Below are 461373 nucleotides of genomic sequence, written 5' to 3' on the forward strand. Positions count from 1 at the left end.
AAAAAAGCCGCTCCTATTAGCAGCCCGGAAAATCGCAATTGACAGCGATTTTCTCTTGTCTAGAATGAACCGCTCGCTGCACCGCACCATCACGCCCAGTTCAAAGGCAATTTCCCATGGAGTCGAGCATGAGCAGTCTTGCGCCAGAAAACTTTCTCGCAACCCAGCGGGCCGGCTTGGATGCCACCTTCGGATTCGCCACTCAGGCCGTTCAGGGTTTCGAGAAACTCGTCGATCTCAATGTGAACACGTTGAGGACCGCCCTTTCGGAACATCAGGATTTCATCGGCAAAACACTTGCCGTGCGAGATATTCAGGAGTTCTTCGCCATCCTGAACGGCCGGATGCAAGCCAACGCACAGCGCGCGCAAGCGTACTGGCAAGGCGTCAACGATATTGCCACCAGCGTGCGCGGCGCTTATATGCAGGCGGCTCAGGATCAACTCGAAAAATCGCAGCGCAACGCGCAGGCGTTCGTCGAAAGCCTCGTCACGAACGCTCCGCTCGGCAGCGAAGCCGTAGTGTCGGCGTGGAAGTCCGCTATCGACTCCGCGACGCAATCGGCCAATTGCGCTTACGAGGCGGCGCGCAACGCAACGCGCCAGGTGGTTCAGGCCGCGCAGACCGAAGCGTCCACCGCCGTCACCGTGCCGGCGCCGACTGCCGTTCGCGTCGTGTCGAGCAAGCCGGCGAACGCCAAGAAGTAAGCGCGGCCGAAGCGCTTCAGCCTGTAAAGGCCGTGAGCACGAGTTCGTGCGAGCGGCCGATCCACACCGCCGAATCGCGATGGTCGCGCAGATCGTCGCCCGTATTCGGATGCATGAAGATATCGAGCGCGCCGTGGTTGAGCGCGAGCCATTCGAGCATCGGCGTGAGTCGCTCGCTGCCGAAGCCGAGTTGGAACGACCATAGCGGATGCGGTCCGACCGGGCGTTCGTGAAAGCGCCCGATCGCAAGCGCGCCGCGTTCAAGCTCGCCTGCGAACTGCTCGGCGATCACCTGCCTGAACTGCCAAGCCGCGTCGCGGCTCGCGGCGTCGAAATAGACGTGGGCGTGCCAGCCTGATACCGCGGGGGTGTCGTGTGCTTCCATCGTTTCATCCATGCGCGGCAATATTGAGACACGTCCGATTTTAGCGAAACGGTCCGCGCGGCGCGCGTTTCAATACGCGCCGCCGCTGCCGCTGCTGCTTCCACTGGACGAGCGGTTGTACGACGCGCCGCCGCCGTCCGTCTGACACCCGGCGAGCGTCGCGGCGAGTAGCGCCAACGCGACCAAGGCGATTCTTGCGAGCTTCATAAAATGCCTCCGTTCGATTCGATGGCGGCACCCGAGCGACGCCGCTTCCACTAAACGCACCGCCGAAGCCCGTTATTCCGCGTGCTAGACTACTGTACATGCGTACAGTCTCCGAGCCTGCCTACACCGTCGCCGTGCGCGCGCTATGCGAGTTCACCGCGAAGCAAGGCGATCTCGATCTGCGTTTCACGCCGACGCCCACGGCGCAAGAAGGCGTAGCGGGCCACGTCACCGTGACGGGCCGCCGGCCGGCGGGCTATCTGAAGGAAATCGCGCTATCGGAAGATTTCGGTTCGCTGCGCGTGCGCGGCCGCGCCGATGGCTATGATCCCGCGCTCAATCGGCTGGAAGAAATCAAGACGCATCGCGGCAACCTGGAATCCTTGCCGCAGAATCATCGGCATCTGCATTGGGCGCAGGCGCGCGTGTACGGGCATCTCATGTGCCGCAAGATGGGCCTCGGCAGCATCGAGATTGCGCTCGTGTACTTCGATATCGTCGAACAGACGGAAAGCGTCCTCAGCGAAATGCAAACCGCGGACGCGCTCAAGGAACATTTCCAGGCGCAGTGCCGGCGGTTCATCGCGTGGGCGGAACAGGAAATGGCGCACCGCGCCGCCCGCGACGCGTCGCTGTCCGCGCTCGGTTTCCCGCACGGCGCGTTTCGGCCCGGCCAGCGCGCGCTCGCCGAAGCGGTCTATCGCGCGGCAGTTTCCCAGCGATGTGTCGTGGCCGAGGCGCCGACCGGCATCGGCAAGACCATCGGCACGCTGTTTCCGCTGCTGAAGGCGTGGCCCGCGCAGCAACTCGACAAGATCTATTTTCTGACCGCGAAAAGCGCGGGCCGCCAGCTTGCGCTGGACGCGCTGAGAACGCTCGGCGCGTCGGCAGAGAAGCCGCCGCGCGTCGTCGAACTCGTGGCGCGCGACAAGGCGTGCGAGCATCCGGACCGGTCGTGCCACGGCGAATCGTGCCCGCTTGCGCGCGGTTTCTACGACCGCCTGCCCGCCGCGCGCGCCGCCGCGCTGCAACGCGTGCATCTGGATCGCGCGTCGGTCGCGCTGACCGCCCGGGAGCACGCCGTCTGTCCGTACTATCTGAGCCAGGAGTTGACGCGCTGGGCGGACGTGATCGTCGGCGACTACAACTATTACTTCGACACGAGCGCCATGCTTTTCGCGCTTGCGGACGCGAATCGCTGGCGCGTGGCCGTGCTCGTCGACGAGGCGCATAACCTTGTCGAACGGGCGCGCGGCATGTATTCGGCGACGCTCTATCAGGCCGCTTTCAACGCGATGCGCCGTAGCGCGCCGCCTGTCTTCAAGCGAACGCTCGCACGCCTCGCGCGCAGTTTCGGCGATGCGAGCCGCGATCAACTGGCGGCAGGCATCGACTACGCGGCCCACGAGGAACCGCCCGCCGCGCTCTTGAGCGCGCTCGGACAAGCGGTTTCCACGCTCACCGAGACAATGGCCGAGCAGCCGGACATGTTCACCCCCGACGTGCTGCGCTTCTATTTCGACGCCGTGCATTTCACGCGCATCGCGGAACGTTTCGGCGCGCATTCCATCTTCGACATCACGCTGTCCGGCAAAGGCCGCGCCGTGTTTTGCCTGCGCAACGTGATTCCCGGCCCGCATCTCGCGCCACGCTTCGCCCGCGCTCACAGCGTCGCGCTCTTTTCGGCAACGCTCACGCCCGCGCATTTCTACGCCGACACGCTCGGCCTGCCCGCGACGAGCGTGCGCATCGACGTCGAATCGCCGTTCACGGCCGATCAGCTCGACGTGCGCGCCGTCGCCGATGTATCCACGCGCTTTCGCGACCGCGAACGCTCCGTCGACCGCATCGCCGATCTGATCGCCGCGCAATACGCCCGCGCGCCGGGCAACTATCTAAGCTTTTTCAGCAGCTTCGACTATCTCGCGCAAGTGGCAGCGGCGCTTACGCGTCGCCATCCGTCGATTGCGTGCTGGCAGCAATCCCGCGCGATGAGCGAAGCCGAGCAACAGGCGTTTCTCGCGCGCTTCGAACCGGATGGGCGCGGCATTGGCTTCGCGGTGCTGGGCGGCGCGTTCGGCGAGGCGATCGATTTGCCGGGAACGCGGCTCATCGGCGCATTCGTCGCGACGCTCGGCTTGCCGCAACTGAACGCGGTCAACGAGCAGTTCAAAGCGCGGATGCATGACGCGTTCGGCGACGGCTACGCCTATGCGTATCTCTTTCCCGGGCTGCAAAAGGTGGTGCAGGCGGCCGGGCGCGTGATTCGCGGCCCGCAAGACCGCGGCGTGCTGTATCTGATCGACGACCGTTTCGCCCGCGCGGACGTGCGGCGGCTGTTGCCCGCGTGGTGGGACGTCAAGCTCCTTCGCGAACGGGACGCGCCGGGCATCGCTCTTGCTGAATGACGGCACCCCATGAGCCTGCGGCTGTCCGAAGCCCGGCCCACACATAAGGAGAAGCCCGATGTCCACCGCACAAACCCCGCTCGACGCGCTCAAGATTCTCGAAGAAGACCATCGCGACGTCGAACAGTTGTTCGAAGCCTTCGACCGCGCGCCGAAGGACGATCTCGAACGCAAGTCGACACTCGTTCAGCGCGCCTGCGAGCTGCTGACCATCCATGCGATGGTCGAGGAAGAACTGCTCTATCCGGCGGCGCGCGAAGCCTTCGGCAGCGACGACGAGAAGATCGACGTCGAGGAAGCCTACGTCGAGCATTTTCTCGTGAAGACGCTGATCGAAAAGTTCACGCAATTGAAGGCCGGCGACGAGGGCTTCGACGCGACCTTCCGCGTGCTCAAGGAAAACGTGATGCATCACGTCGAAGAAGAGGAATCGGAGCTGTTCAAGGAAATCCGCAAGACGAAGCTCGACGTCGCGGCGCTCGGCCGGAAGATCGAAGCGCGCAAGACGGAACTGCAAAACCGCATTACCGAAGTGGCGACCCCGCGCTGAATGCAACAGCAAGACCCGGAGTGCGCGCGCGGCGCGTGCGGCGCAAAGTGGGACGTGGCACACGCACATCCGGAGTAATTGCATGAAGGCGATGGACGGCGCGCTCGCGACCGATGCGAGCGCGGATATTCACGAGCGCATCGACGCGCTCGACTGGTCCGGGATCGAGAGACAGCTCGACTGCCAAGGCTCGGCCATCGCGCCGGGCCTTTTTTCGCGCGACGAATGCACGGCGCTCGCCGCGCTGTACGACGACGACGCGCGCTTTCGCAGCCGAATCGTGATGGAGCGGCATAGCTTCGGGCGTGGGGAATACAAGTACTTCGCGTATCCACTGCCGGCCACGCTCGACGCCGTTCGCGGCACGGCGTACCGGCATCTCGCGCCGATTGCGAATCGCTGGAACGAGGTCATGCGCATCGAGACGCGCTATCCGGAAGCGCACGCGGCGTTTGTCGAGCGATGCCATCGTGCCGGACAAACGCGCCCGACGCCGCTGCTACTGCAATATGTCCCGGGCGACTATAACTGCCTGCATCAAGACCTATACGGCGAGCACGTGTTTCCGATTCAGATGGCGATTCTTTTATCCGCGCCAAAACGCGATTTCACGGGCGGCGAGTTCGTGATGACGGAACAGCGGCCGCGCATGCAGTCGCGCGTGGAAGTGGTGCCGCTCGCGCAAGGCGATGCAGTTTTCTTCGCGGTGCATCAGCGGCCGGTGAACGGAACGCGCGGGGTGTATCGCGTGAATATGCGGCATGGCGTGAGCCGCCTGCGCTCGGGCAAGCGGCACATGCTGGGCGTGATTTTTCACGACGCGCGCTGAGGAGCGAGCGCCCGCGCGTTATTCGTTCTCGTCGAAGTAGTGCCCGAAGCGGGCCTGCTTCGTTTTGATATAGCGTTCGTTTTCCTCGCGCATCGGAATGGCGAGCGCCACGCGTTCGCTCACGGGAATGTCGTGGCGCAGAAGCGTATCGAACTTCGACGGGTTGTTGCTCATCAGCCGGACCGACTTCACTTTCATCGCGCGCAGGATGGCGGCGGCGGAGTCGTATTCGCGAGCGTCGTCGGGAAGGCCCAGGTGCAGGTTGGCATCGACGGTATCGAGTCCCTGTTCCTGCAACGCATACGCGCGAATCTTGTTCGCCAGGCCGATGCCGCGGCCTTCGTGCCCGCGCAGATACAGCAGAATGCCGCGGTTCTCAGCGGCGATATAACGCAGCGCGAGGTCGAGTTGCTCGCCGCAATCACAGCGGTACGAACCGAACACGTCGCCGGTCACGCATTCCGAATGCAGGCGCGTGAGCACGGATTCGCCGTTGCTCACGTCGCCCATGACGAAGGCAATGTGCTCGACATCCGTCTCCTTCACGCGATAAACGTACGAACCGAAGGTGCCGTAGCGCGTCGGAATGGTGGCGGTCGCGGCCAGTTCGACGTCCGCGCATTCGGCGCATTCGCCGAAGCGGTGTTGAGAGTTCTGCACGTCCAGCGAGGGAGAAGCGGTTTTCATAGTCAATCAGCGAGTCCATGATGCCGGGAACGGCGGCGGTGTGCGCCGCGCCCGCCCGGCCTGTCATGGTAAAGCCCATCGGGAAAGTTTTCAGATTGTCGCACGGCGCGCGCCGGCTTTACTCCTTTCCCCTAGGTCGAGGCTTACGCCGGATTCTCGAACGTGCCGGGACTGCGGTCGGTCGCGCGCCATTCCGGCTTGCGCACCGGGTCGGCCTTTTTCAGCGCCTCGCGCACGCCGGCGGCGTCGAGGTCCGCCGTGTAGACCGGCGTCGCGGGCTGCTGACGCCAGGAATCGTCGATTTCGCCGTTGTCCACCGCATCGAAGCCGATCTCGTCGATCAGCTTCATCACGATGCTCTTCGCGCGATGGTCGTCGCCCGACACCGGCAGCGCGATGCGTCCCTTCGTGCCCGCGGGCTTGCCGCCCTTGCGCAGATGCGCCGCGTAGATGTTGTTGAACGCCTTCACCACCGGCCGGCCGATCTGCTGCTCGACCCAGCGGCTTTCCGGCACGCCCTTTTCGATGTCCTCGATGCGCCCGTCGCGCTGCTGCGGATAGTAATTGCCGGTATCGACGACGACCACGCTCGACGGCACGCCCGCGAACAGATCCTTCGGCAGATCCGGCACCTTCGATTCCGGAATCGTCACGACGATGAGTTCCGCGCCCTTCACCGCGTCGCGCGTCTCGACGGCAGTCGCGCCGGTCGTGCGCTCGATGTCGCGCAGCGACTCCGGCCCGCGCGAGTTGGCAATATTCACGTCATGGCCGCACTTCGTGAAGTGCTCGGCGAGAACTTGTCCGATGTTTCCCGCTCCAATGATCCCGATCTTCATCAACACCTCCTGTTTGCTGGTTAAGACAGACGTCATCGCAAACCGAGTGCCGCAGCGCGGCAGCTATGGATCGACACCATAGCCCAGATCAATTAGAATGATAAAATCAATCCACTTCCAAGGATTGATAGTTTTAGTTCATAATTCATTCACTCCTTCAACAACACAGCTAGAGGAATCTGCTAAATGCCGATCATCAACAGCCAAGTCAAGCCGTTCAAGGCTACCGCTTATCACAACGGCGATTTCGTGACCATTACCGACGAAAACCTGAAGGGCAAGTGGTCCGTGTTCGTGTTCTATCCGGCCGACTTCACGTTCGTCTGCCCGACGGAACTCGGCGATCTGGCTGATCGTTACGAAGAATTCAAGAAGCTGGGCGTCGAAATCTACGGCGTCTCGACCGACACGCACTTCACGCACAAGGCATGGCACGACACGTCGGAAACCATCGCCAAGATTCAGTATCCGATGATCGGCGACCCGACGCTCGCGATCTCGCGCAACTTTGACGTGCTGATCGAAGAAGAAGGCCTGGCGCTGCGCGGCACGTTCGTGATCAACCCGGAAGGCGAGATCAAGCTGTGCGAAATCCACGACAACGGCATCGGCCGTGACGCCGGCGAACTGCTGCGCAAGGTGCAGGCTGCTCAGTACGTCGCAGCGCACCCGGGCGAAGTCTGCCCCGCCAAGTGGACGCCGGGCGCTGAAACCCTGACGCCGTCGCTGGACCTCATCGGCAAGATCTAAGCCTCGTTTCGACGAGCGCATCACGGACCTTGCCGCTGAATCGGCGGCAGGTCAAAGCTCCAAAACACGCTTTCGATGCGGCGCTTCGTGCGCCGTGCCGGAGCGTGTCCGCAACATCCCAAGAACAACGCCACGGAACGGACAACGCCATGCTGGACGCCAACCTCAAGAATCAGTTGAAAGCCTATCTGGAAAAGGTCACCCGGCCCATCGAGCTCGTCGCCTTCCTCGACGACAGCGAGAAGTCGCGTGAGCTGAAAGGCCTGCTCGACGAAATCGCATCGCTGTCGACGCGCATCAGCGTCGTCGAGAAAGATGATGCCTCCGCGCGTCGTCCGTCGTTCACCATCGGCGAGCCGGGCAAGGCCTCGGGCATCCAGTTCGCGGGCATTCCGATGGGTCACGAATTCACGTCGCTCGTGCTGGCGCTGCTGCAAACCGGCGGCCATCCGATCAAGCTGGATGACGCGACCATCGAACAGATTCGCAACCTCGACGGCGACTACCGCTTCGAGACGTATTTCTCGCTGTCGTGCCAGAACTGCCCGGAAGTCGTCCAGGCGCTGAACGTGATGGCGATCATCAATCCGCGCATCAAGCACGTCGCCATCGACGGCGCGCTGTTCCAGAAGGAAGTGGAAGAGCGTCAGGTGATGGCCGTGCCGACCATGTTCCTCAACGGCGAGACGTTCGGCCAGGGCCGCAGCGGCGTGAAGGAAATCCTCGCGAAGCTGGATACCGGTTCGGCTGCGCGCGCCGCAAAGGAACTGGAAAAGAAACCGGTGTTCGACGTGCTGATCGTCGGCGGCGGCCCGGCTGGGGCGGCTGCCGCAATCTACGCAGCGCGTAAGGGCATCGCCACGGGCGTCGTCGCCGAGCGGTTCGGCGGTCAGGTGCTCGACACCATGGCGATCGAGAACTTCGTCTCCGTGCAGGAAACGGAAGGACCGAAGTTCGCCACGGCGCTCGAACAGCACGTGAAGAGCTATGAAGTCGACGTGATGGACGTGCAACGTGCCGAGAAGCTCGTGCCGGGCCGCATCCACGAAGTGCAACTGGCGAGCGGCGCGGTGCTGAAGGCGAAGACCATCGTGCTCGCGACCGGCGCGCGCTGGCGCGAAATCAACGTGCCCGGCGAGCGTGAATATCGCGGACGCGGCGTGGCGTACTGCCCGCACTGCGACGGCCCGCTCTTCAAGGGCAAGCGCGTTGCCGTGATCGGCGGCGGCAATTCGGGCGTCGAGGCGGCGATCGATCTGGCCGGCGTGGTGGCGGCGGTGACGTTGATCGAATTCGGCGCGGAACTGCGCGCTGACGCAGTGCTGCAGAAGAAACTGCGCAGCCTGCCGAACGTGACCATCGTGACGAGCGCGCAGACCACTGAAATCACCGGCGACGGCAAGAAGGTCAACGGCCTGAACTACACGGACCGCGCGACAGGCGTGAGCCATCGCGTGGAACTGGAAGGCGTGTTCGTGCAGATCGGTCTCGTGCCGAACACCGAGTGGCTGAAGGGCACGGTCGAGTTGTCGAAGCACGGCGAGATCGTCGTCGACGCGAAGGGCGCGACCTCTGTTCCGGGCGTGTTCGCCGCCGGCGACGTGACCACGGTGCCGTTCAAGCAGATCGTGATTGCGGTGGGCGAAGGCGCGAAGGCATCGCTCGGCGCGTTCGATCACCTGATCCGCGCATCGGTGGAAGACGAAGCGCAGGCCGAGGAAGCGGTCGCAGCGTAAGCACGAAGGCCGGACAAAAAGGCGAACGGAGCGATCCGTTCGCCTTTTTTCATTTGCAGAAGCTCACTCCGCGCTCGCGCTCTTCGGCGTAAGAACCAGCGGAAACGTGACTTCGAACACGCTGCCCTGTCCCTTCGACGAGTGAAAGCGCAACTCGCCGCCAAGCGTGCGCGACAGTTCCTTCACGATGGCGAGGCCGAGCCCCGCGCCGGGAATGTCGTCGGCGGCGGCGCGCTCGAACTCTTCGAAGACGCGCTCCTGATCCGCTTCGCTGATGCCCACGCCCGTGTCCGCCACGCGCAAGCGCCAGCGGTCATCCGGCGCCGCGGTGATCGACAGCACGATCTCGCCGGACGTCGTGTATTTGACCGCGTTCGACAGCAGGTTCAGCGCGACCTGCTTGACCTTCAGCCGGTTCGAAACCACTGCGTCCAGCGTCGTGTCCAGATGCCCGACGAGCTTGAGCCCTTTCGCCTCGGTCGCGACGCGGCTCGACTGCATCAGCTCGTCGAAAAGGCCGATAAGATCGAAACGCTCGACCGTCAGCATCGAATCGTCACTTAGCAGCTTCGAATACTCGACCATCTCGTCGACGAGCGTCGCCATGTCCACCACTTGCCGGTTCGCGAGGCCGAGCGCCGTATCGCGTTTGGTCGGCGAGCGCGCCGCCAGTTGCAGCGCGGTCGAGAACACGTTCAGGAAGTTGCGCAGGTCATGCGCGACGCGGCGCGTGACCTGCATACGCGATTCGTAGAGATCGCTGATGAGTTGCTGACGCAGCGTCAGTTCGTAGTTCGCGCGTTCCAGCATGCCGGTGTATTCGTCGATCTTGCGGTCGCGCTCGCTCACCGCCTCGCGAACCGACGCGAGCGTGACGAGGCTCACCACATCGTCCGTCATGAGGCGCGCGTACTCCTCGTCGGCGCGGCTCAGGTCTTCATGCGAAGCCGCATACTCGCCGATTGCCGACAGCAGAACTTGCCTGAAGAGATCCAGTTCGCGCACCAGTTCGTCGATGCGATAGCCCTGCTGCCAGCGCCATTGACCATGCTGGCGGGCGTCCTGCTCCAGTGCGCCTTCCTGTCCGCCCAGATTGCGCGTTTCGAGCACGGTGCAGATTTCATCCAGAATACTCGGCAGATGATCCGCGAGCTGGCGATACGTGAGCTGATCAGAATGCTCGACTTCGTGGTCGCCGAACACGAGCTTCATCCATCGTTCGGTCAGCGCCGTCTGCTCACTTCGCAGCGCGGCGACGAGACCGTTCATGCCGTCGGCAGGAATGTCGCACATAGGCGATTCTCCAATTTTGTGTGCGCCGGAGACGGCGCTAAGGGACCGGCCGTCGGACCGGAATAGCGACGCCTTGCGACGCTTTGCGACATTTCGCGGATACAGCGGCAGTATAGGCCGGCGCAAACACATTCAGCGCAAGTCCGACCGATCTCTTCAGGCACTAGGGGTAAATCTTTACCTGCCACGGGTCTTCCACGCTTGCCCGACGCTGGTCCACGCGGCAACATTGCGCCGTTTCCGGCCAACACGGGAACCGCAGGAGCGAACATGACTGCATCAGCCAACTGGCAGGCGCATCAATACAGCCTGTTCGAAGCAGAGCGCACGCGCCCTGTGCGCGACCTTCTTCACGCAGCGGTGGATCTGGGTTCCGGCCCCGGCAATTCGACCGAGACGCTTCTCGCGTATGCGCCTCATGCGCGCGTCGTCGGCATCGACAGTTCCGCCGACATGATCGACGCGGCGCGCAAACGTCTGCCGCAGGTGCGCTTCGAGCTGGCGGACAATTCGATCTGATTCTCGCGAACGCCTCTCTACAGTGGGTGCCCGATCCGAGACGCTGCTGCCGCGCCTCGCCGACATGCTCGTGCACAACGGAAGGCTCGCGATCCAGATGCCGGACAACCACGACGAGCCCTCTCACCGGCTCATGCGCGACGTGGCGGCCAATGGACCGTGGCGGAGCGGCTCGGCGGCACGGAACGCACGCTTTGGCACGATGCGCAGTGGCATTACGCGCGGCTCATGCCGTATTGCGAGCGCGTCGATGTAATGCGCACGACTTATCACCATCCGCTCCCGGGCGGCGTCGACGCGGTGACCGAATGTTTTGAGGGCAGCGCGCTGCGGCCCATGCTCGGGAAGCTCTCAGCGCACGAGCAGACCGCGTTTCTCGACCGATCCCGCGAATCGCTGAAATCGCCTAGACGGTGCTCGCCGACGGTGCCGTGCTGCTGCCGTTCCCGCGCCTCTCATCGTCGCGACTCGCTGAGGCCGCGCGCTACTGCGGCCGGCCGTTGTCTCGCAACATCTGCACGAACTGACGCGCCGCCGGCGAAAGCGCGCCGCCCTTGCGCGTGACGACGCCATATGTCTGCGATTTCAGCTTCATGCGGATCGGCAGCACGCGCAGCATACCGTGACGCTCGAACACGCGGGCGACGCTTGCCGGCAGAATCGACACGAGGTCCGGGCTTTCCTGAAGCAGCGTCACGGTGACAAAGGGCGATGCCGTCGAAATGGGGTTAGCGGGCATCGGCAGGCCGGCGAGATCGAGTTCGCGTTCGAGCAGCGCGCTCATCGGCAGATAGCTCGGGTACGTCACCCAACGGCGGTTTTCCAAATCCCCTAGCGCGACCTCGCGCGCCTGCCCGTCGCCGTGCGCGCGGCCGGCCACGATGCAAAGCGGCTCGTCGGTCAGCGGCTGATAGTGATATTTGGACGGCTGATCCGACACGCTCGCGCGGCCGATCACCAGATCGACGCGGCCGTCGTCGAGCATCGCAAGCATGTTCGCGCTCGTGTCCTCGACGATCTCGACGGCGAGATCCGGATACTTCGCGTGCATCTCGTTGACCATCGGCGCGACCACGCCCGGCACCGCGCCCATGATCGTTCCGACCGTCAGCCGCCCGCCCGTGCCCGCGCGAATCTGCGCGACTTCCTGACAGAGCGCGGAAAGATCGGCGGCGAGCACACGCGCATAGCGCACCACGCAGCGGCCGAACGGATTCGGAATGAGTCCGCTCTTCGCGCGCTCGAAAAGCGGTGCTTCAAGCATGGATTCGAGCTCGGCGAGCGCCTTGCTCGCGGCGGACTGGGTCATCGCCATGGCGCTCGACGCCTTGTGCAGCGACTTGTGATCGTCGAGTGCAATGAGCAGTTGAAGCTGCTTCATGCGCAGCCGCGACATCAGGACATCGAGGGTGGTCTTCATCGTGCAGAACGAGCGCGGGTGATTCCGAAAAGCGATCAAGCGATGGAAAGCTTTCACTATACAGGCGCGCTCGCCGGGTCGTATAGTCGGCGCAGCACGACGCTCGCTCGAGGAAGCGTCGCGACCCCATACCAAGGAAGGAAGAGACACCATGGAACTCACAGGTAATCTGCTCATCGGCCAACAATCGGTGCGCGGCACCAACGGCACGATCAAGGCCGTCAACGCATCGACGGGCGCGGCCATCGAACCCGGATTCGGCGGCGCGACGCTCGACGATCTCGACCGCGCGTGCGCGCTCGCATGGGCCGCATTCGACGTCTACCGCGAAACCGCGCCGGAAGCGCGCGCGAAGTTTCTGGAAGCCATTGCGCAGAACATTCTCGATATCGGCGACGACCTGATCGAACGCTGCATGATCGAAAGCGGTCTGCCGCGCGGGCGTCTGGAAGGCGAGCGTGGCCGCACGGTCGGCCAGCTGCGCATGTTCGCGGACGTCGTGCGCAACGGCGATTACCTCGGCGTGCGCATCGACCCGCCGCAGCCCGAGCGCAAGCCGATGCCGCGCGTGGACTTGCGTCTGCGTCATATCGGCGTGGGTCCCGTCGCCGTGTTCGGCGCGAGCAATTTCCCGCTGGCGTTCTCGGTCGCCGGCGGCGATACGGCGTCCGCGCTGGCCGCAGGTTGCCCGGTGATTGCGAAGGCGCACTCCGCGCATCCGGGCACGGCGGAACTCGTCGGCCGCGCGGTGCAAAAGGCCGTGAAGGATTGCGGCATGGCTGAAGGCACGTTCTCGCTGCTTTTCGACAGCGGTCGCGACATCGGTCAGGGTCTCGTGAAGGACAACCGCGTGAAGGCGGCCGGTTTCACGGGTTCGCGGGGCGGCGGCACGGCGCTGATGAAGCTCGCCGCCGAGCGCGCCGAGCCGATTCCGGTGTACGCGGAAATGAGCAGCATCAACCCGGTTCTGCTGTTCCCGGCGGCGCTCGCCAATCGCACGGAAGCCATCGCGCGCGGTTTCGTGCAGTCGCTCGTGCTGGGCGCGGGCCAGTTCTGCACGAATCCGGGCCTCGTGCTGGCCGTCGACGGTCCCGACCTCGACACGTTTATCGCAGCGGCATCGGCGGCACTGAAGGAAACCGCCGCGCAGACCATGCTCACGCCGGGCATCCACAAGGCATACGAAGGCGCGGTCGAGAAAATCGCGTCGCACGGCGGCGTCGAGACCGCGGCGCGCGGCCTGCCGGCGCAAGGCGGCAATCAGGGTCAGGCGGCGCTTTTCGTCACGACCGCCGATGCGTTCCAGAAGAACCACGCGTTGCAAGACGAGATTTTCGGCGCGTCGTCGCTCGTGGTGCGCTGCCCGGACCTCGCCACGATGCGCGAACTGATCGAATCGCTCGAAGGGCAGCTCACTGCCGCGCTGCAGATCGACGAAGCCGATTACGCCGACGCGCGCAGCTTCGTTGCTCCGCTCGAACGCCGCACGGGCCGGATTCTGGTCAACGGCTTTGGCACGGGCGTCGAAGTGGGCCATGCCATGGTCCACGGCGGCCCGTATCCGTCCACTGCGGATGGCCGCTCGACGTCCGTCGGCAGTCTCGCGATCAACCGCTTCCTGCGGCCCGTGAGCTATCAAGACCTGCCCGAGGCACTGCTGCCGGACGCGGTCAAGTCGGATAACCCGCTCGGCCTGAACCGCCGTATCGACGGCAAGCTGCAACTCGCAAGCTGATCGTTTCGCCGGAGCGCCCTTCGGGGCGCTCCACGCAGCTTGGCGCGATCGATTCGGAATCCCAAATATATCCAGGGGCGTAGCATACCCCACGCCCGAGCCGATGCAAAAACAACACGGCGCGCGCACCGGAACGTCTTTCGCATCAGCGGGTTAGCGAGCGGCCATCCGTCCTTGTCGGTTATCGGCTAAAGAATGGCGTCTCACCACCGCGGCCTGACGCCCAAAATGTCCCGAATAGTAGAGAAGCGTGGCGCTGTGCGCGCACCGGACGGTGTCGCGGCTGCATCCATCCGCTTTCGCATCCGACGAGGGCCGCGCGCCGCCATTTCACGGCAGCGCAAGACGACATGCACGTGAATTGCGCGTAGCCGACGCTGCCGAGCGGCCCGAGGTAGGTGCGAAACGCGATTGACGTCCGGCGATGGTTGACGCCATAGTCGGATTTCGTCTTCCGCCCGGTGTTATGGCCGGGCGAGGAAATAATACGAAGGATTGCTGCCGCCCAGACGCCGTGGCGTTCGCCGCGCTTAAGTCGGGCGCACGGCGGCCACGTAATCGCATATGTCCTTCGAGGGCTTCAGCATGACCACGCGTTTGTCGTTTCCCGCATCCATGTTCTCGGTCGTCTGCCAACGCTGCGGCAGCACGGTGCGCAAGAACGCCGACAGTTGTCCGAACTGCGGCGCCGATCGCAGCGCGACTTTCGGCCGCAAACGCGGCGGCGCGGCGGCACGGCCTCGCGCCAACATGTTTGAGCAGCAAATGTCGAATCCGCCGTTCGTACCGGCGTCGGCTTCCACTTCCACACCCGTTGACGATGGCGAACCCGGCCTGCGAGACGACTGGTCCGGCGGCTGGGACCCGAAGCGCGCGAGCGAACGCATTGCGCAGAAAGCGGCCGAGCACCGTGCGAAGCGCGTCGAGCAATCGGCGCGCAACGCTTATGCCGATCCGAGCAACGACCCCGACGCCCTGCCCGGCTCCGACAAATGGGGCGGCAAGAAGACGCTCATCGCCGGCGCATGCGCACTGGCGCTCGTGGCGGGCGGCGTCGCCTACATGCGATACGGCGCGGACGACCGCGCGCCTGCCACCGATCTGAGCGCATCCGGCTCCATCGATGCGAAGTTCGGCCCGTTCGGACGCGGCGCGACAGATGCCTCCGGTTCCACCGACGCGACCGACGCGACCTCTTCCGCCGACCAGTCCGCACAGCAAACGCCGAGCGCGCCGAAGGCCAGCGCACTGACGCTCGCCCCCGGCGACGCGCTGCACGGCATGCGCGCGGCGCTGGACCAGCACGATCTCACGCTGGCGCGCGCCCGGATGAAAGCGCTGCCGGCTAATCAGCAAGCGCGCCCCGAATTCGATGCACTGAAAGACGAGCTCGTCAAACGCGAACTGCAGCGCGACGCGGCACTGCAACTCGCGCGCGCCTGCGAACGCACGTCAGCGTGGGCCTGCGTGCAGCAGAACGCGGCCGAGGCGCTGGCACTGGATGGCGGCAACGGCGAGTCGCAGGCCATGCTCGAGCGCGTCATCACGCACGCCGGCTGGCTCGTCGCGACGCCGCAAGGCGCGAAGAAAGCCGCGCCCGCCGTCAACGCAACCGACGACACCAACAGCGGCACGGCGGCAGCCGGCAGCGTCACGCCAGCGCCCGCTCCCGTCGCAAACGCGCCTGCTGCCGCGCCCGCGCAGGCAAACGTTGCATCGGCGCCGCAGGCGGAAAAGACCGACGCGCTGGCCGCGAAGCCCGCGCCCGACAAGCGCAGCGCGCAACGCAACGCGAACGCGGCAGCCGCCGCGGCGGCGGCAGCGGCGGCTCGCCAGGCAGCGCTGGACGACGCCCGCGCAGCAGGCGAATACACGTCGCGTGCGGAGAAGCTCGCGCGTGCGCAAGCCGCGACCAACGCGATGGTCGCGGCCACGATTCTTCAGCCGCCGCCGGGCACCACGACGGCGGCGAAGCCCGCCACGCCGACCGCTCCAGAGTCCGTCGCCGCAGCGCCCTCTGCGCCGAAGCCGGCGACCGCTGCGCCGACGCACGCGGCGGAATCGAATAACGGCATGTACGTCGCGACGAGCCCGCCGAACAGCAACGGCATGTACGTCGCGCCGAGCAGCGCACAGAGCGACATGTACGTGGCCCCGGCCGCCCCGAACGGCATGTACGTCGCGCCGGCCGCGCGGACTGCGCCTGCGCCCACGCAAGCGCCGTCGCCCGCCCCGGCCGCCGCGCCCGCGCAGCGCGCAACGCCCGCCGGCGCCCAGTCGTTCGTGCCGCCCGTCCTGCCGCAGACAGCGTCGGTTCAGCCGCAAGGGGCGCACACGTTGCCGACGGGCTTGCAAAGCGTCCGGCCCGCGAGCATCGAGCGTCCCGCCGTTGCGACCACCACGGCAGTCACGACCGCTCCGAGTCCGCTGCCTACCGCGCCCATCAGCGGCGCTGCCCGCCCGGCGACCGCCTTCGCGGCATCGAACGTGACGGCGCGCATGGACGCCGACAAGACCGACGACGTCGAGCGCGCCATCAAGCAGTACGGCTGGAGCAGCGGCAACCAAACGCCCGCGCCCGCTCGCTGACCGGTTTCGCGGCCTCAGTTTCGCATTACCGCATCACCCGTTTCACGCGACGCCCGCGCGTCGCGTGACTTTCCAAGAACCCGTCCTACTCGACTCAAGGGTCAAACATGGTCTCCAGCCAATTCATGCGGAATGCCGCGCGGGGGGCGCTCGCCCTTTGCGCGCTCATCGGACTCGCCTGCGCGGCGCAATCGGGCTACGCCGCCGATCCCGTGCCTTACAAGATCACCACGGGCCAGGAGCGCGGCACGTATATCCAGATCGGGCAGGACCTGGCGAAGTACGTGGCCGAACCCGCCGGCATGGACCTCGAAGTGCTGCCGTCCAAGGGATCGGCGGAAAACGTGCAACGCATGCGCTACGAGCCGGGCGTGAAGTTCGCGCTGGTTCAGTCCGACGTGTATCAGGCGTATCTCGACATGGCCAACTCCGGCAACGCCGAAGCCGGCCGCATCATCCAGCCGCTGCGGCTCATCATGCCGTTGTATGACGAGGAGATCTATTTCGTCGTGCGCTCGGATTCGCCGCTCAAGAACATCAACGAAATCAAAGGCAAGAACATCAGCGTCGGGCCGATCGGCAGCGGCACGGCGCAATCGGCGGAGACGCTGTACCGGCTGATGTTCGGCGAGCCGATTCCCGACGCCAACGAGCAGCACTACAACAACGAAGACGCGCTCGCGAAGCTGATCGTGCGCAAGATCGACGTCGCGGTGATCGTCGCCGGGCAGCCCGCGAAGCTGTTTCAGGACATGAATCCCGAACTGCTCCAGCAGATCAAGCTGCTGCGTCTCGACCCGGCCGCGCCCGAAACGGCGCGCGCGAAACAGACGTATTTTCCCGCGACCATCCGCACGACGAGCTACCCGAACTGGATTCAGGAAGACACGCCGACGCTCACGGTCAAGGCGTTCCTCGTCACCTACGACTACGGTTTGCGCGGCACGGTCGGCGCGCTGTCGAAGTTCGCGGATTCGCTGTGCACCAACTTCGACACGCTGCAGGCGAGCGGGCATCCGAAATGGAAGCAGGTCCATCTTGAATTGCCGCCGCTCACGCGCGGCTGGAAATACTATCCGCCGATGGAAAAGCACTTGCGCGCGTGCATCGCCAAGCGCGCGGCGGTCGCGCAGTCTCAGGGTTCGGCTGAGACCGTGTCGGCACGCGGCAGCGACGCAGCCGCCCAAAAGAAGAAATCGAGCTGCACCGCGCAGGAGAAACTGCTGCTGCTCTGCGATCAGTAGCGCGCGACGCTACGTTCGAAGCGTCGGTTAAGGTCTGGATGTCGGACACCAGGCGTTCGACGCCGGCGCGTCAGGCGGGCTCGAAGGGCAAATACCGGCGATACGCCGAGATCGAGGTCCATTCCCGCGCCGTCGCGTGCGAGCCGCACCGGCGTTGCGCCTTGCGGCCGCATCCCGGCGCGGATCTCTGGAGCGCGCGGTGACGCGCCCGCGACCGCGCCTCGAGCCGGCGCTCGAGCGCGGCCGCGCCGGAGAACCAGTGGTCGATGGCGCCGCCGAGCGCGGCCAGTATGCCGACGCCCGCTATCCAGCCGGCCGCGATGCTGTCGAACGCGCAGGTGACGCATGCGCCGCCGCACATTGCCGCGACGAAGACGAGCATGACCCACGCGAACGGCGGGCTCTCCTCGTGCTCGGTGCGGCAAGGAGGCTGCGGGCCGTATCCCGCCGCGGCCTGTCTCATGTCGTACGCACTCGCTGATCGGTTCATGCTTCTGCTCTCCAAAGCGCCACACATTTTCGTCTGCACAAATTACGCAGATGGAGAGAACAGCGATATAAGACTTATCCGAACAAAGCGGGCACCTTGTTGCTGCGGTCGAATTGGCTGCTGCCCGGCTACTTTGCGCTAGCGAATTCCTGCATGTCGGCATCGGCCTCACCGGCAAGCGGCACGACGCCCGAAGGCCCCGACGCGCGCGGCTGCAACAGCAACGCGACGAGCCCCGTCCAGCCCGTCTGATGCGACGCGCCGACGCCACGCCCGTTGTCGCCATGGAAGTACTCGTGAAAGAGCACGAGATCGCGCGAGCGCGGGTCCGCCTGCAACAGCGGATACGCCCCCATCACCGGGCGTTCCCCGTTCTTGTCGAGCAGAAAGAGCCGGGTCACGCGGCGCGCGAGTTCGTCGGCGATTTCCGCGAGCGAGAATGTCTGGCCCGAACCTGTCGGATACTCCACGCGGAAATCGTCGCCGTAATAGCGGTGGAATTCGAGAATGGATTCGATCAGCAGATAATTCACCGGCATCCATACCGGCCCGCGCCAGTTCGAGTTGCCGCCGAACACGCGCGACGCCGATTCCGCCGGCTGATACTGCACGCAGAAGCTCTCGCCGTTGTGATAGAAGACGAACGGATTGTCGAGATGCACGCGCGACAGCGCCCGCACGCCGTGGTCGGACAGAAACTCGGACTCGTCCAGCATGCGCTTCAGAAGCGCTTTCATCCGATGCCCGCGCAACAGCGACAACAGCACGCTATTGCCCTGCCCCGCGATATTCCAGCGTGAGACGAGCCGCGACAAATCCAGCCGATGCTCCAGGAACCAGTGCAAGCGCTCGCGCAACTCGGGCAACGCGCGATACACGCTCGGCTCGAGCACATGCACCGCGAAAAGCGGAATCAGCCCGACGATCGACCGCACGCGCATCGGCACGCTTGAGCCGTCCGGCAGGCGCAGCTTGTCGTAGAAAAACTCGTCTTCGCTGTCCCAGAGGCCCGTATCGCAGCCGTCCTCGCAGCTCACGGCTTCCGCGATATACAGGAAGTGCTCGAAGAACTTCACGGCGATATCGACGAACACCGGATTCGCATACGCAAGTTCAAGGGCAATGCGCATGAGATCGAGCGCATAGGCGGCCATCCACGCGGTGCCGTCCGCCTGATCGATATGGCCGCCCGTCGGCAGCGGCGAAGAACGATCGAAGATGCCGACGTTATCGAGCCCGAGAAAGCCGCCCTGAAAGATGTTGTGGCCGTCGGCGTCCTTGCGGTTCACCCACCACGAGAAGTTGAGCAGCAGCTTGTGGAAGACGAGTTCCAGGAAATCGCGATCGCCCTTGCCGGTGATCGCGCGGTCGATCTCGTACACGCGCCACGTCGCCCATGCATGCACGGGCGGATTGGCGTCGCTGAACGCCCACTCGTAGGCCGGCAACTGACCGTTCGGATGCTGATAGCGGTCTTTCACGAGCAGCAGCAACTGCCGCTTCGCGAACGCCGGGTCGATGAGCGCGAACGCCGCCGCATGGAACGCCAGATCCCACGACGCGTACCACGGGTATTCCCACTTGTCCGGCATCGACACGATGTCCGCGTTGCACAGATGCCGCCAGTCCGCATTGCGCCCCGAGCGCCGCTGTTTCGGCGGCTTCGGCTGAAGCGGATCGCCGTCGAGCCAGCGCGTCACGTCGAACTGATAGTACTGTTTCGACCACAACATGCCCGCGAGCGCCTGCCGCTGTACGAGCCGCTGATCCGCACCCTCGATGTCGTGCTGGAGCGCGCCATAGAATTCGTCGGCTTCCGCGATACGGCGCGCGAAGAGCGCGTCGACATCGAGCGGCGTCGCGTCGGGCGCCGATTCGGGACGCCAGCGCAGGAACACGGTGGCCGTCGCGTGCGCGTCGAGCGTGAGATGCGCCCGGGCCGCGGCGCGCGTGCCCGTATCGCGGCGAATGGCGTCTTCGTCGCCCGCCACGATGTAGTCGTTGAAACCGTCCTTGAACGGACCCGCGCCTTCCATGCGAAAGAGGCGCCGCACGTTGGTCTCGTTCTCGCAAAACAGCCATTCGATGCCGTCCGTATCCGGCGACCACGCCGTCACGATCATCGGCTCGTGGCCGTGATGGCCGGCCGCGACCTGCGTGACGCCGCGCGCCGTTTGCAGCGTCAGCGACGGCTTCGTCGGCGTCGGTTTCCACGACCACGTGTTGCGCGCCCAGATTTGCGGCAGCACGTCGAGCGCGGCCGGATACGCGGCGCGATTCTCGATGGTCACGCGCATCACGATATCGTCGGGCGTGTGCTTCGCGTACTCGACCTGCACGTCGAAGTAACGCTCGTCGTCGAATGCGCCGGTATCGAGCACTTCGTACTCGGGCATGTCCGCGCCGCGCCGCGCGTTTTCATCGACGAGATCGGCGTACGGAAACGCCGCGTGCGGATACTTGTACAGCATGCGCATATAGGAATGCGTCGGCGTGCCGTCGAGGTAGAAGTACAGCTCCTTTACGTCCTCGCCGTGATTGCCTTCCTGATTCGTGAGGCCAAAGAGGCGTTCCTTCAGAATCGGATCGCGCCCGTTCCAGAGCGCGAGCGAGACGCACCAGTTGAGCTTGTCGTCGCCGAAGCCCGCGATGCCGTCCTCGCCCCAGCGATACGCCCGGCTGCGTGCGTGATCGTGCGGAAAGTACTCCCATGCGGTGCCGAACTCGCTGTAGTCCTCGCGCACCGTGCCCCACTGACGTTCGCTGAGGTACGGTCCCCAACGCTGCCAGCGCGGACAGTCGCCCGAATGCAGCCGCGATCCTTCCACGGTGTCGATCTGATTGACGGTGCGCGTTTTCGCCATGGGCGTCTCCTCGTGCGGCCTCGTGCGTCGTGCGGGAAACGGCTAATTTAGCGCGTTTTCGCGACCGGACGCACAATCGACGGCTCATGCGCCGTCCAGCAGCTTCTCGACGCGCAGCAGTTCCGCAAGAGACCACGCCTGAAACGGCGCGCCGCCGGGCGTATGCGGCGCGTCCCCGTCCGCGACTTCGCTCACGTGATGGAGCCCGTAGTGGTCCAGATGCGCGTAAAGCGGCGCGAGAAAGCGCTCGCGCACGCCCGCCGCGCCGTGCACACGCAGCCACGCTTCGACGAACGGCCCCATGAGCCACGGCCAGACCGTGCCCTGATGATAGGCGCCGTCGCGCTCCAGCACGCCGCCTGCATAGCGCCGCCGATACGCCGGGTCGGACGGCGCGAGCGTGCGCAGGCCGAGCGGCGTCAGCAGATGCGCTTCGACTTGATCTAGCACGGCGCGCGCGATATCGCCCTCGACAAGCGGATACGGCAGCCCGCCGACCGCGAAGATCTGATTCGGGCGAATGGAGCGGTCGATCTTTCCCGGCTCGTGGTCGGCATCGACGACATCGTAGAGCGCGCGGGTCTGCGGGTCCACGAAGCGCGCGGCGAAGCTCTGCCGCGCGCGGGCGCACAGCGTCTGCCAGCGCGGATTCCACGCGGAGGCGATCGCGAGCGCATTGATCCACAGCGCCTGCACTTCGACCGGCTTGCCGATGCGCGGCGTCACCACCCAGTCGCCCGCTTTCGCGTCCATCCACGTCAGTTGCACGCCGGGCTCGCCCGCGCGCAACAGGCCGTCGTCGTCGGCGGCGATCCGGAAGCGCGTGCCGCGCGCGTAGCCTTCGAGGATCGTATCGACCGCGCGTTGCAGGCGGCTCGCCGTCGCCGCGAGCGCGTGGCCGGTCGCCAGATAGTCGTGCACGGCGATCACGAACCACAAGGACGCATCCACCGAGTTGTACTCCGGCTGGCCGCCGCTGTCGGGAAAGCGGTTCGGCAGCATGCCTTCGGAGAGCGCGTCGGTCCATTCGAGCAGAATCGATTCGGCATCCTGATGACGTCGGCTTGCGATCAGCAAGCCGCGCATCGAGATGAACGTATCGCGGCCCCAGTCGGTGAACCACGGAAAGCCCGCGATGATCGTGCGCCCCTCTTTGCGGTTGACGACATACGCATCGGCGGAACGGGCGAGGCGCGAGGGGAATGCCGCGCGGCGCTCCGATTCGCGCGCCGCGAGCCGCGACGCATGCGCGAGCGCATCGGCTGCGCGTGGCACGGTGTCGCCGATGTCGGCATGCAGAATCATGACCGCCTCGCCGCGCGTCAGATCGAACGAGAACACGCCGGGCGTCGCCAGGTCCTCGATGAAGTCGAGCCCGCGCTCCCGTTCGCGCGCGTAGCTGAAATTGCGATACCAGTCGGGCGCGTGCCGATACGCGCCGTTCGCCGTCGCGCCGATGGCCGGCAGATCGGCATACGGCCGCCAATGAACGCGCTCGCCGTCCGTCGTGGCATCGAAACAGAATGCCGGATTCTCGCGATGCAGCGCGTGATAGTCGCGCCCCGACAGCAGCGGGCGCACGTGCAGCGTCGCGCCGCTCGGCGGCTGTCCGCCGTAGAGACGCCAGCGCAGCACCGTCTCGCCGCTCTCCTTCGCGACGAAGACTTCAGCCACGACCGTGTGCGCGTCGCCGACGCGATAGCGCCATGTCGGCCACGGCGAGGTATCGAAGGAAACGAGGCTCGCGCAGGCGTCCGGATACAGCACGTCGGGCGCGTAGCGTTGCATCGTCAATGGAAAGCGGTCGCCGCCGATCTCGACCCACGCCTCGATGCCGTTCACCAGCACCACGCGGCCCGCAGGCGGTTGCGTCGCGGCAAGCAACAGCGCCTGATAGCGGCGCGTGCGCATGGTTCCCACCGTGCCGGATGCGAAACCGCCGTGCGCGTCCGCTTCCAGCCATTCGTCTTCGAGCCGCGCCGCGTCGATCGCTGTCATGTTGCCGCCCGCTTGCGATAGTCGCTGAGCGCGCGCCGCGCCTTGGTACGGATCGCGGTCTGCATCCGCGGCGTCCAGCCGAACAGCCAGCCGGACACGCCCAGCGCCTGCCGGCTCCAGCGCCAGAGATCGAAGCTATCGGTCTGCTCGGCGATCAGCCCGTCCCGGATCGCAAAGCGCGTGGCGATCTCGTTGACGACCGCGCGGCCCGTCGCCGAGTACGTATAGCGCGCGACGGCCTTCGCGCTCGCGGTCTGCCCAAGCGTGCCGATGCCGTCCACCGTCAGCGCGAAGTCGGTCGCGCGACCGAGCAGCAGGCGCCACATGTCGCCGACTTCGCGACCGTGCAGCAAACCGAACGCGGGGTCCTCGAAGCGGACGTCCGGCGCATAGCACGCGGCCATCGCATCCGCGTCGGCGCGCTGGAAGGCAGCGTAGAAGCGTTCGATGAGTTCGACGTTCTGGTTTGTCATGGGTGTCTCGGCAGTGATCGGGCCGCGCGGAAGTTGGCATTTTGGCGCGACTGCGGGCGGTTTGCAGGGGGTCGTCCGTACTTCTTGCGTCGCCGGACGATTTTTACTGAAACTTGTTTGTTTAGATGATTAGCGACGAGCCGCCTGCGTTTATTAAACAAGCGAAATTCAAATCGTGAAGAAACCGGTTTCACAGCATTGTTTTTAAGACAGTCTTAATCATTTCAGGAAACGTCTTAATAAGCTCTGTTTCGAACGTGTGAGATATTAATTGACGTCGAATTATTCTTAACTTAAATTCCTAGAACGGTCGTTCTAATCACAAAGATTCGACGTTCGCACTTCAGCGGCGGCCCGCGCGCACGCATGGCCCGCCTTTGCCCCAACCTTGAAAAGCCAGCGCCCGCTTAAAGGCCGCACGCCGCGCACCATGAGAATCAGGCCTCGAATCAGCACGCTTTCTTTGGCGTCCGCCGATTATTTCTTGACGGACTTACGCACCGGCATTATTAGCCGCGCGATTCATCCTCAATCACCCGACATCATTATTTATGTTTTGAAAACCGGAGACGAGTCCGAGTATTGCGCGCAACTGGATTACCGGGAACATCCGGCGCGAAATGACCTTCTCATGGCGGCGCTCGAATTGGGGCTGACCGTCACCATTCGCGCGGATGCCACGCACCATATCACCGACGTCGCGGCCACGCTGCCTGATGTCGTCCCGCTTCCCGCGCTCGGCCACACGTGGCGCCTGCTGGAAGACGTGCGCACGGGCACAGTCGTGCAAGTGGAAGAGGCCAACATGCTCGGCAGCATGGCGTACATCATCCGCAGCCCGGACGGCTCGCACTTCTGCGCCCAAATCTGCCCGAAGGGACACGGCTACCGAAGCGCGCTCCTCATGGCAGCGTTCAGAGCGAAATTGCCCGCGACAGTCGCCGGCGACGCCGATTACTACCTGACCGCGCTCTCGGTCGGGTCACGGGCGTTCGGGCCGAACATCAACTGCGCGCCCGGACTGATTTCGACGACACCGCGTTCCGGCGTCATCGACGAGATCATCGACAAGGAAGCGGCCGAGACGCTGAGCGTCATCGTCAAGACGCCGGAGGCCGCGCGCTACCACGTGCGGATGGACCGCCAGGAGCACGCTAACCGGCACAAGCTCGCCCTGCTCGCGTTGCGGTTCGGCCTGCCGGTCACGGTGAGCGGCAATGACGAGCACTACGTGACCGGCATCGCGGTCGGCGCGTTGGCGACGGGCGCCGCGCCCTCCATGATCCTGTTCGGCCAGAAGCTGACGGACATGCAGACGGGATCGCTCGTGCACATCATCGACTCGGACGCGCTCGACGAAATCCGCTATGTGCTGCGCGCCCTGGACGGCACGCACTACTGCGCACAAATGAACACGACGAAGCACGCAAGCCGGCACCAGATGCTGATGACGGCGCTGGCGCTGCACTTGCCGGTGAGCATTACCGCCGACGCGAACTCGACCATCACGGGCGTTTCGGTCGGTCTGCCGCACCGGGGCAGCCCCACGTTTTATTGCCAGACCACGCGCTTTCCGAAGACCGAGACAGGGAGCATCGTGCGCATGATCGATTCGGACACGCTCGGTCCCGACACCCGTTATGTGCTCGCGACGGCGGACGGCGACGAATGGGCCGTGCCGGCGTTCGCGCGGGGCCAGCCGGGGCGCGGCCCGCTGCTCGCGCTCGCGTTGACGGGCGGGCTCGCGGTCACCGTCAACGGCTTCGAGAACAGCGAAGGCAGCGAGGGCGGCGAGGCGCTGCCCAAGGCGGGAAGCGTGGTCGTCGCGCGCCGATAGCGTCAGGCGGCGAGCACCGTGACCGCGTGAATCAGCAGCCCGACGGCGCCGCCCACAAGCGTGCCGTTCAGGCGGATAAATTGCAGGTCGCGGCCGATATTCAGCTCGACGTCGCGCACGAGCGTGGCGTCGTCCCATTGCTTGACGGTCGCGGCAATGTGCTTCGCAATGCCTTCGCGCAACTCCGGCGCCAGCGCCTTGAGCGCGTCGCGCATGTGCTCGTTGATCGAGTCGCGCAGCAGCGGGTCGCCGCCCAGCGCCTGCGCGAAACCCGCCGCGACTTCGACCACTTTCGCGTGCAGCGCGGAATCGGGGCGTTTCAGGTCAGCCGAAAGCCACGCGGTGAACTCGTCCCACAGGCCGTCCACGTAACCGCGCAGTTCCGGCCTGTCGAGCCATTCGCGCTTATGTTCGTCGATGCGCGCCTTGAACGCGGGATCCGTCTTCAGCCGCTCGACGAAGCGTTCCACTGCGGCATCGAAGGCCTTGCGGCGTTCGTGCTCCGGGTCGCTCGTCACGTCGTGCAGCCACTGGTTCGCGCCGCGCACGAGGCCCGCCGCGAACTTGTTGCCGAGATCGCCCGCATCCAGCCCGACGAAGCCAAGCATGCCGATGAGCTTCGGATACTCCTCGCCCGCCACGGCGACGATGCGCGCCGCGAGCATCTCCTGCACTTCGGGCTTGTCGAGCCACCCCGCCATTTGCTTGAGGCCCTCGTCGAGCAGCAACTGGTGCCGCCGGTCAGCGGTGAGCGTCGACAGCAGGTTGCCGGCGGCGGCGGAAAGATCGAAGGCGTCGGCGCGGCGGCGAATCGCGTCGTGGAGCATCGACTTGATGCGCGTGTCGTCAATGAAGGACAGCAACTGGCCGACCGCCCCGACCGCGCGGTTGCCGAGCAACTCCGCATTCTTCGGCTCCGCGAGCCAGACCGAGAGACGGCTCGCCGGATCGAACGCATTCACGCGCTCGACGAGCGCATCCGTGCCGAGAAAGCGGTCACGCACGAACACGGCGAGGTTGTCGGCCACGCGCGCCTTGTTCGCGGGCAGAATCGCCGTGTGCGGCACCGGCACGCCGAGCGGATGGCGAAACAGCGCGACGACCGCGAACCAGTCCGCGAGCGCGCCGACCATCGCGGCTTCCGCGAACGCGGACACCCACGCCCACGCGCCCGCGTCGTGCTGGCTCTTCGCGATGGCGAATAGCACGCCCGCGCCGACGAGCAACGCGGCGGCGAACCACTTCATCCTTCTCAGTGCTACGGCTTTATCCTGCGTTTCCATCTACTTGTCGCTATAGAAGTGATCGAAGCGCGCAAGCATATCAACGCCCTTGCTGCAACTTCAAGAGCGCGTCCATGGCGCGGCCGGCGGCCTCCACCGGCACGAAGATGTGATCGTGACAGGCGGCCGCCATCACATTGCAACTGATGCCCGCGTCGCCGAGCGCGCGCGCGAATGCGGCGGTCAGCCCGACCGCGTTCAGGTCGGAATGCACGGTCAATGTGATCCACGCTGCCCGAAAGAGCGGCGTGACGCCAGCCGCTTGCGCCGCGCCTTCTTCCATGACGACGGTTACGCCTTCGCGCTCGCGAAACGTCGCGACGATGCCCGCGCCGCCCGGCGCGGCATGATCCGGCAGTGACGCGAACACATAGACGCCGGGCTGAAGCTCGGGCTGCAAGGACGCCAGCAGCGTCTGCAGATCGGAGACAGGCGGCGACATCAGGCGGCATCCTCCGCAGGCGGCGTCCTGCCGAGCACCGGCCTCAGCGCCGTGCCCGTGTGGCTGCGCGGATGACTCGCGAGCGTGTCCGGGTCCGCCGCCGCGACGATGGTCCCGCCGTTCACGCCGCCTTCCGGTCCGAGATCGAGCACCCAGTCGGCTTCGGCGATCACGTCGAGATCGTGCTCGATCACGATCACGCTATGCCCGCCGTCCACCAGCCGGTGCAGCACGCGAATCAGCTTCGCGACGTCCGCCATGTGCAGGCCGACGGTCGGTTCATCCAGCACGTACAGTGTATGCGGCGGCTTCTGGCCGCGCCGCGTGATGTCGTCACGCACCTTCGACAACTCGGTGACGAGCTTGATGCGCTGCGCCTCGCCGCCCGAGAGCGTGGGCGACGGCTGACCGAGCGTCAGATAACCGAGGCCCACGTCCTTCATCAATTGCAGCGGATGCGCGATGCTCGGCATCGACGCGAAGAACTCGACGGCCTCGTCGATCTCCATGGTCAGCACTTCGCCGATGTTCTTGCCCCGCCACGTCACCGCGAGCGTTTCGGGATTGAAGCGCTGGCCGTGGCACACGTCGCACGGCACCTTGACGTCCGGCAGGAAATTCATCGCGATGGTGCGCACGCCTTGCCCTTCGCACGCCGGGCAGCGCCCGTTGCCGGTGTTGAACGAGAAGCGCGACGGCGTATAGCCGCGCGCGCGGGCTTCCAGCGTGTCGGCAAAGAGCTTGCGAATGGTGTCCCACATGCCGATGTAGGTCGCCGGACAGGAACGCGGCGTCTTGCCGATCGGCGTCTGATCGACTTCCAGCACGCGGTCGATGGACTCGAAACCGGTGACGCCCGAGCAGCCCTGCCATGCGTGGACCACGTCGAACTTCGGGCGCGGCGTTTCGCGGGCGAGCACGCTGGCGCGCGATTTCGCCGCTGGAGCGTCCGCCTGCGCCGCCTTGCGCGCGCGCCGCTCCGCAGGCGACGACAGCACCGAGCGGCCGACCGCGTCGAGCAGATTGGTCATGAGCACGTCGCGGGCGAGCGTCGATTTGCCCGAGCCCGACACGCCCGTGATCGCGACGAGCCGGTTCAGCGGCACGCTCGCCGTTACATTGCGCAGGTTATGCAGCGTCGCGTTTTCGACCGTGAGCCATTGCTCCGGCACCGCGGGGCGCTTGCCGACGGCCGCGCGCACTTCGCGGCGCGGCTGCAACGGATGCACGATCGGCCTCGCGAGCATCTGCCCGGTCAGCGACGCCTTGTGCGCCGCGAGATCCGTCACGCTGCCCTGCGCGACGACGGTTCCGCCGCGCTTGCCCGCGCCCGGCCCGATATCGATGATGTGATCCGCGCGACGGATCGTGTCTTCGTCGTGCTCGACGACGACGAGCGTGTTGCCCTTGTCGTTCAGCTTCTTGAGCGCGCTCAGAAGAATCAAATTGTCGCGCGGATGCAGGCCGATGGTCGGTTCATCCAGCACGTAGCAGACGCCTTGCAGATTGCTGCCGAGCTGCGCGGCGAGACGGATGCGCTGCGCTTCGCCGCCGGAAAGCGTCGGCGCGGCGCGGTCGAGACTCAGATAACCGAGCCCGACTTCCTCCAGAAACTGAAGGCGCCCTTCGATCTCGCTGACGACGTCGCGCGCGATGTCCGCATCGCGGCCCGTGAGCTTCAGCGTCGAAACCCACTCGCGCGTGTCAGTCACGGTCCAGCGCCCCACTTCCGTGATCGGGTAATTGCCGAACGTCACGGCACGCGCGACGTCGTTAAGGCGCGTGCCTTCGCATTCCGGGCACGGCTGATCCACGATATCGTCCGGCTCCTGATCCACCGAGCCGATGCTCTGCTCGCGGCCGCGATCATCCTGCGCGAAGACGGTGTCATCGAAAGCGGCGCGCTGTTCGCGCGTCAGCTTGACGCCCGTGCCGACGCACGTGTTGCACCAGCCATGCTTGCTGTTGTAGGAGAACATGCGCGGGTCGAGTTCCGGGTAGCTCGTGCCGCAGACCGGACACGCGCGCTTCGTCGAAAACACGATGCTTTCTTCCTTGCCGCGCCGCTTGCCGTTCGAGAGCGCGCCGTGCAGTTCGTCGAGCGGCGCGCACAGATGCATGACGCCCTTGCCAATTTCGAGCGTCTCGTCGAGCAGACGCCGCAGGTCCGCTTCGTTTTCCGCCGACACGACGAGATCCGCGACCGGCAGTTCGATGGTGTGTTCACGGAAGCGGTCGAGCTTCGGCCACGGATCGACCGGCAGGAAGTCGCCGTCCACGCGCAGATGCGTGTTGCCGCGCGCTTTCGCCCACTTCGCGAGATCGGTGTAGACGCCCTTGCGGTTCACGACGAGCGGCGCGAGCAGCCCGACGTGCTGGCCTTTGAAATCGCGCAGAATCTGCGCGGCGATCTGCTCGGAGCTTTGCGCCTGAACCGGCGTGCCGTCGTGAATGCAATGCTGGATGCCGAGCTTCACGTAAAGGAGGCGCAGGAAGTGCCAGACTTCCGAAGTCGTCGCGACCGTGCTCTTGCGCCCGCCGCGCGACAGCCGCTGCTCGATCGCAACCGTCGGCGGAATGCCGTAGACCGCATCGACTTCGGGCCGACCCGCCGGCTGCACGATGGAGCGCGCATACGCGTTCAGCGACTCCAGATAACGCCGCTGTCCTTCGTGGAACAGAATATCGAACGCGAGCGTGGACTTGCCCGAGCCGGACACGCCCGTCACCACGTTGAACTTGTTGTGCGGGATATCGACATCGAGCGATTTCAGATTGTGCTCGCGCGCATTCACGATGCGCACCACGTCCTCGCCCTGCAACGCGCGCCGCGCGCTCGCCACTTCCGCCGCGAGTTGCAGCGGCACGCCCGCGTGCTTCTCCGCCGCGCCGGGCGTCATGGCTTCTTCGTAGTCCAGCAACGCGCGGCCCGTATGCGACTGCTCGCAAGCCGCGACGTCATCCGGCGTGCCGACGCAGACCACTTGACCGCCGCCGTCGCCGCCTTCGGGACCGAGATCGATGATCCAGTCCGCCGCGCGAATCACGTCGAGATTGTGCTCGATGACGATCAGCGAATGCCCGCGCTCGAGCAGCCTGCGCAACGCCTGCATCAACTTGGCGATGTCGTCGAAATGCAGGCCCGTAGTCGGCTCGTCGAACATGAAAAGCCGCGCTTTCTGATTCGGCGACGCGGTTTCCGCGAGAAAACCCGCGAGCTTCAGGCGCTGCGCTTCGCCGCCCGAGAGCGTCGGCACGGGCTGGCCGAGCTTCACATATTCGAGGCCGACATCGACGATCGGCTGTAGCACGCGCAGCACGTCCGCGTCCGCGGCAAAGCACTCGACGGCTTCGCTCACGGTCAGTTCCAGCACGTCCGCGACGCTCAGCTCGCGCCCGCCGCGCTCGATCTTCACATCCAGAATCTCGGCGCGATAACGCCGGCCGTCGCAATCCGGGCAACGCAAGTAGACATCGGAGAGGAACTGCATTTCGACGTGCTCGAAGCCCGAGCCGCCGCAGGTCGGGCAGCGGCCATCGCCCGAATTGAAACTGAACATGCTCGCGCCGTAGCCGCGCTGCGCCGCCAGCGGCGCTTTCGCGAAGAGCTTGCGGATTTCGTCGAACGCGCCGACATAGCTCGCCGGATTCGAGCGCGCCGTGCGGCCGATCGGCGACTGATCGACGAACACGACGTCGCTCAGTTGGTCCGCGCCTTTCAGCGCACGGAACGCGCCGGGCGCTTCGGTCGCCTTGCCGAAGTGACGCATGAGCGCGGGCGCGAGCACGTCCTGAATCAGCGTCGATTTGCCCGAGCCGGAGACGCCCGTCACGCAGACGAGGCGCTCGAGCGGAATTTCGACCGTCACGTCCTGCAAGTTGTGATCGCTCGCGCCTTCGAGGACGAGGCGCGGCGTGTTCGCATCGACCACGCGGCGCGTCCAGTTCGACGCATGCGCGACGTGCTTGCGCCCGCCGAGGTACGCGCCGGTGAGCGTATCGCTCGATTGAATGTCGTCGGGCGTGCCGTCGTAGACGATTTCGCCGCCGCGTTCGCCCGGTCCCGGTCCCATGTCGATCAGGCGATCCGCCGCGAGCATCACGGAAGGATCGTGCTCCACGACGACGAGCGTGTTGCCCGCATCGCGCAGACGGTGCATGGCCTCCACGATGCGGTTCAGATCGCGCGGATGCAGCCCGATGCTCGGCTCGTCGAGCACGAACAGCGTGTTCACGAGCGACGTGCCGAGCGCGGTCGTGAGGTTGATGCGCTGCACTTCGCCGCCCGAGAGCGTGCGGCTTTGCCGGTCCAGCGTCAGATAGCCGAGCCCGACGTCGCACAGATACTTGAGGCGCGTGCGCACTTCGGCGTGCAGCAGCTTCAAGGCCTCGTCGAGCAGCGTGGACGGCAGCGTGAGCGAATCGAAGAAGCGGCGGATGCGCTCGATCGGCATCAGCATCAGGTCGTGCACGGTCAGGCCTGGCAACGCTTCCAGTTGATCGCGCGTCCAGTCGACGCCCGTCGGCATGAAGCGGTCGGCGGGCGCGAGCACCGCGTCGGCCTGTTCCTTCGTGCCGAGGCGCCACAAGAGCGACTCGGTTTTGAGCCGCGCGCCCGCGCAGGCCGGGCACGTCGTATAGCTGCGGTACTTGGAGAGCAGCACGCGAATGTGCATCTTGTACGCCTTCGACTCCAGATAGTCGAAGAAACGCTGCACGCCGTACCACTGGCTGCCCCACTTGCCGGTCCAGTCGGGCGATCCGTTGATGACCCAGTCGCGCTCTTTCTGCGTCAGTTCGCTCCACGGCACGCCGAGCCGGATGCCCGCCTTCGCGCCGTAGCGCACGAGGTCGTCCTGATTCTCTTTCCACGCCGGCGTTTGCAGCGTCTTGATCGCGCCTTCGCGCAGCGTCTTTTTCTCGTCCGGAACGACGAGGCCGTAATCCACGCCGATCACGCGGCCAAAGCCGCGACACGTCTCGCACGCGCCATAGGCCGAGTTGAAGGAAAAGAGCGCCGGCTGCGGATCGGCGTAACGCAAGTCGCTTTCCGGGCTGTGCAGGCCGGTCGAGAAGCGCCAGATATCGGGTTCGGCTTCGTCCTTCAGCACGTAGACGTTCACGCGCCCGCTGCCGCGCAGCAGCGCGCCTTCGATGGCCTCCAGCGCGCGCGAGCGCTCCGTGCCCTGCAAGCGGAACCGGTCGGCGACGACATCGAGCACTTGCCGCGCGCCCGCTTCCGTTTGTACGTGGCGCTTGGCCTGCACGCGCGTGTAGCCGCTCGCGGAAAGCCACTGCGCGACTTCGTCGTCGCTCGTGGTATCGGGCAATTCGACGGGAAACGTCACGGCGAGGCGCGGATCGCCGTCGCGCGTGCGCTCCAGCAGTCGCGCATAGATGGTCTCGGGCGTGTCGTGCTGCACGCGGTGCGCGGTCTTCCTGTCGAAGAGTTCGGCGGCGCGCGCGTAGAAGAGCTTGAGGTGATCGTTCAGCTCGGTCATCGTGCCGACGGTCGAGCGCGAGCTGCGCACCGGGTTCGTCTGGTCGATGGCGATGGCGGGCGGCACGCCGTCGACGCGATCCACCTGCGGGCGGTCCATCCGGTCCAGGAACTGGCGCGCGTAGGCGCTGAACGTTTCGACGTAGCGGCGCTGGCCTTCCGCATAGAGCGTGTCGAAGACGAGGCTCGACTTGCCGGAACCGGACGGTCCGGTCACGACCGTCATCTGGCCGGTGTGCAGGTCGAGATCGAGATTCTTGAGGTTATGTTGACGGGCGCCGCGAATGCGGATTGCGTTGTTCGATGCCAATTTTTCAACCGGTTCAATGAGATGGACGGCGTGTCAGGCCGTGGGCGGCGCCGCGCAAGGGTCTGGCGGCAGGCGCCTGCCGCTGCGAACGGTACTGTACACCCATACAGTATCGGTCGCAAAAAGCGGGCGGCTGCGTTCGCTTGCCGCCTGCAAGTAGCTCGCCCGGTCGCTGTCAGCCGAGATGGGCGACGAGCGCATCCGCGACGGCATCGGGCGCTTCTCGCGGCGGAAAGTGCCCGGCGCCGTCGATCACGACGCGCCGGTAGCCCGCTGTAAAGCAGCTTTCCTGCCCTTCCGACGTCGAAGGATCGTCGCAGAAATCCGAGCCGCCCTGAACCATCAGCGCCGGAACGCCGATGCGCTCGATGGTCGCAAGCCGCTCGTACAACGGTTCGAGCGCCGGGTCGGACGGCTGATCGCTGCGCCAGCGGCGGCGGTAGGCGTTCAGCGTGATCGTCACCCAGTCCGGGTTCTCGAACGCGCGCGCGGTGGCGGCGAACTCGGCTTCGTCGAACCAGCCGGGCGGCGACCACGTATCCCACTGAATGCGCGCGAAGCCTGTCGGATCGGCGGCGACGGCGTCGGGCGCGTCGTCGAGCGACATGAACCACTGGTACCAGAAGCGTCGCGCCTGCGCGAAGTCCGCCGGCAGCTTGAACTTGCCGCGCGGCTGAAATGCCAGCGCGATCGCGGCCATCCGCCGCACGCGATCGGGAAAGAGCGCAGCGAGCGTGTAGGCGGCGCGCGCGCCCCAGTCGTGCCCGACCACATCGAACTGGGCGATGCCGAGCGCATCCGCCAGATCGATAGCGTCTTGCGCCAGCGCGACGCCGGAACCATCGCGGATGGTGCCCGCGCGCAAGAAGCGCGTGCCGCCCGCGCCGCGCAATTCCGGAACGATGGTCCGGTAGCCCGCCGCGTTCAGGCGTGCGGCGACTTTCGTCCAGGCGCGAGCCGCGTCGGGCCACCCATGCAACAGCAGGACGGGCGGTCCGTCGGCGGGACCGGTGTGGGCGTAGGCGATATCGAGCGTCGGCGTCTCGACGTGATGGTCGAAGGTCAGCATGGCTCCTCCTTTGGGCGAAGCGGAAGCGTCAATTTTAGAGCCGCGCCGAATTCGACGTTGGAGGCTTGCGGCAATAGTGACACATGATGTCGTATGAGAAGCGCCGCTTCGAGTAATCGATTCCTTACGGGAAATTCCCCACGTGAACGCTGGCGGATAACGCTTGACGCCCTTGTTACAAGCTCGCTATCGTCGCTCAAGGAAAACGATTTCTTTACCGGCTGGTTAAACAAGCCAGCAGCAATGTCGTATGACGTCGTTCGAAGTTCGCACATTAAAACCGGACACACCGGAATGGAGACAAGGATGAAACAGCGCCTCACCGCCCCCGCCTCGGCCCGCCGTCGCACCCTCCTCAAGTTCGCAGGCGCTTCGGCGAGCGCGCCGCTCATTGGCGGACTCGGCAGCTTGAGCGTGCTCGCCGGCTGCGGCGGCCACGACAGTTCCGGCTCGCCCAGCACGCCAGCCACGGCGGAAGACCCGATCTGGGGCCCGTCCGGTTCCGCGACGCAAATCATCAACGCGCTGAAAAACGTGTCGACGTCGATGGTGCCGAGCCGCCGGTTCCTCGTCACCGACTACGGCGCGAAACCGTGCACCGTCATTGCGGCGACAAGTCCGTACACCGATCCGACCAAGTCGCCGCTCAGCACCGGCGCGGACCAGACACAGGCGCCCGGCTCGTTCGACTCGCGCCCCGCGTTTCTCGCCGCCATCGCGGCGTGCAGCGCGGCGGGCGGCGGCCGCGTGGTCGTACCGGCGGGCAACTGGTATTGCGCAGGGCCGATCATTCTGCTGTCCAACGTCGATTTCCATCTGAGCGCGAACTGCGAGATTTTTTTCAGCCCGAACCCGGCGGACTACGCGAAGGACGGCCCCATCGACTGCGGCGCGAACGGCAAGCTGTACTACAGCCGCTGGCAAGCGAACGACTGCCTCAATTATGGTCCGCCGGTCTACGCGCGCAATCAGACGAACATCGCGATCACCGGCGAAGGCGATACCTCGGTGCTCAACGGTCAGGCCATGACGCCGTTCGCCGGCAGCGGCAACACGGCAACGTGCTGGTGGACATACAAGGGCAACAGCGGCGCATACGGCTATGCGGGATCGTCGACGCCTTCACAGGCCTTCGCCAACCCGAACAACGTCGACCTGAAGACCGCTGTGCCCGGCATTTCGGATGCGCTCTACGCCAAGCTCACTGACCCGGCCACGCCGTGGCAGCAGGACCAGAACTACTTGCCGGCGCTGTCGGAAGCAGGCGTGGCAATCGAGAAGCGCATCTTCGGCATCGGGCATTATCTGCGGCCGAGCATGGTGGAATTCATCGGTTGTACGAACGTTCTGATGCAGGGCTATCGCACCATCAATACGCCGTTCTGGCAGCACCATCCGACCGATTGCAAGAACGTGGTGATCACCGGCGTGACGGTGGACAGCATCGGGCCGAACAACGACGGCTTCGATCCCGACGCCTGCGACATGGTGCTCTGCGACAGCGTCACGTTCAACACCGGCGACGACTGCATCGCGATCAAATCGGGCAAGGACCTCGACACGCAATACGGCCCCGCGCAGAATCACGTCATTCAGAACTGCACGATGAACAGCGGCCACGGCGGTATCACGCTCGGCAGCGAAATGGGCGGCGGCGTGCAGAACATCTACGCGCGCAATCTGCAGATGCTAAACAAGTTCTGGGCGACGAACTCGCTCAACATCGCCATTCGCGTGAAGACGAACATGAATCGCGGCGGCTTCGTGAAGAACTTTTATGTGGACAACGTCACGCTGCCCAATGGCGTGAGCCTGACGCCATCGGGCTACGGCAGCAGTCTGCTGGCGGGCAGCCCGATCAATGCGACGGTGCCGCTCGGCGTGGTGACGGCGAGCGCGGCGAATCCGTCGGCGGCGCAAGGCGGCATCATCACGTTCGACTGCGACTATCAGCCGTCGAAGGACGCCATTCGCACGCGCCCCGCACTGGTGCAGAACGTCAATATTTCGAATGTGAAGGCGAGCAACGTCACGCTCAACGGCGTCACGGGATCCTGTTTTCAGGCGATCGTCGCGCAAGGACCCGTTGCGTTCGACTACAACGGCCCCGCGCCGACGCCCGCCATTCCCGCGATTGCTGGCGTAACCATCACCAACTGCGATTTCGGCACGCCTGTCGCCGCGGGCCCCGCAACGGCGACGACGCCGGGACCGATCTACGCGTACAACGTGCACGACATCGTGCTGAATAACACGGTGATTGCAGGCACGACGTTGAATCAAACCATCACCGACGCTCGGTGAAGGCACGCGCGTGACGAAGCTTCGCGCTCCGTCACGCGCCGATCAATACGCCGGTCCTGAACGCCGTTGCGCCGGTGACTCTTCCCAACGGCGCACCCGCGTAGACGAAGCGAATGGCGCGCCGCATATAAAACACGCCATTGTTCTTCGTGGTCACGGTGGTCACGGCGTCCGTCAGCGGATCGATGATGTCGAAGACCGCATCGCCCGCCTTCAGCATCGCGCCGACTTGCGCGCGATACACGACGATGCCGCTCACCGGCGCTGTCAGTTGCTCGCTGCCCGCAAGCGGCGTCGCGGCCTGCGCGAGCGGCGGCAGTTCGCGCGCCTCGCCTTCGATCACGCCGCGCGCGATCAGGAAGTCGACGATAGCCTCGGCATCATTCGATGCGTACTCGTCACTCACATCCCGCTGGCCGCGATGTTCCAGCGTCGCCGCGATATTCGGCGCCGCGAGCGGCACCTCTTTGCCCAGTAACGCACGCAGTTCGTTCCACAGCAGCGCGTGAATCTCGTCGAAGGACTGGCCGCCCGAATCCGTCGCGAGCAAAACGCTTTTCGCGCCGAGATAGCGCGCCAGCGGCTCGATGGCGGGCCAACTCGCCGGACTGGTGTACAGATGCATCGTCGCTTCGAGCGAGCAATGCAGATCGAGCACGATATCCGCGTCCGATGCGTGCCTGAGCAGCGCAAGCCGCAACGATTCGAACTCGTTGCGCGCAGTCATCTCGCCGAGCATCTCGCACACGGCCGCGCGCAAGAGTCGCGTGTTGTGCGTGGCGTCCGTATTCGACATGCGCGGGCGAATGCGTTCTATCAATTCGCTTGCAGGCGGCATCGGAAAGTTGCGGTTGAAGTTGTGCCCGCTGTTGCTCTCGAAGCGTCCGACGAACTGGCCCAGCACGTGCTGCGATAACCCGATGGGATTGGCCACCGGCACGAGCACCACTGCGCCGCGCACGCGCCCGCTCGCTTCAAGTTCTCTGAGCCGCTGCTTGAGCCGCCATGCGGCGAGCATGGCGGGCGTTTCGTCTGCGTGAAGCGATGCCTGAATGTAGACCTTTTCGTGCGTATCCGCTGCATGCGGTGCGCCGAAATGGAAACTGACGAGTTCGCGTGCGGTGCCGATGGTTGCCGAGACGAGCGGCGTGCTTTTGATGCGCATTACTTAGTCATCCGTATCAATACAAGGTCAATCGCCGTACACATCGAAGTCGAAATACTTGCGCGCGATTCGCCGATAGGTGCCATCCGCGCGCATGTCCGTCACGGCTTTGTCGACCTTGGCCTTCAGAATGGTGTCGTCGAGACGCAAGCCCATGCCCACGCCGTGATCGCCCATGGAGAGCGGCGCACCGACAAATGCGAACCCCGCACCGCGCGGCGTCTTCAGGAAGCCGTTTTCCGCTTCGACTGACCCGAGCAATGCGGCGTCGATGCGGCCTGCGACGAGATCGTTGAACACGCCTTCCTGGCTTTGATACGCCACCACTTCGACACCGCCCGGCTGCCAGTTCTTGAGCGCATAGGTTTCGAACTGGCTGCCGCTCTGCACGCCGACGCGCTTGCCGCGCAAGCCGTCCGCGCTCGCGCTCAACGGTGCGCCGCTTCGCGCGATCAGGCGCGAGCGAAACTGAAAGAGCTTCGTGGAGAACGCGATCTGCTTCATGCGCTTGTCGGTGATCGCCATCGACGACATGATGCCGTCGATCTTGCGCGCCTGCAGTGCGGGAATCATCCCGGAGAATTCGAGTTCGACCCATTCGCAACGCATCGCGATGCGTCGGCAGATTTCGTCGCCCAGATCGACGTCGAAGCCCGCGACGTGACCGTCGGGCGTCTTGACGTCCATCGGCGGATAGCCCGGATCGATACCGAGGCGCAAGAGATTGGCGTCGCGCGCTGCGACGGGCGACGAAGCGAGCATGCTCGCGAGCAACACGGCGAGTAACGATGAAGTGGCTTTGAGCATGAACGCGAAGTCGGCGAGGAAAGGAAACGAACCCACCGATGGTACGTGCGCAAAACGCCCGCAAATAGAGGCCTTTTGCTTATCATGATCACTTTTTGCGATCAGCCGGAACACATCGTGGAATTGACTCTGACGCAGTTGCGCGTGTTCCTCGCGGTCTCCGAGGCCGGCAGTCTGCGCGCCGCCGCGCGCAAGCTCGCCATCGCGCAAAGCGGCATCACGCAGCAATTGCGCAAGCTCGAAGCCTATGCAGGCGGGCCACTTCTGGAGCGCGACGTGCGCGGCGTGCGCCTGACGCCCGTCGGCGAACGCCTGCGCGTGCGCGCCGAGCTCATCCTCGGCGAATGCGAGAAGACAGAAGAAGAAATGCGTCAGTTGCGCGGCGAATTGACGGGCAGCGTTGCCCTCGGGCTCGCGGCCGAAGCGACGCTGCGCCTTTTCCCCGCGCTGCTCGGCAGCTTTCGCGAGCGGTGTCCGCGCATCGACGTGCATCTGACGAGCGCGACGTCGCGCGTGCTGACATCATGGGTGCGCGGGGGCCGGCTCGACTTCGCGCTGGCGTTGGTCGCACCGGACGCCGACGTGCACGACATGGAGATCACGCGCTTGTTCGATTCGGAAGTCGCCGTGATGGCGCGGCGCGGACATGCGTTGTCGGGCGCGCGCTCGCTCGCCGATCTGCGCGATGCGCAGTGGGTCAGCACGCGACACAAGCAGCAGCGCGGCAACAAGTTGCTCGCACTCTTCGACGACGCGGGCCTGCCTGCGCCAAACATCGCCGCGACGACCGAGGCCGTCTTCGACACGATGCACTGCATCGCCGCGAGCGACTATCTTGCCCTCGAACCATCGAGCCTCGCACAGCATCCGTTCTTTCGCGAGCACGTCGTGACCGTACCGATCGCCGAACGCGCCGCACCGACGCCGCTGTGCATGGTGCGCCGCGTGGGCGTGCCGTTGACGCCCGCCGCGCAAGAACTGGCGACCATGGCCGTCTCTTTCGCGCGGATGCTGCCCGCGCGAACGCTGCCTCAACGCGATGCGTGACGCGAAGCGGAACCGGACTTCTTCCCCGCAGCCTGAGCGCGCCGCGTGGCCCAGCCTTTCTTCGCGGCAGCAGAACGGTCGGCGGCGGAACGGCGGCTTGCACTGGCGTGTGCCTGCTTCGACAACGACTTGTGCGACGCGGCCTTCGTGCCTTCGCGTTTCAGCACGCGCGTGGACGTGGCGGACCGCTTCGCCTTCGACTCGGTACTCGGGCTCTTCGTCTTGCGATGCGCAGCCTTGGTATCCTGCGCGGCTTTCTTGCGCGTGCCTTCGGACGCTTCGCCCTTCTTGGGCGCCTTGAGCTTGACGCCCGCGCGGCGCGCCTCCGACAAGCCGATTGCGATGGCCTGCTTGGCCGACTTCGCGCCGTGCTTGCCCTCTCGCACGTGATCGATTTGCTCCTTCACGAACGCGCCCGCCTGCGTGCTCGCGGACTTCCCTGCGCGCTTGGCCTTCTCGGCGCGCTCGAGGGTTTTCTTCTCGGGCATGTTGGTGCTCCTTTCGTAGTTGGACCTACCCGGAACGAGCGAGCAACGGCTGTACCCGCTGCGTCCGGATACGCCTTGGAAGGCGTTTATTGGGTAAGTCGAAGGATGCCGAGACCGGTGGCGATTTCCTGGAAGATCGAGTCGAGGTCCGCGTTCGATGGCGCGTGATAATAGTTGCCCGGCGACGCGCACGACTGCATCGTCTTCACCGCCGCGCTGCTGGTCGCGCCCGTGCCGAACGTGATCCCGTAGATGATGATGCCTTGCGCCTTCATCGCGCTGCATACGCCTAACTGGAACGCGTTGATGTCCGTGACCGAGCTCATCTTTCCGTCCGTGAGCGCCGTTCCGTTCGAACGCGTGACCGTCGGCGCCTGAAGCGTGCCGTTCGCCACGCCCGACAAGCCGTTGAACGCGGTTAGAGGCATGAGTCCGTCGGTGCTGCCAGGATCGTTCTCGCCGTCAGTCAGCAGGATCGCCACGCGCAGAAGGCCTTCGTTCGTCTCGGGACGCGGGAGCGAACTGTCCGTCGAGATCCAGCCGTTGCCTTTCGAGACATCGTTGGACCAATCCGACGACAGCATCCGCCAGCCCCACAGCAAGCCGGTCGGAATAATGGTGGAGCCGTTCGCCTTCATCGCGTTGATCGAATTCGTGAGCGAGGTCTGATCCTTCGTCAGGAATATGGCCGGCTGAATGCCGCACGGGCCATTGCTCGCACCCGAGGCGTTCGTGTTGCCGTTCTGATAGATCGTCGTGGTGCCGCCCGTCGTGTTCGGCTGGAACCACTGGCTCCAGATGCCGGTGGCCGATCCACTGCCGCACTGCGTCGAAGTGCCGTTGGTCTGGCGCGTCAGCGGCACGCCCATCACTGTCTTGGTCGATACGGCGCTGCTGCAATCGCTCTGGCTATACGTCGTGATCTTGAAACCGGTCGGCGGCACGTTGTAGTAGAACGGAGTAAATCCCGGCGTATCGCTTGGGGCATAGGCTTTCGGATAGAGATTGCCGCTCGCGTCCCGCGGTTCGACGGCGCAGCCCTGCCAACCCGACTGCGTGATGTTCGGATTCGGCGCCATCGACATGTTCGTCGGGTTGTAAGTGAACTTGGGCGTCATCCAGTTCGAACTGCCCGAAAGCGCGCCCGTCAGGTTGACGACCGTCGTGAACGGCACCAGGCCAATGTAGGAATCTCCGTTGGGCTGATTGAAGATGCTCGTCACGAGATGCTGCGACGCGGCTTTCAGGCCCTGGATCTTGCTGCCTTGCGATGCGTCGGTGCTCGCGGCGTCGGCCATCGAACCGGTGTTGTCCAGCACCATCACGAGTTCGAGCGTGGTTTTGGGCGAGTAGATCGCCGTGTTGTTCGCCGAGATGTTCATCGTGTCCTGCGGACCCGCGCCGGACGCGTTCGTGCCTGAAACCAGCGCGCCGAAGATATTCGACGCCAGCAAGGGCAGCGTGCCCGACGCGGACAGCTTAACCGTGAAACCGGCGCTCGCGTCGCCGGAAATGTTCGCCGTGAAGCCCGTGTCCGGCATCACGAGACCTTCATAGCCGGTCGGCATGTTGGCGTCGTAATAGGCGCGCGCGTCCTTCTGCCATTGCGCGACGTTCTGCATGTTCGGCTGAGCGTAATGGCGGATGTTCGCCGCGGCCGAGAGCGTGGCGACGTCGAGCGCCATCTGCATGTGCGCCTGCATCATTTCATACTGGATCATGCCGAGCGACAGGCACATCGCGCCGGCCATCACGCTGGAGCACATCGCAAAGAAGACGCCGATCGCGCCACGGTCGCCGTTAAAGAGCGCAGCGGCGCGCGCACGCAGCGCGTCGGCCCGAATGGCGCGGAACATCGTGCTGGTCATCATGATGCCGCCAGAGTCAAAGGCTGCGGCAAGCGCGGACGAACGTATACGCGCCGCGAGATGATCTGCGTGCCGGGCGCATCGGACCAGAAGTTGGCCGTCATCGTGAACGGGTTATACGACAGATAAACCTCGACCACGACCGCAGAATCCCCGTTACGAAACGGCCAGCCGGACGGCAGCGCGTTGGTCTGCGTGACCGCCGGATTCTGCGAGACCATCGTGCTGCCCGACCACGGCGCTTTTGCCTGCCACAATAGTTTCGGCGTGCCGGCCACCATCGTCGGCGCGGAGACTGGCGCGCAACCGCTGCTGTCGTCGCAGATGGAGCTGACCACCACCATGCCTTTGCCTTGCAGATCGTAGGGCTGCGCAAGCAGAGTGGCGGCGTTGAAGATCGAGCCCAGATTGTTGGAGTTCGAGGTGCTCGGATTGTTGATGACGGTCTGCATCTGACCGATGGAATCCGCCAGCGTGAAAGCCGTATGCTCGACCACGCTCACGGCGCGAATGTACATGTAGACCTCGGCGAAACCGAGCATCATCATGATCATCATGGGCGCGACGATGACGAATTCGATCGATGCCGCGCCGCGCTGGGACCGAAACACGCGGCTGAAGAACCGGCCCATCGCGCGGTGAGGCGCCCGCTGCGGCCGATTCCGCGAAGAAAATCTCGACGCGCTTTTCATTTTTCGTTCTGCACGAGGTAATTGCGTGAATACGTGAACGTGCCGGTCTGCCCGAGCAGTTTGGGAATGCCGGTGAAGCTGTTCATCGTCAAGCTGATGTTGTAGGACACGACATCGCCGTAACCGCCCATGCTCGCCTGCGAACTGCTCGTCCCCACATTGTTGTAAGTACCGTAGTTCAGCGTGGTGAACGTCACGGTGCCGCCCATGTTGGTCCAGGGCTTGAGCACGCCCAGGATCTGCGCCTGCGCCTGCTGCGCGCGCGTGTTGCCGTTGGTCGGCGCGCTCGTCGTCAGGCCGACGCGCGATGCCTGCTGCGCGGCGATCTGCACGGTAGCGTCCACGATCATGTCGAGCGCCAGTTCGATCGTGCCCAGCACGATGAAGATGGCGAACATCATCAGGAACGCCATTTCGATGGCGGCGACACCGCTCTCGTCACGCAGCAACCGCGCTCCGAAACGAGCGGCGGCCATGTCGCCGCGCTCGCGCGATGGCTCCACGCGCGGCGTGGTCATCGCAGGCTCGCGGACTGCACGGTCGCGTCCTGCACGACGCCGACGGTCGCGGCGGATGCGGCCTGCCCCGCCTGCGGCTGCGCCAGACGCCCGCGCTGGATCTCGTAGTAGCGAAGGTTGTCTTGCACCGACGCCTTCGGCAGATCGCGCGAGAGGATTTCAGACGCCGCTTCGGTATTGCCGAGCAGGCCATACGCGAGGGCGAGATCCTGGCGAGCCTGCGACGGCGCCTGCGGATAGCGCGTCACGTCGAGCAGCACGTTCGCGCCCGCGCGCGGATCGCCGCCGAGGATCAGCGACATGCCAAGATTCACGGAAAGCATCGGGTCGCCGGGATTGGCTTTCAACGCTTCCCGCAGAACGGCTTGTGCGCCCGCGTGGTCGCCCTTCAGGTCGAGCGCGGCGCCCAGTCCGGCGGACGCGAGCGCATCGCCCGCTTTCATGGCGAGCACGCGTCGGTAAGTGGCGATCGCGTCGTCGAAGCGGCGCTGATGGATCGCCACGCGCGCCGAGCCGATCAGCGGCATACCCGCGGTCGGATCGATGGCGCTCGCCTTGTCGTAGTACACGCCCGCGCGCGTGTAATCGCCCACGGCGTAGAGCGTGTTGCCCAGCCCGGTCAGGCCGGGCACCGAACGCGGATCGGCCTTCACGATGCGGTCGTAGAGCGTCGTTGCGAGTTCGACGTTGCCCGAATCGATGGCCGTGTCGGCGATGCGCAGTTCGCTCATCGCGCTGGGCGACGTGTTCTGCGTGACGGGCCGCGCCTCCGCCGTCTGATGTACCTTGGAAGTCGTCGTGCAGGCCGACAGTGCGCCAGCCAGCGCGATCGCGCATACCGTGATTACCGCGCGGCTGAGTTCGTGGGCGCGCGCCACGGAGAGAGTCTGAACTGCTTTCATTGCTTGGCTAACGCGTCCATGAGCTGAATGATTGACGGCCCGGCTGAAATCACCATGACCGCGGGAAGGATGAAGATCATCATCGGCACAACCATCTTCGGGGCGAGCTTGGCCGCTTTCTCTTCGAGCGAAACCATATGTGCGAGGCGCTCGGTGCGCGAGAGCGTGCGCAACGCCTGCGTGATCGGCGTGCCGTACTTCATCGACTGATTGAGCGTGGAGATGAGCGCGCGCACCGACGGCAGATCGATCCGTTCGCCCAGCGCTTGCAACGCGCGCATGTTGTCGCCGGAGAGCTTCAGCTCGTCCGCCGTCAGCGAGAGTTCGTCGGAGAGCGGCGGGCAGATCGCCTTCATTTCGTCGGCCACGCGGCGGATGCTCACGCCCAGGCTGTTGCCCGCGTTCGTGCAGATGACGAGCAGATCGAGTGCATCCGGCAGGCAACTTTCGATCGCCGTGCGGCGGCGCATCGACAGAAACGCCAGAATGTATTCCGGCACGATCATGCCTGCGACGAACACACCGAGCATCAGGATGCCGCGCACGGCGGGATAGCCGCCGATGACCGGGATGTTCGAGCCGAGCATGACCATGGCCGTCGCGCAGATCAAACCGGTGACGAACTTCGTGGCGAGCAGCACCGAAACCGCCACCTTGCTGCGATAGCCGCCGCGAATCATCTCCTTCTGAAGCTTCATGCGGTACTTCGCGTCGAACAGCGGAAGACGGTCGCCGATGCGCGCGAACAGCGCCATCGCGCGGCTGCGGATGCTGGTGTCGAGCACTTCCTCGACGTCGGTCCCACTGACCGGCTGCGTGATCGCCACGTTACGCACGCGCTCCGCGATACGGCCGCGCAGCCCGCCGTATCGCTTCGCATACCAGATCGCGATGCCCGCGACGAGCGCGAGCAACATCGACAGGTTGACGATGGCATCGAAGTTTTCCTGGCTCATCGCGACGTATCCAGCTTGGACATCTTGTTGACGATCGAAATGCCGATCACGAGCGAAACCGCCGCGAACGTCAGGCATTTCTGGCCTGCGTGCGTGTTGAACAGCACCATCAGGTATTCCTTGTTCAACAGATAAGTGCTAACGAGAATGATGACCGGAATGGCCGCGAGGATCTTCGTGGTGATGCGCGCCTCGCCGGTGAGCGCTTTCGTCTTCTGACGGATTTCGCGGCGCGTGCGCACGATGCCCGACAGGTTTTCGAGCGTCTCGCCGAGTTGACCGCCGGTTTCGCGCTGCAAGAGCAAACACACGCAGAAAAAGGAAAAGTCCGCAATGCCGATGCGTTCGACCGCGACCGAAAGCACTTCCTCGAGATCGAGGCCGACTTGCAGCGAATCGCCCATGATCTTGAACTCGCTGCGCAGCGGTTCATTCACTTCGCTCGACGCCGAATGGATCACATGCGTCACCGGCACGCCCGCACGCACCGCGCGCACGATCAGATCGATGAGGTCCGGGAAGCCATCGAGGAAACGCTGGCGGAACCGGTTGACCAGAAAATTGTAGGTGCGCACGATCAGAAACGCCGGCAGTCCGACGATCAACAGCGGCGGCACGAACGGCGGCAGCGGCGCATATTCGGAGAACAACAAGGCGACGATCTCTCCGAGCACGGCGACGGCCACCACGATGCGAATCCCGTTCGCGCCCGCGACCGTGCGCAGGCGTGCGATCTTCGGACTAAGCCAGCGCATCAGTGCGTTCTGCTCGCGCTCGACCTTGAAGAGGTCGGTGTCCAGCTGGAGCGTCTTGCGTCCTTCGATGAAGAACGCCTCGGCCATGCGCGCCTTGATGCGGGCATCGGGCCGCTGTTTGCGCATGTCCTGCACGACCAGTGCCATGACGCCGAGCAGCAGGGTGACGATAAACGCACAAGCGGTGAAGAGGTCGGCGGTGCTCATACGCGCATCGCCTCCAGGAGCGCGTCCTCCAGGCCGTAGTACGCCGCGCGCGCCGAAAACGCGGGCCGCACCGAAGACGACTCGTAGACGCCCTTCACTTCCTCGCTGTAAGCGCTCGCGTCATAGCGGAACGTGAACAAGTCCTGCGTGATGATGACGTCGCCTTCCATGCCCACCAGCTCGGTGATGCGCGTCACGCGCCGCATGCCGTCGCGCATCCGCTCGATTTGCACGATCATGTGCACTGCGCTCGCGATCTGTCGCCGGATGGACATGAGCGGCAGATTGCCGTTCGCCATCATGACCATGCTTTCCAGACGCGTGATGCCGTCGCGCGGCGTGTTCGCGTGGATGGTGGTCATCGAGCCGTCGTGGCCGGTGTTCATGGCCTGCAAGACGTCGAAGGCTTCGGGGCCGCGCGTTTCGCCGAGGATGATGCGGTCCGGCCGCATACGCAGCGCGTTTCGGACCAGATCGCGCTGTGTCACCGCACCGAGTCCTTCCGCGTTTTCGGGGCGCGTCTCGAGGCTGACGACGTGCGGCTGCACGAGCTGCAATTCCGCCGCGTCTTCGATGGTGACGGTGCGCTCGCCAAGCCCGATGAAGTGCGACAGTGCGTTGAGCAGCGTCGTCTTGCCCGAACCCGTGCCGCCCGACACGATGATATTCAGTCGGCATGTGCTCGCGAGCTTGAGCACAGTCGCCATTTCGGAGGACATGTTGCCCTGCTGCGCCATGCGATGCAGCGTGATGTTGCGCTTGGAGAACTTACGAATCGAGATCGACGTGCCGTGGATCGCGAGCGGCGGCAATACGACGTTGACTCGGCTGCCATCGGCGAGACGGGCATCGACCATCGGGCTGCTTTCGTCGACGCGCCGCCCAACGCCCGCCGCAATCCGCTGCGCGACGTTGACGACATGCGCGTTGTCGCGAAACTTGTAAGGCGTCAGTTCGAGACGGCCGTGCCGTTCCACGTACACCTGATCGGGACCGTTCACCAGCACGTCGGTGATGGTTTCGTCGGCCAGCAGCGGTTCGATCGGGCCGAGGCCGAACATGTCGTTGAGCAGTTCGCCGACGATCTGCGCCTGCTCCGCGATCGTGATGTTGAGCCGTTCGCGCTCAGCGATTTCGAGCACAAGCGCCTCGACGCCGGGCTTCATCTGCTCGCGCGTCTTACCGACCGCCGCCGACGCATTCATCGCGCCAAAGACGCCCGTGCGGATCACCTTGAAGAGGTCAGAGCGCACCAGCACTTCGTTGCCTTCGGGCATGCTGGCGCGCGCGCGCGGCGGCGTGGGCGCCGGCGCGGGGTCCGCAGCCGGCGCGGCCTCGGCTGTCGCAATGCCTGCGGCGTTGTCTACCGGATTGACGCTCGGCTTCGCAATCTGCTTCTGCCCGAACATCAGCCTCTCCTCAGCTTGAACTTCTGCAGGAACGGACGCTCCACGGTCGTGTGCTGACCGGTCAGATCGGCGGCGATGCGCACCACGCTCTGAGTGAAGCCGTTCTGCGATTTGTCTTTGGGCGGCTCGCCGAGGTTCTCGGCGACCGCCACGGCCTTGGACTCGAACGGAATTTCGTGCAGCACGGAGCGGCCGATGGCGCCGACGAAATCCGCCGGCTGCACCTTTCCGGCCGTCGCTGCATTCGGATTGTTGAGCAGAAGCGAAGTCGGCGGATTGTTGTCGCGACCCTCGATGTGGCGCAGTAGTTTTATCGTTTCGCGCGTCGAATGCACCGAGCGGTCCGCGACGATATAGCAACGGGACGCGTGATCGAACACTTCCTGCGCGAGCGGATCTGACGGGCCGGGGACGTCGATGATCACGTAGTGGAAGCTGTCGCACAGCACTTGTAGCACACGCGCGAGCGATCCCGGTTCGAAGGCTGGGGCCGCGCTAAACGGACGCTCCGCTGTCAGCATGAACAGACGCGTGCCCTTGGCGACGAGCGTGCGGTCCACGTATTGCGGGTCCAGCCGGTGCTGATTCTCCAGCACGTCGGAGAGACCGTTGTTGCTTTGCAGACCGAGCATCACGTTGGCGGCGCTGCCGTGCATATTCAGATCGACGTATGCCACCCGGCGATGCGTCTCGTCGGAAAGATAGCGCGCGACGTTCAGTGCCAGCGTGGTCACGCCCACGCCGCCGCGCGAGCCGACGAACGCGATGGTCTTGCCGGCGCGCGACATGACGACATCGCTCACCTTGCCGCCGGCCACGTTGACCGTGCGCTTGAGCAGTTCGACCGTCAGCGGTTTCACCAGATAATCGCGCACGCCGAGCTTCAGGAGGCTGCGAAACAGGCCGACGTCGTTACGCTCGCCGAGCGCCACGACCTGCACCGACGGCTCGCAGACTTCGGCCAGACGTCCGAGATCAGACAGCGGCATCACCGAATCCTGCAGGTCGATCATCAGAAACAGCGGCGAGCGCTCGATCCTTTCCAGATACGCAATGGCGTCGTCGACGGTGCCAACCGCGATATGGACGTGCGGCATCGCCTGTTCGAGCACGAAGCTCTTGAGAACCTGTTCGGTCTTGCGATCCGAGACGAACGCGATGAAGTCCGCGGCGCGCGCTGCCGCCTTATTCTTGGTCTTCAGGAAAGGAAGGTCTGTCGTGCTCATGGTCGTGCTCGTGAGATGGCTTGCATCACTTGGCGTCGCGCGACGTGCCCTTGTCGAGCGGAATCACGTGTTCGGTCTGGTAACGATGCGCGGCGCTCGCGGCAACGGCTGCATCGGCGGGGCCGAGCGTCTGCGGATGAACGATGTCCTCCGGATGCGCCAGCTGGGCTGCGAGATTCGTGTACGTCGCACAGCCCCATTGCATGCTCGGGCGGGGAATGCCGGCATCCATCAGCAGCGAGGCGCGGGACAGGCTTTCGCAATCGGGCGGCGTCGCCGAGCGGCCGTCGTAACCGATGACCGTTTCGTTGGGCATGTTGCGCGGCGGCTTGAAGCAGCCCGCTGCGCCGAGCGCGATCGCGCAAGAGAGAGAAAGCGTCAGAATGCGTGCGTGTTTCATGGCGATGCGCTCAATAGACATATCCGGCCGCGCCGACGAGACGCGGTTCGCCGGCCGAAGGCGTGTCGGTTCCCGTGCGGCGCTGGAAGCCGTATTCCACGTCCGAACTCGGCGAGATCAGCGAATCGAGCGGCGAGCGCAGCTTCGCGGGATCGGTCGGCTCGACGATATAAGGCGTCACCATGATCACGAGCTCAGTCTTGTTGTTCTGGTAGTTCGTCGACGAGAACAGCTTGCCCAGCACCGGCAGCGACCCGAGACCCGGAACCTGGGAAACGATGTCCTGAGTATTGCTTTGCAACAGGCCGCCGATCGCGAAGCTCTGGCCGCTGCCTAGTTCCACGGTCGTGTCGGCGCGGCGCACGGAGAGGCCCGGCACCGTGATGCCGTTGGTCGTCACGCTCACCGAGGTATCGATCTGGCTGACTTCCGGCCGCACTTTCAGGCTGATGCGATGCTCGTCGAGCACCGTCGGCGTGAAATCCAGTTTCACGCCGAACTGCTTGAATTCGACCGAGATCGCGCCGTTGACTTGCGAGACCGGAATCGGAAATTCGCCGCCCGCGAGGAAGCTCGCCGTCTGGCCGGACAGCGCAACCAGATTCGGCTCCGCGAGAACGGTCAGCAAGCCTTCCTGATTCAGTGCATCGATCATCGCGCGGATGTCGGTGTTGTTCGTGTGGAACGCGCCGAACAGCGAATACGCGTTGTTGGTCGGCAGGTTGACGGGATAGGTCGTCTGACCCGCCGCGTTGGTGAGCGGCTGCGTCAGGTTGTAGATCTGACGGCCGCTGTAGATGCCGCCGAAGAAATTACCCGCCGCGTTGCCGATCGACTGCCAGTTGATGCCGAGCTGCTGCGTGATGTTGCGGTCCACTTCCGTGATCCGCACGCGCAACTGAACCTGCTGCGGACGATCCACCGTCATGCGGTTGACCAAGACTTCCTTGTCCGCGAGGAACGGCGTGACGGCTTGCACGACGGCATCCGCTTCGAGCGAGGTATGAACCTGCCCCGTCAGCACGAGCGAACCGAGCGTCGTGCCGATCTGGATGTTGAGGTTCGGAAAGCGGCTGGCGATGGTGCTGCGCAGAAGCACCATGTCGCGCGCGACGACGACCGTGCGTTGCAAAATCGGTTTGTTGTTCGCGCCGAGCGCGTAGAGCGTCGTCGTGCCGGACTTCTTGCCGAGCACGAACACCGCCTTCGGCGACGGAACGTGGACATCGGCGACCGTCGGATCGGCGACGAACACGGACGACGCTTCTTCGTTCAGGCGCAGCAGCGTGCCCTTGCCCGCATCGACGTTGAGGGGGCCGTAATTATCGGCTGCCGCCGTCGTGTCGGCCGCTGCCGGCAAGGCCTGCCGGTTCGGGACGCGCGCCTGCGCCTGATAGGCTTGCTGCGCCGTCTGCGGCGGTTCGGCTGCGTTCGACGTCGCGGGCAGCGTCGCGGCAAGTGCCGCGGCGAGCGACCCCGCGCACGCCACGGCTTTCGCCGCAACGTTTGCATCGACAAGAACCGAACTCAACTGCTTCTTCATGACTGTTTACCCTGGCGATTCACTCTGTACCCGTGCTTACGGCATCAACGCGCGGGGACTGTAGGGAGCGGCGGCGCGCCAGTCGCGGAATTTGCCGCGACCGAGGCGACTGCGCTTCCCGCCGGGCCTGCCGAGTTGTCCGTTTTTTCCGACCCGCGGTAGATGGTCACGGTATGCGGAAGCGGCGGCGCGGACGGACCGCCCGTGCTGGCTTCGGCGACGCGGGCATGAGGCAGCGCGCGCACCGCGCGAGAAATGTCGCCGGCCCAGATCGGCGCGCGTTCCGCCGACGAAGCCTGAACAGCCGCGGATGCCGCCGGGTCGCGCGTGACCGTCGCGAAGCTGCGCAGCGCGAGCGACAAACTGCCCAGACGCGCGGCGACCGCGACGACTTCGCCCATGCGCGGCGTGACTTCCAGCGTGACCGTGCGCGCGGGCGTCACCGTTTCGGGCGCCACGCCGTTGTTCTTCGGACGCTTGATTTCCGAACCGACCGCCAGCACGCGAACGTGCTCCACCACCGTTTCGCTCGATACCGCGAGGTCCGGCGAATCCGTGCGCCGGTCCATTTGCTGTGTCAGCAAGAGATCGACGTAATCGCCCGGCTGGATCAGGCCGGCGTTGCCGGACACATCGTCCACGGCGACCGACACGGCGCGCATTTCCGGCTTGAGCGTGGCGGCGAGAAAGCCCGGCGCGCTCGGCAGAATGACGTCGTCGCCGCTTAGAATCGTGCCGCTCGTCACCGGATGGCGAAGCAGCGCGCCCTTCAGATCGGCCGAACCCGCCGCGCCCTGCACGATGGCGTTCGTCGGCACCTCGGTGGCGGGAATCGCTTTCCAGCCGATGTCTTCATCGCGCAGCAAAAGTCCCTGCGGCAGGTCTGCCGCGCTCACCTGCACCTTGACGGTAGTGATCTTGACTTGGCTCGGTTTGGATGAGCTAGCAACAACGACGCGCACGATCAGCGCGATGAGGAGTGCGCCGACGAGCAGTACGGCGAATTTGATGATGTTGGACATAGCGACGCCGTCCTATCGCGTCAGGATCAAGGGAAGCACAACGGGCAGCACGATGACAGCGATGCCGCCAGAGGCGAGCGCGACGCCGTAAGGCACGCCGCGCGCTCCGGAAAACAACGCCAGCGCGCGCATGGGCATCGCGTGGCGGTCGGGATTCATGTTTCGCGTGGCAAGACTGATCAGGGACACGAACATGCCTGCCACCGAAATCAGGCTGAGTGCCGGCAGCGAAAGACCGACGCCCGCCCACAGAAAGATCACCGCCGCGAGTTTGGCGTCGCCGCCGCCGAGCATGCGCGCCGCGAACAGCAGCGCGCAGATCAGGAACACACCGATGGCGACTACCAGGTGAGCGATCATCGTGTCGAGAGGCATGTGCCGCAGGACCGCGTCCACGAAGAACAATCCTCCAATGACGAGGACGATGTTCGTCGGCAGGCGCCGTGAACGAATGTCGATGACCGCGAGCAAAACGAGCGCGCAGAACACGACGAGACGAATGGCGATGGACAAGGTCAGCACGATGAGACCGCGAGGTGAGTTGAGATTCGAGCGGAGAACCGGACGTCAGGCATCCGGATCTCCGGGTTGCGGCTATTACTTGCCTGCCTTCGTCACGTCGCTCGTGATGGTCGTCCACAGACCCGTGAACGCGGTCTTGAACGTGGTCATCGAAGCGGTCAGGGCAACGACGATGATGCCGGCGAGGATTGCATATTCCATGGCGCTGACGCCACGCTCGTCACGCGTGAAAGCTTTTGCAAACTTGAGCATTTTTATTTCCTTGGTACGAGTTGAGGTTACGTGCGGATTTCCGGCGAGAGAGGCGCCGGACACGACACATCCTAGCTACACCCCGATGCTTCGACTGCGTCGTTCAGAGGCCCGAACGACCCTCAATTCGAGGTTTTAGCGGACGTGTGTTCCTTCGCTAACGGCCCAAGGGAGAGAAACTTTAGGTTCTTCGCAGATTTTCGCGTAAGCCGGGATGTCGGAGGCGGACTCGCGGGATCGCAAAGCACCCGAAGCGCTCTGGATTTATCGTTTGCGAGCGGAATGAAGCCCTTCCGGGTTTGTTTGGCGCCGGTGCGGCGCAAGCCGCGTTGCGCGGCGCGATTGCGGAGGTGAAACGTTTGCGGAAATTCAGTCCGCCGAAAGGAAAGAAGGCAACGTGGCGTGAGTACTCATCCATAGGGCTGCGACTGGCATGAATATTCGTCGCTTCGCTCTGCGGCATCCAGAGATTGCATTGCTTTCGCGTGCGAACCGATTCTGCGTGTTCCGAATCGGAAAGACCATGAAAAACGTAACGATGGTCGTCGATGTATTGATGACGAGCTGCCACGTATCGCTGAAGTGAAAGAGCGGTCCGGAGAACGCCCATGCGATCACCATCACAACCGCGATGATGAATGTGGAGGCGCGGCCCGTGATTTGCGAAAGCGCATTGGAGAATCTCAGAAACCGAGACTCTTTCATCGCGAGTCTCCTTTGAGCGTCCTTGATTAGAATGATCCCTGTGAGCCCCAAAATCGAACATTCATCCATCGACTTCTTCGCCCCATCCGACGAAGTCGCGCGCCGCCTCATCGGCGCGATCTTCACCGTGGACGGCGTCGGCGGTCGCATCGTCGAAACCGAGGCCTATGATCGCGAAGACCCCGCCTCGCACACTTTCGCCGGCCTCACGCCGCGCAACGCGGCCATGTTCGGGCCGCCGGCTCATGCCTATGTCTACCGGTCTTACGGCATTCACTGGTGCCTGAATTTCGTGTGCCGCGAAGCGGGCCACGGCGCGGGAGTGCTGATTCGCGCCATCGAGCCGTTGACCGGCATCGACGTCATGCGCGAACGGCGCGGCGTCGAACCGCTCAAGCTGTTGTGTTCGGGCCCGGGCCGCCTTGCGCAGGCGCTTGGCATCACGCACAAGGATAACGGCGCGTCGCTCCTGGAAGCGCCCTTCGATATCGCACCGCCCGAAGGGGCTTTCGATGTGGTCAGCGGTCCGCGCATCGGCATCAGCAAGGCGATGGATGTTCCGTGGCGCTTCGGGCTTGCCGGATCCAAGTTTCTGAGCAAGCCCTTTCCCAAGGCGTGATCAGTCCGCGGGACGCAGCTTCTTCACTTCTTCGTCCGAAGGCTGCACGCTCGCACCGTCGATATAGCGGAACGAGGTCATCACGCCCTTGCCGTCCTTTAGAGCCGTCACGCCGACATAAGCGCCCATCGTCGATTGATTGTCCTGTCTGCGATAGACGATCGGACCGAAGGGCGTATCGACCGGCAAGCCCTTGAATGCGGCCGCGAGCTTGTCCGCGTCCGTGGTGCCCGCTTTCTTGAGGCCGTTGGCAACCGACATCATCGCCGTATATCCGACGACCGAGCCAAGACGCGGATAGTCATGATATTTCGCCTGATAGGCGGCGACGAACTGCTTGTTCGCGGGCGTGTCGATGGCATACCACGGGTAGCCCGTGACGATCCAGCCGACTGGTGCTTCCGCGCCCAGCGGATCGAGATAATCCGGTTCGCCCGTCAAGAGCGACACCACCGCGCGATCCTTGAAGAGCCCGCGCGTATTGCCTTCGCGAACGAACTTGCCGAGGTCCGCGCTGAAGAGAACGTTGAAAATAGCATCGGGCTTTGCGTCGGCCAGGGCTTGCGTGACGGCGCCGGCGTCCACGTTGCCGAGCGGCGTGGCCTGCTCCGCGACGAATTCGACATCGGGCTGCGCGGCCTTCAGCAGCCGCTTGAATGTCGCCACCGCCGATTGACCGTACTCATAGTTCGGATACACGAGCGCCCAGCGCTTCTTCTTGAGCTTCGCCGCTTCGGGAACGAGCATGGCGACCTGCATATACGTCGATGGCCGCAGGCGATACGTATATTTGTTGCCGTCCTGCCAGACGATCTTGTCGGTAAGCGGCTCTGCTGCGAGGAAAAAGAGGTGCCGCTGCTTGGCGTAGTCGGCGAGTGCGAGTCCCGTGTTCGACAGATAACCGCCGAAGAGGAGCTTCACTTGCTCGCGCGAGACGAGTTCCTGCGCGACACGCACGGTGTCGCCGGGATTGCCGTTGTCGTCGCGCGAGACGACTTCGAGCTTGTTGCCGTTGATGCCGCCTGCCGCGTTGATCTGGTCGAGCGCAAGATTCCAGCCATTTTTGTACGGCATCAGAAACGCGGGCTGGGCTTTATAGCTATTGATTTCGCCGATCTTGATGGTGTCCGCGTGCGCGGAGAAAGCCGCAACGGCGGCGATGGCGGTCAAGCTCGAGCGCAGCACTTTTCCTGCATGATGAGTCATCGATGCTTCTCCTCTATGGATATTCTTCAGGCTCAGACGCCGAGATACGCGCGCCGCGCGGCTTCGTCCTCGACGAATGCCTTCATCGTTCCCGCATGGCGAACCTGGCCTTTTTCCAGCACATACACGCGGTCGCTGACGAGTTCGGCGAAGTGCAGGTTCTGCTCGGACAACACAATGGCAAGCCCTTCGCGCTTCAATTCGAGAATCATATCGGCCATTTGCTCGACGATGACAGGCGCCACGCCTTCCGATGGCTCGTCGAGCAGCACGACGCGCGGGTTGCCCATCAGCGTGCGCGAGACAGTCAGCATCTGTTGTTCGCCGCCGCTCATTCGGCTCGCGCGGCGGCTCTGCATCTCACCGAGGTTCGGAAAGACGCGAAACAGCTTGTCCGGCGTCCAGAGCGGCGCGCCTTCGCGCGGCGGCTGGCGGCCCGTATCGAGATTCTCCATCACGGTCAGGTCGCCGAAGATGCGGCGATCTTCCGGCACATAGCCTACGCCCTTGCGCGCGATGCGATACGGCGCCATGCCTACGATGCTTTCGCCCATGAACGTGATCGCGCCGGTCACACGAGGCAAAAGGCCCATGATGGCTTTCATCGTTGTAGATTTGCCGGCGCCGTTGCGTCCCATCAACGCGACGACTTCGCCGCGCTCTACTTCGAATGCCACGTCGTAAAGGATTTGGGCGCGGCCATAGAACGCATTCAGCGCATCGACTCTGAGCAGCGTCATCGCGCGGCTCCGTCGATTGAAAGCGCGCGCGGCGCATACGATGCGCCCGTGCCCAGATACACTTCGCGCACGCGAGCGTCGTTGCGAATCGCGTCGGCATTGCCTGCTGCGATCAATTGGCCTCGCGCCAGCACGATCAACGTATCGGCGTACTCGAACACGACATCCATGCTGTGCTCGGTGAACAGCACGCCCATGTTGCGCGCTTTGGCAAGGCGTGCCGTGAGCGCCATGAGCGCGTTGCGTTCCTCCGGCGCCATGCCTGCGGTCGGCTCGTCCATGAGCAGCAGCTTCGGGCGGTTCGACAAGGCCATCGCCAGTTCCACGCGCTTGACGTCGCCGTAAGCGAGCACCGCGCAACTGCGCCGCGCATGAGACGCCATGCCGACGAGATCGAGCAATGCCATCGCCTCGTCCTCAACCCACGATGCCGCGCGCGAGAAAGCATTGAATACCCGCCGCTCGCGCGAAAGCAACGCCATCTGCATGTTCTCCAGCACCGTCATGGAATTGAACGTGGCCGCAACCTGAAATGTGCGGCCGACGCCGCGCCGCCAGATATCGCGTGGACGCCTCGCGGTGATGTTCTCACCGTCGAGGAAAATGGCGCCCGAAGTTGGCCTCAGTTGCCCATTGATCATGTTGAAGCACGTCGATTTCCCCGCGCCGTTCGGGCCGATCAGCGCAAGCAGTTCGCCCGCTCTCAGCGAGAAGGAGACGTCATCGACGGCTTTCACCCCATCGAACGATTTAGACAGCTTGTCGATGCGCAAGAGCGTCATTGCGCCTCCGCGAACCGGTCGCGCGCGAAGCCCGCAATGCCTTGAGGAAACGCCATGACGAGCACCAGAATGGCGGCCCCGAGCAAGGCCTGCCAATAGTCGGTTTGCCGCGCCACCGTGTCTTGCAACCACGTGAAGACCGCTGCGCCGACCACCGGTCCGGCAAGAGTCTGAATGCCGCCGAGCAGCACCATCACGAGACCGTCCACGGAACGCCCCACGCTGATGACTTCGGGCGAGATATTCCCCTTAGAGAAGGCATACAGCGAACCGGCGAGGCCGCATACCAGTGCCGCAGCGACGAACGCGACCCATTGCACGCGCGCGACGTCGATGCCGATTGCTTCGGCGCGCAGCGGCGAGTCGCGGCCCGCGCGCATCGCGAGGCCGAGCGGTGCGAACAACATACGTCGCAAGAGCCATACGCCGATGATCGCGGCAATAAGCGTGACATAGTAGAAGGCCACAGGCGACGCGAGCCACGGCGAAGGCCACATGCCGAGCAATCCGTTGCTGCCGCCCGTCACCGCGTCCCATTGATAGACGATGGACCACACGATCTGCGCAAAGGCGAGCGTGAGCATGGCGAGATAGACGCCGGACAGCCGCACGCAAAACCATCCGAATACGATTGCACCGATGCCTGCAAGGAGCGGCCCGAGCACGAGCGCCGCTTCCATCGGCAACGCAAGCGCCTTCAGGAAAAGCGCCGCGCCGTAAGCGCCCAGCCCGAAATATGCCGCGTGGCCGAACGAATGCATGCCGCCCGGTCCCATGATGAAGTGCAGGCTCGCGGCAAACAACACGGCGATGAAGATTTCGACGAGCAAGACGGGCATATACGGCAAAGCGTCGGCTGCCAAGGGCGCAAGTGCGAGCAGCAACACGACGATGGCCCAGCCTGTTCTCATGCGGCGCGTGGCAGGCACGAGCGGCCTGTCGGCGGGCGCGGCGGAGCGGGCAATGGCCTGCGCGCGCCCGAACAAGCCCCAAGGGCGCAACACCAACACGACGGCCATCAAGACGAACTCCGCGACCAGCGTGAACTTCGACAGAGAAAATCCAATGCCGAAGAGCGACACATGCCCGATGCCGATGCACACAGCCTTGATTTCCGCGATCAACAGAGCCGCGACGAATGCGCCCGGAATCGAGCCCATGCCGCCGACCACGACGACCACGAATGCGTTGCCAATGGTGTCGATATCGAGCGAGAGATTCGCAGGCATGCGCGGTATTTGCAACGCGCCGCCGAGGCCCGCGAGAAACGCGCCCGCAAAGAAAACACTCGTGAATAGCCACGCCTGATTCACGCCTAGCGCGCCCAGCATTTCGCGATCGGAGCTGGCGGCGCGGACCAGCGTGCCCCAGCGCGTTCGCGTCAGCGCATACCAGAGCGCGACGAGGACGAGCGGACCGGCGACGATCAACGCCACGTCATACACCGGTAACGCATGGCCGAGCAATTGCATCGCGCCCGCGAGATGCGGCGCGCGCGGGCCGAAGAGATCGTCCGGTCCCCACAAATACAGCGCGGCGTCACGCAAGATCAGCACAAGCGCGAAAGTCGCAAGCAAATGAAAAAGCTCCGGCGCGCGGTAGATGCGCCTTAGCACGCAGACTTCGATCAGCGCCCCCAACGCGCCAACGATGAGTGCCGCGCCGAGAACCGATAACCAGAACCCCGGCACGCTGGCACCGAACCGGCTCGTCAGACTGTAGGCGACATAGACGCCCAGCATGTAGAGCGAGCCGTGCGCGAAATTGACGATCCGCGTGACGCCGAATATCAGCGACAGTCCCGACGCGACGAGGAAAAGCGCGCAGGCATCGGCTAGGCCGTTAACGAGTTGGACGAGCAGGTTGGCGAACATGAAGCGCTGAAGGAGCTAGGCGACGACGAGGCGACATTATCGGCGAATTGCGCGCGGGCTGGCCTTCCCGACAAAAAGCCCGCGCCGGAAGGCGCTGAAAAGATACGGCTCGATGCTTACAAGCCGCTCTCCACCATCGACAAAAGCCGCTTTGCAAGTGGCTCGATCTGACTGGCATCGAGCCCTTGCAGTGGCCCTTCGATCACGAGAAGCGCAAAGCCGTGCACCGCGCTCCACGCCAGATATTCGGCTTCGGGGCGCCGCCGCGCGTCGAGCGCGCCCGTTTCCACCATGTCGTCGAGCGCGCGGCTCAGAAGCTGGAACGGGTCGAGACCGCTCGGCCCGGCACCGTACGGTTCTTCATGCTCGGCCCACTCTGCCTGAGGCGCGGCAAACGCCGTGCGAAACAGTCCCGTCTCGGCTTGCGCGAAACGCAGATACCCCGCACCGACAGCGCGCAGTCCCGCTCGGGCGGCATCGGCGCGACGACGCTTCTTCGGCCGCGCAGCGAGTTCCTCTTCCATCGCCTCGGCGACCGCCGACAGCGCCGCCGAACGCACGGCCGAAAGCAGCGCGTCCCTGTTCTCGAAGTGCCGGTAAGCCGCGTTCGGCACGACGCCCGCGCGACGCGTTGCTTCGCGCAGAACGATCGCATCCGGACCGCCTTCGCGCGCGAGTTCGATGCCCGCGTCGATCAGCGCGCGCCGAAGGTCGCCGTGTCTGTAAGTGCTTCGCGGCTTTGTTCTTGTCATGGGATTCTTGTTATCTCGAACGATGACGGCCCTATGTGGACACTGTCCATTATCTCTGCTATTTTTTGTGGACGGTGTACACAAGTGGAAATAAATCCGTCATCGTATGCGTCCATGATGGGAGCCGAAGATGAACTTGGAGAACGACCGCGCGTATGACGAAGCGCGCATTCGGGAACTCGCGGAAGCCTGGCGGCAAGCGGTCCTCGCGAAAGACGCCGCCGCGCTCGTCGCGCATTACGCACCGGATGTCGTCGTGTTCGATGTCGTGCCGCCCGCTTCCATGACAGGCGTGCAGCGTTACTGCGAGAACTGGCAGCGCTGGTTCGACAGCATCCACGGCCCGCTCGCGTTCGACGTCATGGACATGCACATCGCGGTCAGCGGCGAACTCGCGTATGCGCACTCGCTCAATCGCGTGGCGGCGGGTGGACGCGACGACATCGTGCGCGCTACGGTGTGTTTCAAGAAGATCGACGGCGATTGGCGCGTGGTGCACGAGCACGCGTCGGTGCCGCTCATGATGGACATGGACCCCGACGAATCGGCCTGACTGTCCCGCCCCGTCTCGAACCCAAGGAGAAGACATGCAAGTTCAACCGTATCTGTTTTTCGAAGGCCGTTGCGAAGAAGCGGTCTCGTTCTATCGCGAGCAACTCGGCGCGCAGGTGGTCATGACCATGCGCTTTCGAGACAACCCCGATGCGGGCAAAGATGGCGGCAGCGAAGCGGCGAGTGGCTGCAGCATGCCTCCTGGCTCGGAGGACAAGATCATGCACACGGCGTTTACCATCGGCGAATCCATGCTGATGGCATCCGACGGCATGTGCAGCGGCAAGCCGAATTTCGGCGGCGTCTCCCTTTCGCTGAGCGCAAACGACGAGCAACAAGCCGAGAAGTTCTTTGATGCGCTCTCTAACGGCGGCCAGATTCAGATGCCGATGACGCGCACCTTCTTCGCCAAACGCTTCGGCATGGTTCAGGACAAGTTCGGCGTGTCGTGGATGGTGCTCGGCGGCGTGGAGAACAAGCCGGCGTGATCGCCGATGCGAATGCGGGGCGTCAAGGCTCAAAGAGAGGCTCAAAGACCTGACACGCGGATGGGCCTTCCAAAACGTGGAACAATGTCGGCTGATTTCCGAACATAGACCGACAGGAGCTTTCAAATGAGCGCCCCGCATCAACATCAACTCACCGGCTCGGACATGCCCGCTGAATCAGCCGATCGTCCGACTCGCGAGGAAGCCGAAGCCGCCGTGCGCGTGCTCCTGCGCTGGGCCGGCGACGATCCGCGCCGCGAAGGCCTTCTCGACACGCCGGCGCGCGTCGTGCGTTCCTACGAGGAGTTCTTCGCTGGCTACGCGCAAAATCCGCGGGACATTCTCGCGCGCACGTTCTCCGAAGTGCAGGGCTACGACGAGATGATCGTGCTCAAGGACATTCGCTTCGAGAGCTATTGCGAGCATCACATGGTGCCGATCATCGGGCGCGCGCACGTCGCGTATCTGCCGAACAAGCGCGTGGTCGGCATTTCCAAGCTCGCGCGTCTCGTCGATGCCTTCGCCAAGCGTCTGCAGATTCAGGAGAAGATGACCGCGCAGATCGCCGATACGCTCGAAGAAGTCCTGCAACCGCTCGGCGTCGGCGTGATCCTCGAAGCCGCGCATCAGTGCATGTCGACGCGCGGCGTGCATAAGGCGGGCGTCTCGATGGTGACCTCGCGCATGCTCGGCTCGTTCCGAGACGATCCTTCCACGCGGCGCGAGTTTCTCGCTATCGTCGGGCAGCAGTCCGGCTTCAGCGTGTCCAATACCTGAAAGCGCTGGTGAAAAAGCAAAAGGGCCGCGCTGCGGCCCTTTTGCGTTTCATGCGCCGAAGCCGTTGCGCGGCGCATCCGGTCCCGTGCCTTCGCGGACCTTGCCCTGCGATACGTTGCTGCCCGGCGGAACGCTATGCGTCAGCCAGACGTTGCCGCCGATCACCGAGCCCTTGCCGATAGTGACGCGCCCAAGAATTGTCGCGCCCGCGTAGATGACGACATCGTCCTCGACGATCGGATGGCGCGCATTGCCCTTCACCAGCATGCCGTCGCCGCCGGCGGGGAAACTCTTCGCGCCGAGCGTCACCGCCTGATAAACCCGCACGCGCTCGCCGATGATCGCTGTTTCGCCGATCACCACGCCCGTGCCGTGGTCGATGAAAAAGCTCGGACCGATGGTCGCGCCCGGATGGATGTCGATGCCCGTCAGCGAATGCGCGATCTCGTTGATGAAGCGCGCGAGCAGCGGCACGCCGAGGCGATGCAACGCATGCGCGAGCCGGTGATGCATCATGGCCCACACGCCCGGATAGCACAGCAGAATCTCGGTGATGTGTTGCGCTGCGGGATCGCCCGAAAACGCGGCGAGAATGTCCGACACGAGCAACGCGCGAATCGCAGGCAATTGCGCGCCGAACTCGCGGGCGGTCGCGAAAGCCTGCGCGCTCAGGTCGGCATCGCTCGTATCGCGGTGTTCCGGCAGGAAGCGCAACGCGCGGCGAATCTGCTCGTGCAACAGGCGCAAGGTCGTTTCGAGCGTCTGTCCGACGTAGTAGTCCACGCTTTCGTCGGTGAGATCGGGCGTGCCGTAATGTGTCGGGAAAAGCGCGGAGCGCAGCCCGTTGACGATCTTCACGATGGCATCGCGCGACGGCAACTCGCGTATGCCGAGCGGATGCCTCGTGCGATGCAGTTGTTCGCGCGACTCGCGCAGCTCGGAGACGATGCGCGACAAGCCCCATTCGCGGGGCGCTTCGCCGGTTGCGGCGTCGAGAGGAGCGGGCGAAGTGCCGGGCGGCACGGATCTGCTGGGCGAAGCCATGTTCTGCGTATCAACCTCAAAGCGATGATGACAGCCGTGGCGGGGCGCACGACGGATAGACGCCAAGAGTACCCGGTTTCGACCGACCGTGCCGCAACGCGTCCGCCCTGCTTGCCGCGTGCGTTTCCCGCAATCGTTTGCCGCGCACGGCGGGAATCGGCGCGCTACACGGTGACGTGGCTCGCGTCGATCCAGCGCACCGCCCAGTCGCGCGCGTGCGCGATGGCGTCGTCCTCATTGCGGAAACGCAGCTCGGCTGGAAAGAAGCGGTTTGCGACGAGTTCGCCGTCGCTCGATCGCGAAATCACCACATAGGGTTGGTACGTGCCTTCTGCGGTCCGGGCGGGCGCGCAGTTCAGCAGATAGCCTCTATGCGAAAAGGCGGCATCGTGTTGCATGACTCACCCGTCTTAAGTGCCCTGCTCTTTGGAATGGCAATGCTCTGTTGACGGCAGGCGAACTAAACGCGCCCTCCTGATTGCTCGCGTTCCGCCTATTGCGCTTTGCTGCCGACAAGCTACAAATAATACTGGTAGTAGAAGCCCTTAGTCTCGAAAAATGCCCGAGAAATTTTGGACGTTCGAGACGCTGTCCGAACGGTAAGAGCGGCCGTTCCGTCGCCAATTAGCCGGAACGACTCTTGCCGGGTTTTTCTTCGCTTTGCAGGAGGCACGCACCATGAACAACGCCGAATCCAACGAGCTGCAAGGCAAACAGAGCGAGCGCGCGGCAGAGAGTCCGGTGAAGACGCCGGCGGCGGAAACCGCGCACATCCGGATGAGCGACGCGATGGCGGCCGAATCCGGTCGCGATGCGCCTCGGGATGCGGCGCGTGGCGCATCATCGGCGACGACGGAGGGATTGCAGCGTCACCCGCGTGGCGTCGATGTGCTCAACGACGACACGCTCGACGACACCGTCGATACCGACGCCAAGAACATTCACGCGAAACGTGGAGGGGAAATGCTGGCTCGCGAGCCGGATGCCGTGATCGTCTCGAATGCCACGCTATCGAACCATGTGCCGGAGCCGAGCAGCGTCCTCGCGGGCTTCGATAGCCGTCCCGGGTATAAAGGTTTCGCGCTGGCGCTGGCAAGAGGCTGCCGCGTCGTCGACCGGGGGATGGCCGAGCCCGCGTTGCCGGAGATCGAAGAACATTTGCGCTTCGAGGCGCGCGATGCGCACGGCCACACGTTGCGCGGCCGCAACCACTATGCGCTGAATCACATGCGGCCGTCGCGGCTGATCGTGATCGAACGGTCGTAGACGGCGCGCCGAATGCGGCGAGCCGCGCTTTCGTCGCGCGGCTCGCTCGGATGACGCTTATTGCTTCTTCTCTTCTTTTTCGTCGTCGGTTTCGATGCGGGTCACGCCGCCGGTCGCGGGCGGATCGCTGGCCGGAAACGTGTCTTCGACGGCCTTGTCGACGGTCTCTTCATCGCGTTCCGAATTCGGGTTCTGCTCTTTCGTGTTGCTCATTGTCGGCTCCTTTTGTCGTGGCTCGGCTAGCGAGCGAAAACGTCCGAAGTGAGCGGAGCAAAGTCCGTTCCAAATGCGGAAACAACTGAGAACGGGCGGGCACAGCGATTGCGCGGTGTGCGCTAGCTCTTCGAAGAGCAGACGAAAGACAAGAATCCAGGACCGAACACATTCGAAGAAAAGGGGAAGACGATGAGCACGAGTCAAACCTACGACGGCCTCACCGCCACGGATGAAACCGCTCAGGAGACGCTGGTCGATGCCCGCGCCGCCGCGCCGGTACGGACTGCGGCGCAGCAACGGTTCAAGTCGGCGCTGGCGTGCCTCGGCGCTGCCTACGCGCTGTCGTGGGCCGAACTCGGGCTCGCGCTCGCCGTGGGCTTCCCGGGCGATGCCGCCAGCCATCCGGTTGCGGCGTCTATCGTCTCGCGGGTGCTCGTCGGTCTGCTGTACGTGTGCGTCGCCTCGCGGCTGCAATGGGCGCGCTGGCTGACCGTCGCACTCGGTTTCGTCGCCGTCGCGCTGGTTGCGCCGACGCTCGCGCTGCAGTGGCACGTGTTTCCCGCAGCGGCCGTCGTGTCGGGGCTGACGCTCGCGTGCCGGCTCGCGGCATCGCTCTTCCTGCTTTCGCCGATGCCCGCCCGCAAAGCTGCCTGACGCCTGTTTTCGACGGCTTTTAATCGCGCCGCCGCGCGCGCACAATGCGTTGCCGTCTTTCCACTGCAACGCTTGCGAGGCCGCTCATGAAAATCGCTGTCATCGGCGCGACCGGCACGGTCGGCCGGGCCGTCTGCGCCGCATTCAAACCTCGTCACGAAGTCATCGAAATCGGCGCGACGCGCGGCACGCATCGCGTCGATCTGCTCGATCTCGACAGCATCCAGCGCCTGTTCATTGCCATCGGCCGCGTCGATGCCATCGTCGCGACGGCGGGCCATGTCCACTTTGGCGAACTCACCAGCATGACGCCCGCGCAGTTTCGCCTCGGCCTCGACGACAAGCTCATGGGCCAGGTCAACCTCGTGCTCACGGCGCGCGACTATCTGAACGATGGCGGCTCCTTCACGCTCACGAGCGGCATCGTCGGCGCCGAGCCGATCCGGCAAGGCGCGAGCGCGGCGGCTGTGAACGGCGCGATCGAAGGCTTCGTGCGCGGCGCCGCGATCGAGTTGCCGCGCGGGCTGCGCATCAACGCTGTCAGCCCGACCATGCTGGAAGAAGCGCGGGAGAGCTTCGGACCGTATTTCCGCGGGTTCGAGGCGGCGAGCGGTGCACGCGTGGCGCTTGCGTATAGCCGGAGCGTGGAAGGCGCGGAAACGGGGCGCGTGTATGCCGTGCATTGAGCGCAGTGCACCGAGCGCCGTGCATCGAACGGTGCACTGAGCGCGCCCTTCGCTTATCCTCGTCGCTTCCTTCGGCATGGAGCAGCGCGATGAAATGGACCCGGGGCGACTACCGCGTGACGACGGACATCGATTCATTCGACTTCGATGTCATTCACCACTATCTGAGCGAAGTCGCGTACTGGTCGCCGGGCGTGCCGCGCGAGACGGTGGAGCGCGCGGCGCGTCATTCGCTTGCGTTCGGGCTGTTCGAAGGCACGCAGCAGATCGGCTATGCGCGCATGATCACCGATACCGCGACCTTCGCCTATCTCGCCGACGTGTTCGTCCTGCCCGCGCGTCAAGGCGCGGGGCTCGGCAAATGGATGATGGAATGCGTGATGTCGCATCCCGACTTGCAGCGTCTGCGCCGCATGATGCTCGTCACATCCGACGCGCACGGGCTGTATGCGCGCTTCGGCTTCCGGGCGAGCGCGCATCCGGAGCGCATCATGGAGAAGACCGCGAAGACCTAGCCGCCTTTCGCCCCTTGCGTGTTCACATAGAGCGAATACAGCCCGTGGCTCGCCGCCATGAAGAGCCGGTTGCGATGCCGTCCGCCGAAGCAGACGTTCGCGCAGCGCTCGGGAAGATCGATATGGCCGATCGCTTCGCCCTGCGGCGTGAACACGCGCACGCCGTCGAGTTCGGCATCGCCCATGCCCCAGCCGCACCACAGATTGCCGTGGATATCCACGCGAAAGCCATCCGGCGTGCCGGGGCCGGCGTCGATGAGTTCGCGGCGCTTGCCGAGCGCGCGCCCGCCGTCGAGCACGTCGAACGCCATGATCTTGCGCGGCGTCGAGCGTGACTCGACGACATACAGCACCGATTCATCCGGCGAAAACGCGAGTCCGTTGGGGCCGATGAAGTCATCGATCATCACGGTGATCTCGCCGCTCTGGCCATCCACGCGATACACGCACGGTTTCAGTTGCGACGCCTGCTTTTCGCCTTCGTAGAAGCCGTCGATGCCGAAGGTCGGATCGCTGAACCAGATGGAGCCGTCCGACTTCACGACGACATCGTTCGGCGAATTGAGCGGCTTGCCGTCGTAGCGGTCCGCGAGCACGGTGATGGAGCCGTCGTACTCGGTGCGCGTCACCCGCCGCGTCAGATGCTCGCAGGTCACGAGCCGCCCTTCGCGGTCGCGCGTGTTGCCGTTTGCGTTGTTCGACGGCTTGCGAAAAACGCCGACCTGTCCGCTCTCTTCGTCCCAGCGCAGGATGCGGTTGTTCGGAATATCGCTCCACAAGAGACACCGCCCGTCGCCGAACCAGACCGGCCCTTCCGACCAGCGCGCGCCCTGATAGAGACACTCGACCGATGCCGATGCAATGCGCAGCGCGTTGAAGCGCGGATCGAGCACGCGCACGGCGGGGTCGGGATAGCGGCGATCGGAGAGGGTCATGGGTTTGCGTTTGTCTTCAATGTTGAACGGTCTCGGCTTCAAGCGCGGCGCATTCAGTTCGGCCCCAACTCGCCATCGCGCAAGCGCCACAGGTTCAGCGGGTTTTCGTCCGCGAGCGCCTCGGGCAGGAGCGCCGCCGGCAAGTCCTGGTAGCACACCGGCCGCAGGAATCGCTCGATAGCCATCGCGCCGACCGACGTCGACCGGCCATCGGATGTCGCCGGGTACGGGCCGCCGTGAACCATCGCGTACGACACCTCGACGCCCGTCGGAAAGCCGTTCGCCAGAATCCGCCCAACCTTGCGTTCGAGCACCGGCAACAGGCGCCGCGCCAGGTCGATGTCGTCGTTGTCCATCAGCAGCGTCGCGGTCAGTTGGCCTTCGAGCTGACGCGCCACCGCGATCATCTGATCCTCGTCCTCACACGCAACGATCACGGACGTCGGCCCGAAAATCTCGTCGGCCAGCTGCGGCGTCGCGAGAAACTGCTCCGCGCTCACGCGATACAGCGCCGGCAGCGCGCCGCTCGCCGCCTCCGTCTGCTTTCCGGTCGCGATGCGCTGCGCGCCCGAATCGTCGCGATGGCGAATGCCGTCTTCGTACGCCGCCGCGATGCCTGCGGTGAGCATCGTCTGCGCGTCCTTCTTTTCAAGAGCGGCTGTGGCGTGATCGACGAAATCGTCGAGTTTCGCATCCGCTAGCGCGAACACGAGGCCCGGATTCGTGCAGAACTGTCCGACGCCGAGCGCCACGGAGTCGATGTATCCGGTCGCCAGCGCCTCGCCGCGCGTGGCGAGTGCACCCGGCAGCGCGAAAATCGGGTTGACGCTGCTCATTTCCGCGAAGACCGGAATCGGCTCGGGGCGCTTGGCCGCGATCTCCATGAGCGCCAGCCCGCCGCGCCGCGACCCGGTGAAGCCGACCGCCTTGATCGCCGGATGCGCGACGAGCGCCTCGCCGATGGCATTTCCCGCGCCGACGACGAGCGAGAACACGCCTTCATGCACGCCCGTTTCGGCGACGGCCTTTTGCACCGCGCGGCCGACCATCTCGGAGGTGCCGAGGTGCGCTGGATGCGACTTCACGACGACCGGGCAGCCCGCCGCGAGCGCCGCTGCGGTGTCGCCGCCCGCGACCGAGAACGCAAGCGGAAAATTGCTTGCGCCGAACACGGCGACCGGACCGACGGGAATCTTCTGCAAGCGCAAGTCCGGGCGCGGCGCGGGCTTGCGGTCCGGCTGCGCGGAATCGAGCGTCGCCGTGAGCCAGCGGCCTTCACGCACGAGCGACGCAAAAAGCCGCAACTGCGCGACGGTGCGGGCGCGCTCGCCTTCGAGTCGCGCCTTGGGCAGCGCGGATTCGGCCTGCGCGCGCTCGATGAGTGCATCGCCCATTCCGAGGATATTGTCCGCGATCGCCTCGAGCAACAGCGCGCGCGTTTCGAGTGGCGCATGGCGATACGGATCGAACGCGGCGTCGGCCAGTTCGCACGCGCGCGCGACTTCCGCCGCCCCGCCGCCGCCGAACACGGGTTCGAGATCGGCATTGCGCGCCGGGTCGAAGGCGCGCAGCGTGGCTTCCGTGCCGCGCACGGCCGTCGCGCCGATCAGCATTTCTCCGGTGATCATCATGGTGATTTCTCCGTGCTGGTGGTGCCGCCCGTCACGGGCGCCAACGAGTGTGAGGTGCCGGCGACGCATTACGCGTGCCGCTCAAGCCTTGCCCGCCCGCCGAAACGTAATATGCCCGATCCGCCGCACTAGCAGCGCGGCGACGAGCGCAGCCACGCCCGTCAGCATGACGCCGATATGCACCGACTGCACGAGCGCATCGCGAGCGGCGTCGAAGAGCGCGGGCGCGTCGAGCCCCGCTGCGGTGAGATCGTGCAGCACGGTGTCGCGCAACGCTTCGTCGACGAGAATACGCGGGTCCGCGAAGCGCGGCTGCCACTGCGCCGCCGCGCCCGCGCCGAGCACGCTGATCGTGCGCGTCACGACGTTCGCGTAATGATGCGCGACGATCGTCCCGACGATGCTCGTGCCGAGCATCCCGCCGACCATGCGCGTCGATTGCAGAAGAGCAGTCGTGATGCCGAACCGCTCGCGGCCCGCGATTTCCTGCCCGAACACGTTCATGTTGTTCAGCACGAAGCCGAGCCCGATGCCGACCGCGGCCATCGGCAACTCGATCCACACGTGCGGCGTCGTGACGCGCGCGAACGCCAGCGCAATCGACGCCACGAGCAGCAGCGAGAATCCAATGGTCAGGATCTTCGTCGGCTTGCGCAGATGGATCACGATGCGCGTATTGACGAAGCTGCCGATGGCGATGCACGCGGCAATCGGCGTCGCCAGCAGGCCGGCTTCCTGCGGCGAAAGCCCGAAGCCGCCCTGCAACAAGAGCGGCGCGAAAAAGATCAGCGAGAACATCACGAAGCCGGCGAGAAACGAGAGCGTGAAGAGCGTAACTAGATGCGGGTCGCGGAAGATGTCGAGCGGTAGAATCGGGTGCGTCGCGCGCCGTTCGCAGATCAGGAGCGCCGCCGCGCCCGCCACGACCACGCAGGCAAGCGCGATATTGCCGGCCGACAGACCCGTTTTCGGCACGGATTCGATGAGCGACTGAAACCCGCCGAGCACCAGCGCGACGAGCGCGGCGCCGAGCCAGTCTATTTTCACGCCGCCTTCGCGCGGCCGGTGCAGATTCGGCAGATGCGCCCAGATGAAGTACAACGCCGCCGCGCCGACCGGCAGATTGACGAGGAAGGTCGAACGCCAGCCCCAGTGCTGGCTCATCCATCCGCCGAGCGACGGTCCCGCCGCCGTGCCGATGCCGTAGGCCGCCGCGAGCACCACTTGCCAGCGCACGCGCGTGCGCGGATCGGGGAACAGATCGGGAATCGCGGCGAACGCCGTGCCGACCATCATGCCGCCGCCGACGCCTTGCAGCCCGCGCGCCAGCGCCAGAAACAGCATATTCGGCGCGAGGCCGCACAGCACGGACGCCACGGTGAACGTGATCACCGCCGCGATGACGAAGCGCTTGCGCCCGAAGTAATCGCCGAGCCGCCCGAACACCGGCACCGTGACGACGGACGCCAGCAGATAAGCGCTCGCGATCCACGCGTAGTACTCGAAGCCGTGCAGTTCGGCGACGATGGACGGCAGCGCCGTGCTGACCACTGTCTGATCGAGCGCGACCAGCATGTTGACGAGGCCGATGCCGAGCATCGCGTAAAGAGCCGTGCGGAACGCAAGTGCGTGCGGAGGGGCGTCGGTCGTGCGGGCGTCGGTCATGCGGTCGGTGTTAAGCGGGCGCTTAGTCGGGGGAAAGACGAATTGTACGGCGTTGCATGCGGCGAATCGACTCATCGCGAAAATGCGCGGGCGGCCGTGCGGATCTGCGCGCTATGCTGCCAGTGGTTTCTGCCCGCCCTCGACTGGCGGACAGCAAGTCACCGTCCCGATCCCGACATCGATCACGGAGTACACGCCATGTTCAAACGCATCATCGTCGCCATCGACGGCAGCCGCACGTCCCAACGCGCCTTTCAGACGGCGCTCGATCTCGCGGTCATGCACGAAGCCGTCCTGCAGCCGTTTTACGTCATCGAAAGCGGGCCGATGTACATGGACGTGCCGGGCTACGATCCGTCGCAATTGCAGGCGGGCCTTGCCGAACAAGGCGCGGCGCTCGCACGCGAAGCCGGCGACGCGATGAAAGCGCGCGGCATTGCCGGAAACGTCGTGAGCGTCGACGCCACCGCGAGCGACGATGTCGCGTCGCTGATTCTCGCGGCTGCGAGCACCTTCAACGCCGACCTGCTCGTGATGGGCACGCACGGCCGCAAGGGCATGCAAAGGCTGATTCTCGGCAGCGTGGCCGAACGATGTCTGCGTCAAGCCAAGCTGCCTGTGCTGTTGATCCCCTCGGCGGCAGGCACTTCGGAGGCCGGAAATACCGCATGACGTCAGGATTGGCAAGGCGCCGGGGCGCGGCATTTTCTCGCGGTGCGGACAACGCCTGCTATGGGACAATCGTTTTGTCATTTATCAAGAAACGAAGCCCGCCATGTCCCATCCGACTACCGTGCGGCGCGCGGCAGCGCACTGTTCGAGCTGCGCCATGCGCCATCTCTGCATGCCCGAAGGCCTTGGCGCGAACGACGTCTCGCGGCTCGAGAACATCATCTCCGTCACGCGCAAGATCCGGCGCGGCGAAGCGCTCTTTCGCACCGGCGACCCGTTCGATTCGCTCTACGCGGTGCGCTCCGGCTCGCTGAAGACGCTGGTCACGCACGACAGCGATCGCGACGGCGGGCGAGAACGGGTGATCGGCCTTCTGCTCGCGGGCGATGCGCTGGGTCTGGACGGCATCGGCGAAGGGCGGCATACCTGCGACGCGGTGGCGCTGGAAGACAGTTCGGTGTGCGTCGTGCCATACGCGCTTTTCGAGCGCATGTGCCGCGAAACGGACGCTTTGCAGCGGCGCATGCACCGCATGATGGGCCAGGCCATCAATCGCGAGTCGGACCATGTCGTGCGGCTCGGCATGCTGCGCGCCGACGAACGCGTCGCGTGCCTCTTGCTCGATCTGTCGGCGCGTTTCGCACGGCGCGGCTACGCGGCGACCGAGTTCACCATGCGCATGACGCGCGAGGATATCGGCAGCTATCTCGGCATGACGCTCGAAACCGTGAGCCGCACGCTGTCGCGCTTCGACAAGCTGGGGCTGATCGAGGCGCAGGGCAAGTCCATTCGCATCCGCGATTTCGACGGCCTGCGCAGTATCTGACATTTCGCCTGCGGCCAAGCGCGGCGCGGTTAAGCGCCGCTTTATTGCCCGTGCGTGAATAAACGCCGCCGATTATTGGCTTGGCACGCGCTTCGCTTCGCATTAGTCTTTTGTGTTCCAAGGCACGACCTTGGCCCGCCACGGAGATCGAGCGACATGAATCGCGAACCATCCTTGCGTCATCCGCTGCTCGACCGGCTCGCCGAAGCGCGCCGCGTCACGGACGAACTGTTCCAGATCGTCAAGCGCGAACATCTGTACGACCGGCCGATCGCCGAGCGGCACCGCATCGTGTTCTACATCGGCCATCTAGAGGCGTTCGACCGCAATCTGTTCGATCAGCGCCTCTTTCATCTGCCCAACGCGCACCCCGTCTACGATCAACTCTTCGCTTTCGGCATCGATCCGGTGGATGGCGGTCTGCCGACCGATCAGCCCGGCGACTGGCCCACGCTCGACGAAGTGGAGGCCTACAAGGCACGAGTGCGCGCCGATATCGACGCCCGCTTCGATCCGATCACGCTCGTCGCGCAGCCCGTTTCTTCCGACGACTCGCCCGCGAAGCTGCTGGAAGTAGCCATCGAACATCGGCTCATGCACGCCGAAACGCTCGCGTACATGCTGCACCAATTACCGGTCGACAGGAAAAAAGCACCGGCCAATGCCGCGTCGGAGCGCACGTCGGATCGCCCGCTCGTGCACGAGACCGTGCACGTTCCGGCGGGGAGCGTGACGCTCGGCCTCTCGCGGGAAAGCCAGCGGTTCGGCTGGGACAACGAGTTCGGGGAAGTCACGGTGGACGTGCCGGCGTTCGACATCGACCGTTACATGGTGACGAACGGCGACTATCTGCGCTTCATCGACGCGGGCGGTTACTGGAACCGCGCGCTCTGGACCGACGAAGACTGGGCGTGGAAGGAACAGCAGCGCGTTGCGCATCCGGCGTTCTGGGTTCGCGGCGACGAAGCCGGGGGCAGCCAGAACTGCCCGGATTCGGTCTGGAAGCTGCGCACGATGTTCAAGGAAATTGCGCTTCCGCTCGACTGGCCGGTCTATGTGAGCTACGCCGAGGCGAATGCCTACGCGCGCTGGGCCGGCAAGCGGCTGCCGACCGAAGCGGAGTGGCAGCGCGCGGCCATCGGCACGCCGCACGTCGCGGAAGGCAACTTCGACTTTCGCCGCTGGGATCCGACGCCCGTGCAGGCGCATCCTGACAATCGCAGCGCGTTCGGCGTCGAAGGGCAATACGGGAACGGCTGGGAGTGGACGTCGACGACCTTCGGGCCGCTCGCCGGATTCGAGCCGTTTCCGTTCTATCTCGGCTATTCGGCGAACTTTTTCGACGGCAAGCACTTCGTCATCAAGGGCGGCTCGCCGCGAACGGCTGCCTGCATGTTGCGCCCGAGTTTTCGCAACTGGTTCCAGGGACATTATCAGTACGTTTATGGGGGTTTCCGCTGTGTGAATTCTGTTCGGTGAACGTATCGTTTTACCGTCGCGGCCACGCGCGACGCGCACATTCGTGCGAAGAATAATGCCGTCGCCAACGGCACGCAATTGATGCATTCCGGTTTTCGATGGTCTACCATCCGCAAGACAAACGGAAGCAAGCGCACGGTTATCGGCGTGACTTCTCATCGTCACGCATTCGCGCGCGCTTCACGCCACCACTTGACTGAGGGTAGCCGATGCGGATCGCATTTATCGTCGACAAGTTGCCGGTACCTTCGGAAACGTTCGTTCTCCGTCAGATGCAAGGATTCGCGGAGCGCGGCCACGAAGTGTCCGTGCTTGCGGCGAAATTCGACGACTCCGCGGTCTATCCCATGCGGGGACGCCTGGACCTGCGCGTGTTCCGGCAAGACGTCGGCATGCTGCGTCATTCGATGCTCTGCGCGAAACTCGGCGCGCTCGCCTGCGTCGATGACAAGGAGCGCAGAAGGCTGTCCGTCGCCCTGCGCGCGGCGGCGACCGGCTGCCGTTCAGCGTTCATCGATATCGTCTCGGGCGGCGATACCGCCGGCGTCGATTTCGACGTGATCATCGCGCACTTCGGCCCGATTGGCGTGCGCGCCATGTATCTTCAGGAAGCGGGCCTTTTGACTGGCCCCATCGTTACCGTGTTTCATGGCGCGGATATGAGCGAGCAAAGAACTCTGGAGCGATGGCTGCCGCATTATCGGCGCCTCTTTCGCCAGAGTGCGCTTTTGCTGCCGATCAGTAATCTCTGGAGAGATCGGCTGATCGAATGGGGAGCGCCCGAATCGCGAACGAAGGTTCACCATGTCGGCGTCGAAATACACCGGTTGACGGCACAGGCGAGTAACCGGCCACTCAATCGACCGCTAAAGGTATTGAGCGTCGCGCGATTCACCGAGAAGAAAGGACTCGCCTACGCCATTGAAGGCGTGCGCAACTGCAAACATCCGATTCAGCTGAACCTGATCGGTTTCGGTCCGCTTGAAAGCACGCTGCGCCAAGCCGCTTCGGACAGTACCAACGAAATAAATTTCTTAGGCAAATGCACCCACGAACAGGTTTTTGAGGAACTGAAAAACGCGGACGTCTTTCTGCTGCCATCCGTAGTGGCAAGCAATGGCGACATGGAAGGCATCCCCGTGTCGATTATGGAAGCCATGGCCACGGGTGTGCTGGTGGTGGCGACGCGGCATAGCGGAATACCAGAACTCGTGACGGATGGCGTGACCGGTCTGCTTGTCGACGAGCGTTCTGCAAGCGCCATCGCGGAGGCGCTTTCGGCAATCGTCGAGGGAAAAGTCGATATCGAGGCGATCCGGACGAACGCGCGTCGCAAAGTAGAAAGCGATTTCAATGGCCGAGCCCTCGATGCCGAACTGGAAAGACTGCTTAATCGAACGCTCGGCTGGTCGACGCCCGGTGCCGGGCGAATACGCGATCTGCATCGCGACGAAGTGGCAGTCGGCTTCGAACGTCCGCCGACCTAGCTCGCCGCGTCCTCGTTCCACCGTTGCGCGTCGAGCTTCTCAGCCGAGTAACGTCGCGCCAGCAATCCAAAGCTTGTCATCGCGCGTGGCGATCCGAAAAGCCAAGCGTTTCGATCGACCGCCAGTGATGGAGGCAAACGCATGACCGCCAGACAAATGCTGATTCACGGTCTGAAATATTGTTTGCCCGACAAGGTGTTGTTGAGCCTTTATCATCGTCGCAGAGTCGGCAGGTTTCCGAATCTGCGCCATCCAGCCACGTTCAACGAAAAGGTACTGCAGCGCTGCCTCGCTCCGGACCCGCGTTATACCGAGCTATCGGACAAGCTCAAGGTTCGCGCCTACGTCGGCGGGAAAATCGGCGAAAAGTATCTGATTCCGCTGATCGCCGCGCCGTCGTCTTTTACCAAGGCAGAATTCGACGCGCTGCCCTCTTCCTTCGTGATGAAAGCGAATCACGGCTGCGGGTTCGTCAAAATCATCAAAGATAAGCGCGAGACTTCGTTCGAGGCCCTCGATGCGCTGGCGCAGCGCTGGTTATCGACGAACTTCTTCACGATTGCAAGGGAACGGCATTATCGCGATATCGAGCGGCGCATTTTCTTCGAACAACTTCTTCTCGGGCCGGACCGAAAAGTGCCGCCCGATATCAAGATTCATGTATTCAACAGAAATCCCGATAATCCGCAGATATTCATTCTCGTGATCTCGGACCGTTTCGAAGGGCATCCGCGCGGCGATATTTACGACGAACACTGGAATCGGCTCGATATCAAAATGGGGCACTACGGCCGCAGCGAAACACCCGCGCCGCCGCCAGCAAACCTCGACGAGCTGCTATGGGTCGCGCGCACGCTGTCGAGCGATTTCGACTTCGTGCGCGTCGACCTCTACAACGTCGACAACACGATTTATTTTGGCGAACTCACATTCACGCCGGGCGCAGGTTTGTTTCCGTTGACGCCGGACAGCGTGGATTATGAGTGGGGCCGGCTCATGTAATGCGACCCTTCGCGCTCAAAGCAGATCTTCGATGCGAATCGGCAATTCGCGCACGCGCCGCCCGGTCGCATGCCACACCGCATTCGCGATAGCCGCGTTCACGCCGACGATACCGATTTCGCCCAGCCCTTTCACGCCGAGCGGGTTCACTTGCGTATCGGCTTCCGGCAGCATGATCACGTCTATCTCGCCGACATCGCCATTCGCCGCAATCAGATATTCGCTGATGTTGTCGTTCATATAGCGCGCATGGCGCTTGTCGATTTCGGTGGCTTCCAGCAAGGCCGCGCCGATGCCCCAGATCATGCCGCCCATGTACTGACTGTGCGCCGTGAGCGGGTTGACGATTGTCCCCGACGCGAACGCGCCCACCATGCGCGACACGCGAATCTCGCGCGTCAGACGATGCACGCGCACCTCCACGAAGTGCGCGCCGAACGCGTAGGCGGTGGCGTCATCGCGCTGATGGCCGCGCATCATCGGGAGCTTGCCCGCGCGCAGCTTGTCCATCGCCTCGGGCTTGAGGCCGCGCGGAATGTGCTCGCTCTCGGCGATCACGATCTCGCCGCCCGTGCGCACCACGGCATCGTGCAAGGGCTCGGCGGCGTCGCCGGACACGAGGCGGCCCGACGCGAATTGCATGTCCTGCGGATCGCGACCCATCAGCGGCCCGGCCAGCGACGCCGCGCGCGCGAGCTTGTCCCGCAGCGCATCGCAGGCGGATGCCACCGCGTGCGTGATGGTCGCGGTATGGCTCGATCCCGCCGCGAGCGCGGCCGGCGGATAGTCCGTGTCGCCGATGTGCACCTCGACCTGCCCGGGATCGATGCCGAGACAGTGCGCCGCCGTCAGCGCGATGACGGTGTATGCCCCGTTGCCGATGTCATGCGCGGCGATATCGACGCGTGCCCGGCCATCCGCATGGAGGCTCACGCGCGCGGCCGTCGCGGCGATATTCGACGGATACGCCGCGCTCGCACAGCCCCAGCCGACGAGCCAGTCGCCGTCGGTCATCGAGCCGGGCTGCGCATTGCGCGCATGCCAGCCGAAGCGCTCAGCGGCGGCATCCAGACACGCCGCGAGCCGGCGGCTCGTGAACGGCTTGCCCGTGACCGGGTCGAGCGTCGTATCGTTGCGGCGTCGCAATTCGACCGGGTCCATCGACAACTGCACTGCCAGTTCGTCCATCGCCGTTTCCAGCGCGAACATATAGGGCGTTTCCGGCGGCGCGCGCATGAAGCCCGGCGTGTTGCGGTCGGCGTGCACCACGTTCACCACGGTTTCGATGTTCGGGCACGCGTACAAGCGCGCAGTTGTTTCGGTCCCCGAAACGTTGTACATGCTCGGCCGGCTCGTGAGTTCCCAGCCTTCGTGCCGCAACGCGACCAGCTTGCCGTCGCGCGTCGCGCCGAGCTGCACATGATGACGCGTCTCCGCGCGATACGTCGCAATGGTGAAGCTCTGATCCCGCGTCGCGACGAGCTTCACGGGCCGTCCCACACGTCGCGCGGCAATCGCTATCCATGCCGTGCGCGCCGTTGCATTGCCCTTGCCGCCGAACGCGCCGCCGACGAAGCGCGACACCACATGCACCTGTTCGCGCGAAATGCCGAGCTGCTGCGCGACGTTGCCGCGCAGACCGTAGACAAATTGGCTCGGTTCCCAGATCGTGAGCTTATCGTCTTGCCATGCGCACGTCGTGGTGTACAGCTCGATGGGATTGTGATGCTGCGTCGGCGTGGCATAGATGGCTTCGACGCGGCAATCGGCGCTTGCGAATGCCCGGTCGAAGTCGCCGATGCGGTAGTCCTCATGCTCGCCGGGCTCGCGCCGTTCGCCCGTTACCCCCGCGCTGCCGAACGTGGCCGATGCCGCCGCTTCGTCGTAATCGATACGCGTGCGTCGCGCCGCTTCCCGCGCGATCTCATAGCTCGTCGCCACGATGACGCCGATGATCTGTCCGTCGTGCCACACGCGATCGCTTTCGAGCGTGCTCGTCGTGGCGCCGCCCGCCTGCTGCTCGGGCGGCTTCGCCTCGCTGCCGACGTTTTCGTGCGTGAGCACATCGAGCACGCCGTCGATGGCAAGCGCATCGCCGGTATGAATCTGCCGCACGCGGCCATTCGCGATGGTGCTCGTCAGCAGGAACGCGTACGCCGCATTTTCCACCGGCTCGTCCGATGCATAGCACGCGCGGCCCGTGACTTTCGCCTCGCCGTCGATGCGCACGTGCGGCACGCCGAACGCCGGCTGCTGCGCGGCGAGTGAATCGCTTTGACTCATGACACCTCCGGCAGAGCGGCGGCTTCCAATAGCGCGCGCACCAGCGTGCGGCGTCCGAGTTCCGGCTTGAACGCGTTCTCGCCGCTGACGACGGCGCCCGCGAGTGCCGCGTCCGCAGCAAGGTTCGCGCTGCCTTCGTCGATACGCTTGCCCACGAGCGCCGCCTCCGCTTCGTGCGCGCGCCACGGCTTCGCGACGAATCCGCCCAGCCCGATGCGCGCCTGTTGCACCACGCCCTGTGCATCGAATTCGAGCGCCACGGCAGCGGACGCCAGCGCGAAGTCATACGACGCGCGATCGCGGATCTTGAGATACAGCGAGCGCCGCGTCCATGCACCGGCAGGCACATGGAAGGCGACGATGAGATCGCCCGGGCGAAGAGCCGTCTCCAGATGCGGCGTGTCGCCCGGCAAGCGGTGCAGTTGCTCGAACGGCATCCGACGCGTCTGTCCGCTGGTACCGACAATCTCGACTTCCGCGCCCAACGCGACGAGCGCAATAGCGAAATCGCCCGGATAGTTCGCGATGCAATGCTCGCTCACGCCAAGCACCGCGAGCCGCCTGTTCACGCCTTCCTTCGCCGCGCAGCCGCTTCCGGGCGCGCGCTTGTTGCACGCCTGCCAGCTCGTGTCACGGAAATACAGGCAGCGGGTACGTTGCAGCACGTTGCCGCCGAGCGTCGCCATGTTGCGCAATTGCGGACTCGCCGCTTTCCATAGCGACTGCGCGATGACCGGATAGTCGCGTCGAAGAACCGGATGGTCCGCCGCATCGGACATATGCGCGAAGGCGCCGAGCTTCAAGCCGTCACTATTCGCTTCGATGGCGGAATGCGCGGCGGTCAGCGGGCTGATATCGACGAGGCGCTCGGGCGTCATGACACCGAGCTTCATCAGGTCGAGAAGATTCGTGCCGCCGGCCAGAAACTGCGCGGGCGACGTCACCGTGAGTTCGGCGGCGTCATCGAAGGATGCGCATTGGGCCACCTCGTCCGCCTGTTGGACACTCAGAAGCTGGAAAGGCCGCATTATTCGCGCTCCGTGTGAGCCGCCTCGCGCACCTGCTCGATAGCGTCGACGATCTTCGGATACGCGGCGCAGCGGCACAGATTGCCGCTCATGTACTCGCGAATTTCATCGCGCGAATTGGCGTGGCCCTCGTCGATGCACGCTATCGCGCTCATGATCTGCCCCGGCGTGCAGTAGCCGCACTGCAAGGCGTCGCAGGTAACGAATGCCTTCTGCATCGGGTGCAGCGCGTGACCGTCGGCGAGACCTTCGATGGTCGTCACTTCGCCGCGCGCCGTTGCGGCGAGCGTGAGGCATGACAGCACGCGACGCCCGTCGATGAGCACCGTGCACGCACCGCACTGGCCCTGATCGCATCCCTTCTTCGCACCGGTCAGCCCGGCGTGTTCGCGCAGCGCGTCGAGGAGCGTGACGCGCGCGTCGAGATCGAGCACGAGCACGGTTCCGTTGACGTGCAAATCCACTTTCATCGCGGCTCCTTGACATGATGCCGATGAACGGCGACGGTGCTTGCGCAATCGTCGTGCCGTCGTGTGCAGGAGCGTGCTCGCGTCGATCAGCAGACCGGACCGTCGTGCGCATGTCTCTCGCGAGTGAACTGGCGTGACTAAGCTGCTAGTTCGTCGGTTGTCACCGCGCACATGAGCGAGCCACTTCCCGCTGACGTAAAACATGTACGTGAGGTCTCGCCCGGTTGGCGGATCGTTCACGGACACGCGATGGTGCGCCCAACTCGCATGCCATTTGACCACGTGGGCCGAGCGGTCTATGACCGTATGCGGCTGCAACCGTGGCAAGCAGTGGGGCGATGCCGCAACGGTGCGCCGGTATCGATGTCGCGCGCATGTGTGTAGTCGTCGAAAAGCGACACGCCGGACAGATAGGCTTCGGGGCAACTAAAGGCCATTTGCTATCGACATCGGCACAGAAAAGCTCGACGCGCACGACCAGAGATCGACGTCAAGGAAGAAGGGAAACGCTGATTTAGGGGATCGAGCGTCCGCGATGCAGAGAGTCGCAATGCCAACGGCGCGGCAAGCTCAGGCTCGAGCAAGGCAAGCAACGAGCGGTCGGCGGAACGCAATGACATTGCGCTCGCGCCTAATGAATCACCCGTTGAACGTGCGCCCGGCGCGCAGGCCGGTCGTGACGCTAGCTCCAACCAGAAAGCCGGCCTCACGGATCGCCCCGTGCGAGCAGAGCCGCGCCGACGGCAAACGCTTGCCTTTCGTACGACAAAAAGCAAACGCGGCAGCGCACTCACCCCTAAGTAATTAGTTCCGCCTAACATCGATGCAGGTGAAATAACACCCGGTAAGCGTGAGTTGCGCACATTAACGAGATGGTACACTGCCGCCGCCGCGCGGGGCGGTGCGTGGTTTTCGGATCAAACCAAGGGGCCTGTTCATCTTACGTCTAGCCTCGATAGCCCAATGCAGATACAAGTCATCTGCAACGTCGCCTTTGTCAAGCCGACAAAATGTCCGGCCAGTCTTTCTACTGGCGAAAAAAACGACATTGAAGTAACTTCAGGCGGGTCGTAGCGCCTGGACAATCGTCAGAATCAGTGCTCGCACGCTAAAGAAATCGCTCGCGAGGACGAAAACGAGATCGAGTCATTACGCGTCTCACGCCTGCCTAACAAGAACATGGCCGCTATTTTCGAATACCTGCTGGACCGTCAGATCTCCAGGCAATGGCGCGGCGTGCTTGCCGCGCTCGCGAGCGAGTTCGAAGCGCAGATCGGGCACGACCAACTGCGTGAGTTGATGGAGCGCGTAGGCAGCCGCTTTGCCGACGCAAATCCGCTGCCGCCGTGCGACACGACGCCGGCGCTCGCGGACGCGCTCAACGCGCTGTGGCGCGACACCGACTGGGGCTTCGTCGAACTCTCCGACGAGCGCGACCATTTGAGCATCGTGCATTACTGCGCGCCGCTGCAAGCCTTTGGGGAGAGCGCCCTCGCGTGGACGCCCGCGTTTCTCGAAGGCGCTTATCAGCGGTGGCTCGCCGGACTCGGCGCGCAAGGGCTCGCGGTCCGGCAGGCAAGCGAATTCGGCGACGACGCGGCCATCGAGTTCAGGCTCGCGCGCGCCGCGCTTTGATTCAGACATCTGAGTACCGATGACTGCCGCCACGACGCGGCGGATCAAAAACGAGCAGTACCGGCCAAGCATCAATAAGCACGACGAGGAAGCGGCACCATGAGTACTTCGCGCGACATCGAGAAGCTGTTCGATCATTTCGGCGGCAATGCAGGCGATTACCAGGAGATCGGCCGGGAAAACGAGGCCAAGTCGGCTCGCACCCGCTGGCCGCTGCTCGCGACGCTCGACTTCGCGCAGCCGGCAATTCCCGAAATCGCGCCGCGCCGGGCCGCCCCGACGAGTTCCAGCGAACCGGCCAGCACGCAGCCCGCAGCGACGGCCATTCAGCGCGGCAAGCGGCAGCTCTTCATGCGCGGACATCGCCGCAACATTCCGCCCGTCAATGCGCCCGCCGCGGAATCGCTCGGCGCATCGCGCTTCTCGGCAACGGATGAATCGGTGTCGCCCGCGACAGGAATGACTCCGGATTCGGCGGCATCGGTCACGAACGGACCTGCGGCGATCCGCGGATTCTCGTTCGAAGCGAATGCACTCGAAAGGCAAGTGCCGCCGGCCGTGCCCGCGCCGGAACACCAGCCGCAGCCGCAGTCCATCCTGGGCAAGCTCTTCAAACCGCAAATCGAGCCCGCGACGAACGCACCGGCGGATTCCCTCGATGCGATGTTCGAACGCCTGCGCCGAGCCGGCCGCCCGGCCACCGAACTCACGAACACGCAGGCAGGCGCGGGCCACGCCTCGCGCGCCGGCCGCCTCCCACGCTTATGAGAGTCATCACGGTAGTTTCCGCGAAAGGCGGCGTCGGCAAGACGACGCTCGCCGCCAATCTCGCCTCGGTGCTGGCCGCGCGCAACCGTCGCGTGATCGTGCTCGATCTCGATCCGCAGAACGCGCTGCGCCTGCACTTCGGCATCCCGCTCGACAGCATCGACGGAATCTCGCGCGCGACGCTCAGCCGCGACCCGTGGCAGACCGTGATGTTCGACGGCGTCGACGGCGTCACGGTGCTGCCCTACGGCGCCGTGACCGAGGACGACCGCCGCCGCTTCGAGGCGCTCGTCGACAGTGATCCGTCGTGGCTCGCGCGTTCGCTCGAAGCGCTCGCGCTGGATGCGAACGACATCGTGATCGTCGATACGCCGCCCGGCTCGTCGGTCTACACGCGCACCGCGCTCACGGCCGCGAACTTCGCGCTCAACGTGGTGCTGGCGGACGCCGCGTCCTACGCCGCGATCCCCGGCATGGAGCGCATGGTCGATGCCTACGCTGCGCCGCGTCCGGACTTCGCGGGTCAGGGCTACGTGGTGAATCAGGTCGACCTGTCGCGCCAGTTGAGCAAGGACGTGCTGAAGGTGTTGCGCAACATGCTCGGCACGAAGCTATTCCCCGGCGTCATCCATCAGGACGAAGGCGTCTCCGAATCGCTCGCGTGCGACACGACGCTCATTCACTACGATTCGCTCTCGCAAGCCGCCGCCGATCTGCGCGCCTGCGGCGACTGGCTCCTGTCCATCATCGACGCGATGGCCGCTTCGTCGAGGAAGCTCGCATGAGTTCCGCGAAGATTCCGTCGCAGGAAACCGAGGTCAGCATGGCGACCTCGCGCCTCGAACGTTTGGTCGACGCCGGCATCTGGGGCAACCGCGCCGTCGTCGCTCTGCTCACGATGTTCGCCGCGTTCGCGCTGTACTTCGTCGTCACGGTGCCGCTCGCATTCGGCCAGCAGCTTGCGTTCGCGACGATCTGCTTCGTCTGCGCGCTCGGCTTTCGGCGTCTGCAGGGCCAGTACGCGACGCTCGTCATGATCATGTTGTCGATCGTCGCGTCGGGCCGCTACATGTTCTGGCGTCTGACCGAGACGACGTACTGGGAACGGCCGCTCGACGCCGCGTGGGGTCTCTTGCTCGTCGCGGCCGAAGTCTATGCGGCGCTCGTGCTCTTGCTCGGCTACTTCCAGACGGCGTGGCCGCTCAAGCGCAAGCCGCTGCCGCTGCCCGCCGACCGCAGCGACTGGCCGACCGTCGATGTCCTGATCCCGACCTACAACGAGCCGCTTTCGGTCGTGAAGCCGACGATCTACGCGGCGCTCGCGCTCGACTATCCGACGGACAAGCTCACGATCCACGTGCTCGACGACGGCCGCCGCCCCGAGTTCAAGACGTTCTGCGAGGAAGTGGGCGTCAACTGGACGATCCGCACGCATAACCGGCACGCCAAGGCCGGCAACATCAACGAGGCGATGAAGATCACGAAGGGCGAGTTCATCGCGATCTTCGACTGCGATCACATTCCGACGCGCTCCTTTCTGCAGATCTGCCTCGGCTGGTTCCTGCGCGACAAGCTGCTGTCGATGCTGCAGACGCCGCACCATTTCTTCTCGCCCGATCCGTTCGAGCGCAATCTCGGCACGTTCCGCAAGGTGCCGAACGAAGGCGAGCTGTTCTACGGCCTCGTGCAGGACGGCAACGATCTCTGGAACGCGACCTTCTTCTGCGGCTCGTGCGCCGTGCTGCGCCGCTCGATGGTCGAAGAGATCGGCGGCATCGCGGTCGAAACCGTCACGGAAGACGCGCATACGGCGCTGAAGCTGCATCGGCTGGGCTATACGACCGCGTATCTCGCGATTCCGCAGGCGGCGGGCCTCGCCACCGAAAGCCTGTCGAGCCATATCGGGCAGCGCATCCGCTGGGCGCGCGGCATGACGCAGATTTTCCGTATCGACAATCCGCTCACCGGGCGCGGGCTCAAGATCGGCCAGCGGCTGTGTTATCTCAACGGCATGCTGCACTTCTTCTACGGCGTGCCGCGTCTCGTATTTCTCACCGCGCCGCTGTCGTATCTCTTCTTCGGCGCGCATGTGATCGAAGCGGCGGCGAGCAGCATCGCCATTTTCGCGCTGCCGCACATGATGCACGCGAGCATCACCAATTCGCGCATGCAGCGCACCTTCCGCCACTCGTTCTGGGCCGAAGTGTACGAGTCAGTGCTGGCGTCGTACATCACCGCGCCGACGCTGCTCGCCGTCATCAACCCGAAGCTCGGCAAGTTCAACGTGACGGCCAAGGGCGGCCAGATCACAAAGGACTACTTCGACTGGACCATCTCGCGGCCGTACCTGTTCCTGCTGCTGCTGAATTTGCTCGGGTTCGCCGCGGGAATCGTGCATATCGCGCTGTACTGGCACGTGCGCAGCGAAGTGAACACGACGCTGCTCAACCTCTGCTGGACCATCTACAACATGCTGATTCTCGGCGCGTCCGTGGCGGCGGCGAGCGAGCGCAGGCAGGTCCGCGCGACGCATCGCGTGTCGATGAAAATGCCCGTCATGCTCAAGTTCTCGACCGGGCGCACGCTCGCGTGCGAGACCATCGATTATTCGGAAGGCGGCGTGGGCGTCGCGCTGCCGGCGAAGATCGAAGTGCCGATAGACGAGCGCGTGACCGTCTCGCTCTTTCGCGGCGACGAGGAATACGCGTTTCCCGCGACCGTCGGCTATACCGAACCGGGCCGCGTCGGACTGCGTTTCTCGGAACTCACGCGCGAGCAGGAATACGACTTCGTGAAGACCACATTCGCGCGCGCAGACGCCTGGACCGGCTGGTCCGAGGGACGCCGCCCCGATACGCCGCTGCGCGGCCTCTCGCACGTGCTGCTGGTGGGCACGCGCGGCATCGCGGGATTGTTCGAGCATTTGTACAGCGACCTTCGTACCTGGATGAACAAGCGCCCGGTCGATGTGAAGAAGCTGAAAACCAAAGACCAATAATGGGCATGGGTATGTCGAAGTTGCGCGTTGAAGAACGAGCGGGCGAGCGCGCGCCGCGTTTTTGCGAAAGGCCGCTCGCGCGTGCACTGGCCGTCTTCGTGGCCTTGCAGACCGCGTTCGCAGCGCCGTTCGCGTCCCTCGCGGCGGCCGCGCAAAGCACGGCGCCGGCGGGTGCCACGCAGCAGGCCACCGGCGTGGGCACCGTGCCCGCGCCGAGTCCGGCCGTGGTGTACAACCCGGCCACGATTCAGCAGCCGGCGCTCGCCATGCCGGTTCCCGCGTTCTCCGGCAAGCCCGACAAGCCCCTCACCTCGCGCATTCCGACGACCGCCGATCCCGGCACGCTGGTCCCGGGCGGCCGCCGCCAGACGCTGACCTTCGCCGATTACGGCGCGCTCGATCCGCTGCAACTGCGCGGCACCGACGGTCAGAACGGCATCGCATTCTCGGTGCGCGGCGACGAAGTCGTGACCGGCGCGGTGCTGCATCTCATCTATAGCTATTCGCCGTCGCTGTTGCCCTCGATCTCGCAACTGAAGGTGCTCATCAACGGCGAAGTGGCCGCGACGCTGCCCGTGCCGCGCGATCAGGCGGGCACGCTCGTCGCGCGCGACGTGGCGATCGATCCGCGCTTCATCACCGAGTTCAATCACCTCAACGTGCAGTTGATCGGGCACTACACGCAGCAGTGCGAAGACCCGTCGAACTCGACGCTGTGGGCAACGGTCAGCAACGCGAGTTCGCTCGATCTCACGTATGCGGCGATTGCCAGCAAGCCCGATCTCGCCGCGCTGCCGCTGCCCTTTTTCGACCGCCGCGACGTGCGCCGCCTCGAATTGCCGTTCGTGTTCGCGGGCAAGCCGAGCCTCGCCGCGCTGGAATCGGCGGGCATGGTCGCGTCGTACTTCGGCTCGCTCGCGGGTTATCGCGGCGCCATCTTCCCGGCGCAGACCGACAACGTGCCGCTGTCGGGCAATGCCGTCGTGTTCGCTGTCGGCGATGGGAAAGTCGCGGGCGTCGATATTCCGCCGGTTTCCGGTCCGACGATCGCGCTCGTCGAACGCGACATGAACGCGCGCGGGCGCCTGTTGCTCGTGCTCGGCCGCGACGACAACGAACTGAAGACCGCCGCGAAGGCGCTGGGCGTCGGCCGCAACGCGCTGTCCGGCACGAGCGCGACCATCACGCAGTTCAACGACCTGCAACCGCGCCGCCCTTACGATGCCCCGAACTGGCTGCCGGCCGACCGCCCGGTGCGCTTCGGCGAGCTGGCGGAAGCGCAGGACCTGACCGCGCACGGCTACGACGCCGACGCCGTGCGCGTGAACTTGCGCGTGCCGCCCGATCTTTTCATGTGGCAGACGAAGGGCGTGCCCGTCGATCTTCGTTATCGCTACACGGTGCGGCCCGCGCCCGACCGTTCGTCGCTCAATATCAGCGTGAACAACGGCTTCGTGCAGTCGCTGCGCATTCCGGCCGTGTCCACTTCGACATTCGATCTCGGCACGTATTTCAGCCGCGTGTTGCCCGACAAGACCGTCGCCGCGCGCCGCGAGATCTACCTGCCGCCGCTGTTGATCACGCCGCGCGCGCAATTGCGCCTGCATTTCTACTACGACATTCCGAAGACCGGCGAATGCCAGGGGCGCGTGCTGGATAACGTCGTCGGCGCGGTCGATCCAAATTCGACCATCGACCTCTCCGGCTTTCCGCACTACATGGCGCTGCCCGATCTGGCCGCGTTCGCGAACGGCGGCTTTCCGTTCACGCGCATGGCGGACTTGTCGCAGACGGCGGTCGTGCTGCCGAGCGAGCCGAATTCGGCCGACTACAGCCTGTATCTGCTGGAAATGGGCCGCATGGGCGCATCGACGGGCTATCCGGTGACGGGCGTGACGGTGACGAGCGCGAACGATGTGGACCGTTTCGCCGACAAGGATCTGCTGATTCTCGGCTCGCCGGGCCGTCAGCCTCTGCTGCAACGCTGGGCGAAGCAGATGCCCTTCTCCGGCGACGGCGACGCGCGCACCTTCCAGCTATCGGATGTCGCGTTCAAGCTCGTCGACTGGTGGCATGGCGAGCAAGGCCCGGAACGCTCGCCCGCGCGCGCGGACCTTTCGCTCGTCAGCGCGAACGGCGATGCGCTCCTCACGGGCTTCGAATCGCCGCTCAAGAGCGGGCGCAGCGCGGTGGCGCTCATCAGCGCGGCGGGCCAGTCGGACGCCGATCTGTCCGCCGCTCTGCTCGACAACGATCTGCTGCCCTCCATCCAAGGCGCGATGGCCGTGATTCACGGCCGCACCGTGACGGTCACGTCGAACGGCGAAGCGTATTACGTCGGCCATCTCTCGCCGCTGCAGTACATGCGCTGGGCGCTGTCGTCGCACCCGCTTCTGCTGGTGTTCGGCGGCGTGCTCGCCTCGCTCATCATTGCTGCCCTGTTCTATCGCGCGCTGCGCTCCATCGCCGCGCGGCGTCTGAGGGATTGACATGCGGCTATCGACAGCCCAACTTTTCGGCGGCGTGGTCGTCGCGGCTGCGGCCACCGGCGCGCACGCCGCGCAGCAGTGCGACTGGCCCGCGTATCGCCTCTTCGTCGAGCGCGTAGTGCAGGCCGACGGCCGCGTGATCGACCGCTCGACCGACACGCAGCAAACCACGTCCGAAGGCCAGTCCTACGCGATGTTCTTCGCGCTTGTCGCGAACGACCGCGCAACGTTCGATCGCGTGCTCAACTGGACGCGCACGAATCTGTCGGCCAATCAGTTCGATGCGGCGAGCCTGCGCCTGCCCGCGTGGCTATGGGGCAAGCGGCAAGACGGCTCGTTCGGCGTGATGGATGCGAACTCCGCTTCGGACTCGGACGTGTGGATCGCCTACGACCTCTTCGAGGCCGGGCGTCTCTGGAAAGAGCCGGCGTACACGAAGCTCGCCTATGCGCTCGCGACACAGATCGTGAAGCAGGAAGTCGCCGATCTGCCGGGCATCGGTCCGATGCTGCTGCCCGGGCCGCAAGGCTTTCGCAGCGGCCAGGTCACGCGCCTGAATCCGAGCTATCTGCCGCTGCCGGTCTTGCGCGGCCTGGCGCGCGAGATGCCCGACGGCCCGTGGACGAAGCTCGCGCAGAACGCCGCGAAGATGATCCGGATCACGTCGCCGCGCGGCTATGCGCCGGATTGGGCGGCGTATCAGGCAAGCGGGAACGGCCAGTTCGTCGTCGATCCGAAGAACGGCGATACCGGCAGCTACGACGCGATTCGCGTCTACCTGTGGGCCGGCATGGCCTCTGCAAGCGATCCGCTCGCGCGTGCCTGGCTCGACGCGCTCGGCGGCATGCGCGCGAGCGTCGCGCAGACGGGGTTCCCGCCGGAGAAGGTCTCGACCATGAGCGGCGCGGCGAGCGGGGAAGGCCCGCTCTCGTACTGGGGCGCGCTCGCGCCGTACTTCAAGGCGCTGAACGACGAACGCGGCGTCGGCCTCGCGCGCGCGCATCTGGAAGCACTGGCCGCGCCGCCGGGCGCGGGACGCGAGCCGGTCTACTACGACCGCGTGCTCGGCCTCTTCGGCGGCGGTTTCATCGACGGGCGATATCGCTTCGATGAAAACGGCCGGCTCGTGCCGAACTGGAGAAGCGCATGCTGATCCGGACTCGCAAGCGCGTGATCGCGGCGCTCCTGTGCGCTGTTCCGGCGATGGCGTTCGCGCAGGCCGCCGCCGATCCGCTCACGGTGCTCATCGATCAGGGCAAGTACTGGCAGGCGCACCGGCGCGGCGACCTCGCGGAGCAGGCGTGGCAGAAGGTGCTGCGCGTCAATCCGAAGCAGCCGGATGCACTCTTCGGCATGGGCATGGTGCTCGCGGATCGCAAGGACGGCAGCGGCGCGCAGCAATATCTCGCGCAGTTGCGTCAGGTTGCGCCGAACTATCCGAATATCGACGAACTCGGCCGGCGTCTCGGCGAAACCAGCTCGCGCGATCAGACCGTGAACGACGCGCGGCGTCTCGCGCAAAGCGGACAAAGCGCGTCGGCGGTGAACGAATACAAGCGTGCAATTGACGGCAAGCCCGCGACGCCCGCACTGCAACTCGAGTACTACCAGGCGCTTGCCGCCACGCCGCAGGGCTGGGACGAAGCACGTCGCGGTCTCGAACAACTCGCGCGCCGGAATGCCGACGATCCGCGCTATGCGCTTGCCTACGCGCAGCATCTGACGTATCGCGACAGCACGCGGCGCGACGGCATCGCGCGGCTCGCGAAGCTCTCGGGCGACAGCACGGTCGGCGCGGACGCGAAGAAGAGCTGGCGGCAGGCGCTGTTGTGGCTCGGCGCGCGGGCGTCCGATGCGCCGCTTTATCAGGCATACCTGCAAGTGTCACCGGACGATGCCGCCGTGAAAGCGCGTTTCGATTCGATGGTGCAGCAGGACAGGGCCGCGCGCGAACGCTCGCAGGCCGACGCCGCCGTCGATGCGCGCGGGCGCACCGTCGCGGAAGGCTTCACCGCGCTGGATCGCGGCGATCTCGCGACGGCGCGCGCGCGGTTCTCGTCGGTGCTCGCAAGCAATCCGAACGATGCCGACGCGCTCGGCGGCATGGGCGTCGCGGCGCTCAAGCAAGAGCGCTTTGCGGAGGCGCGCACGTATCTCGAACGCGCGTCGCGGGCCGGCAATCCGGCGCGCTGGAAAGACGCGCTCACAAGCGCGACGTACTGGACCTATACGAGCGATGCCATCGGCGCGCGCAGCAACGGACAGATCGCGCAGGCCAAGGCGCTCTTCGAGCGCGCCATCGCGATCAATCCGTCCGATGTCACCGCGCAAGTGCTGCTCGGCGAAATGCTGCTCGCGAACGGCGATCCGCGCGGCGCGGAGGCCGCGTATCGCATGGCGCTGCGGCGTCAGGCGGATAACCCCGATGCGATTCGCGGGCTCGTCGGCGCGCTGGCCGCGCAAGGCCGCGGCGACGAGGCGCTCGAATTCGCCAATCGGCTGAACACGGAGCAGCAGGCCAAGGCGGGCGGCATCAACACGCTGCGCGGCCAGGCGCAGGCCGCACAGGCGCGCGCGGCCGAAGCGCGCGGCGATCTCGGCGCGGCGCGCAGTCTCTTCGAAGACGCGCTGCTCAACCTGCCCGACGATCCGTGGCTGCGGCTCGACCTCGCGCGCATCTACGTGCGTCAGGGCGCCGTCGGCAATGCGCGCAGCATGATGGATGGCCTGCTCGCCGCGCATCCCGACATGACCGACGCGCTTTACGCGAGCGCGCTGCTTTCCGCCGAGACGCAGGACTGGTCCGCCGGTCTCGCGCAACTCGATCGTGTTGCCCAGGCGCAGCGCACATCCGCGATGACGGCGTTGCAGCATCGCTTGTGGGTGCATCAGCAGGCGGACCTCGCGACGCGCGCCGCCGCTGCCGGCCAAAACCAGCACGCGTTCGCGATTCTGCGACGCGCCGAACCGGTCGCGGCGGGCAATGCGGAACTGATGGGCGCGGTGGCGTCCGCTTATGTGCAGGCGGGCGATCCGTCGCGGGCGCTCTCGCTGATTCGCGGCGCGGTGGCCAATGCGCCGGGCGATGTCGGCCTGCAACTGCAATACGCGGGCATTCTGTCGGCGACGCATCAGGATGCCGAACTCGGCTCCGTCATGCGGCGTCTTTCGGCCACGCAGCTCACCACGCAGCAGCGCCGCGACTTCGACAACCTGAACGTGGGAATCGTGGTTGCGCAGGCGGATGCGGTGCGCAAGCAAGGCGACCTCGCCGCCGCCTACGACGTGATTTCGCCGTGGCTCGCCGCGACGCCCGACAACCCTGACCTGCAAGCGGCGCTCGGTCGCATGTACACCTCGGCGGGCGACGACCGCAGTGCGTTGTCGTGCTATCGAGCGGCGCTCGCGCGTCGTCCGGACGATGTCGCGTTGCAGACTTCCGCGATGTCGGCGGCAAGCGGCGTGCGCGATTTCAAGCTGGCGGAATCGCTTGCGAATCAGGCGTATGCGGCCGCGCCGAACGACCCCGGCGTGCTCGCGGCCATCGGGCGGATGTATCGCGCAGAGGGCAAGCTCGATCTCGCCGCGCAGTTTCTGCAACGTTCGCTCGTCGCTGCCAATATGCCGGCGATGGCGAATGCGTCCGCTCAGGGCAACCGCGTGCCCCGCGACTGGCAGGCCGCGATGAGCCGCATCGGTTCCATGCCGCTGCCGGGCACGAATCCGTTCGAGGGCAAGACCGCCGTCGATACGGCCACGCCGTCGCCGCTCGCCCCGTCGAGTGCGAACAACGCGGGCGCGTACCGGCCCGTCAACACAGAGAGTTATCCGCAAGCCGTGCCGTCCTACCCGCCACCCAGTCAGCCTAGTTCGGTGCCGTATGTGGCGCCGTATGTGGCGCCTTCTGTCGCGCCTTATTCTTCTCCGTTGGTCGCACCGGGCGCACCGTCCGGCGCCGCGCGCTCGGCGTCGAGCGGCGGTTACGGCGGTGTATCGGATAGCACCGGGCAAGCGGGCGGACGGCGCGCCTCCGGCGCATATGGCGGCGAAGCTTATGCATCGGCGCAAGCGCGGGCTTACCACGCGCCGGCCGCACCGGCTAATGCCGACAAGCATGCTTCCGATACGTATGGGGCGACGCAGCCGGATGCTTATATCGCACGGCCGCCATCTGCTGATGCGGACGGCTATGGTCCCGACAGCTACGGCAGCGCGCAAACCGGTGCTTATCGAGCGGCGCCGGCACCGGCTTACGGGTACGGCCCGGACACCTATGGCAGCGCGCAATCGGGTGCTCATCGAATGCCCCCGGCACCTGCTAATGGCTACGGCCCGGAGACATACGGCAGCGCGCAATCGGGTGCTTATCGAGCGGCACCGGCACCTGCTTACGGGTACGCCCCGGACACCTACGGCGCGGCGCAATCGGGTGCTTATCGGACGCCACCGGCACCTGCTAATGGCTACGGCCCGGACACCTATGGCGCTGCGCAATCCGGCGCGCCGCTTCAGCCGTATCCTGGACAGGACGCCAGCGGATATCGCGCGCAGACTTATCAGCCCGCGCCGGCGTATCAACCGTATGCGCCGCAAGCTGCCAGCTACCCGCCAGCGCCGGACGGCTACGACAGTTCGCCGTGGCCGATGTCGCCCGCCGCGCGCGATGCGCAAGCCAATGCGTACGCGCCGCAACCAGCCGCCAACGTGCCGGCCGGCAAACGCACGGCGACGCGCAAGAGCACAGCGAACACGGCGCGTGCCGCCGATCCGTATGCGTATGCGCAGCAGTCTCACGCGCAGGCATACGGACAGCCATATCAGCAGCCGTATCCGCAACAGGCTTATCAGCCGTATGCGCAGCAGCCGTATGCGCAGCAGCCGTATGTGCCGCAATACGCCCAGCAGCCGTATATTCCGCAGCCGCCCGCCGGATACGCACAGCCCTACTATCCCGCCCAGCCGCAAAGCGCACAGCGCGCGACGGCGGCCGCATCGATGAGCAACTCCGGTTTGCCCGCGCCGGTCGCCAATCCGCAAACCATCGGCGTCGCGGAGGAACTGGCGGCGATCAACCGCGAGCAGGCCAGCACGATCACCGGTGGCGTCATATTTCGCAATCGCGATGGCGAGAACGGACTGTCGAACCTGACGGATATCGAAGCGCCGATCGAAGGCCGCATCAAGGCGGGCAACGGACATATCGTCGTGCGCGCGACGCCTGTCACGCTGGATGCCGGCACGGCGAACGGCACGAACAACACGCTCGCGCGTTTCGGCGCGGGCACGAGCAATAACCAGAGCACGACGACGAACATCGTCAATCTGACGAACGACTTCGGCTCGCAGACGGCGACGGGCGTGGGGCTCTCCGTCGGCTACGAAAACCGCAACATCCAGGCCGATGTCGGCACCACGCCGCTCGGCTTTCGCGAAACGAACATCGTCGGCGGGCTGCAGTATCAGAACGCCATCACGGACAAAGTGTCGTACTCGCTCGCCGTCGCGCGACGCGCCGTCACCGACAGTCTCTTGTCCTACGCCGGCGCGCGCGATGACGGCGCGGGCCTCGAATGGGGCGGCGTGACATCGAGCGGCGCGCGCGCCGCGCTCAGCTGGGACGACAGCACGAGCGGCGTCTACGTGAACGCGGCCTACCAGTACCTCGACGGCAAACATGTCGCGACGAACAGCGCGGTGAAAGGCGGCGGCGGCATCTATACGCGTCTTCTGAAGGAGGCGGACCAGACGCTCACCGTCGGCGCGAACACGACGCTCATGCACTACGACAAGAATCTTTCGTACTTCACCTACGGCCAGGGCGGTTACTTCAGCCCGCAGCAGTACGTGATCCTGAACTTTCCGGTCGAATACATGGGCCGCACGGGGATGTTCAGCTACGACGTGAAAGGTTCGATCGGCGTGCAGCATTATCGACAGGATGCGTCGAACTACTTCCCCACCGACAGCACGCGTCAGTCGGCCGCCGCGAGTTCGCCGCTCAATCCGGACGTGGGCGCGGTCTATCCCGGGTCGAGCAAGACGGGCGTTTCGTATTCGCTCAACGCGACGGGCGAATATCAGCTTGCACCGCAGCTTGCGTTCGGCGCGACGGCATCGTTCGGCAACGCGTATCAGTTCCGCGAATGGCTTGCCGCGGTGTACGTGCGTTATAGCTTCACGCGTCAGGGCGGCGTGCAGCCGGCGTTTCCGCCGCAGGCGTTCAGTTCGCCGTATCTGTCGTTGTCGAATTGAGGCGGGGGCGCGTGCGGCGCGCTCCGTGCTCCAGCGTCGTCTGCACGCCCCCGTATGCGCTATTCAACTTCCCCGTCGTCGCTGTCCGCGGTCTTCGCGTCGTGCTCATGGTTCATCGCGGCGTCGGCGAGCGTCGCGGCTACTGCCGGCGCTTTCTCTTTGCGCTCGCTATAGCGATCGGTCAGGTAATCGGAGCGGTCTCGCACGAGCAGCGTGAACTTGTAGAGCTCTTCCATGACGTCGACCACCCGGTCATAGTACGCCGACGGTTTCATGCGCCCGTCGGCATCGAACTCCTGATACGCCTTCGCCACAGACGACTGGTTCGGAATCGTCACCATGCGCATCCAGCGGCCCAGCACGCGCAGCGCGTTGACCGCATTGAACGACTGCGATCCTCCGCAGACTTGCATCACCGCAAGCGTGCGCCCCTGCGTCGGGCGGATTCCACCGAATTCCAGCGGCAGCCAGTCAATCTGATTCTTGAAGACGGCGGTCAACGTGCCGTGGCGCTCGGGACTGCACCAGACTTGTCCTTCCGACCATTCGGATAGTCTGCGAAGCTCGACGACTTTCGGGTGGTCCGCCGGAACGCTGTCGGCAATCGGCAAGTCATGTGGATCGAAGACTCTCGTCTCAGCGCCGAAGTGCCGCAGAATGCGCTCGGCCTCCAGCGTCAGCAGCCGGCTGTACGACGTCGGCCGCAGCGAGCCATAGAGCAGCAAGATTCGCGGCGCGTGAGTCGAGACGGCGCGCGGCTCGAGCTTGTCGAGGTCCGGCGTATCGAGCAGTGAGAGCGTGACGTTACGCAGATCTGAAGGCATTAGCGAATGCTCCGGGCGTCAGAATCGATGATCCATTCGCCCTCTTTCTCGATGGACGCCGAATCCAAATACATAGTGATACGAAGTTTTCCGCCATCCGAGTACGGTGCATCGGGGTAGCCTAATCACTCCGAAATCCGCTTGAAACTCGCGTAATAATCGTCGGTGTAATAGCATTCGCCCGTTTGCCTGCGCGGGCCGCCGCACACGATGCGGCGTTGCCCGCGATCCGTCGCGCCCGGCGTTCGAACGGTGTAAGCATGGTAGTAGCCGCGGGGTTGCTGCGGCAGCAGACCGGCGCTGTTGCGAAAGAGCACGCCGTCGTCTTTATATGGGAATGGGCCGCCCGCTTTGATCAGACGAAGTGTGTCCGCGACTTCTCCCGGCAACTGCGCCCGGGCGACCGCAGGCACTGCGCCTCGCTCTTGCGCACCCGAGGCGGCCGTGACGCCGCTCGCGGCGCTGGCCTGGGCAGCCGCCTGACTTGCCGCTGCGCCCGGTTCCTGACTCGCGTTCTGCGAACCGTTCTTCCCGCATCCGCAAAGCGTCGCACTCAAGGCGATGACGCAAGGGAAAATCCATGCACGCTTGACCAAGCCGATGTCTCCGGTTGACTTGCACTCGACGACCGCGAACCATTGCAGCATATCGTTAGTGTCGCGGTGGAGCAATCGGGCATGTCCGGTTCGTGAGACTCCACATCGCGCAGGAAAGGCACTCGATACGCTGGCAGAATCGAAGGACGACAAGCACATGCGCGAGCGACGCCGCTCGCTGCATCGCAACAATGTCCGAAACCACGAACTCAGCAACAAGCACATCCAAGGACGTGACCATGCTGTCGAAAGAGAACGATTATGAAGCTGCTGTCGCAAGTTTTCGCTGGGACATTCCGCATCAGTACAACATCGGCGTGGACGTGTGCGACAAGTGGGCGGCCTCGCGTCCCGGCGACACCGCGTTGATCCATGAGCATCGGGACGGCCGCGTCGAACGGATGAGCTTCGGCGAATTGCAAAGCCAAAGCAATCGCGCCGCTCATTGCTTTCGCGCGCACGGCATCGTGAAGGGCAGCCGCGTCGCCATTCTCATTGCGCAATCGCCGCAGACAGCGATCGCGCACATCGCCGCCTTCAAGCTCGGCGCGATCTCGGTGCCGCTCTTCGCGCTCTTCGGCGAGGAAGCGCTCGAATTTCGTCTGCGGGACAGCGGGGCCAGTGTGCTAGTGACGGATGCAGCAGGCGCACGGAAGATTGCCGGCATACGAGACCGGTTGCCGGCATTGCGCACCGTCTTCGTGACGGGCGACCAGCCTGACGGCAGTGGCGCAGTCGAAAACTTCGACACAGCGCTCGCCGCACAAGACGACACGTTGGAGCCGGTTGCGACTACGGCGGATGACCCCGCCGTCATCATCTACACGTCCGGCACCACGGGCAAGCCGAAGGGCGCGCTACATGCGCAGCGGGTTTTGCTGGGCCATCTTCCCGGTGTCGAGATGTCGCACGGCGGCACCATCAGCCGAGATGACATTTTCTGGACGCCGGCGGACTGGGCTTGGATCGGCGGTCTGCTCGACGTCCTGTTGCCTGCGCTGCATCACGGTGCCACTGTCGTCTCGCACCGCTTCGACAAGTTCAATGCGCGAGCAGCCTTCGATCTGATGAGCCGCCACGGCGTGACGCACGTGTTTCTGCCGCCCACCGCGTTGAAGATGCTGCGTAGCGAAAAGGCGCCGCGCGAGCAATGGAACTTGCGGCTGCGCTCAGTCGCGAGCGGCGGAGAGTCGTTGGGAACGGAGCTGCTGACGTGGGGCAAGGAAGCGTTGGGCATCACCATCAACGAGTTCTACGGTCAGACCGAATGCAACATGGTGGTGTCGTCATGCGGGAACTGGTTCCCGGCTCGTCCCGGCGCGATCGGACGCGCTGCGCCCGGACACGATGTTCGCGTGGTGAACGATCACGGCATCGTGCAGGCGGTCGATGACATCGGCAACATCGCCATCAAGGCGCCGGACCCGGTCATGTTCCTGGGCTACTGGAACAATCCTTCGGCGACCGCAGAGAAGTTCGCGGGCGACTATCTGCTGACAGGCGATCTCGGACGCATGGACAGCGACGGCTTCATCCACTATGTGGGCCGCAACGACGACGTCATCACGAGCGCGGGTTATCGCATCGGCCCGGGCCCGATCGAAGACTGCCTGCTCGGGCATCCCGCCGTCCGGCTCGTGGCCGTCGTCGGCGTGCCCGATGCCGAGCGCACCGAGATAGTGAAGGCGTGTGTCGTCCTGGCCGATGGCTACTCTCCCGGCGAAGCCTTGACCCGCGAACTGCAGGACCATGTACGCACACGCCTGGCGGCACACGAATATCCGCGCGTCATCGAATACCGGGAGTCGTTGCCGATGACATCGACCGGAAAGCTCATCAGGCGCGAGTTGAGGACGCGCTAGAGCGCCTGCGAGACGCCTCTTTCAGAGGACGTTGATTGCGCGGCGCGAGCCAAAGAGGTTCCGAGAGATGCTCGGCGAAGAAGTCGGCAAGTGCCCTCACCCGCGCCGGGCGCGCTCGCGCCGAGGGCGTCACGAAATAGAGTCCGCCACGCGTCAAGTGCCAGTCGGTCAGGATCGCTTCGAGCCGTCCGTCTGCCAGATATTCACCGGCAATGAACTCCGGCAATTCCGCGATGGCAATTCCATCGAGCAGCGCCGGAAGTAGCGCATCGGAATTCGTAACGCGTAGCGGGCCGACCGGCGTGATGGGTTCTTCCTCGCCTGCATCGTTCACAAATCGCCAGACATCCGTGGCCGCGCGGTACGCATAGGAGAAACACGGCCGACCGACCAGATCGCGCGGATGCGTCGGCCGGCCGTATCGCTGCAGATAATCCGGTGAAGCGACGACCAGTTGCGATACCGCGCAAAGCCGCTTCGCCACGAGCGACGAGTCGGGCAACGCGGCGATTCTGAGCGCCGCATCGAACCCTTGCGCAACGATATCGACCGTCGCATCCGACAAGTGCAGGTCCACCGACACCTCGGGATAAGCGCGCAGGAACTTCGGCAGCAGCGGCGCGACCCATCGCAAGCCGAAAGACATGGGCACGGCCAGACGAACCAGTCCGCGCGGCTGCACCGACATCTCTTTCGCCGCGTTCTCGGCTTCTTCCGCCTGCCGATAGATATCCCCCGCCTTCTCCGCTATCGTGCCGCCGAACTCGGTCAGCGCAAGCTGGCGCGATGTTCGATTGAAGAGCCGCGCGCCGAGCCGCTCCTCCAGCCTCGCGACGCCGCGCGAAACAGTGGCGACGGAAACGCCCATTGCCCGCGCCGCCGCAGCGAACGACCCTTCCTCAGCGACCTTGGCGAACATCGCCAGCCCCTCGAAATCCGGGAGTTTCGTCATGTCATTTCTGCAATGATGGTTTGCAGGCGAGTCTATTTCGAAATGACGCGTGCGTCGATACTCTTCTCACACCGCTTCACGACTCGACATTTCAACAGAACGCACGCAAGGAGAAACACCATGGCACGCAAGCTCGAAGGCAAGATCGCTCTCGTTACCGGCGCAACCAGCGGCATCGGCCTGGCTACCGCGAAACGCTTCGCCGCAGAAGGCGCACATGTGTATATCACCGGCCGCCGTCAGGCCGAACTGGACGCAGCCGTCGCTGCCATCGACAACGCAACGGGCGTTCGCGTCGATTCATCGAAGCTCGATCAACTCGACGCGCTGTACGAGCAGATTCGCGGCGAAAAGGGCCGGCTCGACGTGTTGTTCGCCAATGCGGGCGGCGGCTCGATGGTGCCGCTCGGCGAGATCACCGAAGCGCACTATCACGACACGTTCGACCGCAATGTGAAGGGCACGCTCTTTACCGTGCAGAAAGCACTGCCCTTGCTGTCGAAAGGCGCATCGGTGATTCTGGCGGGATCGACGACGACTGTCGAAGGCACGGCGGCATTCAGCGTGTATTCGGCCTCCAAGGCCGCGATCCGCAACTTCGCTCGCAGCTGGATTCTCGATCTGAAAGATCGCGGCATTCGTGTGAACACCATCAGCCCCGGCGCGACGAAGACTCCCGGCCTCGTCGAACTCGCTGGCCCCGATGCCACGCAACAGCAAGGCTTGCTGGACTATCTGGCCTCGCGTATCCCGATGGGCCGCGTCGGCGATCCGAACGAAATCGCCGCTGCTGCGCTCTTTCTCGCTTCGGACGATGCGAGCTTCGTGAATGGAGCCGAACTGTTCGTCGATGGCGGACAGGCGCAAGTGTGAGCCTGAACGGCTGATCGCGCGGCGGCGCAAATGCCGCCGTCGCGCGGCCTTCTTGCACGTCACTGCACGTCACTTCTCTAGCGCGTGCAGAAGCCGGGTCAGGTTCTGCGGTTGGACCCGTATCATGCCGCCACGAGGACTATCGATGTCGGCAATGAGCGCGAGCGACAAGGCAATCGTCACGGGAAGAATGGTCATGAGCAGCACGGTACGGCGCCCGCCCTTCGCGCCATATCCCTGAACGGCGCATCCGAGAAGCGCGATCAGCATCATCAAAATCCACGAGCCGAGCGGGATTCGATTGATTCGCGCTGCTTCCGAATAGTCCTGCGAATTCAGCACGTCGTTCATACCCGCCACCACGAGCGACCCGATAGGCGTGGGCTGCGCCTTCGCGACCTGTTTTGCCAATTGCCACAGTTCGGCTTGCACCCCCGCTGTCTCGGCATCGAGGCGTTTGCGCGCGTCACCATCACGCGTCTGGAATTCGGCGAGGCGCAAGCGCGCATATCGGACCAACGCGGCTTTCATCATGTCGCCGATATGCGCATCGGCGAGATCGGCTCGAACGTATTCGGTGCCGATTGCGTTCGCCTCGGCTTCTTCGAGCGTCTTGCGCTGATCGTAGCGGTTGACCGCCATGGAAATGCTGAAGCCGATCAACAAGGCGAGTAGCGTCAGGGTCGCTCCCTGCACGACGTTGAAATCTTCCCGGTCGTCTTCGCGCATGGACGCCACGCGCCGGAGAACGAATACACCGAATGCCGTGGCGACGATGAATGCGGCCAGCAGCACGACGAAGAGTATCGCGGGATGATCGACGAGTGCCGCCATGCAATCTCTCCGTTGAGGTTGCTGGTATGACTCTCAGCGTGCAGCGGCCTCTTGACTCGCTTGGTTCGGCCTGGCCGCTCGTTACGCTTAGTGCGAGCAGCGCGATATGGCATAGGCGAGCAGGAAAACGCCGGCATCGCATAGGCAAACGGGCGACGCCGGCGCACGCATGGCTAATGCCATTTCGCGTTCTTGTGGCGCATTCGGCCGACCGTGTCCCACAGCTTTCTGGCCTGCTTCTGCGCGGCGCCCGAGTGATCCTCGTGATGAGGCTCCGCGTCACCGGCATGACCGGGCGTGACGCCTCGCCTTGCGCGCCTGAACATATCGACTAACTTCATCGCGACCTCCTTCTGCGGCAGAGACACCGCAAAATCTAGTCTACTCGGCTGCGAACGCGTTTGTAATGCGGCTTTGTCATGCTGCTCGCGAATGCCTATGTCGCGCGCAACCGCGGCGTTTCATAAACCGCGATGCGCTACTATCACGCGTGGCGCTTTAGCTGCTGTCCTTCACGAACGCCCGTTCACATTCAGGGGAAGCCAGTCGATGCGACGTGTCGTCTTCAATCAAAAAGGTGGCGTAGGCAAGTCCACGATCGTCTGCAATCTCGCTGCGATCAGCGCCTCGCGCGGCTTGCGCACGCTCGTCATCGATCTCGATCCGCAAGGCAACGCGAGCCAGTATTTGCTGGGCGCCGGCGCGCACGACGCGCACCCCAACCTCGCGAGCTTTTTCGAATCGGCATTGAGTTACAGCTTTCGCGAACCGGCGTTCGATTCGTTCATTCATGCCACGCCGTTCGCGGGTCTGGATATCGTGCCGTCGCATCCGAGCCTCGACACGCTGCAAAGCAAGCTGGAATCGCGCTACAAGATCTACAAGCTGCGCGACGCGCTCAAGGGTTTGTCCGATTACGATGCCGTCTACATCGACACGCCGCCCGCGCTCAACTTCTTCACGCGCTCGGCGCTGATTGCAGTGGAACGCTGTCTCGTTCCGTTCGATTGCGACGACTTCTCCCGCCGCGCGCTCTATTCCGTGCTGGAAAACGTGCAGGAAATTCGCCACGACCACAATCCTGAACTGATGATCGAAGGCATCGTCATCAACCAGTTTCAGCCGCGCGCGAGCCTGCCGCAGAAACTCGTCGATGAACTGCGCGCCGAGGATTTGCCCGTGCTCGATTCGCATATCTCCTCGTCCGTGAAGATTCGCGAGAGCCATCAACACGCGCGGCCGATGATCTACCTCGAGCCACGTCACAAGCTCGCGCAGGAATACGTCGCGCTGCATGACGAGTTGAACGGCTGAGTCAGTCCGTGTGCGCCACCGGCGCAGCGTGTGTCTCAGCGGGCGCTTCGCGACCGCCTTCCGCGCTGCTTCGCTCGGCCGCGATTCCGAAAAGCTGCTCGGGCGCGACCGGCTTGCTCAGCAAGTAGCCCTGCACGTAATCGCATTGCGCATCGCGCAGTATGCGCAGTTGCGGCGGATATTCCACGCCCTCCGCGGTCGCGGTCACGCCCAGCACATGCGACAAATGAATGATGCCGCGCACGATCTTGTGAATCGCGAAGTCGCTTTCGAGCCGCGCGATAAAGGAGCGGTCGATCTTCAGCGTGTCCGGCGAAAAATCGGCGAGATAGCGCAGGCTCGAATAGCCGGTTCCGAAATCGTCGATGGCAATGCGCACGCCGAGTTCCTTCAGCGCACGCAGCGTGCGTTGCGCGAGCTCGGGATTTTCCATCAATGCGCTTTCGGTCAGTTCCAGCTGAAGGCTGGACGCCGGCAGCCCGTGCCGCTGCAACGCGGTGTTCACGACTTCCACAATGGCCGCATCGCGCAACTGCCGCGCCGACACGTTGACCGACACGCCGAGCGCGTGCGCTCCGCTTGCCCGCCAGTGCGCAAGCTGCCGCAACGCCTCGTCCATGACCCATGCGCCGACTTCGTTGATGAACCCGCTCTCTTCGAGAATCGGAATGAACACGTCGGGCGGCACGAGCCCATGCGCGGGATGCCGCCAGCGAATCAGCGCCTCGACGCTACACACTTCGAGCGAATGCGGCTGATGAATCGGCTGATAGTGCAGAACGAACTGATTGTCAGCGAGCGCGGCGGGCACGTCGCGCTCCAGCCTGAAATCGACGATACGCCCCGTCGCCACCTGATCCGCGAATCGAAAGGCGTTGCGCCCGGCTTTCTTGGCGGCGTACATGGCGATGTCCGCGCTCGTCAGCAGCGTTTCGTGATCCGCGCCGTTCTCCGGGAAAACGGATATGCCGATGGACGCAGTCACGAACGTACCCGCCGGCGTCTGCTCGCCGGTCTGCCGCAATGCGCCGAGAACGCTCTTCGCGATGCTGGCGAGCTGGTCCTTGTCGCCGGCGTCGTCGATGAGCACGGCGAATTCGTCGCCGCCTAGCCGCGCGAGGAAAGCGCCCGCAGGCAGCGACGCCCGGATATCCTCGCTGAGCGACTTGAGCAGCCGGTCGGCCGCGGTGTGACCGAGCGTATCGTTCAGCACCTTGAAGCGGTCGAGATCGACGAACATCAAAGCAAACGTCGCGTCCTGCCGGCAACGCTCCTCGATGCCGCGCACGAGCGCACCGCGGTTTGCGAGCCCGGTGAGCGAATCGGTGTAGGCGAGCCGGTCCAGTTCCACGAGCCGCTCATGCTCCGCCGTCACGTCCTCGGAAACGCCGATGATTCGCGCCACGTTCCCGGCTGCGTCCAGTATTGGGTAAGCGGTGCTTTGCACCCAGCGGATTGCGCCGCTCTTTGTCCGGATGCGGTACTCCTGGCGGTCGCCGACCGACGTTTCGGTGATCCGGCGCATGGCCGACTGAATGAGTGGCCGGTCTTCGGGCAGCACGACCTCGAGCCACGCTTGCGGCCGCTCGCGCAGCGTCGCCGCCTCCAGGCCGAAGACGGACGCGCAGCCCGCGCTGATGTGGTGAAAGTAGCTGAAATCCGCGCTGTAAGAGTAGAAGCACAGCCCGATGTGCTCTTCCATTTCGGACATGAGTGCTTCTTTCGCCCGCAGGTCAGCCGCGAGTTCGGCTTCCTTCGTCATATCCAGCGACGCGCACAGGATGCCGTAAATCCCTCCGCCGCTCTTTTCGACCGGGATGAGCCGCGAATGCCACACCTTGGGCTCGCCCGCGGTCGTCGGGCACGTCCCCGTGAACGATGTCCGCGATCCTTGCAGCGCGGCATCGAACGCGTTGCGTGCTTCGAGCGCGTCGGCGCCGCTCCAGAAGCCGAGCCAGTCAGCGCCGGCGAGTTGCTCGGGACCCGCCGCCCGCATGAGTTCGGCGCCGTACTCGGAGATACGGACCAGGCGGCCGTCCGCGTCGAGCAGCTTCAGACAGTCGCGATTCGCGTCGAGCAGCGCCTTCGCGAGCGCCGCGGTTGCCTTCTGATGCGCGACCACGCGAAGCGTGCGGCGCACGCCGAACGTACAGACGACGACGCCGGCCACCGCGCCGACGCACATCGCGACCGTTGCCGACACCCACGCCAGCGCGAGATGGACGAGCGTGTATGCGCCCACAGCCGCAAGCAAAGGCGCGCCCAAGTCGCTCCATGAAAGATCCGCGCGCTTTGCGCAGACGCTCAGGAAGAAAGACAGGAAACCTTGATTCAGGGCGGAACTGTGGCTCGTTCGTGCGGCGCCGGTGGGGCTGGAGGCGGTTTGATGAGGCATTGGCGTCACGAAGCGGATTCGGATAGACGGGCGGCTGACGAGGCCGCGATAGAGATCACTTACCTCTTGTTTACGTCTCCTCGCGAAAATGCTTTAGCACACTGGCGTGCGGAGTCGCGAGGATTTCGAAACGCCGGACTTGTGCATTGCGACGAGGGTCTCTATAATGCGCGGCTCCACAGGCTCGTAGCTCAGCTGGTTAGAGCACCACCTTGACATGGTGGGGGTCGTTGGTTCGAGTCCAATCGAGCCTACCAACGCTTCTGCATCAAAGCAAAATCGCCGCGTTTATCGCGGCGATTTTGTTTTTGTCCCTCTCATTCCATTCGTCCTCCGCCAGTCGAACCACTAGTCCCACATGTTCCGAAACGCCACAGCGGCGATCACCGGCACCGTGAGCACGAGCGGAATGGCGAAGTACGGCACTTCCAGATCCACCGTCCAGCTATAGACCAGCCAGCCCACGCCGAGCGCGAGCGTGGCGATGCCGACCAGCGCGGACAGCACGTTGAGCGATCGCTTCGACAGGCGCCTGCGAGGCACTTCCTTGCTTTGAGTGGGTTCCATGATTGACATGCGCTGAACGCTAGGCGGTATTTCTGATTCTATACCGTCGGCAGGCCGTCGAAGGTCGCATGCCGACGGTCACGCATCGCGTCGAAAGCGAAACGGAGCGCGAATCAGAAGTCCGTCGTCATGGACAGGAGCACGGTGCGCGGCGCGCCTTGCGTCAGATAGCCGCCGATGGTCGAGGCCCAGTACGACTTGTTCGCCACGTTGAGCACGCTCGCACGGAAGGTCGTCGGCTTGCCGAAAAGCACCGTGGCGTACCGCGCGCCGAGGTCGAAGCGGTCCCAGTGCGGAATCGCGAGCGTGTTCGTCACGTTCAGATACTGCGAGCCGGTGTGAATCCAGCGCGCGGTCAGCGTGAGGCCGTTCAGAAGCGGCACGTCGTATTCCGCGTTGACGTTGAACATGAAGGTGGGCACGCCGATGGGCATGTTGCCGTCCGTCGTCGCGCTGCCGGTATCGAACTGCGTGCCGTGGATGTACGTCGCGCCCGCGATCAGCCGCACACCGCGAAGCGGCTCGCCATAAATGGACGCCTCGACGCCGCGATGCCGCTCGCGCCCGTTATCGACGAAAAAGCCCGCCGCGTCCGTGTACGTCAGCGGCTTCTCGGTCTGGAACAGCGCCACGGACGCGCCGTATTTGCCGTTGTCGTACTTCGCGCCGACTTCGTATTGCTTCGACTTCTCCGGCGGCAATTGCTGGCCGAAATTGAGCGCGGTATTCGGCGCGGAATCGCCGATAGTGAGCGCCTCGCTCCGGTTCGCGAAGAACGCCACGTTCTCCCACGGCTTCACGACGAGCCCGAAGAGCGGCGTCGTGATCGAATCGTTGTAGGCGCGCGTCTGCGTGCCGGTGTAATCGAACGTGTTGGTGTGCAGTTCCTGATAGCGCGCGCCGACCGTGAACAGCACGCGGTCATGCAGGAAGCCGAGCGTGTCCGACACGGACGCGCTGCGCATCAGATTGAGCGCGGTCGTCTGGGGATCGGCAAGGTTGCCGCCGGACAACGTCGTCGCCGGATACGGGACCTGCGGCGTGGCGTAGAGGCTCGTCGGGAAGGAGTCGCTGAAGGTGTACGCCGACTGCGAATCCACGCGAACGATTGACGCGCCCGCGGTGACGAAGTGCGACACCGGCCCGGTGTTGAAGTGGCCGCGCACGCCGGCTTCGGCGGACGTGCCGTCTTCCTGATGCGGCACACCCAGACGGAACGAAGTCGTGCCCGTGGCGGCGACGGTCGGCGATGCATAGTCGCCGTGCTCATCCGTGTGGCGCATGCCGCCCGTGACATACGCGGTCCAGCCGGGCAGAAAATCGTATTCGGCGCGCAAAATGCCGACCGTATCCTCGATGGAACTGAAGGTCCACGTCTGCGCGTAGTTGTAGCTGGCCGACGGCGTCGCCGGAATGAAGTCGCCGCTGACGTTCACGGTCGGCCGCGCGCCGTTCACGCGCTCGCGCTGGTAGAGGAAATCGCCGTAGAGACGCAGTTTGTCGCCGCGCCAGTCGAGCGAAACGGCCGTCGTGTTGTCGCGCCGATGTTCGCCGTCGATGCTCGTTTCGCCGTCGCGATTCGCCTGATTCACGCGGATGCCGAACTGCCCTTCGCTGCCGAAACGCCGGCCCACGTCCACATGCGCGCCGATTTCGCCCGACGCCGTGCCTTCCAGCGTGACGCGCGTGAGCGGCTTGTCGTCCGCGCGCTTGAGCTGCAAATTCAGTCCGCCGCCGACCGCCGAGCCATTCGGCGACGCGCCGTTCAGGAACGTATTCGCGCCCTTGAACACGTCGACTCGTTCAAGCGCATCCGTCGCGACGAGCTGACGCGGCGTGATGCCGTAGAGGCCGTCGAGCGAAACGTCGTCGCCCTGCAATTCGAACCCGCGGATGACGTACGTCTCCGCGAAATTCCCGAAGCCGTATGCGGTGCGCACGGCCGGATCGTTCGCGAGCACGTCGCCGATGGTGCGGGCCTGCTGATCTTCGATCAGCTTCGACGTGTAGGTCGTCATGCTGAACGGCACGTCGATGGTGCGCTGCTGGCCGAGCACGCCGAAGTCCGCGCCGCGCGCGACCTGTCCGCCGCCGAACGTCGGCGCGAGGTCGCCGGGCAGCGGCTCTTTCGCCGCCTGCACCTTCACGGCCGGCAGCGTGCTGTCCGCAGCGGAATCTTGCGCGTGCGCGGCAATGGAGAATGCGGCTGCAATCGCCGCGACGATGGCGGTGCGTAACGGCAGCGCCTTGGCAGGCACGGCCTGCGAGGAATGCGAAAGGGATACGGGCATGAATCGAGAAGAGCGTCGGTGGTGGTCGGTCTCCCGTCCCGGGGCGCTTGCGGAATCCGGGCGGCGTGGTTGTGTTTGCTTGTTCTTCGTTGGCAGCGGCCGCCGCATTGCGCGACGGTCCAGCGGTCAGCGGCGGATTCTATCGTAAATACGATTCATTATCATTTCGAGCGATGCTTCGGCCAGATGCAGCGATGTGAATCACCGCGATCAGGAAGCGACCGACCGACCGCGCGCCGCCCGCGCGTTCGCGGCGGCCGACTGCCGGCGCGCTGCGCGCTTTCGCAGCCAGATGATGAGCCCCGTCGCGCTCAATATCGCGACCGCGATCCCGACCGCGCTTATCACGATGCGCCCGGCCACGCCGATGATGCGCCCCGAATGCAGCGGAAACTGCGCCTGCATGAAGATGTCGCCCGCCGAACCGCGCCCCGGAATCGACGAGCCCGCGAGTGTGCCCGTGTGGCCGTTGTAGTAGAGCCAGGCATTGCCCAGGCCGCCGTCGCCGTGGTCCTGCCCCGGCGCGAAGAACCCAACGCCGTATGCTTCCAACGCCGGCACGTAGTAGAGCGCGCCCAGCGGTGCCGCAATGTGCTCGCGCTTCCCGTCGTTCGCGGCGGCGGCCAGAATCTGCTCGCGTGTCGCGGGAGCGCGGCCCGCGGAACCCGCGCGCACGAGCGCGGGGTTTTCGGCGAGCGACGGCGTGAGCGTCGAGAAAAGCGAAACGACCGGACGGACGACCCGATCGCCGAGATTCATCGATACCGACGTGAGCGCGACCATCACGAGCAGCGCCCAGATCCACACGCCGCCTGAACGATGCAGATCGAACGTGAGCGCATAACCGCCGCGGCTGAACCGGAACGCGAGCGACTTGCGCCACGCCTTCACGCTCGGAAACGAGAGTACGAGCGCGATCCCGCTGTCGAAGAACCACACGATGCCGACGATCCCCAGCAGCCACGTTCCGATTTCGAAGCCGCGCACGACCGGCAGATGCAGCGTGTAGTGCAGCTTGTACAGGAAAGGCATCAGATCGATGCGCGCCAGCGACACCGCGCCCCACATCCGGCGGCCCTGCACCTCTCCGGTCGCGGGATCGACGGCGATCTGGTTGTAGTCGACTGCGTAGGGCGCGCCGGTCGAGGGATTCGTGCGCGGCACGACCATCATCTGCACCGTGTGTCCCGGCTCGACGCCGAGCGGCAGGTACGTCACTTGGACGCGCGGATCGGCTGCCTCGACGCGCCGCGCGAGTTCGAGCGGCGCGAGCGGCGCAGCTTCGCTCTGCGCATGGAAAAAGGACGGGTTGAGCAGAGCGTCGATTTCGTGATCCCACGCGATGATGGCGCCTGTCAGCCCCGACACGAAAAGAAACAGCGCGGTCGCCACGCCGAACCAGCGATGCAGACGCACGAGCACGCGCCTCATTGGGACGATGCCTCGGAAACGATTGTGCGTGTCGCTGGAATCATGGAAGCCGCGCGTCGTGTAAATGGGAATTGTTCGCAATTGTAGCGGCGACGCGACCGACCGGCAAGCGCGCGGGCGCACGACATGCCGTGAAATAAGTTGCGCGTGGTTTTAGACGAGGTGCGTCGCTACAGTGGGCACATACGCAACCCACCAATGGCAACCATCATGGAACTGATCGGCAAAGTATCGTTGTATGTGCTGGTGATCGTGCTCGCGGCGTCGATGATCGAGGCGGTTTGCCTGAGCCGCACGCACAAGGGCACGGAGAAGGCGTTCGACTGGCACGAAGTCTGGATCTCGCTTGCCGATCTCGTCGGCCGCAAGCTGCTCGCGTTCGTGCCGCTCTCCCTCGCGACGCCGTTCTTCGCGTTCGCGTGGGAACACCGCATTCACACGGTGACGACAAATACGCCGCTCACCGTCTTCCTGCTCTTCATCGGCATGGAGTTCTGTTACTACTGGTATCACCGCGCGTCGCATACCGTTCGCTTTTTCTGGGCGACGCATGCGGTCCATCACTCGCCCAACCAGTTGACGCTCTCGTCCGCGTATCGGCTCGGCTGGACGTCGAAGATCACGGGCGCCGCGCTGTTCTTTACGCCGCTCGTGTGGCTGGGCCTGAAGCCCGAAGTCGTGCTCGCCGCGCTTTCCATCAACCTGCTCTATCAGTTCTGGCTTCACGCCACGTGGATTCCGAAGCTCGGCTGGCTCGAATACGTGTTCAATACGCCGTCGGCGCACCGTGTGCACCACGCATCGAATGCGGCTTATCTCGATGCGAACTTCGGCGGCGTGCTGGTCATTTTCGATCGACTGTTCGGCACGTATGTCGAGGAACGCGCCGATGAACCGTGCCGCTACGGACTCACGACGCCGACCACTTCGCACAATCCGGTCGTCGTGCAGATGGAGCACTGGGTAAGCCTCGCGAAAGACGTGTTCCGCGCGAAGAGCGTGTCGCAGGCGATCGGCTTCGTGTTGCGTCCGCCCGGCTGGCGGCCTGACGGCGAAGGCGAAACGACGGAAGCATTGCAGAAGCGGGCGCGCAGCCTAAACGAGGGCAGCAAGGCCATCGAGGCTTCGTGAGTTGTCCGCGGCGCAGTAACGAAAAGGCGGACACACGGTCCGCCTTCTTGCTGGCGCAATCAGAACGTGACCGTCTGATTGATGACTTGCTGGCCGTTCACCGTGATGACCGAAGTCGCCTTGCCGGTCTGCGTGCTAGTGCCGCCGGCAGGCAAGCTCGAACCGCCTGCGGGGAACGTGCCGCCGGTGCCGCTGCTGCCGGTGCTGCTCTTCGCGGCGCCGCCTGCAAGCTGTGCATGAGCGAGTGCGTTGCGGTCGATTCTGTTCATTGTGGATATCCTCTTTCGATTGAGATGCACCGGTTAGCCGCGCTCAGGGACGCGCGCTTCGCAGCGGTCCATGGCACGGAGCCGGTGACTGACATCATATGTCGCCCGATGTCGCGTTATCTTCATCAAAAGTCCTAATTATATTTTCCCGGAGGCACCCATTCGGCGACCGGACATCTTTGTGCGTAGAATCGCTGCCGCTGGACATGCTTCGGATTTGGCATCGGGCGACATGAGGCGTCCGGTGAGGAATCCGCCTTGCTGACGCTTCACGCACACGACGACACAGGACACGCGCCATGAACAGCTCGCCGACGAAATGGCCGATGCTTGCCGCCCTCGCAATGGTGCTGGCTGGCTGCGCCGCTGGCGGCTCGCCGCAGAACGCCACGCATCTGACGCAAACGCAGTGCCGCGACCTCGCCGCGCTCAGGAACAACGCGCCTCCGAACCGCGAGCGCAACGCAAGCGAACTGCAGGCGCTGAGGCAAGCGGGCTACGATGCATCGAAGTGGTACGACCCGTACTATCCCGACGATCTCCAGGCGGCGCAGCGAAAGGTCGATGCGTGGTTCGCCGCCGAATGCCGGCCCGCTGCGCAGCAAAGCGAGTGATCGCAAGCCGCAATCTGCATATCCTTAGCGCAAATCATGCGTTCCGCTACGCACACTCGCTGGCTATGATGAACAGTCCGACGGTTCGTACCGTCAACACTCCTGGAGCATCGAACTTGACCCGACCCGAAACACCGCGCCGTCCGCTCGTCGTCGGAATCGGCGGCACGACGCGGCCTGCGTCATCGACCGAACGCGCGCTCGCCTTCGCGCTCAAAGGCGCGCAGGAGTCCGGCGCTAGCGTGCAGTTGTTCGGCGGCGCGTTCCTGCATAGCCTTCCGCACTACGTGCCGGAATCGCGCGAACTGACCGACGAACAGCACGAACTCATCGAAGCCGTGCGCGCCGCCGACGCGCTCGTCATCGCGACGCCCGGCTATCACGGCGGTATCTCGGGCCTCGTCAAGAACGCGCTCGACACGCTTGAAGAATTGCGGCTCGACGAGCGTCCGTATCTCGATGGCCGCGCAGTCGGCAGCATCGTCACCGCGTATGGCTGGCAGGCGGCGGGCACCGTGCTGACGTCGCTGCGCTCCATCGTGCATGCGCTGCGCGGCTGGCCGACACCGTTCGGCGCAGCGGTGAACACGCTGGAGACGCGCTTCGAGTCCGCCGATACGTGCTCGGACCCGAAGGTCGTCGCGCAGCTTCGCACTGTCGGGCAACAGGCTGCGAGCTTCGCGCACGCGTTCGGCGCGCACCGGCCGGACGCATGGCATCGCGTGGACAACAAGCTGGCGGTGGCGCAGAGCTAGCGCCACCGCGTGATCACGCCGGACGCAGCACGCGCGAGAGCACGCGTTCTTCGAGTTCGGCGAATCCGTCCGCGGTGCGCGAACGCGGCCGCGTCAACGCAACGGGCGTATCCAACGTAATGCGCCCTTGCTCGATCAACACAATGCGATCGCCGAGCGACACCGCTTCCTGCACGTCGTGCGTGACGAGCAGCGCCGTGAATCCGTGCTCGCGCCACAGCCGCTCGATCAAACCGTGCATTTCGATGCGCGTCAACGCGTCGAGCGCGCCAAGCGGTTCATCCAGCAACAGCAGGTCCGGGCGATGCACCAGCGCACGCGCCAGCGCCACGCGTTGCCGCTGACCGCCGGACAATCGCGACGGCCAGTCCTTCTCGCGCTCGGCCAGGCCCACTTCGGCGAGCGTCGCACGCGCTTCGTCGCGTCTGCTGCGCGGCAGGCCGATCATCACGTTGTCGAGCACGCTCTTCCACGGCAGCAGCCGCGCGTCCTGAAACATGATGCGAGTCTGCAGCGCGCCGCCGGGCGTCGCCGCATGGCGCTCGACGACGCCGCCCGATGCTTCGTCGAGCCCTGCAATGAGCCGCAGCAAGGTGGATTTGCCGCAGCCGCTGCGCCCGACGATCGACACGAAGCTGCCGCGCTCGATCGAGAAGTCCAGGTTCGTCAGTACGCGGCGCTCGCCGAAGCGCTTCTCGACGCCGCGCAGCGACACAGCGACGTCGCGGCCTGCGGGCGTTCGGCCAAGCGGCTCCGCGCGGCGCGCGACCGGCTGTTGTGCGAGGTCCAACGTATCCACGGAAATCAGGTTCACGGCTGCGCCTCGTTTTGATAAGCGGGATGCCAGCGCAGGCTTGCGCGTTCGATGGCGCGGGCGGCCATGTCCGCGAGCTTGCCGAGCAGCGCATAAAGCAGGATGCCGAGCACGACGACATCCGTTTGCAGGAACTCGCGCGCGTTCATCGTCATATAGCCGATGCCCGACTGCGCGGAAATGGTCTCCGCGACGATCAGCATCACCCACATGAGCCCTAACGCGAAGCGCACGCCGACGAGAATGGACGGCAACGCGCCCGGCAAAATCACATGACGATACAACGCAAAGCCCGAGAGCCCATAGCTGCGCGACATTTCGATCAGATCGCGGTCCACCGAGCGAATGCCGTGATACGTGTTCACATACACCGGAAAGAACACGCCCAGCGCAACGAGCACGAGCTTCGCTTCCTCGCCGATGCCGAACCACAAGATCAGGAGCGGGATCATCGCGAGCGCGGGGATGTTGCGGATCATCTGCACGGTGGAATCGAGCACAATTTCGGCGGGCCTGGAGAGACCCGTCGCAAGCCCGAGCACGAAACCAATGCCGCCGCCGACGGCGAAACCCGCGAACGCGCGCCATGCGCTGATTCTCACGTCCGTCCACAGTTCACCCGACTGCCAGAGCGACCACGCCGCCTTCGCGACCGCGAGCGGCTCGGGCAGCACGCGCGCGGACAGCCCGCCCGTGCGCGCGGCGGCTTCCCACGCAAGCAGAATCAGAAGCGGGACGATCCACGGCAAGACGCGCGTCCCGGCGCGTCGCAGCGTTTCATTTGGCTTCATCGCGGCCCTCAACGAAGCGCGGCCTTCGGCAGTTCGGAGGTGCCGATCACTTCGCCGAACGGCCCCGAAAGCGGCCCGGACGCGCGGGCTTGCTGCGCGCGCGGCAGCAGCGGAAACACAAGTTCCGCGAAGCGATACGACTCCTCCAGATGCGGATAGCCGGACAAGATGAACGTCTCGACGCCGATTTCAGCGTACTGCTTCATCAGCCCCGCGACCTGCTCCGGATTGCCGACGAGCGCCGTTCCCGCGCCGCCGCGCACGAGCCCGACGCCCGCCCACAAATGCGGATACACCTCCAGCTTGTCGCGTTTGCCGCCGTGCAGCGCGGCCATGCGCCGCTGGCCTTCCGAATCCATCTTCGCGAACTGCGCCTGCGCGCGCCGGATCGTCTCGTCGTCGAGCTTGCTGATGAGCTTGTCGGCGTCGGCCCACGCTTCCGCTTCCGTCTCGCGCACGATCACATGCAGACGAATGCCGAAACGAATGCTGCGCCCTTGCGCCTCTGCGCGGCGGCGGATATCGGCGAGTTTCTTCTCGACTTCAGCAGGCGGCTCGCCCCACGTGAGATACGTGTCGATATGCTTCGACGCGATTTCGTGCGCAGCCGGCGACGACCCGCCGAACCACAGCGGCGGATGCGGCCGCTGCACCGGCGGATACAGCACCTTGCCGCCTTCCGTGCGCAGATGCTTGCCCGCGAAGTCGAAACTGCCCTTCTCGTGCGACGTTTCCAGAAGGCCACGCCAGATGCTCAGAAACTCGTCGGTGATCTCGTAGCGCGTGTCGTGACCCTCGAACACGCCGTCGCCGGCAAGCTCGTTCGGATCGCCGCCCGTCACGACGTTGATGAGCAGGCGCCCGTTCGAGAGACGATCGAAGGTCGATGCCATGCGCGCCGAGAGCCCCGGCGAACTCAGGCCCGGCCGGATCGCAACGAGAAACTTGAGGCGCCGCGTCGCCGGAATAAGGCTGGATGCGACCACCCACGCGTCTTCGCATGAGCGGCCCGTCGGCAGCAGCACGCCTTCGTAGCCGAGCGTGTCGGCAGCGACGGCGATCTGCCGGAAGTAATCGTAGTCGGCGGCACGCGCGCCTTGCGACGTGCCGAGATAGCGGCTGTCGCCATGAGTCGGGATGAACCAGAAGACATTCATGCTTGGGCGTTTCTCTCGTGGTCGGAATGGCTGAATTAGGATGTCCGGACTTTCTGTTCAGGCGACGTTCCAGCGCGCCTCGGTCACGTCGAGCTTCTTCGGAATCAGCCTGAGGTTGGTGAACGTATCGGCGATCTGCTGCTGGTACGCCAGCGTCGCCGGCGATATCGGCTCGATGCCGTACGCGGTGCGCTGCAACGCGTGCTCGACGGTTGCCGCGTCCAGCCCCACGAGCGGCGACAGTTGCGCCGCGACGGCAGGCACGTTGTCGCGCGCCCAGCGGTCGACGTGATCCAGCTCTTCCAGCACCGCCCGCACGATCTGCGGTTGCCCGGCCGCGAACTTGCGCGTTGCGACGTAGTACTGGATATTGCGCACGAGCCCGGTGCCGTCGACGAGTTGCCGCGCATTCGCCTGCCTTTCGATGGCGGCGAGATACGGGTCCCAGATCACCCACGCATCGACACTGCCTTGCACGAACGCGGCTCGTGCGTCGGCGGGCGCAAGGTAGACGGGCTGGATGTCCGTGTACGCGAGCCCCGCTTTCTTCAGCGCCTCGACGAAGAGGTAATGCACGTTCGAGCCCTTGTTCAGCGCGATTTTCTTGCCGCGCAGTTGCGCGACCGAGCGGATAGCGGAGTCCTTCGGCACGACGATCGCCTCGGCGCGCGGCGCAGACGGCTCGTTGCCCACATAGACGAAATCGACGCCCGCCGCCTGCGCGAAGATCGGCGGCGTCTCGCCGACCGTGCCCACGTCGACGGCGCCCGCGTTGAGTCCTTCGAGCAGTTGCGGTCCCGCCGGGAATTCCAGCCACTGCACCGTGATGCCTTGCGGCGCGAGGCGCTTTTCGAGCGTGCCGCGCGCGCGCAGCACGACGAAGTTGCCGTATTTCTGATAGCCGATGCGCAAGGTCTTGACCGCATCGTCGGCGCGGGCGGCATTCGGCGCAAGCGCGCTTGCACCGAATGCGGCGAGCGTGAAGAGCGCGCGTCTGCGAGTGGATGAAGCGGGCGCGTTTTCCTGTGACATTCGTGATTCCTCGGGCGATGAGCGATGGCATCGTCGATGCCGCTTTCCCGGTCATCGTAACAACCGGCGACGCGCGGCCTAAGCAAGAAATCGTGATAAGCATTACACGCTGCGTGCGCGATATGGATAGCGTTCGATATTGTTTGCGGCACCGTAGGCGCGCCTCTAGCATCACGTCTCTTTCCACTGACGACGTCGCATCCATGAAGATTTCCACGCCATTCAAATCCGCTCTCTTCTCGGTTCTGCTCGCATGGGGCGTGGCCGGTCTGCAACCGGTTCAGGCCGCCGGCCAGACGGTTCGCGTCGGCATCATGTCGGGCGAGGACGAGGACGTCTGGCGCACGGTCGCGGCCAATGCAGCGAAGCAAGGCATCACGGTCAAGGTCACGACTTTCTCCGACTACACGCAGCCCAACGAGGCGCTCTCACAGCACGATCTCGACGCCAACTCGTTTCAGCATAAGCCCTATCTCGATGCGCAGATTCAGGCGCGCCATTACGCCATCGTGCCGGTCGGCTTCACTTACGTGCAGCCCATCGGCCTCTATTCGCGCAAGGTGAAATCGGTCGCGGATCTGCCGCAGAACGCCGCGATAGGCGTGCCGAACGATCCCAGCAACGAAGGCCGCGCGCTCCTGCTGTTGCAGGCGAACGGCGTGATCAAGCTGCGCGACAACGTCGGCCTGCTGCCGACCGCGCGCGACATCGCAAGCAATCCGAAGCATGTGCAGATCAAGGAACTGGATGCGGGCATCGTCGGGCGCGCCATCGGCGATCTCGATGCGGCCGTCGTGAATACCGACTGGGCGATCAAGGCGGGCATCCGCATTCCGGAGGAACGCATCGCGCAGGAGAAGGTGCCGGGCAATCCGTATCGCAACTTCATTGCCGTGAATGCGAAAGACGCGCAGGCACCTTGGGTCAAAACACTCGTCGCTAGCTATCAGCAGGCGAATGTGGCGTCGACCATTCTCGCGGTGTATCACGGCGCGACGCTGCCCGCGTGGGAAGGCGCGCCGCAGCGCTAAATGCGGTCGATTTCCATTCGGACACACTGAAAGCGGCGAGACGCCATGCAGCCGCTTCGCATCGAGATGCCTCGGCACGGTCGTTGCGAGTAAGGAGGTTTGTCAAAGAGAATTGCGACGCAGCATTGCGCTGCGTCCACCGTCCCTATGGCCTTACCTTCGATATTCGAGGAAATATTCAACACCGCGCCCGTCGGCAGCTACCTGCTCTCTCCTACTCCGGAAGCCGTCGTTCTCGCGGTGAACGACGCGTTTCTGAAAGTGTCGACGCTGCGTCGCGAAGACATGGTGGGCAAGAGTCTCTTCGAGATCTTTCCCCATAACGAAGCCGATCCGAACGACACAGGCGTCGAGGCGCTGCGTCAGTCGATTGCGCGCGCGAGAGAGACCGGGCGTGCCGATCACATGCCCCTGCAACGCTTTCCGCTTTGGGTGACCGCCGAAGACGGCACCATGCGCTACGAGGAACGTTTCTGGAGCGCGGTGAACACGCCGATCTTCAACGCGGAAGGCACGCTCATCTGCGTTTCTCACACGACCACGGACGTTACGGCCACGCATCGGACGCAACAGGCGCTGGCCGCCAGCGAGCAACGGTTCCGCAGTCTGTTCGACGCGATCAATCAGGGCTTTTGCGTCGTCGAGTTGATCTTCGATGAACGCGGCGAGCCGGCCGACTACCGGTTTCTGACGGTGAATCCCGCATTCGAAACGCAGACCGGGCTGAAGGACGCAGTGGGAAGAAACATCTCCGAACTGGTGCCCGGCCACGACCGCCACTTCTTCGACATCTACGGTTCTGTCGCTAAGAACGGCTTGCCTGTACATGTACAGGTGAAGGCGACCAAACTCGGGCGCTGGTTCGACGTCTATGCGTTTCGCCATGACGCATCGACGCCGGACCAGATCGGCGTGCTCTTCTCCAATATCACCCAGCAGCGCAAAAGCGAGGAGCGGCTTCTTGCGAGTGAGCGCAGCGCGCGAGCAGCGGCTCGGGAGGCGGTGGACGCGACGCGCCGCCTCGATGCCGTGCTCGAAGCGGCGCCTATCAGCATCGTCGTCTGCGACGAGCATGGCGGTATCGAGCGCGTGAACCGCTCATTCGTTCAGCTATGGGGAGAGGCGCATCCGCGTCCCGCGACCATCGACGATTTCGCGCAATGGAAGGGCCGCTGGGCCGATCATTCGGACAAGCACGGCGAGTTGCTGACTCCGCACGACTGGACGATTGCGCGCGTGCTCAAGGGAAGCGGCGCGACCACGGACATTGTGTCCATCGAGAGCTTCGATGACCCGCCCAACAGGCGGACCATCCTCAGCACGGGCGCACCGATCAAGGACGATCACGGCGGCGTGATCGGCGCGGTCGTGGCGCAGCTCGACATCACGGATCGCATCAACGCAGAAGAAGAACTGCGTCTTGCCGACAAGCGCAAAGACGAGTTCCTCGCGACGCTGTCCCATGAACTGCGCAATCCGCTGTCCCCGATTGCGAGCGCCGCGCAGCTCATGCGCGCTGCGCCGGGCGACGCGCGCCGGGTAAGCAAGTCGTGCGAGATCATTTCGCGGCAAGTGAAGCACATGACCGGTCTTATCGACGATCTTCTCGACGTGTCGCGCGTGACACAGGGCCTCATCAAGCTCGACATGGAAGTGCTCGACGCCAACCGCATAGCGGCCGATGCCATCGAGCAGGTGAGGCCCATCATCGAACGCAAGATGCATCGGCTGACGCTGCATACGCTCTCCTCTGCCGCGCTGGTTCGTGCCGACGAAAAGCGGCTGACTCAGGTGTTCGTGAACCTGCTCAACAATGCGGCGAAATATACGCCGGAGAAAGGCGTCATCGAATTTTCCGTTGCAGCAGAAGGCAAGTTCATCAAGGTGACCGTGACGGATAACGGCATTGGCATGACGCCCGATGTCGCGGCCCGCGCATTCGATCTCTTCTCGCAGGCCGAACGCAGTTCGGACCGTACGCAAGGAGGACTCGGGATCGGGCTCGCGCTCGTCAAGAGCCTCGTCGCGCTGCATGGTGGAACCGTCAGAGCGTATAGCGCGGGGCCTGGCACGGGCAGCACGTTCGTCGTATGCGTTCCGCGGGCGGAGACCATCAAGCCGCAAAAGACGAAGAAAGAAGACGCTTCGCCGGAGCCGCCGTTTCTGACGCGCCTGCGCGTGTTGATCGTGGACGACAATACGGACGCGTCGGAAACGCTCGCCATGTTGATGGAGACACTCGGCAATGAAGTGCGCGTGGCGGCAAGCGGGGCGGCCGCCGTGCAGGAAACGGAGCAATGGATTCCGCACGTCTGTCTGCTGGATATCGGCTTGCCGGACATGGACGGGTATCAGTTGGCATCGCTTCTGAAGCGTCAACCGCGCACAGCCGATGCAGTCCTCGTGGCCGTGACGGGATACGGGTTGCAACAGGACAGAGAGAAGGCGCTCGCGGCCGGGTTCGATCACCACTTCGTAAAACCGCTCGACGTGGGCAAGCTTTTCTCGTTGCTCGGGGAAATCGCGTCGCGGCAGCGGCAGGAGTGAGGCAAGGTGCGGGATGGCGTTTCGCTCTTTCGCCGCCGCGCGTACCTGCCTGCGCTCAGCGCGCTGGCGTTGAGCCGCCTGTACGCTGCCGGCAATCGCTGCGGCGCCAACCGTTAGAATGGTCTGTCATATCCGCGTTTCGTGTCCCAAACCGCCATCCATGCAAGTAGCCGCCCTGCCCGACGACGAAACCGAACGCTTGCGCGTTTTGCATAGCCTGCACATTCTGGACACGCCCGCCGAAGAGGCGTTCGATCGCGTGACGCGCGTGCTGGCACGTTTGCTTTCGGTGCCCATCGCGCTCGTGTCGCTCGTGGACGAGCATCGTCAGTGGTTCAAGTCGCGGCTCGGACTCGAAGCGTGCGAGACGTCGCGCGATATTTCTTTTTGCTCGCACGCGCTGCTCGAAGAAGACATGCTGGTCGTGCAGGACGCGCGCACCGATCCGCGTTTCCGCGACAACCCGGCCGTGATCGGCGCGACGTCCGTGCGCTTTTATGCTGGCGTGCCGCTGCGTTCTTCCGACGGCCACGCCATTGGCACGCTCTGCGCCGTCGATACCGTGCCGCGCACGCTGTCGCCCGAAGACGGCGCCGCCATGCGCGACCTGGCGGCCATTGTCGAGCGCGAACTGTTGTCGCGCGAAAGCACGTATTCCGCGCGTGTCCTGCATCAGGCTGACACGCAGGCCCTCCGTCTCTCGGAAACGCGATTTCGCACGATCTTCGAGCAGACGCCGACCGGTGCCGCGATCGTGGCACCGGACGGGCGCTTCGTCGAGGTGAATGCGCGCCTGTGCGAGATGCTCGGCTATCGCGCGGAAGAACTCGTTGCGCTGACCTTTCAGCAGATCACGTTCGTCGAAGATCTGGAAAGCGACCTGCAGCAGTTGCGTCAACTGCTCGCCGGGCACATCCCGACATACGCGATGGAAAAGCGCTATCTGCGCAGCGACGGTTCGCACCTGTGGGTTCAGCTGCATGTCGCGCTCGTGCGGCAGGCCAATGGCGATCCGCTGCATTTCATCGCGATCGTCGAGGACATTCAGGCACGCAAGGAAAACGAGCGGCTCCAACGCGAGCATCGCGTGTCGTTGGAAGAGCAAGTCAGCGAGCGCACGGCCGAGCTACGCGCGACCAACATGCAATTACGCGGCGAAGTCGCGCGGCGCGAGACAATGGAAGCGACACTGCGCGCGCAGAATCAGCTTCTTCAGGCCGTGATCGATAACGCACAGGACGCGTATGTCGCGATAGACAGCGAAGGACGCATCACCGAATGGAACGACGCGGCCGAGCACATGTTCGGCTGGGGCCGGCACGAGGTGCTCGGCCTTCCGATGGGCGAAATCATCATTCCCCCCGCGTGGCGCACGGCGCACGACGCGGGCATGCGCCGCTTCTTGCGCACGCGCGTGGCAACCATTCTTTCCAAGGCCACGGAAGTGAACGCGCTGCGCCGCTCGGGCGAGGTGTTCCCGGCGGAACTGCGCATCTCGACCGCCGCGACCGCCGATGGCGAGACGCTCTTTGCGTTCATCACGGACGTCAGCGAGCGCAAGCGCGTCGAAGCCGACATCATCGAAAGCCGGGAAGCCATACAGAAGGTGACGGACAGCCTGCCGGTGCTGATCTCCTACGTGGATCGCGAGCTGCGCTATCAATTCAACAACGACGGCTATCGGCGGCTGCTCGGGCGCGACACGGCGTCCATGCGCGGCACGCCGCTCGTATCGGCGATGCCGCCCGCGATGGTCCGCACGCTCATGCCTTCGTTTCAGCGCGCGCTCGCAGGCGAGCGTGTCCAGCATGACGACGTGGAAGATCACGAAGCCGATCCTCGCACGTGGAGCGTGTCGCTCGTGCCGGATATGCGCGGCCGCGAAGTGATCGGCTTTTACATGTTGGCGCAGGACGTGACGTCGCGCAGGCAGGCGGAGCGCCAGCTACGGGCGCAAGCCATGCGCGACCCGCTCACCGGCTTGCCGAACCGTCGCGCGTTGCTGCTGCACCTCGCACAGAACGTCGCGTTCGATACGCCGACGCGGCAGGCGCTCGCGCTCTTCTTTCTGGACCTCGACGAGTTCAAGCCGGTCAACGACGCATACGGCCACGAAGCCGGCGACGAGTTGCTGCGGCTCGTCGGCGCCCGCCTGAAAGCGACGGTGCGACACAGCGATTTCACGAGCCGCCTTGCCGGCGACGAGTTCGTCATCGTCAGCCACGGCGTCGCGGACGAAGCCACCGCCAGCCGCATAGCCGACGCCATATGCAGCGCGTTGAAACGGCCGTTCAGCCTGGCTGGCGTCGAAGTGGGAATTGCGGCGAGCGTGGGTGTCGTCGTCTGCGATGCGCAGGCGCGCATCACGCCCGATGCGCTTTTGGCCGCCGCAGACAGCGCCATGTACGAAGCGAAGCGCAAAGGCAGAAACCGCTATCGGCTGGCCGCGCGCATCGTTGGTTAGCGCGATGGCGCGTTAGTTGAGCGAACCGTCCAGCGCCCCGGCGGTGCGGCTGCGCGTACCGGCAGCGAACCACGTTTGCCCGACGCGGTATTCGCCGATTGCGCCGAGCGCCAGCACGACCGAGCCGAGTTCCAGCAGATGCGCCGGCGACAACGCGCCCGACAACCACCAGAACGCCAGCAGCGAACCCATGCGCATGACGAGCATCACCAGATCGCGCGCGACAATGCGGTCCACCAGTTCACCGCGAATGTCGAGCGCGCGCTGATTGAGCACGTGTTCGCTGGCGTTCAGGAACGGACCGGCGGCCGCGCGAAGGATCGAATGCGCGACGAACAGTGCCGGAAGCCACGCGCTGAATCCCAAGAGGACGAACGAGATGGCAACGGCCAAGCACGACCAGCCGAGCCAGCCGAGGCGGTTATCGACACTGCGGCTCTTGCGCGTCATGTAGAGCGCGACTGCGCCGGCCAGGCCCGCGACGGTCGATACCCAGCCGAGGTCGCTCGCCGAACCGAGCGACATGGCCGCACCGACCGACCCGACCGCGCCTCCCACGCCGAGCAGCCCCGACTCGACGAAAAAGAGCGGCAGACACGCGCGGAATTCCGGTTGCGCGATGACGGCGAGCGGGTTCGTCGCAGGGACCATCGGGGCTTCGGAGACGTTGCGCCCGAGCGCCAATCCGGCGACGACGCATACGACGCCGTAAGCCATGTAGAGCACGTGACTGCTGTTGTCCGTCTTTGCCAGGCAAAGCGTGGCCACAAGCGTGGCGATGATGCCCCCCGCGACTGCAAGCGCGCCGGAACGCGACGCGTAGCCGTCGCGTTCGGCGTCGGTCAGCACACTCATCTCGAGCCAGTAGCGTGCGCTCCATGTCAGCCCGAGGAAAAAGCCGTAGACGGCCGCCATCACGGGAATGGATTCGCCGCCGCACAGCAGAAGCGCGCCGGGCACGAGAAAACTGAGGCGCATCAGGCGCCGTCCGGTCAAACCGAGGTACGGGCCTAACAGATACGCGAAGAGGGCTGCGCCGCTCGCGTCGCACAGCATGTACGCGGTGAAGCGAAACATGGCGTCGGTATCGTCGACACCGACGACGAAGTAGCCGATAAATCCAGCCAGTGTCCCGATTGCCCCTTGCAAAGAGACAAAGAGGAGCATTTCCTGCTCGTGCTTCGACATAGTCTTGCTTTGAATGATCGATGGTCCGCACCGCCCCTTGCGGTGTGTAACCGGCACCGGGCCAGACAGTGATGCTCGGTGCATCGTCGCCGTTCGAGGCAACGATTCGATCGTCCTCGGTAAGGAATGCCGATTTCACTTCTTTTGCGATGGCGATACCCGGAAATTCCATCGCGGCCAGAGTTTAGTGTTTATCGACACTTACCTGCAAGACTTGAACGCCTAAAAAACCACGGTAAAACATACCTTCATAAAGATCGAAAGAGTCTGAACATAAGCAACGCTAGGCGATTTTCACGAATGCCTCTGTCGCCGCCATCCGCTCCACAAGAGTCAGCGCCTGAGCAACCACCTGATCCATGTTGTAGTAGCGGTAGCTTCCGAGTCTTCCCGCGAAGATCACTTCCGGATGCGCTTCGGCAAGGGCCTCGTAACGTCTGAACAATTCCGCGTTCGCGGGGCGAGGAATCGGGTAATAGGGATCGCCTTTATCGCTCGGATATTCGTACGTGATGCTGGTCTTCGCGTGCTCTTGGCCTGTCAGATACTTGTACTCCGTGATGCGCGTGAAAGGCACGTGTTCCGCCGGATAGTTGACGACCGCGAGTGACTGGAAGTGCTCCTGATCGAGCGTTTCATGGCGAAACTGAAGCGAACGATACGGCAGCTTGCCAAGGCAATGGTCGAAGTACTCGTCGATAGGCCCCGTATAGATGAGCTTGCGATAAGGCACCTCTGAGCGAATCTCCCGGTAGTCGGTATTGAGCATGACCTTGATGTTCGGATGCGCGAGCATCTTCTGGAACATGCGTGTATATCCTTCAAGCGGCATGCACTGAAACTCGTCGTTGAAGTAGCCGTCTTCCGCCGTCGTGCGCACCGGCACGCGCGACGTCACCGAACGGTCCAGTTCCGACGGGTCCATGCCCCATTGCTTGCGGGTATATCCACGGAAGAACTTCTCGTACAACTCGCGACCGATCTTGCTGACCACCACATCTTCGGATGTCCTGATGTCGGCGATCGGCTCCGCCCGCGACGCGAGAAAAGCCTCTGCCTGCTGCGGCGAAAGATCGAGCGAATAGAGGCGATTGAGCGTCGTCAGGTTGATCGGCACTGGCACCAGCATGCCGTCGACGGATGCCAGCACGCGATGCCGGTACGGTCGCCATGCCGTGAATCGCGACAGATAGTCCAGAACGCGCCGGGCATTCGTGTGGAAAATGTGCGGCCCATAGCGGTGAATCAGAATGCCGTCGGCGTTGTACTCGTCGTAAGCGTTGCCCGCGATATGCGAGCGCCTGTCGATGAGCAGAACGCGCTGGCCGTACTCGCTCGCGAGCCTTTCCGCCATCACGCTGCCCGCGAAACCCGCGCCGACAATCAGGTAGTCGAAGCCCTTGGGATGACCGCTGAGACCGGAGTTGGACGGTACGTTCGGTGTCGTCTCTACGATGCGCATTTTTTAACCTCGGCGAGCATGGCGGCGCACGTGTTGTCCCACGACGTTCCGGCGAGTACGGCTTCCACGCGGCGGATAAATGCCACGCGGTCCTTAGCATCGGCCAGAGAGGCTTCGATGGCGTGCTCGAAGCTGTTCACGTCCCCGGCGATGCGGACCACGCCGCTATCGCCATAGCGTGAGACCACATCGGTGATCGGCGTCGATACCACGGGTCGTCCCGCAGCGAGATATTCCGGCGTCTTCGTCGGACTGATATGACGCGTGGCCTCATTGATCGCGAAAGGCATGAGCGCGACGTCCCAGCCTGCGAGATAGCGCGGCAGATCGTCGTAGGACTTCTGGCCGAGATAGTGAATGTTCAGTGCCTGGGGCAGATCCTCCGGCCGGATCTTCGCGACAGGACCGAGCATGACGAACTGCCAGTCTGGCCTCGCGGCGGCAAGCGAGCCGATCAGCGCGGCGTCGAAACGCTCGTCGAGCACGCCGTAGAACCCAAGACGCGGGCGCGGTATCGGCGTCTGGTCGGAAGGCTCGGTCAATCGCCCGCACGCTTTCTGGAAGTGCGCGACGTCCACACTGCTCGGAAACGCATGGACGTTGTGATGAAAACGCCGCTTCGACTCATACAGGCTTTGCCCGCCCGTGAAGACGACATGTGCCTTGCGCATCAGCCGGGCTTCGCGTTGTGTGAGTTGCGGGGGAGCGTCCTTGAACGCGGACAGCTCGTCCATGCAGTCATAGACGATGAGCCTCGCATCGAGGTGATCGGTAAAAGCGAGCATCATCGGCGAGTAATACCAGAGACCGAGATCCCACGTCTCCGTATCGGCGAGGTACGCGTCCAGCAGCGCACGTTGCGCGCGCTCGTCGTCTTCCTGCGTCTGGTCAGAAGGAAGCCACGGCGTCAATACGCGGATGCCTTCATTAGTCGTCCGAACCTCCAGCCACGCGTCGGCCTCGGCCTCGTCCATTCGTCGTGGCTCTTCGAAAAAGAGCACTTCTGCATGCTTCGCCATGCGCGAGAGCACGTGCTGCGGCCGCTGATACACGAAGTTCCAGCGCAGATGGCACAGGCATAAGAACGTCCGTGGCAAGCCCGATCGCGCGATCGAGATGCGCGGACGAACCTGCTTCGAAGGACTGTCGGCGGACCCGGCTGCGCTGGCGGCGGCGGGGTCGGGTCGGGCTTGAGACTCGCGCAAGGGAGTGCCTCCGGAAGTAACTGCCGAGCGGAGGATCCGCTCGGAACATCCATCCATTGCGTCGGTTACGTCCGAAGCTCGGCTGCTTTCGCCTCGCGTTGAAAATGAGTGACGCTTCGTATCGCGCACGCGACGACGGCATCGGGCCGGGCAACCCTCTGATGCATGTGCCGGCGCGTTCGCTGACAAATCTGCGACATAAGCGGCAATCGTTGTTCCAGCGCCCGCTTGCTCGGGGCAAACACTGATCGCGCGGTACGACGGCATAGCGAGTGCTTAGATGCGTCGCGGGTTCGCGCTCACGTCGTACTAAATTCGGGATGCTGGATATGAAAGATCGGCTGGTGCTGTGGGGAGGACTGGAATGCACGGTCAACCGGGTGCGGGACACGTTCTTCAGCCAGTTGGACCGGAACGGACACGCGACGCGCGAAGACGATCTTCAGCGTTTCGCCTCGCTGGGCATACGCGCGCTGCGCTATCCGGTGCTGTGGGAAAGAACGGCGCCGTCGCGCATCGAGGATGCCGACTGGTCATGGCTCGACGCGCGCCTGCCCATGCTTCGCGCACTGGGCGTCGAACCGATAGCCGGCCTGCTGCATCATGGAAGCGGGCCGCTGCCCGGTGGACTGCTCGACCCGAACTTCGCCGACAGGCTCGCGCAATTCGCACGAGCGGTCGCCGAACGCTACCCGTGGCTTTCGTATTACACACCGGTGAACGAGCCCAACACGACCGCGCGATTCAGCGGGCTCTACGGCGTCTGGCATCCGCACGGCACGGATGACCGGACCTATCTCGAGGCGCTCATCAATCAATGCAAGGCGACGGTCTACGCGATGCGCGAAGTGCGCAGCGTCAACCCGGATGCGAAGCTCGTTCAGACGGACGATCTCGGCAAGACCCAGGGCACGCCCGCCATGACCGAGCTCGTCAGTTTTTACAACGAGCGGCGCTGGCTTTCGTGGGACTTGCTCTGCGGCAAGGTCGTCCCGGGACATGCGCTGTGGCAATACATCATGGATGCAGGCGTCGCGGCCGAAGACGTCTTGTGGTTCGTGGACAACCCGTGTCCGCCGGACATCATCGGCATCAACTACTACATCACGAGCGAGCGCTGGCTCGATGACCGAATTCACCAGTATCCGCAGGCGTATCGCTGCGAATGGTACGGGCATCGCCTCGCCGACATCGAAGCGGCGCGCGCGCTTGCGCATCCGCCGCCGGGCATACGCGCGTTGATCGACGAAGCGTGGCAGCGGTACGGCTTGCCGCTCGCCGTGACGGAAGCGCATATCGACGCCACACGGCAAGACCAGTTGCGCTGGCTGCACGAGATCTGGACCGCTGCGAGCGAGGCGCGGGCACAAGGCGCCGACGTGCGTGCGGTGACCGTATGGGCACTTCTCGGTTCGTATGACTGGAACTGCCTCGTCACGGAGGAACGCGGATACTACGAATCAGGCGCATTCGATGTGCGCGGGCACGAGCCGCGCGAAACGGCCGTTGCGGCGCTGATGCGCGACCTTGCCGCTGGCCGTCCACACGATCACCCCGTCCTGCATGGCACGGGATGGTGGCGCCGTCCGGGGCGCTTTCTCTGTGAGCCGGTGGTGCTGGACGCACTCGGCGGCGCATCGAGCGGACTCGGCGCACTCGCGGCGACGGCGCGCTCGCGCGACGAGACGCATGCGCCCGCCCCGATACTCGTCGTCGGGGACGGCGCGCTGGCGCAACTCTTCGCCACTCTCTGCGCGCAGCGCGATTTGCGGTACGTCACCGTGTCGGCGGACGAGTTGCTCGTGAGCGACGCCATCGACACCTTCGAACCTTGGGCAGTCATCAATGCCATGGATCCGGTGGATGCCGACGCTGCCGAGCGCAGCCCGCGCGATGCTCTTCAGGGCATCGCGAAGATGGCAGCCGCGCTCGCCGAGGCCTGCGCCGCACGAGGTATCGAATACCTCGGGTTCTCGTCCGACTGTGTTTTCGATGGGCGCGCCGCAAGGCCTTATGTCGAGACAGACGGCGTAGGTCCGCTCAACCGCCTGGGCCGTTGCATGACCGGCATGGAGCGGGACGTGCTGCGGTGTTTTCCGGAAGCACTCGTCATTCGGACAGGCCCTGTCTTCGGGCTTTGGCAAGGTGTGGACTTCCTCGACCGCGCGCTGCGCGCCCTCGCCGACGACCGCACGTTCGTCGCCGCCAAAGACGTCACCGTTTCGCCGACCTACGCGCCGGACCTCGTACACGCGTGTCTCGATCTTCTCATCGACCGCGAATCAGGCATCGTTCATCTGAGCAATCGCGGCGCTGTGACCTGCTTCGAATTCGCGGTGCAGGCCGCCGACATTGCGGGTCTCGATTCGAGCCTCGTCGAAGCGTGCCAGGTCGAGGCGATGCGCTCATCCGCGCCGCAGCCTCTTTATCGCGCGCTTGCCAGCCGTAGGGCCGCCGTCCTGCCCGCGCTCGACGACGCGCTTCGCCGCTGTGTCGAACACTGGCGCGCGCATGTATGCAAGACCGAACCGGGACTCGCGATGCAGACAAGGAGCGGCGCTTAACACTGCGCGGCGAGTGCCACGAGGATGCCGACGAACTCGTCCACTGCTTGCGAAGTCGCTTCGTCTTTTCGCGTCATGACGCTGTAGTTCGAGAGGGTCCGCCGTATCGGCACGTCCACATAGCCGAGAAGGCCGTGCTTCACGTACTTGTCCATCGCGGCCTGCGGTTGCAGCGAAATCATGTCGGTGGCTTGCAGCAGTTCGAGCGTCGAAAAGATGGAGGGCGTCTCCACGATGCCCACGGGCGCGACCATACCGGCCGCTGCGAACGTTTCCTCGAAGAGCTGTCGCATCGCGGTGCCTTGCGGATACAGAATCCACGGCCATTGGCCGAGGCCGGTCATCTCCACGCGCCTTTCTCGCAGCAACGGATGATGCTGTCCGACAACCGCACGCACAGGCTCGGCCAATAGATCGGCCACATGGAACAGCGCTTCGTGACGCGCCTCGGTCGGACGCCCGACCATCACGTCGATTCGCCTTTCCTCCAGCCATGCCGCGAGCTGATCGCTGCTTTGCTCGACCAGCTTGATGATGAGTCGCGGGCGCCGCCGCTGAATTTCCTTGATCGCCGCGGTGACGAGTTGCGCGGCGGAAGCCGGGATAAAGCCCACGGTGAGATGACCATAGCCGCCGTTTTTCAGCGTCGCGAACTCGCTGGAGAATTTGCTGAGGTTCGAAAGCGTCGTGCTGGCGTAGCGCACGGAGAGTGTGCCGAGGTCCGTCGGCCGCATCTCGCGCGGCAAGCGTTCGAAGAGCGGCGCATCGAACATGGCTTCGAGGTCGCTCAGAATCTTCGTCGCGGCCGGTTGCGTGATGTGCATCTGCTCGGCGGCGATCCGCAGATTGCGCGTGCGCCCCAGCAGTTCGAGCAACTGGAGATGCCTGAAGCGCAGCTTCGTCAGTACCTGCGCAGCGGAGAGCGTGGAATCTTGCGACATAGGGTATACGCGCGCCGACTCATAACCGAAGGGAATTGATTCTACTCAATTCGCGATTGGACGCTTATTGAAAACGCGTCGGACAATTCGAAACGTCCGACAGTCGTCGAATCTTTAACCTCACTTAAGCCATCACGATGAATACACGAGTCCTATACCCCGCCGATGAACTGCAAGGCTTCGCACAGCGTCTGCTGATCGCGGCCGGAATGGAGGACGAGAAAGCGCAAGCCGTCGCGCGCACGCTAGTGGACGGCGATCTGATGGGACACGACACTCACGGCCTCGCGTTGTTGCCCGGCTATATCCGCGAGATAGAGAACGGTGCGATGACGTGTGCCGGCGAGCCCGATGTCGTCTCGGACCGCCGCGCGAGCGTGTTGTGGGATGGCCGGCGGCTGCCCGGTCCGTGGCTCGTGCTGCGGGGCATCGAAACGCTCGCGCCGAGGGCGAAGGAGTATGGCAGCGCAACGCTCGTCATTCGGCGCAGCCACCATATCGCGTGTCTCGCGAGCTACCTCGAGAAAGCCACGGCCGACGGATTCATGATCGTGCTTGCCAGTTCGGACCCGGCGGTGCAAAGCGTCGCGCCTCACGGCGGCACGCGGTCGGTCTTCACGCCGAATCCCATCGCGGCGGGCATCCCGACATCGGGCACGCCGTTTTTGATCGATATCTCGGCATCTACCGTGACGAACGGCATGACCGCGCGCCGCCACAAGGCCGGAGAATTGTTCGACGAACCTTGTTTTCTCGATGCCGAAGGACATCCCAGCCGCGATCCCGCCGTGCTCTCTACCGAACCGCCGGGTTCCATCCTGCCGGTTGGCGGCATGACGTGGGGACACAAGGGCTTCGGACTGGCGCTGCTGATCGAGGCGCTGACGGGCGGGCTCGCAGGCCACGGCCGGGCTGATCCGCCGGATGGCTGGGGCGCCACCGTGTTTCTGTCGCTCTATGACCCGGCTGCCTTCGGCGGTCCGGAAGCATTCGCGCGGCAGATGGACTGGCTCGGCGACGCGTGCCGTGAGAATCCGCCGCGCCCCGGAACGTCGAGTGTGCGCATGCCGGGCGATCGCGGGCTGAGCCTGAAGCGCGAGCAACTGCGCGACGGTGTTGCGCTGCATCCGACCATCGCGCCAGCGCTCGAAGCCTGCGCGCAACGTTATGAGATTGCGCTTCCCGGCAAGCTGACGGACTGACGCGCGAGAGCGAGGACTCGCGGCCCTCGCTACTGCTTCGCGCTTATGCCTTCTCGTCCAGCGCGGCCGGCGGAATGGGACCGCGCACGAGCAGCCAATAGCCGATCACGGCGACTGCGGCCACGCCTGCGCCCACAAACAGCGCGGGCTGGAACGAGTGCGATTGCTGCACGATGAAGCCCGTGACCACCGGCGCGAGCGCGCCGCCGAAGTAGCCGCCAAAGTTCTGCATCGCACCGATAGACGCCGTGCAGTTGGCGGGCGCGGCAACGGAAGCCGTCGCCCAGGCCGCGCTGCTCGACACATACAGCAGCAGCATCGAGATGGAGATGAACACGACGGCGAGCGTCGCGCTGTGCGTGAGGCCGGTAAGCACCGTGAACACGGCGACACCGAAGAGCGAAGCCGCCATCGGATATTTGCGGCTATTGACCGCCGATACGCCACGCTTCGCGAGCACGTCGCAAATCTTCCCGCCGGAGAGACTTCCGATCACGCCGAAGAGATAGGGCACGGCCGCCACCCATCCCGACTTCGAGATGGTCAGGTGGAATTCCATTTGCAGATACGTCGGCAGCCACGCGTTATAGAGCCACAGGACGTAGATGGTGCCGAAGAAACCGAGCAGCATGCCCCACGTCGTGCCGAATTCGAAGAGACGCCGCCACTCGCGCCACGTCGGACGCGTCTGTACTTCGCCGTCGACATCGGACAGATACGCGCGCTCGCGCTGCGTCAGTTGAACCTGACGCGGGTCGCGATGCACCAGAAAAAAGCCCAGCGCCACCACGAGCCCGGCGATGCCCATGATGCCGAACATCCATCGCCAGCCCACGGTCAGCATCACGACGGTCAGCAGCGGCGCCGATATGGCGGTGCCGAGCGTAGACGAACTGTTCCAGATGCCGGTCGCAGCGCCCCGCTCTTTCTTGCCGAACCAGTCGCGAACGACCTTCGCGCTCGTGGGAAACTGCGGCGCCTCGCCAATTCCGAGCACCATGCGCGCGGCGAAGAACTGCCCAAAGCTGGTGACGACGCCGCCGAACGCCTGCGCCACCGACCACGTCGCGAGACTGACGGCGAGCATCACGCGCGCGCCGAAGCGATCGACCAGCGCGCCCGCCGGCAGTTGCGCGAACGCATAAGCCCAGAGGAATGCCGAAAGCAGCAGGCCCATTTCGCCGACCGACAGCCCGAGATCGTGCCGGATTAGCGGATTCGCAATGGACAGCGTGGCGCGGTCGATATAGTTGATCACGCCGCTCAGGAGCAGCAGGGCAAGCGCGGTGCGCTGAATGCGCCGAACTCTGGGCGACGCGCGGTCGTCTGAAACGACGGTTTCGGCGCCGCTCGCGTCAGGCTCGGCAATGCGCGGCGCGGTGGAGGATTGCTCCATGGGTATGTCTCCTGAATATTATGTTCTGTCGGCACTGCCGGTATCTGAATCCGACGCGCGCATTACGGCATTGGACTGACGCACGATAAGACGGCACCCGTAAGAAATCCAATCACATTTCCTCGGGAACCGATTCCATTTGTTTATGGCGCGCTAGGGGCAAACCCGCGTGAGCGGCGCTAAACCCGAAACCAACGCTTTGGCCGATAAGCCGACGGATAGGTGACGTCTAGCGTATGATCCCCCGCGGACCACCCATTCCCCTAAGGTAACAATTACATGCAACCGCCAACACTGGCCGGTACGCCCCTCGACGCGTATCACGTCTGCGCCTTCTTCAACAGCCGCGACGAAGAGTACGCCACGCTCAATCCTTTCCTTCAGGAAGCGTTCGCAAGCGGCGAAAAGGTCATGCATATCGTCGATCCGACGTTGCTGGCGGACCATCGCGCGCGGCTCACGGCATCCGGAATCGATGCCGCCCATTGCGAGGCCTGCGGTCAGCTCGAACTCGTTTCGTGGCGCGATGCTTATCTCGATGACACAGGTACCTTCGACAAAGACCGAATGCTCGCCGCGGTCGATCATTTGACGGGAACCGGCCGCGACGCGGGCTTTTCGCGTCTGCGGGTCATCGGGAATATGAACTGGGTGTTCGACGACATCGAAGTCGCGCCGAAGCTGATCGAATACGAAGCCGAAGTCAACGAGGTGCTCGCGCACAACCGGCAGCCTGCCATCTGCGTGTACGACATGGCGAAGCTCTCGGGCGCGATGCTGATGGATCTGCTGCGCACGCACCCCATGACGCTGATCAACGGCGTCGTGCAGGAGAATCCCTTCTTCACGCCGCCCTCCGAAATGATTCAGGAGCTCAAACGGCGTCGGTCGGTCGAGGCTGCGTCCGGCGCATCTTTCGAAGAGCATGGCCGCTGATTCAATTGCCGAGGCGCTCTCGCGGGAAGCCGCGGAGCGCAGTCTGCGCGACCTCATGGGCCTGCTCGCGCTGCCCGCGTTGTGGGCGGGACGAGACGGCCGCACGGTGATTCAACTGATGACCGAGGCCGTCGAGCGCGTCGTGCGTCTGGACGTTTGCTATGCGCACGTGCCGCTTCTTCCCGACGCGCCTGCATTTGACAGTCTGCGCCTCGCCGAAGCGGACGTAACCGCGGATACGCGTCTCGCATGGGAACCGGCGATCGCAACATGGCGACGGATGCCCATCGGCCCGCGCGCCGTGCTTCAGGCGACGCCCGCCGGCGCGCAAAGACTCGTGCGCATGAGCATGGGCTATACCGCCGGACAAGGCAGCGTCTGGTTCGGCTCGGCCGATCCGTCGTTTCCCTCGGTGACGGGCCTCGCCTTTCTGCGCGCGGCGACCTCGCTCGCGGCGACCGGTTTGCAGGCCGCGCGAGCCACTCACGAGCGCGAGGCGGCCAGCCGGGCCAAGGACGAATTCCTCGCCATGCTCGGCCATGAGCTACGCAATCCGCTCGCGCCGATCACGACGTCGCTCGGCCTGATACGCAAACATCGCGGCGGAACGGCGGACAAGTATCACGACATCATCGAACGGCAGGTATCGCACCTGTCGCGTCTCGTCGAGGATCTGCTCGACGTGAGCCGCATCACGCGCGGGTCCATCGAACTGCATCGCGAACCCGTGCGAATCGGTTCGGTGCTCACGCGCGCCATCGAGGCCGCGAGTCCGCTGATCGAGCAGCGCGGACAAACCTTGTCGCTCTCGGTGACGGACGACGGAGCGTTGATCTCCGCCGACCTCACGCGGCTCACGCAGGTCTTCGGCAATCTGCTCAACAACGCGGCGAAGTACACGGATACCGGCGGCGCGATCCGCGTCGAAGCCGTGACGCGGGCGACGGAGATCGTCGTGTCCGTGTCCGACGACGGCGCGGGTATCAGCGACGAATTGATGCCGCGCCTCTTCACGATCTTCGAGCAAGGCCGAACCACCATCGACCGCGCGAAAGGCGGATTGGGGATCGGACTCGCGCTGGTGAAGAATCTCGTCGAGCTGCACGGCGGCACGGTCATGGCGAAAAGCGACGGGCCGGGCACGGGTTCGACCTTCGTGGTCACGCTGCCGACGACGCCGCATGCACTGGCGCCGGCCGACCCGCTGCCCTATTGGGACTCGCTTCCCCATGGCAACGGTACTCGTGTACTGCTCGTCGACGACAACGAGGACGGTCTTCTCGCGATGGAAGCGTTCCTCACGGAACTCGGATTCGACGTCGCGACGGCAACCCTGCCCGAGACGGCGATCCAGGTGGCCGCGGATTTCCGCCCCGCGTTCGCGGTGCTGGACATTGGCTTGCCGGGCATGGACGGCTACCAGTTGGCCAGGGCGCTACAGCAACAGCATGAGGCGGCTCCGCCCCGGCTCTTCGCCTTGACGGGATACGGCCAGGCCGAAGACCGGAAACGCTCCGCCGACGCCGGGTTCGAACGTCACTTCGTCAAACCCGTGTCACTCATGGAACTGGCGGAGGCGCTGAGGGTGATCGCTTAAGCAAGCACCTGCCGCGCGAGCCGTATCACGCTTCGTTTTCCGGAAAGTCGGCGCCAAGGGTCGTGTCTTCCCACGCGTCGAAGTCGCGCTTGAGCAGGTCGAGCTTCTTGCGCGCGAGTTCGAGCGCCGGCTTGCCTAGCAGCAGACGCAGCGGCGGCGTGTCCGCGGTGGCCGCCTTGATGATCGCGTGAGCCGCGCGCACCGGGTCGCCCGCCTGATTGCCGCTGCGGGCAGCGGTTTGCTTGCGGCGCTCACCGGCGGTCGCGGCATAGTCGGCGATTTCGGTCGCCGATGCCTTGATCGACGGTCCCGCCCAGTTCGTTCGGAACGGGCCCGGTTCGACAATCAGCACGTCAATGCCGAGCGGCTTCACTTCAGTCGCGAGCGATTCCGATATGCCTTCCACCGCGTATTTCGTGCCGTGGTAGTAGCCCGTCGCGGCGAAGCTGGTGAGTCCGCCGATCGACGAGACATTGATGACGATCCCGCTCTTCTGCGCCCGCATGACTGGCAGCACGGCCTTCGTCATGTCGATGAGACCGAACACGTTCGTCTCGAACATGTCGCGCACGGCATCGTTTTCCCCTTCCTCGATTGCCGCGAGATAGCCGTAGCCCGCGTTATTGACGAGCGCGTCGATGCGGCCGAAGCGTTGCATCGACTGCTCGACGGCATTCGCGATCTGTTCGCGGTTCTGTACGTCGAGCGGCAAGACGATCGCGCGATCCTCATGTCCCTTGACGATGTCTTGCACCTTCGACGGATCGCGCGCCGTCACCACCGCGCGCCATCCGCGTTCGAGCACGGCGTTCGCCAGTTCGCGGCCGAAGCCCGTTGAGCAGCCGGTGATCAGCCAGACGGGATTTTCCCGGTTCATCATGTTCGGATCCTTTCGTATGAAGAGCTTTGTAAGGTCGAGCGCCTGACGGCGACCAGAAGCGAAGACAGGCGCACGCAGCGCCGGTTCATTCTAGCGGCCGTTGCACGATAGCGTCGTCGCGCAATGCACGCCCGCGATGCTGGTAAGCGTCGCAGGGATCGTGCCGGCTGATTGACCGGCGGGGTGCACGGGTTCAACTTCATTCATGGTGCCCAAACTTCGGGAAAGCGAGGCTTTAGTACTTATTCAGTACTTCGTATTATTACCAACAGTGCTTTATCGATTGAGCGCTCGGAGGCATCGGTATTGCGGCAGCAATCGTAGTGAGTCGATACCGGTGATCCGGCGCGCAACGCACCGCGTCCCCTCGTTACCGCGCGGCTTTCGTTAGAATGGTTTCCATCCTTCATTTCTGCCATTGCAGGAGGCAAGCGTGCCTGGTTTACTTCCCGACGTCGACCGCGAGGGACTCCTCGAATACTCAGTCGTTTTCACTGACCGATCACTCAACCACATGTCGCAGCGCTTTCAGGGCGTCATGCGCGACATTTCCGCCGTGCTCAAGAAGGTCTATCACGCGCAATCAGTCGTCGTCGTTCCGGGGAGCGGAACCTTCGGCATGGAAGCCGTGGCGCGCCAGTTCGCCACTGGCAAGAAGTGTCTCGTGATTCGCAATGGCTGGTTCAGCTTCCGCTGGTCGCAAATCTTCGACATGGGCGGCATCCCGTCCGAATCGGTCGTGCTAAAGGCGCGGCCCGTGCAGCAAGGCAGACAGGCTCCGTACGCACCGCCGCCCGTTGAAGAAGTGGTCGCCGCCATTCAGCAACACAAGCCGGACCTGGTCTTCGCGCCGCATGTCGAAACGGCAGCTGGCATCATGCTGCCAGATAGCTATCTGCGAGCGGTGGCGGACGCGGTCCATGCCGTCGGCGGCATGTTCGTGCTGGACTGCATCGCCTCGGGCACCGTCTCGGTGGATATGCAAGCCAGCGGCATCGATATCCTGATCAGCGCACCGCAGAAAGGATGGAGCGCGTCGCCCTGTTGCGGGCTCGTCATGCTGAGTCCGCTCGCCCGCGAAAGAATAGAAGCCACGACCAGCACCAGCTTCTCCTGCGATCTTCGCAAGTGGCTGCAAATCATGGAAGCCTACGAAAAAGACGGCTTCGCCTATCACGCCACGATGCCGACGGACAGTCTGGCGACGCTGCGCGACGCCATGAAGGAAGCCGAGGCATACGGCTTCGACAAGGTGAAAGCGGAGCAGCTCGAGCTGGGCAAGCGCATTCGTTCCCTGTTGCCCGAAAAGGGCTTCAAAAGCGTGGCCGCCGAAGGTTTCGAGGCGCCGGGTGTCGTGGTCAGCTACACCGACGATGACGGCATACGGTCCGGTAAGAAATTCGCCGAAGCCGGCCTGCAAGTGGCAGCGGGCGTTCCGCTGCAATGCGACGAGCCGGAAGACTTCAAGACCTTCCGCATCGGCTTGTTTGGCCTCGACAAGCTGCATGATGTCGAGGGTGCGGTGGCGCGAGTGGCAAACGCGTTGGACCGCATTCTGTAGGCCTCGCCAAGGCCGCACTTGCACGCGGCCGCTCCAAGCAGCGGCCACATTCTCTAGGGACGGCGCGTCATTCCCCTTTGACGGAAGCCGCGCCGTCCTGATTGTCGCCGCCTTCGCGGCGCTGCACGCCGGCGCCTTCCGTCCCGCCGATGGTGTCCTCTTCACTCGACAGTTCGACGAGTCCTTCTTCCTTCGTGATGTCCGACGTTTCGACAGCTCTCGGGTTGCCGGGTCCCGACGGACTATTCGCGTGTCTGGCCATGACTGACTCCGTTTGGTTGATATAGGGCGACTGCCTGCCAAGCGCCCTGTTTCGCTATTCCACGTGCTGCCGCACAGGCAACCATCGGACGTGCAATGCCTATGCCCACATTCGCGCTCATCGCGGCCGCAATGGGCACAACGCATGCGGAGCATGTTTTCAATGCCAAACCATGGAGCACGAAAATGAGCGATCAGACTTCCGGCAATGAAAGCCAGCAAGCAAGCGAAACCGAGCGCGAAAAAGCCCGCGACGAACGTCGGAAAACGGAAGTGGACGGCGCATCGGAGCGAAGCGGCAGTGGGAACACGCTAGGCGACGGCAGCAGCAACAAGCAGAAGGAAGGCTAATCGCTTCTTTCGAGGTGAGGCGCTGCTGCAAATTGCATCGGCTATTCGTTAGGTTTCCTCTCTACGTAGGCGGGATCATTGCGCCTTCTGATTATCGCGCGATGCATCCCCGTCGTCCGCGCACGTGTCCACGCCTTCCAGTCCCTGCGCGCGCTTCTTTGCCGCGAGTCGCGCTTGTGCGATCTGCAGATTACGCGGGTAATAGAAGTCCTCTTCCCATGGTTGATAACCGACGGTTTCCAGTTCACGCAGTTCACACTGCGCGCGTGCGCGAGTCATCGGTACCTGTTGAGGCGATGTTTGCGCCTTCGCGCTGGTTGGGAGAACGATCGACAAGCCGCAAGCGACTCCCAGTAAAACCGTGGAAAAACGATGCATGAGATGGCTCCCACATGATGTGTCTCGGCGAGCAATCGTCGGACCGCGAGCGCCGACATATCTCACCCAATCGGGTACAAAGGTTGCGCGCTCATCAGCTTGCGCCCATGCGCGTCCTTCACTTGTTCAGAGACAGGGAAACGAACCATGCCTCACATGTGCGATGTATGCGGCGCCCGGCCGGCTACCGTGCAACTCGCCGTCCTGCGTGATGGCCGCCGCCACGTTCTCAATGTTTGCGACTTTCACTATGCACAATTGACGCGCCATCAGCGCGCGCTGTCTCCGTTCGAAGCGCTGTTCACCGGGGGCACGCCCGCGCAGCAGGCGCCGGCGCATGGCGTTTCTCCGGAACGGGCAGCGAGCGCAGGCGCCGCCGGAATAGAACGCTATCTGAGCGATGGCGCGAAAGATTTGCTGATGCGCGCCGCCGAGCGCGCCGTGCAGTTCGGACGCACGGAGGTCGACACCGAGCATCTCTTATACGAACTCGCGGACAATGCGGTCGTGCAGTCGATGTTGAAAAATATCGGCATTGACGCCGCCGAGGTGCGCCGGTTCATCGACGCCAACGTGCCGCGTCGCGAAGGCGTGCCGCCGCCTGCGGGCGGCGCGATCGGTGTATCGCCGCGCCTGAAGAGTGCGCTCGATCGTGCGTTCGTAGCGTCGCGTCAGTTGCGCCACAGCTACATCGGGCCTGAACATCTGCTGATTGGATTGTCCGAAGTGCCGGACAGCTTCGCAGGACAATTGCTCGGCAAGATGAGCGTCGATGCACATGCGCTGCGGCGTCTGACCACGCAGACGGTCGGCGCGGGCGGCCCGCCGAACAGGGAGAATCCGCCTTCACGCACGCCGAATCTCGACAAGTTCAGCCGCGATCTCACCGCGCTTGCACGCGAAGGCCATCTCGATCCCGTGATCGGCAGAGCAAGCGAAATCGAAACGATGGTGGAAGTGCTCGCGCGGCGGCGCAAGAACAACCCGGTGCTGATCGGCGAGCCGGGCGTCGGCAAGACAGCCGTCGTCGAAGGGCTCGCGCAACGCATGATCGGCGGCGACGTGCCCGAGTCGGTGCGCGACAAGCGTCTTATCGAACTCAATGTCAACTCGATGGTCGCGGGCGCCAAATACCGAGGCGAATTCGAAGAGCGCGTGAAGCAGGTCATCGACGAGATCACGGCTAATCGCGAGACCCTGCTGCTTTTCGTGGACGAAGTGCATACGATCGTCGGCGCCGGACAGGGCGGCGGCGAAGGCGGACTCGATATCGCGAACGTATTCAAGCCCGCGATGGCGCGTGGCGAACTGAATCTCATCGGCGCGACGACGCTTGCCGAGTACCAGAAGCACATCGAAAAGGATGCTGCGCTCGAACGGCGCTTTCAACCTGTATTGATTCCCGAGCCGAGCGTCGCTCAGACCATCAACATTCTTCGCGGCCTGCGCGACCGGCTCGAAGCGCATCACAAGGTCACGATTCAGGACGACGCCATTGTCGCTGCAGCGGAGTTGTCGGACCGCTATATCAGCGGGCGCTTTCTGCCGGATAAGGCGATCGACCTCGTCGATCAGGCGGCGGCCCGCGTCAATCTGTCGGCCACGTCGCGGCCTGCGGCCATTCTCGAATTCGAGTCGGAACTCGCGCAGCTGCGGCGCGAACAGGACTACGCGGCGTCTCGCAAGCAGTACGACCGGGCACATGCGCTCGATGCCGAGATCGCCGGCAAGCAGAAAGAACTCAACGACGCGACCGACGACTGGAAAAAGCGCATCGGCACCAACACGTCGAATGTCACGGTGACGCAGATCGCTGAGATCGTCGCGACGCTCACGGGCATTCCGGTCACGCAATTAACCGAACACGAGCGCGAGCGATTGCTGAACATGGAAGCGCGCCTGCACGAGCGCGTGATCGGTCAGGAAGAAGCCGTGCGCGCGGTGAGCGATGCCGTGCGTCGCGCGCGCACAGGTCTACAGGGTCGCAACCGGCCGATTGCCGTCTTCCTCTTTCTCGGCTCCACGGGCGTCGGCAAAACCGAGCTCGCGAAGGCGCTTGCCGAAGTGGTATTCGGCGACGAAGACGCCATGCTTCGCGTCGACATGAGCGAGTACATGGAGCGTCACGCGGTCTCGCGGCTCATCGGTTCTCCGCCCGGTTACGTTGGCTATGAAGAAGGCGGCCAACTGACGGAACGCGTGCGCCGTCGCCCGTATAGCGTGATTCTGCTCGACGAGATCGAGAAAGCGCACGCCGACGTCTACAACGTACTGCTGCAGGTGTTCGACGATGGGCGCCTCACGGATGGAAAAGGCCGCGTCGTGGACTTCAGCAACACACTGATCATCGCGACGAGCAACCTCGCCTCCGACGTGATCGCAGGACAAAGGCGCGCGACGCTCGGCTTCACGAGCACGGACAGCGACGCGGATGACTCGGTAAGAAGCGGCGTGATGAACGTGCTTCGCCAGCATTTCCGGCCGGAGTTCCTGAACCGCATCGACGACATCATTCTCTTCAAGTCGCTCGGGCGCGAGGAAATCCGGCAGATCGTGCAGCTTCAACTGGAGCACGTCAAACGCATGGCGCACAGTCAGGACATCGCGCTGGAGTTCGATGAATCGGTTGTCGAGCATCTTGGCGAAGCCGGATACCGGCCGGAATTCGGCGCGCGGGAACTACGCCGGCAGATTCGCCAGTTGATCGAGAATGAGTTGGCGAAAGAGATGCTGAAGGGCGATATCGTCGAGGGCGCGCGCGTCCGGTGTCTGTATGACCGGGAGGCACGGCGCATCGTCTTCGATGCCGAACGTAAGTCCGCCGGAGATCTCGGCACGCCGCCCACGCCGTGAGTGCGTTCATGTGGGCTCGCGCGGCGGTCGTCGCTGAGCGAGCCGTGCTCGATGTGGACGATCGAGAAGCAAGTACTGGCCGCTGCTGACCATGCATCGACAGCACAGCGAGACACAACATCCCGCGCGCCACCTCGCCCTATGGGTTGAGTTCGGCGTGCTCTATGCCGGTGTACCGCTCTTCATTCTCGCGACGCGACAGACCGCGATACTGCTCGCCGTGATCTGGCTCGCGCCAGTGTTGATTCACTACTTCGAACGGCAACGCCGTCCGTCGCTATATGCCAACGACTGGGATTGGCGCGGTTTGCGCGCAGGCGCACCGGCCGTCGTGGTGCGCTTCGCGATCCTCGCATCGCTCATAGCCCTGGCCGTTCGGTACTTCATGCCGCATGAATTTATGTCATTGCCGCGGCAGCATCCGGTCACGTGGGTTCTCGTGTTACTGCTCTACCCCATCTTGTCCGTATGGCCTCAGGAGCTAATTTTCCGGAGCTTCCTCCTGCACCGCTACCGGGCGATTCTCGGTGACAAACGAGGCTACATCGCGGCTTCCGCATTGGCTTTCGGTTATGCGCATGTCATCTTTCTGAACTGGCTCGCGCCCGCCATGACGGCAGTCGGCGGCGCATTGTTCGCCGCCACCTATCGGCATCACCGCTCCCTTGCGCTGTCGTGCTTCGAGCACGCCTTATATGGCTGTCTCGTTTTCACAGTTGGACTGGGCCAGTACTTTTACTCCGGCGCTGCATGGTCTCAGTAGTTAGTACTCCGATTAGCTCGCCGTCACGCCGGATTCGCCGCGACGAAATTCTTGAACACGGCGTATGCCGGGTTCTTCGTCACGCCGTCGGCCTGAATGAGACCGTAGTCCGAATCGATCACCGCGTACATCATGATGGACTGAATGTTGTACCGGTCCTTGACCGCGTAATACTCGGCCAGCGCGCGCCCGGTGTAGGCCGCCGCTTGTTGCGGTGTGTCGTTCGCACCGTTCCAGCCCCATTCCGTCAGCCAGATCGGCACGTTGAAAGAGTCCTTCAGCACTTGCAGCACATCGACGCACGCGTTGTATCGGCCGCCGCAACGAATATCGCCTGAGCTTTCGTACCAGTGGTAGGTCGTGATGTCCCAGCGCAGCGAAGCCGCGCCGCTCACGCCTTGCGCCGTGCCATCGGGCGAGATGCCGTTCCAGAGCATTTGCAGCGCGCGGTAGGCCATCGGAATACCGACGTTTACACCACACTGAATAGACGGGTCCACCGAGCGCACGCCGTCGATCATGCCGCGCAGCACGCCGCGCAACGACGGCCAGCAGGCCGGATCCCAATCTGCGGTGGAACTGCCATCGCCGCCAATCTTCAACGGCACATCCAGTTCGTTGCCGCACTCGATATATTTGACGAGGCCCTTGAGCGGACGTGTGCAACGCACCGCCATGTCGTAACCGAGCGAGTACGCCGCTGCTTCGCTGCTGTGCGGGTCCCACTGCGCGGAGAGCGGGTTCAACACCGGCAGTATCGACACTCCGCTATTCGCGAACGGTCCCTGCAATGCGTTGGCGAGCGTGGTCGCCATGCCGCCGCCCGCGATGTCGCAACGATAATTCGTCACGCCCAGGTCTTGCAGGATGGCAAGCTGCGCGGCGGGCGACATGGTCTGGTAGATGCCGCTGCCATACGCCATATGGCCGTTGATGCCGTAGAACAGGCCGCTCGATGCAGACGCAACCGCTTGCGTGACCGTATTGCTGGTCGAGTTCGTGACCGGGTTCGTTGCGCTCGCGTTGTTCGCATTCACGCCCGGCGCGGTGCCCGTCGACGTCGACGCGGAAGTCGGCGTGGTCGTGGTCGTGGTCGTATTCGTCGCTGCACTGGCGGTGCCGGTAGCCTGCGGTTCGCCGGCGCCGCCTCCTCCGCCGCAGCCCGCAAGCACGGCGCCGCCGGCCGAAGCGAGCATCATCGCGAGAAAGGAGCGGCGTTTGAGGGTCCGAACCGAATCGTTCGAAACGTGGGCAGGTGCAGAGGATGAAGCGTCGTCGTGAGCTCGCATGGCCGTAGAAGATGGCGTTGATGCTCGCGTTTACGGCGATGCCTGATGCCTCCTTTAGACGCCTTGCCCGATTCTCCCCATGAAAATGCGATGACGTATGACGCTTTTACCGACGCATCGCCGTTCGAACTGGCCCATCGTCGGTCGTCACGCTCCAGCCGCCGCCGAGCGAGCGATACATGGCCACCGCAGCAAGCGCATGCTCGCGGCGCGACTGATTGAGCGCGTCCGCATCACGCAGATACGCTTCCTGTGCATCGAGCACGTCGAGAAAGCTGGCCGCGCCGCCCTTGTAAAGCTGCGTCGACAGCGTGAGCGATTTGTTCGAGGCGGCAAGCGCATCGGTGAGGCGGGCTGTCTGATCGGTCGTGCTCACGAGGTCGCTACGCGTGTCCTCGACATCCTTCAACGCGTGAAGCATGGTCTGTCGCAGGTTCAATTCCGACTCGCGCATCCGGCTTTCGTTTTGCTCTATGTCCGCCGTGATGCGGCCCGCGTTAAAGATGGGGCTCGTCGCGTTCAGCGCGGCGGAAAACAGATTGTCCGTCAGCGTCGGCAAGCCGAGATACGACGATGCGAGCAATCCGTCAGTCAGCCGCAACGAGAACTTCGGATACCGCTCCGCACGCGCGACGCCCACTTCCGCCGCGCGCTGTTGAACCTGCGCGTAAGCGACGAGCACATCCGGCCGACGCAACAGCGCATCCGAAGGCAAGGTCTGCGGGGCGCCATCGGCCGGAATGGGGATCACGGGCGAGGCGCCTGCGTCGGCGAGCATCAGCTTGTCAACGGACTCCGGCGTGCGGCCCGAATAAACCGCGATCAAGCTCAACTGATGTTGAATGGTCGCATTCGTGCGCGGAATGCGCGCCTGAAGATCGCTCAACTGATTCTTTGCTCGCGCGACATCGAGCTGCGTCGAAAGCCCGTATTGCAGGCGCCGCTGCGTGAGCTTCAGCGCGCGCTCGCGGATGGTCAGGTTATCCTGCACGATCTTGAGTTCCGCCTGCGCCCAGCGCAAATCCACATAAGCAGATGCCGTGTCCGCCGCGAGCGCGAGGCGGACCTGATCGGCAGCGTGCTCGCGCCCGACGAGTTGCGCCTGTGACGCTAGCAGTTCGAGGCGTTCGCCGCCGAATACATCGGGCGTCCAGCTCAATGCGAGACCGAAGCCCGCCTGACGCACGTATCCCAGCGGCGGCGGCGTGTTCTGACGCGCATCGGATGCGCCCGCGTTCGCATCGAGTTCAGGCAACAGCGCCGCGCGGCGCTGCGTCGTCAACGCCTGTGCCTGTTTCACGCGTTCGACCGCGGCTTGCACATCGAGATTGCTGTCGAGCACGGATGCGACGAGTTCGCGCATCGTCGTATCGTTGAACTGATCCCACCACGCGACAGGATCGGCGTCGGCCTTCGGCACGTCCACGCTCCAGTTTGCGGGCGCCGTGGCAAGCACGGTGTCGGGCAAGTCAGCGTGCGTCGCGGGTTGCACAGCGCAGGCGGCGAGCGCTAGTGTACTCAGTATGCCGAAATATATAGCTCTCATGATCACCTCAATGTGCTTCCGGCGAGGGCGGTGCGCTGCCGATGGGTTTCGCGAACAACACGCTGACGATGCCCACTACGAAGCAGAGCGCCAGTACGTAGAAGCAATCGGCAAAGGTCAGGACGAGCGCCTGCCGCAATACAGTGGCGTGAAGGGATGCGAGTCCCGCCTGCGTCGCGTCGAGGGCATTGCCAGCAACAGCCGCGAGATGCGCGGAACTGCGCGCAAGCATGTCTTCAATGGCGGGCCTTCCGATCGTCACGCTTTCCGAAAGCCGCAGGTAATGCAGATTGAGCCGGTCGTTGAGCATGGTCGCGCTGACCGCAATACCGATTGCGCCACCGAGATTCCGCATGAGATTGAACAAACCGCTTGCCGACTTTAGACGCGCTGGCGGCAACGAACCGAGCGCCATCGTCACGATGGGCGGCACGGCAAATTGCTGACCGATGCCTCGCAACGCCTGTGGCAACAGGAATTGCTGCCAGCCCCACTCATTCGTCAGTGGCGTATAAAAATAGCAGCCAAGGCCGAAGCAAACGAGGCCGAACACAAGCAGCAGGCGCATATCGATGAAGCGCGACGCAAAGCCATATACGCCTATCGACGCAAGCTGAAAACATCCGACGGACAGCAACGCTATGCCGATTTGCAGTGAATCGAAGCCGCGCACCCGGCCGAGAAACACCGGCGTCAGGAACACCGACGTAAAGATGCCGATGCCGGTCACGAACGAAAGCAGACTGCCGATGCCGAAGTTTCGTACCGCCAACGCGCGTAAATCGACGATGGCTTCCTTCGCAGTCAACGCATGCACGATGAAGAGGAAACCGCAGATGGCCGAAATCCACGCGCATGCCACGATCACGTCGTCACCGAACCAGTTCTTGCGCGGCCCTTCTTCCAGCACGTATTCCAGACAGCCGAGGAATCCCGACATCAACACGATGCCTAAGTAGTCGCCTTTTCTCAGCAACGACAGATCGGGTTTATCGATATGAACGTACTTCGGCACGAGCACGGCGACGACGAGGCCCGGTATGAGGTTCAGATAGAACAGCCAGTGCCACGACCATTGATCGGTGATCCATCCGCCGATGACGGGCCCGATAGCCGGTGCGAGCGACGCCAGCGCGCCGATGGTCGTCGAAGCGATGAGCCGCTGCTTGCCCGGAAAGAGCACGAAAGCCGTTGTGAAGACGGTCGGAATCATCGCTGCACCGAGCGCACCTTGCATTCCGCGAAAGAGGATCATCGAATTGATGTCCCATGCGAGGCCGCACAGCATGCTCGTGACGGTGAAGCCGATTGCGGAGGCGGCGAAGAGCCAGCGCGTCGAGAAGACTTTCGAGAGCCAGCCGGACATGGGAATGACGAGGATCTCCGCAATCAGATACGACGTCTGCACCCATGACAGTTCGTCCTGACTCGCGGACAACCCGCCGCCGATGTCCTTGAGCGACGACGCGACGATTTGAATATCCAGCGTCGCCATGAAGAAACCGAGGCACATGAGCGCGAAGGCGAACACGCGCTCTTTGACAGGGGCATCGGCGGGATTGGCGAGCACGTTGCGATTCATGATGTGCGCCTCAACCGTTGTTCTTGCGCAGATGCACTTTCACTGTCGCGGACAGGCCTGGACGCAGCACCGATTCCGCGCCCTGCGGCACGTCGAGCCTGATACGTACCGGCACGCGTTGAACGATCTTGGTGAAGTTTCCGGTGGCATTCTCGGCGGGCAGCACGCTAAAGGTCGCACCTGTCGCGGGCGCCAGACTCTCGACATGCCCCGTAAACGCTATGTTCGATGCATCGAGTTCGATATCGGCCTCGTCGCCCGGACGCATCTTCTTGAGCTGGTCCTCCTTGTAGTTCGCATCAACCCAAAGGCCGGTCGCGGGCACGATCGTCAACAGCGAAGTGCCGACGTTCGCCAGCACGCCGACGCGTGCCGTGCGATTGCCGACATAACCATCCACAGGCGAGCGGATCGTCGTGTACTCGACGTTCAGTTCCGCGACGCGCCGCGCGGCTTCGGCGGTGGCGACGCGGGCTTGCGCGTCCGCGATCTGCGCTTCGATTACGGACAACTCACGCTTTGCTGCAATCAGCGACGCTGCGCTCTTGTCGCTCGACGCTTGCGCCTTGCTGTAGTCGGCGTCGGCCCTTTCGACGAGCTGATTCGACACCGCTTCGTCCTTCACAAGCTCGCGGTATCGCACACGATCTTGTCCGCTGCGCGTGAGTTCCGCGGACGACGCACGCACTTCCGCTTGCGCCTGATTGATCACGGCCGCCTGCAACGCATCTTTCGCACGCAATTCCTCGACCGCCGCGCGCGCACTCGATACTTCCGCATCGGCTTGCGCAAGACGCGCGTCGTAATCGCGTGAATCGAGGCGCACTAGCACTTGCCCAGCCGTCACGCGCTGGTTGTCCTGCACGAGAACGTCTGTCACGAAGCCGTTGGCCTTCGGCGCGAGCAAGGTGACATCACCGCCGACGTAGGCATCATCGGTTGTCTGGACAAAGCGCAGCACGAGCGCCCAGTATGCCGCCGCCGCGATCAGCACGACCGCGACGAGTCCGAGCGCGAGCAACATCCAGGGTATGCGGCGCGTGCGCCGATTGAGCGACGGTGCGGCTGTCGATGGAAGGTTCGAAGTGGGCGTTGTCATATGGTCTTTTCAGTGCATATGCACTTATGTCGGTAGTAATAGGCAACTGTTGCTGCCTCGTTAACCCGAGAGACTAGCTGTGCATACTCACCGCGTCAAGGCGCGCGGGCGGCACGAGACAAATGTCGCTACGGCAATAATCGCTAACCAAGCGCGTTACCGTTTGGCTGTCGCTGGCTTTGCATATCGCGACATCGGGCATCGCGTGAACCATGGCTCGCCGGATAGCAGCACGGAAGTCGTCCAGATCTAGCCATAAATCAAGGCGAAATCGCGACACCGCCCGCTTCGTCGCGTGGATCACAACACTCAGCCGTGAAATTGGCTGTCGTCTCTCTTACCAACGGCGTTCAACGCTAATCTCGATACCTCACGCATTCAATCGCCTCGAGGTTCGGTATGAAGAAATCACGCATTCCCTTACTTCTGTGCGCACTCGGCTTGTGCACCGGCGCTCAGGCGCAGAGTTCAGTCACGCTATACGGCCTCATCGATGCCGGCCTCATGTACACGAACAACGTCTCGAAGGGCGGCCGATCCGGCTCGCTGTGGCAGGCAACGAGCGGAAATATCAACGGCAGCCGTTGGGGCCTGCGCGCAAGTGAAGACCTCGGTGGCGGACTGAAGGCGATCTTCGTGCTCGAGAACGGTTTCAACGTGCAGACCGGGCGGCTCGGGCAGAACGGACGGGAGTTCGGGCGACAAGCGTATGTCGGCCTTGCATCGAGCGACTACGGCGCGGTGACGCTCGGGCGTCAATACGATTCGCTCGTCGATTTCGTCGCGCCACTCTCGGCCACGGCCGGTACGTTCGGCGATACGGGATTCGCGCATCCGTTCGACAACGACAACCTGAATCACTCGGTGCGCATGAACAACGCGGTTAAGTATATGAGTGGCACGTATGCAGGCTTCAAACTCGGCGCCTTATACGCGTTCTCGAACAATACGGATTTCGCGCTGAACCGGGCGTACAGCGCGGGCGGCAGCTATAACTATGGCCCGTTCAATCTCGCTGTCGGCTATTTGCAAATCAACGGTTCGAACACGACGAATACGACGGGTGCTATCGATGTCGGCGAATCCATGGCGGACGGAACCGGTGGGTTCGTGCTCGGCGCATCGCGCCAATGGGTGTTGGGCGCGGGCGCCAACTATGCTTTTGGACCTGCACTCGTGGGCTTCGTCTTTACCCGCAGCGTGTATCAGGGCACGACCTCGTTCAATTCGGTCAATGGCGCGATGAGCTTCAACAACTATGAACTCAACGCCAAATACAGGCTAACGCCCGCGATCAGCCTCGCCATTGCCGATACCTATACCGATGGTCACGCAGCCAACAGCCGAACCTTCGGTGCGGACCCGAAGTTCAATCAGGTCGACTTCCAGGCAATCTACGCGTTCTCGAAGCGCACGGACGTCTATGCCGAAGCGATGTATCAACATGCGATCGGCGCGCAGTATGTCGCGTTCATCAACACGTCGGGCGGCGCTTCGTCGACGGCGAATCAGGTGGTCGGTACAGTCGGCATTCGCACGCGGTTTTGAGCCTGAGCGTGCGACCGAGTCGGGTGTCGTGCAAAGCGATTCACATGTTCATAGCGCGGTAGCCACTGCGCGATATCGATCGCAGCAAGCCTGCGCATCCCCTCAACTGCTGTCACAATCGCCATTGCGACATTTTCTCAACGATGCAGTCAGCACCGTTCGGGCTGGCCGTGTCATTGGTGTGCAGCGCGCGCCACGCTGCACTGATCCCATGAACAGGAGCGAGCAATGCCAACCATGCAGGCAGTTCAGGTGTCGAAAGCGAACGGTCCTCTAGAAGTCGTCGAACGCGACGTGCCCGAGCCGTCCGACGGCCATGTGCTCATCAAGGTCCATGCTTGCGGAATCTGTCACAGTGATTCGCTGACCGTCGAAGGACAATGGCCCGGCCTGCAGTTCCCGCGTGTGCCGGGTCATGAGATCGCCGGCGTGATCGAGAAGATCGGCGCGGGCGTGGAAGGATGGGAGAAGGGGCAACGCGTCGGCGTGGGTTGGCACGGCGGGCATTGCGGCCATTGCGATCACTGCCGTCATGGCGACTTCGTACTCTGCCAGCGCGGACTCGTTCCGGGCATCAGCTATGACGGCGGATATGCGGAATATATGGTCGCGCCTCAAGAAGCCCTTGCGCGGATGCCCGACGATCTCTCCGATATCGACGCCGCTCCGCTCTTGTGCGCGGGCATCACGACATTCAATGCGCTGCGCAACAGCGGCGCGCGAGCAGGCGAAGTCGTCGCGATACTCGGCATAGGCGGGCTGGGTCATCTGGGCGTGCAGTATGCGCGGAAGATGGGCTTCGTGACGGTAGCGATCGCGCGCGGACAGGACAAGGCGCCACTGGCGAAGCAGCTCGGCGCGCACCATTACATCGACAGCGAAGCGCAGAACGTCGCGGAAGCCCTGCAAGCGCTTGGCGGTGCGCGCGTCATTCTCGCCACCGCGACGAGCGGCAAGGCAATGAGCGCGACCATCGGCGGTTTGGGCCTCAATGGCAAGCTGATCATGGTCGGGATCTCTCAGGAGCCGGTGGAAGTGCCCATCGCGCAATTCATCATGGGCCGGCACTCCGTTCAGGGCTGGCCCTCCGGAACCGCCGCAGATTCGCAGGATACCTTAGCATTCAGCGCGCTGGCGGGCGTCAAGCCGATGATCGAAGAATATCCGCTATCGGAAGCGCCGCAAGCGTATGAGCGGATGATGAGTGGAAAGGCCCGCTTTCGTGTCGTGCTTACTCCAGGCAAATGAATTGGGGCGCGCGGCCGTCGCTTGAAGCGCGGCCGCATTCGCAGTGCGACTACGCGACCAATGCCGCGGCTCATCTCCCGCGGACCAACCTACGCGCTTCTCAGAACAACCGCGCTCGCTGAAGCACGCCGACAGGCGTTGAAATTCGAATCATTCTCAATGCCGACCGGTTGTCGTCGACGCCCCCCCACACTGCCCTAAAGTTTAGCGTCGGAACGCCGATATTTGACGTTGATCGAGCAAGTGAACCGACTCCGCTAGGTCGGCCAGCAGTTGCCGTCGAAGGCAGCAATCTCCTCCCGCTTGTCTGCGCCTGCAAGCGACAACACAACGCTTAAGAATTCCGTACAGCGCGCACCGACAAGCCCATCATGCCCACGTTCGACTTGCGTACCGTCCTTCTCATGGCATCCGTGATGCCTGGACTGATGGCTTTGGTGATGTTCTCCATTGGGAGGACATTCCCGAGAACTATTTTGGGTGTAGCGCAATGGGCGCAGGGCTCACTGCTCTTTTCCGCTGCGGCCTTCGTCATGGCGCTGCGGGACGCCATTCCGGACTGGCTTTCCGTCGTTGTCGGTAATGTATGTATTGTCGGCAGCATAGGACTCTGGCTGATCGGCACCCAACGCTATCTCGGTCGCGTGCCGTGCGTCCGCCTCATCGCAGCGTTGGCTCTCGTGGATGCCGTTAGTCTCAGCTGGATGACGTGGGCCGATCTAAACCCTCACGGGCGCTCACTATGCACGAACGTCATTCTCTTACTGCTTTTCGCGCTGCTTGCTTACGAGTTGCTCCGATACGGTGACGCTGATAGTGGCGCGAGAGTTGTCGGCAGCCTCTTTGCCTTCGAAACACTCATCGCATCGGCCAGGGTCATCACTTTGCTGCAACCCGTGGCAACGAACGAAGGCTTGTACGCGCACGATCGGATGCAGATGATTTACCTGAGCAGTGGCGCATTCATGTCGCTCAGCATCACGGTGGGATTCATGCTCACAGCCGTGAACCGGCTCCGGTTTCATCTCGAACAACTTTCACGGATCGACCCGCTGACAGGCCTCCTCAATCGCCGCGCCCTTTTGAGTGCGCACACGATGGCGCGGGAAACGCCTCGCAAGTCCAGACGATATCTCTCGTTGTTACTCATCGACCTGGACCACTTCAAGAGAATCAACGACACGTACGGTCATTCGATGGGAGACGACGTCCTGGTCGATTTCGCGCGACGCGCAGTACTCGCGCTTCCGCCGGAAGCAGAACTAGCGCGTTGGGGCGGAGAGGAGTTCGCTGTGCTGTTTACTTGCGACACCGTCGACGAACCCGTGCGTCTCGCACGTGCACTGCAGGCACGCATCGCAAGCATGGGCAGTTCGTCCCTCCCTTCGTACACGTGTAGCATCGGCGTGGCGTGTCTTGGCGCTGCTGACGCAAGCATCGAGCAGTTGTTGAAGCAAGCCGACGGGGCGCTGTACCGCGCAAAAGACAATGGGCGGAACCGAGTGGAAGTCGCGTTGGAAGTTGTCGATGTCACCGTCTCGCCCATGGTCGAGAAAGCGATGAAAATCTAGCTGGGCCCGGCGGGATGCGTTCTCTTGCGCAGTCAATCGGCATCCTTGGGGTGCTGTGACGGACGTAAGTTGCGTGGACCGCGCTTTGCTGCGCTTACTGTCACCACCGCCGATCTGAATGGGAGGACGCGATGTGTGAGGTTCCGAAAGCGTCAGCACGACTGGGTTATGGGGGAGGTTCTCACGGGAAGGCGGGCCGCGTTCTCGCCGCCCTCCTTTGTGCATCCGCATTTTGCGCTTCAGGCTGTCGTCTGATGCAGTCGAATGCGCAAGTCAGTCCGACCGACCAGCAATTCATGCTTACAGCGGCGAGCGTCGGTAAGGCCGAGATCGATCTGGGCAAGCTCGCGTCCGAGCAGGGAGCGTCCCCTGAGGTGCGTGCGTTCGGGCAGAAAATGGTGAGCGAGCACACGCGCATCAATGGCGAACTGTCGCAGATCGCAGATGCGAAGCAAGTGCATTTGTTAGAGGCGATGGATCCCGCGAACCGCACGCTTTACGACGAACTCAAGAAGATGACCGGCCCCGCCTTCGACCGCGAATATGCGATTGCACAGGTGCATATCCATCAGATGGGCAACGCGTTATACGCGAGCGAGGCACAGCACGGCGAAGACGCTCAAGTCAAACAATTCGCGGCACGTGGCGTGCCGATCGGAAACGATCATTTGCAACACGCTTCCCACCTCTTGCAAGATTTGCCGAAATCGTCCGTGCAGTAAATGGCGCACCATCGTGGGAGACCCGAAATGGCACAAGTCGAGACTCTGCGCGAGAACCATGGCATTCGCAGGCGCATGACTGCGGGTGTCGCGGCGGTCTGTAGCTTGGCGTTGGCTCTTGTCTTGGCTCCCGAAGTGCACGCCGACTCACCGTCCAATGCGGCTCATTCCGCGAAATCAAAGCGCGAGCAAGTTCGCGAGGACCTCGCCCGGTATCGATGTGCGGGCTACAACCCGGTCGCCGACGAGATTACCTACCCCAACGACGTCGATGCCGCGCGCGAACGTTTGCAAGACGCGGGCTGCACGGCACCGGACGCCCCAACGCACGCCGAAAAACATTCGAAATAGCGAGCGCGGCGTGCATTGTGAATGCATAGAACCTATTCCTGACCGCCTCTGAATCCGCCAGGATTCCGCTTCTATACTGGCTCCTCGAACTTCAACGAGGAGACGCTTCGATGTTAATGGACGCCAAGGAGTCGATATATAGCCCGACGCAGGATGGCCTGATCTTCCCGCAGGAGCCGGTGTTTTCCAGTTCCGCCGAGGAGCGGCGGTATCGCAAGGAACATCTTGCCGCAGCGTGCCGGATTTTTGCCCGCCACGGGTTCAGCTTTGGTTTTGGCGGGCATTTGACGGTGCGCGATCCCGAGCATCCCGAGCTCTTCTGGACCAACCCGATGTGTGTGCCGTGGTCACGCACAAAGACTTCGCAGCTCGTGCTGGTCGATCATTCGGGTACGGTTATCGAAGGCAAATATGCGGTGAATCGGGCTGGCTACGTGCTGCATTCCGCGATTCATGCTGAGAATCCCGACATCATCGGCTCATGCCATGCCCACACGGTGAACGGCGACGCGTGGGCCGCAATGGGCAAGCCGCTCGACTACGTGACGCAAGATGCGTGCATGTTCTACGGCAGCCATACCGTTGTGCGCGACGGCGCGGGCAAGGTGCCGGTGGCGAACGAGTCGGGCAATCCGATTGCGCGCGCCTTTGCTGATAACAAGGCAATCATTCATCAGAACCATGGTCTGCTGACCGCGAGCCGGCATAGCATCGACGACGCCGTTTGGACTTTTATCGCCCTCGACCATTGCTGCAAGATGCAGTTGTTGATGGACGCCACCGAATCACGCCCGATCCCGATCGACCCGAAGTTCGCCGAGTATTCACACGAGCACCTCGGCAATTCGTTCATTAGCTGGCTGCACTTCCAGACCATGCTCTACGAGATTGCGGAAGAAGAGCCTGATTATCTCGACTGACGCATCGATGGTTCTATGCAGGACGCGGCATGCGCAAGCATCCGACTGCGAATGCCGCGCAGCGCGCAAAAAACTATACCGGAGACATGCATGGAAGCGCTATATGGAGAAGAAGCCGTCCCTCAGGCCGACACGAGCCGCACCTACTACCGGGCTTACTGGCGGCTGTTGCCACTCTTGTTGCTCTGCTATCTGGTCGCGTATCTGGATCGCGTGAATGTCGGTTTCGCGAAACTGCAGATGCTCGACGCACTGCATTTCGACGACGCAATCTACGGCCTTGGCTCAGGCATCTTCTTCGCGGGATATTTCTTCTTCGAAGTGCCCAGCAATCTCGTCATGCGCAAAGTGGGCGCGCGTAAATGGATTGCGCGAATCATGCTGACGTGGGGCGTGATCTCGGCGGCGATGATCTTCGTGAAGACGCCGACGACGTTCTACATCGCGCGCTTTCTGCTCGGTGCCGCCGAAGCGGGCTTCGCGCCGGCGATCATGTATCTGCTCACGCTCTGGTTTCCGGCACGGTATCGCGGCCGGGCCATGTCGATCTACGTGATGGGTGCGCCGCTCGCGTTCGTCGTCGGCGGGCCGATCTCGGGTTACATTCTCCATGCGTTTTCCAGCAATGAGCATCTCGCCGCGTGGCAATGGCTCTTTCTCATCGAAGCGATTCCCGCCGTCGTGCTCGCGTTCGTGGTGTTGGCCTTTCTCGACGATGACCCTGCACGTTCGCGCTGGATCTCCGAGGACGAGCGCACCCACGTGCTCGCTGAAATTCGCGCGGAAAACGCGGGCAAGATCGATCATTCGAGTGCAGGCGCGTTCCTCGCCAATCGGAAGCTATGGCAGTTCTGCGCCATCTTCTTTTGCCTCATTATGGGCCTTTATGCGCTCGGCTTCTGGATGCCGTCGCTCATCAAACGCAGCGGTGTAGTCGATCCGCTCACCATCGGTCTTTATTCGGCGATACCGAATATCGCTGCGGCCATTGCGCTGTACCTGTCTAACCGCAGCGCCGATCGCACCGGCGGACGTCGTGCACACTTCGCGCTATTCATGCTGATCGGCGCAGTGGGTCTCGCGACGAGCATGTGGCTTTCGGCGGGGCCCGTCATGACGACGGTATGTCTTTCTATCGCGGCGGCGGGCGTGTATTCGTGTGTCGCGCTCTTCTGGGCATTGCCCACGAGCCTGTTCGTCGGCGCATCGGTGGCCGCGGCGCTCGCGTTCATCAACTCGGTCGGCAATATCGCCGGGTTCGTGTCGCCGTATCTCGTCGGCATGCTCAACGTAACAGTCGGGAACTCGGAAGTCGGCATGTACGTGATTTCGGCGTTTCTCGTGCTCGGTGCTGCCATGACCATGCGACTGCCCAAGACGCTCGACGACAAGTGACACATCGCTCAGGCGGCCCACGGCGGCCGCTCGAGCTTCTCACCGATGTAGTCGATGAACGCCCGTACCCGTGGATGAAGCGACGAATCGCGCGGATAGAGCGCATAGATCGCTGTCTCGTCGCTCGGCTGAAAGTCCGTCAGGAGCGGCACGAGCATGTTGCTGCGAATCGAAGGCAGCACCATATGCTCTGCCATGCGTGTGATGCCGACTCCGGCGAGACACATGTAGACCGAACTCACCCCACTGCTTGTCTGGAAATTGCCGTTGATGAGCATGGATGTGCGCTCGCCGTCGATCATGAATGGCCAATGATTCAGATGATCCATGGGCGGTTCCCACATGAGACAGTTGTGGGTCGCAAGGTCCGCCGGCACCAGCGGTACACCGTGACGCGCGATATAGGAAGGCGAGGCCGTTACCACGCGCTGAAGATGGCACAGCTTGCGGCTGACGAGATTCGAGTCCTGCAAGCTGCCCATGCGGATTGCAACATCGAATCCTTCGCCGATGACATCCGCGAGCGTATCGGACAGCGACAGTCGAACCCGAAGTCCGGGATAGCGCTCCAGAAAGCCGGGAATGAGCGGCACGATCTGATCCATGCCGAACGACGTTGCCACCGTCACGCGAATGCCGCCGGTCATATGCTGACCGGCGCGCGAGAGCTGTGCTTCGGCGACATCGATGTCTTCGAGAATGCGCCTGCACAGCGCGAGATACTGGTGGCCTTCCTGAGTGACCTGTAGACGTCGCGTGGAGCGCCTGAGCAACGCCACGCCCAAACGCTTCTCCAGAGCTGAGACGGCGCGGCTGACATACGGCTGCTGGAGGTCGAGCATGAGCGCCGCGGCTGTGAAGCCGCCCGTTTCGGCGACGGCCTTGAAGATCCTCATTTCGACGAGGCGTTCGTCCTTCATGTGGCAATGCGAGCGTAAGCGGATTCGAAGCCAGCATCATAGCCAGCGCCGGAGTGTTGTCATACCGGGAATTGCACGGGTATGCGCTGCACTCCGGCACAGACCGTGGGAGTGCCGGCTGAATCTCGATGCGGATCACGCTTCAGATCGCGCATTGCGCGCTTACGACGGCCGTCTACTCCGTCCGTACGTATATCTAACTAATCGCCCTCTTGTCGCCGCATGGACGCAGCATCATGTGAGCGTCGAAGTAAGATCTAATGCGTCCGATTGCGTCGGCGCAGCGGTCACTATCTTCTGAGCTTGCGCGTCGAACACTTCGCGCGAGAAGCGGCGGCGAAAATCGCTGGCGAGCACGCTCATCGAGAAATTGGGCGCGGCCAGAATGCGCTGGATAAATGCATTCGCGTCGTCGGGCGGGAAAAGCAGCGCATCGGGCATATACGCATCGAGCCCGGACACGCGCGAGACGACAATCGGCCGCTCCGCGAGGACCGCTTCGATCATCACGAGCGGCACGCCTTCGAACGCTGACGGCAACACCAGCGTATCGCTAGCAACGATATACGGCAGCACATCGCTTCGCGGACCGACTAGACGCACGCGTGACGACAGGATAGGACTCGCGTTCACCATGGCAGCCAGACGCGAGGCATCCGGACCTTCGCCAACGACCAGCACAAGGGCGTTCTCGAACGCATCCGGGTTGCTCTCGATCACGCGCATCAGAAAATCCTGGCGCTTCTGATCGAAGTTGATTCGACCGATTTGGGCGATGATGGTCGTGCCGTCGTCAGGCAGACCGAGTGTCGCGCGCGCGGCACTCTTCGTGAGCCCTGTGCGGCTAAAGCGGTCATCGACGCAGTTCTCCAGAATCATCGACCGCACATGCGGAGCAAGTCGCTGGAGCTTGCCCTGCAGGTGCTCGTTCAGCGTAATGAATTCGTTCGGCATGCGATACAACACGCGCTTGGCCATCCACTTCGCCTTTCCTGTCATCCCGGCGCGCAGCGGCGGATCATCGACGAGTGGAAGATAGCTTACTGTAGGCACGCGAGCGTAACGGCCGGCGAACAATCCCGCGAGACCCGATACGATGGTCCCTTGAGCGACGATCAGTTTGGTGATCTTAAGCGTGCGCAGCGTTGCTGCAGTCGACCGGATCGCCGGCAGAAGCGTCAAGCGGTTGTCCTTCAGCGACTCCGATGTGAACGGCAATGCAACTGCGCGAACCTTCTCATTGTCGCGAGCCAGCTCGGTGACGTAGCCGTAAAGCAGCGCGTTTGAATTCGGCACCAGAATGTGCAAGGTATCCAGATGCTTGCTTGATGCGAGCGCCAGCATCAGCCGCTTGAGCATCTCTTCGTGCCCACCGTTGATACCTGAATCGCAATAGATGCCCAAACGCATTGAGACTGTCCTCGAAGATTCGTCAGTTGATTATCGGGTTGAGACGCGACGCTAAATATGACCGTCGGCGACGCTTGCGCACTGTTCCCTGGTGATCGCTGCGCCACGACAAGCCGTCGCATTAGAGATCGTGTAGCCACTTTGATTCAACGCCGCTTTGTTCACGTTGCGAGTCACAGCGACGAAGTAGATGCCAAGCGTGGGTGGAAGCGATTGCGCCTCAGCGCGACGCGTCGATGCGTGCGCTTGTCAGTGGGCGGTTATAACCCAATCCGCGTATACGCGCTGGTTTGATGCAAAACTTAGGCCCGGGCGTTGCTTCACCGTGCGTCACCCGCAAATCGTACCGTGCAGTGACAGCGGGTGTGCGGCGCCGAACAGCGGCGAATGCGTCGTACCAACACGATTACGGAAGTGAAAAAGCTGTGTGAAACGTCGGACTTCGTCCGGCGCGTTCCGCCCGAATGATTTCGTATGGCCGTTGAAGGGAGAATTGCGGATGCCGTTTGCAAGAACGTTGATCGAAAGCGCAAAAGCGTGCTTGCCTGACGAACTGTTCCTGAGCGTGGTCCACCGTAGACGGATTGGACGTTTCCCGAACCTGCGGCACCCGGCGACGTTCAACGAGCATATTCTGCGGCGCTGCCTCTCGCCTGATCCGCGATATGTGAAGTTGAGCGACAAGCTGGCCGTTCGCGACTTCGTCGCTGAAAGGATCGGCCCTGAACATCTGATCCCGCTCATCGCCGATCCGCCGCATTTCACGCGAGCGGTGTTCGACAGTCTTCCTTCTTCCTTCGTGATGAAGGCGAATCACGGAAGCGGTTTCGTCGAAGTCGTGCGCGACAAAACGCGGACCTCTTTCGAAGAGCTTTCTAAACTGGCGCAACAGTGGCTATCGACTGATTTTTATCGCGTCGCGCGTGAGCGGCACTATCGCGAAATCGAACCGCGCATATTCTTCGAGACACTGCTGCTCGATGAGTCTGGCGTGGTGCCGGCGGACCTCAAGTTTCACGTCTTCAACCCGAGGTCGGGCAAGCCCATCATCTATGTGCTCGTGATCTCGGATCGTTTCGGAGCCGTACCGCGAGGCGACGTCTTCGATACGAACTGGCAAGTTCAGGACATCACCTTCGGTCAATATAAAAAAAGTCCGGCACCGGTGCCTCGCCCCGAGAACCTGGATGCGTTGCTCTCGACCGCAGCCGCGCTCGCACGAGACTTCGATTACGTGCGCGTGGACCTGTACACGCTGAAGGACAAGATCTACTTTGGGGAATTAACGTTCACACCCGGTGCAGGCGTACTGCCGATGGGCCCCGACAGAATCGACTACGAGTGGGGCCGTCTGCTCGATCTCACCCACAAGCCTGCGAGTGAGAATTGCCGCAGCGATGGCCGGGCACGGGCCTTTCAACAACCGTAAGTTCCCGGCCATAGGCGATTGCTTGTGATGCAACCGCGCGACGGCAGCCCAAACACGAAGGCTCTGAAAAAGAAAAAGGGCCCGGAGGCCCTTTTCGACTTGCTTACTTCGGGTGAGTCGCGATGAAGCTCTTGACTGCGGTGAAAGCCGGCTTTTGCGTCTTGCCGTCGCTCTGCATCAGGCCGTAATCGCCTTCGCTGTCGTCATAGAGTTCGAAAGCCTGGATCGACTGAATGTTGTACTTCGACGCGTTGTTGTAGAACTGCTGCATCATCATGCTGCCGGTCATATACGACGCGATCGCGGAATACGTACCGTACGTGGGGCGCACGCCGTACTCGTTGATCCACACCGGCTTGCCGAGCGAGGCCAGCACGCCCAGGACGTCGTGGCAGCCCGTGTTGCCGCAGGCGTGAGTCATGTCGCCCTGGTCCGAATACCAATGCCATGCCGTGATGTCCCAGTTGACGGTCGGGTGACCGTGCGTGCCGTCCGGCTGTGAGCCGTCGGCGAGCATCTGGAAAAATGCGGTGTGTTTCCACGTCCCGTCGACGATGATCTTCGCCGAGCTGTTGACGGACTTCACGCCGGCGATCATGCCGCGGATCACGCCGCGCGCAATGGTGAACGGCTGATTGTTGTACTGGTTCCAGACATTGCCGTCGTAGTTGCCGGCGAGCGTGCGGGCTTCGAGTTCGTTGCCCACTTCATAGTACGTGTAGTTGTACGTCTGCGCCGTCTGCTGGCCCATCGTGTAGCCAGCGTTGTACGCTGCCTGCTCGCTGTTGTAGTTCAGGCCGAGCATCATGACCGGATAGACCTGCACCCCACCTGCGGCAAACGTTTTGGCGACGGTCGCGAGAACCTTCGCCGAAGCCTGACTGTACACGTCGTTGCGGAAAATCTTCACGCCCAGGTTCTGCAATTGCGCGAGTTGCGTTGCATACGCGGTGCTGTCATACGCGCCGCCGTTCGTGATGTGGCCATTCACACCATAGAAAATCGAGCTGCTGGTCGCGGCCTTCTCGGTCGCCTGCGGTGTATCGGCGGCCTTGTCCGTTGCGGCATCGACGGCACTCTCGCCAGCGCCGCCACAAGCGGCGAGCAACGCGCTCACGACGACTGCGGCGGCCAGCGTAGCAGCCTTGGTTTTAGCCAGGGATTTCAGGGATTGCAAAGCTTGATTGTTGTTCATGATCACTTGGCAGTACTAACGGGCGAGCATTCGCCCGCAGGTTTGAGGTCGGTTGTCGGCGGTACATGCCGGCAACCAGGAACGGTTTCGCTTACTGGAAGACAGGACAGTTCGCTACGCTGAATCGGCCGTCGCTTCGTGTCTCTCGTCCGATCACGATGACACTGACGGCAGCAAACGATTGCCTGCCAGGAGAGCCCGGGACCGCACCGACTGCTAGTCATCGATGCAACAGACTCAAGGTACTAGTTACCGAACCGGAAACGTTCGCCTCGTGGTTCGAAGCATCCTTTGCCGAATCGGTCAGTACGGAAGCAAGGTTAACGTCTTACGAGATGACTGTAAACACACATTTCAGAAAAAAATGCGACCGCAGGCAAATCAATAGGAACAAAGTTCCGAATGCGGGTTTCATGTAGGAGGACACAGCACCGTCATTTCTTTGCTGTAGCGGTGTGGATCTCTTCCGAGCTGGGACAAGTGTTTGACGTGCAGCGCCAGGCAAAAGCCCGGATAGCCGCTAATTGTATGAACTAATACCTGATTGATTTGGCGTGCGACACGCCGCGCCGGCCCGACGCCCGACGTAGCGACGCGACGGAACATCGTCATTGAGCGTCGGCGAACTACATCGCCTTATAGAGCGAAATGATGAGCGATCGCGGTTCGTCGAACATGGTGGCGAGCTCGAAGAACAGAACGAAGGCGAGCATGTAGGCGATCCCCGGCCGGCGATTCATAAATCGCACGACGTGAGGCGCGAATCGCGTCCTGATCGGAGCGCGCGTCATGAGCACGACAACTAACGCGCCGATCATCGCGCCCGCAATGACATCAGTGGGATAGTGCAGCCCAAGGTACACCCTCGGCGCACAGATGAATAACACGCACTGCACGATCGCTAAGACACCGATCCATCGCCAGACAATGAAGATGCCGACCGCTAACGACATCCACAGTGCTGCATGGTCGCTTGGAAACGAACTCCATAGCCGCAGATGGCTGCCGGCGTGGTCCGCACCCGGAAAGGTCAGGCCAAGGCTCGGGTCGAAGATAGGCCTCAGACGAAACGGCAAGGCCAGCGCGAGAAGCCGTCCAACGATAAAGGCGACGAGCGCCGACGCCAGGATGGCGACGACCGTTTCCCGACGGTATTCGAGCGAACTGCCCGGCTGGAACCATATTGCCCACACGATTGCGAGCGGAAGAACGCCCTTGAAAACATAGAACTCGGCAATGACACCGACTGCGTGAGCAAAGACGCTCGATGAAGGAGCGATATGAAGCAGATAAGTTTGAATCGACGAGTCGAAGGCGTTCACGCGGTTCTCCTTCTTCGTTATAGTTTTTCGGCGTACCGGTAATTGAACCGCACGCGAGGCTGTTGGTGCAATCTCTAGCAGCGGATCACAACCGGCACCGCGGCCACGCATACCTCGACGTTCAACTCATGGAACGCTTGGGTCCGCATCCGGAGGACCTCTACCTCAGTGTTTCATGCGTTGATTCAATCGACGCGCTTTCAGGTCTCTAGCGCGCGGCGGGGCAATCGCATCGCAAACAAAGCCGCACGAGTTCCTGTTGTAGCGTGCCCGAGTTAGGCTCGGTTTTTGCGAAATAACCCTATAAAAACAGCCTTCATTAGCGAGGCGACTCTTAGCTGAAGCATAACGCCGTTGAGGGAGACAGGGGAATGAAAACTACCGCATCAGCAATGCCGCGCGCCTCGGCAGTCGCGTTGGCGCTTTGCCTCACCGCGTGCGGCGCCGGCGAGTCGGACGGCACCGATGCCAGTGCTTCGCATCGGTCAGCACCCGCCAACGCTTCAGCCGTTGCGGGCAACGCCGCTCGCAAAGACGCATCACCCCCGACCACGACGGTCAGACTTCAGCGCTACAAGATCGATCCGAACAAGGTTTTCGTCGCCGGGATCTCGTCTGGCGGCTTTGCGGCGGTACAAATGCACGTGGCTCACTCTTCCACCTTCAAAGGCGCAGCTGTCTATGCCGGCGGAGTGTATTGGTGCGCAGGCGTCGGAGGCGCGGCGACAGCTTTGGCGAACTGCGGCGGCCTGACGCTTCCAACAAATCAGGCGTCTTATAGCAGCACGCTCACTGCGTCCGAGACTTACCTCGACACGCAGTCTGCACTCGGCACCATCGACTCGTCGACGAACTTGCGCGGACAACCGGTCTACCTGTGGTCCGGAACGCAGGATCAGGTCGTCAACCCGCTCGAGATGGCTGACCTGCGTTCCGAGTACCGGCACTATGGCGCCACGGTTCACTTCGACAACGCCTACCCTGCAGCGCACGGCTGGGAATCGCCCGATGGCGAACTGGCATGCGGCACGCTCGGAAGCCCGTACATGGTGCGCTGCGCAACCGCCGGCGCAACTTACGATTCAGTGAAGACGTGGCTGACTATGTTCATCGGCCCATTGAGACCGCGTAACGACGGCAAGCTGTCGGGTGCTTTGCTTACGTTCGACCAGACAGAATTCGGGGCGTCGCCGAACCTCTCGATGAGTTCGACAGGAACCGTCTTTGTCCCTGGCGCCTGCGCCAGAGGTGAGCAATGCGGACTGGTGCTGGCAATGCATGGTTGTTTGCAACAGGAGTCCCTGATCGGCAACCGCTGGGTCACCGAGGCCGGTATAAACGAATGGGCCGACACGAACAAACTGGTCGTCGTTTATCCCGACACCATCGCGTCATCCGCGCCGGGGCCTACGAATCCGAACGGATGCTTCGACTGGTGGGGCTACTCGAATCAATACGACCCGAACTATGCGGTCAAGAGCGGTTTGCAGATGTCAGTGCTGTATGCCATGGTGCAACGCGTGACAGGCCGGCCATAGCGCCCAACGACCACGACGCACCCTAGCCGTCAGCGCCTTTTAGAGACCGGACAGTATCCGCATCAGCGAGCATCTCTCTCACGGCTTCGACAACATGCGTCGGTTCGACAGGCTTGCCGAGGACGCGCACGCCGGGCAGACCGGCACCGATCTCACTGCTGAAACCCGATACGATGACAGCGGGCAGACACGGAGCCGTTTGCCTCAGACGGTCGATGAGTTCGAGTCCGTTCATGCCCGGCATACGAAAGTCAGTCACCAACGCATCGATCGCTTCGCTTTGGCCAATGGCGAGCGCGCTGCCTCCATCATAGGCCGCAGAAACCTGGAATCCGCGAAGCTCGAAGTAACGTTGGAAAACATAAGCGATCGCGACTTCGTCATCGACGATCAATACATGCTTCGCTGGCTTTTCATCCTTCATGGCGGAAATCTTCGACTGCCTGAGGCGGTACCTTCTTTTCCAGCGATGCGCGCACTTGCTCGGCGAGGTCACTCACCCGATATGGCTTCGTGAGCGTAGTAATGGACCCTGCTGACACATTGGCGGCGGGAAGCTGATCCATATAGCCGGTAGCGAGCAGCACCGCAATATCGGGCTTTCTCTCCCGCACTCGCTCAACCAGCTGCAAGCCGTTCATTCCCCCGGGCATGATGATGTCGGTGAATAGCAGATCGACATCGCCATATCGCTCGATCACCCTCAATGCTTCCTCGCCGCTTTGCGCGGACAGCACGCGGTATCCCAGCTTTTGCAGGTGGCCAAAAGCGAGTTCGCGGACGTCTCGGTTGTCGTCCACTACCAGGACAGTATGCTTTCCGAGAATGGCGTCAGTACTCCAATTCAGTGACTTTTCGCCATTCTGGCTGGGGTTGTCCTTTTCAGGTTGACTGACGACCGGGAAGATCATGCGTATGGTCGTTCCGTGTCCCGGCGTGCTGTCTATTTCGAGCCGGCCGTGGGACTGCTGCACGAACCCATGAACCATTGCAAGGCCGAGACCCGTGCCCGGTCCCTTTGTCGTGAAGAACGGCTCTGTCGCTCGCCTCACCACGTCCGGCGTCATGCCTTCACCATGGTCGATCACGCAGATCACGACATACGTGCCAGGCTGAAGGTTATGCGCCTCAATGCGCTCGCTATCGTTGATGACGGACGTTGCGACCGTGACCCTTCCACCTTTGGGCATGGCGTCGCGCGCATTGATGAGCACATTCAGCAACGCCATTTCCATATGCGTGGCATCGATGGTGCACGCCGGCAAGCCGGGCTTGAGGTCGAGGTGAAGATCGATCTTGTCGCCGAGGGTTCTGACCAGCATCTCGCTGAATTCGACAACCAGCGTATTGAGATTGAGCTGTCTCGGCTCAAGACGCTGCTTGCGAGCGAAAGTGAGTAGTTGTTGAGTCAGCTTGCCCGCCTTTTCTCCGGCGGACATGGCACGCCCAATGGCTTCGCGCGTTCCCTGCCTGTCGTCGAGGGAAGCCGCCGCCAACTCCAGATTCCCCGTGATGATCTGCAGCAGGTTATTGAAGTCATGCGCCAGGCCGGCGGTCAACTGCCCGATCGCCTCCATCTTCTGCGCTTGCAGGAACGATTGCTCGGAAATGCGGCGTCGCGTGATGTCCATCTGCGAGGAGAACCAATACAGCAGCTTGCCTTCCTCGTTGAACACAGGACCGATGAACAACGCGTTCCAGAAAGCCTTCCCGCTAGCCTTGTAGTTGAGAACATCCACTGCGACCGCCCGTTGCTCACGGAGGGCGTTACGGATCTCTGTGACAGTACGCGCATCCGTTTCCGGGCCCTGCAAGAACCGGCAATTGCGTCCGAGCACCTGTTCCTCGGTATATTCGGTCAGATCGAGAAAGGCACGATTCACAAAAACGACCGGGTCGTCCGGCTGATTGGGATCGGTCACGACCATGGGCATCCGCGTCATCTCCACTGCAGCGAAGAAGATGTTGCCCCGGTCGTCCAGCCCCGGGCGAGAGATCTGGCTTGCCTGCCAATGTCTGACTCCAGGATTGCCCAAGGGCGAGTACGCACTGCCTTCGAGTTCGCCGTCTGCCGGACGGCCGATGCTCTGACCATCGCCTTGGTCATCGCTTCGCTTGTTCAGAACTTCGTCCTTGTCGCTGCCCTGTGCCATGTTGATTCGCCAGATTGTGTGTTTAGGCTCTGTCCTTCCGCATCAACGCACTCGCTCGACGCGCTGCAACAGCGCAAGCGATATGAGTACGATGACGACTGTGATGGCCGCGAACATCATCGTCGCGTGCGCGATACCCATGCTCTGCACAGCGACGCCGAGTCCTATCACGGGCAGAGAGATTGCCACGTAAAGCACCACGAAGAACGCCGCGGTCACTTCGGCCTTGCGCTCGGCTGGACTGCGATTGGACAACTCGCCCAATGCCGCCCTGAAACTGATTCCCTGCCCGATTCCGCACAGCACGGTCCCCGCGACGAACGCAGTGGACGAGTGCCGCCATGCGCACAGCGCCAGCAAGACCAGGCCGACGACGAGCGCGACGCATCCGACGCGTTGCCGCCACGCTTGCGCTATGCGCTTTTCGACCGCCTGTCCGATCGCCGAGCAGACGAAGATGAGAAATACGGCGAGGCCGATCAACACACTGCTGTGGTAGTCGAGCACGTTGCGCATCAGTTGAGGCGAGACGGCAGTGAAAAAACCCACGACGACGAATCCGGCAAACCCCGACAGCGCCGCGGGCACGAACGCGGCGCGCACCTCACGCGGCAGCGCGATCCGCTGCATGTGCAGCTTCGGGTGTGAGCTCACGCGCACGGTCTCAGGCACGCGGAACAGCAACAGTAGAGCAAGCACCAGCAAAGCCATATGCGCGACGTATGAAAGGCGCATCGGCCAGGGCGCGAATTCGACGAGCGCGCCGCTCAGCACAGGGCCGAGTCCGAGCCCGAGCATGTTCGATGATGTCGCGGCAAGCATCGCTTTAGAACGCGAATCGGCCGGCGTCGATTCGATCACCGCGACCGTGGCCGTCGCTGTGAAGATGCCGGCCGAGATGCCCGAGACGAGGCGTCCGACCAGAAGCATGACGAGGCCGTCGGCAAAAAGAAACGTCAATGCGGACACGGCAGAAGCCGCAAGACCCGCTATCAGCATCCGCTTGCGCCCGAGTTGATCCGACCAGCTTCCCATGGTCAGCAGCGCGCCGAGCACGCCGGCCGCATACGACGCGAAGATGACCGTGATGGTCGCCGGACCGAAACCGAACGTCTTCTGGTAGTCGTGATAGATCGCCGTGGGCAGTGTCGTGCCCGCCATGTTGATCATGAACACCAGTGCGAGTGCGAGATAAGCGGGCATGCATACTCAATTGATTCACGAAGATGCGCGTCCTTGAGCACACCTCGTGCACGGACGACACGTTCAAGCCGGCGCCAAGGAGCCGATAGGCGCACTGCCCCGGCCACTCGATCCGCGCGTCGAACCGCAGTCGCACGTGCCATGCCAGCCTGTCACGAGGCTTGCCTTTCGGCGCGCTGCGCGGCGTGATCGAGGGAACGCACTGCTAGGGTGCGCGTCGGGACTGCTGGTGACTACAGTGGACCGGACACCGAATCATCGTTCAGTGACGGTCAGATCTTCCGTTACGGCTTGGCCGGCACCAAAACCATCCGGTCACGCTGCCGCGCGCCGCCCGAACTGGCCCGTATGGATGGCACGAGATTGTCTCTGTTCCAAGGCGCATAACGTGCGGAACACTCGGTGAATCCGGATGAGACATAAACATGACCCCACAGACCTTCTTCAGCGCAAACGTCCTGCTCGCGTGGTCGGCCTACCTCGTCGGAACGGCGAGCCCCGGCCCGAGCAACCTGGCGATCATGTCGATCGCGAGCACATCCGGAAGGCGCGCAGCGTTGGCGTTCGCAATGGGCGTGACGTCCGGCTCCCTGACGTGGGCCGTGCTTGCCGCGCTGGGGCTTTCCGCGGCGCTCACCGCCTACTCGGGCTTCCTCACTGCATTGAAGATCGGCGGCGGCGTGTATCTTCTCTGGCTCGCGTCGAAGTCAGCCTGGTCGGCGTGGCGTCCCACGGCGAGCGGCGCTTCAAGGCATGTGCCGCAACACAGCGCACGACGGCTCTACGCACGCGGGGCGCTGCTGCACCTCACGAATCCGAAAGCAATTTTCGTGTGGATGTCCGTCGCCGCACTGGGTTCGTCGCCGGGCAAGCCACCCATGCAGATGCTCACTGTCGTCGCGGGCTGCCTCTGTATCGGAATGAGCGTGTTCAGCGCATACGCGGTGCTGTTTTCGATGTCAACGCCACGCCGCATCTACGCACGCATGCAACGCCAGTTCAACGTATGCCTCGCGCTCGCGTTTGGCGCCGCGGGAATCCGCCTGCTCACATCGCGTACGTAGACGTGGCACCCGCGAGCCGCGTGGTCACGCGCTCCGGTTCCAGCGATCCGACCGCTTGCGCATGGCGACCGCGATCCTGTCCGACGCAAGCGCAGCCAGATTGACGAGCCGCCGTTTCTGCGCGGCGTCCATGACGCGCGGCTGCCGGTCGATGCTGCATAGCGCGCCGAGCGCATTGCCTTCTGCATCGCGCAACGGTGCGCCCGCATAGAAGCGAATGCGCGGCTCGCCCACGACGAGCGGATTGGCAGCGAAGCGCGGATCGGCGGCTGCATCTTCGACCACGAACACGTCGTTCTGCATGATCGTGAAGTTGCAGAACGCCCAGGGGCGCGGCGTCTCCTGCGCGTTCAGGCCCCAGCGCGCCTTGAACCATTGACGGTCCAGCGTGAGCACGGTCATCAGGCTGATCGGCACGCGAAGCGTTTCGGCCGCGAGCTGCACGACTTCGTCGAACTCGGGCTCGGCCGGCGAATCGACGAGCCCGGTGCGTTCGACCGCCCGCAGCCGCGCCGCTTCGTTGTCCGCAACCGGATAAGGCGACTCGTCGCGATGATCCGAAGGCGTGAGCGCGAGACAGGCAGCAAGCGCAGCCGCGAAGGACGGCTTGTCGGCGGGCGCGGACAGCAACGTGACGCGCGCCATGGCGCCCACGTCGGCCTCGACTTGCGCGGCGGGCATGTCGGTGACGATCAACATGCGCATGTGTGCGAGATCGCGCGATTGCAGCAGCCGCCGGCACATCGACAGGCGCTCCCAGTCGCCACGCGTCAATTCGACCGCGATGACGGCCGGCATGGCGATGCCCGCGTCGAGCATGGCGTTGAGCGGATCGCTCTGGCCGATGCCGCGCAAGCCCGCAGCGGCCACCGCATCGAGATACGCCGGTAACGCGGCCCCCGACGCGACGACGAGCGCGACGGCGCTTTCCGGGTTGGTCGACACGTGACGCCGCTTGCCGAGCTGCTCACGCAGTTGATCGACTGCGCTCGCGCGCACACGCCGGTGGCCACCCGGCGTTTTCCACGACTCGATTTGTCCCTGCTCGATCCACGTCTGCGCAGTTTTCACCGAAACGCCGAGCAGCGCCGCAACGTCGCGAGTGGTGAGGATGGGATCGTCTTGCTCTGACATAAGGTCCTTGCGATGAGGCGCAAACGATAGCTGCCCTCAGATAACAGCAGAATCGCCGAAATTGATAGAAATGGAATTATTCGCTTGCGCGATTCGTCAGTTAATTCTACGCTTAATACGCCATTTCGCTGTCTTTAACGGACTTCGGTCGCAATTACCATGCGTTTGTGTCGCATATGGTAATTATGGCTTCCAAGCGCCGCTTTGACAAGACCTCGACAATTGGTAAAAACGGGAAATTCCAATAAAACGACGCTGGCACACAACGCCTGCGGCGCCGAAGACCACGGCGAACACATAAGAACGCTATGAACCTCAAAACTTTGTCGGTGAAGGCAAAACTGGCCTTGTCATTCACGCTTCTAACGGGCGTCGTCCTGATCGTATCGGCGGTGTCCATCATCGCGCTGGGCGACGCGAACCAGCGTTTCTTCGGCTTTGTCGACGGTATCAACGCCCGTGCCAGGATGGCCGAGCAGATGCGCCAAGCGGTGGACCGGCGCGCAATCGCGGCGCGCAACATGGCGCTCGTGACTACGCCCGCCGATTTCGATCTGGAAAAAGCGGCCGAAGCTCAGGCACAGGCGGACGTCTCCGCACATCTGGCGAAGCTCAACGCGATGATCGCGTCGGCGACCGATACGACCGAGCAGGCGCGCGCGCTCGTCGCCGAGATCAACCGCGTCGAAGCACTGTATGCGCCGGTGGCCCAGGCCATCGTGAATCTCGCGACCGAGCACCGCGAAGAGGAAGCCGTGCGCAAGATCAACGAAGACTGCCGCCCGTTGCTGGCCGCGCTCGTGAGCGCCACCGACGCCTATTCGAACTATACGCACCAGCGCGCCGAGGCACTCGTGGCCGATGCTCACGACCACTATTCGACGCAGCGCGACATCCTCGCCGCGATCTGTCTCGCGGCGGTCGCGGCTGCGGTGGCTGCGGGCGTCATCATCACGCGCGGGCTCACGCGCGCGCTCGGCACGGAACCGGCCGTGCTCAAGGAGATCACGCAGCGCGTGGCGTCGGGCGATCTGAGCCCGGTGGCGATGACGCACGCCGTGCCCGCAGGCAGCGTGCTCTCCTCGATGGATGCGATGCAAAAGAGCCTCGTCGCGCTGATCGGCGAAGTGCGCACGGCAGCCGATAACATCGCGACAGGCTCGATGCAGATCGCGTCGGGCAACGCGGACCTTTCGTCGCGCACGGAAGAACAGGCGTCGTCGCTCCAGGAGACGGCGGCCAGCATGGAAGAACTCACGTCGACCGTCCGCCAGAACGCCGACAACGCGCAGCAGGCGAGCACGCTCTCGAGTAATGCATCGCACGTCGCGCAGCAGGGCAATGCCGTCGTGACGCGCGTCGTCGAGACGATGACCGCCATCAGCGAAAGCTCGATGAAGATCGCGGACATTATCGGCATTATCGAAGGCATCGCATTTCAGACCAACATTCTCGCGCTGAACGCGGCGGTGGAAGCCGCGCGCGCGGGCGAGCAAGGGCGCGGCTTCGCGGTGGTGGCCTCCGAAGTGCGCTCGCTTGCGCAGCGTTCGTCGCATGCGGCGAAGGAAATCAAGGAGCTGATCGGCGCGTCCGTGGCGAAGGTCGAAGCGGGCTTCGCGATGGCGCAGGACGCGGGCACGACCATGAGCGACGTGATGACCGCGGTGCGCCGCGTGTCGGACATCATGGACGAGATCGCGGCGGCGACGGGCGAACAGAGCCGCGGCATCGAACAGGTCAATCAGGCGATCGCGCAGATGGACCGCGTTACGCAGCAGAACGCCGCGCTCGTCGAGCAGGCGGCTGCGGCATCGCAGGCGCTCGATCATCAGGGACGGCATCTTTCGCAGACGGTGTCGCAGTTCCGCATCGAACATGCCGGCGCATGAGGCACGCGCGGCACGCGGAAAAGCCACTGAGAGGAAGCCGTGCACCATGAGATAAAGACGCCGCCCGGCGTCGCCACCGCGCAGTTCCGGTCGTTCGCCGCCAAGATTCCACCGTTCTACGCATCGATCGTGGTGACGATGTTGTCGGTGATGTTCGTGTTCGGCCACCGCGCGCCGGCGTGGCTCGCGCTCGGCATGCCCGCGCTCTTCATCGTGCTGCTCGTGTGGCGCGGGTGGTGGTGGATCGTGCATCGCCATGACGCAGTGACCGATGGAGAAGCGCGCCGCCATCTCGCCCGCGCGACGACCGTGCTGATCGTCAGCGCGCTTTTCGCGATGGGCGTGGACGTGATGCTCTTCAAGTACGCCGACGTTCACGCGAAGTACTTCATCCTGATGCAGATCGTCGCTTCCACGATGGCGGGCTTCTTTTGCCTCATGCACCTCCGTACTGCGGCGGCGCTCGTCGCGTTTGCGATGATGCTGCCCTTCCTCGGATTCATGCTCAGCATGGGCGGCCTCGGCGCGACGGCATCGGCGGTCGATATCGCAATCACCGTCGCGCTGATGAGCTACGTCATGTTCGGCTATCAGCGCGATTTTGCGAACCTGATTCGTTCGGAGGCCGAAACAGCGGCGTTGAGCAAGGAGAACGTCTGGCTCGCCAACCTCGACATGCTCACCGGCTTGCCGAATCGCCGGCAGTTTTTCGAGGAACTGCAATCGTCGATTGCGGATGCAGCAGCGACGAAGCGCAGCGTGGCCGTGGGCGTCGTCGATCTCGACGGCTTCAAGCCCGTCAACGACACGCATGGGCATCGCGTGGGCGACCACGTGCTCGCCGAGATCGCGCGGCGCATCGGGCGCATGACGACGGACGCCGCGTTGCTCGCGCGCGTCGGTGGCGACGAGTTCGCGTTTATCGTCGTGGATGCGGACGAAGCCTCGCTGCGCGCATCGGCAGACGCGATCATTCAGGCGGTGAGCAGGCCGATCACTGCCGGCAGCCTCGTGACATCGGTCGGATGCTCAATCGGCTTTGCGATGTATCCTCGCGCGGCGGCGACGGCCGATCTGCTTTATGAACGCGCCGACTATGCGCTGTATCACGCGAAGCGTTCGGGGCGTTCGCGCTCGGTCATGTTTTCGCTCGAGCACGAGCAACTGCTGAAAGAGCAAGGCGCGGTCGAGCAGGCATTGCGCGGCGCGAACCTTGCCGACGAGTTCTATCCGGTGTTTCAGCCTATCGTCGATGCATCGACGAAACGCACGCTCGCGATGGAAAGCCTCGCGCGCTGGAATAGCCCCGTGCTCGGCGCGGTGCCGCCGGGCACCTTCATTCCCGTCGCGGAACAGGCCGGCATCATTGCGGACCTCACGCCCATTCTGCTGAAAAAGTCGCTTGCGGCAGCCGAGCGCTGGCCGGAAGACGTGGATCTTTCGTTCAACGTCTCGCCCTACGATATTGCGAGCGAAGTGCGCACGCGCAAGCTCATCGAGATCATCAAGGCGAGCCGCGTTTCGCCGCATCGCTTGGCCATCGAACTGACGGAAACCGCGTTGCTGCACAGCTTCGCGCAGACGAACGCGAACATGGCGCTGCTTCAGCAAGTCGGCGTGCGCATATCGCTCGACGACTTCGGCACCGGCTATTCGAGTCTGAGCTATGTACACGCCCTGCCCTTCAACAAGCTCAAGATCGACAAGAGCTTCATCAGCGATATCGGGGCGAACCCGCGAAGCAGGAACATCGTGCGGTCGCTGATCACGCTATGTCATGACCTCGGCGTGACGTGCATCATCGAAGGCGTCGAGACGAAGGACCAGTTGCAGATAGTGCGCGAACTCGGCGGCGCGGCCATTCAGGGATATTACTTTTCGAAGCCGATGCCCGCCGCCAGCGTCGATGCGTATCTGCGCAGTTCCGCAGCCGTCTGAAGCGGCGTCGCCTTCGTTGCGTGCGCGCCGCTAGTGCGCCACTTGCCACCGCAAAATCGGATGCGTGTCGTTCGGCAGGATCACCCACGTTCCGCCAGCGCCGAAATCCCATGTCGGGCCGAAGCTCGCCGGATTCTTCATTTGCGCTGTCGTCAAGCCGTTGGCAACACCGACCGGCGTCGCGGAACCGATCTCGGACGTTTGTCGCGTCGACTGTACATCCCAGAAGACGTCGCTCGCGATCTTGCTCGTGTTGCTGTTGAACACGGCGATGCCGGCGCGATAAAGCGGCTGGAAAAAAGTATCCACGGGACCGCTTGCAAACGATTGTTCGATGGACCCGGAGTTGTATCCGACGAGTCCGCCCGCGCCGCCCCCGCCGCCGACGAATCCGGTCGCCGCGTACGACTGCTTGATCGATCCCGAGTTGTCTCCGACGAGCCCGCCGCCTACCGCCCGCGAACCTCCACCCGCACCGCCGGTTGCGTACGACTGAAGGATCGTTCCGCTATTGACCCCGACAAGGCCACCGGCATCGGATTCCGTTGCCGCCGACACCGCGCTGCCTCCCCGGTACACCACGCCCGAGTTGTTTCCGATCAGGCCGCCAACCGGCATGCCTGCTACGGACAAGTCCATCACTCTGCCATCGGCGACGACGTTCGAGACGAGTCCGGACGACTGCCCTGCGAGCGCGCCAGCGGTGTCGTAATACACCGTCACGTTCTCATTCGTGAGCTTCAGATTACGCACCACGCCCGCGTTGCCGATGGTAGTGAAAAGACCCGTCGCCTTGCCGGCGAAGTCTTCCGTGAGTACCGACACGTTCTCGATCCCATGTCCGAGGCCGTCCAGTTGGCCGGTAAAGCCGCTCGCGGTACCCGCGCCGATCGGCTGCATATAGCCGCCGGGCGTATTCGCGTCGATGTCTCGGCCAAGCGCGTACGAGCCATTGAGATCCTTCGACATGTTCTCCAGGTCGGTGAGTGAATTGACCAGCACGTAGCTCGAAATCTGGCTCTTCACGCCGCTGTAAAGCGGGGCCGCCCACGCCGGATTGGTGAATGTCTGGCCCGGCACGTACTGCCCATTGTTGTCGCGATAGATGGCGACGAGTCCTGTACTCTTCGACCAGTCGATCACGCCGGAGTTGGTGACACTGCCGCCGTTGTTCTGCCCGGCCGAGTCGGCACGCAAGGTCAGGTTCGCGTTGCCGGTATTGGCGAACGTAGCCCCTTTGCCGACCGTGATGGAATGCATGGCGCTTAGCGTGAGCGAAGCGTCGCCGGTCCATTGCAGTGAGCGTTGCATCACGATGTCGCCCTGCGAAGCATTGAGCGTCACCGACGTGCCCTGATTCAATGTCCGAACGAACGCGTCGGTCGTCAGCCGGCCGACATCGAACACGGGTGCGGTGAGGTTCCAGTTGGCCGCGTGCACGTCCGCGTGACTGACGCGCAGTGCCGCGCCTGTCGTATCCACCGTTGCGCCGGTGCCGTCGACATTCGTCGCGTCGATGCGCCCGTGGACATGCGCCGTGCCGTTGTTCGCGACGAGCCACACATGACCGTCGCGCGTGGCGACGCCGGTCGCGCGCAGTGCCGTCGTATGGCCCGCGAGCGCATAGACGTTGCCATCGGCGGCCTGCAGGGCGATCTGCGCCGCCGCGATGGTTCCCTTGTCCACGACATCGCCGCGGCTGCCCGTCGACTGCACGAATGTCTGCGGCATGCCGGTGGAATCGTGCATGAGCACTTGATCGCCGGCCGTGAGTTCCGCCGAGCCGGAAGGCGCGCTTATCGTGCCACCGTTCGCGACGAGCTTGCGCGCGATCAGGAACACGTCGCCGCCCGTCGAACTGATCTTGCCCAGGTTCACGACCACGCCCGCGCCGCCGCCGCTGAACGTCAGCGGGCCGCCTGCCATGAACGCGCTGTTGCCCACATCGAGCGCGGAGGCGACGAAGCGTCCGCCCGTCGTGACGACCCCGCCCGGGCCGATCACCACGCCCTGCGGGTTGATCAGATAGAAGCTGCCGGTCGCACTCAGCGATCCGCTGAGCACGGACTGCTGCGCCCCCGTCACGCGACTCAGCGTTGCGCCCGTCCCGTTCTGAACGACGACCGAATTGTTCCTGCCGATAGAGAAATCGCACCAGTCGATGACGCCCCGCGATGTCGTCTGCGTGACCGTCATGCGCGAGCCTGCGGAAGATATCGCTCCTGCCCCGGCGACGAACTGCCCGCCGCTCGGCAACGGCCCCGCCGCCCAGACGCGGGTGGCAAGCACGAGGCCTGTTCCGAGCACGAAGATCGTGGCCCGGCCAAGCGCCGTTGCCTGAGCCGATCTTGTCCGGCTCTGCGTTAATGAGGGATCGGTGCGCATGTCGAGTCTCCGCTTACTTACGTCGAAGCTATGTCGAAGGTCAGCGTCGTCCACTCATCATGCGCTCTTCTTATGCGCAAGCAAAGCAGTACGTAACATTGCGAGTGAGACGCTAGTAAGGAAGATGGAAGATTCAAGGGTATGACGGTTGCTCGATGAGAATGGTCGAACTATCGACGGAGAATGTCATGCTCAGTCAAGAAACCAAAGACATCGTCAAGGCGACGGCACCTGTCCTCGCCGAACACGGTTTGCCCATCATCAAACGCTTCTACATCCGGCTATTCGACGCACATCCTGAACTGAAAAACGTCTTCAACATGGCGCATCAGGAACAAGGCGAACAGCAAACAGCGCTCGCGCGCGCCGTCTATGCGTATGCGGAGAACATCGAGCATCCCGAAAGCCTCGCCGCCGTACTCAGGAACATCTCGAACAAGCATGCGAGCCTCGACGTGCGGCCCGAGCATTACCCGATTGTCGGGGAACATCTGCTCGGCGCGATCAAGGACGTGCTCGGCGACGCCGCGACGGACGACATCATCGGCGCGTGGGCGCAGGCTTATCAGAACCTCGCCGATTTGTTGATCGGCATGGAGAAGGTGCTACGCGAAAAGTCGTCCGAGGCTGCGGGCGGCTGGACGGGATGGCGACGCTTCGTCGTCAGCGAGAAGCGCCCGGACAGCAGTGTCATTACATCGTTCGTGCTCGAACCCGCCGACGGTCAGCCCGTCATGAACTTCGAGCCGGGACAGTACGTGAGCGTGGCGGTGGACGTGCCCGCGCTCAAGCTCCGCCAGATTCGACAGTACAGCCTGTCCGACATGCCGAACGGGCGCACGTATCGCATTTCCGTCAAACGAGAAGACGGCGACGCCACGCGGCCACCGGGATATGTGTCCTCGCTGCTGCATCGACGTGTACAAGTGGGCGACGAGATCATGATCGCGGCACCCTACGGCACCTTTCATATCGATGTCGATGCCACGACGCCCATCGTGCTTATCAGCGGCGGCGTGGGTCTCACGCCGATGGTCAGCATGCTCAAACGCGCGATTCAGAATCCGCATCGGCAAGTGGTGTTCGTGCATGGCGCGCGTAACAGCGCGGTTCACGCCATGCGCGACCGCCTGAAGCAGACCGCTGCGACCCAGCCCAATTTCAAGGCAGTGGTGTATTACGACGATCCCTTGCCGACGGATGTACAAGGCGACGACTACGACCGGCGCGGCTTCATCGATCTCAATGATCTGAAGGACCAGGTTCTTCTTCCCCAAGCGGACTACTACATCTGCGGCCCGATTCCGTTCATGCGCTTGCAGCACGATACGTTGCGCACGCTGGGCATCCAAGAGGCGCGAATCCACTACGAGGTCTTCGGTCCTGACCTCTTCGCGGAATGACGCAGCGCGCAACGTGCCGGCGCGCGCACCGGCACGTTGCTCAACCGCTTCAACGCACGAGACAGGGCCGCTTGTTGTCGAACTTCCAGTTCGGAATCAGATACTGCATGGCGATGCCGTCATCCCTCGCGCCGAGGCCGTGCTCCAGATAGAGCGCGTGCGCCTTCTCGATCTCGTCCATATCCAGTTCGACGCCCAGACCCGGCGCGGCCGGCACCTTCACCTTCCCGCCCACGATCTTCAGCGGATCGCGCGTGAGACGCTGGCCGTCCTGCCAGATCCAGTGCGTGTCGATAGCCGTGATCTTGCCCGGCGCGGCGGCGGCCACATGCGTGAACATCGCGAGCGACACGTCGAAGTGATTGTTCGAATGCGAGCCCCATGTGAGGCCCCAGTCGTTGCACATTTGCGCGACGCGCACGGAGCCTTGCATCGTCCAGAAATGCGGGTCGGCCAAAGGAATATCCACTGATTGCAGCTGAATGGCGTGGCCCATCTGACGCCAGTCGGTCGCGATCATGTTGGTCGCGGTCGGCAGGCCCGTGGCGCGGCGGAACTCGGCCATCACTTCGCGCCCCGAATAGCCGCTTTCCGCGCCGCACGGGTCTTCCGCATAGGCGAGCACGTCGTGCTTGTCGCGGCAGAGACGAACGGCTTCGGCTAGCGACCACGCGCCGTTCGGATCGAGCGTCACGCGTGCATCCGGGAACCGTTCCGCGAGCGCGGTCACGGCCTCGATTTCCGCATCGCCCGAGAGCACGCCGCCCTTAAGCTTGAAGTCGTTGAAGCCGTAACGCGCCTGCGCCGCTTCCGCGAGACGCACCACCGCTTCAGGCGTCAGCGCGACTTCGGTGCGCAGGCGCTCCCAGTCGTCTTGACCGCTCTCGCCGGACGCGTAAGGCAGGTCCGTCTTGTTGCGGTCGCCGACATAGAACAGATAGCCGAGCATCTCCACTTCGTCGCGCTGCTGGCCTTCGCCGAGCAGCGCCGCGACCGGCACGCCCAAGTGCTGGCCGAGCAAGTCGAGCAACGCCGCTTCGAGCGCGGTGACGGCGTGAATGGTCGTGCGCAGATCGAAGGTTTGCAGGCCGCGACCGCCCGCGTCGCGATCGGCGAATTGCGTGCGCACGCGGTTCAGCACGGCCTGCATGTTGCCGATGGATGCGCCGACGACGATGGAACGCGCGTCGTCGATAGTCTTGCGGATGTTCTCGCCGCCCGGCACTTCGCCGACGCCCGTATGGCCCGCGCTGTCCTTGAGGATCACGATATTGCGCGTGAAGAACGGCGCATGCGCGCCCGACAGATTCAGCAGCATGCTGTCGCGGCCCGCGACAGGGATCACGCGCAATTCGGTAACGGTAGGCGTCGCGTTGGCGGCGGTCGAGGTCATGGACATGAGCGAAATTACCATCGGTTGATTTGAACAATGTGCGCCATCAGGCGGCGCTTTCTGCTTGCATAGTCGCGGCGTGCAACGTTCGCCGCGAATCATTCGGCCAGTTCGAATCGTTCGATTTTGCCGACGACGAACACGTAACAGACGATCGCAATCAACGCGTTTGCGCTGACGAAGACGAGCGCCGCCGCGAACGAGCCCGTTCCTTGCACGAGATAGCCGATGACGATGGGCGTCGTGATGCCCGCCGTGTTGCCGAACGTGTTGAAGAGCGCCGCGCACAGGCCGCTTGCCTGTTTTGGCGCGGTATCGGACACGACCGCCCAGCCGAGCGCGCCGATGCCCTTGCCGAAAAACGCCGCCGCCATGATGCCGATCACGAGCCACTGATTATCGACGTAATTGCACGCGATCATGCACGTGGAGAGCAGCAAGCCGACGACGATCGGTACCTTGCGCGCCGTGCTCGTCGAAAAGCCGTGCTTCATCAGACGGTCCGACACCACGCCGCCGAGCAGGCCGCCGAGAAAGCCGGCGATGGCCGGAATCGATGCCACGACGCCCGCCTTCAGAATCGACATATGCCGTTCCTGCACGAGGTAGATCGGAAACCAGGTGAGGAAGAAATACGTGAGCGTCGTGATGCAGTACTGCGCGATGAAAACGCCGAGCATCATGCGGCTTTTCAGCAACTGCGCGAGCGCATGACGACCGTGGGTGCCGGCGTTCTTCGTATGCGTCTGCAGAGCGCGCCGTTCCTTGGCAACCTGCCGGTCTTCGAGATCGACCATCGCGCCGTTGTCGGCGATATAGCGCAGTTCCGCTTCGTTGGCGAGCGGATGCTGACGCGGCGCATAGACGGTCTTCAGCCAAAGAGCCGCGACGAGAATGCCGAGCGCGCCCATCGCGTAGAACACATGCGGCCAGCCGTAGGTGTGCGTGATCCAGCCCATGATCGGCGAGAAGAGCACCGTGGCGAAGTACTGAGCCGAATTGAAAATCGCGGATGCCGTGCCTCGCTCGGCGGTCGGAAACCACGTCGCCGTCAGGCGCGCGTTGCCCGGAAACGCGGGCGCTTCTGCCGCGCCGACCAGAAAGCGCATGAGAAAGAGCGTCGCGAATGCAACGCCCACCGGCAGCGCTGCAACGAGACCCTGCACCGCCGTGAGCAAGGACCAGAAGAAGATGCTGAACGCGTAGACGCGCTTGGACCCGAAGCGGTCGAGCAGCCAGCCGCTCGGAATCTGCGCGATGACATACGCCCAGGCGAACGACGAAAAGATATAGCCCATCTCGACCGGCGAAATGTGAAGCGCCTTCTGAATGGACGAACCGGTAATGGAAATGGTCGCGCGGTCCGCGTAGTTGATGGTGGTGACGAGGAACAGCATGAAGACGATCAGAAAGCGCGCCCTGCTGCGACCCGCGTAGCTTGCAGCGCGACCGTCCGCAGTCGCCGACGTATCGACGAGCCGCTCTGCGGCGATCGGGTTGGCTGCGCGTTGTACGCCTTTCTCCATCATCGTCTCCCACAAGTTGTGCGATGTCTCATGGGAAAGAAGCATATGTTAGCGCAAACATGGCGTGTATCCGGGTTTTCCCGTTGCATAGTGATACGACGTCTTACTTAATCCGCGTTGGGCACTTCGGAATGTATCGATACAATCGAGCGTAGTTCAGGGAGCGGGAATGGAAGAAACCTTTGCGCAGGCAGGCAGCCGGCCATCTCAGGCAAATGACAGCGTGACGCTGGAAGATGTCGCGCGTCTTGCAGGCGTCACCGCGATGACCGTATCGCGCACGCTCAAACGCCCGGAGCTCGTGCGCGAGGAAACGCGCCAGCGCGTGATGGACGCCGTGCGCGCCACGGGCTACGTGCCCAATCTGCTGGCGGGCGCGCTCGCAACGAACAAAAGCCATCTGATCGCGTTGCTGCTGCCGACCATCGCGACGTCCATCTTCACGGACATGGTGCAGAGCCTGATGACCACGCTCGCGCCGGCCGGATATCAGACCTTGCTCGGCCTGACCGACTACTTGCCCGAGCGCGAAGAACAACTCGTCGGCACATTGCTCGGCCGACGTCCCGACGCCATCGTGCTGACGGGCACTGAGCATTCGCCGCTCACGCGCGAGCGACTACGCAGGACGAAGGTTCCGATCATCGAGATATGGGATCTCACCGACGACCCCATCGACATGCTGATCGGCTTTTCGCACGAGGCGGTCGGCATGGCGGTCGCGCGCCATTTGCTGTCGAAGGGCTATCGGCGCTTCGCGGTGTTGTCGGCCGACGATCCACGCGGCGTGCGGCGAAGCACGAGCCTGATCGACGAATTGAAGCGCCACGGCGCAGGCGAAGTCCCGATGGTGATCCTGCCCGCGCCCGCCACGTTGCAGACCGGCCGCGAAGGTCTCGTCCGCCTGCTCGACAGAGGCTTGCCCGATGTCATCGTGTGCAGCACGGATACGCTCGCACAGGGAATCCTCGCGGAGGCGGCGAAGCGCGGCATCGACATTCCTCGCGACGTGGCCGTCATGGGCTTCGGCGATCTGAGCACGGCGGCGCACGTGCATCCTTCGCTGTCGACGGTGCGGATCGACGGCGCATCGATCGGCAGACTTGCCGCCGAGGCGCTCGTGAACCGGCTCGATGCGAAGCAGCCCGCCGAGCCGGCACTCAGAGTGGACACCGGGTTCACGATCATCGACCGTGAGAGTGCGTGAATTACGATGCGGCGGGCAGCGCATCGCACGCGTATGACTTATCGCGGCACCATGCCGAGCGGCTTGGCTTCGCCGCTTGCATCGGGCGGCAACGGCTCGCGCGATTTCTTCGACTTCAGTCCTTCGCCCAGCGTCGTGCCGTTCGACTTGCGACGGGCCGCGTGCCGCTCGATCACGCGTTGCAGCAAACAAAACGCGCATAGCAAGGCGCCGATGACAATGCGCGTCCACCACGAACTGAGTGTACCGTCGAAGGTGATCAGCGTCTGAATCGTGCCGAGAATGCCGACGCCGAACACCGAGCCGATCACATAGCCCACGCCGCCCGTGAGCAGCGTGCCGCCGATCACCGTCGCGGCGATGGCGTCCAGTTCCATGCCCTGCCCTTGCAGCCCGTATCCCGACAGCACGTACAGCGTGAAGACCACGCCGCCGAGCGCCGAACAGAACCCGCTGAACGCGTACACGCCGACCTTCGTCCGCGCGACCGGCAAGCCCATCAGCAAGGCAGAGCGTTCGTTGCCGCCGACCGCGTACACGTTGCGGCCGAAGCGCGTGAAGTGCGCGACGAAGATCGCCACGAGCAGCGTGACGACTGCGACGAGTGCGCCCGTCGTGACCGACGCCCCGCCGACATCGACATGAAAGCCGGACAGCGCGTGGAAAGTCGGATCGTTGATCGTGATGGATTGCGTCGTGATCAGAAAGCACGCGCCGCGGGCGAGGAACATGCCGGCCAACGTCACGATGAACGGCTGTAGCCGGAAGAAGTGAATAAGCGCGCCCATTGCCGCTCCGTAGAGCGCGCCCGCCGCGAGCACGAGCGGCACGATCACCCACACCGGCCAGTGCAGCTTCTCGGCGAACACGGCGCAGAGAATGGTCGTCAGCGCGACGACCGATCCGACCGACAGATCGATGCCGCCCGACACGATCACGAACGTCATGCCGATGGCGACGATCAGCAGGAACGCGTTGTCGATCAGGAGGCCGAGCAACACTTGCAACGAGAAGAAGCCGGTGTACATCACGGAGCCGAAGCCGAAGAGCGCGGCGAACAACACGATAGTGATGACGATAGGCAGTACGCGCGGGTCCGTCACGCGGTCGAGCACGTTTCTCATTTCGATGACTCCGCGAGCGGCTGTTTCGGTGCGGCCGGAAAGACGCGCTTGAGTTGTCGCAAAAGCACCGTGCGCGCGGCCGCCGATTGAATGACGCTCACGACCAGCACGACCGCCGCCTTCACGACGAGCGTCGCTTCCGGTGGCACGCCGATGGAATAGGTCGTGTACGTGAGCGTCTGAATGATGAGCGCGCCGAGCACGGTGCCGGCGAGGCTGAAGCGCCCGCCCAGCAACGATGTCCCGCCGAGCGTGACCGCGAGGATCGCATCCAGTTCGAGCAGCAGGCCTGCGTTGTTGCCGTCGGCGCTGCGCACGTTCGAACTGGCGAGCACGCCCGCCATGGCCGCCGTGAGCCCTGAGAACGCGTACACGCCGAACACGATCATGCTGGAGCGCAAGCCGGCGAGCCTCGTCGCGACCGGATTGACGCCTATCGCCCGGATGAACAGGCCGAGCGCCGTGCGGTTGACGAGCAGCGCTGTCAGCACGAGCGCGCCGCATGCGACCCACACGGAACACGGCACGCTCGCCAGATAGCCGCCACCGACGACGAGATAACCCTTCGCGCCGATGGGAATGATCTGGCCGCCCGTCAGCAACTGCGCGACACCGCGTCCCGCGACCATCAGAATGAGTGTCGCGATGATCGGCTGCATGCCGATGAACGCCACGAGCAAGCCGTTCCACATGCCGCCGAGCACGCCGACGGCGAGCGCCGCCGCGATGGCGAGCGTCACCCGCGACGGATCGTCGGCAAGGATCGTGGCGGCGGTCGCGCCCGCGATGGCGACAATGGCGCCCACCGAAATGTCGATGCCGCGCGTCGCGATCACGAGCGTCATGCCGAGCGACACGAGCACGAGCGGCGCCGCCCGGTTCAGAATGTCGATGGGCGCGCCGAACAGATGACCGTCCAGCATTGTGATGGCGAGGAAGTTGGCGTTATGCGTGAGATCGAGCACGCAGAGCGCGACGAGCGTCAGGCACGGCCACACGAGCGGATGTTGAGACGCTGCCTTGAGCCAGTTCATTGCGATCCTCCCGCAATGAGCCGATATACGTCGTCTTCCGACGCGGAATGTCCTGCGACTTCGGCGACCTTTCGGCGATCGCGCAGCACCGCGATCCGATGGCTCACGCGCACCACTTCGCTGACTTCCGACGAGATGAAGAGAATCGACAGGCCCTTCGCGCACAGCGCCAGCACGCGATCCATGATCTCGAACTTCGCGGCCACATCGATGCCGCGCGTCGGCTCGTCGAGAATCAGCATCTTCGGTTCGGTGGCGAGCCAGCGCGCGAGCAGCACCTTCTGCTGATTGCCGCCCGACAGCAGGCCGATGGGCTGCTCCGCGTCGCGCGCCTTGATGCCGAACTGCTCGATGTACCGGTTGGCGATCTCGCGCTGCTTCGCCTTGCCGATGCAGCGCCACAGGCCGCGCCGCGCCTGCACCGCAAGAATGATGTTCTCGCGTATCGACAGGTCCGCGACGATGCCTTCCTTCTTGCGGTCTTCGGGACAGTAACCCATGCCGTGACGCACGGCATCGCGCGGCGAATGCAGTTTCACCGTCTTGCCGCCGATACGCGTGGCGCCCGCATCGGAACGTTCGGCGCCGAAGAGCAACCGCGCCGTTTCGGTGCGGCCCGAGCCGAGCAGACCGGCGAGCCCGAGGATCTGTCCGGGCTGCACGTCGATATCGACGGGATTCATCACGCCACGCCGCCCCACGCCGCGCATCTCGAGAAAGGGCGACGCATTGCTCTGCCCGGCGGGCGTTTGCGCGGCCGCGCGTTCCAGCCGCTCGGTCATGCGCTCGTGACCGACCATCTTCGAGACCAGCAGTTCGACGGGCAAGTCTTTCGCGAGATATTCGCCTTCGCGCTCGCCGTTACGCATGACCGTGATGCGGTCGGACACCGCATAGGTCTGTTCGAGAAAGTGCGTGACGAAAAGGATTGCGAGACCGGCATCGCGCAGCTTGCGCAGCACGCCGAAAAGGCGCGTGACTTCACCGTCGTCGAGGCTGGACGTGGGTTCGTCGAGAATAAGAACGCGCGCATCGACCGAAAGCGCCCGCGCGATCGCCACCATCTGCTGCACGGCGATGGGATACGTGTCGAGCGACTTCGTGACGTCCACCGAGACATCGAGTTCCGCGAGCGCGGACTGCGCGCGCGCGTGAATCGTTTTCCAGTCGATGGCGCCGCGCCGCTTCGGCTGACGCCCTGCGAACATGTTCTCCGCCACCGACAGATTGGGGCACAGATTCACTTCCTGGTACAGCGTCTGGATGCCAGCCGCTTCCGCCTCCAGTGGCGCGGAAAAATTCACGGGACGGCCCGCGAGCCGAATCTCGCCCGCGTCGTGCGCATGTACGCCCGTCAGCACGTTAATCAGCGTCGATTTGCCGGCGCCGTTCTGTCCCATCAGCGTGTGAATTTCACCGGGAAATAAGCGGAAATGGACGTCATGCAGTGCGCGGACGCCGGGAAAAGACTTCGACAGGCCGATCGTTTCGAGAACAGGAGCGTCGGTCATGGAGCGCGCCGGAGAGAGGGAGGGATCGTCCATCGCGTGGGCGAACGCCCGCGCGATGGACGTGCACGCGTCAGTATTTGCGTTGCGGCAGGGTCTGCGCGGCGACGCTCATCGGGAAGATGGTTTCTTCCGTGACGATGCGCTTGGGCAGTTGCTTGCCCGCGACGATATCCTTCACCGCGGTCATCAACTGCGGCCCGAGCAGCGGACTGCATTCCACGTCCACGTTGATCTTGCCGGCGATCATGGCCTCGAAACCGCCTTTGGTGGCATCGAAGGAGACCACCGTCACGTCCTTGCCGGGCTTCATGCCGGCCTCTTCCATCGCCTGGATCGCGCCGAGCGCCATGTCGTCGTTATGCGCGTAGACGACATTGATCTGCTTGCCGTAAGTCTTCACGAAGGCTTCCATGACCTGCTTGCCGCCCGCGAGCGTGAAGTCGCCGCTTTGCGAGGCGATCACCTTGAACTTTGGGTCGTTCTTGATGACTTCGAGCAAGCCCGCACGCCGGTCGTTGGCCGGCGCCGACCCAACCGTGCCCTGCAATTCGACGATATTGATGGGCCCCTTCTCGTTCTTGTAGTGATCTTCAAGCCACTTGCCGCCGCGACGTCCTTCTTCGAGGAAGTCGGAGCCGATCATCGTCACATAGAGTGACTTGTCTTTGACATCGATATTGCGGTCCGTGAGGATGACGGGAATCTTGGCGTTCTTCGCTTCGACGAGAATGGGCTCCCATCCGGATTCGACGACCGGCGAAAACGCGATGACATCCACTTTCTGGGCGATATACGAGCGAATCGCCTTGATCTGGTTCTCTTGCTTTTGTTGGGCGTCTGAGAATTTGAGGTTGATACCCGCGTCTTTCGCGGCCGATTTCACAGAGACGGTATTGGCCGTGCGCCATGCGCTTTCTGCGCCGACCTGCGCGAACCCCAGCGTGATCTGTTTATCTTCGGCGTGTGCGTTCACGCCTGCGGCAAATAACAGGACCGAACCGAGCATTGCGCCCAGCACCGTGCGTCGGGTCTGCTTCATTTTTCGTCTCCAGATGAATTATCTTTTTGCCGCGGCTCTGAGTCCGGGGTCCTGAACTCGGGGTCGAGTCCTGCGCAAGATTAGTCTGGAGAAGCATGCGGGTCCAATCACTTATTCGGCGTCGAGGATACCAAGTCTGATATCAGGGAAAACACGGTCCACAGTGCACGTTGCGGCGACTTAAATCTAGTTAAGCGCTCACTGTGCGCGGGTAAATACCGACTCAATCATTTACCCGCCCCGGTAGACGCAATGCACGTCAGCACCAGCACGCCACTGCTCGTTCCGACTGTGCTCACCGAAGCCTGATGTAACGCGCCAGGTTCGCAAGACCATCTGACAACGAAATCGGCTTCGCATGAGCTTGCATTTCGTAGAGTCGGCGGCAAGCTGACTGAGTACTCGCAAGTGTCCGTGCCGTTGCAACGTACAGACAGGTCATGAGTCGCATCGACTGGTTCGCCGCAGTTTTCAGCATAGACGCCAGATTCAATGCGTATCGTGCTTGCCGTTGCGTAGGCGCTTGCCGCAATGTGAACGGTGAGCGAAAGTACTATGCCTACTCCCCGGAACATTGCGCCCCCGAATCATCCTAACGCAACGGTTGCGAACTCCTCGATTCAAGTGCTGCATGACCGAGTGCGTTCAGCTTTCGCGAAACGCGGCGAAACAGAAAGCGGCCGACATTCCACGCAACCCACGGATCTTTCGCGCAGACCTTGAGCACACTCGCCGGTCCCTCGGACTTGAACTTCACGATCAGATCACGCTTTGCATCCAGCCATTTGAGGCCGTTCGAGCGGCGAGCGACGAGTGCCCGCAGACGGGGGTTGCTGCTGATCTGTGGCCGGGATAAGAGTTGATCCGTGGCCGCCCTCATCGCCCGATAATTGACCTTGGTGCGGCTCATGCCGGATGCCGCCTTGCTGATCGAGCCCATTCGTTCCGTGTATAGATAATAGGCATCTTTCGTGCAGACCCAGACGCAGCCGGACAGAAGCGCGTCGAGCATCAAGTGAAAGTCTTCGCCGTGACGCAAGCTCACCGGATAATGAAGTCTTCGTTCGAGCAGCGTCTTGCGACGAAAGATAGGCATGAGAAGCCCGAAGTCGCATTCGGTCGATTCACCCGCCGCGTTGTACAGGAAGGAATCGAGCGTGACGTTGAAGTGCGGTTCGTCACCTTTTCGACGAAACCCTTGGCGAACGATCTTTCGCGCCACAGCGTCGTAGATCAGTAAGTTATCCGTAACGATGTCTGCATTCGTCTCGTCTCCTAGTTTCACGAGGCGTTCCAGCCGTTCAGGTGCGAACCGGTCATCGGCGTCGAGCAAAGCAATCCAGTCACCGTGGGCTGCCTCGATTCCCGCATTGCGAGCGCCACCCGGACCCAGGTTCGACTCTAGATTGATGAGCCTGATGCGGCTGTCTTCTGTCGCCGCCGACCCGACTACCTTCGCCGTTTCGTCAGTGGACGCGTCATTGACAACGATGATTTCGAGCGGCGCGAGCGTCTGGCTCTGCAGCGATGCAGGTGCGACGCATATGAAGTCTTGTGCGTTGTACGCGGGGACTATGACCGACACTGACATGCTTGGCTCTCCCGACGTGGCTCGAAAGCGGCAGGCGCGCTTCGACCTCAGGCACGAATCCATCGGACCAAAGCGCTTCGAACAGGCTTCTAAGGCTGTATTTGCCGAACGCCCTCTAGAGTAGTCAACGGTCGATGCGAGCGCAAAGCTTAAAATCAGCAGTACTTCGCTTTTTAGACGGGCGGTCCGCGAGATTTGCAAGCGGACAGTTCGAGATGCTGCAATGCAACGGGATGTTGCGTCGATAAACGCCATTCGTGCAGGCGGAATAGCGCGCTCAATTGCATACGCGGCGAAGATATTGTCGGCGGTGCAACATCCGCGAAGGATGATCGTCCCGGCCCCATTAACCGCGGTCGGCGTCGGTCGCAGCGCCAAAAAAAATAGGCGTCTGCAAGAGGAGGCACGCTGACTGCTAACAGACTGCCGCTGGCGCCAGGCGCCAAGCATTCACTGCGCCCGGAGGACGCCAAACGCATGAACACCGATCGCGATTTGCCAGCCGACGCGTACCGGATCGTCTTCAGACTGCTGCCGAGCCCGTGCCTCCTGCTGGCTGTCGACGAGGCCTACACGATTCTCGATGCAAACGATGCCTTCCTGCGCGAGACGATCAGCGACCGCGAGGATCTGATCGGCCGCCCTGTATTCGATGCGTTTCCCGACAATCCTGCGGACCAGAAGACGAAGGCGACGACGGTACTCGGCGAGTCGCTGAAACGCGTGGTCCGGCTGCGCCGCACGGACGCGATGGCGCTGCAGCGCTACGACGTTCCCGACCGGTCGAGCGATACGGGCGCGTTCATCGTTCGATACTGGAGTCCTATTAACATCCCGCTGCGAAAGCCGGATGGGTCGGTGGCGTTCATCATTCACCGTGTCGAGAACGTTACCGACTTCGTGGCTGAAGTCCACAAACGCACGAAGGCGACGGACGATACGCATCACTCTTTCGACACAAGGCATGTCGATAGCGAATCCGAGCTGATTCGTCGGAGCCGCCAACTATCGAACTCCAACCAGGAATTGCGCAGGTTGAGCGAGGAAGCACTCGCGCTGGCTGCCCGCCTCAAGGATGAAAGCATCCGCAAAGACGAGTTTCTGGCGATGCTCGGACACGAGCTCCGCAATCCACTGGCGGGACTGGCATCGGCGTTTCAGCTCATCGACATGAGCGATGCCGCGCAAGGCGTGCCGCAGGAAATGGGCTCGCTGATCAATCGCCAGATTGGGACGCTGACGCGCCTTGTCGATGATCTGCTCGATGCGTCGCGCGTCTCGCGTGGCGCCATCCGGCTGCATCGTGAAATCATCGATTTGCGCATGGTCATTGAAACGGCCGCCTACTCGGTGCGCAAAGAGTTCGAGGCGAAGGAACATTCTCTTGTCATCGATCTGGCGCCCGGCGATTACACGATGAATGGCGATGCCACGCGCTTGCAGCAGGTGGTGGCGAATCTGCTTTCCAACGCCGTCAAGTTCACAGACCGTGGCGGGATCATCCGCATGCGTCTGTCCGCGAGCGCGGCAAATGAAGAACGCAGAGCCGTTCTCACCGTCGAGGACAACGGACGCGGGATTCCGGCGCGCTACATCGAATCGATCTTCGAGTTGTTCGCGCAAGTGAACACCACGCTCGACCGCGCCGAGGGTGGACTGGGCATTGGTCTGAACCTCGCGCGCCGATTGGTCGAGTTGCACGGCGGCACGCTCGTCGCCAAGTCCGAAGGCGAAGGCAAGGGCAGCCAGTTCACGGTCGATCTGCCTCTCTCGATCGCGACGGACGAGCAGCCCGCGCCCGTGTCGGAGCAGCCTTTCTATTTAGGCGATCGGGACGTCTCGGTCTTGCTCGTCGAGGACAACGACGACGTGCGAGCTGCGACGGCGGCGATGCTCGAATCGTTCGGTTACGCGGTCGCGACCGCGTCCGACGGCACGAGCGGCGTGGAATCGATGGTAGCGCGAACGCCCATGGTGGCCATCGTCGATATCGGCTTGCCCGGCATCGACGGCTTCGAAGTCGCGCGGCGCGCGAGAGACACGCTCGGTGACAAGCGTCCGCACCTCATCGCACTGAGCGGATACAGCGGGCCGGAGGTGAACGAGCGGGCGATACAGAGCGGCTTCGACGATGTTTTCGTCAAGCCGATCGACATCGGGTCGCTGCAGCGATCGATTCAAGCGGTCGTGGCGAAGGCTCAGGCGAACGAAATGCAGGAGCCGGCCGCGTGACTGCGCGCATCGCGCGGCGTGACTTGTCTTCACAAGAACGCGCCGCTCAAAACCGCATTTAACCCGCGAAGCGGGGCTCGGGATTACCGCGCACCCCGAGCCCCGTGACGGCAAACAGTCCCCCTTTGTCACGCTCCTTCTGAGGTATGCCCCACATCGGGCGGCCCATCGTCGATACATATAGCGTGTCGAGATTCGGGCCGCCGAACATCACGCTCGTCAGGTTGCGCACCGGGAACGGCACGATGCGATCGAGCTTTCCATCGGGTGAAAATCGCAGGATGCGTCCTCCGAACACCAGCGCGGACCAGATGTAGCCTTCTTCGTCGACCGTCGCGCCATCGAACGTCCCCGCCATGTTGCGAGCCGACGCGAAGAGCCGCTTGTTCGATATCCCGCCAGTTTCTATATCGTAGTCGTATGCGTACATCTCCTTGCTGTACGTGTCCGTGAAATAGAGCGTGCGATTATCGGGACTCCAGCACGGGCCGTTCGAACACGTGATGCCACTGTCGAGTCGCGTCACTCGGCCGTCGACATCCAGCCGGTACAGCGCGCCGCTACGCGTCGAACGCTGACCGCGATCCGCGAAGTAACGGTCGAAGTCGTAGGCCATCGTGCCGGCGATGAAGCGGCCGCGGCGATCCACCTTGCCGTCGTTGAAACGAGTTTCAGGATCGTCGGACTCCGGATCCGTGATGAATTCGACGGTCTGCGATTCGAAGTCGTAGAAATGCAGCCCGTTGGCGAGCGCCACCACTGCGCCGCCCTTCTCGCGCAACGCCATGGAGCCGATGTGATGCGGCACGAAGTAACGCGTGACCTCGCTGCCATCCGCACGGCAACTGTAGATTTCGGCTGCCGTGCTGTCGATCCAGTAGAGCCGCTCCTGCTGCACATCCCAGAGCGGTCCTTCGCCCAAGTGATTATTCGCATCGACCAGCAAGCGTACTTCGGGCATCGTCGTCTCCTTGATGGGTTCGTTCTGTCAGTCGTCGTTGTTCTTCTCGGCGCGCCGGTGCGCGAGCAAGGCCATCAGGCGGCGGTCGCGCCACCGGCTGCGTGCCTCGATCTGGCCTGCCGGAAGTCGCTCGCGCCGTTGTGCATCGAGCCGGGCAATGGCCTCTTCGGACCATGAAAACGGCACGCGCGTGTCTGCAATGCTGCGATACGTGCCGCCGTAGCGCGACGCGTAATCCGCCACACCGCCGGGCGCATTGAGGTCGATGGTTTCGAACGGACCCATGAATGACCATCGCATCGCGAGACCGTCGCGCATGACCGTGTCGAGATCGGCAGCGCTCGCGTAGCCTTGCTCGTAGAGGCTCAACGCCTCGTCCAGCACGGCTCCCTGAATGCGGTTCAGCAGGAAGCCCGAGATTTCGCGGTTGACCGTAACGGGGCTCTGTCTCGCTTCCTCGTAGATGGCGCGCGCGCGTCGAAGCGTCTCTTCCGACGTCCAGGGCGTGCCGCAGAGTTCGACAAGCGGCACGAGCGACGGCGGATTGACTGGATGCGCGACGAGGCATCGCGCGCGGCCCTCCAGGCCTTCCGTGAAGGTCGATGCGGGCAGTCCCGAAGTCGAACTGGCGAGCAGCGCGTCGGGCTTCGTCAGGCGGTCCAGGTCGGCGAACATCGCGCGCTTCACATCGACGACCTCGGCGATGTTTTCCTGCACCAACTCCGCATTGGCGACCGTTTCCGCGAGTGATTCGCACGCGCGAACGCGCCCGACGATGTCATCGACGCTCTCGTCGATCAGGCCAAACGACGCAAGATCCTCCACGCTCTCCCGAATCGCGGGAATCGCGCCCGAGAGCATGTCTCGCGAGGCATCGTGAATCTTCACGGCAAAGCCGCTGCGGGCGAACACGATCGCCCATGCGCGGCCGATCCGCCCCGAACCGATCACCGCTATCTCTCTCGTGCTCATTTGTTTCGTTCTCCTTATGTCATGCGCGTTTGTCGCGCAGCGTGATGACGGCAGCCAGCACGACCAGTCCGTTGATGATGTCGCGCACCGCCGGCGGAACCGTCGTGCCGGCGAGCAGCGTGCCCAGCGCAGTCAGAAGCAGCGCCCCGCCGAAGACGCCGAGATAGTGGCCGCGTCCCCCGGTGATGAGCGCGCCGCCCACCACGACGACCGCAATGGACGGCAGCAGGTACGGATCGCCCATGCCGAGGAATGCCTGCGAACTGAAGCCCGCGAGCAGCAGCCCGACGAGCGCCGCGCACACGGCAGACAGGCAGTACACCGCAATCAAGACTGTGCCGACGCGCACGCCGGACAGCTTCGCCGCGATCTGCGAATTGCCGACTGCATAGATGCGCCGCCCGAACGGGGTGCGATGCAACAACAGCAGCGCGAACGCGAGAAACACGGGCACGCTCCAAGCCGCGAGCGACAGCGGCCCGAGCCGGCCATTGGTGAAGTCGCTGACCGCCGACGGCGACCATCCTTGCGGCGAGCCGTTGCAGTAGATGAGCGTCAGACCTTGCAGCAGTCCGTTGGCCGCGAGCGTCACAACGATAGGCGGCAGTCCGAGCATGACGACGCCAATGCCGTTGAAAAGACCTACGAGGACGCCCACGCCCAGCACGACCGGCACGGCCCACGCAGCCGCTCCGTTGACGCCGTGCGTGAGGCCCGTGAGCAGCACGCCCGAGAGTGTGATGAGCCACGGCATCGATAAATCCAGACCGCCGGTCAGGATGACCGCGCCCTGGCCGAGGCCGAGAATCGCGAGGAACAGCGTGAGCGTGAGCAGGCTGCTGTAGAAGTTCGCGCTGAGTAGCACGCCCGGCCCGTAGACGACACCCGTGACGGCGACGACGCCGAGGAAAAGCAGATACGCCGGCACCACATACTTCACCCATTCGCGATTGCGCTCTATCCAGTCACCGATCACGCGGCCCTTCAGCTCCGTGTTCTCGATCGGGCGGAAGTCGTTGACCTGGAACGACACGCGCCGCGCCCGCGCGTCGCTCTTGACGCGCGTGCCTGTGCGCACCGCCTTGAGCCACTGCCCGGCATGACGCATCGATTCACGCGCCGCCGATTCCTTGCCGATCGACGCACCGAGCACTGCGAGAATGAGGATCACCGCCTCGGCGATCGTCGTGAAGAACGCCGATACGTTCAGCACCAACAGGATGTTCACGGTAATCATCAGCGTCATGGCCGCGAACACCGTGCCGACGCAGCCGCCGCGCCCGCCGCCGAGCAAGGTGCCGCCGAGCACGACGGCAGTGAACATCGACAACAGCAGCGGACGGCCCACGAGCGGATCGGCGGAACCGGTCTGCGCCGACACGTACAGCCCCGCTGCCGCGTAGAACATGCCGGCGAGCGCGTAGGTCGCCATGCGATAGCGCGTCACCGGCATACCGTTGGCGAACGCGCCGTCGGGATCGCTGCCGAGCGCGTATAGCCCGACGCCGAAGCGCGTGCGCTTGACGAACGCCCAGATCAGCAACGCGACAATCAGGACTCCTGCGGACATCGGCAACTTCTCGGGAATCAGGTCGGACGTGAGGAATCCGCCGAACTGATCGCCGACGCTGCCGCCCGGCTTGTTCTGAATCAGAAGCGTCACGCCCTGCACCATGAACATGGTCGCAAGCGTGACGACGATGGACTGCAGGCGGAACCACGCGATCAGCGCGCCGTTGACGAGCCCGATGCCGCCGCCGATCGCAATGATGAGCGCCGCGCCCATCCATTGTTCGAGCGGCGTGCCTTGCACGAAGCGCACGGCAAGCACGTTGGCGAGCGAGACGACCGCAGAGGCCGACAGATCGAAGCCCCCGGTCAGCACCACGATCGTCTGCCCGATGGCTGCGAGCGCGAGCGTCGTCGCACTGGAAATGACCGACCCGAGGTCGTACAGTCCGACCGGCGTAGCGGACAGCGCGACCCACGCGGCCAGCATGGCGAGTAACGCGCCGATTGCGATGATCAGCCCGCGATGATGATCCAGACGCGCGCCCCATCCCGTTCCCGCGCCCGGCCGAATGGTCTCGCTGTCGGGCGACGCAATGGCTATCTTCATGGAAGCACCTCTCAAGTCGAAAGCATCTTGCGCATCACGTTTTCTTCCGTGAGCGCGTCGCCGGACAGCTCGCCGACATTGCGGCCGCGATACATCACCGACACGCGGTCGCACACGTTGACGAGTTCGGGAACATCGGTGGAGTAGAACAGCACGGAACCGCCCGCCGCCGCGAACGCGCGCATCAGCACGAAGATCTGATGCTTGGTGCCGACGTCGATGCCGCGCGTCGGATCGAACATCAGCCACACGCGGCTTTGCGTAAGCAGCCATTTCGCCATTGCAATCTTCTGCTGATTGCCGCCAGAAAACGACAGGCACGGCTTGTAGAGCGCGCGCGGGTTGACTTCCATCTGGGCGAGCGACGTGCTTATCGCAGCCTGCTCTCGCTTGCGGTCGATGAGACCGAAACGCGCATAGCGCCCGATCACGGGCAACGACACGTTGTCGCCACCAGGCAAGCGGAGGAACAGACCTTCGGTCTTGCGGTCTTCCGGCAGGAAGCTCGTCGAGACACCTGCCTTGAGCGAATCGGCGGTGGATGTGAGCGTGACCGGCTTGCCGTCGATGAGGATTTGCCCGTCGTCGACATAGGTCGCGCCGAACAGGGCTTCGAACAGCTCGCGCTGGCCCATCCCCTGCAAGGCGGCAATGCCATGCACTTCTCCGGGCTTGAGGACGAGATCGAAGTCGCTGACGACGCCGTCTACCCGGACCCCGCGCGCCTCGATCGCGGGCGGCTTCGGTGCCGATTCGCGCAATGCAGGCGGCTCGATCTTCGGCGGATACTTCGCTTCGAGCGATCTGCCGATGACAAGCTTTATTACTTCGTCATCCGTAATATCCGCTGCATCGAAGGCGCCGACGTCGCGACCGTTGCGGTACACGGTGAGGCTGTCGCAGAACTCGCGCACTTCCTGCATGCGGTGAGAAATGAACACGAAAGTCACGCCCTTCGCCTTCATTTCGTCGATGCGGCGCGACAGCCATGCGACATCTCGCCCGGAAAGCGCGGACGTCGGCTCGTCGAGCAGCAGCACTTGCGGTCCGCGCACGATCGCCTTCGCGATCTCGATCTTCTGTCGCACCGGCAAGGACAAGTCTCGGATATACGCGCCGGGACGCACGTCGGCAAGCTCCAACTTCTCGAGCCACTCCGACGCCTGGCGCTGCGCTTCGCGCTTCCTGATACGTCCGAAGAGCCCCGTCGGTTCATACGACATCAACAGGTTCTGCGCGACCGTGAGATCGCGCACGAGCGTCATTTCCTGAAACGCGGTCTGCACGCCCGCCCGATGCGCGTCCTTCGGTCCGCGCATGGCGACATCCGCGCCCATCACGCGGATGTTGCCTTCGTCCGGCTGCATCAAGCCGGACAACAGTTTGACCGTGGTGGATTTGCCCGCGCCGTTTTCGCCGAGCAGCGCGTGCACCGCGCCGCGCTTCACGCGGAACGACGCACCGTCGAGTGCGACCGTCGCGCCGAAACGCTTCGTCACGTTCGATACATCGATCGCCAGAGATGCGTCGTTCATGATGAGCGCCTTAGTCCTGGTTGCCCGTGAGCGCCGCGTTGAAGCCGACTTCCTTCGTATCTTCGGAATAGATGTCCGCGAACCAGCCCGGCGGCACCTTGTCCGGACTGAATGCCGTGCACCCCGCCTTCAGTTCGTCGATGCTGCCGGTCTTGCACAGCTTCGATTGCGCGTTCTCCACGAGCGGCAGCTTCAGTGTGATGTGCTGCGGGAAGTCCTTGCCGTCGAGCTTCGCGACGGCCATCTTGAGCGCCATCGCGCCGGAGTACGGCGGCGCGCCGTAAGAGATCGAACGGTAGCCGATGGAGCGATACGCGCCCTGTCCCTTGACCTCGCCCGGCGGCAGCATTTGCACGCGATGACCATTCGACGACTCGCCCGCGCATGGCTTGATCTTGTCGTCCGCGATGCCTGCGTCGAGTTGCATCGACGCCGCCGTGAAGCAGCCGACCTGCATCCACAAGCCGTCGATCTTGTCCCAGCTATTGGTGGCTAGAATCTTCGACAGTTCGGTCTTGGCGGTCGCCTGGCTCCACATGCCGGTGCCTTCCGCGACGATCTTGATGCCCGGATACTTCGCGAATACGGCCTTCGCGGCTTCCGTGCGCGCACGGTCCACGGATGTACCCGGCACGCCGTTGATCAGCACGATGTTGCCTTTGCCGTTGATCGTCTTTGCGAGCCATTCGGCGGTCACGGTGCCCGCCTGATGCTGGTCGATGTTCACGTTATGCGCGCACGGCTCGGTCACTTCGGCGTCGTACGCCGCGACGACCACGCCCTTCGAGCAGGCATTCTTGATCGCGCGATTAAGCGCAGTCGGCGAGATCGGATAGATGATGATGGCCTTCGCGCCTGCCTGCACCATCGAGTTGATCTGCTGAATCTGCTTCTGCGCATCGGTGCCCGCGACCTGCACTTCGAGATCGACCTTGTCTTTGAGCGCCGGTGTATTCGCCATGGCCTTGACCATGTTCGCGGCTTCTGTCTGCCAGTCGTTGCCGACATAGCTCATCGACAGGAAAATCTTGTACTTGCCCGCTGCGTGCGCGCTTCCCGACATCGCAAGCGCCGTCGCCATCGCGAGGCCGAGCACCGCCCGGCCCGCATGACGGATCGTATTCGTCCATGCTTTCATGTCTTCCTCCGCTGGTTGTCTTCTTGACTGCTTTCGGACTTACGCCTCTTTCACAACATGCGGCAAGCGCGCGCTCGCCGGCAATGCGATGCCCGCGCTTCCCGCCACGACGTTGGGATCGTGTCCGGGAATCACGAAGTCGGCGATCTGGCGTATGCGCGCAAGCGACCGCATTTCGGCGAGCGTCTCGTGCACGATGCCCACCGGCACCAGATCGACGATGTTCTCCATGCAGTTCGCGCAATCTCCCGCGATCAGCACGACGCCTTCTTCCGTATCGACCGCGACGGACTGATGGCCCGGCGTGTGACCCGGCGTCGGCACGACGCGCACACCCGGCACGATATCGGCGACGCCGTGCACGAACTGCCAGCGGAAGTACGCAAGCGGCTCGCGGCCGATGAGGAACTCCTGGTAATAAGTGGCCTGCGTCGGCAGCGGGCGACCCGCGTATTCCCATTCCTGCGCCTGCACGATGAATCGCGCGTTCTTGAAGAGCGTATTGCCGCCGGAGTGGTCGTAGTGCAGATGCGTGTTGATGACGATATCGACCTCGTCCGCGCCCCAGCCGACGTATTCCTTCAGCGCGCGTTCGAGCCTTTCTTCCGGCGCCTGATTGCACGGGCAGACGAAGCTGGAAACCCAGCCCGGATCGTGGATGCCTGTATCGACCACGATCTTCTTGCTCGCCCCGACGATTGCCGTGGACCACACGGGCACTTTGATCGGTTGACCGAAATAACGGCCATAGACTTGCGATGAGCGATCGACGGTGAGCCATCCCGTCGGCATCGCGACGACTTTCAGCTTCGCGCTCACGATGCGCTCCCGGTCAGAAGTTGGTGTTGTCCGCGCCCTTCAGTTGCAGCATCTGGCGCGCTTCAGCGGGCGTCGCGATATCGAGCGACAGCCCTTCGATCACCTGTTTGATCTTGCGCACCTGCGCCGCGCTGGAATCGGCGAGCTTGCCGGGTTCGATCCACAGCGAGTCTTCCAGTCCGACGCGCACGTTGGACCCTTGCGCGACGCCGATGGACCCGAGCGCGATCTGGTTGCGGCCCGCGCCGAGAATCGACCAAACGTAATCGCTGCCGAACAGGCGATCGGCGGTCCGCTTCATGTGTGCGAGGTCTTCCGGATGCGCACCGATGCCGCCCAGAAGCCCGAATACGCTCTGCACGAAGAACGGCGGCTTTGCCAGCCCGCGATCCACGAAATGCGCGAGGTTGTACAAGTGCGAGATGTCGTAGCACTCGAACTCGAAGCGCGTGCCGTTCGCGCCGCAGGACGTGAGGATGTATTCGATATCCGCGAACGTGTTCTTGAACACGAGATCGCGACTGTTCTCGAGATGCTTTCGCTCCCAGTCGTGCTTGAGCTCCTTGAAGCGATCGAGCATGGGATAGAGCCCGAAGTTCATCGAACCCATGTTCAGCGATGCGACTTCCGGCTGAAAGTGATGAGCGGGCTTCAGGCGCTCGGCCACCGTCATGTGCGGGCTGCCGCCGGTCGTCAGATTGATGACCGCGTCGGTTTCCGCTTTGATGCGCGGCAGAAACTCCTGAAACACGGCAGGGTCCTGCGTCGGACGGCCATCGTTCGGGTCGCGAGCGTGAAGGTGAATGATCGCGGCGCCTTCCTTCGCGGCGGCGAGCGCGGCATCGCCGATTTCCTGCGGGGTGACCGGCAGATACGGCGACATCGACGGCGTATGAATAGCGCCGGTCGGTGCGCAGGTGATGATGACCTTGCGTTTCGTTGCCATGGGATCCTCGTGCGTTTAGAGAACTTCGACGTTGCCGCACACCGAGATAGCCTGTCCCGAGATGCCGCTGCCCGCAGGCGAGCACAGGAAGAGCGCGGTGGCCGCGACCTCTTCGGGCGTCGTCATGCGACGCAGGGAAATCTTGGCGAGGTATTGCTTCTCCATCTCTTCGTAAGAGAGATTGAGCTGCTTGGCACGCGCGTCGATCACGCGTTCGATGCGCGGGCCTTTCACGATGCCCGGCTGAATAGCGTTCACGCGTATGTTGTCCGGACCGAGTTCGATGGCGAGGCTTTTCGTCATGCCGACCACGGCCCATTTCGTCGCGGCGTAGGGCGTGCGGAAGGCGTAGCCGAGACGCCCCGCCACCGAAGACAGCGCGATGATCGTGCCGCCGCCCTTCGCCTCGCGCAGCATCGGCACTGCAAGGCGGGCGAAGTAGAACTGCGCGTTCAAGTTGACGTCGACGGTGTCTTCCCACGCCTTGACGTCGATTTCGTCGACGCCGCCCGTAGGACCGGCAATGCCGGCGTTGTTCACGAGCACATCGAGTCCGCCCAGCTGGCTATTGACGTCCGCGAAGACGCGCTCGACTGCATCGCGGTCGGATACGTCCGCGAGCGTCGCCGTGATCGGGTTCAGTTCCGCGCTCGCTTCGGCCTTCGCAAGCTCGTCGATGGCTTGCTGGCTGGCATCGCATACGTGGACGCGCGCGCCCGCATCGACGAACGCCCGCGCGATCACGAGCCCGATGCCCGATGCGCCTCCTGTGATCAGCACGCGCAAGCCCGCGGGCGGCTTCAGCATCTGCAGAACCGTCATTGTCCGTCTCCTGTTGTTTTCATTCGTTCTACGAATCTTTGTTCGACTCAGGCCTGCGCCAGATTGCCGCCGCCGTCGTCGCTTTCTTCGTCGCTCGTGGCGCTTTGCAAGCGCTCCTGCAGATCGGCGGCGGCGTCGCCGATGTCCTCCTCGATACCGGCGCGCGCGCCTTCGCCGTCGCCGCGCCACAGCGCCTCGACGATATGACGGTGCGCGGCCATCGACCGTCGCATGTGAGGAATGTCGGGCGCGACGAGGTTAAGGAACGGACCGATGCGCATCCAGAGGTTCTGGATGGTCGCTTGCGTAATGTCGCTCGCGCCCTGCGCATAGATCGCGCTATGAAATCTGAAGTTGCTGCGCAAGTAGGCGGCGACATCGCCCGCTTCCACATGGCCATTCATCTCGTCGAATATGTCCTGCAGCGAGGCAAGATGCTCGCGGGTCATGCGCGATGCCGCTCGTCGCGCGACCGCGCCTTCCAGCGCAATGCGCACGTCGCGGAGCTCTTCGAGCAGTTCGAGCGTCATCGGCGGGACCATGAGTGCCCGGCCGGGTCCGTCGATCAGCGCGCCTTCCGCCTGCAAGCGCGTGAGCGCGGCGCGAACCGGCATCGTCGAGGAGCCGACCGCTTCGGCGACACTGCGCAGACTCAACAGTTGCCCGGGCGCGAAGCGTCCGGTCATGATCGCTTCCCGCAGCTGCATGTAGACGCGGCTCGCCATGGTCTCTCGTGCAACGAGTTCGAGTGCGGGTAAATCCGGTGATGCGCGAGTCGCCACGAATAGACCTCCCGAAAAGCACGTCCGTTTGCCGCTGTGATGTGTGATCACACCGCAATGGAACGCAGTTTGGGCAGTGTCGCTAAACGAGTCAACTAGGTGAAAACGCGGAGTTCGTATGCGACGAACGTTGTCGCTGTTGCGGGGGGCGTTTGATGCAGAGGTGGAAGAGACGAAGACGCGATGTGACGCGTCAAACATCGTTCGTAGTGCTTTCTATTCGCTGACGGGTTGCTGAACTGGCGGCGAAGCAGGTGCTGTTGCGCTAACTAATGCCCTGCTTGCGCCGGAAATGCCATAGGAGTCTCAGTAGTGAATGGATAACGGCTCGGGATGTTCCTGCGTTATCACACAGCTGGACTCGACCGGCCAGCCCGCCGCGGTAAGCGGCGGGGTATAACGCTGGCATTGGCCGTTGGTGCCCAGGGTATACGACGAGACCGTCAGCAGCTGCGAGTTCGTTTCCGGCGCAACGTAGACGGTGACATCCGACCCTTTCCTCAGCGTGAATGCAGGCCGCCCCGCAGCGGTGCCGGGCACGAGCGGCGCCCCGCTGCAATCGCTCGAATAGTACTGGTTCTGGAAGTACCATCCCCACATGAATTCGGTGGCCGAATAGACGGTCTTGTTGCCGGTGCCGGAGATTTGCCGCCGCATGATCGGCACGAACGCCGGCGCCCCGTTCACCGTCACGAAGACACCGGCGCTGCCCTGTGCATATTTCAGAGCGCCTACTTCTTGGCCGTTCGCATCGAAGACATGCAGATTGTGCCGATGATGAGCGTGTTCCATTTCATCGGCGAACGACGTCGTCGCGCTTGCGCACAGCAGCGTCAACAGAAAGATTCCGCGCATGGCATGTACCTCAAGGCCACATTCGTTCAGGGAAGACGCGTGTGCGCTCGACTAATGCCACCGCCCTGCGTTTCCGGCCGGAACCCGGATGGTCAGCGGTTCCGGATAAGCGCCGGTCAGCGAGAACGTGCTTTCCGTCGACCATCCGTATTCCGTCACCGGCGTGCTCGAAGCCGTGCACGTGAAGGTCGGCCCCGCCCGCACGGACCCGATGGACACGGGAGCGGAGTTGGTTGCAGGCGCGACGTATAACGTGACGTCGTTGCCGAGCCGCACGGTCGTCGTTGGCCGGATGCCTGTCGTCACCGTGATGACAGGCGTGCCGCTGCAATCGGTTGACGTGAAGTCGACTGCATTCAAGCCCGACCATCTGAATTGCGTAGCGGAATAGACCGTTTGCGGACCGCCGTCGCCCGACACGATGACGCGCTCGATGGGAACGAATGCGATAGCACCGTTCACTGTCAGATAAACGCCGGGGCCGCCATAGTCGTCCAGCGGTCCGACGAACTTGCCCTGAGCGTCGAACACCTGGGGCGTCCCGCCCCCCGCGAACGCCGCCGACAGATGCAGCAGCAAGCACACTGAAACGACCATAGCACGCATCTTTTCACCTCTCTCTCGTCTGTTGCGCGCATTGCCGAATGAGCGAACAGCCTGGCAACGTATCAGTTAGGATAGGACGGCTTCGACGTATTGCAAAGTTAAAGCGCCAGAACGCACGAATGTGCTGACGCAGCATTGGGAGCACTCTGTCGCGTCTAAGCTGATTGATTGAGTCCATCGCTCAGGTGGTCTTAGTTTTTCGATGCGAAGCGCCCCGACGCACGATGGATGAGCTGAAACCCTCTCCCACCGTTGCCAGCGTCAACGCAGCCGAACGTAAACACTGCGATAACAGCAGACGAATCGTTCGTTCACTTACGCGGTGAGTGACTGAGTGTACTCAGGGTAATCAGTTCGAGCATTCTGCGGTGCAACGAAGTCGGTCGAAGCTGGCTTCTCTGCATGATGCGATGGGCACTTATCGGCCCGTGATTGTCCTTGACTCCAGTGCTCAAAAGCGAGACGTTCTGCACAACGACACAGCTCGCCGATGAACCTGCATCATTCAGCGGTAATGCCTGGCAACGTCACGATCACGTTCGTTCCCCGGCCTGCGGAAACGTCGGAGAGTGAGATCGTGCCGCCATGCGCGCGCACAATCTCGCGGGCGATCGCGAGACCCAGGCCGCTTCCCTCTTCTTCCGATGCGCGAAAGAACGGCTCGAAAACGCGGTCGCGCAAAGCGGCGGGAATGCCCGGACCTTCGTCGACGACAACGATGCGTACCACGGCCTCTTTCTGTTGCGCCTCGATGGTGACGCGCGTGCCGCCTGGGGAATAGCGTATCGCGTTGTCGATCAGATTCGAGATCACAGCCGACAAAAGCGGTTCGCTGCCCGTCACGACGAGCTTACCGTCGAACGAAACGGCCAGCTCGATATCTCGCCGTCTTGACATGAGCGCCAGCTCCTCCAGGGCGCGCGTCACGACGGTTCTCAAATTAACTGCCTCGCCCGCGAAGGCGGTGTAGTCGGCGGCCTCGGCCTGAGCGAGGATCAGGAGTTGATTAATCAACGTCACCATCGCGCGGTTACTGTGATGCATCGCGGCCAGCGTTTCGCGCACTTCGTCCAGACTGTTCTGCCGGCGCGCGTACTGAAGCTGCGATCCGAGCAACGTGAGCGGCGTGCGCATCTGATGCGCGGCCGCCGCGATGAACCGACGCTGCGTAGCGGTCTGCCGCTCGATCACGTCGAGTGATGCGTTGAAAGCCGACACCATCGGCTGAAGCTCGGTGTGAAGATCGGTTGAATCGATGCGCGCGCGGCTGCGCAGCGGGTCCGCCATCAGTCCGCGCGCGAGCTTGCCGAGCGGCCTCAGTTCGAGCGCGAGGCCCGCGCAGACGAGCAGGATCGCCGCGACGATGCTGCCGAGGATATACACGAGTTGCGGCTTCCACAGCGACGCGATGAGCGCATCACGGGACGTGAGCGTGCGCCCGAGCGATACGATCAGCCCGACCGTCCGCCCGCTGTCCACCATCGGGCGTTCGAGCGAGACGGCACGCACGGGAAGGTCGCCGACCTTCGCGTCGTACCACTGCGGCGAGCCGGTGAGCGTCGTGCGCGGAAAGTCAGACGTGCCCGCGATCACCGCGCCGCCCGCTATCTCCACGCGATAAAACACCTGATCGCCTTCTTCCGTGCCGACAATCTGGATGGTGCTCGGCGAGATGGACGCGACGAGATCGTGGCCGCTCCAGCGGACGTCGGCGGCCATCACGCGTGCCGCCGCGAGCAGGGCAGCATCCTGAAGGAGACCGGCGGTGCGCCGCGCGTTCACGTGCGTGACCCAGGCGGCGATCAGCCCGAAAACGGTCATCGGCACGATGAGCCAGACGAGGAGGCGCGTGCGCAGGCTACGTCTGCGGCTCGACATGTTCGAGCAGATAACCGAGCCCGCGCAGCGTGATGATCGCGGCCGTGCTCTTCTCGATCTTCTTCCTGAGCCGCGAGATATAAATTTCGATGGCGTCGCCGCTCGGCGGCGCATCACGGTCGTCGATGGCTTCGGCCAGCACCGCCTTCGACACCGTGCGGCCCGTTTGCAGAATCAGCGCCTCGAGCACGGCATGTTCGCGCGGCGTGAGCGTGAGCACGTCGTCGTCGATGAAGAACCGGCGGCGGTCCATGTCATAAACCAGGCTGCCGCAGCGAAGGCGGTTCGAGCGCCCCGGCGCGTGGCGCCGCGCCAGCACCTTGATGCGCGCGACCAGCTCGCGATCGTCGAAGGGCTTGACGACGTAGTCGTCCGCGCCGTCGCCGAGACAGATGACCTTCTCGCCGATATCGCCCGTGGCGGTCAGAACCAGCACGGGCGTGTCGTTCGCTTCGGCGCGCATACGCCGCAGCACCGCTTTGCCCGACATGCCGGGCAGGTTCAGATCGAGCAGCACCACGTCGTAACGCGGGCCGGCGAGCGCCGCCACGGCCGCTTCGCCATCAAGGACGTGATCGACCAGAAAGCCCTCGGCCGTGAGCGTTTTCGCGAGCCAGTGCGCGAGTTGGCGGTTGTCTTCGATCAGCAGAAGTTTCATTGCTCGGGAACGCTTTGCCAGCGATAGCCGTCGCGGGCTTCGCGCGAACGGTACAGCACGAGCGTCGCCGCCGCACCGCACAACGCGGCCGCGCCCATCCATGCGCCGGGCGCGGCCTTGTCGCCCGTGAAATGAATCAGCGACGTCGAGATAGCCGGCGTGAAGCCGCCGACCAGCGTGGCGAGGCTGTAGGCCATCGAAAAACCCGTCGTGCGCACGTGCGCCGGCATCAGCTCGGTGAGCGCGACGACCATCGCACCGTTGTACCACGCATAGAGCACGGAAAGCCACAACTCGACCAGCAGCAGACGCTCGAAGGACGGCGCGGCGACGAGCCATTGCATCGCCGGATACGAGGTCAGGACCGTCAGCACCGTGAAGAGCAGCAGAATCGGGCGGCGGCCGACGCGGTCGGAAACAGCGCCTGAAATGGGCAGCCAGATCAGGTTCGACAAGCCGACGCAGACGGTCACGGTAAGCGAGTCGATGGACGACAGATGCAGCACGGTCTTGCCGAAGGTCGGCGTGTACGTGGTAATCAGATAGAACGAAGCCGTCGTCATCACGACGAGACCCATGCCCGCGACGATCAGACCGGCGTTCTGCAGCATGGACAGCATGATCTCGCCCATGCGCGGATGATGCTTGCGCGCGGCGAACTCATCGGTTTCGCGCAGCGTGCGGCGAATCAGGATCAGGAACGGCACGATCAGGCAGCCGATCAGAAACGGGATGCGCCAGCCCCATGCGCTGACATCGGCGGGCGGCAGTATCTGATTGAGCAGTACGCCAAGCGATGCGGCCGCGATCACCGCGACCTGCTGGCTGCCCGATTGCCATGCGCAGAAGAAGCCGCGCTTGCCGGGCGTCGCGATCTCCGCGAGATAGACCGACACGCCGCCCAGTTCGACGCCGGCGGAAAAGCCTTGCAGCAGGCGTCCGCACAGCACGACGACAGGCGCGGCCAGTCCAATCGACGCATAACCCGGCACGAGTGCGACGCACGCGGTGCCGATAGCCATCAAAGCGAGCGAGAGCAGCAGACCCTTGCGGCGTCCGTGGCGGTCCACATAGGCGCCGAGCACGAGCGCGCCCACCGGACGCATCACGAAGCCCGCGCCGAATACCGACAGCGCGAGCAGCAGAGACACGAATTCGCTTTCCGCCGGAAAGAACGTGCGCGCGATGGCGCTCGCGTAATAGGCGTAGACGGTGAAGTCGTACATCTCGAGGAAATTGCCGCTGACCACGCGGAAAACCGCGCGAAACGGCGAATCGGTATGGCTGCGAGTCTGGGAAGTCATGAGGTCCTCTCACGTCCGAAGGACGAATTCCGTCACCGGCGATGCTTGCGCGCCGCCGGACGATGTCTGCTGCAATTGAATGCCTGCCCGATCTAGCCGATGTCCATCACGGCCTTGCCGGACTGGCGGCGTTCCTCGAGCGCGGCGTGCGCTTCCTCGACGTTGTCGAGCGTGTAGCGCCCGTTTATCTCGACGCGCAGTGCGCCTTGCGCGATGGCCGCGAACACGTCGTCGGCGCGGCGTTGCACGGTGGCGGCATCGGCGAGATGATCGGCAAGACGCGGGCGCGTGAGAAAGAGCGAGCCCGCCTCGCCGAGTTCATAAGGATCAAGATCGCGCATCGGCCCCGTCACGGAACCGTAGTTGACCACGAGACCGCGCACGCGCGTCGCGCGGAAGCTGTCGCGCAAGGTGGCCTTGCCGACAGCATCGAAGACGACATCGACACCGCGACCATCGGTCAATTCGCGAACGCGGTCCGCGAAGCCGCCGTTCTCGTAGAGCAGCACGTGATCCGCGCCGCGCGTGCGGGCGATGGCGGCCTTGTCGGGCGTGCTCGTGGTCGCGAACACTTCGGCGCCGCGCCGCTTCGCGAGCTGCACCAGCAACTGCCCGATCCCGCCCGAGGCCGCATGAACGAGACAGGTCATGCCGGGTTCGAGCTTCGCCACGTCGTCGAGCAGATAGTGCGCCGTCGAGCCCTGGAAGATCGCGGCGGCAGCCGTGTCGTAACCGATGCCGTCCGGCACGCGCGCGAGCCGCGCGGCAGGCACGATCGCATAGTCGGCGTATGCGCCCCACGCAATGCACCACGCCACGCGTTGGCCCGCGCGCACCGACGTCACGCCCGCGCCCGCCTTCACGACCTCGCCGGCGCCTTCCATCCCGAGCGTGCAGGGAATGCGCACGGGATACGTGCGCGAATCGCGATACTTGCCTTGCCGCGTATGCACGTCCATGAAGTTGATGCCCGCCGCGACGACGCGCACGAGCACCTCGCCCGGTCCCGGCCTCGGTATCTCTATTTCGACGCGGCGCAGCACTTCGGGGCCGCCGTATTCATGAATCTGGATGGCTCGCATGGAGCGTGTCTCCTTCTTTTCGAGTGATGTTCGGGCGCTGCCGCTTCGCACGCGGCCGTGTTGGTTATTGCGCGGCGTCGACGAAACGGTCGGTCCAGGTCCGCGAGAGATCGATGTGCGCCGGCGATACGTCCGCATCGACCTCGGAGAGAATCGCGAGCGCCGTAGGCGGCGCTTCGGGCGGCATACGCCCCGTCGGCGAGAACGCAGGCTTCATGACGGCGAGCGCGTGGCGGTAGCCCGCAGTGTCGCCGCCTTTGAGCGAAGCGGGCACCGCCGCTTCGATCTCGGCTTCGTCGTGTGTCTGGATAAAGCGCAGCGCCGCATGGACCGCGCGCACGAGGCGCCCGGTTTCGTCAGGATGCGCGTCTATCCACTCGCGGCGCATGTAGACGCACGGGCCGACGTATGAGCCGCCGAGTCGGGCGCGCGTGTCCGCTGCGCCGCGCAGATCGACGAGCGCACGCGCCGCGCCGCGCGACATGAGACGCGTCGCCGTCGGTTCCTCCGTCATGCCGGCGTCGATCGCGCCCGACACGATCGCCTGCTCGAACGCCGCCTCGGTTGGGAGCGGGACCACGGTATAAGCGTCGGACGCCACGCCCGCGCGCTTTGCGAGATAACGGGTAAGCACGTACGTCGACGAGCCGAAGCCTGTCACGCCGAGCTTGCGGCCGCGGGCGTCGGCGAGGGTTCGCATCGCGCGCGCACCGTCGTCGTTGCGTGCAAGTTCGATGACCCCCGCGGACTGGCCGAGCACGATCACCGATTGCACATCCATGCCGCGGCTTTGCAGCGCGACGGCGTGGTCGTAATAGCCCACGGCGCCCTGTATCGCGCCGGCGACCAGTTCCGTGGACACATCGATGCCGGCGGGCGACGACATCACGCGGACATCGAGTCCTTCGCTGCGGAAATAGCCGAGCCGGTCCGCGAGAATCACCGGTAGATAGACGAGTTTGGCGGCGCCGCCGGTCATGAGCCGGATCGGCTGCGCGTGCGCCGCCTGTGCCGCGCATAGCGCGAGCGCAACGACGAAAGCACGGACGGACGGCCTTGCGCCAAACGGCATCGAAAGACTCCTCAGCATCGGCGGGACGCCTGCGCAAGGCCGACGTCGAGATGACTGGAAGTATAAAAAACCGTCCCCTTCTGAATGCTTTCCGTCGCGGATGTGTTTTCTACGTGATTTCCCGGAACGCGACGCGCGCAGTTCGGATGCGCTTGCGGGATGAGGCGCTCTTGCGTGGCGTCATCGCGCTGGCCTGAGATTCCATCTAGTGCCAAGACTCGCCGCCATGCGGAGGTCCGCCATGCTGAGGCGGCGGGCCTTGCCACTGTGGCAGTGCGCCGCCATGTTGCGGCGGTGGTTCGTTCCGCTGCGGCGGTGGTCCACCATGCATCGGCACGGCGCCCGCCTGTGGAGGCGGACCGGCGCGCATCGGCGCGTTGCCGGGTTGTGGTGGAGGGCTTCCATGTATAGGCGCGGCGCCGGGCTGCGGATGGTCGCCACGCACTTGCGGCAACCCGCCTTGCATCGGCGCAGCGCCAGCTTGCGGCGGAGTGTTCTGGTACATAGGCGCGGCGCCCGAGTGCGGATGCGGTTCGCCACGCTCTTGCGGCGGCCTGCCCTGCATCGGCCCGGGGCCCGCGCCCCGGGAAGGCGGCATCTCACCGCGCGGCGGCCAGCCGCCCTCCGGCGTCGGAGCGCCATGCGGGGGCGGCGGACGGTGCTCCCAGCGCGGCTCATCCCGATACCACGAGCGATTGCGGTAGTAGCTCCCCCAGTAGTTGCCGATCACGAAGCCGACGATCGGCACGCCGATCACGGTTCCATACGTCAAGACGGGGACATAGCTGCCCTGATACGGGTACGCGAGGCTGCCGCCATAGGCCCAGCCGCGCAAGTCGGGTGCGGCGACGTCGCGCCAGGTGTATCCGTCGACACAGCCCATGACCGTTACCGTCACGCCAGCGGGCAGTTCCGCGACGGTAGGGTAGTCGTCGCCGGGGCCCGCGTAGACGACCAATGGCGCGCTGGTATAAGCGACCGACTGCGCGAACGCCGTCGCAGGCACCGCCGATAGCGCGGCCACGCCGATAAGCGCCGCGTGAAAGAGCCGTATTGCCATCGCATCCCCGCCTGAGGTTCCCGGAAGCATCTGAAGAACCCTACCGCAATTCCGATGCCCTGCGGACGCGACGCGCAACAACGGTCACCCCTGCTTCTGCTCCGTCATGAACTTGCCCGCCGGCGCGTTCGCATTCTTCTGACGGCGTGTGACGCCGTCGATGCCGCCATCCACCGCCCATTCGGCGAACACGGTCGGACCCGGTTCGAAATCGCGCGGTTGCCATTCGGGCGTGAGTTGATCTTCGTCCGCGTAGTATTCGATCAGACCGCCCGCCGGATTCTTGAAGTACCAGAAATACGCCGACGACACCGGATGCCGCCCCGGCCCGAGCTGCGTTTCCCAGCCGCACCGGCCGATATGCAGGCCGCCGCCGAAGACTTCGTGGATATCGCGCACTGTGAAGGCGACGTGATTGAGGCCGCGTTTGCCCGTCGGCAATTGCAGCAGGAAGACATCGTGATGGCCGCCGTGCGGCGCGCACCGCATGAACGCGCCGCGTTCGGGATACCGGTCGGACATCTCGAAACCGAGGCGCTCCTCGTAGAAGCGTTGATGCTCGGCCAGACAGTTCGTGAAGAACACGACGTGACCGACTTCCACCGGCTCCGCATGGTCGTACACGGGACTCGGCGTGTCGACGCGCAGCGTCTGCCCCCACACGTTGGAGGGCGAGCCCTTCACGTCGATGGCGCGCTTGCGCGTCACTTCCACGCGCACCGCCATGCCGTTCGGATCGATACAGCCGACCGCGTCCTGCTGCGAGTAATAGCCCGGCGCACCTTCGAGCCGCGCGCGGTAGCCGTCGAGTTCTTCCGCCGTCGCGACGCCCCACGTCACTTCACGCAGCGTCGGGCCGTCTTCGAACGCGGGCGGCAGCGCCGGATCGTCCGCCCGCACCACGAGCACCGTGCAGCCATTGAGCGTTTCGAAGCGCGCGGCGGTTTCGTCGTGCGCGACTTCGTGCATCCCCCAGTCGGAGAAGAAGCGGCGGCAGGTGTCGAGATCGTCGACGCCGTAGGTGATCTGTTCGATGCCAAGAATGGTCATGATGCTTCGTGCTCCGTTAATTCGCCCACGCGAGCGGCGCGTCGTTCAAGCCCCAGTAGAGGCTCTTCTGCTGCATGTACTCGCGAATCCCGAGCCGCCCTTTCTCGCGGCCCATGCCGCTGTCCTTCCAGCCGGAGAACGGCGTGGAGATGGAGAACAGCTTGTATGTGTTGATCCAGACCGTGCCGGCTTCCAGCTTGCGCGCAACGCGCCATGCGCGCTTGTAATCCCGCGTCCAGATGCCTGCGGCGAGTCCGAACACGCTGTCGTTCGCCTCTTCCAGCAGCGCCGCTTCGTCGTCGAACGGCATGGCGACGAGCACCGGCCCGAAAATCTCTTCTTGACAGATGCGCGCGCTGTTCGACAACCCTTCGATGATCGTCGGCTGATAGAAATAGCCGTTCTCGCGGTTCTCACCGACAGGCCGTTCGCCACCGCACACGAGACGCCCGCCTTCTTCCAGCCCGATGGCGACATAGCGTTCCACCGATTCGCGGTGCTTCGCGGTGATGAGCGGGCCCATCTGCGTTCGCTCGGACGACGGATCGCCGACGCGCAGCTCGCGCGCCTTCGACACCAGCCTGCGCATGAATTCATCGTAGATGGGACGCTCGACGAAGAGCCGCGAACCCGCGATGCACGCCTCGCCCGACGAACTGAAGATGCCGTACAGCACGCCGTTCACCGCGTGATCGAGGTCGGCGTCGGCGAAGACCATCGTCGGAGACTTGCCGCCGAGTTCGAGCGACACCGGCATCAGCTTTTCCGCCGCGATGCGCGCAATCCCGCGACCGACTTCGGTGCCGCCCGTAAACGATACCTTCTTCACGAGCGGATGACGCACCAGCACGTCGCCGATCACCGATCCCTTGCCCGGCAGCACGCTCAGCACGCCCGGCGGCACGCCCGCTTCCTCGCAGATGCGCGCGAGCGCGAGCGACACGAGCGGCGTGACTTCGGCGGGCTTGAGCACGACCGCATTGCCGCCCGCGAGCGCGGGCGCGAGCTTTTGCGCGTCGGATGCAATCGGCGAATTCCACGGCGTGATCGCCGCGATGACGCCGATCGGCTCGTGCACGCTCATGGTCAGATAGTCGCCGCGCGAAGGCGTGAGTTCCTCGTCGAGTGTTTCGAGACACGCGGCGTAGTACCGAAACGTGTTGGCCGCACTCGCGACCAGCACGCGCGTTTCGCCGATCGGCTTGCCGTTGTCGCGGCGCTGCAACTGCGCCAGCGCTTCGTGACGCGCCATGATGAGATCGGCGATGCGGTACAGCACCATCGCGCGCTGATGCGGCTTGAGGCCCGCCCAGTCGGCCTTGCGCCACGCGATGTCGGCGGCTTCGACGGCTTCGCGCGCGTCGTCGGCATCGGCGGTGGAAATTTCGGCGTTGACCGAGCCGTCGGCCGGATAGAGGCTCGCGAAGGTCGCGCCGCGGCCGCGCTTCCATACGCCGCCCACGAAGATATCGGCGGACGGAACCAGCGAGGCGATGATGTCTTGATCGGACATGTCGTGCTTCCTTGAATCAGATCACGCAATGCGCCGCGCGGTTGCGCAGCGCGCGAATGGCGCTAAAGGCGGTGAGCGCGGAGGTCTTCGGGTTGTCGGGCAGCGGCTTGCCGCACATTTCCAGCGACATCTCGCCGAACGCGCCCGTCGCCACGATGCGATGCACGTTGCGCGTGACCTGCGGATCGGCAATCAGCCGCACGCGCGTTTCATCGAGGCCGAGGCCCGCGAGCGCGACGGTCGCCGCGACGTTCGCGTTCTTCGGATACAGGCGCGCCGCTTCCCGCGCGCTGCCTTCGAAAATCACGCGTGCTTCGCCGAGCGAGTGCAGATCGCACACGGCTTCAGCAGGCGTGCCGAGCCAGCCGACAGGCGGCTTGCGGCCGATGTACTGCACGTCGTCGAGACCGCCCTGCTTGGCCGCCGCGAGCGCGTCGATGCCGCCGATGGCGCCGGAGAGCAGCGTCACCGTCGCGTTGCCTTCGGTCGCCGCCGCCTGCAACGCGTCGAGCAGCGCTACGTCCGACAACGCGCCGATGGATGCCACCGCGCAGTCCGTGCCGGAGCGCAGCAGCGGCACGACGTGATCGACGAGCGCGCCGTGGCCCGCGCATTCCAGCGCGAAGCGCGGATGAACGCGCAGGGCCGCGACCGAGCTGACCACATCGACGTCCGGACCGAGCTGCGCGCGCACTGCATCGATATGGTTCGCCGGCACGACCACTTGCGCCACGCGCACGAACGGATCGGCGGCGACGGCGCGATACACCGTCTGCCCGATCGCGCCGAAGCCGATCATCGCGACATCGATGGCCTGCTCACGCATGCTGCGGCTCCTCTTTCTTGACCGGCGGCCCGGCGAATGCGGTCGTGAACGATCCGACCGAAAGCATGTCGACTTCGACCATCACCGGGCCGCTCACCGCCATGCCTTCGCGAACCACGGCTTCGGCCTGGTCCATCGACGAAATGCGGTAGTGCTTGAGGCCGAAGCTCGCGCAGAACTGCGCGAAATCCGGCTGATGCAGTTGCACGAAGCAGCGCCGTCCGCCGTATTGCGCGTCCTGAATGTTGCGGATGACGCCGTAGCACTGGTCGTTCATCAGCACGATCATCACGTTGGCGTTTTCCTGCACCGCTGTGACGAGTTCGCCGACGTTGACCATGAGACCGCCGTCGCCGACGAGGCAGACGGTCTTGGCCGCCGCATTCGCGAGCGCCGCGCCGATGGCCATCTGCACGCCCTGTCCGATGCCGCCGCCGAGCGCATGCACGCCCGCGCGCGGCTCGAAAATCTTCAGCATGCGGTTACCCCACGTGCTGTTCGAGATCGTCACGTCGCGCACCCAGTTGAAGTCGCGGCCCACGGCGCGTTGCAGCGCATCCACCAGTTGCTTGTACGGGCCGAGACCCTTGCCCGTTTCCGCGACCGCCACTTCGCGCGTCGCGGCGAGGTCCTGCGCGAACGCCGGATCGACGTTCAGGCGGCCTTCCAGCAGCGTCGCCAGTTGATCGAGGATGGCGGCGGCATCGCCATGCACGAACTGCGCGTTGCGATAGCCGCGGTTGTCCGCGAGCGCATCCGCGTCGATCCTGTACAGCGGTTGCGGCAGCGCGAGCTTGTACTTGAGCGTCTCGTTGCCGCGCAACCGCGAGCCGACGACGAGCATTGCGTCACACGTGCGGTAGAAGTCCTCCACCGTCGATTGCACGTTGAACGCGCCGAGCGTCGCGGGATGATCTTCGGGCAGCACGCCGCGTCCCTGCACGCTCGTCACCACGCCGAAGCCCAGCTTCACGAGCCGTTCCACCTGCGGACGCGCATGACGCGCGCCGCCACCGAGCCACAGAAGCGGACGCTTCGCCGTTGCGAGCGCGTCGGCGAGTTGTTCGACGCGTTTGCTGTCGTGCGTCGGCAAGCTCACGTGGGGCGCTGCGAGATCGGCGGGCCATTCGACGCGCGCCGCCTGAATGTCTATCGGAATCTCCACGCTGACCGGACCGGTCGGCGCGGTCCGCGCCACGCGCACGGCTTCGCGCACGGTGGCGAGCGCCGTATCGACCGAACGCACACGGAAAGCGGCTTTGGAAATGGACGAGAGCATCGTCAATTGATCCGGCGCTTCGTGAATGTAGGCGAGGTCCTGATCCAGATACGTCGTCTCGATCTGACCCGTGATGTGCACGAGCGCGGTGCCCGCGGTCAGCGCCTCGACCATCGCGCCGGCGGCATTACCCGCCGCCGTGCCGGTGCTCGTGAACGCGACGCCGAGACCGCCCGACACGCGAGCGAGGCCATCGGCCATGTTCAGCGCGCCCGCCTCGCCGCGCGCGCCCACGTAACGGATCTTGCCGCGCGTGTTGATCGCGTCGAGGATCGGCATGTTGTGAATCGAGATGACGCCGAATGCGGTCTCTACGCCGCACTGTTCGAGAAATGCGGCGATCAGTTCGCCGACCGTCGTGGTCGTCGTGGTATTAGACATGACGTGCAACGCCTCCTGAGACATCGATATGGCTTCCCGTCGTGTACGACGACATCGGTGTGGCCAGATAAAAAAGGGCTTGTGCGGCTTCTTCGGGACGCCCGAAGCGGCCGAGCGGAATCTTCTTCTGACGCGCGAGTTCGCCCGTCCAGTCTTCCCAGCTTTGACCCGGCTGCGCCTGCGTGCGGTAGCGGCGGCGCCACTGTCCCGATTCGACGATGCCGATCAGAATCGAATTCACGCGCACGCTGCGCGGCGCGAGTTCCACCGCCAGCGACTTGACGAGATTGAGCACGCCCGCGCGCGCCGACGAGGTCGCCACCATGTGCGCTTCCGGCTGTAGCGCGAGCAGCGAGTTGACGCAGACGATCGCGCCGTGCGGCGACGCTTCAACCATCGGCAGAAACGCGCGCGTCGGGCGGATGATGCTGAAGTATTTGAGATCGAGTTCTTCGCGCCAGGCGTCGTCGGTGGTATCGGCGAACGTGGACACGCGGCCCTGCCCCGCGTTGTTCACCAGCATGTCGACGCGGCCGAACGCACTGCGCACGCCTTGGGCGAAACGCGCGACGTCATCGGCATCGAGTACGTCGCAGCGCGCAACAAGCAGCTTCGCGTCCGGATGTTCCTCGCGTAACGCAGATTCCGCGCTGGCGAGACGGTCGGGATCGCGTCCGCAGATGGCCACCGACGCGCCCGCCTGCAGGAAAAGCCGCGCCGTGGCGAGCCCGATGCCGGACGATCCGCCCGTCACCACGGCCACCTTGTCTGTGAGATCGATCTGTATCATTCAGAGTCCCAATGCCTTCATGAAGCGATGTTCCGCGGCGGGCCGGTAGTTGAGCCGCAGCGAAAGTTGATGAGCCGTATCGCGCACCTTGTCGATGAGTCCGCTTTCGATGAGCGTCGTGTCGATATGCGCGCGCGGCACTGTCGTGGTGACGACCGCCGCGATGCGTCCGGTGTCGCCGCGCACCGGCGCGCTGACGACCGAAATGCCGTGCTCGAACGACGATTCGCTGGTGGCGTAGCCGCGTTCGGCATCCACCTTCACGCGGTCGAACAGTTCTTCCACTGTGCCGGGCGTCTGGCTCGTGAAACGTTCCAGCGTGAGTCCGGCATACAGTTCGCGCAATTCGTCGAGGCTGAGATCGCCCATCAGCACATGGCCGTGCGTGGTCGCGTGCGCCGGCAGGCGCGTGCCGACGTTGACCTTCACCGCGCTGAAGCCGTTCGCGTGGCTTTGCGCCTTGGCGACGAACACGACATCGCGTCCATCGCGAATCACGATGTGCGTCGAAAGGCCGGTGTCGTCGCGCAACGCTTCGATCAGCGGCAGCCCGTGATCCGTCAACTCGAGCGAACTCAGGTATTCGAAGCCGAGACGCAGCACCGCGACGCCGAGCCGATAGTTGCGCTCGCTGTCGGCGCGCTCGAGAAAGCCGAGCGCTTCGAGCGTTTGCAGCAGGCGGAATACCGTCGTGCGCGGAATGCCGAGACGACGCGACAGTTCCGGCGCGCCGAGCACCGGCTCGCGCGGCGAGAACTCGCTCAGAATGCGCAGGCCGCGTTCGAGACCGGGCACGCGATACGCGAGGTCGCCTTGTTCTTCCGCCGGGGTCATGCCTTCGTCTCCTGTTGCGCGAATGTGCCGATGAGCGCGTTATACGTATCGGGCTGTTCGATGTAACCCGCGTGGCCCGCGCCCTCGATCAATCGCAACGGCACGCCCGCCGCCTGCGCGATGCGCTCGCACGCGTGCGGCGTCGTGATGCGATCCTCCGTTCCGACCGCGACCGACACCGGACCGCAATAACGCACGACATCGCTCACAAGATCCGCGTTGGCGAGCAAATGCGTCGCCTGCGCATAGCCTTGCGGCACGATGCGCGCCATGTTCCAGCGCACCCAGTCGCGTGCGACCTCGCTCGCGTTCGGCGAGAGCATGTTCGCGCTGCGTTGCTCAGCGAGTCCTTTCGGCCCGAGTTGCGCGAGCATTGCGAGGCGGCTGTCGCGTTTCTGCGCGCGCTCCTCCTCGCTCGCGGCGCCGTAGCCGCCAGCCGGCGACAGCAGCAGCAAGCCCGCGACACGCTCCTCGTGCATCGCCGCGAAGCTGCCCGCGATGATCGCGCCTAGCGAATGCCCGACGAGCACGCAGCGTTCGATGTCCAGCGCGTCGAGCCAGCCGCGCAAGGCATCTGCGTAATCGACGGCGTGCGGTGACGCCGGAGCCACGGGCGTCGAGTCGCCGTAGCCCGGCGCGTCCCACGCGAGCACGCGCCGCGTCGCGCCGAGCGCATCGAGTTGCTGCACCCACGACGCCGCGCCCGAGCCGATGCCGTGCAACAGCACGATGGTCAGCGACGCAGCGTGCGTCGAGCCCGCCTCGCGATACGCGATCCCGCTCACGCGGCGCGATGGAAACGCGTTTGCATCGAACATGATGGCGCCGCTTATTTGGCGAGTTCGCGCTTGATCTTCGCGAGCGGCGAATCCGGCGGATACGTCGGCGTGACGGGCTTTGCCGATCCGAGCATCACGCACATCAGCGCGTCTTCCTCGCCGATGTTGATTTCCGTTCGATACACGCCCGGCGGCACCGAAATGAGATCGCGCTCGCCGAGCACCGATTCCCACGTTTCGCCGTCGCGTTCGCAGATCACTTTCATCTTGCCGCGCAGCACGAAGAAGATTTCCTCGACGTCCATATGGATGTGGCTCGGGCCGACGTTGCCTGCGGGAATGACCATCGTCGAGAACGTGAAGCCGCCTGCGGGCACCGTGTTCACGTCCTTCGCGACACCCGTGCCGCCGGTGCCGACATAACGCATCTGCGCACGGCGATACTTCGGGTCGTAGTCGGCCTGAAACTTGAGCGCGTCCCAGTCGTAGCGGCGCGTGGCGAAGCGCGCCACGCGTGTTTCCATCCATTGTTCGAAGCTCGCGTCGGCGGGCTGGTCCCACGATTTACGTTCGATATCGGCGTCGGCCATCGTCAATCTCCTTGCGGAAGTCATCAGTTCATTACGAAGCCGCCGTTGACCGGCAGCACTTGACCCGTCACGAAGCGGGCCGCATCGGACAACAAGAACAGCACGGGGCCGGTGACGTCATCGGCCACTTGCGGCCGCGTGAGTGCGCGGCCCTGCTGGTAATACGCGTGGCGCTCGGCCGGCACGTAGGCCGTCGCTTCCACTTCGGTGAGCCCCGGCGCGATCGCGTTCACCGTGATGCCGTGCGCGCCGAACTCGCGTGCGAGCGAACGCGTCATCGAGATCACGGCGCCCTTGCTCGCAACATAGGCGAGCAGCTTCGGCGCGCCCCACATCGCCGTATCCGATGCGATGTTCACGACGCGCCCGCACGACGATTCGCGCAGAAACGGCAAGGCCGCGACGCACATGCGCCACGTGCCGCGCACGTTGACGTTCATTACCGCGTCCCACGTTTCGATGCTCAGCTCGTCCGCGAACCGGCCGCCGGAATTGGTGATCGCGGCGTTGTTGATCAGCGCATCGACGCCGCCCATGCGCTGCGCCGCGCGCACCACGAACGAGTCGATGTCCGCGGGGTCGGCGAGATCGAGCGGCATGAAGTGCACGTCGTCGCCGAGACGGTCGGCAAGCGCCTGCCCTTCGGCGTGCAGGACATCGCCGAAGAGCACTTGCGCGCCTTGCGCGGCCAGCGCCTCGACGAACGCCGCGCCGAGACCGCGTGCGCCGCCGGTCACGATCACTCGCCGCTGTGCCAGTCCGCCGCCTGTGTTGTCGGTCGATTGGAGACTCATCGTGGCTCCCGTTGTTCGTTCCATATACGGAACATCGGTTTATCTATGGTTAATTATAGGGTGGCGGAGGCATCGATCAAAAATGAATTTTGGCGACTTGGGGAAAACACTATGCGCACGCCAGAATGCGCGCGTTGCGACGACTGTCTCTGCAAAAAGCCGGTGTCCACCCCGGGTAAGCCCGAACTAGAAAGTTATTTTGTCGATTTTGGACAGTCACTATACTTTTCCATAGGCGATACGTCGTTCCTTATATGGAACACAAGAAGCGGCGCCGACCACACGGACGATGGAACAGAAGCGATTGGATAACCACACATCAGGAGTACCAACGGTGAAACGCATCATTGCCGCGGGCGCGGCAGGTATCGTGATCAGTTCGACGGCGGCGGCGCAGAGCAGCGTCACGCTCTACGGCAGCCTCGACGCGGGCATCGCTTATGTCAGCAACGTCGGCGGACATTCAAAGTGGATGGAAGAGCAGGGCAACATGCAGCCCGACCGCTGGGGCCTCTTCGGCACGGAGGATCTCGGCGGCGGCTTGCACGCGGTCTTCAAGCTGGAGAACGGCTTCTACACGAACACCGGCAATTTCGCGAAGGCGGGGACGCTATTCAACCGGCAGGCGTATGTCGGCATTAGCCAGGACAAGATCGGGCTGATTTCGCTCGGTCATCAGACGCCGTTCAATTTCGACGTGCTCGGGCCGTTCAGCACCGCGTATCAGGCGGCGAGCTGGTTCGCGTTCCATCCGGGCAACATCGACGAACTCGCGGATACGGGCATCGTGCCCTTCGACAATTCGGTCAAGTTCCGCTCAGTGGACTACTACGGCTTCACCGTCGGCGCGATGATGGGCTTGGGCAACACGACGAACTTCGCGACGGGCCGCAACTACGGCTTCACCATCACGTATGCGCAAGGGCCGTTCAAGGCGGGCGCCGTGTATTCGAACGAGCGCAACCGCACGCCGTCGATCGTGACGACAGGCATCACGACCTTTCAAGGCCAGCCGGCGGGCACGTATGCGGCCGATAACGTCGAAAACATGGGCGCGGGGCTTTCGTATCAGATCGGCAAGCTGCAACTGCACGGGCTCTATACGCGCGTGAAGCTGCAGTCGAACGGCTTCTCCGACCTGTACCAAAGCTACGATGCGGGCGCAAATTATCAGTTCACGCCGGCCAACAGCGTGTCGGGCGGCGCTTCGACGACCACGCTCTCGGGCCGCCGCTGGACGCAGGTCGAGATCGGCGATATCTATGCGCTTTCGAAGAGCACGCAGATCTACGTGAACGTGATGTACGAGCACGCGAACGACAACGCGAAAGCCGCGTTCTTCACGGCGGGTGTGTCGGGCGGACGCAACCAGACGGTCGTGCTCACCGGCATGCATCATTCGTTCTGACTGTCGGCCGATGCAGCGCGGCGGTGCGCACCGCGCCGCCGCGTTTTACATGCGTCAGACGTTCGCGTATGAAAGCGTCGGATCGCCCACGCGCGGTCGATAGTTGAGCCGCGCCGAGAGGTCGAGTGCGGCCTGGCACGCCCGCGCCACGAGCGGCGCGCGTTCGTCTTCGCTGATATCGGAGCGCGGCACGGTCACCGTCAGCGCCGCCACGATGCGCCCGGTCTGATCGCGCACCGGCGCGCTGATCGCCGAAATGCCGCGCTCGAATGACGCTTCACTTACTGCGTAACCCTGCGCCGCAGTCGCGCGAATCCGCTGATACAGCTCATCGACGGTCGCGGGCGTGCGCTCCGTGAAACGCTCCAGTTGACGTTCGGGATAAAGACGACGCAAGTCGGCGGGCGTCAGATCGCCCATCAGCACCTGTCCGTGCACGGTCGCATGGGCGGGCAGTCGCGTGCCGACGTGTACCTTGACCGAACTGAACATGGGATCGCGCGTTTGCGCGCGCGCGACAAAGACGACATCGCGTTCATCGCGAATCAGCAAATGGGCGCTCAGGCCGGTATCGTCGCGCAGACGGTCGAGGATCGGCTGGCCGAAGTCGGTGAGTTCGAGCGAACTGAGATATTCGAAGCCGAGCCGCAGCACCGCGACGCCCAGCCGGTAGCTACGCTCGTCCGCCGCGCGCTCCAGAAAGCCGAGCGATTCAAGCGTTTGCAACAGGCGAAAGGTCGTCGTGCGCGGAATGCCGATGCGCCGCGACAGCTCGGGCGCGCCGAGGACCGGTTCGTGCGACGAAAACTCCGCGAGGATGCGAAGTCCGCGCTCGAGCCCCGGCACGGAATAGCCGGAGCCGGCGGCCGGATCGTCGTCAGATGCGGATGCGGATTCCACGCCCGCCGCGTCGTGTTCTTGTTTTTCGCGGGCCGTGTCCGCCTTGGACGGCTTCGTCGTGCGTGTCGTGGTTGCTCGCGCCATGATCGGCAGAATCGCAGAAGGAAAGATTAGCGATGATAGCGTGCCGCGAAGCCGGGTCCTGTGTTTTCCTCGCTCCGTGGCGCGAGCCGGCGCGTCAAAGATCGAGAACGAGCTTCTCGCCCTTGCAACCCGATACGCATACCATCATGACCTGATTCGTCGCGCGTTCGGATGCGCTCAGCACGGAATCGCGATGGTCCGGGCAGCCGCCCAGCACTCGCGTTTCGCACGAACCGCAGATGCCTTCCATGCAGCTATGCTCGACTTCCACGCCTGCTTCGAGCAATGAGTCGAGCAATGTCGCGCCGGGCGCCACGTCGATCAGCTTCTTGCTGCGCGCCAGTTCCACGCTGTAGCCGTGATTCAGGGCAGGCGCGGCCTGCGGGACGGCCTGAAACCGTTCGATATGCCGGTTCGTGATGCCGACCGCTTCGCACGCTGCATCGAAGGCGTCGAGCATCGGCGCGGGGCCGCAGCAGTAGACGTGCGCATCGGCGGGAACCTGCGACAAATACGCTTTCAGATCGGCGGGGCGGCGGTCGTTCTCGTCGTCGAAATGCACGTCCAGCTTGCCGCCGAGCGCCCGCAGTTCGTCGATGAACGCCGCGTGCTCGGCACTGCGCGCGCAGTACAGCATCTGCACCGGCCGCCCGAGTTCGATCAGGCGCCGATACATGCACAGGATCGGCGTCACGCCGATACCGCCCGCGATCAGCACGCTATGCCCGGCGTTTTCATCGAGCGAAAACAGATTGCGCGGCGCCGACAACTGCACGCTCATGCCCACGCGGAAGTTGTCGTGGATGAAGCGCGAACCGCCCCGCCCTTTCTTGTCGATCTGCACGCCGACCACATAGCGGTCCGTCTCGCCGCACGGATTGAGCAGCGAATAGCTGCGCAAGAGTCCGCTCGACAGATGCAGGTCGATATGCGCGCCCGGCTCGAAGCCGGGAAAACGTTCGCCGCGCGGCGGCACCAGTTCGATGCTCATGATGCCCGGCGCCTCGTGACGCAACGTGCGAACGAGGGCTGTCATGCTGGGTGAATTGCTCATCTTTGCGTCTCTCTACTTGGCCGCGCGCCTCGCGATATCCAGCCGCGCGCACGCTTCGATCTCCACGCGCAGTTCCGGAAACACGAGACCCGATACTTCGACGAGGGTCGAACACGGATACGCGCCGCCCGCTTGCACGTGCTCGTCGAAAAATGCTTTGCGCGCGCGTCCGACTTCCGTCTTGTCGGCGATATCGGTGACATAGACCACGAGCTTCGTGATGCAGCCGGTGTCGCCGCCCGCCGTCTCGACGAGCGCGCGGATTTTCTCCAGCACGCGCATCGTCTGATCGTAAGTGGACAACCCGTCCGCCGGATGCGCGGTCATGCCCGACATCACTATTTCGTTGCCGATGACGAGCGCGTTGCTCCATGTCGCGTGCGGCGCGTCGGGAACCTGCTCGCAGTGCACGCGCGCAACGGTCGTCATCGCGCCGCCTCGCCTTCGATCTGCGCCTTCGCGAGGTTCTTCAGATGACGGCGCAATCTCACGATGCCCATATCGTGCTGATACAAATGTTCGTTCTTGTTCGCATCCGGCTCCATGAACTCGAGGATCTCGCGATCCTGTTCGAGCACGGCCCAGTGACGCGCTTCCAGACGATTGCGATACAGGAAGCGCCACGTATCGCGCTGCCAGCCTTCGACCTTGCGGCAACGCCAGTGAAACACGGCCGCGAGATTCGGCGCAATCGGCGTATAGCTGCCGATGATGATGAAGTTGCCGCCGGGACCGCCCGTCTTCGGATACGGGATCTCAAGGCGCATCCAGTGCGTGCCCGTATCGGCCCATTCGGTCCAGTCGAAGTTCACGTCGCGCTGACCGACCTTCTCGAAGACGAAACCGCGGTCGGTATCACGGATGGTGAAGGTCGCGCTGATGTCGCCTTCGGACATGGAATGCGACTGCTTGTGAAGGTAAGCGCCGTGCATCGGGTCCATCACGTTGTCGAGCACATAGCGATAATCGCCCTTCCATTCCGTGTAGCACAGGAAGGAAGAGAACGCGTCGCCCGTCAGCTCTTCGGGCAGCACGAGCGGCGGCGCTTCGTCGATGTTGGTCGCCGAGTTGTACAGCCACAGCGCGCCGGCGCGCTCCTGGACATGGAACGAACGCGCGCCGCGCGAGCCTTCGAGCTTGCAGCCGGGGCTGCCCGGCACCGAGGTGACGACGCCGTCGCAGCGCACATGCACGCCGTGGTAGCCGCACTGAATGCGATCGCCCAGCACGACGCCGCGAGAAAGCGGGGCGCCGCGATGCGGACAATGGTCTTCGAGCGCATACGGCGTGCCGTCGGTATCGCGCCAGAATACGAGCTTGCGGCCGAGCCGGCGCAGCGACACCGGCTCCTGCTTCACGAACGATGACGGGCAAATGGGGTACCACAGGTTCTGCAAGCCGCGTTGCAGCGTGCTTTCGATGTCGTCTTTCTGATTCGTATTCATGTCGGTCTTCCTCTACTGTCCGAGCCGCGCCATTTCGGCACGAAAGTTCTCTTCGGTCCAGTTGTCGGCGTTTTGCGCGCGCGGTCCGAATTCGTTCAGATAGGCAACCAGTTCCGGCAGAACGGTGATGCCCTGCGCGAACGCGCGCTCGATTGCATCGCCCAGCAGGTTTTCGTACTGCGTCGGGGGACGCTGCCGCGCCTGATGCGGCTCCAGATATCGATCCATCATTTGCCTCCGTTACGAACCCGTTCGCGAATGCGTTCGCGCACGGGTACAAAATCATAAGTCGGGTAACACTCGGTGCTGAACACGCCCCACGCCGAACGTTCCAGTTCCACGTTCACGGCCGGCAGCAGCTTCGGCGGCACCTCCAGCGTCACGATCTGGCCGAAGCCCATCGCCACCGTCCACGACACGATCCTCACGCCTTCCGGCGGAAAACGGTCCCACCACTCGGCTTCCTTCAGCTTCGTCTGGATCGCATCGAGATTATTCGACTGGTCATGTCGCAGGAACACGGTGATGAGAACCGTATCCTGAGTCGCGTCTGAACTCACCGTTCTACTCCTAGTTTTCGAGCTGTTCGAGCACGAGGCCCTTCGTTTCCACGCCGAGCAGATGGATGACGATAGCGGCCACCAGCAGCACCGCGCCGAATGCCCAGAACGCCACGCCGATGTTCGTCGTGATGGTCTTCGAGACGAGCGCGGGCGCCGCAATCGCCGCGATCTTGAGCCACGCGCTGCCGACGCCGCAGCCGAGCGCGCGCACGCTCGTCGGATAAAGCTCGGGCGTGTAGACGTAGGCGGTGATGAAGCCGCAGCCGAGCAGCCCGAACGACAACGCGCAGAAGGTGCCGACCACATAGACGGAGCTGTCGCGGAAGATCGCCGCACAGAACAGCGAGATCGCGCACAGCACGAACGATACGTTGATGACCGGCTTGCGCCCGACCTTGTCGACGACGAGCGCGCACACCAGCGAGCCGATCACGCCGAGCACCGATGCGCCCACCGTCAGATTCAGCGCCAGTTGCAGCGGTGCGTGGTAGACGGCCCGGTAGATCGTCGGCAGCCACGTCAGCAGGCCGTATTGGATCACGCCGCATGTCATCCACAGCATGGCGACCGCGATCGTGCGCTTCAGATACAGCGGTCCGAACAGATCGCGCACAGTGCGCTTCGGGTGCTTGACCGACAGTTGCGCGAGACGGATGTCGTCGCCCTGCGGCAGCGGCGGCAGCGGGCCTTTGACGCTGGCTTCGAACGCGGCGAGCGATTGCGCGGCTTCCGTCATGCGGCCACGTTGACCGAGCCAGCGCGGCGATTCCGGCACGAGGCGGCGCAGCGTGAAGAACAGAATCAGCGGAATGCCGCCCACGAAATAGATGACTTCCCAGCCGAGCTTCGGTACGAGCCAGGCGCCGAGCGCATTCGATACCAGCAGGCCGATGGGAAAGATGATCTCGTACAGGAGCACGAAACGTCCGCGTCCGTGCGCGCGCGTGATCTCGCTGATATACGCCGCCGCGACGGGCAACTCGCCGCCGAGACCGATGCCCTGCGCCGCGCGCAACGCGACAAAGCTCGCATATGACGGCGCAAAGCCGCACGCGATACTCGTGATGCCGATGATCCCGGAACTCCACGCAATCGTGTTCACGCGGCCGAAACGCTCGGCGAGCGCGGGAAAAACGAGTGCGCCGATTAATTGCCCGACCGAACCCGCCGCGATCAGAAACGCGATCTGCGACGGCGACAAGCCCCACTTCGCGATGAGCATCGGCAACGTCGCGGCGATGGCGATGACGTCGAATCCATCGAAAAACGTCGCGCAGCCGATGAGCACGCGGGCGCGCACCTGCATGGCGTTGCCGGGCAGCCGCTCCATGCGCGCCACGATGCCGCCCATCGTCACGCGGTCCGAAGACGCGGCGACGCCCGCCCCTCCTGCACTGTTCACCTCGACATTCATGTCCATTGGATTTCGCATCGCCAATTTCGGGGTTGAACGGTCATCGTGGCCGCTGTCTTCGCGGCCACGTGTTCCGCATAGGGAACAACGATTCGTATATGGTGAATTCTACGCCCGCGTCTCCGTCAGAAAAAAAACATTTCGAGATCTTCAGGGAAAACACCGACGGTACGCAGATCAGCCACGGCGCGCGGGCTTGAGAAGCGGAGAAGTCAAGCATCGGCGCGCCGAAACCCGTTGCGAACAAAAATAAAAGCCCCTAGGCTGCGCATCGTTCACTTTCTTTTCACACCGTTCATTTTTGAACATATGCGAGGGCGCGATGTTGAAGGTCGGGATCAACGGCGGGGGAATCGGCGGGCTGGCGGCAGCCATCGCGATCAGCCGGGCGGGACATGAAGTGACCGTGTTCGAGCAGGCCGAGCAGTTCGGCCGCGTCGGCGCGGATATCAACCTGACGCCGAATGCCGTGCGCGCACTCGACGGACTGGGCATCGGCGAGTTGCTGCGCGAAACGGCGGCGCGTCCGACCGCGCGCATCAGCCGGATGTGGGACACGGGCGCGGAAACGTCGCGCCTGCCGATGTCCGACGAAGCCGAACGCCAATACGGCGCGCCGCAATTGACGATGCATCGCGCAGATGTGGTCAACGCGCTGGTTCAGGCGGTGCCGGGCGAGCAGTTGCGACTGGGGCGCCGCGTGACGGGATTCGAGCAGCGCGACGCGAGCGCAGCGGTGACGCTGGCTGATAACAGCGTGCATGCATTCGATCTCGTGATCGGCGCGGACGGCATTCATTCCGGTGTGCGCGAGTTCGTCTTCGGCGAAGACCGGCCGCAGTTCACGGGCATCGTCTCGTATCGCGCGGTGGTGCCGGCGACGCGGCTCGCCGGTATCGAACTGGGCGCCTTCGTGAAGTGGTGGGGCCCGACGCCGGAATCGCAGATCGTCACGTTTCCGCTGAATCGCGGGCGCGACGTCTTCATCTTCGCGACGACGGCGCAGACGGACTGGACGAACGAATCGTGGACCGCGCCCGGCGATCCGGACGCGCTGCGCGACGCCTACCGGCACTTCCACGCGGATGCCCGCGCCCTGCTCGCCGCCTGCGATACCGTGCTGGCGTCCGCGCTCTATGTGCGCGATCCGTTGCCGCTGTGGAGCCGCGGCAACTTCACGCTGCTCGGCGACGCCTGCCATCCGATGATGCCGTTCATGGCGCAAGGCGCAGGCATGGCGATCGAAGACGCCGTCGTGCTGTCGCGCGCGCTCGAAGGCGTGTCGCCGTCCAGGCTCGGCGCTGCGCTGAACCGCTACGAGAATGCGCGGCGCGAGCGCACGGCCCGCATTCAGGTCGGCTCGCGCGGCAACAACTGGCTCAAGGAAGGCGGCAACGCCGACTGGGTTTATGGCTACGATGCCTGGACCGTTCCTCTGGCATGATGCGGTCCTTTCTTCCGGCAACGAGCGCGCTTGAGCCATGACCGCAACCCATGAAAGACCGGCCGACACATCGGGCGCGGTCGAACGATCGCTGCGTTTGCTTCGCTTCATCGCCGAAGGCGGTTCCACACGCAACATCAGCGAGGCGGCGCGCCGCATCGGCGTGAATCGGGTGACGCTGATGCGCCTGATCGCGGTGCTCGAACAGGCCGGGATGCTCATCGCCGATGCCGCCGGGCATCGTCTGGGCATGCCGTTTCTGACGCTGGCCTCCGCTGCGCTCGGGTCGTCGAGTCTCATCGCCCGGGCGCGCGAGGTCTTGCCGGGTCTCGCGGCATCGACACGCATGTCGGCGTATCTCGTCGTGCGCGAGGCGCACGAGATCGTCTACTGGCTCGCCGAAACGCCCGATACGCCGCTCGTGAGCCAGATTCGCGTGGGCAGCCGTCTGCCTGCGTACCGTGCGACGCCCGGTCTTGCGATGCTCGCCTTGCTCGATGCCGGGGAAGTCGAGCGCATGTGCGAATCGTCGTGGCAAGAGCCGGATGCGCCCGCGTTCGAAGACTTGCGGGCGCGGCTCGAGCAGATCAAGGCCGATGGCTGCGCGTGGAGCCGATCGGGCCTCGAAGCGGGCATCGATTCATGCGCCGCGCCGATCGTCAGCGCCGATGGGCGCGTGCTCGCGGCGCTGAGCGTGGCCGGCCCATCGCAGATGTTCTCGCACGAGTCGGAACGCTCGAGAACGCTGGCCGAACAGGTGATCTCCGCTGCGCAGCAGATATCGACACTCGTGCTTTGACGGCTCCTGCGCGCGCATGGCCGTGACGGGCACCGCGGAGGACTAGCGCCTCACCACAGCATCGACGGGTTTCATCGCGGCGAGACCGCCACCGCCGAGTTGCCAGTCAGGTTGCGGCGGATCGCGCTCATCGACGTCGGCCATGCCGTACTCAATCGCGTAGCGTCTCGCTTGCAGTGCGCACGCGAACTGGCCCAGCCCACCGCTCGCACGCAGGCCACCAGCAGGCGTCCTGATAATGACCATCGCCGTGTACAGACCTCCGGCGTCTTCGACGGCGATCGCCGTCAGGACGAAGCCTTTATATAGCACTTCAGGATCGCTATTCATGGCCGCTCTCTCTCTCTCGATAAATTCGTTGTAGGTGTTTGTCCCAAATACTAAGAGGGATCGTTCATGAGTCATACCTTCGTTTTCCCTGACGCAGACGCGGGTCATTGCGTTATGTAAACGAACGTTCGACCGGCACGGCGCCACGCTTGCATGGATACATGGCTGACGTGATGCGCCGGGGAGGACGGTTCATTGCACGCATCGACTGCAAGCTCGTGTGCTTATCTAAGTAATGCTTTGGCTTCCTAATCATCTTGCAAGCCGAGCCGGGCACAGAGAGTAGACAAGCAAAACGTCAGTCAAGCCGTCCACGTTTGTAAGCCGCACACATGTAAAGTCGGAGCCGCAAGTCAACCGGCATTCGCGCGCCGCGTTTAGAACGTGTCATCCGAAACCGCTCCGGAGTTCACATGGCCATGGCCCCACAGCGTTCGCTCGCCGGGATAGCGGTCAACCGTTTCGGGCTCGGCGCGCGCCCGGGCGAAGCGCTGCCCGCCGATCCGCGTGGATGGCTGCTCGAACAAGCCGATCCAAAGCGCAGCGCATACCAGCCGATGCCGCCCGCGCTCGCGGATCAACCGACGAGTCTTGCGCTCGCCGCGGAGTGGGTGGAGCGCCAGCGCGCGGTGCTCGCCGCCAGAACGGGCGACGACCAGGCGGACAAGGCCGACGTCCGCAAGCAATACGCGAAGCAGCTTCGCGACGACTACCGCAGCGCCGTCGATGCCCGCGTCGTCAGCGCGCTGACCGCGAGCGCGCCGTTCGTCGAACGGCTGGTGCATTTCTGGGCGAACCACTTCGCCGTCTCGACCGAAAAGCCGCCGGTCGCCATGCTCGCCGGCTCTTTCGAAACCGAAGCGATCCGCCCGCACGTGCTCGGCCGCTTCGAGGACATGCTGATCGCGGCGGAGCGTCACCCGGCCATGCAGATCTTCCTCGATCAACCGCGCTCGATCGGTCCCGACAGTCCCGCCGTCGTGCGAGCCGCCATGCGCGATCCGGGTCAGAAGCGCGGCCTCAACGAGAATCTCGCGCGCGAGATCATGGAACTGCATACGCTCGGCGTGCGCACCGGCTATACGCAAGCCGACGTCACCGAATTCGCGCAGGCGCTCACTGGCTGGAGTGTCGGCTTGATGGGACCCAACGCGCGACCGAACGCGGGACCGAACGCGGGCAAGAATCCCGGCGATCCCGCGCTGCCCGGCCAGTTCCTGTTCCGTGCGCGCGTGCACGAGCCGGGCGTCCGAACGATCATGGGCAAAGAGTACGGGCAGACCGGCGAAGCGCAGCCGCTCGCGGTGCTGCACGATCTGGCGACGTCGCAGGCCACAGCTCAACACGTCGCGGAAAAGCTCGCGCGCCACTTTGTCGCCGATACGCCGCCGCCCGCGCTCGTCGCCCGCATGGCGCGCGCCTTCACCGAGACGGACGGCGATCTGCCGAGCGTGTACCGCGTCATGATCGAATCGCCGGAAGCGTGGCCTGACACGCCGTCCAAGTTCAAGTCGCCGTGGGACTGGACCATCTCATCGCTGCGCGGGCTCGGACGCACCGACCTGCACGGCATGCAGGCCGGGCCGCTTCTGACGCAACTCGGCCAGCCTGTATGGCGTCCGGGCTCGCCTGCCGGTTACGACGATATCGCCGCGACCTGGGCCGCACCCGATGCGCTCGTGCGCCGCGTTGAAGTGGCGCAGCGACTCGCATCGTTCACGAGCGACACGGTCGATGCCCGCGCGCTCGCCCCGCAGCTGCTGCCCGGCTCCTTGTCCGATGCCACCGCAATGGCCGTTGCCAGCGCGGAAAGCGCGCAGACGGCGCTCGCGCTTCTGCTCGTGTCGCCCGAATTTCTGAGGAGATAACCGATGATCACGCGTCGCCGATTCATCCAATGCGCCGGCGTCGGCGCGGGCGCCATGCTCGTCGCGCCGCAACTCGTGCTCGCGTCGGCAGAAACCGACAGGCGCTTCGTCTTCGTGATTCAGCGCGGCGCGGCGGACGGGTTGAACATCGTCGTGCCATACGGCGATCCGGCGTATGCCGCCTTGCGCGGGCCGCTCGCCATCGATGCAACGACTGCGCTCAAGCTCGATGGCACGTTCGCGCTTCACCCCTCGCTCGTCCGCACGGCGAAGCTCTACGCCGACAAAGAGGCGCTGTTCGTGCATGCCGTCGCCTCGCCGTATCGCGAACGCTCGCATTTCGACGGCCAGAACGTGCTCGAGACCGGCGCAAGCGCGCCGTATCGGCTGAAGGACGGCTGGCTCAACCGGCTCGTGTCCATGCTGCCGCCCTCGCGCGCGAACGCCATCGCGTTTGCGCCGACCGTACCGCTCGCCTTGCGCGGCCGCACCGACGTGACCTCGTACGCGCCGTCGTCGCTACCGCAGGCGCCGGACGACCTGATCGCGCGCGTGTCCCGGCTCTATGCGGGCGACGCGCAGCTTCATTCGCTATGGGATGCGGCGATGCAGGCCCGCGGCCTCGCCGCCGATGCGGGCGCCCGTCAGGATCCCGGGAGCCTCGGCAAGCTGGCGGCGAGCTTCCTGAGCAAGCCGGACGGTCCACGCATAGCGATGATCGAAACCGGCGGCTGGGACACGCACAGCGCGCAGAACCCGCGCCTCGCGGCGCAACTCAAAGCGCTCGACACCATGATCGGCGCACTCGCCGATGGCCTCGGCGCGCATTGGACCAATACGACGGTCGTCGTCGCGACGGAGTTCGGCCGCACGGCGGCGGCGAACGGCACGGGCGGCACGGACCACGGCACGGCGTCGGCCGCGATGATTTTCGGCGGCGCAGTGGCAGGCGGCCGCGTGCTGGCGGATTGGCCGGGGCTCGGCAACGGCGCGCTGTATCAGTCGCGCGATCTGAAGCCGACGGCGGCGCTGGACGCGGTGATCGCGAGCGCGGCGGGAGAGACTTTCGGTATCGATCCCAAGCGCGTGTACGCAACGCTGTTTCCCGAGCTTGGCAGGACGTCGTTCGATGGGACTATGCTGCGGGCGTCATAGGGGAATGAGGCAGGCTTAGGCGAAGAAAAACCGTAGTGGGCTCGTTCCCGTCCACGATGCAAGCCGGAAACGATCTGCCGCTAGTGAGATGCTTCGCCTTTCTGTTCAACACGTCGACGCACTTCAACCCGCTGGCCGCACACTAGCGGTCTATGACCGCACCACGCACGCATCGACGCCTGAAGCGCGCCTCGATTCATCCCTGCTCGCGCGTTCGGTGCAGATGACATCGACGATGTATTGCGCATCTCGCGCAACGCCGGAGAAGCGGCCAGAGCCCCACGTATGCAGCCACGGCAGGCCGATGAAATAGACGCCGGGCACAGCCGTCACGCCACGCAGATGCGAAGGATGGCCTCTCCCGTTGAAGACAGGCACGTCTAGCCAGCCGAAGTCCGGCCTGAAGCCGATGCACCACACTACCGCAGCAATACCGCTCGCCTGCAGGTCCAGTTCCTCGCGCTCGGCCTGCGGTTCCCATAGCGGCTCATAGCGCGAGGCAGGCGGAGCATCGATGCCGTGCCGCTCGATAAATCCGTCGATACTCGCGTTGATGTTGTTGTACGTCTTGTCCGCGTTGTCCAGAGCGGTGCGTAGATTCGGTGCGAAGCGCAGCTTGCCGTCGCGCAGGTCGTCCAGTCGCCCGAACAACTCCATCCCTTCGAGCGCGAAGCGGCGCAAGTCGATATCGCGCCCACCGTCGCGACCCGTAACGTAGTGATTCGTGTTGTCACGCACGCCTTCGCGCAGTGGATGATCCGTCACGGGCATGTCGTAGTAGCGCATGTCCGCGAGCCAATCGACGACATCGCGCCCGCGATAAAAACGCGCGCAGCGCGGCGCTTCGCCCACTGCGAGATGAACCTTGCGGCCCGACAGGTGCAGATCTTCCGCGATCTGCGCGCCGGATTGCCCGGAACCTACCACCAGCACCGCGCCCGGCGGCAACGCATCCGCGTTTCGATAGTCCGACGACTGCACTTGCACGATGTTAGCGGGCAATCGCTCGGCCAGGCGCGGCACGATAGGCTCATGATAGCCGCCCGACGCAACGACGATCTGGTCGGCCGTGAAAGCGCCGCGCGTCGTCTGCACGTCATATCGACCGTTTCCGTCGCGCTTGATACGCGTCACCGCCGTGTTCTCTTGCACCGGCGCGTTCACCTTCGCGATGAAGCCGTCGAGATACGCAATGATCTCGTCCTTCTTCATGAAGCCGTGCGGATCGTCGCCCGTGTATGGATGACCGGGCAGCGCGCATTGCCAGTTCGGCGTCACGAGGCAGAACGTGTCCCAGCGCTGCGTGCGCCACGTATGCGTCAGAGTGTGCTTCTCGATGACGAGATGATCGATGGCCGACTGCTGCAGAAAGTGGCTGACCGATAGCCCCGCCTGTCCGCCGCCGACGACGATCACGCTGTAGTGAGGGTTCGACATGGTCATGATCCTCAACGAAGTGTCATTCGAATCCGAGTACGGTGACGTGTGCGTCGCTTGTATCGCTGAAACGGCTCGCGTCCTCTTCGATGCGCGCAAGCTGATCCATCGCCGCCGAGCACGCAAAGCCGAACTTCGCACGCACACGTTCCGAGCCTATGGTCAAGGCTTTGCGCGAGCGCGCAACGAAGTCATCGACGGTATAGCGGCTGCCCGCGGTGAAGAACTCGCCGACGACCGTCGAGGGCGAATAGCAGTTGGCTTCCACGCCATCGGGCCAACGAATGCGAAAGTGCATGACTGGCATTGGATCGTCCTCAGTCGTGTGTGAGCAGTGCATCCGCGAGCCACTGCCGGTAAATGTCGAGATGACGGTGTGCACTGGCTTGCCACGTGTAACGTTCGAGCAGCGCCGGCACGGCATGATCGAAGTCGATGCCGCCCGTATCAGTCAGTGCGCGCGCGATGTCATGCGGGTCCTGCGGGTTGGCGAAGACGCAGGTGCGATCGTCGAGATACTCCGTGAACGGTGCGATCTCCGATACGACCACTGGACGTCTGCTTGCCAGCGCCTCCAGCGCGACGAGGCCGAAGCCTTCACGCAGCGAGATCATCGTCACGACATCGGCGATGCGGAATAATGCTGGCATCGCGGCATCTTCCAGCGCTCCGGTGATGACGATGGGCGTGCCGCTCGCGCTCGAAGGCAGGTTTAATTGCGCGGCGCGTGCAAAGAAGCGGCGCGCATAGGTATCGTGATCCAGCAAGCTCGCGCCGCCAGCGAGCACGAGTTGCGCGGATGGGTTCGCAGCGCGCAGCAGTGCAAACGCTTCAAGCAACATCGACGTGTTCTTGCGTTCCTCGATGCCGCCGACAGCGAGCACGACCGGTCCGCGTCCCGAGATGCCGAAGCGTTCCCGCACGGCGCCGCAATCCACGGGCGCGCGGTATCGGCTCACATCGATGCCATTGCTGACGGTCCTTGCATCGATGCGGTACGTCTCGCGCATGATGCGTGTCCACGTATCGCTCACGCACAGCACTTCGTCGGCGTCACGCCATGCGCGATCTTGCCAATGAGACAGTCGCGAGTCGTCGAAACGATCGAGGTGATGCACCGTGCGGATAAAGCCGCGTACACCGCCCTCTTCTTTCAGCTCGGCGAGTGCGTTGCCGCTGATGCTGTCCTGTGCGTGATGCACATCGAAAACCTGACCCGCCAACGCGGCTTTCAACGCACGAATGCGCTCATCGACCATCTGCGCCATATCGCGCTTTCCTTCCACGCGCGCAAGCACGACAGGAAACGGCGTCGTGCGAAACATGACCTCGTTCTCACGCGCCGGCGCAAAGACCGTCACCTCATGACCGCTGTCGTGCAACGCATGCGCAAGCTCGAGCGTATGCACGACGCCGCCGCGCGGATTCACCGAATGCGTGAGCAGCGCAATGCGCAACGCCTTCATCGCGCACATATGAACGGCTCCTCGCGCAGGTTCCATAGCAGCGCGCTTTCGTGTGCGCGCGTGACGACGACTTCATGCGATGCGTCGACTTGTCCGATCACGGCGCATGCCAGCGAACGCGACGCGAAGCGGGCGAGCACCGCATCCACATGCTCGCGACGCACCGACAGTACGAAACCGAAGCTCGGGAACGCATTGAGCCAACGTTCGAAATCCGCATCGTCGGGACGTGGCACGGCATCCAGATCGATGCGTGCGCCCGCTTTCGAACATTCGAGCAACATCAGCGCAGTGCCGAGCACGCCGCCCATGCTGATGTCTTTCGCGGCATCGCACAGGCCCGCTTCAGCGAGCGCCGGCAACAACTCGAAGTCACCGCGTGCGCGGCCGTCTGGCGCGCTCACCGAGGCGTTCCAGAACGGATACGGGTCCTCGTATTTGCCACGTAGATCGACTGCCATGATGAGCGCATCGCCGGGCCTCGCGACGAAACTCGTCAGCAACTTACGCGCGCGTCCGACGATCGATACCGCGAGTTGCGCGCCATCGCTTCGCACGTTCGTGTGTCCGCCGACGATGGGCACGTCATACACTTTCGATGCCGCCGCCATGCCTGCGAGCACATCGTGGGCTTCTTCGGCGCTGCCGCTCCATAGCGCATCGACGATGGCAATCGGGCGGCCGCCCATCGCATAGATATCGCTGACATTGACCATCACGCTGCTATAGCCCGCGAACCATGGCATCGCGCGAACGAAGTCGCTGACCATGCCTTCGATGGCGAAGAGCAGATAGCCGTCGCCGTCAGGAATGGCGGCGCAGTCGTCGCCGATGGCAACGGCCGGATGCGGCAAGCGCGACAGCACGCCGGATATATCGCGCTTGTGACGAAAGCCGCGGCTTTCGCGCAGGCGCTCGACGATGCCTTGCAGCGCACTCACGACGCTCTCCGCGCCAACGCGACAAAGCCGCTTTGCGGCGTGGCGCATGGCGGATACGCATCGAGGTCGGCCTGCATCAGATGATGCGCGCGACCGAAGAGGGCTTCCTCTCTGATCGACGTCCAGTTCAGACGCTGAAACAACGGCACATTCTGCGCCTGCACATGGGCGAGAAACGTCTTGCAGCCTCGTGCATGCGCGCTCGATACCGCGAGGCGAATCAACGTCGCGCCGATCCTGGCGTGCGACCGGAACGCCGCATGTACCGCGAGCCGCGAGCCGAACCATACGCCCGGCGATTCTTCGTGAATGCGCACCGTGCCGACCACCTGCTCGGGCATGCCTGCCACGCAGCTCGAAGCCACGAGCAGTCGCGCGTGCGTATCGATATCATCGCGGTCATCGCCCACGAAGATGCCTTGCTCCATGCAGAACACCGCGCGACGCAGCTTGTACGCCTCCTGCACTTCCCAAGGCAGCGTCGCCCATTTCACGCGAAACTCGACCGGGGCGTAGTCGGGTTCGACGACATCATCGACGGTATCGGCGATCACCATGCTCACACCTCGTACGATGAAAGAGAAGAACACGCGCCGCATTTTCCGCAGCCCGCCTTGATGTCGGCGGATCGCATGTCGGCATCGGCCAGCATCGCGCCGATGGGCGCGAGCACCGAGCGCATGAACTCGGGCGTCGGCGCAGGATGGTCTTCGAGCGGTGTCCCGCTGATCGGCACGAATGGCACGACGAACGGATATACGCCGATGTCGATCAGATCCCGCGCCATATCGACGATGGCCGATGCGCCGTCGCCAAGGCCCGCGAGAATGTACGTGCTCACTTGTCCGCGCCCGAACACTTTCACGGCGGCATGGAAGGCCTCCATGTAGCGCGAGACCGGCACGGTCGCCTTGCCCGGCATGATGCGCTCGCGGACCTCCGGGCTCACTGCTTCCAGATGCATGCCGAGCGTGTCGATGCCGCTCGCTTTCATGCGCTCGAACCATTGATCGTCATCCGGCGGTTCGCATTGCGCCTGAATCGGCAAATCTACCGCTGCCTTGATGCCGAACGCACTCTCGCAGAGAATCTGTGCGCCGCGATCCGGCGTCGGCGGGGTGCCTGTCGTGAGGACCATATGCTTCACGCCATCGAGCAACACGGCGGCGCGCGCGACTTCCGCGAGTTGCTCGGGCGTCTTGCGCGCGATCGTGCGCCCCGCCGCCAGCGACTGCCCGATCGCGCAGAACTTGCACGACTTGCGGCGGCTTTCATAGCGAATGCAGGTTTGCAGCACCGTCGTCGCGAGCACGTCCTTGCTGTGCAAAGTCGCTATATGCGGGTACGGTATGCCGTCGAGCGTTTGCATCGAATAAAAGCGCGGCGCGCTCGGAAAACTGATGGATGCAATCGGAATGGCATGGCGCATGAGTGCGCTGTTCCCGTCGGCATCCGGTTGACCGGCGACGAACGGCGAGTCCCACGCGGTGCTCGTATGCACCGGCACCATGATGGTCACGCCGTCGACCGTCACCGCCTTGTGGTCGGACGGACCGGCGCCGCCGCGGCGGCTCGATACTCCCGCGCGCGGATCGACGAGCCGAAGGCCCGCGGACTGCAATTCAGTCATCAATTGCCGGCTCGATGCCGGCAGGTTCTCTCTGGCGCTCATCGTCTGTCGTTTCCTTGAATGTCGTCACGGGCGATGCAGGGCGATCGTTGATCGCAAGACTCAGCAGTTCGGGCCGCGCATAATGGCCGACCGAATCCATCATGCGTTTGCGCTTGGTGATGAGGGACATGTCGAGATCGGCGATCACCATGCCTTCGCCTTCCCGCAACGGCTCCGCCAGATGCTGACCTTCCGGCGACACGATTGCCGTGTTGCAGCCGCCGCGCAATGCGCGTTGCAAGCTGGGATCGGGCGTGATGGCTTCGATCTGCGCATCGGTGAGCCATCCCGTTGCATTCACGACGAAGCAGCCCGATTCCAGCGCATGATGTCGGATGGTCACTTCGATCTGCTCGGCAAAGATGGGACCCACCAGTGAGCCGGGAAACTGACTGCAATGGATCTCTTCGTGCTGCGTCATCAACGCGTAGCGCGCGAGCGGGTTGTAATGCTCCCAGCACGCGAGCGCGCCGACGCGGCCCACTTGCGTTTCGACCACCTTGAGTCCTGCCGCATCGCCCTGGCCCCAGATCATCCGCTCGTGAAACGTCGGCGTGATCTTGCGGCGCTTGAGCAGGAGCTTGCCGTCCGTATCGAAGACGAGCTGCGTGTTGTACAGACTGCCGTGGTCGCGCTCGTTGACGCCGAGCACGACGACCATCTGCGCCGTGCGCGCACGCTCCGCGACGGCCTGTGTCACCGGCCCCGGAACGACGACCGCGCGCTCGTAGAGCTTCATGTGATCCGCGCCCGATGCCACCGGCGCGCGCACGAACGAGAAGTACGGGTAGTACGGCACGAAGGTCTCGGGAAACACGATCAGCCGCACGCCCTTCGCTGCAGCTTCGTCGATGGCCGTGCAGACCTTGTCGAGCGTGCCTTCGGGACGCTCGAAGTCGGGTGTGATCTGCACTGCGGCGGCGCGTATGGAACGCATGACGATCACACGGTCCAGGTGTGAATGATGAGCGCGTTCTCCTTGCGGTGTAGCAACTGGATATCGAGCACGTCGAGCGGATTGATCGGCTTGATGCCTTCGATAAGCGACGCTTCACCATGACCATAAAGCGCCTGCAGCGCGAAGCGGCACGCATACACCTTGCCGCCTTCGGCCATGAACTTCTGCAGTTGCTTGTTGAAGTTGAGATGGCCGGGAAAGGCTTCGTCGCCGAGCGTGGGAAAGCCACGCTGCAGTCCGAGCGTGACACCCGGACCATACAGCAGCACCGATGTATCGAAGCCCTTGCGTTGCAGACGCGTTGCCTGCAGGAGATTCACGAAGCCGATTGATCCTTCGAACGCAACCGTATGAAACGTGACGAGCGCCTTCTCGCCGGGTTCGGCCTTCACATCTTCGAAGACCTTCTCTTCATAGTCGACCAGATAATCGCCGTTCTTGTGAAGCGGTTGGGTGACTGCGGGCATGGCATTCTCCGTTGGCGGGTGACGTCTCGATGAAGTCCGATGTGGCGAGCCATCAAACGCAACGGGTATGCCAATGATTGGCCCGCGAAATGCAATCACTCTGCAATCAAGTAAAACGAACGCACTTGCGCGACACGAAAATTTTTAGAAAACGCCTTGCGGAAAGGGGTTTTCGCGCTTCTGACGCAAGTCACACCTTCTTCGGGCGCGCACGCTTTCAGCGCACCGGCGCGTGGGCGTGGTGCGATTCACACTAAAGCCGTGCATCAATGCAATCAATGCGATCAAGTTGCATCGCCGCGTGAGATGCTTATGCTTGAGCGATCGATCCGCGAAGGACACACGAATGGCCGAGACGTCGCATCACTGGATTCGCAAACTCGAAGAAAGCCGGAAGCCGGCTTATCTGGCCATTCCGGATCTCATCGAGGAAGACCTGGCGAGCGGCCGACTGCGTCCGCGTGACCGGCTGCCGGGCTTGCGCGACCTCGCCGAAGCGCTGAATCTCAACTACACGACCGTTGCGCGCGCCTATGCCGAAGCGCGAAGGCGCGGTCTGCTCGATGCACGCGCCGGCAGCGGCACCTTCGTGCGCGGGAGAACGCAGAGCCTGCCGCTTGCAGGTGGAAGCAGCGTCGAGATGTCGATGAACATGCCGCCCGAACCGCCCGCTCTTGCCGCGCGCCTTCGCGAGTCGGCGGCGCGGATCATGCGCGATGCCGATCCGTACCAGCTATTGCGTTATCAGGACTTCGGTGGCATGGCGGCCGACCGCGCAGCGGGACGTCGATGGCTCCAGGCACGTGTGCCCGATTGCAGCGACGATACGATCCTCGTTTGCCCCGGTATCCATAGCGCACTGGTGGCGCTCATCTCACAGCTTGCACGCACGGGTGAGACAGTCTGTCTAGATACCCTCGCGTATCCGGGCATCAAGGCGATTGCCTCGCAACTAGGCGTGAAGTTACAGGCTCTTGCTCGTGACGATGAAGGTCCGCTGCCGCATGCGTTCGAGGCGTTGTGCAAGACGGAGAAACCCGGCGGGTTCTATTGCAACCCGACCTTGCAGAACCCGAGCACTTTGACGCTGAGTCAACAACGCCGGGAAGCGCTCGCCGACGTGGCGCTGCGTTATAACGTACCGATCATCGAAGACGAGCCTTACGGCATGCTGCCCATCGATGCGCCCGTTTCCCTCGCCACGCTGGCGCCGGAACTGACGTATCACATCACGGGCTTTTCGAAGACCTTCGGTGCGGGGTTGCGCGTGGCTTTTCTCAAGGCGCCGACATCGCGACAGACACAGCGCATCGCGGGCGCATTGCGCGCAACAACGGTGATGCCGAGTCCGTTCACGGTTCTGCTCGCGACACACTGGATCAACGATGGAACGGCATTGGACGTACTCGACGCAATCCGCGAGGAAGCAATGGCGCGTCAGTCAATCGCAACGCAAACACTGAGCGGTTTGCCTTTCGATGCCGATGCTCACGGCTTCCATTTATGGCTGCCCGTGCCGGCTGCCTGCGATTGGAGCGCGTCGGAGCTGGCGCTGCAGTTGCGCAGTCAGGGAATCGGCGCGGTGGCGGGGGCCGCGTTTTCCACGGACGGGAATCCGCCGAACGCGTTGCGGCTGTGTCTGGGCGGTCCGCAGAACCGGGAAGATTGTCGTGAGGCATTGACACGGGTCGCCGACATGCTGGCCGATCCTCATCACTTGCATGCGACGATGTTGTGATGCGCGATGTTGTCGTTGCGCCTAAGGCGCGAGCCATCCGCGGCTGATGGGCCACGCTAGCAGCCTGCGGTACAGCGCATTCAACATGCGCATCAAGCTGTCCCCGGCGCGGTTCCAAAGCGGCTTGACGAGCACATGGCCGACGCACGCGAACGCGAGCGCGCCAGCCATGTCGAGCGGGAAATGCACGCCGATGCGCACCCGCGACCACGCAACCGCCAGACCCGCGAGCGCGATCAGGGCGCCGCACCGACGCAAGCCCATGAAGAGGAACGTCAACACGACGCTTGCGAAGACAGTCGCGTGGTCGCTCGGAAAGGACGAGTCGGGCGCATGTTCCATGAACGTATGTCCGAGCCCGATCATGAATGGCCGTGGATGCGTCCACACGAGACCTATGAGTTGAGCCAGACCGAGCGCGAGAAAGGTGACGCAACATGCCCGCACGGCGGCCGCCCGCTGAAGGCTGCTGCCGAATAACCACGACAGCGCCAGCAGCGCGGGAATCAGGTAGATGAAGTCATTCGCGACGAACAGCGCAATATCGATTTGCCCTATCGGCGTGGCGGGCGTCGCGTTGATGGAGAGGAACAGGGCACGGTTAAATGCTTCGAGTGGATTCATGTAGCGGGTTCACGATGCCAGAGAGTGAAGCGATCCTAGCCCGCGAACCTTATGCGACGCTTAGCGCGCTGACGCCGTGACGCAGCGCCTACCCGCTGACTTTTCGAATAGAGAAGCAGCGCCGCGCGAAAGTCGGCGCAAGCCAAAGCGCGGCGCATGGAGGCGCCGCACCGAGATGCATCAAGCCGCGAGCACTTCGTCGATTGCGCCAATATCCGCGATGCGCTTCACAGCCGCCGCATGTTCGCGAATCAGCCGGTACACGGTTTCACCCGGAACGGTTTCCGATTCGAGCAGTTCATCCGCAATCGCGCGAAGCACCGGCTCATTCGCCTTGAGCAACGCGAAGCAGGCATCGTTCAGATCGGACAGAAGTTCATTTGCGTGGCCGATCGCCGTCTTCAACTGCAGGCCCGCCACCTGTTGCGGCAACGCGGCGAGGCTGAACAGATTCCCTTCGGCATTGAAGCCGAACTTCGACACCATATCCAGCCCGATGCGCGAAGCTTCCTGCAGGTCCTGCGCCGCGCCGCTCGATGCTTCGTTGGACATCAGCAGTTCCGCGTTGCGTCCGCCGAGCAGCACCTGAATCTCGTTACGCATTTCAGTTTCGCGATACAGATGCTTGTCCTGCGCTTTCGTGATGAGAGCGACACCCAGCGCGCCGCCGCGCGGCAGAATGGTGACTTCTTCGAGCACGCCGGTGTTCAGCAGCGCAGCAACCAGCCCGTGCCCGGCTTCGTGAATCGCGATGCGCGTGCGTTCGTCATCCGACAGCGCGCGCTCCGCACCGTTGATGTCGCCGATGCGAGCGATCTTGATCGCCTCGACGAAGTGCTCCGCCGCGACTTCTCTATCGCCGGCTTTGCGTGCGACGAGACCCGCCTGATTCACAATCATCGCGAGCGTGGCCGGGGAAAGCCCTGTGGTAAGACGCGCGAGTTGCGCGAAGTCGATATCGCCGGCCTTGGTTTTCAGATTGGCCGCGTAAAAGCGCAGGATCTTCTCGCGGTCCTCGATATCGGGCAAACGAACCTGAATGGTCCGGTCGAAACGCCCGGGGCGACGCAGCGCCTCGTCGAGGTTGTCGGGGTGATTGGTCGCTGCAACGATGATGACGCCTTCGTTGGACGCGAAGCCATCCATCTCGGCAAGCAGCTGGTTGATGATGCGGTTGCTCTCCGCTTCGACAGGACCGCCGCCCGTATCCGTGCGCTTGCCGAGGCCATCCGCTTCGTCGATGAAGATGACCGTGGGCGCATTCTTGCGCGCGAGTTCGAACAGATGCTTCACCTTCTGAATGCCGACGCCATAGTACTTGGCGCTGAAATAGCTGCCTGTGATGGCGATGAAGTTCGCGCCGCATTCGCCCGCGAGCGCCTGCGCGAGACGCGTCTTGCCGACGCCCGGCCCGCCAGTCATCAGAATGCCGCACGGCGCGCGCACGCCCATGCCTGTGAATTGCGCGGGTTCGGTCAGCCACGCGCGCACGTCCGCGAGCGCGGCTTTCGCTTCGCCTGCGCCGATGACGTCGTCAAAGCGCATCGTCGGCGATTTCGCGAGCAGTTGCGCGCCGCCGCGCATCTCGCGGCGCATGAACCACAACAAGCCGCCGACCATCACAACCGGCAACAAGATGCTCAGCAGATCGCGCAGACGATTGAAGTCGTCGTCCCATCGTGCCATACCCGTCTGAACCTTCGCATCGGGCAGCCAGATTAACTGGTAAGGCGTGGCTTCTCCGGACTTCAGATCGCCAGCGAGAAGCGCATTCGAGAAGGCGCCGTTATGGTCGGCGACGTAGTACTTCTCGCCGCGCTGCGTCGAAACGAGGATCGCATCGCGGCTCACGCCGATGGCGGCCACATCGCGCGCACGTATATCGCTCATCAACTGAGAGACGTCTTTCTCGCGATGGGTCCAGGGCGCCGCGTCGGCGCGCATTGCACTTGCCACGCCGGGCAGTGCGAGCGGTTCGTGCTGCGCGGCTTCGACATGATGCCGCCAGGCGACCGCGCTCGTGGCCGCGATCAGCACGGCGAGCGTGACGCCGCATGCGATGAAGCGGCCGACGCGTGACCGCAAAAGATTCCTTACCGGTTTCATCTGGCAAATCCTGGAACGAGTCCGCGACGGCGGCCGTTCTTTTGGCGGCGCGAAAGCGCCCGGGTATATGTGAGGGTGTTGCTTCGGTGGTGGGATGCCCGGCCGACATGGCGTGACGATTGACCTTGAACCGCAGAAAGAATGTGCGTGGCACTGCCTGTTCTTACGGCACGCGGCGGGGCTTCTTGATGCCTGACGCGCGAGCGGTAATTTCTTCTCCGCGCTTTAGGCATGAGAGCGCCACTGCACGCTATGAGAGTATCACAGCATTCGCCGTCGCTTTTATTCGGTAATAAATGCTGCAACGGCGGTAGTCATTTGAACGCGATTCAGTTCGGTCTTCGGTGACAAAGCTTGGCGAATGAACGACTATCCACACCGCGCAAGCGTGCGATGACTGCAGGCGGCGCGCAAAGCCGACGTTCAGCGCTCGCCTCGCCGCACTCCGACCTCGGTGCGCGCGGCCGCCGCATACTCGGGATCATCGAACAGCTCGGGCCGCGAACAGAATTCATCAGCCCACCTAATCGTATCGCTTCCCCAGAATAGCCGGCCACGCAGGATCAGCGTCGGCACGCCGAAGACGCCGAGATCGATTGCGCGCTGCGTATTGTCCCGGAGTTGCCTTTTCGCGTCCGCCGATGCGGCGCGTTGTTCTGCATCGTCGACACCCAATCGCTCCGCGAGCGCCGGGAAGTCGAATTCGGGATCACGCCCATCGGCGAAAACGAGGTCGAGCGCCTTCCCGACATCGTCATGTTTCGAGCCCAAAGACACGAGCAGGCGTTGCGCGGCGAGCGGATTGAACGGATGACGCGGCGGCATCTTGAATGGAATACCTTGCCGTCTTGCGAGCCAGACGCAGAATTGATACGTATGAATGCGCTTCGAGGGAAGCTCGGCTGGTCCCAACGTTCCCCAGTGCTTGAGCAGCGCGGCGAAAAGAATGGGCACAGGCCGGATGTCGAGCTTGTCGCGCAGCGTTTCCAGGCTGTGAAAAGCCAGATAAGAAAACGGAGATACAACGTCGAAGAACCATTCGGCCTTTTCCATCTTCGCCCTCCTTCTTCGCGGTTGACGATCATTATCGCCAACTCGCGATCACGCTGCCATCAGCACATTCGCGAGGCGTCGACCACGCACCGCACGCGTCCCTTGCGGTTCGACCTTTCAATGCGCCGGAACCAGCGCATCAGTGGAAATGCTCTGCACCACCAGCCAGTTCGCCGAGAAACTCAACGACGGACTCGTCGCGTTGCGCGGCGAGATGCCGACTAACTTCGCGTCCTTTTTGCGCGCGTGCTGTCTGCGTTATTTGTCGATGCGTGAAGCAAAAAAGCTTGTCGCGAAGCTGGATGCACGTGTCGCGTCGGCTTCGTCGACTTCTTACAGTGATTACGATCTGCATGTGCTCAAGGCGGTCTGAAGCGCCCGCCTTTTGCGTGGCCTCGTGGCGTGCGGAATACATCTTGCTGTCTTCGAAGAGCCTCACAGCGCGGCCGGGCAAGCGTCGTCGGAGGGACAAACAGGGAGAATGCAAGATGGACGTACAGAGATCTTTCGTGCTTCGCGCCGGCCGGCAGCGTTTGATCGCCGTTTGCGGTGCGACGTTATTCGCGGTGATGGCGGCGTCGGCTTCGCTGACGCAGGCGGCCACGAGCGACAACGCCGAAAAGTTCCTCGCCGATGCGCTACAGGATGGCCGCGCGGAAATCGAGACTTGTCAGCTTGCGCTGAAATCGTCGCACGATCCGGCGGTGCAAGCGTTCGCGAAGCGCATGATTCAGGATCATCAGGCGATGGATGACCGGATACTCGCGCTCGCGAAGCAAAAGGGCTATCGCATGCCCGACAAGATTTCCGTGACTCAACGTGCGACTTACATTGCGCTAAAGCCGCTCAGCGGCCATGCGTTCGACAGCCTCTTCATGAAGCATAACGTTTCTGACCACGAGTCCGATATCAAGCTCTTCAGCGACCAGGCGGTACATGCCAGCGATGAGGACGTGCGCAAGCTTGCTGGCGACGGTGTCGAGACCTTGCGCGAGCATCTTCTGCTTGCGAAGCAGACGGACGCGGCACTGAAAAAGTAGGCTCCTTCACTCCGATATAAGGCTTTCTTCTCTGCGCGTTCAATGTGCGTTGCGATAAGATCGCGAAGTCTCCAATCCAAGGGCATCGCTTCTCGCTGCCGCGTCGATTCTCATGTCCCATGAACACGCACCGCACGACCATCTTGTCGAACATGCCGCTCATGCCGGCGATCCGCTGTCGCGTTGGGTAGCCGTCTTTACTGCAATCCTTGCGGCGTTGTCGGGGCTTCTTCATTATGAGGAAGGCGTCTTGCAAACGCAGGCGCTGATCTTCAAGAACGATGCCGTGCTCTTGCAGAGTAAGGCGAGTGACCAGTGGAGCTACTATCAGGCGCAATCCAGCAAAGGGCACTTGATGGAGTTGGCGGCCGAGCTGGCGCCTCGAGAACGGCAAGCGTTCTATCGGAACGAGATCGCCAAGTACGAAGACCGGAAGAAGGAGATTTTGGCCAAGGCGCGCGAGCTGGAGAAAGAGGTCGAAGAATCGAATCGCCGTTCCGAGGCGAAAGAGCATCCGCAGCATTTGTTCGGGCAGGCGCTCGCCTGGCTGAGCGTCGCCATCTCGCTCGCGGCCATCACCTCGCTCACGGGCAGCCGCAAGCTCTTCTGGCTTGCAGGGCTCATGGGTGCTGCGGGACTAGGCGTTTCCGTCTTCGCCTTCCTTCAGCTTTGAGCTGTCTCATCGCGTCGGACAGGATGTCGATTGACCATTCAATCCTTCTTGTTCGACGGCGAATGACACAGCGGGATCCCCGGCGCGATGACTGACGCGCACGACATAGATGCTGTCGAAGTCCGCGCTGGCCCATGCCGGCACGCTCGACGCGTCTCCGCCTAACCGTTTGACGATGCGCCGCGCCGTCTCCTCGATGAGCGCGTGCTCCCACGCAACGACCACTAGCGAGTTGCGGTAGGTCGGCGCAAGCAAGGTATCGGCGAGCTTGTCCACTTCCTTGAAGCCGAGCGATGCGTTGACGGGCAAACCAAAATAAATGGCCGTCGGCTCGATGGTCGCGAGAGGACGCACATAGTCGTATTTCGTCCCGCGGTCTTTCTTCTGTTTCGCCGGATCGGGAGCGAAGATGCCGTCTGGTCGGCCGTACTTCGTTTCGATGACTCGCGGTAAAGCCAGCGCCCGATTCAATCCCTGACAAGAAAGCTGTCCGAGTCCTTGATCGGGCTTTTCGCCGTGCCGAACCATGACGATGGTCTGCACCGAGTCATCGGCAGCGAATGCGCACAATGGCGCACACGCCGAACCGAAAAGACTGGTCGTTGCGAATGCGGATGCGAGAGGTCGAGCTTTCATTGGGAGAGCCGATAAAGGAAGCTGGCAGATTCTAACAAGCCCCGCAAGGCAGGCACGAACGCTGACCGTCGGCCGTTACGCGGTAGGAACGATTCATGCGGACGCGCGTCTGAAACGCCCACAAGTTCGCCATGTTTTTTCCTCATAACAAGTCGGCTGCGAAGAGTGACACGCACGCAAGCGGGCGCCGAGCGCATTCGTGGGCGGCGCACGTCGGCCCGGGACTCACGACGATTGCCTCGGACAACGATCCCAGCGGCATCGCCACTTATACGCTCGCAGGCGCCTGGTATGGCTTCGATCAACTATGGGTCTGCGTGCTCTCCTATCCGTCGACCGTCGCGCTGCAACTCATCGCCGCGCGCATTGCCGCGATCACGGGGCGAGGCCTCACTGCGAACATGCGCCAGCACGACTGGCCTCCGTTCTTTTACTTTGCCGTCGCACGCTTTCTCATTGCCAATACGTTCAATATTGCCGTCGATGTGCTCGCCATGGGCGCCGCGCTGCGGGCCTTGAGCGGTGGATCTCTCGTATTGCTCACGTTGCTGTCGGGATGCGCATCGCTCGCTCTGCAATGGAGCATCGCCTATGCACGCTACGCCAAGTTCCTCAAGTGGCTGACGCTCGCAATGTTCGCGTATGCCGGCGTCCTTCTCCTGGTCGATGTGCCGTGGCATGCGGTTGCGAGGCGTCTGTTCGTTCCGCGCGTCGTCTGGTCGGAAAACTATATGACGATGTTGATCGCGGTGTTAGGCACGACTGTCAGTCCTTATCTGATGTTCGCGCAAGCCGAACAGGAAGCGCGGGACGTCGGAGAGAACGAGGCGTCGCGCCGGCAGGCATTGGATCGAAAGATGGGCGGAATGCGCCGCGATATACTGCTTCGAACGCTCCTGTCCAATGCAGTCTCCGTATGCGTGATGATCGCGGCGGCGGCGACGCTGCATCTCATGCAGTCGACGCCACCCGGCGACACGGTGCAACTGGACCGCGTGCTCGAGCCGCTCGCGCACAGCTATGCGGGCCACGTTCTCGCACTCGCGCTTTTCGGATCGGCACTTCTCGCGCTTCCGCCGCTGGCGGGGTCTGCTGCGCAGGCGGCCGCAAGCTCGTTCAACTGGGAAACCGGCGAACGGCGCGACACGCGGATCGCCTGGCTGCTCGTCGCGACCATGATGCTTGGCATGGCGGTCGCCGTGGCGCTTGCGTTTTTTCATATCGACCCGGTGCGGGCGCTTTACTGGAGCGCCGTGCTCAACGGCATGACAGTGACACCCGTTCTCGTTCTACTTGTCTTGCTCAGTTCGAGCCGTGAAGCCGTAGGCGACCTAGCCGCGCACTGGACGCTACGGGCGCTCAGTTGGCTCGCGGCGCTTGGGACAGCGGCCGCCCTTATTGCGCACTCAGTGCTTGAGTTTCTTTGACGTCATCCCGCGTTCGATCTCGCGCCCGTGATGTGTATTCACGGCTACACAGTCGTTCATCCCGTAGACACAACGCGTCGGTCTTTGCTTCCGGAAGATTGACCGGCCCAGTACATCAGTCCCAGCATTGCGAGTACTGCACAAGGCATCCACGAATGACCGAGCCAATCGGCCGGGCAATGCTGGCCGTCGCTGACAAGACATGAGTACATCCCTCCGCGCAAAAGCGGGCATCGGAGACAAGCCTCGCTGATGCGACTCCGCTCAATCGCGAGGCGTAACGTTCGCCTTATTGCCGGCCAGCGGCGCGCCATAGCCGCCGTCGTTCGCGTTGTTAGGCAGGCCGTTGACCATCTGGGCGCGCGGATCGGCAGGGTTCAGGTTCAACTCGCCAGCCTGAACATTGCCATGCGAGGGGTACTGGCTGCCAAGGGGCGCGCTCGGCATCAGCTTCGGATCATTTTGCTGCGCACGCATATCGGTTTCCGGACTCTGGTGGGACTGAGCCAGAGCAGATTGCGTCGTCAGACTCAAGGCTGCGAAGACAAACACGAACTCTTTCATGACTGACTCCAGTTGATTAATCAGTCTAGTCCTGACTGACCGGCCATGACGCATAACCCCTACCGCTGACTAGTCCAGCCTTTGTCGCTCGGTTCGTGACGGGTCTGCCGCCAAGACAGCGCCGATCTTCGCCTCGCGCAACGCAGCTTTTTCCGCTTTCAGGGAGTCGGCCTCAAGAATCGGGGATAATTGCCGTTCTCTGCTTATGGTTCGACGCAGTGCCGACCAGCCCGAGGATCTGTAGTGCAAACTTCGCTCATCCACCTTTCATCGTCCGGGCGCGACCGCCTGACTGCGGCTGCTACCGCAGCCATCGCGCTTATCGGCGCCTGCTTGGTTTGGCCCCACGCCAAGGAGCCGGGCGCAGTCATCGTCCCGTTCTTGCCGATTTTCGCGACGTGGGTCACCCTCACAGAAGGTCTCACGGCGTTCCTGCTCTGGACGCAGTACCGGATTTCCGGGCGCCTGCTGTTCGCCACGCTAAGCGGCGCGTATGCGTTTGTCAGCCTGATCGCGGCGCTCCAACTGGTCGTTTTTCCCGGCGTCTTTTCTCCAGGCGGCGTGCTGGGCGCCGGTGCGCAAACCGCTGTCTGGATCTGGGTGTTCTGGCATGGCGGATTTCCGGCCCTCGTTACCGTCTCTTTAGCTGCGCGGTCCTGGGCTCCGAGCCTGCGCGATCGCACGCCGGGACGCGTGGCGCTGTTCGGGGCGTTATTGCTCGCAGTCGGCTGTGCGGCGGTGGCCATCGTGGGCAAGGACCATCTGCCGGTGGTGGTGGCATCGGGCGGTTCCTATTCGGACCTATCGCGCAGCCCCGCCGCGCTCATTGTCGAAGCGACGTGTCTCGCAGCGCTCGGCCTGCATGTTTCGACCACGCGCCTTCGCTCATTGATGGACCTGTGGCTGGCGGTCGCGTTGCTGGCCGCGCTGATCGACGTGACGCTCACACTGACGGCGGGCGCCCGGTACAGCGTTGGTTGGTACGCCGCGCGCGTCGCCTCGATGCTCTCGTCGAGTGCCGTGCTCGGCATGCTCATCTATGAGACGAGCGGCCTCTACCGCGAGCTCAGCGACGCTCACATGAAGCTAATCGAAAGTTCGGCACGCGATGGACTCACAGGCGTGTTCAACCGCGCTTATTTCGATGAGCGCTACGCTCGCGAGCACGCGCTCGCCGCCTCTTCCGGCTATCCGCTCTGCGTGCTGCTGATCGACGTCGATCACTTCAAAGCCTACAACGACACCTTCGGGCATCTGGCTGGCGATGACTGCCTGAAGAAAGTCGCGCAGGCGCTGACCGGGGCACTGCGGCGCACCGGCGATTTCGTTGCCCGCTATGGCGGTGAGGAATTCGTCGTCGTACTTCCGGCGTGTGAGGCGGCAGCCGGTCTCGCGGTCGCCGAGGGGCTTCGCGCGTCAGTCGAAAGCGCGTCGTTGCCGGCCCCGAAGACAGGTGCTGTGGTCACGATCTCGATTGGCCACGCTTGCATGGACCCCGGCTCGCGCCAGACCGCGAAAGGCTTGTTGGAAGCGGCAGACGCCGCGCTTTACGACGCGAAGGCACGCGGCCGAAACCGCGTCGCCAGCGCTCGTTTCGAGCAGCGCAATGGCCGTCTTGCGGCTCAGAGGTCTGCGTCGTAATCGGTCCTGCTCTCACGCGCTCATGAACGGACGGCGCGGTCTCGAACTTTCAGACGTCTGAGGACAGATGAAGCGCGCGAGCGAGATTGGTCACGCGTCATTGCTCTTCAACCACTCGACGAGATCCTCGGACACAAGCGGCTTGCTGAAGAAATAGCCCTGGCCTTTCTCGCAGCCGAGCGAACGAACCACGGATGCCTGTGCCTCTGTTTCGACGCCCTCTGCAACGGTGTTCATATCGAGGCTGGCCGCCACACGAACGGTTGCTTCGATCAATACCCGGTGATGCGCGCTCTGCTCTGCCTGACTGACAAACGATCGATCGATCTTGACCGTCGCGACGGGTAGCTGATGCAGGCTCGACAGCGAAGAATAGCCCGTTCCGAAGTCGTCGAGCGCCAAGGTCAGTCCGAGCAACTGAAGCTGCCGCAACGTGGCCTGAACGGATTCATCCTGCGCAGCGAGGCTCTCCGTCACTTCGAGTTGAAGCTCGGCAGGGGCCATGCCGCTCTCCCGCAACGTGCGAGAAACATAGGCGACAAATCCTTCCTCGTTCAACTGTGCGCGAGACAGGTTGACCGCCAGCAAGCGGGGCGCGAGCCGCCCCAGCTCTCTCTTCCATGCGACGAACTGACGGCACGCGGTGTCCAGCACGAATTCACCCAACGCGCCGATCAAGCCGCATTCCTCCGCCACGCCGATGAACTCTACCGGCGGCACGACGCCCCGGACCGGGTGACGCCACCGCACCAGTGCTTCGACAGCAGCGGCGTGCGGCGGAAAAGACGACCGATCGACGGTCGATGCCAGCATGACTACCGGTTGATAAACGACAAACAACTCCTGATTGACGATCGCGCGACGCAGGTCGTTTTCCATCTGCGCCCGGCGCGCCGCCCGCTCGTGCATGGAAGGCTCGAAGCTCACATAACGGGCTCCACCGCGACGTTTAGCCTCGACCATTGCGATACTGGCGTCCTGAAGGATTGCGTCGGGGTGCGCGCTCGAGGTAGTCGAGTGGACGATCCCGATGCTGACGCTCAGGTGCAAGTGTTGATCGGCAATGCGGTACGGCTCACTCAGCACAGCCAGTAGCCGATCCGCAAGCGAGTGAACGTCCGACTCGGATCGTGGCTCGCCGATCACCACGACGAACTCGTCGCCCCCGAGCCGACCCGCGAGCAGGCCGCTGTCATGTTGGCGATTCTGCGCATCAGGTAGACGCATCGTCGTCATCAATCGATTTGCGACTTCCGCCAGGACTTCGTCGCCCGCGGAGTGACCGAGAGAGTCGTTGATCTGCTTGAAGCGATCACAATTGATGAAGAGGACGCCGAAATGAGGGCGCCGGTCTGCATCCCGATGCAAGGAATTGTTCTCGATGAACTCACATATCGAGGTGCGGTTCGGCATCATGGTCAGCTTGTCCAGGCGTGCCGCCTCGCCGAGCTTTTTGTCCAGAACAGACTGCTCGCGCTGCGACTCAAGCGTTACATCGCTCACCATTGCCATCAGGTGGTTTTCGTCGAGCTTGAGCAAACTGACCGACAGGACCTGCGAGGAAGCGTTGCGCTTGAAAGCGCGTGGAACCGTGATGCGTACTGCGTCGCAGACAGGACCAGCAGGCGCCGTGTATTGCTGGACCATGCGCCGGAATTGCGGCGCTACCGCCTCCAGCACGTCGAACAGGTTGACGAGGTTTCCATCCGGCGACAGTGGCATCAGCAATCGCGCCGACATCGGGTTGATCATCTCGATCACCCCGGTCGCGGAAATCTGTAGAAGCCCTATCGGCGCCCGATACAGAAACTCCATCAACGCTTCGTTCACGGAAACGGAGTCGGCTGAAGGCTTAAGAGCCTCCTCCACGGGTTGCTCGCAATGAGCATCGTCGCTTCTCACGCCACGCGATGTGAAGGCATCGTCGGATTCGAGGCGTGATGCGGCCACGCCGTTGCATTGATCTTTACTCATTCTCATGCGTCGAGCTTTCTAGGTCCTCGACAACCAGAAAAACATGTCAGGAACGATTGCGCAGAGTGAGCGCACAAAAAATGCCTGCCCTTAACCCAGTTCCACGCGGTTCCGACCCGCCGTTTTGGCGGCATAGAGTGCTTTATCCGCTGCCGCGAGCAAGTCGTTCACGGAAGACGTCGAATCGGTCACGGATGCAATGCCCGCGCTCACCGTCACCCGTACTGGGCCGGCGCCTGTATCGATCTTGGCGTCCGCGATGGTTGCGCGCACACGTTCCGCGATGACAAGCGCCTCGTCGCTGGACGTACCCGGAAGCATCAGGCAAAACTCTTCGCCGCCGAGGCGAGCCAGCACGTCGATCGACCGCAGGTTCGCTTTTGCCTTTTGAACGATCTGCGTCAGAACGAGGTCGCCCGTCTGATGCCCGGCTGTGTCGTTGATCCGCTTGAAGTGATCGGCATCGATCATCACGCAAGACAAGGGCTTTCCCAATCGCCTCGCTCTCGCAAGCTCCTTCTCGGCGAGCTTGAAGAAATGCGCGCGATTCACAGCGCCGGTCAAGTGGTCGGTCGTCAGAAGGCGAGTGAGTTCGTCGCTCGAAATCTTGCGTTCGGACACGTCGCGTATAACGACCGAGTAGCCCGCAATCTCGCCGTTGTCTTCGCGCAGTACGGCAACCAGAATCTGCGCCGCATAGCGGCGGCCCTCTCTGCTTTCACACCAGCGCTCCTGAATGTGCCAACCTTCTTCGCGTGTCAGCGAAATGTGTTCGGGGCTGCAATACGAATCGACAGTCTCGGGCGCATAAAAGAGGTCCAGCGTATGGCCGAGCACCTCGTCGGCGCCGAAGCCTGTCAGTTGCTCGACGGACCCGTTCCAACTGTCGATACGGCCGGCCGAGTCGAGCGTAAAGAAGGCGAAATCGTTGACGCTCGTATAGATCCCCGCGAGCCACGATTCATGCTGTCTCGCGCGGCGCTCGGCCTCGACCTGACGGGAAATGTCGGAGAGCGTCATCATCAAGGTACTGCTGTTGACCTTGATGATGTTGCATGACAGTACCGTCGGACGATCGGCGCTCGGCGCAATCACGATTCGATGACCTTCGCACACTCGACCTCGCTCGGCCGAAAAGCTCGACACGAGATTGCGCAATTCCGGTGCGACGTTCGTCAGGCTCTCGAAGACGTTACCCACACCCATGCGCCCCGCAACCGGCATGAGCAGCTGGACGGCGACCGGGTTGAGCATGTCGACGTCGCCATTCAAGCCACTCCGAATGATGCCGATGGGCGACATGTACATGAACGATAGCAGCGCCTCGTGCTCCGCTTCGCAAACGCCGTCCACGGTAGTCATGACGTTCACTTGCTGCTCTGACGTTGCACGAGCAAGAAACGCGTTCCGCTGCGACCGGACTTCATGAGCCTCAGTTGGACCGGTGTCGGCCTCATGCGCAGCGTCAGGACGTACGGCACTACTTCGTCCAGTTCAGCTTCGTCTTCGAACCGTTGGGCCACCATGAAGTTGTTCATGCACGGCGCCACTTCTTCGAACAGATGCCTGCCGAGAACGCGCGTGGCACTCAGCCCGGCGCTCGATGACTCGACAGCGTTGTAATGAGTCACGGCATACGCCGCGTCGAACCCGATGACCCCGAACGCGAGTTCATCGAGCCCGGATTCACCGGCTGCAACGAGGTCGTCGAATAACACAGAATCGAAAGTACTCTCAAAGGTAGACTGGCTAGCCATTAGTCTTGTCTCCGCGTGAAGGATAGTCGCTCGCAATTTATAACGGCAGCAGCTTCGAATACTTTATCGTCCGATCCTTTTCAGGCGGCTGTGGTAGGGATCGCGTTGCGGCATGTCCATAGGTTGAGCGTCGTTGAGTTCGTGCGTTGCCGGCTACACGCACCAGTTCGAGTCCTTGCCGCAATCACTCAGAGGGAGCCGTGCACCGAACGTAAAGCTCTTTGGCCGCTCCGGCGCGGATAGTCGTGCCACTGTCCATCGCTGAAGGTCGATTGCAAGCCGTTCGACGTCTACACCCGCTGAAGGAACAACGAACGCCTTCAGCCGCGCACCCTCGCTCGGGTCCATTAAACGGACGGCGGCATCATCGACGTGAGGATGTTGCAGAAGCGCTTCACGCACGCGCGCGGGAAAGACGTTCGTGCCCGCCACCTGTACAGCGTTGTCGCGTCGGCCACTCACTATGAAGCTATCCTCAGTGATCCATTGCAGATGGTCTTGCAGCGTCACGCTTCTTTCACCGCGGTCGTGCGCGCGGTGGACGAGCCGAGTGGCGTCCGCAGCGTCTCGCGTCCAGAAAGGCATCAGCTGAAAATCGGACGCAGGTGCCTCGCGCACGCCGACGCCAGCCGTTTCCGAGCTTCCATATATCTCCAGCACGCGGTCGAAGGCGCCTTCGGCGGTGAGGGCTTGCGCGAGCTCCGCTGGACACGGCGCGGTCGATGTCAGCGCCGATACGCCCCGAGGAAGTGAGTCTGTGAAGCGGGCAACGAGCGCCAGGTGCGCCGGATGGCTGACGAGAACGTCGCCCGGTGCCATCATGCGCGGCAATGCCGACGGCGTAACATGCCGGACGTCAATGACCTCGATGCCGCTCAACTCAAACGGCAACAGCACGGTGAACAGAAAGCCGTAGATGTGATGCGCCGGAACCGCCGCAAGGACGCGGCGCGTTCCGGCCAGAATCGTGGCGAGGTGTTCGGCCTCTCGCTCGAGGTCCGCCAATGCGTGAGCACATCGTTTCGGCTTGCCAGTCGAGCCCGAAGTTCGGAAAACCAGTTGAGCGCTGTACTCCTTCAATCCACTGGCGGCGACGTCGAGCCATTCGCCGAAGTCGCGCTGGTTCAAGAGCGCTTCGTCACGTCCGCTCTTGTCGAGCTGAATCAGTTCGGAGAGAGATGTCGCAATGGAAAGCCGTTCGATCGAATCCAGACCGAGGCCGTCTTCTCCCATACTCAGTTCCGGCGACCAGGGAAATGGTTGGAGCGTCGCGCCTCCCGGCCGCAGGTGCCGCAGTTCCGCTGCAATGGCATCGCCGAGAAAGCGCGCCAGGACCCCCGGTGCTTCGTACCATTTGCTGTGATCGAAGTCCAATGCGGCAGACATCTCTGTATTTGCTTGGTGGAGTTTGAAGATAGCGGTAAAGACGGCGCTTCTGCGTGTGTGCGTCCATTCATTCGGCCGAGCGCCGACGACGTGTCAATGCAATTACGGCAAAGTGGCAGGAAGCTTTAGAACTGGCTGCGCACGTCATTATCGATGAAGGACGCCAGGCTTCGCGCAACGAGACAGACGACCATTTCTCTCGCGCTGAGAGCGAATGGCGGAAGGCAGCAGGAGTCGAACCTACCTGGGAGTGTCTGACACCCCCAACTGGGTTTGAAGCCCAGCCGCACCACCGGATACGGATGCCTTCCCCGGCCGAAGAAAAGAATGAGGCAACAGAACGAAGCCCTCGATTATAGCTGCCCAAGGCGAACCGCACGCGTCAGCGCGCATCGTCGCGCGGCCGGCCTGGCGTGCGTCGTCGCAGGAAGCGGTACGCGCAGTACAACAACGCAAGCAGCGCGAGCAAGTCGATCACGGTCGCCCCGTGCATCTGCAACTCAACGAGCGCGAAGTGCAATTGCCGCTGAAACAACGCGCCGCCCAGCACCCAGAACGCCGACCACGCCCCGATGCCCGCCGCATCCCACAGGAAGAAGACGAGCGGGGCAATGCGCGTCGTGCCCATCAGCGGCGGCGTGACGAGTCCGAGCCCCGGCACGAACTTCGATAACGCGATGATCGGGGCGCCGTACCGTTCGAAGAGTTCGCTCGTCGTGCGGATGCCGGAATCAACCGCATATGAGCGGCGCGCGAGCGCGGCCACGAGCCGCCGCCCGTAGATGCGCCCCGCCGAAAACCACACGCTGTCGCCGAGCAACGCGCCGCAGACGGCCGCGACGAGCACATGCCAGAGCGACAGCCGCCCGCTCGCGATCAACGTTCCGGCAAAGACGAGCAACGGCGCCGACGGCAGCGGCACGCCGAGACGCGTCAACAGCACGTTGCCGAAGACCGCGGCCGCGCCCCACTGGGCAATCGCCGATGGCGGAATTTGGATCAAGAGCGACCTCTGCGGTGAACGCATCGGCAATCGCTTCGGAAAATCATTGGGGCCTCGACTGGACCAGCATCACCGGCACACTGCCGCACCCCGCGCTGTTCGCAATTTCGATGCCGTGCCAGCTCGACGCGTCGCCGCGCTCGAACGCCATCGGATCGACGCGCCGGTCCGGGCGCAGCACGTTGAACGGCCAGGACGGACGCCGCAGCCGCTCGTGAACGACCGAGCCCAGCCAGATGGGCGTGGGCGCGGCGTCCGCGCGTTCTTTCAGGACGTAGCGCGTCTGCCAGAAACGCAGCACGTCACGCTCGTCCGGGCCGCGATACGAGCGCGTGAACACGAGCTTCGACGGCTCGCCATTGTTCAGGCGCGGCAGCACCGGCAGCGCGGTTGCGGGCGCGTTGGGCGAAACCACCGACATCACACTTTTCATGGTCAGCCCTTTGCCTTCCGCCCATCCCCGGCTGGCAAGCTGCGCGCGGATCTCGGCGGGCGTCGCGGCCCATTGCACGGTGATCGGCTCGCGGCGGTCGCCGTCCATGCTCGACCGGTAACAGGAGAACGTGCGCCAGAAGGTGTCCATCCACTGGATCGGCGTGATGACGACGGTGGCGGGCGGCGCGCTGTGCGCCTGCGTGTCGTCGCTCAACTGCAATCCGACGCTCGCGCAGATCACGGCGAGCACCGCGAAAGGCATCAACGGACGGCGCCTGGGCTTGCCGGGATGCCGCCACACGGCGGTCAGCGCGACGAGGAACACCCACATGGCGGCGAGCGCCGTGCCGCCGAGCGCATCGGAAATGGTGAAGCGTCCGAAGTAGAGCCCCGCGAGCGCGACTGCCGTCACGATGCCCGACGTCGCCGTCGCGATGCACACGCCGGTCAGCATACCCACGCGGCGCAGCAGCAGAAACGCGAGGAAGCCGTAAATGATGACGGTCGCCGCCAGATGCGGGCTCGGAAACGTGTGTTCGACCGGCGCGAACGAGAGCGGCAACGCGTGATGCGCCGTCAGGCGGATCGCCCCGACGAGCAATCGGGAGAAGACGACCGCGACGACCCAGTACGCGACCGTGCGCCAGCGCCGCTCGAAGACCATCCAGACGACCACCGTCGCCGCGACCGCGAGCAACGTCGGCGTGCTGCCGAGCGCGGCGGCGGCATCGAGGATCGAATCGGCCCACGTCGAGCGGAACGATTGCAGCAGCCGGTAGACGGAGACATCCACCTGCACGAGCGACGATCCGCGCGCCACGTTGGACATCACGTAGAAAAAGGCCATCGCCGAGGCGAGCAGCAGCACCGAAATGCCCACGATAAGCGCGGTCGCGGGATTGGCGGGATCGAGCGCGCGCGACACGACGCGCGCCGCCGCGCCGTCGCCGCGCTGCGCCCACGCGAGCAGCGCAGCGCGCGATGCGAGCGTCCAGCCCTTCGCGTGCCCCACGATCACCCGCGCCAGATTGAAGACGAGCCATCCGAGCGCCGTCACGGCCACGAGAATGACGACGAGCCGGATCGACACCGCGCCCGCCAGTTCGATGGACGCGCCGAACACCACGCCCGGCAAAATATGCAGCGGCGCCCAGACGAGCGCGCTCAGGACGTTGACGGCCAAAAAGCGCGCGGGCGTCATGCCCGACAGTCCCGCGACGACCGGCACCACGGCGCGCATCGGCGCAACGAAGCGCGCCAGCACCACGCTTTTCGCGCCGTGCGCGTGGAAGTATCGTTTGCCGGCTGCAAGCGCGCCCGGATGGCGGCGAAAAGGCCACATCTGCGCGATGACATCGGCATAGCGCGCGCCGAAGCAGAAGCTCGCGGCGTCGCCGGCAATGGCGCCTGCGATCGCGCAGACGAATACCCAGCCGAGGTTCAGCGCCCCCGCGCCGACGAGCGCGCCGGCGATGAACATCGCGGTGCTGCCGGGCACGAAAGTGCCGATGAATGCGACGGATTCGAGAAACGACGCGAGCAGCACGACCGCCAGCGTCCATTCCGGATGGCCCGACAGCAGATGCAGCAGCGCGTAGTAGGAATGCTCCATCGGTTCGCCTGGCGCAAAAAGCGCAAAGGGCGTGGCGGGAGCCGCTCAGACCGGCTCGTGCCAGCGGCTGTCGGTGCGCAACAGGTGCAAGTCGCGGTGAAAGCGAGTGTAACCAACCCGGTCGAAGAACTCCAAAACCTGAATTGCGCGTTTGCGGCCGAGACCGCTTGCATCGCGAAACTCCGCTGCGCCGATACCGCTGGCCACTCCATTTCGAGTGCTTGCGTGTTCGGCCGCAAGCCGCGCGAGTTCGGCGATGGCGACGCGCGAATAGAAGAGATCGCGCACGACCTGCAACACGTCGCCGCGCCGCGCGAGCTTGCGCAAGAGGCGCCGCATGTCGTCTTCCTGCGCGCCATGTTCGCGCGCGAGGTCGCGCACCCACGGCGGATCGAAGCGCCCGCGTTCGATGGACGCCAGCACCGCTTTGGCGAGCGATTCTTCGGCGGCATCAAGCGCCACCGTATGCGACGGCAGATGCAGCCACGGCCCGCTCCGCGCAACGGTCCCGCGCGCGACGGCATCGTCGATCAGGGCGCGCCACAGCGCACCCGATGCGAGCGGCGCGGCCATGCGGCGCAGACGCGCGGCGTCGGGGCCTTGCTCGTCGGAAAAGCGTTCGTGGAAAGCGGCGAGCGCGTCCGTGAGACGCGCCGCGAGCGCGTCCCAATGCGCGGCGGCGATGAATAGCGCGTCGTCGGACAGAGACACGCGGCGCAAGCCGTCCGGCAGCGCGACCGATTCCGCCGGCCGCCCGCACAAATGCTCCACGAGCGAGCGCGGCAGGCCGTACGGCGACTGGTCGAAAAGCGCATCGGCGCGGTTCGTGTCGAGCCATGCGGTCAGCGCGTCGAGCCACGCGCGGCGCTGCGGCGTGCGGCGCTTGCGGGCGGGCGCGAACGGATCGAGCACGCGACCGCCGCCGACGGTGCGGCTCGCCTGCGCATTGCGCACGATGAAGCGGTCGCCCGGCAACGCGCATACCGGTTGATCGAAGACGAGCTGCACGCGCGCCGACTGCCCCGCCGCCAACGTATCCGCTTCCAGGAGCGCGACGTGCGCCACGCGATGCGTGGTGCCCAGATGCACGTGCAGCGGGGTCCAGTGCGCGAGCGTGAGCCCGGCATCGGCAAGCAGCGTGAGTTCGACGTCGAGCCGCTCCGACGCTTTCGCGATGCGCGCATTGACGATCCAATCGCCGCGTGCGAGCGCGCCTTTGTCGATGCCCGCGAGATTGAGCGCGCAACGCTCGCCCGCGCGGCCCGCCTCCGCCGGGCGATTCTGCGCGTGGATGCTGCGCACGCGCACTTCGCTCGCCGATTCGCGCGGCGCGAGCGCGAGCACGTCGCCCACACTCACGCGGCCCGCGAACGCCGCGCCTGTCGCAATGGTGCCTTGCCCCGACAGCGTGAACACGCGATCGACCGCGAGGCGGAAAAAGCCGTCGTCGCGGCGCGTGCGCCAGTGCGCGGCGGCCTCGCGCAAATGCGCGTTCAGCGCGGCCACGCCGGGATCGTCGGCGGCAGTGGCGTTGGTGTCGAAGATCGGCGCATCGCAGAGCGGCGTCGGCGCGAGCAGCGTTCCGATTTGCGCGTGGACTTCGCGCACGCGGGCTTCGTCGACGCGATCAGTCTTCGTCAACGCCACCGCGCCCGTCGTCACGCCGAGCAGTTCGAGAATGGCGAGATGCTCGCGCGTCTGCGGCATCACGCCGTCGTCCGCTGCAATGACGACCAGCGCGAAGTCGATGCCGCTCGCGCCCGCCGCCATCGTATGCACGAGCTTTTCGTGGCCCGGCACGTCGATGAAGCCGAGCATGCCGCCATCCGCGAGCGCCACATACGCGTAGCCGAGCTCGATGGAAATGCCGCGCGCCTTCTCTTCCTTCAGGCGGTCCGTGTCCACGCCGGACAGCGCACGCACGAGCGTGGTCTTGCCGTGGTCGATATGCCCCGCCGTCCCGACGATCATGCGTCTTCGCTCCGGCCTTGGCCGTCGAGTTGCGCGATGAATGCGGCTTCGTCGGCTTCTTCGAGACAACGCAGGTCGAGCCAGAGCGCGCCATCCGCGATGCGCCCGATCACCGGCCGCGGCAACGCGCGCAGCTTGCGTTCGATGCGGTTCAGTTGCCCGCCCGCGCGCTTGCCGTTCGCGAGCCGCACCGCGAGCCCGTAGCTCGGCAGCACGTCCACCGGCAATGCGCCGCTGCCGATCTGGCTGAACATCGGCTCGGTGGTCACGGCGAACGCGTCGCCCGCCAGACGCTGCAGCGCGGGCTGGACGCGCTCGGCCGCAAGCCGCATGGCATCGGCGGGACGCGTGAGCAGGCGCAGCGTCGTAAGGCGGGTTTGCAGCGTCTCGGGCGTGCGATACAGGCGCAGCACCGCTTCGAGCGCGGCGAGCGTGAGCTTGCCGACGCGCAGCGCGCGCTTGAGCGGATGCTTCTTGATCTTCGCAATGAGATCCTTGCGCCCGACGATCAAACCCGCTTGCGGACCGCCCAGCAGCTTGTCTCCGCTGAACGTGACGAGGTCCGCGCCGGCTTCCACCGTCTCGCGCACGGTCGCCTCGCGCGGCAGGCCCCATTGCGTGAGATCGACGAGCGTGCCGCTGCCGAGGTCGACCGCGACCGGCAAGCCGCGTTCACGCGCGAGCGGCGCGAGCTCGGCGGTCGTCACTTCCTTGGTGAAGCCGGTCACGGCGTAGTTGCTGCAATGAACCTTCATGAGAAGCGCGGTCTTCGCGTTGATCGCTTCCTCGTAATCCTTCAGATGCGTGCGGTTCGTGGTGCCGACTTCGCGCAGCTTCGCGCCCGCGCGGCTCATGATGTCCGGAATGCGGAACGCGCCGCCAATTTCGACGAGCTCGCCGCGCGACACGATCACTTCTTTCCTCGGCGCGAGCGCCGACAAAGTCAGGAGCACCGCCGCCGCATTGTTGTTCACGACAGTCGCCGCTTCCGCGCCCGTCAGTTCGCAGATGAGCGCGTTGATCAGATCGTCGCGGTCGCCGCGCGCGCCGGTATCCAGGTCGAATTCGAGATTCGCGGGACGCGTGAGCACGTCGGCGACGGCGCGCACGGCTTCGTCCGGCAGCAACGCGCGGCCAAGATTCGTGTGCAGCACCGTGCCCGTCAGGTTGAATACGGTGCGCACGCGGCTTTGCGCGCGGCTCGCGAGCCGCAGACCGACGGCGTGGCCGAGCATCGTTTCCGTGAGCGCCTCGACGGATGCGCGGCCCGCCTGCGCGTCGGCGCGCCATGCGTCGAGCGTCGCGCGCAGCGCGGCAAGCGTCTGCGTGCGTCCGTAGGCGTCGATGAGCGGCTCGAATACCGCCGATGCGAGCACACGCTCCACCGACGGCACGCGCGCCATCAGCGCGCGCAGTTCGCTTCCGTCGCCGCCGGCCACGTCGCTCATTGTGCTTCGCCTGCTTCGTCCGTCGCGCTCTGTTCGGGCCACAGCCACGGATTCGGCGCGGGGCGTCGGAAGCCTGCGTCGCCCATCAGGAGATCGAGCGTCAGGCTCGCGAGATCGTCCGCGAACGGCTCGAAGTCGTACGCCTTCTCCTGATAGCCGATCTTGCGATACGTGCCGCATTCGTCGCACGACTCCGCTTTCAGCGGCGCGTTGCGCGCGCGTTCGGCGCGGGCTTGCTCATCTTCAGCGGTTTGCGCGGTGCTGGCTTCCGAGCCGTCCATCGCGTGATAGGCGATGCCTTTCGTTGAATCGCAATTCGAGCACTTCGCGCGCACGACGTGCCACTCCGTCGAACACAGCCCGCATTGCACGTAGCGATAGCCTTCGTGGACGCCGCCCACGCGCACGACGCTCGCCACCGGCATCGTGCCGCAGACGGGGCACACGCCGGACGTGTCCATATACGGCACTTCCGAGCTGCCGATGCGGCTCGCGATGTCCGTCCACACCACTTGCAGCGCCGCGACGATGAACGGCGCGGCGGCGGGCTCGATCTCCGCGAAACGCAGCGCGAGAATGGCGTCGGCTTGCGCGTCGAGCGCGGCGGCCGGCATCGATCGCAAATGCGCGACGAGTTGCGCGAGCGGCGGCGTGAGCGCGCCCGCGGCCTCGATGCGGTCGAGCAGCAGGAAAAGCACGTCGCGCCATGCGGGATCGCGCTCGTCGGCGCCGAGCGCGGGGACGATGGGCATCGAATGCTGCTGATTGATCGCGATGGATTCGCGCGATGGCATCGGCGCGCTGAAGTCCGCGAGCACGTGCTGCTGTGCGTCTGCGAGCGCCGCCATGAGGCGCAAATAGCCTGCGATGGGATGGCTTGCGTCCGCAAGCTGGCGCAGGCGCGCGGCGCGCGCGCTGAAGACCGTTGCGCGTTCAGGCATGCGCAGCCGTGGAATGGCCGACTGATCGAGAGCTTCGATCGATGCAGCGGATTCGAGTATGCGTTGGACCACTTGAGTTCGTCCTTGAAATGCTTTGGTGCTTCCAGTGCCGAGCAAGCGGCACACTGAAAAGAAGAATAACAGCTTGTCGGATAGCGTTCAGACGGCGCACGTCTGTGTGCGCTGTGTCGCGCGGATCGTGCTGTGCAAAGAAGAACCGCCCGGCCTGAACGAGGCGCGAGCGGTTCGAATCACTGCCCTGGCGTTTCGCGGAGCGACCGCGACGCCTACTTACCGATGATTTCCTTGAACCAGCGCGGATGGTGCTTGCGCGCCCATCCATACGTCACGGTTCCGCGCACCATCGCGCTGATCGATCCCTTGATCCACAGTCCTGCGTAGATGTGGATGATGATCGACATAATCAGCACGAAAGCCGTGGCCGCGTGCACGACCGCAGCGAGCCGGATGATCGTGATCGGAAAGTAGAACGCGAAGTACGCGCGCCAGATCACGACGCCGGAAGCGAGCAGCAACAGCAGGCTCGCCACCATCACGTAGAACACGAGCTTCTGACCGGCGTTGTACTTGCCGATCTCGGGCAGGCGGTCTTCGCGGTTGGCGAGCACGTCGTCGATCTGCTTCATCCACTGGATGTCGCTCTTGTCCAGATGGTTGTGATGCCACACGCGCAGCGCGAGCACCATGAACGAGAGGAACATCACGCAGCCGACGAACGGATGCAGGATGCGCGTCCATTGCCCGCCGCCGAAGATCGCATAGAGCCACGACATGGACGGATGAAACATCGCGAGCCCGGACAACGCGAGCAGCACGAAGCTGATCGCGGTGATCCAGTGGTTCGTGCGCTCGTTCGGCGTGTAGCGCACGATCAGGCGGTTGCCTCGCACGTCGCGCAATTCGCTATCGTGTTTCATTCGAACGCTCCCTCTCGTTGCGTGCGGCTTCGACCTCGCGCTGTGCCTCGGCTTCCTCTTCCGCGCTCACTTCGTTCGGACCGACACGCGTGTAGTGGAAGAATCCGGCGAGCGCGGCGAGCGCCATGCCCGCGACCGCGAGCGGCTTCGTGACACCCTTCCAGACCGACACGAGCGGACTGATCCGCGGATTTTCCGCGAGCCCGTGATACAGCTCCGGCTGGTCCGCGTGATGCAGCACGTACATGACGTGCGTGCCGCCCACGCCGGCCGGGTTGTACAGACCCGCGTTCTCGAAACCGCGCTCCTTCAGGTCTTCCACGCGGTCTTCCGCCTGCTGGATCATGTCGGTCTTGGTGCCGAACATGATCGCGCCGGTCGGACACGTCTTCACGCACGCCGGTTCCTGCCCGACCGCGACGCGATCGGAACAGAGCGTGCACTTGTACGCGCGGTTGTCTTCCTTCGAGATGCGCGGAATGTTGAACGGGCAGCCGGTCACGCAGTAGCCGCAGCCGATGCAGTTTTCCTCGTGGAAATCGACGATGCCGTTCGTGTACTGAACGATCGCGCCCGGCGACGGACACGCCTTCAGACAGCCCGGGTCCTCGCAGTGCATGCAGCCGTCCTTGCGGATCAGCCATTCGAGGTCGCCCTTCGGGTTCTCGTACTCCGTGAAGCGCATCACCGTCCACGAATGTTCGGTGAGATCGCGCGGGTTGTCGTAGATGCCGGTCGTGTGTCCCACGTCGTCGCGCAGGTCGTTCCACTCCATGCACGCCGTCTGGCAGGCCTTGCAGCCGATGCACTTGGACACGTCGATCAGCTTCGCGACGGTGCCCGTGACCGGCTCGCGGACTTGCGGCGGCGGCGTGGTGGTGGCGGAAACGCGCTTGATATCGAGCGATTGCAGAGCCATTCTCGTCTCCTTATGCCTTCTCGACCTTCACGAGGAACGACTTGAACTCGGGTGTCTGCGAGTTCCCGTCGCCCACGGAAGGCGTCAGCGTGTTGACGAGATAGCCCGGCTGCGTCAGGCCCTTGAAGCCCCAGTGCAGCGGCAGGCCGACGGTTTGCACCTTCTTGCCCTCCACGGTCAGCGGTTTGATGCGTTTGGTGACGAGCGCCACCGCGATGATGTGCCCGCGATTGCTCGACACTTTCACGCGATCGCCCGCGACGACGCCCACTTCCTTCGCCAGGTCCTCGCCGATTTCCACGAACTGCTGCGGCTGCACGATCGCGTTGAGCTTCACGTGCTTCGTCCAGTAGTGGAAGTGCTCGGTCAGGCGATACGTAGTGGCCGTATGCGGGAACTGATCGGCGGTGCCGAAAGCCGCACGGTCGTCCGGGAACACGCGCGCCGCCGGATTGCTCGTGACGTTCTTCTCATTCGGGAAGAACGGGTTGTAGCCGAGCGGCGTCTCGAACGGTTCGTAGTGAACAGGGAACGGACCTTCGTTCATGCCGTCGCGAGCGAAGAAACGCGCCACGCCTTCCGGATTCATGATGAACGGATTCATGCCGTTTTCCGGCGGTTCGTCCGCCTTGAAGTCCGGAATGTCCGCGCCGGTCCATGCCTTTCCGTTCCAGCCGATCAGCTTGCGCGACGGATCGAACGGCTTGCCGCTCACATCGCACGATGCGCGGTTGTACAGCACGCGGCGATTCACCGGCCACGCCCACGCCCAGTTCAGCGTCTGGCCGATGCCGGTCGGATCGCTGTTGTCGCGGCGGCCCATCTGATTGCCCGCCTGCGTCCACGCGCCGCAATAGATCCAGCATCCGCTCGCCGTGGAACCGTCGTCGCGCAGCAAGGCGAAGCTCGAGAGCTGTTCGCCCTTCTTCGCGAGCACCTTGGTCTTGTCGGTCGGATCGGTGACGTCGGCGAGCGCGCGGCCGTTGAACTCCATCGCGAGCTCTTCGGGCGTCGGGCTTTCCGGGTCGGCATACGGCCACGACATCTTCAGGATCGGATCGGGATACTTGCCGCCCTGCTCCTGATACGCCTTGCGAATACGCAACCACAGTCCCGACATGATCTCGAGGTCGCTCTTCGCTTCGCCCGGCGGCTGCGCGCCTTGCCAGTGCCACTGCAGCACGCGTGACGAAGACACGAGCGAGCCGCGCTCTTCCGCGAAGCAAGTGGTCGGCAGACGGAACACTTCGGTCTGGATCTTCGACGAATCGACGTCGTTGAACTCGCCGTGGTTCTTCCAGAACTCCGACGTTTCGGTCGCGAGCGGGTCCATGATGGCGAGCCACTTCAGCTTGGACAACCCGAGGCCGACCTTCGCCTTGTTGGGCGCGGCGGCGAGCGGATTGAAGCCCTGCGCGATGTAGCCGTTCATCTTGCCCTGCGCCATCAGCTCGAAGACCTGCAGCATGTCGTAGGACTTATCGAGCTTGGGCAGGAAGTCGAAGCCGAAGTTGTTCTCGGCGGTGGCGTTGTCGCGCCACCACGACTTCATGAAGCTCACGTGGAACGCGCGATAGTTCTTCCAGTAGCTCAGCTGGTTCGGCCGCAGCGGCTGCGTCGCGCGCTTCGTGATGTATTGCTCGTAATCCTGCTCGCCTTCCATCGGCAGGGTCATGTAGCCCGGCAGAAGGTTGGACATCAGGCCGAGGTCGGTCAGCCCCTGGATGTTCGAGTGACCGCGCAGCGCGTTCATGCCGCCGCCCGCAATGCCGATGTTGCCGAGCAGAAGCTGCACCATCGCGCCGGTGCGGATCATCTGCGCGCCGACCGAGTGATGCGTCCAGCCGAGCGCATAGAGGATGGTGCCCGCGCGGTTCGGCTGCGCCGTCGATGCGAGCATCTCGCAGACCTTCAGAAACTTGTCGGTCGGCGTGCCGCACACCTTCGTCACCATTTCGGGCGTGTAGGCGGCGTAATGCTGCTTCATCAGGTTGTAGACGCAGCGCGGATGCTGCAGCGTCGGGTCGACCTTCACGAAACCGTCGTCGCCGCGCTCGTAGTCCCAGCTCGTCTTGTCGTACTTGCGATGCTCGGCGTCATAGCCCGAGAACGTGCCGTCCTTGAACGCGAAGTCTTCGCGCACGATGAACGACATGTCCGTGTAGTTCTTCACGTACTCGTGCTGGATCTTGTCGTGCGTCAACAGATAGTTGATGACGCCGCCAAGGAACGCGATGTCCGTGCCGGTGCGAATCGGCGCGTAGAAATCCGCGACCGAAGCTGTACGTGTGAAGCGCGGATCGACCACGATCAGGCGCGCCTTTCTGTGCGCCTTTGCCTCGGTCACCCATTTGAAACCGCACGGGTGTGCCTCGGCCGAGTTGCCGCCCATCACCAGAATAACGTCCGCGTTCTTGATGTCGACCCAATGGTTCGTCATCGCTCCACGGCCAAACGTCGGGGCAAGACCTGCCACCGTCGGGCCATGTCAGACACGCGCCTGATTGTCGAATGCGAGCATGCCAAGACTGCGGACAGTCTTGTGCGTCAGATAACCGACTTCGTTGCTACCCGCCGACGCCGCAAGCATGCCCGTCGTGAGCCAGCGGTTGACCTTCTTGCCGTCCGCCGTCGTTTCGACGAAGTTCGCGTCGCGGTCTTCCTTCATCAGCTTCGCGATGCGGTCGAGCGCGTCGTCCCACGAGATGCGCTTCCACTCGGAAGAACCCGGCGCGCGGTACTCGGGGTACATCAGGCGGCTCGGGCTATGAATGAAGTCGATGAGCGATGCGCCCTTCGGGCACAGCGTGCCGCGATTGACCGGATGGTCGGGATCGCCTTCGATATGGATGATGCTGGCCTTCGCGTTCTTGGCGTTGTCGCCGAGACCGTACATCAGAATGCCGCACCCGACCGAACAGTACGGACAGGTGTTGCGCGTTTCAGTGGTGCGCGACAGTTTGTATTGCCGGACTTCGGCGAGTGCGGGTGCCGGAGAGAAGCCCAGTGCAGCCAGGCTCGATCCGGCGAGCGTGCTCGCGGAAACCTTGAGGAACTGTCGCCGTGACATTTGAAGCATGATGTCCTCGGCGCGTCGTGAAGTGGGGTGTTCTTAAGTATAGAAGCGCGCGTTCGACTGGTAAGACCGCCCGCGAGCAGCGTTCATTTTTTCGTGCCGCCGGTGTCGCCACCGAGCTGGCGGCGCGCAACGATGCGGCTGCGCCGCGCGAAGCGAACGAGCGTCCCGTCGCGGCAGGCGCGATCATAGCAATGTTCTTATATATGTGCTTCGCCCGCTTGCGCCTGTCTTGGAACGGAACCTGCTCGATCGGTTGCATTTACCGCTCGGGGGTCCGCGCAATGCGCCGCAGGCCCGCGCCGCCACCGTTCGATTGAACCGAGAGATTCGTCATGAGCTCCGTTTCCACGCAAAAAATAGGTTCCGCAGTCAAAAAAGATGCGTCGTGGGCGCTCGGCGCGCTCAAGCAGTTCTCCGAAAATCGCTGCGCCGCGATGGCCGCGAGCATTGCGTTCTATTCGGCGTTCTCGCTCGCCCCGACGCTCGTCATGGTGATCGCGGTGGCGGGTTGGGTGTTTGGGCCGGAAGCGGCGCGCGGGCAGCTTTTTCATCAGGTCAACGGGCTGATCGGCGATCAGGCGGCGGCCGGCGTGCAGAGCATCGTGGAGAACGCGCATCGCAGCGGCGGAACGGGGCTGGCCGCGATCATCTCGTTCGTGCTGCTGGCCGTGGGCGCGTCGGCGACGTTTTCGTCGCTGAATACGGCGCTCAATATCGTGTGGCCGCTCACAGGCGAGCAGCGTTCCAGCGTGCTCGCGATGGTGCGCGTGCGGCTCGTGTCGTTCGGTCTCGTGCTGGGCGTCGCATTTCTGCTGATCGTCTCGCTCGTGCTCGATACCGCGATTCAGGCGGTCGGCCTGTGGCTGTGGGGCGATTCGCCGTTTGTGATCATCGGCGATGTGGTGCAACTCGTCGTAGGACTCGCGATTCTTTCCGTGGCGTTCGGCGCGCTCCTGAAGTTTCTGCCCGACGCCCCCGTTCAATGGCGCGACGCGCTCGTCGGCGGCGTGGTCGCGGCGATTTTCTTCTCGGCGGGAAAGAAGCTCTTCGCGTTCTATCTGACGCACGCGGGAACCGCAAGCGCGTTCGGCGCGGCCGGTTCGCTCGCGGTGCTGCTCATGTGGCTGTATTTTTCGGCGGCGGTGTTGCTGCTGGGCGCGGAGTTTTCGGCTGCGCGCGCACGCATGCACGATCCGCGCGGCGCGTGGGGCGTGCAGGACAACGGCAGCGTGCCGCCCGGCAGCCGCGCAAAGATCGGTTCGATGCTCGCGGCGTCCACGCGCGTCGGCATGGCGGCTGCCGAATCGCAGCCGCTCGCACCGACAACGCCGGACGCTCGAAGCGCGCGCCCGCAGTACACGCGGCTTTCGAGCGGCGGCGCCACGCGCCAGGCCGCGCTCGCATTGAAGCGCGCAATAGAACTGTCGCGCAAAGTGGCGCGCGCCGAGTCGACGGCCACGCGCGCTACCGCCGTCGCAATGGTGGGCGCCGGGCGCAAGGCGTCGCAGGCGAATGCCGCCGTCAAGCGTCACCCGTGGCGCGCCGTGCTGGTCGCGGCGACGGCGGGCGTGGCCGTGGCGCTGCTTTCGCGGCGCGACGAAGATCGCTCGCGCGACGCCTGAACTGCGGCTTATGCGTAATTTGGAAGAACGGGCGCACACGCCGTTTGTTATCGGATTCAACACCAATCGCCGCGGTGACTTAATTGACGCCGCGCGCGTCAAACTGCGCGAGGAACTTTTCAAGCGCGGCTCTGTCGTCCTGAAAATCATTCGGAAACCGACGCGAATGCCGCGCGGGGCGGGCGTTTCCTGTCACTGTGTCTTTTTAGAGACAGTCCATTTTTTTTCGTTTCTAAGGTAACGAAACGTTGCGTTATTCTCTGCGCCGGTAACAACGATTTTAATCATTCGCGTGGAGAATTCGATGAAACGATTCGCACTGACGTCCCTCTCGCTGGCACTGCTCGGCGCAGCTGGCGCAGCACAGGCCCAAACGAGCGTGACGCTGTATGGCGTGATCGATACGGGCATTGCCTATGTCAGCCATGCCAACGTGGCGGGCGACCATCTGTTCGGCATGGTCAACGGCACGCTGTCCGGCCCGCGTTGGGGCTTGAAGGGTCAGGAAGACCTCGGCGGCGGCCTGAAGGCGCTGTTCCAGTTGGAAAGCGGCTTCGATCCGGGTACGGGTCGTCTGAACCAGGGTGGCCGCGAGTTCGGTCGTCAGGCGTTCGTGGGTTTGAGCGGCAACCAGTGGGGTACGGTCACGTTGGGTCGTCAATATGACCCGTCGGTCGACATGGTCCAGGGCCTCACGGCCGACAACTACTGGGGCGCTGCGTTCGCCACGCCGGGTGACGTCGACAACTACGACAACAGCCTGCGCGTGAGCAACGCTGTCAAGTACGTGTCGCCGGTGTTCTCGGGCTTCCAGTTCGAAGGCATCTACGGCTTCAGCAACCTGGCAGGCGCCACCGGCCAGGGCATGACCTGGGGCGGCGCGGCGACGTACGCCAACGGTCCGTTCTCCATCGCAGCCAGCTACCTCTCCGTGAACAACCCGAGCGCAGGCCGCGCTCCGTTGACCACGACGAACACCGGCTGGAACAGCCCGTCGTCGGATTCGCTGTTCAACAGCGTCATCAACGGCGGCTACTCGACGGCCCACGCCATCGACATCGCACGCGGCGCAGGCCAATACGTCTTCGGTCCGTTCACGGTCGGCGCGTCGTACAGCTTCGCGCAGTACAAGAACGACGGCAACTCGCTGTTCCGCCAGCAAGAGAAGTTCAACGTCGGCAACGGCTACGTGAACTTCCAGCTGACGCCGGCTACGTTGCTCGGCCTCGGCTACACGTACACGCACGGCAGCGGCGACACGTCGGCGACGTATCACCAGGCTTCGATCGGTGCCGACTACTCGCTGTCGAAGCGCACGGATGTCTACGCGGTCGGCGCATATCAGCACGCAAGCGGCACGCAACGCGTGAACAACGCGGACGGCGTTTCGACCTCGACGACCGGCGCAACGGCTTCGATCAGCGACTTCGGCTTCGACAGCGGCCGCAGCCACCAGGAACTGGTCCTGATCGGCCTGCGTCACAAGTTCTAAGAAAAACCGACGGGCGTGGCACGCGAGTGCCGCGTCAGCGGACAAGCGGTATCTCGAACAGCCATCGGTTCTCCGATGGCTGTTTTTTTATGCGCCGCCGAATCGCTCGACGGGGCCGCGCGCCCGGATAAAGGCAGAATCGCGTTTTCGATACCGCTCTCAGGAGTCCCTTCGATGTTAACCCCGCTCCGCTGGATCGCCTGCGCCTGCCTCGCCGCGAGCGGCGTCGCGCACGCGTTCGCGGACGATCCGCCCGCGCTGCCGATGATCGTCGCGCATCGCGCCGGCACCGCCGATTTCCCGGAGAACACGCTGCTCGCCATCGCGGGCGCGCTCGAACATCGCGCGGACGCCATCTGGCTCTCGGTGCAAATCACGCGCGACGGCGTGCCGGTGCTGTATCGCCCGGCGGATCTGTCGGCGAATACGGACGGCAACGGTGCCGTCGCGAGCCTGAATCTGAACGCGTTGCAGCGCCTGAACGCAGGCTGGAACTTCGCCCGTCTCGATGCTTTCGGCGCAAGGTCATATCCGTATCGCGCGCATCCCGTGCGAGTTCCGACGCTCGAGGAAGCGCTGCGCGCCATTCCCGCGCGGGTGCCCGTGATCCTCGACATGAAGGCGCTGCCCGCCGAGCCGCAGGCAGCCGCCGTCGCTCGCGTGCTCGACGCGGCCAACGCGTGGTCCCGCGTGCTGATCTACTCCACCGACGCGGCCTATCAGACCGCATTCGCCGCGTATCCGCAGGCGCGGCTGTTCGAATCGCGCGATGCGACGCGTGAACGGCTCGCTGCCGTCGCCTTGGGGCAAAGGTGTGCCGAGCCGCCGCAGCCCCGTACGTGGGCTGCATTCGAGTGGAAAAGGCAGATGGAACTGGTCGAGACCTTCACGCTCGGCGAAGCGCGTTCGCCTGTCACAGCGAAGTTGTGGACGCCAGCGGCGCTGGCGTGCTTCCGTGCGCGAGGCGAGACGCATGTGCTCGCCATCGGGATCGACAATGCGGAGGACTATCGCGCGGCCGCGTGTCTCGGCATCGACGCCGTGCTCGCGGACTCGCCGCGCAACATGCAGGCGATCAAGGCGAGCATCGCGCAGCCGCTGCAATGCACGGCCGACGCCCGCTAACTGGTCAATGCTGCGGCGCGTTTCCCGCGCCTTCGACGTCCTGTGCGAGCGTCTGCGCGGGTGCGTCCGGACCGGCGGGCAGGTCGCCGATCACGAGCCGCGGCACCGTATTGTCCGCTTCCCGACGACGCAGCGGCACGTCGGCGAGATCGGTCCACGTCGGGTTCGGAATCTCGCCGAAAAGCTGCCGCAGGCGCTCGCCCCACGTGCGGTTGATCATCTGGTAGTACGCGCTGTTGTTGTCGAGCGTGGCGAAACGCGTGACACGCAGCGCGTCCCTTTCATACACCAGAAGATCCAGCGGCAAACCGACCGAGAGATTCGAGCGCAGCGTCGAATCCATGGAAATGAGCGCGCATTTCGCGGCTTCGTCGAGCGGCGACGCCGGCGTGATCACGCGGTCGATGATCGGCTTGCCATACTTCGATTCGCCGATCTGAAAATAAGGCGACACGCGCGTCGATTCGATGAAATTGCCGGCCGCGTACACCATGAAGAGGCGCGGACCCTGCCCGCGAATCTGCCCGCCAAGAATAAAGCTGCAATTGAAGTCGACGCTGAATTCCGCGAGCGACAGCGCATCGCGCCGATGCACTTCGCGCACGGCATCGCCCACAATGCGCGCGGCTTCCGCCATCGTGCTACAGCTATAGAGCGTCGGCGCGTGATGGTCGGCGGGCTCGGAGAGCAATTGCGTCACCGCTTGCGTGAGCGCGAGGTTGCCGGCGGCAAGCAGCACGATCACGCGCTCGCCCGGCTGCTCGAAAACAGCCATCTTGCGAGCGGCGCTGACGTGGTCGACGCCAGCGTTGGTGCGCGTGTCGGACAAGAAGACGAGACCCTCGTCCACGCACATGCCCACGCAGTAAGTCATGTCGAAATTTCCGAAAACAAAAAGCCAAGCCACTATTGTACTGATCTGCCTGCGCATCGCATCGCGTATGCACGTTTTTGCTTAACGGCAATTGCACGCCGCGGCTTGAGCATGAATGCAAATGCGCTTTTCGCGCTAGACTCGGCGCACCCCGGCCTCTTTCGTCCCCGCTGCCTTCATGCAAGAAGATTTCCTCGCCGATGCCCTCCTCGCCGGGCTCGCGCGTCCCATTGTTTTCGTCGACCTCGAAACCACGGGCAGCGATGCAACCGTGGACCGTATCACCGAAATCGGCGTCGTCGAGGCGAGCACGGCGGGCATCGAGCGATGGAGCGTGCTCGTCGATCCGGGCGTGCCGGTGCCGCCGTTCGTCTCGCGCCTCACGGGTATCGACGACGCCATGCTGCGCGGTCAGCCGACGTTCGAAGCGCTCGCGCCGGCGCTGGCCGAGCGGCTGCACGGCAAGCTCTTCGTCGCGCATAACGCGCGCTTCGACTACGGCTTCCTGAAGAACGAATTTCGTCGCGCAGGCATCGCGTTTCGCGCCGATACGCTCTGCACCGTGCGGCTGTCGCGTGCGCTCTTTCCATCGGTCGAGCGGCACGGTCTCGATGCGCTCATCGCGCGGCTCGATCTCGCGCCGCAAGGACGCCACCGCGCGCTCGCCGATGCCGATCTGCTCTGGCAGTTCTGGCTCAAGATTCACGCGCTGTATTCCCAAGACCTGGTGGATGCCGCCATCAAGACGCTCGTGAAGCGCGCGAGCTTGCCCGCCGCGCTGCCGGAAGGCGCGCTCGACGCGCTGCCATCCACGCCCGGCGTCTATCTTTTTCATGGCGACGACGACGTGACGCTTTACGTTGGCAAGAGCATCAACTTGAAGCAGCGCGTAACGGCGCATTTCTCGGGCGATCATCGGCTCGCGAAGGACTTGTCCATTTCGCAGGCGATACGGCGGATCGAACATCGCGAGACGGTCGGCGAACTCGGCGCGCTGCTGCTCGAAGCGAAGCTCGTGAAGGACTTGCGGCCGGTTCACAATCGCCTGCTCAAGCGCGCGTCCCCGGCGTGCGCGTGGCAATGGCTGCCCGGCGCGCCCGCGCCCGTTCTGCTGCGCGCCGACAAACGCGACCTCTCACGTGAGCCACATCTCTTCGGCGTCTTTCCATCGCGCGGCAAGGCGCATGCGTTCATGCGTCATCTCGCTGATGAACACAACCTCTGCCATGCGACGCTCGGCCTGGAAAAAGCGCCGCCCGGGAGAACGCGCGGCTGCTTCGGCTTTCAGGTGAAGCGTTGCCTCGGCGCGTGCGCAGGCGTGGAATCGCTCACGGATCACGCGGCGCGCGCGCTGGAAGCACTCGATGCTTCGCGCATCGTGCGCTGGCCGCATGAGGGTCCCGTCGCGATTACCGAACGCGATGCAGAGACGGGCCGCGAAGCATGGCACGTGATCGATCGCTGGTGCTATGTGGGCACGTGCGCGTCGCGAGACGAGATCGCCGCGCTGCTCGCAGACGCGCCCGAGCTTCGTCCATTCGATGCCGACGTGTACAGCTTGATCGCCAAACGACTCGCATCGGGACAAGTCGAATGGGTGGCGTGCGATGCGCGTCCGGCATTCAGCCTCGTCATCCAGCAGGCGCTTGCGTTGCCGGCTGTATCGCACAAGAAGCGCGCTGCGCCGCGCCGCCGCAGCGTTGCCGTGCCGCACGCGAGCGCCGCACAACTCGCGCTGTCTTAGGCCACGCCGCCGTTTGCGCGCAGTACTTGCCCGTTGACCCAGCCTGCATCCTCGCCGACGAGAAACGCTACAACGGAGGCGATATCGTCCGGCTGGCCGAGACGTTCCAGCGGCGGCATCTTCGCGAAGTTCGCAATCTGCTCGTCGGTCTTGCCGTCGAGAAAAAAGCGCCGTCGCGACCGGTCCCGGCGCGACCGCGTTCACCGTGATGCGCCGCCCGCGCAACTCCTTCGCGAAGACATGCGTGAACGCTTCGACGGCCGCTTTCGTCGCGTTGTAGACGGCATAGCCCGGCATGTTCAGCGCGAGCGTGGTGCTCGAGAAGTTCACGATGCGCCCGCCGTCATTCATGCGCGAGGCCGCTTCACGCAGCGCGTTGAAGGTGCCGCGCACGTTGATGTCGAACGTCTGGTCGTAGAGCGTGTCGCTGGTATCGGCGAGCGGCGTCGGCTTCAGCACGCCTGCGTTATTGATGAGCGCATCGACCTTGCCCAGTTCGGCTTCGACCGTGTCGAACATGCGGCGGACGTCATCGGCTGAAGCGACGTTCGCTTTGACCGCGATCGCCGCGCCGCCTGCCGTGCGCAACTCGTCGACGAGCGTATTGGCTTCGCTCGCACTCGATGCATAGTTGACCGCGACGGCGAAGCCTTCCCGCGCGAGCCTACGCGCAATTGCCGCGCCGATGCCGCGTGATGCGCCCGTGACGATGACCACGCGTTTCGCTTGTGCCTGATTCATGACTCGCTCCTTCAAATGGCTGTTCGATGTGGAGCATGATGAATCATTCGGTTCAGGCGATCATTGGGCGCGGCTTAGTATCATCGTTCCGGTTGCTTCAACAATCCAACGCAAAACAACAGGCCAAGAACATGGATCGGTTTCAGGAGATGCAGGTCTTCGTGCGCATTGCGGAGCGGCACAGCTTCACGCAGGCAGCCGACGATTTGCAGATGCCGCGCGCCACCGTCACCAATCTGATGAAGCGTCTCGAAGAACGGCTCGGCGCGCGCCTGCTCGAACGCACGACGCGCACGGTGCGCCTCACGCACGACGGCGAAGCGCATTACCGGCGCTGCGTGCGTCTCTTGCAAGACCTCGAAGAAGCGGAAGGTTCCTTTCGGCATGCTGAACCGAAGGGCCTCTTGCGCGTGAATCTGCAAGGCACGCTCGCGCGACGGTTCCTCGTGCCCGCGCTGCCCGCGTTTCTCGAACGTCATGCGCAGATCGAACTGCACGTCGGCGAAGATGACCGGCTCGTCGATCTCGTTCGGGAAGGCGTCGATTGCGTGCTGCGCGCGGGCACGCTGCAGGACTCGTCGATGATCGCGCGACGCGTTGCGCTGCTCGAACAAGTCACCGTGGCGAGCCCCGCATATGTGGCCCGGCATGGCGTGCCGGAAGACTTGCATGCGCTCGAAACGCATCGCGCGGTGAACTACATATCGAGCGCGACGGGTCGCGCGGTGCCGCTCGAATTCAATGTCGACGGAAGCATCGAGACGGTCGAGCTTGCGTCCGCGATATCGGTGACAGGCGTCGAGCTTTACACGCAGGCGGCGCTTGCGGGCTTAGGCATCGTGCAAGTGCCGCGCTATCACATCGACGATGCGCTTTCCGACGGTCGCCTGCAACGCCTGCTGAGCGCGTTCCCGCCGCCACCGATGCCGGTGTCCGTGCTGTATCCGCATAGCCGTCAATTGTCGGCCCGTGTCAGGGTTTTCGTGGATTGGGTGGCGTCTCTCTTCGACGAAGCGAGCACGCGCGACAGCTAATACAACCCATGCAAAAGAGGCCAGCTTTCCGCGAGGAAAGCTGGCCTCTTCAGGCACCGACGGGAACGTCGAGCGCGATTCTATAACTTAGGCTGCGGCGTCTTTCAGCTTCTTCAACGCACGTGCCTTGATGCGCACGCTTGCGGGCTTCGCCGGGAACCAGCGCTCTTCGCCGGTGAACGGGTCTTTGCCGAAGCGCTTCTTCTTCGCCGGAACGGCTTGCGCGGAGATCTTCAACAGGCCCGACAGCGTGAATTCGCCTGAACCCTTCTTGTGAACCGAACCGAGGATGGTGTCTTCCAGCGCGACCAGCACGGCCTTGACTGCCTTCACATCCACTTCGGCGCGCTCTGCGAGATGCGCTGCGAGCGATGCCTTCGTGAAAGTGTCCTTGACCGGTGCGAAGCTGCCCGGCGTCTTCTTGGCGGCAACGGTCTTGCTGGCTACTTTCTTCGCGGCAACCTTCGTGGCTGCTTTCTTTGCCGGTGCGGCGGTCTTTGCCGTGGCCTTCTTGGCCGGGGCTTTCTTAGCAGCGGTTTTTGCGGAAGTCGGCATGTTTCTCCTACCTGTGTGGTCGTTGATATCGAATACGTCCGCACCGATGCGTGCGTATCACGCCGGATTCTACATACGCCGGACGCGTTCGTGCGAGTCTTTTGCGTTTTTATATCGTTTTTTCAGGGCTTTTCTTGTCGCTGCGTGGCGTCCTGCTGACATGGGCGACTGCTCGTCGATGCATTCGCAATATGCGCGATAAGCGGATAGTGATCGGATGCAATGCGAGAAAGCCGTGTGCGATGCACGTCCACACGCATGAGCCGTTCACCTGGATGCACCCAGATCCGATCCAGCGCGAAGAGCGGCCAGCGCGTCGGAAAGGTGCGTAGCGCGCTCGCGCGATGAAAGTGCGTGACGAGGCGCCGCAGCGTGCGGCCGTAGACGAACCATTCGTTGAGATCGCCGAGCAGGATCACGGGAAGCGCGGGCGTGTCGAAGCTCTGCAGCACCTGTTCCACTTGCGCGCGCCGCTCGCTCGATGCGAGGCCCAGATGCGTTGCGACGACACGCCATGTTTCGCTGCCGCAATCGATGTCGGCGTCGAGCGCGCCGCGCGGCTCGCGGCTGCCGAACGACAGGTCGAGCGTGCGCACGGCCTGCACCGGATAGCGCGTCAGCACCGCGTTGCCATAGCGGCGCTCGGGTGTATCGAGCGTCGGGCCGGCAACCGCATGCAGGTTCGTCATGCGTTGCAGCATGTCGAGCACGTTGGGCGCCGTGCTGCCGCCGAGCGGCACTTCCTGAAGCGCGAAGATGTCCGCATCGATTTCGGCGAGGACTTCACCGATGCGCTCCGGCGCGAACTTGCCGTCGACGCCCACCGCGCCATGGACGTTGTACGTCGCGATGCGCAGTTCCTTGGCGCGCGCTGCGCTCGCGCGTTCGATGTCGATTCCGGCGTCGTGCATCAACGTCATGAGTTGACCTCGTCGTGGCTGCGGGGCGATGCGTTCGGCGACGCATCAGGCGACGCGTCGCGCGGCATCGCGCTGCGATGACGCAAGACGCTTGCGCGCGCCGCTTCGTCACTGGCGCGTGACTTGTCTTCGTCGCTCGGCGCGCCTTCGTGCGCAATGTCCTCCTGCGGCTTCGAACCGCCGAGGAAGCGTTGCAGCGCGATCGACACGGCAAGCAACACGGCGCCGATGCCGATCAGCACCGCGAACGAGCCGATAGTCGGATGCCGCAGCGAAGCAACGAGCTGATGCGCGAACGCGACCGTCAGCAGAATGCCTGGCCCCATGCCGAGCAGCGTGCCGATGAGAAAGTCCCGCATACGAATATGCGATGCGCCCGCCACCATGTTCACGATGGCAAAGGGCGCGACCGGCAGCAGCCGCAACACGACAACCGCGACGATGCCGCGCTTCGCGACGCGTTCTGACAGCCGGTTCACGCGCGCGCCCGCGAGCTTGCGCACCGCGTCGCGGCCGAGCCATAAACCGAGCAGATACGAGACTGCCGCGGCCGCGATGGTGCCTGTGAACGCGTAAGCACTGCCCCATCCCGCGCCGAAAACCAGGCCCGTGGTCGCGATCAGCAGCGTGACGGGCACCGAGATCACGGCGGCCGCCACGAAGGAGAGCACGATCCATAGCGGCGCGAGCGGCAACGCGTCGATGCGCCGCGTGGCGGTCGTGAGCGACTTCAGATTCACGTAATCGCCGAGCGGCGTCCAGTGCCACGCCGCAGCCAGACCGACGATCATCAGCGCGAGCACGCCGAGCAGCGCGAAGCGACCAATGAGCGGCCGAGTCTTTTCGGCCGGCACGAACTGGTCGACGAGTTCGTCGGCGGCGATGGGCGCTTCGGGATCGATGAGCGCATCGGGCGGAATCAGCTGATCGAGTTCGCGCGACACCACGGGATCGAGCGGCACCAGCGTGCGATGTTCGTCGCGGTCGCGCGAAAGCGCCGCAATTGCCGCATTCAGGCCGCCGCACGCCTCGCGTTCGCGCGCGACGTCCGCCACTTCGCAGCCGAGATGTTCGGCAAGCAGCGTGTCGCGCATCTTCGCAATCGCGCGGCGGATACGCGCGTCGGCGCCCGCATCGATCGACACGTTGCATTCGGTGTCCAGCACCATCGAGCGATTGTTCAGATTCGCCGAGCCGACGATCAGCAACGCGTCGTCGACGATCATCAGCTTGCTGTGCACGTTGACGATCTCTTCGCCGAGATCGGGCACGGTCGGACAAAGCAGACGATAGCGGCCATGCCGGTCCGCCTGCTTGAGCAGCGTATGCAGACGCGCGCGCAGTACGCCCATCGTCACTTCCTGAAGCCAGCCGCTCTGATTCCGCGGCACCACGATGGCGAGATCGGGACCGTCCTCGCGCGCCAGCGAATCGGAGAGCGCCGCACCGATCGAGCCGGAAGTGAAGTACTGGTTCTCGATATAGATGCTGCGCCGCGCACGCGCAATGGCATCGAGATACTGCGTGCGAATCTGCTGCACGGCGGGGCGGCCGAGATACGCGGGTTCGGTGAGCGAGATCGCGATATTGACATCGTCGATGTCGACGGCACGCGATGGCGGCCACGGATCGCCTTGCAACGCGGCGCGATGCGCCCGAATGGCGAGCCGTCTGCCGCACGCGCGCGACCAACGCTCGCGTGCAAGCACGCCGATCTCGCGTGCAGCTTCGCCGTCGAACATCGTATGGACGTCGTGAAACGGCTGATACGCCGCACCGTTGGCGTCGCGCCGATGCGGATCGGCAGGCGAATGCGCAGGCGTATCCCAACGCGAACGTGTGAGATCGAGCCCGCCCACGAACGCGAGACGGTCGTCGATCACGACGATCTTCTGATGCTGCGAACCGCCGAGCGGATGCTTGCCGTCCATCTGAAACGCGATGCGCCGATGCGTGCGCCAGCCCATCTTGTACACGGGCAGCCATTCGCGCTCGAATGCATAGAGCATCGCGAAGTCCCACGCGAGGATATAGATGCGCAGGCGGCGCTTCTCGGCGGCAATGGCATGCAGGAAGTCGCCAAGGGCTTCGGGATAGCCGTCGTGCGCGCCTTCGGGCGTGAGCTTCATGCGGCTGTCGATATCCCAGCCGAGGATGAACACCGTGCGCTCCGCCCGCGTGATCGCCTCGCGCAGCACGCGGAAATAATCCGACCCGTCGATAAGCAGGCTGAAGCGGTCCGCATGACGCACGCTTGCGCAGTTGCGTCCGGGCTCGAAGAAGGGTGTGCCGACGTCGTCGGTGGTCTTGGCGTTCGCACGGGAAACGCCCGTGATGGTGTCGTTCAAACGCTCTCCGTGTTGGGATGCAAGTGACATACGTTGCGCAAGGAGTTTGCAAGCCTCATGCCCGCGTTCAGGTGGACAGCCGCTGCACGCAGGCGACGCTTGCGGTAGTCTCGTCAATCGACGTTCGGCGTTCACCGCGACGCGTGAACGACATCCCTCTTCAACGCAGCGTTCAACGCAAAGGACATGCAATGGAATATCGACACTTAGGCGCTTCCGGCTTCAAGGTTCCCGTGCTTAGCTTCGGCACCGGCACGTTCGGCGGCAAGGGTGAATTCTTTCAGGCATGGGGCGAGACGGACGTGAGCGAAGCGCGCAAGCTCGTCGACATCTGCCTCGATGCCGGCGTCACGATGTTCGATAGCGCCGACATCTATTCGCACGGCTCGTCGGAATCGATTCTTGGCGAGGCGCTCAAAGGGCGACGCGAGAAAGTCCTCATCTCGACGAAAGCCACCTTTCGTTTCGATGCCGACGATCCCAACAGCGTCGGGTCATCGCGCTTTCATCTCATCAACGCGGTCAACGATGCGTTGAAGCGTTTGCAGACGGACTACATCGACTTGTTCCAGCTGCACGGCTTCGATGCGAAAACGCCCGTGGAAGAGACGCTCTCGACGCTGGACGATCTCGTGCGCGCGGGCAAGATCCGCTACACGGGCGTATCGAACTTTTCGGGCTGGCACCTGCAGAAATCGCTCGATGTCGCGGACCGTTATGGCTATCCGCGTTATGTCGCGAACCAGACGTATTACTCGCTCATCGGCCGCGACTATGAATGGGAACTGATGCCGCTCGGTCTCGATCAGGGCGTCGGCGCAGTGGTGTGGAGCCCGCTCGGCTGGGGACGTCTCACCGGCAAGATCAGGCGCGGGCAACCGCTGCCCGAATCGAGCCGGCTGCACAAGACGGCCGACATGGGGCCGCCCGTGCCGGACGAATATCTGTACCGCGTCGTCGATGCGCTCGATGCCATCGCCGAGGAAACGGGCAAGACCGTGCCGCAGATTGCGCTCAATTGGTTGCTGCAACGCCCGACAGTGGCCACCGTGCTGATCGGCGCGCGCAACGAGGAGCAACTGAGGCAGAACCTCGGCGCGGTCGGCTGGAAGCTCACGGCCGAGCAGGTCAAGCGGCTCGATGACGCCAGCAAGGTGCGGCCCGCTTATCCGTATTGGCATCAGGAAGGCTTCGCGGAGCGCAATCCGTCTCCGGTGTAAATGTTCACGCCGCGCGCGTACCAGCGGAACGCGCGCCGTACCGGGATTCATATGCGCATCTGTACCGGTACTGTACAGATGCGCGCCCGTACACTGGCAGCAATCGATCTTTCCACTCGGATTGCGCCATGACCTCGACCCTGCTCAGCGCCCTGCCCGCGGCCGCGCTCTTCGCGCTCGTGATGAGCATCACGCCCGGCCCCAACAACACCATGCTGCTCGCCTCGGGCGTGAACTTCGGTCTGCGGCGAACGGTGCCTCATGTACTCGGCATCAGCGCGGGCGTGGCGCTTCTAATGCTTGCGGCCGGCTTCGGTCTCGCCGAAGCGTTCGGTCATCTGCCGTGGCTCTATTCGGTGCTGGAGGCCGCGAGCATCGCCTACCTGCTGTATCTTGCGTGGAAGATCGGCACGTCGTCGTCCGTGCAGACGCGCGACGGCGAGCGCCGCCCCATGCGCTTTCATGAAGCCGTGGCGTTTCAATGGGTCAACCCGAAAGCATGGATGATGGTGCTGACCGCCGCGACGACCATTCATCTGCACGCAAGTCTTTCGCTGAATGCGGCGTTCATGGCGGTCGTGTTTATCGTGATCGGGTTGCCGTGCATCACGGCCTGGGCCGCGTTCGGCGTGTCGCTGCGGCGCTTTCTTGCGAATCCGCGCCTGTTGCGCGTTTTCAATCTGACGATGGCGGCGTTGCTCGTGTTGTCGCTCTATCCGATCGTGGCGCACTTGTTCGAGTGAGGCTCGGTTCGATACGCTATTCACGCCGGCGATAAAGCACTTTGCCGCCACGCCGGACCGGCGCATACTCGGCGTACGCGCTGGCCAGGCAAAACTTGCCGTCCCGCTTGCAAGAATGGGACGGCGTGTTTCTTCCCGTGTTTCTGTCAGTCTGCCCGCGACAATCGCGCGTCCAAACGTCCCTTAAGCGATTCGTTACGGCAGCCTGCTCGGCGGCTTCGTTGCCCGATGCGGCATGCCCATCCTGCACGTTCTTTCGCGCCACACTTAATGGCGCGGCCTCGAAATCCGTCCAAGGAGTACGCCATGTCTGGAGCCAATCGCCCATCCGGTCCCGCGACGCGCAAAGCCCTCGACCTCGCCGATCAGATCGAGCGCGACGAACTGGAGAATCACCTGCGGGATGCGCAGAGCCGCACAGATGACGAAGACGACGACGAGGACGACGACTCCGATCGCACGCCCGCCCGATAGCTTTCGCGAGCGCGCGCCACGCCGCAATGGCCCGATAACGTCGGGCATTGCGGCGTTTTCATTTCTCCTGGCGACACGTGCGCCGATTTAGGCACAGCGGTTGCTCTGACCCCTCGTGCCGCCACACCCTGAACAAAAGCGCGGCACGACCGATGAGCGAAGGCGGCAACGGTTCCAGTCCGCATGCAAATCGAACTACCAACCGATCCCCCGTAGGAGGCCTCATGCTCCGTTATGCTGCAATATTTTTCATCATCGCGATCATCGCTGCCTTTTTCGGCTTCGGCGGTATCGCAACCGGCGCGGCGGAAATCGCCAAGATCCTGTTCTTCATCTTCATCGTGATCTTCCTCGCGACGCTGCTGCTCGGCGTGTTCAGGCGATGACGATTGCTTGATCGCATAGGTTGAAATCAAAGCGCGCGGGCTCGACGGCCCACGCGCTTTGTTTTGGTCACTATATTACGGATTGCTTAGCGATTGCTTTTCTGTCGACTCGTCCAGACGAATGGTCTGGCCATGCATGAGCACCGTGAACGCATCGGCAGGCAGTCCCGCCTTTCTGACCGCTTCTGAGAGACGGCGCGGCGGTTCGTCGAGCGGCTCGTCGGTAAGCTCGAACGTGCCCCAGTGGACTCCGATAGCCCGCTTCGCGTGAATGTCCTGGAAGATGCGCAGAGCCTCTTCCGGGTCGACATGCTGCGCATGCATGAACCAGCGCGGGTCGTATGCGCCTATAGGAATCAACGCGAGATCGAAGGCCCCGAAGCGCGCGCCTATGTTGCGGAAGTCAGCGGAATATCCTGTGTCGCCCGCGAAGAAAAACGAATAAGGATGCGCGGCGTCCGGCGGCGTCTTGACCACCCAACTGCCCCACAACGTCTCCGCGCGATCGAACGGCGTGCGAGCGGACCAGTGCTGCGCCGGCGTGAACCAGATATCGAGGCCGGCAGTATGTGTTTCATCGCCCCAGTCCAGCTCTTCCGCGTTGGTCACGCCGACGCTTGTCATCCACGCCTTCACGCCCATCGGCACCAGAAAGCGCGGCGGCCCGCCAGCTTGCCGGTTCAGCGCCTCCACGCTCGCCTTGTCGAGGTGATCGTAGTGATTGTGCGAGATAAGCACGATGTCGATGTGCGGAAGCTCGTCGAGCGTTAGCCCGGGCGGCGTCTTGCGCTTGGGTCCGACGAAGGTGAACGGCGAAGCACGTTCGGAAAACACTGGATCGGTAAGAACGTTGACGCCATTGATCTGTACGAGCGCGGTCGAATGTCCGATCCACGTGAGCGTATCGACACTACGGTTCACTTTCAGAAAAGCAGTGTCGGGATGCGCCATCGGAAATTGATAGCCATTCGCGGGCGGTTTGGGCAGGCCCTGCGTGAAGCGTTCCCACTGCCATTTCCAGAACGATTCGCGCGGCAGATGCCCGTAGTTATTCTCGTAACCCGACGACGTGCGCTTCGCATGATGCAGCGGCTGCGGCTCGCTGGACGGTGCAGATCCTTCGTCGCTCACAGCCGAGTTGCCGGCAGCGCATCCCGTCATGAGGGCTAGCGTACAGACGGCTGTGCGCGCGTACGTTCGAAGAAAGTTGATGGCATCTTTAGCGCTGCGCATAGCGTGTCTTGGTTGGCGCATTCCGCGTTGCACATTCGTTCATACGGAATGTAGAAAGGGAGAAGAGAGTTGTGTTGCATCGCGTGCGCGCGGGTGATGACCACCTACCGCAGCCCCGCGAACAAAGGCGCTAGAGCAAGATGCGCGCCGTCGGCCCGCTTCTTGCCTATGTCTCCCGGCGCTGAAGTCAGCGACTCAAAGAACCAACGGCGACGCGTATGCAGATGCGCAGTACGCCGGCAAGACACGGGGGCCCCATGGGCGGCAGCAAATACAGAAATCTCGCTTCACGCACGTTCAATCCGCAACTTCACCCGATGCACGCGATGCTCGTTTCGCGCAGCGCGTCGCACATCGCGAGCGCCTTCACGGCGACCGGACGCGACGAGGCGCTCGCAGAAGGCATCGCCGATGTCATCGCGCATTGCGGCCATGCAGGGCTCGGCCTTTTCCTCGCGGCCGTATGGCACTGGCTCGACGAGCGCGACTACTACGACGCAGCCGATGCGGTGCAGGGCTACATCGAAAACGGCAAGACGCCGAAGCTCAAGGCAAAGCCACAAAACGCGCGACCCCGCGACGCGCGCCTGTGAGCGACTTGGCCGTCTAGTGCGAATGACGCGGATTGCCGCGCGTTTCAATGACCTTCAGGAAGAGCGTCGCAGGCTCGAGGCATCCGCCCGTCGATAGCTGCCCCACAGTCTGCCGATAAAGCTCTTGCCACGGCGTCTGCGCCACCGGCGCCGCAAATGCGGCGTCCTTGCTTCGGCTTTGGAGTTCCGCTTCGTCGATCAGAACGTTGACGGAGCGCGCATTCAGATCCACGCGAATTCGGTCGTTCGTGCGCAAGAGCGCAAGGCCGCCGCCGACAGCGGCTTCCGGCGACATGTTGAGAATGGACGGACTCGCCGACGTGCCGCTTTGGCGGCCATCGCCCATGCAGGGCAGCGAATCGACGCCTCGCTTGATCAGCTCTGCAGGCGGCGCCATGTTGACCACTTCCGCACTGCCGGGATAACCCACCGTGCCGCAACCGCGAATGACGAGAATGCAGTGCTCGTCGATTTCGAGCGCCGGATCGTTGATGCGCGCGTGATAGTCCTCCGGGCCATCGAAGACGATCGCACGCGCTTCGAACACGTTCTCCGCGCCGGGCTCGCTCAGATACGTCTTTCTGAACGCCTCGCCGACCACCGACATCTTCATGATCGCGCTGTCGAAGAAATTGCCCGAGAGCACCATGAAGCCTGCGGCGTGCATCAGCGGATCTTCTGCAGTCCGAATCACGTCGTGATCCGCCACGGCTGCATCGTCGGCAATCTCGCCGATCATGCGGCCCGACACGGTGAGACAATCGCGGCGCAAGAGTCCAGCTGCATCCAGTTGACGCAGCACCGCCGGCACTCCGCCCGCGCGATGGAAACTCTCGCCGAGATATTCACCCGCAGGCATGCAATTGACGATAAGCGGAATCTGCTCCCCGTAACGCTGCCAGTCTTCGAGACTCAATTCGATGCCCATGTGCCGCGCAATCGCGATCAGATGCGGCGGGCAATTGGTAGACGCACCGAGCGCGGACGCAACGACGATTGCGTTGAGGAACGCATCGCGCGTCATGATCTTGGACGGACGCATGTCCTCTCGCACCATGTCGACGATGCGCTTGCCTGTTGCGTAGGCCATCTGTCCGCGCTCGCGATACGCAGCAGGAATGCTCGCGCACGTGGGCAACGACATGCCGAGCGCCTCGGCCAGGCTGTTCATGGAGAGCGCGGTGCCCATGGTGTTGCAGTGCCCGATCGAAGGCGACGAAGCCGTCGTCAGGCGCATGAAGCCTTCGTAGTCGATCTCGCCGGCCGCGAGCAGATTGCGCGCATGCCAGATGACCGTGCCGGAGCCGACGCGCTTCCCTTCGTACCAGCCGTCGAGCATCGGGCCGCCCGACAGGACGATGGCGGGCATGTCGACTGTCGCCGCCGCCATGAGGCAGGCGGGCGTGGTCTTGTCACAACCGGTGGTGAGCACGACGCCATCGAGCGGAAAACCATGCAGTATCTCGACGAGGCCGAGATAAGCGAGATTGCGATCCAGCGCGGCAGTCGGACGGCGGCTTTGCTCCGCGAGCGGATGCACGGGAAACTCCATCGGAATGCCACCGGCATCGCGGATGCCGGCTTTCGTGCGCGCAGCGAGTTCGATGTGATGCCGGTTGCACGGCGCAAGATCGCTGCCGGTCTGCGCGATGCCGATGATCGGCCGGCCCGACTGCAGCTCTTCGCGCGTGAGGCCGTAGTTCATGAAACGCTCGACATACAGCGCTGTCATGTCGGCGTGCGAAGGGTCGTCGAACCATTCCTGACTGCGCAGGCGGCGGGGTGTCTGTTGCGACATGGCGTCTCTCTCCGTAGGGTTTGCTCTCGCGCTGTGCGCTCGAAACCCAAGTTTAGTTACCGGTAACATCGCGTGATGTTAGCACGCATTTCCGCAACATCTTCGTTCAGGCGCTCTCTCGGGCCAGCACCTCATAACCGATGCGGATGCGCTTGCTCGCGCGCTTGATAACGCCCTGTTCCCGTTCTTCGAGCGCCGCCAGCAACACTTCGCCCGTGCGCAAACCGATACCGTATGCATCGACGGATACCGTCGTGATCGAAGGCGTGCAGCATGCGGCCACCTCGAAATTGCCGAAGCCGGCCACGGCAATGTCGCGGGGCACCGACATCCCGCGCCGGTGACATTCCATTATCGCGCCAAAGGCCGACATGTCGCTGACGCACATCACGGCTTGCGTGTCCGGCCACGTCGTCAGCAGCGCAGCGATAGCAGGCCCGCCGTGGCTCATCGTGATCGGTGAATCGCCGAGGCGCACGACACGTTCCGCGTCGAGGCCTTGCGCCTTCATCTCCATACGAAAGCCCTTGAGCCGGTCAAGGCCGCGTCGATCGAGTTCGCTCGCCCCGCCCAAGAAGCCGATGCGCTCGTGGCCACGCTTCACCAGATAGCGCACCATCTCGCGCGCGGCGTTGACGTTGGAGAAGCCCACGGCGGCGTCGATGGGATCGGTCGGGAAGTCCCACATCTCGACGACGGGCACGCCGGACCGGCGCAGCAGCGTACGGGTCGCATCGGTGTGACGCGAGCCCGTCAGCGCGACGCAGCGCGGCTGATGTCGCAGCATCGAACGGATGAGGCTCTCCTCGCGGTCGAGGTGATAGTCCGTGTCGCCGATGAGAAGTTGCAAGCCGTGTGGTTCCAGCGCGGCGGCGAGGCCGCGGACGGTATCCGAGAAGTTGGAGCTGGCGAGCGACGGCACCATGACTGCGACGAACTCGGAGCGCCCGGACGACAACGCGCCGGCGGCGGCATCGGCCACGTAGCCGAGTTCGTCGATGGCGTTCTGTACGCGCTCGCGCGTCGCCGACGCGACGCTATGGCCCGCGAGCACGCGCGACACTGTCATCTTCGAAACGCCTGCGAGCCGCGCAACATCCGACATGCGCGGGGGAACACGGGGGAGATCGTCGGGAGTAGCAGCCACGTTGTTCAATCGACCCTGACCCAGCCGTCCTGCCGCTGTTCAAGCGTGACATGCAGCTTCGTCTCGCCGGCTTCGCGGTCGGCCGCGGTGAGGTCGGAGAAGGCGCGCTTGATGTCGCGATCGTCGGCCCACGGCGCGACGTTGTCGAGCTTGTACGTGTACGTCACTTCAGACCGATGCGTGGCGGGATCGGGCTCAGTCCACGCGGTCACCTTGTCGAGCTTCACGTGCGCGTAGCAGATCATCGAAACCCGAGAGTCGGCGGTGGCGTTGGGATCGCCCGCCTGACGCACGGTCTCGACCGCATACTTCTGGCCTTCGCCAGTCAAGCTATACGCGATTCCGTCTTGCCTTGCACTGGCATTCGACGCTGCGGCAGCGGCTCGCGCGACCAAGCCGCTTTTTTCGAGTGCAGCCAGTTGCTCGCGCAATGCTGCAGCCGAATATTCGTTCAAGTCGCGGTTGCTATATGCAGACGGAAAGGTGAACGGACCACGCCCGCTGCGGTTCAGGCATAGCAAGCCGCGGTTAGTCTTCATATTGGCTGAAATAGCGTCGCCCAGCGTGGACTCGCTCGCATCGTTCTTCTTGCCACAGGCCGCAGCCAACAGCGCGACGCTGACAGCGGCGATCAACAGGCTCGTTCTCATATGCGCTCCGGTGGGATCGGCGTAGTAGTACACCTGCGATGCCATTCTACCGACAGAAATGTCGCGTCCGGGAGGCTACGGCGTCAGGAGTTTTGCTTAATATGGCGCACCAACGCAAAAACCCCACCTTTGCGGGGTGGGGTTTTTGTTTTGGCATGAGGAGCCTGACGATTACCTACTTTCACACGGGCAATCCGCACTATCATCGGCGTGGAGTCGTTTCACGGTCCTGTTCGGGATGGGAAGGGGTGGGACCGACTCGCTATGGTCATCAGGCATGAGGGGATGTCGTCTCGCGTTTGGGGCGCGACGACCAATCGGGGAAGAAGCAGTAGTGAATTCGGGTGGCGATTGTCGCACACGCTGTTACTCGACCAGTGGCACCCTCTTCGAGGGTGGGGTCCAAGTAAGCGCTGAAGCGCTAACTTTGACCGACAAAACACACTGGTTATAGGATCAAGCCTTACGGGCAATTAGTATCAGTTAGCTCAATGCATTACTGCACTTACACACCTGACCTATCAACGTCCTGGTCTGGAACGACCCTTCAAGGGGCTCGAAGCCCCGGGGATATCTCATCTTAAGGCGAGTTTCCCGCTTAGATGCTTTCAGCGGTTATCTCTTCCGAACATAGCTACCCGGCGATGCCACTGGCGTGACAACCGGTACACCAGAGGTTCGTCCACTCCGGTCCTCTCGTACTAGGAGCAGCCCCCTTCAAATATCCAACGCCCACGGCAGATAGGGACCAAACTGTCTCACGACGTTTTAAACCCAGCTCACGTACCTCTTTAAATGGCGAACAGCCATACCCTTGGGACCGGCTACAGCCCCAGGATGAGATGAGCCGACATCGAGGTGCCAAACACCGCCGTCGATATGAACTCTTGGGCGGTATCAGCCTGTTATCCCCAGAGTACCTTTTATCCGTTGAGCGATGGCCCTTCCATACAGAACCACCGGATCACTATGACCTGCTTTCGCACCTGCTCGACTTGTCGGTCTCGCAGTTAAGCACGCTTATGCCATTGCACTATCAGCACGATTTCCGACCGTACCTAGCGTACCTTCGTACTCCTCCGTTACGCTTTGGGAGGAGACCGCCCCAGTCAAACTGCCTACCATGCACTGTCCCCGATCCGGATCACGGACCAAGGTTAGAACCTCAAACAAACCAGGGTGGTATTTCAAGGACGGCTCCACCGAAACTGGCGTTCCGGTTTCATAGCCTCCCACCTATCCTACACAGATCGGTTCAAAGTCCAATGCAAAGCTACAGTAAAGGTTCATGGGGTCTTTCCGTCTAGCCGCGGGGAGATTGCATCATCACAAACACTTCAACTTCGCTGAGTCTCGGGAGGAGACAGTGTGGCCATCGTTACGCCATTCGTGCAGGTCGGAACTTACCCGACAAGGAATTTCGCTACCTTAGGACCGTTATAGTTACGGCCGCCGTTTACCGGGACTTCAATCAAGAGCTTGCACCCCATCATTTAATCTTCCGGCACCGGGCAGGCGTCACACCCTATACGTCCACTTTCGTGTTTGCAGAGTGCTGTGTTTTTATTAAACAGTCGCAGCCACCAGTTTATTGCAACCTCGTCACCCTTCTGGCGCAGGCCAGTCAAGCTACAGAGGCGTACCTTATCCCGAAGTTACGGTACCAATTTGCCGAGTTCCTTCTCCCGAGTTCTCTCAAGCGCCTTAGAATACTCATCTCGCCCACCTGTGTCGGTTTGCGGTACGGTCATCGTTAGACTGAAGCTTAGAGGCTTTTCTTGGAACCACTTCCAATTGCTTCGTGACCGAAGTCACTCGCGCCACACCCTTGAATTGCGTGCCCGGATTTGCCTAAGCACCTTCTCCAATGCAGCGACCGGGACGTCCAACACCCGGACAACCTTCCGCGATCCGTCCCCCCATCGCATCTAACAATGGTGCAGGAATATTGACCTGCTTCCCATCAGCTACGCATTTCTGCCTCGCCTTAGGGGCCGACTCACCCTACGCCGATGAACGTTGCGTAGGAAACCTTGGGCTTACGGCGAGGGGGCTTTTCACCCCCTTTATCGCTACTCATGTCAGCATTCGCACTTCCGATACCTCCAGCACGCTTTTCAACGCACCTTCGCAGGCTTACGGAACGCTCTCCTACCATGCGTGTAAAACACGCATCCGCAGCTTCGGTGACTGGCTTGAGCCCCGTTACATCTTCCGCGCAGGACGACTCGATCAGTGAGCTATTACGCTTTCTTTAAAGGGTGGCTGCTTCTAAGCCAACCTCCTGACTGTTTTAGCCTTCCCACTTCGTTTCCCACTTAGCCAATCTTTGGGACCTTAGCTGGCGGTCTGGGTTGTTTCCCTCTTGACACCGGACGTTAGCACCCGATGTCTGTCTCCCGTGATTGCACTCTTCGGTATTCGGAGTTTGCTATGGCGTAGTAATCCGCAATGGACCCCACAACCATGACAGTGCTCTACCCCCGAAGGTGATACACGAGGCACTACCTAAATAGTTTTCGGAGAGAACCAGCTATTTCCAAGTTTGTTTAGCCTTTCACCCCTATCCACAGCTCATCCCCTAACTTTTCAACGTTAGTGGGTTCGGTCCTCCAGTACGTGTTACCGCACCTTCAACCTGGCCATGGATAGATCACTTGGTTTCGGGTCTACGCCCAGCAACTGATCGCCCTATTCGGACTCGCTTTCGCTACGCCTGCCTTAATCAGTTAAGCTCGCTACTGAACGTAAGTCGCTGACCCATTATACAAAAGGTACGCCGTCACCCCTTGCGAGGCTCCGACTGTTTGTATGCATGCGGTTTCAGGATCTATTTCACTCCCCTCCCGGGGTTCTTTTCGCCTTTCCCTCACGGTACTGGTTCACTATCGGTCGATCACGAGTATTTAGCCTTGGAGGATGGTCCCCCCATCTTCAGACAGGATTTCACGTGTCCCGCCCTACTTGTCGTACCCCTAGTTCTTTCATACTGTTTTCGCTTACAGGGCTATCACCTGCTATGGCCGCACTTTCCAGAGCGTTCAGCTAACAATACAAATAAAGAGTACAGGCTCTTCCCATTTCGCTCGCCACTACTTTGGGAATCTCGGTTGATTTCTTTTCCTGCGGTTACTTAGATGTTTCAGTTCACCGCGTTCGCTTCGCTAGACCTATGTATTCAGTCTAGGATGACCCATACGGGCCGGGTTTCCCCATTCGGACATCTTCGGATCAATGCTCGTTTGCCAGCTCCCCGAAGCTTTTCGCAGGCTACCGCGTCCTTCATCGCCTGTGATCGCCAAGGCATCCACCACATGCACTTGTTCGCTTGACCCTATAACGAGTGTGTCTCGTTGCTGCTCCAGACTCACACGCTACAGGCTGAGTATTCGCGTTGTGCCGTATTCCAAGTCATCATTAAGATCACTTTTCATACTTGATACAATCACTACCCTGACTACCCTACTCGCACCCATCTCTAAGTGCTTTCAGATAATCTCTTTACTACTTCTTCCTGATTGTTAAAGAACGTTTAGCCGATAAGCGTACTTCGTTGCCTTCGACATCAACTGGCTACAATCGCCAATGCTTAACATTCACTGCTCGTGAACGCTAGGCATTGAAGATTGGTGGAGGATGACGGGATCGAACCGACGACCCCCTGCTTGCAAAGCAGGTGCTCTCCCAGCTGAGCTAATCCCCCGTATGCCTGACTTGAGTATGAGCTCGGTCAGCACTTGTTAGGGTGGTGGGTCTGGTTGGATTCGAACCAACGACCCCCGCCTTATCAAGACGGTGCTCTAACCGACTGAGCTACAGACCCTTAGCCTGTTTCTAAACCACAGCCGATAAGCGTGAGCGCTTAACTTGGTGTGCGAAGCTCGAGAAAGGAGGTGATCCAGCCGCACCTTCCGATACGGCTACCTTGTTACGACTTCACCCCAGTCATGAATCCCACCGTGGTAAGCGCCCTCCTTGCGGTTAGGCTACCTACTTCTGGTGAAACCCACTCCCATGGTGTGACGGGCGGTGTGTACAAGACCCGGGAACGTATTCACCGCGGCATGCTGATCCGCGATTACTAGCGATTCCAGCTTCACGCAGTCGAGTTGCAGACTGCGATCCGGACTACGATCGGTTTTCTGGGATTGGCTCCACCTCGCGGCTTGGCAACCCTCTGTTCCGACCATTGTATGACGTGTGAAGCCCTACCCATAAGGGCCATGAGGACTTGACGTCATCCCCACCTTCCTCCGGTTTGTCACCGGCAGTCTCCTTAGAGTGCTCTTGCGTAGCAACTAAGGACAAGGGTTGCGCTCGTTGCGGGACTTAACCCAACATCTCACGACACGAGCTGACGACAGCCATGCAGCACCTGTGCGCCGGTTCTCTTTCGAGCACGTCCGCCTCTCAGCAGACTTCCGACCATGTCAAGGGTAGGTAAGGTTTTTCGCGTTGCATCGAATTAATCCACATCATCCACCGCTTGTGCGGGTCCCCGTCAATTCCTTTGAGTTTTAATCTTGCGACCGTACTCCCCAGGCGGTCAACTTCACGCGTTAGCTACGTTACTAAGGAAATGAATCCCCAACAACTAGTTGACATCGTTTAGGGCGTGGACTACCAGGGTATCTAATCCTGTTTGCTCCCCACGCTTTCGTGCATGAGCGTCAGTGTTGGCCCAGGAGGCTGCCTTCGCCATCGGTATTCCTCCACATCTCTACGCATTTCACTGCTACACGTGGAATTCTACCTCCCTCTGCTACACTCAAAGCCTGCCAGTCACCAATGCAGTTCCCAGGTTAAGCCCGGGGATTTCACATCGGTCTTAACAGACCGCCTGCGCACGCTTTACGCCCAGTAATTCCGATTAACGCTCGCACCCTACGTATTACCGCGGCTGCTGGCACGTAGTTAGCCGGTGCTTATTCTTCCGGTACCGTCATCCTCCATCCATATTAGGGACGAAGTTTTCTTTCCGGACAAAAGTGCTTTACAACCCGAAGGCCTTCTTCACACACGCGGCATTGCTGGATCAGGGTTGCCCCCATTGTCCAAAATTCCCCACTGCTGCCTCCCGTAGGAGTCTGGGCCGTGTCTCAGTCCCAGTGTGGCTGGTCGTCCTCTCAGACCAGCTACAGATCGTCGCCTTGGTAGGCCTTTACCCCACCAACTAGCTAATCTGCCATCGGCCGCCCCTACAGCGCGAGGTCCGAAGATCCCCCGCTTTCCTCCGTAGATCGTATGCGGTATTAATCCGGCTTTCGCCGGGCTATCCCCCACTACAGGACACGTTCCGATGTATTACTCACCCGTTCGCCACTCGCCGCCAGGCCGAAGCCCGCGCTGCCGTCCGACTTGCATGTGTAAGGCATGCCGCCAGCGTTCAATCTGAGCCAGGATCAAACTCTTCAGTTCAATGCCTGTTACTGTTTTCGGTTCCGTTAGAAACCGGTCGCTCACTCAACGTACTGACGATGATTAATCCGTCTTTCGACAGATAAACCTTCCTCTGATACTTCGTGTGAGACTCTTGATACTTTTGCTTATGTTGCGATTCCGAAGAACCACAACCGCACTCGCCATCAAGCGCCCACACTTATCGGCTGTTAGTTTTTAAAGAGCATTGCACAAGATTCGCCTCGCTTATTCGCTTGCTTTCTTGCGCGCCGTCATTCAACGGGAGGCGAATTATGACTGGCGCAAGACACCTAGGTCAACCCCTTTTTCGAATTATTTTTCAACCGCCGATAAGGCACTAAAAAAGACCGCGAAGGGCGCGACAGTGCAAGCACCGGCGCGCCCATCCGCGTGCGTTCAGTTTACAAAGAACGACGCGCAGAACGCCGCCGGGCCAACACAACTCGACGCATCAGCCGTCTACGAGCCGCCGCGCCGCATCGCTTCCGGCGCGCCAGCAGCGGATCGTCCCGATTGCGTCCCGCCGTATGCCTCTTGCGCGTTTTGGGCTGCGACCTTCGCCTCGGCGGCCTGAATGTCCGCGGGATACGTCGCGTTCTCTCCCGAAGCCGGGGAATAGCCCGCCCGTTCCAGTTGTACGAGTTCAGCCGTAACCTGCGCACGAGTCAAGGGGCCGCCCTGGCTCTGCGCGAAGACAAAGGACGGCGCGATAGCCGCAGCAACCGACAGGACAACGCTAGCTATGGTTTTCATGACGTAGAGACTCCGACGAGACTGGGTTGAGATGGATCGCTTCCGATCCGCACACCTCGCTCGCTTAGCCCGGGTTCCAAGCATTGAGGCTTCGAGTGGTTAACCGCGGCACATTGCGATCTATTCCATGCCTCGGCGGAAGATCAGCGTTGCACGAACGCCCGCCGCGTATCACTCAGCGCGCTTGCCGCGACGAAAGGCCCGAGAAAATTGACGTTTCGTACGCGCACGCCGCCTCGCCTATTTACGAAACACGACCAACTGAATATCGGGAAGAAAGGGATGCTTCGTACTGCTGTCTAATCACGCGTGCGTCACACTGTGCTATTGACGGCGTGTTCGCAGACAGACCGAGTCTTCCAGGGCTAGGTCGAGGACAAGTGACTTTTCTTCGGATCGTCGCAAGCGGGAAAGTTCTTCGCCTCGCAGGTCGAGCGCGGACAAACTGTTAAAACGAACGCGTCGACGTTCGCGCTCGAATCGGGCGATGAAATTGCCGCTGCTGATGCAGTTCGACGCCAGCTCGCGGCAGCGCGAATGCAACAGCAAAACCGTCAGGCGCCGAACCTGCCCTGCACCGCCTTTCGAATCTCGACGAAGGCAACCGGCTTCACCAGATGATGATCGAAGCCCGCGTCTCTCGAACGCTGCCGGTCGTTCGCCTGCCCGTACCCGGTCACGGCGATCATCAGCGCATCGCATGTGGCCGGACGCGAACGCATCTCGGCCGCGAGCGTGTAACCGTCCATTCCAGGCAAGCCGATGTCGAGCAGAACGATCTGCGGCGCAAACGTCTCGCTGATCGTGAGCGCGGTGGCCGCGTCGTGCGCGGTGCGCACATCGAAGCCATCCGCTTCGAGCAGCAGGGACATGGCCGTGGCGGCGTCCACGCTGTCATCGACAAGCAAGACGCGCTTGCCGCCGCTCACGTGCGCCAGAGCATTGTCGACGGGATGCGGCGCAACTTCCGCCTCCTTCGCGAGCGGCAGCCACACGACGAACTGGCTGCCCTGCTGCGGCCCTGCCGAATGCGCGTCGATGCGCCCGCCCTGCAATTCCACGAGCGTCTTCGCCAGCGGCAAGCCGATGCCGAGCCCGCCTTCCGAGCGTTCGAGCGACGTCTCCGATTGCACGAACAGATCGAAGATATGCGGCAGCATGTCGGCCGCGATGCCGATGCCCTTGTCGCGCACGGTGATGCGCACTTCGTCGCCACACCGCTCCGTCTCGATGGCGATCTCGCCCTCTTCGAGGCTGTACTTCGACGCGTTCGACAGCAGATTGCCGAACACCTGCGCAATGCGCACGCTGTCGCCGACAATGAAGAGCGGCTCATCGGCCAGGTTCGTGGTGAGCCGGTGACGCTTTCGTTCGAGCGCCGGCTGCGCCGTTTCGATGGCCGCGTCCACCGCCGCCGCCACATCCACGACTTCCTGCCGCAGCGTGATCTTTCCCTGCGTGATGCGCGCGACGTCGAGCAGATCGTCCACGAGACGGCTCAGATGCCGCACCTGCCGGTCGATGATCGCCCGCACGGTCGTGAAATGCTGCGCGGACGGCGCGCGCCCAGGGTCGAGCAGGTCCACGGCATTGCGGATCGGCGCGAGCGGATTACGCAGTTCGTGCGCGAGCATCGCGAGAAATTCATCTTTGCGTCGATCGGCGTCGCGCAGCATCATTTCGGCGGCCTTGCGCTCGGAAATGTCGTTGACGATGCCTGCGATGCGCGCCGGCCGCCCCTGCGAATCGCGCACGAGCGACGCGCGTTCGGCCACCCAGCGAGGTTCGCCATGTGCACGCGCGATGCGGTATTCGACCTGATACGGCGCGCCGCTCGCGAGCAACTGCCGGTACGCCGCCGCGACATGCTCGCGATCCAGCGGATGAACCTCGCCGGACCAGTGATCCGGACTGGGCTCGGGCGTCGGCGCGCCTTCGCCCGAATCCCACAGGCGCGCGTAAGCGGGGCTCACGTAGAGCAGGCGATTCGCAGCGGGATCGAGCATCCAGAAGACGTCGTCGATGTTCTCCGCAAGCTGACGGAACCGCTCTTCGCTTTCGCGCAACGCGTTTTCCGCGAGCCGCACGCGCAACAGCGCGCGCACGTGCGCGATGAGTTCGGCAGGCTCGACCGGCTCCGTCAGATAGCTGTCCGCGCCGCCTTCCAGACCGCGAATGCGATCCATGCTATGCACCGCCGCCGCCGACGTTTGCAGCACGAGCGTGCTCGCCGTTTCCGCCGACGCCTTGATCTGACGGCACACTTCGAGCCCGTTGATATCGGGCAGTTTCACGTCCAGCAGCACGAGATCCGGCGATTCAGCACGCACGCGTTCCAGCGCCGCAGTGCCCGTGCCGGCCTCGATCACGTTGAAGCCCGCGCGCGACAGAATGCGCGTTTTCGCATAGCGTGCGCCGTCGTTGTCGTCGACGTTGAGGATCAGCACCCCGCTCCAGTCGCTTTTCATGTCGACAGCCCTTCCCCGCGACGCATACCGTCCATCGCCTTCGAAACCATGTTCAGTACGCCGGCCAGTTCGCCGCCGGAGATCGGCTTCTGAATGAACGCGGCCGCACCGAGCGCCTCCGCCTCGTTGCGGTCCGCGGCCTCGCCGAGCACGACGACCGGCACGTTGCGCGTCGCGGCCTGCGCGCGCAGCGCGGCGAGCCAGATCCACGCTTCGGACGCCGCAGGCCGCACCGCGAGCAGCAGCGCAACGGGCGACGTGCGCGCGAGCGCGCGGCTTGCCTCGTCGAGCGTCGCCGCGCTCGCCGTGCGATACGGCGAATCTTTCAGCGCCGCTTCGCAGTCGAGCCGCTCGATCGGATTGCTCGCAACGACCAGCACCATCGGGCGCGTGTCTCCCTGAGCGGCGTGCGTGCCGTCAGGTGCGCCGTAGACAGCGGGAATCGTCGCGCTGAACGTCGAGCCGCGGCCCGCCTCGCTTTCGAGAGACACATCGCCGCCCAGCAGCTTGCAGAGCTTCCTGCACAAAGGCAGACCGAGGCCTGTGCCTTTAACATATTGCTGGAGCCGGTTCTCGACCTGCCCGAATTCTTCGAAGACGACCTGCTGATGCTCGGGCGCGATACCGATGCCCGTGTCCTTCACGGCAAACGTGATGAGACGGCGCGCTTCGTCATAGCTGGCCGACACGCGCACTTCGCCGCGCTCGGTGAACTTCAGCGCATTCGATACGAAATTGCGCAACACCTGCGCGACCTTCGCTTCGTCAGTGCGAATGGGTGGCAGACCTTCGCAAGAATCGAAAATGAGCTCCACCGCGCCGCCCGGCGTCAGCGGACGCAGCATGCCGCGCAGCGCGGAAAAGAGCGTATCGACTTCGAATTCCGCGGCGCGCACTTCGATCTTTCCTGCTTCGATCTTCGCGAGGTCGAGCAGATCGTCGACGGTTTCGGACAGATCTTCCGCCGCCTTGCGGATGAAGCGCACCTGCTTTTCCTGCTCCTCCGTCAGATCGCCGTCGATCCGTTCGAGCAGAAGTTTGGACAGCGCGCGGATCGACGAAAGCGGCGTGCGGAATTCGTGACTCATGTTCGACAGGAACCGCGACTTCGATTCGTCCGCGCGGCGCAGATGATCCGCGCGGGCGTCGAGTTCGGCATAGAGCGCGACGACGCCACGGTTCGTGTCTTCAAGTTCGCGTGTCAAGCGCGTGAGTTCTTCCTGACGCTCGCGCAAGTCGGCGAGCGCGCCGATCAGCTCGCGGTTCTGCCGCGCCAGTTCTGCCGTCGAATCCTCGCTGTCCTGGTGCGATAGCGTGGCCGCTATGACCTGCACCGCGCTCGAATCGACAGGCGCGTTCTCGGGCAGCGACTTCGCGAGCGAGATGGCCGTGCCGCCGCCGGCTTCGTCCGCGATTGCGCATTGGTCCATCAGGCGCTGCGCGGCGAGCAGGCCGAGCGCGGCTTGCGAATCGTCGTTCTCCATCGCGCGAAGCCGCTCGCCCGCGCCCGCGCACGCCAGAAAGCGCACGACGAAGCGCGGCGGATACGTCGCGTCATCGACGAGAAAATCCGCCCGCGCGTGGGAGCCGGCGGCAAGTACCGTGCGCGCCGCTTCGAGCACCGAAGTCGATATGCGCGTCTGATCCTGCGCCGAAAAGCCGAGCGCGGCGCTCGCCTCGCGCGCCTTGCGGCGGGCCGCGACGATATCGTGCTCGCCGTCGATCTGCATCGAGTAGAGCGAGAAAGTCATCAAGCGCTCCCGGCCGCGCGGGCGACGAACACCGTGACGTCGTCGCGGCCACGCGAAAAGTCACGGTACAGCACCGCCGCGACGAGCGCCGGATGCCGCGCGCTCAGGCCCGGATAGCGCGCGAGGTCCCAGCGCGAACCGATTCCATCCGAATGCAGCACGAGGAGCGCGTTGGACGAATACGGCACCTCGAACTGTTGCGCGCGCCGCGCCCCATGCCCGACGATGCCGCTGTGCGACACCAGATGACGGTGCGAATCCTCCGTCCACACGCTCGCCGCGATGTTGCCGATGCCGGCGAACGCAACCGCCGCGCCGCTCGGCGAGGCAGAGTTTGCCGACGCCGGCATGCGCGCAATGCCGACCGCCGCCCCGCGCGTCGGACGCAACGCCTCATTGGCCAGCTCCATGATGCGTTCGAGCGGCGCATCGCCGTGCGAGCCGAGCACGCGCGCCGCTTCCACCGCCGCGACGTTCGCGAGCGGCCCGTGGCCCAAGCCGTCCGCGACGAGCACGGTAAAGCCGTTCTCGCCCGCGCTACAGGACCACGCGTCGCCGGAAACCGTTTCGGTGCGAAGCGGCAGGTTCACGACGCCGTACGTCACTCGCGCGTTGCCGATCGCATCGGCAGCAGGCGTGGCCGCGCGATTCCAGCAGACGACGCGCATCACGGTACCCCGTTGCGGCATGCTCCAGATATCGAGTTCGCCGGAGAGACGCCGGATCGCGCCCATGCCGTTGCCAGGGCTGCCCGCCGTCGTGTAGCCGTCCTCGAAGCAGCGGTACAGATCGTGGATGCCGGGGCCGCTATCGATGCTCAGAATCTCGATGCCGTAACGTTCGCCCGCGTCCATCAGCGGACGCACGAGCAGCTCGCCGCTGCCCGCATGTTTGAGAAGATTGGTGCCGCATTCGGTGACGACGATTGCGAGTTCGCCCGCGACTGTCTCGTTGAAACCGAGCCCGCGCGCGAGTTCGCTTATCGAGCGTCGCGCGAAGGCTATCTGGCTCGCCTCCGCGATCTCGTGGCGCTGCTGCGCGGCCATCGACTCCTTCAGAACGGTTTCCATTTCGTGATCGAGACGTGCGTACCTTCACCCGGCGCAGAGCGGATATCGAATTCGTCGCACAGGCGTTTCGCGCCGCCCAGGCCGAGGCCCAAGCCGCTGCCGGACGTGTAGCCGTCCGAGAGCGCCCGGGCGATGTCGGGAATGCCCGGCCCGTTATCGACGAATTCGAGTTTGAGGCCACGGCGGCCATTGCGCTCGACGAGCGTGCAATGCACGTCGCCGCCGCCGCCGTAGATGAGCGTGTTGCGGGCCAGTTCGCTTGCCGCCGTCACGAACTTGGTTTGATCGATGAGGGACAAGCCCTGCGCCACCGCCTTCTCGCGCACGAACTGGCGCAGCCGCACGATCTGCTCGTCCGAGCGGATCGGCAGCGTCTCGGCCGGTGAAGTGGCAGCGCGCGCTGCCGAGGAATCGAAGGTGATCATGGAATGGTTCGCTGGGCGGCCGTCAGACCGCGCCGCCCCCGGTAAGCAGCGCCATGCCTTTTTCCACATTGAGCGCCGTGCGCACGCCGGAGAGCGTGAGCCCGAGTTCCACGAGCGTGATCGCGACCGAAGGCTGCATGCCCACGACGACCGTCTGCGCGTCTAGCACGCGAGCCATGGCCGCCGTGTTGCCGATCATGCGCCCGATGAACGAGTCGACTACGTCGAGCGACGATATGTCGATGAGCACGCCCTTCGCGCCGTCTTTCACGATGCGGCTCGTCAGGTCGTCCTGCAGCGCGAGCGCAAGGCGGTCGTGCATGTCCACTTGAATGGTGACGAGCAGCAGCTTGCCCATCGTGAGAATTGGAATGCGATCCATCGCTAGGGGCCCTGTTCAGTCGCGGTGCATGCGGTTGATGATCTCGCGCGCCGTCATTCAGGCAGCGAGGAATCGTGCATGCCGTCGGCGCCGTTGCGCGCGGTCTTCTCCTGCGCACCCGCCACTGTCACCGACTTGCCCGTGCGCTGCAGCGCGACGATGAACGCCGCGGCGAGCGACGCCTTTGTCGTCACGTTCGACAGGTTCACGCCCAAATGCACGATGGTCTGCGCGATCTGCGGACGAATGCCGCTGATGATGCAGTCCGCGCCCATCAGCCGCGCCGCCGCGACCGTCTTGAGCAAATGCTGCGCGACGAGCGTATCGACGGTCGGCACGCCCGTGATGTCGATGATCGCGATGGCCGCGCCCGTCTCGACGATCTTCTGCAACAGGTTTTCCATCACCACTTGCGTGCGCGCGGAATCCAGCGTGCCGATGAGCGGCAGCGCGAGAATGCCGTCCCACAGCTGCACGACCGGCGTCGACAGTTCCAGCAGTTCCTGCTGCTGACGCACGATAACTTGTTCACGGCTCGCCTGAAACACCTCGGTGGTGTAGAGGCCGAGTTCATCGAACAGCGAGCTGACGGTCCATGTGAGATCCGCGAGCGCGGCCGGATCGTTCGCAAGCTGCTCACGCAGACGCGCGACGAGCGGTTGCTTCAGCGAAAAGACGAACATTGCGGTCTCGACGGGCGAAAAACCCTGACGAGCGCGCTGTCCCGACATATCAGCGAGAAACGCGCGCACTTCCTGCCAGTGCGATGCCTTGAATTCCACGCGATCCGATGCTGCGAGCGCCGTCAGCAGCAAGGAGACGAACTGTCCGAACTGATTGCGCAGCTCCGCTTCGCCGACGAGCCCGCGCCGCGACGCGATAGCGTGCTGCTGCGTGATCCACTCGGCGAGCAATTCCGCCTGATTGGAAGAAAAGAGTTGGGCGAGTCGCGTTCCGCCGACCAATTCCATACCGAGATCCCTGTGCGAATGATGGTTTTTATGGGCGCCAAAGCCCCGGATGTCGCCGTTTTTTGCGTTGAAAGCATCGGGCCCCGTGGACAGCGCCCGTCCCCGCACAACGCAAAGGCGCTCGGAATGTAGCACGTCATCTCGAAATTCGACAGTGCGCGCACCCTTGATTTTGAAGAGTTATCCGGATTCTTGCGAAGAATTGCGCCTAATCATTTAGGGATCGGGAAAATGTGCCGGGCGTGCGCGTGTGCATGGACAAAAGAAGGTCAATAGTCCCTGCGCTGTCGCACCGAACGCGCGATGCCGCGTATAGCAGCGCGATTATTTTTTTGCACGCCACCGGGTGCAATACTCGATCGACCTCACACGATTCACCTGCCGCCCGGAGCGCACATGGCCCACAACCCTCATCCTGTCGACGAAGTATTGCCCTCCGGACAGATGCTCGCCGTCGGAATACAGCACGTGCTCGTCATGTATGCCGGGGCCATCGCCGTGCCGCTCATCATCGGCGCGGCGCTGAAGCTGCCGAAGGACCAAGTGGCGTTCCTGATCAGTTCGGACCTCTTTGCATGCGGCCTTGTCACACTCGTTCAATGCGTCGGCATATGGAAGTTCGGCATCCGGCTGCCCGTCATCATGGGCGTGAGTTTCGCGCCGGTCGGCCCGATGGTCGCCATGGCGTCGTCCGGCGCCGGACTGCCCGCCATCTTCGGCGCGACGATCGCCGCGGGCGTGTTCGCCATCGTCATCGCGCCGTTTTTCGGGCGGCTGATGCGCTTCTTTCCACCTATCGTGACCGGCACGATCATCCTGACGATCGGCATGACGCTCTTTCCTGTCGCCATCAACTGGGCGGGCGGCGGGCATGGCGCGCCGCATTTCGGTGAGCCGAAGAACCTGATGATCGCGGGCATCGTGCTGATGGCGATCCTTCTCATCAACAAGTATCTGAAAGGCTTCGTCGCCAACATCTCGGTGCTGCTCGGCATGGCTATCGGCTTTCTGCTCGCATTGACGTTGGGCATTGTCGATTTCGCGGGCGTGGGACGTGCGGCATGGTTCGCGCCGGTGCGCCCCTTTGCGTTCGGCTTGCCGACCTTCGACATCGCGGCTATTGCGTCGTTGTGCCTCGTGATGATCGTCATCATGGTCGAATCGCTCGGCATGTTCCTCGCGCTCGGCGATCTCACGATGCGCCCGGTCACGCGTGCCGATGCCACGCGCGGCCTGCGCACGGACGGACTCGGCACGGTCATCGGCGGCGTGTTCAACACGTTTCCGCACTCGTCGTTTTCGCAGAACATCGGGCTCGTCGGCATCACGGGTGTGAAGAGCCGCTGGGTGGTCGCGGTATCGGGCGTGATCCTGATCCTGCTCGGGCTTTTGCCGAAGCTCTCGAATCTCATCGCTTCCATACCGGTCGTCGTATTGCGCGGCGCGGGCATCGCCATGTTCGGCATGGTCGCGGCGACGGGCGTCAAGATTTTGAGCAAGGTGGACTATGAGAACAAGAACAACCTGCTCATCATTGCGATCAGTCTTGGCGTGGGCGTCATTCCGCTCGCGGCGCCGACATTCTTTAGTCAGATGCCCGCGTGGGCCGGCCCGCTGACCCATAGCGGTATTACACTCGCAGCGATCTTTGCGATTGTTTTGAACGCGCTTTTCAATCGCGGACGATCCACCGAGCACGTACAGCGTGAAATTGCGGCGGACATGCCTTTGAGCTTGCGGCAAGGCGAAGAAGCCGGCGTACGCCCGCGCGAATAAGGAACCACATGTCTTGCGGCCACTCATGATCGAAGCACTGTGCATACTCGTTGCGGCCGTCGCGTTGGCGTATCTCTTTGCACTGGCCGCACTCTATTGGCTGCAAGGGCGGCTCGTGTATCCGCTCGAACAGATACAGGCTTTTGTCGATCCGACCTTAGAAGAACGGACCGAAGTCATCACGCTCGAAACGCAAGACGGCCTGGCGTTGAAGGCGCGCTATCGCGCACCGCCAGATGCACATTCGGCCACCGTGCTGCTTTTCCACGGCAACGGAGAGGACCTCACGCAACGCGCGCACATCGCGCTCGAACTGATCGAGGCCGGTTACGGCGTGCTGCTTGCGGAGTATCGCGGCTATGGCGGCAATCCGGGCAAGCCGCACGAAGCGGGGCTCTATGCGGATGCACGCGCCGCTTACGCCTACGCTGCCGCGCGCTCGCCGTTCATCGTGCTGCACGGCTATTCGCTAGGCTCGGGCGTGGCCGTGCAGCTTGCAAGCGAAGCGCACATCGACGCGTTGATACTCGAAGCGCCGTTCACGAGCATCGTCGATGTGGCCGCGGCCCGCTTCCGGTTCTTTCCCGTAAGAGCGCTTGCAAAGGACCGCTACGACAACCTCTCGAAAATTGCCTGCGTTCGCGCGCCTATCCTTATCTACGGCGGAACGCGCGACTTCGTGGTGCCGCCCATTCACTTCGAGCGTCTTTTCAATGCCGCGCAAGGCGACAAGCACTTGGCGATGCTCGAAGACGCCGATCATCTCGACGCGTGGCGCAACGGCGGGCGCACGCACGTCATGCAATTTCTGGCTCGCGTCAGCGCGCACGAACGGCAACAAATCTCGGACGCGACTTGACCGGTCGTGCTGGAAAAAATCGGACGCTGGATGGGAACCGCCATGCGCGGGCTTCGTCAGAATCAACTCATGTGCGCGGGCCGCGCAGCTCGTCCATGCGTGATTTTCAAGCGAGCGTGCGTTCGTCATTTACCGATTGTTATTCGGCTTACGAAAGGAGCGGTCAATGTTTCAGTATCCCGGTTTCATCGCTTATCAGATGCCGTCCATCGCGCGTGCCAATCTTCAGGCGTTTCTCAGCGCGAGCCAACGTTTCGCGAGCGGCGTGCAGGCGCTGACGGAACTCAACGTGCAAACCGTGCGTACCGTCATCGAGGAAAGCAATACGCTGCTGCGCACCGGCGATGACACGACGCCCGGCGAGGTGCTCGGCTGGCAGTCCGTCATGTTCGCGCAGTTGCCGCAAAAGGCGGCCTCTTATGGACAGCATGTGCTGTCGATCATCACGTCGACCGAAGCGGAGATCATCGGCGAGGTGCGCAGCCAATACGAGCGCAACGGCATCACGCTGAAAGGCCTGCTCGATACGAGCGCTCAAGCCGCGCAAGAGACGACCGAATCGACGAGCCTAGTTGTCACCGAACTCACGGAAACCGCGAACGAAGCAGCGGAAAACGCGAGCGGCGTGATCCTCGATGCAAGCGGTGAGATCGCCAACGAATCGGCCAAGGAATCGGCTAATGAAGCCGCCAGCGAGACCAAACAACTGGTCTTGCCTGCCGACAGCACGGAAAGCGCGCCAGTGAAGGCGCCGCGCACGTCGTCGCGACGCCAGGTCTAGCGCACCAGCCGCTATTCAGCGGCTTTTTTCTTCGTGCGCGGCTCTTTCAGCACGACCCACGTGGGCGCGTGATCGCTCGCGTGCGGCTCGCCGCGCACCCATGTGTCGACGCCCGCGTCCTGAAGCCGAGGCGCGAGGTCCTTGCTCAGCAAGATGTGATCGATGCGCAAGCCCGAGTTCGTCTGCCAGTGCTGCCGGAAATAATCCCAGAACGTATAGATGCGTTCGCCCGGATGCTTCTTGCGCAGCGCATCGGTCCAGCCTTGCGCGACGAGCTTCGCGTAAGCCTCGCGGCTCTCCGGCTGAAGCAGCGCATCTTTCAGCCATGAGCGCGTGTTGTAGATGTCCTCATCGGTCGGCACGACGTTATAGTCGCCCGCGAGCACGACCGGATGCCCACTCTCGAGCAGCGCCTGTGCATGCGCGTTGAAGCGTTCGAACCACGCGAGCTTGTAATCGAACTTCGGACCCGGCTGCGGATTGCCGTTAGGAAGATAAAGACAGCCGATGAGAATGCCATGCACGGCCGCTTCGATATAGCGGCTATGCGTGTCGTCTTCATTGCCCGGCAAACCGCGACGGCTCAAAACCGGCTCGGCGTCTTTAGCCAGGATCGCCACGCCGTTCCAAGAGGCCTGTCCGTGCCAGACCGCGCCATAGCCCGCACTCTGTATGGCGGAGATGGGAAATTGCGCGTCGCTCGCCTTCAGCTCCTGCAAGCAGACGATATCTGGCGCTTCGCGTTCGAGCCAGGTGAGCAAGGCGTCGAGACGCGAGCGTATGCCGTTGATGTTGAAGGTCGCGATTTTCATTCTGCGGTCTCAATCGGTCTGTGCGTTTTTTTCGTCGTCGATCCTACACGCAATGCACGATGCGTGCCGCCACGCGATAATCCGCGCCAACTCACCATATTCGGCAGCGTTTCATGTCCATTTCCGCCCCGCCGCAGCCGGAAGGCTCCGCGCACTGGCAACGCAATCTCTACGTGTGTGTGTTCGGCTCCTTCACGACCATCATGGCCATGACTTTGCTGCTGCCCTTCCTGCCGCTTTATGTGCAGCAGTTGGGCGCGCGGTCAGTGGATGCAGCGGTGCAGTGGTCCGGCGTCGCTTTCGGCGCGACGTTTCTTGCGGCGGGCCTCGTAGCGCCACTGTGGGGACGGCTTGCGGATAGATACGGCAGAAAGCAGATCCTGATTCGCGCGAGCCTTGGCATGGCCATCACGATGTCGATGCTCGGCATCGTGCAGAGCGTCTGGCAACTGGTCGCCATCCGCTTTCTCGCGGGACTCGTCGGCGGCTATGCGAGCGGCGCCATCGTAATGATCGCCACGCAGACGCCAAAGCGTCGGACGGCGTGGGCGCTGGGCACGCACGCGGCCGGCATGATGGCGGGCAACCTCGTCGGGCCGCTCGTGGGCGGCTTGCTGCCAGGGCTGATCGGCATTCGTTCGACGTTTTTTCTCGCAGGCGGCCTGATCTTCTGCTCGTTCGTCATGACGACGCTGCTCGTCAAGGAAGAGCGGCGCGCGCCTGGGCACGACAAGCAAAGCCGGCGCGGCGGCTGGCGCGATGTCCCCGCGCTCACGCCCGTCATCGCCATGCTTGCCAGCGCCATGCTGTTGATGTTCGCGAACATGTCGATCGAACCGATCATCACGGTCTACGTATCGCAGCTCGTGAAGGATCAAAAGAACGTGACGCTGGTGGCGGGCTTGGTGATGTCGGCGGCCGCGCTGGGCAGTGTGCTCGCGGCGCCGCGCGTCGGGCGTCTGGCGGATCGCATCGGCGCGCCGAAGGTGATCGTCGCGTGCCTCGCGCTTTGCGGCGTGCTGCTGATTCCGCAGACCTTCGTCGCGACCGGCACGCAGCTGGTCGCGCTGCGCTTTCTGATGGGCATCGCGCTAGGCGGACTGCTGCCCGCCATCACGAGCGTCGTGCGTCATAACGTGCCTGATACGGCCGCCGGTTATATCCTCGGCTATGCGACGTCCGCGCAGTACATCGGCCAAGTGACGGGGCCGCTTGCGGGCGGCTTTATCGCGGCGCATACCGGTATGCGCTCGGTCTTCGTGTTGACGAGCATGTTGATGTTCGCCGGCGCCGCATGCAATGCGTGGGTCTTTCTGCGACGCGAGCCTGCACCATAACAACCGAAACGCGTTACGACTGAACGCCCCAACGCCGCACGGTCACGCGCTCGATGGTATCGAAGACGAGATGCTCGACGGCAAGCCCGATCACGATCACCGCAGCCAGACCCGCAAAGACGCGGTCCGTATAGAGCTCGTTGCGGTTCTGGAAGATGTACCAGCCCAGTCCGCCCCGGCCCGAACTCGCGCCGAACACGAGTTCCGCTGCGATCAGCGTGCGCCACGCGAACGCCCAGCCCACGCGCAAGCCGGCGAGAATAGACGGCAGCGCGGCGGGCACGAGAATGAGCACGACATGCCGCAAGCCCGTGAGCCCATAATTGCGGCCGGTCATGCGCAGCGTCGCGGGCACGGCCTGGAACCCGGCATAAGTATTCAGCGCCAGCGGCCATAACACCGAATGCACGAGCACGAAAAGAAGACTGCCCGTGCCAAGCCCGAACCACAGCAATGCGAGCGGCAGCAGCGCAATGGAAGGCAACGGATTGAACATGGCGGTGAGCATCGAAAGGATGTCACGGCCGATGCGAGTCGACACCGCAAGCGACGTCAAAACGAACGCAAGCGCCGCGCCCAGCACATAGCCGCGCAACAGCACGGACATGGAAATCGCGATCTTGTCGATCAGTTCGCCCGAAATGATGCCCTGAACGAAGGCGACGCACGTCGCGCTGAAAGTGGGCAGAAGCAGGTCGTTATCGACCATGCGCGCGGCGCCTTCCCACAGCGCGATCAGCACCAGTGCAATCAGCGTCTTGCGCAACCACGCGCGGTCTAGCAGACGCTTGGCAAGGGGGACGGATGTCTCATGCGGCCTGGCGTCGGATACCGGCTCGGATGGCGACGGAATACGTTCGAATTCCGGCCGCACCGGCGGCTGAATGAGTTGCGGCGTGCTCATCGCGCGACCTCCTCTTCAAACAACAGGCGATGAATGCGCGCGACGCTCTGTTGAAAGTCGCCGCGACCCACGCTTTCCTGCGAATATTGATGACTGTTCAACTCCGCCCGCACGCGGCCGGGATGCGGAGTCAAAAGCAAGATGCGATTCCCGACGATCAACGCCTCTTCGATGGAATGCGTCACGAACAGCAACGTGAAGCGTTCATCGCTCCAGAGCCGAAGCAGTTCTTCCTGCATACGGCGGCGCGTGAGTGCATCGAGCGCCGCGAACGGCTCGTCCATGAGAAGCACGCGCGGCTGCATGGCAAGCGCACGCGCAATGGCAACGCGCTGCTTCATGCCGCCCGAAAGCGTGTGCGGATAAGCATTCGCGACATGCGCGAGGCCCACTTTGTCGAGATAGTGCAGGGCCCGTTCGCGCGCCTGTGCGCGGCTCAACTTGCGGGCAACGCGCAATGGGAACGCAACGTTCTGCAGAACCGTCTTCCACGGCGGAAGTTGATCGAACTCCTGAAACACGACAATGCGGTCCGCGCCCGGCCCGCTTACACGCTCGCCGTCGATCTCGATGCTGCCCGAAACAGGCTCGATGAAACCGCCGACTGCCTTAAGCAACGTCGACTTGCCGCAACCGGAAGGCCCGAGCAGAACAAAGCGGTCAGCGCCGTAGACGTCGAAACTCACGTCGTGCGTCGCGCGCACCAGACGCTCCGCCGTACGATATTCGAGCGTGACGTTGCGTGCGCTTAACAGCTTGCCGGTCGAGGCGACGGCCTTGTCGCTTTCGACCGGATACAGCACATGAGGATTGGCAGCCATGGTTGCAACGCTGAGAGGCAAACCATCAAGATACCGGCGCGCGTTTCGCGGGCTAACCAATGAATGCGCATATCCAATGCAGGATCGCGGATAAAGCGCCCCAGTGTCTGCCCTAGCTGCCGTCGCGCGTGGCGGGGTCGCTAAAGAAGTAGTCTTGCCACGACTTCGGTTCGTTCTTGATGACGCCCACGCGATGCATGAATTGCGCAAGCGCGAACGTGTTCTGCGGCGCGACCTTGAATTGCACCGCCGGATCTTTGATGACCTTCACGAGCAATGCGCGATCGATCTTCGCGTGATTCACACGCAGATAGATATCCGCGGCCTCGTCGGGATGCTGCGTGATGAAGCGGGCGGCATCGGCAAGGCCATCGACGAAAGCGCGGTACGTCTTGGGATTGTCGTTGCGGAATTTCTCCGTCGCATACAGAACCGTCGCGGAACTAGGTCCGCCGAGCACGTCGTAGGAACTGAGAACGATGTGCGCTTTAGGGTTGCCCGCCAATTCCTGCTGCTGGAACGGCGGATTGGCGAAGTGCGCGTCGATTTCGGTGCCGCCCGCAATGATCGCGGCCGCTGCATCCGGATGCGGCACCGCTTGCGTCAGTTTGTCGAGGCGGTCGTATTGCTTGTCGCCCCACTGCTTCGCGGCGGCATATTGCAAAATGCGCGATTGCACTGACACGCCGACAGCAGGCACGGCAATGCGGTCCTTGTCGGTGAAATCGGCGATGGTCTTCACGCGCGGATCATTCGATATGAGGTAATACGGCAGATTGCCGAGCGATGCGACGCCCTTCACGTTCTGGCGGCCGTGCGTGCGGTCCCAGATCGTGAGCAGCGGTCCGACGCCTGCAGCCGCGATATCGACTGAACCGGAGAGCAATGCGTCGTTGATGCTTGCGCCACCGGAGAGCTTGGCCCAGTCCACTTTGATATCGATGCCCTGCTTCTTGCCTTCCTGCTCGATGAACTTTTGGTCGCGCGCGACGTTCAGCAGCAGATAAACGACGCCATACTGCTCCGCGATGCGAATCGTGCCTTCCGCATAAGCATTGCACGCGCTGCCCAGCGATAGCACCAAAGCGCCGACGAACGCGCGCAGCGCGCCCTTCCCTTTTCGAGAATGCATCGAAAAACCCCGTTTTTGAAGGACTCTTTGTGTTGGAACTTAGAAAGGCGCGTCGCCTTCTATGGTCGTGCGATACAGCTTGCGGCGCTGATCGTCCGGCGTGCCGGCCGCCAGATGCATGACCGAGCGGTTGTCCCAGAACACCATGTCGTGATCGCGCCATACATGGCGATAAACGAACTCGGGCTGCACACTGTGCGCAAAGATCTCGTCGAGCAGTGCGCGGCTTTCATCGTCCGGCATACCGACGATGCGCGTCGTGAAATGCTCGCTAACGAAGAGTGCCTTGCGGCCCGTTTCCGGATGCGTTCGCACGATGGGATGCACGACAGGCTTCACTTGCGCAATCTGCTCGGGCGTCAGATTGGGACGCCACGGGCTTCGCTTCTGCAATTCAGCATATTTCGCGAGGTACGTGTGCTCCGCTTCACGTCCCTCGATCGCGCTCTTCAGATGCTCGGGCAGCGTATCCCACGCGAGATGCTGGTTGGCAAAGAGCGTGTCGCCGCCAGTCGAGGGCAATTCCTGCGCGTGAAGCATGGAGCCGAGGCTAGGCTTCTCTTTGTATGAAAGGTCCGAATGCCAAAAGTGACCGGCGTCGCCAAGTCCGATCGGCTTGCCGTTCTCGATGATGTTCGACACGATGAGCACTTCGGGATACCCGGCCAGTCCGAACTGGTGCAGCACGTGAATCTGCAAGGGACCGAACTGCTTGCTGAACGCGACCTGCTGCGCGGGCGTGATGCGCTGCTCGCGAAACACGAGCACATGATGGTCGAGGTGAGCGCGATGAATCCGTGCGAAGTCCGCTTTGGAGAGCGGCTGCGACAGGTCGAGTCCGATGACTTCCGCACCCAGCGGGCCGTCAAAGGGACGAATGACGATGTGTTGCTCGACGGCCTCGGCGGCGTCTTGAGTCGGCGAAAGAAGGGTCACGGTGTAATCGGCGGCGTCGGACAGACGAATAATCTACGCCCGGCACGCACGCGCGGCAACGAACGATGCGCGATTTGATTATCTGGCGCGATGCTAAGGCCGCAAGCCGCTGGAATCTTCGACCGCGTCGAAAGGCAGTTCGACTTGCACCGGCGTGGCGTGACCTTCGGCTTCAGCGCTTGATTCGAGGGCGCTGACGCGTACCCCGAGCAGCCTGAGCCTTCTGTCGAGGACGATGCGCTTCAGACATTCGGTGGCCGCGCGGCGAATCTCGGATGCGTCGGCGGTGGCGACGGGAATCGTCAGATCGCGTGTGACGGTGCGAAAGTCGTCGAAACGCAGCTTGATGCCGACAGTGCGCCCCACGTAGCCTTTGCGCTGAAGATCGTCGGCGACGCGGTTGCACAGGCCCGTAAATTCCGCCGACAGCGTAGCCCGGTCTTGCTTGGGATGAAGATCGCGCTCGAAGGTAGTCTCGCGGCTCATGGACTTGGGCGTGGAACTCACGACGACGGGCCGCTCGTCGTGGCCTTGCGCGATGCGGGCAAGCCACGCGGCATAAGTCGGACCGAAATGCGTTTGCAGAAGGCCCAGATCCGCGGCGGCGATGTCGCCGACCGTCGCGATGCCAAGTGCCGCGAGCTTGTCGTTCGCCTTGGGTCCGATGCCGTTCACCTTGCGTGCGGCAAGCGGCCAGATGCGCGTGGGCAGATCGTCCATCGTGAGAATGGTGAGACCGTCCGGCTTGTCGAGTTCCGAACCGATTTTCGCCAGCAGTTTGTTCGGCGCGATGCAAATGGAACACGTGAGGCCGGTTGCATCGCGCACTGCGTCTTTCATGCGTTGGCCGATATCGGCGGATTCGCCGGGTAAGTCGCTTACATCGATATAGATTTCGTCGATGCCGCGATTCTCGATCTGCGTGGTGAATGTGGCGATCGCCGCCTTGAAAAGGCGCGAATAATGCCGATACGACTCGAAGTCCGTCGGCAGAAGAATAGCGTCCGGCGCGAGTTGGGCGGCCTTCATCATCCCCATTGCGGAGAAGACGCCGAATTTACGTGCTTCGTAAGTGGATGTCGTGACTACACCGCGGCCCGCGTAATTGCGCAGCCGCTTGAATCGGCGCGTGCCGTCCGCAAGCGTCTCAGGCGCGGCATCGCGCCCGCCGCCGACCACCACCGGCTCACCGCGCAACTCCGGGTAGCGCAGCAATTCGACGGATGCGAAGAACGCATCCATGTCCAGATGCGCGATGCGGCGCGGCGAGTGCTGCGCGGCGGAGGAAGAGGGAACTGAAGCGTCCATCGACGGCGAAGCGGGCAGGCGCTATAGCGCATCGGCCCTCAAGACGAAAATGGCTTACTGTACATTCATACAGTAATTTTCGCCAGTGAACCTAATGCCTATTCCGCTGCGCGCTTGACCGCGAGTGCGCGCCGGCAATCGTCGAAGACCTGCCTCACGACATCCGACTGATAATTCAGGTCTTCGCTATCGAGGATCTCTTCAACAGCATCGCGCGCCCAGTCGGCTTCCAGCAGCGCGCAATGACGCGCAGCGAGATCGCGCGCGATGGCGGCGAGTTTCGCGACCGTCAGCCAGTCCGCGAGCCGTTCATGCCTGTCCAGCCACTTGTGTGCTGCCTGCACGTGAAACGACGCCGCTGGCCAGTCTCCATTCAGGTAGAACGCGCCCAGACTGCCGCATGTGAGCCAGCACAGCAATTCGACGCGATCACGAGCACTGAGGGTACGAGGGACATCGTTCATGGCGGCGCTCACGAAAGACGTTTCGACGAGGAATGCAAGCGAGGCGTGCTGCATTCCGTATGAAAGGCGTATGAATGAACGATAGCACGGGATGGTGCGCCGCGGCAGTGGATACGCAGCGGGGCATCGTGTGCTGACGAACGTACTTGCCGCGCTTGCTGAGAGCGCAGGGGCATGCAAGCGGAAGCTCGTGCGCGGTGAGAGTTGCCCTCGCCTGTTGACAAATGGCGCCGCAAGCAGCCTTTCGCGAGCCGGGATACGATGACGGGTCTTTGCTTCGCGCATGTCTTTGCTGCGCCTGTTTTGCATGGCGACCGACGCTGCGAGTGGCATCCCCTCTCATCGACTCTCGACCGCATGCCGCATTCCACGCAGACACGCCGCCCCCTCGTCATTGCCGCCGTCATGGCTTCCATGGCCATGGTGGCAATCGAAGCCACCATCGTTTCAACCGCCATGCCGCAGATCGCCACGCAGCTCGGCGGCCTCAATCTCTATAGCTGGGTGTTCTCGTCGTTCTTGCTGACGCAGACGGCGCTTACCGTGGTGTTCGGCAAGCTCGCGGACCTTTATGGCCGCAAGCCCGCGATACTGGCCGGCATCGCCATCTTTCTCATCGGGTCGATACTCGCGGGCTTCGCCTGGTCGATGCCCGCCATGATCGTCTTCCGTCTGGTCCAGGGCGTCGGCGCAGGGGCGATCCTGCCCGTTGCCCTGACGGTGGTCGGCGACCTCTATCCGGCGCGCGAACGCGGCAAGGTACAAGGCTATCTCGCAAGCGTATGGGCCGTGTCGGCCGTGCTCGGGCCGATGGTCGGCGGCTTGCTCATTCGCCACCTTTCCTGGGCATGGATCTTCTGGATCAACTTGCCGATCGGCGTGCTTGCCGCGTTGCTCTTCGTACTCTTCCTGCACGAGGAGAAGCGCCACGAACGCCCGGCAATCGACCTTGCCGGCGCCTTCCTTTTCACGGCCGCCGTCGCTTCCCTGATGATGGCGCTCACCGATGCAGGCAGCGCGAGCGGCACCCGCGCCGGGATAGAAGTGGCGGTATGTCTCGTGGCCGGCGTGCTCTTCGTCATGCAGGAAAAGCGCGCCGCCGATCCGATGATTTCGTTCGGCTTGTGGGCGCATCGCCCGATCGCGGCGGGCAACGCGGCAACGCTGCTCGCGGGGATGGCAATGATGGGCCTGACCACGTTTCTGCCGATGTACGTACAGGGCGTAATGCATCGCTCGCCGGTCGAAGCAGGCTTCACGCTCACGATGATGATGATCGGCTGGCCGAGCGGCGCCACGTTCACGTCGCGCACGTTCAGCCGCATCGGGCTGCGCCGCCTGCTGATCGGCGGAACCATCTTTATTCCGCTCGGCGCGGTTCCTTTCGTGCTTCTGACGCCGCAGGCGAGTCCCGTATGGGCCGGCGTCGGATCAGCCGTGATGGGCTTCGGCATGGGCATATTGAGCGTGTCGTGCCTTATCCTGATTCAGGAAATCGTCAAGCTCTCCGAGCGCGGCAGTGCCACTGCATCGAATCTCTTTGCGCGCAATCTCGGCAACACGCTCGGCGCCGCCGTGTTCGGCGCGGTGCAGAACTATGGACTCACGCACGCGAGCGGCGTGCCGGCGGTCAGCGCCGATCAACTGAAGCGACTGTTATCGGCCGTGCCCGGAAACTTCACGAGCAACGCGGACATTCGCTTTGCGCTGCACCATGCACTGCATCTGACATTTACGTCGATGTTCGTAATCGCGCTCGGCGCGGTGATTGCCATGCTGTTCATGCCGGCCGTCGAAATTGGTCGGGCGCGTCAGACTGTGGAGACGGTAGGCGCCAACGACGCATCGAAACATATCCGCATCGACGCTTGATCGCTTACAAGCGTCGATGCGTTGCACGCCGAGCCTCAGTCCTGCGCCTGAATGAGCGGACTATCCTGCTTGTCGCGCGATACGCTCGCGTCCCCGCTTTCGGTTCCCGGTGCGGCCGATTCGTCCGCTGCAATCGTCTGCGTGTTCATGCCTTGCTGGGACGTGGGCGCGCCGGCCTCGGGCGTATAGCGCGGCGCCGGACCATAGCCGCTTGCGATTACGTAAGACGCAGCAAGCAAGGCCGCGACGAAAAGAATGCCTTTGAATGTGCTCATCATGGTCGTACTCCTGAGGGTTTCAGATATCCACTTCTTCGGCCCCGATGCACTGTCTGCAAGCATTCGGCCTTCCGATATGTGCACGCAGTCTACGTGCGTGCCTTGGCTTTGAAATCCCCCCAGAAGCGCGCATATGAACGGCGGTAGCGATGAGTGAAGCGCTCCGCGCGCTCAGACGTTGTCCTCCACCGCAATCGATACAGCACCCGCATTAATCGTCAGGCGCGTGCGCTTTTGCAGCGGATTCTGTGGCGCGCTGCCATCCGCATTCAAACCTCTGACCTTGTTGTAGATGGCGACGAACTGCGTGGGCGTGACCGTCGCGGACGCGTAGCCGATAGCGTCATGGTCCGCATAAAGCATGTCCGGATTGTTCTGGCGAATGAACGCGTCGAGCGCCGCGGACGAACTGAGGAGCGAAGACAGCGGCAAGCCGGCGACAAAGCTCGTGGCATCCTGAAAGAAGGGCCGACTGCTGATACCCGCCGACATCAAGTCGACTAACACGGGCGTCCCTGTCGCAGGGTCGGGCACATCGCGCACGATGCCGGCCTGGAACGCGTGCAGATCGCCCGTGATGGCGATGAGATTCGTGATGCCTTGCGCCTTCACGAACGACGTGAGATCCGCCTTGTGCGATGGATACCCGTCCCACGCATCGCAGTCCATCACGATAACGGCGTTATCAGGCGCCGGTGCGATCGAACGCAGATCGAGCCACAGGCGATTCATCATCACCTCGTTGCCCCAGACCTTCCATACCGCGGTCGATGCCTTGAGCGTGTCCTTCCACCATTGCGTCTGCACGGGACCGAGCATGGACGGGATGCGGCCCAGACGCTGGGTGTCGGCCGCCTCGAACTGTGCGAGCACCTGTTGCGGTACCCCATACCGCGAACCGACGAGATCATTGCCGTTCACGGGATCATGTCCCAGGGATTGGGCAATGGCCGCTTCACTGACGACATGGTCGTCGCGATAAAGCCGCTCGTCCGTCATGACAAGGTGGATCAGCGAGCCGAAGTGGAAGTCGCGGTAGATACGGATGTTGTCGTAGCTTGCATTGTTCAGGTCGAACGACACATCGCCCCAATCCACCGGCAAGTATTCGGCCCATGCCTGATTCGCGTTGCGGCGTCGCGCTGTCTGCTGCACGTTCGCGTTCGTGTACGTCTGGTGGTCTTGCCAGCAATCGTCCGAGAACTCGTGGTCGTCCCAGATAGCGATCACGGGAAAGCGCGCATGGACGGTCTGCAGGCGCGTATCGCCCCGATACGTGCGATAAAGCGTGCGGTAATCAGCGAGCGTATTGGCATAGACGCCGCCGCCCGAAATCGACACTCCATCGGGCAAGGCAATCTGTGGGTGCGCGGGCTCGGCCGCATTCTTTTCGTTCGGACTTCCAACTGTTTCGTAGATATAGTCTCCGAGATGCACGACGAAGTCGAGGTCGGTTTCCGCGGCCAGCAGCGTGAGCGCCTGCCAGTGGTTCACACTCCAGTTCTGACAGACGAACCACGCAAAGCGCAGTTGGGACAGCGTCTCCGTAGCCGCGGCCGCGGTGCGCGTGGTGCCCGTCGCGCTTACATCGCCACCGGCGATGAAGCGGTAGTAATAGGTCGTCTTCGCGCTCAGACCCGTGACCTTGGCGCGCACGGTGAAGTCGTAGTCGGGAATGGCGCTGAGCGGCACGCTCGCCGCGAGCTGCGAGAAATCGGGCTGAGTGGAAACCTGCAGCGTCAGTGCAATTGCCGTTTGCGCCGCGTTGCTCGCATTGGCGACGCAGCGCGTCCAGAACACGACGGACGTGTCGCGCGGATCGCCGCTCGCGACGCCCTGAGCGAAGGCATATACGCCGGTAGGCGGGGGCGTCGAGCCACCACCCGAATTGCTGGTGCCTCCATCATCGCCCGAATGACACGCGGCGAGCGTGCCGGACGCCGCCGCAACGGTGTAGAACATAGACAGTGACATAAAGCGGCGACGATCCATGAAAGCCTCCAGGAAACAACGTGGCAGACAGGCCATGCGCGCTGAGTGTGTCGACTGTGTGTTCCGACCGATAGCGGCTTGCGACGATGCAAAACGCTTACACGCTACAAACGGCAGAGGAAAGTGTCAATGCGGTTCTATGCTACGAACGTTTCGGAACGACCGTTCTAAAATGCGGCTGCGCTAAGAGGTGGCTCGCAAGGGAAACACCGGCCTTGGGCAAAGCAGGCCGATTCTGCCGCCAAGCAACGTCTCCCAAGCACGCGTGGCGAGCAGCGGCAAGCGAGCGTCACCTCTTCTTTCGCGGCGTGCGCGTCAGCGCCTTCGCTTGCGCGATGCCGGTCTCGCCCGCTGCCGCCTCGACGATGCACTCGGCGAGCTGCGCCGCCGCGTCATGATCAGCCCGACGTACACGTTCGACGAGACCGATCTCGCGATAAAACGTATCGTCGCCGAGATCGTGTGCCACTGCCCCTCGCGGCCACGCACCGATCCCCGCCGATTTCGGCAGCAAAGCGACACCCATGCCGCGTGCGACGAGCTGGGCGATACCTTGCAACTCGTCGGCTTCGATCGTATCGCGCACGGACAGCCGCTTCTTGCGCAAAAAGACTTCCACTTGCCGACCGCCGAATGAACGACGGTCGTAACGAATGAATGGCTCGGTTTGGATCAATTCGCGCCACGGAACGCGCCTCTTCGCAGCGGGTGAGAGCAACACGAAAGGCTCCGCGATAAGCGTGCGCCAGCGCAGTTCCGACGGCAATGAAAACGGCGGGCGAATGATGACGGCCATGTCGGCTTCGGCGGCATCGACCTGTGCGAGCAGATTGAGCGATACGCCGGGCACGAGACGTACGCGCCATGCAGGCAAGCTGCGCCGGAAGGACGCGACGGCGTCTGGCAACAACACCGCATGGGCCGATGCGATAGCGCCTACAGAGAGCGTGCCGCCGCGCCCTTCTTGGTCATCCGGTTCTGAAAGACGCGCGTAGAGGGCAATGAGTTCATCGGCGAGTTCGAGCGTGCGGCGGCCTGCTACGTTCAACGTCGCGGAGCGGCCCGTGCGGTCGAAGAGCGTGAAGCCGAGATGCGCTTCGAGACGTTGCATTTGCGCGCTCACCGCGGATTGCGTCAAGCCGATATGCGCCCCCGCGCCTGCGAAGGTGCCGTGGCGCGCGACTGCCATGAAGGTTCTCAATTCTCGCAGCATCTGATCGATCGATTTTGCTGTTGCTCAGGCCCGCAATATATCGTTTTTCATGGAATTTATTCATCAATACACTAGCGGCTCGTTTCAATCAATTAAGCAAGGACTGACGCTCATGAACACGCCGCACGACGCCATGCCGCCCTTCCATCTCGCGTTTCCCGTTCACAGTCTTGCCGATGCGCGGGAGTTCTACGGCGAACTGCTCGGCTGCCCGGAAGGACGCAGCGCCGACGACTGGGTGGACTTCAATTTCTACGGGCATCAGATCGTCGCGCATCTCGCACCGGACGAAGTGGGTCACCGGTCGACGAGCGCCGTCGATGGCGACGCCGTGCCGGTTCGTCATTTCGGTGTCGTGTTGTCCATCCCTCAGTGGGAGGCGCTCGCCGAGAAGCTGAAGGCAGCGGGCACGCGGTTCGTTATCGAACCGCATATTCGCTTCAAGGGCGAGGTCGGCGAACAGGCGACGATGTTCTTCCTCGACCCGTCGGGCAATGCGGTGGAAGTAAAGGCCTTCGCGAACATGGCGTCGCTCTTTGCGAAATAGGCGACCGCGAGTCTTACAGCGTTAAGTCGCTCACGCCAAAAGAAACGGGACGCCACCGGCGTCCCGTTTTTACATCGAGCGAAAGTAAGGCTTACTGGCCCGAGCCGCTTGCGCTGACCGGTGCGCCCGGACCGCCCGGCGTTGCGCTATCGCTTTGGCCCGTGGTCGAGCCGCTGTTCGACGACGAATGGCTGCCGTGCGATTTCTTCTTATGCGAGTGCTTGTGCGACGTTCCCGTGCCTTGCGTGGTCGTCTGCGCGTTGTCGCCCGCTTGCAGGCCCGTGGCGGAGCTCGGCGGATTGTCCTGCGCGAACGCGGACGCGCAAACGAGAGCGAATGCGCCGGCGGCGCAGGAGAGAGCGATACGTTTCATGTCGGATGACTCCTGTTGGCGGTTTGCGAATGCGATTCTTGCAGCTTGTTCTGCATGCTGGCCGTCGCGTATCGTGAGCGACGGCCGGTCGCAAGACGTCATGGAGCATGAGGCGTGCCACGGTCTGACGATTCGCAAACCGGAAGGACGCGATGTAAGCATGCGTCCATCGGCAAAGAGCGTGTCATCCTGATGACAGCGCGGCGCTCGTCTCCGAGCACCGCGAAGCGCATGAACAACTCAGTGGCCTACAGGGCCCGTCGTCTTGAGGTCGCCACTGACCGCGCGCTGCGGATGCGCGGCTTGCTTGATCAACAGCGCAACCGCGGACACGAGCCCCGCCACCGCGATCACCGCGAAGATACCGCCGAAGCTGAAATGCAGACGCGTGAGTTCCGCAACCAGAAACGATCCTGCAATGCCTCCGAAGCGCCCGATGCCGAGCATCCACGCGACACCGGTGCCGCGCCCTTGCGTCGGATAGAACGCGGCGGCGAGCGCAGGCATCGACGATTGCGCCGTGTTCATCAGCACGCCCGCGAGGAACACCACGAGCACGAGCAAGCCTACGTTGCCGACTGCCTGTCCGATGCAGTAGACGCTCACGGCCGTCAACGCATAACACGCAGCAATGACCCGGTTGGCGTTGAACTTGTCCATCAGCACACCGAGCAGCACTGCCCCTACGCCACCAAGCGGAAACAGCGCGGAAATGAGCGTGGCGCGTTGCGGACTCAGACCGGATTCCTTGAGGAGAATCGGCATCCAGTTGATGGATGCATAGAAGATCACGAGGCCCATGAAATAGGCGAGCCACAGCATGATCGAGCCGATCACGTAAGAACGCGACAACACGACACTCATGCCGCTTTGCCCCTGCACGGTGGGCGCGGCTTCCGTCATGAAGAACGAACCGGCGTTGCGGGCATCGTCGGAGATGCGGGCAAGCGTCGCGCGAATCTTCTCGACCGGCTTCGATTTCGCCACCATGTAGCGCACGGATTCCGGCAACGTGATGAGCAGCAGCACGGCCAGCACGAGCGGCGCCACGCCGCCGAGGAACAGCACGCTTCGCCAGCCGAAGTGCGGAATCATCCACGCCGCGAGAAAACCGCCGAATGCAGCCCCCAACGGGAAGCCGCAGAACATGAGGTTGATGAGCGTGGCGCGACGGCTATCGGGACAAAACTCACTCATCATCGTGACGGCGTTGGGCATCGCGGCGCCGAGCCCGAGGCCGGTGATGAAGCGCAGCGTCGTCAGGTGCGAGAGGCTCGCCGAATACGCCGATGCAAAGCACGCGACGCCGAAGACGATAACCGACGACAGCAGCATCGCGCGACGGCCCAAACGGTCCGACAGCGGCCCCGAAAGCAGCGCGCCCGCAGCGAGCCCGAAGAGCGCCGCGCTCAGCACCGGCGCGAGCGCGGGCCGGCTGATGTGCCATTCCGTGACGAGCGACGGCGCGATGAAGCCGATGGCGGCCGTATCGAAGCCATCGAGCAGCACGATGACGAAGCACATGCCGAAGATGAGCCACTGAAACGGCGAAAAGGGGTGCTCGTTGATGAACGTCTGCACGTTCACGTTTGGGCTTCTGCTCACTTCATTCCCTTCCAAAGAGGCGATAAGAGACGATGAATGTTCGCAATGCGAACACCGATTCACATAGCGAACTATGCATTTCGCGTGAGAATACGTAACAAAGCATTGACCCGCAACGCGGGGATACCCGGAAATGATGGGCGTGCGAGCGATTCGAAGATATCGACGACATGCGCCGTGCCTCCAGGCAGATACAGGACGCTGACCGTCACGTGCACGCTTCGGCACGCGCCGATAAAATGACCGCATGTCCACGTCACAAAGAAGCTCGCGCCGGCACGAGCCCGAGTTGCCGCTTCACACACCGAGCACTGCTTCGCTCGCGCTGGCCGCGGCCATCGCAATGATTGCGTGGCTTGCCATCGCAGCGCAAACGGACCTGACCATCGCGCGTTCGCTGGATCGCGGTATGACCGTCGTAGACGGCATCGCGCGCATGAGCAGTTACCTCACGAATCTGACGGTGCTGCTTACCGCAATCTGCTTTACGTGTGTCGCCACGCGCGCCCAAGCGCCGCTCGCGCGATTCTTTCGCCAGCCGACCGTCGTGACGGCCGTGGTCGTCTATATGGTGTTCGTCGGCATCGCGTATAACGCGCTGCTGCGTTTCTTATGGACGCCATCGGGGTATCGCGAGTTCATCAACGAGTCGCTGCATACCGTCGTACCCGCGCTTTCCGCCGTGTATTGGCTTCTTTTCGTGCCGCGCTTTCATCTCTCATGGCGACGATGCGCGCTTTGGCTCGTCTATCCGCTGTGCTATTTGTTCGTGACGCTATGGCGCGGAAGTGAATCGGAGTTCTACCCGTACTGGTTCATCGACGTGGGGGAACTCGGTTACGACCGCGTGTTCTTCAACTCCGCCATGTTGATCGTGGCTTTCCTCGTTCTGATGAGCGTGTTTCTCGTCATCAATCATCGTCGCGAGGATTTAAACGCGCCCGATCCCGAAGTCGAATCCGATGACCTCTCGGACCCGGACTCCCCACGTTGATTCGCGTTCACGCTTCCTTTGTATCGAACATCATCAGTTCGACGCCCGCCTGCGCGAAGTTTGAAAGATCGCCGGCGGTCGCCTGGCCTTCGGGCGAGTCCAGCGCGGACTTGATCGCATCGAGCGAGTCGAATTCGAGCACTGCGACGAAGTAATAAGGCGATTCGCCTTGCGCCACTGCAATCGGTCCAGTGCTCACTTCGAAACGCTTGAGACCAGGCATTTTCTTGGCAAGCGGGGCATGCGTCGATGTGTAATGCGCATCGAATGCCTGCTTGTCGGACGGCGTCTTGTACAGCGCGATTAGCTTGGCCATTCTTGTGTCTCCTTGGGTGAAGGTCTCTCTCGAGGAACGGACTATTGCTTCTCCAGTTGAAGATAAAGGCGCTGCACGTTTTGCGGCTGTGCCCTCGTATAGAGCTTATAGCCCCGGAATGCAGGCACCTGTACCGTGTGCATAGCCTGCGTCAGTCCCATACCGCTTTTGTACGCCTGCTTCACAGACGCATCCAGTTCGCGAAGATACACACCTGTCTGCATAATGTCGTCGCCCCGCACAGGCGGGCCGAAGGCCGGCACGACGGTATTCAGATCGAGCGCACGAAGGCTTTCCAGCGCACCCAGCCAGCCCGGTATCTGCTCGTTGCGCAGCTCGGGAATTCGGCCATTGGAAACGAGACTTCCGGCAAAGAGAACGCCGGTTTGCGTATCGAGCACGGCCAGATCGCCGGGCGTGCTTGCCGGGCCGAAATGGAGCAATTGCAGCTTGCGGCCGCCGCTTTCCAATTCAGTCGTTCCGTCGATGGTGCGATTCGGTACGGTCACGCGCGAGCCCGCCATTTCATCGTCGCCCAGTGTCTTACGCAGATTGGCGAGACAAATCGAGCAGCGGTCGTGTATCAACTGGGCAGCCCGAACATGCGCGAGTATCGGCACATTCTGGTCGCGAAAGGCGGCTGCACCGAAGACGAATTCGGGCGCCTGATGCGTGATGATGACGAGCGTCACGGGCAAGGGTGTCACTTTGCGAATAGCTTCGATCATCGCACGGCCGTAGCGATAAGACGGCCCCGTGTCGATCACCGTCACTCCGCTCTTTCCCACGATAAAGCCATTATTCGCGACGATGCCGTGATTCTCCGGCGCAACGGCGTCGCCCCTGCCGATGAACGCATACACCCCCGGCGCGATGTTGATGGGCGCGGGCATGCCGGCGAGCGCGGCCATCGCGAACTTCGCCAATGCGCTCGATGCGACAATCAGCGCGACTGTCAGCGGCTTGATCGAGCGCAGCGTCATTTCATTGCCGACGCTTGTCCAGCGGCTTGCGTTTCGATAGCGATAGCGCTTTCGAACTGCTTGTTTTTGGTGTCTTCCACATGCACTTTCAATTCGCCATTGCCGTTAGGTAGGAAATAGAAACGGAAATTTGGGTTCTCGCTAATCGAGAAGTTGACGTTCGCGGTCATCACGGGTCTATCTGCATACGTGACGGCGACCTTGCGAATGAAATAAGCCGTCGCGTAGTTGCGCGTGATCTGATTCATCGCCATGCCCGTGCGGTTCGGGTGCCGCACCATCACTTGCGCGAGTTGCGGTTTGTCGACGACTGCTCTGCCCTCGGACTGCAAGCGCACCGCGCCTGCGGCGCGTTCGGCGGCGTCCTCGTCCTTGTCGGCCGGCGCCGAACATCCGCCCGATGCCTTCACGAAGCGCACCGCGCTATACAAGTGCCCGTCGTTCGTTTCGGCAATGGCGCGCATGAACGTATAGTCTTCCACGCGCACGCGCGTCTCGATGCTGGCAAGCCCCGACTCGGGAGTGAATTCGAAATAGCCCGCGTAAGGCTCGGGATTCTCGTCGATGAAGAGATGAATCTTCTTGATGTAATGATTCGGGCTTTGAGCGAATTGTGCGTTGATTTCGATCGGAACGACCGCGGCATCCGCAGCACGCGCCGGGGCGTCGAGCTTGATGACGGAATCGCCATGCGCATCGACGGTGCGGCCCTTGAATGCACCTTCCTTGAAGTCAAGCCAGCGGGCGACCTTGTCAGGGTCGTCATCCGGCTGTGCGGCTTGCGCCATGCAGGGCGCGAGCAATGTCAGTAACGCGATCGTCGCGAAGAACGGTGCCGCGCGTTCGCGCACAGGGCAAGGCGTATCGGTCATCATGATGTCCTCCATGCTGCCTGCTACTGCTCCCACTCGAGCTCCGCATACGCCGCCGTCACGTTGCGGCGATGATAGATCTCGTACAACAACCACGTATCCTGCTGATCGAGGCCGATGGTATCCACGGCCTGCTGAATGGTCTCACCGCGCTTGATGGCCTCGCGCACGCCGTGCGCGAGGTCAGCGAGGTAATGTTCTTCCGCTTCGAGCGCCTGCGGCCACGGTGGATCGAGTGGACCATGCCCCGGCACGACATGCCGCGGATTCATCTGCTTAATGCGCGCGATGTCGTCCAGCCAGCCGACGACACTTCCGTCCACCACCGGAATGCAGCGCACGAAAAGCAGATCGCCGGTCCATAGCGTGCCGCTCTTCTCATCGTATACCGTCATGTCGTTGTTGGTATGCGCTGTTTGCCAAGTTTGCAGCCTGAGAGCGCGATCGCCGAGATCGAGCGTCGCCGTGCCATCCACTGTTCTCGTCGGCGGAATGATCTCACTGCCGGTGGCGATGTCTCCCAGTTCGCGATTGAGCACGCGAAGATAGTTCTGCGCCCGCGATGCCTCCGCTTGCGTCAGTTTCACGCTTCCGACGAACTGCGGATGATCGTTCACGAACGCTGCGTTGCCGAAGATATGGTCGGGATGCATGTGCGTGTTGATGACGAAGCACACCGGCAAGGACGTGACCTTGCGCACCGCTTCCCTGAGCGCGCGCCCTTCGGCGAGCGTGCCGCCCGTGTCGATGACAGCGACGCAACGCGTGCCGACTATGAAGCCCACGTTGGCGATATCGCCCTTGTTCGCGCGCGTTGCAACGTCATCATGTGCGCGATGCGCGTAGTTGCCGGGCGCAATCTCTTGCACCGGGAGCGGCGGCTCGGCCCGGGCGTGTCCCACCAGAAGCGCGAAGAGCGCCAATGCGCGCCACGCGCGTGCGGCGCTCATCGAACATTGTCCGCATCGACGAGACGCTTCGGACGCAGCAAGCCATATTGTGCGTACTCGCGCTCCAGAAACGGCTCGGCATGTTCAAGCAAAAAGCGCCGAAAGGCGACGCATGTAGGCGATAGCTGCTTCGAGCGCGAATGCACGAGTTGCCAGGTTCGCTCGACCGGTGTGCCGTTCACGTCCAGCACAGCGATCTCGCCCGTGCGCAATTCGAGCCCGAGCGTATGCAGAGAGATCAGGCTCACGCCCATTCCGGCCATGACCGCCTGCTTGATGGTCTCATTGCTTCCGAGCGTGACACTTCGCGTTGGAACGAAAAGGTTCTGCCTGAAGACGTGCTCAGCCACTGCACGCGTGCCCGAACCCGGCTCACGCAGCAGAAAGGTATCGTTAGCGAGTTCCTGCATATCGAAGCGTCGCGCGTATCGCAACGGATGCGATAAGGGCGCGACGATCACATGCGGATGACAGGCAAGCGGCTCTGCCGTCGTGCCCAGTTCGGGCGGCGGGCGTCCCATGATGGCGAGGTCCGTCGCATTGTCCTGTAGCAACCTGAGCAAAGTCTCGCGGTTGCCCACGGAGAACTGCACGTTCACCTTCGGGAACTGCTGTGAATAGAGCGCAAGCAGCTTGGGCGCAAAGTAAGTCGCCGAACTCACGATGCTCACCGCAATGGAGCCGCTATCCGCTTGCGTGAGCGACATCATCGCGTCTTCCGCGTCCTTTATCTCGCCGAGAATGCGGCTTGCGTGATGTTGCAACCGCTCGCCTGCTTCAGTTAGTGACAGCCGGCGAGCGACACGCTCGAACAGCGGCAAGCCTACGGCATCTTCGAGCTGCTTGATTTGCATCGACACTGCGGGCTGCGTCAGATGAAGTTCTTCCGCTGCGCGCGCGAAGCTCGGGCAACGCGTCGTGATGACGAAGATTTGGAGCTGGCGCAGCGTAAGCGAGCGGACAAAGTTCATGCGATCCGCCACGAAAGAAATATTACCGGCTTGCGCGCGGAATGTTGCCCGCCTTCGTTGGCGCGCCGGCGGGCGGCGTCAGATTCCTGAGCGCGCCCTGATAAGCGATGGTTTCCTTCTGCAGTGGATGCGCGAAGTCGTTGCGCGCACCCGGCACCTCCGTGCGGATCATGAGAACACCGCCGGGCACGTCATCAGCAATCACAAAGGTATAGCGCTTGCCGATGTATTGGGCGAAGCGTTCCGCGTTGGGATCGTTTAGGTACGGCTGAATGACGACCTGACGCGCCTTGACATGCTTGCCGCCGCCGATGCCAAGCGCATCGCTCGATACGGGCGTGATTGCCGGACCAGCCGCTAAGGCAAGGCGAACGCGCTGCTGGAAGTAGCGCCGCTGTCCGCCTGTCAATTGCTCCATCTCGGCTATGTCGTGCTCCAGAAAGTAGATGATGACCGGATTGCAAGGTAATCCACCCGGCACCTGCACCGAACCCGTACGATCCGTGACGCGCGCATCGTTCTTACTGTTTCCGGGACTCAAGACGAGCACACGGACGGTATCGCTGACCTTCGCGGGCGGGCCTGAATAGTCGACCGCGTAGTCCAGCTCCGTCTGCGGCTCCACACCGTTCATATGCGGCTGCATGAACAGCAGGCGCTCCGCAGGCGCAATGTCCCCACCTGGGGCCGGAGCCGGATCCGAACCTGCGGCGAACGCGGCGGGCGCTTGCATAAAACCGAGTGCGCAAGCGGCCACCAGCGCGCGAAGCAACACCGGGTGCGCTCTCATTGCGCTTGCACAGGCTGCATCGGCTGCAGCGGCAGCAATGGAACCTGATAGCTGGTCAGGATCTGGTCGATCTTCGGCTGATTCGACGCAATCCAGTTGTCCACCTTGTCACGCCAAGCCTTCTCTCCGTAGCGCACGCCCATGGAGATTTCGAAGTCGAAGCGAATGCCGGGTTGCGGCGGAAATGGCACGAGCCTTACTTTGTTATCCGAACGATTGACGAAGTATCCGGCGATCGGCCCCCAGACGAACGCGGCATCGACATTGCCTTGCGTCAGGTCGTGCTCGATCATCTCGCCCGGAAACGCTTCAGGGTCTCCGCTTTGTCCCTGATACGACACTGCCTGCTCGATGAGATTATTCCGGAGCAGCCAGTCCACCGCCGGGCTCTTCACGAAGATGCCGAGCTTCAATTTTTTCAGTTGTTCCGGCGGCAGATTCATGAGATCCGCAGGCGTCTTGATGTTCGCGAACTCCGGTCGGTTCGGGAATACCATGGCGTAAGTGGAATGCAGATAGGGCCGCGTCGTTGCCGTCAGTTCATAGCCCTTGGGGACGCCGATAATCAGATCGCATTTATATTGCTCCGTATTCGGCACCTTGTCACGCAGCGTATTTCGCACGAAGCCCATGCGCTGCGGATAGAACGTGTATTCGAGCTTGTAGCCGAAATCACTCGCCATCTGGCTCGCGATCTTATTTTCGAAGCCTTCTCCCTTTTGGTTCGAAAGTGGCATGTTGTTGGGATCGGCGCATACCCTCAGGACGCCGTCCGCGCCGTCATTGTTCGGCAGACTCGGCGGCGGCCCACCCGCGCCCTGCGCGTAGGCGGCCTGCGTCGCTAGCACCGTAAGCATTGCGGCAATACATCGGAGCCACACCGTACGACTCGTCTTGCGCTGAGACATGAAGCCTCCGGGAGTGAACGCGCTCATCGTGCGCCGGCTTGCCGTCGAGCATGCAGCGAATTCATTTTGCATCGATCGCTTGCAGGTCGCCCGGATTGATCTTGCCGTCCGAGCGCCCTTTCAAATAGGCGTAAAGATTCTCCCAGTTCTTCTGCATCATCTGGCTCGCGCTGAAATCGGGCATGCCTTTATCGACGCGTCCGCCAAACACGGTGCGATGGAATTCGTTCTTGTCGAGCGTCTTGAAAGCATCGACCAGCGAGGGGCCGACCAGACCTTCCTGCTTCGCTCCATGACAACGTTCGCACGCGAGCGCGCGCCAGGTACGCCACCCTTGTAGCGTATCGTTGTCGACCTTGTTGCCATCGACGACCTGATACGCCACCGGCTTCATCTGCCCTGAACTGGTCTGAGCGAATGGCATGGATGACGCAACGAGCGCTATCGACAGCACCAAGATGAATCGGCCTTTCATTCGCTTGTCTCCTTGAATAAGTCTTTTAGCTAAGGCCTTTATTCGCGCGACGGCGCCGCCATGCCGCCGCGCGTGACCGCTGCATCAACTCGGGATAGCGAAAACGAAGAGCGTTCCGCCGAGCGCCGTGTACTTCGCCAGTTCGCGATAGCCGCCTACCGCGCCGAGGCCTTCCGTCGACTTTTCGAGTCCCGCCGCCATGCCGATGCCGGCCCAGCCGCCGATCCCCGAATAAACACCGACGAATTGCTTGCCCTGATACTGGTACGTGAACACGTTCCCGATGATGCCGGACGGCGTCTTGAACTTCCACAGCTCCTTGCCGTCCTTGATGCGCACCGCCTTGATATAGCCTTCGAGCGTGCCGTAGAACACGATGCCGCCCGCCGTGGCGAGCGCGCCGGACCACACCGAGAAACGCTCCGGCTTCGACCACGCGATCTTGCCCCTAGCCGCGTCCCACGCGATGAAGTTGCCCATTGCACCGTTCTCATTCGGACCCGGATACATCGAGAGCGTCGCACCGACGAACGGCTGACCGGACACGTAATCCACTTGGAACGGTTCGTAGTCCATACAGACGTGATTCGTCGGCACGAGGAAGAGACTCGAGTTCGGATCGTATGCGGCAGGCTGCTGATCCTTCGATCCGAGCGCGGCTGGGCAGATACCCTTTACGTTGTGATCCGGTCCAGCCTGTTGCGTCGAGTAGCTCGCATTGCGAATGGGCAGGCCGCTCTTGACATCGACGCTATCGGCCCAGTTCACTGCCGGGTCGTATTTCTGCGCGACGAGCAGTTCGCCGGTTTCGCGATTCAACGTATAGCCGAAGCCGTTACGGTCGAAGTGAACGATAGCAGGTACGCGCTTGCCGCCGATGCTGAGGTCCGACAGGATCATTTCGTTGACGCCGTCATAGTCCCATTCATCGTGGGGCGTCATTTGATAGACCCATTTCGCTTTGCCGGTGTTGAGGTCGCGCGCGAAGATGGACATGGACCATTTGTTGTCGCCCGGACGCTGCGTCGGGTTCCATGTGCCGGGATTACCCGTGCCGTAGTAGACGAGGTTGAGTTTCGGGTCCCATGCGTACCATCCCCACGTGGTGCCGCCGCCGTATTTCCATTGGTCGCCCTGCCAGCTCTTGGTCGACGAGTCCGCGCCCACCGGCATCATCTTTCCGTCGGACCAGGTCATGGTTTGCTGCGGGTCCAGAAGCATTTCATCGTCCGGGCCTGTGCTGTACGCTTTCCAGACTTCCTTGCCGTCCTTGATGTTGTACGCAACGAGACGCCCGCGCACCCCAAACTCGCCGCCGGAGATGCCCGTCAGCACCTTGTCGCCGAATACGTGCGGCGCATTGGTATTCGTCTCCCCCTTCTTCGGATCGCCGTTCTGCGCGCTCCATACGACATCGCCGGTCTTGGCATCGAGCGCAACGAGTTTGGTATCGGCTTGCTGGAGAAAGATTTTGCCGTCGCCGTAGGCAAGACCGCGGTTGACCGTATCGCAGCACATCACCGAAATGACTTGCTGATCCTGCTTGGGCTGGTATTGCCAGATGAAGGTCTGGTCCTTCAGGTTGATCGCGATGACTTTGTTGGGAAACGGCGAATGAATGTACATCGTGTCGCCGATAACGAGCGGCGATCCCTCGTGCCCGCGCAGCACGCCGGTGGACATGGTCCAGGCGACCTGCAATTTGCCGACGTTGTTTTCGTTGATCTGCTTGAGTGTGCTATAGCGGTGATTCGAGTAATCGCCCGCTTGCGCCGCCCAATTAGAAGGATTCTTGATGAGACTGTCGAGTTGCGGATCGGCCTGCGCGACATATGAATTGAGGCTTGCCGTCGCAACCACCGCCAGTCCAAGAACCAGGGTGCGTAAGTTCATGTCTCCTCCAGAATGGTGATGCCTCCGACCCAGGGATGACCACGCTACCGGGATGCATCGTGCGCGCCTTCTCAATGCAGGTAACGATCTACGCTGTGCCCGGTCATGGCCGGGAGCATGCGTATCGACGCGGTTTGCATATTCCATGCCGGTTTAATGTGTATGCACGGGCTTGGCGATGGCGCGGCAATCTGATGCGGTCACGACCTCCACCGCGCTGTATTGCGAGACATACTGTGTCAAATCCGCGAAACAGAATGCTGGAGCCACTTCGGTTGTGACGCGCCGCAGCAGCGATTGCTTCGCTTGAATGCGTTGGATCAAGGCGCGCATACTGAGTCATTCACGTATCGTTCGAGGACCTGCCATGGCTCAAGCGGAGAAGGTGTATTCCGAAGCGGAGATTGCCGAACGTTTGGGCGGTGCTCTCAAGCACTGGTATTTCGAGGACGGGTGGCTCAGGCGCAAATTCCGCACGGAAGGCTGGAAGGGGACGCTAATGGTCGTCAACGCGGTGGGGCATCTTGCTGAAGCGGCGTGGCATCATCCGGACCTTACCGTTTCTTATGCCTTCGTTGTCGTCAAGCTGAAGACGCATTCTGCTAAAGGCATTACGGATAAGGACTTTGCGCTGGCATCCAAGATCGAAGAGTTTGTGCAGTGGCAGCCTGCGCTTGAGGGTGGGCCGCTTTCGGGGACGCCCGTGGACGATCAGCGGTTTCGCTATATCAAATACGATTAGATTGTCCCTTCCGGGGCGGGGTTCGTGCTTTCCGCCGCAACGCTCTTTGTGCTGCGTCTTTCGTGTCGGTCCATTGGTGCGCCGTTCTTGTGGCGCTTCTTCGCGCTGCCTCTATCGCGAAGAAAAAAAAGAAGAAGAAAAAGAAAAAGAACGACAACACAAGCGCGAGCAAATCAAATTGGTACACCTTTTGCCTACCGCAAAGCGAAAGCCCAAAAAGGAACCAACGCCCGATGCCCACCCCCGGCCGCCTATCGCCGCCCCCCGCGATCACCCTTTCGGCGTTTGCGCGACTGCATCTCGGCTTCATCGATCCGAACGGTTCGCTGGGCCGTGCCTTCGGCAGCGTGGGACTGGTCATCGATACGCATGGCACGCGTATCACCGCACGGCGGGCGCAACACAAAGCGCGCATACACGGGGCATCGACGCAGGCACAGCACGAACGGATCGAAGCGTACTTGAAGCAACTCCACGCCGCGCTAGGCGTGACACAGCCCATCGACATCGAAGTGCACGAAACGCCCCGCGCGCACACAGGCCTCGGCTCCGGCACGCAGCTCGCACTGGCGCTCGGCACTGCATTCGCCCGCGTGACCGGCCACGATCTCGCTACGGCGGACATCGCGCGCATGCTCGGACGCGGTGCGCGCTCAGGCATCGGCATACACGGGTTCGATCACGGCGGACTGATCGTCGATGGCGGACGCAGCAACGCGCACAGCGAAAACACGACGCTGCCGCCGCTGCTCGCACGTCAGTGTTTTCCCGATGCCTGGCGCGTGCTGCTCGTCGACGATACCTCGCGCGAAGGCCTGCACGGCGACGCCGAAAAGCGCGGCCTTGCATCGCTCGCGCCCTTTCCCGCCGCGCTCGCCGCACACCTCGCGCATCTCGTCTTGATGCGCCTTCTGCCTGCCGTCGCCGAATGCGAATTCGAGCCCTTCGCCGATGCCATCTGCGACATGCAGCAGACCATCGGCGAATACTTCGCGCCCGCACAAGGCGGCGTGTTCGCGAGCCCGGCCGTGGCGCGCGCGCTGCAAGCCGTCGCCGCCGACCAGAAGGCCGGCATTGGGCAGACGTCGTGGGGACCGGTCGGCTTTGCGTTCGTCGCAAGCGCACAGCACGCCGAGCGCGCGCTCGCCACGGCACGACGCGCCGCCCCGGACGCATCGCTGAACTTCTCCATCGCCAGCGCACGCAATCGCGGTGCAACGTGGCGCGCAGGCGCTTGCCGTACGCCAGGCGCGAATGCTGCGTGATTGCGCGCTGCAACGCGTCATTCACCTTCCGACAGAGTCCAGACCATGCCCGATGCCGCCGAAAGACCCTACGTGCTGCACATGTTCACGAGCACGCCGCAGATGAGTCCCTTCGATGTGAACATGGCGGCGGATGCCGGTTATCAAATCGTCGTGCCGTACTGCAACGTCGATGAGGGCAGCGTCGTGCAACTCACACAGGACGCCATCTTCTCGCGCGGACCGAAGGGCGTGTCGCGCACGGGAATCTTCCTCGGCGGACGCGACGTGATGCTCGCCGCCGACATGCTCGAGCGCGCGCGCAACGCGATGGTGCCGCCCTTCGAAGTCTCCGTGTTTGCTGATCCGAGCGGTGCCTATACGACCGCCGCCGCACTGGTCGCGCTGGCGGAGAAGCACCTGAAGGCCGTGCATCACGTCGGGCTGGACGGCAAGCGCGTGCTCATTCTCGGCGGCACCGGCGCAGTGGGACGCGTCGCTGCGGCCATGGCGGCGTCGCTCGGCGCGGACGTGGTGGTCGCGAGCCATTCGAGTCAATCGCGTGCGACGCAAGTGAGCGACGAGATCAACCGGCGCTTCGATATCGCTACGTCGGGCGTCGCAACAGGCACGACGGAACAGTTGCATCGTGAACTGGCGCGAGCGGAGATCGTATTCGCGACGGCGGTCGCCGGCGTGCAGGTGATGAGCGCTGCGGATATCGCGCACGCGAAGCATCTGCTGATTGCCGCCGACGTCAATGCCGTGCCGCCCGAAGGCATCGCGGGCGTGAACGTGATGGACGACGGCAAGCCGCTTGCCGGCGCGGCGCGCGCGGATGCAATCGGCATCGGGGCGCTTGCCATCGGCAACGTGAAGTATCAGGCCGAGCATCGCTTGTTCGTGCGCATGAGAACCGGCGGCAAACCGGTTTACCTCGGTTTTCCCGAGGCATTCGACGAAGCCCGCGCCATCGTCGCGGGACAGGACGCGTGATGAACGCGCGTGCGCCGCGCGTTGCGGTGGCGGGACTGTCGGCGCGTCTGCTCGCGCAGTCAGCCGCGCGCGCCGGCCTGAACGTCGTCGCGCTCGATATATTCGGCGACCGCGATACGCGCACGCACGCGGGCATGTGGTTCGATATCGGCGGCGATGGCCTGTCGATAGACCGCGTGCGTCTGTACGATGCCCTGGAACGCGTCGCGCGCCTGCCGCGTATGCTCGGCCTCATCGTGACGAGCGGGCTGGAGCCGCATACCATGGAGTTGAGTCGCGCGCCGGGGGTGCCGCGTTTCATCGGCAATGGTGCGCAGTCTGCGGCCGTGCGCGATCCGCGCCGCTTCTTCGCTTTACTCGATGAAGCCCGCATCGCGCATCCCGATGTGTGCCTCACGCGTCCCGCCGATGCACGCGACTGGCTCGTGAAGCGGCGCGACGGCTGCGGCGGCACGCATATCGAATGGGCGCGCGATATCGACGTCCTGCCGTCCGGCGCCTATTTTCAGCGCCTTGCGCAAGGCCGCTCGATGTCCGCGCTGTTCATCGCGGCGCATCGCGAGGCCGTGGTCATCGGCTTCGCGGAACAGCTCACCGTGAGCGCGCATCACCTGCCGTTCGTGCATGCGGGATCGCTGGGACCCGTGACGTTGCCGCGCGATACGGCGGCGCGCATCGTTGAAGCAATCGAAACGATCGTGTGGCAAACCGGTCTCACGGGTCTAGGCAGCATCGACTTTCTGCTCGACGGCGATTCGTTCCAAGTGCTCGAAATCAACACGCGCCCCTCATCGACCATGGCGCTCTATGAAGCCGCATGGCCCGATGTGTGGCCGCACGGCCTGATCGAAGCGCATCTGGACGCGTGCCTCGACGGTCATTTGCCGCGCACCGACACCGCGTTCAAGCGAGCGCCGCTCGTCGCGGGACAACGCGTGGTGTTCGCGCAGCAAGGCTTCGTGGTGTCGCAGGCGTTCAGCGACGCCTGCTTTGCCGATCCCGCGTGCCACGACGTGCCGCTGCCGGGCGCGCGCATCGAAGCGGGCATGCCTGTCTGCACGATGATGGCCGCCGCGCCCGAACTCGACACCTTGCGCGTTTCGCTCGACAGCGAATGCACGCGCATCTTGCAACGCATCACAAGCCACTAAGCCCATGACACTGACATCGCCCCTTCCCGCCGGACTGAGCGTCAACGCGATGAGCGAGCCGCTCGTCGCGCAGCTGATCGAGTACAGCGAGCGTCTTCACATCGGCATCACGCGCACGCCTGCCGGTACGATCATCGTGGATGCAGGCGTCGATGCGCCGGGCAGCGCGGACGCGGGCATCCTGATCGCGCGAATCTGCATGGGCGGGCTCGGGCACGTAGCGCGTCGCACGGCTTTCGATGTCGCTCCGCTCTGGCCGACTTTCATCGAAGTGCATACGTCCAATCCCGTGCTTGCCTGCCTCGGCAGCCAGTACGCGGGCTGGAGCCTCTCCGCGACGAAAGAGGAAACCGGCGGCAAGAAGTTCTTCTCGCTCGGCTCAGGTCCGGCGCGCGCGCTTGCCTGCAAGGAGCCGCTCTTCGACGAACTCGGCTATCGCGACCGACACGAACGCGGCGCGCTCGTCATGGAAGTGAATCGTCTGCCGCCGCAAGTGGTCATCGACAAGGTCATCAACGACTGCGGCATAGCGCCCGACAAGCTCGTCATCGCGGTGACGCCGACGCACTCTGTCGCGGGGACGGTGCAGGTCGTCGCGCGCGTCGTGGAAGTTGCCCTGCACAAGACGCATGTGCTGGGCGTCGATCTGAGCGAGGTTGTCGAGGCAAGCGGCAGCGCACCGCTGCCGCCGCCCGCGCCCGACGACACGCAGGCGATGGGCCGCACCAACGACGCGATCCTTTACGGCGGCCGCGTGCATCTGACCGTGAAGACCGACGCGGCGGCGAGGCGCCTCGCCGCCGAACTGCCGTCGCTGAACGCGCGGGACTACGGCAAGCCCTTCGCGGAGATATTCAAGTCCTTCAACTACGACTTCTATCAAATCGATGCCGCGCTCTTCGCGCCCGCCGAAGCGTGGGTGTCGAGCCTGGAAAGCGGCGCAACGTATCGCGGCGGCAAGCTCGATCACGCGATGCTTCATGCGCAGTGGCACGTGACGCGAGAGGCGCCATGACACGCATCGCGATCATGACCGACGAGACTGGCTGGCACACCAGTCGTCTGAAGAAAGCCTTTCGCGCGCGCGGCGTCGAGGCGCGCTGCGTCGATCTTGCGGAATGCCGCATCGATACGACATGGGCGCCGCACGGCCTCGTGATTCCCGGCTTCGGGCACGCGCTGCCCGATGCGGTGTTCGTGCGCGGCATCGCGGGCGGCACGTTCGAACAAGTGACGCTGCGACTCGGCATTCTGCACGCGCTGCGCGAAAGCGGCGTGCCGGTTTATAACGATGCGCGCGCTATAGAACGCAGCGTCGACAAGTCGATGACGAGCTTTCTGCTCAACCGCTATGGCGTGCCCACGCCCGCGACGTGGGCCGGCGAATCGCCCGCATTCGCCAAGCGCGTGTTGATGCGCGAAGCCGCAGCGAGCCGCAAGCTCGTGATGAAGCCGCTTTTCGGCTCGCAAGGCAAGGGCTTGCGGCGACTCGGCGACGATACAAGCGAGCCGCTGCCGTCGCTCGACGACTTCAACGGCGTGGCCTATTTGCAGCGATATATCGATGCAGGGCATCCCGGCTTCGACTGGCGCGTGCTGGTCATCGGCACGCAGGCGATCGCGGCGATGAAACGCGTAGGCGGCGATGACTGGATTCACAACTTCGCGCGCGGCGCGCGTTGCGAGCCGGCTGAACTGACGCCCTCGCTCGCCGACACGGCCGTGCGCGCGAGCCAGGCGCTGGGCCTCGATTACGCGGGCGTCGATCTGATCGCGGCCAGCGGGCGCCCGCTCGTGCTCGAAGTGAACGGCGTGGCCGCGTGGCGCGGGCTGCAATCCGTGACATCACTCGATATAGCCGCCTTGCTTGCCGACGATCTGCTCGACCGCAAGCTCGCTGCATCGCAGCGCACGCTCGCGCTGGCCAGCGGCGATGCCCGCGCCTGACCCAGCGCACGCGCGTGCGGCTTTCCTGCGCGCCTGTGCGCTCGACGTGGAGACGCGCAAGCCGGGCAACGTGAGCATCGCGAGCGCGGGACACGGCATGACGGCGGCACAGTTCATCGAAAGCGCAGCAATGGCGGCGGCTGGCCTCTTCGCACGCGGCGCAAGTGTGGGCGAGCGCATTCTCGACGCCGTGCGCCGCACGACCGACGCAGTCGGCTGCAACACGAATCTCGGCATCGTGCTGCTTGCCGCGCCGTTGTGCGCCGCGCTAGAGCGTCTGCCGCGGGATCGCGCAATCGACGCGAAAGAGTGGCATGCCGCGACGCAACGCGTGCTCGCGTCGCTCGATCTCGACGATGCCCGCCTCGCCTATCGCGCGATTGCACTCGCTAATCCGGGCGGTCTCGGAGAAGCGCCCGAACAATCCGTGCACGCGTTGCCGACCGTGGATCTGCGCACAGCGATGATGCTGGCTGCCGACCGGGACAGCATTGCGCGGCAGTACGCGAACGGCTTCACCGATGTATTCGGCGCGGCGCAAGACGTGAGCATCATCGACGCGCAATCAGCGATGCTCGATGCATTCCTCACCTTCTTATGTGCCTGGCCCGACTCGCACATTGTGCGCAAAGCGGGCGCGGCGATGGCGCAAAGTGTCACGCGCGATGCCGCCGTTCATCGCGCGAACTGGCGCGCAGCGGGTCGTCCCCTCAATGCGCCCGCGCTCGATGCATGGGACGCCGAACTCAAGGCGCGAGGCATCAATCCCGGGACGAGCGCCGACCTCGCAGTCGCGACGATTTTCGTCGCGCTCATGACCGTGTGAGTCGTTGTGCGCACGATCTGCCGCACTGCAGGGCAAGTGAAGTGGCACGGTTCATGTTTAGGACGTACGCGGTTATGCCGCCCTGTGTGCTGCCGTTTGCATCAAAGATGCCTTGCGCGGTCTTCGGGTTATCGACCGTGGCCGCCATGAGCCTAGAGCAAGTCGATCGTCCCAAGAACCAATCACTGGAGGAACAGCATGGCCAAGATCAACCGCGTCATGATAGGCGAGTCGCTCGTCGGCGATGGCAACGAGGTCGCACATATCGACTTGATCATCGGACCGCGAGGTTCCGCTGCGGAGACCGCGTTCTGCAACGCGCTCACGAACAACAAGGACGGCTTCACGTCGCTGCTGGCCGTGGTCGCACCGAATCTCATCACGAAACCCAACACCATTCTCTTCAACAAGGTCACGATCAAGGGCGCGAAGCAGGCCGTGCAGATGTTCGGCCCCGCACAGCATGCAGTGGCGCTCGCGGTCGCCGACTCCGTCGAAGACGGCACCATTCCCGCCGATGAAGCCGACGACCTTTTCATCTGTGTCGGCGTATTCATTCACTGGGAAGCGTCCGACGACAAGAAGATCCAGGAGTTCAACTACCAGGCGACCAAAGAAGCCCTGCAGCGCGCGGTGGCGGGCGAACCGAAGGCATCGGAAGTGGTGTCGCGCAAAGCATCAGTGGCGCATCCGTTCGCGGCGGCCTGACGCGTTCATATGCCTCGCGGCCGGCGTGCGTCATCGCGCGCCGGCCGTGCGTCATCGACTACGACGAGGTTCATCGAATGACTGCACGTTGCTGCGCCCTGACCCTGTTCGCTTCTGTCGCGCTTACGAGCCCGCTGTCATTCGCGGCGGCGGGCGTGCCGGCACAGGGACACGACTATCCGACCGAAGGCCGCGTCGAATACGTGCTCGCCTGCATGGACGATAACGGGCATGACTTCGTGAACGTCTATAAGTGCTCGTGCGCCATCGACAAGATCGCGCAAGTGCTCACCTACGACGACTTCGTCGAGCAATCCACGTTTTCGAAATACGCAACGCTGGGCGGCGAAGGCGGCGGCGAGTTTCGCGTGGATCGCGCGAAGGCGCAGACGAAGAAGTACCGCGAACTTCAGCGCGATGCCTTCAAGGCATGCGGTCTCGTGAAGCCGGCATCGGTCGCTAAATAGCGCTGGACGCCACGCTTATTGCGGAACGTAACCAAGGCCGATCCATTCGAGTCCGCTCTTCACTGACGGCGCGCGACGCCGTTCTATCACGACGCCTACCGCATCGACATCGTCGAACTTCGCGGGCTTCGCAAGCGACACCCTCACCCAGTGCGCGCCGAACTGCGCGATGACAAGCTGCGCGATGTGTTCGGCGAGCGCCTCCAGCAACTGAACGCCGTGCGACGCGAGGAGTACGTGAATGGCATCGCGCACCGCAGCGTAGTTGACTGTGTCTTCGATGCGGTCCGTCGTGCACGCGCGCAGCGACGGCACGCCAATGGCGAGACTCATGCGCACCGGCTGCGCATCATGCAGTTCGGTCTTGTCGATGCCGATCACCGTCTGCCCCGTCAGTCCTTCGATAAAAACGATGTCCATCGGCGCGGCATCCTCAGCGGCGTGTGGCGGCGTGTCGGGAACGGCTTCGCGGATCGGATCGAATCGGCCCATATGCGTGTCGCCGCGCGAGCGGCCCGGTGAGTGGATCGAGTGTGAAACGCTGCTTTCGCTGGCTGCTCGCGAGGGAAAAGCAAAAACCGCGCGCAACGGCCCAACTCTATGCGACTACTTATTGAATCGGCGCGTCATCGGATGTAGAGTTTTTGAGAACCGGGCGCGATTGAGGCGGCAACCTTGACCGAATTCACGTCCGGCCACGAGGCGCGCACCCGTGCGGCAAGAGCACGAGGTCAATCAGACGGCCGCAGCGCCAGCGGTCACACGAACAGATTCGGCGTCGCACGCACGCGCGGCTCATGCGCGAGCGCAACGAAAACGCCACGGAGACACGCCCTCATGTCGTCGCTAGCTGACGTAGACACGCATGTCCGGGAAGTGCTGAACATCGTCAATAACCCGCTTGCCACGCGGCGCGCGAGCGATTCCGTCGCGCAATCGTGGATGCGGTGCCTCACCGAATTCCATCTCGATCCCGGCCGCTTCGTGATGCCGCCCGTGCTGACATCGCGCGAACTCACGGAACGCCGCGAAGCCGCGAGCGATCTCATCGCGTGCTCCAAGCTCGAGATGACGACGCTGTATCAGCAGCTTGCCGATCCGGAACTCGCCGTCGTGCTCGTCGATGCGGACGGCGTGATCGTGCATCAAGTGTCGTCGGTGCCGTTCGGCGAGGCCGTCGCCGCCGACGGTCTGCGCGTCGGCGCGCTTTGGAGCGAGCGTGAAGCCGGCACCAACGGCATGGGCACGTGCCTGATCGAGCGCGAGTGCATCGCCGTGTGCCAGCACGAGCACTTCTATCCGCGCTATACGTCGCTCACGTGCTCGGCCGCGCCCATCTTCGATGAACGCGGCACGATCGCCGGCGTGCTCGACGTGACTAGCCGCTCGAAACTCCTGCAACAGCATTCGCTCGTGCTTGTCGGCATGTCACGGCAGATGATCGAAAATCGTCTGATCGATGCGCGCTACCGGCACGCGAACATCGTCCACTTTCACAGCCGGCCCGAGTTCGTCGGCACATTGCACGCAGGCAAGCTCGCGGTAAGCGACGAAGGCGTCGTGCTCGCCGCAAGCCGCAGCGCGCTCTTTCAGCTCGATCTGCGCTCGCCCGCCGAGCTTTGCGGCAAGCGCATCGAAGAAGCGTTCAATGCTTCGCTCGAAGATATGATCGCGCGCAGCATACGCGGATCGTTTCATCCGGTCACGGTGTACAGCGCGAAGACCAACAGCCGCTTCTTTCTCACCGCGCAAACGCCGCGTGAGGCAGCAAGCGGAGCAAGCCGCATCTTCATGAACGATTCCGCGTTGACGACTAACGCGAACGCACGTGCGAAACCCGTGCGCAAAGAATCGCGCGACAACGCGGGCGCGGGGCGTCTCGACAAACTCTCGCATCTCGAGTTCGGCGATCCGCGTATGGCTTCGCAAATCCAGCTTGCTGCACGCGTGATTCAACGCAAAATCCCGATCATCCTGCGTGGGCAAACGGGCACCGGCAAAGAAGTCTTCGCGAATGCGCTGCACAGCATCAGCCCGAACGGAGCGGGCGCGTTCGTAGCGGTGAACTGTGCGTCGCTGCCGGAGAATCTCATCGAGAGCGAATTGTTCGGATATCGCGCGGGCGCATTCACGGGCGCACAGCGGGAAGGACGGCGCGGCAAGATCGTGCAGGCGAACGGCGGCACCCTGTTTCTCGATGAAATCGGCGATATGCCGCTCGCGTTGCAGGCGCGCCTGCTGCGCGTGCTCGAAGAACACGAAGTGACGCCGCTCGGCGCGGAAACCACCGTGAAGGTGGACTTCCAGTTGATCAGCGCGAGTCACCGCAATCTGGCGGAACTCGTGCAGACGGGCATGTTTCGCGAGGACCTGTACTACCGGCTCAACGGTATCGAAATCAATCTGCCGCCCTTGCGCGAACGCGCCGACGCGCTCGCGCTCATCAGCCATATTCTGCAAACGGAATCGGCCGATCCGCCCACCTTGAGCCCCGAAGCGCGACAGGCGCTATTGAGCTATCCGTGGCCCGGCAACATCCGTCAGTTGCGGCACGTGCTGCAAATGGCGATAGCGCTATGCGACGGTCCCGAGATTCGATGCGCGCATCTGCCGCCCGAGATTGCGAATGGAACGCGTAGCGTCGGCGCTTCGGTTGCACCCACTGCGCCGCACGCTCATTCAACCGATGACGTCGACACCTCTGCGCTCAATGCGATTCAGGTGAAGGAACGCGAGACCGTGCTGCTGTTGCTCGACGAGCATCGCTGGAACGTGAGCAATGTCGCAAAGGTGCTCGGCATTAGCCGCAACACGCTGTACCGCAAGATGCATCGGCTGCATATACGGCTGTCGCACGATTCTTCGGCGCCGCACGACGCATGACGCAGCACGCGCCCGCCCGGCGGCTCGACGAATTCAAACCCGACGCACGCTTCGCCTGGTGCGTGACCGGTTCCGGCCACATGATCGAGGAATCGCTCGATCTCGCGTTGCGCCTGCCGCGTTGCGATCTTTTTCTCTCACGCGCAGGCGAAGAAGTGCTGCCGCTCTATGGCTGGCCTATCAAGAAACTACGCGAGCACTTCAAGGTCTTTCGCGACAACAGCGCGAGTAGCGTGCCCGTGGGCATGCTGTACCACGGCGACTATCACACTGTCGTGATCGCGCCCGCGACCAGCAACACGGTCGCGAAGTGCGCGCTCGGCATCTCGGACACGCTGCCCACCAATCTCTTCGCGCAGGCCGGCAAGCAATGCGTGCCGGGCATCGTTTTCGCATGTGATACGGCGCCGAGCGTCATTACGCAAACGCCGCGCGAATGGGTCGAAGTCAGGCCGCGCGCAATAGAATTCGATAACGTCGAACGGCTCGCGCGCATCGAACATACGACCGTCGCGCGCACGCTCGACGACCTGAAGGCCGCGCTCGAACGGCGGCTTTCGGACCTGAATCTCGCATGGAACACATTGTCTTCCTGACCGGCAGGCTCGCGGAGCAGAGTCTTTATCGCGTGCTCGAAGGCATTGCGCCCCAGAGTGCCGCATCGCCCTTTACTTGGGAAGTGCGCGAGATCGGGCTGCAAGTGGCGGGACTCATGACCGCCGACATGATTCGCCGGCGCGTCGCTGTGCCGCTCAGCGAAGGCACGAGTCGCATGATCGTGCCGGGACGATGCCGCGGCGACCTCGATGCGCTCACCGCGCTCTACGGCGTGAAAGTGGAGCGCGGTCCCGAGGAAGTGAAGGACTTGCCGCAGTTCTTCGGTCAAGAAGCACGGCATATCGATTTATCGCGCTACGAGACGGAGATTTTCGCGGAAATCGTCGATGCGCCGCGCCTCGACCTTGAGGGCATCGCCTCGCGTGCGCGCGACTACGCGAATCAGGGCGCAGATGTGATCGACATCGGCTGCCTGCCCGCGACACCGTTTCCGCATCTCGAAGACGCGGTCGCCATGCTGAGGGAGCAGGGCTACCGCGTGAGCGTCGATTCGATGCATGCGGAAGAACTGGTGCGCGGTGGCCGCGCGGGCGCCGACTATCTGATGAGTCTTAACATCGATACGCTTTGGGTCGCCGACGAGACGGCATCGACGCCCATACTGGTGCCGCGCGAGCCGCATGACATGGCATCGCTCGATGCGGCCATCGACGCCATGAAAGCGCGGCATCGCCCGTTCCTCGCCGATCCGATTCTCGATCCGATTCCGTTCGGATTCGCGGCATCCATCGCTCGCTATGTGGATTTGCGCGAGCGGCACCCGGATGTCTCGATCATGATGGGCATCGGTAACGTGACCGAGTTGACCGAAGCGGACACCACAGGCATCAACGCGGTACTGCTGGGCATGGCAGCTGAACTACGTGTCGCGGCGGTGCTTACCACATCCGTGAGCCTTCACGCGCGCCGCGCCGTGCGCGAAGCCGACGTCGCGCGACGCGTGATGCACGCCGCGCGCGAAGCGCAGACGCTGCCCAAAGGAATTTCGGGCGACCTGTGCGCGCTTCATGCCAAAAGGCCCTTCCCTTACAGCGCCGAAGAGATCCATGACCTAGCTGCATCCATACGTGATCGTAACTTTCGCGTTCAGGTATCCGCCGAAGGCATTCACGTCTATAACCGCGAGGGGCATCGGATCGCCACAGATCCTTTCGAGCTGTACCCAGAACTGAAACTGGAGGCGGACGGCGGCCACGCGTTTTACATGGGCGTGCAACTCGCACGCGCGGAGATTGCATGGCAACTCGGCAAGCGCTTCGATCAGGATCAGCCGCTCGACTGGGGTTGCGAGGTGGATCGTCCGGAAGAGGATGTCACCGCTTGGCATGCGCCAGGCACGACCATAAAGAAGCGTTGATCAACGCGCCTTCGCTTTCAAGTGGAATCATGTTGCTACGCGATGCGCTTTCTCCACACGCCTCCGTCGTCGCGCCGAAGTGCGCATAGAGGTTCTCTGGCCGGTGCGGACTCGCCGAACCGGTCGATCCGGATGACACCACGGTTTAATCCGACGTATTGCCGCCAAAATGCCGTAACGCCCGTCTCGATGGCAGCACGCGTCGGGCTTCGCGTACGAATGCGCGCGGCCAGTCCCGAAGCAGGTAGCCGCCATGTTCAATGCCATCAATCTGCGCGTCGTCGCGCGGCGTGACGGCCCACTTTGACGCGACAGCAGCAGGCGCAGACTCGCAGCATGTTCGATGCGCTGATGCGTTGGCCGATCCTCACCCACACCGATGGCACCGCGACTCGGCAGTAATCGGAAAAGGTGCATGAGCAAGCCGCTCACGCACGTGCGCGGCGGTCGCGCAACTGCAGAATCATGGGCGTGAAGATGAGTTGCATCGCAAGACCCATCTTGCCGCCCGGCACGACGATCACGTTCGGGCGCGACATGAACGAATCGTGCAGCATGGTGAGCAGATACGGGAAATCGATGCCATTCGGCTTCGCGAAGCGAATGACGACGAAGCTCTCGTCGGGCTGCGGAATCTCGCGCGCGGTGAACGGGTTGGACGTATCGACGGTCGGCACGCGCTGAAAGTTGACATGCGTTCGCGAGAACTGCGGGCAGATGATGTTCACGTAGTCCGGCATGCGCCGCAGGATCGTATCGACCACGGCTTCGTGCGAATAGCCGCGCATGGTCTGATCGCGATGCAGCTTCTGTATCCATTCGAGATTGATGATCGGCACCACGCCGACAAGCAAGTCCGCGTGACGCGCGATGTCCACCGTCTCCGTGACCGCGCCACCATGCAGACCTTCATAGAACATCATGTCCGTATCGGGCGTGACGTCTTCCCATGGCGTGAAGGTCCCCGCGTCTTGCTGAAAGCGCGCGGCCTCAGCTTCATCGTGGATGTAGCGGCGAAACTGTCCGCCACCGCTTGCGCCATAGTTCGCAAAAAGAGCTTCCAGTTCTGCGAGGAGATTCGCTTCAGGCCCGAAGTGGCTGAAGTTGCGCAGTCCGTCGCGCTCGCTCTGCTTCATCGCTTCACGCATGCCGAGGCGGTCATAGCGGTGGAACGCATCGCCTTCGACGATCTGCGCGTGAATGCGCTCGCGCCGGAAAATATGCGTGAAGCTCTTCATGACCGTAGTCGTGCCCGCACCGCTGGAGCCGGTCACGGCGATGATCGGATGCTTGATAGACATGCGCGTCTCCCCTTACGCGGAGGTCTCGGGCAGAAACAACGATCGCTCATGGAAGAGCGGCGACGTGAAAGGCTTGTCCGCGCCGCTGTCGTATTCCGCGTGATAGCGCGCTATGCGCGCCACTTCGTTCCGCGATCCGAGAATGACCGGCACGCGTTGATGCAGCGCGCACGGCGTGACATCGAGAATGCGCTCGCGTCCCGTGATCGACAGTCCACCCGCCTGTTCCACGATAAAGCTCATAGGGCTGGCTTCATATAGCAGCCGCAAACGGCCCTCCATCGCAGGGGTCTTGCGGTCGCGCGGATACATGAACACGCCTCCGCGCATGAGGATGCGATGCACTTCCGCCACCATCGACGCTATCCAGCGCATATTGAAGTCTTGCGCGCGGCATCCGCTCCGGCCGTCCTTGCACTCCTGCACATAGCGGCGCACGGGCGGCTCCCAGAAGCGTTCGTTAGATGCGTTGATCGCGAATTCGCACGAGTCCTCGGGAATGCGGATATCCGAGTGCGTGAGCACGAAGTTGCCGACATCGCGTTCGAGCGTGAAGCCATGTACACCATTGCCGACGGACAGCACGAGCATGGTCGAGGGGCCGTAGATCGCATAGCCGGCTGCGACTTGCTCGCGACCGGGACGCATGAAATCGGCTTCGTCGAGCGAGGCGCTTCGCGCATCACTTCGTCGCATGACCGAGAAGATGGAACCGACCACGCCGTTGATATCGATGTTCGATGAACCATCGAGTGGATCGAAGGCCAGCAGATAATCCCCGCGCGGATAGGGCTCCGGCACCGCATACACGCCTTCCATTTCCTCCGACACCATGCCGGCGAGCAGTCCGTCCCATTCGCAATGCTGCAAGAAGATGTCGTTGGTCAAGAGGTCGAGCTTCTTGTGCTCTTCCCCGTGCGTGTTGATGCTTTGCGCCGAGCCGTGCTGGCCGCCGAGCGCACCGCGCGTCAGCGCGGCCGCAATCGCCTTGACGGATGCCGCCACATCCACGAGCAAGGCGGACAGACCGCTCGCCGCATGCGAACCGGGCTGGCGGTCGAGCGTATCGATCAGGAACTTCGACAACGTCGTGCGTCCATCCCGCATGATTCACCTCATTCGTTGTCCGAATCGTTGAACACACGGCTCGCGCGTATGTCAGCTGCGGCCAGTTGCGTGAGCGCGATGGCGTCCGCGGGTCCGCTGCCGCGTTCGGCCGCCGCGAACAAGCGGTTAGCCTGTCGCAGCCGCGCACGGTCGAGTGCGTTGCGCACCGAACGCGCATTGGCGAAGTTCGGCTGGCGGATGCGGCGCGCGAGGTAGTCGGCGAAGGCGCTGCGCGCGTCGTCGCCGAATCGGTAATGCAAATCAGCCAGCATGTGCTCTGCAATCTTCAACAGCTCGTCCGGAGCGTAGTCCGGAAACGCAATGTGATGCGCAATGCGCGACCGGAAGCCGGGATTGCTGCGGAAAAACGTCTCCATGCGCGCTTCGTAGCCCGCAAGAATGACGACCAGGTCGCCGCGCTGGTTCTCCATCGTCTGAAGCAGAATCTCGATGGCCTCTTGCCCGTAGTCTCGTTCGTTCTCCGGCCGATACAGGTAATAGGCCTCGTCGATGAAAAGCACGCCGCCCATCGCGCGCTTGAGCACTTCGCGCGTTTTAGGCGCCGTATGGCCGATGTATTGGCCGACGAGATCGTCGCGCGTGACGGAGACAAGTTGATTGCGCCGGATATAGCCGAGCCGGTGCAGCACTTGCGCCATGCGCAGCGCCACTGTCGTCTTGCCCGTGCCGGGATTGCCCGAAAAGCACATGTGGAGCGTCGGCGCGCCGCTTGCGATGCCGAGCGCCGCGCGGGCCCGTTCCACCAGCAGATGCGCGGCGATCTCGCGGATGCGCGTCTTGACCGGTGCAAGCCCGATGAGATCGCGGTCCAGTTCCGCAAGCACCTCGCCGATGCGCGAATCGCGGTAAAGCGCCATCAGGTCGGCGCGCGCTTCTTGCATATCGTCCACGGTGGCTTCGGCGCCCATCGTCGTCTCCTAGTCAGTACCGCTCGCCGTTCGGGCGATCCGTGGCGTATGTGCGAATCGAATATCGCTGAATGCGGCTGCGATCGTCTTGTCGTTCGAGGCGGAAGCCCTTCTCTTCAGGCGGCCGGTTGACGATGAACGAGAGCCGCATCGTCTCGAACCCGCGCACCGAGTCGAACGCATTGACCTTGATGTAGTGACGCGGATACGCCTTTCGGCACGCGTCCACTTCCATCATGACGCCGGCCGCGTCGTGCAGATCGAACATCGGCAGCCCCCACATCTCCCAATACGTATTGCGTGGATGCGGGTCGTCCGTGTACTCGACCGAGCACGCCCAGCCCTGACTCAGCGCATAGTCGATCTGCGCGCAGATCTCTTCGTCGTTCAAAGGCAGGAGGAACGAAAACGTTCCTTGCGTGATGTGCATGACAATCCCCTTATCGTTCAGGCCAGCGAAGGCGTTACAGCGAAGTCGGGCGTATCGGTCGATGCGTAGTTGAACGTCACGTCTCGCCATGTATCGAGCGCGAGCTTGAGCGGCGTGCACCAGCGCGCGGCAGCTTCGAGAATCTCCGGCCCTTCTTGCGCGATATCGTGGCCTTCGTTACGCGCCTTGACCATCGCTTCGAGCGCGACGCGGTTGGCCGTCGCGCCGGCTTGTATGCCTTGCGGATGCCCGATAGTGCCGCCGCCGAACTGCAGGATCGCATCGTCGCCGAAGAGGTCCAGCAACTGATGCATCTGGCCCGCATGAATGCCACCGGATGCCACCGGCATGACCTTACGCAAGCCCGCCCACGGTTGATCGAAGAAGATGCCGCGCGTCAGGTCCACGTCGTTGCGCGCTTCGCGGCATACGTTGTAATAGCCCTGCACCGCGAGCGGATCGCCTTCCAGTTTGCCGACCGCCGTGCCCGCATGTGCATGATCGACGCCTGCCATGCGCAACCACTTTGCAATCACGCGAAACGAAATGCCGTGATTGCGCTGCCGCGTGTACGTGCCGTGTCCCGCGCGATGCAGATGCAGGATCATGTCGTTCCTGCGCGCCCAACGTGACATCGACTGGATTGCCGTCCACCCGACGACGAGATCGATCATCACGATGCAAGAGCCCAACGCCTTTGCGAATTCGGCGCGCTCGTACATGTCTTCCATGGTGCCGGCCGTGACGTTCAGATAGTGACCCTTGACTTCGCCCGTCTCCGCTTGCGCGCGATTCACCGCTTCCATCGCAAAGAGATAGCGGTCGCGCCAGTGCATGAAGGCTTGCGAGTTGATGTTCTCGTCGTCCTTCAAAAAGTCGAGGCCGCCTTTGAGACCTTCATACACCACGCGTCCGTAGTTCTTGCCCGACAAGCCGAGCTTCGGCTTGACCGTCGCGCCGAGCAGCGGACGCCCGTATTTATCGAGCCTTTCGCGCTCGACGACGATGCCTGTCGGCGGCCCTTGAAACGTCTTCAGATACGCGACGGGAATGCGCATGTCTTCGAGCCTGAGCGCCATCAACGGCTTGAAGCCGAATACATTGCCGATGATCGAAGCCGTGAGATTCGCCACCGACCCTTCCTCGAAGAGATCGAGTTCGTAAGCGATGTACGCGAAGTACTGGGGCTCGTCGGCGCGTGCATGTGGCACGGGTTCGACGCGATACGCTTTCGCGCGATACATGTCGCATGCGGTCAGCCTGTCGGTCCATACGACCGTCCACGTTGCAGTCGACGATTCCCCCGCTACCGCTGCGGCCGCCTCCTCCGGCTCCACGCCGGGCTGCGGCGTGATGCGAAATAGCGCGATGATGTCTGTCTCCTTGGGCGTGTAATCGGGTTGCCAGTAGCCCATCTCGCGGTACTTCATGACCCCGGCCGCATAGCGCGAGCGCGGATCGGACGGATTACGTGCCGCCTCGACGGCGGCCTTGCTGAAGTCGTTCATTCCGTTTCCTCGACACAGGGAAGTTGAGAACGACGTGCGCATTGACTTCGGGCGACCGTCGTAGCGTAGAGTGCGCCTGCCGTGATTGCAGAGTAGGCGCGAACGTGTGCCGAAGGGAATTCACGAATTTCTTGCACCGCTCTAAAGGATTGCTTATTCAGCGTCACGCCGCGCGCGGGACACTTTGCTGCGTTTCCGTCACAGTAACTTGCTCGGGCAAGCCCGCACGCTGTGGCATGACGCTTGCGTGCGCCTCGACTGATGCACTCGTTCACCCAAGGAGAAACTGTCATGCAATGGACCACGCCGAGCTTCACCGATATGCGCTTCGGGTTTGAAATCACGATGTACATCGCCACGCGCTAAGCATGGCGCGGGACCGCGCGAAGTGGCATCGTCCGATGCTTCGCGCGGCTCTCCACTCATGAGCGCATGCGCACATAGCCATGATCTACGAGACGATCGTCACGACGGCGGATCGCGATGGCCGTGCGCATGTCGCGCCAATGGGCGTGCGCTTCGAGGAAGCGTTCGCGATCCTCGCGCCGTTCCGCCCTTCCACGACGCTCGATAACGTCATTGCGACGCAGAGCGCCGTCATCAACTTTACGACGGATGTGCGCATTTTTGCGGGCTGCGTCACGGGTTTTCAACGCGACTGGCCGACGCTTCCCGCGACTGCGGTGCCGAGCGTGCGCCTCGCGGAATCGCTGGCGCATACCGAGTGGCGTCTTGTCGAAGTCAGCGATGACGACACGCGTCCCACGCTGCGTATGAAATGCGTGCATCGCGAGACCCATGCGCCGTTTCCCGGCTTCAACCGTGCGCAGGCAGCAGTCGTGGAAGGCGCAATTCTCGTGAGCCGTCTCTTCATGCTGCCGCAAGAGAAAGTGGAACGCGAGATCGACTATCTGCGCATTGCCATCGACAAAACTGCGGGCGATGTTGAGCGCATTGCCTGGAACTGGCTCATGCAGGCAATCGAACAGCATCGCACGAAGACGCTGCGCTCGTGATGCAATCTTCTGGAGTATCTCGATGACCGCGTTGCTCGCGAGCGTTCGCTCGGTGGATGAAGCACTCAATGCCGCACGAGCCGGTGCAGAACTGATCGATCTGAAAGAACCGCACGCGGGCGCGCTCGGCGGCGTGGCGACGCACGACATCGCGCGAATCGTGCGCACACTGCGAGCGCAGTACGCGGTGCGGCCCATCAGCGCAACCATCGGAGACTTGCCTGACGACGCGCTCGACGAGATCTGTGATCGCGTGCTCGAGGTCGCGGGCACCGGTGTGGATTACGTGAAGGTCGGCATCGTGCAGGGACCGCACGCCGCTGACTGTTTGCATCGTCTAGCGGCGTTGCCCGCGACTGTCGTGCCTGTGCTGCTGTCGGACGACGGCATCGACACCGCGCTCGTGAGGTTGTGCGCACAGCTTGGATTCGTAGGCCTCGTGTTCGATACCGCAAACAAGAACGGACGCACGTTGTTCGATTGCGTCGATACGGCGACGCTTGCCGCGTGCCTTTCTCAAGCGCGTTCACGCGGCATGATGACCGCGCTCGCCGGATCGCTCGCCTGGTCTCATCTCGAACGGATACGCGCGCTCGCGCCCGATATCGCGGGCTTCAGAGGCGCGCTATGCGACGAACGCGCTGGACGCACGGGCCGGCTCGATCCCTCGCGCGTGCGTCAGTGGGCGAGTGCGCTGCATGGTGAGCGCATGACCGCTCATGCCTGAAACGCAAGCAAGCGGTCTCGCACGACCGAAGCCTCGCGCTTGCTGAAGACTTCCACCAGATAGTTGGCGTCTTTCACGTAGGCGGGAAAGCGCCTGTCGACGATTCCGCGCGCCGCCAGCGTTTCGAGCGGCGCATGTGCTTCGATTTCGCACGACTTGACGATCATGAGACGCTCGGCGTTGAGCGTCGTCGAAAGCCATGCGGCGAGGCTGTCCGATGTAGTGTCCCAGTTGGTCATGGAATCGGGCGACGTGCGCATGAGGTCCGTGGGCACCCAAACGGCCACGCGGCCTTCGCGCAGCGCACGCCGGATGCGTTGCTCGTTCGATGCGAGCACCAGTTCGGGCAGCACGCCTTGCATGAGAATCGCGTATTGAGCCATCGCGAGCAGACACATGTTATGCGCGGCGAGGTCGTCGAAGCGCCATTCGCACTGATATTGCCGCACCGCATCGGCGAAATCGCCGCCGCCCGGCACGATCACCACGCGCCCGCCGCCCAGTTCCCAGAGCCGTGTGAGCCATTCGCGCAGCGCGGGATCGTGACTCAGGCTTCCCCCGATCTTGACCACCCACATGGCCATCATCCTCGTTCAAGATTGAGCGCATCGTTCGCGCTGCCTGCTCCCATGACAGCACGCGGCGACGATGCGAGCAACGCCACCGCGACGCTCGGCGCGCACGTCGACGCCCATTCGGCCCGCTCTGCATCATGCGATGCAACGCCCGCGAGCCGCGCGAACTCGACATAGCCACGCGCCTCCTGTCGCGCCAACGCTGCGGCCATGAAACGTCCGCATCCTGCGCCGACGACAGGCGCGCTCGCAAGCGCTTCATGTTGCGCACTGACGCGAGCGAGGTTCGCCTCGATGATCCGCAACTGCTCATGCCGCCACGCGAGCGCGAAGCGCCGCCACTCTTCGGCGCTTGCATCTGACGCATCACGTCCGATCATTCGTGCGATACGCGCGCGACTTGCGGCTTCCGTCTTCGGGCCGTTGTCGGCGCTCGGATGCTGGTCATGCGCGTCCCACAACTCGCCGGTCAAACGATACACATCGGCTGTCGTCGCGAACCACTCGTTCATCACGCCCGTGGTCTCGCCTCGAAACGTTATGCAATGCGCCACGCCGCACAACGGCGTTCGCACGACGCCCTGATACACGAGCTCGCCGCTGACAAGACGCTGCGCATCGTTCGTGCCGCGCGCGGCGACATCGCCCGCGACAATCGGAACGATGTCCGTCGTCGTGCTGCCGATATCGACGAGCAACGCATTGCGTACACGCGTTGCAACGTACTCGGCGGTGGCGAGCCAGTTCGCCGATGCAACCTTCCGCCAGCCGTCCGCACACGCGGAACGGGCGAGCCAGTTCTCCTTGCCGCCATAGAACATCGTGCGCGGTCCGAGCCGTTGCGCAAGCGTGCGGGTCAGCGTGCGTACTCCTTCGGCACGGTCAGCGAAGAGATCGACCATTTCACCGGTCATCGTGACGGCGTGGCGCGCGGCGGCATCGGCGGCCTGGGGCCAGCGTTCGAATACGTCGTCGATGACCCGCTCGAGATGCGCGATGCCCTGCCATAATGGACAAGCCCATTGCGCGACATCGATCAGCGCGCCTGCGGCCACGATGCACACCTTCACATGCGCGCCGCCGACGTCCCAGCCGACGACGGGCGCGTCGCTCGTGCGCGTCGTCATGAAGAGGCCCCGCATGCACGCAGCAATGGCGCAACTTGTACGAAGCCTGGTACACCGTGCGCCGCCAGCAAACCGGCCGCGAGCCTACGCGACTTGCTCAGCTCGGCATAAGCCACAGTCAGGCGCGGATTGACTTCGACGACGACAGGACCACGCTGCGGATGCCACACCACGTCGATGCCCGCGAAGCCGCGCAATCCGGGAAGCGCATCGACCACGCGCCTTGCAAGCCGCTCCAGCACGCGCCCTCGTTCGCCATCGCGCTCGATGGTGTCGACATCGACGCCATCGAACTGTACGACACGTTCGTGTCTAGGCGACAGCGCGACATCCGAGAGCCCGATACGTTGTCTATTGATCGAAAGAAGCCGCACACCCTTTTCATCGCATAGAAGCGACAGGCTGAGCGGCTCGCCATCGATCCATTCTTGCAGCACGGCATTGCGGCCCGCCGCTGTACGTGCTTCGTATTCTTCACATGCCGCGTCGCGTGAATCGAAAACATAGGTGTCGAGACCGCCCGCACCGTCGTCGGGCTTCACGACCCAGCTACGTCCTTCCGCTTCTACGGCTCGCTCGGGTTCCAGCGCGGGTGTCACAGGGATGCCGTATGCGGCGAGGCACGCAGCGGTTGCGCTCTTGCTCGATGCCACGCGTATCGCTTCCTTGGCGCAGCCTAGCCAACGTGCCGCGCCGACTGCATCATGAAGCCGCAACAGCAGGCCGTCGCATTCAGGCGCGATGACCATGGCATAGTCGTGCTCACGCGCGATGCGCGAGACGAAGCGCGTGATCGGCTCACCGTGTTGTGGGCGTGCATGAGCGTGATGTTCGTCGATACGCTCGAAGCAGGACGTGGCGATGGTCACATCGACGCCATCGAGCGCGCGCAAGTCGGCGGCGACGGCATCGCGCATCACGCGCCCTTCGACGATCAGCGCGCTGAGATCCGCGAGGCTGCCTGCGCTCGCGACATCAGGATCGATGCCGCCGCCGGTGAGATACTCGAACACGAATATTCTGGTCAAGGGAAAGCCATCCATGCAGGTGATACCGGTTCTTGATCTGCTCGACGGCCACGCGGTGCGTGCTGTGCGAGGCGAGCGTTCGCGCTATCGGCCGATTCAGTCTTCGTTGTGCGCCACAAGCAATCCCGTGGATGTGGCTCGCGCGCTAATCGCCGCGACTGCGTCATCGACGTTATACGTGGCCGATCTCGGCGCGATTCTCGGGCGCGGCGCGCATATCTCGACGCTTGCTGCGCTTCGACGTGCGCTCGGCGGTGAAGTCGCGATCTGGCTCGACGCGGGTTTTAGCGGTTTCGCGTCGATGCATGCGTTGTTCGAGCGAATCGGGGGCTTTGAGCCGAGCGATAAAGCGGCGACGCTCGTGCCTGTGTTCGGCACGGAGACTCTGCTCGAAGAGAATGCGATTGCCGATGCGCGCGCTGCGGGCCATGAGCCCATTCTGTCGCTCGACTATCGCGGTGGGCGCGCGCTGGGTGCATTGCGTGTAGATAGCGCGGGGTGGCCTTCGCGCGTCATCGTGATGACGCTGGATCACGTCGGTGCAAATGCCGGTCCGGACCTCGATACGTTCGCCGCCGTGCGGGCGATGGCCGGTGATCGGTATGTCGTCGGCGCGGGCGGTGTGCGGGATCGCGATGATCTCGCGCGGGTCGCGCAGTGCGGCGCGCAAGCGTGGTTGGTGGCTTCTGCGATTCATGATCGGACGATTTAGTTTGGCATTCGCGTTTGTGACTCAATATTTATGCCAATTGCCGTTGGTCTTTGTGGGCGTTGTTGCTTTGCGGTACGGCGGTTGGTGGGGCGCGTGACAGTGTGTTCCATGGACGCCGAGTTGCTTGGCGTTCTGCGTTGGTTTGCCTGTGTATGCGGTGAAGAAGAAAGAGAAGAATCCCGACCGGCATAGACCTTGCTCAAAACGCGGACCATGCCCGCCTCCTCTCACCCAGCGCCAGCAAGAGACCTTTGGACCTGTCCATTCTGCCCGCTGCTATGCGACGACATTGCGCTAGAAGTCACCGCTGATGCGCGTATGAGCGCAACCAACACTGCATGCCCGCGGCTAGCGAGATCGCTTGCGAGCATGAACGCTGAAACGGTGAATCGCGAACCGCAGATCAATGGGAAACCGACCGACTTAACATCCGCACTCGCGCAAGCCGCAGACGTACTCGTGCAATCCCGCCACCCGCTCATCGGCGGCCTCGCCACCGACGTCGCCGGTGCACGCGCGATCTATGAACTCGCCGCGAACAGCGGCGCAATCCTGGATCATCTGCATGGCGATTCGCTCGCCGCAGCCACGCTCGCGCTGCAAGATCGCGGCGCGCTCTTCACCACGCTATCCGAAGTGCGCTCACGCGCGGATCTCATCGTGGTGTTCGCGTGCGAGCCCTCACGCCGCTATCCACGCTTCTACGAGCGGCTGCAAACCGCGCAACCCCAAACGGAAACAGTCTTCGTCGGATGCGATGCCGATACCGCCGCCACGCACGCCGATGCACTGCTTCCAGAAGCCGATCCGTTCGATACGCTCGCGCTCTGGTCAGCCATTCTCGAAGGCCGCGAGCCGAATGCACTCGCCCACGCCGATACCGCTCACACGTTGCAAGCATTAACCGACCGCATTCGCGCCGCACGCTACACCGCATTGGTCTATGAACCCGCCGCGTTGCCAGGCCCACATAACGCGCTCGCAATCGAAGCACTGCACCGAGTCGTCAAGACATTGAACCGCACTGTGCGCGCTGGCGCACTCGCATTGACCGGGGACGATGGCGCGCTCTCGGTCAATCAGACGGTCACCTGGCTATCAGGCTTTCCGCTCAGGACACGCGTGACGCGAGGACTGCCGCTCGATCACGATCCGCATCGCTATCGCACGCAGGCGCTGTTGCAGCGGCACGAAGCCGATGCGCTCGTCTGGATATCCAGCTTCGGCCCGGCGCCCATGCCCGATGCTCTCACTGACGACGTACCCGCAATCATCCTCGCGCATCCGGCCACCGCACTCGATGAACGCAGTGCGCCCACTGTCTTCATTCCCGTTGCGACGCCGGGCGTCGAAAGCAGCGGTCATCTGTTTCGCATGGATGCATCGGTGGTTGCACCACTCACGCCCGCACGCGATTCCACGTTGCCGACCGTCGCGGCCATTGCGAGCGAACTCGTCCAATTGCTGCGCATGAGGAGGCCGTCGTGAGTAATGCGCGCCTCAGAGGCGGCATCGTCTATGATCCGGCGAACCGTATCGATGGCGAACAACGCGATATCCATATCCGCGATGGCCGCATCGTCGATCACATGGAAAATCACGACATACCGCCGGATCGCGACTTCGATGCGACCGGCATGGTCGTCATGGCTGGCGGTATCGACCTGCATTCGCATATCGGCGGCGGCAAGACCAATCTCTCGCGTTTGCTGTTGCCGGAGGACCATCGCGACGATCCGCGTGCCGTGCCGAACCGTCCCGAAGAAGGCCGCTATATGCGCCTGCCTTCTTGCGGCACGTGCGCACCAGGCACGCTCGCCACGGGCTACCGTTACGCGGAAATGGGTTACACGGCTGCATTCGAGCCCGCGATGATCGCCTCGAACGCACGCCATACGCATCTGGAAATGGGCGATACGCCGATCATCGATCACGGCGCTTACGTGATGATGGGCAACGACGAATTGTTCCTGCAAATGCTGGCTGCGCGCGAAGACTTCGAACGCCTGCGCGATTACATCGGCTGGACCATCAATGCAAGCAAGGCGCTCGGCGTCAAAGTCGTGAACCCTGGTGGCATCTCCGCGTTCAAGTTCAATCAGCGTTCACTGGACCTCGACGAAGCGCACGTGCATTACGGCATTACGCCGCGTGATGTGCTGAAGACTCTGACTCGCGCGCTCACGAACTTGCGCGTGCCGCATCCACTGCATGTGCATGCAAGCAATCTAGGGGTGCCGGGCAATGTGGATTCGACCATCGCGACGATGGATGCAGCGGAAGGTCTGCCGATTCATCTGACGCATATCCAGTTTCATAGTTACGGCACTGAAGGGCCGCGCAAATTCTCGTCGGGTGCGCGCGCCATTGCAGAGGCGGTCAACGCGCGTCCCAACGTGACGATCGACGTGGGCCAGATCATCTTTGGTCAGACTGTCACGGCATCGGGTGACACGATGATGCAGTTCAGGAACGCGCCGCTCGCCCGGCCGCGCAAATGGATACTCGGAGATATCGAGTGCGATGGCGGCTGTGGCGTTCTGCCCTTCCGGTATCGCGAAGAGAGCTTTGTGAATGCGCTGCAATGGATCATCGGGCTGGAGATTTTCCTGCTCGTGGACGACCCGTGGCGCGTGTCCATGACGACCGATCACCCGAACGGCGGGCCGTTCACCAGTTATCCGCATCTCATCCGGCTTCTGATGGACAAATCGTTCCGCGATGAGCAGCTCGACAAGCTGCACGCCGATGCGAAGACCGCAAGCGCGCTCAGCGAAATCACGCGGGAATTCTCGCTATACGACATCGCGATCATCACGCGCGCCGGGCCCGCGCGGCTGCTCGGGCTCGCGGATCGCGGGCATCTCGGCGCGGGTGCAGCGGCGGATATTGCCGTCTATCGCGACGATCCGAACCGCGAGCGTATGTTCACATCGCCTGCATACGTCTTTAAGGATGGCGAACTAATTGCACGCGACGGGACGCTCCTGAAGACGCCGACGGGCGGCATTCACTATGTGCAGCCGGACTACGACCGGTCGATCGAACCGCGCGTGCGCGCCTTCACGGAGGCGAACCTCGCCGCGCGCTTCGAGAACGCGGCTATCGGTGAAGATGAAGTCTGCGCATGCTGCAACGGCGGGAGGCTTCTGCCGGTTGCTTGCCTCGCCACGCGCGCGAACGGATGATCACGACGCCCATGCGCATCAACGACACGCAAATCGACGACACGTTTGCCGAAGCATTTCCGATGAAGGCGACACGCCTCGTCATCACCGCGCATACGTCGACATGGGCGCGTCACGCCGCCAATTCACTGACGGGCTTCGCGACCTCCGTGATCGACTGCGGATGCGAAGCGGGCATCGAGCGCGATCTCGCACGCGACGAAACACCCGATGGCAGGCCCGGCATATCGGTGCTGATGTTCGCGATATCGTCGAAGGAACTGGCCAAGCAGATCACACGGCGCGTCGGGCAATGCGTGCTCACGTGTCCGACCACGGCGGTCTATGGCGGTATCGATCCGGCGACGACTCGCGCGCCGCTCTCCGACAACGCGCCGCTCGGCGCGGGACTGCGCTTCTTCGGCGATGGCTTTCAGATATCGAAGGTGCTTGGCGCGACGCGCTATTGGCGCGTGCCCGTGATGGATGGCGAGTTCGTCTGCGAGGAATTCACGGCCACCGTGAAGGCTGTGGGCGGCGGCAACCTGCTCTTCCTCGCACGCGATCTCGACAGCGCTTTGGCCGCTGCCGAAGCAGCGGTGGCTGCAATGCATGCGTTGCCGAACATCATCACGCCGTTTCCGGGCGGTGTCGTGCGTTCAGGCTCGAAGATCGGCTCGAAATACGCAGGCGCAACTGCTTCCACGAACGATGCCTTCTGCCCCACGCTCATCGGCTTGTCGATGAAAAGCGAACTGACGCCCGACATCACATGTGTGCTCGAAATTGTAATCGACGGCCTGACAGATGCCGATGTCGGCGCGGCAATGACGGCCGGCATTGCGGCTGCAACCGCCATCGGGCGCGCGGGCGGCGTGCTGCGCATATCGGCGGGAAACTATGGCGGCAAGCTCGGACCTTACCACTTCAAGTTGCACGAACTCGCGGCCGGTGTGGCAGGGAGCCGTGCATGAGCGCGATCACGTTACGCGTAAAAAATGCGCCCGGCTTTCGCGTCGATGCGTCGAAGTTACTGCCCCGCACTCTATCCGACATAGCGCCTGATGAGTTACCGCGACGCGTGCTACAGGGCCTCGGCGAACAATGCGCACTGGGCGATCTCTTCGACATCACACGAGCGGAAGCGGTAACGCCATTGCTTCGAATTGAAGGCGACGCTGCATGGCTGGATCGCATCGGAGCAGCGCTGAACGAAGGCTCGCTAATCGTTGAAGGCGACGCTGGCGATTACGCGGGCATCGGCATGAGCGGCGGCGAACTGCATATTGCGGGAAATACGGGCCGTTTTACCGCATGCGAAATGCAAGGCGGACGCGTGACGGTGCGCGGCAGCGTGGGCGATTTCGCGGCAGGCGCCCTTCCGGGCGACATGGAAGGGATGCGCGGCGGCATGCTCACCATTCATGGCGATGCAGGCGCGCGCCTTGCAGACCGAATGCGGCGCGGCACCGTTCTGGTCGGCGGGAATGCGGGAGATTTCGCGGCGTCGCGGCTCGTAGCGGGGACGCTCTGCATCGCGGGCGAGACGGGCGCGCACCTCGGTTATGGCATGCGACGCGGTACGGTCGTACTATTGAAGAAACCGCGGCGCATCGAGCCTACGTTCACCGAAGGCGGCCACGGCTTCGACGTGTTCTGGCGGCTGCTGACGCGCATGCTGACCTCCGAGATCGAGCCGTTCGCGACGCTTTCCACTAACGTCACGCCCACACGCTACGCAGGCGATCTCGCTGTGGACGGACGGGGGGAATTGCTGATCGCCAATTCATGAACAGACGACAACAATGGACCATGTATTCGGCGGACGAAAGCCCTTGACGAAGGAGGCGCGCCATGACCGCTGTGCGGATTCCAGCCGCAACGCACGATGCAACTTGCGTGGCGAACGACCGCTTTGCGCGGCCGCTAGTCGTGCTGCACTGGGTCATTGCAGTCGCCATCGTCGTGATGCTGTGCATCGGCTTGTATATGGTCGGCCTGCCGCGCGGGCTGCCGTTCAAGTCGACGCTCATCAACTTCCACAAGTCGCTCGGCATGACGGTTTTCCTGCTGGTGCTGATCCGCATCCTGGTACGCCTGGGCTATGGCCGCCCGCCTCTGCCGCCGATGGGAGCGTGGCAACGCGCCGCCGCGAGCACCACGCAGGCTCTTTTATACATTGGCATGATCGCGATGCCGCTTACCGGCTATCTCGGATCGTCGTTCAACAGGTTCGGCACGCGCTTCTGGGGCGCGCCCTTGCCGCAATGGGGATGGGACGACAAGGCCCTGCGCGAGCTGTTCTTCGGCTTGCACGTCTATCTGGCGTGGATCATGGCCGCGCTCATCGTGCTGCATACGCTGGGCGTGGCAAAGCACCAATTCATCGAAAAAGACGGACTGTTAAGGAGAATGTGGCCATGAGCGCCATCATGCAAGTCACCGAGGCCCGCTCATGAAAATACGTGTGCTGGGCTCGTCCGCAGGCGGCGGTTTTCCGCAATGGAACTGCAACTGCCGCAATTGCGACGGCCTGCGTCGCGGCACCATCGCGGCGCGGGCGCGCACGCAGTCGTCTATCGCTGTGAGTGACAACGGCGAGGACTGGCTGCTCGTCAATGCGTCGCCGGACATACTCGCGCAAATCGCGGCGAATCCTGAATTGCAGCCCGCACGTCGAGTGCGCGATACGGGTATCGCGGCAGTCATCGTGATGGATGCGCAGATCGATCACGTCACGGGCCTTCTCATGCTGCGGGAACGCGGGACGCCCTTACCGCTCTATGCGACCGACGCCGTTTGGCGAGACCTCTCGACCGGCTTTCCCATCACGTCGATCCTCTCGCACTATTGCGGGGTCGAGCATCGTCGCATCGCGCTGGACGATACCGCGTTGAGCGTGCCCGAACTGCCGCGCGTGCACATCGACGCGCTACCGCTGTCCAGTAAGGCGCCCCCATATTCGCCGCATCGCGAAGCGCCCGAAGTGGGCGACAACATCGGCCTCATGTTCACGAATAGCGCAACCGGCAAGCGCGCGTTTTATGCGCCGGGTCTCGGTGCAATCGAACCGCATGTGCTCGCCGCGATGCGCACCGCGGACCTCTTGCTGGTAGATGGAACCGTATGGACCGACGATGAGATGATTCGTCTGGGACTGACGAAGAAGACGGGCGCGGACATGGGGCATCTTGCCCAAAGCGGCGCGGGCGGCATGATCGACGTACTCGATTCAATCGAACGTGACGGAATGCGCAAGGTGCTCATCCATATCAACAACACGAATCCGATCCTCATTGAGGACGGTCCCGAACGGCGCATGCTGTCGGAGCATGGCATCGAAGTCGCGCACGACGGCATGAGCTTCGAGCTATGAAGCTTACCTGGAGAACGATGCATGCCTGACAACGCCTTCACGCCGATGCTCAATCCCACGACCGGCCCGCACTTCACTGCAGTGAAGACGACGGAGCCTGCGTGGACACGCGAGCAGTTCGAGGAGCAACTGCGCGCGAAGGGAACGGCGTACCACATTCATCATCCGTTCAACGTAAAGATGAATAGCGGTGGATGTACGCCCGAGCAGATTCGCGGCTGGGTCGCGAACCGCTTCTACTATCAAATCAACATCCCGCTGAAAGACGCGGCGGTCATGTCGAACTGCCCGGATCGCGAAACGCGCCGCCGCTGGGTGCTCCGTATTCTCGACCACGACGGCTACGAAGATCAGCCCGGCGGCATTGAAGCCTGGGCGCGTCTGGGCGATGCAGTAGGCCTTTCGCGCGACGATCTATGGTCGTTGCGGCTCGTGACGCCCGGCGTGCGCTTCGCCGTCGATGCCTACGTTAATTTTGCGCGGCGCGCGCCGTGGCAGGAATCGGTGTGCTCGTCGTTGACGGAGATGTTCGCTCCGCAAATCCACAAGGACCGGCTCGCGACATGGCCCGAACATTACAAGTGGATCGAAGCGGACGGCCTCGCTTATTTCCGCTCGCGCGTCTCGCTTGCACAGCGCGATGTCGAACATGGTCTCGAAGTGACGCTTGCTCATTTCACGACACGCCAGCAGCAACAGCGCGCGCTCGATATATTGCAATTCAAACTCGATATTCTCTGGACCATGCTGGATTCCATCGAAAAGGCCTTTCCGTCATGAGCGACACGAATCCGACGCAGCGCGTGAACGAAGCCGTTGAAGCACCGGATGATTCGCTGCATCCGAAGCTCAAGCGCCTCTTTCGCCTGCAATGGGAGCCCGCGCAGGACGCGCACGTACTGCTCTATCCCGAAGGCATGGTCAAACTGAATCAAAGCGCCGCGCAGATTCTTCTGCGGTGTGACGGCACCCGCGATATTCCGGCGCTCGTCGCGGACCTGGAACAGGCGTTCAATGCAACTGGCCTCGGCAACGATGTGCGGGCGTTCATCGCCGGTGCGCGCTCGCGCGGCTGGCTGGAGTAAAGCGCTACAAGTAAAGGTACAAGCATGACCGATCTTTCCGAACCCATTGCGAAACCCGAGCACGAAGGCGCGGTCATCCCGCCGCCGTTGTGGTTGCTTGCAGAGTTGACGTATCGCTGTCCGCTGCATTGTGTGTTTTGCTACAACCCCGTGAACTACGCGGATCACACGCAAGAGCTGAACACTGAGCAGTGGCTCGACGTACTGCGTCAAGCACGCGCGCTCGGCGCGGCGCAACTCGGCTTTTCCGGCGGCGAGCCGCTTCTTCGCGACGATCTCGAAACGCTCGTCGCCGAAGCGCGCAAGCTCGGCTTCTACACGAATCTGATCACCTCGGGCATCGGTCTCACGGACAAGCGTCTGACCGCGCTCAAGGACGCCGGCCTCGATCACATTCAGCTCTCGTTTCAGGACTCGACGCAGGAGCTCAACGACTTTCTTTCGAGCACGAAGACGTTCGATCTGAAGAAGCGCGTGGCGAATCTCATCAAGGCGCACGGCTTTCCGATGGTGCTTAATTGCGTGCTGCATCGCTATAACTTGCCGCACATCGGCCGCATCATCGACATGGCCCTTGCGATGGATGCCGAGTATCTCGAACTGGCGAACACCCAGTATTACGGGTGGGCGCATGCCAACCGCGCACAACTCATGCCCACTGCCGAACAGTTGCAGGAAGCGGAAGCCGTGGTCGAACGCTATAGGCGCGACATAGGCGACAAGTGCAAGATATTCTTCGTGGTGCCCGACTACTACGAGCGCCGTCCGAAGCGTTGCATGAACGGATGGGGTTCTGTGTTTCTGGGCATCGCGCCCGATGGCGCAGCGCTGCCGTGCCATACCGCGCGCTCTTTGCCGGGCCTGACGTTTCCCAACGTGACGGAGATGCCGCTCAAGGACATCTGGTATGAGAGCGATACGTTCAACCGCTTTCGCGGCTTCGGCTGGATGAAAGAGCCGTGCCGCAGTTGCGACGAGAAAGCGATCGATCTCGGCGGCTGCCGCTGTCAAGCCTATCTGCTCACGCAAGACCCGGCGAACGCGGACCCCGTTTGCGACAAGTCGCCGCATCATGAACGCGTGATCGAAGTCGTTCGCGCGGCATCGCTCAGACAGGAACCGGCCGAGCAGCCCATTGTCTTTCGCAACGATGCCAACTCGCGGCGCATGGCAGCGGGACATCGCAACGATCATTCGGACTCCGGAGGATAGCCACCGTGACCGCTGACATCTCCGTGCTGCTGGTGGACGATCACGCAGTCGTGCGTGAGGGCTACAAACGTCTGCTCGAACTGAGTCCCGACGTCAGCGTCGCGGGCGAAGCGGCAGATGCTGCTCAGGCTTACCAGAAATTCTGCGCGTTGCAGCCGGACGTCGTGGTGATGGACCTTGCATTACCTGGCGCGAGCGGCATCGAGGCGATGCGGCGAATGCTCGCGCGTGAGCCTCAGGCGCGCGTGCTCATCTTCAGCGTCCATGAGGAAGCCATCTTCGTGCGCCGCGCACTGGATGCCGGCGCGCGCGGTTATGTGACGAAAGCGAGCGCGCCTGATGTGCTCGTCGAAGCCGTGCGCTCCGTCGCGCGCCGCATCGGATATCTCAGCCCGGACATATCGCAGGCGCTCGCGCTGCGCGAAACGATTCAGGAAGGGCCGCCGGGACGGCAACTATCGGCGCGTGAATTCGAGGTTTTGCGTCTGTTGGTTCAGGGCTATACGTTGCCGAGCATCGCGGAAAAACTCGGTCTGAGTCAGAAGACAGTCGCGAATCATCAATCGGTAATACGGCATAAATTCGGTGCGGACAACGGCGTGCAGCTCGCGCAAATTGCAAGCCGTCTGGGGCTTCATTTCGCTGATTTCACCGGGGCGGCGGACGCGCCGTTCCGCTCACTGGGCAACGGCAGCCCTGCGTGAGCCGGCACTCGAGCGCAGAACAGGAAGCCTTCGCCCGGACTACTCGCGATATGGAATTCGCCGCCGAGCGCCTCGACACGCTCGCGCATGCCGACTAGTCCCAAGCCCTTGCGTGGAATCGCGAGATCGATGCCGGGGCCGTCGTCCGCCACGGTCACGACGATCTCAGCCGAACGCGACGCATGCACCAGATAGATCTCGACGCGTGATCGACACGCGAACTTGGATACATTCGTCAGGCCTTCCTGCACCAGCCGATACAGCGCGATATTGAGCGCATCGCTGAGATGGTCGAAGTCGCCTTCCACCGTGAGCGAAAAGACCGCTTGCGGTAAGCGTTCACGCCAGCCGTCGATGCAATGCTCGAGGGCCGTCGGCAAGCCGAACTCATCCAGACCGATGGGCCGGAGCTTGCGTATCATTCCGCCGATTTGGCGGTACACGTGCGTGGCGTTCTGCATCAACGCCAAAGAGAGCCGATGTATTTCCGCCTCGCGTTCGGCGGAAAGATCGCGGATGCGCGCAGCATCCAGCGACATGGCGTTCAGGTATTGACCGAGTTCGTCATGCAATTCACGCGCAAGATGACGGCGCTCCGTCTCTTGTGCGGAAATGGCCTCGTTGGTCAGTCGTCGGTTTTGCGCGAGCAGATGTTCCGCTTCTTCTTCGAGCGCTCGACGCCGCCGCACTTCGCGTCGTGCTTCCTGATTACGCCGCCAGGCAAACCACGCAAAGCCGAGTGCCAACACCAGGAGTGTCGCGGGCATCTCGTCAAGCTGAAAGCGCTCCGCGCTGCGCGTCCAGCGATATGTGATCTCGCTGAAGTCGACCATCGCGAAGACGATCCCCGCCACGATGGTAACGGCGAGCACGCACGCAAGATCGCGCACCGCCGTCGATTGCGGCGCGCGCGCGGAGTGCTTCCTGGCAAGAGAGGTCAAGGGCTCGGATGGCATCACGGAGAACATTCTACGCACGCTGCCGCGGCCACCGTAAGCTCGATACGCTTTCCCGCGTGAACAGAAATAACTCCCGGCACGTCTGCCAGACTTCACAAGCCGAGGTGGATCAGCGCGGCTTGAATGGATAGATTCTGGCCGGCCGCCGTTGCTGCAATTCCGCCAGATAGTTCTCGACGAAACGGCTCAGCGCGTGGGCCTTCAGTTGTTCGAGCATGCGCATGGCGTCGCTTGGTGAATCCGGTCCCAACACCAGCGCGCCGACGCCCAGCGCGCCGAGATGAACGACCAATGCACATGATGAGAGCGAGCCGGCGTCGAAGAGGCGGACGGCATCGGCGGCTTCGTCGTCGATCTCGACATCTTCTTCGTCGCGTGCTTCGAAACGCAGTTCGCCGTGCTTGCCGATGGACGCCGGCAGCCAGCGGCAATTTCCTGTCTCTCCTTGAGACGCGATGAGGATGCGCTTGCGCGTGGGGGTATCGCTGATCGCGTCGAACGCCTCGGCTAATGTATGCATGATTGTCCTCGCCGGCGAGCCTAACTGATACTAGCAGCCGCCCGCAGCGAGGCGCCACGAGGATTGCGCAATGATGCGCGGCACAAAACGAAACGGCCGTGCGGCGCGCCTCAACGTCCGGTGATGGAACCCGCGCTCGGCGGATACGTCACGACGCCCCATGCAAGCGGTACATCGCCGATCTGCTTAATCGTGGCGTAGCTCGAAGCGTCGAGCACATACACCGCGTTCGAGCGGCCGCATGCAAGCAACAGCTTCGAGCCGTCCGGCGTGAAGCTGAAGTGCCAGCAACGCTGTCCGACCGGCACGTCGGTGATCGGTGCGTAAGTCGAAGCATCGAAGACTTGCAGCGTCTTGTCGCGCGAGGCGGCCACGAAAAGACGCTTGCCCGATGGATCGAACGACACGCCATAGGGGCCGGCTTTCGTATCGACGGTTTTCCCTGGCTTGAGCGCGCTTCCTTCGAGCACGATGAACTTGTTCGCGTTTTCGAGCGTGACGACATAGTCCTTGCCGTCAGGCGATGCCTTGATGCCGCGCGGGCGCGATCCCTTGGGCAGCTTCACCGTGCGCACATGCTGACCTGTGCCGGCGCGATACACCGATACGGTGTCGTCGCCTTCGTTCGTCACGAGAATGAGCTTGCCGTCCGGCGAGAACTCGACGCCTTCCGTCTCATGACCGCTCTTGACGGAACGCCTGAGCGTCATGGTGCCGAGATCGACGATAGCGATCTCAGCGGGCGGGGAATTCGCGTCGTCGTCATCCTGCGGTGCCTGGCCGGCTTTAGGCGGGCCGCCCGATTCGCCGGGTTCATAGGTCACGTACGCTTCATTTCCATGCACGCGAACGAACTCCGGATTCTTGCCGATCTTCGCGCGCCGCAGCACTTTGCCCGACGACGTATCGATCTCCGATAGATCCCCCGTCGATTTGTTGGCCACATAGAGACGCGTGCCGTCCTTGCTGAGACTCAGCCCACGCGGACCGTCCTTGCCGACGTCGATGGTTCTCGCAAGCGACAGAGTGCCCAGATCGATTACGCCGACGCCCGTGCTTTCGCTCGTCACGTACGCTATCGGCGCTGCCGCTCGCGCGTGGCTTGCGGCAAGAAGCAGCGCGGGCCCTAACAGCGCCGCGATTGCAAGGCGCATGGCGTTGAAGCTCACATGCATGGTCGTCTCCGCTAAATGTTCTTTGCTTTTAAGGGCGTTGCTACAAACGAGCCCGCAATCAACTTAGCGCAGGACTCCGCGCGCGAGCAACGCTGCAAGGCGGGAGAAATTCCCGAAATGCCGCACGCCGCGCCGGCAACGTTCAGCGCATGACGGATGCGTCGCTCGTCATCAGATCGACGAGCGCCTTCGCACCGCGCCGCCACGATTGATCCGTGTTGCCGCGCATATCGACGGAACGCTGAAAGAGCGTCGCGCCGCTATCGACGTCTTCCACGCGCAAATTGATGTTGAGGATAAGGTTGCTGATTTTCTGCACCCAGCACACGCCGACGCGCGATACGCCCAGCTTGCGCGCCACGCGAAGCTCGCAGCCATTGCACGCGTTCATGTCCTGACCGCTTTTCAGCGATGCAATGAGATCGCTCGCTTGCGCGTTGTCCGCCACGCGCATAGGCGTGCGTTCTCGCAGTTGATCGCGCAATGCGTTGCTGACCATCACAAGGCGCTCGGCCTGGATGCGGTCGATGTCCGCATCGTTATACGCGGCGTTGTCGTCGATCAACGTGCAATCGAGCAGCGCAATGGACGGCTGTGCGCCTTGCGCCTGCACCCGCGCGCTAAAAAGCAGCGCACACACAATCAGAAGCGTCAGCGCACGGGCACTGGATGTCATGGTCATGGTGTCGATCATTGAGTCGTGACGCGGGCGCCAACAGCATGCCGCTCGTCTGTCGGCTTGCGTCCAACATACCGGTGTACGGCGATCCGGGCAAGCGCAGCGTGTCGACGTTGGAGGCCATGCCACGTGCGCCATGCGCGCATGGACGCGCACATTGGCATAGGCCTTGCAAAAATCCGCACGAGCACGTCACGTGCTCGAATTGATTCCTTCACGCCGCCAGGAGAACCGTCATGAAGCCCACTCTCGTCATATCCGACCTCGCGCCCGACAACGCCGCGAGCCGCAACGAAGCCGCCCTTTCGCGGCGACAGATGCAAGACGTCGTCGGAGGCCGGTCCGTTCTCGCGACTGTCGACGGCCGCTCGACGGCGGCCATCGACGACTGGCAGATGAACATCGCCATCTTCGAAGGACGCGTTGGCGGACCCTATATCGTTTGACACTTGAGCAAGCGGCGCGCGTGCTGACAAGCGGGCCGCCATTACGTTGTTATGGACACTTTCGCCGATGGATTCGCAACGTCAAGAGGAGTAAGGTGGGCTTGCCAGCACAGCGCAACAGGAGACGATCATGGCCGGCGACCTTTCTACTCAATGGCACGTCTTCGAATACGAAGGCTTCGATATTCACGTGCTTCCTCAACTCAAGCCCGGACCTGAATACGCCCGGCGCTATTGTTTCATCGGCCACGTGTGCCTGCATGGCACGAATGCGGACATGCCGGGAGAGGTCGTTCATTTTCACTCCGACGGCGACGACGAATACAAGACCGCCGAAGACGCCGTGGACGATGCGCGGCATATCGGCAAAAGCATCGTGGATGGCACGCATCCGGATCTCTCGGTGCTGTCTATCGTGTCGCATCACCACCACTCCTGACGGTACTGCATGGCGACATCGAACGACGATGCGCGCGTCGAGAGTCTAAGCGCGATAACGCTTGCAACGCGCGACATGGCGCGCGCCGTGAGCTTTTATGAGGCACTGGGCTTTCGCATCGTTCATGGCGGCGCAAACGAGGCGTTCACTTCGTTCGCGCTCGGCAGTTCTTTCCTCAACATCACGACCGAGACGCATGGCCCCATTCAGTGGTGGGGCCGCATCATCATCTACGTTCCGACGTCGACGCGTTCTATCGCAAGGCGCAAGCGCACGGTATCGAGCCGCAGTTCGCGCCACGCGACGCGCCTTGGAACGAGCGCTACTTTCATCTCACCGATCCTGACGGTCACGAACTCAGCTTCGCGCGTCCACTTTGAAGAAAGAGCGTTGAGCGCGATTCGAATGACCGTTCGCGCACATACCTGCGCGTCATCCAGCATGACCATCAGACAACGGCCCGCGCATGTTGCTATTTCGCCAAAGCACGCGTGTGACGTGGATTCCAGGCGTAGAGTTCAAGTGCTTTGTCACGAGCGTGGTGCGTTGCGGCGAGGGCTGTTCAATAGATCGCTCAAGCGTCGAGCGTCTTCGGCCGATATACAGCCATGAACGCCGCATGCAGGAGACTTCAGATGAAATGCGCGAACGAACGATCGCTTCGTTTTCTGGTTGAGAAATGGCTGGCGCCGGCAAGCGTGCCGGTACACGTCAAGGAGTTCAGCCGCACACGCACCGATCATCGGCGTTTCGTGTGCGTCGAGACAGTGCAGGGCGCGGCATCCAAGGCGCTGTTCTTCTTCCGTCACGACGACGGACAGTGGTGCGTTTATCCCGCCGCGCCGCGCGCACATAAGGCACGCGGCGAAAGACTTGCGGCTTGAACCATGCGCTTAGAAGCGCAGCGTGTTGAAGAACGGAAACCACAACGCGCCCAGCGGATTCGCGGCACCTGTCTCGTCTGATTTTGCGCTTTCAGCCGTCTCTTCGGCGGGTTCGTTGTCTTCGGTCTGATCGCGCGCAGGCGCTTGACGCGACTCATGCAGCGCGACGACGCTCTCGGCAATATGACGCGCGGTCTGTTCATCGCAGTCCTGCCCAAGCAGTACACCGAATACGACATCACGGTTGTGCCCTTGCGATGCAAAGCGCATTGCAAGCTAGACGCGCCTTGCATAGAGCGCCTCGCGCTCCGCTTCCTCTTCGCGCGTGTGCGCTTCCCAGCGGGCGATTTCTTCGGCGAAGGTCCGGTCGTACACCTCGCGTTGGGCGGGGTCGGAAAGAATGGCGTACGCTTCCTTCACTTCCTGAAACCGTGCGCGCGCCGCATCTTCATGACCGGCATTGCGATCCGGATGGCAGCGCATCGCGGCCTTCCGATAGGCACGCTTGATCTCGTCTTCAGTGGCGTGTTCATCGACGCCTAGCGTTTCGTATAACGTTGCCATGTGCAGTGCGGAGAATGGACGCGAGGCATCGTAACACGCTAAAAATAGGGCTCTTTCCGCGCTAACGGCGCGTTCCCAAGATTGCGCCGAGGTCTCGCGTGCCTAATGCGTCGTAAGCCGCGCGGGCCGCGCGCAAATAACGCGCGATATGCAATCGAATGACGATGACCGCCACCGCGAAGAACACGAGCGTCGCGTAGAGATATGAGCGCTGATCAGGCAACAGCCCGAACTGCGTATGGAGCGCCACGAACGCGAGCCACGCAAACGCCGGCGTATGCAGCGTCCAGTGCCTCTGCGCGAAATGCCATGCGAGCCGCCGCACGTCGCTTCGTGCACGACGGTCGAGTCCCGCAAGTTCGGGGCGTCGATTGAAGGAAAATGGCATGACGTCACCGCTGCGCCATTAGCGCGTCACATTGGCAAGCGACAATTCGAGGCTTCGTTCCATCAAGCATACGCGCGAGGCCGCTTCCTTACGATGGCCCTTTCTCTCGACGATATCCGCGAGCTCTTCGATGCTCACGGCTCGATGGCCTATAGCAGCGAGCCGGTCACGCAGTTGCAGCACGCGCTGCAAACTGCGTCGCTCGCGGAGAATGCAGGCGCGAGCCCCGAATTGATCGTCGCGGCACTGCTGCACGACCTCGGCCATCTGCTGAATCTGCAAGGCGATACGCCGACAGAACGCGGCATCGACGATCTCCACCAGTACTACGCGCTTCCCTTTTTGCGGCCCGTGTTTCCAGAAGCGGTGCTTGAACCCATTCGCCTGCATGTCGACGCCAAGCGCTGCCTCTGCGCGACCGATCCCGCGTATCACGCGCGGCTTTCGGCGGATTCGGTGCGAAGCCTGCAATTGCAAGGCGGCGTGTTCGACACGGACGAAGCGCGCGCATTTCTCGCCAGACCCTACGCACAGGACGCCATGGCCTTGCGACGCTGGGACGACGACGCCAAGGACGCAAAACGCCTCACGCCGCCGCTCACGCACTATCTGGACATCGCGGCGAGCATCGCGTAAGCGCGGCGACGGTGCAGCGACCGTTGGCGTAGACTGGCGTGCATGCACGCTCAAACCACCACAAGCAAGCGGCCGCAGCATCCCGACACCTCTCTGAGCCGGGCATCATGAAAGGCGGCAACTTCCGCATCACCGCCGCCGTCGTCGCCAGCGCCCTTTTTATGCAGAACATGGACGGCACCATCGTCGCGACCGCCATTCCGACGATGGCCCGCGATCTCCACGTCGATGCCGTGCACCTGAGCAGCGCCATTACCGCGTATCTCGTCGCGCTGACAGTCTTCATTCCCGCGAGCGGCTGGGTCGCAGACCGCTTCGGCGCGCGACGCGTCTTCATGTGGGCCATCGCCACGTTCACGCTTGCCTCCGTTGCCTGCGCCGCCGCGATGAACCTGCCGCAACTTCTCGTTGCGCGCGTCGTTCAAGGGCTCGGCGGCGCGATGATGGTGCCGGTCGGCCGCCTCATCCTCTTTCGCGGCGTCAAGCGGGAAGAACTGCTGCAAGCAACGACGTGGTTGACCATGCCCGCGCTCGTCGGCCCGCTGCTCGGGCCGCCGCTCGGCGGTTTTCTTACTGACGCACTCTCGTGGCGCAGCATCTTCTGGGTGAACGTGCCGGTCGGTCTCGTGGGTTTGCTGCTGACGTGGAAGCTATTGCCGCCCTCGCCGCCCGAAGCGCGCACGCCGCCGGATTTGCGCGGCATGTTGCTCTCGGGCGCATCGCTGAGTCTTTTCATGACCGGCATCGAAAGCGCCGGGCGCGATGTGCTGCCTGCGGGCGTGCCGTGGGTGTGCGTGATCGTCGGCGCGCTGCTTTTCCGGGCCACCGTCGCACATTGCCGCAAGACGCCGAATCCGGCCATCGACTTCTCGCTGCTCTCCATTCCGACGTTTCACGCAGCGACAGTCGCAGGAAGTCTCTTTCGCGCGGGCGCGGGCGCGCTGCCATTTCTCGTGCCGCTCACGTTGCAGACGGGCTTCGGCTATAGCGCCTCGGCCAGCGGCCTCGTCACGTTCGCGAGTGCGCTCGGCTCATTCTGCATGCGGCCGATGACCGCGCTGGCGCTGCGGCACTTTTCCGTGCGAACTGTGTTGTGCGCGGGAAGCATCTCGTTTGCCGCCGTGCTCGCGGTCTGCTCGACGATGTCGCAAGCGTGGCCCGCGAGCGCCATTTTCATGCTGCTGCTCGTCGGCGGCCTTGGCCGATCGCTCAGTTTCGCGACGATGGGCGCGCTGGCATTCGCCGATGTCCCCAAGGCGCGCCTCGCCGCCGCCACTTCGTTTCAGGGCACCGCGCAGCAGTTGATGAAGGCGCTCGGCGTGACGGTCGCGGCCGGAACCATACAGGCGACGATGCTCGTATCCGGCAACGTGCAGACGGAGCGCTGGCAACTCGCGTGCGGATTCATCGCGACGGCGTTGCTCGTGCTCGCCTCACTGCCGATGTTCGCGCGCCTTTCCGACGACGCGGGCGAAGGCATCTCGGCGTCATCCGCCAAGTAAATCGTTCCGAACGTCGAAATTATTCTTCGTATTTAAGACAAGTACCTGATCCGGAAGGAGATTTTATCGCGATATAATGCGGCACCGCTTACCTTGTCAGTCCGATGCGCCGCACATTCTTACTCCTCGCCCTTGCCTTGACCTGCACGCACGCCGCCGTCGCGCAGGAAAACGCGCTCGCCGCCAGCGACACGAGCCCACAGGAAGTCGTGCATCAGGACTCGCGCCTCGACGCAGCACGTCACAAAATCTCCGAAGTCATTACGCGCAAGTTCGGCGTCGCGCGCGAAAAAGCGCAAACGATAGCGGACGCGGTCATGGCGTCGGCGTCGAAATACTCGCTTCCGCCGGCGCTGCTGCTCGCCATTATTTCGATCGAATCGCGTTTCAAGGAGACGGCCGTCGGCGCGAATAACGCGACCGGGCTCATGCAAGTGGTGCCTTCGGCCCACAAGAAGCTCGTGCGCAATGCGGACTTGACGGAGCCGGAAACCAACATCGAAATCGGTTCGTCCATCCTGCACGGCTATATGAAGTCCGCACAAGGCGACGTCGATGCCGCGCTAAAAAGCTACGGCGGATCGCGTGCTTATGCAGAAAAGGTGAGTCTGAGAGCCAAGACGTTCGAGCCGGTGGCAGCGGTTTATTCAGCATCCGCACCCGCTCAATAAGACGGTTCTTCTTTTGATACGCGCCGCCGCGTGGCGGATGCCGCGAACCACGCGGCGATAAAACCCGCTTGCGCGCTGACATGCGGCCATAGCCGCTTACTGCGAGTTGTTTCCGTGCGACATGCCGCCGGGGCTCGTGCTGCCGGTGCTGCCGGGGCCGCTGCGTTGCATGGTACCTTGGCCCATGCCGTTGTTTGCGCCATTGTTGCCCATGCCGCTGTTCACGCCGGTACCGCTCGTGCCATCGCTCGAACCGCCCATGCCGGTGCCGCCCATGCCGACGCCGCCGCCCTTGCCCGACGCGCTCGAGCCTGCACCCGCGGAACCGTTGCCGCCCGCGCCCATGCCGCCCGCCGCGCCCGCGCCGCCACCGCCTGCGCTACCGCCGCCGCCTGCACCGCCACCACCGCCGCCTGCCTGCGCATAAACGCCGCCTGACAAGCCCAATACCAGCGCCGAAACTACCAGCTTCGTCGTGATCGCTTTCATCGCAAGTCTCCAAGAGTTAGCGTGCCGACCGATGCATCAAACTCACTGCATCCGCCGTATCTGTGAAGCGCAAGCAGCGTGCCGCATCCGCTCGACTGCGTTCGATCAATAGCCGTAGCCCGCAGGGGCGCACGGCACATAGGCGCGCCGATAACCGTCGAAGCAGTAGCCCGCAGGCGGCGCAGGCTGCGCGTAGACCGGCTGAGAATATGCGGGCTGTGTATAGACCGGCTGTGAATAGGTCGGCTGTGCGTTCGCGACTGACGTGACCAGTGCGCCCAGCACCGCGCCGCCGATTAATGCGCCGACGATCGCGCCGCCATCGCCGCCCCCATGCCCACCGTGCCCATAACCGCCGCCGTGACCGTGCGCGGATGCCTGGCCCGCTACCGAAAGACTACCAATCATCAACAAGACGAGGGCTGCGCGTTTCATGACTTCTTCTCCGTTCCCGATTGCCGGGTGTATGAAGCCATCTTAAGCAGCTGCGTTGGAAATATCTGCAGCAGATGGTAACGGTGGATTTCACCGCTTACATTTCTGGCTTCGTTCGGATACCGAAGCAAACGTTGTAACGGGTGCAATGAGATTTGCGTCGCAGTAACAAAGCCGCTCTTGAACTCACCCCGCAGTGTGCATAAGGACAGGGCGCCGAGGACGCTGTTTCATTTGCTCGCCACTGGTTACGCTTTGTCACCAGACAGCGGTCAACGGTGCGAAGCGATGCTGCGTTTTTATCGTCACATGCCAACCGTGGCGTGTTCAAAGAAACGCAGGATCACAGGAGTCGAACATCATGAAGAAAATCGTCGCTGCTCTCGCATCCACGCTGCTGGTAAGCACTGTCTTCGCGCAAACGGCCGCTTCCGACGCAGCCAAAGCGCAAGTCAAAGCCAATCACGAAAAGGCAGAGGCTCAAGCCACTGCCAACCGCAAGAAGACCGATGCTCAACAGGATGCGGCGAAAGCGCAGGCATCCGCCAATAAGGACAAGGCATCCGCGCAAGACGATGCCAACAAGGAAGCCGCGAAGGTAGCGCAGGCGACCACGCCGGAGCAAGCCTCCGACGCCCGCGGTGATGCCGCCAAGGCACAGGCGAAAGCCGACAAGAAGAAGCACGCTGCACAGTCCAAGGCCGACAAGAAGAAGCAGGACGCAGCGCAAGATGCCAAGGTGGCGCAGGCCAAAGCCGACAAGGAAAAAGTCGAGGCACAAAGCGACGCGAACAAGACGGCTGCCGATGCGAAGGTCGACGCGGCGAAGAAGTAAGGGAGGCCGGCGTCGTCGCATTGCGCAATGGGGCGCGTGCGCAGAATGGCCCCGTGCGTTGTGACATCTGGCGAGCCTTCGGGCTCGCCTTTTTATTCGCGTGCGCGGGATTGCTTCATCGGGCAGGTCGTGCCGTGGGATGACTCAATCGACGCGCTTAATAGACTCTGCACTGACTTCATGTTCGACACTCGCATGATGCTCGCTGACCGGCAACGCGGTCTCCGATGCGCGCTCACGCAGCAAGAGCTTTGCGCTATGCAGAGCGGTCAGCACCACCGCAATCCAGATCGGCGCATACGTACCCCACTGATTCGCTGAGAACGGTTCGCCGAGCAGCAGCACCGCAACACCGACAAGCAATACCGGTTCGACATATCCGAGAATCCCGAACAACACGAGCGGCAAATACCGGCTTGCCCGAAGATAAGAGGCGAGCGCAACCGTACTCAATGCGCCCAGGCCGGGCAGCAGAAGCATCGCCAAGAGCGGCGAATGCGTCACGACGGCAAAAGAGCCGCGCATGACGAGTGTGACCAGCGCCACCGGCGCAAGCAACATCATTTCGATCGCAAACGCTACGAGCGGATCGGCGTTGAGCCGCCGCCGCAACATGAAATACGGCGGATAGCCGAGCATTACCACAAGCGTAGGCCATGCGAACGCATGCGTCGCGATGAACTCGTGCGCCACGCCCACGGCAGCAGCAGCCACGCCCGCCCATTGCAGCGTGTCGAGCGATTCGCGATAGTAGAAACGCCCGAGCAGCACCATCGCGAGCGGCAATAGAAAATAGCCGAGCGACACTTCGAGCGCGCGCCCATGCAACGGCGCCCATAGAAATATCCAGAGCTGCACGCCCAGCAGCGCGGCGCTCGCGACAAAAGCGGCAAGCAGGCGCACGTTTTTGGCGAGCATCGCAACGAGCGCGCATAATTGCGGCCAGCGTCTCCGCAGCGCCACGAGCCCGAGCGCGCCCGGCAATGTCCATACGATGCGCCATGCAAAAATGTCGAGTCCGTCGAGCGGCGCAAGCCATTTCGTATAGCCCGACAAGAGCGCAAACAGAGCGGAAGCGGCGACGGAAAGCGCAATGCCGCGTCCAAGGGCAGGCTGATTCATCGAAGGAAGCGCGAGGCGCCAAGTAACTGCGTGGCCGACAAAGCGGAGAACTGCGCATTCTAAACGTCCGTTCGCGCGGCCGACGCGCGCTTCTTGCTGCATCGCGGATTCGCCCGAACTCTTCACGTTATCGCCCTGTCTTATACCGTTCACGCCGTCAGGCAACCCGGAAGTCGACAGAAGTCGAGCAGCGCATAGCAGCAACTCATCCGCCGCTCACGTCATTGCATCAGCCGCATCCAAGCGCCGTGCTTCGCACCTCGCGAGCACGCGAAGAAAACGCAGCATCGATGGAGACGTCATGACTCAGCCTGCCCCGTCGCCCCGTTTTTCTAGCGCCTTTGCCGAAGCCGTCCATGCTGGCTTGTCCAGGCGGCCGCAAAAAGAACTGCCTTCCATGTATCTGTATGACGAAGTCGGCTCCGCCCTCTTCGAAGTCATCACCGCTCTGCCGGAATACGGCGTGACCCGCGCCGAAGAACGCGTGCTGAAAGCGCACGCCACGGACATCGTGGCCGCGCTGCCGGGCAACGTGAAAGTCGCGGAACTCGGTAGCGGCAGCGGACGCAAGACGCGCCGCATTCTGGAGGCGTTGTGTAAAAAGCAGCCGACTGCGTACTACCCCATCGAAATCTCGCGCACGGCGTTGCAACTTTGCCGCCGTGAATTGGGCGACATCGAGCGTATTTCGATCGTCGGCTATGAGCGCGACTATCTGGCCGGACTGTCGGAAGTGAGCGCCAGGCGCAACGACGGCGAGCGGCTGCTCGTGCTCTTCCTCGGCAGCACCATCGGTAACTTCGCGCGCCTTGCGGCCACGAAGTTTCTTCAGTCGATTCGCAGCATGCTCGAACCCGGCGACGCCCTCTTGCTCGGCACCGACCTGATCAAGCCGCTGCCAGTGCTGATCGCGGCTTATGACGATCCCATTGGCGTGACGGCGGCGTTCAACCTGAACCTGCTCGCACGCATCAATCGCGAACTGCACGGCGACTTTCCACTCGATGCATTCGAACACGTCGCGCGTTTCAACCCGGATGCGCGCAGTATCGAAATGCATCTGCGCGCGAAACGCCCGCTCACGGTGCGCGTGCGCGACGCGGATTTGTGCGTGGAATTCCGTGAAGACGAGACCATCTGGACGGAAAGCAGCCACAAATATGCGGCCGAGGAAGTCGCGCCGATTGCCATTGATGCGGGCTTCGAATGCACGCATCAATGGCTCGACGACGAATGGCAGTTCGCGGAGAGCCTGCTGGTGGCGCGCTAACGCGCTAACGCCCGATACTCAGTGCTGCTCGAAGCGTTCATACCGCTTCTCGACGTAACGCTCTTCGCTGAAGAAATCGGTGACGCGGGCATGGGGCGGCCCGCGCCGCAGCCATTCGAGCATCAGATCGACCTGGTTCGCTGCGCCCTGAATGACGGCTTCGACGGAGCCGTCATTGAGATTCGCGACATACCCGCGCACGCCGAGCGCATGCGCACGCCGCACGGTGTGATGGCGAAATCCAACGCCCTGCACCACGCCTTTCACGCGTACGTAATACGTTTCGATTCTCGTATCGAGATCCGGGCCTGACATCATGCATGTCCTCGTGACTGATTCATACGCCGCATTGTAGTCACGCGCACGGATCCGCGTTTGGTCCGGCTCAACCGAGGCGAAACGGCTGTGCGATATCTGCACGATCCGCCGTTTGCGGGCGCGCCACGCGCGGCAGTGTCACCTCGAAAATGGTGCCCGTTTCGGCGGACGAACGCACTTTCACGTCGCCGCCGTGCATCTGCGCGATCTCGCGCGTGATGTAAAGCCCAAGGCCGAGCCCGCCCGATTCGTGCTGGCGCCGCCCTGAGCGATACGGCGCGAAGATGTTCGGCAGCACGTCGGGCGGAATCTCGCCCGCGTTCTGCACGATGATGCTGACATCCTGCGCGCCGCCTTCGAGCCGCACTTGTATCGACGCGCCTTCGAGCCCGTGTTGCAGCGCGTTGCCGATCAGATTCGAGAACACTTGCGAGAGCAGATCGCCATCGGCTTGCAGGAGCGTGTCGCCCTGACGCAGCACAAAAATGCGTCCCTTGCCCACGCGCGCCTCGTATTCCTCGACGATATTCTTCGCAAGCGTGTTCAGTTCGACGGCGCGCGGCTGCAAGGTCACGCGCCCGCCGCGCAGCCGCGCGAGGTTCAGCAGCTGATCGACCATGCGGACCATGCGCATACCGCTCGACTTGATGCGCGTGCCGATATTCGCGACGTTCTCGTCCTTCACGAAGCGCGCCAGATATTCCGCCGACGCGATCACCGCCGACAGCGGCGTGCGCAGATCATGACCGAGCACGGCCATCAGCATTTCATTCGCGTCGAGCAGTTGCTGCACGGTCGCGAGTTGCGTCGCGAGTTGCTGCTTTTGGCGCTCCATTTGAATGAAGACATCGACCTTCGAATTGAGAATGCGCGAATCGAACGGCTTGTAGAGGAAGTCCACCGCGCCCGCCTCGTAGCCGCGAAACGTGCGGTTCGTGTCTTGCGCCGTCGCGGTCAGGAAGATGATCGGCACGTGCGCGGTGCGCGGGCTGCCGCGCATGAGTTCGGCAAGCTCGAAGCCATCCATGCCGGGCATGTTGACGTCGAGGATGGCGAGTGCGACTTCGTGCTTGAGCAGAAGCTCCAGCGCCGCCGGACCCGATTCCGCCTTCAGCACCGACAGATCCGGCCGCGCAAGCGACGCTTCCAGCGCGGTGATGTTGTTGCGGATGTCGTCGACGATTAGCACGTGAATGGGTTGCGTCATCTGGTGACTCCTTGCCTTGTGTTGCGTGTCCGACGTCTCATCGGCGCGTGCGCCCAGCGAGGCGCGCGACCATGTCGTCAAGCGTGAGAATGTCCTGCACCGCGCCTTGCGCGATCGCCCCCAAAGGCATCGCAGGCGAGGACGCCGTCTGCGGGTCCTGCGCCCAGCATGTGCCGCCCGCGTCGCAGATCGCACGAGCGCCGCGCGCGCCGTCGTCGTTCGCGCCCGAAAGCACGATGCCGAGCAGACGCTTGCCATACGCATGGGCCGCCGATTCGAACAGCACGTCCACCGATGGCCGCGAGAAGCGCACTGGCGGGTCCACCGACAGCGCAATGGAAGGCGGCTCGCCGCCTTCGGCCTCGACCATCATGTGATAACCCGGCGGCGCGAAATACACGGTGCCGGGCGCGATGGCGTCCTTGTCGAACGGTTCCACCACGCGCAAACGGCAGCGTTCAGCAAAGAGCGCGGGCAAGAGGCTCGGCTGACCCTGCCGCACATGCACCACGATCAGCACCGGCGGCGCGAAGTCGCGCGGCAATTCGGGCAGCAGCAGATTGAGCGCCTCGACACCGCCCGCGGACGCGCCGATCACCACTGCGTGGAAGGCATCGGGGATGGCTGCAGGGCTCATCGCTATACCTTCTGATAAAGCCGCTCGCGGGCGTTGAAATCCGCGAACCGGTCCGTGTGTTTGGAAAAGCGCAGGCTTTCCTTGCTGCCGAGTCCCAGAAAGCCGCGCCGCACGAGCGAATCGCTGAAGAGACCCAGCGCGCGATCCTGCAACGCGCGATCGAAATAGATCAGTACGTTGCGGCACGAAACCAGATGCGCCTCCAGAAACACGCTGTCGGTGGCGAGGCTGTGATCCGCGAACACGACGCGCGACTTGAGCGTCTGCGAGAACTTGGCCGCGCCGTAGGCTGCATGGTAGTAGTCCGACAGCGAACGTTTGCCGCCCGCCGCGAGATAGTTCTGGCTGAAACCCGCCATGCGCTCCAGCGGATAGATGCCGGTCTCTGCCTGCCGCAATGCTTCGGCGTTGATGTCGGTGGCGTAAAACACGGTGCGCTCCGCGATGTTCTCCTCCGCGAACAACACCGCGAGCGACCACAGCTCTTCGCCGCTGCTGCAACCGGCGACCCATACCTTGATCGACGGATACGTCTGCAGAATCGGCACGACCTGCTCGCGGATCGCGCGGAAATAGCTCGGGTCGCGGAACATCTCGCTCACCTGCACCGTGAGGTACTGGAAGAGCCGCGCGAAGAGCGCCGGTTCGCGAAGAATGCGCTCCTGCAACTGTGAAAGCGTCTTGCACTCCAGGTCATGCACGGCCTGCGAAAGCCTGCGCCGCAGCGAACTCACCGAGTAATGCCGGAAGTCGTGCTGATACTTGAGGTAGATGGCTTCGAGAATCAGCTTCAGTTCGATGTCGAACGTCGCGTCTTCCTCGTGCTTGCTGTCGTTCATCGGGTCGATTGTCGGTTCATCGCTGCCGCAGCCAGACGCGGCATAAAGACACGAGCTTATCCACGTCGATGGGCTTCGATATGTAGTCGTCCGCACCCGCCTCGAGACATTTTTCGCGGTCGCTCTGCATGGCCTTCGCCGTCAGCGCGATGATCGGCAGTCGCGCGTGCTCGGGGCGCTTGCGAATCTCGGTCATGGCGGTGAGGCCGTCCATCTCGGGCATCATGACGTCCATCAAAACGAGATCGATGTCGTCGCGGCGCGCCAGCGCCTCCAGCGCCTCGCGCCCGTTGCGGGCAATTTCCAGCGTCGCGCCGAGCGGCTCGATCACGCGCGAGAGCGCGAAGATATTGCGCACGTCGTCTTCCGCGAGAAGGATGGTGCGGCCTTCGAACACGTCGTCACGCTGGCGCGCCGCACGCAGCATTCGCTGCTGCTCCGGCGGCAGCGCGCTTTCGACGCTGTGCAAAAACAGCGTCACTTCGTCGAGCAGCCGCTCCGGCGACTTCGCCCCTTTGATGATGATCGATTTCGAGTAACGGCGCAGGCGCTGCTCCTCTTCCTGCGAAATCTGCCGGCCCGTATAGACGATCACCGGCGGCGATGCGCTCCCGCTGCTCGTCGACACCTTCTCCAGCAACTCGTAGCCCGAGCCGTCGGGCAGCGCCAGATCCATCACGACGCAATCGAACGGCGCGCGCTTCATCTCTTCCAGTGCTTCGGAAATCGATCCCGCTTCGACGATGCCGACCGTCTCGCTTGCCAGCAACGCGTGAATGCTTTGCCGCAGCGCGGGGTCGTCCTCGACCACGAGCACGCGCCGCGCGCCCTGCGACGAACGCGCTTCCAGCTTGCGGATGGCCTGCGCGAGTTCATCGCGGGCGCTCGGCTTGAGCGTATAGCCGATTGCGCCGAGATGCAGCGCGAGATCGGCGTGATCCGTCGCGGACACGATATGAATGGGAATGTGGCGCGTGAGCGGATCGTGCTTGAGCCACTCGAGCACCGTGAGACCGGACTGATCCGGCAAGCCGATATCGAGCAGAATGCCGTTCGGCTGCATGGAACGCGCAAGCTCGACGCCCTGCGTCGCCGTGGTCGCGTGCACGCAATCGAAGTCGAGTTCGTGCGCGAGGTCGTAGAGAATATGCGCGAAACGCTGATCGTCTTCGATCACGAGAATCACGCGATCCGGCCGCTGGCGTTTCGCGCGGTCATCGGCGATGCCTTGCGGCTCGGGCATCGATGGCATCGATGGCACCGGTTGCGGGGAAACGGGAGCGGGCGCAGGAGCCACGGCGCGCGGCGGCTCGACCGCAGCCGGTTCCGGCTCCTTCATGTGACCAATGGTGTCGAGCTTCGCGGTCACCGTGCCTTCGTGATTGTCGAGCGGCAGCGTCACCGAGAAGATGCTGCCGCGCCCGACTTCGCTCGATACGCCGACCGAACCGCCCAGCAGCCGCGAGAATTCGCGCGAGATGGAAAGGCCGAGCCCGCTGCCGCCATATTTGCGGCTCGTCGTGCCGTCCGCCTGCTGAAACGCCTGGAAGATGAGATCCTGCTTGTCGCGCGGAATGCCGATGCCCGTATCGCGCACTTCGAAGCGCACCGCGTCGTCGCCCGCGCGCAGAACGGCGACGGTCACGCTGCCGCGCTCGGTGAACTTGAAGGCGTTGGACAGCAGATTGCGCAGCACTTGCAAAAGCCGCTGACTGTCGGTGACGAAGTACTGCGGCACGTTCTCGCCGACTTCGGTGACGAACGACAGTCCCTTGCTCTCCGCGACCGGCGTGAACGACTGCCTGAGCGCCTGCATGAGCGACTCGACTGCGGTCGGCGCGAACTGCACGTCCATCTGGCCGGCTTCGACCTTCGACAAATCCAGAATGTCGTTGATGAGCGAAAGCAGGTCGCTGTTGGACGAGTGAATGGTCGCGGCGTAGCGCACCTGCTCGTCCGTCAGATTGCCCTGCTTGTTGTCCTGCAAGAGCTTCGCGAGGATGAGCGAGCTATTCAACGGCGTGCGCAACTCGTGCGACATGTTCGCGAGGAACTCGGACTTGTACTGGCTCGCGCGCTCCATTTCCAGCGCATTCGCCGTGAGTTCCTGCTGCGCCTGAAGCAGTTCGGCCTTCTGCCGCTCCAGATGCTGCGAATGTTCTTCGAGCTGCACGTTCGTCTGTTCAAGCTCGGCCTGCTGCTGTTCAAGACGCGCCTGCGAGTCCTGGAGCGCCCGGCCGCGTTCCTCCAGTTCTTCGTTCGACACGCGCAGCTCTTCCTGCTGCACCTGCAACTCTTCGCTCTGGCGCTGCGTTTCTTCGAGCAATTCGACAAGCCGCATCCGATACCGTGCCGAGCGCATCGCCATGCCCATCGCTTCGGCGGCCAGTTCAAGCAACACGCGAGCGTCGTCGAAGCGGCCCTCGTCACCGACGAATCCGACTTCGATTGCGCCCGCCACATCGCCATCGGCATAAAGCGGTGCGACGATCACGCGCGATGCCGCCGCCGCGCCGAGCGCCGACCCCGCTTTCAGATAATGCGAGGAGGCATCGCGAAGCTGAAGCAGGCGCTTGTCGACGATAGCTTGTCCGACCAGTCCCTCGCCGCGCGCAATGCGGCGCGGCGCGCCGTTCTCGTCGGGCAGCGCCCAGGCCGCGATGCGTTCGAGGGTCTCGCCTTCGAGGGCGTAGACTACGCCGACCTTCGCGTTCACATACGGAATCAGCGAACGCAAAATGCTGACGCCGATGGAAGCCGGAGACTGCTCGCCGCGCAATTGCAGACTCATCTGCGCGACGCCTTCCTGCAGCCACGCGGTGCGTTGTACCGCAAGCCGCGATTTGATATACAGATGCGCCACGACCGAAAGCACGAGCAGCACGAAAATGCCCATCGCGCGGTTCAGTTGCAGCACTTCGTGGCTGGCAACAGCGTCGGCAGTGGAGAATGCGTAGCCGACGATCATCAGCACCGACGCAGCGCCAGCGGTGACGACCGGCACGGCAGGGCGGTCTATCCACATGCACAGCACCACGGGCAGCACGTAGAACACCCAGATCGCGACGCGCATGGGCATCAGCAGATCGATGGCAAACACCACCGCAAGCGAAATCGCGATGGCGAAGTAAATCCACAAGGTGTGGTGGCGAGTGTCCTGAGGCATCGTTGACCAGTAGTGTGTCCGTGTTCGCGAAGGCCGCGCGCCCCGCAGCAGGCACGGACCTTAGCACGAGCCGCAACGCCTTGTCACATCGGCTCCTGCGGCGATTCGGCCCGCTATTTCACCGCGGCACTTGTTACGAACGATCGCGCGTTGCGCGAATCTCACGAGGTAAGAATGACTGATATATCCGGCTCTCGCGTGCTCATCACCGGCGCCTCGGGTTTCGTCGGCTCGGCGCTCGCGCGGCTCGCCATCGAACGAGGTTTCGACACGCGGCTGCTCGTGCGCGCAACGAGCCCGCGCAAGAACGTGGAATCGCTCGACGCGGAAATCGTCGTCGGCGACATGCGCGACGAAGCGTCGATGCGCGCGGCGCTCAAGGGCGTGCGCTATCTGTTTCACGTCGCGGCGGACTACCGCATCTGGGCGCCGGACCCGAGCGAAATCGAGCGCGCGAATCTGCAAGGCACTGAGGCCACGATGCGCGCGGCGCTCGCGGAAGGCGTGGAGCGCATCGTGTACACGAGCAGCGTCGCAACGCTGAAGGTCACGAGTTCAGGCGCCATCGTCGACGAAACGAAGCCGTCGGATGCGGCGAGCACGATCGGCGCATACAAGCGCAGCAAGGTGCTGGCGGAGCGCGCGGTGGAGCGCATGATTGCGAGCGAGGCGCTGCCCGCGGTCATCGTCAATCCGTCGACGCCCATCGGCCCGCGCGACGTGCGTCCGACGCCGACGGGGCGCATCATCGTCGAGGCGGCGACGGGCAAGATTCCCGCGTTCGTCGATACGGGCCTCAATCTCGTGCATGTCGATGACGTCGCGCACGGCCACTTTCTCGCGCTGGAGCGCGGCAAGATCGGCGAGCGCTACATTCTCGGCGGCGAAAACCTGCCGTTGCAGCAGATGCTCGCGGATATCGCGGGACTCGTCGGCCGCAAACCGCCGACCATCAAGCTGCCGCGCGGGCCGCTGTATCCGCTTGCCATCGGCGCGGAAATGTTCGCGAAGGTGAGCGGCAAGGAGCCGTTCGTGACCGTCGACGGCCTGCGGATGTCGAAAAACAAGATGTACTTCACGTCGGCGAAGGCGGAGCGGGAACTGGGCTATCAGGCGAGGCCGTATCGCGAAGGCCTGCGCGACGCGCTCGACTGGTTCCGGGCAAACGGCTATCTCGACGCGTAAGACGCGCAGGGCGTCCGCCGAACTCGCTTCGACGCAACTCTTCTATAAGACCCAAAAAATCTAAATCGTTGATATAACAGGAAAACCGGCCAATTTCGATGCTTTGGCGAGCCTTCTTTCCCACGCGACGCCTTCAAATTCAGGCAAAATAGCGGACTGATGCCGGAAGGCGCGAGCAACCATGTTGCGTGCGACCGCAGGCGCGAAAGCGCCCGCGCAGGTTCACAGCAGCCGGCGGTCCTTTTTCAACCCGTTTCTGGATGTCGAGACAAGCGATGAGTAATCAGCAACCCACCATCATCTACACCCTGACCGACGAAGCTCCGCTGCTCGCGACCAGCGCCTTTCTGCCGATCATCCGCACGTTCACGGCGCCCGCCGGCGTGAACGTGGAAACCAGCGACATTTCGCTCGCCGGGCGCATTCTCGGCGAATTTCCCGAATTTCTGACCGAAGAGCAGCGCGTTCCGGACAACCTCGCCGAACTCGGCCGCCTCACGCAGCTTCCCGACACCAACATCATCAAGCTGCCGAACATCAGCGCGTCGGTGCCGCAGCTCGTCGCCGCGATCAAGGAATTGCAGGGCAAGGGCTACAAGGTGCCCAACTATCCGGAAGAGCCGAAGAACGACGAAGAAAAGGCCATCGCCCAGCGTTATTCGAAGTGTCTCGGCAGCGCGGTGAACCCGGTTCTGCGCGAAGGCAATTCGGACCGCCGCGCGCCGCTCGCCGTCAAGAACTACGCGAAAAAGCATCCGCACAGCATGGGCGAATGGAGCATGGCGTCGCGCACGCACGTCGCGCACATGAAGCACGGCGACTTCTATCACGGCGAAAAGTCCATCACGAACGACAAGGCGCGCGAAGTGCGCATGGAACTCGTCACGAAGCGCGGCGAAACCATCGTGCTGAAGCCGAAGGTCAAGCTGCAGGAAGGCGAGATCGTCGACAGCATGTTCATGAGCAAGAAGGCGCTCATCGCGTTCTACGAAGACCAGATGGAAGACGCGCGCAAGACCGGCGTCATGCTCTCGCTGCACGTGAAGGCGACCATGATGAAGGTCTCGCACCCGATCGTCTTCGGCCACGCCGTGAAGGTGTTCTACAAAGACGCATTCGCGAAGCACGCGAAGCTCTTCGAAGAACTCGGCGTGAATGTGAACAACGGTCTCGTCGATCTGTACTCGAAGATCGAGGCGCTGCCGGAATCGCAGCGCGACGAAGTCATCCGTGACATGCACGCGTGCCACGAACATCGTCCGGCGTTGGCGATGGTCGATTCCGCGAAGGGCATCTCGAACCTTCACGCACCGAACGACGTGATCGTCGACGCATCCATGCCCGCGATGATCCGCGCCGGCGGCAAGATGTGGGGCGCCGATGGCCGTCCGCAAGACACGAAGTGTCTGATTCCGGAAAGCACGTTCGCGCGCATCTATCAGGAGATCATCAACTTCTGCAAGACCAACGGCGCATTCGATCCGCGCACCATGGGCACGGTGCCGAACGTCGGCCTGATGGCGCAGAAGGCCGAAGAGTACGGCTCGCACGACAAGACCTTCGAGATTCCGCAAGACGGCACGGCGCGCATCGTCGATAACGCGACGAACGAAGTCATCGAATCGCTCACGCAGGAAGTGGAGCAAGGCGACATCTGGCGCATGTGCCTCGTGAAGGACGCGCCGATCCGCGACTGGGTGAAGCTCGCCGTCACGCGCGTGCGCAACTCGGGCATGCCGGCGGTGTTCTGGCTCGACCCGTATCGTCCGCACGAAAACGAGCTGATCAAGAAGGTCGAGAAGTACCTGAAGGATCACGACACCGAAGGGCTCGACATCCAGATCATGTCGCAAGTGCGCGCCATGCGTTACACGCTCGAGCGCGTGATCCGCGGCCTCGACACGATCTCCGTCACCGGCAACATCCTGCGCGATTATCTGACCGACCTGTTCCCGATCATGGAACTCGGCACGAGCGCGAAGATGCTGTCCATCGTTCCGCTGATGGCGGGCGGCGGCCTGTATGAAACGGGCGCGGGCGGCTCGGCGCCGAAGCACGTGCAGCAACTGGTGCAGGAAAACCACCTGCGCTGGGATTCGCTCGGCGAGTTCCTCGCGCTGGCGGTGTCGCTGGAAGAACTGGGCATCAAGAGCAACAACGCGAAGGCGAAGCTCGTCGCGAAGGCGCTCGACGCCGCCACCGGCAAGCTGCTCGACAACAACCAGGGCCCGTCGCCGAAGACCGGCCAGCTCGACAACCGCGGCAGCCAGTTCTACCTCGCCATGTACTGGGCGCAGGAACTGGCGAACCAGACGGAAGACCGCGAGCTGGCCGAGTTCTTCGCGCCGCTCGCGAAGAGCCTGGCCGAGAGCGAGCAGAAGATCGTCGAGGAACTGACGGTCGTGCAGGGCAGCGAAGCGGATATCGGCGGCTATTACAAGCCGGAAGACGCGAAGCTCGCCGCCGTGATGCGTCCGAGCCAGACGCTCAACGCCGCGCTCGCGCAGGCGCAATCGAAGTAAAGCTGCAACTGGGCGCGGGCGGCATGCCCGCGCTCACCATCGCGTTGGCGCCCGACGCCAACGCGATTTCTTCCGGACGCCTTCTCGCAGCGTTCCGTCAAAGCGGCATTCGACCGCGCCGTTCCAAAGCATTTGGTTACAACGTGTGCCGGCTCGCAGGTAGGGGAGCAGGTAAAATCCTGGACTCGCTGCCAGCTTCGCAAGACATCCAACATCGCATGAATCTACATGACCAGCTCGGCGCGCTGGAGTCGAGCCTCGATGCGCTCCTCCGGGCCGCCACCGTTCCCGCTCCCATCGGCGTCGCCGGCGAACCGATCGCCGAACCGCCCGCGCCGCTGCCGAGCCGCGCAGACGATTCCCATGAAACGGCGCTCACAGCACCTGCGCCCGTCGAACCCGAGCACGACACCCCGCCCACGCTGATGGTTTCGCGTCCGGACCGCGACACGATCCAGATGACCATCGCAGGCAAGTCGGTGCTATTGAACCCGGAAGGTGTGTCGGAGCTGATCGAAGAGTTGTCGAACGTGCGGGCGTCGATGTCGGTGGAACAGCCGATGGGCGTCGCGCCCGGCTGGCGCTTCGCGGCGACGAAGAACCCGGTGATGGCGGTGCAGAAGCACGCGAACGGCGACCGCCTGCTGCTCATGCGGCACACGGGTCACGGCTGGGTGCCGTTCACGTTTTCGCCGGACATGGTCGTCGAACTGTACGCGATGCTGACGCGGCGCTAATTTCTGCGCCGCCGCTCGATCAAGAACCTTCCTGCGTCGGCGCCTGTACGCGCGCCTTCCATTGCCCGCCCTTGCCGCGCCAGTAGCGCACGGCCGAACCGATCGTCGCGGACACGTAAAACAGCGCGACGAGCGGCAGGAGCGGCGCCCACAACAACGACCGCCGGTAATAGCGCAGCATCGGCCCATAGGCGATGCACATCATCGCCCAGGCCGCGCAGGCGGGCCACGCGCGCACGCCCCATGTGAGCGAGAAGACCGGCGGAACGAGGTAGATCAGCGCCATGCCGAGCACCGTGCCGGCAAGCAGCAGCGGCGAATAGCGCAACTGCGTGAACGCGGTGCGCGCGATCATGTTCCAGATTTCGCGCCAGTCGTCATAGGGGCGCAGCGACTCGCTCCGTTCGGCGAGATCGAGACGAATGGCACGCGCGTCCGCTTTGCCCGCGCGATGCTTGATGCGCAGCGCGAGACTGCAATCGTCGATCAGCTCACCACGAATGGATTCGATACCGCCCGCGTCCACCAGCGCCGAACGGCGCACGAGCATGCAGCCGCCCGCCGCGCCCGCCGTCATCTTGCGCGTGTCGTTGACCCACGCGAACGGGTACAGCTTCGCGAAAAAGAACACGAACGCCGGAATCAGCGCCTTCTCCCAGGGCGAATCGCAGCGCAGGCGCACCATCAGCGAGACGAGATCGCGGTCTTCCAGAATCGTACGCGCGACGAGTTGCGTCGCGGCATCGGCCGGATGGTGAATGTCGGCGTCGGTAAGCAGAAGGAATTCGGCGGGCAAGCCGAGCGTGTCGATGGCGTTGATGCCCTGCGACTGCGCCCACACTTTGCCCGACCATCCTGGCGGCAGCGGCTTGCCGGTCAGCACCGTCAGGCGGTCTTCGAGCCCGAGATCGCGAGCGGCGGCGAGCGCGGCGGCGGCGGTGCCGTCGGTGCTGTGATCGTCGACGACGACGACGTGGAACGCGCCCGCATAGTCCTGCTTCAGCAGCGACCCGACCGCGCGGCCGATCACGTCCGCTTCGTTGCGCGCGGGCACGACCGCGACGAGTGCGGGCCATCCGCCGCGCCGTGCGATTTCCGCCTTGCCGACGGCGTGCACAGTCGCATCCGAAAGCGCGGGCGCCGGTTGCGCGCGCCAGAAGCCGCCTCGCGCGAAGAGCAGCACGATCCAGATCAGAAACGACAGCCAGGCGATGAGTAACATGGATTAGACGATTATCTTGAACCCGCGTTGCGGGCGGCGCACTCACGCGCGCGCGGGCATCGACCGTGCGATACGGCGGAGCACGCGTTGCACGGAGAACACGCGAATCAGATTGGCGACGGCCTGCCGAAACCAGCCGTCGCGCATATGCACGGCGCGGGAAAACGCGAAACAGCAAGCATTCGCGGCGTCCCGGGCGTCCGACAGTTTAATGGCTTTGAAGAACCGGTGTACTTCCATCGCGGCGAAGTGCCTTCGCGACCGCCGTGCGACGAGCGCCCAAAAAGGGAACGCGTTAGAATACGCGGTCAACCTCGGCGCACAGACAAACTTACCGGTCCTTCTTCTCACGTGCTTTTCCGGCTTTGCAGGCATTGCGTATGCAATGTTTAGCAATCGAAGCGTGAGTTGCGCGCCTCTTACCCGAAACCCGCGCTAGTCGGAGTTCGCTCGAACATGCGTATCATCCTTGCTCAACCCCGCGGCTTTTGTGCGGGCGTGGTCCGCGCGATCGAAATCGTCGATCGGGCGCTCGAACGGCATGGCGCCCCGGTCTACGTACGCCATGAGATCGTTCACAACCGGCACGTCGTCGATAACTTGCGTGGCAAAGGTGCGCGTTTCGTGGAGGAGCTCGATGAAGTGCCCGAGGGCGCCGTCGCCATTTTCAGCGCGCACGGCGTGGCCCAAAGCGTCGAACGCGATGCAGAAGCGCGCGGCCTCGACGTGCTCGACGCCACCTGCCCGCTCGTGACTAAGGTTCACGTGCAGGGCCGGCAATACGTATCGCAAGGCCGCACGCTGATTCTGATCGGTCACGCGGGGCATCCGGAAGTGGAAGGCACCGTCGGCCAGATTCCCGGCAAGGTGGTGCTCGTACAGAGCGAGGCCGAAGTCGAGACGATGGCGCTGCCGCCCGACACGCCGGTGGCCTACGTCACGCAGACGACGCTTTCGGTCGACGACACGCGCGGCATCATCGACGCCTTGCAGCGCCGCTTCAGCGATATCGTCGGGCCGGACACGCGCGACATCTGCTACGCGACGCAGAACCGGCAGGCCGCCGTGCGCGAGTTGTCGACGCAAGTCGACGTGCTGCTCGTGGTCGGCGCGACCAACAGTTCCAATTCGAATCGTCTGCGCGAGATCGGCACCGAAAGCGGCGTGCCGAGCTATCTGGTCGCGGACGGTTCCGAGATCAAGCCCGAATGGTTTGCGCATGCGCAGACGGTCGGCATCACGGCGGGCGCTTCGGCGCCGGAAGAAATGGTCGAACATGTGATCGATGCCCTGCGCGCCTTCGGACACGTCGAAGTCACGACGATGAACGGCCGCGAGGAAAAGGTCGAATTCAAACTCCCCGCGAAGTTGCTGCAACCGCTCGCCGCGCTGTCGGCCACGGCGATTCGCGAAGAATAAGGAGAGCACGCAATTGTCTATTCCGATGCTTCAGAAGGTCCGCGTTGGCGCGTACATCGCCCGCCAGCACTTTTCGCGCAACAAGCGCTATCCGCTCGCGCTGATGCTGGAACCGCTGTTTCGCTGCAATCTGGCGTGTAACGGCTGCGGCAAGATCGACTATCCGGACCCGATCCTGAACCAGCGCCTGTCGCTCGAAGAATGCCTCGGCGCCGTCGACGAGTGCGGCGCGCCGGTCGTGTCGATTGCCGGCGGCGAGCCGCTTCTGCACAAGGAAATGCCGCAGATCGTGAAGGGCATCATCGCGCGCAAGAAGTTCGTGTATCTCTGCACGAACGCGCTCCTGATGGAAAAGAAGATGGACGATTACCAGCCGAGCCCGTACTTCGTCTGGTCGGTTCACCTCGACGGCGATCAGGCCATGCACGACCATTCGGTCTCGCAGGACGGCGTGTATGAGAAGGCGACGAAAGCGATCCGCGAAGCCAAGCGCCGCGGTTTCCGCGTGAACATCAACTGCACGCTGTTCAACGATGCCAATCCGGAACGCGTGGCGAAGTTCTTCGACACGCTCGGCCCGATGGGCGTGGACGGCATCACGGTGTCGCCCGGCTACGCTTACGAGCGCGCGCCGGACCAGCAGCACTTCCTGAACCGCGACAAGACCAAGACGCTCTTCCGCGAAATCTTCAAGCGCGGCAACAACGGCAAGAACTGGTCGTTCAGCCAGTCGGCCATGTTCCTCGACTTCCTCGCGGGCAACCAGACGTACCAGTGCACGCCGTGGGGCAACCCGGCGCGCACGGTGTTCGGCTGGCAGCGTCCGTGCTATCTGCTCGGCGAAGGTTACGCGAAGACCTTCAAGGAACTGATGGAAACCACGGAGTGGGAAAAGTACGGCACGGGCAACTACGAGAAGTGCGCGGACTGCATGGTGCACAGCGGCTTCGAGGCGACCGCTGTGATTGACACCGTCGCGCATCCGCTGAAGGCGCTGGGCGTGTCGATGCGCGGGCCGCGCACGGAAGGCGCCTACGCGAAGGAACTGCCGATCGACAAGCAGCGGCCGGCTGAATACGTGTTCTCGAAGCACGTCGAGATCAAGCTGGAGGAGATCGGGCGCGCGCAGAAGAACAAGTCGTCGAAGACGGCTGCGGCGGCGCACTGAGCTTTAGTTGAACGTTGAGATGTGCGAAGGGCGGATGGCTTGCGAGTCATCCGCCTTTTTCTTTGCGGCTACCAGATCGTCTTGACGTGTTCGTATTCGCGGATCAACCGATCTTTCGTCACGATGGGCGCCGACAGCGCCCGCGCCGTCGCGACGATGAAGCGGTCTGCCGGGTCGTTATGAAACTCGCCCGGCAAGTCGATCGACTTGATGGCGATGCTGTTATCCACGGGCATGAACCGCACGGCGTCGATCCGATTGACCTTCTCGATCCAGTCTCCGACGTCCATCGACAGTCCGATCTTGCCGCGCCGCACGAGCAGCGCAATCTCCCAGGCGGAGATGGTCGAAACGACGATCTCACCTTCCTCTCCGCACTCGCTCTCGATTGCGGCGCGCGCCTGCTTGCCAAGTGCGCCTCCGCTGACCCACCACAGCAGCGTATGCGTGTCCAGCACGATCACCGATACGCCTCCCAATCGTCCTCACCGAGCGGCTCGAAGGCGTCTTCGCAAAACAGCACGCTGCCGCGCAATTCCTCGAGCGGCGTGCGCGCCGTGTTGTCGTACCGCCGCACTTCCAGCACGGGCTTGCCATGGTCCGTCACGATCATGCTTTCTCCTGTCGATTCGACGAGCCGGAAATATTCAAGCGCTTTAGCCTTGAACTCCGATTTCGAAACTCGCTTGTGAGACATGATATCGACCCTGGTCACGTGACGGTAGTCATTTTAGCCTCGGCCGAGTGGGATAGGCGAAACGGACCTTCTTCGAAGTCCAAACGAAAACGCGACGGCTCTCGCCGTCGCGTTTTCAGTCACCGCTCTATGGAATCACTCACGCATCAACAACACTTCCCGGCGCCCGACCCATACCTCGCTTCCTGCCGCTCGCGAAAGAACTCCGCGTAGGTCATCACGGGTTTGTCGGGATGCGTCGTCTGCATGTGCGTGACGTACGCGTCGTAGTCGGGCATGCCGACCATCAAGCGCATGGCCTGGCCGAGATACCGCCCTGCTTGCCGAAGATCGCTGAACATGGCCGACTCCAGAGACTTAATGACCCGAGCGCACCGCCGCGCCGCCGCCCGTGGGCATCGGCTCGAACGGCGTTTCGCGCACCGTCGGCCGCGCCTCGCGGCGCGCGCGCAGCACGACGAGCACGCCATACACCGCAATGCTCACCACGACAAACATGAAAAGACCGGCGAGCGCCGCATCGACGTAATCGTTGAAGATGATGCGCTGCATCTCCGGCAACGACTTCGCCGGCGCCATTACCTTGCCCGCCTCGAACGCGTCGCGCAGTTTGCCGGCATGAGCGAGGAAGCCGACCTTCGGATTGGCGTCGAAAATCTTCTGCCAGCCGGCAGTTAGCGTGCAGATGAGCAACCACACCGTCGGCACGATCGTCACCCACGCGAAACGCTCGCGCTTCATCTTGAACAGCACGACGGTGCCCAGCATCAGTGCGATGCCCGCGAGCATCTGGTTCGAGATGCCGAAGAGCGGCCACAGCGTGTTGATGCCGCCGAACGGATCGACCACGCCCTGATACAGGAAGTAGCCCCACGCCGCGACGCACAGACCCGTCGCGACAAGATTAGCCACCAGCGATTCCGTGCGGCGCAGCGCCGGGTGGAACGTGCCGAGCAGGTCTTGCAGCATGAAGCGCCCGGCGCGCGTGCCGGCGTCGACCGCGGTCAGAATGAAGAGCGCCTCGAAGAGAATCGCGAAGTGATACCAGAAGGCCATCATCGCGGGCCCGCCGATCACGCGATGCAGAATCTCCGCCATGCCGACCGCCAGCGTCGGCGCGCCGCCCGCCCGCGCCACGATGGTGGTTTCGCCAACGGCCTTCGCCGTCGATGTGAGCATGTCCGGCGTAAGCGTGAAGCCCCACGACGTCACCGTCTGCGCGACGGCATCCGGCGTCGTGCCGAGCAGCGCAGCCGGGCTGTTCATCGCGAAGTACACGCCCGGCTCGATGACGCACGCGGCGACGAGCGCCATGATCGCGACGAACGACTCCATCAGCATCGCGCCGTAGCCGATGAAGCGCATGTTCACTTCGTTGTCGATCATCTTGGGCGTCGTGCCCGACGAGATGAGCGCGTGGAAGCCGGAGACCGCGCCGCACGCAATCGTGATGAAGAGGAACGGGAACAGGTTGCCCGCCCAGACCGGACCCGAGCCGTCGACGAACTTCGTGAACGCCGGCATCTTCAGTTCGGGCGCGACGATCAGAATGCCGATCGCGAGCCCGAGAATCGTGCCGATCTTGAGGAACGTCGACAGATAATCGCGCGGCGCGAGCAGCAGCCACACCGGCAGCACCGACGCGATAAAGCCGTAGCCGATCAGAATCCACGTCAGCTGAACGCCCGTGAACGTGAAGAGCGGCGCGAGCGTCGGCGATTGCGCGACCTGCCCGCCGTAGGTGATCGCGAGCATCAGCAGCACGAAGCCGATGATCGACACCTCGCCGATGCGCCCCGGACGAATGAAGCGCGTATAGACGCCCATGAAGAGCGCAATCGGAATGGTCGCGGCGACGGTGAACGTGCCCCACGGCGAATTCGTCAGCGCTTTCACGACGATCAGCGCGAGCACCGCGAGGATGATCACCATGATGAGGAACGCGCCGAACAGCGCGATCACGCCCGGCACGGTGCCGAGTTCCATCTTGATGAGATCGCCGAGCGAGCGGCCGTCGCGGCGCGCGGAGATGAAGAGCACGACGAAATCCTGCACCGCGCCCGCGAACACGACGCCCGCGAGAATCCACAGCATGCCGGGCGTGTAGCCCATCTGCGCGGCGAGCACCGGACCGACAAGTGGACCCGCGCCCGCAATCGCCGCGAAATGGTGGCCGAACAGCACGTATTTGTTCGTCGGCACGTAGTCGAGGCCGTCGTTGTGACGCACGGCCGGCGTCATGCGCAAGCCGTCGAGCTTCAGCACCGTGCCGGCGATGAAGCGCGAATAGAATCGATACGCGATGAGATAGACGCAGACCGCCGCGATGACGATCCAGAGTGCGCTGACCCGCTCGCCGTGCGCGAGCGCGATGGTGCCGAATGCGAACGCGCCCAAAAGCGCGAGCGCGATCCAGACCAGGAATCCGGAAGCCCGATTCATGGTGTCTCCTGTTTTGGTAAGTCTTGGAAGTCCGCCCGCGCGGCTCGAGCCGTGGAGCGCTTCGGGCGTGTAGTATTCGCCTTCGTCCCGGACCTCACAACCGGACAACTACGTACGCGCTCTACGCGAAACTACGTAGAGCATCGAACGTTCCAGCGTCATGAACCTGAAAGCCAAGATTGTTTTGCTGGCGATCGTACCGTTCGCGGTCGCCATCGGCGGCATCGAGTATGGCGTGCGTCAGCAGGCGACGACGCTCGCTCACGCCCAGCACGCGACGCTGCAAAGCGCCTACATGTCCAGCAAGGAAATCGAGCTGCGGCATTACGTCGATCTGGCGAAGAGCGCCATCGCGCCGTATTACGACGCGCCGCTTGGCGACCCGCGCACCGACGACGAACGCCGCCAGCTTGCGCTCGATGCCCTGCATCGCCTCGACTTCGGGCCCGACGGCTACTTTTTCGTCTACACGATGCGCGGCAAATCGCTGATGCATCCGCGCCAGCCGGACCTCGTCGGCCGCGACTTGTGGACCATGCGCGATCCCGCGGGAGAGCTGACCATCCAGCAGTTGATTCGCGAAGCCTCGAAGGGCGGCGGCTACGTGCGTTACGTGTGGCAACGGCCATCCACCGGCCAGCTCGCGCTGAAGCTGGGCTACGTCGTGCCGCTCGAACGGTGGGGCTGGATGATCGGCACCGGTATCTATCTGGAAGATGTCGAGACGGCGCTCACGCGCATCGACGGTCAGGCGGCCGCGAACATCGACCGAACCGTGATGTGGATCGGCGGCATCGCGCTGGCGGCGCTCGGCGTGATCGCGTTGTGCGGCGCGGTGCTCAACATCAGCGAGCATCGCAGCGCGGACGCGAAGCTCAAGCGCCTCGCGCGACAGGTGGTCGAATCGCAGGAGCACGAGCGGGCGCGGCTCTCGCGCGAACTGCACGACGGCATCAGCCAGATGCTGGTGTCGGTCAAGCTGCTGTTGGAATCGGCGCTCGCGCGCTTCGAACGGTCGCCCACGCGCGAAGCCGCCGCCGAAGCCGCGCTTGCCACGGGCCTCGGGCGTCTTGCCGCCACATTGGGCGAAGTGCGCCGCATCTCGCACGCGCTGCGCCCAACGATGCTCGACGACCTGGGCCTCGCCGCCGCGCTGGAACAGCTCGCGCGCGAAATGGACGGTCAGGACGGCATCGAAGTGCGCTTCGAGGGAATGGCGGACGCCAAGCCTTCGAGCTTGCCCGATCCGGTGAACACGGTGCTCTTTCGCATTGCGCAGGAGGCGCTCAACAACATCGGTCGGCACGCGCACGCGAGCCGGGCGACGCTCGCGCTCGATGTCGCGCCGAACGGCGTGCGGCTCATCGTCAGCGACAACGGCCGCGGCTTCGACGCGCAGTCCGCGCAAGCCGATCCGGCCAGCGGCCTCGGCCTGCGCAACATGCGCGAGCGGCTCGACACGCTCGGCGGCACGCTTTCCATCCAATCGCAACTGGGCCGCACCGTGATCACGGCGCACGTGCCGTTGCCGCTCGCCGCCCCGAATTTGCAAGGAATCACCGATGACGCCTGAACCCGCCCGACTGTTGCTCGTCGACGACCATCCGCTCGTGCGCGACGGCCTGCGCGCACGGCTCGAAGCCGTGCCGCGTCTCTCGGTCATCGGCGAAGCGGGCAACGGCCACGAGGCGCTGGCGCTCGCCGCCGAGGAAGCCACGCGGCCCGATCTCGTCTTGATGGACGTGGGCATGGCGGGCATGAGCGGCATCGAGCTCGCCGCGCGCTTTCACGAGCGCTTCCCCGCCATCCGCGTGCTGATGCTCTCGATGCACGACAACGTGGAATATGTGACGCAGGCCGTGCGCGCGGGCGCGAGCGGCTATGTGCTCAAGGATTCGCCCGCCGCCGAGATCATTCAGGCAATCGACGCGGTGCTCGCCGGAAAGACGTTTTTCAGCGCGGGACTCGCGGCCCGCATGATTCAGGCGCAGGCCATGCAGACGCCGCTCGAACGTCTGACGCCGCGCGAGCGAGACATTCTGGATGCGCTCGCGCAAGGCTTGTCGAGCAAGCAGATTGCGACGCAGCACGGCTTGTCCGTCCGCACCGTGGAGACGCACCGCTTGAACCTGAAGCGCAAACTCGGCATCGACGGACAGGCCGAGTTGATCAAGTTCGCCGTGGAAAACCGGCGCGGCTAGGTCAGCCGGCGGAGCGCGCGTTGTGCTCGGACAAGTACTTGATCAGGCCGTCGACGCCGCCCTTCTGAAGCTGCCCGGCAAACTGTTGCTGGTAGACCTGAATGAGCCACGCGCCCATCATGTCGATGTCGTAGATTTTCCAGCCCTGCGCCGTCTTGCCGAGGCGATAGCGCACCGGGTTGTCGCCGCCCGTCGAGACGACGTGCGACTCCACCACCGCGTCTTTCGCGCTTGCGTCGACGTTCGGGGGATCGAAGCGGAACGTCACGTCCTGGTCGCGCAGTTGCGCGAGCGAAGCCGCGTAGGTATGCACGAGCAGCGCCTGAAACTGGTCGTAGAGCTGTTTTTGCTGCTCGGGCGTGGCGCTGGCCCACGCCTTGCCCAATGCAATGCGCGTGGTGCGCTGGAAGTCCGTGGCGGGCAGAAAGCGCGCCTGCACGAGTTGCGTGATCTTCGCCATATCGCCGCCGCGCGCTTGCGGGTCGGCCTTCATCGCGTTGACGGTGCCCTCGACCGCGCTTTTGACGACGGCCTCGGGGCTCGTTTGGGCGAGCGCCGCACCGGAAAACGACAGCGTGGCAAGGAGAAAAGCGAAGCAAACAGACAGATAGCGTTTCATGGCACCCGTTCTCTAATGATCGAATTGTGTGGCGCGGACTCGTCAGACCGTGGAGCCAGTATATCGACAGACCAGCGGGCCGACAGTTCACCGCCGTCTCCACCGGTATACTTGCGCGGCATCAACCGTCGTCGTTGGACTCGCGGTTCGGCCGCCGAAGCGATAGCCGGTGCTCGGCCGCGGCAGCGCCATCACGCGGCTCGCACTATGCGGTCCGCGAAAATAACAGGTCACACCAGGTAGCGTCTTCATGCTGACGTCCAACATTACCCGTTTCGTCACGCTCGCCATTCGCCGGCCGGCGTGGATTATCGCCGCTTCGATTCTGCTCGGCATCCTCTCCACGATTTATGTCGTTCATCACTTCAAAATCAGCACGGACGTCAGCCAGCTGATCGAAAACGAGCCGGAATGGGCCGCGCGCGGCGACGCCATCGAGAAAGCCTTTCCGCAGCGCGGCGCCACGCTGTTGATTGTGGTCGAAGCGCCCGCCGCCGAATTCGCCGATGCCGCCGCGAACGAACTCGCCGCCGCGCTCGCAAAGGAGCCGGACCGCTTCAAGTCGATCTCGCAGCCGGAAGGCGGCGAATTTTTCGCGCACAACGGCCTGCTTTACCTGCCGACAGACAAGGTCGATCAGGTCACGAAGCAGCTCGTTCAGGCGCGCCCGCTGATCAACACGCTCGCGCACGACCCCACGCTCACCGGCCTTGCGCAGACGCTCAACACGACGCTCAATGTGCCGTTGATGCTCGGTCAGGTCAATCTCGGCCAAATGGCCAATCTGCTTGGCCGCAGCGCGACGGTGCTGGACCGCGTGCTCGCGAATCAGCCCGCCGCTTTCTCGTGGCGCGATGTCGCCAGTCCGGGCGCCGACGGACCGGGCCGCGCCTTCATCACCGTGTTGCCGCAACTGAATTTCAGCGCGCTGAAAGCGGCCGCCGGCACGTCGAACGAAATCCGCGCGGTGGCCGCGAAGCTCGGCCTCGACAAGAAATACGGCGCGAGCGTGCATCTGACGGGCGCGCAGCCGCTCGCCGACGAGGAATTCGCCTCCGTGCAGGACGGCGCCGCGCTCAACGGCGCGCTCACTTTCCTCGTCGTGCTGATGATTCTGTGGGTCGCGCTGCGCTCGAAGCGCATGATCCTCGCGGTGTTCATCACGCTGTTCGTCGGGCTGTCGGTGACGGCCGCGCTCGGCCTCATGATGGTCCACGCGCTCAACATGATCTCTGTGGCGTTTATGGTGCTGTTCGTCGGGCTCGGCGTGGACTTCGGCATTCAGTTCGGCGTGAAGTATCGCGAGGAGCGGCATCGGCACAAGCGGCTCGACGTTTCCCTCGCGGAAACCGCCCGGCACGTCGCCGTGCCGCTCACGCTCGCCGCGACCGCCACCGCCGCAAGCTTCTTTTCGTTTTTGCCGACCGCGTATCGCGGCGTGTCGGAGTTGGGGCTGATCGCGGGCGTCGGCATGTTTGTCGCGTACGTGACCAACATGACGCTCTTGCCCGCGCTCATCAAAGTGTTCGCGCCGCCCGGCGAGGCCAAAGCGCCGGGTTTTCCGATGCTCGCGCCCGTCGACGAATTTCTGGACCGCAATCGCAAACCGGTGCTGATCGGCACGCTCGTCGTCGTGATCGGCGCGCTGCCGCTGCTCACGCACTTGCGCTTCGACTTCAATCCGCTGCATTTGAAGGACGCGCGCACCGAGTCGATGGCGACGCTCATTTCGCTCAAGGACTCGCCCGAAGCCGCGGTGAATGATGTCGCCGTGCTCGCGCCGTCGCTCGCGGACGCGGACCGCATCGCGGCGAAGCTGGACAAGCTGCCCGAAGTGGAACGCGCGACCACGCTTTCGTCGCTCATTCCCGCCGATCAGCCGGCGAAGCTGACGCTGATTCAGGCCGCCGCCGATCAACTGCTGCCCGCGCTGAATCAGACGGTGGCGTCGCCGGTGACGGACGCGGTGCGGGTTGCGACGCTCAAGCGCGTGTCCAATCAGCTTTCGCTCGCCGCCGACGAGCATCCGGGCCAAGGCGCGCCCGAAGCGAAGCATCTGTCGGCAACGCTCGCGAAGCTCGCGCAAGCCGACGCCGCCACGCGCGACCGCGCCGAGCACGCCATGGCCGAGCCGCTGCGCCTCGCGCTCGCGCAGCTTCGCGCGCTCTTGCAGCCGACGGAGATTACCCGCGCGACGCTGCCGCCCGCCATGGTCGAATCGTGGGTCACGCCTGGCGGTCAGGCGCTCGTGAATGTGTCGCCGAAAGCGCCGCCGGGCATCGATCCGAACGACGACACGCTGCTCGCGCACTTCGCGGATGCCGTGCAGCGCGCCGAGCCGAACGCCATCGGCGGGCCGATCTCGGTGCGCCATTCGGCCGAGGTCATCATCACCGCGTTCGAACATGCGGCGCTGTATTCGCTGATCGCCATCACGGTGCTGCTGTGGCTCGCGCTGCGTCGTTTCGGCGACGTTTTGCGAACTTTGGTACCGTTGCTCGTTTCGGCGATCGTGACGCTCGAGTTGTGCGTCGTCTTCCGCATGCCGCTCAACTTCGCGAATATCATCGCGCTGCCGCTCATGCTGGGCGTCGGCGTCGCGTTCAAGATCTATTTCGTGATGGCGTGGCGGCAAGGGCAGACGCGCCTTCTGCAATCGAGCCTCACGCACGCCGTGATGTTCAGCGCGGCCACGACCGCGACGGCGTTCGGCAGTCTCTGGTTTTCGCATCACCCCGGCACGTCGAGCATGGGACGGCTGCTCGCGCTGTCGCTCCTGTGCACGCTGATCGGGGCCGTGGTGTTCCAGCCGGTGTTGATGGGCAAGCCGCGCAAGGTGCGCGCGGCGGACCGCGCGAGACTGCGTGCGAGCCAGCGGCATGACAATCTAAGAGGAATTGAAGAATGAGAATGGCTCCAGCGGCGCCTGCCGCTGCCGCGCTCCGCAAGCTGGCGACGAGTTTCGCCGTCGCGGGCGCGCTTCTGATGGCGGGATGCGCGACGGGTCCGGACCGCAATCCGCACGATCCGCTCGAACCGATGAACCGGACGATCTTCAAGTTCAACGACACGCTCGATAACTACGTGGCGCGTCCGGTCGCGCAGTTCTACGTGAACTGGACGCCGAGCCCTTTCCGCACGGCGGTCAGCAACTTCTTCTCGAATCTGGGCGATTTCAGCAACTTCGCGAACAACCTGCTGCAACTGAAAATCACGGACGCCACGCAGGATTTGATGCGTATCGCGATGAATTCGGTATTCGGCATCGGCGGGCTGATCGACATTGCATCGCCTGCGGGCTTGCCTAAGCATCATCAGGACTTCGGCCTGACGCTCGGCCATTACGGCGTGCCGTCGGGACCGTATGTCGTGCTGCCGCTGCTCGGCCCAAGTTCGGTGCGCGATTCGACGACATGGCTTGTCGACTGGCGCGTGAATCCGGTGAGCTACGCGGACTCGGAGATCCGCTGGCCGCTGTACGGCGTGAACTTCGTGAGCGCGCGCGCGGATCTGCTCGGCGCGACCGATTTGCTCTCGCAAGCCGCGCTCGACAAATACGCGTTCGTGCGTGACGCCTACACGCAGCGCCGCCAGTATCTGCTGACGGGCGGCTCGTCGGCCTCCCTGCCCGATTACGGCGACGAAGGCGCGAGCGCGCCGGAAGGAGCCAGCGCGCCGGGCAGCAGCAGCGAGGAGCAAGGTCTGCCGAATTACGTCGATCCGGGCGCGGCGGCATCGCCGGCGGGCGGCGTCGGACCGAAATCGCCGGCACCGGCCGCGAGCGAGTCGAACCCCGCGCCGTCGCCGAGTTCGAGCAAGTCGCAGGGCCTGCCTCAGTATCAGGACCCGGCTGAAAGCAAGTGAGCCGCTGCGGCCAGTGCAGCAAAAGAAAACGGGCGCTTATGCGCCCGTTTTTGTCTCAATGCGCCGCTTCTGCGGTTTCTTCGCGGCCGATGTCATCGGTCGATGCTTTCGGCGCTTCCACCGCGCGTTGGTCGCGGCGATACGCTTCGAACAACTCGTCCGCATAGCGAATCTCCGTGCGGCCGTGCGGCGCCGGTTCGCCCTGCTCGTTCAGGTTCACGAACACCATCTTCTCGACGGTCAGGATGCTCTTGCGCGTGATCTTGTTGCGCACTTCCGCGCGCAGCGTGATGGAGGTGCGACCAAAGTGCGTTGCGGCAATGCCCAGTTCGATGATGTCGCCCTGACGCGCCGAACTGACGAAGTTGATCTCCGACATGAACTTGGTCACGACGCGCTGGTTGCCCAGTTGCGAGATGGCGTAGATGGCGGCTTCTTCGTCGATCCAGCGCAGCAGGCTGCCGCCGAACAACGTGCCGTTGGGGTTCAGGTCTTCGGGCTTGACCCATTTGCGAGTGTGAGAATTCATGGTGCGCTTCCTCTTACGTTCCTGCGGTGACTGCTAACCGTTCGCAGCCAACCTAGGGTTTTCCCTGATTATACCTAAGCTAAGGGTTAACCCGAAAAATGCAAGAACTAAGCGAAGGAAAGTGCCCGCGCCTTCTCCAGCGCACGACGCGCCCGAACGAGCGTCGAGCGTGCGGCGCGCGCATCGCCTGCGAGTTGGAGCAGCGCGCCGATCTGCGACGGCTGGCGCGCCAGTTCACGCAGGATCGGACCGATGGCGGTCGTGCCGTCGTCACGCAAGCCGGCGGTCGCAGCGCGCGGCAGCGTGCGCCACGCCGGATCGACGACTGCGCGGCACACTGCGAACGGCAAGCCGCGCGCCGTCGCAATCGCGCCCGCGATATGCGATTCCATATCGACCGCGAGTGCGCCCGTCGACGAATGCAGCGACCGCTTGTCGGACTCGCTCGTGACGGGCGCGGCGACGGCCGCCATCGGACCACAGCGTAGGTTCCGCGCGAGCGGCGTGCCAGCGAGCGCATCCACGATGCGCGCCGACCACGCCTCATCGGTCGGCAAGGTGCCGAACGGCCCCGACACGCTTTCTGCGACGATCAACGTTCCCGGCTCGAGATCCGGCGCAAGCCCGCCCGCCGTGCCGAAGCTGATGATGCCCGAGCAGCCGCGCGCAACGGCGTCGGACAACGCGCGCTCGAGCCAGTCGGATCGCGCGGCAAACACGACATCCACGCCACGTCCGCGCACGATCTTCGCCTCGAACGCCATGCCCGTCACCGCGACGACCGGCGCGCCGGCCAAAGGACGCGAAAGCGCGGCCGAACGTGCGTCCGTTGCGTTCACATGCCCACCGTGACGCGTGTTTCGCCTTCACGCGTGAGGTTGCGGTAACGCGCGAGCGCCCACAACGGGAAGAACTTGCGATAGCCGTGATAGCGCAGATAGAACACGCGCGGGAAGCCCGTCGCGGTGAAGCGCGTTTCGTCCCACAGGCCGTGCGCCTGCTGCGTCCGAATCAGATAGTCGATGCCTCGCGCGACCGCCGGATGCTCCACGAGTCCCGCCGCCATCAGGCCGAGCAGCGCCCACGCCGTCTGCGACGCCGTGCTCGGCGCCTGTTCGTAGCCGCGATAGTCGAGCTTGTAGCTTTCGCCGTCCTCGCCCCAGCCGCCGTCCGCGTTCTGGATGCCGATGAGCCATTCCGCGCCGCGCTTCATGCGCGAGTCCGAAGGCGCGACGCCCGCCGCGTTCAGCGCGCAGAGCGCCGACCACGTGCCGTACACGTAGTTCATGCCCCAGCGCCCGTACCAGCTTCCGTCGCGCTCCTGATGCTTCACGATGTAGTCGAACGCGCGGCGCGCCGGTTCGCTGTTCCCGGGCGTTTCGCCGAGTTGCGCGAGCATCGAAAGACAGCGGGCGGATACATCGACGGTCGGCGGATCAAGCAGCGCGCCGTGATCCGAAAACGGAATGTTGTTCAGGTAGTACTGCGTGTTTTCCGGCTCGAACGCGCCCCAGCCGCCGTCGCTGCTCTGCATCCCGACGACCCATTCGCGCGCGCGGGAAATCGCCTCGTCGAACATGGGCGTGCCGTTCTCGCGGCCCGCGCGTTCCATCGCCATCGCGACGACGGCGGTGTCATCGACATCCGGGTAGTGCGGGTTTGCGAACTGGAACGCCCAGCCGCCCGGCCGCACGTTCGGCCGGCGCGAGATCCAGTCGCCGCGCACGTCGAGAATCTGCAACGGGCGCAGCCATTCGAGCCCGCGTGCGACTGCGGCGCGCGCCTTCGGCATGCCGGTTTCGAGCAATGCGTGCGCAGCGAGCGACGTGTCCCAAACCGGCGACAGACACGGCTGGCAGTACGCCTCGCCGTCGTCCGCTTCGTCGATCACGAGCAGCTTGTCGACCGACTTGCGCGCGATCGCGCGGTTCGGATGTTCCGGCGGATAGCCGAGCACGTCGTACATCATCACGGCGTTGGCCATGGCCGGGAAAATGGCACCGAGGCCGTCCTCGCCGTTCAGCCGCTCGTCGACGAAGCGGACGGCTTCGGCGATCGCGCGCTCGCGGCCGGCCTTCGGAAATACGCTATCGGTCGCGCGCAGCACGGTATCGACCGCGCGGAAAAACGTGAACCAGCCGCGGCTCTGGTGCCCCGCGCGCTCCGGCATGCCGGTGTTGACGGGCGCGTCGGTGAACACTTCGTCGATGCGCACGCCGCGCGGATTGCGCGCCACCGGCCGCTTCGCGTTCAGCACGAGCAGCGGCACGATCACCGTTCGCGCCCAGTACGACACCTTCGACAGGTGGAATGGAAACCACATCGGCAGCCGCATGATTTCGACGGGCATCATGGGGACCGCGCGCCACGACACCACGCCGAAGAGCGCGAGCAGAATGCGCGTGAAGACGTTGACCTTCTCCGCGCCGCCCGCCGCGAGAATGGCGCGACGCGCGCGCTGCATGTGCTCGGCGTCGGGCGAATCGCCGATCATCTTCAGCGCGAAGTACGCCTTCACGGTCGCGGAGACGTCCATCGCGCCGTCCGTGAAGAGCGGCCAGCCGCCATCGTCGCGCTGGATGCGGCGCAGATAGCGGCCGATCTTCGCTTCCAGCTTTTCGTCAGCGGTCTCTCCAAGATAATGGACGAGCAGCACGTATTCGGCGGGAATGGTTGCGTCCGCTTCGAGTTCGTAGAGCCAGTAGCCTTCGGGAAACTGCGCCGCGAGCAGCGCGTCGGTGGCGTGGGTGACGGCATGGTCCAGCGCGGCATTCGACACCGGCGCGCCCACGGCCGACAGGGATAAATCGTTCATCAGCGTTCCATCGATGGGTTCAACAGCACATCCGCGGCCTTCTGGCCGGAGCGGATTGCGCCTTCGATCGTCGCGGGCAGGCCGGTGGCCGTCCAGTCGCCCGCGAGCGTGAGATTGGGCCAGCGCGTGCGCGTCGCGGCCCGCAAGCCTTCCTGCGAGGGCACCGCCGCGAAGGTCGCGCGCTCCTGCGCGATGACCTGCCACGGCGGCATCGGCACCGGCGGCAGGCGCACGGCTTTCGCCACGTCGCGCCAGACGGCCGCCGCGATTTCTTCGTGCGGCGTCGAAAGCAGCCGATCTGCGCTGACGATGTTCGCGGTGAGCCGGCCATCGCCCGCGCAGAGCCAGTCCGCCGCGCCGTTCACGAAGAACGTCAGCCGCTCGGCGCTTGCCGAACCGACCGGTACGTCCACGGCAAAGTGCACCGTGACGATGGCGCGGAATGCGTCCGGCGCGACGACATCCGGCACGAGCGAGCGCGCCGCGTCGGGCGGCACGGCGAGCACGACGCCATCGCTCGCGTCGATCGCGACAGGCTCGCCCGCGCCCTCGAAAGCGAGCGAGCTTAACCGTTCCTTCGAATCCGTGCCCGAAAAGCCGATGCCCGTCGCCCGCGCCCCCAGCCGGATATCCGCGCCGCCGTATTGCAAAAGCCTGAGCGCCGGTTCGACGAATGCATGCGCGAGCCCGTTCTTCGCGATGAGCGGCCGGCACGCCTGACCGCCCGCCGCCAGCGTTTCGCGCAGCAGATTCGAGGCGACCGTCGCGCTGGCTTCGGACGGATCGGCGTTGAGCAGCGTGCGCAACAGCGGCCGGGCGAGCAAATCCCACACGCGGCCCCGCGCGCGCATCGATGCCTCGACCGTGCGCCCGGGCTTGCCGAAGAAGAGCGGCAGCATGGGCAGATAATCGGCGGGCTGCGTGCCGGGCAGACGCGCTTCGGCGTCGAAGAGCCAGCGCGGCAGACGTCCCGGCGACATGCGGATGGTCCACGTCTGCCCGCTCGCCGCGTCGAGAAAAGGATAGTCGGGCTGCGTCGGGCCGCTGACGTTATCGGCCGAGCCGATGGCGCGCAGGTAAGCGAGCGTCGCGTGATCGCCCGAGAGCAGCAGATGACAGCCGTTGTCGACGGTCATGCCGAGCTTCGCGTCGAAGTACGAGCGGCTGCGGCCGCCGGCGTGCGGCGCGGATTCGTGCAGGACGACGCGCGCTCCGCGCCGCTGCGCCTCCACTGCGGCGGCGAGACCGGCTAAGCCGGCCCCGACGACGTGTACGGTCCGGGACATCAGAGAAGATTGCGCGCGACGATCCACAGCAGGCGCGCACGCGGCGTGCGCACGCGCGTGCGCGGCAGGTCGAAGCCGCGTTTGATGTTCGCGTCGAGCACCGTGCGGTACGCCGCCGACATGATGCGCGGCGCGCGCACCTCGTGACGCGGCGACGCCGCCATGATCGCGTCGGACTGCGCGTAGTGGCCTTTCGCCCGCTCGGCGAGCACCGCGCACACGCGCGGCAGCCGCGCATCGCCGACGATCGCCACCGGATTGCTCGTTGCGATGCCTTCGCGTGCGAGCAGCTCGCGCGGCAGATAGACGCGGCCGATGGCGGCGTCTTCGTCGATATCGCGCAGGATGTTGGTCAGTTGCAGCGCGCGCCCGAGATGATGTGCGAGCCGCCGCCCCGCGTCCTCCTGCATCCCGAAGATCCTCACCGACAGCCGCCCGACCGCGCTCGCCACGCGGTCGCAATACAGGTCGAGCGTGGCTTCGTCCGGCGCGACGATGTCGCCGGCAGCGTCCATCGCCATGCCGTCGATCACGGCGTGAAAGTCGTCGCGAGAAAGGTGGAACGCGTGGATGTGACGCGTGAGCGGTTCGAGCGCGCGCTTGGGCGCACCGCGATAGCAGGCGTCGATATCCTCGCGCCAGGCTTCGAGCGCGAGCGCGCGTTCGCGGCGCGGCAGCGCGCCTTCGTCGGCGATGTCGTCAACCGCGCGGCAGAAAGCGTAGATCTGGTACATCGCGTCCCGCTGCGCAGCCGGCAGGATGCGCATGGCGAGATAGAACGAACTTCCCGACGATGCCTTCGCGGCGTCGGTGGTGGTTTCGTCGGCGATGAAATTGGAAACGGCCAAGACGGACTCCGCTGTGGCGCCCCCAAGGGCAAATTAAGAGATCGGGCGCCGGTTCCGACGATCCCGTGAAGCGCGCGGAAACGACGTGGCGCCAAGAGGAAGTGATCGGAGGAGACAGCCGGCGCGCGCCGGCTGCGAACTGCGCCGGAAGCGGCTAGGAGTATACCAATGATTCGCGGCGGTTGCGCCTCGCGGCGGCGTGCGCGGCTCGATCAGGCGAAGCCGACGGACCGGTTGCGCCCTTCGCGCTTCGCTACGTAGAGCGCGGCGTCGGCCTCGTTGATGAGCGCCTCGTAAGACGACGTCACTTCGCGCCGCGCGCACGCCGCGCCGACGCTCGCCGTCACCGGCACGCGCGCGCCTTGCACGTCGATGGGCGTCTCGCAAATGGAACGGCGCACTTTCTCCGCGACGATCATCGCGTCGTCGAAGTTCGTGCACGGCAAAAGCAGCGCGAACTCCTCGCCGCCGAAGCGCCCGAACACATCCTGCACGCGCACGGTCGCCGCGACGCGCTCGGCCATCACGCGCAGCACGGTGTCGCCGACCAGATGGCCGAGTTCGTCGTTGATGCGCTTGAAGTGGTCCAGATCGAACAGCAGCATCGCGAGATCGCCGCCGTAGCGTTGCCAGCGCGAGAATTCGTCGCGCATACGCAGTTCGAAATAGCGCCGGTTCGCAATTCCGGTCAGGCCGTCGCGGTCCGCGAATTCCTGGAGCTTCGCCACGGCTTCATCGCGGGCGCGCTGCATCATGCTGGCGTGCGTGGCGTCGGAAATCGTCACGCAGACGGCGCGCACTTCGCGCTCGTGCGTGAGCGGCATGAACGTGCAGTCCTGTTGCATGAAGTCGACGCCGCCGGTGATCGGCCGGTCGTGATCGAACTTGAAGAGATACGGCCGCTGCTCCCATGAACTGAAGGCGAAGCTGCCCAGTTGGAACACGCTTTCGATCTTGCGCGTGAGCCATACGCGCGGCAGTTCGGGGAAGTTCGTGAAGATCGACTTTCCCGTGACCTGCTCCGCCGTCTTGCCGCTGTGGTCTGCCATGAAGCGGTTCCACATGAGCACGTTCAGATCGCGGTCCAGCACGAAGATGCCGAAGCCTACGCGCTCGATCACCAGTTCGCTCAACACATGCCGCAGTTCTTCCATGTCGGCGCGGCGTCAGAAGCTGGAGAGGAGCGCGTCAAGCGCTTCGTTCAGATGCGCAATGGCGTCTTCGGCCATCAGCATCACGAGATGTGCGCGGAAGCTGTGGTCCTCCAGCGCGAAGTTGACTTCCAGCAGCAGCGACGTTCGCCACGCGAGCATCGCGGGTTGGAACACCTCCTCCAGCGCGAGTTCCGCCCCGAGCATCCCGGGCGGCGAGAAGATCGGCGAGCGGCCGAGGCGGTCCAGAATGCACGACACGCACGCGCCGATCAACACCGTCGCGACGTCGAAGACGAGTTCGGTGCGCGTGGTCGCTTCGTAGGTGGACTTGGTGTAAGGATCGTCGACGAGCGCGCACAGGTCGTCCACGCTGCCGCTTTTGCACAGCACGATCGCCTCGCCCTTGATGTCGGACCGAAAACCCTGGCGCACGGCGGTGACGGAATCCGTGATGCCCGTCATTTCCCGCAGCGCCGCCGACGCGTCCGCCACGCTCACCACACGCACGCGCGGCACCGACAGCTCGATGAACGTGCCGAGCAGCTTCGACAGACGCGTCGCAGCCTGACCCATCGCCATATTGGCGACTTCCTGCAGCGCGTCGCGCTGGTCTTCGTTGAGGGCGGGTTCAACCATGGAGACCGTACTCCTTCAAAACGGGACGCAGCGCCTCGGGCGTCACGGGCTTCGGCAGGAACGCGATGGCACCGAGCGCGCGCACGCGCTCCTGCGCGAGCGGCTGGACGTCGGCGGAAACGACGATCACGAATGAGTTCAGGTCTTCGTGTTGCAAGGCGTCGAGCACCTGATAGCCGGTCATGTCGGGCATCGTCAGGTCGAGGAACATGACGGATGCGCGGCCCGCGCGGTATAGCGCAAGCGCCTCGCGCCCGTTCGTCGCGTAGGAAATGTCGACGTCCCAGTCCTCGGGCAGTGCGCGCGTGAGCACCTTGCGCGCGAGCAGGGAATCATCGGCAATGACAATCGGCAAAGGCATGGTCGGTCGAATCGGTGAGCGTTCGTATCGGACGGGAACATGACCTACACGGCATGCTCTCGTAGGCGTTTACGGCGCCGCGCGGGAAATCTTTAGGGAAAGAGGCGGCGCTTTCGTCCGCTGCCGTCGCTCGCGGGCGCGAGCGAGCTTGAAGGCGAGTGAGCGTGCGCCTGTTTCGGCGCGCTTCGGTTCGGCGCGAAAGATCGGTCCGCGGCGAGCGCGTACCCGAGCGTTTGCTTCGGCGTCATGTTGCCTTGCCCTGTGCGTCGTCCGGACGGCGAGCCGCCTCGGACCTTGGCCTTTTGTTTTTTGCGCGCCGCGCGGCTTTCGACTTGCGTTGTACTTCCGTTGTCTCAGGCTCTGCCTGGCGGCGCGCCCCGCAAGCTGTTCGTATCCGACACCCGCTCTGACGGCAGATTGATCGGAAGAATGCATTGTCGGCCTCGGAGGATGCAAAAGCAACTCACACTGGCGCGTCGACGGGATTTTCATACTACGAAAAGATGCGCAGTGAGTAATCCGTTCCGAAAAGGGAGCAACGGCCTGGCATTCGTTACTTGTGTGTACGTTTGCGCTGCCGAAAATATCGCTAACTTCTGTCGCACGTGCGTTCGCTGAGCCCCGAGCATGAGCGCGCAGGGATCAATGGCACGTTTCATGCGTGCCAGACCCGGTTACACCGTGCGCGCCCCATCCTTTCGACGGCGAACGGATGGACCCGCCAACGCTCAAGTAAAGTTTTCCACTTCGCTGCCAAAATGACGCTGCAACGTGAGGAGCACGACGCCGAGCCTGCCACCGCATCGCGGCAGGATGAACCGCCTTTTCCAGTCGTTCCCGAACGCAACTTCGCCGCGCAGCGCTGGACGCTCTACGCGCTTCTGGTCGCGGCAGTCGTGCTTCCGTGCGTCTATCTCGCCTTCACCGCCATCTCTGATTACCGGGCGCGCGTAGCCAGCGCCTCGGAAGCCGTCGCCCGTAATGCGCGAATCGCCGAAGAGCACGCGCTCAAGGTGTTCGACCTCAACGTCACGTTGAACCAACGCATCGTCGATCTGCTCGACGATCTCGACACCGACGCCATTCGCCGCCAGGACGCGGTCATCCACGCGCGCCTGAAGCAGATGATCGGCAGCTATCCGCAAGTCGCAGCGGCTTCGGTGTTCGGCCCCGAGGGAAAGCTGCTCGCCACGAGCCGCGCCTGGCCGACACCCGACGTGGGCGTCGGCACGCGCGAGGACTTCGCCGGCGTGCGCGCCGATGGCCGGCTCACGCAAATCTCGCGCGTCATGCTAGGCAAGGTTGCGGGCGAGCGCGTGTTCAATACCGCCGTCGCGCGCAGCACCGCGGACGGCCAGTTCGCGGGCATGGTGTCGATTGCGCTGCGCCCAACCTATTTCAACGCCTTCTATCACGAACTGCTCGGCGACAGCCCGACCTTGTCCCTCGGTCTCACCCGCGCCGACGGCGAAGTGCTCGCGTGGTATCCGGAACGCCCGTCCACGAAGATGGCGCTCGCGGCAAGCTCGCCGCTGCGCGAGGCGTATCGCGCGGGAACGCGCAACGGCGTGCTCAAGATGGTCTCGGGGCTGGACAACCAGCTGAAGATCGTCGCGTTTCGCCGGGTCGGCAGCTACCCGCTCTATGTGTCGAGCGGCTTTCCCATCGAGACCATCCGGGCGGAGTGGTACCGGCATCTCACCGTGCTCGCGCTTTCGATACTCGCGCCGTGCGTCGTGCTGTGGGGCGTGATCGGCCAGTCGCTGCGGCGGCTCGCCATCGAGGAAGAAGCGTGGGAGCGCTGGCAGGCCGAAGCGTCGATGCGCCGCTCCATCGAATCCGCCTACCGCCAGGCGCGCAAGATGGAGGCGCTCGGCAATCTGGTCGGCAGCGTAGCGCACGATTTCAATAATCTGCTGATGATCGTCTCCACGAACGTGCAGATCGCGCGACGGCGCGCACCGGTCGGCCTCGACCGCGAACTCTCGGCGATGGAGCGCGCGCTGAAGAGCGGCCAGTCGCTCACGCGGCAATTGCTCGGCGTCGCGCGCAAGCAACCGCTGCGCAGCGAAGTGATCGGCATCGGTAAATGGGTGACGACGGAGCGCGAACTCCTGCGCGCGTCGCTCGGCGCGAAAGTGGCGCTGCACTCGGAGGTCGAGGCGGACGTGTGGACGATCCGCGTCGATCCGGCGGAACTGGAACTCGCGCTCATCAACGTGGCGGTCAACGCGCGCGACGCGATGCCCAACGGCGGCACGTTCACCGTGCGCGCGGACAACGTGCGTTTCCGTCACGAGGACGGCTTTCCGCTCATCGGCGAATTCGTGCAGATTTCGCTCGAAGACACGGGCGTCGGCATGAGTGCGGACGTGCTCGCCCGCGCGTTCGAGCCGCTTTTCACGACCAAGCCGAAAGGCATGGGCACCGGCCTCGGCTTGCCGCAGGTCTTTGCGTTTTGCGAGCGCGCGGGCGGGCTCGCGACTATCGACAGCGCCATCGGCGCGGGCACGGCGGTGCGGCTTTATCTGCCGCGCGCGACACAGGCCGACGCCCCGCGCGCCGAGCCGGAGCAAGCGGTCGCGACGCCGCAGGAAGCCGACGGCCTGCGTGTGCTGCTCGTGGAAGACAACGAGGAGGTCGCCGCCGGCACGGAGGCGCTGCTCACCATGATGGGCCATCGTGTGACGCACGTGTTCAACGCCGACACGGCCATGACGCTGCTCGAAAGGGCGCGCGACGACGCGGCGCTATCGGACTTCCCGTTCGATGTCGTGCTCTCCGACATCTACATGCCGGGACAGCTCAACGGCATCGATCTCGCCGAACGCTTGCAGCGGTTCGAGCCGCGCATTCCGGTGATCCTCGTCACCGGTTACGCGGAAGAACTCGACCGGGCGCGACACGTCGATGCGCGCGTGCTGGCGAAGCCGTTCGACGTCGCTCTGCTCGACTCGCTGCTGCGCGGCATCGGCGAAGATCAGGCGACGCGTTCGGTCGATCGCTGACGCACCCCGGCACGACTGTTGCGTCAAGCGACCGCATGTGCGGCAACCCGGCGTTGCCGATCCGCGGATCCCGCTCACCGAGAGGAGACGACCATGCGACACACCGTCATCGGAGTATTCGATACCTACGCAGAGGCCGAAGATGCGCGCTCGGCGCTCGTCACCGCAGGCTTCGCGCGCAGCGATATCGAGCTTCAGGCGAACCCGAAGCGTGACGACGCCGCGCAGCCGTCAGCCATGCCCGACGCCGAGACGCACGCGCAGCCGGGCGTGCTCGCGAACATCGAGCGATTCTTCAGCATGCTCTTCGGCGGACGCGATCACCCGCCGGAAGTCGCGCATTACTCGGAGGCGGTGCGCCGGGGCGCGGTGCTCGTCGCCGTCGATACACCGAGCGAAGCGCAAGCCGACATCGCGCGCACGACGCTCACGGACTGCGGCGCCATCGACATCGACGAACGCGCGGCGAGCTGGTCCACGCTCTCGCACGGCGCGGCCGCGACGCCGCCCGTGTCGACCGACGATCGCGATCACTCGATTCTCGACGAACTCGGTCTCGGACGCGGCAGCGCCGTGCCGGGCCGCGATCCCGTGAATCCGCCGCGCACCGACGTGCCGCGCGCTCGCGCTTATCCGCGCACGGATGCCGCCGCCGATCCGGTCGCGCAGCCCGTGATCGACCCGCTCGCCGGGCCGCTCGGCGATCCGCTGCTCGACCCGATCGGCGAGCCGCGCACCCCGGCGGGCGGCGGCATAGGCAGCGAAACCGGCGCGGAAGCCTTCACGCGCACCGATCCGGCGACGCTGACCTCGCGCGACTACGTGACAGATCCCGCCGACGATCCGCTGTTGCCGGCCACGCGCCCGCAGCGCGGCACGCCGGAGCCATCGACGACGCAGTACGAGCAGGTCGAAACGAAGCCGGCGGCGAGCGCCGCACAGACGCAGACGCAGACCGATCCGCTGACCGGCGTGCATGTCGATCCGAACACGGACTGGCGCTCCATCGACTCGATCGAACCGTTGAGCACGCTCGACGAACCGGCGAAGCCGCAGCAAATGAATATGCAGAGTCAAGTGCAGTCCCAGTCGATGCCCGCGATGGGCGCGGCGGGCGATCCCATCGGCACGTCGGCGGCGTCGCAGGCTGCGGTGCCGCTCGGCCCGCGCACTGTGCCGAACGAATACATGGACTACGAGGAAGACTTCCGCGCCGACTACGCGACCAAATACGCAACGACGGGCGAGCCGTACGAGGACTATGAGAGCGCGTATCGTTACGGCGCGACGCTCGGCAACGACGAGCGCTTCCGCAATCGCGCGTGGGACGATCAGATGGAATATGAAATGCGCCGCGAGTGGGAAAGCCGCCACCCTGAAGGCGACACGTGGGACCGCTTCAAGGCGGCGATTCGTCACGGCTGGGATCGCGTGACCGGACATCACGCGTAACGGCTGAACGCTCCTTGCAAACGACGACGGCCCGCTTGCGCGGGCCGTTTCGTTTTGGGAACCCGTCAACTCGCGAAATCACGCACCCAAGCCACGTACTTGTCCATGAAAGTCTGCAAGAACTTGCGCGTGTCTTCGCTGACGATGTTGCCGTTCGCGTCGATGCGCTTCTCGTCGTGCTTGATGTACATCTCGGGCTGACCCATCAGCGCGACGTCGAGGTACGCGCACACGCTGCGCAGATGCGCCTGCGCGAGCGCCGTGCCGATAGCGCCCACCGACGTGCCGATCACCGCGCCCGGCTTGCCGCCCCACGCGCTTTGTCCCCACGGCCGCGAGCCCCAGTCGAGCGCGTTCTTGAGCACGCCGGGAATCGAGCGGTTGTACTCGGGCGTGACGAAGAGAAGCCCGTCGGCCTCTGATATCTTCTGCTTGAGCGTGCGCGCGGCTTCAGGGAAGTCGCTGTCGTATTCCTGGCTGTAGAGCGGCAAGCTGCCGATGTCCAGATGCTCGAAGGTGAAATCGCTCGGCGCGAGCGATTCGAGCGCGTGCGCGAGCTGCCGGTTGAATGACTCCTTACGCAGGCTGCCCACGACCAGTGCGATCTTGTACGCCATGACATCTTCCCCCGTCGAAGGATGAGATTGAACAACGGATACATCATCTGTAACCGACGCGAGAGCACATCATAGGCCCAACCTCAGGCGGTCGTCACCCGAGCGCCGCTGCATGGCATCGCTCCATTTTTGTGATCAATCGGGCAGTCCAGCCCGCGCCGCATGAATACTCGCTTTGCGGCCAGCTATCCCCACCTTTATCCACAGAAACTGTGGATAAGTCCGAAAAACCCCCGCGAGCCTTCATTTTTCGATTCAGGAACGAAACAAAACCGCTTCAGCGCGACGTGATCGACTCTCATTGCCCGAAGAAGACGTTGCATTGCGAGGCAGGACCCTGACACGTGGACGGCTGCGAATCGGCCGCCTGCGCGACGCCGGCTGCGGCGAAAAGAGCGAAGGACGCGGCGACGATGGAAAGAATGCGCTTCATGGTGATGCCTCCAGTGAGTTCGTTGACCGACCGGTCGGACCGGTCGAAGCGAACTTTAGCGGCGCGGGCATAGCGGAAAAAGCGGTCGAAACCGAACTCGTTGTTGCCGGCACTGCAATAATCGACCGGCTACCGCGGCTTCACAGCATGACGGCAAGACAAAGCGTGACCGTGACCAGCGAGAGCATCGTCGAGAAGAGGATGGTGCTCGAGGTGACGCTGCCGTCGCGCCGATAAAACTCCGCGAGCATGAATGGGCCGGTGCCCGTCGGCAGCGCGCTCAGGATCACGGCTGTCTTGGCCCACAGCGGCGGCAAAGTGAACACGTGAAACGCGAGCCACCACGTCAGAAGCGGCTGCGCCAGGAGCTTCAGCACGACGAGCGCGCTCGTCGTCTGCGCGTTGCGCGCCTCGCCCTTTGCGCCGAGGAAAAGCCCCAGCGCGACCAGCGCGCACGGACTCGCCGCGCCGCCGAGCAGCTTGATGAGCGCCTCGCCGCCTTCGGGCACTGCGATGCCGCTGCCGCTCATCAGCGCGCCTGCAAGCGGGGCGATGAGAAGCGGATTTTTGCCGAGCGACTTCGTCACGCGCCACAGGGTCGCACCGATGCCGCTTCCGGTCTGCAAACCGAGCTCGATCAGCACGATAGCAATGCCGAAGAGCACGCAAACCGTCATGATCGTCGCGATGACGGCGGGCGCGAGACTCGCCTTGCCGAACGCGAGCAGACACAGCGGCAAGCCGACAAAGCCCGTGTTCGGATACGCGGCGTTCAGGCCGTCGATGCTCGCGTCGGCGAGCGGGCGCGCCTGCATCAGCCGCACGCCGAGCGTCAGCGCAAAGACGACCGCCGATCCGACGCCGAACACCGCGATGAACGCCGGTTGATCGAGCATCTTGAGCGGCGTTCTCGCCATGATGTCGAAAAGCAGCGCCGGAAGCGCGAGATAGACGACGAAGCGATTCAGTTCCGAGGCCGCCGTCGGTCCGAGCTTGTTCAGCCTGCGGCACGCGTAACCGGCGGCGATAAGACCGAACACGGGCAGGATGATCGAGACGAGGGGACCGAGCAGCGACGAGATAAACGCAGCAAACGAATGAACCGGCGATGGCATGGAAAGAGCGGTGGCGCGCGAGCCGAATCGAAAGAGCGGCAAGCATACTCGCAGATGGACAGGTGAGACGTTTCGGGAGCCGGTGGATGGTGAGCGCGGCTGTGCAACGCAGGCTCACTTTGCGGCCGACGCTACGCATGACAGAGCTTTCACTATCGATTGCAAGCCGTTGATTTCAGACGCATCGCGGTTTGCGCGGGTTTGGCATTGAATTGGCGGTGCGTAGGCGCACCGTTCAACTTGCGGGCGCAGTTGCATTTGAGGTGAGACGTTTCGGGAGATGCCGAACGCGTCGGCTGCCGACCGCCGCGCGCTCGAAAAAGGCCAATATCCGCAACGGCTTGCGGCCCAGCAGCCCCTCACGTCGCCGCGCCGCGCGCTCCAAAGGTGAGGTTTTGCGGGATGCGGTGTGTCGGAACGGTCATTGCTTCTCTTTTGTTCTCCCACACACGAAAGAGCCAATGAAATCTGGACGATCTTGGGCGTATGGCGCAGCGGCGCTGCTAGCAATCGGGGGTATCGGTGCGCTCGCCGCTTTTGGACTAAAAGGCGCGAAGCGCAGCGGCAACGAGCACGTGCCGGAGCCGTCGAAGGCCGTGGATCTCGACCGCTATCTCGGCCACTGGTTTGAATTCGCGCGCTACGAGAATCGCTTCGAGCGCAACTGCGAAGCCGTCACCGCGAATTATGCGCGGCGCGCCGACGGTCTCATTTCAGTGGTCAACGCCTGTCGCGAAGGCAGTCTCTCGGGCCGCTACCGCTCGGCGGAGGGACGCGCGAAGGTCGTCGCGGGATCGAACGGGACGAAACTCAAGGTGTCGTTTTTCGGGCCGTTCTACGTCGGCGACTACTGGATTCTCGATCACGCGGACGACTACACGTGGTCTATCGTCGGCGAACCGACGGGCCGCTATCTCTGGATTCTCACGCGCGAGGCGCGCCCTTCGGCGGAATTGCGCCGCACGCTGCTCGTCCGCACTGCCGCGCTAGGCTACGACACCACGATGCTGCGCGAAACGCAGCACGACTGAACCGGCCCGCTCAATTCGCCTTGCAGGCGACCAGCAGCGAGTTCTGGTTGTTGTCGCTCGATTGATCCAGGACGTCGTAGCCGGCGGGACACGCGACCTTCGCGTTATCGGTGCACAGACGCCAGCCGCCGTATGCAGGGCACGTGACGAGTTGCGTGGGCCGGCCGTCGGCGGAAAAAAGCGGCGGCGCGCTGCTGCATCCGCCTAGCGCCCACGCGCTTCCGGCGAGCATGACGATAAGGCCGATTGCTTTGCCGAGCTTCATCCCGCACCCCTTGTTTTCAGGTCGTTATTTGTTATTTCGATGTTCCGCGAGTATGCCACGCGAAGCTTTCGCATCGATTTTGCATAACGCCGAATCACACGTCGATGCCGAGCGCCGCGATCTTCTTATAGAGCGTCGCCCGCCCGATGCCGATGCGCTGCGCCGCCTCCGCGACGCGCCCGCCGCTCGCGCGCAGCGCGTCGGCGAGAAAACGGCGCTCGAAGTCGTTCATCGCCTGCGCGTAGGGCACGGGCGCGGCCGATTGAGCCTTGTCAGCTGACGCAGGAAGCGCGGCCGGTTTCGAGTCGATGAACGGGGCGAGCGCGCGCGCATCGATATGTTCGCTGTCCGACAGCATCAGCGCGCGTTCGAGCGTGTTGCGCAGCTCGCGCACGTTGCCGGGCCACGCGCAGGCGCTCAGGAGACGCAGCGCGTCGTCGTGCAGCACGAACTGGCGAACGCGTCCGGTGCGCGCTTCGCCCGACAAATCTTCGAGGATCGCGTAGGCGAGCGCTTCGATATCGCCTAAACGCTCGCGCAAAGGCGGCGCATGGATCGTGAGCACGTTCAGCCGATAAAACAGGTCGGCGCGAAAGCGCCCCGCCGCGACGAGCGCCGGCAAATCCGCCGAGGTCGCCGCGATGATGCGCACGTCTGCGCGCACGATGCGGTTCGACCCGAGCGGCTCGAACTCCTTGTCCTGCAACACGCGCAGAAGCTTGCCCTGCAAGGGCAGCGGCATGTCGCCGATTTCGTCCAGAAAAAGCGTGCCGCCGTCGGCCAGCTCGAATTTGCCGACGCGCCCCTTGCGTTCCGCGCCGGTGTAGGCACCGGGCGCCGCGCCGAAGAATTCGACTTCGAGCAGCGTGTCGGGAATCGCCGCGACGTTCACCGTGACGAGCGGCTTGGCCGCGCGCGTCGATGCGCCGTGGATTGCGTGCGCGAGCAGTTCCTTGCCCGTGCCGGTTTCCCCGAGCAACAGCACGGGAGAATCGACCAGCGCCGCGCGGCGCGCCTGCCGCTTCACTTCGAAACTCGCCGGACTCGTGCCGACAAAGCTCGCGAACGTGTACTTCGCCCGCCGGGCCTGCGCGAGCGACTGGCGCGTCGCGATCAGTTCCTGCTGCACGCGCGAGTAATGCGCGAAAAGCGGCGTGAGCGCCTTCATCTCGTCGAAGAGCGCGAAGCCGATTGCGCCGACCGTCGCGCCCTGATCGTCCTTCAGCGGCAGGCGCGTGACGACCAGCGGTTCGCGGTCCGTTTCGAGCACGTCGAGAAGAATCGGCTTGCCGGTCGCGACCACTTCGCGCATCAGGCTGTTCGGGATGACCGCTTCGCAATCCAAGCCGATGGCGTCGGTCGGGTCCGAGAAGCCGAAGCGCGCCGCATAACGTTTGTTGATCCAGACGACACGGGCATCCGCATCCACGATAAAGGTGCCTTCGCTCAGGTTTTCGAACGTCTTGAAGAGCGATTCCATCGCGCGGCGCATGACGTCGCTGTAGTCCGCCGGCACGTTGATCCAGTCGTTGCGCATGGGCGCGGTGTCTCCGTTTTCTCTAATGGGCGACAGCGTATCTCAAACTAGAGACAGCACACAGCCTCGTTTTCCCAGGCGGGCGTGTGCGTTCGCAAGCCCGGCGTCTCTGAATAGAGACGATCTGTCCGCGTCCGCCTCGTTGCGCCGCCATCCAAAGGGCGCCGACCGCGTTCGCACCGTCATTGGCACGGAAGCTGCATCGTTCCGCCCGCCGACGGCCCGCACAAAACGGCCGCGGACGAAGTTCAGAGAACAACCATTAACGGAGACTCAATGTCGTTCCTCATCGTGCTCGCCGCCCTGGCGTTCCTGATGCTGGCCGCCTATCGCGGCTACAGCGTCATTCTTTTCGCGCCGATCGCCGCGCTCGCGGCCGTCCTGCTGACCGATCCCGCCGCCGTCGCGCCCGTGTTTTCGGGCATCTTCATGGAGAAGATGGTCGGCTTCGTCAAGCTCTACTTCCCCGTGTTCCTGCTCGGCGCGGTGTTCGGCAAGGTCATCGAACTGTCCGGCTTCTCGGAGTCCATCGTCGCTGCGGCGATCCGCTATATCGGTAAGTCGCGCGTCAATGCGGTGATCGTCGCCGTGTGCGCGCTGCTCACCTATGGCGGCGTGTCGCTCTTCGTGGTCGTGTTTGCCGTATATCCGTTCGCGGCGGAAATGTACCGGCAGAGCAATATCCCGAAGCGGCTGATGCCCGGCGCCATCGCGCTCGGCGCGTTCTCGTTCACGATGGATTCGCTGCCCGGCACGCCGCAGATTCAGAACATCATTCCGACGACGTTCTTCAAGACGACCGGCTGGGCCGCGCCGTGGCTGGGCGTGATCGGGTCGGTGTTCATCATCGTGGTGGGACTTTCGTTTCTGGAATGGCGCCGGCGCTCGGCGATGGCGAAAGGCGAAGGCTACGGCACCTCGCTCGTGAACGAGCCGGAGCGCGTCGAGTCCGCGAATCTGCCGAATCCGCTGCTCGCGGTCGCGCCGCTCGTGCTCGTCGGCGTCGCGAACTTCTTCCTCACGCGCTGGATTCCGACGTGGTACGGCGCGAGCTATACCGTCGCGCCGGCTGCGCTGCCGGGCGTGCACACGCCGGTGACCACGGCCATCAAGCCGGTCATCGCGATCTGGGCGGTCGAGGGCGCGTTGCTGCTCGGCATCCTGCTTGTGCTCGTGACGGCGTTCCCGCGCGTGAAGGAGCGTTTCGCGCCGGGCACGCGCGCCGCCGTCGCGGGCGCGCTGCTGGCTGCGATGAACACGGCGTCGGAATATGGCTTCGGCGGCGTGATCGCTGCGCTGCCGGGCTTTCTCGTCGTCTCGGACGCGCTGAAAAGCATCCCGAACCCGCTCGTCAACGCCGCAATCTCCGTCAGTTCGCTCGCGGGCATCACCGGGTCCGCATCGGGCGGCATGAGCATCGCGCTGGCCGCCATGTCGGACGTCTTCATCAAGGGCGCGGAAGCCGCGCATATTCCGCTCGAAGTGCTGCATCGCGTGGTCGCGATGGCGAGCGGCGGCATGGACACGCTGCCGCACAACGGCGCGGTCATCACGCTGCTTGCGGTGACGGGCCTGACGCACCGCGAGTCGTACCGCGATATTTTCGCGGTGACTGTGATCAAGACGCTGGCGGTTTTCTTTGTCATCGGCGTGTACTACGCGACGGGCATCGTGTAACGATTTGGCGAATGGCCGCAGCGTGGCGCGGCCATTCACTTTGAATTCGTCTGGATAAAACGAACAGGTTAACCCTTATTACCGCCACATAGTCGCTCATTTAGTATTTACTGCGCCAGTTTCTGGCTTCGACCGACCAGCGCTTGAAGTAGGGGCGGGACGACAGCGCCATTCAGCGAGAGCATGTGCTCACGCTTAATCAGGAACATTCAATTCGCGGGTTTCTACATGAATCTGACTCCTGAAAAAGACGAAGTCTCCCGCGCGAATATTCCGGTTTCCATCGACCGGTCTCTCACTTTCCAGCATTACCGCGATTCCGAAAGCATTCGGGCGATCGAAGCAGAATGGAGTGCGTTATATCGCCTGGCTAATGGCGAATATTTCCAGTCGTTCGAATATTGCTATAACAGTCTGATGTGCGAACACATCGGTACAAGGCGAAAACCGCATTGCGTCGTTGCACGGCGTAACGGGAAACTTGTTGCAGTGTGGCCATTGCTCGTGTCGTATCGCAGTTGCTGGAAATTCGCCGAAGCGCTGACACCGCAAAACCGTTCGCCGAGCGACATCCTGGTCGCCCCCGAAAACGACGCACAAAGTATCGTCGATGCGGTTTTCAAAGAGACTGTGCGCGCCACGCGGGCGGACGTTTTCGAGTTGTGGCGCATTCGCAAGGCTTCACCGCTTTATGCGTGCGTTACGCGCCAAGCGGTTATCCGTCGTGAGGAGGAAGATCCCACGCCTTATGCGGCGTTGCGCAGCGTTCAAGACTGGGAGTCTTTCAGCCGCTCGCGGTCCGGACGCGAGAAGACCAAGCCGGAGTACCTCAAACGGCGACTCGCCAAGGACGGTCAGTTCACAGTCGAATTGATCGACGCTTCAGACCCGCGCCTCGAATCGTTCATCGAATGGTTCGTGGTTCAAAAGCGAAAATGGGCAACCGAGAAAGTCGGGGAGAGTCTATGGACATTCTCCGACGCCAGCCTCAGTTTCTGGAAAGCCCTTCTTTCCGGCCCCGCAGCAGCGTCCGGAATATTCCGGCTCTTTGTCATGACATTCAACGGCGAGCCGGTCGCGGCGAATATCGTTTCATGGAATCGCGATACCTTTTATCTGATCGCGATCACTTACGATATGAATCTGAAAAAATACTCACCAGGCACCATTCTCGTCGATGAATGCGTGAAATGGGCTTTCGAGGATAATCTCGATTTCGACTTCGGTCCCGGTGAGCAGCGTTATAAAACGTCGTGGAGTGGCGGCGAGTCGTATCCGACTTCTTCGTTTATGGCGCTCGCCACGCCGTGGGGACAAACCGGTTATATGACGAAGCAATTCGTTAAACAGACGCGGGAACGCGCCATGCGCGTCGTGCATCGCGTCGTGCGAAAGGCCGAAGCGCCGGCCACGCGCGAGAACGAATAAGATTCACTGAAAGATACTAGTCGTACCCGTAGAGCTACAGAAAAAGGAAACCGCTCATGATTCAGTCCGCAGCAAAAACACTCGCCGGCAAGACCGCACTCGTGACCGGCTCGACGAGCGGCATCGGGCTCGGCATTGCCACGGCGCTCGCGCAAGCGGGCGCCAATCTCGTGCTGAACGGCTTCGGCGACGTCAGCGGCGCGCTCGCGCAAATCGAGGCGACCGGCGTCAAAGCCGTCCACCACAACGCCGACATGACGAAGCCCGCCGAAATCGAAGCGATGATCGCGTTTGCGACGGAGCGCTTCGGCGCGCTCGATGTTCTCGTGAACAACGCGGGCATTCAGCACGTCGCGACCATCGACGAATTCCCGGTCGAGCGCTGGGACGCGATCATCGCGATTAATCTCAGTTCCGCGTTCCATACCATGCGCGTCGCGCTGCCCGGTATGCGCGAACGCGGCTGGGGCCGCGTCATCAACATCGCGTCGGTGCACGGGCTGGTCGGCTCGGCCGGCAAGTCGGCGTATGTCGCGGCGAAGCACGGCATTCTCGGCCTCACCAAAGTGGCCGCGCTGGAGAACGCGCGCACGGGCGTCACCGTGAACGCCATCTGCCCGGGCTTCGTGCTGACGCCGCTCGTGCAGAAACAGATCGACGATCTCGCCGCCCGCGAATCGCTCTCGCCCGATGCGGCCCGCGCGAAACTGCTTGGCGAAAAGCAGCCGTCCGCGCAGTTCGTCACGCCGCAGCAGATCGGCGACATGGCCGTGTTCCTCTGCTCGGACGCGGCGAGCGAGATGCGCGGCTCGGCATTGCAGATCGACGGCGGATGGAGCGCGCAGTAAAGGCGAGCGGCGTCGCGCCGCGACCAACGATCACGCCGCAGCGACGGCGTAGTCTTCAAGCGGGCGGCGCTTGGTACTATCGGGACATTGCCAACGAGGAGTGTCTCCGATGACCGCTGAGAACAATCGCGCGGAAGAAGCGCGAGCGATGGAACGTATCGTCAACGCGACGCGGCAGGTGCAGTCCGCGTTCATCGCGCTGCAAAAGCAGTTTCCGCCGGAAGGCGACGGCCGGCCTTCGCAGATGGCGCTCCAGACGTTCGACGCCGCGCTGCAAGAACTGGAAGACGCTCAGGCTTCCTTCGACACCATGCTCAACGATCTCTTCGACGGCAATCGCTAGGCATTGCGCAACGCCGGCACGTCATCTTGCGCGGCGCGGCTGCGGTCGTCGACCGCGGGCGCGGACGCCTGCGAATCGAGCCCGGCCCACGACACGCCATCGGTGGACTGGCGGCGCGCCGCCGCAACGCAGGCATCGACCAGTTCCTTGAACGAGACCGCCGCCGAACTCGTGCGCACGAGCACCTCGCCTTGCAGCGGGCTTTCCGCGACCACGAGCCCGACGATGAGTTCAGCAGCGGGCGCGCGCTGATGCAGCCGTCGGAGAAGATTGCGCAGATACGGCGGCGATTCGGCGGCATCGAACGAAACGACGCAGATGATGGTCACGCCGGCAAGGTCCACTTCGCCAAAGCGTCCGCGCGAGAACCGCTCGTAGCCGGTCAAATCCGCGCCGAGCCCGTGCTTGCGGAAAAGCTGCACCGCGATGGTCGCGGCCAGATCGTCGAGCGGACTTCGCCCCGCGATGCACAGCACGGACGCGGTATGCCCTTCCGCGCCCGCGTCGAAGCGTTCGGGCGGCGATTCGGAGGCGACAGCGGCTATTTCGTCGGGCGTGGTAAGGCTCACGAGCGGCTCTTCCTTGCGCTGAACGGCAGGCGTCACGTCCTCCGCGTCCTCCAGTCCCTCGATGATGTCGAGCGCCGATTCGTTGATGCGCTTCAACTGGTCCGCCGTCACGACGCCGCGCAGCACGTCGTTATGGGCGAGGCGCAGGCCCTCGAGCGCGACTTCGTCGTAATACGCCACCAGCGACCGGTCCTTCAGCAGCGACTCCGCCTGCACGAGCGCCTCGTCGGGATCGTTGGCGAGCAGCCGCTGATAGAAGTTCTCCGCCGGTGTCAGCGCGGGCCGGTCGCCGAAGAGCACGTCGAGAAATTCGAGACGGTCCACGTGTCGCCCGAGAATGACGAGGCAGAGCGTGAGCGGCGTCGAGAGCACGAGCCCGATCGGCCCCCAGATCCAGCTCCAGAAGATGGCCGCGACGATCACCGCGAACGGCGAAAGCCCCGTGCTGTGGCCGTATAAGAGCGGCTCGACAATCTGCCCGGCCACGATATCGGTCGCGCCGTACAGCACGATGGTCCAGATGAGCATGGTCCAGCCCGGCCCGACCGCCGCCGCGAAGATGACCGCGACCAGCGCGGCAATCCACGTCCCGACGTAAGGCACGAAGCGCAGGAGCGCCGTCATGACGCCGAAGAGCAGCGCGCCCGGCACGCCGATCACCGCGAGCCCGATGGAAATGACGATGCCCACGCCGACGTTGATGCCCAACTGCGCAAGAAAATAGCGCGACAGGCGGCGCGCGGCTTCGTCCATCGCGGTCGTCGCGCGGTGCAGGTCGCGCGACCCGAACAGGCGTATCAGCCGGTCGCGCAAGTCTTCTCGCTGCAACAGGATGAACACCGCGACCACGAGCACGATGCCGGTGGTTTCCAGCGGGCTGATGACGGGCGACAGGAACCGCTGCGCGAGTTCCAGCGGCGACGGCGCGGGCTCGTGCACTTCCACGGGCATCGGCTGATCGATAGGCGATGCGGCCGCGTTGTCCTCGTTCGCGCGCGGCTCCTGTTCGCGCGCCGGCGACAGACGCTTCAGCGCACGCGACGCGCGTCCGAGAAACGCGTCCGCGCGGCCGACTGTCATGCGCTGAATGCTGTCCACCTTGCGCTCGACGGCCACCTGATACTTCGGCAAGTCGCCCGCGAGTTGCGCGACTTGCGCGCCGATCAACGCGCCGACAGCCGTGAGCACCGACAATGCGACGACCACCGCCACGATCACCGACGGCACCTGCCCGAAGCGCAGCCGCCGCAGGAAGTCGACGAACGGCGCGAGCAGGAAGCTCAAGAGAATGGCGAGGATGATCGGAATCATCACCGCGCGCCCGAAGTACAGGGCGCAGATCACGACGACGACTGCCACCAGCGACGCCAGCGCGCGCAGGCCCGGCGCGTCGGGCGGCAGGATCTTAGCGGGAGGCCGGCGCGGGCCGGGAAGTGGAGGCATGAGGGTCGGCTCGTAGGAAATACTTTCCGGACGAAGCAAGGCGCGTGCCGGTGAGTATTTTCGGGATGGGTGGCGCCAAACGGTGAGCCGATACGGGAGAGCGCGCGCGTATTGTTCGCGAAACGAGAACGGCGAATTGATTTCCGCTCGTATTCTGCTTGCGTCAGCACGAACCCATACTGCTTGACAGGAGACCGGGATTCGCCCGGTCCGCAGAGGAGGCTCTCATGAAGCTCTACCATCATCCGTTGTCGGGCCATTCCCACCGCGCGCGGCTCTTCCTGCATCTGCTCGGCGTCGAGCACGACGAAGTGGAAGTAAACCTCGCCGCCGGCGCGCACAAGACTCCCGATTTCCTGCGCCTCAACCGCTTCGGTCAGGTCCCCGTGCTGGTGGACGGCGAGCAAGTCGTTCAGGACTCGAACGCCATCCTCGTCTATGTCGCGAAGAAAACCGGCGCGACGCAATGGCTGCCGGAAACTCCCGCCGAAGCCGCCGCCGTGCAACGCTGGCTGTCCGTGGCGGCGGGGCAGATCGCGTTTGGGCCGGCTGCCGCGCGCCTCGTCACGGTGTTCGGCAGCAAGTTCAATGTCGATGAAGTCATCGCGCGTGCGCACGCCGTGCTGAACGTGATCGACGACGAATTGCAGAACCGCGACTGGATCGCGGATATCGGCAGCGCGCATCCGACCATCGCGGATATCGCGCTCTACAGCTACATCGCGGGCGCTCCGGAAGGCAACGTCGATCTGTCCGGCTACCGCAACGTGCTCGCGTGGCTCGCGCGCATCGAAGCATTGCCGGGCTTCCTGCCGTTCCGGACGACGGCCGTGGGCCTGCGCGCCTAGAGCCACCCTTGACGGAGACGATCATGCCGATCACCGCCCCATCGCCCTGGCATCGCGGCGAAATCGCGATGCAAACCGCCGCCGGCGTCGCGGAGCGGATGCGCGACGTCGGTTCGCGCGTCGTGCGTTCGTTCATGCCGGAACAGCATCGGCAATTTTTCGCGCAGTTGCCGTTCATCGTCGCCGGAACGGTCGACGCCAACGGCGACGCCTGGGCCACGTTTCTCACCGGCCGCCCCGGTTTCGTGCGTTCGCCGGATGCGACGACGCTCTCCGTCGAGCGCACACGTGATCCGCTCGATCCCGCCGACGCCGGTCTCGCCGACGGCGCGCCGGTCGGCTTGCTCGGCATCGAGCTGCACACGCGCCGCCGCAATCGCGCGAACGGCGTGATTCATCGCGACAACGCTGCTCACGGGCAAGCATTCGAGGTGGCCGTCGAGCAGAGCTTCGGCAATTGTCCGCAGTACATCCAGTTGCGCGACTTCGCGTTCGTGCGCGACGCGTCGGCGCCCTCGCCGTCCGCGCCTGTCGCGCTCGACGTACAGTCGCCCCGTCTGCGCGCCATGATCGAGCGCGCCGATACGTTCTTCGTCGCGTCCTACTTCGACCGCGAGGACGGGCATCGTCAGGTGGACGTGTCGCATCGCGGCGGCAAGGCCGGCTTCGTGCGCGTGTCCGACGACGGCGCCCTGACCATTCCCGACTTTGCGGGCAACCTGTTCTTCAACACGCTCGGCAACATTGCAGCGAACGGACGGGCGGGACTTGTGTTCGCGGACTTCGAAACCGGCGACGTCCTGCAACTGACCGGCGACGCGCAAGTCCTTCTCGACTCGCCCGAAACCGCCGCGTTCCAGGGCGCCGAACGCCTCTGGCGCTTCGTGCCGCGCCGCGTCGTGCTGCGCGAAGACGCGCTGCCGCTGCGCTGGACGTTTCGCCGCGAAGGCTGGTCGCCGAATTCGCTGATGACCGGCGACTGGAACGAAGCCGCGCAGCGCATGAAGGCGGCGGCGCTGGCGGATGCGTGGCGGCCGTATCGCGTGAGCCGGATCGTCGATGAAAGCGACGTGATTCGCTCCTTTTGGCTCGAACCGGCGGACGGCGCGGGCATCGTGCCGCACGCGGCGGGCCAGCATTTGCCGGTGCGCGTCACGCTGCCGGGCGAAACGAAGCCGCTCGTGCGCACCTACACGCTCTCGGTCGGCCCGGCGGACGGCGTGGTTCGCATCAGCGTGAAGCGCGAAGGCCGGGCGTCGGCGCATCTGCACGACGCGCTGAAAGTGGGCGACATCATCGAAGCGCGTCAGCCGGCGGGCAGCTTCACGATCGATCCGTTCGAAGCGCGCCCCGCCGTGATGCTGGCGGCGGGCGTCGGCATCACGCCGATGCTCGCGATGCTGCGTCACGTGGTCTATGAAGGACTGCGCAAGCGGCGCGTGCGTCCGGTCTGGCTGATCGCGTCGGCGCGAACGCTCGCGAGCCGCGCGTTCGCCGCTGAGATCGACGCGCTCGCCAGAAGCGCGGAAGGCGCGGGCGGCGCAGTCAACGTGATACGCGTGCTGAGCGACCCGCGCGGCGCGCAATTGAAACGCGACTACGACGTGTCCGGCCGCATCGACATGGATCTGCTGACGAGCTTTTTGCCGTTCAACGACTACGACTTCTATCTGTGTGGCCCCGGCGCGTTCATGCAGACGCTTTACGACGGCCTGCGCGCATTGAACATTGCCGATGCGCGCATTCACGCCGAAGCGTTCGGTCCCGCGTCGCTCGTTCGCCTGCCGGATCGCGGCGTCGAAATCAGGCCGATGCGCCCGCCCGCCACCGAAGCGGTGCCGGTGCGCTTCGTGAAGTCACAGCGCGACGCGCAATGGACGCCCGCGAGCGGCACGCTGCTGGAACTCGCCGAGGCGTGCGGCGTGGAGACGGAATCGAGCTGTCGCGGCGGCACGTGCGGGACGTGCAGAACGCGCATCGTGAGCGGCGCGGTGTCGTATTCGAGCGAGCCGGCGTTTCATGTCGATGACGGCGAGGCGCTGATCTGCTGCGCGCGCCCGGCAGCGGACACCGAAGCGGCGCTGCAACTGGACCTCTAGACAACGCGCGATTGCGGACCACTGCGGCATGCCCGAGAATGCACGGCAACTTACCCGCCCGCTTTTCGCATCCGACATGGACCGTTTTCAGGCAATGTCGACCTTCGTCACGGTGGTCGAAACCGGCGGCTTCGCCTCGGCCGCGCGCAAGCTCGACGTCTCGCCTTCGGTCGTGAGCCGCGTCGTGACCGAACTCGAAGAGCGGCTCGGCGTGCGCCTGCTCACCCGCACCACGCGCGTCGTGCGTCTCACGGACGCCGGCAGCGGCTTCTTCGAAGACTGCCGGCGCATTCTCGGCGAAGTGGACACCGCCGAACTCGCCGCGCGAGGCACGCACGCGGCGCCGCGCGGCGTGCTATCGCTCACCGCGCCGGTGCTTTTCGGCCGGCTGCACGTGACGCCTATCGTGCTCGACTATCTTTCGCGCTATCCCGAAGCCGATGCCAACTGCTGGTTCGTCGACCGCGTGGTGAATCTGGTCGACGAGGGCATCGACGTGGCCGTGCGCATCGCTCAACTGCCGGATTCGTCGCTTCAGGCGATTCCCGTCGGGCGCGTGCGCCGCGTGCTGTGCGCGTCGCCCGCTTATCTCGCGAAGCACGGCACGCCCGCGCGCCCGGAAGACCTCGACGCCCACACGATCATCGCGTCCACGGGGTCGTCTTCGCCGCCCGAATGGCGTCTGCACGACGGCGAACGCACGGTGATCGTCCGCACGCGAGCGCGCCTCGTCACGACGACGAACGATTCCGCCATCGCCGCCGCGCTCGCGGACTTCGGTATCGCGCGGCTCATGTCGTATCAGGTCGCGCAGCATGTGAGCGAAGGCCGGCTCGTGATCGTGCTCGCCGAATTCGAGCCGCCGCCTCTGCCCATTCATCTCGTCCACCGCGAAGGCCGCCACGTCACGCAGAAAGTGCGCGCCTTTCTCGATCTCGCCGTGGCGACACTGCGCGCGGATGCATCGTTGCGCTAAACGAACTAAACGGCGCGTGTGGCCGCTTCGTGAATCTTTGAGGATTCGAACGCCCGTTAGCGCGCGAGCCGTGCAAAATGACGGCAAACCATGCAACATAGCCCTCTTCGGCGTATTTGCGCTTCACGTTCCGGCTCGACGAAACCGGCTCTTCCGAACCACAACGGCTCCCGCACCATGACGAACCCGACCTCTCCCACGAACGAACGCCCGCTCGACATGATCATCTTCGGCGGCGGCGGAGACCTGGCGGCGCGCAAGCTGCTGCCCGCGCTGTACATGGCGCACTCGCACTGCAACCTGCCCGCCGAAACGCGTATTCTCGCCATCGGCCGCAAGGACTGGACGCGCGAAGATTATCTGAAGAACTTCATGGAGAAGCAGTCGCGCCCGTTCATCGACGAGAACGCTTTCGATGCCCAGTCGTGGGACAAATTTCTCGCGCTCTTCGACTACGTGCGCGTCGACGTGGAGAATCCCGACGACTTTCGCCGGCTCGCCGAAGCCACGCGCCAGAACGCGCAGCGCGTGTTCTATCTCTCGACGTCGCCGGAGCTTTTCACGACCATTTGCGACAACCTTTCTGCAGCCGGCATCGTGGACGACCAAGCGCGCGTCGTGCTCGAAAAGCCGCTCGGCCATGATCTCGCTTCCGCCCGCGCCATCAACGACGCGGTGGGCCAGCATTTCAAGGAAGAGCAGATCTACCGCATCGACCATTATCTCGGCAAGGAAACGGTGCAGAACCTGATGGTCCTGCGCTTCGGCAATCCCATTTTCGGGCCGCTGTGGCAGGCGCCGTACATCAAGAGCGTGCAGATCACGGTGGCGGAAACCGTGGGCGTGGGCAGCCGCGCGGGCTTCTACGATCACACCGGCGCGCTGCGCGACATGGTGCAGAACCACTTGCTGCAACTGCTGTGCATCGTCGCGATGGAACCGCCCGTTTCGCTCGATCCTGACGCCGTGCGCGACGAAAAGCTGAAGGTGCTGAAATCGCTGCGCCCGATGAGCGTCGCCGACACCGCGCGCGACACCGTGCGCGGTCAATACGCGGCGGGCGCGGTCGGCGGCGAGCCGGTCAAGGGTTATCTACAGGAAGACAACGTGCCGCCCGACAGCCGCGCGGAGACGTTCGTCGCGTTGCGCGCGCATATCAACAACTGGCGCTGGGCCAACGTGCCGTTCTTCCTGCGCACGGGCAAGCGCATGCAGACGCGGCGCTCGGAAATCGTCATCGATTTCGCGGACCTGCCGTTTTCCATCATCCCGAGCGGGCCGCGCAATTACGGCAACCGTCTCATCATCACGCTTCAGCCGGAAGAGTCGATTCAGTTGCAGATGCTCGCGAAGGAACCGGGCAGCGGTATGCAGATGCTGCCCGTGAACCTGAATCTCGACCTTCAGCAAGCCATGACCCAGCGTCGCGCGGAAGCCTATGAGCGTTTGCTGATCGACGTGATTCGCGGACGCCTCACGCACTTCATGCGCCGCGACGAACTGGAAGCGGCGTGGGCGTGGGTCGAGCCGATTCTGAATGGCTGGAAGGAACTCGGCGACAGGCCGCGCGGCTACACGGCGGGCACGTTCGGCCCGGCGGCCTCGTCCGCGTTGATGGCGCGGGAAAATCTGGCGTGGGCGGAAGAAGGTTGATTCAGCGCATCGCGGGGCGCGCTGCGCGCCGCGATGCCAGCGCCTTGTCCGCGCCCATCACAGCCGCCAGCACGCCGATTCCGCAGAAAATGCCCGCGAGCCGAAGCGCCGCGGGCATGGGATCGGACGACCAGTGGTGATCCTGCACGAACACCATAATGAACGCGATGGTGAACTGCCGCCCCACGTAGCTCGCGCCCTGCGCGCCCGTCTGCACGTGACAGCCCATCCACACGCCCGCGCATAGCGCGAGCATGCACGCGATGTCGTTGTCGCCGATCAGCGGCAAAAGCGCGAGACTCACCGCGCCCGCGATCAGGCACCCGAGCACGCGCTGCACCATGCGCGCCGCGATAGGCCGGCGCGTCGGCTTGCCGAGCGCCGATGCGGGCAGGATCAACACGGCGACCGCCGTGACCAGCGCCTGCGCGAATCCCGGCAGATTCCACGCATACGCGACTACCGCCAGTATCGCCACCGACCACGCCGCATGCCATGCGAGGCGCTTGCGCATGGCGTTGGCAGCCTGCGTCGCCTGCATCGCGCCGAGAGCGTGCAGCGGGCCGGGCTGTATGACGGTGACGGTCGCGGTCTCGTGACTCGATCCATCGACGCGATCGGCCGTCGATGCGGCCCGCGCGTCCGGCATGAGCGCCGCGCCGCGCGACTTGCGATACCGCTGCGCCCCCGCGTGGAAGAGCGCGGAGACGCCCACGCACGCGAGCGTCCCGACGACGACCTCCGCCACGCGCAGCAACGCGAACGACGCCGTCGCCGAAGCCGACGCGAGCCGATGCGCATCGAACGTCACCATGAGCGCCGTCACCGCGCCCAACACCCACGCATAACCCGCGTCCGACACGAGCGCGCGATACACCGACACGCCCGCAATCAGCCCGAGCAGCGGCACGAAAAGCCACGGCGTGTCGCCGATGAGCGGCCCCGCGCTCGCGCCGAGCAATGCGCCCGCAACGGTGCCGAGCACGCGATGCACGCCGCGCTGCGCGCACGCCGAGAACTTCGACTGCATGACCGCGAAGCCGCTGATCGCCGCCCACCAGATGTGTTCGAGTCGAAAGGCGTACGCAAGCGCGACCGCCAGCGCCACGGACACCATCGCCTGAGTCGCGAACAGGGCGCGGGCGCGAGTCGGCCGGATGGCGCCGAGTTCGCGCGCGAGCGCGATCAATGCGTCGCGCACCAGTTCGGTGAGCGCGCTCAACGCAGCGGACGCGCCGCGCGACGATGACGTCGTAGAGGAAGAATGGTGAATCGTCGAATGATCGTGCGGCATCGTCGGCGGTAGCGAAGGTCTTGTCTGAGCGTAGACGCGGATCGGCGTGAGCGCAATGCATCCCGACAGCTTCCGGCAGCATCCGGATGCCGATGCTATGGTTGAGTCATCCAACCTGCGACACGACGAGGACATCTCATGGCGAAAGTTCTGGTGCTCTACTACTCGATGTACGGCCACGTCGAGACCATGGCGCAAGCGGTCGCCGAAGGCGCAGGCGGCGTGCCGGGTGTCGAGGTCACGGTCAAGCGCGTGCCGGAAACCATTCCGGCGGATCAGGCCGCCGTGATCGGCGTGAAGCTGGATCAGCAGGCGCCGGTCGCGACCATCGACGAACTCGCGGACTACGACGCCATCATCTTCGGCACGCCCACGCGCTTCGGCAACATGGCCGGGCAGATGCGCACGTTCCTCGACCAGACGGGCGGCCTGTGGGTGAAAGGCGCGCTCGTCGGCAAGATCGGCAGCGTGTTCACGTCCACCGCTTCCCAGCATGGCGGGCAGGAAACCACCATCACGTCGTTTCACACGACGCTCCTGCATCACGGCATGGTCATCGCTGGGGTGCCTTACGCGTGCGCCGCGCTCACCAACATGGCCGAGATTTCGGGCGGCACGCCGTACGGCGCGACGACCATCGTCGGGGCCGACGGCAAGCGTCAGGCGACGCAGAACGAGCTGGACATCGCGCGGTATCAGGGCAAGCACGTCGCCGAACTGGCGATGAGGATCGCGGGCAAGTGAGTCGCGCGACTGACAGGCGCGGGCGAATAGATGTGCCAGCTTCTGTCGGCTCTTTCGCGGCATTGACGATGCGAGCGGTCCGCGCGTGCCTTGCCGCAGGCCGTCTCACCGTGACGGGCACGCTCACCGCATGAGAAGCGCGTCGCGCCTTGACTGCGTCGTGCCGGCTACGTTCGCGCGCGGATTCGTTCTCACGCATAACAGCCGGATGTATCGCAAGACCATCGGAGCGATCGTTCGGCAAGCTAATCATTCCGCCGCCTTGCGCTCTAATAAGTTCCAACACGTGCCCTGCGCTCGCAGAGCACCGTCGCTATCGCTGGGCGGCGGAGTCAAGGGTACCGGCGATGTCCGCGGTCCCAGCGCCTCGCGCGCATTTCCTCATGCTTGCCGCGCATTCAGCCGATGGCGATTGCGTCAAAATCAACGACGCTTTACCGTTGCTCACGGGAAGTGATCCGTTCGTAGCGAAGACGGATGCCGACCAAACGCCACCGCTCCCGAAAATCCTCACCGCAAACCGATCCCGTAACTCCTCACCTTTGCGAAACTCGCCCCCATGAGCCTGACCACCCCCGCCTCGCATCACGACGCACTGCCGCCTCAGGGCCTCACGCCCACGCGCGAGCAGATCATCCGGCATCTGCGGCACGCGAGCGCCGTCGCCGAGCGCGCGACGCTGCTCGGGCATCATCCGTTCGGCGCGATTCTCGTCGGCCCGGATCAGGAAAGCGTGCTGATGGAGCAAGGCAATGTCGATACCGTGAATCACGCCGAGTCGGTTTTGGCGCGCGTCGCGGCGCTCAACTTCACGCCGGACTATTTGTGGGGCTGCACGCTTTATACATCGGTCGAGCCGTGCTGCATGTGCGCGGGAACGGCGTACTGGGCGAACATCGGTCGCGTGGTCTACGGGCTGACCGAAGCCCGGCTGCTCGAAGCCACCGGCAATCACGCCGAGAATCCGACGATGAGCGTGTCGTCACGCTATGTCTTCGACCATTGCCAGAAGCCGGTGGATCTCATCGGGCCAATCGCCGAAGTCGAGGACGAAGTGTTGCGCGTACAGCGGGCGTTCTGGTCCGCGCGATAAGCGTTGGGCCGCGTTGGAGGCTAAATCACATTCAACATGGCAAGCGCCGTCTCCTGCAACGGCTGCAACACGCGGGCAAGCGCAGCCTCGTTCGTTTCCTTCCCGATAGGCATGTTCACCGATAACGCCGCGACCACGTGCCCGTGCCGGTTCTTGATCGGCACGGCGACGCCGCGCACTCCCACCTGCAACTGCTGTTCGATGGACACATAGCCGTCTGCACGCGCCTGACGGATCTTGTCGTACAGTGCTTCCTTGTTCGTGAGGGTGAGCGGCGTGAAAGGCTTGAAGTCGGTCGCGTCGAGCCATTTGCGCACGGCGTCTTCGTCCGGCTTGTAGGCGAGCATCACGAGTCCGCCCGACATCAACGCCGCCGGCACGCGTGCGCCGAGCACGAAGCCGGTGGTCATCACGCGCGTGGAGCCGTTACGCGCGATGATCACGAGGTCCCATTCGTCGAGCACGCTCACGTAGACGGATTCATGGATCGACGCGCTCAAGTGCTGCAAGTAAGGCTGCACGATACGCGGCAGCCGCGCCGAATCGAAATACGACCAGCCGACGCGCAGCACACGCGGCGTCAGATTGAAGAGCTTGCCGTCGGTCTGCACGTAACCGAGATGCGCGAGCGTGAGCAGATACCGCCGCGCCGCCGTGCGCGTCATGCCGGTGCGCGTGGCCGCTTGCGTCGGCGTCATGCGCGCGTGCTGGTCGTCGAAGGCTTCCAGGATCGCGAGACCCTTCTCCAGCCCTGCGATCCAGTCGCGCTTGTCGAGTGCCGGTTTCGTCATATTCGGTTCGCGCCTTCTGCTAGTGCTAACCCCCAAAGCGGTCGATTATCGAACACCTGCGTGCGATAATCGCGCACAATTTATCACAAATCGTTGCCCGCGCGTGGCTGCGCTCTTATGCTCGGATCACTTGTAAGGGACATGCTCGCGGGCCTGAATCGACTGCCTTTCGCGCGGCCACACCGTGGCGCGCATCGGCACGACGTAGACAAGAAGAAGTGAACAGGCGCAGCAGGACCACTCGATAAACCATCATTCGGAGACACTTCTATGGCTAGCCCTAAGGAAGAGGCGCACGGCGGCCGCCAGGCGAAAAAAGCGACGGCGAGCGGCTGGATCGGCTCGGCGCTCGAGTACTACGACTTCTTCATCTACGCGCAGGCGGCCGCGCTCATCTTTCCGCAGTTGTTCTTCCCGTCGGGCAACCCGAAGGTGGCCATCGTCGCATCGCTTGCCACTTACGGCGTGGGTTACGTCGCGCGGCCGATCGGCGCGTTCGTGCTCGGCCATCTGGGCGACACGCACGGCCGCAAGAACGTGCTCCTTATCTGCATGTTCCTGATGGGCTTTTCGACGATGGCCGTCGGTCTCTTGCCGACGTATCAGAGCGTCGGCATGCTCGCGCCGACCTTGCTCGTCGTGCTGCGTCTGGTTCAGGGCTTCGCGGTGGCGGGCGAAATCTCCGGCGCGAGCTCGATGATTCTGGAGCACGCGCCCTTCGGCAGGCGCGGCTACTACGCGAGCTTCACGCTTCAGGGCGTGCAGGCCGGACAGATCCTCGCGGCTGCCGTCTTCCTGCCGCTCGCCGCGTTCATGCCCGAGAGCATGTTCAATTCGTGGGGCTGGCGCGTGCCGTTCCTGCTGTCGGCGCTGGTGCTGGTGGCGGGCTACATCATCCGTCGTGAAGTTCACGAAACGCCGGCATTCTCGGCCGAAGGCGCGCACGGCGCTGTGCCCAAGTCGCCGATCAAGGAAGCGTTTGCAAACAGCACGCCCGACATGATCCGCGTGGTCTGCATGGCGCTGATGAACGTGATTCCCGTCGTTGCGACTATCTTCGGCGCGGCCTACGCAGTGCAGGCGTCCTACGGCATCGGCTTTCAGAAGAGCGTGTATCTGTGGATTCCGGTAGTCGGCAATATCCTCGCCGTGCTGGTGATTCCGTATGTCGGCAATCTGTCCGATAAAGTGGGCCGCCGCATGCCGATGATCGTCGGTTCGCTGCTCGCGGGTCTGCTCTCGTTCGCGTATCTGTATGCCATCAGCATTCGCAACGTGCCGCTGGCCATTGTCATGTCGCTGCTGATGTGGGGCGTCGTCTACCAGGGCTACAACGCGATCTTCCCGAGCTTCTTCCCCGAGCTGTTCCCGACGCGTTCGCGCGTCTCGGCGATGGCGATTGCGCAAAACATCGGCACGACGATCACCGCGCTTCTGCCCGCGCTCTTTGCCGCCGTCGCGCCGCCGGGATCGGCGAACATTCCGCTGACGGTCGGCGCGCTTGCATTCGGCGTGACGATCATCGCGGCGATTGCGGCGTGGTCGGCGCGCGAGACGTATCGCGTGCGTCTGGACGATCTCGGCAAGAAAGACGCCGTGCCCATGACCGAGCAGGAATACGAGCGTATGCGCGCGGATTCGATGGCCGTCGAGAAGGTGGCGAAGGCTCACGCGTAAGCCGACTTTGCATGTGATTCAACGGGCCCTTCGGGGCCCTTTTTATTGCTTCGCGATAACATGCGAGCCATTCGTTCCATGACGCGGAGGCATGAATGGCGGGGTTCAACGAGCGCATCCTGAACGGCATCAGCGTCTTCGCGGCGATCGTCGATGCGGGCACGTTCGCCGCAGCCGGCGACAAGCTCGGCATGTCGCAGCCGGGCGTGAGCCGCGCCATCGCGCGGCTCGAAGCGCGCCTGAAGATTCGCCTGTTCGACCGGACGACGCGCACGGTTTCGCTCACCGACGATGGCCGCCGCTTCTTCGAACAAGTCATGCCGCATCTCGTCGGTCTGGAAGAAGCGGCCGCGACGGCGTCCGGCAGCGCGACGGCCGTGCGCGGGCGATTGCGCGTGAACGTCGATCCGATCTTCTCGCGGCTCGTGCTCGGACCGAAGCTCGAAGCGTTCATGGAAGCGCATCCGGAACTCGAGCTCGAATTGCTGACGCGCGACCGTCTGGGCGACATGATCGCCGAAGGTTTCGACCTCGCCGTGCGCTTCGGCGAGCCGCGCAATTCGAGTCTCGTCGCGCGCAAGCTGCTCGATACGCCGGTGCGCACGGTAGCCGCGCCGTCGTATATCGCGCGATACGGCCGGCCCGCGACGCCGCAGACGCTCGCGAGCGGCGCGCACACGTGCATCGAATTCCGTGATCCCGAGACGGGGCGGCCGTTTCCGTGGGAGTTTCATCGCAAGAAGAAGCGCCTGACCGTGGAAACGCGCGGGCACCTCACGCTGAACGATCCGGGCACGATGCTGAGCGCGTGTCTCTCGGGATACGGCATCGCGCAGATACTCGAACTCGGTCACGCGCATCTGATGGCGGAGGGCCAGCTCATCGACCTGTTTCCGGACTGGCCCGACGAGCGGTTTCCGCTCTATGCGTTTCATCCGTCGCGGCATCATCCGCCGGCGAAAACGCGGGCGTTTCTGGATCTCGTGATTGCGTTGACGGGCGAGCGTTAGCCGGATTGCGGCATTAGCGCGCGCAAGCATCCGGCCGCGCCTTCGTGCCGCGACGCTCCGGCGGCACCTTGCAGTTGTCGACGCGCTGTTCGTCGCTGGCCTTGTCGCCGAGCCGTTCCTTGAGCGTCTTCGGCTCGGAGGCGGCCGCGGCGCTGGCGGCGTCGTCGGCATGTGCGATTGGAGCCGCTGTCAGACCGATCAGCAAGACAGCCATATGAGAGTAGCGATTCATCATGATCGGCCTCGTCGAAAGGCTCGAGTTTCACCGCATCGCGACCGCCGCGCCTTCCGTCTCTTGCGCTTTCGTTTCGACGCCGCGCAGGCCGCGCACCGACACCGCGAGCCCGCTCGCGCCCTTGCGATTCTCGACCGTGAAGCTCGCCTGATGCCGCTGCGCCACGCGCAGCGCTATCGCAAGCCCGAGCCCGCTACCCTGTCCGTGCGTCCCCGCGCCGCGATAAAACCGGTCGCACGCGCGTTCGATCTCGTCGGGCGGAATGCCGGGGCCGGTATCGAGCACCGTCAGCGCGATGCCATCGGCGTCGCGGCGCAGCCGTACATCGACGCGTCCGCCGGGCGGCGTATGCCGGATCGCGTTGTCGAGCAGATTGTTGAGGAGCACCGCCAGCGCGTGCGTGTCGCCCAAAATCGCATACGCGTCCTGCTCGCCGCGCGCGGCTTCCAGTTCGAGGCCGAGGTCGATCGACTTCGCTTCCGCGATCAACGAAAAATCGGACACACGCGTTTCGCACAACGTGCGCAGGCTCATCGGGCCGATTGCCGCCTCGCGTGCCGCGTCCTCGCGCGCCATGCTGAGCAACTGCTGCGCGAGGTGAATCAGCCGGTTCAGCCGGCCGTCGATCTTGCCGACGGTCGCCGCGTCCACTCTCAGCGAGCCGTCGCTGATGGCGCCCTGAATCTGCAATTTGAGCGCCGTGAGCGGCGTGCGGAGTTCGTGAGCGGCATCCGCGACGAACGTTCGTTGCGCTTCCGAGGCATCGGAAAGGCGCGCGAGCAGGCCGTTCAACGCATCGACGAGCGGACGCAGCTCGACGGGCATTCGCTCGGCCTGCGACATCGGCGCGAGCGATTCCGGCGAGCGCGCGGCCAGCGAGCGCGAGAGCCCGCGCACCGGCGCAAGCCCGCGCGCCACGACGACGAGCACGATCACGACGACGACCGGAAACAACAAAAGCAGCGGCCAGATGGTGTGCAGCGCGAGCGAAATGGCCATGTCGTCGCGGACGAAATACGGCTGGGCCACCTGCACGAAGCGGTCCGGCAGCGTCATGCCGAACGCACGCCAGCGGTAGCCTTCGCGCTCGCCGGACCGAAAACCGTCGCCGAAACGCGGCAGCGCGGGCTCGTGAGGCGAGTGATAGATGAGCCGCCCGGTCTTGTCCCAGATGTCGATCACGAGCCGGTCGTCGGCGATGCCTGCCAGTTCGTGACTGCGGCCTTCGGCGACATCGGCCGCGCCGATGTTGCCCGGCAGCGAGACTGCCACGGTGCGCAGTTCGTAGTCGAAGAGTTCGCCTGCCTCCAGCCGCGCCATGTGGAAAATGCCATAGCCCGCGAGCAGACACGTCACTGCAAGTCCGCAGATGAGCCAGCCGAGCAGCCAGCGCCGGATGGAGTTCATCCGAGTCCTTTCAGCCGATAACCGACGCCGCGCACGGTCACGATCTGCTCCGCGCCGATCTTGCGCCGCAAGCTATGCACGTGCACTTCGATGGTGTTGCTGCCCACTTCTTCGCCCCATCCATAGAGTTTCTCTTCGAGTTCCGAGCGGCGGAACACGCGCGACGGCTCCTCGATCAGCGCCTGCAACAACGCGAATTCGCGCGGCACGAGATTCAGCGCGACGCCGGCCTTCGCGGCTTCGTGCGCGGCGGGATCGAGCGACAGATCGCCGTGCGTATAGACGAGCTGAGTGTGACCCGTGCGGCGGCGCAGCAGCGCGCGCACGCGGGCGGCGAGTTCGTCGAGGTCGAAAGGCTTCAGCAGATAGTCGTCGGCGCCGGCGTCGAGGCCGCGGATGCGGTCGTCCACCGCGTCGCGCGCGGTGAGAATCATCACGGGCGCATTGCCGCCGTTCTTGCGGTAGCCGCCGAGCAGATCGAGGCCATCGCGTTTCGGCAAGGTGAGGTCCAGCAGCACGAGGTCGTACACGTCATTGCCGAGCGACAGTTCAGCCGCACGGCCATCCTGCGCCCAATCCACGGTGTAGCTCGAACGGCGCAACGCGGCCAGCACCGTCTCGGCAATCATCTCGTCGTCCTCAACCAAAAGCAGGCGCATGCGTTTCCCCAAGCTGAACTTCGCGGCCATTCTCCTTGCGGCTTGCTTAAGCGGCACTTAACGCCGCAGGGCGCAGCTTAAGCATCGCATAAGCATGCAGCCCGCACTATACCGCTAGACGCGCCGCACGCCGTGCGCTCGGGCCATGGCGATGCAGGCGGTGCTCTTCGCGCCATGCGTCGCGGCTTCTGATGCGGTGCGGGTCGCTGTCTGACGATGCCCCAGCCACCTCGACGCGCTGCAATCACTCACGCTGTTCACGGCGACTGTCGTCAGCGAGGCGGGCGTGACGCTCGTCATGCGCCGCCGCGAATGACCGGTGCGCGGTCAGCCTCCATCTCGACGATGCGGGCGGCTGCTCGTCCAATTGCATCCTGCCGAAAGCCGGCGTGGCAGCGCATGCCGCTGTCATCCCGCGCGTCTTCGGCGAGAAGTCCACGCGGTCGGGCGTGACTCGGAACTCGCCCGGTCCGGTTGGAGCCCGGCTCTTCGCCGGGCTCTTTTTTTTGTCCCGATGCCTGGTTGTCACGCGCTGAGGTGAGGGTTTTCGGGAACTGCACGGAAGAAGCGCCCGGCAACGGGCTTCGCAGCGTGGCTGAGGTGAGAGTTTTCGGGATTAGGCGCGCTGTGGCCTGTCCGCGTGACATCGCCGGCTCGCCGGATAGCCCGTCGTGTCTCGCTACGCTTCGTCGCCGCGCGGTCGCGCTTGTCTCAGCAAGCACTCCCCGCATCTACGAGTGATTTCCGTCCAGTGACTGCGCGCGTCCGGACTAATTCGCCTTCGCGCGTGCGCTTTCGCAGTTGCGACGCGGCGCCTCTGACCTTGCTGGAACAGTACGCCGCGACGCCACGCAGTAGGGACAAGCGAGAATCGCGGTTACGGACCCATGTGCTATAACTTTTTTTCGCACCTTGTGCGCTCATCCGATGCTTCGTTAACCTGACGGTGGAAATCATGATGCAAAGACGAATTCTCGTGACGGCATCTACCGCCGTCCTCGCGCTGAGTTGCCTCGCACTGGATGGCTGCACGACCAACCGAAACGCAGGCGCCGAACACGCAGCGGGTGCCGCCGATCAGCGGCGATCCATCGACGCAGATGTGGACGGCACGATACAGCGGCTCTATGCGAGCGTCCCCGGTTCGCGGGAACTGGTCAGCAAGGCGCGCGGCGTCCTGGTGTTTCCGTCGGTGCTCCAGGCCGGCTTCGTGGTCGGTGCCGAATACGGCAAGGGCGCGCTGCGCGTGGGCGGGAACACCGTCGGCTACTACAGCACGACTTCCGGCTCGTTCGGCTTGCAGGCCGGTGCGCAATCGAAGGCGCTTATCTTTCTCTTCATGACGCAGGACGCGCTCGAGAAGTTCCGCAACTCCAATGGATGGTCGGCGGGTGCCGACGCTTCGGTGGCGCTCCTCAAAATGGGCGCGAACGGCACGGTCGACACGAACACCGCCACGAAGCCGGTGACGGCAATCGTGCTGACGAACGCGGGCCTGATGGCGGATGCCTCGCTTCAAGGCACCAAGATAAGCCGGCTCTCCGAATGATTGCGCGGTGCCCGCGACGAGCGCGTTCGTGGGAACGCCCATGAGATGAGCGTGCTATCGCCCTCGTTGGCGCGCGCATCGCCAACGCGCCGTCGCGAGCCTTGCATTTCTCATGAATCGCAAGCGACGATGCGATCGGCGACCGCAAGAAGACTCGGCTCGATAATGTCCGGTTGCTCGCCCCATGGCAAAGGCGCGTTGCCGCGTCGTGTGACGAGCGCTGCGGCCCAGCCCGCCGCCTGCGCGCCCGTGGTGTCCCAGACATGCGCTGCAATCAACCGCAGGCGCGCTGGGTCGGCGCCAAGCCCTCGCGCAGTTTCGGTGTAGACGGCAAGCGCAGGCTTGAATTGATGTAGCGGGTCGACGGACAACACTTCGTCGAAGTAGTGCCGGATGCCGGCTTGCGACAGTGCTCCCTCACTCGATTCCTTCGGCGAATTCGAAAGGCTCACCATGCGAAAGCCAGCGCCCGCGAGCTTGTCGAGAGCCGGAGCGACGTCAGCGTGTGGAGGTAGCGCCTTCAGCGTCGCGGTGAACTCGTCGATGTCGTCATCGCGCACGTGGACATCGCACGTTTGCGCGAGCATCTTCAAGACCGCCACCGCCAGCGTCCCGAAGTCCACATAACGCCCGCTCAGCGTGAGTGCCTGAGAGTAAAGGATTTGCTGATCGAACCAGCGACGCATTGAACAACCGCCAGAGAAGGTTCGAGCGAAGAACGGCTCTAACGCCTCGATATCCAGGAGCGTTTCATTCACGTCGAATACGAGAATGCGCTCCCGGTTGTTCGCTAGCGGCATGGAAACTCCTTGGAAGTCGTGGGATGCGGGTCGAGAGTTCGCTACTGCTTCGCAGCCGACAATGGGTTCGGTAATCTGACGGTAAAAGTCGTGCCTGTTTCCCGCGCGGATGCGACTGAAACCGATCCGCCATGTGCATCGGCCACCTGCTTGACGATGAAGAGGCCGAGTCCGATGCCGCCTCTTGGTGTTCGCGCGTGCGCCGAGCTATCGGGCAATCGTCTGAGCGGATCGAAAATGTCCACATGATTCGCTGCTGGGATCGGCTCGCCGATGTTATGCACGTCGAGCCGCACCCATTCATCCGTCTCCGCTACAGTGATCGTCACCGGTGTATCGGCGGCTCCATGTGCGAGCGCATTGCCCACGAGGTTCGAGACCACCTGCCGCACCCGCGCACGGTCCCAGTAACCGTCCAGCGATGGGTCAGCATTGAGGTCTATCTGCCGATCCGGATGAAGCGCCCTCAACTCGCCGACCGCGTCCTCACACACTTCGCGCAAAGACATATGGACAGGCGCAATCTCCAACTGCCCGCCCATTCTCACTTGCGCGAAGTCCAGCAGGTCGCCCACCATCTTCTCCATGATGTTCGCACTGCTAATAATACGGCTTGCTGCCATCGCTCCTGGATCGCCCAATGCCTCGCCGCGCAGAAGGTAATGTGCGGACATGACGATAGCGCCCAGCGGATTGCGCAAGTCATGTGCGATCATTCCTGAAAGTAATTCGCGCGAGCGTTGACTGCGCTCGCTGTACCAGGTAATCGACTCCGTCAGCGCCTGATCAATCGCTTCATTGAAGCGAACGACCTCTTCGACCGCCGTCGCGGGGTCGCCGACGCCCGCCGCGCGCCATCGTCGCAACACGCTTGCTCGCAAGGCGCGGTATTCAGCCGCGATCTCGATCAACGAAAAGTTGGCCTCGAGACGGTCGCGCGCGTGCTCCTTCGCATCTTCAGTGAGCGACGGCGAGTTCTCCGGCGCATCGCCGCGGCTTTTGCCCGAACGTTCGGACTCACCTTGCTCCGAATCCATATCCTCCGCAATGTGTTTCAGCAGTTCGCTGGCGAGGTCACGCAGTGCTTCGTGAGGCAATTGTTTCGCGCTTTCGAGGTGACTACGCGCGAAGTCCGCGAACTCGTCGACGATAGCGTCTCTATCCGCGCGAATGTAGTCCGAGAGGGAGACTTGGTCATGCTCGCTACCCGCATCTGCCGAGGCTTGTTTGCGCATTCTCGCGTCCTGTCATGACAGCGGTTCCTGTGCGTCAGCAGGCGCTATGCCGCATGACCCGCGGCGAGTGAGTCGGGGCGAGTTCTGCGAAAGGCTTGCTCTCGATGGGGGCTGTTTGAGGCGATTATTCACGCGAACTCGTGCTCGATGGTTGAAACGCAAGACGCTCATGTTTTTGGCCTTGGCAGCTTCTTTTTCGCCGCTGCGTGGTTTTCAGCGGCCCGCGTAGATGCGCCGCACGAGCCTTTCGGCGGGCGTCCGTTCTTAGACATCGGAGTGCGTGTCGACTTTCTTTGCGTGGGCGCCTCGATCGAGTTTGGCGTGCCGAGACGGTCGTTCCCGACGTTGGAACGGCTTGTGTCGTCGACGTTGAGACGAGCGGAACTGCGTGATCTCGCGCATGATCTCGCTAGCGAAGCCGCTCGCGGATTGCAGCTTGATCGTGTTGAAATACATGACGGTTGTGCCCGCGCGCCCGGTCGACTCATGCGCGGCCGAAGTTTTCAGGAGAGACCAGCTCACCGTAAAGTCCAGCACCGCCGGTCGGAAACGGTGGACGTTGAAGGAGGCTTTGGAAACGCTGTCTTTGCCACGCTTGTTTTTTGCTTGGCTACGCTATCCTTTTCGGACCGCTGACGGGAGGCGCCGTCGCTGGATGGAACCGTCGAGCCGACTCCTTTATGCCGATAATCTGATGGGCGGTACAGGCAATTCGTCGCCCTCGATAAACGCCGTCGCAGATCGAATCGCGAAGTACATTGCGCAATCTTCGCTGGCGAAAAGGCCCCACTTGCCAATCGACGTTGCATGGCCGTCTTCTTCGAGAATCGACGCAGTTGCTATGAAGGTGTTGCCGTCGCGCGTGACATTCGGCTCGAAGGCGGCTCCGCCGTGATAAATGACCATCGTCTTCTCCCTCAAGTTCTTTAGTGGGCCGGCAGTCACTGCTGCCGTTGTCTTCCTCTGCGACAAATGGGTGCGACGCCGCGACACCGCCCATTCTGTCGAGGCCACATTGTTAAATCCAGAAACGCGGTGTGATATTACCGAGCCAAAATTCGTCCAATCAGCAGTTTTAACCATTGCTTACAGTTGCGCAGTGTGCTTTTACTTCAGCCGGTTGACGCTGGTTGCACTGGCTTAGCGGTCAATCTTGAAGAAAACGCTTGTGGCATTGCGGCGCTAACGATTGAGCGCTGCATTGTTGCGGTTTTGCCCTTGGTGGGGCGCGGCCCCTTTCTAACGGGCGCGCTGGCAATACCGCGACGGTGCACGGGCGTTTGCCGCGGCGAACGTCGTCGATGGACATTCTTCTTTACGCGTACCGGGTGCCGCATGACGGTGACCGATGAAACGTATCGAGCGGACATTGCGACAGGGCTGTTGCCCCAAATTGTCTCACCGCACGTATCGATTCCTTTGCGAGGATACGAGAACGTCATCGATATCCCGGTTTTGTCGTTGCCGCACTATGCAGATTAACGGCGACGATAGCGGACTTCGCTGCAAGCCCGATACAGCGAATCAAGTCCGTTTCTCCTCCTATTCGCCTGTTGGGTATTCATTAGAGCCGCTTCGGTGCACTGGAGCTTATTCTTTGCTCTCAATCAATTTCGGCAGTCTTGGAGCGATGAACAGAAGATGCCGAAAGCGCTTGATAGATCGGATGCATTGCGGCGGAATCGAGGGTCACTCATATGGCCTCGAGCAGAACAGCAATTATGCGCGCGAAGGAGCAACGGCAAGCCAATCGCTCGCAGTCATGTCATCGCTGAAAATACGCGCAGAAGATGTCAGCGACCTGCTGTCCCGTCTTGAGTTATTCGCGGACAGCAGGTGCGAAGCTCGGGTTATGGGCTTTCGAATTCCGACAGTCCGATGCCTTCAACTCCCCGGCTCCTCTTTTGCGACGAAACGTGTCTGCGGGAACTACAGCGCTTGCTCGAGCACACTAGGCTTATTTGCTCCCGAATCTTCTCACCCATGACATGGACAGAATCCACGATCAGTGAATTGAGTGGTGGCGGTCTACGGTGAACATAGAGTGTGGCCAGCGTATTGCGTCACACGTGGACACGCCGGCACTTCGCGTGGCGACGCAATCAGATGGCTCTGACCGCCGCGCTCCGACGAATTCGCTTCAGCCGCCGACGAGCTGAAGCTCTGCGGCGACGACAGTCGCGCGTTGCACAGTCTCGCGAGCGGAGCTCTCTCAGATTCGCGCGCTGCCCTCCACGCTCACGCAGGCCATGCGCTAAGGCGCGCCTATCGCAGGCGCGCACCGAACGCGTCGCGAACGTCGTCGCGCTCAAGGAAAGTGCCGGGACGTGGGCGCCGTAGCCGCAATCATCGCGGTTGCGGCGGGACGTGCCGTCATTCAGCTGCTCGCGCACATCGCAGGCGCTTCGAAACGGAAGTTCTCGTTCATTACAGCGCACGCGCACGGAGTCCGCGATAACGGCATGAAAATACGCGCATACCGTCGCAAGCGTTGGTTTTGGACGAGTCAAGGGGCGCGAAGGACGCGGTGACTAGAGGGCGCAGAAGTTGATCAGGCGTGCGAATTAACTCAACGCATGGCCTTTATGCGGAGTAACCACACTCATAGTGCTGCGGGCGCGGAATGATGCACTCCTTGCTTACGGCGGCTATCACCGCCGCAGCCGAACACGATCTGAATCAGTGACGCTTCAACTGAACATGCAAACTCGAATCAGAACCTCACGCGAAGCTGAAATCCAATAGTGAACGGCAGATCGCTGGACGGAATGGGCGGAATCAGGATGAAGTTGGCGCCGACGCGCTTATAAGCAACCATCACGAGCGGCGCGGCCACCGGGCCGACCATGTGGTCGTGTCCAATGCCCCAGCGACCGTAGTCGTAGCCGGAAATCAGACCGCCCATCGCGGCAATCCGTACGAAGCCGAAATGCAAGAATTCTGGCGCCCAGACCCCGCCGCCGTAGAACGACGGCTTAGAGAGCGAATTCCGGAAATAGCCGGCAGTGACGGCCCACTGCGGCGCGACCCAGCACTCGGCGCCGATGCCCGGATTGAACTGCTCGAAGTGCTTGTCGGGGTGGAAGTGGTGAGAGCCGATCATCGCGTCGATCCATAGCCCGTCGTCGCACCATGCCGCCTCGGCTGGAGACGCCCAGCAGACGGCTGCTGAAACGATCAGCAGCGTCGCGGCAAGCAAACGGGAGCGATGCGGGCGGAAGAGGGACGGCCAAAAGCGCATGGTTTATCCGCCATCGCCCGAGACGTGGCGCCCTTTTTTTGAGATGAGGTCGACGCGAACTCTACCTGAATCGCGTTATCTTCGTATGCGCGGACCAAATCTGCGTGACGGCCGTTTATGGTGCGTGATCGCTTATTGACTTGTTTCTCGCGGGAGACGGCTTTGAAATCTCCAAAGCGCAGTTTGGCACTGGCGGGCTCGATTGCGGTGTTGAGCGCGTGCACGGCCTTGCACGTGGCAACGCACCATGTTTCGGCAAACGAAGCCAGTGTTCCTGCCGGACACTACGAGCTAGATCCGCATCACTGGAACGTCAGCTTTGACGTTGATCACTTCCAATATTCGCGATTCGTCATTCGCTTTGACAAGGCGTCGGCGCGGCTCGACTGGAACGCTGGCGGCATCGCGGCGAGTCGCGTTGAGGCGACTATCGACGCGTCGAGCGTCGACACGAATGTGCCGCTGCTCGACCGGATGGTGAAGGGACCAGATATGTTCGACGCAGCGCGCTATCCGAACATCACCTTCGCGAGCACAACGTTCACGCGCACCGGCGATGATGCGGGCACCCTGACCGGCGATCTGACCATTCGCGGCGTCACACGTCCGGTCAAACTCAGCGTGACGTTCAACGGTCACGCAGTGAACCCGCTGACTAAGCAGGAAACGCTCGGTTTTGCCGCCGACGGCCATTTCAGCCGCGCGGAGTTCGGTCTGACTACGTGGTTTCCGGCGGTAGGCGACGATGTTCACGTCGCCATTCAAGCCGAGTTTGGCAAAGTGAAGGAGTAGGTTTTAGCGGCTAAGCCGTCGTCCAGTCGAGCACGACCTTGCCGCTGTTTCCAGAGAGCATGGTGTCGAACGCGCGCTCGAAGTCATCGACGGGGAAGGTGTGCGTGAGGATCGGGGAAAGATCGAGCCCGCTTTGCAGCATCGCGACCATCTTGTACCAGGTTTCAAACATCTCGCGACCATAGATGCCTTTGATTTCGAGCCCTTTGAAGATCACCTGATTCCAGTCGATGGCTGTTTGTGCGGGCGGGATACCAAGAAGCGCAATCTTGCCGCCGTGGTTCATCGCATCGAGCATTCCTGTGAATGCGATCGGCACACCAGACATTTCGAGCCCGACGTCGAAACCTTCCGTCATCCCGAGTTCATCCATGACATCACGCAGATCTTCGTGTGTCACGTTGACTGCCCGCGTCGCGCCCATCCTGCGCGCGAGTTCCAGCCGATAGCCGTTGACATCAGTGATTACGATGTTTCGCGCGCCGACGTGGCGGGCAATCGCGGCTGCCATGACGCCGATCGGCCCAGCGCCCGTGATCAGCACGTCCTCACCGACGAGATTGAACGACAGGGCGGTATGAGTCGCGTTGCCGAAAGGATTGAAGATGGCGGCAACGTCATCGGAGATGTCGGCCGGGATCTTGAACGCGTTGAACGCGGGAATCACGAGGTATTCGGCGAACGCGCCTTCGCGATTGACGCCGACGCCGACGGTATTGCGGCACAGATGGCGTCGTCCCGCGCGGCAATTGCGGCAGAAGCCGCATGTGATGTGGCCTTCGCCTGAGACGCGATCGCCGATCGAAAAGCCACGCACTTCCTGCCCCATCTCTACTATCTCGCCGACGTACTCATGACCCACGTGCATCGGAACTGGGATCGTCTTCTGCGCCCAGTCGTCCCATTTCCAGATGTGAATGTCAGTGCCGCAAATTGCGGTCTTCCGGATGCGGATGAGAACATCGTTATGGCCGACCTCCGGACGCTTCACACGCGTCAGCGTGAGGCCCGGCGCGCGTTCCAGTTTAGCGAGAGCTTTCATGTGCGGTTTGTCTTAGCGGTTGTTGATGGGCGGTGATCGGCGGTGGGCTCGGGAGCCTTTATGCGCATAAAGTTCCGAGGCCCGGGCGCATCACTGAATCACCCCAAGCGACCGCCCCACGCGAGCGAACGCCTCTACCGCACGATCGATCTGCTCTGCAGTGTGCGCCGCGCTCATCTGCGTGCGGATGCGTGCGCGTCCCTTGGGAACAACGGGATACGAGAAGCCGATCACATACACGCCTTCGTCTAGAAGCGCGTCGGCCATGCGGGACGCCAATTGCGCATCGCCGAGCATCACGGGAATGATCGGATGCTCGCCCGGAACGAGATCGAAGCCTAGAGAAGACATCGCCTGACGGAAGCGAGTGCCGTTCTCCCGCACGCGCTCCCGGAGCGCCGCGCCTTCATCGCTGTCCAACAATGCAAGGACTTGCAGAGACGCCGTTGCAATGCTGGGCGCAAGTGTGTTGGAAAACAGGTAGGGCCGGCTTCGCTGACGCAACAACTCGACAATCTCCTTGTGAGCTGCGACGTACCCGCCGGAAGCGCCGCCAAGCGCCTTGCCGAGTGTGCCGGTAATGATATCGACGCGGTCCCGCACGCCGCAGTGCTCAGGCGTGCCACGCCCCTTTTCGCCGATGAAGCCGACGGCATGTGAATCGTCCACCATGACGAGCGCGCCGTAACGGTCTGCGAGGTCGCAGATGCCCGCAAGGTTCGCGATGATGCCGTCCATCGAAAATACGCCGTCCGTCGCGATAAGCTTGAAACGTGCGCCGGCCGCGTCGGCTTCCTTCAGGCGAGCTTCGAGGTCCTCGAGATCGTTGTTCTTGTAGCGCAGACGTCGCGCTTTCGAAAGCCTCACGCCGTCAATGATGCTCGCGTGATTCAACTCATCGCTGATGATGGCGTCTTCGTCGCCAAGCAGCGTTTCGAACAGGCCGCCGTTGGCATCGAAACAACTCGAATAGAGGATTGCGTCGTCAGTCTCTAGGAACTGTGCGATGGCGCTTTCCAGCGACTTGTGCACTGTCTGAGTGCCGCATATGAAGCGCACCGAGGCCATGCCGAATCCGTCGGCGTCCAGCCCCGCTTTGGCAGCTTCAATCAAACGTGGGTCATCGGCCAGTCCAAGGTAATTGTTCGCGCAGAAGTTGAGCACGCCCTGGCCGTTCGCAAGGCGGATGGCCGACGACTGGGGACTGGCAATGACGCGCTCGTTCTTGTAGAACCCAGCCGCGCGAATGTCGTCGATGGTACTGCGGAGGTAGGACAGGTACTGGTCTCGCATCGCTTCTCCGGTTACATCCGCGCAGTCGGCACGCGGCTTCTTAGCCCTGTTATAGTCCATTCATCGCGTCGGACATATTCGATATTTCGAACATGATTCCAGTATGACGAACACTCTAAGGGATCAAAAGCATCATGGCAAGTTCGCGTCCAGCGCCACCAACGGGAGAAAGTGCTTCGACAGGCTCGGTCCCGCCTCGCGTCGGCGAGCACATTCAACGACTCCGCAACGAAAGAAAGTTGACACTGGACGATTTGTCGCGAGCGGCCGGCGTCTCGAAGTCCATGTTGTCCGAGATTGAGCGCGATAAGGCCAATCCGACGATAGCGGTGGCGTGGCGGCTCACTAACGCCCTCGGCATCAGTCTGGATCAGCTGTTCGCTCAACAACGACCCGCCGAGGCGATTCGAGTTTCGAGCCTCCACGAGATTCCGACGCTAATGGGCGACAACGGTGATTATCAGCTGCGGGTTTGGGGGCCGATTGAACTTGCCGGAAAGTTCGAATGGTATGAACTCACGCTTCAGGCGGGGGCGGAATTGCGGTCGAATGCGCACGAGCCGGGTACGCGCGAGCATTTGACGGTTTTGAATGGAGCGCTAGAAGTGGAGGCTTTGGCGTCGACGCGTCGCCTCAAGGCCGGTGAGACAGCTCGATATGCGGCTGATGATGCTCACGCCATTCGCAATGTCGGACGCTCGGAAGCCAAAGCGCTGCTCGTCGTGATCCACGGTTGACGTGTGACGGCGAGCCGACTTTATGCGCATCAAGTTTCGGTAGCGGCACGCGCATGGGAGCAGGACGTTCGTAGAACGCCCCGCTCCACACAGGGCCGCCTTAACGGCGGGATCTAAAGGTTACGGGTTCTTCTTCACGCTATCCTTCAGGTCTTCGCGGACGTCGCCCGCTCCCTTTTGTATCTTGCCAGCGACTTGCTGCATATCGCCCTTGGCTTCTTGGGCGGGGTCATCGGTCGCCTTGCCGACCACCTCATTCATCTTCCCCTTCACTTGCTCACCGACGCCTTTCACTTGGTCCTTGTTCATCTCATTCTCCTTTAGGTTCGGCGCGAAAGAACTTCGCGATGCCCTTAGCGCGATCATTCCCGCAGTCGGCGGAAGTCAGCGCATAGCTGTAGGATGCGCTTCCTCGCTACGCCTGTGCAGCCGCCGATGTCTGAATCCCGCGTAGGCGGAATCGCACATACACCCGGCTCGAACAGCGCGACGCTACTTCCAATGGCGCTAGTACTGTATATTTATACAGTACAAAGAGCGCTGCTGGGGGCGAGAACATGGAGTCAAATGGCGAACATCTGGGCAAAAAGCAGTTCGAACGCGCCGTGCGCGACCTCGAGCGCATTACTCGGCAAATTGCAGGCCGCTACATCGACAAAGGCGTGCCGCTGACCTGGCGCCTCCTGCACGCCATCGAAGCGGAGGCGGTTGCCGACCTCGGTTTTGCGGGGCGGCATGAAGCCGCGCTTCGCGAGCTGTTCGCGCGCCCCGAAAGCTTCCAGTTTCCTGAGACCGATGACGTCGTGCATATTGCCTCCTCCGATGCCTTGCCCGCCGTATTCGCATTCGCGGTCGACGCCTACGAGTGCGCCGCGCGGCAAGGTCGGCCGCAACTCGCCGTCGCCGGTCATTGATCGCACAGAGCGCGCGGCATCTTTCCGACGTGACCGCTCCCTACGTTAGGCGAGCGGTCGACGCTGACCGCTTGCTTCGCGACGCTCTCGAACGAAACCGGACCAAAAGACGCCGTGCGTGTGTATCGCGCCAGCGCATTAGACGCGCATCGACATTTCGCCACACATGGACGCACGTGTGACCTTGACGCAGGCCACTCGAAGCCCGAACCTTTGTGCAAAGCAAACCGCGCAGAGCGCCCCTCGAACACCATGCCGAACACTACTGATCTCTTCGACCAACAGCGCGCGGACTGGCAGGCCGACCCGCATGCCGCCTTCGATGCATGGCTAGCCCAACAAGAATTCCGCGCTTCGTCAGCCGATGTGTATCGTGCGCAATGGGGCAACTTTCTTGAGTGGCTCCAGGCGAAGCGCGCGACGCTTCATTCAGTGCAGCGTCCCGTCATCGAACAATTTGTCTCGCAGCTGGATATCCGGCGTCCGCAGCGGATGCGTTACCTGCGCCTGATTGAGCGTGTGCTCGATCACGTGAGAGAGATTGAGGCAGCCGGGACCAACCCCGCGCGGTTCATCGCTCAAGACGGCGACGCGTCCTGGCGCAAAGCGCGCGACAACGAGCCGACCGGCTTTCTAACCCACGACGAGCGCGCGTTGTTGATCGCGCATTTGTTCTCGCCGCTCGGCGCACTGCCGGCCGGTCAACGCTGGCGCGAGCGGCGCGACCGCGCGCTCGTCGCCGCGTTTCTGGGTGCGGGCGTGAAAACGGGCGAGGCCGCCCAGTTGACCGTCGATTGCTATGCGCCCGGCGCGCCTTACATGACCGTGGATGCGTCGAATCCGCTTCTCATCCGACAGGCGCGGCTTGCGCCGTTTGCCGTCGAACTGCTCGACGGCTGGATTGGCGAGCGCAAATCGGCCGGGTTGGCGGGTGACTTGCTGTTCCCCGCAGCACCCTCCGGCCGGTCCATGCACAAAGCGACGATGCTTCGCGCCATCGATGCCGTCGTCGCCGCTTCAGGCATCGCTGCGTCGCGCGTGGCCCGGGCGAGTCCGCAGACACTTCGCAATACCTACGCCGCAGAACTGTTCGATGAAGGCGCCGACCCCGAGCGCGTCGGCCAATATCTCGGATTCCAGCAGATGATTTCGGTGCATCGGCTGCACCGGGCGTGGCAGGAGTGGATGGGTGAGCAAATACGGGAGCGCGATATCGCTCAGGCGCAAGCCGGCGCGGGTGATGAACCGGGAAGTACGAGCATCTCACCCTAGTCCCGAAAACACTCACCTATCGCTTCGACTCACCCATTCGCGTCAGACCCGCACTCGCGAACGATGCCGGAAGCTATGCAATGCGGACAGTTTTGACGACGCAGCCCCGGACGTTCGCTCGCACTTCGGGCAAGACAACTCGTATTCGCCCTCGTGCAACTGCAATTCCGGCTCTCCGTCCTCGCAGCTCGGACAGGCCACTGGCACCTTCACATACGCATCCGCTTCCGTGCCGAGGCCCGCGATTTCGTTCTCGGTCAGTCGCCCGGTAGCCGCCAAAGAAGCGATTAGCTTCCCAGTTTCCGCGCTCATGCTGGCTTGGACGCGACGCGCGTCGCGCTCGCGCGTCAAGGCTTCGATTTCGTCCGACTGCTCGCGCACTTGCGATTCGAGTCGATCCGCTCGAGCGCGGGCGACGCTCAACTGTTGAATGAACTCGAACTCCTTACGGCCAGCATCGCGAATGCTCGCCTGATAAGTCGCCGCGACGCCTCTTAGGCTGTCAAGCTCGACCAGCATCGGCTTCACGCGCCGTTCGGCGTCCTTGGCCGCGTCGTGGATCTGCTGAGCGTACCGTTCCGTGTTGCGGCGAAGTTCGTCTTGGAGCTCGTCGATCCGGTCACGCAGACGCGCTGCCTGCGACTGTTCGGTCGATACACGGTCAGCGAGCGCCGCATTGTCGGCCTGAGCGCGCGCCGTCGCGTCGCGTAATTCGGTCTGTAACGCGTTGTTTGTCTCTCGTAGTCGGTCCAGTTCCGTTTCGAGCGACGCGATCCGCACCGCCGCTGCTTCCGCGCGAGCCTCGGCGCGTATTCGTGCCTTCTCGACGGTGTCGCAACGAATCTCCGCCTCGCGCGCACTCGCTTCCGCCCGGCGCACACTCTCGTTGACTTCGACGCGTTCGCCATCGAGCGCGGCGCTCGCATGCAGTCGAGCCTCGGCGAAGAGCTCAGCCAGCAAATCGCCCGCGCGCTCCTGCAGTGCCTGCGGAATACCGCCTGCCTCGACGCGTACGCGAAGACTGGAACGCACGGTTTCCCAGAAAGCGTCGATATCGCGCGGGATGTCCGTTGCACTTCCGACTTGTGTCAGATCGCGCACCGCCGTGACTGAAGGCCGGATTCCGAGATCGAAAAAAAGTCGCCTGCAGGCATGCTGCGAGAGTTCTTGTCGGCGCGCGCCGGCGGCGCGCATGCTTTCTAGCTCTTGTCGGACGGTGTCACGTACGTGCGAGTCCATTGATTTCCAACCAATGTGTTTCGGGGATGACAATTTACGTTACGCTCGATACAACGTCGGCCGCAGCGTTAGGGTGCGACCGCTTGCAGCTGATTTTCGGACGTCCTAACGGCATACGAACCGCTTGATTGTAGACGATGCGTGTGAAACACGGTGAGGAAGTTGTGCTAAGCGCTTGTTTTCACGACGTTACCGGCGTTTCGCGTGCAGCAGTGAATGTTTCACAGCCCGTAGGGGAGGTTAACGACCGGCAGCCCTTGCAGATAAGAGCGTGCTCTCAGTTGCGTTTCATCGGCACGCTCTTGAGAGTAATAAAAGTAAACACCGTTGAACCTTGTTGAAAACAGTTAACGCTCGAGCAAAGCCTTATGGCGCAAGGCTGTCGAGGCGGTTCGGTGAGAGTTTGCGGGATCGATGGTGAGACTTAACGGGTGTCGCTGGTGGTGGGCTTCGGGATCGACAGTGAGGGGAACCGGGAAAGATAGTGAGCGGCTTCAGGGGACACACGCAGCGCACCGGTGAGCCAATACGGGATGGAGCGGCGTCGAACCCGCACGGGCGTGAAGTCGGTGCCACACGCTGGCTTTTTGTTGGTGAGGATCTGCGGGAGGCGCGCATCAGCATGGCTCCATTCAGTTTTTGTGTCCTTTCTTCCTAGAGGTGAGGGTTTTCGGGCGAAAACGCTTTCCTGAGGTGAGGTCTTACGGGACGAGCGTGCTAAAAGCCGGTGTATCGCTCTCGAAATCGCCTTCAAAGTGAGCTTTTACGGGAGCTCGCTGCATCTAGATGTCGCTCAAGAGACTAATTCAATGCTCGACAGCCTCAGACAAAGGTCCAAGGTGAGAGTTTTCGGGAGCTTCCGTCGCTGAGTGGAGCGTGATTAGGCTCAGGTGAGGAGATACGGGATGGCGTTCTTGCATGGTCGGTTCAAGCAAATCCGGGACAGTAAGATTGGAAAAGTCTCTGCGGTACAAGGACTTGAGTATCAGGTGCGCGGGTTTGTTGCGACTGTCCTACGCCTTTGCGCGGCTGCCGGGACACGATGGTGAGGTTTTTCGGGAGGGCCGTTCGACGATGCAAAACCGAGCGTCAACGGACCGCGATGCCAGCGTTTTTCAAGCCACATGACCTAAGGCGAGGGATTACAGGAACCCAAAGGTGAGGCGTTCCGGGAGCCTCCCGGAAGGTTGATCGACACTTAGGTGAGCGCTTTCGGGAGCGAGTCGCGCGCAGTCCAACGAGCTATAAGGACACTGGAACCGGTTAGCCAAAGCGCGCGCGTCGCTAAGGTGAGGCTTTGCGGGAGTCGAAGTCGCGCGTCCGCGTAGCGCCCTGTCGCTTCTAGCCTTGAGGGCGAGCGCGCTAGACGACACGGGGTCGATTTTCGAAGGATCGCCCGCTGTCTCGGCCGCACCACATTGGCTGGCGGCCCGAGAAAAAATTTCAGGTGAGTCTATTCGGGAGCAAAACGGCTAGCGGGAAAAGCGTACCAAAACCGCCGCCGACCGTTTACCCGCGCGCGCTCTGGAAAAATGAGACAGCAGCTTTAGGTGAGCGGTGAGCCTTTTCGGGAACGCACCGCAGTGAGTCCGTTCGATGCTGCCTGCATCACCCACGGACGGTGATGCCACCCGGTAGACGCCGTTCACCGCACCCGCTATGCTTGCCGGAAATATCGTATCCATTACCTGTATGGCGACCAGGCGCGCAAAGAAGACCGACGTAGTCAGCCCCAGTTCGGCCGAATTGCGCAAGGCCGTCGAGGCAATCGCGATCCAGCCCAAAAGTGGCAAGATCACGCTGCTGACTCGCAAGCTTTTCAACGTCCTGCTTGCGGTGGCGCAGCAGGCAGACGAGTCCGGCGACACATACCGCGCGCTGTTATCCGATATCGTCGCGAATTCGGCGTTCGACTCGAACGATACCGCGCTCGTTAAGGAACACTTGCGCCGCATGGTGTCGGTGCAGGTCGAGTGGAGCACCGGTACGTCGAGCCAGAAGCCCGGGCGGAAGTGGGGTATCTCCACCCTGATCGCCGACGCTGAAATTCTCGAAGACCCCTCGACGCGTCGCGTGTGGGTCGAATTCTCTTTCGCCCCGAAGATCAAGAAGAAGCTGCTCGATCCGGTCCAGTATGCCCGACTGAGCCTGCAGTTCCAAAGCCAATTGCGCAGCAGCGCCGGCCTCGCGCTATACGAAATCTGCGTCCGATATCTGACGAATCCCAGCCACCTGACGATGCGCGAAACATGGGAATGGTGGCGTCCAATTCTGTCGGGGACACCTGATACCGAAGCGGGCGACGAGGCAAAGCGCGAATACAAGTACTTTAAACGCGATTATCTGCGTCCTGCGATTGCTGAAGTGAACGCGGTAACGAATATCTTCGTCGAACTGGTGGAGCATCGAGAGGGGCGGCGTGTTGCGGAGATTCAGTTCCGCGTCACCGAGCGCAAGCAGCCGATGCTCGCGCTGGATGAGCACCCCAACGTATTCGACAGTACGCTCGTCGATCGCATGGTGAAGATCGGCATCCCGCTTAAGGAGGCGCAGACGCTCTATGCCGACAGCGAGGAGAATCGGATTCGCGCCGCTTTGTTGATGACGGAGCAGCGCATGCGCAGTACCACACTGCCGCCGGTCCGCAGTGCGGCCGCGTTGTTCAAGGATGCGCTCAAGAAGGGCTACGCACCGCCGGTGGAAGCGTTACCGCCGACGGCCAACGGCGCGGGACCGCGGGCGGCGAGCGCCTCGGCTGCTGACGACCCGAAGGCGCGCTTGCTCGGAGAATTCGCGGCGTTTCGGCGTAAGGAAGCGCGTGCGATGTACGAGGAACAAGGTGAGGAAGAACGGGAGCTTGCGCGTCAGAGCTTCGAGGAAGAGTTGTTGCCGGAACTCGGTGCGCATATGCGCGACGACTGGCGCAAGCGCGGATTGGAATCGAAGCTCGCCGAAACGTCCTTCTTCGACTGGCTCGCCCGCAAGACGTGGGGTGAGCCGACCGACGGCGACTTGCTCGCCTTCACGCTCAGCCAGTCGCGGGCGGCCTGAAGGTCGCCACCCCGCGACCGTGAACGCGATTTGTCACTCGCTCGCGTGACCCGCCTGCAGCATCGTTTCGATCTGGTGGAGCAGCTCGTCGCGCTTCTCGCGTGACAAGCCTCGCAGTCTCAATTCAAGCCGGTCCTCGCCATACGATTTGAGATCGCCGACCGCGACGCCGTCGAGCTTGATCTCCAGCCGCTGTGCGTACCGCTGACGGCCGGGCGGCTTCGGCGCGTCTTGCGCGCTCGCCCGGCCTTTGACGATGTCCGCGACCTGGCGCGTGCTCAGGTCATCGGATGTGATTTTGTTGATCAGTCGCAGCGTCGCATCGCTTCCGCGTGCCGTGTGATACCGAGAGATCTGATAGGCCATGTTGGACCCGAACCGGTCCGGCCGCGCCACCATTTCCTGCATCACGTGCTCAGGCAACTTGGCGATGGATAGCGCGACCGCAATGGTCGATTCGTCCAATCCGAGATGTTCTGCCAATTCACGCTGGCTCTGAAAATGCGCCTCGTCGAGGAAGCGGCGCCAAACGACAGCGTTATCGAATACGGTCTGTGAGTCGCGCTGGACATTCAGGTCGTAGCCCAGCTTGTAGCTTTCGATCCCGATCGGCAAATCGACGACGACGGCCTTTACTGTCTCCTTGTTCGCTTCTCTGAGCGCACGAACGCGCCGTCCCCCGTCACTGACAAAGAAGCTGCCCGGATTGTCGTAGTCGGGAATCACATGAATGGCTTGCTGCTGGCCCTGCTTCGCCAGGTTGACTGCCAGTTCCGCAATGGAAGCCTTGAGGTAGAAATGCCGAGGGTTGAACGGGCTCGGCTTGATCGCCTTGAGCGGCAATTCAATCACCTGCCCCGCGGTGTAGCGATTCGCCCGTCGCCATGCGCGGTACTGGTCTGATTCGTGTGCGGTCGCGACGTCGGCTTGGTCCTCCGCGACGAATGCGCTTGAGCGCGCATTCGCTGCCGCTTGCGACGCTTGTTGAATATCCACGATGCCGTCGATAGCGTTGATTCGATCGAGAGCAGTCCTCTTCTCACTGCTGGTGGTATCGGGGCGGGCCTTGAAGCCCTTTGCGAATTGCGACGGTTTCATTCAGCGTCCTTTATGCGCATAAAGTCAGGCGAGCATGCCGAGGATCTCGTCGGCGCACGCGCGGATCTCAGCCGCGGCGAGGCGCGAGCCCCGGTCAGTCATTTGCAGCACGGTCTGGCCAAGCGCCATGGCTTGCTTGTAGCACTCTCGCGTAGGAATTTGCGTCTTCAGCAACGGAAACCCTAGTTCCTCGAGGGCGACTTTGAGTTCTCGCGTAAGCATCCGCTTCTCCTCCGTCTTGTTGAGTAAGAAGACGGCGCGCAGGTCCTCATTCATGACTTGGGCCTGCTGGACAAGCTTCACCAGTCCCACACTGGACCAGTAATCCGCTGGCGACGATGACGTCGGAATAACGGCGATACTCGCGGCCAGAAGTACGACCCCGGACACCTTCTCCGTAATCGACGGTGGGCAATCTACAACGATGATGTCGTAGTCGTTGATGAACTTCCTGATCTCGCGATGGATCTGGCCACCGGCCTCGGACAGATTGACGACCGGAAATGGAATGCCTGCGGCCTCGTCCGAAGCGGCGCTTGACCAATGAATCAGCGTGTTTTGGCCATCGGCGTCGACCACAAGCACGCGTTTCTTCTTCTCGTGAAAGGCCGCGCCCAGATGCATCGCTATCGTGCTTTTGCCGACTCCGCCCTTCTGCTGCGTGATCGCTATGATTTCCGCCGCCACGTTTTGCTCCGAAAATGTATGTTCGGATTCTATATTGCGTAAGATTAATGTTTAAGTGTTTTTTGTCCGCATCCTAGGCGTTGGCCATTCGGATAAGGCTTTATGCGCATAAAGATGGCCCCACCGCCGGCCCTTTATGCGCATAAAGTCTTCGGCGCAGTGACTGCGCGGCGCTATTGCCGGGATCGCAAGCGAAATCGCCTATCCTTAGCCCTGACCAACTTCGTTCGGGGCCGCCATGACCGTCCGCAATCTCGACATCTTGTTCGCGCCGCAGTCGATCGCTGTTATAGGCGCATCGTCGCGAGCGGGCAGCATTGGCGATATGGTCTGGAAGCGCGCAACGTCTGCCGGTTTCAGCGGCTCAATCTGGCCCGTGAACCCCAAGCACAAATCGCTGGACGGACAGAGGGTCTTCGCGGCCGTCGACCAATTGCCGCAAGCGCCGAGTGTCGCCGTTTTATGCACGCGGCCCGAGACGTGGCCCTTGCTGATTGAACAGTTAGGGCGGCGGGGAACGAGAGCCGTGATCATTGTCGGGGAAGCCGGCCCCCGCAGCGACGCTGAGTCCATCAAGCCAAGGGCCGGCGCATCGCTGACCGACTGGACTGCTCGCTCGCTCGCCGCCGCTCGCCCGTTTTTGCTTCGCGTCGTCGGTCCTGGCAGTCTGTGCGTCGTGACGCCGTCCATCGGAGCCTGTCTTGGCGCGCCGGTGTGTCAGATTAAGTCGGGCGGTGTTGCGTGGGTGTCGGCATCGAATGCGCTCACGAACGGCGTCCTCGGATGGGCGAGCGCGCGCGGCTTGGGATTCTCGCGGATCGTCGCGCTAGGCGATGAAGCCGACGTCGATGCAGGCGATATCCTCGACTTCCTGGCGAGCGACGCATCCACGCGCGCAATCTTGCTTGCCATCGAAACCATCAGCGCGGCCCGCAAGTTCATGTCCGCAGCGCGGGCGGCGGCTCGGAACAAGCCGGTGCTCATTCTTAGAACAGGTCACGACGATCCGTTCGATCGCCTGTACGGCGCAGCTTTTCGACGCGCAGGTCTCGTGCGCGTGGATTCCCTCGATGACCTTCTCGACGAGATAGAGACGCTCGGTGTCGGGCGCGTCGCTGCGAGCGACGCGGCGACTGTCATCACGAGCGATCGCGGCGTGGCCGCGCTTGCAAAGGACGCATTCGGCATGGCGGGCGACGGTCTCGCCCCATTCCCGGCGGCTGCGCGCGACGCCGTCGCCGCCGCGCTGCCGAAAGCGCAAGCCGGCAATCCGCTTCTCCTGGGCGACGACGCAACCGCCGCCGACTTCGGCGCCGCGCTACAAACTCTCGCGCCGCATCGAGAGACCGGAACGATGTTCATCGTGCATGCGCCCACGCACAGCGCGCCGGTCGCAGACGTTGCACGCACGCTGATCGCCGAACGTCGGCATGGCTATCGCGGCTTGCTCGCGTGCTTCTTCGGATGCATCGATGCCGCGACGCGCGACGATCTGCACGCGAGTGGCATTCCGGTGCACACGACGCCGCATCGACTGGCACGCGGTTTCGCGCGGCTCGTCGATTTCCGGCACGGCCGCGAACTGCTGATGCAAACACCCGATGGTTTGCCCGCGGAAGTCCCGAAAGACATCGACGATGCACAGAGCGAAATCCGCGTCGCGCTCGCCGGCGGCGATGCAGAATTGAACGGGGAAAGAGCGGCGCGCACTCTTGCCCGGTTCGGCATCGCCGTGAGGCCGGAAAAGGGCGACCCGTCCTCGAGCGACGCGGTCGAGATTCAGACGCGGCTTCTGATCCATCGCGTATTTGGTCCGGTGTTCGAGTTCCGGGCAGAAGGCGCGCTCGGTCTCGCCGACGCACTTCATGAATTCGCGCTGCCGCCTCTTAATCCGGTGCTTGCCCGCGACCTGATCACGCGCTCGCCACGTTCGCGCGAGCTGCCCGGCGAGAAGCTGTTGCTCGCGTTGACGGCGTTGTCGCAGCTGGTTTGTTATATCGAGGAAATCGTCGCGCTGCGACTGACGTTGCGGGTGACACGCGACTCGGTTGCGGTGCACGAGCCGCAATTGACCTTGGGCGCGCATCGCATGCCGCTTGCGATCGTGCCGTATCCCCGAGCGATGGAGGATACGCTTGACTGGCGCGGTATGCGGATCACCGTGCGGCCGATCCGACCGGAGGACGAAGATGCGCATCGCGCGTTCGTCGCTGCGAACACTGCCGAAGATTTGCGGCTGCGCTTCTTCGGTGCTGTTCGCAGCTTCGATCATTCGCAACTCGCGCGAATGACGCAGATCGACTATGACCGGGAGATGGCGCTGATCGTCACTCGCACGACCGAGAACGGCGCGCCCGAGACGCTCGCGGTGGCGCGCGCCATTGCCGATCCGGACAACGAAACGGCCGAGTTTGCGCTCGCCGCGCGCTCTGACATGAAAGGGAAGGGCTTGGGATCGTTGCTTCTCACGCGGATCATCGACTATGAGAAAAAGCGCGGCACGCGATGGATGATCGGCGAGGCGCTACGTGAAAACGCCGGCATGATCGCGCTGGCGCGCAAGCTCGGTTTCGAGCTGACGCGCACCGAGGATCCCGGCGTCGTCGGCTTCAGGATGCGGCTTTGCGGAACGGTCGCACAGCCGCCGTCCGTCATCCACAATTAAGCGGCGAGTTTCGACAACGCGTCGTCGATCTGTTCGCGCGACAGCGAAAGTTCGCCAAGTAATGCTTCGGCATACGAAACGCCGGTTTCGCGTTCCAGCCGCGCGATGGTCAGGGCGCAGCGCGCCGCGTCCTTAGGCGTTGCAATAAACGCCTTCACCGAATGGCCGGCCGTGAAGGCCTCGAAGAGCGGCGCGCGGATTTCTTCCGGCAACGCGCGCGACGTCCATTGGTATGGTTTGCCGTTGTACGTCAACTGCGGCGGCAGCGTGCGCTCCTTCTTTGCGACGGGGATCAGACCATACGTGCGCGCCGCCTCGCCAATCTGCTCGGGCGAGAAGAGTTCGTCGGGGCTAATGTCGAACTGCACGATGTACGTTTCGATGGCCTGCATCGCGGCGGCGCGATCGTCGCGTTTCTTCTGCGCCCGCGCGACGATATCGCGCAGTTCATCGGCTTCTTCCGCCGTGATGGTGAAGCTAGCTTGCTTTTGCTGAAGTTCGGAAAAACGCTGGAATTCGGAATCGGAAAGAAGTTTCGCCATGAATGATGCGTCGAGATGTGCGTGGCGGCTCCCGTCCGGCAGCCGCTATTTTGAGAGGGCCGCCATTCTAACGTGATCCACGTGCGGCTCAGTCGCGTGACATCGAAAGCGCGGCGGCGGCGTCTTTCATGAGCGAGGTGATTTCGTCGACGGACGGCGCGACGTACTCGTCGATCCGCCGCATATACGGACACGTCAGCGCGGCAATGGCCTGTCCGGACGGGCCGAGCAGCGGGAATGTCACATCCGTGACGCCGAACGTTTGTTGACTGTCCTTTCTCGAAAAGCCCGCTTCGCGGATCTGGCGGTAGTCAGCGTCGAGCACCGCGCGGTCGATCGGCAATTCGCCTTTGACCCTTGTGTGCTCGGCCAACATGTAGTCGCGCTGTTCGTCGCTCTGAAACGCCAGCAACACCCGGCCCGATCCCGTGTCGATCAATCCGATGCGCGAGCCGAGCCGCACGGAAATGCCCCACGCGCCCGGCCCGTCGACCTGCGCGATCACGAGCAAATTGCCGCGGTCGTAGATGGCGAGATGCACTGACTGCTCGGCGGCATCGGCGAAACGCTGCATGACGGGCAGCGCCTCTGCGATCAGCCGGTTCATCGGCGGATGCCGGTGCGCGAGCGCGTACAACTTGAGGCTCAGCGAATAGCGGTCGCCCTCGGGCGAGCGCACGACGTACTGCCGCGCGACGAGCCGTTCCAGCATGCGATACATCTCGCTGGCGTTACGTCCCAGCAGCTTCGTGATTTCCGCGCGTGTCAGTCCTGACTTCTGTTCGGCGAGCAGTTCGAGGATATCCAGGCCCTTGTCGAGCGCGGGCGCGCGGTATCGGTCGGCATCGTTGTCTGCTGCGTCCACGGCGATCGGCGTCTGTCGGTTCATGAGTTGGCAACGCTGGCGGGTCCGGTCAGAGCGATAAGGGAATACACCGACTCTTCGAACCTGCATCGTCCTTGACTTGGTTTTGTGCGTCTATGAATAATACGTTCATTAATGAACTGATGGCCACATCGAGCGAATTATCAAACTCCGGCTTGTTCGCCGCAATCGCACTATTCACCGAGGCTTCGAGATGACCGCTGAAACGCAGGACGTTCTACGCCGCCGCAAGCTTGGACGAACCTCGGTCGAACTGACGGCGCTATCGCTCGGCACCGCGCCGCTCGGCGGTCTCTACCACGAACTCACCGAAGACGAAGCGCGCGCCACCGTGGATGCCGCGTGGCAGGCGGGCATGCGCTTCTTCGACACCGCGCCGCATTACGGCCACACGAAGGCCGAACATCGTTTGGGCGATGCGTTGCGGCGGTATCCGCGCGAGGACTTCGTTCTCTCCACGAAGGTCGGCCGTCGCTTCGTGCCACGCACGATGCCCGATGACGGGAGCGAAGGCTGGGCGAATCCGCTGCCGTTTCAGGCCATCTACGACTACACGTACGACGGCATTCTTCGCTCGTTCGAAGACAGTCAGCAGCGGCTCGGCATGATCGATATCGACATCGTGTTGATCCACGATATCGGGCGATACACGCACGGCGAGAAGAACGCGCAATATTGGCGGCAACTGACCGACGAAGGCGGCTTCCGCGCGCTCGACCAGTTGAAGCAATCGCGCGGCGTCAAGGCCGTCGGGCTCGGCGTGAACGAAGGCGCGGCCGTCATGGAAGCGATGGCGGAATACGACATCGACTGCGCGCTGCTCGCCGGGCGCTATACGCTGCTCGAACAGAACACGCTGGACGATCTGCTGCCCGAGTGCGAGAAGCGCGGCGTAAGCATTCTGCTGGGCGGCGCGTTCAACTCCGGCATTCTGGCGCGCGGGCTCGATACAAACGCCCACGGCGATCTCAAATTCAATTACGGCGACGCGCCCAAGGAGATCATCGAGCGCGTCGGCAAACTGGAGCGTGTCTGCCGCGACTTCGGCGTGGCGCTCTCCAGCGCGGCGCTGCAGTTTCCTTATGCGCATAAAGTCGTGGCCACCGTGCTGATGGGCGCGCGCACGCCGGACGAGGTGCGCGAAAACGCCGCTTCATTTGCGACGCCGATTCCGCCCGCGCTGTGGGATGCGCTTCGCGCCGAAAGTCTGCTTCACGCGAACGCGCCGGTGCCGCGATGATCGCCGTGGACACGATCGACGCGCATCAGCATTACTGGGACCCCGCCCGCGGCGATTACGGCTGGCTCACGCCGGAACTTCGGCCGCTCTATCGCGCGTTCGGACCGCACGACCTCGCCCCGCTGCGCGAGGCGACGGGCGTCAGCCGCACGGTCGTCGTTCAGGCCGCGCCGACCGTGGATGAAACGCGCTATCTGCTCGCGCTCGCCCGCGACGACCCATCGATTGCGGGCGTCGTGGGCTGGGTTCCGCTCGATTCCGACGACGCACCGGAAATCATCGACGAATTCGCACGCGAGCCGAAGTTCAAAGGCGTGCGCCCGATGCTTCAGGATCTGCCCGACGATACGTGGATTGCGCACGCGCCCCGCGACGCAGCCATACAGCGCCTGATCGACCTCGACCTCGCCTTCGACGCGCTGATCTTCGCACGGCACGTGCCGTCGCTGATCGAGTTCGCGCGTCGGTATCCAAAGCTGCGGATCGTCGTGGATCACGGCGCCAAGCCGCCGATTCGCGATGGCATCGACGCCGGCTGGCAACCGTGGGCCGAGGGCATCGCGCAACTTGCGGCGCTGCCACAGCGGCTTCACTGCAAGCTGTCTGGCCTCGCCACCGAAGCCGTGCCGGGCTGGACGGATGCCACGCTCCAACCGTACGTCGCGCATCTGATCGAACAGTTCGGCGCAGAACGTCTGATGTGGGGCAGCGATTGGCCGGTACTGAACATCAAGGGCGGCTACACTGAATGGCACGCTGCCGCCGTGCGTCTGACAGCGCATCTCGAAAATGGCGGGCAAGCGGCGATTTTCGGCGCAAACGCCCGCGCGTTCTACCGTCTCTGAGGCGCGCCATATACCCGGCATGTCTCAAAATCAACCTGGACTGGAGCAGTGGATGGTACAAAGACTCGCAGGCAAGACCGCGCTGATCACGGCGGCCGGACAAGGCATCGGGCTCGCGACGGCCGAAATGTTCGCCGCTGAAGGCGCGCGCGTGATCGCGACCGACATTCGCGTCGAATCGCTGGAAGGCAAGCCGTTCGAGGCGCGCAAGCTCGACGTGCTGGACGCGCAGGCCATCAGCGACCTCGCCAACGAGATCGGCGCAATCGACGTGCTGTTCAACTGCGCGGGATACGTTCACGCCGGCTCGATTCTCGAAGCGACCGAAGCCGACTGGGACTTCGCCTTCGATCTGAATGCGAAGGCCATGTACCGTACGATCCGCGCGTTCCTGCCGGCGATGCTCGAAAAAGGCGGCGGCTCGATCATCAATATGTCGTCGGCGGCGTCGAGCGTGAAGGGCGTGCCGAACCGCTTCGTGTACGGCGCGTCAAAGGCGGCGGTCATCGGCTTGACGAAGTCGGTCGCGGCGGATTTCGTCACGCGCGGCATCCGCTGCAACGCGATTTGTCCGGGCACGGTGGAGTCGCCGTCGCTGAAGGAGCGCATCGCAGAGCAGGCGCAGGCGCAAGGCGCGACCGTCGAGCAGGTGCAGGCCGCGTTCGTCGCCCGTCAGCCGATGGGGCGCGTCGGCCGCGCGAGCGAGATCGCGGCGCTTGCGCTGTATCTCGGCTCGGATGAGTCGTCGTTCACCACGGGTCAGATTCATGTCATCGATGGCGGCTGGTCCAACTGACCGTCCGTCGCTTTTCAACTTTCAGAACCACGAGGATCACATCAGATGAAGCTGCTTCGTTACGGCCCGAAGGGTCAGGAAAAGCCGGGCCTGCTCGACGCGGACGGCCAGATTCGCGACGTTTCGTCGGTCGTGAGCGACATCGCCGGCGACACGCTGACCGACGCCGGGCTGGCGAAACTGCGCGCCGTCGATCCGGCGTCGCTGCCGGTCGTCGAGGGCAATCCGCGCATCGGACCGTGCGTCGCGCGCGTCGGCAAGTTCGTCTGCATCGGCCTGAACTACGCGGACCACGCCGCCGAATCGAACCTGCCGGTGCCGACCGAGCCTGTCATTTTCGGCAAGTGGACGAGCGCGATTTGCGGCCCGAACGACGACGTCGAGATCCCGCGCGATTCGAAGAAGACCGACTGGGAAGTCGAACTGGGCGTCGTGATCGGCAAAGAAGCGAAGTACGTCGATGAAGCCACGGCGCTCGATTACGTCGCGGGCTATTGCGTGATCAACGACGTGTCCGAGCGCGAATGGCAGCTCGAACACGGTACGCAGTGGGACAAGGGCAAGGGCTTCGACACGTTCGGCCCGATCGGCCCGTGGCTCGTCACGAAGGACGAAATCGACGATCCGCAGAAGCTGGACTTGTGGCTCGAAGTGGACGGGCATCGTTACCAGAACGGCAACACGAAGACGATGGTCTTCACGGTGGCGCAGCTGGTCGCGTATCTGTCGCGGACGATGAGCCTGCAACCGGGCGATATCATCTCGACCGGCACGCCGCCGGGCGTCGGCATGGGCGTGAAGCCGAGCCCGGTGTTCCTGAAGGCCGGCCAGACGATGCGTCTCGGCATTCAGGGTCTCGGCGAGCAGCAGCAGAAGACCGTCGCGGCGAAATAAGCACTCCGCGTCCGGAAACGAGAAACCTCGCCGCGGCGAGGTTTTTTGCTTCTGGACGGCGGCAAGCGGTTACGCGTCGTAGAGCGCTTCGGCCGCTCCGTCGCTGATACGCGTGATGGTGCCCTGCGCGACCGCGACGAGCCGCTCGGCGTTGCCGTCGGTGACGAATACATCGCATTGGCAAGTCGCCTGCGTCATGCCGGCATGGACCACGCGCGCGCGCGCCATCAGCGTGCCCGTCACCGCCGGACGCAAATGATTGATCTTGAATTCACCCGTGACGACCTTCGGACCGAGCCTCAACGCGCCCGCAAAGGTGAGCGCGTTGTCCACCAGATAGCTCACCACGCCGCCATGCACGAAGCCGTGCTGTTGCCTCAATTCGTCGCGGATCGGCAGACACAGCGTGAGACTCGCTGAATCGACCTGCATGAGCTTGGTTCCAAGCAACGCGCTGAACGGCTGCGCGTTCAGTGCACCGCGTGCGATATCGACAATCTCGGCCATTCGGACACTCCTTGGTGGGTTCGGCGCCGTCCTGCAAAGACAATAGATAGCGTTCGCGCGCTTCGCAAGGAAGTTCGGCAAAAATCGTGCAATGGTGCATTTCGGTGCATCCCGCCGGCCTCGGCGACCGGCATCGCCCCGCCCTGGACACGCTTCGCTGCATCCGATTCAAGCTTGTCGCGCTGCCTGCCGTAAACCCGCACTGTCGCCGTCATGGAACGGTCAATCGTCAGTACGGGTGGAAGTGATGTTTGGAAAAATCAAGGTAGCATCGGGCTTGCTTGCAGTACTGGTCGTCTTCTGCGTCTTTCAGTTCGTGACCGGAGGGCTGGGTTTCTGGTCGCTTTCGAGCACGCACGACGACGTCAATAACCTCTCGAACATCGCCCTTAAGCAGGTAAACGCCGTTAACCAGACGACGCAGCATCTGATGGACGCGCGGATCAACCTGTCACGCGCCGGTACGCGCATGGTGCGCGGCGGCACGGAGCCGGTGGAGATCGTGCAGCACGCGCGTGAGCAGATCGCGAGCGCGGAAAAGTCGTTCGGCGCTTTCATGAACGCGCCGAAAACCGGCGATGAAAACGTGGCGCGCATGAACGCGTTGCAGGCGAAGTATGCCGAGTACGCGAAGGCGCTTTCCGAACTCGTGCAGTATCTCGACGCGGGCAACATCCAGGCGTTCCTGGACCAGCCGACGCAGGGCTTTCAGGACCGCTATCTCGCGGAACAGCAGAAGTTCGTCGATTTCGGCAATGCGTCGAGCAACGCCTACCTCGACTCGATCGACACGCGCTATGCGTTGTTCCGCGCGGTCGGCATCGTGATCGCGATTGCGCTGATCGCGGGCATCGTGCTCGTACACCTCGCGCTGCGTCGTGGCGTGATCGCGCCGCTGGAAGAAGCCGGGCGACACTTCGAGCGCATCGCGCAGGGGCGTCTGGATGAGCGCATCGCCGATCGCGGCACCAACGAAATCGGCCGTCTGTTCGCCGGTCTTGCCGCCATGCAGGCGAGCGTCGCGAACACCGTGAAGACCGTGCGCGAAACGTCGGAATCGATCAACTTCGGCGCGGACGAAATCGCGAGCGGCAACGCCGACTTGTCGGCGCGCACGGAGAATCAGGCGGCTTCGCTGGAAGAAACCGCATCGAGCATGGAAGAGCTGACCGCCACCGTGCGCCAGAACGCCGACCACGCGCGTGAAGCCAACACGCTCGCCGGCGAAGCGCTCGAAGCGACGTCGCGCGGTTCGAGCGTAGTGGACGACGTGGTCGACAAGATGCGCGTGATCGCGCGAAGCTCGGACAAGATCGCGGAGATCATCTCCGTCATCGACGGGATCGCGTTCCAGACCAACATTCTCGCGTTGAACGCGGCGGTGGAAGCCGCGCGCGCGGGCGAGCAGGGCCGCGGCTTCGCGGTCGTCGCGGGCGAAGTGCGCGGACTTGCGCAGCGTTCGGCGCAATCGGCGAAGGAGATCAAGGAGCTGATCGGCGAATCCGTCGCGCAGGTCAGCGACGGCTCGGAACTCGTCGAGCGCGCCGGCTCCGCGATGCGCGAAGTGTCCACGTCGATCTCGCGCGTCACGCAGATGATGGCGGAAATCAGCGCGTCGTCGCTGGAGCAGAGCGTCGGCATCGAACAGGTGAATCAGGCCGTGACGCAGATGGACGAGATGACGCAGCAGAACGCGGCGCTCGTCGAACAGGCGGCGGCTGCCGCGTCGTCGCTGCACGAGCAGACGCGGCAGTTGAAGGCGGCCGTCTCCGTGTTTCAGCTCGCCTAAGCAGGCAACGACGCGTACGCCGTGGCAAGGTGATACGGCGTCGTGGACGGCATTTCGGCTCGGCTGATGCTGCCATCGGCCGAGCGGCATTCCACCCAGCCGCGCGCGTGCAGAAAGCGCGCGGCGTAGCGCCCGATCTGCTCGCCGAGCGCGTCGCCACGCGTGGCGAGCGCGCGCAGATATTCGGTCTGCGCCCAGATGCGCTGCGTGCCGTCGATGACGCGGCCGGTTTCATCGAGCGCGGCAAACACGCCGCCTGATTTCTCGTCGATGCCGTGCTTCTGCGCGAAGTCGAACGCACGTTCCAGCCGCTCGTCCAGCGCGACGGCCCTGAACGCCGCGTGCCCGCTGCCTTTGACCAAAAAATACCATTCGAACTGATGGCCCGGCTCCAGCCGGTTGTTCGCTGCGCCGATCGGCAGTTCGGCGATGCAGCCGGTCGCCTCGTGCGTGAACGTGCGCGCGATGGATTCGGCGAGGGTCGCGAGGCGTGCGTCGTAAGCGGCGTCGCCGGTCGCTTCGCTC

403 protein-coding genes, 4 tRNA genes, 3 rRNA genes and 9 pseudogenes (1 of these 419 running past the window's edge) are annotated in these 461373 nt (G+C 63.3%); 165 read left to right on the forward strand and 254 right to left on the reverse strand.

Going from position 1 to position 461373, the window contains the following annotated elements; all coding sequences use genetic code 11:
* Window positions 1–128 precede the first annotated feature (128 nt).
* Complete coding sequence (locus P9239_RS01960) at window positions 129–707, forward strand: phasin family protein (protein ID WP_309748825.1); 579 nt, start codon at window positions 129–131, stop codon at window positions 705–707.
* Between the two features lie 16 nt (window positions 708–723).
* On the opposite strand, the gene P9239_RS01965 is transcribed toward P9239_RS01960, so the two are convergent.
* Together P9239_RS01965 and P9239_RS01970 are read right to left on the reverse strand one after the other, a co-directional pair.
* Window positions 724–1092, reverse strand: coding sequence for a DOPA 4,5-dioxygenase family protein (locus tag P9239_RS01965; protein WP_309748826.1), 369 nt, complete (start codon window positions 1090–1092; stop codon window positions 724–726).
* Window positions 1093–1161: 69 nt separating this feature from the next.
* Window positions 1162–1299, reverse strand: coding sequence for a hypothetical protein (locus tag P9239_RS01970; protein ID WP_309748827.1), 138 nt, complete (start codon window positions 1297–1299; stop codon window positions 1162–1164).
* 98 nt (window positions 1300–1397) lie between these two features.
* Here P9239_RS01970 and P9239_RS01975 point away from each other — a divergent pair, with 98 nt between their 5' ends.
* The 3 genes from P9239_RS01975 (at window position 1398) to P9239_RS01985 (ending at window position 5086) form a co-directional block, all read left to right on the forward strand.
* Window positions 1398–3707 carry an ATP-dependent DNA helicase gene (locus tag P9239_RS01975; RefSeq protein WP_309748828.1) on the forward strand — a complete coding sequence of 770 codons (2310 nt, stop codon included), beginning with the start codon at window positions 1398–1400 and terminating at the stop codon, window positions 3705–3707.
* Window positions 3708–3765: 58 nt separating this feature from the next.
* Complete coding sequence (locus tag P9239_RS01980; protein WP_309748829.1) at window positions 3766–4257, forward strand: hemerythrin domain-containing protein; 492 nt, start codon at window positions 3766–3768, stop codon at window positions 4255–4257.
* Window positions 4258–4348: 91 nt separating this feature from the next.
* Window positions 4349–5086, forward strand: a complete 738-nt coding sequence (locus tag P9239_RS01985; protein ID WP_404980183.1) for a 2OG-Fe(II) oxygenase — start codon at window positions 4349–4351, stop codon at window positions 5084–5086.
* An 18-nt stretch (window positions 5087–5104) separates the two neighbouring features.
* Here the strand turns inward: P9239_RS01985 and ribA are convergent, their stop codons facing one another.
* Window positions 5105–5773: a GTP cyclohydrolase II gene (gene ribA / locus P9239_RS01990; RefSeq protein ID WP_309748831.1), complete on the reverse strand. Its 669-nt coding sequence runs from the start codon at window positions 5771–5773 to the stop codon at window positions 5105–5107.
* Between the two features lie 143 nt (window positions 5774–5916).
* Window positions 5917–6612, reverse strand: coding sequence for an NADPH-dependent F420 reductase (locus P9239_RS01995; RefSeq protein WP_404980156.1), 696 nt, complete (start codon window positions 6610–6612; stop codon window positions 5917–5919).
* A gap of 186 nt (window positions 6613–6798) precedes the next feature.
* Here P9239_RS01995 and ahpC point away from each other — a divergent pair, with 186 nt between their 5' ends.
* The gene (gene ahpC, locus P9239_RS02000) at window positions 6799–7362 is read left to right on the forward strand and encodes an alkyl hydroperoxide reductase subunit C (protein ID WP_175941980.1); all 564 of its coding nucleotides are present in this window, start codon (window positions 6799–6801) and stop codon (window positions 7360–7362) included.
* A gap of 149 nt (window positions 7363–7511) precedes the next feature.
* Entirely contained in the window at window positions 7512–9098 is a 1587-nt protein-coding gene (gene ahpF / locus P9239_RS02005; RefSeq protein ID WP_309748833.1) for an alkyl hydroperoxide reductase subunit F, read from the forward strand.
* Between the two features lie 63 nt (window positions 9099–9161).
* Here ahpF and P9239_RS02010 read toward each other — a convergent pair whose 3' ends face one another.
* Window positions 9162–10391: a sensor histidine kinase gene (locus tag P9239_RS02010; protein WP_309748834.1), complete on the reverse strand. Its 1230-nt coding sequence runs from the start codon at window positions 10389–10391 to the stop codon at window positions 9162–9164.
* A 270-nt stretch (window positions 10392–10661) separates the two neighbouring features.
* On the opposite strand from P9239_RS02010, the pseudogene P9239_RS23360 reads away from it, so the two are divergent.
* Window positions 10662–11385, forward strand: a pseudogene (locus tag P9239_RS23360) (methyltransferase).
* 9 nt (window positions 11386–11394) lie between these two features.
* Here the strand turns inward: P9239_RS23360 and P9239_RS02020 are convergent.
* Window positions 11395–12330, reverse strand: coding sequence for a LysR family transcriptional regulator (locus tag P9239_RS02020; RefSeq protein WP_309748836.1), 936 nt, complete (start codon window positions 12328–12330; stop codon window positions 11395–11397).
* 151 nt (window positions 12331–12481) lie between these two features.
* On the opposite strand from P9239_RS02020, the gene P9239_RS02025 reads away from it, so the two are divergent.
* On the forward strand, window positions 12482–14065 hold the full coding sequence (locus P9239_RS02025; protein WP_309748837.1) for an aldehyde dehydrogenase (NADP(+)): 1584 nt from the start codon (window positions 12482–12484) through the stop codon (window positions 14063–14065).
* A gap of 530 nt (window positions 14066–14595) precedes the next feature.
* On the opposite strand, the gene P9239_RS02030 is transcribed toward P9239_RS02025, so the two are convergent.
* Window positions 14596–14817: a hypothetical protein gene (locus tag P9239_RS02030; protein WP_309748838.1), complete on the reverse strand. Its 222-nt coding sequence runs from the start codon at window positions 14815–14817 to the stop codon at window positions 14596–14598.
* On the opposite strand from P9239_RS02030, the gene P9239_RS02035 reads away from it, so the two are divergent.
* Window positions 14816–16654, forward strand: a complete 1839-nt coding sequence (locus tag P9239_RS02035; RefSeq protein WP_309748839.1) for a zinc ribbon domain-containing protein — start codon at window positions 14816–14818, stop codon at window positions 16652–16654. The genes P9239_RS02030 and P9239_RS02035 overlap by 2 nt on opposite strands.
* Window positions 16655–16779: 125 nt before the next feature.
* A complete protein-coding gene (locus tag P9239_RS02040; protein ID WP_404980184.1) occupies window positions 16780–17898 on the forward strand; it encodes a TAXI family TRAP transporter solute-binding subunit in 1119 nt (372 codons plus the stop codon).
* Between the two features lie 70 nt (window positions 17899–17968).
* Here P9239_RS02040 and P9239_RS02045 read toward each other — a convergent pair whose 3' ends face one another.
* From P9239_RS02045 to P9239_RS02060, 4 genes are all read right to left on the reverse strand, one after another.
* On the reverse strand, window positions 17969–18388 hold the full coding sequence (locus tag P9239_RS02045) for a hypothetical protein (RefSeq protein WP_309748841.1): 420 nt from the start codon (window positions 18386–18388) through the stop codon (window positions 17969–17971).
* A 128-nt stretch (window positions 18389–18516) separates the two neighbouring features.
* Window positions 18517–21252 (reverse strand): MGH1-like glycoside hydrolase domain-containing protein, encoded by a 2736-nt coding sequence (locus P9239_RS02050; protein WP_309748842.1) that lies wholly within the window; start codon window positions 21250–21252, stop codon window positions 18517–18519.
* An 84-nt stretch (window positions 21253–21336) separates the two neighbouring features.
* Window positions 21337–23250 (reverse strand): amylo-alpha-1,6-glucosidase, encoded by a 1914-nt coding sequence (locus P9239_RS02055; protein WP_309748843.1) that lies wholly within the window; start codon window positions 23248–23250, stop codon window positions 21337–21339.
* A complete protein-coding gene (locus P9239_RS02060) occupies window positions 23247–23723 on the reverse strand; it encodes a nuclear transport factor 2 family protein (RefSeq protein ID WP_309748844.1) in 477 nt (158 codons plus the stop codon). Before P9239_RS02060 ends, P9239_RS02055 begins: the two co-directional genes overlap by 4 nt.
* Before the next feature lie 631 nt (window positions 23724–24354).
* Between P9239_RS02060 and P9239_RS02065 the strand changes: the two genes are divergently transcribed.
* Window positions 24355–25560, forward strand: a complete 1206-nt coding sequence (locus tag P9239_RS02065) for a hypothetical protein (RefSeq protein ID WP_309748845.1) — start codon at window positions 24355–24357, stop codon at window positions 25558–25560.
* Window positions 25561–25562: 2 nt separating this feature from the next.
* Here the strand turns inward: P9239_RS02065 and P9239_RS02070 are convergent, their stop codons facing one another.
* The 4 genes from P9239_RS02070 to P9239_RS02085 all read right to left on the reverse strand — a co-directional run bounded on the left by P9239_RS02070 (window position 25563) and on the right by P9239_RS02085 (window position 34164).
* Window positions 25563–26807, reverse strand: a complete 1245-nt coding sequence (locus P9239_RS02070) for a DUF445 domain-containing protein (protein WP_309748846.1) — start codon at window positions 26805–26807, stop codon at window positions 25563–25565.
* A gap of 76 nt (window positions 26808–26883) precedes the next feature.
* The gene (locus P9239_RS02075) at window positions 26884–27285 is read right to left on the reverse strand and encodes an ACT domain-containing protein (protein ID WP_309748847.1); all 402 of its coding nucleotides are present in this window, start codon (window positions 27283–27285) and stop codon (window positions 26884–26886) included.
* On the reverse strand, window positions 27285–33095 hold the full coding sequence (uvrA, locus tag P9239_RS02080) for an excinuclease ABC subunit UvrA (protein WP_309748848.1): 5811 nt from the start codon (window positions 33093–33095) through the stop codon (window positions 27285–27287). Before uvrA ends, P9239_RS02075 begins: the two co-directional genes overlap by 1 nt.
* 175 nt (window positions 33096–33270) lie before the next feature.
* A complete protein-coding gene (locus tag P9239_RS02085) occupies window positions 33271–34164 on the reverse strand; it encodes an alpha/beta hydrolase (protein ID WP_309748849.1) in 894 nt (297 codons plus the stop codon).
* Between the two features lie 306 nt (window positions 34165–34470).
* On the opposite strand from P9239_RS02085, the gene P9239_RS02090 reads away from it, so the two are divergent.
* Window positions 34471–36468 carry a glycoside hydrolase family 28 protein gene (locus P9239_RS02090; RefSeq protein WP_309748850.1) on the forward strand — a complete coding sequence of 666 codons (1998 nt, stop codon included), beginning with the start codon at window positions 34471–34473 and terminating at the stop codon, window positions 36466–36468.
* 31 nt (window positions 36469–36499) lie between these two features.
* Here the strand turns inward: P9239_RS02090 and P9239_RS02095 are convergent, their stop codons facing one another.
* Together P9239_RS02095 and P9239_RS02100 are read right to left on the reverse strand one after the other, a co-directional pair.
* A complete protein-coding gene (locus tag P9239_RS02095) occupies window positions 36500–37633 on the reverse strand; it encodes a succinylglutamate desuccinylase/aspartoacylase family protein (RefSeq protein WP_309748851.1) in 1134 nt (377 codons plus the stop codon).
* Between the two features lie 27 nt (window positions 37634–37660).
* Window positions 37661–38440 (reverse strand): transporter substrate-binding domain-containing protein, encoded by a 780-nt coding sequence (locus tag P9239_RS02100; protein WP_309748852.1) that lies wholly within the window; start codon window positions 38438–38440, stop codon window positions 37661–37663.
* Window positions 38441–38557: 117 nt separating this feature from the next.
* Between P9239_RS02100 and P9239_RS02105 the strand changes: the two genes are divergently transcribed.
* On the forward strand, window positions 38558–39487 hold the full coding sequence (locus P9239_RS02105) for a LysR substrate-binding domain-containing protein (RefSeq protein WP_309748853.1): 930 nt from the start codon (window positions 38558–38560) through the stop codon (window positions 39485–39487).
* Here P9239_RS02105 and P9239_RS02110 read toward each other — a convergent pair.
* The 15 genes and pseudogenes from P9239_RS02110 to P9239_RS02180 form a co-directional block, all read right to left on the reverse strand.
* On the reverse strand, window positions 39472–39975 hold the full coding sequence (locus P9239_RS02110; protein WP_309748854.1) for a DUF6496 domain-containing protein: 504 nt from the start codon (window positions 39973–39975) through the stop codon (window positions 39472–39474). The two genes, P9239_RS02105 and P9239_RS02110, sit on opposite strands and share 16 nt — an antisense overlap.
* 86 nt (window positions 39976–40061) lie before the next feature.
* Window positions 40062–41846, reverse strand: a complete 1785-nt coding sequence (locus P9239_RS02115; protein ID WP_309748855.1) for a VWA domain-containing protein — start codon at window positions 41844–41846, stop codon at window positions 40062–40064.
* Window positions 41843–42400, reverse strand: coding sequence for a pilus assembly protein (locus tag P9239_RS02120; protein WP_309748856.1), 558 nt, complete (start codon window positions 42398–42400; stop codon window positions 41843–41845). Before P9239_RS02120 ends, P9239_RS02115 begins: the two co-directional genes overlap by 4 nt.
* 131 nt (window positions 42401–42531) lie before the next feature.
* Complete coding sequence (locus P9239_RS02125; RefSeq protein ID WP_309748857.1) at window positions 42532–43053, reverse strand: pilus assembly protein; 522 nt, start codon at window positions 43051–43053, stop codon at window positions 42532–42534.
* A complete protein-coding gene (locus P9239_RS02130; RefSeq protein ID WP_309748858.1) occupies window positions 43050–43955 on the reverse strand; it encodes a tetratricopeptide repeat protein in 906 nt (301 codons plus the stop codon). The genes P9239_RS02125 and P9239_RS02130 overlap by 4 nt, the downstream gene beginning before the upstream one ends.
* Window positions 43952–44911 carry a type II secretion system F family protein gene (locus P9239_RS02135; RefSeq protein ID WP_309748859.1) on the reverse strand — a complete coding sequence of 320 codons (960 nt, stop codon included), beginning with the start codon at window positions 44909–44911 and terminating at the stop codon, window positions 43952–43954. The genes P9239_RS02130 and P9239_RS02135 overlap by 4 nt, the downstream gene beginning before the upstream one ends.
* Window positions 44908–45873, reverse strand: coding sequence for a type II secretion system F family protein (locus tag P9239_RS02140; protein ID WP_309748860.1), 966 nt, complete (start codon window positions 45871–45873; stop codon window positions 44908–44910). The genes P9239_RS02135 and P9239_RS02140 overlap by 4 nt, the downstream gene beginning before the upstream one ends.
* A complete protein-coding gene (locus P9239_RS02145) occupies window positions 45870–47282 on the reverse strand; it encodes a CpaF family protein (RefSeq protein ID WP_309748861.1) in 1413 nt (470 codons plus the stop codon). The genes P9239_RS02140 and P9239_RS02145 overlap by 4 nt, the downstream gene beginning before the upstream one ends.
* Entirely contained in the window at window positions 47282–48508 is a 1227-nt protein-coding gene (locus P9239_RS02150) for an AAA family ATPase (protein WP_309748862.1), read from the reverse strand. Before P9239_RS02150 ends, P9239_RS02145 begins: the two co-directional genes overlap by 1 nt.
* 25 nt (window positions 48509–48533) lie before the next feature.
* Complete coding sequence (locus P9239_RS02155) at window positions 48534–48908, reverse strand: CpaD family pilus assembly lipoprotein (protein ID WP_309748863.1); 375 nt, start codon at window positions 48906–48908, stop codon at window positions 48534–48536.
* Between the two features lie 10 nt (window positions 48909–48918).
* On the reverse strand, window positions 48919–50451 hold the full coding sequence (locus tag P9239_RS02160; RefSeq protein ID WP_309748864.1) for a type II and III secretion system protein family protein: 1533 nt from the start codon (window positions 50449–50451) through the stop codon (window positions 48919–48921).
* A 44-nt stretch (window positions 50452–50495) separates the two neighbouring features.
* Window positions 50496–51473 (reverse strand): Flp pilus assembly protein CpaB, encoded by a 978-nt coding sequence (gene cpaB, locus P9239_RS02165; RefSeq protein WP_309748865.1) that lies wholly within the window; start codon window positions 51471–51473, stop codon window positions 50496–50498.
* 12 nt (window positions 51474–51485) lie between these two features.
* Window positions 51486–51995, reverse strand: a complete 510-nt coding sequence (locus tag P9239_RS02170) for a prepilin peptidase (protein WP_309748866.1) — start codon at window positions 51993–51995, stop codon at window positions 51486–51488.
* A 75-nt stretch (window positions 51996–52070) separates the two neighbouring features.
* Window positions 52071–52247: a Flp family type IVb pilin gene (locus tag P9239_RS02175; RefSeq protein WP_309748867.1), complete on the reverse strand. Its 177-nt coding sequence runs from the start codon at window positions 52245–52247 to the stop codon at window positions 52071–52073.
* Between the two features lie 492 nt (window positions 52248–52739).
* A pseudogene (locus P9239_RS02180) lies at window positions 52740–52952 on the reverse strand (low affinity iron permease family protein); the annotation flags it as partial.
* A gap of 31 nt (window positions 52953–52983) precedes the next feature.
* Between P9239_RS02180 and P9239_RS02185 the strand changes: the two are divergent.
* Entirely contained in the window at window positions 52984–53571 is a 588-nt protein-coding gene (locus P9239_RS02185) for a DNA-3-methyladenine glycosylase (protein WP_404980185.1), read from the forward strand.
* On the opposite strand, the gene P9239_RS02190 is transcribed toward P9239_RS02185, so the two are convergent.
* From P9239_RS02190 to P9239_RS02210, 5 genes are all read right to left on the reverse strand, one after another.
* Window positions 53572–54777: an ABC transporter substrate-binding protein gene (locus tag P9239_RS02190; RefSeq protein WP_309748869.1), complete on the reverse strand. Its 1206-nt coding sequence runs from the start codon at window positions 54775–54777 to the stop codon at window positions 53572–53574. It lies immediately after the preceding gene.
* Between the two features lie 32 nt (window positions 54778–54809).
* Window positions 54810–55517, reverse strand: a complete 708-nt coding sequence (locus P9239_RS02195; protein ID WP_309748870.1) for an ABC transporter ATP-binding protein — start codon at window positions 55515–55517, stop codon at window positions 54810–54812.
* Window positions 55514–56299 carry an ABC transporter ATP-binding protein gene (locus tag P9239_RS02200; protein ID WP_309748871.1) on the reverse strand — a complete coding sequence of 262 codons (786 nt, stop codon included), beginning with the start codon at window positions 56297–56299 and terminating at the stop codon, window positions 55514–55516. The genes P9239_RS02195 and P9239_RS02200 overlap by 4 nt, the downstream gene beginning before the upstream one ends.
* Window positions 56296–58173: an ABC transporter permease gene (locus tag P9239_RS02205; protein ID WP_309748872.1), complete on the reverse strand. Its 1878-nt coding sequence runs from the start codon at window positions 58171–58173 to the stop codon at window positions 56296–56298. Before P9239_RS02205 ends, P9239_RS02200 begins: the two co-directional genes overlap by 4 nt.
* A gap of 116 nt (window positions 58174–58289) precedes the next feature.
* On the reverse strand, window positions 58290–58925 hold the full coding sequence (locus tag P9239_RS02210; protein WP_309748873.1) for a TetR/AcrR family transcriptional regulator: 636 nt from the start codon (window positions 58923–58925) through the stop codon (window positions 58290–58292).
* A 130-nt stretch (window positions 58926–59055) separates the two neighbouring features.
* Between P9239_RS02210 and P9239_RS02215 the strand changes: the two genes are divergently transcribed.
* The 3 genes from P9239_RS02215 (at window position 59056) to folE (ending at window position 60742) form a co-directional block, all read left to right on the forward strand.
* Window positions 59056–59478 carry a nuclear transport factor 2 family protein gene (locus P9239_RS02215; RefSeq protein WP_309748874.1) on the forward strand — a complete coding sequence of 141 codons (423 nt, stop codon included), beginning with the start codon at window positions 59056–59058 and terminating at the stop codon, window positions 59476–59478.
* A 34-nt stretch (window positions 59479–59512) separates the two neighbouring features.
* The gene (locus tag P9239_RS02220) at window positions 59513–59965 is read left to right on the forward strand and encodes a VOC family protein (protein ID WP_309748875.1); all 453 of its coding nucleotides are present in this window, start codon (window positions 59513–59515) and stop codon (window positions 59963–59965) included.
* A 126-nt stretch (window positions 59966–60091) separates the two neighbouring features.
* Window positions 60092–60742 carry a GTP cyclohydrolase I FolE gene (folE, locus tag P9239_RS02225; RefSeq protein ID WP_309748876.1) on the forward strand — a complete coding sequence of 217 codons (651 nt, stop codon included), beginning with the start codon at window positions 60092–60094 and terminating at the stop codon, window positions 60740–60742.
* 48 nt (window positions 60743–60790) lie between these two features.
* On the opposite strand, the gene epsC is transcribed toward folE, so the two are convergent.
* Both epsC and P9239_RS02235 read right to left on the reverse strand, forming a co-directional pair.
* Window positions 60791–61786, reverse strand: a complete 996-nt coding sequence (gene epsC / locus P9239_RS02230) for a serine O-acetyltransferase EpsC (protein ID WP_309748877.1) — start codon at window positions 61784–61786, stop codon at window positions 60791–60793.
* Between the two features lie 164 nt (window positions 61787–61950).
* Window positions 61951–62184: a hypothetical protein gene (locus P9239_RS02235; RefSeq protein ID WP_309748878.1), complete on the reverse strand. Its 234-nt coding sequence runs from the start codon at window positions 62182–62184 to the stop codon at window positions 61951–61953.
* A gap of 280 nt (window positions 62185–62464) precedes the next feature.
* On the opposite strand from P9239_RS02235, the gene P9239_RS02240 reads away from it, so the two are divergent.
* Window positions 62465–63052 (forward strand): DUF3005 domain-containing protein, encoded by a 588-nt coding sequence (locus P9239_RS02240; RefSeq protein WP_309748879.1) that lies wholly within the window; start codon window positions 62465–62467, stop codon window positions 63050–63052.
* Between the two features lie 57 nt (window positions 63053–63109).
* Here P9239_RS02240 and P9239_RS02245 read toward each other — a convergent pair whose 3' ends face one another.
* Window positions 63110–63265, reverse strand: a complete 156-nt coding sequence (locus tag P9239_RS02245; RefSeq protein ID WP_309748880.1) for a hypothetical protein — start codon at window positions 63263–63265, stop codon at window positions 63110–63112.
* A gap of 192 nt (window positions 63266–63457) precedes the next feature.
* Between P9239_RS02245 and P9239_RS02250 the strand changes: the two genes are divergently transcribed.
* The 3 genes from P9239_RS02250 (at window position 63458) to P9239_RS02260 (ending at window position 65123) form a co-directional block, all read left to right on the forward strand.
* Window positions 63458–63922: a hypothetical protein gene (locus P9239_RS02250; RefSeq protein ID WP_309748881.1), complete on the forward strand. Its 465-nt coding sequence runs from the start codon at window positions 63458–63460 to the stop codon at window positions 63920–63922.
* Window positions 63923–64008: 86 nt separating this feature from the next.
* On the forward strand, window positions 64009–64608 hold the full coding sequence (locus tag P9239_RS02255; protein ID WP_309748882.1) for a short chain dehydrogenase: 600 nt from the start codon (window positions 64009–64011) through the stop codon (window positions 64606–64608).
* A gap of 89 nt (window positions 64609–64697) precedes the next feature.
* On the forward strand, window positions 64698–65123 hold the full coding sequence (locus tag P9239_RS02260) for a GNAT family N-acetyltransferase (RefSeq protein ID WP_309748883.1): 426 nt from the start codon (window positions 64698–64700) through the stop codon (window positions 65121–65123).
* On the opposite strand, the gene P9239_RS02265 is transcribed toward P9239_RS02260, so the two are convergent.
* The 3 genes from P9239_RS02265 to P9239_RS02275 form a co-directional block, all read right to left on the reverse strand.
* Window positions 65120–66058 carry an SMP-30/gluconolactonase/LRE family protein gene (locus tag P9239_RS02265; protein WP_309748884.1) on the reverse strand — a complete coding sequence of 313 codons (939 nt, stop codon included), beginning with the start codon at window positions 66056–66058 and terminating at the stop codon, window positions 65120–65122. The two genes, P9239_RS02260 and P9239_RS02265, sit on opposite strands and share 4 nt — an antisense overlap.
* A gap of 53 nt (window positions 66059–66111) precedes the next feature.
* The gene (locus P9239_RS02270) at window positions 66112–67689 is read right to left on the reverse strand and encodes an aldehyde dehydrogenase (NADP(+)) (RefSeq protein ID WP_309748885.1); all 1578 of its coding nucleotides are present in this window, start codon (window positions 67687–67689) and stop codon (window positions 66112–66114) included.
* An 81-nt stretch (window positions 67690–67770) separates the two neighbouring features.
* On the reverse strand, window positions 67771–69288 hold the full coding sequence (locus P9239_RS02275; RefSeq protein WP_309749593.1) for an MFS transporter: 1518 nt from the start codon (window positions 69286–69288) through the stop codon (window positions 67771–67773).
* A 264-nt stretch (window positions 69289–69552) separates the two neighbouring features.
* Here P9239_RS02275 and P9239_RS02280 point away from each other — a divergent pair, with 264 nt between their 5' ends.
* The 5 genes from P9239_RS02280 to P9239_RS02300 all read left to right on the forward strand — a co-directional run bounded on the left by P9239_RS02280 (window position 69553) and on the right by P9239_RS02300 (window position 74820).
* Window positions 69553–70026 carry a universal stress protein gene (locus P9239_RS02280; RefSeq protein ID WP_309748886.1) on the forward strand — a complete coding sequence of 158 codons (474 nt, stop codon included), beginning with the start codon at window positions 69553–69555 and terminating at the stop codon, window positions 70024–70026.
* A 103-nt stretch (window positions 70027–70129) separates the two neighbouring features.
* Window positions 70130–70852, forward strand: coding sequence for a helix-turn-helix domain-containing protein (locus P9239_RS02285; RefSeq protein WP_309748887.1), 723 nt, complete (start codon window positions 70130–70132; stop codon window positions 70850–70852).
* A 156-nt stretch (window positions 70853–71008) separates the two neighbouring features.
* Window positions 71009–72331, forward strand: a complete 1323-nt coding sequence (locus tag P9239_RS02290) for an SUMF1/EgtB/PvdO family nonheme iron enzyme (RefSeq protein ID WP_309748888.1) — start codon at window positions 71009–71011, stop codon at window positions 72329–72331.
* A gap of 272 nt (window positions 72332–72603) precedes the next feature.
* Complete coding sequence (locus P9239_RS02295; protein WP_309749594.1) at window positions 72604–73818, forward strand: glycosyltransferase; 1215 nt, start codon at window positions 72604–72606, stop codon at window positions 73816–73818.
* A gap of 141 nt (window positions 73819–73959) precedes the next feature.
* Window positions 73960–74820: an ATP-grasp fold amidoligase family protein gene (locus tag P9239_RS02300; RefSeq protein WP_309748889.1), complete on the forward strand. Its 861-nt coding sequence runs from the start codon at window positions 73960–73962 to the stop codon at window positions 74818–74820.
* A gap of 15 nt (window positions 74821–74835) precedes the next feature.
* On the opposite strand, the gene P9239_RS02305 is transcribed toward P9239_RS02300, so the two are convergent.
* The 3 genes from P9239_RS02305 to P9239_RS02315 are packed head-to-tail and all read right to left on the reverse strand — an operon-like array spanning window position 74836 to window position 78601.
* Complete coding sequence (locus P9239_RS02305) at window positions 74836–77103, reverse strand: xanthine dehydrogenase family protein molybdopterin-binding subunit (protein WP_309748890.1); 2268 nt, start codon at window positions 77101–77103, stop codon at window positions 74836–74838.
* Entirely contained in the window at window positions 77100–78131 is a 1032-nt protein-coding gene (locus P9239_RS02310; protein WP_309748891.1) for a xanthine dehydrogenase family protein subunit M, read from the reverse strand. The genes P9239_RS02305 and P9239_RS02310 overlap by 4 nt, the downstream gene beginning before the upstream one ends.
* Window positions 78131–78601: a 2Fe-2S iron-sulfur cluster-binding protein gene (locus P9239_RS02315; RefSeq protein WP_309748892.1), complete on the reverse strand. Its 471-nt coding sequence runs from the start codon at window positions 78599–78601 to the stop codon at window positions 78131–78133. Before P9239_RS02315 ends, P9239_RS02310 begins: the two co-directional genes overlap by 1 nt.
* A 1179-nt stretch (window positions 78602–79780) precedes the next feature.
* On the opposite strand from P9239_RS02315, the gene bcsD reads away from it, so the two are divergent.
* From bcsD to P9239_RS02350, 7 genes are all read left to right on the forward strand, one after another.
* A complete protein-coding gene (bcsD, locus tag P9239_RS02320) occupies window positions 79781–80236 on the forward strand; it encodes a cellulose biosynthesis protein BcsD (RefSeq protein ID WP_309748893.1) in 456 nt (151 codons plus the stop codon).
* A gap of 99 nt (window positions 80237–80335) precedes the next feature.
* Window positions 80336–81004 (forward strand): cellulose biosynthesis protein BcsP, encoded by a 669-nt coding sequence (gene bcsP, locus P9239_RS02325; protein ID WP_309748894.1) that lies wholly within the window; start codon window positions 80336–80338, stop codon window positions 81002–81004.
* Window positions 81001–81789 carry a cellulose biosynthesis protein BcsQ gene (gene bcsQ, locus P9239_RS02330; RefSeq protein ID WP_309748895.1) on the forward strand — a complete coding sequence of 263 codons (789 nt, stop codon included), beginning with the start codon at window positions 81001–81003 and terminating at the stop codon, window positions 81787–81789. Before bcsP ends, bcsQ begins: the two co-directional genes overlap by 4 nt.
* On the forward strand, window positions 81735–84002 hold the full coding sequence (gene bcsA, locus P9239_RS02335) for a UDP-forming cellulose synthase catalytic subunit (RefSeq protein WP_309749595.1): 2268 nt from the start codon (window positions 81735–81737) through the stop codon (window positions 84000–84002). The genes bcsQ and bcsA overlap by 55 nt, the downstream gene beginning before the upstream one ends.
* A complete protein-coding gene (bcsB, locus tag P9239_RS02340; protein ID WP_309748896.1) occupies window positions 84002–86491 on the forward strand; it encodes a cellulose biosynthesis cyclic di-GMP-binding regulatory protein BcsB in 2490 nt (829 codons plus the stop codon). Before bcsA ends, bcsB begins: the two co-directional genes overlap by 1 nt.
* 1 nt (window position 86492) lies before the next feature.
* Window positions 86493–87644, forward strand: coding sequence for a cellulose synthase complex periplasmic endoglucanase BcsZ (bcsZ, locus tag P9239_RS02345; protein ID WP_309748897.1), 1152 nt, complete (start codon window positions 86493–86495; stop codon window positions 87642–87644).
* A complete protein-coding gene (locus P9239_RS02350; protein WP_404980157.1) occupies window positions 87638–92743 on the forward strand; it encodes a cellulose synthase subunit BcsC-related outer membrane protein in 5106 nt (1701 codons plus the stop codon). The genes bcsZ and P9239_RS02350 overlap by 7 nt, the downstream gene beginning before the upstream one ends.
* A 59-nt stretch (window positions 92744–92802) precedes the next feature.
* Here P9239_RS02350 and arsH read toward each other — a convergent pair whose 3' ends face one another.
* Window positions 92803–93567 carry an arsenical resistance protein ArsH gene (gene arsH, locus P9239_RS02355; RefSeq protein WP_309748898.1) on the reverse strand — a complete coding sequence of 255 codons (765 nt, stop codon included), beginning with the start codon at window positions 93565–93567 and terminating at the stop codon, window positions 92803–92805.
* 125 nt (window positions 93568–93692) lie between these two features.
* Window positions 93693–94214, reverse strand: coding sequence for a ribonuclease (locus tag P9239_RS02360; protein WP_309749597.1), 522 nt, complete (start codon window positions 94212–94214; stop codon window positions 93693–93695).
* Window positions 94215–94402: 188 nt separating this feature from the next.
* Between P9239_RS02360 and P9239_RS02365 the strand changes: the two genes are divergently transcribed.
* Window positions 94403–96025, forward strand: coding sequence for an acyl-CoA synthetase (locus P9239_RS02365; protein WP_309748899.1), 1623 nt, complete (start codon window positions 94403–94405; stop codon window positions 96023–96025).
* A gap of 37 nt (window positions 96026–96062) precedes the next feature.
* Here P9239_RS02365 and P9239_RS02370 read toward each other — a convergent pair.
* Window positions 96063–96977, reverse strand: a pseudogene (locus tag P9239_RS02370) (LysR family transcriptional regulator); the annotation flags it as partial.
* A 120-nt stretch (window positions 96978–97097) separates the two neighbouring features.
* On the opposite strand from P9239_RS02370, the gene P9239_RS02375 reads away from it, so the two are divergent.
* Window positions 97098–97850 carry an SDR family oxidoreductase gene (locus P9239_RS02375; protein ID WP_309748900.1) on the forward strand — a complete coding sequence of 251 codons (753 nt, stop codon included), beginning with the start codon at window positions 97098–97100 and terminating at the stop codon, window positions 97848–97850.
* Between the two features lie 69 nt (window positions 97851–97919).
* On the opposite strand, the gene P9239_RS02380 is transcribed toward P9239_RS02375, so the two are convergent.
* Together P9239_RS02380 and P9239_RS02385 are read right to left on the reverse strand one after the other, a co-directional pair.
* Window positions 97920–98684, reverse strand: coding sequence for a hypothetical protein (locus tag P9239_RS02380; RefSeq protein WP_309748901.1), 765 nt, complete (start codon window positions 98682–98684; stop codon window positions 97920–97922).
* A gap of 173 nt (window positions 98685–98857) precedes the next feature.
* Window positions 98858–99025 (reverse strand): hypothetical protein, encoded by a 168-nt coding sequence (locus tag P9239_RS02385; RefSeq protein WP_309748902.1) that lies wholly within the window; start codon window positions 99023–99025, stop codon window positions 98858–98860.
* 208 nt (window positions 99026–99233) lie between these two features.
* Between P9239_RS02385 and P9239_RS02390 the strand changes: the two genes are divergently transcribed.
* Window positions 99234–99998, forward strand: coding sequence for a ParA family protein (locus tag P9239_RS02390; RefSeq protein ID WP_309748903.1), 765 nt, complete (start codon window positions 99234–99236; stop codon window positions 99996–99998).
* 1 nt (window position 99999) lies between these two features.
* Here P9239_RS02390 and P9239_RS02395 read toward each other — a convergent pair whose 3' ends face one another.
* Window positions 100000–102264 carry an EAL domain-containing protein gene (locus tag P9239_RS02395; RefSeq protein WP_309748904.1) on the reverse strand — a complete coding sequence of 755 codons (2265 nt, stop codon included), beginning with the start codon at window positions 102262–102264 and terminating at the stop codon, window positions 100000–100002.
* A 309-nt stretch (window positions 102265–102573) separates the two neighbouring features.
* Between P9239_RS02395 and P9239_RS02400 the strand changes: the two genes are divergently transcribed.
* A tRNA-Val gene (locus P9239_RS02400) sits at window positions 102574–102650 on the forward strand.
* Window positions 102651–102741: 91 nt separating this feature from the next.
* On the opposite strand, the gene P9239_RS02405 is transcribed toward P9239_RS02400, so the two are convergent.
* The 3 genes from P9239_RS02405 to P9239_RS02415 form a co-directional block, all read right to left on the reverse strand.
* On the reverse strand, window positions 102742–102960 hold the full coding sequence (locus tag P9239_RS02405; RefSeq protein ID WP_309748905.1) for a hypothetical protein: 219 nt from the start codon (window positions 102958–102960) through the stop codon (window positions 102742–102744).
* 113 nt (window positions 102961–103073) lie between these two features.
* Window positions 103074–105251, reverse strand: a complete 2178-nt coding sequence (locus P9239_RS02410) for a TonB-dependent siderophore receptor (protein ID WP_309748906.1) — start codon at window positions 105249–105251, stop codon at window positions 103074–103076.
* Between the two features lie 210 nt (window positions 105252–105461).
* Complete coding sequence (locus P9239_RS02415; protein ID WP_309748907.1) at window positions 105462–106682, reverse strand: PepSY-associated TM helix domain-containing protein; 1221 nt, start codon at window positions 106680–106682, stop codon at window positions 105462–105464.
* Window positions 106683–106892: 210 nt separating this feature from the next.
* On the opposite strand from P9239_RS02415, the gene P9239_RS02420 reads away from it, so the two are divergent.
* A complete protein-coding gene (locus P9239_RS02420) occupies window positions 106893–107813 on the forward strand; it encodes a sterol desaturase family protein (RefSeq protein ID WP_309749598.1) in 921 nt (306 codons plus the stop codon).
* A gap of 59 nt (window positions 107814–107872) precedes the next feature.
* On the opposite strand, the gene P9239_RS02425 is transcribed toward P9239_RS02420, so the two are convergent.
* Window positions 107873–108082: a hypothetical protein gene (locus P9239_RS02425; protein WP_309748908.1), complete on the reverse strand. Its 210-nt coding sequence runs from the start codon at window positions 108080–108082 to the stop codon at window positions 107873–107875.
* Window positions 108083–108381: 299 nt separating this feature from the next.
* Here P9239_RS02425 and P9239_RS02430 point away from each other — a divergent pair, with 299 nt between their 5' ends.
* The gene (locus P9239_RS02430; protein ID WP_309748909.1) at window positions 108382–108696 is read left to right on the forward strand and encodes a hypothetical protein; all 315 of its coding nucleotides are present in this window, start codon (window positions 108382–108384) and stop codon (window positions 108694–108696) included.
* Between the two features lie 68 nt (window positions 108697–108764).
* Window positions 108765–109451 (forward strand): NADPH-dependent FMN reductase, encoded by a 687-nt coding sequence (locus P9239_RS02435; protein WP_404980158.1) that lies wholly within the window; start codon window positions 108765–108767, stop codon window positions 109449–109451.
* Window positions 109452–109464: 13 nt separating this feature from the next.
* Here the strand turns inward: P9239_RS02435 and P9239_RS02440 are convergent, their stop codons facing one another.
* Genes P9239_RS02440 through P9239_RS02455 form a run of 4 tightly spaced genes read right to left on the reverse strand, consistent with a single transcriptional unit; the run spans window position 109465 to window position 113245 of the window.
* Complete coding sequence (locus P9239_RS02440; RefSeq protein WP_404980186.1) at window positions 109465–110256, reverse strand: ATP-binding cassette domain-containing protein; 792 nt, start codon at window positions 110254–110256, stop codon at window positions 109465–109467.
* A 5-nt stretch (window positions 110257–110261) separates the two neighbouring features.
* Window positions 110262–111056 (reverse strand): aliphatic sulfonate ABC transporter permease SsuC, encoded by a 795-nt coding sequence (gene ssuC, locus P9239_RS02445; RefSeq protein ID WP_309748911.1) that lies wholly within the window; start codon window positions 111054–111056, stop codon window positions 110262–110264.
* Between the two features lie 8 nt (window positions 111057–111064).
* Window positions 111065–112213 (reverse strand): FMNH2-dependent alkanesulfonate monooxygenase, encoded by a 1149-nt coding sequence (gene ssuD, locus P9239_RS02450; RefSeq protein ID WP_309748912.1) that lies wholly within the window; start codon window positions 112211–112213, stop codon window positions 111065–111067.
* A 57-nt stretch (window positions 112214–112270) separates the two neighbouring features.
* Window positions 112271–113245, reverse strand: a complete 975-nt coding sequence (locus P9239_RS02455) for a sulfonate ABC transporter substrate-binding protein (protein ID WP_309748913.1) — start codon at window positions 113243–113245, stop codon at window positions 112271–112273.
* Window positions 113246–113448: 203 nt separating this feature from the next.
* Between P9239_RS02455 and P9239_RS02460 the strand changes: the two genes are divergently transcribed.
* From P9239_RS02460 to P9239_RS02470, 3 genes are all read left to right on the forward strand, one after another.
* Window positions 113449–114276: a MetQ/NlpA family lipoprotein gene (locus P9239_RS02460; RefSeq protein ID WP_309748914.1), complete on the forward strand. Its 828-nt coding sequence runs from the start codon at window positions 113449–113451 to the stop codon at window positions 114274–114276.
* 147 nt (window positions 114277–114423) lie between these two features.
* The gene (locus tag P9239_RS02465; protein WP_309748915.1) at window positions 114424–116823 is read left to right on the forward strand and encodes an ATP-binding protein; all 2400 of its coding nucleotides are present in this window, start codon (window positions 114424–114426) and stop codon (window positions 116821–116823) included.
* A gap of 160 nt (window positions 116824–116983) precedes the next feature.
* Complete coding sequence (locus P9239_RS02470) at window positions 116984–119287, forward strand: PAS domain S-box protein (RefSeq protein ID WP_309748916.1); 2304 nt, start codon at window positions 116984–116986, stop codon at window positions 119285–119287.
* Between the two features lie 12 nt (window positions 119288–119299).
* Here the strand turns inward: P9239_RS02470 and P9239_RS02475 are convergent, their stop codons facing one another.
* From P9239_RS02475 to P9239_RS02485, 3 genes are all read right to left on the reverse strand, one after another.
* Window positions 119300–120454 carry a hypothetical protein gene (locus P9239_RS02475; RefSeq protein ID WP_309748917.1) on the reverse strand — a complete coding sequence of 385 codons (1155 nt, stop codon included), beginning with the start codon at window positions 120452–120454 and terminating at the stop codon, window positions 119300–119302.
* Window positions 120455–120758: 304 nt separating this feature from the next.
* On the reverse strand, window positions 120759–121937 hold the full coding sequence (gene glf / locus P9239_RS02480; protein WP_309748918.1) for a UDP-galactopyranose mutase: 1179 nt from the start codon (window positions 121935–121937) through the stop codon (window positions 120759–120761).
* Entirely contained in the window at window positions 121925–123034 is a 1110-nt protein-coding gene (locus P9239_RS02485; protein WP_309748919.1) for a glycosyltransferase family 1 protein, read from the reverse strand. The genes glf and P9239_RS02485 overlap by 13 nt, the downstream gene beginning before the upstream one ends.
* Before the next feature lie 437 nt (window positions 123035–123471).
* Here P9239_RS02485 and P9239_RS02490 point away from each other — a divergent pair, with 437 nt between their 5' ends.
* Window positions 123472–125706: a family 1 glycosylhydrolase gene (locus P9239_RS02490; RefSeq protein WP_309748920.1), complete on the forward strand. Its 2235-nt coding sequence runs from the start codon at window positions 123472–123474 to the stop codon at window positions 125704–125706.
* Here the strand turns inward: P9239_RS02490 and P9239_RS02495 are convergent.
* Window positions 125703–126647, reverse strand: coding sequence for a LysR family transcriptional regulator (locus P9239_RS02495; RefSeq protein WP_309748921.1), 945 nt, complete (start codon window positions 126645–126647; stop codon window positions 125703–125705). The two genes, P9239_RS02490 and P9239_RS02495, sit on opposite strands and share 4 nt — an antisense overlap.
* Window positions 126648–126784: 137 nt before the next feature.
* Here P9239_RS02495 and P9239_RS02500 point away from each other — a divergent pair, with 137 nt between their 5' ends.
* Window positions 126785–127849, forward strand: coding sequence for an Ldh family oxidoreductase (locus tag P9239_RS02500; RefSeq protein ID WP_309748922.1), 1065 nt, complete (start codon window positions 126785–126787; stop codon window positions 127847–127849).
* 43 nt (window positions 127850–127892) lie between these two features.
* Here the strand turns inward: P9239_RS02500 and P9239_RS02505 are convergent, their stop codons facing one another.
* Window positions 127893–129245, reverse strand: a complete 1353-nt coding sequence (locus P9239_RS02505; RefSeq protein ID WP_309748923.1) for an MFS transporter — start codon at window positions 129243–129245, stop codon at window positions 127893–127895.
* 279 nt (window positions 129246–129524) lie between these two features.
* Between P9239_RS02505 and P9239_RS02510 the strand changes: the two genes are divergently transcribed.
* Complete coding sequence (locus P9239_RS02510; protein ID WP_309748924.1) at window positions 129525–130181, forward strand: MEDS domain-containing protein; 657 nt, start codon at window positions 129525–129527, stop codon at window positions 130179–130181.
* A complete protein-coding gene (locus P9239_RS02515; protein WP_309748925.1) occupies window positions 130171–131778 on the forward strand; it encodes a hybrid sensor histidine kinase/response regulator in 1608 nt (535 codons plus the stop codon). The genes P9239_RS02510 and P9239_RS02515 overlap by 11 nt, the downstream gene beginning before the upstream one ends.
* A gap of 25 nt (window positions 131779–131803) precedes the next feature.
* Here P9239_RS02515 and P9239_RS02520 read toward each other — a convergent pair whose 3' ends face one another.
* Window positions 131804–132658 carry an oxidoreductase gene (locus P9239_RS02520; protein ID WP_309748926.1) on the reverse strand — a complete coding sequence of 285 codons (855 nt, stop codon included), beginning with the start codon at window positions 132656–132658 and terminating at the stop codon, window positions 131804–131806.
* A 433-nt stretch (window positions 132659–133091) separates the two neighbouring features.
* Between P9239_RS02520 and P9239_RS02525 the strand changes: the two genes are divergently transcribed.
* The gene (locus P9239_RS02525; protein WP_309748927.1) at window positions 133092–134219 is read left to right on the forward strand and encodes an aminotransferase class V-fold PLP-dependent enzyme; all 1128 of its coding nucleotides are present in this window, start codon (window positions 133092–133094) and stop codon (window positions 134217–134219) included.
* 67 nt (window positions 134220–134286) lie between these two features.
* Here P9239_RS02525 and P9239_RS02530 read toward each other — a convergent pair whose 3' ends face one another.
* Window positions 134287–134481, reverse strand: a complete 195-nt coding sequence (locus P9239_RS02530) for a hypothetical protein (RefSeq protein WP_309748928.1) — start codon at window positions 134479–134481, stop codon at window positions 134287–134289.
* A 185-nt stretch (window positions 134482–134666) separates the two neighbouring features.
* Between P9239_RS02530 and P9239_RS02535 the strand changes: the two genes are divergently transcribed.
* Window positions 134667–134831, forward strand: a complete 165-nt coding sequence (locus P9239_RS02535; protein ID WP_309748929.1) for a hypothetical protein — start codon at window positions 134667–134669, stop codon at window positions 134829–134831.
* A 75-nt stretch (window positions 134832–134906) separates the two neighbouring features.
* On the opposite strand, the gene P9239_RS02540 is transcribed toward P9239_RS02535, so the two are convergent.
* On the reverse strand, window positions 134907–135209 hold the full coding sequence (locus P9239_RS02540; RefSeq protein ID WP_404980159.1) for a DUF4148 domain-containing protein: 303 nt from the start codon (window positions 135207–135209) through the stop codon (window positions 134907–134909).
* Window positions 135210–135356: 147 nt separating this feature from the next.
* Between P9239_RS02540 and P9239_RS02545 the strand changes: the two genes are divergently transcribed.
* Window positions 135357–138062 carry an ATP-dependent Clp protease ATP-binding subunit gene (locus P9239_RS02545; RefSeq protein ID WP_309748931.1) on the forward strand — a complete coding sequence of 902 codons (2706 nt, stop codon included), beginning with the start codon at window positions 135357–135359 and terminating at the stop codon, window positions 138060–138062.
* A gap of 91 nt (window positions 138063–138153) precedes the next feature.
* Entirely contained in the window at window positions 138154–138825 is a 672-nt protein-coding gene (locus P9239_RS02550; protein WP_309748932.1) for a CPBP family intramembrane glutamic endopeptidase, read from the forward strand.
* Window positions 138826–138848: 23 nt separating this feature from the next.
* Here P9239_RS02550 and P9239_RS02555 read toward each other — a convergent pair whose 3' ends face one another.
* From P9239_RS02555 to P9239_RS02570, 4 genes are all read right to left on the reverse strand, one after another.
* Window positions 138849–140024 carry a glycosyl hydrolase gene (locus tag P9239_RS02555; protein ID WP_309748933.1) on the reverse strand — a complete coding sequence of 392 codons (1176 nt, stop codon included), beginning with the start codon at window positions 140022–140024 and terminating at the stop codon, window positions 138849–138851.
* A 196-nt stretch (window positions 140025–140220) separates the two neighbouring features.
* The gene (locus tag P9239_RS02560; protein ID WP_309748934.1) at window positions 140221–141660 is read right to left on the reverse strand and encodes an efflux transporter outer membrane subunit; all 1440 of its coding nucleotides are present in this window, start codon (window positions 141658–141660) and stop codon (window positions 140221–140223) included.
* Between the two features lie 7 nt (window positions 141661–141667).
* On the reverse strand, window positions 141668–143242 hold the full coding sequence (locus P9239_RS02565) for a DHA2 family efflux MFS transporter permease subunit (RefSeq protein WP_309748935.1): 1575 nt from the start codon (window positions 143240–143242) through the stop codon (window positions 141668–141670).
* A 10-nt stretch (window positions 143243–143252) separates the two neighbouring features.
* Window positions 143253–144341 carry an HlyD family secretion protein gene (locus P9239_RS02570; RefSeq protein WP_309748936.1) on the reverse strand — a complete coding sequence of 363 codons (1089 nt, stop codon included), beginning with the start codon at window positions 144339–144341 and terminating at the stop codon, window positions 143253–143255.
* 399 nt (window positions 144342–144740) lie between these two features.
* Here P9239_RS02570 and P9239_RS02575 point away from each other — a divergent pair, with 399 nt between their 5' ends.
* From P9239_RS02575 to P9239_RS02605, 7 genes are all read left to right on the forward strand, one after another.
* Window positions 144741–145889 (forward strand): porin, encoded by a 1149-nt coding sequence (locus P9239_RS02575; protein WP_309748937.1) that lies wholly within the window; start codon window positions 144741–144743, stop codon window positions 145887–145889.
* A gap of 228 nt (window positions 145890–146117) precedes the next feature.
* Window positions 146118–147137, forward strand: coding sequence for an alcohol dehydrogenase (locus tag P9239_RS02580; RefSeq protein ID WP_309748938.1), 1020 nt, complete (start codon window positions 146118–146120; stop codon window positions 147135–147137).
* A gap of 371 nt (window positions 147138–147508) precedes the next feature.
* Window positions 147509–148708, forward strand: coding sequence for a GGDEF domain-containing protein (locus tag P9239_RS02585; RefSeq protein ID WP_309748939.1), 1200 nt, complete (start codon window positions 147509–147511; stop codon window positions 148706–148708).
* Between the two features lie 131 nt (window positions 148709–148839).
* Window positions 148840–149430 (forward strand): DUF4142 domain-containing protein, encoded by a 591-nt coding sequence (locus P9239_RS02590; protein ID WP_309748941.1) that lies wholly within the window; start codon window positions 148840–148842, stop codon window positions 149428–149430.
* A 27-nt stretch (window positions 149431–149457) separates the two neighbouring features.
* Window positions 149458–149781, forward strand: coding sequence for a DUF4148 domain-containing protein (locus P9239_RS02595; RefSeq protein WP_309748942.1), 324 nt, complete (start codon window positions 149458–149460; stop codon window positions 149779–149781).
* Between the two features lie 110 nt (window positions 149782–149891).
* Window positions 149892–150701: a class II aldolase/adducin family protein gene (locus P9239_RS02600; RefSeq protein WP_309748943.1), complete on the forward strand. Its 810-nt coding sequence runs from the start codon at window positions 149892–149894 to the stop codon at window positions 150699–150701.
* A 90-nt stretch (window positions 150702–150791) separates the two neighbouring features.
* Window positions 150792–152096 (forward strand): MFS transporter, encoded by a 1305-nt coding sequence (locus P9239_RS02605; RefSeq protein WP_309748944.1) that lies wholly within the window; start codon window positions 150792–150794, stop codon window positions 152094–152096.
* Window positions 152097–152104: 8 nt separating this feature from the next.
* On the opposite strand, the gene P9239_RS02610 is transcribed toward P9239_RS02605, so the two are convergent.
* Window positions 152105–153016, reverse strand: a complete 912-nt coding sequence (locus tag P9239_RS02610) for a LysR family transcriptional regulator (protein WP_309748945.1) — start codon at window positions 153014–153016, stop codon at window positions 152105–152107.
* Between the two features lie 234 nt (window positions 153017–153250).
* Window positions 153251–154426 (reverse strand): glycosyltransferase, encoded by a 1176-nt coding sequence (locus tag P9239_RS02615; protein ID WP_309748946.1) that lies wholly within the window; start codon window positions 154424–154426, stop codon window positions 153251–153253.
* Window positions 154427–154925: 499 nt separating this feature from the next.
* On the opposite strand from P9239_RS02615, the gene P9239_RS02620 reads away from it, so the two are divergent.
* The gene (locus P9239_RS02620) at window positions 154926–155855 is read left to right on the forward strand and encodes an ATP-grasp fold amidoligase family protein (RefSeq protein ID WP_309748947.1); all 930 of its coding nucleotides are present in this window, start codon (window positions 154926–154928) and stop codon (window positions 155853–155855) included.
* 103 nt (window positions 155856–155958) lie between these two features.
* Here the strand turns inward: P9239_RS02620 and P9239_RS02625 are convergent, their stop codons facing one another.
* Window positions 155959–157050 (reverse strand): lipopolysaccharide biosynthesis protein, encoded by a 1092-nt coding sequence (locus tag P9239_RS02625; RefSeq protein ID WP_309748948.1) that lies wholly within the window; start codon window positions 157048–157050, stop codon window positions 155959–155961.
* A 626-nt stretch (window positions 157051–157676) separates the two neighbouring features.
* Complete coding sequence (locus tag P9239_RS02630) at window positions 157677–158372, reverse strand: phosphatase PAP2 family protein (RefSeq protein WP_309748949.1); 696 nt, start codon at window positions 158370–158372, stop codon at window positions 157677–157679.
* 371 nt (window positions 158373–158743) lie between these two features.
* Between P9239_RS02630 and P9239_RS02635 the strand changes: the two genes are divergently transcribed.
* Window positions 158744–159910 carry a prolyl oligopeptidase family serine peptidase gene (locus P9239_RS02635; RefSeq protein ID WP_309748950.1) on the forward strand — a complete coding sequence of 389 codons (1167 nt, stop codon included), beginning with the start codon at window positions 158744–158746 and terminating at the stop codon, window positions 159908–159910.
* Between the two features lie 22 nt (window positions 159911–159932).
* Here the strand turns inward: P9239_RS02635 and P9239_RS02640 are convergent, their stop codons facing one another.
* Genes P9239_RS02640 through P9239_RS02650 form a run of 3 tightly spaced genes read right to left on the reverse strand, consistent with a single transcriptional unit; the run spans window position 159933 to window position 163266 of the window.
* Window positions 159933–160334, reverse strand: coding sequence for a response regulator (locus tag P9239_RS02640; protein ID WP_309748951.1), 402 nt, complete (start codon window positions 160332–160334; stop codon window positions 159933–159935).
* The gene (locus tag P9239_RS02645; protein WP_309748952.1) at window positions 160324–162063 is read right to left on the reverse strand and encodes a histidine kinase famiy protein; all 1740 of its coding nucleotides are present in this window, start codon (window positions 162061–162063) and stop codon (window positions 160324–160326) included. Before P9239_RS02645 ends, P9239_RS02640 begins: the two co-directional genes overlap by 11 nt.
* Before the next feature lie 42 nt (window positions 162064–162105).
* Window positions 162106–163266, reverse strand: coding sequence for an MFS transporter (locus P9239_RS02650; protein ID WP_309748953.1), 1161 nt, complete (start codon window positions 163264–163266; stop codon window positions 162106–162108).
* Window positions 163267–163691: 425 nt separating this feature from the next.
* Between P9239_RS02650 and P9239_RS02655 the strand changes: the two genes are divergently transcribed.
* Window positions 163692–164330, forward strand: coding sequence for a LysE family translocator (locus tag P9239_RS02655; protein ID WP_309748954.1), 639 nt, complete (start codon window positions 163692–163694; stop codon window positions 164328–164330).
* A gap of 24 nt (window positions 164331–164354) precedes the next feature.
* Here the strand turns inward: P9239_RS02655 and P9239_RS02660 are convergent, their stop codons facing one another.
* A complete protein-coding gene (locus tag P9239_RS02660; protein WP_309748955.1) occupies window positions 164355–165464 on the reverse strand; it encodes a helix-turn-helix domain-containing protein in 1110 nt (369 codons plus the stop codon).
* 308 nt (window positions 165465–165772) lie between these two features.
* On the opposite strand from P9239_RS02660, the gene P9239_RS02665 reads away from it, so the two are divergent.
* On the forward strand, window positions 165773–167353 hold the full coding sequence (locus tag P9239_RS02665) for a methyl-accepting chemotaxis protein (protein WP_404980160.1): 1581 nt from the start codon (window positions 165773–165775) through the stop codon (window positions 167351–167353).
* A gap of 39 nt (window positions 167354–167392) precedes the next feature.
* Window positions 167393–169291 (forward strand): EAL domain-containing protein, encoded by a 1899-nt coding sequence (locus P9239_RS02670; RefSeq protein ID WP_309748956.1) that lies wholly within the window; start codon window positions 167393–167395, stop codon window positions 169289–169291.
* A 30-nt stretch (window positions 169292–169321) separates the two neighbouring features.
* Here the strand turns inward: P9239_RS02670 and P9239_RS02675 are convergent, their stop codons facing one another.
* On the reverse strand, window positions 169322–171580 hold the full coding sequence (locus tag P9239_RS02675; protein ID WP_309748957.1) for a filamentous hemagglutinin N-terminal domain-containing protein: 2259 nt from the start codon (window positions 171578–171580) through the stop codon (window positions 169322–169324).
* Between the two features lie 284 nt (window positions 171581–171864).
* Between P9239_RS02675 and hmpA the strand changes: the two genes are divergently transcribed.
* Window positions 171865–173079 carry an NO-inducible flavohemoprotein gene (gene hmpA / locus P9239_RS02680; RefSeq protein WP_309748958.1) on the forward strand — a complete coding sequence of 405 codons (1215 nt, stop codon included), beginning with the start codon at window positions 171865–171867 and terminating at the stop codon, window positions 173077–173079.
* Window positions 173080–173128: 49 nt separating this feature from the next.
* Here hmpA and gudD read toward each other — a convergent pair whose 3' ends face one another.
* A complete protein-coding gene (gene gudD / locus P9239_RS02685) occupies window positions 173129–174478 on the reverse strand; it encodes a glucarate dehydratase (RefSeq protein ID WP_309748959.1) in 1350 nt (449 codons plus the stop codon).
* Between the two features lie 92 nt (window positions 174479–174570).
* On the reverse strand, window positions 174571–175869 hold the full coding sequence (locus tag P9239_RS02690) for an MFS transporter (protein ID WP_404980187.1): 1299 nt from the start codon (window positions 175867–175869) through the stop codon (window positions 174571–174573).
* A gap of 298 nt (window positions 175870–176167) precedes the next feature.
* Here P9239_RS02690 and P9239_RS02695 point away from each other — a divergent pair, with 298 nt between their 5' ends.
* A complete protein-coding gene (locus tag P9239_RS02695) occupies window positions 176168–177205 on the forward strand; it encodes a LacI family DNA-binding transcriptional regulator (RefSeq protein WP_309748961.1) in 1038 nt (345 codons plus the stop codon).
* Between the two features lie 38 nt (window positions 177206–177243).
* On the opposite strand, the gene yjfF is transcribed toward P9239_RS02695, so the two are convergent.
* The 5 genes from yjfF to P9239_RS02720 all read right to left on the reverse strand — a co-directional run bounded on the left by yjfF (window position 177244) and on the right by P9239_RS02720 (window position 183504).
* On the reverse strand, window positions 177244–178329 hold the full coding sequence (gene yjfF, locus P9239_RS02700; RefSeq protein WP_309748962.1) for a galactofuranose ABC transporter, permease protein YjfF: 1086 nt from the start codon (window positions 178327–178329) through the stop codon (window positions 177244–177246).
* Window positions 178326–179363 carry an ABC transporter permease gene (locus P9239_RS02705; protein WP_309748963.1) on the reverse strand — a complete coding sequence of 346 codons (1038 nt, stop codon included), beginning with the start codon at window positions 179361–179363 and terminating at the stop codon, window positions 178326–178328. The genes yjfF and P9239_RS02705 overlap by 4 nt, the downstream gene beginning before the upstream one ends.
* Window positions 179360–180874, reverse strand: coding sequence for a sugar ABC transporter ATP-binding protein (locus P9239_RS02710; RefSeq protein ID WP_309748964.1), 1515 nt, complete (start codon window positions 180872–180874; stop codon window positions 179360–179362). The genes P9239_RS02705 and P9239_RS02710 overlap by 4 nt, the downstream gene beginning before the upstream one ends.
* A 70-nt stretch (window positions 180875–180944) precedes the next feature.
* Window positions 180945–181913, reverse strand: coding sequence for an ABC transporter substrate-binding protein (locus tag P9239_RS02715; RefSeq protein WP_404980161.1), 969 nt, complete (start codon window positions 181911–181913; stop codon window positions 180945–180947).
* A gap of 592 nt (window positions 181914–182505) precedes the next feature.
* Entirely contained in the window at window positions 182506–183504 is a 999-nt protein-coding gene (locus tag P9239_RS02720) for a glycosyltransferase (RefSeq protein ID WP_309748965.1), read from the reverse strand.
* 477 nt (window positions 183505–183981) lie between these two features.
* Here P9239_RS02720 and P9239_RS02725 point away from each other — a divergent pair, with 477 nt between their 5' ends.
* The gene (locus P9239_RS02725) at window positions 183982–185736 is read left to right on the forward strand and encodes an ATP-binding protein (RefSeq protein WP_309748966.1); all 1755 of its coding nucleotides are present in this window, start codon (window positions 183982–183984) and stop codon (window positions 185734–185736) included.
* Window positions 185737–185794: 58 nt separating this feature from the next.
* Here the strand turns inward: P9239_RS02725 and P9239_RS02730 are convergent, their stop codons facing one another.
* The 26 genes from P9239_RS02730 to P9239_RS02855 all read right to left on the reverse strand — a co-directional run bounded on the left by P9239_RS02730 (window position 185795) and on the right by P9239_RS02855 (window position 213181).
* Entirely contained in the window at window positions 185795–186697 is a 903-nt protein-coding gene (locus P9239_RS02730) for an SMP-30/gluconolactonase/LRE family protein (protein WP_309748967.1), read from the reverse strand.
* A gap of 27 nt (window positions 186698–186724) precedes the next feature.
* Window positions 186725–187669 (reverse strand): 3-hydroxyacyl-CoA dehydrogenase, encoded by a 945-nt coding sequence (locus P9239_RS02735; protein WP_309748968.1) that lies wholly within the window; start codon window positions 187667–187669, stop codon window positions 186725–186727.
* A gap of 19 nt (window positions 187670–187688) precedes the next feature.
* Window positions 187689–189788 carry an ABC transporter permease gene (locus P9239_RS02740; RefSeq protein ID WP_309748969.1) on the reverse strand — a complete coding sequence of 700 codons (2100 nt, stop codon included), beginning with the start codon at window positions 189786–189788 and terminating at the stop codon, window positions 187689–187691.
* 11 nt (window positions 189789–189799) lie between these two features.
* Complete coding sequence (locus P9239_RS02745) at window positions 189800–191323, reverse strand: sugar ABC transporter ATP-binding protein (RefSeq protein ID WP_309748970.1); 1524 nt, start codon at window positions 191321–191323, stop codon at window positions 189800–189802.
* A gap of 10 nt (window positions 191324–191333) precedes the next feature.
* The gene (locus P9239_RS02750) at window positions 191334–192461 is read right to left on the reverse strand and encodes a sugar ABC transporter substrate-binding protein (protein ID WP_309748971.1); all 1128 of its coding nucleotides are present in this window, start codon (window positions 192459–192461) and stop codon (window positions 191334–191336) included.
* A 39-nt stretch (window positions 192462–192500) separates the two neighbouring features.
* Window positions 192501–193280 (reverse strand): N-acyl homoserine lactonase family protein, encoded by a 780-nt coding sequence (locus P9239_RS02755; RefSeq protein ID WP_309748972.1) that lies wholly within the window; start codon window positions 193278–193280, stop codon window positions 192501–192503.
* 13 nt (window positions 193281–193293) lie between these two features.
* Window positions 193294–194226 (reverse strand): 3-keto-5-aminohexanoate cleavage protein, encoded by a 933-nt coding sequence (locus tag P9239_RS02760; RefSeq protein ID WP_175942647.1) that lies wholly within the window; start codon window positions 194224–194226, stop codon window positions 193294–193296.
* A gap of 15 nt (window positions 194227–194241) precedes the next feature.
* The gene (locus P9239_RS02765; RefSeq protein ID WP_309748974.1) at window positions 194242–195048 is read right to left on the reverse strand and encodes an SDR family oxidoreductase; all 807 of its coding nucleotides are present in this window, start codon (window positions 195046–195048) and stop codon (window positions 194242–194244) included.
* 47 nt (window positions 195049–195095) lie between these two features.
* Window positions 195096–195830: a GntR family transcriptional regulator gene (locus P9239_RS02770; RefSeq protein ID WP_404980162.1), complete on the reverse strand. Its 735-nt coding sequence runs from the start codon at window positions 195828–195830 to the stop codon at window positions 195096–195098.
* 306 nt (window positions 195831–196136) lie between these two features.
* On the reverse strand, window positions 196137–196667 hold the full coding sequence (locus P9239_RS02775; RefSeq protein ID WP_309748976.1) for a hypothetical protein: 531 nt from the start codon (window positions 196665–196667) through the stop codon (window positions 196137–196139).
* A gap of 69 nt (window positions 196668–196736) precedes the next feature.
* Complete coding sequence (locus tag P9239_RS02780; RefSeq protein ID WP_309748977.1) at window positions 196737–197291, reverse strand: hypothetical protein; 555 nt, start codon at window positions 197289–197291, stop codon at window positions 196737–196739.
* 501 nt (window positions 197292–197792) lie between these two features.
* Window positions 197793–199169, reverse strand: coding sequence for a sensor histidine kinase (locus P9239_RS02785; RefSeq protein WP_309748978.1), 1377 nt, complete (start codon window positions 199167–199169; stop codon window positions 197793–197795).
* Window positions 199150–199827: a response regulator transcription factor gene (locus P9239_RS02790; protein WP_309748979.1), complete on the reverse strand. Its 678-nt coding sequence runs from the start codon at window positions 199825–199827 to the stop codon at window positions 199150–199152. The genes P9239_RS02785 and P9239_RS02790 overlap by 20 nt, the downstream gene beginning before the upstream one ends.
* Window positions 199824–201131 (reverse strand): MFS transporter, encoded by a 1308-nt coding sequence (locus P9239_RS02795; RefSeq protein WP_309748980.1) that lies wholly within the window; start codon window positions 201129–201131, stop codon window positions 199824–199826. Before P9239_RS02795 ends, P9239_RS02790 begins: the two co-directional genes overlap by 4 nt.
* A gap of 92 nt (window positions 201132–201223) precedes the next feature.
* Window positions 201224–202213 carry a quinone oxidoreductase gene (locus P9239_RS02800; RefSeq protein WP_309748981.1) on the reverse strand — a complete coding sequence of 330 codons (990 nt, stop codon included), beginning with the start codon at window positions 202211–202213 and terminating at the stop codon, window positions 201224–201226.
* Between the two features lie 64 nt (window positions 202214–202277).
* The gene (locus P9239_RS02805) at window positions 202278–203285 is read right to left on the reverse strand and encodes an ABC transporter substrate-binding protein (RefSeq protein WP_309748983.1); all 1008 of its coding nucleotides are present in this window, start codon (window positions 203283–203285) and stop codon (window positions 202278–202280) included.
* A gap of 205 nt (window positions 203286–203490) precedes the next feature.
* The gene (locus P9239_RS02810; RefSeq protein WP_309748984.1) at window positions 203491–204345 is read right to left on the reverse strand and encodes a peptide-binding protein; all 855 of its coding nucleotides are present in this window, start codon (window positions 204343–204345) and stop codon (window positions 203491–203493) included.
* A gap of 84 nt (window positions 204346–204429) precedes the next feature.
* Window positions 204430–205395: a VOC family protein gene (locus P9239_RS02815; RefSeq protein WP_309748985.1), complete on the reverse strand. Its 966-nt coding sequence runs from the start codon at window positions 205393–205395 to the stop codon at window positions 204430–204432.
* 16 nt (window positions 205396–205411) lie between these two features.
* Window positions 205412–206908 (reverse strand): aldehyde dehydrogenase, encoded by a 1497-nt coding sequence (locus tag P9239_RS02820; RefSeq protein ID WP_309748986.1) that lies wholly within the window; start codon window positions 206906–206908, stop codon window positions 205412–205414.
* A 16-nt stretch (window positions 206909–206924) separates the two neighbouring features.
* Entirely contained in the window at window positions 206925–207734 is an 810-nt protein-coding gene (locus tag P9239_RS02825) for an aspartate dehydrogenase (RefSeq protein ID WP_309748987.1), read from the reverse strand.
* Window positions 207727–209394, reverse strand: a complete 1668-nt coding sequence (locus tag P9239_RS02830; protein WP_309748988.1) for a thiamine pyrophosphate-binding protein — start codon at window positions 209392–209394, stop codon at window positions 207727–207729. The genes P9239_RS02825 and P9239_RS02830 overlap by 8 nt, the downstream gene beginning before the upstream one ends.
* Window positions 209387–210184 carry an SDR family oxidoreductase gene (locus P9239_RS02835; RefSeq protein WP_309748989.1) on the reverse strand — a complete coding sequence of 266 codons (798 nt, stop codon included), beginning with the start codon at window positions 210182–210184 and terminating at the stop codon, window positions 209387–209389. Before P9239_RS02835 ends, P9239_RS02830 begins: the two co-directional genes overlap by 8 nt.
* Window positions 210185–211018: an IclR family transcriptional regulator gene (locus P9239_RS02840; RefSeq protein ID WP_309748990.1), complete on the reverse strand. Its 834-nt coding sequence runs from the start codon at window positions 211016–211018 to the stop codon at window positions 210185–210187.
* The gene (locus tag P9239_RS02845; protein ID WP_309748991.1) at window positions 211015–211836 is read right to left on the reverse strand and encodes an alpha/beta hydrolase; all 822 of its coding nucleotides are present in this window, start codon (window positions 211834–211836) and stop codon (window positions 211015–211017) included. The genes P9239_RS02840 and P9239_RS02845 overlap by 4 nt, the downstream gene beginning before the upstream one ends.
* A gap of 11 nt (window positions 211837–211847) precedes the next feature.
* Complete coding sequence (locus tag P9239_RS02850; RefSeq protein WP_309748992.1) at window positions 211848–212387, reverse strand: cupin domain-containing protein; 540 nt, start codon at window positions 212385–212387, stop codon at window positions 211848–211850.
* Window positions 212388–212410: 23 nt separating this feature from the next.
* Entirely contained in the window at window positions 212411–213181 is a 771-nt protein-coding gene (locus tag P9239_RS02855; RefSeq protein ID WP_309748993.1) for an SDR family oxidoreductase, read from the reverse strand.
* 334 nt (window positions 213182–213515) lie between these two features.
* Here P9239_RS02855 and P9239_RS02860 point away from each other — a divergent pair, with 334 nt between their 5' ends.
* A complete protein-coding gene (locus P9239_RS02860; RefSeq protein ID WP_309748994.1) occupies window positions 213516–214589 on the forward strand; it encodes a porin in 1074 nt (357 codons plus the stop codon).
* Between the two features lie 54 nt (window positions 214590–214643).
* Here the strand turns inward: P9239_RS02860 and P9239_RS02865 are convergent, their stop codons facing one another.
* From P9239_RS02865 to P9239_RS02895, 7 genes are all read right to left on the reverse strand, one after another.
* A complete protein-coding gene (locus tag P9239_RS02865) occupies window positions 214644–215573 on the reverse strand; it encodes an IclR family transcriptional regulator (RefSeq protein ID WP_309748995.1) in 930 nt (309 codons plus the stop codon).
* A 94-nt stretch (window positions 215574–215667) separates the two neighbouring features.
* Window positions 215668–216627 carry a PDR/VanB family oxidoreductase gene (locus P9239_RS02870; RefSeq protein ID WP_309748996.1) on the reverse strand — a complete coding sequence of 320 codons (960 nt, stop codon included), beginning with the start codon at window positions 216625–216627 and terminating at the stop codon, window positions 215668–215670.
* Window positions 216628–216639: 12 nt separating this feature from the next.
* Window positions 216640–217056 (reverse strand): RidA family protein, encoded by a 417-nt coding sequence (locus P9239_RS02875; RefSeq protein WP_309748997.1) that lies wholly within the window; start codon window positions 217054–217056, stop codon window positions 216640–216642.
* Complete coding sequence (locus tag P9239_RS02880) at window positions 217053–218072, reverse strand: aromatic ring-hydroxylating dioxygenase subunit alpha (RefSeq protein ID WP_309748998.1); 1020 nt, start codon at window positions 218070–218072, stop codon at window positions 217053–217055. The genes P9239_RS02875 and P9239_RS02880 overlap by 4 nt, the downstream gene beginning before the upstream one ends.
* A gap of 12 nt (window positions 218073–218084) precedes the next feature.
* The gene (locus P9239_RS02885) at window positions 218085–218300 is read right to left on the reverse strand and encodes a recombinase-like helix-turn-helix domain-containing protein (protein WP_404980164.1); all 216 of its coding nucleotides are present in this window, start codon (window positions 218298–218300) and stop codon (window positions 218085–218087) included.
* Complete coding sequence (locus tag P9239_RS02890) at window positions 218300–218632, reverse strand: hypothetical protein (protein ID WP_175942886.1); 333 nt, start codon at window positions 218630–218632, stop codon at window positions 218300–218302. The genes P9239_RS02885 and P9239_RS02890 overlap by 1 nt, the downstream gene beginning before the upstream one ends.
* Before the next feature lie 10 nt (window positions 218633–218642).
* Window positions 218643–220067, reverse strand: coding sequence for an MFS transporter (locus P9239_RS02895; RefSeq protein ID WP_404980165.1), 1425 nt, complete (start codon window positions 220065–220067; stop codon window positions 218643–218645).
* Between the two features lie 304 nt (window positions 220068–220371).
* On the opposite strand from P9239_RS02895, the gene P9239_RS02900 reads away from it, so the two are divergent.
* Together P9239_RS02900 and P9239_RS02905 are read left to right on the forward strand one after the other, a co-directional pair.
* The gene (locus P9239_RS02900) at window positions 220372–221493 is read left to right on the forward strand and encodes an FAD-dependent monooxygenase (protein WP_309748999.1); all 1122 of its coding nucleotides are present in this window, start codon (window positions 220372–220374) and stop codon (window positions 221491–221493) included.
* Window positions 221494–221530: 37 nt separating this feature from the next.
* Window positions 221531–222292 carry an IclR family transcriptional regulator gene (locus P9239_RS02905; RefSeq protein WP_309749000.1) on the forward strand — a complete coding sequence of 254 codons (762 nt, stop codon included), beginning with the start codon at window positions 221531–221533 and terminating at the stop codon, window positions 222290–222292.
* Window positions 222293–222334: 42 nt separating this feature from the next.
* On the opposite strand, the gene P9239_RS02910 is transcribed toward P9239_RS02905, so the two are convergent.
* A complete protein-coding gene (locus P9239_RS02910; protein ID WP_309749001.1) occupies window positions 222335–222622 on the reverse strand; it encodes a hypothetical protein in 288 nt (95 codons plus the stop codon).
* Window positions 222623–223035: 413 nt separating this feature from the next.
* Between P9239_RS02910 and P9239_RS02915 the strand changes: the two genes are divergently transcribed.
* Together P9239_RS02915 and P9239_RS02920 are read left to right on the forward strand one after the other, a co-directional pair.
* Complete coding sequence (locus P9239_RS02915) at window positions 223036–224490, forward strand: DUF1800 domain-containing protein (RefSeq protein ID WP_309749002.1); 1455 nt, start codon at window positions 223036–223038, stop codon at window positions 224488–224490.
* Between the two features lie 3 nt (window positions 224491–224493).
* Window positions 224494–225645, forward strand: coding sequence for a DUF1501 domain-containing protein (locus tag P9239_RS02920; RefSeq protein ID WP_309749003.1), 1152 nt, complete (start codon window positions 224494–224496; stop codon window positions 225643–225645).
* A 150-nt stretch (window positions 225646–225795) separates the two neighbouring features.
* Here P9239_RS02920 and P9239_RS02925 read toward each other — a convergent pair whose 3' ends face one another.
* Genes P9239_RS02925 through P9239_RS02960 form a run of 8 tightly spaced genes read right to left on the reverse strand, consistent with a single transcriptional unit; the run spans window position 225796 to window position 232586 of the window.
* Window positions 225796–227082, reverse strand: a complete 1287-nt coding sequence (locus P9239_RS02925) for an MSMEG_0569 family flavin-dependent oxidoreductase (protein WP_404980166.1) — start codon at window positions 227080–227082, stop codon at window positions 225796–225798.
* A gap of 22 nt (window positions 227083–227104) precedes the next feature.
* Window positions 227105–227389 carry an MSMEG_0570 family nitrogen starvation response protein gene (locus tag P9239_RS02930; RefSeq protein WP_309749005.1) on the reverse strand — a complete coding sequence of 95 codons (285 nt, stop codon included), beginning with the start codon at window positions 227387–227389 and terminating at the stop codon, window positions 227105–227107.
* Window positions 227390–227399: 10 nt separating this feature from the next.
* Window positions 227400–228557, reverse strand: coding sequence for an MSMEG_0565 family glycosyltransferase (locus tag P9239_RS02935; protein WP_309749006.1), 1158 nt, complete (start codon window positions 228555–228557; stop codon window positions 227400–227402).
* On the reverse strand, window positions 228545–229489 hold the full coding sequence (locus tag P9239_RS02940) for a sll0787 family AIR synthase-like protein (RefSeq protein WP_309749007.1): 945 nt from the start codon (window positions 229487–229489) through the stop codon (window positions 228545–228547). Before P9239_RS02940 ends, P9239_RS02935 begins: the two co-directional genes overlap by 13 nt.
* A complete protein-coding gene (locus tag P9239_RS02945; protein ID WP_309749008.1) occupies window positions 229486–230046 on the reverse strand; it encodes an MSMEG_0567/Sll0786 family nitrogen starvation N-acetyltransferase in 561 nt (186 codons plus the stop codon). Before P9239_RS02945 ends, P9239_RS02940 begins: the two co-directional genes overlap by 4 nt.
* 2 nt (window positions 230047–230048) lie before the next feature.
* Entirely contained in the window at window positions 230049–231119 is a 1071-nt protein-coding gene (locus tag P9239_RS02950) for an MSMEG_0568 family radical SAM protein (RefSeq protein ID WP_404980188.1), read from the reverse strand.
* Window positions 231112–232098: a Nit6803 family nitrilase gene (locus P9239_RS02955; RefSeq protein ID WP_309749010.1), complete on the reverse strand. Its 987-nt coding sequence runs from the start codon at window positions 232096–232098 to the stop codon at window positions 231112–231114. Before P9239_RS02955 ends, P9239_RS02950 begins: the two co-directional genes overlap by 8 nt.
* Before the next feature lie 5 nt (window positions 232099–232103).
* Entirely contained in the window at window positions 232104–232586 is a 483-nt protein-coding gene (locus P9239_RS02960; protein ID WP_277189026.1) for an MSMEG_0572/Sll0783 family nitrogen starvation response protein, read from the reverse strand.
* Between the two features lie 346 nt (window positions 232587–232932).
* On the opposite strand from P9239_RS02960, the gene P9239_RS02965 reads away from it, so the two are divergent.
* Complete coding sequence (locus P9239_RS02965) at window positions 232933–234324, forward strand: PLP-dependent aminotransferase family protein (protein WP_309749011.1); 1392 nt, start codon at window positions 232933–232935, stop codon at window positions 234322–234324.
* A gap of 21 nt (window positions 234325–234345) precedes the next feature.
* On the opposite strand, the gene P9239_RS02970 is transcribed toward P9239_RS02965, so the two are convergent.
* The 3 genes from P9239_RS02970 to P9239_RS02980 all read right to left on the reverse strand — a co-directional run bounded on the left by P9239_RS02970 (window position 234346) and on the right by P9239_RS02980 (window position 238107).
* Entirely contained in the window at window positions 234346–234948 is a 603-nt protein-coding gene (locus P9239_RS02970; protein WP_309749012.1) for a phosphatase PAP2 family protein, read from the reverse strand.
* Window positions 234949–235128: 180 nt separating this feature from the next.
* Entirely contained in the window at window positions 235129–237054 is a 1926-nt protein-coding gene (locus P9239_RS02975) for an AAA family ATPase (RefSeq protein WP_309749013.1), read from the reverse strand.
* A gap of 423 nt (window positions 237055–237477) precedes the next feature.
* The gene (locus P9239_RS02980; protein WP_309749014.1) at window positions 237478–238107 is read right to left on the reverse strand and encodes a DsbA family protein; all 630 of its coding nucleotides are present in this window, start codon (window positions 238105–238107) and stop codon (window positions 237478–237480) included.
* Between the two features lie 157 nt (window positions 238108–238264).
* Between P9239_RS02980 and P9239_RS02985 the strand changes: the two are divergent.
* The 3 genes and pseudogenes from P9239_RS02985 to P9239_RS02995 form a co-directional block, all read left to right on the forward strand.
* A pseudogene (locus P9239_RS02985) lies at window positions 238265–238480 on the forward strand (hypothetical protein); the annotation flags it as partial.
* A 115-nt stretch (window positions 238481–238595) separates the two neighbouring features.
* Complete coding sequence (locus tag P9239_RS02990; RefSeq protein WP_309749015.1) at window positions 238596–239147, forward strand: DUF4142 domain-containing protein; 552 nt, start codon at window positions 238596–238598, stop codon at window positions 239145–239147.
* Window positions 239148–239259: 112 nt separating this feature from the next.
* Window positions 239260–239820, forward strand: coding sequence for a DUF4337 domain-containing protein (locus P9239_RS02995; protein WP_309749016.1), 561 nt, complete (start codon window positions 239260–239262; stop codon window positions 239818–239820).
* A 6-nt stretch (window positions 239821–239826) separates the two neighbouring features.
* On the opposite strand, the gene P9239_RS03000 is transcribed toward P9239_RS02995, so the two are convergent.
* On the reverse strand, window positions 239827–240363 hold the full coding sequence (locus P9239_RS03000; RefSeq protein WP_309749017.1) for a histidine phosphatase family protein: 537 nt from the start codon (window positions 240361–240363) through the stop codon (window positions 239827–239829).
* Between the two features lie 224 nt (window positions 240364–240587).
* Here P9239_RS03000 and P9239_RS03005 point away from each other — a divergent pair, with 224 nt between their 5' ends.
* A complete protein-coding gene (locus P9239_RS03005) occupies window positions 240588–241883 on the forward strand; it encodes a divalent metal cation transporter (protein WP_309749018.1) in 1296 nt (431 codons plus the stop codon).
* Between the two features lie 264 nt (window positions 241884–242147).
* Here P9239_RS03005 and P9239_RS03010 read toward each other — a convergent pair whose 3' ends face one another.
* On the reverse strand, window positions 242148–242447 hold the full coding sequence (locus P9239_RS03010; RefSeq protein WP_309749019.1) for a hypothetical protein: 300 nt from the start codon (window positions 242445–242447) through the stop codon (window positions 242148–242150).
* Between the two features lie 243 nt (window positions 242448–242690).
* Between P9239_RS03010 and P9239_RS03015 the strand changes: the two genes are divergently transcribed.
* A complete protein-coding gene (locus P9239_RS03015; RefSeq protein ID WP_309749020.1) occupies window positions 242691–244088 on the forward strand; it encodes a sensor domain-containing diguanylate cyclase in 1398 nt (465 codons plus the stop codon).
* A 90-nt stretch (window positions 244089–244178) separates the two neighbouring features.
* On the opposite strand, the gene P9239_RS03020 is transcribed toward P9239_RS03015, so the two are convergent.
* From P9239_RS03020 to fdnG, 13 genes are all read right to left on the reverse strand, one after another.
* Window positions 244179–246062, reverse strand: a complete 1884-nt coding sequence (locus P9239_RS03020) for an EAL domain-containing protein (protein WP_309749021.1) — start codon at window positions 246060–246062, stop codon at window positions 244179–244181.
* Window positions 246063–246152: 90 nt separating this feature from the next.
* Window positions 246153–247424, reverse strand: a complete 1272-nt coding sequence (locus tag P9239_RS03025; protein WP_309749022.1) for a diguanylate cyclase — start codon at window positions 247422–247424, stop codon at window positions 246153–246155.
* Window positions 247425–247429: 5 nt separating this feature from the next.
* Window positions 247430–247819, reverse strand: coding sequence for a phosphonate transporter (locus tag P9239_RS03030; RefSeq protein WP_309749023.1), 390 nt, complete (start codon window positions 247817–247819; stop codon window positions 247430–247432).
* Window positions 247820–247972: 153 nt separating this feature from the next.
* On the reverse strand, window positions 247973–249205 hold the full coding sequence (locus tag P9239_RS03035) for an AMP-binding protein (RefSeq protein ID WP_309749024.1): 1233 nt from the start codon (window positions 249203–249205) through the stop codon (window positions 247973–247975).
* 215 nt (window positions 249206–249420) lie between these two features.
* Window positions 249421–249516: transfer RNA gene (locus P9239_RS03040), tRNA-Sec, on the reverse strand.
* Window positions 249517–249587: 71 nt separating this feature from the next.
* The gene (locus P9239_RS03045; RefSeq protein ID WP_309749025.1) at window positions 249588–250208 is read right to left on the reverse strand and encodes a DedA family protein; all 621 of its coding nucleotides are present in this window, start codon (window positions 250206–250208) and stop codon (window positions 249588–249590) included.
* A 43-nt stretch (window positions 250209–250251) separates the two neighbouring features.
* A complete protein-coding gene (locus P9239_RS03050; protein WP_309749026.1) occupies window positions 250252–252255 on the reverse strand; it encodes a VTT domain-containing protein in 2004 nt (667 codons plus the stop codon).
* A gap of 45 nt (window positions 252256–252300) precedes the next feature.
* Window positions 252301–254226 carry a selenocysteine-specific translation elongation factor gene (selB, locus tag P9239_RS03055; RefSeq protein ID WP_309749027.1) on the reverse strand — a complete coding sequence of 642 codons (1926 nt, stop codon included), beginning with the start codon at window positions 254224–254226 and terminating at the stop codon, window positions 252301–252303.
* Window positions 254223–255674 carry an L-seryl-tRNA(Sec) selenium transferase gene (gene selA / locus P9239_RS03060; protein WP_404980167.1) on the reverse strand — a complete coding sequence of 484 codons (1452 nt, stop codon included), beginning with the start codon at window positions 255672–255674 and terminating at the stop codon, window positions 254223–254225. Before selA ends, selB begins: the two co-directional genes overlap by 4 nt.
* Window positions 255671–256687 (reverse strand): formate dehydrogenase accessory protein FdhE, encoded by a 1017-nt coding sequence (gene fdhE, locus P9239_RS03065; RefSeq protein ID WP_309749028.1) that lies wholly within the window; start codon window positions 256685–256687, stop codon window positions 255671–255673. Before fdhE ends, selA begins: the two co-directional genes overlap by 4 nt.
* A 215-nt stretch (window positions 256688–256902) precedes the next feature.
* The gene (locus P9239_RS03070; RefSeq protein WP_309749029.1) at window positions 256903–257553 is read right to left on the reverse strand and encodes a formate dehydrogenase subunit gamma; all 651 of its coding nucleotides are present in this window, start codon (window positions 257551–257553) and stop codon (window positions 256903–256905) included.
* Complete coding sequence (fdxH, locus tag P9239_RS03075; RefSeq protein WP_309749030.1) at window positions 257540–258472, reverse strand: formate dehydrogenase subunit beta; 933 nt, start codon at window positions 258470–258472, stop codon at window positions 257540–257542. Before fdxH ends, P9239_RS03070 begins: the two co-directional genes overlap by 14 nt.
* Window positions 258473–258482: 10 nt before the next feature.
* Entirely contained in the window at window positions 258483–261551 is a 3069-nt protein-coding gene (gene fdnG, locus P9239_RS03080; RefSeq protein WP_309749031.1) for a formate dehydrogenase-N subunit alpha, read from the reverse strand.
* Between the two features lie 332 nt (window positions 261552–261883).
* Here fdnG and P9239_RS03085 point away from each other — a divergent pair, with 332 nt between their 5' ends.
* The 3 genes from P9239_RS03085 (at window position 261884) to P9239_RS03095 (ending at window position 265790) form a co-directional block, all read left to right on the forward strand.
* Window positions 261884–263173 (forward strand): YihY/virulence factor BrkB family protein, encoded by a 1290-nt coding sequence (locus tag P9239_RS03085; RefSeq protein WP_309749032.1) that lies wholly within the window; start codon window positions 261884–261886, stop codon window positions 263171–263173.
* Window positions 263174–263477: 304 nt separating this feature from the next.
* Window positions 263478–264665, forward strand: a complete 1188-nt coding sequence (locus P9239_RS03090) for a porin (protein ID WP_309749033.1) — start codon at window positions 263478–263480, stop codon at window positions 264663–264665.
* A 174-nt stretch (window positions 264666–264839) separates the two neighbouring features.
* Complete coding sequence (locus P9239_RS03095; RefSeq protein ID WP_309749034.1) at window positions 264840–265790, forward strand: glycerophosphodiester phosphodiesterase family protein; 951 nt, start codon at window positions 264840–264842, stop codon at window positions 265788–265790.
* A gap of 4 nt (window positions 265791–265794) precedes the next feature.
* On the opposite strand, the gene P9239_RS03100 is transcribed toward P9239_RS03095, so the two are convergent.
* Complete coding sequence (locus tag P9239_RS03100) at window positions 265795–266664, reverse strand: proteasome-type protease (protein WP_309749035.1); 870 nt, start codon at window positions 266662–266664, stop codon at window positions 265795–265797.
* A gap of 178 nt (window positions 266665–266842) precedes the next feature.
* Here P9239_RS03100 and P9239_RS03105 point away from each other — a divergent pair, with 178 nt between their 5' ends.
* The gene (locus P9239_RS03105; protein ID WP_309749036.1) at window positions 266843–268408 is read left to right on the forward strand and encodes an exonuclease domain-containing protein; all 1566 of its coding nucleotides are present in this window, start codon (window positions 266843–266845) and stop codon (window positions 268406–268408) included.
* Here P9239_RS03105 and P9239_RS03110 read toward each other — a convergent pair.
* A pseudogene (locus tag P9239_RS03110) lies at window positions 268405–269149 on the reverse strand (SDR family oxidoreductase). The gene P9239_RS03105 and the pseudogene P9239_RS03110 overlap by 4 nt on opposite strands.
* A gap of 131 nt (window positions 269150–269280) precedes the next feature.
* Between P9239_RS03110 and P9239_RS03115 the strand changes: the two are divergent.
* Window positions 269281–270183, forward strand: coding sequence for a LysR family transcriptional regulator (locus tag P9239_RS03115; RefSeq protein ID WP_309749037.1), 903 nt, complete (start codon window positions 269281–269283; stop codon window positions 270181–270183).
* Window positions 270184–270270: 87 nt separating this feature from the next.
* On the opposite strand, the gene P9239_RS03120 is transcribed toward P9239_RS03115, so the two are convergent.
* The 3 genes from P9239_RS03120 to P9239_RS03130 all read right to left on the reverse strand — a co-directional run bounded on the left by P9239_RS03120 (window position 270271) and on the right by P9239_RS03130 (window position 274036).
* Complete coding sequence (locus tag P9239_RS03120) at window positions 270271–270738, reverse strand: HU family DNA-binding protein (RefSeq protein WP_309749038.1); 468 nt, start codon at window positions 270736–270738, stop codon at window positions 270271–270273.
* Window positions 270739–270860: 122 nt separating this feature from the next.
* Window positions 270861–271658: an endonuclease/exonuclease/phosphatase family protein gene (locus P9239_RS03125; RefSeq protein WP_404980168.1), complete on the reverse strand. Its 798-nt coding sequence runs from the start codon at window positions 271656–271658 to the stop codon at window positions 270861–270863.
* Window positions 271655–274036: a VTT domain-containing protein gene (locus P9239_RS03130; protein WP_404980169.1), complete on the reverse strand. Its 2382-nt coding sequence runs from the start codon at window positions 274034–274036 to the stop codon at window positions 271655–271657. Before P9239_RS03130 ends, P9239_RS03125 begins: the two co-directional genes overlap by 4 nt.
* Window positions 274037–274197: 161 nt before the next feature.
* Here P9239_RS03130 and P9239_RS03135 point away from each other — a divergent pair, with 161 nt between their 5' ends.
* The 4 genes from P9239_RS03135 to P9239_RS03150 all read left to right on the forward strand — a co-directional run bounded on the left by P9239_RS03135 (window position 274198) and on the right by P9239_RS03150 (window position 276829).
* Window positions 274198–275226 (forward strand): aldo/keto reductase, encoded by a 1029-nt coding sequence (locus P9239_RS03135; protein WP_309749039.1) that lies wholly within the window; start codon window positions 274198–274200, stop codon window positions 275224–275226.
* Window positions 275227–275354: 128 nt separating this feature from the next.
* Window positions 275355–275969 (forward strand): LysE family translocator, encoded by a 615-nt coding sequence (locus P9239_RS03140; protein WP_309749040.1) that lies wholly within the window; start codon window positions 275355–275357, stop codon window positions 275967–275969.
* 306 nt (window positions 275970–276275) lie between these two features.
* Window positions 276276–276443, forward strand: coding sequence for a hypothetical protein (locus P9239_RS03145; RefSeq protein ID WP_309749041.1), 168 nt, complete (start codon window positions 276276–276278; stop codon window positions 276441–276443).
* A 224-nt stretch (window positions 276444–276667) separates the two neighbouring features.
* On the forward strand, window positions 276668–276829 hold the full coding sequence (locus P9239_RS03150) for a DUF1328 family protein (RefSeq protein ID WP_309749605.1): 162 nt from the start codon (window positions 276668–276670) through the stop codon (window positions 276827–276829).
* A gap of 75 nt (window positions 276830–276904) precedes the next feature.
* On the opposite strand, the gene P9239_RS03155 is transcribed toward P9239_RS03150, so the two are convergent.
* A complete protein-coding gene (locus P9239_RS03155) occupies window positions 276905–277990 on the reverse strand; it encodes an MBL fold metallo-hydrolase (protein ID WP_309749042.1) in 1086 nt (361 codons plus the stop codon).
* A gap of 329 nt (window positions 277991–278319) precedes the next feature.
* On the opposite strand from P9239_RS03155, the gene P9239_RS03160 reads away from it, so the two are divergent.
* Window positions 278320–278655: a hypothetical protein gene (locus tag P9239_RS03160; protein ID WP_309749043.1), complete on the forward strand. Its 336-nt coding sequence runs from the start codon at window positions 278320–278322 to the stop codon at window positions 278653–278655.
* Between the two features lie 13 nt (window positions 278656–278668).
* On the opposite strand, the gene P9239_RS03165 is transcribed toward P9239_RS03160, so the two are convergent.
* From P9239_RS03165 to P9239_RS03235, 15 genes are all read right to left on the reverse strand, one after another.
* A complete protein-coding gene (locus tag P9239_RS03165) occupies window positions 278669–280453 on the reverse strand; it encodes an IlvD/Edd family dehydratase (RefSeq protein ID WP_309749044.1) in 1785 nt (594 codons plus the stop codon).
* Between the two features lie 106 nt (window positions 280454–280559).
* The gene (locus P9239_RS03170; RefSeq protein ID WP_309749606.1) at window positions 280560–281558 is read right to left on the reverse strand and encodes a LacI family DNA-binding transcriptional regulator; all 999 of its coding nucleotides are present in this window, start codon (window positions 281556–281558) and stop codon (window positions 280560–280562) included.
* Window positions 281559–281605: 47 nt separating this feature from the next.
* Window positions 281606–282250: a hypothetical protein gene (locus P9239_RS03175; protein ID WP_309749045.1), complete on the reverse strand. Its 645-nt coding sequence runs from the start codon at window positions 282248–282250 to the stop codon at window positions 281606–281608.
* 162 nt (window positions 282251–282412) lie between these two features.
* Window positions 282413–282526, reverse strand: a 5S ribosomal RNA gene (gene rrf, locus P9239_RS03180).
* Window positions 282527–282702: 176 nt separating this feature from the next.
* Window positions 282703–285584: ribosomal RNA gene (locus tag P9239_RS03185) — 23S ribosomal RNA — on the reverse strand.
* Window positions 285585–285877: 293 nt separating this feature from the next.
* Window positions 285878–285953: transfer RNA gene (locus tag P9239_RS03190), tRNA-Ala, on the reverse strand.
* A gap of 43 nt (window positions 285954–285996) precedes the next feature.
* Window positions 285997–286073 (reverse strand) — tRNA-Ile (locus P9239_RS03195).
* Between the two features lie 63 nt (window positions 286074–286136).
* Window positions 286137–287668: ribosomal RNA gene (locus P9239_RS03200) — 16S ribosomal RNA — on the reverse strand.
* Together the 16S, 23S and 5S rRNA genes with 2 tRNA genes alongside form the textbook arrangement of a ribosomal RNA operon.
* Window positions 287669–288130: 462 nt before the next feature.
* Window positions 288131–288424 (reverse strand): DUF4148 domain-containing protein, encoded by a 294-nt coding sequence (locus P9239_RS03205; protein WP_309749046.1) that lies wholly within the window; start codon window positions 288422–288424, stop codon window positions 288131–288133.
* Window positions 288425–288978: 554 nt separating this feature from the next.
* Window positions 288979–290892, reverse strand: coding sequence for a response regulator (locus P9239_RS03210; RefSeq protein WP_309749047.1), 1914 nt, complete (start codon window positions 290890–290892; stop codon window positions 288979–288981).
* Window positions 290889–292643 carry an ATP-binding protein gene (locus P9239_RS03215; protein ID WP_309749048.1) on the reverse strand — a complete coding sequence of 585 codons (1755 nt, stop codon included), beginning with the start codon at window positions 292641–292643 and terminating at the stop codon, window positions 290889–290891. The genes P9239_RS03210 and P9239_RS03215 overlap by 4 nt, the downstream gene beginning before the upstream one ends.
* On the reverse strand, window positions 292643–293713 hold the full coding sequence (locus tag P9239_RS03220; RefSeq protein WP_309749049.1) for an ATP-binding protein/SpoIIE family protein phosphatase: 1071 nt from the start codon (window positions 293711–293713) through the stop codon (window positions 292643–292645). Before P9239_RS03220 ends, P9239_RS03215 begins: the two co-directional genes overlap by 1 nt.
* Window positions 293698–294138: an anti-sigma regulatory factor gene (locus P9239_RS03225; protein WP_309749050.1), complete on the reverse strand. Its 441-nt coding sequence runs from the start codon at window positions 294136–294138 to the stop codon at window positions 293698–293700. The genes P9239_RS03220 and P9239_RS03225 overlap by 16 nt, the downstream gene beginning before the upstream one ends.
* 22 nt (window positions 294139–294160) lie before the next feature.
* Complete coding sequence (locus P9239_RS03230) at window positions 294161–294520, reverse strand: STAS domain-containing protein (RefSeq protein WP_248322713.1); 360 nt, start codon at window positions 294518–294520, stop codon at window positions 294161–294163.
* Window positions 294521–294573: 53 nt separating this feature from the next.
* Window positions 294574–295491, reverse strand: a complete 918-nt coding sequence (locus P9239_RS03235) for an STAS domain-containing protein (protein ID WP_309749051.1) — start codon at window positions 295489–295491, stop codon at window positions 294574–294576.
* Window positions 295492–295887: 396 nt separating this feature from the next.
* Here P9239_RS03235 and P9239_RS03240 point away from each other — a divergent pair, with 396 nt between their 5' ends.
* From P9239_RS03240 to P9239_RS03250, 3 genes are all read left to right on the forward strand, one after another.
* Window positions 295888–297267, forward strand: coding sequence for a nucleobase:cation symporter-2 family protein (locus P9239_RS03240; protein ID WP_309749052.1), 1380 nt, complete (start codon window positions 295888–295890; stop codon window positions 297265–297267).
* Between the two features lie 25 nt (window positions 297268–297292).
* Window positions 297293–298126 carry an alpha/beta hydrolase gene (locus P9239_RS03245; protein WP_309749053.1) on the forward strand — a complete coding sequence of 278 codons (834 nt, stop codon included), beginning with the start codon at window positions 297293–297295 and terminating at the stop codon, window positions 298124–298126.
* A gap of 166 nt (window positions 298127–298292) precedes the next feature.
* The gene (locus P9239_RS03250) at window positions 298293–298907 is read left to right on the forward strand and encodes a phasin family protein (protein ID WP_309749054.1); all 615 of its coding nucleotides are present in this window, start codon (window positions 298293–298295) and stop codon (window positions 298905–298907) included.
* An 11-nt stretch (window positions 298908–298918) separates the two neighbouring features.
* Here the strand turns inward: P9239_RS03250 and P9239_RS03255 are convergent, their stop codons facing one another.
* Window positions 298919–299719, reverse strand: a complete 801-nt coding sequence (locus P9239_RS03255) for an exodeoxyribonuclease III (RefSeq protein WP_309749056.1) — start codon at window positions 299717–299719, stop codon at window positions 298919–298921.
* Between the two features lie 113 nt (window positions 299720–299832).
* Between P9239_RS03255 and P9239_RS03260 the strand changes: the two genes are divergently transcribed.
* Entirely contained in the window at window positions 299833–301056 is a 1224-nt protein-coding gene (locus tag P9239_RS03260; protein ID WP_309749057.1) for an MFS transporter, read from the forward strand.
* Window positions 301057–301069: 13 nt separating this feature from the next.
* On the opposite strand, the gene P9239_RS03265 is transcribed toward P9239_RS03260, so the two are convergent.
* The 6 genes from P9239_RS03265 to P9239_RS03290 all read right to left on the reverse strand — a co-directional run bounded on the left by P9239_RS03265 (window position 301070) and on the right by P9239_RS03290 (window position 306621).
* The gene (locus tag P9239_RS03265) at window positions 301070–301960 is read right to left on the reverse strand and encodes an ABC transporter permease (protein WP_309749058.1); all 891 of its coding nucleotides are present in this window, start codon (window positions 301958–301960) and stop codon (window positions 301070–301072) included.
* Window positions 301957–302781 carry an ABC transporter ATP-binding protein gene (locus P9239_RS03270; RefSeq protein WP_309749059.1) on the reverse strand — a complete coding sequence of 275 codons (825 nt, stop codon included), beginning with the start codon at window positions 302779–302781 and terminating at the stop codon, window positions 301957–301959. The genes P9239_RS03265 and P9239_RS03270 overlap by 4 nt, the downstream gene beginning before the upstream one ends.
* 112 nt (window positions 302782–302893) lie before the next feature.
* Window positions 302894–303913, reverse strand: a complete 1020-nt coding sequence (locus P9239_RS03275; protein WP_309749060.1) for an ABC transporter substrate-binding protein — start codon at window positions 303911–303913, stop codon at window positions 302894–302896.
* Window positions 303914–303952: 39 nt separating this feature from the next.
* The gene (locus P9239_RS03280) at window positions 303953–304849 is read right to left on the reverse strand and encodes a TauD/TfdA family dioxygenase (protein WP_309749061.1); all 897 of its coding nucleotides are present in this window, start codon (window positions 304847–304849) and stop codon (window positions 303953–303955) included.
* A 93-nt stretch (window positions 304850–304942) separates the two neighbouring features.
* A complete protein-coding gene (dinB, locus tag P9239_RS03285) occupies window positions 304943–306157 on the reverse strand; it encodes a DNA polymerase IV (protein WP_309749062.1) in 1215 nt (404 codons plus the stop codon).
* 98 nt (window positions 306158–306255) lie between these two features.
* The gene (locus P9239_RS03290; RefSeq protein ID WP_309749063.1) at window positions 306256–306621 is read right to left on the reverse strand and encodes a hypothetical protein; all 366 of its coding nucleotides are present in this window, start codon (window positions 306619–306621) and stop codon (window positions 306256–306258) included.
* Between the two features lie 261 nt (window positions 306622–306882).
* On the opposite strand from P9239_RS03290, the gene P9239_RS03295 reads away from it, so the two are divergent.
* The gene (locus P9239_RS03295; protein ID WP_309749064.1) at window positions 306883–308493 is read left to right on the forward strand and encodes an MDR family MFS transporter; all 1611 of its coding nucleotides are present in this window, start codon (window positions 306883–306885) and stop codon (window positions 308491–308493) included.
* A 35-nt stretch (window positions 308494–308528) separates the two neighbouring features.
* On the opposite strand, the gene P9239_RS03300 is transcribed toward P9239_RS03295, so the two are convergent.
* From P9239_RS03300 to P9239_RS03310, 3 genes are all read right to left on the reverse strand, one after another.
* Window positions 308529–308771, reverse strand: a complete 243-nt coding sequence (locus P9239_RS03300; RefSeq protein WP_404980146.1) for a hypothetical protein — start codon at window positions 308769–308771, stop codon at window positions 308529–308531.
* A gap of 171 nt (window positions 308772–308942) precedes the next feature.
* Window positions 308943–310763 (reverse strand): alkaline phosphatase D family protein, encoded by a 1821-nt coding sequence (locus tag P9239_RS03305; RefSeq protein ID WP_309749065.1) that lies wholly within the window; start codon window positions 310761–310763, stop codon window positions 308943–308945.
* Between the two features lie 289 nt (window positions 310764–311052).
* Window positions 311053–311976: a LysR family transcriptional regulator gene (locus tag P9239_RS03310; protein WP_309749066.1), complete on the reverse strand. Its 924-nt coding sequence runs from the start codon at window positions 311974–311976 to the stop codon at window positions 311053–311055.
* A 112-nt stretch (window positions 311977–312088) separates the two neighbouring features.
* On the opposite strand from P9239_RS03310, the gene P9239_RS03315 reads away from it, so the two are divergent.
* Window positions 312089–312523 (forward strand): VOC family protein, encoded by a 435-nt coding sequence (locus tag P9239_RS03315; RefSeq protein ID WP_309749067.1) that lies wholly within the window; start codon window positions 312089–312091, stop codon window positions 312521–312523.
* Window positions 312524–312614: 91 nt separating this feature from the next.
* Here P9239_RS03315 and P9239_RS03320 read toward each other — a convergent pair whose 3' ends face one another.
* Both P9239_RS03320 and P9239_RS03325 read right to left on the reverse strand, forming a co-directional pair.
* Window positions 312615–312896, reverse strand: a complete 282-nt coding sequence (locus P9239_RS03320) for a hypothetical protein (protein WP_309749068.1) — start codon at window positions 312894–312896, stop codon at window positions 312615–312617.
* Between the two features lie 240 nt (window positions 312897–313136).
* Window positions 313137–314501, reverse strand: a complete 1365-nt coding sequence (locus P9239_RS03325; RefSeq protein WP_309749069.1) for an MFS transporter — start codon at window positions 314499–314501, stop codon at window positions 313137–313139.
* Between the two features lie 247 nt (window positions 314502–314748).
* Here P9239_RS03325 and P9239_RS03330 point away from each other — a divergent pair, with 247 nt between their 5' ends.
* Window positions 314749–315495, forward strand: coding sequence for a Pr6Pr family membrane protein (locus P9239_RS03330; RefSeq protein ID WP_309749070.1), 747 nt, complete (start codon window positions 314749–314751; stop codon window positions 315493–315495).
* A gap of 7 nt (window positions 315496–315502) precedes the next feature.
* On the opposite strand, the gene P9239_RS03335 is transcribed toward P9239_RS03330, so the two are convergent.
* From P9239_RS03335 to P9239_RS03375, 9 genes are all read right to left on the reverse strand, one after another.
* Window positions 315503–315811: an EthD family reductase gene (locus P9239_RS03335; protein ID WP_309749071.1), complete on the reverse strand. Its 309-nt coding sequence runs from the start codon at window positions 315809–315811 to the stop codon at window positions 315503–315505.
* A 41-nt stretch (window positions 315812–315852) separates the two neighbouring features.
* A complete protein-coding gene (locus P9239_RS03340; protein WP_309749072.1) occupies window positions 315853–316794 on the reverse strand; it encodes an MBL fold metallo-hydrolase in 942 nt (313 codons plus the stop codon).
* Entirely contained in the window at window positions 316791–317702 is a 912-nt protein-coding gene (locus tag P9239_RS03345) for a quinoprotein dehydrogenase-associated SoxYZ-like carrier (protein WP_309749073.1), read from the reverse strand. Before P9239_RS03345 ends, P9239_RS03340 begins: the two co-directional genes overlap by 4 nt.
* On the reverse strand, window positions 317690–318616 hold the full coding sequence (locus P9239_RS03350; RefSeq protein ID WP_309749074.1) for a quinoprotein relay system zinc metallohydrolase 2: 927 nt from the start codon (window positions 318614–318616) through the stop codon (window positions 317690–317692). The genes P9239_RS03345 and P9239_RS03350 overlap by 13 nt, the downstream gene beginning before the upstream one ends.
* Complete coding sequence (locus tag P9239_RS03355; RefSeq protein WP_309749075.1) at window positions 318613–319587, reverse strand: LysR family transcriptional regulator; 975 nt, start codon at window positions 319585–319587, stop codon at window positions 318613–318615. Before P9239_RS03355 ends, P9239_RS03350 begins: the two co-directional genes overlap by 4 nt.
* A gap of 22 nt (window positions 319588–319609) precedes the next feature.
* Complete coding sequence (locus P9239_RS03360; RefSeq protein ID WP_404980145.1) at window positions 319610–320377, reverse strand: hypothetical protein; 768 nt, start codon at window positions 320375–320377, stop codon at window positions 319610–319612.
* On the reverse strand, window positions 320374–321234 hold the full coding sequence (locus P9239_RS03365) for a substrate-binding domain-containing protein (RefSeq protein WP_309749609.1): 861 nt from the start codon (window positions 321232–321234) through the stop codon (window positions 320374–320376). The genes P9239_RS03360 and P9239_RS03365 overlap by 4 nt, the downstream gene beginning before the upstream one ends.
* A 112-nt stretch (window positions 321235–321346) precedes the next feature.
* A complete protein-coding gene (locus P9239_RS03370) occupies window positions 321347–321709 on the reverse strand; it encodes a c-type cytochrome (protein ID WP_404980176.1) in 363 nt (120 codons plus the stop codon).
* 135 nt (window positions 321710–321844) lie between these two features.
* Window positions 321845–323653 (reverse strand): methanol/ethanol family PQQ-dependent dehydrogenase, encoded by a 1809-nt coding sequence (locus P9239_RS03375; protein ID WP_309749077.1) that lies wholly within the window; start codon window positions 323651–323653, stop codon window positions 321845–321847.
* A gap of 367 nt (window positions 323654–324020) precedes the next feature.
* Here P9239_RS03375 and P9239_RS03380 point away from each other — a divergent pair, with 367 nt between their 5' ends.
* From P9239_RS03380 to P9239_RS03420, 9 genes are all read left to right on the forward strand, one after another.
* Entirely contained in the window at window positions 324021–324395 is a 375-nt protein-coding gene (locus tag P9239_RS03380; protein WP_309749078.1) for a 4a-hydroxytetrahydrobiopterin dehydratase, read from the forward strand.
* Between the two features lie 233 nt (window positions 324396–324628).
* A complete protein-coding gene (locus P9239_RS03385; RefSeq protein ID WP_309749079.1) occupies window positions 324629–325660 on the forward strand; it encodes a beta-ribofuranosylaminobenzene 5'-phosphate synthase family protein in 1032 nt (343 codons plus the stop codon).
* 45 nt (window positions 325661–325705) lie between these two features.
* Entirely contained in the window at window positions 325706–326635 is a 930-nt protein-coding gene (locus P9239_RS03390) for a methylenetetrahydromethanopterin dehydrogenase (RefSeq protein WP_309749080.1), read from the forward strand.
* Window positions 326635–327786 (forward strand): ATP-grasp domain-containing protein, encoded by a 1152-nt coding sequence (locus tag P9239_RS03395; RefSeq protein WP_309749081.1) that lies wholly within the window; start codon window positions 326635–326637, stop codon window positions 327784–327786. Before P9239_RS03390 ends, P9239_RS03395 begins: the two co-directional genes overlap by 1 nt.
* A 4-nt stretch (window positions 327787–327790) precedes the next feature.
* Complete coding sequence (gene mch, locus P9239_RS03400) at window positions 327791–328801, forward strand: methenyltetrahydromethanopterin cyclohydrolase (protein WP_309749083.1); 1011 nt, start codon at window positions 327791–327793, stop codon at window positions 328799–328801.
* A complete protein-coding gene (locus P9239_RS03405; protein WP_309749084.1) occupies window positions 328798–329733 on the forward strand; it encodes a RimK family alpha-L-glutamate ligase in 936 nt (311 codons plus the stop codon). Before mch ends, P9239_RS03405 begins: the two co-directional genes overlap by 4 nt.
* The gene (locus P9239_RS03410) at window positions 329720–330559 is read left to right on the forward strand and encodes a triphosphoribosyl-dephospho-CoA synthase (RefSeq protein ID WP_309749085.1); all 840 of its coding nucleotides are present in this window, start codon (window positions 329720–329722) and stop codon (window positions 330557–330559) included. Before P9239_RS03405 ends, P9239_RS03410 begins: the two co-directional genes overlap by 14 nt.
* A 198-nt stretch (window positions 330560–330757) precedes the next feature.
* On the forward strand, window positions 330758–331267 hold the full coding sequence (gene fae / locus P9239_RS03415; RefSeq protein ID WP_309749086.1) for a formaldehyde-activating enzyme: 510 nt from the start codon (window positions 330758–330760) through the stop codon (window positions 331265–331267).
* Window positions 331268–331344: 77 nt separating this feature from the next.
* Complete coding sequence (locus tag P9239_RS03420; protein ID WP_309749088.1) at window positions 331345–331734, forward strand: hypothetical protein; 390 nt, start codon at window positions 331345–331347, stop codon at window positions 331732–331734.
* A gap of 15 nt (window positions 331735–331749) precedes the next feature.
* On the opposite strand, the gene P9239_RS03425 is transcribed toward P9239_RS03420, so the two are convergent.
* Complete coding sequence (locus P9239_RS03425; RefSeq protein WP_309749089.1) at window positions 331750–332226, reverse strand: dihydroneopterin aldolase; 477 nt, start codon at window positions 332224–332226, stop codon at window positions 331750–331752.
* A gap of 345 nt (window positions 332227–332571) precedes the next feature.
* Here P9239_RS03425 and P9239_RS03430 point away from each other — a divergent pair, with 345 nt between their 5' ends.
* From P9239_RS03430 to P9239_RS03440, 3 genes are read left to right on the forward strand one after another with little or no spacing between them, the layout of a single operon-like run.
* The gene (locus tag P9239_RS03430) at window positions 332572–334617 is read left to right on the forward strand and encodes a sigma-54-dependent Fis family transcriptional regulator (RefSeq protein ID WP_309749090.1); all 2046 of its coding nucleotides are present in this window, start codon (window positions 332572–332574) and stop codon (window positions 334615–334617) included.
* Complete coding sequence (locus P9239_RS03435) at window positions 334614–335213, forward strand: flavoprotein (protein WP_309749091.1); 600 nt, start codon at window positions 334614–334616, stop codon at window positions 335211–335213. Before P9239_RS03430 ends, P9239_RS03435 begins: the two co-directional genes overlap by 4 nt.
* Window positions 335192–336592 (forward strand): DUF6513 domain-containing protein, encoded by a 1401-nt coding sequence (locus P9239_RS03440; protein WP_309749092.1) that lies wholly within the window; start codon window positions 335192–335194, stop codon window positions 336590–336592. Before P9239_RS03435 ends, P9239_RS03440 begins: the two co-directional genes overlap by 22 nt.
* A gap of 35 nt (window positions 336593–336627) precedes the next feature.
* Here P9239_RS03440 and P9239_RS23365 read toward each other — a convergent pair whose 3' ends face one another.
* The 6 genes from P9239_RS23365 to P9239_RS03465 form a co-directional block, all read right to left on the reverse strand.
* Window positions 336628–336825 (reverse strand): transketolase-like TK C-terminal-containing protein, encoded by a 198-nt coding sequence (locus P9239_RS23365; RefSeq protein ID WP_404989709.1) that lies wholly within the window; start codon window positions 336823–336825, stop codon window positions 336628–336630.
* Between the two features lie 195 nt (window positions 336826–337020).
* Window positions 337021–337893 (reverse strand): phosphoribulokinase, encoded by an 873-nt coding sequence (locus P9239_RS03445; protein WP_309749093.1) that lies wholly within the window; start codon window positions 337891–337893, stop codon window positions 337021–337023.
* Between the two features lie 12 nt (window positions 337894–337905).
* A complete protein-coding gene (locus P9239_RS03450; RefSeq protein WP_309749094.1) occupies window positions 337906–339000 on the reverse strand; it encodes a class 1 fructose-bisphosphatase in 1095 nt (364 codons plus the stop codon).
* An 8-nt stretch (window positions 339001–339008) separates the two neighbouring features.
* Window positions 339009–339929, reverse strand: coding sequence for a CbbX protein (cbbX, locus tag P9239_RS03455; protein WP_309749095.1), 921 nt, complete (start codon window positions 339927–339929; stop codon window positions 339009–339011).
* Between the two features lie 13 nt (window positions 339930–339942).
* Window positions 339943–340359 carry a ribulose bisphosphate carboxylase small subunit gene (locus P9239_RS03460; protein ID WP_309749096.1) on the reverse strand — a complete coding sequence of 139 codons (417 nt, stop codon included), beginning with the start codon at window positions 340357–340359 and terminating at the stop codon, window positions 339943–339945.
* 17 nt (window positions 340360–340376) lie between these two features.
* Entirely contained in the window at window positions 340377–341867 is a 1491-nt protein-coding gene (locus P9239_RS03465) for a form I ribulose bisphosphate carboxylase large subunit (RefSeq protein ID WP_309749097.1), read from the reverse strand.
* A gap of 291 nt (window positions 341868–342158) precedes the next feature.
* Here P9239_RS03465 and pqqA point away from each other — a divergent pair, with 291 nt between their 5' ends.
* The 3 genes from pqqA (at window position 342159) to P9239_RS03480 (ending at window position 343610) form a co-directional block, all read left to right on the forward strand.
* On the forward strand, window positions 342159–342233 hold the full coding sequence (gene pqqA, locus P9239_RS03470; protein WP_008354335.1) for a pyrroloquinoline quinone precursor peptide PqqA: 75 nt from the start codon (window positions 342159–342161) through the stop codon (window positions 342231–342233).
* A gap of 80 nt (window positions 342234–342313) precedes the next feature.
* Window positions 342314–342883: a DUF447 domain-containing protein gene (locus P9239_RS03475; protein WP_309749098.1), complete on the forward strand. Its 570-nt coding sequence runs from the start codon at window positions 342314–342316 to the stop codon at window positions 342881–342883.
* A 22-nt stretch (window positions 342884–342905) separates the two neighbouring features.
* Window positions 342906–343610 (forward strand): (5-formylfuran-3-yl)methyl phosphate synthase, encoded by a 705-nt coding sequence (locus P9239_RS03480; RefSeq protein WP_309749099.1) that lies wholly within the window; start codon window positions 342906–342908, stop codon window positions 343608–343610.
* Here P9239_RS03480 and P9239_RS03485 read toward each other — a convergent pair.
* The 3 genes from P9239_RS03485 to P9239_RS03495 are packed head-to-tail and all read right to left on the reverse strand — an operon-like array spanning window position 343601 to window position 346340.
* A complete protein-coding gene (locus P9239_RS03485; RefSeq protein ID WP_309749100.1) occupies window positions 343601–344188 on the reverse strand; it encodes an aspartate kinase in 588 nt (195 codons plus the stop codon). The genes P9239_RS03480 and P9239_RS03485 overlap by 10 nt on opposite strands.
* A gap of 5 nt (window positions 344189–344193) precedes the next feature.
* Complete coding sequence (locus tag P9239_RS03490) at window positions 344194–345312, reverse strand: hydantoinase/oxoprolinase family protein (protein ID WP_309749101.1); 1119 nt, start codon at window positions 345310–345312, stop codon at window positions 344194–344196.
* Window positions 345309–346340, reverse strand: coding sequence for an ATP-grasp domain-containing protein (locus P9239_RS03495; protein WP_309749102.1), 1032 nt, complete (start codon window positions 346338–346340; stop codon window positions 345309–345311). Before P9239_RS03495 ends, P9239_RS03490 begins: the two co-directional genes overlap by 4 nt.
* A gap of 13 nt (window positions 346341–346353) precedes the next feature.
* Between P9239_RS03495 and P9239_RS03500 the strand changes: the two genes are divergently transcribed.
* The 11 genes from P9239_RS03500 (at window position 346354) to P9239_RS03550 (ending at window position 356596) form a co-directional block, all read left to right on the forward strand.
* Entirely contained in the window at window positions 346354–347052 is a 699-nt protein-coding gene (locus P9239_RS03500) for a HisA/HisF-related TIM barrel protein (RefSeq protein WP_309749103.1), read from the forward strand.
* Between the two features lie 213 nt (window positions 347053–347265).
* Entirely contained in the window at window positions 347266–348540 is a 1275-nt protein-coding gene (locus tag P9239_RS03505) for a formylmethanofuran dehydrogenase (RefSeq protein ID WP_309749104.1), read from the forward strand.
* Window positions 348537–350240: a formylmethanofuran dehydrogenase subunit A gene (locus tag P9239_RS03510; protein WP_309749105.1), complete on the forward strand. Its 1704-nt coding sequence runs from the start codon at window positions 348537–348539 to the stop codon at window positions 350238–350240. The genes P9239_RS03505 and P9239_RS03510 overlap by 4 nt, the downstream gene beginning before the upstream one ends.
* An 11-nt stretch (window positions 350241–350251) precedes the next feature.
* A complete protein-coding gene (gene fhcD, locus P9239_RS03515) occupies window positions 350252–351193 on the forward strand; it encodes a formylmethanofuran--tetrahydromethanopterin N-formyltransferase (protein WP_309749610.1) in 942 nt (313 codons plus the stop codon).
* On the forward strand, window positions 351190–352011 hold the full coding sequence (locus P9239_RS03520) for a formylmethanofuran dehydrogenase subunit C (RefSeq protein ID WP_309749106.1): 822 nt from the start codon (window positions 351190–351192) through the stop codon (window positions 352009–352011). The genes fhcD and P9239_RS03520 overlap by 4 nt, the downstream gene beginning before the upstream one ends.
* Window positions 352012–352073: 62 nt before the next feature.
* On the forward strand, window positions 352074–352643 hold the full coding sequence (locus P9239_RS03525) for a cytochrome b (protein WP_309749107.1): 570 nt from the start codon (window positions 352074–352076) through the stop codon (window positions 352641–352643).
* 31 nt (window positions 352644–352674) lie between these two features.
* On the forward strand, window positions 352675–353595 hold the full coding sequence (pqqB, locus tag P9239_RS03530; protein ID WP_309749108.1) for a pyrroloquinoline quinone biosynthesis protein PqqB: 921 nt from the start codon (window positions 352675–352677) through the stop codon (window positions 353593–353595).
* Window positions 353596–353640: 45 nt separating this feature from the next.
* Window positions 353641–354375: a pyrroloquinoline-quinone synthase PqqC gene (pqqC, locus tag P9239_RS03535; protein ID WP_309749611.1), complete on the forward strand. Its 735-nt coding sequence runs from the start codon at window positions 353641–353643 to the stop codon at window positions 354373–354375.
* On the forward strand, window positions 354372–354680 hold the full coding sequence (gene pqqD / locus P9239_RS03540) for a pyrroloquinoline quinone biosynthesis peptide chaperone PqqD (RefSeq protein ID WP_309749109.1): 309 nt from the start codon (window positions 354372–354374) through the stop codon (window positions 354678–354680). Before pqqC ends, pqqD begins: the two co-directional genes overlap by 4 nt.
* A gap of 24 nt (window positions 354681–354704) precedes the next feature.
* Window positions 354705–355892, forward strand: coding sequence for a pyrroloquinoline quinone biosynthesis protein PqqE (gene pqqE / locus P9239_RS03545; protein ID WP_309749110.1), 1188 nt, complete (start codon window positions 354705–354707; stop codon window positions 355890–355892).
* Between the two features lie 5 nt (window positions 355893–355897).
* Window positions 355898–356596 (forward strand): response regulator transcription factor, encoded by a 699-nt coding sequence (locus P9239_RS03550; protein WP_309749111.1) that lies wholly within the window; start codon window positions 355898–355900, stop codon window positions 356594–356596.
* Here the strand turns inward: P9239_RS03550 and P9239_RS03555 are convergent.
* The 4 genes from P9239_RS03555 to P9239_RS03570 all read right to left on the reverse strand — a co-directional run bounded on the left by P9239_RS03555 (window position 356527) and on the right by P9239_RS03570 (window position 359926).
* Window positions 356527–357552 (reverse strand): ATP-binding protein, encoded by a 1026-nt coding sequence (locus P9239_RS03555; protein WP_309749112.1) that lies wholly within the window; start codon window positions 357550–357552, stop codon window positions 356527–356529. The genes P9239_RS03550 and P9239_RS03555 overlap by 70 nt on opposite strands.
* A gap of 112 nt (window positions 357553–357664) precedes the next feature.
* Window positions 357665–358075, reverse strand: coding sequence for a hypothetical protein (locus P9239_RS03560; RefSeq protein ID WP_309749113.1), 411 nt, complete (start codon window positions 358073–358075; stop codon window positions 357665–357667).
* A 110-nt stretch (window positions 358076–358185) separates the two neighbouring features.
* Window positions 358186–359250 (reverse strand): beta-propeller fold lactonase family protein, encoded by a 1065-nt coding sequence (locus tag P9239_RS03565; RefSeq protein WP_309749114.1) that lies wholly within the window; start codon window positions 359248–359250, stop codon window positions 358186–358188.
* Between the two features lie 142 nt (window positions 359251–359392).
* The gene (locus tag P9239_RS03570) at window positions 359393–359926 is read right to left on the reverse strand and encodes a DUF3280 domain-containing protein (RefSeq protein WP_309749115.1); all 534 of its coding nucleotides are present in this window, start codon (window positions 359924–359926) and stop codon (window positions 359393–359395) included.
* 239 nt (window positions 359927–360165) lie between these two features.
* Between P9239_RS03570 and P9239_RS03575 the strand changes: the two genes are divergently transcribed.
* The 4 genes and pseudogenes from P9239_RS03575 (at window position 360166) to P9239_RS03590 (ending at window position 361698) form a co-directional block, all read left to right on the forward strand.
* Entirely contained in the window at window positions 360166–360375 is a 210-nt protein-coding gene (locus P9239_RS03575; protein WP_309749116.1) for a hypothetical protein, read from the forward strand.
* 130 nt (window positions 360376–360505) lie between these two features.
* Window positions 360506–360814: a hypothetical protein gene (locus P9239_RS03580; RefSeq protein ID WP_309749117.1), complete on the forward strand. Its 309-nt coding sequence runs from the start codon at window positions 360506–360508 to the stop codon at window positions 360812–360814.
* Window positions 360815–360823: 9 nt separating this feature from the next.
* Window positions 360824–361194 (forward strand): annotated as a pseudogene (locus P9239_RS03585) (VOC family protein).
* A 255-nt stretch (window positions 361195–361449) separates the two neighbouring features.
* Window positions 361450–361698 carry a hypothetical protein gene (locus P9239_RS03590; RefSeq protein WP_309749118.1) on the forward strand — a complete coding sequence of 83 codons (249 nt, stop codon included), beginning with the start codon at window positions 361450–361452 and terminating at the stop codon, window positions 361696–361698.
* Window positions 361699–361707: 9 nt separating this feature from the next.
* Here the strand turns inward: P9239_RS03590 and P9239_RS03595 are convergent.
* A pseudogene (locus tag P9239_RS03595) lies at window positions 361708–362262 on the reverse strand (J domain-containing protein).
* A 61-nt stretch (window positions 362263–362323) separates the two neighbouring features.
* On the reverse strand, window positions 362324–362650 hold the full coding sequence (locus P9239_RS03600) for a hypothetical protein (protein WP_309749119.1): 327 nt from the start codon (window positions 362648–362650) through the stop codon (window positions 362324–362326).
* Between the two features lie 93 nt (window positions 362651–362743).
* On the opposite strand from P9239_RS03600, the gene P9239_RS03605 reads away from it, so the two are divergent.
* From P9239_RS03605 to P9239_RS03615, 3 genes are all read left to right on the forward strand, one after another.
* Window positions 362744–363286, forward strand: coding sequence for a phosphonate degradation HD-domain oxygenase (locus P9239_RS03605; RefSeq protein ID WP_309749120.1), 543 nt, complete (start codon window positions 362744–362746; stop codon window positions 363284–363286).
* 107 nt (window positions 363287–363393) lie between these two features.
* Window positions 363394–364788, forward strand: a complete 1395-nt coding sequence (locus P9239_RS03610) for a DHA2 family efflux MFS transporter permease subunit (RefSeq protein ID WP_309749121.1) — start codon at window positions 363394–363396, stop codon at window positions 364786–364788.
* Between the two features lie 137 nt (window positions 364789–364925).
* Window positions 364926–365459, forward strand: coding sequence for a transglycosylase SLT domain-containing protein (locus P9239_RS03615; protein ID WP_404980144.1), 534 nt, complete (start codon window positions 364926–364928; stop codon window positions 365457–365459).
* A gap of 96 nt (window positions 365460–365555) precedes the next feature.
* Here P9239_RS03615 and P9239_RS03620 read toward each other — a convergent pair whose 3' ends face one another.
* On the reverse strand, window positions 365556–365948 hold the full coding sequence (locus P9239_RS03620) for a hypothetical protein (RefSeq protein ID WP_309749123.1): 393 nt from the start codon (window positions 365946–365948) through the stop codon (window positions 365556–365558).
* A 105-nt stretch (window positions 365949–366053) separates the two neighbouring features.
* Complete coding sequence (locus P9239_RS03625; protein WP_309749124.1) at window positions 366054–366383, reverse strand: hypothetical protein; 330 nt, start codon at window positions 366381–366383, stop codon at window positions 366054–366056.
* Between the two features lie 361 nt (window positions 366384–366744).
* Between P9239_RS03625 and P9239_RS03630 the strand changes: the two genes are divergently transcribed.
* Window positions 366745–367218: a hypothetical protein gene (locus tag P9239_RS03630; protein ID WP_309749125.1), complete on the forward strand. Its 474-nt coding sequence runs from the start codon at window positions 366745–366747 to the stop codon at window positions 367216–367218.
* Between the two features lie 144 nt (window positions 367219–367362).
* Here the strand turns inward: P9239_RS03630 and rarD are convergent, their stop codons facing one another.
* Window positions 367363–368340 (reverse strand): EamA family transporter RarD, encoded by a 978-nt coding sequence (gene rarD, locus P9239_RS03635; RefSeq protein ID WP_309749126.1) that lies wholly within the window; start codon window positions 368338–368340, stop codon window positions 367363–367365.
* A 301-nt stretch (window positions 368341–368641) separates the two neighbouring features.
* Between rarD and egtD the strand changes: the two genes are divergently transcribed.
* A complete protein-coding gene (egtD, locus tag P9239_RS03640; protein ID WP_309749127.1) occupies window positions 368642–369610 on the forward strand; it encodes an L-histidine N(alpha)-methyltransferase in 969 nt (322 codons plus the stop codon).
* A gap of 18 nt (window positions 369611–369628) precedes the next feature.
* On the opposite strand, the gene P9239_RS03645 is transcribed toward egtD, so the two are convergent.
* The 5 genes from P9239_RS03645 to P9239_RS03665 all read right to left on the reverse strand — a co-directional run bounded on the left by P9239_RS03645 (window position 369629) and on the right by P9239_RS03665 (window position 375777).
* On the reverse strand, window positions 369629–369925 hold the full coding sequence (locus P9239_RS03645; protein ID WP_175942315.1) for an acylphosphatase: 297 nt from the start codon (window positions 369923–369925) through the stop codon (window positions 369629–369631).
* Window positions 369926–369995: 70 nt separating this feature from the next.
* Window positions 369996–371135, reverse strand: a complete 1140-nt coding sequence (locus tag P9239_RS03650; protein WP_309749128.1) for a hybrid sensor histidine kinase/response regulator — start codon at window positions 371133–371135, stop codon at window positions 369996–369998.
* 37 nt (window positions 371136–371172) lie between these two features.
* The gene (locus tag P9239_RS03655; protein ID WP_309749129.1) at window positions 371173–371772 is read right to left on the reverse strand and encodes a chemotaxis protein CheB; all 600 of its coding nucleotides are present in this window, start codon (window positions 371770–371772) and stop codon (window positions 371173–371175) included.
* Between the two features lie 2 nt (window positions 371773–371774).
* On the reverse strand, window positions 371775–372611 hold the full coding sequence (locus tag P9239_RS03660; protein WP_309749130.1) for a CheR family methyltransferase: 837 nt from the start codon (window positions 372609–372611) through the stop codon (window positions 371775–371777).
* 16 nt (window positions 372612–372627) lie between these two features.
* Window positions 372628–375777 carry a response regulator gene (locus P9239_RS03665; RefSeq protein WP_309749131.1) on the reverse strand — a complete coding sequence of 1050 codons (3150 nt, stop codon included), beginning with the start codon at window positions 375775–375777 and terminating at the stop codon, window positions 372628–372630.
* 174 nt (window positions 375778–375951) lie between these two features.
* Here P9239_RS03665 and hpnA point away from each other — a divergent pair, with 174 nt between their 5' ends.
* The 3 genes from hpnA (at window position 375952) to P9239_RS03680 (ending at window position 380221) form a co-directional block, all read left to right on the forward strand.
* Window positions 375952–376962 (forward strand): hopanoid-associated sugar epimerase, encoded by a 1011-nt coding sequence (gene hpnA, locus P9239_RS03670; protein WP_309749132.1) that lies wholly within the window; start codon window positions 375952–375954, stop codon window positions 376960–376962.
* A gap of 275 nt (window positions 376963–377237) precedes the next feature.
* The gene (locus P9239_RS03675) at window positions 377238–379484 is read left to right on the forward strand and encodes an NADP-dependent isocitrate dehydrogenase (protein ID WP_309749133.1); all 2247 of its coding nucleotides are present in this window, start codon (window positions 377238–377240) and stop codon (window positions 379482–379484) included.
* A 218-nt stretch (window positions 379485–379702) separates the two neighbouring features.
* Window positions 379703–380221, forward strand: a complete 519-nt coding sequence (locus tag P9239_RS03680) for a hypothetical protein (RefSeq protein ID WP_309749134.1) — start codon at window positions 379703–379705, stop codon at window positions 380219–380221.
* 19 nt (window positions 380222–380240) lie between these two features.
* On the opposite strand, the gene P9239_RS03685 is transcribed toward P9239_RS03680, so the two are convergent.
* The gene (locus P9239_RS03685) at window positions 380241–381443 is read right to left on the reverse strand and encodes a glycosyltransferase (protein WP_309749135.1); all 1203 of its coding nucleotides are present in this window, start codon (window positions 381441–381443) and stop codon (window positions 380241–380243) included.
* 456 nt (window positions 381444–381899) lie between these two features.
* Here P9239_RS03685 and ispH point away from each other — a divergent pair, with 456 nt between their 5' ends.
* Together ispH and hpnH are read left to right on the forward strand one after the other, a co-directional pair.
* Complete coding sequence (gene ispH / locus P9239_RS03690) at window positions 381900–382862, forward strand: 4-hydroxy-3-methylbut-2-enyl diphosphate reductase (protein ID WP_309749136.1); 963 nt, start codon at window positions 381900–381902, stop codon at window positions 382860–382862.
* 13 nt (window positions 382863–382875) lie between these two features.
* Window positions 382876–384030: an adenosyl-hopene transferase HpnH gene (hpnH, locus tag P9239_RS03695; RefSeq protein ID WP_309749137.1), complete on the forward strand. Its 1155-nt coding sequence runs from the start codon at window positions 382876–382878 to the stop codon at window positions 384028–384030.
* Between the two features lie 68 nt (window positions 384031–384098).
* Here the strand turns inward: hpnH and P9239_RS03700 are convergent, their stop codons facing one another.
* From P9239_RS03700 to P9239_RS03715, 4 genes are all read right to left on the reverse strand, one after another.
* Window positions 384099–384509, reverse strand: coding sequence for a type II toxin-antitoxin system VapC family toxin (locus tag P9239_RS03700; RefSeq protein WP_309749138.1), 411 nt, complete (start codon window positions 384507–384509; stop codon window positions 384099–384101).
* Complete coding sequence (locus P9239_RS03705) at window positions 384491–384730, reverse strand: type II toxin-antitoxin system Phd/YefM family antitoxin (protein ID WP_309749612.1); 240 nt, start codon at window positions 384728–384730, stop codon at window positions 384491–384493. Before P9239_RS03705 ends, P9239_RS03700 begins: the two co-directional genes overlap by 19 nt.
* 143 nt (window positions 384731–384873) lie before the next feature.
* Entirely contained in the window at window positions 384874–385068 is a 195-nt protein-coding gene (locus P9239_RS03710; protein WP_086967065.1) for a YbdD/YjiX family protein, read from the reverse strand.
* Between the two features lie 16 nt (window positions 385069–385084).
* Entirely contained in the window at window positions 385085–387169 is a 2085-nt protein-coding gene (locus P9239_RS03715; protein WP_309749139.1) for a carbon starvation CstA family protein, read from the reverse strand.
* Window positions 387170–387329: 160 nt separating this feature from the next.
* On the opposite strand from P9239_RS03715, the gene P9239_RS03720 reads away from it, so the two are divergent.
* Both P9239_RS03720 and P9239_RS03725 read left to right on the forward strand, forming a co-directional pair.
* Complete coding sequence (locus P9239_RS03720; protein WP_309749140.1) at window positions 387330–388742, forward strand: cache domain-containing protein; 1413 nt, start codon at window positions 387330–387332, stop codon at window positions 388740–388742.
* Window positions 388732–389370: a response regulator transcription factor gene (locus P9239_RS03725; protein WP_309749141.1), complete on the forward strand. Its 639-nt coding sequence runs from the start codon at window positions 388732–388734 to the stop codon at window positions 389368–389370. Before P9239_RS03720 ends, P9239_RS03725 begins: the two co-directional genes overlap by 11 nt.
* 1 nt (window position 389371) lies before the next feature.
* Here P9239_RS03725 and P9239_RS03730 read toward each other — a convergent pair whose 3' ends face one another.
* Window positions 389372–389989, reverse strand: coding sequence for an ABC transporter substrate-binding protein (locus P9239_RS03730; RefSeq protein WP_309749142.1), 618 nt, complete (start codon window positions 389987–389989; stop codon window positions 389372–389374).
* A gap of 250 nt (window positions 389990–390239) precedes the next feature.
* Here P9239_RS03730 and P9239_RS03735 point away from each other — a divergent pair, with 250 nt between their 5' ends.
* Window positions 390240–392897, forward strand: coding sequence for an MMPL family transporter (locus tag P9239_RS03735; RefSeq protein WP_309749143.1), 2658 nt, complete (start codon window positions 390240–390242; stop codon window positions 392895–392897).
* Window positions 392894–393853 carry a VacJ family lipoprotein gene (locus P9239_RS03740; protein ID WP_404980143.1) on the forward strand — a complete coding sequence of 320 codons (960 nt, stop codon included), beginning with the start codon at window positions 392894–392896 and terminating at the stop codon, window positions 393851–393853. Before P9239_RS03735 ends, P9239_RS03740 begins: the two co-directional genes overlap by 4 nt.
* A 55-nt stretch (window positions 393854–393908) precedes the next feature.
* On the opposite strand, the gene P9239_RS03745 is transcribed toward P9239_RS03740, so the two are convergent.
* From P9239_RS03745 to P9239_RS03780, 8 genes are all read right to left on the reverse strand, one after another.
* Window positions 393909–394382, reverse strand: a complete 474-nt coding sequence (locus tag P9239_RS03745; RefSeq protein WP_309749144.1) for a hotdog domain-containing protein — start codon at window positions 394380–394382, stop codon at window positions 393909–393911.
* A gap of 107 nt (window positions 394383–394489) precedes the next feature.
* Window positions 394490–395221 (reverse strand): phosphorylase, encoded by a 732-nt coding sequence (locus P9239_RS03750; RefSeq protein WP_404980142.1) that lies wholly within the window; start codon window positions 395219–395221, stop codon window positions 394490–394492.
* Window positions 395218–397197, reverse strand: a complete 1980-nt coding sequence (shc, locus tag P9239_RS03755; protein ID WP_309749145.1) for a squalene--hopene cyclase — start codon at window positions 397195–397197, stop codon at window positions 395218–395220. Before shc ends, P9239_RS03750 begins: the two co-directional genes overlap by 4 nt.
* The gene (gene hpnE, locus P9239_RS03760) at window positions 397197–398483 is read right to left on the reverse strand and encodes a hydroxysqualene dehydroxylase HpnE (RefSeq protein WP_309749146.1); all 1287 of its coding nucleotides are present in this window, start codon (window positions 398481–398483) and stop codon (window positions 397197–397199) included. Before hpnE ends, shc begins: the two co-directional genes overlap by 1 nt.
* Window positions 398483–399331: a presqualene diphosphate synthase HpnD gene (gene hpnD / locus P9239_RS03765; RefSeq protein WP_309749147.1), complete on the reverse strand. Its 849-nt coding sequence runs from the start codon at window positions 399329–399331 to the stop codon at window positions 398483–398485. Before hpnD ends, hpnE begins: the two co-directional genes overlap by 1 nt.
* Before the next feature lie 212 nt (window positions 399332–399543).
* Window positions 399544–400485 carry a diguanylate cyclase gene (locus P9239_RS03770; protein WP_309749149.1) on the reverse strand — a complete coding sequence of 314 codons (942 nt, stop codon included), beginning with the start codon at window positions 400483–400485 and terminating at the stop codon, window positions 399544–399546.
* A gap of 12 nt (window positions 400486–400497) precedes the next feature.
* Window positions 400498–401121, reverse strand: coding sequence for a chemotaxis protein CheC (locus P9239_RS03775; RefSeq protein ID WP_309749150.1), 624 nt, complete (start codon window positions 401119–401121; stop codon window positions 400498–400500).
* Window positions 401114–401482: a response regulator gene (locus P9239_RS03780; RefSeq protein ID WP_309749151.1), complete on the reverse strand. Its 369-nt coding sequence runs from the start codon at window positions 401480–401482 to the stop codon at window positions 401114–401116. The genes P9239_RS03775 and P9239_RS03780 overlap by 8 nt, the downstream gene beginning before the upstream one ends.
* 758 nt (window positions 401483–402240) lie before the next feature.
* On the opposite strand from P9239_RS03780, the gene P9239_RS03785 reads away from it, so the two are divergent.
* Entirely contained in the window at window positions 402241–404490 is a 2250-nt protein-coding gene (locus P9239_RS03785) for a response regulator (protein ID WP_309749152.1), read from the forward strand.
* Between the two features lie 93 nt (window positions 404491–404583).
* On the forward strand, window positions 404584–405942 hold the full coding sequence (locus tag P9239_RS03790) for a hypothetical protein (RefSeq protein ID WP_309749153.1): 1359 nt from the start codon (window positions 404584–404586) through the stop codon (window positions 405940–405942).
* Between the two features lie 65 nt (window positions 405943–406007).
* On the opposite strand, the gene P9239_RS03795 is transcribed toward P9239_RS03790, so the two are convergent.
* The 3 genes from P9239_RS03795 to P9239_RS03805 form a co-directional block, all read right to left on the reverse strand.
* On the reverse strand, window positions 406008–406559 hold the full coding sequence (locus P9239_RS03795) for an NADPH-dependent FMN reductase (RefSeq protein ID WP_309749154.1): 552 nt from the start codon (window positions 406557–406559) through the stop codon (window positions 406008–406010).
* A 298-nt stretch (window positions 406560–406857) separates the two neighbouring features.
* Window positions 406858–406992 carry a hypothetical protein gene (locus tag P9239_RS03800; protein ID WP_309749155.1) on the reverse strand — a complete coding sequence of 45 codons (135 nt, stop codon included), beginning with the start codon at window positions 406990–406992 and terminating at the stop codon, window positions 406858–406860.
* Between the two features lie 140 nt (window positions 406993–407132).
* On the reverse strand, window positions 407133–408107 hold the full coding sequence (locus P9239_RS03805; protein WP_309749156.1) for an AEC family transporter: 975 nt from the start codon (window positions 408105–408107) through the stop codon (window positions 407133–407135).
* Between the two features lie 461 nt (window positions 408108–408568).
* Between P9239_RS03805 and P9239_RS03810 the strand changes: the two genes are divergently transcribed.
* Entirely contained in the window at window positions 408569–409138 is a 570-nt protein-coding gene (locus P9239_RS03810; protein WP_309749157.1) for a lipocalin family protein, read from the forward strand.
* A gap of 10 nt (window positions 409139–409148) precedes the next feature.
* On the opposite strand, the gene P9239_RS03815 is transcribed toward P9239_RS03810, so the two are convergent.
* Together P9239_RS03815 and P9239_RS03820 are read right to left on the reverse strand one after the other, a co-directional pair.
* Window positions 409149–409403 carry a hypothetical protein gene (locus tag P9239_RS03815; RefSeq protein ID WP_309749158.1) on the reverse strand — a complete coding sequence of 85 codons (255 nt, stop codon included), beginning with the start codon at window positions 409401–409403 and terminating at the stop codon, window positions 409149–409151.
* A gap of 94 nt (window positions 409404–409497) precedes the next feature.
* Window positions 409498–410940 carry a sigma 54-interacting transcriptional regulator gene (locus P9239_RS03820; RefSeq protein WP_309749159.1) on the reverse strand — a complete coding sequence of 481 codons (1443 nt, stop codon included), beginning with the start codon at window positions 410938–410940 and terminating at the stop codon, window positions 409498–409500.
* Between the two features lie 276 nt (window positions 410941–411216).
* Here P9239_RS03820 and P9239_RS03825 point away from each other — a divergent pair, with 276 nt between their 5' ends.
* The 4 genes from P9239_RS03825 (at window position 411217) to P9239_RS03840 (ending at window position 415236) form a co-directional block, all read left to right on the forward strand.
* Window positions 411217–412617, forward strand: a complete 1401-nt coding sequence (locus tag P9239_RS03825; RefSeq protein WP_309749160.1) for a GntP family permease — start codon at window positions 411217–411219, stop codon at window positions 412615–412617.
* A gap of 228 nt (window positions 412618–412845) precedes the next feature.
* A complete protein-coding gene (locus P9239_RS03830; protein WP_309749161.1) occupies window positions 412846–414045 on the forward strand; it encodes a GNAT family N-acetyltransferase in 1200 nt (399 codons plus the stop codon).
* A gap of 56 nt (window positions 414046–414101) precedes the next feature.
* The gene (locus tag P9239_RS03835; protein WP_309749162.1) at window positions 414102–414893 is read left to right on the forward strand and encodes a 3-hydroxybutyrate dehydrogenase; all 792 of its coding nucleotides are present in this window, start codon (window positions 414102–414104) and stop codon (window positions 414891–414893) included.
* Between the two features lie 109 nt (window positions 414894–415002).
* The gene (locus tag P9239_RS03840) at window positions 415003–415236 is read left to right on the forward strand and encodes a hypothetical protein (protein ID WP_309749163.1); all 234 of its coding nucleotides are present in this window, start codon (window positions 415003–415005) and stop codon (window positions 415234–415236) included.
* On the opposite strand, the gene P9239_RS03845 is transcribed toward P9239_RS03840, so the two are convergent.
* Window positions 415233–417248, reverse strand: a complete 2016-nt coding sequence (locus P9239_RS03845) for an AI-2E family transporter (RefSeq protein ID WP_309749164.1) — start codon at window positions 417246–417248, stop codon at window positions 415233–415235. The genes P9239_RS03840 and P9239_RS03845 overlap by 4 nt on opposite strands.
* A 227-nt stretch (window positions 417249–417475) precedes the next feature.
* Here P9239_RS03845 and P9239_RS03850 point away from each other — a divergent pair, with 227 nt between their 5' ends.
* From P9239_RS03850 to zwf, 4 genes are all read left to right on the forward strand, one after another.
* Window positions 417476–418096 (forward strand): glutathione S-transferase, encoded by a 621-nt coding sequence (locus tag P9239_RS03850; RefSeq protein ID WP_309749165.1) that lies wholly within the window; start codon window positions 417476–417478, stop codon window positions 418094–418096.
* A 23-nt stretch (window positions 418097–418119) separates the two neighbouring features.
* A complete protein-coding gene (locus P9239_RS03855; protein WP_309749166.1) occupies window positions 418120–420195 on the forward strand; it encodes a pyridoxamine 5'-phosphate oxidase family protein in 2076 nt (691 codons plus the stop codon).
* 76 nt (window positions 420196–420271) lie between these two features.
* Window positions 420272–421171, forward strand: a complete 900-nt coding sequence (locus P9239_RS03860) for a LysR family transcriptional regulator (protein ID WP_309749615.1) — start codon at window positions 420272–420274, stop codon at window positions 421169–421171.
* Between the two features lie 177 nt (window positions 421172–421348).
* Window positions 421349–422824, forward strand: coding sequence for a glucose-6-phosphate dehydrogenase (gene zwf, locus P9239_RS03865; RefSeq protein ID WP_309749167.1), 1476 nt, complete (start codon window positions 421349–421351; stop codon window positions 422822–422824).
* A gap of 1 nt (window position 422825) precedes the next feature.
* Here zwf and P9239_RS03870 read toward each other — a convergent pair whose 3' ends face one another.
* A complete protein-coding gene (locus P9239_RS03870) occupies window positions 422826–424046 on the reverse strand; it encodes an FUSC family protein (protein ID WP_309749168.1) in 1221 nt (406 codons plus the stop codon).
* Between the two features lie 210 nt (window positions 424047–424256).
* Between P9239_RS03870 and wrbA the strand changes: the two genes are divergently transcribed.
* On the forward strand, window positions 424257–424862 hold the full coding sequence (wrbA, locus tag P9239_RS03875; protein ID WP_309749169.1) for an NAD(P)H:quinone oxidoreductase: 606 nt from the start codon (window positions 424257–424259) through the stop codon (window positions 424860–424862).
* A gap of 559 nt (window positions 424863–425421) precedes the next feature.
* Window positions 425422–425955: a nucleoside deaminase gene (locus P9239_RS03880; RefSeq protein ID WP_309749170.1), complete on the forward strand. Its 534-nt coding sequence runs from the start codon at window positions 425422–425424 to the stop codon at window positions 425953–425955.
* 20 nt (window positions 425956–425975) lie between these two features.
* Here the strand turns inward: P9239_RS03880 and P9239_RS03885 are convergent, their stop codons facing one another.
* Window positions 425976–426746 carry an IclR family transcriptional regulator C-terminal domain-containing protein gene (locus P9239_RS03885; RefSeq protein ID WP_309749171.1) on the reverse strand — a complete coding sequence of 257 codons (771 nt, stop codon included), beginning with the start codon at window positions 426744–426746 and terminating at the stop codon, window positions 425976–425978.
* Between the two features lie 270 nt (window positions 426747–427016).
* Between P9239_RS03885 and P9239_RS03890 the strand changes: the two genes are divergently transcribed.
* Complete coding sequence (locus tag P9239_RS03890) at window positions 427017–428423, forward strand: MFS transporter (RefSeq protein WP_309749172.1); 1407 nt, start codon at window positions 427017–427019, stop codon at window positions 428421–428423.
* Between the two features lie 95 nt (window positions 428424–428518).
* Window positions 428519–429433 (forward strand): LysR family transcriptional regulator, encoded by a 915-nt coding sequence (locus tag P9239_RS03895; protein ID WP_309749173.1) that lies wholly within the window; start codon window positions 428519–428521, stop codon window positions 429431–429433.
* Window positions 429434–429446: 13 nt separating this feature from the next.
* On the opposite strand, the gene P9239_RS03900 is transcribed toward P9239_RS03895, so the two are convergent.
* From P9239_RS03900 to P9239_RS03910, 3 genes are read right to left on the reverse strand one after another with little or no spacing between them, the layout of a single operon-like run.
* Complete coding sequence (locus tag P9239_RS03900; RefSeq protein ID WP_309749174.1) at window positions 429447–429668, reverse strand: hypothetical protein; 222 nt, start codon at window positions 429666–429668, stop codon at window positions 429447–429449.
* A 27-nt stretch (window positions 429669–429695) separates the two neighbouring features.
* Window positions 429696–431075 (reverse strand): ATP-binding protein, encoded by a 1380-nt coding sequence (locus P9239_RS03905; protein WP_309749175.1) that lies wholly within the window; start codon window positions 431073–431075, stop codon window positions 429696–429698.
* The gene (locus P9239_RS03910; RefSeq protein WP_309749176.1) at window positions 431072–431734 is read right to left on the reverse strand and encodes a response regulator; all 663 of its coding nucleotides are present in this window, start codon (window positions 431732–431734) and stop codon (window positions 431072–431074) included. Before P9239_RS03910 ends, P9239_RS03905 begins: the two co-directional genes overlap by 4 nt.
* A 958-nt stretch (window positions 431735–432692) precedes the next feature.
* Between P9239_RS03910 and P9239_RS03915 the strand changes: the two genes are divergently transcribed.
* Complete coding sequence (locus P9239_RS03915) at window positions 432693–433283, forward strand: YSC84-related protein (protein WP_309749177.1); 591 nt, start codon at window positions 432693–432695, stop codon at window positions 433281–433283.
* 110 nt (window positions 433284–433393) lie between these two features.
* On the opposite strand, the gene P9239_RS03920 is transcribed toward P9239_RS03915, so the two are convergent.
* The 4 genes from P9239_RS03920 to P9239_RS03935 all read right to left on the reverse strand — a co-directional run bounded on the left by P9239_RS03920 (window position 433394) and on the right by P9239_RS03935 (window position 438559).
* On the reverse strand, window positions 433394–434083 hold the full coding sequence (locus tag P9239_RS03920; protein ID WP_309749178.1) for a haloacid dehalogenase type II: 690 nt from the start codon (window positions 434081–434083) through the stop codon (window positions 433394–433396).
* Window positions 434084–434124: 41 nt separating this feature from the next.
* On the reverse strand, window positions 434125–435318 hold the full coding sequence (locus P9239_RS03925) for a sensor histidine kinase (RefSeq protein WP_309749179.1): 1194 nt from the start codon (window positions 435316–435318) through the stop codon (window positions 434125–434127).
* Window positions 435319–435996: 678 nt separating this feature from the next.
* Window positions 435997–436224 carry a hypothetical protein gene (locus P9239_RS03930; RefSeq protein ID WP_309749180.1) on the reverse strand — a complete coding sequence of 76 codons (228 nt, stop codon included), beginning with the start codon at window positions 436222–436224 and terminating at the stop codon, window positions 435997–435999.
* 1807 nt (window positions 436225–438031) lie between these two features.
* Window positions 438032–438559, reverse strand: coding sequence for a hypothetical protein (locus P9239_RS03935; RefSeq protein WP_309749181.1), 528 nt, complete (start codon window positions 438557–438559; stop codon window positions 438032–438034).
* A 162-nt stretch (window positions 438560–438721) separates the two neighbouring features.
* Here P9239_RS03935 and P9239_RS03940 point away from each other — a divergent pair, with 162 nt between their 5' ends.
* Window positions 438722–439351 carry a YceI family protein gene (locus tag P9239_RS03940; RefSeq protein WP_309749182.1) on the forward strand — a complete coding sequence of 210 codons (630 nt, stop codon included), beginning with the start codon at window positions 438722–438724 and terminating at the stop codon, window positions 439349–439351.
* A 10-nt stretch (window positions 439352–439361) separates the two neighbouring features.
* Here the strand turns inward: P9239_RS03940 and tdh are convergent, their stop codons facing one another.
* Both tdh and P9239_RS03950 read right to left on the reverse strand, forming a co-directional pair.
* The gene (tdh, locus tag P9239_RS03945) at window positions 439362–440393 is read right to left on the reverse strand and encodes an L-threonine 3-dehydrogenase (protein WP_309749183.1); all 1032 of its coding nucleotides are present in this window, start codon (window positions 440391–440393) and stop codon (window positions 439362–439364) included.
* A gap of 90 nt (window positions 440394–440483) precedes the next feature.
* Window positions 440484–441686: a glycine C-acetyltransferase gene (locus P9239_RS03950; RefSeq protein WP_309749616.1), complete on the reverse strand. Its 1203-nt coding sequence runs from the start codon at window positions 441684–441686 to the stop codon at window positions 440484–440486.
* A 134-nt stretch (window positions 441687–441820) separates the two neighbouring features.
* On the opposite strand from P9239_RS03950, the gene P9239_RS03955 reads away from it, so the two are divergent.
* Complete coding sequence (locus tag P9239_RS03955; protein WP_309749184.1) at window positions 441821–442423, forward strand: XRE family transcriptional regulator; 603 nt, start codon at window positions 441821–441823, stop codon at window positions 442421–442423.
* Window positions 442424–442543: 120 nt separating this feature from the next.
* Here P9239_RS03955 and P9239_RS03960 read toward each other — a convergent pair whose 3' ends face one another.
* On the reverse strand, window positions 442544–442732 hold the full coding sequence (locus P9239_RS03960) for a CsbD family protein (RefSeq protein WP_309749185.1): 189 nt from the start codon (window positions 442730–442732) through the stop codon (window positions 442544–442546).
* Window positions 442733–442980: 248 nt separating this feature from the next.
* On the opposite strand from P9239_RS03960, the gene P9239_RS03965 reads away from it, so the two are divergent.
* Both P9239_RS03965 and P9239_RS03970 read left to right on the forward strand, forming a co-directional pair.
* The gene (locus P9239_RS03965) at window positions 442981–443337 is read left to right on the forward strand and encodes a DUF2471 family protein (protein WP_309749186.1); all 357 of its coding nucleotides are present in this window, start codon (window positions 442981–442983) and stop codon (window positions 443335–443337) included.
* Between the two features lie 252 nt (window positions 443338–443589).
* The gene (locus P9239_RS03970; protein WP_309749617.1) at window positions 443590–444609 is read left to right on the forward strand and encodes a tyrosine-type recombinase/integrase; all 1020 of its coding nucleotides are present in this window, start codon (window positions 443590–443592) and stop codon (window positions 444607–444609) included.
* Window positions 444610–444651: 42 nt separating this feature from the next.
* Here P9239_RS03970 and P9239_RS03975 read toward each other — a convergent pair whose 3' ends face one another.
* A complete protein-coding gene (locus P9239_RS03975) occupies window positions 444652–445848 on the reverse strand; it encodes a DNA-binding protein (RefSeq protein WP_309749187.1) in 1197 nt (398 codons plus the stop codon).
* A gap of 1692 nt (window positions 445849–447540) precedes the next feature.
* Between P9239_RS03975 and P9239_RS03980 the strand changes: the two genes are divergently transcribed.
* A complete protein-coding gene (locus P9239_RS03980; RefSeq protein ID WP_309749188.1) occupies window positions 447541–448899 on the forward strand; it encodes a replication initiation protein in 1359 nt (452 codons plus the stop codon).
* 33 nt (window positions 448900–448932) lie between these two features.
* On the opposite strand, the pseudogene P9239_RS03985 reads toward P9239_RS03980, so the two are convergent.
* From P9239_RS03985 to parA, 3 genes and pseudogenes are all read right to left on the reverse strand, one after another.
* Window positions 448933–449811: pseudogene (locus tag P9239_RS03985) on the reverse strand (ParB/RepB/Spo0J family partition protein); the annotation flags it as partial.
* Between the two features lie 80 nt (window positions 449812–449891).
* A pseudogene (locus P9239_RS23370) lies at window positions 449892–449997 on the reverse strand (chromosome partitioning protein ParB); the annotation flags it as partial.
* A 24-nt stretch (window positions 449998–450021) separates the two neighbouring features.
* Window positions 450022–450684, reverse strand: a complete 663-nt coding sequence (parA, locus tag P9239_RS03990; protein WP_309749190.1) for a ParA family partition ATPase — start codon at window positions 450682–450684, stop codon at window positions 450022–450024.
* A gap of 238 nt (window positions 450685–450922) precedes the next feature.
* On the opposite strand from parA, the gene P9239_RS03995 reads away from it, so the two are divergent.
* Complete coding sequence (locus P9239_RS03995) at window positions 450923–453349, forward strand: GNAT family N-acetyltransferase (protein ID WP_309749191.1); 2427 nt, start codon at window positions 450923–450925, stop codon at window positions 453347–453349.
* On the opposite strand, the gene P9239_RS04000 is transcribed toward P9239_RS03995, so the two are convergent.
* Together P9239_RS04000 and P9239_RS04005 are read right to left on the reverse strand one after the other, a co-directional pair.
* Window positions 453346–453891, reverse strand: coding sequence for a hypothetical protein (locus tag P9239_RS04000; RefSeq protein WP_309749192.1), 546 nt, complete (start codon window positions 453889–453891; stop codon window positions 453346–453348). The two genes, P9239_RS03995 and P9239_RS04000, sit on opposite strands and share 4 nt — an antisense overlap.
* An 88-nt stretch (window positions 453892–453979) precedes the next feature.
* Window positions 453980–454756 carry an IclR family transcriptional regulator gene (locus tag P9239_RS04005; protein WP_404980174.1) on the reverse strand — a complete coding sequence of 259 codons (777 nt, stop codon included), beginning with the start codon at window positions 454754–454756 and terminating at the stop codon, window positions 453980–453982.
* A gap of 214 nt (window positions 454757–454970) precedes the next feature.
* On the opposite strand from P9239_RS04005, the gene P9239_RS04010 reads away from it, so the two are divergent.
* From P9239_RS04010 to P9239_RS04025, 4 genes are read left to right on the forward strand one after another with little or no spacing between them, the layout of a single operon-like run.
* A complete protein-coding gene (locus tag P9239_RS04010; RefSeq protein WP_309749194.1) occupies window positions 454971–456017 on the forward strand; it encodes an aldo/keto reductase in 1047 nt (348 codons plus the stop codon).
* The gene (locus tag P9239_RS04015; RefSeq protein WP_309749195.1) at window positions 456014–456862 is read left to right on the forward strand and encodes an amidohydrolase family protein; all 849 of its coding nucleotides are present in this window, start codon (window positions 456014–456016) and stop codon (window positions 456860–456862) included. Before P9239_RS04010 ends, P9239_RS04015 begins: the two co-directional genes overlap by 4 nt.
* A gap of 52 nt (window positions 456863–456914) precedes the next feature.
* Window positions 456915–457658: an SDR family oxidoreductase gene (locus tag P9239_RS04020; RefSeq protein ID WP_309749196.1), complete on the forward strand. Its 744-nt coding sequence runs from the start codon at window positions 456915–456917 to the stop codon at window positions 457656–457658.
* A 45-nt stretch (window positions 457659–457703) separates the two neighbouring features.
* A complete protein-coding gene (locus P9239_RS04025; protein ID WP_309749197.1) occupies window positions 457704–458552 on the forward strand; it encodes an ureidoglycolate lyase in 849 nt (282 codons plus the stop codon).
* Between the two features lie 69 nt (window positions 458553–458621).
* Here P9239_RS04025 and P9239_RS04030 read toward each other — a convergent pair whose 3' ends face one another.
* Window positions 458622–459059: a PaaI family thioesterase gene (locus tag P9239_RS04030; protein WP_309749198.1), complete on the reverse strand. Its 438-nt coding sequence runs from the start codon at window positions 459057–459059 to the stop codon at window positions 458622–458624.
* Window positions 459060–459306: 247 nt separating this feature from the next.
* On the opposite strand from P9239_RS04030, the gene P9239_RS04035 reads away from it, so the two are divergent.
* On the forward strand, window positions 459307–460848 hold the full coding sequence (locus tag P9239_RS04035; protein ID WP_309749199.1) for a methyl-accepting chemotaxis protein: 1542 nt from the start codon (window positions 459307–459309) through the stop codon (window positions 460846–460848).
* On the opposite strand, the gene P9239_RS04040 is transcribed toward P9239_RS04035, so the two are convergent.
* Window positions 460845–461373 carry the end of an AGE family epimerase/isomerase gene (locus P9239_RS04040; RefSeq protein WP_309749200.1) on the reverse strand. Its footprint extends 584 nt past the window's final position, so 529 of the gene's 1113 nt are visible here — the last part of the coding sequence; its start codon lies beyond the right edge, outside the window — the gene reads right to left on this strand; the stop codon is at window positions 460845–460847. The genes P9239_RS04035 and P9239_RS04040 overlap by 4 nt on opposite strands.

It is taken from the genome of Caballeronia sp. LZ062, assembly GCF_031450785.1.
In the GTDB taxonomy this organism is placed as follows: Bacteria; Pseudomonadota; Gammaproteobacteria; order Burkholderiales; family Burkholderiaceae; genus Caballeronia.

Bases quoted from the DNA above. Each gene is read 5' to 3' on its own strand.
- P9239_RS01960 (WP_309748825.1), top strand. From the start codon at position 129: ATGAGCAGTCTTGCGCCAGAAAACTTTCTCGCAACCCAGCGGGCCGGC.
- P9239_RS01965 (WP_309748826.1), bottom strand. From the start codon at position 1,092: ATGGAAGCACACGACACCCCCGCGGTATCAGGCTGGCACGCCCACGTC.
- P9239_RS01970 (WP_309748827.1), bottom strand. From the start codon at position 1,299: ATGAAGCTCGCAAGAATCGCCTTGGTCGCGTTGGCGCTACTCGCCGCG.
- P9239_RS01975 (WP_309748828.1), top strand. From the start codon at position 1,398: ATGCGTACAGTCTCCGAGCCTGCCTACACCGTCGCCGTGCGCGCGCTA.
- P9239_RS01980 (WP_309748829.1), top strand. From the start codon at position 3,766: ATGTCCACCGCACAAACCCCGCTCGACGCGCTCAAGATTCTCGAAGAA.
- P9239_RS01985 (WP_404980183.1), top strand. From the start codon at position 4,349: ATGGACGGCGCGCTCGCGACCGATGCGAGCGCGGATATTCACGAGCGC.
- ribA (WP_309748831.1), bottom strand. From the start codon at position 5,773: ATGAAAACCGCTTCTCCCTCGCTGGACGTGCAGAACTCTCAACACCGC.
- P9239_RS01995 (WP_404980156.1), bottom strand. From the start codon at position 6,612: ATGAAGATCGGGATCATTGGAGCGGGAAACATCGGACAAGTTCTCGCC.
- ahpC (WP_175941980.1), top strand. From the start codon at position 6,799: ATGCCGATCATCAACAGCCAAGTCAAGCCGTTCAAGGCTACCGCTTAT.
- ahpF (WP_309748833.1), top strand. From the start codon at position 7,512: ATGCTGGACGCCAACCTCAAGAATCAGTTGAAAGCCTATCTGGAAAAG.
- P9239_RS02010 (WP_309748834.1), bottom strand. From the start codon at position 10,391: ATGTGCGACATTCCTGCCGACGGCATGAACGGTCTCGTCGCCGCGCTG.
- P9239_RS02020 (WP_309748836.1), bottom strand. From the start codon at position 12,330: ATGAAGACCACCCTCGATGTCCTGATGTCGCGGCTGCGCATGAAGCAG.
- P9239_RS02025 (WP_309748837.1), top strand. From the start codon at position 12,482: ATGGAACTCACAGGTAATCTGCTCATCGGCCAACAATCGGTGCGCGGC.
- P9239_RS02035 (WP_309748839.1), top strand. From the start codon at position 14,816: ATGTTTGAGCAGCAAATGTCGAATCCGCCGTTCGTACCGGCGTCGGCT.
- P9239_RS02030 (WP_309748838.1), bottom strand. From the start codon at position 14,817: ATGTTGGCGCGAGGCCGTGCCGCCGCGCCGCCGCGTTTGCGGCCGAAA.
- P9239_RS02040 (WP_404980184.1), top strand. From the start codon at position 16,780: ATGCGGAATGCCGCGCGGGGGGCGCTCGCCCTTTGCGCGCTCATCGGA.
- P9239_RS02045 (WP_309748841.1), bottom strand. From the start codon at position 18,388: ATGAACCGATCAGCGAGTGCGTACGACATGAGACAGGCCGCGGCGGGA.
- P9239_RS02050 (WP_309748842.1), bottom strand. From the start codon at position 21,252: ATGGCGAAAACGCGCACCGTCAATCAGATCGACACCGTGGAAGGATCG.
- P9239_RS02055 (WP_309748843.1), bottom strand. From the start codon at position 23,250: ATGACAGCGATCGACGCGGCGCGGCTCGAAGACGAATGGCTGGAAGCG.
- P9239_RS02060 (WP_309748844.1), bottom strand. From the start codon at position 23,723: ATGACAAACCAGAACGTCGAACTCATCGAACGCTTCTACGCTGCCTTC.
- P9239_RS02065 (WP_309748845.1), top strand. From the start codon at position 24,355: ATGGCGGCGCTCGAATTGGGGCTGACCGTCACCATTCGCGCGGATGCC.
- P9239_RS02070 (WP_309748846.1), bottom strand. From the start codon at position 26,807: ATGAAGTGGTTCGCCGCCGCGTTGCTCGTCGGCGCGGGCGTGCTATTC.
- P9239_RS02075 (WP_309748847.1), bottom strand. From the start codon at position 27,285: ATGTCGCCGCCTGTCTCCGATCTGCAGACGCTGCTGGCGTCCTTGCAG.
- P9239_RS02085 (WP_309748849.1), bottom strand. From the start codon at position 34,164: ATGCTGACCTTCGACCATCACGTCGAGACGCCGACGCTCGATATCGCC.
- P9239_RS02090 (WP_309748850.1), top strand. From the start codon at position 34,471: ATGAAACAGCGCCTCACCGCCCCCGCCTCGGCCCGCCGTCGCACCCTC.
- P9239_RS02095 (WP_309748851.1), bottom strand. From the start codon at position 37,633: ATGCGCATCAAAAGCACGCCGCTCGTCTCGGCAACCATCGGCACCGCA.
- P9239_RS02100 (WP_309748852.1), bottom strand. From the start codon at position 38,440: ATGCTCAAAGCCACTTCATCGTTACTCGCCGTGTTGCTCGCGAGCATG.
- P9239_RS02110 (WP_309748854.1), bottom strand. From the start codon at position 39,975: ATGCCCGAGAAGAAAACCCTCGAGCGCGCCGAGAAGGCCAAGCGCGCA.
- P9239_RS02115 (WP_309748855.1), bottom strand. From the start codon at position 41,846: ATGATGACCAGCACGATGTTCCGCGCCATTCGGGCCGACGCGCTGCGT.
- P9239_RS02120 (WP_309748856.1), bottom strand. From the start codon at position 42,400: ATGATGATCATGATGATGCTCGGTTTCGCCGAGGTCTACATGTACATT.
- P9239_RS02125 (WP_309748857.1), bottom strand. From the start codon at position 43,053: ATGACCACGCCGCGCGTGGAGCCATCGCGCGAGCGCGGCGACATGGCC.
- P9239_RS02130 (WP_309748858.1), bottom strand. From the start codon at position 43,955: ATGAAAGCAGTTCAGACTCTCTCCGTGGCGCGCGCCCACGAACTCAGC.
- P9239_RS02135 (WP_309748859.1), bottom strand. From the start codon at position 44,911: ATGAGCCAGGAAAACTTCGATGCCATCGTCAACCTGTCGATGTTGCTC.
- P9239_RS02140 (WP_309748860.1), bottom strand. From the start codon at position 45,873: ATGAGCACCGCCGACCTCTTCACCGCTTGTGCGTTTATCGTCACCCTG.
- P9239_RS02145 (WP_309748861.1), bottom strand. From the start codon at position 47,282: ATGTTCGGGCAGAAGCAGATTGCGAAGCCGAGCGTCAATCCGGTAGAC.
- P9239_RS02150 (WP_309748862.1), bottom strand. From the start codon at position 48,508: ATGAGCACGACAGACCTTCCTTTCCTGAAGACCAAGAATAAGGCGGCA.
- P9239_RS02155 (WP_309748863.1), bottom strand. From the start codon at position 48,908: ATGAAACACGCACGCATTCTGACGCTTTCTCTCTCTTGCGCGATCGCG.
- P9239_RS02160 (WP_309748864.1), bottom strand. From the start codon at position 50,451: ATGAAGAAGCAGTTGAGTTCGGTTCTTGTCGATGCAAACGTTGCGGCG.
- cpaB (WP_309748865.1), bottom strand. From the start codon at position 51,473: ATGTCCAACATCATCAAATTCGCCGTACTGCTCGTCGGCGCACTCCTC.
- P9239_RS02175 (WP_309748867.1), bottom strand. From the start codon at position 52,247: ATGCTCAAGTTTGCAAAAGCTTTCACGCGTGACGAGCGTGGCGTCAGC.
- P9239_RS02185 (WP_404980185.1), top strand. From the start codon at position 52,984: ATGATCCCTGTGAGCCCCAAAATCGAACATTCATCCATCGACTTCTTC.
- P9239_RS02190 (WP_309748869.1), bottom strand. From the start codon at position 54,777: ATGACTCATCATGCAGGAAAAGTGCTGCGCTCGAGCTTGACCGCCATC.
- P9239_RS02195 (WP_309748870.1), bottom strand. From the start codon at position 55,517: ATGACGCTGCTCAGAGTCGATGCGCTGAATGCGTTCTATGGCCGCGCC.
- P9239_RS02200 (WP_309748871.1), bottom strand. From the start codon at position 56,299: ATGACGCTCTTGCGCATCGACAAGCTGTCTAAATCGTTCGATGGGGTG.
- P9239_RS02205 (WP_309748872.1), bottom strand. From the start codon at position 58,173: ATGTTCGCCAACCTGCTCGTCCAACTCGTTAACGGCCTAGCCGATGCC.
- P9239_RS02210 (WP_309748873.1), bottom strand. From the start codon at position 58,925: ATGACAAGAACAAAGCCGCGAAGCACTTACAGACACGGCGACCTTCGG.
- P9239_RS02215 (WP_309748874.1), top strand. From the start codon at position 59,056: ATGAACTTGGAGAACGACCGCGCGTATGACGAAGCGCGCATTCGGGAA.
- P9239_RS02220 (WP_309748875.1), top strand. From the start codon at position 59,513: ATGCAAGTTCAACCGTATCTGTTTTTCGAAGGCCGTTGCGAAGAAGCG.
- folE (WP_309748876.1), top strand. From the start codon at position 60,092: ATGAGCGCCCCGCATCAACATCAACTCACCGGCTCGGACATGCCCGCT.
- epsC (WP_309748877.1), bottom strand. From the start codon at position 61,786: ATGGCTTCGCCCAGCAGATCCGTGCCGCCCGGCACTTCGCCCGCTCCT.
- P9239_RS02235 (WP_309748878.1), bottom strand. From the start codon at position 62,184: ATGCAACACGATGCCGCCTTTTCGCATAGAGGCTATCTGCTGAACTGC.
- P9239_RS02240 (WP_309748879.1), top strand. From the start codon at position 62,465: ATGAACAACGCCGAATCCAACGAGCTGCAAGGCAAACAGAGCGAGCGC.
- P9239_RS02245 (WP_309748880.1), bottom strand. From the start codon at position 63,265: ATGAGCAACACGAAAGAGCAGAACCCGAATTCGGAACGCGATGAAGAG.
- P9239_RS02250 (WP_309748881.1), top strand. From the start codon at position 63,458: ATGAGCACGAGTCAAACCTACGACGGCCTCACCGCCACGGATGAAACC.
- P9239_RS02255 (WP_309748882.1), top strand. From the start codon at position 64,009: ATGAAAATCGCTGTCATCGGCGCGACCGGCACGGTCGGCCGGGCCGTC.
- P9239_RS02260 (WP_309748883.1), top strand. From the start codon at position 64,698: ATGAAATGGACCCGGGGCGACTACCGCGTGACGACGGACATCGATTCA.
- P9239_RS02265 (WP_309748884.1), bottom strand. From the start codon at position 66,058: ATGACCCTCTCCGATCGCCGCTATCCCGACCCCGCCGTGCGCGTGCTC.
- P9239_RS02270 (WP_309748885.1), bottom strand. From the start codon at position 67,689: ATGATGATCACCGGAGAAATGCTGATCGGCGCGACGGCCGTGCGCGGC.
- P9239_RS02275 (WP_309749593.1), bottom strand. From the start codon at position 69,288: ATGCTCGGCATCGGCCTCGTCAACATGCTGGTCGCGCTCGATCAGACA.
- P9239_RS02280 (WP_309748886.1), top strand. From the start codon at position 69,553: ATGTTCAAACGCATCATCGTCGCCATCGACGGCAGCCGCACGTCCCAA.
- P9239_RS02285 (WP_309748887.1), top strand. From the start codon at position 70,130: ATGTCCCATCCGACTACCGTGCGGCGCGCGGCAGCGCACTGTTCGAGC.
- P9239_RS02290 (WP_309748888.1), top strand. From the start codon at position 71,009: ATGAATCGCGAACCATCCTTGCGTCATCCGCTGCTCGACCGGCTCGCC.
- P9239_RS02295 (WP_309749594.1), top strand. From the start codon at position 72,604: ATGCAAGGATTCGCGGAGCGCGGCCACGAAGTGTCCGTGCTTGCGGCG.
- P9239_RS02300 (WP_309748889.1), top strand. From the start codon at position 73,960: ATGACCGCCAGACAAATGCTGATTCACGGTCTGAAATATTGTTTGCCC.
- P9239_RS02305 (WP_309748890.1), bottom strand. From the start codon at position 77,103: ATGAGTCAAAGCGATTCACTCGCCGCGCAGCAGCCGGCGTTCGGCGTG.
- P9239_RS02310 (WP_309748891.1), bottom strand. From the start codon at position 78,131: ATGCGGCCTTTCCAGCTTCTGAGTGTCCAACAGGCGGACGAGGTGGCC.
- P9239_RS02315 (WP_309748892.1), bottom strand. From the start codon at position 78,601: ATGAAAGTGGATTTGCACGTCAACGGAACCGTGCTCGTGCTCGATCTC.
- bcsD (WP_309748893.1), top strand. From the start codon at position 79,781: ATGGCCGCTATTTTCGAATACCTGCTGGACCGTCAGATCTCCAGGCAA.
- bcsP (WP_309748894.1), top strand. From the start codon at position 80,336: ATGAGTACTTCGCGCGACATCGAGAAGCTGTTCGATCATTTCGGCGGC.
- bcsQ (WP_309748895.1), top strand. From the start codon at position 81,001: ATGAGAGTCATCACGGTAGTTTCCGCGAAAGGCGGCGTCGGCAAGACG.
- bcsB (WP_309748896.1), top strand. From the start codon at position 84,002: ATGGGCATGGGTATGTCGAAGTTGCGCGTTGAAGAACGAGCGGGCGAG.
- bcsZ (WP_309748897.1), top strand. From the start codon at position 86,493: ATGCGGCTATCGACAGCCCAACTTTTCGGCGGCGTGGTCGTCGCGGCT.
- P9239_RS02350 (WP_404980157.1), top strand. From the start codon at position 87,638: ATGCTGATCCGGACTCGCAAGCGCGTGATCGCGGCGCTCCTGTGCGCT.
- arsH (WP_309748898.1), bottom strand. From the start codon at position 93,567: ATGCCTTCAGATCTGCGTAACGTCACGCTCTCACTGCTCGATACGCCG.
- P9239_RS02360 (WP_309749597.1), bottom strand. From the start codon at position 94,214: ATGCTGCAATGGTTCGCGGTCGTCGAGTGCAAGTCAACCGGAGACATC.
- P9239_RS02365 (WP_309748899.1), top strand. From the start codon at position 94,403: ATGCTGTCGAAAGAGAACGATTATGAAGCTGCTGTCGCAAGTTTTCGC.
- P9239_RS02375 (WP_309748900.1), top strand. From the start codon at position 97,098: ATGGCACGCAAGCTCGAAGGCAAGATCGCTCTCGTTACCGGCGCAACC.
- P9239_RS02380 (WP_309748901.1), bottom strand. From the start codon at position 98,684: ATGGCGGCACTCGTCGATCATCCCGCGATACTCTTCGTCGTGCTGCTG.
- P9239_RS02385 (WP_309748902.1), bottom strand. From the start codon at position 99,025: ATGAAGTTAGTCGATATGTTCAGGCGCGCAAGGCGAGGCGTCACGCCC.
- P9239_RS02390 (WP_309748903.1), top strand. From the start codon at position 99,234: ATGCGACGTGTCGTCTTCAATCAAAAAGGTGGCGTAGGCAAGTCCACG.
- P9239_RS02405 (WP_309748905.1), bottom strand. From the start codon at position 102,960: ATGGAACCCACTCAAAGCAAGGAAGTGCCTCGCAGGCGCCTGTCGAAG.
- P9239_RS02410 (WP_309748906.1), bottom strand. From the start codon at position 105,251: ATGCCCGTATCCCTTTCGCATTCCTCGCAGGCCGTGCCTGCCAAGGCG.
- P9239_RS02415 (WP_309748907.1), bottom strand. From the start codon at position 106,682: ATGAGGCGCGTGCTCGTGCGTCTGCATCGCTGGTTCGGCGTGGCGACC.
- P9239_RS02420 (WP_309749598.1), top strand. From the start codon at position 106,893: ATGGAACTGATCGGCAAAGTATCGTTGTATGTGCTGGTGATCGTGCTC.
- P9239_RS02425 (WP_309748908.1), bottom strand. From the start codon at position 108,082: ATGAACAGAATCGACCGCAACGCACTCGCTCATGCACAGCTTGCAGGC.
- P9239_RS02430 (WP_309748909.1), top strand. From the start codon at position 108,382: ATGAACAGCTCGCCGACGAAATGGCCGATGCTTGCCGCCCTCGCAATG.
- P9239_RS02435 (WP_404980158.1), top strand. From the start codon at position 108,765: ATGAACAGTCCGACGGTTCGTACCGTCAACACTCCTGGAGCATCGAAC.
- ssuC (WP_309748911.1), bottom strand. From the start codon at position 111,056: ATGAAGCCAAATGAAACGCTGCGACGCGCCGGGACGCGCGTCTTGCCG.
- ssuD (WP_309748912.1), bottom strand. From the start codon at position 112,213: ATGAATGTCTTCTGGTTCATCCCGACTCATGGCGACAGCCGCTATCTC.
- P9239_RS02455 (WP_309748913.1), bottom strand. From the start codon at position 113,245: ATGTCACAGGAAAACGCGCCCGCTTCATCCACTCGCAGACGCGCGCTC.
- P9239_RS02460 (WP_309748914.1), top strand. From the start codon at position 113,449: ATGAAGATTTCCACGCCATTCAAATCCGCTCTCTTCTCGGTTCTGCTC.
- P9239_RS02465 (WP_309748915.1), top strand. From the start codon at position 114,424: ATGGCCTTACCTTCGATATTCGAGGAAATATTCAACACCGCGCCCGTC.
- P9239_RS02470 (WP_309748916.1), top strand. From the start codon at position 116,984: ATGCAAGTAGCCGCCCTGCCCGACGACGAAACCGAACGCTTGCGCGTT.
- P9239_RS02475 (WP_309748917.1), bottom strand. From the start codon at position 120,454: ATGCTCCTCTTTGTCTCTTTGCAAGGGGCAATCGGGACACTGGCTGGA.
- glf (WP_309748918.1), bottom strand. From the start codon at position 121,937: ATGCGCATCGTAGAGACGACACCGAACGTACCGTCCAACTCCGGTCTC.
- P9239_RS02490 (WP_309748920.1), top strand. From the start codon at position 123,472: ATGAAAGATCGGCTGGTGCTGTGGGGAGGACTGGAATGCACGGTCAAC.
- P9239_RS02495 (WP_309748921.1), bottom strand. From the start codon at position 126,647: ATGTCGCAAGATTCCACGCTCTCCGCTGCGCAGGTACTGACGAAGCTG.
- P9239_RS02500 (WP_309748922.1), top strand. From the start codon at position 126,785: ATGAATACACGAGTCCTATACCCCGCCGATGAACTGCAAGGCTTCGCA.
- P9239_RS02505 (WP_309748923.1), bottom strand. From the start codon at position 129,245: ATGGAGCAATCCTCCACCGCGCCGCGCATTGCCGAGCCTGACGCGAGC.
- P9239_RS02510 (WP_309748924.1), top strand. From the start codon at position 129,525: ATGCAACCGCCAACACTGGCCGGTACGCCCCTCGACGCGTATCACGTC.
- P9239_RS02515 (WP_309748925.1), top strand. From the start codon at position 130,171: ATGGCCGCTGATTCAATTGCCGAGGCGCTCTCGCGGGAAGCCGCGGAG.
- P9239_RS02520 (WP_309748926.1), bottom strand. From the start codon at position 132,658: ATGATGAACCGGGAAAATCCCGTCTGGCTGATCACCGGCTGCTCAACG.
- P9239_RS02530 (WP_309748928.1), bottom strand. From the start codon at position 134,481: ATGGCCAGACACGCGAATAGTCCGTCGGGACCCGGCAACCCGAGAGCT.
- P9239_RS02535 (WP_309748929.1), top strand. From the start codon at position 134,667: ATGAGCGATCAGACTTCCGGCAATGAAAGCCAGCAAGCAAGCGAAACC.
- P9239_RS02540 (WP_404980159.1), bottom strand. From the start codon at position 135,209: ATGCATCGTTTTTCCACGGTTTTACTGGGAGTCGCTTGCGGCTTGTCG.
- P9239_RS02545 (WP_309748931.1), top strand. From the start codon at position 135,357: ATGCCTCACATGTGCGATGTATGCGGCGCCCGGCCGGCTACCGTGCAA.
- P9239_RS02550 (WP_309748932.1), top strand. From the start codon at position 138,154: ATGCATCGACAGCACAGCGAGACACAACATCCCGCGCGCCACCTCGCC.
- P9239_RS02555 (WP_309748933.1), bottom strand. From the start codon at position 140,024: ATGATGCTCGCTTCGGCCGGCGGCGCCGTGCTTGCGGGCTGCGGCGGA.
- P9239_RS02560 (WP_309748934.1), bottom strand. From the start codon at position 141,660: ATGAGAGCTATATATTTCGGCATACTGAGTACACTAGCGCTCGCCGCC.
- P9239_RS02565 (WP_309748935.1), bottom strand. From the start codon at position 143,242: ATGAATCGCAACGTGCTCGCCAATCCCGCCGATGCCCCTGTCAAAGAG.
- P9239_RS02570 (WP_309748936.1), bottom strand. From the start codon at position 144,341: ATGACAACGCCCACTTCGAACCTTCCATCGACAGCCGCACCGTCGCTC.
- P9239_RS02575 (WP_309748937.1), top strand. From the start codon at position 144,741: ATGAAGAAATCACGCATTCCCTTACTTCTGTGCGCACTCGGCTTGTGC.
- P9239_RS02580 (WP_309748938.1), top strand. From the start codon at position 146,118: ATGCCAACCATGCAGGCAGTTCAGGTGTCGAAAGCGAACGGTCCTCTA.
- P9239_RS02585 (WP_309748939.1), top strand. From the start codon at position 147,509: ATGCCCACGTTCGACTTGCGTACCGTCCTTCTCATGGCATCCGTGATG.
- P9239_RS02590 (WP_309748941.1), top strand. From the start codon at position 148,840: ATGTGTGAGGTTCCGAAAGCGTCAGCACGACTGGGTTATGGGGGAGGT.
- P9239_RS02595 (WP_309748942.1), top strand. From the start codon at position 149,458: ATGGCACAAGTCGAGACTCTGCGCGAGAACCATGGCATTCGCAGGCGC.
- P9239_RS02600 (WP_309748943.1), top strand. From the start codon at position 149,892: ATGTTAATGGACGCCAAGGAGTCGATATATAGCCCGACGCAGGATGGC.
- P9239_RS02605 (WP_309748944.1), top strand. From the start codon at position 150,792: ATGGAAGCGCTATATGGAGAAGAAGCCGTCCCTCAGGCCGACACGAGC.
- P9239_RS02610 (WP_309748945.1), bottom strand. From the start codon at position 153,016: ATGAAGGACGAACGCCTCGTCGAAATGAGGATCTTCAAGGCCGTCGCC.
- P9239_RS02615 (WP_309748946.1), bottom strand. From the start codon at position 154,426: ATGCGTTTGGGCATCTATTGCGATTCAGGTATCAACGGTGGGCACGAA.
- P9239_RS02620 (WP_309748947.1), top strand. From the start codon at position 154,926: ATGCCGTTTGCAAGAACGTTGATCGAAAGCGCAAAAGCGTGCTTGCCT.
- P9239_RS02625 (WP_309748948.1), bottom strand. From the start codon at position 157,050: ATGAACAACAATCAAGCTTTGCAATCCCTGAAATCCCTGGCTAAAACC.
- P9239_RS02635 (WP_309748950.1), top strand. From the start codon at position 158,744: ATGAAAACTACCGCATCAGCAATGCCGCGCGCCTCGGCAGTCGCGTTG.
- P9239_RS02640 (WP_309748951.1), bottom strand. From the start codon at position 160,334: ATGAAGGATGAAAAGCCAGCGAAGCATGTATTGATCGTCGATGACGAA.
- P9239_RS02645 (WP_309748952.1), bottom strand. From the start codon at position 162,063: ATGGCACAGGGCAGCGACAAGGACGAAGTTCTGAACAAGCGAAGCGAT.
- P9239_RS02650 (WP_309748953.1), bottom strand. From the start codon at position 163,266: ATGCCCGCTTATCTCGCACTCGCACTGGTGTTCATGATCAACATGGCG.
- P9239_RS02655 (WP_309748954.1), top strand. From the start codon at position 163,692: ATGACCCCACAGACCTTCTTCAGCGCAAACGTCCTGCTCGCGTGGTCG.
- P9239_RS02660 (WP_309748955.1), bottom strand. From the start codon at position 165,464: ATGTCAGAGCAAGACGATCCCATCCTCACCACTCGCGACGTTGCGGCG.
- P9239_RS02665 (WP_404980160.1), top strand. From the start codon at position 165,773: ATGAACCTCAAAACTTTGTCGGTGAAGGCAAAACTGGCCTTGTCATTC.
- hmpA (WP_309748958.1), top strand. From the start codon at position 171,865: ATGCTCAGTCAAGAAACCAAAGACATCGTCAAGGCGACGGCACCTGTC.
- gudD (WP_309748959.1), bottom strand. From the start codon at position 174,478: ATGTCCATGACCTCGACCGCCGCCAACGCGACGCCTACCGTTACCGAA.
- P9239_RS02690 (WP_404980187.1), bottom strand. From the start codon at position 175,869: ATGCTGTTCCTCGTCACCACCATCAACTACGCGGACCGCGCGACCATT.
- P9239_RS02695 (WP_309748961.1), top strand. From the start codon at position 176,168: ATGGAAGAAACCTTTGCGCAGGCAGGCAGCCGGCCATCTCAGGCAAAT.
- yjfF (WP_309748962.1), bottom strand. From the start codon at position 178,329: ATGAGAAACGTGCTCGACCGCGTGACGGACCCGCGCGTACTGCCTATC.
- P9239_RS02705 (WP_309748963.1), bottom strand. From the start codon at position 179,363: ATGAACTGGCTCAAGGCAGCGTCTCAACATCCGCTCGTGTGGCCGTGC.
- P9239_RS02710 (WP_309748964.1), bottom strand. From the start codon at position 180,874: ATGACCGACGCTCCTGTTCTCGAAACGATCGGCCTGTCGAAGTCTTTT.
- P9239_RS02715 (WP_404980161.1), bottom strand. From the start codon at position 181,913: ATGAAGCAGACCCGACGCACGGTGCTGGGCGCAATGCTCGGTTCGGTC.
- P9239_RS02720 (WP_309748965.1), bottom strand. From the start codon at position 183,504: ATGTCAGTGTCGGTCATAGTCCCCGCGTACAACGCACAAGACTTCATA.
- P9239_RS02725 (WP_309748966.1), top strand. From the start codon at position 183,982: ATGAACACCGATCGCGATTTGCCAGCCGACGCGTACCGGATCGTCTTC.
- P9239_RS02730 (WP_309748967.1), bottom strand. From the start codon at position 186,697: ATGCCCGAAGTACGCTTGCTGGTCGATGCGAATAATCACTTGGGCGAA.
- P9239_RS02735 (WP_309748968.1), bottom strand. From the start codon at position 187,669: ATGAGCACGAGAGAGATAGCGGTGATCGGTTCGGGGCGGATCGGCCGC.
- P9239_RS02740 (WP_309748969.1), bottom strand. From the start codon at position 189,788: ATGAAGATAGCCATTGCGTCGCCCGACAGCGAGACCATTCGGCCGGGC.
- P9239_RS02745 (WP_309748970.1), bottom strand. From the start codon at position 191,323: ATGAACGACGCATCTCTGGCGATCGATGTATCGAACGTGACGAAGCGT.
- P9239_RS02750 (WP_309748971.1), bottom strand. From the start codon at position 192,461: ATGAAAGCATGGACGAATACGATCCGTCATGCGGGCCGGGCGGTGCTC.
- P9239_RS02760 (WP_175942647.1), bottom strand. From the start codon at position 194,226: ATGGCAACGAAACGCAAGGTCATCATCACCTGCGCACCGACCGGCGCT.
- P9239_RS02765 (WP_309748974.1), bottom strand. From the start codon at position 195,048: ATGACGGTTCTGCAGATGCTGAAGCCGCCCGCGGGCTTGCGCGTGCTG.
- P9239_RS02780 (WP_309748977.1), bottom strand. From the start codon at position 197,291: ATGCGTGCTATGGTCGTTTCAGTGTGCTTGCTGCTGCATCTGTCGGCG.
- P9239_RS02785 (WP_309748978.1), bottom strand. From the start codon at position 199,169: ATGTCGAGCCGCAGACGTAGCCTGCGCACGCGCCTCCTCGTCTGGCTC.
- P9239_RS02790 (WP_309748979.1), bottom strand. From the start codon at position 199,827: ATGAAACTTCTGCTGATCGAAGACAACCGCCAACTCGCGCACTGGCTC.
- P9239_RS02795 (WP_309748980.1), bottom strand. From the start codon at position 201,131: ATGACTTCCCAGACTCGCAGCCATACCGATTCGCCGTTTCGCGCGGTT.
- P9239_RS02800 (WP_309748981.1), bottom strand. From the start codon at position 202,213: ATGCGAGCCATCCAGATTCATGAATACGGCGGCCCCGAAGTGCTGCGC.
- P9239_RS02805 (WP_309748983.1), bottom strand. From the start codon at position 203,285: ATGCCGTTTGGCGCAAGGCCGTCCGTCCGTGCTTTCGTCGTTGCGCTC.
- P9239_RS02810 (WP_309748984.1), bottom strand. From the start codon at position 204,345: ATGGCAATACGGCTCTTTCACGCGGCGCTTATCGGCGTGGCCGCGCTA.
- P9239_RS02815 (WP_309748985.1), bottom strand. From the start codon at position 205,395: ATGACCATTCTTGGCATCGAACAGATCACCTACGGCGTCGACGATCTC.
- P9239_RS02820 (WP_309748986.1), bottom strand. From the start codon at position 206,908: ATGTCCGATCAAGACATCATCGCCTCGCTGGTTCCGTCCGCCGATATC.
- P9239_RS02825 (WP_309748987.1), bottom strand. From the start codon at position 207,734: ATGCGTGAGCAGGCCATCGATGTCGCGATGATCGGCTTCGGCGCGATC.
- P9239_RS02830 (WP_309748988.1), bottom strand. From the start codon at position 209,394: ATGTCTAATACCACGACGACCACGACGGTCGGCGAACTGATCGCCGCA.
- P9239_RS02835 (WP_309748989.1), bottom strand. From the start codon at position 210,184: ATGATACAGATCGATCTCACAGACAAGGTGGCCGTGGTGACGGGCGGA.
- P9239_RS02840 (WP_309748990.1), bottom strand. From the start codon at position 211,018: ATGACCCCGGCGGAAGAACAAGGCGACCTCGCGTATCGCGTGCCCGGT.
- P9239_RS02845 (WP_309748991.1), bottom strand. From the start codon at position 211,836: ATGTTCGATGCAAACGCGTTTCCATCGCGCCGCGTGAGCGGGATCGCG.
- P9239_RS02850 (WP_309748992.1), bottom strand. From the start codon at position 212,387: ATGGCCGACGCCGATATCGAACGTAAATCGTGGGACCAGCCCGCCGAC.
- P9239_RS02855 (WP_309748993.1), bottom strand. From the start codon at position 213,181: ATGAGTCTCCAATCGACCGACAACACAGGCGGCGGACTGGCACAGCGG.
- P9239_RS02865 (WP_309748995.1), bottom strand. From the start codon at position 215,573: ATGGCGCGAGCAACCACGACACGCACGACGAAGCCGTCCAAGGCGGAC.
- P9239_RS02870 (WP_309748996.1), bottom strand. From the start codon at position 216,627: ATGAGCAATTCACCCAGCATGACAGCCCTCGTTCGCACGTTGCGTCAC.
- P9239_RS02875 (WP_309748997.1), bottom strand. From the start codon at position 217,056: ATGACGACCGTTGCGCGCGTGCACTGCGAGCAGGTTCCCGACGCGCCG.
- P9239_RS02880 (WP_309748998.1), bottom strand. From the start codon at position 218,072: ATGAATACGAATCAGAAAGACGACATCGAAAGCACGCTGCAACGCGGC.
- P9239_RS02885 (WP_404980164.1), bottom strand. From the start codon at position 218,300: ATGGATCGATATCTGGAGCCGCATCAGGCGCGGCAGCGTCCCCCGACG.
- P9239_RS02895 (WP_404980165.1), bottom strand. From the start codon at position 220,067: ATGCGAAATCCAATGGACATGAATGTCGAGGTGAACAGTGCAGGAGGG.
- P9239_RS02900 (WP_309748999.1), top strand. From the start codon at position 220,372: ATGTTGAAGGTCGGGATCAACGGCGGGGGAATCGGCGGGCTGGCGGCA.
- P9239_RS02905 (WP_309749000.1), top strand. From the start codon at position 221,531: ATGACCGCAACCCATGAAAGACCGGCCGACACATCGGGCGCGGTCGAA.
- P9239_RS02910 (WP_309749001.1), bottom strand. From the start codon at position 222,622: ATGAATAGCGATCCTGAAGTGCTATATAAAGGCTTCGTCCTGACGGCG.
- P9239_RS02915 (WP_309749002.1), top strand. From the start codon at position 223,036: ATGGCCATGGCCCCACAGCGTTCGCTCGCCGGGATAGCGGTCAACCGT.
- P9239_RS02920 (WP_309749003.1), top strand. From the start codon at position 224,494: ATGATCACGCGTCGCCGATTCATCCAATGCGCCGGCGTCGGCGCGGGC.
- P9239_RS02925 (WP_404980166.1), bottom strand. From the start codon at position 227,082: ATGTCGAACCCTCACTACAGCGTGATCGTCGTCGGCGGCGGACAGGCG.
- P9239_RS02930 (WP_309749005.1), bottom strand. From the start codon at position 227,389: ATGCCAGTCATGCACTTTCGCATTCGTTGGCCCGATGGCGTGGAAGCC.
- P9239_RS02935 (WP_309749006.1), bottom strand. From the start codon at position 228,557: ATGTGCGCGATGAAGGCGTTGCGCATTGCGCTGCTCACGCATTCGGTG.
- P9239_RS02945 (WP_309749008.1), bottom strand. From the start codon at position 230,046: ATGGTGATCGCCGATACCGTCGATGATGTCGTCGAACCCGACTACGCC.
- P9239_RS02950 (WP_404980188.1), bottom strand. From the start codon at position 231,119: ATGACTGAATTGCAGTCCGCGGGCCTTCGGCTCGTCGATCCGCGCGCG.
- P9239_RS02955 (WP_309749010.1), bottom strand. From the start codon at position 232,098: ATGCGTTCCATACGCGCCGCCGCAGTGCAGATCACACCCGACTTCGAG.
- P9239_RS02960 (WP_277189026.1), bottom strand. From the start codon at position 232,586: ATGCCCGCAGTCACCCAACCGCTTCACAAGAACGGCGATTATCTGGTC.
- P9239_RS02965 (WP_309749011.1), top strand. From the start codon at position 232,933: ATGGCCGAGACGTCGCATCACTGGATTCGCAAACTCGAAGAAAGCCGG.
- P9239_RS02970 (WP_309749012.1), bottom strand. From the start codon at position 234,948: ATGAATCCACTCGAAGCATTTAACCGTGCCCTGTTCCTCTCCATCAAC.
- P9239_RS02975 (WP_309749013.1), bottom strand. From the start codon at position 237,054: ATGAAACCGGTAAGGAATCTTTTGCGGTCACGCGTCGGCCGCTTCATC.
- P9239_RS02980 (WP_309749014.1), bottom strand. From the start codon at position 238,107: ATGGAAAAGGCCGAATGGTTCTTCGACGTTGTATCTCCGTTTTCTTAT.
- P9239_RS02990 (WP_309749015.1), top strand. From the start codon at position 238,596: ATGGACGTACAGAGATCTTTCGTGCTTCGCGCCGGCCGGCAGCGTTTG.
- P9239_RS02995 (WP_309749016.1), top strand. From the start codon at position 239,260: ATGTCCCATGAACACGCACCGCACGACCATCTTGTCGAACATGCCGCT.
- P9239_RS03005 (WP_309749018.1), top strand. From the start codon at position 240,588: ATGTTTTTTCCTCATAACAAGTCGGCTGCGAAGAGTGACACGCACGCA.
- P9239_RS03010 (WP_309749019.1), bottom strand. From the start codon at position 242,447: ATGAAAGAGTTCGTGTTTGTCTTCGCAGCCTTGAGTCTGACGACGCAA.
- P9239_RS03020 (WP_309749021.1), bottom strand. From the start codon at position 246,062: ATGAGTAAAGATCAATGCAACGGCGTGGCCGCATCACGCCTCGAATCC.
- P9239_RS03025 (WP_309749022.1), bottom strand. From the start codon at position 247,424: ATGACTACCGTGGACGGCGTTTGCGAAGCGGAGCACGAGGCGCTGCTA.
- P9239_RS03030 (WP_309749023.1), bottom strand. From the start codon at position 247,819: ATGGCTAGCCAGTCTACCTTTGAGAGTACTTTCGATTCTGTGTTATTC.
- P9239_RS03035 (WP_309749024.1), bottom strand. From the start codon at position 249,205: ATGTCTGCCGCATTGGACTTCGATCACAGCAAATGGTACGAAGCACCG.
- P9239_RS03050 (WP_309749026.1), bottom strand. From the start codon at position 252,255: ATGGAGCATTCCTACTACGCGCTGCTGCATCTGCTGTCGGGCCATCCG.
- selB (WP_309749027.1), bottom strand. From the start codon at position 254,226: ATGATCGTCGGGACGGCGGGGCATATCGACCACGGCAAGACCACGCTC.
- selA (WP_404980167.1), bottom strand. From the start codon at position 255,674: ATGAGCGACGTGGCCGGCGGCGACGGAAGCGAACTGCGCGCGCTGATG.
- P9239_RS03070 (WP_309749029.1), bottom strand. From the start codon at position 257,553: ATGAAACACGATAGCGAATTGCGCGACGTGCGAGGCAACCGCCTGATC.
- fdxH (WP_309749030.1), bottom strand. From the start codon at position 258,472: ATGGCTCTGCAATCGCTCGATATCAAGCGCGTTTCCGCCACCACCACG.
- P9239_RS03085 (WP_309749032.1), top strand. From the start codon at position 261,884: ATGAGCTCCGTTTCCACGCAAAAAATAGGTTCCGCAGTCAAAAAAGAT.
- P9239_RS03090 (WP_309749033.1), top strand. From the start codon at position 263,478: ATGAAACGATTCGCACTGACGTCCCTCTCGCTGGCACTGCTCGGCGCA.
- P9239_RS03095 (WP_309749034.1), top strand. From the start codon at position 264,840: ATGTTAACCCCGCTCCGCTGGATCGCCTGCGCCTGCCTCGCCGCGAGC.
- P9239_RS03100 (WP_309749035.1), bottom strand. From the start codon at position 266,664: ATGACTTACTGCGTGGGCATGTGCGTGGACGAGGGTCTCGTCTTCTTG.
- P9239_RS03105 (WP_309749036.1), top strand. From the start codon at position 266,843: ATGCAAGAAGATTTCCTCGCCGATGCCCTCCTCGCCGGGCTCGCGCGT.
- P9239_RS03115 (WP_309749037.1), top strand. From the start codon at position 269,281: ATGGATCGGTTTCAGGAGATGCAGGTCTTCGTGCGCATTGCGGAGCGG.
- P9239_RS03120 (WP_309749038.1), bottom strand. From the start codon at position 270,738: ATGCCGACTTCCGCAAAAACCGCTGCTAAGAAAGCCCCGGCCAAGAAG.
- P9239_RS03125 (WP_404980168.1), bottom strand. From the start codon at position 271,658: ATGACGTTGATGCACGACGCCGGAATCGACATCGAACGCGCGAGCGCA.
- P9239_RS03130 (WP_404980169.1), bottom strand. From the start codon at position 274,036: ATGTCACTTGCATCCCAACACGGAGAGCGTTTGAACGACACCATCACG.
- P9239_RS03135 (WP_309749039.1), top strand. From the start codon at position 274,198: ATGGAATATCGACACTTAGGCGCTTCCGGCTTCAAGGTTCCCGTGCTT.
- P9239_RS03140 (WP_309749040.1), top strand. From the start codon at position 275,355: ATGACCTCGACCCTGCTCAGCGCCCTGCCCGCGGCCGCGCTCTTCGCG.
- P9239_RS03145 (WP_309749041.1), top strand. From the start codon at position 276,276: ATGTCTGGAGCCAATCGCCCATCCGGTCCCGCGACGCGCAAAGCCCTC.
- P9239_RS03150 (WP_309749605.1), top strand. From the start codon at position 276,668: ATGCTCCGTTATGCTGCAATATTTTTCATCATCGCGATCATCGCTGCC.
- P9239_RS03155 (WP_309749042.1), bottom strand. From the start codon at position 277,990: ATGACGGGATGCGCTGCCGGCAACTCGGCTGTGAGCGACGAAGGATCT.
- P9239_RS03160 (WP_309749043.1), top strand. From the start codon at position 278,320: ATGGGCGGCAGCAAATACAGAAATCTCGCTTCACGCACGTTCAATCCG.
- P9239_RS03165 (WP_309749044.1), bottom strand. From the start codon at position 280,453: ATGTCGCAACAGACACCCCGCCGCCTGCGCAGTCAGGAATGGTTCGAC.
- P9239_RS03170 (WP_309749606.1), bottom strand. From the start codon at position 281,558: ATGTCGGATGTTGCGCGGCTCGCAGGCGTTTCGAAGATGACAGTGTCG.
- P9239_RS03175 (WP_309749045.1), bottom strand. From the start codon at position 282,250: ATGAGAACGAGCCTGTTGATCGCCGCTGTCAGCGTCGCGCTGTTGGCT.
- P9239_RS03205 (WP_309749046.1), bottom strand. From the start codon at position 288,424: ATGAAAACCATAGCTAGCGTTGTCCTGTCGGTTGCTGCGGCTATCGCG.
- P9239_RS03210 (WP_309749047.1), bottom strand. From the start codon at position 290,892: ATGAAAAGCGACTGGAGCGGGGTGCTGATCCTCAACGTCGACGACAAC.
- P9239_RS03215 (WP_309749048.1), bottom strand. From the start codon at position 292,643: ATGACTTTCTCGCTCTACTCGATGCAGATCGACGGCGAGCACGATATC.
- P9239_RS03220 (WP_309749049.1), bottom strand. From the start codon at position 293,713: ATGGAAACCGTTCTGAAGGAGTCGATGGCCGCGCAGCAGCGCCACGAG.
- P9239_RS03225 (WP_309749050.1), bottom strand. From the start codon at position 294,138: ATGATCACCTTCGATTCCTCGGCAGCGCGCGCTGCCACTTCACCGGCC.
- P9239_RS03230 (WP_248322713.1), bottom strand. From the start codon at position 294,520: ATGGATCGCATTCCAATTCTCACGATGGGCAAGCTGCTGCTCGTCACC.
- P9239_RS03235 (WP_309749051.1), bottom strand. From the start codon at position 295,491: ATGGAATTGGTCGGCGGAACGCGACTCGCCCAACTCTTTTCTTCCAAT.
- P9239_RS03240 (WP_309749052.1), top strand. From the start codon at position 295,888: ATGGCCCACAACCCTCATCCTGTCGACGAAGTATTGCCCTCCGGACAG.
- P9239_RS03245 (WP_309749053.1), top strand. From the start codon at position 297,293: ATGATCGAAGCACTGTGCATACTCGTTGCGGCCGTCGCGTTGGCGTAT.
- P9239_RS03250 (WP_309749054.1), top strand. From the start codon at position 298,293: ATGTTTCAGTATCCCGGTTTCATCGCTTATCAGATGCCGTCCATCGCG.
- P9239_RS03255 (WP_309749056.1), bottom strand. From the start codon at position 299,719: ATGAAAATCGCGACCTTCAACATCAACGGCATACGCTCGCGTCTCGAC.
- P9239_RS03260 (WP_309749057.1), top strand. From the start codon at position 299,833: ATGTCCATTTCCGCCCCGCCGCAGCCGGAAGGCTCCGCGCACTGGCAA.
- P9239_RS03265 (WP_309749058.1), bottom strand. From the start codon at position 301,960: ATGAGCACGCCGCAACTCATTCAGCCGCCGGTGCGGCCGGAATTCGAA.
- P9239_RS03270 (WP_309749059.1), bottom strand. From the start codon at position 302,781: ATGGCTGCCAATCCTCATGTGCTGTATCCGGTCGAAAGCGACAAGGCC.
- P9239_RS03275 (WP_309749060.1), bottom strand. From the start codon at position 303,913: ATGCATTCTCGAAAAGGGAAGGGCGCGCTGCGCGCGTTCGTCGGCGCT.
- dinB (WP_309749062.1), bottom strand. From the start codon at position 306,157: ATGGACGCTTCAGTTCCCTCTTCCTCCGCCGCGCAGCACTCGCCGCGC.
- P9239_RS03290 (WP_309749063.1), bottom strand. From the start codon at position 306,621: ATGAACGATGTCCCTCGTACCCTCAGTGCTCGTGATCGCGTCGAATTG.
- P9239_RS03295 (WP_309749064.1), top strand. From the start codon at position 306,883: ATGACGGGTCTTTGCTTCGCGCATGTCTTTGCTGCGCCTGTTTTGCAT.
- P9239_RS03300 (WP_404980146.1), bottom strand. From the start codon at position 308,771: ATGATGAGCACATTCAAAGGCATTCTTTTCGTCGCGGCCTTGCTTGCT.
- P9239_RS03305 (WP_309749065.1), bottom strand. From the start codon at position 310,763: ATGGATCGTCGCCGCTTTATGTCACTGTCTATGTTCTACACCGTTGCG.
- P9239_RS03310 (WP_309749066.1), bottom strand. From the start codon at position 311,976: ATGCTGCGAGAATTGAGAACCTTCATGGCAGTCGCGCGCCACGGCACC.
- P9239_RS03315 (WP_309749067.1), top strand. From the start codon at position 312,089: ATGAACACGCCGCACGACGCCATGCCGCCCTTCCATCTCGCGTTTCCC.
- P9239_RS03320 (WP_309749068.1), bottom strand. From the start codon at position 312,896: ATGAAACGTATCGCTCTCTCCTGCGCCGCCGGCGCATTCGCTCTCGTT.
- P9239_RS03330 (WP_309749070.1), top strand. From the start codon at position 314,749: ATGTCCACGTCACAAAGAAGCTCGCGCCGGCACGAGCCCGAGTTGCCG.
- P9239_RS03335 (WP_309749071.1), bottom strand. From the start codon at position 315,811: ATGGCCAAGCTAATCGCGCTGTACAAGACGCCGTCCGACAAGCAGGCA.
- P9239_RS03340 (WP_309749072.1), bottom strand. From the start codon at position 316,794: ATGACGCTGCGCTCGATCAAGCCGCTGACAGTCGCGCTGATTGTCGCA.
- P9239_RS03350 (WP_309749074.1), bottom strand. From the start codon at position 318,616: ATGAGCGCCGCACGCGCGTGGCGCGCATTGGCGCTCTTCGCGCTTCTG.
- P9239_RS03355 (WP_309749075.1), bottom strand. From the start codon at position 319,587: ATGAACTTTGTCCGCTCGCTTACGCTGCGCCAGCTCCAAATCTTCGTC.
- P9239_RS03360 (WP_404980145.1), bottom strand. From the start codon at position 320,377: ATGAGAGCGCACCCGGTGTTGCTTCGCGCGCTGGTGGCCGCTTGCGCA.
- P9239_RS03365 (WP_309749609.1), bottom strand. From the start codon at position 321,234: ATGCTTACGGTGCTAGCGACGCAGGCCGCCTACGCGCAGGGCGCGGGT.
- P9239_RS03370 (WP_404980176.1), bottom strand. From the start codon at position 321,709: ATGCCATTCGCTCAGACCAGTTCAGGGCAGATGAAGCCGGTGGCGTAT.
- P9239_RS03375 (WP_309749077.1), bottom strand. From the start codon at position 323,653: ATGAACTTACGCACCCTGGTTCTTGGACTGGCGGTGGTTGCGACGGCA.
- P9239_RS03380 (WP_309749078.1), top strand. From the start codon at position 324,021: ATGGCTCAAGCGGAGAAGGTGTATTCCGAAGCGGAGATTGCCGAACGT.
- P9239_RS03385 (WP_309749079.1), top strand. From the start codon at position 324,629: ATGCCCACCCCCGGCCGCCTATCGCCGCCCCCCGCGATCACCCTTTCG.
- P9239_RS03390 (WP_309749080.1), top strand. From the start codon at position 325,706: ATGCCCGATGCCGCCGAAAGACCCTACGTGCTGCACATGTTCACGAGC.
- P9239_RS03395 (WP_309749081.1), top strand. From the start codon at position 326,635: ATGAACGCGCGTGCGCCGCGCGTTGCGGTGGCGGGACTGTCGGCGCGT.
- mch (WP_309749083.1), top strand. From the start codon at position 327,791: ATGACACTGACATCGCCCCTTCCCGCCGGACTGAGCGTCAACGCGATG.
- P9239_RS03405 (WP_309749084.1), top strand. From the start codon at position 328,798: ATGACACGCATCGCGATCATGACCGACGAGACTGGCTGGCACACCAGT.
- P9239_RS03410 (WP_309749085.1), top strand. From the start codon at position 329,720: ATGCCCGCGCCTGACCCAGCGCACGCGCGTGCGGCTTTCCTGCGCGCC.
- fae (WP_309749086.1), top strand. From the start codon at position 330,758: ATGGCCAAGATCAACCGCGTCATGATAGGCGAGTCGCTCGTCGGCGAT.
- P9239_RS03420 (WP_309749088.1), top strand. From the start codon at position 331,345: ATGACTGCACGTTGCTGCGCCCTGACCCTGTTCGCTTCTGTCGCGCTT.
- P9239_RS03425 (WP_309749089.1), bottom strand. From the start codon at position 332,226: ATGGGCCGATTCGATCCGATCCGCGAAGCCGTTCCCGACACGCCGCCA.
- P9239_RS03430 (WP_309749090.1), top strand. From the start codon at position 332,572: ATGTCGTCGCTAGCTGACGTAGACACGCATGTCCGGGAAGTGCTGAAC.
- P9239_RS03435 (WP_309749091.1), top strand. From the start codon at position 334,614: ATGACGCAGCACGCGCCCGCCCGGCGGCTCGACGAATTCAAACCCGAC.
- P9239_RS03440 (WP_309749092.1), top strand. From the start codon at position 335,192: ATGGAACACATTGTCTTCCTGACCGGCAGGCTCGCGGAGCAGAGTCTT.
- P9239_RS03445 (WP_309749093.1), bottom strand. From the start codon at position 337,893: ATGTCTATCAAGCATCCGATCATCGCCGTGACCGGCTCCAGCGGTGCG.
- P9239_RS03450 (WP_309749094.1), bottom strand. From the start codon at position 339,000: ATGCGGGATGGACGCACGACGTTGTCGAAGTTCCTGATCGATACGCTC.
- cbbX (WP_309749095.1), bottom strand. From the start codon at position 339,929: ATGGGCGCCGAAGCCACCGTGGACGATATGCAAGAAGCGCGCGCCGAC.
- P9239_RS03460 (WP_309749096.1), bottom strand. From the start codon at position 340,359: ATGCACATCACGCAAGGAACGTTTTCGTTCCTCCTGCCTTTGAACGAC.
- P9239_RS03465 (WP_309749097.1), bottom strand. From the start codon at position 341,867: ATGAACGACTTCAGCAAGGCCGCCGTCGAGGCGGCACGTAATCCGTCC.
- P9239_RS03475 (WP_309749098.1), top strand. From the start codon at position 342,314: ATGATCTACGAGACGATCGTCACGACGGCGGATCGCGATGGCCGTGCG.
- P9239_RS03480 (WP_309749099.1), top strand. From the start codon at position 342,906: ATGACCGCGTTGCTCGCGAGCGTTCGCTCGGTGGATGAAGCACTCAAT.
- P9239_RS03485 (WP_309749100.1), bottom strand. From the start codon at position 344,188: ATGTGGGTGGTCAAGATCGGGGGAAGCCTGAGTCACGATCCCGCGCTG.
- P9239_RS03490 (WP_309749101.1), bottom strand. From the start codon at position 345,312: ATGACGACGCGCACGAGCGACGCGCCCGTCGTCGGCTGGGACGTCGGC.
- P9239_RS03500 (WP_309749103.1), top strand. From the start codon at position 346,354: ATGCAGGTGATACCGGTTCTTGATCTGCTCGACGGCCACGCGGTGCGT.
- P9239_RS03505 (WP_309749104.1), top strand. From the start codon at position 347,266: ATGCCCGCCTCCTCTCACCCAGCGCCAGCAAGAGACCTTTGGACCTGT.
- fhcD (WP_309749610.1), top strand. From the start codon at position 350,252: ATGCGCATCAACGACACGCAAATCGACGACACGTTTGCCGAAGCATTT.
- P9239_RS03520 (WP_309749106.1), top strand. From the start codon at position 351,190: ATGAGCGCGATCACGTTACGCGTAAAAAATGCGCCCGGCTTTCGCGTC.
- P9239_RS03525 (WP_309749107.1), top strand. From the start codon at position 352,074: ATGACCGCTGTGCGGATTCCAGCCGCAACGCACGATGCAACTTGCGTG.
- pqqB (WP_309749108.1), top strand. From the start codon at position 352,675: ATGAAAATACGTGTGCTGGGCTCGTCCGCAGGCGGCGGTTTTCCGCAA.
- pqqC (WP_309749611.1), top strand. From the start codon at position 353,641: ATGCTCAATCCCACGACCGGCCCGCACTTCACTGCAGTGAAGACGACG.
- pqqD (WP_309749109.1), top strand. From the start codon at position 354,372: ATGAGCGACACGAATCCGACGCAGCGCGTGAACGAAGCCGTTGAAGCA.
- pqqE (WP_309749110.1), top strand. From the start codon at position 354,705: ATGACCGATCTTTCCGAACCCATTGCGAAACCCGAGCACGAAGGCGCG.
- P9239_RS03555 (WP_309749112.1), bottom strand. From the start codon at position 357,552: ATGCCATCCGAGCCCTTGACCTCTCTTGCCAGGAAGCACTCCGCGCGC.
- P9239_RS03560 (WP_309749113.1), bottom strand. From the start codon at position 358,075: ATGCATACATTAGCCGAGGCGTTCGACGCGATCAGCGATACCCCCACG.
- P9239_RS03565 (WP_309749114.1), bottom strand. From the start codon at position 359,250: ATGCATGTGAGCTTCAACGCCATGCGCCTTGCAATCGCGGCGCTGTTA.
- P9239_RS03570 (WP_309749115.1), bottom strand. From the start codon at position 359,926: ATGACATCCAGTGCCCGTGCGCTGACGCTTCTGATTGTGTGTGCGCTG.
- P9239_RS03575 (WP_309749116.1), top strand. From the start codon at position 360,166: ATGAAGCCCACTCTCGTCATATCCGACCTCGCGCCCGACAACGCCGCG.
- P9239_RS03580 (WP_309749117.1), top strand. From the start codon at position 360,506: ATGGCCGGCGACCTTTCTACTCAATGGCACGTCTTCGAATACGAAGGC.
- P9239_RS03590 (WP_309749118.1), top strand. From the start codon at position 361,450: ATGAAATGCGCGAACGAACGATCGCTTCGTTTTCTGGTTGAGAAATGG.
- P9239_RS03600 (WP_309749119.1), bottom strand. From the start codon at position 362,650: ATGCCATTTTCCTTCAATCGACGCCCCGAACTTGCGGGACTCGACCGT.
- P9239_RS03605 (WP_309749120.1), top strand. From the start codon at position 362,744: ATGGCCCTTTCTCTCGACGATATCCGCGAGCTCTTCGATGCTCACGGC.
- P9239_RS03610 (WP_309749121.1), top strand. From the start codon at position 363,394: ATGAAAGGCGGCAACTTCCGCATCACCGCCGCCGTCGTCGCCAGCGCC.
- P9239_RS03620 (WP_309749123.1), bottom strand. From the start codon at position 365,948: ATGAAAGCGATCACGACGAAGCTGGTAGTTTCGGCGCTGGTATTGGGC.
- P9239_RS03625 (WP_309749124.1), bottom strand. From the start codon at position 366,383: ATGAAACGCGCAGCCCTCGTCTTGTTGATGATTGGTAGTCTTTCGGTA.
- P9239_RS03630 (WP_309749125.1), top strand. From the start codon at position 366,745: ATGAAGAAAATCGTCGCTGCTCTCGCATCCACGCTGCTGGTAAGCACT.
- rarD (WP_309749126.1), bottom strand. From the start codon at position 368,340: ATGAATCAGCCTGCCCTTGGACGCGGCATTGCGCTTTCCGTCGCCGCT.
- egtD (WP_309749127.1), top strand. From the start codon at position 368,642: ATGACTCAGCCTGCCCCGTCGCCCCGTTTTTCTAGCGCCTTTGCCGAA.
- P9239_RS03645 (WP_175942315.1), bottom strand. From the start codon at position 369,925: ATGTCAGGCCCGGATCTCGATACGAGAATCGAAACGTATTACGTACGC.
- P9239_RS03650 (WP_309749128.1), bottom strand. From the start codon at position 371,135: ATGACGCAACCCATTCACGTGCTAATCGTCGACGACATCCGCAACAAC.
- P9239_RS03655 (WP_309749129.1), bottom strand. From the start codon at position 371,772: ATGAGCCCTGCAGCCATCCCCGATGCCTTCCACGCAGTGGTGATCGGC.
- P9239_RS03660 (WP_309749130.1), bottom strand. From the start codon at position 372,611: ATGAACGACAGCAAGCACGAGGAAGACGCGACGTTCGACATCGAACTG.
- P9239_RS03665 (WP_309749131.1), bottom strand. From the start codon at position 375,777: ATGCCTCAGGACACTCGCCACCACACCTTGTGGATTTACTTCGCCATC.
- hpnA (WP_309749132.1), top strand. From the start codon at position 375,952: ATGACTGATATATCCGGCTCTCGCGTGCTCATCACCGGCGCCTCGGGT.
- P9239_RS03675 (WP_309749133.1), top strand. From the start codon at position 377,238: ATGAGTAATCAGCAACCCACCATCATCTACACCCTGACCGACGAAGCT.
- P9239_RS03680 (WP_309749134.1), top strand. From the start codon at position 379,703: ATGAATCTACATGACCAGCTCGGCGCGCTGGAGTCGAGCCTCGATGCG.
- P9239_RS03685 (WP_309749135.1), bottom strand. From the start codon at position 381,443: ATGTTACTCATCGCCTGGCTGTCGTTTCTGATCTGGATCGTGCTGCTC.
- ispH (WP_309749136.1), top strand. From the start codon at position 381,900: ATGCGTATCATCCTTGCTCAACCCCGCGGCTTTTGTGCGGGCGTGGTC.
- P9239_RS03710 (WP_086967065.1), bottom strand. From the start codon at position 385,068: ATGTTCAGCGATCTTCGGCAAGCAGGGCGGTATCTCGGCCAGGCCATG.
- P9239_RS03715 (WP_309749139.1), bottom strand. From the start codon at position 387,169: ATGAATCGGGCTTCCGGATTCCTGGTCTGGATCGCGCTCGCGCTTTTG.
- P9239_RS03720 (WP_309749140.1), top strand. From the start codon at position 387,330: ATGAACCTGAAAGCCAAGATTGTTTTGCTGGCGATCGTACCGTTCGCG.
- P9239_RS03725 (WP_309749141.1), top strand. From the start codon at position 388,732: ATGACGCCTGAACCCGCCCGACTGTTGCTCGTCGACGACCATCCGCTC.
- P9239_RS03730 (WP_309749142.1), bottom strand. From the start codon at position 389,989: ATGAAACGCTATCTGTCTGTTTGCTTCGCTTTTCTCCTTGCCACGCTG.
- P9239_RS03735 (WP_309749143.1), top strand. From the start codon at position 390,240: ATGCTGACGTCCAACATTACCCGTTTCGTCACGCTCGCCATTCGCCGG.
- P9239_RS03740 (WP_404980143.1), top strand. From the start codon at position 392,894: ATGAGAATGGCTCCAGCGGCGCCTGCCGCTGCCGCGCTCCGCAAGCTG.
- P9239_RS03745 (WP_309749144.1), bottom strand. From the start codon at position 394,382: ATGAATTCTCACACTCGCAAATGGGTCAAGCCCGAAGACCTGAACCCC.
- shc (WP_309749145.1), bottom strand. From the start codon at position 397,197: ATGAACGATTTATCCCTGTCGGCCGTGGGCGCGCCGGTGTCGAATGCC.
- hpnE (WP_309749146.1), bottom strand. From the start codon at position 398,483: ATGTCCCGGACCGTACACGTCGTCGGGGCCGGCTTAGCCGGTCTCGCC.
- P9239_RS03770 (WP_309749149.1), bottom strand. From the start codon at position 400,485: ATGGAAGAACTGCGGCATGTGTTGAGCGAACTGGTGATCGAGCGCGTA.
- P9239_RS03775 (WP_309749150.1), bottom strand. From the start codon at position 401,121: ATGGTTGAACCCGCCCTCAACGAAGACCAGCGCGACGCGCTGCAGGAA.
- P9239_RS03780 (WP_309749151.1), bottom strand. From the start codon at position 401,482: ATGCCTTTGCCGATTGTCATTGCCGATGATTCCCTGCTCGCGCGCAAG.
- P9239_RS03785 (WP_309749152.1), top strand. From the start codon at position 402,241: ATGACGCTGCAACGTGAGGAGCACGACGCCGAGCCTGCCACCGCATCG.
- P9239_RS03790 (WP_309749153.1), top strand. From the start codon at position 404,584: ATGCGACACACCGTCATCGGAGTATTCGATACCTACGCAGAGGCCGAA.
- P9239_RS03795 (WP_309749154.1), bottom strand. From the start codon at position 406,559: ATGGCGTACAAGATCGCACTGGTCGTGGGCAGCCTGCGTAAGGAGTCA.
- P9239_RS03800 (WP_309749155.1), bottom strand. From the start codon at position 406,992: ATGAAGCGCATTCTTTCCATCGTCGCCGCGTCCTTCGCTCTTTTCGCC.
- P9239_RS03805 (WP_309749156.1), bottom strand. From the start codon at position 408,107: ATGCCATCGCCGGTTCATTCGTTTGCTGCGTTTATCTCGTCGCTGCTC.
- P9239_RS03810 (WP_309749157.1), top strand. From the start codon at position 408,569: ATGAAATCTGGACGATCTTGGGCGTATGGCGCAGCGGCGCTGCTAGCA.
- P9239_RS03815 (WP_309749158.1), bottom strand. From the start codon at position 409,403: ATGAAGCTCGGCAAAGCAATCGGCCTTATCGTCATGCTCGCCGGAAGC.
- P9239_RS03820 (WP_309749159.1), bottom strand. From the start codon at position 410,940: ATGCGCAACGACTGGATCAACGTGCCGGCGGACTACAGCGACGTCATG.
- P9239_RS03825 (WP_309749160.1), top strand. From the start codon at position 411,217: ATGTCGTTCCTCATCGTGCTCGCCGCCCTGGCGTTCCTGATGCTGGCC.
- P9239_RS03830 (WP_309749161.1), top strand. From the start codon at position 412,846: ATGAATCTGACTCCTGAAAAAGACGAAGTCTCCCGCGCGAATATTCCG.
- P9239_RS03835 (WP_309749162.1), top strand. From the start codon at position 414,102: ATGATTCAGTCCGCAGCAAAAACACTCGCCGGCAAGACCGCACTCGTG.
- P9239_RS03840 (WP_309749163.1), top strand. From the start codon at position 415,003: ATGACCGCTGAGAACAATCGCGCGGAAGAAGCGCGAGCGATGGAACGT.
- P9239_RS03845 (WP_309749164.1), bottom strand. From the start codon at position 417,248: ATGCCTCCACTTCCCGGCCCGCGCCGGCCTCCCGCTAAGATCCTGCCG.
- P9239_RS03850 (WP_309749165.1), top strand. From the start codon at position 417,476: ATGAAGCTCTACCATCATCCGTTGTCGGGCCATTCCCACCGCGCGCGG.
- P9239_RS03855 (WP_309749166.1), top strand. From the start codon at position 418,120: ATGCCGATCACCGCCCCATCGCCCTGGCATCGCGGCGAAATCGCGATG.
- P9239_RS03860 (WP_309749615.1), top strand. From the start codon at position 420,272: ATGGACCGTTTTCAGGCAATGTCGACCTTCGTCACGGTGGTCGAAACC.
- zwf (WP_309749167.1), top strand. From the start codon at position 421,349: ATGACGAACCCGACCTCTCCCACGAACGAACGCCCGCTCGACATGATC.
- wrbA (WP_309749169.1), top strand. From the start codon at position 424,257: ATGGCGAAAGTTCTGGTGCTCTACTACTCGATGTACGGCCACGTCGAG.
- P9239_RS03880 (WP_309749170.1), top strand. From the start codon at position 425,422: ATGAGCCTGACCACCCCCGCCTCGCATCACGACGCACTGCCGCCTCAG.
- P9239_RS03885 (WP_309749171.1), bottom strand. From the start codon at position 426,746: ATGACGAAACCGGCACTCGACAAGCGCGACTGGATCGCAGGGCTGGAG.
- P9239_RS03890 (WP_309749172.1), top strand. From the start codon at position 427,017: ATGGCTAGCCCTAAGGAAGAGGCGCACGGCGGCCGCCAGGCGAAAAAA.
- P9239_RS03895 (WP_309749173.1), top strand. From the start codon at position 428,519: ATGGCGGGGTTCAACGAGCGCATCCTGAACGGCATCAGCGTCTTCGCG.
- P9239_RS03900 (WP_309749174.1), bottom strand. From the start codon at position 429,668: ATGATGAATCGCTACTCTCATATGGCTGTCTTGCTGATCGGTCTGACA.
- P9239_RS03905 (WP_309749175.1), bottom strand. From the start codon at position 431,075: ATGAACTCCATCCGGCGCTGGCTGCTCGGCTGGCTCATCTGCGGACTT.
- P9239_RS03910 (WP_309749176.1), bottom strand. From the start codon at position 431,734: ATGCGCCTGCTTTTGGTTGAGGACGACGAGATGATTGCCGAGACGGTG.
- P9239_RS03915 (WP_309749177.1), top strand. From the start codon at position 432,693: ATGCAAAGACGAATTCTCGTGACGGCATCTACCGCCGTCCTCGCGCTG.
- P9239_RS03920 (WP_309749178.1), bottom strand. From the start codon at position 434,083: ATGCCGCTAGCGAACAACCGGGAGCGCATTCTCGTATTCGACGTGAAT.
- P9239_RS03925 (WP_309749179.1), bottom strand. From the start codon at position 435,318: ATGCGCAAACAAGCCTCGGCAGATGCGGGTAGCGAGCATGACCAAGTC.
- P9239_RS03930 (WP_309749180.1), bottom strand. From the start codon at position 436,224: ATGGTCATTTATCACGGCGGAGCCGCCTTCGAGCCGAATGTCACGCGC.
- P9239_RS03935 (WP_309749181.1), bottom strand. From the start codon at position 438,559: ATGCGCTTTTGGCCGTCCCTCTTCCGCCCGCATCGCTCCCGTTTGCTT.
- tdh (WP_309749183.1), bottom strand. From the start codon at position 440,393: ATGAAAGCTCTCGCTAAACTGGAACGCGCGCCGGGCCTCACGCTGACG.
- P9239_RS03950 (WP_309749616.1), bottom strand. From the start codon at position 441,686: ATGCGAGACCAGTACCTGTCCTACCTCCGCAGTACCATCGACGACATT.
- P9239_RS03955 (WP_309749184.1), top strand. From the start codon at position 441,821: ATGGCAAGTTCGCGTCCAGCGCCACCAACGGGAGAAAGTGCTTCGACA.
- P9239_RS03960 (WP_309749185.1), bottom strand. From the start codon at position 442,732: ATGAACAAGGACCAAGTGAAAGGCGTCGGTGAGCAAGTGAAGGGGAAG.
- P9239_RS03965 (WP_309749186.1), top strand. From the start codon at position 442,981: ATGGAGTCAAATGGCGAACATCTGGGCAAAAAGCAGTTCGAACGCGCC.
- P9239_RS03970 (WP_309749617.1), top strand. From the start codon at position 443,590: ATGCCGAACACTACTGATCTCTTCGACCAACAGCGCGCGGACTGGCAG.
- P9239_RS03975 (WP_309749187.1), bottom strand. From the start codon at position 445,848: ATGGACTCGCACGTACGTGACACCGTCCGACAAGAGCTAGAAAGCATG.
- P9239_RS03980 (WP_309749188.1), top strand. From the start codon at position 447,541: ATGGCGACCAGGCGCGCAAAGAAGACCGACGTAGTCAGCCCCAGTTCG.
- P9239_RS03995 (WP_309749191.1), top strand. From the start codon at position 450,923: ATGACCGTCCGCAATCTCGACATCTTGTTCGCGCCGCAGTCGATCGCT.
- P9239_RS04000 (WP_309749192.1), bottom strand. From the start codon at position 453,891: ATGGCGAAACTTCTTTCCGATTCCGAATTCCAGCGTTTTTCCGAACTT.
- P9239_RS04010 (WP_309749194.1), top strand. From the start codon at position 454,971: ATGACCGCTGAAACGCAGGACGTTCTACGCCGCCGCAAGCTTGGACGA.
- P9239_RS04015 (WP_309749195.1), top strand. From the start codon at position 456,014: ATGATCGCCGTGGACACGATCGACGCGCATCAGCATTACTGGGACCCC.
- P9239_RS04020 (WP_309749196.1), top strand. From the start codon at position 456,915: ATGGTACAAAGACTCGCAGGCAAGACCGCGCTGATCACGGCGGCCGGA.
- P9239_RS04025 (WP_309749197.1), top strand. From the start codon at position 457,704: ATGAAGCTGCTTCGTTACGGCCCGAAGGGTCAGGAAAAGCCGGGCCTG.
- P9239_RS04030 (WP_309749198.1), bottom strand. From the start codon at position 459,059: ATGGCCGAGATTGTCGATATCGCACGCGGTGCACTGAACGCGCAGCCG.
- P9239_RS04035 (WP_309749199.1), top strand. From the start codon at position 459,307: ATGTTTGGAAAAATCAAGGTAGCATCGGGCTTGCTTGCAGTACTGGTC.